Here is a 447,021-nt window from a genome sequence, read left to right as displayed (position 1 = left end):
GGCTCGACCTCCATGTGGTCGATCGCCTTCTCGGCGGCCTCCCGGTCGGTCCGCTCCTCGAAGTCGTCCGGGTGCGGCACCGGCTCGTCGATCCCGACCACCTGCCCGGGGTTGATCCCCCACGTGACCAGCGGGTCGAGTCCGTCGGCGTCGACCGTGACCACGTCGTCGTACTCGGCGTCGTCGTCGGAGGCGATCGATTCCCAGTACCGCTTCCGCTCCTCGAACGCCTCGCCCTCGGGGACGTACTCGCGGCCCCGCAGGTACTCGTAGGTGGTCTCGTCGGGGTTGATGTACCCCGCGCGGGCGCCGCCCTCGATGGACATGTTACAGACGGCGAGCCGTCCCTCCATGTCGAGCGCCTCGATTGCGGGGCCGCCGTACTCGTACACGTGGCCGACGCCGCCGTCGACGCCGAGGTCCTTGATCACTTTCATGATCACGTCCTTGGCGTAGACGCCCTCGCCGAGCTCGCCCTCGACTTCGATCCGGCGGACCTTCTGCTTGTCCGCGGCGATACAGCCGGTCGCGAGCACGTCGCGGATCTGGCTGGTCCCGATGCCGACGCCGATGGAGCCGAACGCGCCGTGGGTCGCCGTGTGGCTGTCGCCGCACGCGACCGTCATCCCCGGCTGCGAGAGGCCGAGTTCGGGGGCGACGACGTGCGTGATCCCCTGCTTCCCGGAGTCGAATCCGAAGAAGGTGATCCCGCTCTCGCTCGTGTTGCGTTCGAGCGCCGAGAGCATCTCCTCGGCCTGGTCGTCGGCCAGCGGGCGCTCGCGCTTGTCCGCCTCCGTCGGCGCGATGTGGTCGGTGGTCGCGAACGTCCGCTCCGGGTACGCCACGTCGAGGTCGCGCTCGCGCAGCATCCCGAACGCCTGCGGGCTCGTCACCTCGTGGACGAGGTGGAGCCCGACGAACAGCTGGTCCTGCCCGTTCGGCAGCTCCGTCACCTTGTGGCGCTCCCACACCTTGTCGTACAGCGTTCCCTCGCTCATCGGGCGTCACCCCGGACCGCCGCGCAGTCGGAGGACCGACCGCTCACCGCTACGCCCATCAGGCGGTCACCTCGGCGCTCTCCTCCTCCTCGTCGCCCTCGGCCGACTCCTCCCACGCGAACAGGCCGCGCAGCTCCTCGCCGACGGCCTCGATCTCGTGGGTCTTCTCCGCCTCGCGGAGCTGGGTGTAGGAGGGGCGGCCCGCCTGGTTCTCCGCGATCCACTCGCGGGCGAACTGGCCGTTCTGGACCTTCTCCAAGACCTCTTCCATGTTCTCGCGGGCGTGCTCGTCGACGACCACGTCGCCCTGCGTGAGGCCGCCGTACTCGGCGGTGTCGGAGACGGAGTCCCACATCCCGCCGAGCCCGTCCTCGTACATCAGGTCGACGATGAGTTTGAGTTCGTTGAGGCACTCGAAGTACGCCATCTCGGGGGAGTACCCGGCGTCGACGAGCGTCTCGTACCCCTGTTTCACCAGCGAGGTGACGCCGCCGCAGAGCACCGCCTGCTCGCCGAACAGGTCGGTCTCCGTCTCCTCGCGGAACGACGTCTCGACGACGCCGGCGCGGGTACAGCCGATCGCGGCCGCGTACGCGAGCCCCTCGTCGTGGGCGTCGCCGGTGGCGTCCTGGTACACCGCCAGCAGGCCGGGCGTCCCCTGGTCATTCTCGTAGTTGCGGCGCACGAGGTGGCCCGGCGACTTCGGCGCGACCATCGTCACGTCGACGTCCTCGGGCGGTTGGATCTGGTTGTAGTGGATGTTGAACCCGTGCGCGAACTGGAGCGTGTCGCCCGCGTCCAGGTTCGGTTCGATCGCGTTCTCGTACACGTCCGGCTGAACCGTGTCGGGGACGAGGACGCTCACCACGTCGGCCGCGGCGACGGCGTCCGCGGGGGCCTCCACGCGGAGCCCGTCGCCTTCGGCGGCGGCCCGGGAGGAGCTGCTCTCGCGGAGGCCGACGATCACGTCGACCCCGCTGTCGGCGAGGTTCTGCGCGTGCGCGTGGCCCTGCGAGCCGTAGCCGAGGACGGCCACCGTCTTGTGCGCGATCGCCTCCTCGTCGGCGTCTTCGTCGTAGTATACTGTCGAGTCGAACGTCTGCGTGTCGTCTTCGGTCATGTGTATCGTTGTGAGTTCCTGTGTGGTCGCGTGTCAGTCGTCGTGCGTGGTCGGTTCGGCGGCCGTGCCGGGCTTCTCGCCGGGCGCCGTGGGGGTGTTACCGCGAGCGAGGGCTGTCGGCCCCGTCCGCGCGATCTCGACGATACCGAACCGGTCGAACGCGCCGATCGCGTTGTCGATGCTCGCCTTGTCGCCGGTGAGTTCGACGGTGATCGTCTCGGGGCCGGCGTCGACCGTCCGGCCGTCGTACATCTCGGCGACCGCGTGGACCGCCGCGGGGTCGTCGGCCTCGACCTTCAGCAGGACGAGCTCCGAGGTGACCGCGTCGCCGGCGACCTCGCCGACCGAGATGACCGGCTTCAGCTTCGACATCTGCTTTTCGATCTGGTCGATCCCGGGGTCCGTCTCCTCGACGACCATGGTGATCCGCGAGTGACCGTCGACGGTCGTCGGCCCCACGGTGAGGCTCTCGATGTTGAACTGGCGGCGGGAGACGAGGCCGGAGACGCGCGCCAGCACGCCGGGCTCGTCCTCGACGAGTGCCGAGATGACGGCGCGGTGCGACTCGTGTTCGGCCTCGACGACGGGGTCGATCCGGATCCCCTCGAGGTTCCGGCGCCCCTCCGGGTGGTCGCGCTCGTTCGGACCGGGCTGTTCGCCCGGGAGCGGCCGGGAGTCGGCGCCGGGCGCGACGGGCGATCCGCCGTCGGCCGCCGCGGACGCCTCATCGCGCCCGGTGTGCGGCTCCCCGTCGGACGCCGCGGTGTCGTCGCTCATAGCTGGTCCTCCGCGGCCGCGAACTTCCCGTTCGCACCGCCGCTCGGCACCATCGGCAGGACGTTCTCCGCGGGGTCGACGTGGAAGTCGACCACGGCCGGCCCGTCATAGTCGAGGGCTTCCTCGACCGCGGGCGCGACCTCGTCGTAGTCGTCGACGCGGAGACCGAGCGCGCCGAACGCCTCCGCGAGCTTGTCGAACTCGGGCATCCACGTGTAGTCGGAGGCCATGTGTCGGCCCTCGTAGAACGCGTCCTGCCACTGGCGAACCATCCCGATGTACTCGTTGTTGAGCACGGCGATCGTGATGTCGAGCTCCTCGCGGACCGCGACCGACAGCTCCTGCATCGTCATCAGGAAGGAGCCGTCGCCGTCGAAACACACCACGTCGCGGTCCTCCTCGCCCATCGTGTCGGCCGCGACCCGCGCGCCGACCGCGGCGGGCACGCCGTACCCCATGGTCCCCAGCCCGTGGGAGGAGACCCACGTCCGCGGCTCCGTGTACGTCCAGAACTGCGAGGCCCACATCTGATGCTGGCCGACGCCGGTCGTGACGATCGTGTCATCGTCGGTCGCCTCGTCGAACGCCTCGACGACGAACTGGGGCTTCAGCGGCTCGTCCTCGGGCGTCGCGTACGTGAGCGGGTACGTCTCCCGCCACTCGTCGCACCGGTCGCGCCACGCCTCGGCGTCGGGCGCGTCGCGGACCGCGGCGGTCAGTTGGTCGAGGACGCGCCCGGCGTCGCCGATCAGCGGGTAGTCGGCGTGGACGTTCTTCGAGATCTCCGCGGGGTCGATGTCGACGTGGATCACCTCGGCCTCGGGCGCGAACGTGTCGATCCCGCCCGTGAGCCGGTCGTCGAACCGAGTGCCGACCGCGATCAGGCAGTCGGTGTGGGTGATCGCCAGGTTCGCGTAGCCGGTTCCGTGCATCCCCGCCCACGAGAGGCAGAGATCGTCGTCCTCGGGGAACGAGCCGATCCCCGGCATCGTCGTCGTCACCGGGATCCCGTAGCTCCGGGCGAACGTCCGCGCCTCGTCGCTCGCGTCCGCCTTGATGACGCCGCCGCCGAACAGACAGACGGGGCGCTCGGCGGCCTCGATGGCGCGCGCTGCCTCCTCGACCGACTCCGCGTCGGCGTTCGGGTCGGGGTCGGTCCCCGCGGGCGGCGTCGCCGGACCGGGCGTCCGGTCGGTCTCGTCCTGCGTGACGTCCTTCGGGAGGTCGACGAGCGTCGGCCCGGGGCGCCCCGCGCGCGACAGCTCGAACGCCTCGCCGACAGTGTCGCCGACGGTGTCGGCCCCGCTCGCGAAGTAGTTGTGCTTCGTGATCGGGCGCGTGACGCCGACCGTGTCGGTCTCCTGGAACGCGTCGTTGCCGACGAACTCCGTGGGCACCTGCCCGGTCAGCGCCAACATCGCGTCGGAGTCCATGTCGGCGTCGGCGATGCCGGTGACGAGGTTCGTCGCGCCGGGGCCGGACGTGGCCATACAGAGCCCGGGTTCGCCCGCGACGACGCCGTACGCGTCGGCGGCGTGCGCGGCGCCCTGCTCGTGGGCCATCGTCACGTGCCGGACGGAGGAGTCGTACAGGGCGTCGTAGACAGGCATGATCGCGCCGCCCTGAACGCCGAAGGCGGTCTTCGCGCCCGCGGCCTCGAGGGCGGCGACGACCGACTCGGCGCCCGTCGAGACGGGCCCCGCCGTCTGGTGTTCGTCCGGTTCGGTCGGCTCCTCGGTCGCGGCCGCCGTCGAGCCGTCGTCCGACTCGTCCGCGTCGGATCGCGGCTGTGCTGCTGTGTCGCTCATTGTCGTGGTTGGTGTGGCATCTGGTGGGTCGTCGTGTGGGTCGCTGCGAACGCGCGACGGGCGGGCCCGCGCCGCGTCCCTCGGGGGCGCGGCTTCGCGCGTCGAGAACGGCTCGGCCGCCGACGTTCGGCGGCGCGTCGCGTCGGTGAGGAAGGGGTAATGTAGGGGCTTATACCCCTACAATGATCGGCGCGACGGCTCCGAACGCGGTAGCGCGTTCCGCGAGCGCGGTGTGCCGTCGCATCTCGCCCGAAGCAACGCGGCCGGGGTATAAATTCCTGTCGGGCGTCCGGAACGGAACGCCGTCGGGACTGCTCCCGCGACCGCCCTCGCGGTCGCTCGGGGGGCGCTCCGGTCGGGGAGTGGGTCATCAGACCCGGACCTCCTCCTCGCGCGTGACGTTCGCCTCCTCGGCGAACCGCTCGACGTCGCCCGCGGTCACCTGCCGCTTGCCGGTGCCGTACTCCTTGACCCGCTTCGTGATCGTCCGGACCTCGGAGTCGGTCGGGTCGAAGCCGGCCTCCACCAAGTGCTTGCGCACGCTGTGGGTGCCGGTGTGTTTGCCCAGCACGAACTCGCGCTCGGCGCCCACCATCTCCGGAGTCATCACGCCGGTCTCGAACGTGTCGGCGTTCTCGATGACGCCCGCGGCGTGGATGCCGGACTCGTGGGCGAACGCGTTCCGGCCGGTGATCGGCTTGTTCGCGGGCACCGGGATGTCCGAGGCCTCCTCGACGATCCGGGCCAGCTTGGTGATCTGGGTCGTGTCGATGCCGGTGTCGACGCCGTACACCGACTCGACGGCCATGACGACCTCCTCATAGGCGGCGTTGCCGGCGCGCTCGCCGATGCCGTTGACCGACACCTGCGCCTGCTCCGCGCCGTTCTCGAAGCCCGCGACGGCGTTGGCCGCGGCCATCCCGAAGTCGTCGTGGGTGTGGACATCGACGCGGGCGTCGGTGGCCTCGACGACGGCGTTCACCGTCTCGCCGAAGCTGGTCGGCATCCCGACGCCGCAGGTGTCGGGGATGTTGATCCAGTCGGTGCCGGCGTCGGAGACGGCCTCGACGATGTCGATCAGGTAGTCCGGGTCCGTTCGAGTGGCGTCCATCGGCGAGAACATACACTCGACGCCGGCGTCTTTCACCTTCTCGACCGCGTCGACCGCGCGCCCCTTCGCCTCCTCGCGGGTCGCGTGCATCGAGTCCTCCAGCTGGACGTCGCTGGTGGAGACGAACACGTGGACCATCTCGACGCCGGAGTCGATGGCGGCGTCGATGTCGCCGTCGACGACCCGGGCCAGTCCGCAGACGGTGGTGTCCGTCGCGGCGGCGATGTCGCTGACGGCCTCGAACTCCGCGTCCGAGTTGACCGGGAACCCCGCCTCGATGACGTGGGTGTCCATGTCGTCCAGCGTCGCCGCTATGCGGCGTTTCTCGTCGTAGCTGAACGATGTCCGTGGTGACTGTTCTCCGTCTCGCAGGGTCGTGTCGAAGATCCTGACAGGACCGATATCGACGTTAGAAGCTATCGTGCCCTGGAAGAACTCGATCCGCCGGGGTGTCCGACGAAGCCTCCGTGATGTCTGTCATCGATTCACGACAAGACGGTCGAGTACTTAATCGTTTGGACAATCGCAAAATCGGTGCGGACCGGCAGTTCGGAGCCGAAGAGCCGAAGAGCAGTAGATCGCATGACTGCGGCGGTGTCAATACACCTTAAGGAGGTAATACACACACCGAGGATCCGGCACGTATTCCGATTCGGAAGTCAGTTAATAAGTGGTCTCGACGTTCGTTTCGTTCGTACTGCGGGCGGCCGGCGGTTCACGCGCGAGACGAGTCAGCGAGTCTCACGGCGCTATCTCCACCGTGATCGGCGGTCGGTCCGCACCGATATCCGGGTCGACCGGCGGACGCGCCGCTACCGACCGAGCGCGTCGGTCACCTCGCGCCGGAGCGCGACGAGGTCGGGGTCCGCCCGCTCGCGGGGCCGGTCGATTTCGACATCGACGACCGACGCCACCCTCCCGGGCTGCCCGCCGAGCACGACGACGCGGTCCGCGAGGTAGACGGCCTCCTCCACGTCGTGCGTGACGAGGACGACGGTCGTCCCGCGCGCGTCCCAGACGTCGAGCAGGTGGTCCTGCTGGTCCGCCTTCGTCAGCCGGTCGAGCGCGGAGAACGGCTCGTCGAGCAGCAGCACGGCGGGGTCGTAGGCGAGCCCCCTCGCGAGCGACACGCGCTGAGCCATCCCGCCGGAGAGCTCGTCCGGGCGGCTCCCGGCGAACCCGTCGAGCCCGACCGTCTCGATCAGGTCGTCGACGCGCTCGCGAGCCGCCGGGGTGTCCGGGTCGACGTCGGCCGGGAGTCCGACGGCGACGTTCTCCCGGACGTCCGCCCAGTCGAGCAGCCGCGGTTCCTGGAACACCATCCCGACGGCGTCGCTGCCCCCCTCCCTGACGTCCGCGCCGTCGACGGCGACGCGCCCGGCGAACTCGGCTTCGAGTCCGGAGAGCACGCGGAGCAGCGTCGACTTCCCGCACCCGGAGGGGCCGACGACCGCGACGAACTCGCCGTCCGCGACCGCGAGGTCGACGCCGTCGAGCGCGACCGTGTCCCCGTACCGCTTCCGGAGGTCGTCCACCACGAGGACGGGGTCAGCGTCCGACGACACGGTCTCTCACCTCTCTGACCGCGACATCCGAGCAGTTGCCGAGGAACGCGAACAGCAGGATCGACCCCACGATGATGTCGGGCCGCGCGAGGGTCCGCCCGTCGCTCAGCAGGAATCCGATGCCCTGACTCGCCGCGATCAGCTCGGCGGCGACGACGAACATCCACGCCAGTCCGACGCCGCCGCGGATCCCAACGAGCAGGTCCGGGAGCGCGGCCGGGAACACGACCCGGCGCAGCGACTCGACGCGCCCGAGGTCGTACACCTCGGCGACCTCCAACAGCTCCTCGTCGACCGCGGCGATGCCGGTCGAGAGGTTGAGGTACACCGGGAAGAACGCGCCGACAGCGATGAGCAGCACCTTCGCGCTTTCGCCGATGCCGAACCAGAGGAGGAACAGCGGCACCCACGCCAGCGACGGGATGTTCTTCAGGCTCTGGAGGAGCGGGTCGAGGAGGTCGCTCGCGGTCCGCGAGAGCCCGGTGGCGGTCCCGAAGACGGTTCCGACGACGATGCCGAGGCCGGCACCGAGAACGACGCGCTGGACCGTGATCGCGACGTGGCCCCACAGCTCGCCGGTGGCGGCCATCCCGTAGAGCGTCTCCGCCACGCGCAGCGGGGTCGGCAGCTGGTACGCCGCGATGATCCCGGTCGCGACGACGAGGTGCCAGACGACGACGAGCGCGGCGGGGACGAGCAGCCCGAGCAGGGGCCGGAACCGGCTGGCGGCGGGGAGGGGAACCGGGCCGAGGCTGCGAGACTCGGCGCCGCCGGCCGACTCGCCGGCCGTCGACCCACGGCCGGAGTCGGAGTCGCGGGACACCCCGGACTCCCGGCGGGTGTCGGCGGCCATCTCAGACGACCTCGCTCGCGAACTCGGAGTCGATCAGGTCGTCGACGTTGCCGGCGGGGTCGGCGTCGTCGGTCACGAGCCCCTCGCGTTCGAGAATCGGCGAGAGGTCCGCGAGCAGTTCGCGGTGGGGCTCGCCCGGGATCGGCTCCGAGAGGTCGTTCCGCTGGGTGAACACGCGCTCCGCGACCGGCTCGGACATCTCGGAGGCGTCGGCGAGGATCCCGGCGGTCGCCGTCGGGTTCCCGATCGCCCACTCGCGGCCCCGCTCGTAGGCCTCGATCACGCGACGCGCGTCCTCGGGCCGGTCGGCGAGGAACCCGTCGAGGAAGTTCAGGAACCCGTACGTGTTGTACCGCGGCTCGCGGAAGAACAGCTCCGCGCCGTCGTGTTCGAGCTCCAACTCGGCCATGTGCGGGTCGAGTCCGGCCCACGCGTCGACCTCTCCCCGGACGAGAGCGGACTGTCCCTCGGGGTGCTGGAGGTTGACGACCTCGACGTCCTCCTCGCTCAGCCCGGCGTCGTCGAGCGCCTGAAGCAGGAAGAAGTACGGGTCCGTCCCGCGGGTGGCGGCGACGCGGCTCCCTTCGAGGTCTTCGACCGATTCGATCCCGGTCTCCTCGAACGTGACGAGCGCCGTCCACTCCGGCTCCGAATAGACGTACGGCGTCGTTATCGGCACGCCGTTCGTGCGGGCCATCAGCGCCGCGATTCCGGCGGTCGAGGAGACGTCGGCCTCGCCGCTCTGGGCGTACTCGTTCGCTTGGTTGCTCCCGAGGCTCAACACCCACTCGACGTCGGTTCCGGTGTCGGCGAACGCCGCTTCGAGCCACCCCTTCTCGCGCAACACGAGACTGACCGGGTTGTAGTACGCGTAATCGACCGTCACTGTGCCCGAGTCGCCGCCTCCGCCCGCGCAGCCGGCGAGCAGCGAACCGCCGATCGCCGCGCCGGTGCCGCGGAGGAACTTTCTTCGCTCCATCGTACCTCCGCATACCGGTGCCACTCATAAGCCAATATGGCTATGGAGAATATTCAATCGCATCTATGATGTTTCTTAGTTATTCGTTACCGGGTCGTGCGTCGTGGTGGCACGGACGTCGACGGTCGCGACACGGATGTTGACGGGCGGACGGGCGCTTTCGACAGATGGGCGATCGGGAACGGAGCCGCTCGTCTCGCGTTCCGGGTCCCGGATCATGCTGCCGGTTGCTCGCGCTGTCCGCTCGGGGGAGATCAGAGAACGACGGCGGCGGCGTGCCGAGAGAGCCGGCGTTCCGGCTACATCCCCATATCGGCGGCGGCGTCCGGCACCGGGAGGTCTGGGACGGCGGCGCCGAGCAGCTCGGCCGCGTGGTCGAGCGCCATGTCGAACCCGTAGTAGCGCTCCAGTTCGTCGCCGTCCGGGCCGGTCCGGACCTTCAACATCGCGTATCCGTCGGCGTTCTGCGCGACGGTCGCCTCCCGACCGTCCCGCGAGAAGGTGAGCCGTCGCTCGCCGTCGGTCTCCTCGTACCGCGCCTCGATGCCGTTCGCCGACGCGGCCTCCGTGTCGGTCATACAGGCGTTACGGGCCGGTCCCTGTCGAACCTGTCGGTCGCCGAGACCGGGCGATCGGTCGCGAGCCGTCCGGTGCCGTGGCCCCGGTGCCGGGCGGCCTGCGGCCGCGGAGCTAGCGCGGGTCCCACCCGTTGAACTCGCTCCCCGACTCCAGTTCGGGGTCGAACGCGTCGATGACGCCGCCGAGCGTGTCGTACCCTCGGCGACCGCGGCGATGTCGACGATCGCTTCGTCGTCGGTCCCGACCCCGCGGGCGATGGTACCGCGTTGGTGCTACTCGTACCGGTTGCCGATCTCGCTCGATACCGCCAAGATGACCAGTTCACGCTCCCGTTCGGTGAGCCGGCTGTCGGTCCACAGCGACTCGGGGAACGACCAGAGGCCGGCGAGCACCGCGGGGTTGTTGCCGAGCGACCGGCACACGTGAAGCGGTTCCCCTGAAGCGACGACCCCGAGAGCTCCCCGTACTCGTCCGGCACGTCAGACGCCTCTGCGTAGGGAACGCGGGCCATGGCGAAGGGCTCGCACCCGCGAGGCATAGGTGTACGCCACTCGGTACCGTTCGCCGCGACCGGTTCGGGCCGGTCCGCAGGGATCCGCGATAGCAAGCTTAAGGGACGCCACGCGCCAATCGGCGGCAATGAGTACCGAGGTGACCCGTCGGCGCGCGTGGGTTATCGCCGCTCGGCCGCAGACGCTCCCTGCCGCGGCCGCGCCGGTGATCGTCGGCGTCGGGCTCGCGCTCGCCGACGGGGTGTTCGCCCCGCTGCCCGCGCTCGCGGCGCTCGTCGGCGCGGCGCTGATCCAGGTCGGCACGAACTTCGCGAACGACTACTACGACGCGATCCAAGGGGCGGACACCGACGACCGCGAGGGGTTCACGCGCGTCGTCGCCAGCGGCCTCATCGAGCCCGCCGAGGTGAAGCGGGCGATGTGGCTCACCTTCGCGGCCGCGATCCTCGTGGGGACCTACCTCGTCGCCGTCGGCGGCGTCCCCATCCTCGTGATCGGGCTCGCCTCCGTGGCGGCCGGGATCGCCTACACCGGCGGGCCGTACCCCCTCGGCTACCACGGGCTCGGCGACCTCTTCGTGTTCGTCTTCTTCGGCGTGATCGCGGTGACGGGGACCTACTACGTTCAGGCCGCCGCGCTGCTCGCAGGGTGGTTCCCGGCGGGGCCCCCGAAGGGCACCGTCGCGCTCGCGGCGGTGGTCGCGAGCCTCCCGATCGCCGCGCTGTCGACAAACATCCTCGTCGTCAACAACCTCCGCGACCGCGAGGAGGACGCCTCGACGGGCAAGCGCACCCTCGCCGTCCGGTTCGGCTACCGGTTCGCTCGCGCCGAGTACCTCGCGCTGCTCGCCGTCGCGTACCTCGTCCCCGTCTGGTTCGCCGCGCGCGGCGACGGGCTCGCGACGCTGCTCCCGCTCGTCACTCTCCCGCTCGCGGCGACCGTCGCGCGGACGGTGCTCACCGAGACCTCGGGCGAGGCGCTCAACCCCGCGTTAGAGTCGACCGGCAAACTGCTCGCGGCGTACGCCGTCGCGTTCGCCGTCGGGTTGGCGGTGTGACCGACGACGACCCTCGCGGCGAGGCCTCGGTCACGGTCGTGCGCCACCGCCCATTCGCGCTCGACCTGACCCGACCGCTCGGAACCGCACGCGGCGAGATCCGTCGCCGGGAAGGGTTCGTGATCACGGCTAGACGCGGCGGCGACGAGTCAGGCGCGGTCGGCCTCGGCGAGGCGACTCCGCTCCCAGGGTGGACGGAGTCGCGCGACGCCTGCGCGGCGGCGCTCGGCGACCTCGAAGCCGGGAACATGTCCGAACCGGTCCCGGGAGTGCCGGACGCGGAATCGACGCCAGCCGCGCGACACGGCGTCTCGCTCGCGCTCGCCGACGCCGCAGCTCGCGACGCGGGACGGCCGCTCGCGGAGCAACTCGCCGTCGAGGCCGGCGTGACCGCGACGCCCGCTGACGCCGTCCCGGTCAACGCGACCGTCGGGGACGGCGGGCCGGCGGAGACCGCCGCCGAGGCGACGCGTGCGGTCGAGGAGGGGTTCGACTGCCTGAAGCTGAAGGTCGGCGCCCGCGACGTCGACGCCGACGTCGAGCGCCTCCGCGCGGTCCGCGACGCGGTCGGCGACCGGGTCGCGCTCCGGGCCGACGCGAACGGAGCGTGGGACCGGGAGACGGCGCGTCACGCGCTCGGCGCGCTGGCGGCGTTCGACCTCGCGTACGTCGAGCAGCCGCTCCCGGCGGACGACCTCGGCGGGCTGGCGGAACTTCGCCGCGACGGTGGCGGCGAGCGGGTCCCGATCGCCGCCGACGAGTCGGTCGCGGTCCACGGGGTCGACGCCGTCCTCGAAGCGGACGCCGCCGACGCGGTCGTCCTCAAGCCGATGGCGCTCGGCGGCCCCGACCGCGCGCTGGCGGCCGCGCTACGGGCGCGGTCGGCCGGCGTCGACCCGGTGGTCACCACCACGATCGACGCGGTCGTCGCGCGGACGGCCGCCGTCCACGTGGCGGCCGCGGTCCCCGAGGTGTCGCCCTGCGGGCTCGCGACCGGGACGCTGCTCGACGAGGACCTCGCCCCCGATCCCTCTCCGGTCGCAGAGGGCGCGGTCGCCGTGCCGTTGGGACCCGGACTCGCGGGCGCCGCGTTCGACGATCTCCGGCGGTCGTGAGCGCGCCCCGTCGGCGTCCGCACCCTGACGCGAGGGGGACGGACTTTTCACCGCGACCGGCGAACGGAGTCGCATGAGCGAGTGGACCGACGCCATCGTCGGCGAGCGGATGACCGTCGACAACCAGTTCAACGAGCGCGTCGCCGCGTCGCGCTTCTCCAGCCAGGAGTGGGGCCTGATCATGACGGCCACCGATCTGGAGATCGAGAACGCCGACGACCCCGACGCCGCCCGCGTCGTCGCGGACACGTCGAACCTCCCCGCGATCATGCCGGAACTGGAGAACCTCCGGTCGCAGATGGCGGGGATGGGCGGCGCTCCCGGCGGCGACTCCGGCGGGTCCGGCGGGGGCGTGGTCGACTCGATTAAGGGCGCACTCGGGCTCGGCGGCGGGGGCGGATCCGGCGGTCCCTCGGACGAGGAGCTGGAGGCCGCCGAGCGGCTCGTTCAGGAGTACGCCGACGAGCTACAGGCGCACCTCGAAGAAGTCGGCAAGTGGGAACAGGTCCGCGTCGCGTACCAAGAGTAGCCGGCGGTCGCCGTCCGACCGGCGGGCGGACGCTCGCCCCGGCTCGTTACTCCACGTCGCTACCGCGGAACAGGGTGAGCTCCTCCGCCTCGTAGATGCTGATGAGCTCGCTGACGATCTCGTCGTACTCCTCGTCGTCGACCCGGAGCGCGTCCAGCCGCTCGACCGTCTCCTCGTCGAGGTGTATCTGGGGCATACGCGGCGGTTCGTCGTCCGGAGAATAAAAGATGTCGACGGAAACGAGGTCCCGAGAGTGCGGCCATTCACTCCTCTCTACCCGCTTCGCACGCGGCTTCGGTTGAGCTGACGTCTGACCGTCGGCTTCGGGCCATCGCTGCGATCTCATCCGCGGAGAGATCGTCGCTCCAGAGGACGAGTTCGTCCGAGAACTCGAGGACGGGTGACTTGTCGCTGTGGATATCGAGAATCCCCGAAGCGTCAGTGATCCCGGCCTTCACGCCCGTTCCGTTCAGGATCGATTTCCGGTCGCTGAAAACCCCGGTGAACCGGTACTCGCTCCCGATCAACACTTCGGTCGAGAGGAACGACCAACAGCCCACGCGATAGGTGTCGTTCGCCTGTGATCGGCAGGAATACAGCTGGGTCGTAAGTCCGCGGTCGACGGCGATCGCGGTCCCCGGGTCACCGACGTGTCGAGCGGTCACAGGTCCGTCGCGGAGACTCAGTCGAGTCGCCACTCTGAGCGGGGATCCGGCCGCGATCAAGCCGATCATGGTCCGGAGCCGCTCCGGGGACACGACGTCGCTGAGGTGAATCGCGCTCGACCCGCCGCGCTCGACGGCGTCGATGCCGGCGGCGGTGTCCCTCGTGCCTTCGAACACGGTCAGTTTCGGTGCCTCGGTCCTCCCGTCGAGAGGAATGGAACCGTCGGGTCCCACGGCGCCGGCGGTTACCGAAGCCCCGCAGAGTACGATGTCGAGTTCGGGGTCGGACAGCGTCTCGACGACCGCGTCGCGAGACGGCGAACCGATCACGTCCAACGACCCGATACCATCGAGTTCCGCAGGTTCGACCATCGACCCCCGAAGGGATCGGGCGCGTTCCTCGTCCTCGAAGAGGAACACGACCGAGAGGGTGCCGCGCTCTGGGATCTGTCTCCGAAGTCGGTTCTCGTACGCGTCGGGGGATATCACGGATGCGCCCGCAGGAATCGGGTCCGCGTCCGGAGACGGAACCCGACTCGAACGAGAGGGAGCCGTCTTTCCCGGTCCCGATGAGGTGTTCGAAGGGCCAAAGGCGGACAGATCCGCTGACGCCTGAGGCGATGTCGCAATCCCCACTGGCGCGTCCGACGCGGAGGAACCGGCGTCGCCCCGGACGCGGACCGGCGCGAGGACGTGAGCGAGGTGCGGCAGCAGTTCCGCGGACGCGGGAACCGGCCGGAGGACGGCCTCGGTCGGCCACGCCGGCAGATGAGGTTCGACCGTCTCGGGATCGACCTCTAGGTACTCCATCAGCCGCTCGCTCATGGATCGGTCGGCGAGGTTCGGAGGGTAAAACGGGAGATCGGGACCGACCGCGTCGTACTCGTACCGGTCCGACGGGACGTACCCCTCCGTCCGCGCGAGCGTGTCGAGGAAGAACCACGTTCGGAACAGTTCCGTGACCCGTTCCCCGAGGGCTTCCCCCTCCGTCGGGAGCCGTTCCTCGTACCCCGTGTCCAGTCGGACCGCCGGGGCGTCGCCCGTCACCATTCGAGCCCCGAGGTAGTACGACAGCGTCGAGAGGCGGTACACGTCGGCGTACGTCGGTCGGACGACGACCTCGACGCCCGTGTCGGGTACCGACAGCGGGCTCGGGACGTCGAGGGAGTCGCCGGGCTCGATCCGAGGCGGATAGCCGCGCAACGTCGGCCACGACCGCTCCGGGGTGAATTCTTTGACTGACGACCCGAGCAGCGACACGGCCTCGGTCAGCGCTGCCGGGTCGTCGGGGACGGTGATCGTCGCCTCGGGGCGCGTGTGGAACGAGCGCGCACCGACCGAGACGGTCCGGGGGCGGTCGAACGAGATAGTAACCGGGTCGGGACCTCCGCCACTGGTCGCCGAGACCTCAACGTCCGTCACGCGGATGAGTACCTTCGTCACCCCGTTCACTTCGATACAGTACGAGCCGCGTTCGAGCTCTATCGAATCGTTGTGTCTGGCGACGTGGTCACCGTTAACGTCCCGGAAGACGATCGACGCGTAGTCGAGTAGCACCAGCGATTCCGCTTCGAAGCTGACCGCGCGGTCCACCGGAGAGGGGAACAGCGCAGGCAGCGCCGGGCGGAGATCCGGCTCGCGGTCGACGCCGAGCCGCAGCTCCTCGCCCTCGATCACGTCTCGGACGGTGAGCGTCGTCCCGTCGACCTCGAACGCGATACGCCCCTCGGATGACCCGTCGTTCACTAGATTAGTCTGATTCGCCAACACGTATGAGGTTGTTGGTAATTATCTCGTTTCGGAGTTCTGAAGCGTGCTACCGTGGTTCTTGCTCGCTTTAGACCAGCCCTGACAACAATCTTAACATCGGCCGACTCGGACGAGCACGCATGGACGGGCCCGGATCGGAACCGATCGACCGCGCGCTCGCCGCGGCGTTTCCGGACCGCGAGGTCGACCGGCTGACCGGCGTCGGCCCCTCTTGGAACGGCGCCAACGAGACGGTCGGCGTCGCCTTCGCGGACGGCTCCTGGGCATTCCTCAAAGTCGCGCTCGCCGACGAGAGCCACCGGCTCACCCGGGAGCGCGCCGTGCTCCGATACGTCGGCGCGCACGGCCTCCTCCCGGTCCCCGAGGTGCTGGCGGCCGATCCGGACGGGGACCCGGCGTACCTCGCGACGGCGCCGGCCCCCGGCCGCGGGCTGCTGGAGGCCTACGAGGCCGCGAGCGACGACGAGCGCGAGCGACTGCTCCGCCGCGTCGGGGGCGCGCTCGCCGCGCTCCACGCCGACCGGTTCGCGAGCCACGGGGAGATCGTCGGCGCGGGGACGGAGCGCGGGAGCGCGGCGGAAGGAGCGGCGACCGCGGGACCCGACGCGCAGACCGGACTCGCGATCGAGTTCGCACCGTGGACGGACGTGCTGCTCGCGACGGTCGAGCGGACGCGCGAGATCGGCACCTCGGAGCGGCTCGCCGACCACTACGACGCCGTCGTCGACTGCGTGCGCGCGAACCGGGACCTGCTCGACGGCGCGCCGGCGGCGCTGCTCCACGGCGACATCACGAAGCCGAACCTCTTCGTGACGGCCGAAGGGGACGGGGCGGACGCTACCGACGGCCCGGGCGTCGCGGCGATCGACTGGGAGCTGTCCCACGTCGGCGACCCGGCTCGGGACCTGGTGCGCGCGGAGGACCAGCTGCTCAACGGGTTCGACTCGACCGGCTCGGAACGGTTCGCCGCGGCCCTCCGCGAGGGATACCGCGAGCGCGCCGGGGGGCTTCCCGAGGGGTTCGAACGGCGGCGCCCCGTCTACGAGGTCGTCAGAATGCTCGGACGCTCGGGATTCATCGATCAGTGGGTACCGTACCTCGACGAGCCCCTCGATGCCTTGGTCGATCGGGCGGACGCCGAGCTGCGGGCGCGGCTCGACGCGGTCTGATCGCGGTGTCAGCCGGCCGCCCCGTCAGCGGTTCCACGCCGCGTCGTCGGGGTCGATCTGACGTTCCCCCAGATCGAGCGCATCGATTTCATCGAGGTCCTCGTCGGGCAGGTCGACGTCGACTGCGCGCAGGTTCTCCCGCAGGTGGTCGCCTCGCCCCTTCGGGATCGGCACGATCCCGCGATCGAGCGCCCACGCGAGCGCGACGACCGCCGGCGAGAGGTCGTTTCGCTCGGCGATTTCGAGGATCGCCGGATCATCGAGGATCTCCCCGCGGCCGAGCGGGGAGTAGCCCACGAGCCGGTGGTCGAACTCGTCGGCGAGGGCGCGCAGTTCCGGCTGCCGGAACCGCGGGTGACACTCGACTTGGTGGGCCGCGATCGGCGCGTCGAGGATCTCGCGGGCCTCGCGCAGCAGATCGGGCGTGAAGTTCGAGACGCCGACGTGGTCGGTCACCCCCTCATCACGGAGTTCGTCGAACGCGGGCAGCGTGGTCTCCGCGTCGTACGCTCGGATCGGCCAGTGGACGTACAGGAGGTCGACGCGGTCGAGGCCGAGCCGATCCAGGCTCGCCCGCGCCGTCTCGCGGACGTCGTCGGGCGCGAGGTTCTCGGGGTGGACCTTCGTCGCGACGACCACGTCGTCGCGATCGACGTCGCTCGCGGCGATCCCCTCGCCGACCGCCGCCTCGTTGTCGTACATCTGCGCGGTGTCGACGTGACGGTAGCCGGCGTCCAGCGCCGCGGCGACGGTGTCGGTACAGGTCTCGGGGTCGTCGAGCCCGGACGTTCCGAGCCCGATCGACAGGTCGAGCGGTGGCACGCGTTCGCGTTCCGGCCGCCGGGTGAAAAAGGCGCGCGAGCCGGCACGTCACGATCCCGCAGTTCCGTGCGCGTCCCGTGCGCTTGTCGCGCCCCGCACCCTTAATCCGTCGCGACCGTAGGACGGGTCGATGGCGACCGGACCCGCGCTCCCCTCGACCCCGGATCCGCTCCCGCTGGGCGCGCTCTCCGACCCGATCCTCGTCGACCCCGGACCGCGACTGCTCCGCGCGGTCGTCGAGGCGTACCGGGAGGCCGCCCCGGTGCTCGTCGAGCCGAGCGTCGCGGAGCTTGCCGGTGAGGCGCACGGGGACGGCGGGGAGGGAGACCGCGACCCGTCCGGTCTCCCGCCGCTGAACGTGTTCGCAGGCGAGCCCGCGGTCGACGCCATGACCGCCGGGTTCCGGCCTGCGAGCCGGCTCGCGGCGCTCCTCGACGCCGACGCGATCGACCTCCGGGTCCTCGACACGCCGCAGCCGAACCCCGTGCTGGTGGGAGCGGAGACGGGGTTCGCGCTGATCGGAAGCGAACGCGACGGGGCGGGCGGGGAGACGAGCGAGGAGACGACCGGAGCGGTGAGTCGGTGGCACCGGATCGGCGACGACGCCACGCTCCGCGAGCGGTACGCGCCGCGGTTCGCGGCGGCCGAGCCGTACCGGCTCCGGACGCCGAGCCGACGGCGGGTGTACGAGGGGTTCGCGACGCGGTGTGACGAATCGGTCGCCGCGGCGGTGCTCCGCGCGCTCGATGCCGAGGTCGGCGCCGATTCGCGCGGAGCCGCGGGTCCAGACTCCGAGGAGACCCGCGTCCGCGCCTACGCGGTGGGCGCCCGCGAAGGCGCCCTCGACCGCACCCTCCGGCGGGCCTGCGAGGACGCGGGTCTCGGGAGCCCCTCGACGTTCACGCGGATAAAACGGCTCCTGCGGGAGGCCGAGCTGATCGAGACCGTCTCCGAGCCGCAACCGGTCGGGCGCCCGCGCGAGCGGCTCGCGGCGCGCGGCGCGCTCGCGGCGGCGGAGACGGCGGAAGAGACGGTCGCGGCGGTTCGCGGCGTAACAGGGTGAGAAGCGTTCGGACGCCCGTCACCGGGCGTCATTCCGGACGGATCAGTCGTCTTTCGTCTTGATGTCCGCCGAGAGGCCCTGCGCCATCTCGATCTCCTTCGAGTTGTTCAGGGTCCATGCGGTGCGGTCGGTGACGGCCTCGATCGCCTCCCGGGCGGAGGGGTAGCCGTTGCCGGACTTCTTCACGCCGCCGAAGGGGAGCTGGACCTCGGCGCCGATGCACGGGAGGTTGCCGTACGCCAGCCCCAGCTCGGCGCGGTCGCGGTAGTAGTTGATCTGTCGGTAGTCCTCGGAGATGATCGCGCCAGCCAGCCCGTAGTCGGTGTCGTTCTGGATCTCGACGGCCTCCTCGATGTCGCCGTCGTACTCCATGAGCGCGACGTGGGGTCCGAACACCTCCTCGTGAGTACACGTCAGGTCGGCGTGGGCGTCGGCCTCGTAGACGAACGGACCGACCCAGTAGCCGTCCTCGTGGCCGTCTGGGATCTCCTCGTCGTCGAGCTCGGTCCGGTCGACGAGCACGTTCACGCCCTCCTCGCGGGCCGCCTCGTTGTTTCGGGTGACCTTCTCGCGGTGTTCCTCCTCGATGAGCGGCCCCATGAAGGTGTCCTCGTCGAGGGGGTCACCGACCGCGACCGACTCCGCGACCTCGACGAACCGCTCCTTGAACTCGTCGTACACGTCCGTGTGGACGATCAGGCGCTCGGAGGAGACGCAGCGCTGACCGGTCGTCTTGAACGAGGACATCACCGCGGAGTGGACCGCGACGTCGAGGTCCGCCTCCTCGGTGACCACGATCCCGTTCTTGCCGCCCATCTCGCAGGCGGCGCGCTTGCCGGCGACGCCGCCGAGCTTCTCTTGGATGAGGTGGCCGACCTCGGCCGAACCGGTGAAGATGACGGTGTCGACGTCGTCGTTCTCGACGATCGCGTTGCCCGCGTCGCCGAACCCCTGTACCATGTTGAACACGCCGTCGGGGATGCCGGCGTCGTCGAACATCTCTGCGATGATCTGCGCGCACCACGGCGTCTGCTCGGCCGGCTTGAACACGACGGTGTTCCCCTCGACCAGCGCAATGGCCATGTGCCAGTAGGGGATCGCGACCGGGAAGTTCCACGGCGTGATACAGCCGGTGACGCCGCGCGGTTTCCGTCGCATGTACGCGTCCTTCGAGGGGATCTCCGAGGGGACGATGTCTCCCTTCGGATGCCGGGCGTCGCCAGCGGCCCACTCGACCATGTGCGCGGCCTCGACCACGTCCGCTTTCCCCTCGCTGATCTCTTTCCCGCACTCCTTGGTGACGATCTCCCCGAGCTCGTCGGTCCGGTCGCGGAGCTCGTGGTACACGTCCCAGAGGTACTCCGCGCGCTGGATCCGCGAGAGCTCGCGCCACTCCTCGAACGCCGCGTCCGCTGCGTCGGCCGCGCGGTCGACGTCCTCGGGGGTCCCCTGACGGAACTCTCCGAGCGTCTCTCCGGTCGCGGGGTTCTCGCTCTCGAAGGTCTCGGACCCGTCGCCGTCGACCCACTCGCCGTCGATGTAGTGCTGGTAGGGCTGCGCCATGTTCGAGACATCCGGTCGGCACGTCCAAATAACCCACCCTACCATGGTCGGTAAGGTCTTTGTGATGTAGTGCCAAACATGCGGTACCAATGGCGACAACCGAACCAGAAGGGGCGAGCGAGTGGGCCGGAACCCGGCTCACGCTCGACCTCTGGCATCCGAACTGCTGGGCGATCGAGGCGACGAAAAAGACCGGCGGCGGCGTCCTCGCACACGCGATCTACAACTCACCGATGGCCGAAAGCGACGCGCCGAACACGGTGAACGGCCTGTTCACGGCGTTCGGAGACACGAACGAGGAGGTCGAAGCGTTGCTCGACGCGATCCGCGAGTCCGACCGCGCGGGGAACCTCTTGGAGCTACAGGAGCGGTTCGGGCGCGCTCGGGACGCCCCGGGCAACGTCGTCCGCGAGTTCTTCCTGGAGTACGACCCGGGCGACATGGTGTGTCCGACGCTTTTGGAACACGGCTTCGTCCACAGCGCGCCGGTCCGGATCGAGGGCGGACGGGAGGAGTGGCAGGTGTGTTTCGTCGGCGAGCGCACCGAGATCCGGGAGTCGCTCGACGCGGTTCAGGAGGCGGCCGGCGCGGAGGTGACGGTGGAGTCGATGTCGTCGTCGGGTCACGCCGGGCGGACCCCCCGCGAGCAGCGGCTCGACACGCTGACCACGACACAGCGGAAGGTGTACGAACACGCCCGCGAAGCGGGCTACTACGAGTGGCCCCGAGAGGCGTCGACGCGCGAGCTCGCCGACGACATGGAGGTCTCGAAGACGACGCTGCTCGAACACCTGCGGAAGGCGGAGTCGAAGCTACTGGACCCGTGAACGGCAGTGTCGACTGCGGAGCGAGTGTTACAGCGCGTCGAGCGCGGTACGGTATTTAAATATCCGCGAGCGACAGCGCCGATTGGTTATGAATGAAGGCGGTGGCGCGCGCCTGCGAGCGGCCGCTATCGGCGGCCGCGAGTCAGCACGCGCGAGGGAGTCAGTCGCCGGAGCGAAGCGACGGCGACTGACGAGGTTGGGGAGGCGTGAGGCGCCGTGCGGTCGCGGTCGGGTAGGGACTCGAAGGGGCAGTCGCGAGGACGGCGCAGGTGACGTAAGGACCGCAAGGAGCGAGCGAAGCGAGCGACTGAGGACCGCAGCGAGCGTGCGCCGTCCTCGCGACTGGGGCCTTGGAACTGTTTGCCGCCGATCTGCTAGCGACCATTTATTACCGAGCGGCCGGGAATTTGGAGGCGTCCGTCGTCGGTCGTTCAATCGCTGATAAACGGCGGACGGAAAAATTACACGCCGATTGATAAATCGTAGCGCCCGATCGCCGGTCTTTGCCCCGGTTCGTTCAGTTCCCGACGATCGCGCGCAGCGCGAACAGGGCGTTCGACTTGCGCTCCCGGATCCGCCGGTAGAAGTAGGAGAACCACTTGGAGCCGTACGGGATGTACTGGTAGACTTTCACGTCGTCTTCGGCCGCGAGTTCGAACTGCGCCGACTCCCGGACGCCGGTCAGCATCTGGACCTCGTAGGGGGTCCCGTGGTCGGCGTACAGCTGCTTCGCGTAGTCGATCATCGCGGGGTCGTGGCTCCCGACGGCGACGCCGTCGTCGAACGCCTCGAACATGTATGCGAGGCAGTCGCGGTACGACTCGTCGACGCGCGCCTTCTTCTTGTAGGAGATCTCGGCCGGCTCGTCGTACGCGCCCTTGACGAGTCGGACCTTTCCCGGGAGGTCGGCGAGCCGTTCGAGGTCCTCGCGGGTCCGCTTCAAGTTCGCCTGCACGCAGACGCCGACGTTGCCGTCCGTCTCGACGGCGTGCCGTTCGAACGCGTCGAGCGTCACGTCGGTGGTCTCGTGGTCCTCCATGTCGATCCAGACGAAGGTGCCCGTCCCGTCCGGCCCGGTCGCGGACGGCGGGTTAGCCGCCTCGACGATGCGCGCCAGGTTCTCTTCGAAGACGTCGTCGGCGATGTCGAGGCCGATCTGGCTCGATTTGACCGAGACGCAGGCGTCGACGCCGCGCTCCGCGATCGCCTCGACGAGGTCGACGTACGCGTTGGCGTCGGCGTCGGCGGGGGGCCGTTCCTCGTAGTGTTCGCCGAGCAGGTTCAGGATGCCGGCCACGCCGCGGTTGTTGAGCCCCTCGACGTGAGCGAGCGCCGCCTCCGGCGTCTCCCCGGCGACAAAGTTGCTCGCGATGGGCGGGATCATGCGATCACTGCGGATCCGGAGCGGTATATAATGGCACCCGACCAATTGTTCCGAAGACATATTCCTGTATAAAATTCTTTCAGTCCCACTACCAGCCGATTCATCGATCTGCCGCGCGCTCACCGACCATGGACGGGTCGGGGTTAAGGTAGCCGAATGTGCTCGGGACTATCGGAAACATATGTCACGGAATACCACGGGCATGACGGATCGGCGGACGCTGCTGAAACTGACCGGCGGTGCGGGACTCGTCGGACTGTCGGGCTGTCTCAGCACGACTGACGACGGCAGTGACGGCAGCGACGGCAGTGACGGCAGCGACGGCAGTGACGGCGGCGACGGCGGCGACTCGACCGAGGCCTACGAGATCGGGATGGTCGACTCCCAGACCGGGTCGCTGTCGGCGTTCGGCGAGCGGAACCAGCGCGGCGTCGACCTCGCCCTCTCGATGGTCAACGAGGTCGGCATTAACGGGCGAGACCTCGACATCGTCGTCGAGGACTCCGAGAGCGAGAACCAGGGCGGGATCGCTGCCGCCCAGAAGCTCGTCAATCAGGACGGCGTGCCGTTCCTGATCGGCGCGGTCGGCTCCGGCGTCTCGCTGGCCATCTACGAGAGCGTCATCGAAGGAACGGACGTCGTTCAGCTGAGCCAGAACTCCACCGGGCTCAACCTCACCGAGTTCCCGGGACTGCTCCGGATGTCGCCGTCGGGGCGGAGCCAGTCGCTCGCGCTCTCGAACCTCATCAGCGACGACGGCTACGACGAGGTTGCGATCACCTACGTCAACAACGACTACGGCCAGAGCCTCACGGACGCGTTCGTCGACGCGTACGAGGGCGAGGTCGTCTACAACACGCCGCACGATCAGGACCAGCAGTCGTACTCCAGCGTCATCTCGGAGATGAACAGCTCCGGCGCCGACGCGTGGCTGTTCATCACCTACCAGGCCGAGTTCGCGACGATGGTCAACGAGGTGTTCTCCTCGGGGTACGAGGCGCAGTTCTACGGCGCCGACTCCGTCTCCGGCGACAACGTGCTCGAGAACACCCCGGAGGGGAGCATCGAGGGGATGAAGATCGTCGTTCCGTCCGCGCCCGTCGAGGAGGAGAACTACCAGTCGTTCGCGGACACCTTCGAGTCGGAGTACGGCCGGCAGCCGACCTCGTGGGCGGCGTACGCGTACGACTGCGTGATCAACGCCGCCTTGGCGATCCAGGCCGCGGACGAGTTCACGGGGGCGGCGCTCCAGGACACCGTCCGGCGCGTCTCCGGGCCGGAGGGCGAGACGGTGACTTCGTTCGAGGCCGCGAGCGGGATCCTCGCGGACGGCGGCGGACCGGACGACGTCGACTATCAGGGGGTCAGCGGCCCCATCGACTTCGACGAGAACGGGGACCCGATCGGCTTTCTTCAGGTCCTGGAGGTCCAGGACCACGCGTACGAAGGCATCGACTTCATCGAAGGCTAATCCCGACCGATGACCGTCCTCGGATACCTGGCTAACGGATTGGTGTTCAGCAGCATCATCGTCCTCGGCAGCATCGGGCTGTCGCTGGTGTACAGCATCGCGGACTTCGCGAACTTCGCGCACGGCGACACGATGACGATCGGTGCGTACTCGGCGCTCGTGACCTTCGGCGCCGTCGGCGGGCTCGGCGGCGCGGTGTTGGGGCTCCCGTACGGCTTCTTCCTAGCCTTGGTCGTCGGGATCGCAGTCGCCGCGGTCGTGGCGGTCGCCACCGAGAAGCTCATCTACGAGCCGCTCGACGTCGACTCGATCGGCCTGCTGATCACGTCGATCGGGATCGCGTTCATCTACCGCGCGGTGATCCAGATCCGGTTCGGCTCCGACTTCACCCGGTTCGACGTCCGGCCGCTGCGGCCGATCGAGGCGCTGGTGCCGTACGGCGTCCGGATAACGCTCCACGACGTCGCGATATTCGGATCGGCGGTGGCGCTCGTCGTCGGGCTCCACGTCCTGCTCCAGTACACCGACCTCGGTCGGAAGATGCGCGCGATGGCGGACAACCCCGACCTCGCGCGGGTTAGCGGTATCCGGACGAAGCGGGTCAAGCTGTGGACGTGGGTCATCGGCGCCGGGCTCGCCGGCGCGGGCGGCGTGTTCCTCGGACTGTTCAATCAGCTCGCGCCCCGGATGGGCTTTAACCTCTTGTTGGTGATCTTCGCGGCGGTGATCCTCGGCGGGATAGGCTCCGTCTACGGCGCGATGGCGGGCGGGTTCCTCATCGGCATGATAAACCAGCTAACGCCGTTCTTCTCCAACGTGGTCGAGGCGCTACCGATCCGTCCGAACTGGCTCGCGACCGTGATCGAGAACATGATCACTATCGAATACGCGAACGCGATCGCGTTCGTGATCATGGTCGTCGTGCTGTTGGTCCGGCCCAACGGGATCGCCGGGGAGGGCGCGACGTGAGCCTCCTCGACGACCCGAAAGCGGCGTTCGCAGACCTCTCCCGCCCGGAGGGGTGGGTGCTCGGCGTCAGCGTCGCGTTCGTACTGTTCCTCTTCGTCGCGATGCTCACCGGCGCGCTCGGTCCGACGTACTTCCTGTTCCTCGTCGAACTGGCGGGGATGTACGCGCTGTTGTCCTTCGGGCTGAACGCCCAGTGGGGGTTCACGGGACTGATCAACTTCAGCGTCGCCGCGTTCTTCGGCATCGGCGCGTACGGCACCGCGCTGATGACCGCGAGCGGCTCGCCGATCGCCGGCGGATTCAGTCCGCTCGTCGGGCTCGCCGTCGCGCTCGTCGTCGCGCTCGCGCTCGCGCTGCTCATCGGCATCCCGACGCTCAGGCTCCGGGCCGACTACCTCGCCATCGCGTCGCTCGGGCTCGCGGAGGTCGTGCGGCTGATCGTGTTAAACGAGCGCTGGCTGACGAACGGGAGCGCGGGGCTGCGCGGCATCCCGGGCTTCTTCGACGGGTGGCCGGTGCTCTCGACGTTCCCGGAAGCGATGCCGGGGCTCCGGCTGGAGGTGATCCCCGGGTCGCCGGTGATCCTGGAGACGGCGTTCTGGCAGGCGTCGCTGAACGTCCTGTTGGTGCTCGCGTTCGCGGGCGCGGCGTACTTCGTCCTCCGGCGCGCACACCGATCGCCGTGGGGGCGCGTGCTGCGCACGATCCGCTCCGACGAGGACCTCGCGCGGGCGCTGGGCAAGAACACCTACTCGTTCAAGATGCAGTCGTTCGTCCTCGGGAGCCTGATAATGGCGCTTGCGGGCGTCTTCTACGCGCATCTGAACCTCTACGTCGGGCCGGGCGACTTGGACCCGATCACGACGTTCTACGCGTGGGTCGCGGTGATCTTGGGCGGCAGCGGCTCCAACCGTGGAGCGCTGTTCGGCGGGATCGTCATCGTCACGATCCGCGAGGGGACGCGCTTCCTGAACGACGTGGCGCTCCCGATCGACCCCGCGCCGTTGCGACTGCTGTTGATCGGCGTCGTCATCGTCGCCGTCATGCGCTACCGGCCGCAGGGGGTCCTCCCGCCGCAGCGGGAGCTGATCTGGCCGAGCGCGGTCGGCGGTGGCGGAACGCCCGAGACGCCGGACAGCGGCGTCCGCGAGCGGAAGGGAGGTGATGACGATGAGTGAGGGCGCGCTTCCGAAGGAGGACGCGGTCCTCCGCGTCGACGACCTCCAGAAGTCGTTCGGCGGGCTCGCGGCGACCGACCACGCGACGTTCGCGGTGGAGCGCGGAACCATCACCGGGCTCATCGGCCCGAACGGCGCCGGGAAGTCGACGCTTTTCAACCTCATCTCCGGCTTCTACGAGCCGGACGGCGGGACCGTGGAGGTGAACGGGACCGACGTGACCGGCATGGAGCCGTACCAAGTCGCGGAACACGGGCTCATCCGGACGTTCCAGACGCCCCGGAAGCTGGAGGGGATGACGGTCCGCGAGGCGATGCTGGTCGGTCCGCGGAAACAGCCCGGCGAGTCGTTCCTCACGCTTTTCACCTCGCCGGGGACGGTCGCGGAGAGCGAGTCGGCGAACCTCGCCGAGGCGGAGCGGATACTGGAGGACTTCGAGATCGACCACCTCGCGACCCAGCCCGCCACCGACATCTCCGGCGGCCAGATGAAGCTCGTCGAGCTCGCGCGGGCGATGCTCGCCGAGCCGGAGGTGCTGCTGCTCGACGAGCCTGTGGCGGGGGTGAACCCGACGCTGGCAAAGAAGCTCAAAGGCCAAATCCGGCGGCTCAACGAGCAGGGAACTACGTTCCTGCTCATCGAACACGACATGGAGTTCGTGATGGACCTGGCGGACCCGATCGTCGTCTTGGATCAGGGACACGTCCTGACGGAGGGGACGCCGGAGGGGGTCCGGAACGACGACCGCGTCATCGACGCGTACCTCGGAGGCGGAAGATGAGCGACGGTATGACAGACGACACGACCGGGGCCGCGGACGGGCCTCACGGCGGAACCGACCCCGTGCTCTCGCTGTCGGGCGTCGACAGCGGGTACGGCGAGGTGCAGGTGCTCGACGACTGCTCGGTCCGGCTCGACCCGGGCGAGATCGTCTGTCTCGTCGGGCCAAACGGCGCCGGGAAGTCGACGGTGCTCAAGACCGCGTTCGGGATGTTGACGCCGTGGACGGGGACCGTCGAGTACCACGGCCGCGACATCGGCGGGATGGCGCCCGAGGAGATCGTCCGCGAGGGGATCGGCTACGTCCCCCAGACCGACAACGTGTTCGGCTCGCTGACGATCGACGAGAACCTCCGGATGGGCGGCGTCGCCCGCGACGGGAGCCTCGAGGAAGTCATCGAGACGCTGTACGACCGGTTCCCGATCATCGACGAGAAGCGCGGCTCGAAGGCGAAGACGCTCTCCGGCGGCCAGCGTCAGGTGCTCGCGTTCGCCCGCGCGCTGGTGATGGAGCCCGACGTGCTGCTCATCGACGAGCCGTCGGCGGGGCTCGCACCGAACACCGCCGACGACGTGTTCGAGGACGTCAAGGAGGTCAACGACATGGACACGGCGATCCTCATGGTCGAGCAGAACGTGACGAAGGGGCTCGGCATCTCCGACCGCGGCTACGTCCTCGACCAGGGGACCGTCCGGTTCGAGGGGACGCCGGAGGAGCTGTTGAACGACGAAGAGGTCTCGCAGCTGTACCTGGGCGGCTGAGTCTCCGGTCGGTCCGCTTTCTCGCGGCGTCTCACGCCGTGCGCTTCTCGAGCTCGCCCGTCAGCTCCGCGGCGTCGAAGTCGTGGTCGGGACGGATCGCGACGAAGTCGAGGAATCGGCGCGCCGCGAGCAGCTCGTCGGTCGAGTAGCTCGTCAGCGCGGCGGCGATCGCGTCGGCCGCGCCGAGGATCGGCTCCAGCGCCGCGAGCGCGCTCGCGAGGTCGTACGCGCGAGCGGCCTCGCGCCCGTCCTCGCTCACGCGGGTCGCGTCGATGACGTAGAGGTCGCCGTCGGCGACGAGGACGTTCTCGGCCCGGAGGTCGCCGTGCGCGAGCCCCGCGTCGTGGACGGTCCGCAGCGTCGAGAACAGCTCTGGCGCGAGCCGGGCGACGGCGTCGGCGTCGAGCTCGTCCAGCGTGCGGAACTCGGGGAGGTACTCCAACACCAGCACGCCGAGGTCGCCGACCTCGAACGCCTCGACCGGCTCCGGCGCGTTGACGCCGAGCTCGCGGACCCGGCGGGTCGCCTCCAGCTCGTGACGCGCCATCTCGTAGGGGGTCTCGTGGCGCTCGAAGAACCCCTCGGTGCCGGACGAGACCGCGCCGAGGTTCCGCCCGGTGGTGAACAGCGCGTGGACGAGCGTGTTCTGCCGGGTGATCACCTTCACGAAGAGGTCGTCGTCGACGACCATCGGCGTCGACAGCCAGTTGTCGGCGTCGAGAAACCGGACCCGGATCGTATCGCGGTCGTACCGGTCCGCCAGCTCGCGCGCGACGCGCTCGACGTCGGGCCAGTCGACGCGCCCCCGGACGAGCTCGCGGAACTCCATACCGACGGCACGCGGCGGCGCCTGATAAGTCGTCGGCTCGCGGCGGCGCCTGATAAGTCGTCGGCGCGGGGCGACACCACCGACCCCGCCACAGTCCATCACGGTCGTTCGCATCGTTTATGCCCACGCGTCGCAATTCTTGCCCATGGACTTCGAGGTACCCGCCGAACACCGGATGATACGCGACACCGTCCGAGAGTTCTGCGAGGAGGAGATCGCGCCGATCGCCCAGGAGATCGAGGACGAACACCGCTTCCCCGAGGAGGTGTTCGAGTCGCTCGCGGACTTGGACATGATGGGGATTCCGGTCTCGGAGGAGTACGGCGGGCTCGGCGGCGACCAGCTGATGTACGCCCTGGTCACGGAGGAGCTCGGCCGCGTCTCCGGCGGGATCGGCCTCTCGTACGCCGCGCACACCTCTCTGGGCGCGAAGCCGATCGACCTGTTCGGCACCGACGAACAGAAGGAGGAGTGGCTCCGCCCGCTCGCTGAGGGCGAGGGGCTCGGCGCGTGGGCGCTCACGGAGCCCGGGAGCGGCTCGGACGCCTCCGACATGGACACGACCGCGGAGTACGACGCCGAGGCGGGCGAGTACGTGCTGAACGGCACCAAGCAGTTCATCACGAACGCGAACGTCGCGAACTCGGTCCTCGTGAAGGCGGTGACGGACCCCGAGGCCGGCTACGACGGCATCTCGACGTTCATCGTCGACCCCGAGAACGACGACGGGTTCGAGGTGACGACGGTCTGGGACAAGATGGGGCTCAACAGCTCGCCGACCTGCGAGATCAGCTTCGACGACGTGCGGATCCCGGAGGACCGGCTGCTCGGCGAGGAGGGCGAGGGGTGGACACAGACGATGAAGACGCTCGACGGCGGGCGCATCTCCATCGCCGCGCTCTCGGTCGGGCTTGCGCAGGGGGCCTACGAGGCCGCCAAGGAGTACTCCGGCGAACGCGAGCAGTTCGGCAAGCCGATATCGAAGTTCGACGCGGTCCGCGACAAGGTGGTCCACATGCACCGGCAGATCGAGCGCGCCCGACTCCTCACCCACCGGGCGGCGACGAAGTACGACGCCGGGGAGTCGGTCACCCGGGAGTCGGCGCTGGCGAAACTCGACGCCAGCGAGGCGGCCCGCGAGGTCGCCGAGGAGGCGGTCCAGACGCTCGGCGGCTACGGCTACACCACCGACTTCGCGCCGCAGCGCTTCTACCGCGACGCGAAGCTGATGGAGATCGGCGAGGGGACCAGCGAGATCCAGCACGTCGTCATCGGGCGCGAACTCGGCCTCTAGTCGGGCAAGTCGTCAGTCAGCGACGCCGGGCGCTCGGCGCGCCTCAGGGGAATTCGATCAGGTCGTCGTCGACGGCGCGCAGGCTCTCCGCGAGCCGCGAGCCTTCAGGGACCGCCCGCCGGAACGGCGCCGAGCCGAACGCCGCCTCGCCGTTGACGGAGACGAGCCCGAGGTCGACGGGGTCGCCGTCGAGTCCCGTTAGGAACGCGACGGTGCGGACCGCGGGCACGTCGCCCGCCCGCGCGTCCGGGTCGATGGAGCCGTACAGCGTGCGGTTCTCCGCGACGTGGTGGACGCAGGTCGGCGTCGGCGCGAAACACAGGAGGTAGCGCGCGCCCGGCTCGGTGCGACCGAGCTTGGGGCGGAGCGCGTGGCGTTCGTCGACGTGGAAGTACCGCTCCATCCGGCGGTACTGGCGCAGGATCTCGTTCGCGCCGGTGGCGCGGCGGACCGCGGCGTCGGCCTTGAGCTCGATCACGCGGTCGACCGGTTCGGGCGTTCGGGTTCGGACGAAGAGGTCGACGACCCCCTGCCGCCCGTCGGCGTCGTACGGCTCCTCGAGCCGGATCGCCGGCGACTCGGCCGTCGCCTCGTAGTGTTCGACGAGCCGGGTCGCGAGCGCGTCCTCGCGCATGGCTCTCGCGAGGCGTCGGAGGGCGATAAGTCCGCCCTTCGCGGCGCGCTGCGACCGCCCGCCGACCGGAGTCATAGCCGCTCGGGAAATTCCTGCGAACCGGAAGCTATCACGGGGTTTGTAAGGCTTCGACCCCTACGAAAAGTGATGTCTGATAAACTGTCCAGACGGCGGTATCTCGCCGGAACCGGCGCCGCGTTGACCATCGGGACACTCGCGGGCTGCTCCGGAGGCGGTGACGGCTCCGACGGGTCGGACGGTTCCGACGGCTCCGGCGGAGGCGGCAGCGCCGTCGAGGACGTCCCGAGCGAGATAGACGAGTACCTGTCCGAGGCCCGGATGTACGAGGGCACCATCATGGACTTCACGGGACAGGACGAGGTGACCGTCGAGGTCGGCGCCGGCGACGTCGGGTTCGCCTTCTCGCCAGCGGCGATCCGCATCGACTCCAGCACGACCGTCGTCTGGGAGTGGACCGGCAACGGGGGCGCGCACAACGTGGCCTCGGTCGAGGGGTCCGAGTCCGACTTCAACAGCGGCGACTCCGTCTCCGAGGAGGGGCACACGTTCGAGCAGTCGTTCGACAACACGGGGATCCAGCTGTACCAGTGTACCCCCCACCAGGCGAACGGGATGCTCGGCGCCATCGAAGTCGTCGAAGCGTAAGCGGCCCACTTCGCGCGGTTCGAACGCGAGCGCGATTTTTTCACGCCTGCTCGGCGTTCACGAGAGGAACGACCAGCGCACGTCAACGATCCGGTCGCGTTCGCTGGTGACCGTGGGCCGCGCGAGGTGGTCGTTGGCGTTGGCGCCGGCCTCGGCGAGCCGCGACAGCGCCTCCTCCAGCGTGCGCTCCGAGCGCTCCACGCTGGCGTCGCGTTCGTAGGGGGCGTCGATCGGGTCCGCCGGCGAGTTCGAGATCGCGATCGCGTCGGTGAGGTCGCCGCCGATCGCGTGCGGCGGCTGGTGGAAGTGCCAGTCGCCGACCGTGAGGAAGAGCCACACGTCGCCGTTGATGGCGTGGTACTCGCCGGTGACGCCGTCGGCGTCGTACGCGACGACCCTAGAGAGGACGGCGGTTTTGAGCCGGTAGAGGGCGTCTTTCCGCGCCGAGCGGACGTTGCTCTCGGTCACGTCGCCGCGCTCGTAGGCGGCGGTGGCCTCGTCGGCGAACTGCTTCGCGACCTTGTTGACGACGTACAGCGATTCGAGCAGGTCGTCCGTCGGTTCGAGCGGAGTCACGAGGGGTACCGGTCGGGGCTGCGACCGGACGCAGATGGGGTCGTCGCGCTGATAGGCGTTTCGGGATCCGAGACGCCGAGACGGACCTCGCCGTCGCCGCAGCGGGTACCCCGGATGGTTAATTCTTTAAGCGCAGGGACGAAGGGGTGAGTAAGATGGCGCACGACTCCGTGAAAATGTATTCGGCGATATACGTCGCCCTCCTAGTCGCGGCGACGCTGAACTTCGCTCTCTTCGAGACGTCGTTCATCGAGTTCACCTACGCGCAGGCGCTCGGCGGCACGCTGGTGATCGCGACGGTCAAGACGCTGCTCATCGTCGCGTACTTCCAGCACCTGAAGTGGGAGAACCGCTCGCTGACCTACCTGATGGGGCTCGCGCTCGCGCTCACCATGCTGCTGATGGCGGCCGCGACGTACTCCATCTCGTAACGACTCGCGGCGTCTCTTTCTCGCTCGAACGCCTCCGAACCGTTTTCCCGGCACTTTCGCCGGGTTTTCGCTCGACCGAGCACGGTCCCGACGAGGGTCTTTCTGCTGCCACCACCTAGTGGTATTAGTTAGTTATAACTCGCCGCAAGACGAGGGACCGATGCGATGGCTTTCAGCGACCGACTCCTCGAGGCCGGATCAGAGATCTGGGACGCACAGAAGCGACACCCGTTCGTCGTTGAACTCGCGGAGGGTGAGCTCGACGAGGGCGCGTTCCGTCACTGGGTGAAACAGGACTACCGGTACCTGCTCGACTACGCGCGCGTCTTCGCGCTCGCCGGTACGAAGGCCGACGACGAGGAGACGACGCGGCGGCTGACGGCGACCGCGCACGCGACGCTGGACGACGAGATGGACCTCCACCGGTCGTTCGCCGCCGACTACGGGCTCTCCGTCGACGACCTCGACGCGGTCGAGAAGGCGCCGACCTGCGCCGCCTACACCGACTTCCTCGTCCGGACGGCCCACGAGGGGTCGATCGCGGAGATCGCGGCCGCGATCTACCCGTGCGGGCAGGGGTACCTCGACGTCGCCGACCACATGGCGAGCCTCGCGACCGAGACCCACCGGTACACGCCGTTCATCGAGAAGTACAACAGCGACGCGTTCCGCGAGACGGTCGCGTGGATGCGAGACCTCGTGGACCGGTACGGCGAGGCGTACCCGGGCGAGCGCGACGCGATGCGCGCGGCGTTCCTGCGGAGCGCCCGCCTCGAACACGCGTTCTGGGAGATGTGTTACACCCGGGAGACGTGGGAGGTCTGAATCGAGGAGCAGTCGCGCCGACGGCGGGAACGCCGACCGAGTTTTTTGTAGCCGGAGCGTGATCCGTCCGCATGGACCTACGCGCCGCAACGGTCGAAGACGTCGACGCGGTCCGGTCGGTCGCCCGCGAGTCGCTCGTGGCGTCGTACGGACACGCCGTCGGCGAACAGCTGCTGGACGAGGCCGTCGAGGAGTGGTACGACGCCGACGACCTCGGGGACGACATCGACGACGACGACGCGGTGTTCCCGGTCGCCGCCGTCGACGGCGACGTGGTCGGGTTCGCGGAGAGCTACGTCGTCGGCCGCCGCGAGCGGGTCGGCGAGATCGACTGGCTCCACGTCCACCCCGACCACAGGGAGTCCGGCATCGGCTCCGCGCTCCTCGAACGGGTCGAGTCCGCGCTCCGGGATGCCGACGTGGACCGGATCGAGGCGCGCGTCCTCGCCGACAACGAGGCCGGCACGGCGTTCTACCAGCGAGAGGGGTACGAGCTCGCCGGCGAGCGCGACGTCGACATCGGCGGCGAGCCGTTCGCGGAACGGGAGTACCGGAAGCAGATCGGTCGCCTCACCGGCATCTCTGAGGCAATCTACGAGACGGACGACGGAGACCGGGTCCACGTCGCCTTCGACGAGAGCGAGCGCGGGTCGCTGGCGCCGTTCTACGTCGCCTACGTCGACGCGGACCACGAGCGCCGGTACGGCTACCTCTGCGGCAACTGCGAGGGAACGGACGTCGCGATCGACACGATGGACCGGATGGAGTGTCGCAACTGCGGCAACCGCCGGAAGCCGACGCGGTGGGACGCCGCGTACTGACACGCTCCGGCCCGCGGAGAACGTCGCTCCGCGCTACGCCGAGACCACTCTCTCAGAGCGTCTGTTTCACGCCGATGACCCGCTCCTCGGCCTCGCGGCCGGGGTCCCACTCGCTCCCGTCGCGGTCAGATTCGCGGTGTTCCTTCACGGTCCGTGCCATCGCTTCGTCGACCGGCGTCGACTCCCAGCCGAGGTCGGCGAGCGCGCAGGTGTCGAGCAGGTGCGGGTACTCGCGGTAGAGGACGAAGTCGTCGGCGTCGAGCCCGCCGGCCGCGAGCGCGTCGTCGCTCGCCGGGACGACCTCACAGTCGACGCCGGCGGCGTCGGCGATCGTCTCTAACGTCTCTCGTAGGGTGAGCGCGCGTCGGTCGCCGACGTTGTACGCCGCGCCCGGCTCGCCGCGCTCGGCGACGATCCGCAGCGCGCTCGCCACGTCCTCGACGTACGCCCGGTGCCAAAGGTTCTGTCCGTCGCCGGGGACGACCACGCGGTCGTGCGAGAGCACGCGGTCGATCCAGTAGTCGAGCCGCTCCGTGTAGTCGTGCGGCCCGTAGACGATACACGGGCGAACCGCCGTCGCGGACACGCCGTCCTCGGCGGCCGCGAACACCGCGCGGTCGCCCTCGGCCTTCCGATTGCCGTACGTCTCGTGGGCGTCGTCGGTGGCCTGCGCGTCGGTACACGGCTCCAGCGGCGTCTCGCCCTCCCGCTTGGGGATCTCCTCGGCCGCGTAACTGGATCCCGACGAGATGTACACGTAGCCGTCGACGTCGGCGAAGATCTCGGTCGCGGCCTCCACGTCGGCCGGCTGATAGGCGACGCAGTCTATCACGACGTCCGGTTCGACCGACAGCTTCGCGGCGCGCAGCGCGGTCTCGTCTTTCCGATCTCCCTCGACGTGAGTCACGCGGTCGTCGTCCACGAATGGGTTCTCGTGGTTCCCGCGGTTGAATATCGCGACCTCGTAGTCGTGTGCCAGCAGTTCCTCGACGGTGTGTCGCCCGATGAACCGCGTGCCGCCGACGACGAGCGCCGTGTCTGTCATACCCGAGATTCGATGAGCGAGGTGAAAAACGTGGCCGAACCGGAAGGCGACGGGCCGACTCAGTCGCCGCCGCGGGGCTCGTCGCCGCGCCACCGGCGATACAGGAGGTACGCGACGCCGAGGCCGATCCCCCAAGTGCCGACGCCCAACACCGCGAACGCGACCCCCGAGAGGAAATTTCCGATCGGAACGCCGAACATACCCGGGTTCGGCGCGTCCGCCACATAAACGCTCCGAGAGAGGGGTAGGTTCTCGGGGCGGGAACCCGTACGGGCGCTCATGACAGACCACACGCGTCGGCGACCCTGGCTCGCCGCCCTGCTCGCGCTCGTCGTCTCCGGGCTCGGTCACGCATACCTCCGCCGGTGGGCCCGCGCGTTCGGCTGGTACGTCGCGGTCACCGCCGTGGTCTTCGTGTTCGTCCCCGAGTCGGCGATCTCCGGCGTCCTCGCCGGCGAGCCCCCGCCGCTTCGGGACGTGGCCCCCGCCGCCGCGGTCGTCGGCGCGAGCGTCATCGACGCGTACGTCGTGGCGCTCCGCAACAACCGCGAACACGAGCGGGAACGCGACGCGGCCCGCTCGTCCGACGCCACGGAGCCGACCGCCGGCGGAACGGTCGACCGCCCGGCCGCGCCGTCAACGGAGACGACGAGCGACGAGACCGTGCGCTGTCCGGAGTGTGGCAAGGATACCGACCCGACCGTCGACTTCTGTCAGTGGTGCGCCGAGCCGCTCGGCGACGACGCTACGTGAGTGGATGAAAGAAAAAAGACCGGGCCGCGACCGACCTCAGAAGAGGTAGAACAGCGGGAAGACGAACACCCAGACGATGTCCACGAAGTGCCAGTAGAGGCCGAAGTACTCGATCGGCCGCTCGTCGTCGAGGTAGTGACCCTGGTAGGCCCTGACGAACAGGAAGATGGCTACCACCAACCCGAGTAGCACGTGGATCCCGTGGAGCCCGGTCGTGACGTAGTAGATCGACGCCTGGATCGGGTCACCATGAGCGTTCGCCGAGATGGTGACGCCCTTGTCGAAGACCTCGTGGTTCCACTCCCACATCTTGATCGCCATGAAGACGAACCCGAGCAGGATGGTCGACCCCAGCGACGCTAGCAGGCCCTGCCGGCTCTTCCGGCGGGCCGCGACCAGCGCTAAGATTACGGTGAACGAGGACGTGAGCAGCACGAAGGTGTTGATCAGTCCGGGTAGCGGGTCGGTCAGCGGCTCCCACGTCATCCAGCCCGCGTTGTAGCGGATGAAGATGGCCGCAGACAGCAGCGCGCCGAAGACGAGAACGTCGGACGCCAGAAAGAACCACATTCCCAACTTGACCTTCTCGACGCCGTTGAACGGCCACCGCTCGGCGAACTCGGTCGGCGGGGCGTAGAAGTCCTCAGTGCCCCACTTCACGCCGGTGTAGATGAGCCCGCCGATCCCGGCTAGGATCGCGGTCGGGTAGAGCAGGTTGGAGATGATGACATCGCTCTGGAGCGCTGTCTCGCCAAGCTCGACGGTGACGGAGTTGGCGAAGCCGGAGAGGCCGAACAGCAGGACTCCAAGGGCGAGCGACAGCGCGAACGGCCAGATGCTCGCGTGACTCGGATGTTTGTCCCAGTGAGCATATCTCGAGATGTGCGACGAGTGGGTGTTACCGCCGTCCGTGGCGACATCGCCGTCGTCGTCCGTCTTCATCGCGGGACCACCGTCGGGCACGTAATCCTTCACGAACTCCAGTTTTCCGGAAGCGTACGACGGTCGGTTCGGCCAGTTCTCAAGCGGTGGCGGCGAGGAGATCGCCCACTCCGCGGTCCGCGAGTAGTCCCACGGGTTGGCGCCGGCCGACTCGCCGGAGACGTAGGACTTCCCTAGGTTGTAGAACATGATGAAGAATGAGAACCCGAGCACGAACGCCCCGATCGTCCCGAACTGGTGGTAGATCTGGAACTCGGGATTGTACTCGAACACCCGGCGTGGGGTCTCCCAAGCGAGGAACATCGAGAAGTAGACGGCGTTGAAGCCGAGGAAGAACGTGGCGAAGTGGAGCTTTCCGAGGAACTCGTCGTACATCTTCCCGGTCACCTTCGGGAACCAGTAGTAGATTGCGCCGACGAGCGCCGTCGCCCCGCCGAACATCACGTAGTGGAAGTGCGCGACCACCCAGTAGGTGCCGCGGAACTCGTAGTCGAGTACGATAGCGCCGAGGAAGACGCCAGTAATCCCACCGAGGATGAACAACAGTAGCGCGCCGAACGCGAACAGGAACGGCGTCGTGAACTGGATCCGCCCCTTAATCAGCGTGTAGATCAGCGAGAAGACAATCAGGTCGAAGGGAAGCGAGATACCGATTGTCGTCGCCATCATCAGCGTCTTGATCTCCAGGTTGATCGTCGTCAAGAACATGTGGTGCATCCACACGAGGAACGACTGAACGGCGATCAAGCAGATGGAGATGATGACCCACTTGCGACCGACGAGGCGTCGGCCGGAGAACGTCTGGAACAGCTCCAGCATGACCCCGAGCGCCGGGAAGAAGACGATATACACCTCCGGATGGCCGAAGAACCACCAGAGATGGCTCCACAGCAGGGCCCCGCCCTCAGTTGCGGAGAAGTAGACGCTCCCAAGCACCCGGTCGGAGCCGAGGATCAACAGCGCACCGAGCAGCGCCGCGAACGCGAACAGCATCATCCACACGGTCGCGAGGATCGACCACGAGAACAGCGGCATGTCCATAATTCCCATCCCCTCAGCGCGGGAGTGATGGATGGACGTGAGGAAGTTCACCGTCGACGCGGTGACGCCGATAATGAACATTGTGAGCGCGAGGATCGCGCCGGTCGACCCGATACCGGGCGTGTACATCGGCACGTTGAGCGGCGCGTACATCGTCCAACCTGCGGTCAGCGTACCGCCTTGGAAGAAGCTGATCCCGAGCAGCGCGCCAGAGAACAGGTACATCCAGTAAGACAGCGCGTTCAGCCGCGGGAATGCAAGGTCGTCCGCGCCGATCTGAAGCGGGACGAAGTAGTTCGCGAACCCGAACGCGAACGGCGAAAGGAACCAGAACACCATTATCAACCCGTGCGCGGTGACGGCCTCGTTGTACGCCAGCCCAGAGAGGATCTGGCTCGTCGGATCCCACAGCTGGAGGCGGATGAGCAGCGCCATCACGCCGCCGAACAGCAGGAAGAACAGCGCTGTGATCGTGTATAGGATACCGATGTCTTTGTGATTGGTCGTGACTAGCCAGCGCTTGACGGAGGTCGTCGGCGGTAGTTCGCTCATGCGCTCACCCCGCTCTGTGTCACAGCTCCGAGCCCGGAGGCCTCGATACTGGCGCTTTCGGAGCCGTTTCCGGTATTATCGTACCACTCTTCCCACTCGTCTTCCGGAATGACGGTTATCTGTCCTTCCATTGCGGAGTGACCCGGACCGCACAGTTCGAAGCACTCGACGGGGTACGTCGCCTCACCGCCTTGCGCTGCGACGTCCTCGGAGCTCACTGAGAACCAGTTCTCGTTGTAGTCCCCGGGAATAGCGTCGGTCTTTATCCGCAAATCCGACGAGCCGAAGTTGTGCCAGACATCCCTTGAGGTCACATTAATATCGATTCGCTGGTCAGCGGGCACGATCAGCTCACCCCGTTCCGTGTGTCCGTTCGGGTACTCGTACGCCCACCCGTACTGGTAGCCTTCGACCATGATCTCGATGTCGCCCTCGTCGCCGGTGTCCGGTCCGTCCTCGACGTAGAGGAGTAGCCCGTACGAGTACACGACGAGGCTGATGACGACGATCGCGCTCAACCCGAACGAGAGGAAGAGCTTCTTCGCTTTCGGACCGCCCTGTCCCGTGGGGAGCTCGCCGACGACCGGCGCGTCGAACTCTTCGTCCGACCGGTTCCCGTCGTCGCGGTACTTGTACACGTTCCACAGCGTGTACGCCACGACGATGGTGCCGACGAGGGTGCCGAGCGCGAGGAAGACGAAGAAGATCTCGTCGAAGACCTCCGCCTGTGCGCGCCAGTCACTCCCCTGTTGTAGGATAACTGGATCTATCATGTTCGTCTGTCTGCCCTTGTACCTCCCTTGGCGATGGTACACTTATCTCTTGTGTAGCGGGCCGGGCGATCGGACGAGAGAGGCAGCGATTCAGGCACCCGAGCGGAGCCGGAGCCGCTCCGCCGACGAACCCGGCGACGGTCGAGCGGGACGCGCAGCGAACGGCACGGGCGCACGTGTCGGAACGCCGGGAACTCGCGCGTCGAAGGGTATTTGTACGCGCGAACGGAGGCCCTAACAACGGATATCCATGACATCACTAACCCTCTTGAGTACGGGGCTGATGGGCCTCCTCGTCGTCGCCACCTTCGTCGCGGTCGCCGAGATCGGCGCGAAGCGAGCGGCGCCCGGTCGCGACGGCGACGGCGGTAGCTACGAGGCGATCGTCGAGACGCTCGGCGACATCGCCCGGACGCCAGTCGTGTGGGCGATCTCGTTCGTGGGCGTCACCGTCCTCTTCGGCGGCAGCATCATCCTCGGCGTCGGGAGCTTCGGTATCCCAGAGGGGCTCGCCGGCACCCTAGTGAACGTCGCGTACCTGATCGTCGGGCTGCTCCTCGTTGGCTTCGTCTTCCTCGGCGCGTACTTCGCGACGCGGAGCCGCGGACTCGGAAACGCGCACGGCGTCGCCGCCGGCACCCTCGCGACCGGCGCCGCGTTCCTCGTCCTCGTCACGGTCCAGCTTCTCGTCGGCGTCGTCGGCTGATCGACGGGAAACGCGTTCTCTCCCCGGCGAAACCCTTCGACCGTCAGCGCCCGCTCTCGGCGCCGGAACCGCGGAGCCCGTCGTCGAGCCCGAGCCCGACGCGCGAGCCGTACCGGTCCCACACGACGACGAGGGACGGCACGAGCAGGATCGAACAGAGGTAGGCGTAGAACACGCCCAGCGCGAGCAGGACGCCGAAGTCGCGAAGCAGGGGGATCACCGCGAGCCACAGGACGCCAAGCCCGGAGACCGTGGTGAGCATGCTGCCTGTGAGCGCGCCGCCGGTCCCGGCGATGGTGACGTCGAGCGCCTCGTCGATCGGGAGCCCCTCTTGATACTCGTCGACGAACCGGTGGACGAAGTGGACGGTGTAGTCCACCCCGAGCCCGATCGACACCGAGAGGATGGGGGCGTTGATCGGCGTCAGCGGGATGTCGAACAGCCGCATCGACCCGATGAGCAGCCCGACGGTGACGAGGACGGGAACGAGGTTCAGGAAGCCGTAGACGGCCTTCCCCTCCAAGTACGCGTACGACAGCGCCAAGAACAGCGCCGTGAGCCCGAAGGCGGCGAACAGGCTCCGGATCGCCGACTCGGTCAGCAGGTCGATCACGGCCTCGTTGACCACGAGGGAGCCGGTCGGCACCGCTTCGAGCGGCGTGCGCTCGGCGAGGTCGCGCACGTCGGCGACCGCCTCGGAGTCGTCGACGCCAGGTTTGATCGTGAAGTCGACGCGCGCGCTGCCGCGGTCGGCCGCCACGTATCCTCGGGCGCGGCTCTCCGCGGAGGAGTCCAAGAGCGCGTCGTACACCTCGTCGACGTTGCGGTCGGGCACGCCGTTCCCGAGGCGGTCGTTGCGCTCTACCAACGCCGCGAACTCGGGGTCACGCGACGCGCGGTCGTCGATCACGGTGACGACGCTCGTCGCCTGCGCGCGGCGCTCGTCGGTCGTCGCGAAGGTCTCCGGCGGGTTCCGCGCGGTCCGGTCGATCAGTTCCAGGGCGTCGTCGTCTCTCACCGACTGGTCGATGTACAGCGTCACCGACCCCACAAAGTCCTGTTCGAACTCCTCCTCGAACAGCGTCAGCACGTCGAGGAACGTGTAGTCGGTCGGCGCGAACGGCTCTGGCAGCTCCGCGTACGTCTCCAACCGGTCTTGATCCGGGAAGAAGGCCTCCTGCGAGAACTCCGTGTCCACGCCGGAGCCGTAGGCGCCGCCGGCGGCGCCGCCGAGGAGGAGGAGCACGACGACCGCGACCGGAGCGATCCGCGAGAGGTCGACGCCGACGCGGAGGACGCGCGCGATCCGCGAGCCGCCGGTGCCGAGCGCGCTCGTGCCGAACTCCGGGATCGGGAGCCCCTCGCGCCACCGGTCAGAGAACACCTTCGCGGCCGGGAGGAAGACGCCGAAGATGATCAGCGTGAATGTGATCCCGGCGGCCGCGACGATCCCGAAGTCGCGGTTGGGGTCGAACGGGCTCGCGACGTTGGAGACGAGCCCGAACACGGTGGTGATCGTCACCAGCAGGAAGGCGATGAGCAGCTGGTCGGTCGTGGTCCGCATCGACCGCTCGATCCCAGCCCCGGTCGCCCGCTCCTCGCGGTAGCGGTTGACGATGTGGATGCCGAAGTCGATCCCGACCGCGAGCAGGAGCGGAAACACCGTCACGAGCGAGTTGGAGAAGGGGATCCCGGCGTACCCCATGAACCCGAACGTCCACAGGAGCGACATGAGCAGTGCTGACAGCCCGATCGCCATGTCGAACGGGTCGCGGTACGAGAAGATCAGGAATCCGACGATCAGGATGAGCGCCGCCGGGAAGACGATGATCGCGGTGTCGGTCAACAGCGCGGTTATCTCGGACTGGAGGACGCCGTCGCCGAAGAGGATCGCGTTCTCGCCGGCGACGTTGCCCGGGACGGAGTCGACGACGTCGACGCTGCGGGTCTGGAGCTCCGTCACCCGCGCCGTCGTCGCCGACGCCGGAAGGTCGTACGTGATCCCCACGATCGCGGTGTCGGCCGCCTGCGCGGTGGGGTTGTAGTCGACGGACACCTGCGCCGCGATCGCGCCCGTCGCGTCGGCGTCGGCGATGGCGGCCCGCAGTTCGGCGGGCGTCGCCTCGGCCACGGCGTCGCGTCGCTCGGCAGCGCTCGCGGCGGTCGAGTCCAGCTGTCGGGCGACCGCGTCGGCGTGGCTCGACGTCGACGCGACCCGGAGCGTCGACCGCGACTCCAGCCGGTGTTGGGTCTCCAAGGTTCGTAGCAGCGCGTCGCGAGAGAGGACGTTGTCGTCGGAGACGATCACCTGCGCGGAGGTGGCGGAGCCGCCGATCGACGTCTCGAACTCCTCGTCGATGTCGTCGAGCGCCCGCTGTGCGGGGATGTCCTGCGTGAACTGGTCCGTGCCGGCGTTCGTCTCGATGCCGGTCAGACCGCCCGCGAACGCGGCGGTCACGAGGATGAAAACCGCGATGACCGCCAGCGGCCGCTCCGTGACGACGCGGTCGATCTCCTCGATCAGCCGGTCGACGGCGGTCACGGTCGCCCCGCTGTCCGACGTTCACTCGTCGGCGACGGAAGGCTGGCCGACGGGGAGCGAAGGCGGTGGCGCTCCGTCACGCGAACGGTGGCGTGTCCCCTCATCGGATCACCGCCGTCGGTACCAGACGGCGCCGCCGGCCGCGGCGACGACGAGCAGGGCGGCGACGGCGATCAGGCCGACGGGGCGCCCGCCGTCGTCGACGGCGGCGGTCACCGTGACCGGGACCTGCGTGATGTCGGAGATGCGGTCGTTGCCCCGCTCGTCCTCGTACCGGAAGTCGAGCTCGATCGGGTGGTCCTCGACGCTCGCCCCCGAAGCGGCGGACACCTCGAACCAGGTCTCAGCGGACTCGCCGGGTTCGAGCTCGTCGACGAACGCCTCGTCGTTGACCGCCGTCAGCGGGCTGTCGGCGTAGAGTCCGGCGTTGATCGAGGAGAGCGTCTCCGGCCGCCGGTTCGTGATCGTGGCGTTGATTCGCCGGGTCTCGCCCGCCGTGACGGTGGCGTTCTCGACGGCCAGTTCGAACTCGGGCTGCCGGGGCGCCACCTCGACGCGGCGGGTCTTCTCGACCGAGAGCGTCGCGTCGCCGCTGTCGTACTCGGTGGTGAACCGGAACTGTCGGGGGCCGGGGTCGGCGCTCCCGCTCACGTCGGCGTCGAAGGTGAAGGTCGCCGACTCGCCGGCCGGGATCGTCGGGAGCGCGTACCGGCTCTCGCCGAGGCTCACGCGGTTACTCCCGGAGTCCGCGACGAGGACGGCGTTCTCGACGTCGAGCGGGCCCTCGTTCGTGATCGTGCCGGAGACCGTGCCGGAGTACCCGACTTCGAGCGTGCCGGAGACGTTGCGCAGCGCGAACGACTGCTCACGGATCGGAACGACGCCGGCGCGGGCGGCCGCCGCGGTCGCGTCGATTCCGTTCGGGTCGCGGTAGTCGACGGTCGAGGAGAGCGCGTAGGCGCCGCCGGGGAACGACTCCGCCACGGAGGAGTCGAACGTCACCGTCCGGTTCTCGCCGGGCGCCCAGTCGCCGACGAACGCCTGCCCGCCGCCCTGCCCGAGGGTGACGCCGGGCGCGGTCGTGGTGCCGGAGACGACCGCGTCGCGCGCGGTCTCGTCGCCGACGTTCGACAGCGTGACGGCCACGTCGCCGCTGCCGCCGACCTGCGCGTCGGTGTCGGTCTCGATGACCGCGAAGCGGGCGCCGTCGTCGACGACGATGGTCAGGTCGAAGTCCTCGATCCCGCGGCGGTCCTTGTGGTCGTTGAACTCGGGGATGATCTCGAAGGTGTACCGGTAGCGGGCCGTCGCCTCGACCTCGTACCGGCCGTCGGGCACGTCGTCGGGCACCGTCACGTCGAGCGGCACGGAGACCGGGCTCGCGGCGGTCCGAACGTCTCCGACCGGGATCTTGCCGTCCTCTACGTCGATCGGCACGCCGCCGTCGTCGATCTCGAGGGTGAGCCCGCGAGCGGTGGTGACGCGGGAGTCAAGCTGGTTGCCGATCGACATCTCGCCGGTGTTGACGATGTCGATCGTGAGGGTCGACTCGGCGCCGCTCGGAACCGTCCGCTGGGTGGCGAACAGTTCCAGCACGGGCGACCCGCGGACCTGTCTAGGGGTCGGATTCGACTCCGTCTGCGCGACGGTGCCGTCGGCGGTCGGACCGTCGACTCCCGACAACGCGGCGACGTCGCCGCCGGACGGCGCGCCCGCGCTCGGCGCCGCGGCGCCGGCGAGCGAGACGCCGACGAGCAGTGCGCTCGCCGCGACGACGGCGAGCGCGGCCGTCGCGAGCCGCGTCGGCCGGCTCATCGGTCACCTCCGCCGTCGCTTGGGGTGCGTTTGGTCGCGAACGGCGACCGGTCGTACCGCGGCGGAGCGTGACGAGTCATAGGTTCCTGTCAGTCGCCATCGACATAAGCGTGTTGAATGAACGTTCAATCAGGGCCGATATATAGTCGGCGCCAGTATCCAGAACATGGACGGACCGTTCGCGGAGCCGACGAACACGCGGGAAGCGATCCTCGGCGCGGCGTTCCGCGCGCTCCGGAAGCACGGGTACGCGAGCGTCACGATCCAGCGGATCGGCGACGAGTTCGACAAGAGCCCGTCGCTGGTGTACCACCACTACGACGGCAAAGACGACCTGCTCGTCGACCTCATGGGGTTCCTGCTCGACGAGTTCGAGGCCTCGATTTCCGACAGCGGCGACCCCCCGCCCGTCAGCGGCGGCGACTCGCAGCCGGTCGACGAGTCGGCTCCGAGCGCGAACAGCGACGGCGCCGAGGCGCCTCCGGAGCGCTCGGCCCGGGACGAGCTCGACATCTACCTCACGGCAGCGGTCGATCCCGCGTCCCTCGACGGCGCCTACGCACCGGACGCGCAGTTCGTCACGGTGATGACGGAGCTCCGCGCGCAGGCCGCGAACGACGAGGCGTACCGCGAGCACTTCGACCGCAGCGACCGGGTCTTCGGCGAGTACCTAGAGCGGCTCGTCCGCGAGGCCGCGGCCGAGACGGAGGCGCCCGACGGGCACGCAGCGGGAGCCAGCCCACCATCGGTACCTGTTGAGGAGGTCGTCGCGACCCTCCAGACGTTCGCGACCGGGGGGATGTTCCGCTGGACGACGACCAACGGGGGAGCCTGGGTCGACGACTCCCGCGCCGGGATCGACGGGTACCTCGAACGGGTCCTGCCGCTGGTGGAGACGGACGAAGCGGACTGAGTTCGCTCTCGGCGGCGACTGGCCTCGTTTCCGGCGGCTGCCGGGAGGAAGGGGACCGGTTCAGCGGTCGGTGACGCCGTCGGCGTCCATCCTGGAGACCTCCTCTTCGAGCCACTCGCGGAGCCACTTCACGCGTTTGATCCGCTGGTGGGCGATGCTCTCGGCGGTGTCGGAGACGACGCGGTCGGTATGGTCGTGCGCTCGCTGGAGCACCCGGTCGACCATCTTCGCGGAGTCCATGTGCGTGCGCGACTCGTACCCCATGCGCAACAGCATGAGGACCGCGCCGTTGGCGCCGACCTTGTCGAGCACGTCGGCCTCGATCAGACACCGGCTCTCGAGGGGCACGTCGTCGAGGTCGCCGGTGTACGAGTGGTCGACGACCGCCCCGCACACCTCCTCGATGAACGACTCGGGGTAGTTGCCGCGGCTCTGGAGGTACTCGCGGGTGACGCGCGCGCCGGCCTCCGCGTGGACGTCCTGCTCCGCCTCCAGCTTGGCGACGTCGTGAAAGACGGCCGCGACGCGGACCACGTCCACGTCGGCGCCCTCCGCCTCGGCGATCTCTGTCGCGAGGTCGACGACGTTGAGGATGTGGTTGAACCGGTACGACGCCGAGTGCCAGGGGTACCAGCGCATGCGCCCGCCGTCGTCCTCGCTCTCGACGCTGGCCGCGAGGTAGTCGCGGACGAAGCCTTTCATCTCCTCGAAATCCTCGTCGCTCACCTCCGTTTCCTTAATTTCGACGCCCACCGGGACCACCTCGGGCGAAAAGATCGTGATTCATTACCGTAGGCGAGGAGCGTTTCGGTCTTAGGCGTTACGACGGAGTCTTCGGGCGCGAGACGGCCGTCGCTAGCGGCCGCCTTCCGGCGATGCGGCGAGCGTTGACGCGACGCGAGACGCTTAACAGGGTCGCGGGCGCACCGACTGCTATGTTGAGTCCCTTCGGGAACGACGACCGCGCTCGGTTTCAGCGGGCCGCGGCGGTGAACGTCGCGGGCAACGCGGCGAAGATAGCCGTCGTGGGCGCGACGGGGCTCGCGTTCAACAGCGTGGCGCTGCTGGCCGACGCCGCACACTCCGTCGCCGACCTCGTCGCCAGCGCGGTCGTGTTCGTCTGGGGGGGATCGCGGTACGAGAGCGCGGACGAGACGCACCCGCACGGCCACCAGCGGATCGAGCCGCTGACGGCGCTGTTCGTCGGCGCGACGGTGGCGGTCCTCGGGCTGCTCCTGTTGCGCGAGTCCGTGCTCGGGTTCGTCGGCCCGGTGGAGGTGCGGGCGAGCCTCCTCCTCGTCGGGGCGCTGCTGTTCGCGATGGCGGACATGTACCTGCTGTATCGGTACACGGAACTGGTGAACGCCGACCTGGGCTCGACGGCGCTCGCCGCCCTCGCGGTCGACTGTCTCAACGACATCTACACCACGATCGCCGCCCTGGTCGGCGTGTTCGGCGTGTTCCTGAACGTGCCCGTTCTCGATCCCGTCGCCGGCGCGCTCGTCAGCCTCCTCGTCGTCTACCAGGGGATCGAGATCGGCCGCGAGAACGTCACGTACCTCGTCGGGGGCGCGCCGCCGCCGGGCGACCGCGAGCGCGTGGTCGCCGCCCTCCGCGACAACCCCGCCGTCGAGGGCGTCCACGACCTGACCGTGTTCTACGACGGAACCGACCTGGAGGTCGAGGTCCACGTCGAGGTCGACGGGGAGATGACGCTCCGAGAGGCCCACAGCGTGGAGACGGAGCTCGTCACGACCCTGCGCGGACTGGAGGACGTCGGCGACGTCCACGTCCACCTCGATCCGTCCGGCCTCGGCGAGTGGAAGGACGCGCCGGAGGCGCCCGACTCCGCGGCCGATCGCGGGGACGACGCCGGCCCGCGAGAGTGACCGTCGGCGGGGGTCCGAAACCGCCGGTGTCGTGCGGGTTTTGCCCCCTCGTCACGTACAGATCGGTATGCTTGGTCGCCGCTGGCTGGAGATGACGTGGCGGGACGGACTGTTCGCACACTGGCCCGTCGACCCGTCGACCGTCGCCGCGGCGCTGCCCGACGGGCTCTCGGTCGCGACTCACGACGGCGACGCGTACCTCGGCGTCGTCCCGTTCGTGATGGAGGACATCCGTCCGCGCGGGGTCCCGCGAGGGCTGTCGTTCCCCGAACTCAACCTCCGGACCTACGTCGAGGGGCCGAACGGTCCCGGCGTCTACTTCCACAGCCTCGACGCCGACGATCGTCTCGGCGTCGCGGTCGCCCGCGGGCTGTTCCGGCTCCCGTACTACCGCGCCGAGACCGACGTTCGGGGCACCGCGGCGAGCGGCGGCGCGGGGCAGGGAGGCGTCGACGCGGACGCGCGCGACGCCGTCCGCTTCGCGAGCCGTCGCGTCCACGAGGGCGTCCCGCACGCGCGGTTCGACGCGACCTACGCGCCGGCCGGCGAGGCGTTCACCCCGGATATCGGGTCGCTGCCGGCGTTTTTACTGGAGAACTACCGGTTCTACACCGCGGGAGAGAGCGGGCGGCTGTACGTGGGCAAGATCGAACACGACCCGTGGACGCTGCGGCCGGCCGAGGCGGATATCCGGGCGAACACGCTGTTCGCGGCGAACGGCTTCGAGGCCCCCGACGGCGACCCGATCCTCCACTACGCCGAGCCGATCGCGGTCACCGCCGACCGGATCAGGCGGGCCTGACGCCGAGCGGAGCGTCCGCGGCCGGAAGCGACCGCGACCAGCCGGCTACGGGAACAGCCCGCGGTACTCGTGGGCCTTCGCGGTGCGCTCCAAGGCGAGCGTGTAGGCGGCGGTCCGCAGGTCGGGGAGCTCCTTCGTGTCGTACTGTTCGACGGTCTTGTCGAAGGCGCTCCCGATGCGCCGCTCAAGCTCGGCGTTAACCGTCTCCAGCGGCCACGAGAACTCCTGCGCGTTCTGGACCCATTCCAGGTAGGAGACGATGACGCCGCCCGCGTTCGCGAGGATGTCCGGCACGACTTGGATGTCGCGCTCGGTGAGCGCCTTGTCGGCCGCGACGGTCGTCGGGCCGTTCGCCGCCTCGACGACCGCCGACGCACGGAGGTCGTCGACGTTGTCGGCGGTGATCACGCCCTCGACGGCGGCCGGGATGAGCACGTCGACGTCGAGCGTGAGCAGCTCCGCGTTGGTGATCTGGTCGGGGTCGTCCCAGCGGGAGTCGGCGGTGCTCGCGCCGCCGCGGATCTCGCCCGCGACATACTCCTCGACCAGTCCGCCGGCGTCGACGTGCGCGCCGAGCGCGGCCACGTCGAGCCCGTCGGGGTCGTAGGCCGCGCCCGACACGTCCGAGGTGGCGACCACGTTGGCGCCCCCCTCGTCGAGGAGTCGGGCCGCGTTCGACCCGACGTTCCCGAACCCCTGAATCGCGATCGTCGCGTCCGACAGGTCGCGGTCGAGGTACTCGAAGAGCCGCTCCGTGACGAGCGAGACGCCGCGACCGGTCGCCTCCACGCGACCCGGCGTTCCGCCGATCTCAAGCGGCTTCCCGGTGACGACCTGCGGGACGGAGTACCCCTCGTACATCGAGTAGGTGTCCATCATCCACGCCATCGTCTGCGGGTTCGTGTTCATGTCCGGCGCGGGCACGTCGATCTCGGGACCGATCATCCGACGGATCCCCTCGGTGTACCGCCGGGTGAGCCGTTCGAGGTCGCGTTCGGTGAGGTCTTTCGGTTCGCAGATCACGCCGCCTTTGGCGCCTCCGTACGGGAGGTCGACCAGGGCAGTCTTCCACGTCATCCACCCGGCGAGCGCCTCGACCTCTCGCTGCGTGACCGTCGGGTGGAACCGAACGCCGCCCTTGAACGGCCCGCGGGCGCTGTCGAACTGACAGCGGTACCCCTCGAACACCTCGACCTCCCCGGACTCCAGCTCCACCGGGAGCGTCACCTTCAGCGTGCGTTCCGGGTGCTTGAGCCGCTCGAACACCCCGTGGTCCACGTCTGCGTACTCCTCGGCGCGGTCCATCTGGGCGAGCATGTTCTCGAACGGATCGTCGGCCATGGCGACCACGACTCGATCGTTCGTGATATTGGTTTCGGCAAGTTTCTCCTTTGATAGATGATAACAATCACGGCAATCGACGCCCGCGGATCGGCGCTCGCACGTCGAAGCCTTCCGGCCATGTCCGACCGGACTTATACGTCGGGGGGAACAAGCCGCGGACATGACACACGGACACGCGACGGGGGACCGTCGATGACGGCACAGACGCTCCATCCCCGAGTCCAGGTCGTGTGGGTCCTCCGCGCGGTGCTGCTGTCTGCGCTCGTCACCGCTCCCTTCGTCGGCGGCGCGTACTTCGAGTACCTCCCGCGGTGGGCACCGGTCGCCGTCGGGGGGGTCGTCCTGACGCTCACCGTCGCCCACGCGCTGTTGCGGTACCGACGCTGGAGCTACGAGATCCGCGAGGACGCGATCTACCTCGACCGCGGGGTGGTCACGCAGGTCCGGACGACGGTGCCGCTGGTGCGGATCCAACACGTCGACTCCCGCCGCGGCCCGGTCGAACGGACGGTCGGGCTCGCCTCCTGCGTGGTGTACACCGCCGGATCGCGGGGCGCGGACGTGCGGATCCCGGGACTCACGCCGGACGGCGCGAGCGACCTCCGCGAGGAGTTGAAGCGGCTGGCGATCCGCGCCGACGGGGAGGACGCGGTGTGAAGCTGGCGCCGCAGTCGGTCCCGTACCGCGCGCTCCAGAAGGCGGCCGGGACCGCCGTCGCGCTGTTCGTGATCGTGAACAGCGGCGGCTTCGGGCTCCCGTTGGCGGTCGGCGGGGGCGCCGCCATCCTCCTCGTCACGTTCGCCTACGAGGTCGCGTACTACCGCCGGTTCGAGTACGTCCTCACCGAGGACACGCTCGACATTTCCTCCGGCGTCATCTCGCGACGCGAGCGAGAGATCCCGTACCGGCGGATCCAGAACGTCGACGTGAGCCGCGGCGTGATTCAGCGGGCGATCGGCGTCGCCGCGGTCGACTTAGAGACCGCCGGCGGCTCCAGCACCGAGGGGTCGATCCGCTTCGTCACGCCCGACGAGGCGACGCGGCTCCAGCGCGAAGTCCAGCGCCGGAAGTCCGGACGCGCCAGCCGAGACGACGACGCCGAGGCGTCGGGGACCGACGCCGACGCGGTCGACCCCGGTGGAGACGACGCGTTCGGCCCCGACGAGGAAGTGTTGTTCGCCATCTCGCCCGGCGAGCTCGCCATGGTCGGCGCGCTGTCGTTCGACGGGCGCCTGATCGGGCTGCTGGCGTTCCTCAGCTCCGGGTCGTTCCCGGTGCTGTCGAGCTTCCTGCCGGAGACCTCGGCCGCCGCGCTGACCGCGACCGCGATCGTCGGGGTCGCGGCCCTCTTCATCGCGTCGTGGCTCATCGGCGCGGGCGTCGCCTTCTCGAACTACTACGGGTTCCGGCTCTCGCGGGCCGGCGACGAGCTGCGCTACGAACGCGGGCTGTTCCGGCGATACAGCGGGTCGATCCCGACGGAGAAGATCCAGGCGCTGCGGATCACCGACAACCCCGCCAAGCGCGCGCTCGGCTACGCGAGCCTCTCTATCGAGACGGCGGGATACGCCCCCGGACAGGGGAGCGAGTCGGGCAACCAGTCCGCCGTCCCGATCGCCGCCACCGACCGCGTCTACCGGCTCGCACACGAGGTCGAGTCGTTCGGGACGCCGGAGTTCAACCGCCCGCCGAAGCGGATCCGCTGGCGGTACGTCATCCGGTACACGCTGATCGTCGGCGTCCTCACCGGGATCGCGTACGGCGTGAACTGGTACGTGTCGCCGTCGATCCCCTGGTACGGGGCGGCCGCCCTCCTCCTCGCCGTCCCGCCCGCGGCGCACCTGAAGTGGAAACACCGCGGCTACTGGGTCGGCGAGGACCACCTGCTCACGCGGAACGGGTTCTGGAGCCGGACCGTCGCCGTCGTCCCGTACTACCGGATCCAGAACGTGATCGACAGCCGGACCGTGTTCCAGCGCCGGTGGGGCGTGGCGACGATCGTCGCCGACACGGCGGGCACCGGTTCGCTGACCGGCAGCGACGCGGCCGCCGTCGACTTCGAGGTCGGCGAGGCCGAGGCGCTGAAGCAGACCCTCACCGAGCGCCTCGCGACCGCCGTCGCGGCCCGCCGAAGCGACGGGGCCGACTCCTTCGAATGGCTCGACGGCGACGACGGGGGAGAGGACGGAGTCGACGAGACGGACGGAAGCGTCGGGAGTCGCACAGAGGAGGGGAAGCCCGCCGAAGACGAGGAGCCCCCTGGAGGCGAGAAGCCCGCGGGAGACGAGAGGGGCGGCGTCGACGAGGGTGGCGTAGGGAGCGAGGACGCCGGCGACGAACCCGACGACGACGTGGTCGCCGACGCCGAGGCGGACGACGTTGCGAGCGAGGCGTCGTCCGAGGAGGACCTCGATATCCCCGAGGACGGCGTCGTCCGGCCCGACTTCTCGCCGAGCGATCGCGATTACTCGGAGCCCGCGGAGCGGATCGACACCGGAGAGTACGCGGTCGACCAGAACCCGTCGGACGCCGACGTGGCGCACGGGCCGGGATCCGGCGAGGAGCGCGAGGCAGACGGAGACGCGGCGGACGGCGATCGCGACATCGCGGACGGCGACCGCGACGGGGAGGGCGAGACTCCAGACGACCGCTGAGGGGCGTGGCCCGCGCGGCCCCGCCCGCTCACTCGTCGAGGAGCTGTTGTGCGATCGTGTTGCGGAGCACTTCGCTCGTTCCCTCGTATATCTCCGAGAGCTTGGCGTCGCGGTAGAACCGCTCCGCGGGGAAGTCCTTGGTGTAGCCGTAGCCGCCGTGGATCTGGATGCCCTCGTTGGCGACCTCCCGGGCGATCTCCGAGGCGTACAGCTTCGCCTGCGCGGCCTCCTTGATGTAGTCCTCGTCGCGCATCTTCAGGTCAGCCGCCTCGTGCATCAGCAGCTCCGCCGCGCGCGCCTTCGTGTCCATGTCGGCGAGCTTGTGCTGGATCGCCTGGAAGTCAGAAATGGGGCGGTCGAACTGTTCGCGCTGTTGGGCGTAGGATTTCGCCTCGTTAAGTGCCGCGCGCGCGATCCCGACCGACCGGGCCGCGATGGTGATGCGCCCGCCGTTGAGCGTCTTCAGCGCGTGGACGAACCCGTCGCCCTCCTCGCCGAGCAGCCGGTCCTCGGGGATCCACATGTCGTCGAACCGGAGCTCCGCGGTCGGACATCCCTTGTCGCCGAGCTTGTCCTCCGTCCCCTCGACGATGAACCCGTCGTCCTCCTCGGGGCGCACGACGAACGAGGAGATGCCGTTCCGGCCGGCGTCGGGGTCGGTCTTGGCGAACAGGGTGACCGTGTCAGCGACGGAGCCGTTCGAGATCCAGAGCTTGCCGCCGTTCACGACGTAGCCGTCGCCGTCGCGTTCCGCGGTGGTCGACATCGCCGGCACGTCGGAGCCGGCCTCCGCCTCCGAGAGGGCGAACGCGCCGATGTCCTCGGCGGTGTTTAACGCGGTGAGGTACTCCTGCTTCTGGGCCTCGTCGCCGAACTCGTAGAGCATGTTGCCGGCCAGCGAGGTGTGGGCGGCGACGACCGTCCCGAGCCCGCCGGAGCCGCGGGAGATCTCTTCGAGCCCGATCGCGTAGCTGTGGTAGTCGAGGCCCGCGCCCTCGTACTCCACCGGGAACGGCATGCCCATGAGACCGAGGTCGGCCATCTTCTCGACCAGGTCGGCGGGGAACTCGTCGGTCTCGTCGATCTCGGCCGCGCGCGGAACGACCTCCTCGTCGACGAACTCCGCGACGGTGTCGCGTATCTGACGCTGCTCTTCGGTGAGCGTGAACTCCATACCCGAGCCTTTGGCCGGGCGGACTTAGCCGTTTCCACACGATTGTACACGGGTCGTCGGTTCGTCGGAGCTGACGGGAGTCGAGTCGTGCGATTTCGGCCGCCCGTCCCGCGGTCGACGCCCGGCGGACGTTCCACGAGGGTTTTTATGCGTTGTGCCGTAAATACCGGCAACTGAATGAGCGGACGAGAACACGGCCCCGGCGAGGCCGACCTCGAGTGGTGTCACGAGGCGGTCCAGGGGGTCTCGCGGACCTTCGCGCTGACTGTCGACGTGTTAGAGGAGCCGATGGCGTCGCAGATCTGCGTCGGCTACCTCCTCTGCCGCGTCGCCGACACGGTCGAGGACGCGGGTCATATCCCGCCGGACGCCCAGAGCGACGTGTTGCGGACGTACCGGCGATCGATCGATCCGGACGACGAGACGGACATCGCGGCGTTCCGCGCGTCGGTCGACGAGTGGCTGCCCGCGGAGCGCGACGACGACTGGACCGTCGTCGCCGAGGCGCCCACGATCGCTGCGACGTTCGAAGAGCTCGACCCGGAGGCCCAGGATGCCATCGTCCCGCCGGTGTTGGAGATGGTCGACGGGATGGCGATGTTCGTCGAGCGTCACGCGACCGAAGGCGGACTCCGCATCGACGACCGCGACGAGTTGGAACAGTACTGCTACTACGCGGCCGGCACCGTCGGCAACCTCATCACGAACCTGCTCACCCGCGGCGACCTCACCGAGGAGCGCGCGACGCGACTGCGGGAGACCGCCGAGGAGTTCGGCCTCCTCCTCCAGCTCGTCAACGTCTCGAAGGACGTCTACGACGACTACACCGAGGAGAACAACGTCTACCTCCCTGCCGAGTGGCTCGAGGCCGAGGGCGTCGAGCAGGAGCGCGTTGTCCACCCCGAGAACCGCGAGTCGTCCGCGCGGGTCGTCGGCCGGACCGCGGACTACGCCCGCTCGTTCCTCGACGACGCGCAGGCGTACCTGGAGACGATGCCGCTGTCGAACGGGAACACGATGGAGGCGTGGACGGTCCCGTACCTGCTCGCGGTCGGTACCCTCCGAGAGCTCGGGAGCCGCCCGGAAGACGCGCTCACCGAGACCGGCGTGAAGGTGTCCAGACAGGAGGTGTTCGCGGTGATGTCCGCGGCGAGCGACGTCGGCCGCGACTCGCTCGCGGAACTGCGCCAGACCATCGCCCGGACGCCGTTCCACCGCGCGGTCGGCTCGGCGGACTGAGCCGCCGCGCGTCGCCGCCGCTTTCGTTTTTCCCCGGCATCCCTCGTCGCTCACAGCCGCGACCGCGCCCGGGACACCGCGGGAACGCGCACGCCCGTCGTCTCCCCGAGCGCCTCGGCCGCGCTCAGCAGCCACTCCGCGCGCTCGACACGGGAGTCGAGGTCTCCCGGACCGATCCGGTACCGCTCGACCAGCTCCTCGACGGTCGCGCCCCCGATCCACTCGTCTAGGATGCGGGCGGTCTTCACCGACTCCAGCCACCCCTCGAAGTCGTCCGGGTCGGTCATGTCCGTCGTCAGCTGTGCGGCGTTGCTCCGGGCGAACTGGTAGATGTCGGCCCGCTCTGCGTTGCCGAGGTAGGTGTCCTGCATGTCCGGCGTGTCGCAGATCACCTCGAAGGCGGTGAGCGTCGTCGCCTCGGACAGGTCGGCCGCCGCGTGGAGGCCGGCGACGATCCGCTCGCCGGTCTCCGGGCGGACGTACTGCTTCGAGGTCGTCTCGCCGACCGCCGTCGCGACGAGGCGATAGTCCTCGACCCCGCCCGTCTCCCGCGCGACCATCTCGGCCGCAACGAGGTCGTCGACCGCGACGGCGACGGCGTCGGCGAGCCCGCCCGCCCCCGTCTCTCGCGCGTAGAACGTCCCCTCGAACACGTCGAGGATCTCCGACTCGGTCGCGGCGAACCCCGTCGCGACCGCCGCGAGCACGTGCGTCCGGAGCGCGCCCGGCTCGGCGAGCTGCGACTCGACGGCCTCGGGCTCGCCCTCGACGTAGCGCTCGCGAACCTCCCCTCGAGTGTCTGCGTCGGCGACGAGGACCGCCTCCCCGTGCGGGTCGAGGCCGGGCCGACCGGCGCGGCCGCACATCTGGTGGACCTCGAGCGTCGGGATCCACGCCATGCCGCCCTCCCCGTACCGGCGCTGGTCGCGGACGACGACGCGGCGCGCGGGCACGTTGACGCCGGCCGCCAACGTGGGCGTGGCGCAGATACAGGCCACGTCGCGCTCGCGAAACGCCGACTCGACGACGGCGCGGTGACCCGACCGGAGCCCGGCGTGGTGGAACGCGACGCCCGTCCGCAGGCAGTCGGCGAGCTGTCGGCCGGTGAGCGTGCCGTCCACGTCGGTCGCCTCCTCGGCCGCCGCGGCGGCCGCCTCGTCGATCCCCAACTCCGCGGCGAGGCCGTCCTCGGCGAGCCGCTCGGCGAGGTCGACCGCCTCGCGGCGAGAGCGGACGAAGGCGAGGCACTGGCCGCCGTCCGCGACCGCGTCGGCGACCAGCGCGGCCGTGACCTCGGTCGGATCGTTCTCGTCGTCAGCGTCCCCGTCGCCGTCGATTTCGGTCTCGTCGAGGTCGACCGAGAGGCTCGTGCCGTCGTCGAAGTCGACCTCGCCGCCGACGGCGACGCCGGTCCGGAGGTCGACCGGCCGCCACTCGGACTCGACGAGCGCGGCGTCGAGCCAGTCGGCGATCGCCTCGGGGTTGTCGACCGTCGCCGACAGCGCGACCGTCTGGAGGTCCGGATTCCGGCGTCGGAGCGTCGCCAGCGTCACTTCGAGGGTCGGTCCGCGCCCCGTCGCGCCGAGCAGGTGGACCTCGTCGACGACGACGCAGGCCAGCGCGTCGACCCACGAGGCGCCGTTGCGGATCGCCGAGTCGACCTTCTCGCTCGTGGCGACGACCACGTCGTTGCCGGCGAGCGCCTCGCCCGTCGCGTCGAAGTCGCCGGTGGAGATGCCGACGTCGACGCCGGGGAGCGCCGCGAACGTCTCGTACTTCTCGCGGGCGAGCGCGCGGAGCGGGCAGACGTAGAGCCCGGGGCCGTCGGCGGTCAGGAGCGCAAGTTGTGCGACGAGTGTCTTGCCCGAGGCGGTCGGCACCGCCGCGACGACATCGGCGCCGTCGCAGACGCCCGCGTCGACCGCCGCGCGCTGCGGCGGGTACAGTTCGCGCACGCCGCGCTCGGCGAAGTGGTCGACGACGCGTGACGAAAGCGGCAGGTCCCGGACGCGCATACGAACACGCCTTCGGCCGGATCGCTGATAAAGAGTCCGCGGCGCCCCCTCTCGAACCCGTTCGGTCGCCGACTACCCGTCGGCGTCGAAGTCTTGGAACAGCTTCTCGTAGTCCTCGTCGTCGGTCGCGACCGCGTCGCGCGACTCGTCGGCCCGCTCGCGGAGCTCGTCGATCCGACCGGTGAGCCGCTGGTACTCCTCGTTGTCCGCGAGGTCGCTGGCGCTCTTCTCGGACTCCAGCATCGCCTTCTTGGAGGTCAGCGAGAACAGCTCTTGGACCTCCGAGTCGTACTCGCCGCGCCGTAACAGCCCTTCGACGGTCTCTCGGAGCGTCTCGCTCGTGACGGGCTTGACGAGGTAGTCGTCGAACCCCATCTCGAGGATGTCGAAGTCTGGCTCGACGGCGGTGACCATCGCGACCCGACAGTCGATGCCCCGTTCGCGGACGGCCGTGAGGACCTCGTCGCCGGAGAGACCCGGCATGCGTCGGTCGAGGAGGATCGCGTCGACCTCGTCGTCGACCTCGTCGAGTTGGTCGAGCGCCTCGCGGCCGCCGTACGCGGTCCGGACGCGGTACTCGTCGCCGAGCCAAGCGGCGTACAGGTCGGCCAGATCGGGTTCGTCCTCGACCACGAGGACCAGCGGCGGTTGCTCACTCATGGATGACGGGAGCGAGGGGGTGTTCGCTCACACGTTTCGTCTCTCCGCTGGCTATATTAAAATACCTCTTCGAAGCGCCACGCTGATCGGTCGCCCGGCCGGACGCGATCGGACGAGACGCGACCGGAGTCGACGAGGCGCAGCGCGACGCGGTGGGGCGCGACCCGACAGGGACCGCGCTCGGTCGGCGGTCGGTTCCGGTTACTCGTCCGGGCTGTAGTTGGGCGCCTCGTCCGTGATCATCACGTCGTGCGGGTGGCTCTCGCTCTGGCCCGCGGTCGAGACGCGGACGAACTCCGCGCGCTCGTGGAGGTCGGGGACGGTCTCCGCGCCGACGTACCCCATCCCGGAGCGCATCCCGCCCGTGAGCTGGTGGAGCTCGGAGGCGAGGCTCCCCTTGTACGGGGTCGCCGCCTCGACGCCCTCGGGGACGAACTCCTCGTCTTCGTCCTCCTCTTTGAGGTAGCGGTCGCCGCCGCCGGACTTCATCGCGCCGACCGACCCCATCCCGCGGTACTGCTTGTACTTCTTCCCCTGCATCGTGATGACGCGGCCGGGGGCCTCGTCGGTGCCGGCGAAGTACGAGCCGAGCATCACGGCGTCCGCGCCCGCCGCGATCGCCTTGATCGCGTCGCCGGAGTACCGGATCCCGCCGTCGGCGATCACGGGCACGTCGTGCTCGGCGGCGACGTCCGCGACCTCCGCGACCGCGGTCATCTGGGGCATGCCCGCGCCGCTGACGACGCGCGTGGTACAGATAGAGCCCGGTCCGATGCCGACCTTCAGCCCGTCGGCGAAGTCGACCGCGGCCTCGGCGGCCTCGCGCGTGCCGACGTTGCCGACGACCACGTCGGCGTCGACGGTCGCTTTGATCGCCTCCGCCGAGTCGAGCACGTTGAGGTTGTGGGCGTGCGCGCAGTCGATGAAGATGACGTCTACGCCGGCCTGATCCGCCGCGACGGCGCGCTCCTCCTCGAAGGGGCCGACGGCGACCCCGGCGAGCAGGCGCCCCCGGTCGTCGCGGGCGGCGTCCTCGTGTTCGCGGCGCTGGAGGATCCCCTGCATCGTCACCAGCCCGACGAGCCGCTCGTCGCCGTCGACGATGGGGACGCGCTCGATCTTATGATCGTACATCAGTTCGAGCGCCTCGCGCGCATCGACGTCGTCCGGGGCGGTGATCACCTCGTCGGTCATCGCCTCGCGGACGGCGTCGTCCTCGCCGACTTCGAGGTAGGGCCGGATGTCGGTTCCGGAGATGATACCGAGGACCGTGTCGTCGTCGGCGACGACCGGCGCGCCGGAGACGCCCTGCCGCTCCATCACCTCGTCGGCCTCGCGGACGGTGTCGTCGGGCGAGACTGTGACGACGTTCTCGCGGCGGATGACGAGCTCGTGCGCGCGCTTGACGCGCTCGACCTCGGCGGCCGTCTCCTCGGCGGTCATGTTGCGGTGCAGGACGCCGAGGCCGCCTTCGCGGGCCATCGCGATCGCGAGGTCGCTCTCGGTGACGGTGTCCATCGCCGCCGACAGCACGGGGACGGTGAGTTCGACGTGCTTCGACACGCGCGTCGTCAGGTCCGCGTCGTCGGGCTCGACCCGACTCTCTTTCGGACGGAGGAGCACGTCGTCGAACGTCAGCGCTTCCGGGACATCGAGCTTCGCCGAGAATCGGCCAGAATCTGTCGCCATATAATCCGTCATGAACGGCCGATGAAAAGCGTTGCGAGACGGCACGGACGTGGTTGTTGCTCACATTCGAATACCTATTATATACATGATCATGGCTATCAATCGGCCGAGACGCGATCGGTTCGAGAACGATTGAGTCCGTTCGGCCCGTCGAAGCCGCTCTGCGTCCGGAGTGAGAGCCGGCGCCGAGAGATGATCGGAGAAGCCCCGAAAGCGGCGACGGTTCCTCGTCGGAGCCACGCGTTCACCGTGGATACGTCGTGTCATGCGGACGCGTCTCACACAACCTTTAACGCGACCGAAACACGTATATCTGGTATGGACTCCGACAGTCCCGTGAACGCGCGTATCGCCGGCCAGTCGAACGCCGACCTCGGCGTCCGCTTCACAGCCGGCAATCCGCGCAAACCCTTTACATGGGCTCGTCGGACCTCCCGCGGCGTGGACTCCGCGTGCTGGTCCCCGGACCACTGCGAGTCGCACGCGTCCCACCGCCACCCCGACGGTCAGGGCTATCGTCCCTAAATGAGCACGTCACGTCACCCGGTCGCCCTGCGATTAGAACAGCAGGTCGGGAGCGCGACGAAGTTGCTCGCGACCGTGATGGTCCTGCCGCTCATCGACGGCATCTTCCCCGCCCTCGTCGTCGCCGGCGTCCTCGGATCGGCCACCGGCGTCGTCGAGACCGGTATCCTGATCTTCGGCGGCTCCGCGACCGCTGCGGTGATCCTCGCGGAGATGGACGGGACCCGTCGGGAGATGGTCGCGTCCGTGCTACTGATCGGCGCGGTGATCATCCCGGTCGCCGCCGTCGAGGCGGCCCTCGCGCCAACTCTCCAGGAGCTGCTCAACCTGCCCGTCTTCGAGCGGTTCGCCGGGCTTGTCATCCTGACGATCGCCGCGAAGACCGCTAGCTCGGAAATCGGCGAATACCTGCCGAGCCCGGGCGTGATCATCGGACTCGGCCTCGTCGCGAGCTTCGAGCCGTCGGGGTTCGCCCTGCGGACTTCGACCGAGTACGTCGTCAACGGCACCGCGGCCGCCGCCGTGGGCGTGGCGTTCGCGCTGTCGATCGCGCTGCTGTCGCCGCACCTCCGCGGCCGCGTCGACATCGATCGGTTCCGGTTCGGCTCCGCGGTCGCGCTGGGCGTGCTCGCGCTGCCGATCCTGCTCGGCCCGTTCGACCTCATGCAGACGGAGGCGCCCGTCGCGCTCGCGGTGCTCGCGGTGACGACCCTGTTCGCGTACGACCCGAACTCGGAGGGAGAGGAGGGCGCCGCCGGGGACGACGAGGCGCCCGACGACGACGCGCCGGACGGTCGCGTCGACGGCGCGGACAAGTCGGACGCCGACCCCGCCGACGCCGACGAAGAGTCTGAGGAAGCGCCGAGCGAACCGCCGCTCGACGCGCCGCCTGAGGGGCCCTCCCCGATCGTCGACGACGACGTCGCCGTCCTCGCGAACGGCGGCGAGAGCCGGGACGCCGACGACGACGGGGCGGACCCGTTCACCGACGACGACTCCCGCGCGCCGTGGCTGTAAGCCCGGCGTAGCCGGCGACCGACATATCCGATTTCTGCCCCGGATCGCACGGCTCCGTGATCGCCCCGCGTGTCGCCGGGGTTTAGGTACTCGACCCCGAACGGACGGTATGTCGAACCGCGTCGTTCAGGGGCGGATGGTGACGCCCGAGAAGCTCGCAGAGCTGATCGAAGGAGAGTCCGTGCTGGAGGCCGAATCGATCGCGGACGCCGACCGCGACTGCCCGGAGTGCGGCGGGGACGTCATCTCGGTCGGGTACATGCCGAGCGTGACCGAGTTCGTCACCGGGTACAAGTGCCAAGACTGCGACTGGAGCGACGACGACCGAGAGTAACGCCGGTCGGATCGCCGCCGTGTCGCGCGCGTTCGCTCGCCGCCGCCGCGTCGTCGGATCGTCCGTGATCGAAACCCCTTTATCCGCGTTTCGGCAACGGTCGAATGCGAGATCACGCGGGGCTGTGGCCAAGCCAGGCATGGCGACTGACTCCAGAGGCTTGCGCCCGGGACGACACTCCAGACTGATATACCGAGCGGCCGACTGATCATCGGTCGCGTTGACGACCCTCTGGAGTTCCGAGGCGCACCGGAGATATCAGTCGATCGGGGGTTCAAATCCCTCCGGCCCCATACCCTTGCTTCAGAGGTCCCAGTCGGCGGACTACAGTAGCTCGCTGAGTCCGTGCTTGGGAGCCGGCGTATACACGATACATATAGGAGCAGATGTTGGCAATATAGCTCATGGACGATGTCACCGTTGTCGTTCCGGCCTACGACGAGGCGGGTCGGATAGGGCCGGTCGTTCGTGATCTCGTCGACGAGTATGCCGTGCTGGTCGTGGACGACGGCTCGACGGACGCCACGGCGGCGGAGGCCGAGGACGCGGGAGCGGACGTCGTTCGACAGCCGGAGAACGCGGGCTATATCCGCGCGCTGAAACGCGGGTTCCGAGAGGCGACGTCCGAGATCGTCGTCACGTTCGACGCCGACGGCGAACACCGTCCCGAAGACGTCGACCGTCTCGTTCGACCGGTCAGAGACGGCAAGTTGGATCTGGTTCTCGGTGCCAGATCGACCATTCCGCGCCCCTCGGAACGGCTACTCAACGAACTGGCGCGGTTGAAGATCGACGTGCGGGACTCGGGTACGGGGTTCCGCGCGCTCCGTCGCGAACTGGCCGTGTCGCTCGATCTCGACACGGCCTGTACCTGTGGGACGTTCGTGTTAGAGGCGGCCGCCAACGGGGCGAGGATCGGAGAGGTTCCCGCAGAGACGCGCTCGATTCAGAAACCGCGCGGGATCGCTTGGAAACACGGCAGACAGCTCTTCCACGTGCTGCGGTACCTGATGCTTGCCCCACGTCGGTCGTAGGCGCTGGACGCAGTCGCGATACGTATCGGGGACGTTGTGTCTGGATCCCTACGCGTCGACGAACGGGTTCGAGAGCTTCTCGCCCCCCCTTGTGGGCGCCGTGGTGCCTGTCCCCGACGGCGGATCGCGCTCACCGAGGCCGACGGGAGTGATCGGTCGAGACGGCTTCGACGGGTATCGACCGCGTCTCGCGAAGCGGCGGCAAAGTTCCGGTCAGCGGCGAGCCACGATCCGCCCGGCGAGCAAGCCGACGAGCGCGATCATGCCCGCCATCGCGAGGTAGATCGCCAGTCCGATCGCCTCGCCGTTCGCCCCGTTCAGGCCCGCCAGTCCTAGGAATACGACGGCGATGACGGCGTGAAGCGTGAACACGCCAGACGGGACGTTCGCGCCGAGATCGAATCCGAGGTCCATACCCTCGCTTCGGCCACCGTCGGAAAAAGTCGTCCGGTCGGTCGCGCGCCATCGACGCGCTCGCCGCTGACGGGGCCGCCACACTAAACCGACACCGACCCGAGGGCTAGCCCGATGACCGACGCCCGCTCCCGACGCGAGTGGCTCGCCGCGGTCGGCGCAGCGACGACCACCGCCGCGGCCGGCTGTGCCTCGCTCGACAACCCGCCCGTGGACGAGCCCCGCGAGGCCCCGGACGTAGACCCCGGCGCGGGGGACGCGACGCGACAGACGATACCTCCGGGCGTGGCGCAGTTCCGCGGCTCGCTGGAGCGGTGGGGGTACTACCCGGACGAGACGGTGCCCGACGCGGTCGAAGAGGCGTGGCGGATCCCGGCGGTCAACACCGGCGACCACAGCGCGGCGAAGGCGAGCGCGGTGCCGACCCCGGACGGCGGCGTCGTCCTCCCGGGCGACACGGGGGACCTCCTCGCGATAACGACCGACGGGGACGTTCGCTGGCGCGGCGAGACCGACGCGGGAGGGCGCGGGATCCACGGGACGCCCGCGGTCGCGGACGGTCACGCCTACGTAGGCGCGTACGACGGCGTCCTCTACGCGTTCGCGCTCGACTCCGGCGACCTGGAGTGGTCGACCGACCTCGGCGGCTCGATCGGGTCGAGCCCGCTGTACCTCGACGGGGAGCTGTACGTCTCGGTGGAGTTTCCAAACCCCGAAGGGCGGCTGTTCGCGGTCGACGCGGCGACGGGCGACGTGACGTGGGAGGAACCCGACCACCGTCCCACCGACCATCCCCACTCCTCGCCCGCGATCTCGCTCGCCGCCGGCCGGATGGTGTGCGGGTCGAACGACGGCTACTGCTACTGTTGGAGCTTCCCGGAGCTGGAGTTCCAGTGGCGCTTCGCGACCGACCCGCCCGCGTCCAACGACGGCGAGATCAAGGGCCCGATCGCGACGTACGACGGCGCCGCCTTCTTCGGCTCGTGGGACTTCAACGTGTACCGCGTGGACCTGGAGACGGGCGAGGAGGACTGGCGCTTCGAGACGGGCGACCTCTCGATGACGGGGCCCGCGATCGACCCCGAGCGCGACGTGGTGTACATGGGCAGTCACGACGACCACCTGTACGCGCTCGACGCAGCGACGGGGGACGTGGAGTGGCGCTTCCGGACCGGCCGCCCGCTCACCGGCTGCGCGACGGTCGCCGGCGACCGCGTGCTGACGGGGTCGAAGGACGGCACGCTCTACGCGCTGGAGGCCGACTCCGGTGACGAGGTGTGGCGCGTCGACCACGAGGGCTGGATCACCAGCGCCCCCCGCGTCGTCGACGGGGAGATTTACTACGCCGAGCGCGCGCCCGACCCGGAGGGGGGAGACACCGACGGCGGCGGGTACAAGCTCGTCGCCGCGGAGTGAGCGGCGTGGCTGCGGTGGAGGACCGCCGAGACCGCTCACGGCCGCGGTCGATCGGGTAGCTCGAACACCTCCTCGATTCGGGCGTCGAACTCTCGCGCGATCCGCCACGCGAGCTCCAGGGAGGGGTTGTACTCACCCTTCTCGACGTAGAGGACCGTCTGCCGGGTCACGTCGACGCGGTCGGCGAGTTCGGCCTGCGTCAACCCCGCTTCTTCGCGGAGCTCCCGGATACGCGTCTCGAACTCCACGGTCACGCCTCCACGCCCCGCCGTCGGACCCAAGCCCGCGTGCCGTGGGCGACGGAGGAGACGCAGATCGCGACGGCGGCCCACACCACCACGACGCGGGCCTGCGCGTAGGCGGTCGCCGCGACGCCGGCGAGTCCGCCCGTCGCCTCCAGAGCGGACCCGAGGAGGAAGACGGCGAGCGCGGCCCCGAACAGCAGCATCACGGCGCGGCTCGCGGCGGTCCGCGTGATCTCGCGGGTGCGCTCGTCGATCGGCGTGTGACCGACGCGGTCGGCGAGCGTCCGGCTGACCGGGAAGAACGCGACGAACAGCACCGCGCCGCCCGCGATGAGCGGGGCCGATTCGCGGGCCAGTCCGAGGTTGAGGGTCAGTACCGTCACGAGCATGTGAACGGCTCGTCCGATGCGGTATCGCGTCTGAGGTCGCATGGAGTGGTCACCTCTGGACGTAAATTCGATCTAACGTTATATATTTCTTACTCTGCTAACCGGCGCGAGACCCGTTCCTCGCGAGGATTGCGTCAAATATCGGGCAGCGGGCCGTCGGTAAGGAGATCACGAGCCCGCTATCGACGGCGGGGGCTGTCGTGGCCCAGCCCGCAAGGCAGGTCGTACTCGAAGGAACCAGCGGTGAGATGGAACCTGCGAACTCCCGAAGACGTGGACCTACCCCTCAGTGATGAAAGCCCACGAGTGTAGTCGTGGGAGAAGTCACAACACGTCGCCGATCCGGACCGGTTCGCCGTCGAGTTCCGGGTCCTCGGCGACGATCGTCAGGACCTCGTGGTCGGTGACGTCCCGGTACGACTTCCCGGTGGCCTCCTCGATCAGCGTCTTCTCCAGTTCGAACTCGGTCCCCTCGTAGACGACGTCGACCCCGCGGTCGGTGAACGTCAGTTCGGTACGCATGCGCTCAGATACTCGACGAGAGGGGATAAGCGGCACGAACACAGGGAGTCGGCGGTTTCGAGGTGTATCACGAGACCTGCCCGCGGCGGGTCGGCCGTGGGTCCGGGTCAGATCGCGTTACAGGCGGTGTCGTGGCCGGACTCGCAGAGTCGTTCGAGCGTCTCGCAGGCCTGTTCGTTCCCGTTCGCGCAGAGGCGGCGAGCGAGCGCGACCGTCGCGGCCGAAGTGGAATCGGCGCTCGCGTCCTCGCCGTCGCTATCTTCCGAGTCGGCGGCGGCGAGCCGATCGGGACCGCGCGTCCGTTTCCGGCGGTTGCTCCGCGTCGAACGGCTAGATCGGTTCGATAGTTTGTGCCTCCGTGGCATAGATTAACACACGCCGCGGAAACAGATAAATCCGAATCGGGTGTGCGAACTGTACGCACATGGGCCACGGCCGGTCGGCGCCGAGTCGCGTCGAAGCGTGACAGGAGAGGGGCAGTTCAGTCGTCGTCCTCGTCGCGCATCTCGGAGAGGCGGCCGACGAGGTCGTCGGTGTCGGCGTCGCCCTCGATGGAGACCTCACCGTCGTGGTCGTTCTCGTGGACGTTCACCGCGTCGTCCTCGTCGGTATCGACGTCCTGGTCCTTCTGTTCGCTCTCGTCGTACGATCCGAATCCCATACCTGTCCGTTTGGCGGCGCACTGAAAAGCACCGCGACCGCGATCCCGTGCGAGAGCGATTCACTCGCGTCCGACGTTCGTCCGACGCCCCGTACCGTTTATACGCGCGGGGCGACTGCTCCCGGTGTGTCGCTGCGAGGAGGCGGCCCGATAGAGGAGCTCGCGATCCCCTCGGGGACGACCGTCGAGGAGCACGACGTCGTCGTCGACGGCGACGTGCTCGTGGGCGGCCAGTCGACCGTCGAGCTCGGCGTCCGCGGCCGCAACGTCGCGATCGGCGAGCGCGTCAGCGTCGGCGACGACATCGAGGCCGAGGGAGACTGCCGGCTCGACACCTGGTGTTCCGTCGACGGCAACGTGTTGGTCGGCGAGGACGCGTACCTCGGCGAGCGGGTCACCGTCACCGGGCGCCTGATGGTGTCGGGCGACCTCGACATCGGTGACGACGTGACGATCGAGGAGGGGTTCGAGGCCAACGGCTGGATCGTCATCCGCAACCCGGTGCCGACGATCGTCTTCTACTTCATCGTCCTCTCGCAGCTGCTGCGCGTCGGCGAGACCGACGCGGCCGACGAACTTGCTGAGGCGCTCGCCGACGGCGACGACGTCCGCGACCCACTCTTGATCCCGCGGAGCGCCGAGATCGCCGACGACGCGTGGCGCGTGTCGACGCCGGCGACCGTGGGCGACGACTGCCGGCTCCACGGCAACCTCCGCGCGGCGTCGATCCGCGTCGGGGAGCGCAACGAGGTGTTCGGCTCGCTGCGCGCCCGCGAGGACATCACCGTGGGCGCGGAGACGGTCATTCACGGCGACGTGACGACCCGGGGCGGAACCGTGACCGTCGAGGCCGGCGCGCGCGTCCTCGGCGACGTCTCCGCCGGCGAACTCGTGGTGTACGACGGCGCGGAGATACAGGGCACGCTCCGGGCGCGCGGCGAGATGAAGTTGGTACAGCGGACGGGCCCCGAGACCGAGGCGGACGAAGTCGAGGAAGGGGGAGGAGCCGAAGCCGGAGGGTCAGACGGAGTCGACAGCGAGGAGCCGGACGGAGTCGGAGATGACGACGCCGATCCGGGCGACGGGACCGAGAACGAGACGACGGAGTCCGCGCGCGAGGATGACGCCCCCGAGACAGACGGCGAGTCCGACGCCGAGGGGACCGCAGCGGTGACCGCCGACGCCGGGGCGGCGACGGAGGGGGTCGAGTCAGAGAACGACTCCTGACCGGGAGAGAACGTCTTCGGCCAGTACCCGCCGATCCCAGAACAGCTGTATCGAAGCCTGAAGAGACACATTAACGCAGATGAGCCGCCAGTTCGGCGGACGTTTAACCCGATTTTAGCCGTTTTAATTTCACAAATTATCTGAACGGACACAAGGCACTTACAACGGCCGCCGAAACGGCCGAGTGCGACATGAGCCGATCACTGACGGCGACCCGCCGCGCGACGCTGGCGGGGCTGGGCGCGATCGTCGCATCGGGAAGCGTGACAAGCGTAGCCGCGGCCGCGGAGAGGGACTGGACCGTCGAGGCGACCGAGACGGACAGCACGCTTCACGACGTGGTGTCGGCGAACGCCGGTCGCTTCGCGGTCGGGGGCGGCGGCGTGCTCACCGCGCCCGCCGAGGAGGGTTGGCTGACGCTCCGCGACGGCGGCCCGACCGGAAACGGGAACAACCTCTACGGCGCGTCGGTCACCGACGACGGCGAGCGCGTCTGGTTCGTCGGCGCGAGCGGCGCCATCGGCGAGTACATCCCCGCGACGGACACGCTCGTTGACCGCTCCGCGCCGATGGACAACACGAACAACTACAACGACGTCGCGGTCACCGGCGCCGCCGGCGAGGCGAACGTGTACGTCGCCGGCGACTCGGGGAAGATCTACTACAGCTTCGAGAACGGCGCGACGGGGACGTGGGACTACGTCACGCCCGGGAGCGGCTCGGCGCTCCCCGCGATCGACTTCCACGCCCCCCGAAGCGGACACGCGATCGATACGAACGGGCGCGTGTTCGCCACCGACGACGGCGTCACGTGGAACGCGATCGGCATCGAGGACGCGAACGTGACGTTCTACGGCCTCGACAGCGACGCCCCCGACGACGTCGCCGTCTCCGGCGGCAACGGGACGCTCCTGACGTACGACGGCGCGAACTGGACGCCCGACGCCCTCGGCGACGCCGACCTCGTCGACGTCGAGACCGACGGCGAGGCCGGCTACGTCGTCGGCAGCGGCGGGGTGGTTCAGGAGTCGACCGCCGACGACCGGATCGTCCTCGACACGCCGACCGGCGAGAACCTGAACGCGGTCGACGTCGACGGCGACGCGGTCGTCGTCGGATCCAGCGGCACCGTCCTGCGTCGGTAACGGCCTCGGCGACGGCCACTCGATCGGTCCATACCCGCCGAGCTATCGGATCCCCCTCAGTCGCCGTCTCCGTCCGGGGCGGCGACGAACACTTCATCGTCGAGGGCCTCGCAGACCGCGTCTGCGAGCGCCCGGAGGTTCACGGTGTCCTCGCGGTTGTACGAGACGAGCGTCTCCAGCGCTTCCTCGTCGCCGCGCTCGTACTCACGCCAGAGGCGCACCGCGTCGCGGCCGGAGATGTCCGGGCGGTCGCGGTCGATCCCGAGTTCCTTCTCGATCGGTTTCAACCCGCCCGAGAGGCCGATCCGCTTGGCCGGGTACATCAGGTCGAGGTGGGGCGTGTCGATTTCGACGTCGAAGGATGTTTCGAGGAAGGGGACGTCGAAGCGCGCGCCGTTGAACGTCGCGAGCAGGCTCGCGTCCGCGAACTGCTCCCGGAGCCGGCGCGCGGTGAGGTCCTCGCCCGCGACGAGCGTCGTCGTCTCGCCGCCCTGATGGAAGCTGACCGTCGTCACGCGGTCGCGGCGCTCGTCGAGGCCGGTGGTCTCGATGTCGAAGAAGCAGGTCTCCTCGCGGAAGTTCTCGTAGAGCCGCCAGCGCTCGCCGGAGGGGAACTCGCGGTCGAAGTAGGCCGCGTCGCCGTCGTCGAGCCGCGTCAGCGCCTCCGCGATGAACGACTCGATCCGGTCCGCGGTCGTCGTCCCGACGCCCGCGACGTCGACCCCGGGGTCGAACGCCTCCCACGTGGTGACGCCCCGCCCCCAGAGGCGTCGTTCGGTCGTCTCGCCCACCCCCTCGACGGGGATGAAGCTGTTCTCGATGCGCATGTCCGTTCCGGCGCGACGCGTAGCTAAAAAGCCGACGGGAGCGGGCGGGCGGCCCCGACCGACGAAGAGCTAACACGGTCCGGGCCCGAGGGCCGTGCGTGATCGAGCGAGCGAACCGACGGGAGGGCGAGGCGCGAGCGCCGCGATGACACGGACAGACCCAGACGATGTCACGCTGATCGGGCATCGCGCCTGCGCCGACCAGTACCCGGAGAACACGGTCGGAGCGATCGAGCGCGCGTCACCGCGCGTCGACGCCGTCGAGCTCGACGTGCGACGGTGTGCGAGCGGCGAACTCGTCGTCGTCCACGACGCGGATCTCGGCCGACTGACCGACGCGTCCGGACCCGTCGCGGATGCCGACTGGAGCGAACTCCGCGAACTGACGGTCCTCGGCTCCGAGGAGTCGATCCCGCGGCTCGACGGCGCGCTCGACGCCGCGCCCGACGACCTCACCGTCAACGTCGAGGTCAAGGAGCCGGCCGTCGCGGGCGACGCGCTCGACGCGGCCCGGCGGGCGGCGAACGAAGTACTGTTCTCGTCGTTTCACCCTCGGGCGCTCGCGGCGCTGCGGGACCGCGACCCCGAGACTGCGCGCGCGCTGCTCGTCGCGGGCGGGGACGCCGAGCGCGCGGTCGAGGCGGCGACCGACCTCGGCTGCGTCGCGGTCCACCCCCCGATCGACGTCGCGACCGAGCCGGGGTTCGTCGATGCGGTACACGAGGCCGGGCTGCGGGTGAACGCGTGGACCGCGACAGACCGCGACGAGGTCGAGCGGCTCCTCGGAGCCGGCGTCGACGGGATCATCGCCGACCGGTGGGACCTGCTCCCGGAGCCGGGGCGGTCGTCGCGGGACTAAGTAGCTCCCGCTCCAACGCGACGATATGTGCGGCCGCTACACCCTCTTCACCCCCACCGCCGACCTCGAAGCGCGGTTCGACGCCGACTTCGGCGACCGTGAGCCGAGCTACAACTGCGCGCCCGGGCAGTCGCTACCGGTGATCGCGGACCGGGATCCCGGCAAGACGACCCGGATGGAGTGGGGGCTGACCCCGTCGTGGGCGGACGAGTCGTTCGACCTCATCAACGCCCGCGCGGAGACCGTGCGGGAGAAGCGGAGCTTCGCCGACGCCTTCGAGCGCCGGCGCTGTCTCGTCCCCGCCGACGGCTTCTACGAGTGGGTCGGCGGCGACCGCGGCGGCGGGAAGACCCCCTACCGCGTCGCGTTCGACGACGACCGCCCGTTCGCGATGGCGGGGATCTACGAGCGGTGGGAGCCGCCGACGCCGGAGACGACCCAAACGGGGCTCGGCGCGTTCGGCGGCGGGGGCGAGGGCGGCGAGACGGGCGACGAACCGGACGCGGTCGAGACGTTCTCGATCGTCACCACCGAGCCGAACGACCTCGTGGCTGACCTCCACCACCGGATGGCGGTGATACTCGACCCCGACGCGGGCGAGGAGGAGACGTGGCTCCACGGGGGCCCCGACGAGGCCGCAGCGCTGCTCGACCCGTACCCGAGCGACGACCTCACCGCGCACCCGGTGTCGACGCGGGTGAACTCGCCGAGCGTCGACGCGCCCGACCTGATCGAACCGGTGGCCAGCGACTGAACCGTACGCCAACGGCTGAGCCGGAGCGGTCCGGCTCGTCGGACCCGGCGCCCGCGACCGCTCAGGGCGCGACGAGGTCGACCACCGTCTCGTCGTCGACGACGACGTTGTACGCGCCCTCGTCCTCGTTCCAGAGGACGAGCCCGTTCTCGACGAAGACCACCGACCCGTAGTCGGCCTCGCGGAGGTCGCGGTTCAGCGCGGTCTCGCGGGTACAGACGAGGTAGTGGTCGGTCGCCTGCGAGCCGTCGCCGACGCGGTAGAGCGCGTTGTCCCCCTCGCTCAGGTCGTGGCTCAGCTTCACCGCAAGCAGGTTCACCCGGTCGGTGACATGGCGCTCGGACTCGGCCATGCGCGCGCACCGCTCCGCGCTCGCCTCGATGTCGACCCGTCGCCGCCCGTCGGGGCGGAGTATCGAGTAAGCGAACTGGACATCGACGTTGACGAACTCGCCCGGCTCGTCGGTCTCGCCGCGCGCCGTCGCCTCGTCGAGCCGGCGCTGGAAGGGCGGGACCGCGAGGTCCGGGGCCACGCCGAACGACCACCCCGGATCGCTCGGGACCGCGTCGGGCCACAGTCGGAGCGCCGGCGAGTACATTTCGGCGTCGCGTCCCGGTCCGGCGCCGTCCCCGTCGCCCGCGACGAGCGCGCGTTCGACCCGCCGGAGCCCGACCGCGGTGTTCCGGTCGGCGGGCGCGAACGCCACGAGGCTCCCGTCGGGCGCGAGCGCGTCGAGGGCGGCGTCGGCGACCGTGACCGGGTCGGCGAGCTCCGAGAGCACGTTACCGAATATCACGATGTCGAAGGGGTCGTCGGTCGCTGCGGCGGGCGATTCGCCCTCGTCGAGACCGAGGAACGCCTCGGCCGTCGCCTCGTGGAGCGTCGTCCGGAAGTTGCGGCCGGTCTCCTCCAAGAGCCGGTCGAGCACGTCGGTCGCGGCGCTCGGCTCGACGGCGTGGTACTCGACGATCGCGTCGTCGGGGAGGTAGTCGTGGAGGCCGAGCGCGGGGCCGCCCACGCCGGCTCCCACGTCGAGGACGCGGAGCGTCCGGTCGAGCAGGCCGTTCTCGGTGAGGTCGTCGAGGACGTGGCCGACCGTGGCGTAGTACGCGGGGAGGTGGTAGATCGCGTAGCCGAGCGCCGCGACGCGGTCGTACTCGACCTCGTTCTCGTAGAGGTAGTCCGTCTTCAGCTGGCGGACCCGCTCGCGGAGCTCGTCGCCGGACTCGCCGCGGTGCCAGTTGGCGCCGTACTCGCGGACGAGCAGGTCCTCAACCGCGAACGCGTACGCCTCCGGAAGCGCCTCCGGGGCCCAGCCCGGTGGGTCGACGGGCGACTCGTCGACGGGGACGAACGCCCCGTCTTCGCGCTCGCGGAGCCGGAGGTCGAACGCCTCCTCGCGGAGCGTCTCGCGGACGACCGCCGGGTGCGGCGTCCCCTCGATGTACTCGGCGATCTCCTCGGGGTCGATCGGTCTGACGTTGCGCAGGTAGTTCGCGTTGTTCCGGACCGCGGTTCTGTCGATCATGGTTTCTCGTCTGGTTCGCGTCGGCTCACTCCAGCCGGTCTCGCCCCTCGCGGTCGCCGCGGGCGCGCTCGTAGAGGGCGGCGAACGCCTCGTCGTCGGCCGCCGCGATCTCTGCCGCGGCGTCGGCCACCCCGTCCGCGCCGTCGAAGGCGCGCTGAATCTCCGCGTACACCGCGGGCGAGCCCTCGGTGACCGTGTCGGCGACCTCCTCCAGCGCGGCCGACACCGGCGTGTGGAACTCCTCGCGGACCGGGTCCGCGGCGAGCCGCCACGCGAGCACCGCGGCGTGCGCGCCCGCTTGGACCGTCTCCATCGCCGCATCGTGTTCGTCCGCGGTCGTCTCGAACACGTCGTTGCCCCCCGCCTGGACCGAGTCGGTGAGCCCGTCGACCGTCGGGCCGCCCTCGTCGACGACGACCGCGACGTTCCCCGGAACGCGCGGCGGGGCAAACAGCGGGTGGTAGCTCGCGCGTTCGAGGCCGGGGGCGTGCTCGCGCATCGCCGCGAGCGCGTCGGTCATCTCGCCGGAGACGTCGACGATCGCCCGCTCCGCGCGGGGCGCGTACGCCTCGACCGCCGCGGGGACCGCCGACATCGGCACCGCGAGGCAGACGGCGTCGTGGGCGGTGTCCCCGTCGGCGTCGACCGCTCTCGCGTCGCGGTCCGCGGCGGCGTCGGCCGCGACGGCCGGGTCGCGGTCGGCGAACGCGACGGTCGCGTCGACCGGCGCGGCGTCGGCCGAGACGGTGTCGGCGACCCAGCGACCGATCTCGCCGGCGCCGACCACGAGGAGGTCCATCGGTTACGCGAACGGAGGTGACGCGCCGGTTAAAAGGACTCGCCTCGAAGCGGGCGAGGGATCGGACGCGCCGGAGGCTTAGACGCGACGGAAGCTCGGACGCGACGGAGATTGGGGCGCGGTGGGATCCGACTCGGCAGGACTCCCGACGCGACGCTCCGGGCCGGGGGGGTCGGTCGGTCTCACCCCTCCGCGCCGAGTCGACCGATCACGCCCGCGCCGGGCGAGAGAGACCGGACCGCCGGGAGCAGCGCGAGCGCGATGGCCAGTTCCAGTCCGCCGACCGCGAGGAACGCGGGCGTGTACCCGAACGCGCCCGTGGCGCTCCCGCCGACGAGGAAACCGGCGAGGAAGCCGAGCGAGCCGAACACGTTGAACAACCCCATCGCCGCGCCCCGCACCTCCGGTTCGACGAGGTCGGTGACGAGGGCCATCGTCGCGGGGGCCATCAGGGCGCCGCAGACGCCGACGAGGACCATCAGCGCCGCGGCGATTGGGTACGCAGGCGCGACGCCGACGCCGACCGTTGCGACGCCGTACGCGAGCGACCCGGCCACCACGGGGAGGAAGCGGCCGATCCGGTCCGAGAGCGCGCCGAACGGCGACTGGAGGAGCGCGAACGGGACGAAGAAGAGCGCGAGGGTCGCGCCCGCGCCGGCCGCTGACAGCCCGAACGTCGCCGGGTCCTGGAAGTAGTAGACGCCGACCAAAGCGAAGAAGCCCGCCGTCAGTCGGTCGACGAAGCCGAACGCGAGCGGGACGAGGAGGCCGGGCGTCGTCCGGGCGCGGGCGAGCACGCCCCGGAAGCCGCCCCCGTCGGTCTCACTCGCCGAGTCGCTCGCCCCCGAGTCGCTCGCCTCCGAGTTGTTCGCGGCCGCGGTCCGCCTTCGGTCGTCAACCGTCGCCGCCAACAGCCCCGCCGCCGCCAGCACGACCGCCCCGGCGTACACCGGGTACAGCGCGCCGAGGCCAGCGAGCGAACCGCCGACGACGGAGCCGACCGCGGCACCGAGGCCGATGGCGAACCCGGCGGTCCCCATGTTCCGGCCGTTGCCGCCGCGAAGATCCATCAACAGCGTGATCGACAGCGAGAACGCGCCGATAGTGAGGGCGCCCCCGACGACCCTGACGAGGAGCGCGGCCCCGAAGCCGAGCCCGAGTCCCGGCAGCGACGCGAGCGCGACGTAGGAGGCCGCGCCGCCGAGCGCGCCGGTGACGATCAGCGGAACTCGCGTCCCGAGCGCGTCAGAGAGCGCGCCCCAGACGACCGCGAACGTCACGAACGCGCCGAACTCCGCGACGAGGAACCACATCCCGGCGTCGATGCCGGCCGGGGCGCCGAGCGCGACCACGAGGTCCGGCACGCCCGGGTAGAGGAGGACCTGCGAGATCAGCACCGCGAGGACGACCGCGCCGAGCCGGCGGCGGTCGGTCGCGTCGGCCGCGGCTCCGGCGGTGTCGATCTCGGCCGCGCGGTCGCCGCCGGCCGCGGTCGCGGCGGAGGAATCGCCGTCGCTCATCTGCGGGTACGACGGGACGAACGGGCAAAAGACCGACGCTCCGCAGAGTATCGGCCGGAGAATCCCCTCACGACTCGGGTCCGGTCGGGGCCGTCACGCGCCTCAGAGTTCGGCGTCGATCGCCGCGGCGACCGTCTCGGCGGCGTACCCGCCCTCTACCGGCTCGCCGTTCACGAAGATCGTCGGCGTCCCCTCGACGCCCATCGACGAGCCCTCCGACCTGTCGTCCTGCGTAGCCGCCTCGTACGTGGAGAACTCCGCGTCGGACAACACCGCACAAGGGTCCGCGCCGGCGGTCTCGGCGGCGGCCCCGAGCGCCTCGCCGCTGTAGTTCCCCTGCGACTCGTAGGCCGCCTTCGCGAACTCGAAAAACGCCTCGTCGTCGTGACGGATCCCGACCCCGCGGGCCGCGCTGGCGACCGGGACAGCCCACCGCTCGTTGACCGGGATCGGGAAATCCCAGTGCTCGTAGCGGACCCGTCCGGGGTCGACGTACTCCTCTCGGATCGTCGGGAAGTGGTCGAGGTTGTACGTCGCGCAGTGCCCGCAGGTGAAGTCCTCGAACGCCCGGACGACCACGTCCGCGTCCGGGTCCCCGAGCGTCGGCCGGTAGTCGAGGTTGGGGTCCGTCGGCTCAGAGAGCGAGCAATCGTACGACCCCGTGTCGAGGCTGAGTTCGCCGCCGTTTCCGTCGCCGCCTCCGCCGCCGAGACAGCCGGCGACACTGACGACGCCGGCCGTGGCCCCGGCCGCGAGCAGGGACCGCCGCGTACGTTCCATGCCTATCGCTGGGGTCGGTGCGTACTTAACCACTCCGCGACCGGACGGCGGCTCGGAGCGGAGACGCGGCGCGCGTCCGAACGTTTTTGCCGCCGCCTGTCGACGACCACGTATGAGCGACTGGGACCTCGACCTGCGGGACGCCGAGGAGAAGATGGACGAGGCGTTCGCGGCGGCCGGCGACGTCGTCCTCGGCGTGCTGGACGGCACGACCGACCCGGAGGAGTGGGTCCGCAGCGTCGACTACGGGAACACGCTGGTGCTGTCGATCGAGGGCGACCTCAACGAGCTCGCCGCCCCCTTCGCGCGCGACGTGAAGGAGATGGACGGCGAGCTGATGCACTTCCGCGGCTTCCTCGTGGTGACTCCTCCGGGCGTCAGCATCGACACGGACCGACTGGGCGACTCCGGCGGCGCCGAGGCGGAGACCGGCGAAGCGGACGACGCCGACGAAGCAGAGCCGAAAGGCGTCGAAGAGGTCTGAACGGTTTCTTTTCTCGTACGACCGCGGGAGAGGCGCCGGTTATCCCTCGCCGACCATCCGGTCCTCCTCGTCCCACTCGCGCTCGCGCAGTTCGTACTTCTGGATCTTGCCGGTCGCGGTGGTCGGGAGTTCGGCGACGAACTCCACCTCGCCCGGCGTCTTGTAGTCCGCGACGCGCTCGCGGACGAACGTCTTCAGCTCCTCGGGCGTCGCGCCCGCGTCGTCGGGGTCACCGCCCTCGGGGACGACGAAGGCCTTCGGGGTCTCGCCCCACCGCTCGTCGGGCGCGGGGATCACGGCCACGTCGGAGACGACGTCGTGCTCGAAGAGTGTGTCCTCCAGTTCGATCGAGGAGATGTTCTCCCCGCCGGAGATGATGATGTCCTTCTTGCGGTCCTGTATCGAGACGAACCCGTCCTCGTCGACGACGGCCAGATCGCCCATGTGGTAGTACCCCTCCAACCGCTCGGAGAACGCCTCATCGGTGGCCTCGGGCTTGTTCCAGTAGCGGTCCATCACTTGATTACCGCGGACGACGATCTCGCCGATCGTCTCGCCGTCCGCGGCCACGTCCTCACCGTTCTCGTCGACGACGCGTACGTCGGTGCCGAGGTAGCCGATCCCCTGCGTCTTCTTCACGGCGAAGCGGTCGTCCGAGTCCGCCTCGAAGTGGCGCTTCGCGTCGGAGGTGGTGATCAGCGGCCCCGTCTCGGTCGCGCCGTACACGTGTTTGAGATCCCAGCCGAACTCCTCCTCGACGGTGCGGATCGTCGCCTCCGGCGGCGCCGCGCCCGCGGTGGCGACCCGCACGTCGTTGTCGCCGGCCGTCGCGCCGCCGTGTTCGGCGTGGTGGTCGCCGAGCATGTTGAGGACGGTCGGCGCCGCACAGAAGTACGACACGTCCTCGCTCCGGATCCGGTCGAACGTCTCGGCGACGTCGACCCCGCGGGTACAGACGTGGCGAGCGCCGGCCCCGGTGATCGCGTAGATGTGGCCCCAGCCGTTGACGTGGAACATCGGTAGCGTCCAGAGGTACACGTCGTCGTCCGTTATTTCCTGATGGATGGAGATGAGGTACGCGTGGAGCGTCTCGGCCCGGTGGGTCCGACACACGCCCTTCGGGTCGCCGGTGGTGCCGGAGGTGTAGTTGATCGTGATCACGTCGTCCTCGTCCATTGCCGGCCGTTCGTAGGCGTCCGGGTCCGCGTCGTCGAGCGCCGCGTCGAACGACTCCCAGTCGCCTTCGACCGCGTCGGCGTCGTTCGTGAGGAACGTCTCCGTGGGCACCTCGTCGCGGATCGCCTCGACGTTCGGGGCGTACTCGGCGTCGGCGTAGATGGCGTCGACTCCGGCGTCGGAGAGCATGTACGAGAAGTCGTCCGGCGTAAGCCGGTAGTTCAGCGGGGCGTGGATCGCCCCGACCTGCATCGCGCCGTAGGCGGCCTCCAAGTGGTAGTGCGTGTTCGGGTCCAACACCGCGACCCGGTCGCCCTTCTCGATCCCGCGCGCCTGAAGCGCGGCGGAGAAGCGGTCGGCGCGGTCGCCGAGTTCGGCGTACGTGTACCGCGTCCCGTCGACCGCGAGGACGGCCTCCTCGTCGGCGTAGTGGCGTCGCGCCCGGTCCAGAAAGTCCGTCGTCAACAGCGGCTTGTACATCGTCTATCACTATCTATGATGTGTGAAATTGTTTGCGGCCGACGCAATGGAGGGGCGGTCCCGGGATCATTTTTACGCTCGGCCGCGGACCGTCGGGAAGTGATCGACGGGTCCGTCGGATCGGTGTTCAGCGATGGATATGCGGTTCTCGCGCTGCGAGTACGGATCAGGGTCATCGCGGCGCGAGCGGAGGACGGCGAAGCCGCGAGCGAGGAGTGATCGAACGTCCCCGCGGCACCGATTCGGGGGAACGCAAACGGCGCAGACGCGTGGACGAATCGCACACCGGCGGCGGGATCAGAACCCTTAACAGTCACACGCGATTGTGCTACGATAGCGGGATGGGATAGCCAGGAGATTCCGCCGGGCTCATAACCCGGAGATCGGTAGTTCAAATCTACCTCCCGCTACTTCTGGCCGACTGCCACTCTCCTAGTACCGGGTCCATTCCGGGCCGCCGCTTCGAACCCGGAAGCGATTTCCGTCGCGCTGTCGTTCCATCGCGTATGGATTACGAATCGAGCCTCGACCGCGCGATGGAGGAGGTGCCGGACCTCGGCGGCTCCGACGAGCGGCTGTCGGTACCCGACCCCGAAACGCAGAAGGACGGGGCGTTCACGCGACTGACGAACCTCTCCGCGATCGCCGACGCGCTGAGCCGCGACCCCGAACACGTCCACTCGAAGATACAGCAGGAGCTCGGGACGGCCGGGCAGTACGAGGACGGCCGCGCGCGCTACAGCGGGAACTTCCGCGAGCGCGACTTCCAGGCCGCGATCGACTCGTACATCGAGTCGTTCGTCACCTGCTCGGAGTGCGGCCTCCCCGACACGCGACTGGAGACCGAGAACCGGACGCCGATGCTCCGCTGTGAGGCCTGCGGGGCCTTCCGACCGGTGGCGAAGCAGAACACCTCCGACACCCAGCGGCAGGAGGACGCCGTCGAGTCGGGCAACACCTACGAACTCGAGATCGTCGGCACCGGCCGCAAGGGCGACGGGGTCGCCGAGCGCGGCGAGTACACCATCTTCGTCCCCGGCGCGCAGGAGGGCGAGACCGTGACCGCCTACATCAAGAACGTCTCCGGCAACCTCGCCTTCGCTCGCCGCGAGAGCTGAGCCGGCGCCGAAGACGCCCGTACTTCGCGTTCCGCTACCCGACTTTTTATGCGCGCGTTCGCACATCCCTGAGCCATGGCCACGCGACTTCCCGAGTCGGCCTTCGACGACCGGCTCGCCGCCGTCCGAGACCGGCTCGCCGACACCGACGCCGACGCCGCGACGTGGGTCGGCGCGACGGCAATAGAGTACCTCACCGGCTTCCACCACATCCAGACGGAGCGGCCGGTCGTCCTCGCGGTCACCGACGACCGCGTCGAGATAACCGTTCCGAGGCTGGAGGTCGAGCGCGTCGAGCCCAACCCGCGGATCGACGCCGTCCACCACTACTTCGACTATCCCGGTGGCGAGCCCGTCTCGGTCGCCGTCGAGATGCTGCGCGACCTCGGCGCCGAGACGATAGCCGCCGACGCCGACGGCCCGCCGGGCGTGATGGGGTACGAGGGGCCCGCGTTTTCCGACTCGGTCGACGTCAGGACCCAAGCGTGGGTCGACCGGATGCGCTGGGCGAAGTCCGACGCGGAGGTCGACCTGATTCGCGAGTCCGCGAAGTGGGCGAACCTCGGCCACCGCTACCTCGCCGACTTCTCCGGACCGGGCGCGCACCCGGCGACCGTCTCGCAGCGCGCGTCCACGGAGGCGTCGCGCGCTATGCTCGACGCGCTCGGCGACGCCTACAGCGTCCGCGTCCGCGGCGACGGGCCGGTCCACGCGGGCTACATCTCCGGCGAGGAGACCGCGCTCCCGCACGGGCACACCCCGAACGAGCGGCTCTCCGAGGGCGACGTGCTCGTTACGGGCGCGACCGCGAACGTCGACGGCTACCGCTCGGAGTTAGAACGGACGATGTTCGTCGGCGATTACACCGACGAACAGGAGCACTACTTCGAGCTCATGCTGGAAGCGCAGACGCTCGCGATCGACGCCTTGGGTCCCGGCGTGCCGGTCGCCGAGGTCGACGAGGTCGTCTGGGAGTACCTCGAGGAGCAGGGCGTGACGGACCTGGCGCAACACCACGTCGGCCACAACATCGGGCTCGGCGCCCACGAGCCGCCGTACATCGACCGCGGCTGGGGCGAGCGCTACGACGGCGACGACGCCGTGATGCGGCCCGGACACGTGTACACGATCGAGCCCGGGCTGTACACCGACGAGTACGGCTACCGACACTCCGACACGGTGGCGATCACCGAGTCGGGGACCGAGCGGCTCACGAACTTCCCGCGCGACATCGACTCGAACGTCGTCTGAGGGTCGTTCAAACGCCTTGGCCGGGGTGACCGGGCCCGCTCGAGACCGTCGGGCCGGGCGAGCCGAGACTCACTCGACCCGGTCGATCACCACTCGATGACCGGTGTCTGCGGCGTGGTTGCGGCCGTAGTCGTCCGCGTCTCCCGCGATTCCGATCAGCCGTTCGAAGTGGCACTCGCGACAGACGACGTGGTACAGTTCGCCGGGAGAGGGTGGTTCCATACGTTGACACACGTTCCCCGAAGACGTAGTTACGCGCTGCCTACTCGCATTGAACGCGCTGTTAGTCACCGGCTACCGGCGCGACTCGAACCGGTCGAGCGCGACATCCAGCATGTCCGGACTCACCGGCTGGTACTCCTCCCGCTCGTGATCGGGCAGGTACTCCCTGACCGCGTTCCACGAGTCGCGGGCGTACCGGGCGTCGAGGAGGACGCGGACGCCTCGCTCGTCCGGTCCGCGGATGACGCGGCCGACCGCCTGCCGCGCCTTTCTGACGGCGGGCACCGTCAGGGCCGTCTCGAAGCCGGACTCGAACCGGCGGTCGTAGGCGGTGATTACCGCCCGCGTCTGCGGTCGCGCCGTGTTGATGATCGGGACGCCGCAGACGACGGCCGCCGAGAGCCGGTCCCCGCGGTAGTCGACGCCCTCCGTGAGGGTGCCGCGGAGGCTCGTCACCAGCACCTTGCCGTCGCCGGCGAAGAAGTCGTCCTTCAGCGACTCCGTCTCTCGGTCGCCGGAGGACTCGTCTAAGAGGACAGGCTTGTCGAGCCGCGCCGAGAGCGACTCCGCCATCCACGTCGCCTCTGCGTAGCTCGGGGTGCCGACGAGGACGTTCCCGTCGCGGCGCGCGACCGCGGCCGTCGCGTCGAGGTGCGCGAGCCGCGTCGGGTTCTCCTCCCCCGGCGCGCCGCGGTTCTGGTGGGTGAACTTCGGCGCGTCGACCGCGAGGCTCGCGCGGTTCTCCTCGGGGAACGAGAGGCCGTACGTCCGCTCGATGACCGGGCGGCCGCGCTCGGCCAGGTGATCGAGTCCGGTCACCTCGCGGAAGAGGTCCATCGGCTCCAGCGTCGCGCTCATGAGGACGCCGCCGCCGAACTCGGCGAGCCGGTCGCCGATCGGTTCGCTCGGAAGGCAGTTGTGGAGCGCGAGGCGGGCGTTGTACGCGCGCCGCCACGAGTCCGGCGGCTCCGTCTCGTCGAACGTGCGTTCGAGCTCGATCGCGCGGAAGAAGTCGGTGTGTCCCTGGCGATACCAGGCGTTGAGGGTGCGGCCGACCCCGGGCGCGGCGCGCTGCTTGTCCTCGTCTTCGAGCGAGTCGAGGACGCGCTTGACGACCGCGCCGACCTGCTCGGCGCGCGCCCAGACGCGCTCGCCGTACCCCTCGCCGTCGGCCCACTCGGTGATCGCGTCTTCGCCCGGCTCCTCGGGGTCGCGGAGCGGGATCTCCTCGTCGTCGAGGTCGCGCATCGACGCCCGCCAGTCGGGGCGCTCGCGGTCGAGGTGCGCGGTCACGCGGCGGTCGAGCTCGCCGCGGAGGTCGGCGTAGAACTCTCGGACCGCCTCGATCTCCTCGACGGTCACGTCCGCGTCCTCCAGCTCGCCACGGACGAGGGCGGCGTCGTCCGACTCGGCGCCCGCGCTCTCGAACGAGAGGGGCTGAACGACGCGCGTGAGCTCGTTCTCGGCGTCGCGGAGGCTCGCGTCCGCGACGGCGTCGCTCACGAGGTCCCGGACGCGCGGTTCGAGCATGTGCGCCTCGTCGCAGACGACGAACGTCGAGTCGTCGAGGAGCGCGCCGGTGAACGTCCCCGTCGTCACCGGATCGAACGCGTGATAGTAGTTGCCGATGACGACCTCGACCTCGGGGACGAGCGCGCCCATGATCGAGTGCGGACACGAGCCGTGGCCCGCCGCGAGCCGGACGAGTTCGTCGGCGTCGACGTGGCCGAGCTCGGTCACGTCGAACGGGACCGCCTCGGCGGGCTCGCCGTCCTCCGGCAGGTCGTCGAGGAAGCCGGCGTAGAACGGGCAGAACTCCACGTCGTCGTACTCCTCCGTGTCGGGGCGATACGGCGTCGGCTCGCCGTCGACGGAGAGGTAGTCGGCGTCGGGCGCGCCCGAGTCGGCGGCGGCAGTCCCGCCGGCGGGTCCCGCCGACCCCGAGTCCATGAGTCCCACCTGCTGGCTCCGCGCCTCGCTCACGAGGTTCGCGGTCGTCGTCGCGCCGCCGTCGCCGACGAGGTTCCGGGTCCGCTCGCGGAGCCCCTCGCAGCGCTCGTACACGTTCTCGCGGTCGATCCCGCCCCGGTTCTCGCGGGCGTACGGACAGACGTCGGCCTTCCCGACGAGGGTGAGACCAGAGACGGGGTCGTAGTCGCTCGGCAGGTTCTCGTTCACCGCCCCCAGATCCGTCTCGAACTGGCGCAGCTGCTGTTTGACGCTGGTGAGGACGAAGACCCGCTCGAAGTCGGAGTCGGGGTCGCGGACGCGGTCGAGCCCGGCGGTGAGCGCGAGCATCGTCTTCCCCGTCCCGCAGGCGCCTTCGAGGGCGAGGAAACCGCCGTCCGCGGCGGCGTCGACGGCGGCGTCGATGCCGTCGGCCTGCTCGGGGTACGGTTCGGGATGGCCGAAGAGGTCGGCCCACGGGGGCGAGTCGGTCACGGAGGCGAGTTACGCACCATGCGATTTAAACGCTTCATCGCCGGACGCGGCCCGCGGTCGTCGTCGACGCGTCGCTGCCGGAAAGCGGACGCTCGGAAGGGGCTCGGCCTCACTCCACGATGTCGTGGAGGTCGGAGAGCCGGTCGATCTCCCACGTCGGCCAGACGTTCAGTTCCCAGTCGCGGCGGTGGGGACGGCGGATAAACGCGGAGTCGATCCCGGCGTTCTCGGCGGCGCGCACGTCGGACTCGTTGTCGCCGACGAACAGGGCGTTGTCCGCGTCGAGGTCGCCGAGCGCCTGCTCGATGTAGTGGGGGTTCGGCTTGCGGAGCTGGAGCGAGTGGATCGTCGGCTCGCGACCGTACGCGGCGCCGATCCGGTCGAACCCGTCGAAGTGATCGACGAGGAAGTCGACGGTTGCCTGCTGGTTCGACGAGACGATCCCCATCTGGACGTCGAGGTCCTGGAGCTCGTCGAGGTCGTCGTACGGCGTCTTGCGTCCCTGACGGGCCTCCTGCTGTTGGGCCCGCGACACCACGTCGTCGCGCGTCCGCCAGAACGACCCCGGGTCGAGGTCGTACGTCTGACAGACGGTGCCGACGCTACCGGGGGTCGCACCGATGGTCATCTGCTCTACGTCGTCCGGATCGGGCTCCTCGACGCCGCACTCCTCGAACGCGTTCCGGGTCGCATCCCGGAGCACGTCGAAGCGCGTGCGGCCCACGAGGACACCGTCGTTGTCGAACACGACGGTATCGTACGTCATAGCCCTCATTCACGGCCGGCAGGGATAAGGGTTTCAGTGGGCGTCTCGACGACGAGAATCGGCGGGGAGCCCGTCTCGACGCCCCTCGCGGCCGCGACCGACCGATTTTACCCGGCGCGGACCCACCGACGGGCCATGCGCGTCAGCGTCATCGGCGGGAGTACGATCGGTCCGGAGACGGCGGCGGTCGCGGAGGCCCTCGGCGAGCGGCTCGCCGAGCGGGGCCACGCCGTGGTCTGCGGGGGCCTCGGCGGCGTCATGGCGGCTGTCTGTCGCGGGGCCCGGGCGGCCGACGGCGAGACGATCGGGATCCTCCCGACCGACGACCGGAGAGACGCCAACCCCCACGTCACGACGCCGATCGCGACGGGGCTCGGCCACGCGCGTAACGCCCTCGTCGTCATGAACGGGGATGCCGCGGTCGCGGTCGACGGGGCGGGGGGCACGCTCTCCGAGATCGGGCTCGCACTCGCGCAGGGCCGTCCGGTGGCCGGAATCGACAGGCACGACGTGGACGGCGTCGAGGCCGTCGACTCGCCAACGGCGGCGGTCACGTACGTCGAGCGGGCCGCGGGTGCGGACTGAAGCCGGTCAGTCGTCGAACTCGACGCCGGTCACGTCGAACCTGGCACCGCCTCGCGCCCCCTCGGAGACGGTGACCTCCCACCCGTGGGCCCTGGCGACCTCGCTGACGATGTTCAGTCCGAAGCCGGTCCCGTTCGCGCCCGTCGTGTACCCCACCTCGAACACGCGGTCGCGCGCTTCCGGCGAGATGCCCGGGCCGTCGTCCGCCACGAAGAACCCCGCCGGCAGGACCGCGCCGGCGCGCGTCGTCGTGTACATCGGGGAGATGTCGCCGATAACGACGACCACGTCGTCGCCGCCGTGTTCCACGCTGTTCCGGAACAGGTTCTCCAACAGCCGCTTCAGCCGCCCGCTGTCGGCGAGGATACGCCGGTCGGTGTCGACGGTCAGCGTGGCGTCGCCGGTCGCGACGTTCGCCCAACACTCGTCGGCGAGGGCCGCCAGTTCGACCGGATCGAGGTCTTCCGGCCGCTCGCCCTGTTCCGCGAGCGTCAACAGGTCGGAGAGCAGTTCCAGCGTCCGGTCGACCGCTGACGCCGCGTCGTCGACGTGTTCGCCGCCGCCCTCCGCTTGCGCCATCGCGAGCCGACCCTGCGCGACGTTGAGCGGACTCCGCAGGTCGTGAGAGACGCCCTGAACGAACTCCTCGAACCGGTCGCGCTGCCGCTCCGCCTCCGCGACGGCGCGGGCGGACGCGACGGCGTTCGATATCCGGTGAACGAGGACGGGCGTCCGGTCCGAATCGGGACACGCCCTCGCGACGTCGGTGGCGCCCGCGTCGAACGCCGCGGACACGGCGGGCGCGTCGAGCGTCTGGTCGGGGCAAACCAGGATCGGAAGCTCCGGGTGCCGATCGCGGGCCGTCGAAACGAGGGAGAGGCCGGTCCGTTCCGCCGGGTCGCCGACCGTGACCAGACAATCGACGGGCGAGTCCTCGATTATCTCCGCGGCCGCGTCGGCCCCCGCGACCGGCTCGACGGCGAGGCGGTCGTCCGCGCGCTCAAGCGAGTCCTTCAGCTCCGCGGCTCGGTCGGGCGTTCCCGCGGCGAGGACGACGGTGATCGAACCGCTGGGTGTGGACATCACGGAGAACCTTACCCTCAACGCCCGTCCGCTCGGCAGATAAACGTTGTTCCGACGCGCGCCGGCAGGGCCGCTCCCATCGAATGTTGGTCGTTCGCCGCTCGGCGCTCGCCGAGCCGATCGCTCGCGAGGCCGGCCCCTTCGACGAACGCTCACCGATCGAGCGTGTCGGGCCGCGGAACGGCCTAATTAGATATAATTAAATTTTTGTCGGCGGAGCGGGAGATGTTTGCCAATGAGCGAGTACACCACGATTTCGCTGCGGAAGGAGTTCGTCGCGGACGTGGAGGAGTACATCGAAGACGAACCGTTCGGCTCCGTCAAGGAGTTCGTGAAACACGTCGTTGTTCAGGAGATGGAGTCGGACGACGGGGTCTCCGAGGCGGAGGCGAAGCAGATCGCACAGAAGCTCCGCGACCTCGGGTACATGGAATGAGCGGGAGCCACCGCGGACAGGGGGCGGTCCTCGACGGCCTCGACCGCGCCGACCTCGTCCTGCTCGCGATCCCGCTCGCGTTCTGCGCCGTGTACGCGGTCGGGTCGCTCCTCGCGCAGGGGAACGCGGTTCCCGTCGCTGGCGCGTCGCTCGCGGCCGGGGCCCTCGTGGTCGACGGGCTCTTTTTACATCCGCCGAACGAAGCGTGACGGCGATTCCGCTCCGAGGACGGTACCCAAAAAAATAGCGTCTCCTGCTTCCGTGCGCCGCCCTACCAGGTGTCGTGGAACGTGTCGAACTCGATCGAGTCGAGCGGCTTCTCCCCGATCGCGGCCTCGTACTCGCCCGGCGTCAGCATCGGCTTGTGGAACCGCGGGCCGTCGTCGGTCGTGATCCGCGGGCAGCCGGTGTTGACGAACGCGTCCATGTCGAAGTTCCGGAGGCGGTCCGGCGTCACCTCGTCCATCGTGATCAGGTAGGCGTTGTCGTTGTTGTCGACGATCTCCTGGGCCTTCTCCCAGCGGCCCTGCCCGATCTTCGTACAGAAGATGACGCCCCACTTCTCGGCGTCCATCGCCTTGTGGACCGCGGCGTAGCGCTGCTTGAGGAACTGGTCGTGTTCGGCGACCGAGACAGCGTTGTTGACCGGGTCCGCGATGACGACGCGCTTGTCCGGGTGCTCCATCGCCAGCCCGACCGGGTGGAACTTCCCGCCGCCGACGTACAGCACCTGCTCGGCGTCGATGTCCGCGGAGGCGTAGTTACAGCCGAGCACCTGCCCCTCCTTCGTGAGGCGGTCGTCGCCCCGGCGGGTGTGGACCTCGTAGCCGCGCTCCTCCAGCCAGTCCGTCATCTCTTCGAACCGGTTCATGTGCTGGGCGGTCGTTACGAGGCCCACGTCGGCGTCCTCTTCGGGGGACGCGAGTTCCTCCTCCAGCGCGTCCTCCATGATCGGGAACGGGTCGACGTTCGAGAACAGCGGGACGTAAACGATGCTGTCGGACTCCTTCATCGGCGTGTGGCCGAAGTGAACGAACACGTCCGTCCGCCGCATCAGGTACGTGTCGAGGTCGCAGGCCCCGTAGCAGGGCTGCCCCGAGAGCATGAACGTGACGTCGTCGGGTGCGACCTCGCGGAGGTCGTCCGCGACCTTCGGACCGCGGCGCTTGAGCCCCTCGGGGAACTGTAAGCCGACCTTCGAAGCGTCGCGCTCCTCGATGGCCTCCAAGATTCGGTCGAGCTCGTAGTCCCACTCGCGGTCGTGCTTGAGGGCCATCCCCGTCTTCGTCAGGTCGCCCTCGGTGGAGCCGCTCATGTCGACCGGATTGTGCGGCAGGACGGTTAAACGGCGCGTTCGACCCCGAGTTTCGTCCCAGACGTTCGCGATCGTCGGAATCCCTCGCCCCGCGCCGGGGTCGTCACGGCGTCTCGACGCGTCGCACTCGGCGTCCAAGTCGGCCGATCCTGAGACGACGAGCGGCCCGCCGAACCGACGCGCTGCCGCGGTCGACGGACCTAACAGCCGCCCTCGCTAACCCCGCACCGATGACCGAGATTCCGCTCGAACACGTTCACGTCGCCCCCGACGAGGAGTCCGGCGGCGAGCCCGCGCCCGCCGTCTTCGTCCTCCACGGGCGCGGCGCCGACGAGGAGGACCTCCTCCCGGTCGCGGCCGAACTGCCCGACGACCTCCACGTCGTCAGCCTTCGCGCTCCCGACCCGCTTCAGGGCGGGTACACGTGGTACGAACTGGACCTCTCGGCGGGCGGGCTGGAGTCCAGCCAACCAGACGCCGACGACTTCCGGCGGAGCCTCGACCTGATCGGTGAGAGCGTCGAGCGCGCGGTCGACGCCTACGGACTCGACGCCGACCGGCTCGGGCTGCTCGGGTTCAGTCAGGGCGCGATAACGAGCCTCTCGCTCCTCTTGGAGGACCCTGACCGCTACGCGTGGGTCGTCACCCTCCACGGGTACCTCGCGGAGTCGCACGCCGACCTCGACCCGGACGGGATCGAGGGGAAGCCGGTCTTCGTCGGCGCCGGCGCCGGCGACCGGGTGATTCCCGAGTCGCGGACGACCGCGGCCGTCGAACGGTTCGAAACTCTCGACGCCGATGTCGCGAGCGGGAGCTTCCCGGGCGGCCACGGCATCGGCCCGCAAGAGCTCGATGCCGTCGTCGAGTTCGTCGCGTCTCGGACGGCGTAGCGAACCCCAAACGTCGCCGCCGAGCCCCGGCTCCGGCAGGTTCAAACCGCTCGGCCACGATGTCAGAACATGAGCGTCGAACAGGTCTCCATCGAGGACCTCGGTCGAGAGCTCGGCGAACGCATCGCCGAAACCCCGGAGTACGAGCGCTTCGAGGAGACGAGGGCCGCGGTCCAGCGAGACGAGGAGGTACAAGCGGCGATCGACGAGTTCGAGCAGCTTCGCGCGGAGTTCATGCAGGCCCGCCAGACCGGGCAGGCGACGAACGCCGAACTTCAGCGCGTTCAGGAGGCGCAGGACGAGCTCCACTCGATGCCAGTGATGAGCGAGTACCTCGACGCACAAGACGAGCTGAACGAGACCCTCGAAGCGATCAACGAAGCCATCTCGGAGCCCCTCGCGGTCGACTTCGGCGGGGAAGCCGGCGGCTGCTGTCAGGACTGACTCGCGGACTACGCCCGTCGTTCCGGCGAGCCGAACGCCCGCACCCCCGGCGACCGGCCCGCTCCTTATGACGAATACCGACGCACCACCCCCGTGATAGCCGTCGCCGGCGGCAAGGGCGGAAGCGGAAAGACGACGACCACCCTCGGGCTCGCGCGCGCACTCTCGCGGCGCGGCGCGCGGACCATCGCGGCCGACGCCGACTGGGATCTGCCGAACCTCGCGCGGCTCGCGGCGGAGACCGCGACCGACGGCGGTCCGGCCGATCCCGATCTCCCTAGCGGTCCAGAGGACGAGACGACGGTCCGCGACGCGGTCCGCGGGACCGTTCCGGTCCGTCCCGACCGCTCCGAGCCGACCGTTCTCGCCGCCCCGGACGCGCCGCGATCGGTCGACGCGTTCGGAGCGCTCGCGGTGCTCGACGGCGCGACGCCCGACGGCGCGCCGGTGTTGCTCGACTGCCCGGCGGGCGCCTCGGCGGACGCGGCCGCGCCGCTTCGGGCCGCGGACCGCGCGCTGATCGCGACGCCGCTCCGCCGCGCCGCGCTCCGTGACGCCGCGAAGACGGCGGCGATCGCTCGCCGCCTCGACTGCCCGCCGGTCGGGGCGGTCGCCGTCGGCGAGGCGAGCGTACCGGACTCGGTTGCGACGCTGCTCGGCTGTCCCGTCCTCGGTGCGGTTCCCGACGGCGGAGCCGAGCCGCTGTCCGACCCCGCGGTCCGGAGCGCGTACGACGAACTCGCTCGTCGACTCGGCGAGACGGCGGCGGCGGACGGGTGGCAGATCGCGTGAGAATCACGGACGCGGCCGACTCCGGGGCGGCGGATTTCGGTGGCGAGACCGGTCGAGAGAGCCGCCACCGACAGACCCAAACCTCCACGGGCGGCAGCGATCATATGGAGACGCTTCCGACCGGGGTCTCGGTGCTGGACCGACAGTTCGGCGGGGGGTTCCCGAGCGGTAGCGTCGTCGTGTTGAAGGCGAACCCCGACAGCCAGTCCGAGCTCATCTTGGACCGGTTCGCCCGCGTTCGGAGGTGCCGCTACCTCACGACCGTCCGATCGGCCGGGGCGGTGGAGGCGGCGCTCAGCCGCGACGGGGACGGGGAGACGACGGTGGAGGCCACCGACGAGGTCGGCGACCTCGACGAGGCGGCGTCGCTCACGACCGATCTCCCGGAGGAGGGAACGCTGATCGTCGACTCCGTGGAGCCGCTGGAGCGCGGCGCGTCTCCGGCGGCGTACGCCGAGTTCCTCGACGGCGTGCGCGCTCGGGTCGACGACGCCGACGGCGTCGCGCTGCTCCACGCGCTCCGCGGCGGGGAGGACCCGCAGGCGCGCCGGATCACGGAACAGGTCGCGGACATCGTGTTCGACCTCCGGACGACGGTCACCGGGACCGAGATCGCGAACCGGCTCGTCGTCGCCAAGTTCCGCGGCGGCGCCGCCTTGGAGGAGCCGCTGAAGCTGAAACTAACCGACGAGGTCGCCGTCGACACGAGCCGCGACATCGCCTGACGCGGCCGATCGCTTGATTCGGCTACGACACGACGGACGCGAGAAGTGTCAGCGCGCCGACGACGGCCGAAGCGATCGCCCAGTTTCGCGCGGTGTCGAACGCTCCGTACGGCCCGCCCTTCCGCGAGAAGAGGTACGACGCGTACACGGCGAGCGGCGCCAGCGTCGGGAGCGTCGCAACCGAGACGACGGCGGTGAAGCTCGACAACAACGCGACCGCGACGGTCGTCGCGCCCGCGACCGCGGCGACGAGCGCGTCCTCGCGTGCCCGTTCGATCTCCATACCGGTGTGGGCGCGGCGTCGGGCAAAAGCGATCCGTTCGTCGGTCGACCTGACGCTGCGGGCTGAGCCACCGGAGTGAGTGGCGGCGTAGCGCGGCCGCTCGAGGCACCAGCGTCTCGAAGAAGCGAAACCCGGCAGCGACGGGGTCCGTTACTCCTCGTCGATCTCGTCGACGATCTCGTCGGCGTCGACGTCGACGTCCTCGAGCGCCTCCTCGATGTCGACATCGCCGGCGCCGGCGCCGCCCATGCCGCCCATCATGCCGCCGAGGCCACCCATGCCGCCGCCCTCGATGACCTCCTCGATCACGACGCGGTCGAGGTCGAGGCGGTCCATGAGGTCCTGCGCGATCTGCTGTTTCTGGAACATCCACTGCTGGTTCATCTGCATCGCCTGCGTCGCGGTGACGTAGAGGATGTCCTTCTCGACCTCCTCGGTCTCGACGGTCTCCTCGCCGTCCTCGTCCTCCGTGACGGTCTCCTCCTCCTCGGTCTCCGTCTCGATGCGGACCTCGGGCGCCTCCTGAAGGTACATCCCGAGCATGCCGGCGGCCTGCTCCTCGCGGTCGTCGATGGCTTCGAGGATCTCGTACTCGTACTCGAGGTCCTCGCCGGCGAGCGGGTGGTTAAAGTCGACGCGGGCGCGGCCGCCGATGATCGTCTCGAGGTGGCCCTGCTGATTGTCGATCTGGACCTGCGCGCCGGGGTAGCGGCTGTCCTCGGGGATCTTGTCGGCCTTGACGGTCTCGACCTCGTCGGGGTCGTACTCGCCGAAGGCGTCGTCGGCCGGGACGTCGACCGTTCCCTCGTCGCCGACGGCGCCGCCGATGAACGCCTCCTCGACGGAGGGGAACACGTGGCCGGCACCGAGCGCGATGATCCGGGGCTCGAAGTCGTACTCGTCGACGTCGATCTCGGCGTCCTCGGCCGTCTCCTTGTCGGTCGTGTCGATGACGCGGTCGTCGTCGGCCGTTCGGATCGTGTACGCGACGCGGACGAAGTCGCCGTCTTCGAGTCCGTCAGCGTCAGTCTCGGTCTCGGTCTCCTCGGCCTCGGCGGCCGCGTCCGCTTGCTCCTGATCGCTCATACCTGAAGGTCACCTGTTACACCCTTAAGAAGCACGGTTCGGCCCGAAGCCCGCCGACGAGCGGGCGACAGCGGCGATTCGGCGGCCGACGCGCCGGCCTACGGGTCGCGGCGGTTCGTCGCGGAGCACGGCGGCGTCCCGCGCTCCTTATGAGCGGTCCGACCGCAGTGCCGGGCATGTACGAGGTCGAGATCAAGGTACCGGCGGACCTGGACGCGACGCGAGAGCGCCTCCGCGAGGTCGGGGCCGAGCACGTCGCCGCCAAGCGACAGCGCGACACGTACTACGACGCGCCGCACCGCGAGTTCGCCGAAACGGACGAGGCGCTCCGGATCCGGCGCGAGATGCCGCTGTCGGACGGCGAGGGGTCGGCGTCCTCCGCCGACGACCCGGCGGCGACGATCACCTACAAGGGACCCCTCCTCGACGAGGCCTCGAAGACCCGCGCCGAACACGAGACGGGCGTCGACGACGGAGAGGCGCTCGCGGCGGCCCTCTCCGGGCTCGGCTTCGAGCCGGCCGCGACGGTGGAGAAGCGGCGCGAGTTCTGGGCGTACGACGGGTTCACCGTGACGCTCGACGCCGTCACCGGGCTCGACGAGTACGTCGAGATCGAACGCGCCGTCGAGTCCGAAGGCGAGGTCGACGCGGCGCGCGAGGCAGCGATCGAGGCGCTCGACCGGCTCGGCCTCGACGCCGACGACCAGGTTCGCACCTCCTACCTCGGGCTGCTGCTCGCCGGCGAGGACGACTGAGGCAGTCAGCCGTCCTCGTCCCCCGTCGGCCGCTTCTCGGAGAGGACCGTCCGCTCGAACTCGCAGACTAAGACGTCGTCGTCGCCGTCGACGATCTTGAACGCTTCCACGCGCATGGTGACGACGCCGCGCTCGCCGTCGCTCGTCTCGCGCTTGTCGGTGACCGTCGAGCGGGCGCGGATCGTGTCGCCGTGGAACACCGGGTTCGGGTGTTCGACGCCGTCGTACGAGAGGTTCGCGACGATGGTGCCGTCGGTCGTCTCCGGGATCGACATCCCGACCGCGAGCGACATCGTGTACAGTCCGTTCACCAGTCGCTCGCCGAACTCCGTCTCCGCGGCGAAGTCGGCGTCGAGGTGGAGCGGCTGCTGGTTCATCGTCATGTCGCAGAAGCGCTGGTTGTCGGCCTCGCTTATCGTCCGCCGCGTCGCGTGGTCGATCGTCTCGCCGACTTCGAACTCCTCGTAGTACAGTCCGGGCATGGGCCCCCGCTCGACCGGCGGCGTGAAATCGGTACCGCTCTCGGGGCGGCCGTCGGGTTTTATCTGCCCGCCCGCGCACCCCCGCACATGCCACGCCGAAGCCTGCTGTTCTCGCCCGGCGACAGCCCCGAACTCATGCGGAAGGCGCCGGGAACCGGCGCCGACGTGATCTGTTTCGACCTCGAGGACGCCGTCGCGCCCGGCCGGAAGGACGAGGCGAGGGCGGCGGTCCGCGAGGTGCTCGCGGACCCCGCCTTCGACCCGGACGCGGAGGTCTGCGTCCGACTCACCGCCGAGTCGCCCGCGGCCGACCTCGACGGAGTGATCGGTACCGACAGAGAGGGGGGCGGCGACGCGGTCACCCTCGACGCGGTGATGCTCCCGAAGGTCGAGGGCGCGGGTCGGGTCGAGCGCGTCGCCGAACTGTGCGCCGAGCGGGGCCGCGATCCCGCGGTGTTCTCGCTCGTCGAGACGGCGGCGGGCGTCCTCGCGGCGGAGGCGATCGCGGCGGCGGAGGCGACCGACGCGGTCGCGTTCGGCGCCGAAGACCTCGCCGCGGACGTGGGCGCGACCCGGACCGACGAGGGGACGGAGGTGCTGTACGCCCGCGAACACGTCGTCCTCGCCGCGAGCGCGGCCGGCGTCGACGCGCTCGACACGGTCTACACGGACTTCTCGGACGAGTCGGGGCTCCGGGAGGACGCCGCGTTCGCGCGCCGGCTCGGCTACGACGGGAAGCTGGCGATCCACCCGGCGCAGGTAGGCCCGATCACCGAGGCGTTCACCCCGGACCCGGACGACGTCGAGTGGGCCGCGGCGGTCCTCGACGCCCGCGACGAGGCGGAGGGGGAGGGACGCGCCGTCTTCCAGGTGGACGGCGAGATGATCGACGCGCCGCTGATCGCGCAGGCGGAGCGGATCCTCGACCGCGCGCCCGACGGGACCCGCTGAGTCGGATCGGTGGCCCGGCCGGCGTTCGGGTCGCGACCCGCCCGGCTGTCGCTGTGGACGGGGTCGACCAGCATCGCTCGATCGGCGTCGATGCGCGTCGTTCGGACGGTGTCGGCACGCACAATTTCCGTACCGGTCGCCACAGTTAACCACCGCCCACCGAGACTGATCGTATGACTACGGAGGCGAATCCGTTCGAGAGCCTGCGGGAGCAGGTAGACGACGCCGCGGCGGTCGTCGACGCCGACTCGGGCGTCATCGAGCGCCTGAAGAACCCGGAACGGGTGTTGGAGACGAACCTGACGTTCGAGCGCGACGACGGCTCGCTGGAGACGGTGCGCGCGTACCGCGCGCAGTTCAACGGCGACCGGGGGCCGTACAAGGGCGGGATCCGCTATCACCCGGGCGTCACCCGCGACGAGGTGAAGGCGCTGTCGGGCTGGATGGCGTACAAGTGCGCCGTCGTCGACGTCCCGTACGGCGGCGGGAAGGGCGGCATCGCGATCGATCCGGCGGACTACTCCGAGTCCGAGCTGGAGCGACTCACGCGGGCGTTCGCGACGGAACTCCGGCCGCTGATCGGCGAGGACCGCGACATCCCCGCGCCGGATGTCAACACCGGCCAGCGGGAGATGAACTGGATCAAAGACACCTACGAGACCCTCGAAAACACCACCGCCCCCGGCGTCATCACGGGGAAGGCGCTCGACTCCGGCGGCAGCGAGGGTCGCGTCGAGGCGACCGGTCGCTCCGTCGCGCTGTCGGCCCGCGAGGCGTTCGACTGGCTCGACCGCGACGTCGCGGACGCGACCGTCGCGGTTCAGGGGTACGGCAACGCCGGGTCGATCGCGGCGGCGCTGCTCGACGACCTCGGCGCCGACGTGGTCGCGGTCTCCGACTCCGCCGGCGGGATCCGCGACCCCGAAGGGCTCGACCCCCGCGACGTGAAGGCGCACAAGGCCGAGACCGGGTCGGTGACGGGCTACCCCGGCGCCGACGGCCTCACGAACGACGAGCTGCTCACGCTCGACGTCGACTGCCTCGTCCCGGCCGCGCTGGAGAACGCGGTCGACGCCGAGCTCGCGGCGGACGTCGGCGCCGACCTGATCGTCGAGGCGGCGAACGGTCCGCTCACGCCCGACGCCGACGACGTGCTCGCCGACCGCGACGTCAACGTCGTCCCCGACATCCTCGCGAACGCGGGAGGCGTCACCGTGTCGTACTTTGAGTGGGTCCAGAACCGACAGCGGTTCAGTTGGACCGAGGCGCGCGTCAACGAGGAACTGGAACGCGTGATCACGGAGGCGTTCGACACGCTGGTCGACACCTACGAGTCGAACGACGTCCGCAACCTCCGCACCGCGGCGTACGTCGTCGGTATCGGTCGGATCGTGGACGCGTACGATCAGGCCGGAAACTGGCCGTAACGGGACTCTTTCGCCGTTTCAAAGGGCGCTCTACTCCAGCGTCGCGTCGCGGACCTCGATGTGACCGCGGTCACCCTCCCAGACCGTGTCGTACGTCAGGTCGATGCGGCGGTCCATGTGCGGGCCGTCGACGACGTACGTCTCGAACTCGCCGCCCTCGCCGAGCGGGTGGACGCCGTACTCCTCGCGGAGCGCGAGCAGGTCGTCGAGCGCGTCCGCGTCGTACCGTCGTCCGAGCCATGATTCGTCGAGCCCGTACGCCGCCACTTGGATGATCCGGATCTCGAAGTCGGCGTCGAACATCGCCTCCGCGAGTTCGACCGGGTCCCGCTGCCACAGCGGGGCGAACAGGTCGATCCCGAGCCGGTCGCACATCCCCCGAATCCGGTCCGTCTGGAACTCGCTCTCGACGGCGCCGGCCGTGACGCCGGCGAGGTCGTCCGCGGCGGCGATCTCTCGGAGCGCCGCCTCCATCGGCTCCAGCTCCGCGTCGCCCTGCGCGCCGGCGTCGTCGACGTCTGCGGCGCCGAAGTCGTCCGGCGACACCTCGACGAGGTCGACGCCGACGCTCTCGGCCGCGAGTTCGGCGAGCTCGGTCGCCGGCGTGTGGTACATGTACGAGTCGCCGGCGGGGTGGACGGTCAGCAGCCGCGAGACGTCGAGCCCTTCCTCCAGCGCGCGGTACAGGGCCCACGAGGAGTCCTTGCCGCCGGAGAAGAGGCTCACCCAGTTGCTCATGACCGGGGGAGGGAGTCGCGCGGATAAAGAGTCGGCGGTCGGACGGCGAGGGAGCCGCGAATCGCACGCCGCACGCGGGACCGGCCGCGGCGAACGCGCCGCCTCAGTCGGAGATGAACTCGTTGTCGCGCCAGTTGACGCCGCCGTCGCCCTCGCCGGCGCCCTGCGGGCTCTCGACGACCTCGATGCTGGCGGGGCGGGGTTCACCTTCGACGATCCGGGTCGCCTCCAGTTCGCCGTCCTCCTCCGTGATCGCGGTGAGCGTCCCCTTCTCGGAGAGCGTCGCGATCTTGCGGAGCACGCGGAACATCGGGTACTGTAGCGCGGAGTTCTGGAGGACGGTCTCGCGGTCGCCCTTGAAGCAGGCGAACTCGACGAGCTCGGAGGGGATCTCCTCCTCCTCGTCGTCCATCCACTGGGGACCGCCGGCGCGGGGCGGCTCCTCCTCCCAGACGCGGGTCTCCGTGACCGACGCCTTCAGCTGCGCCGTGGGCGTGTACTTGCTGATCGACTCGTCGTCGGACAGGGCCTTGATGATGAGTGTGTTGTTTCGACGCGTGATATCGATGTCGTCGATCTCCTCCGGCAGATCGGGGTCTTCGTCGAAGTACGTCTCTACGTCTTCGAGTGGCAGTTCGAGCGTCGAATGGAGTCGGAACACGCGGCCTGTCATTGTTTGTGGAATGCGGTGGGGTCGAACCGGTGGTCACGGCGGCGGCGGCAACGGCCGCACCTACCGTAGCTACGCACCGTAGGTTTATATGGACTGCCCTTCGAGGTGTCAGGATCCGCGTGCACGTCGCGCCCGGACCGGAGGATCAACGGCGGGGGCGACGGCTCACTCGGCGCCCAGTTCCGCGGCGAGCTCGCCGCGCTCGTCGAGTTCGCCGAGCACGTCGCTGCCGCCGACAAACTCGCCGTCGACGAACGTCTGCGGAATCGTCTCCCACCCGCTGTGAGACTCCAGCGCCTCGCGGTACTGCGGCAGCGCGGGCAACACGTCGACCGTCTCGAACTCCTCGACGTGCTGGGAGATCAGCTCGACGGCGCGCTGGGAGTAGCCACACTGGGGCATCAGACGGTTCCCCTTCATGAAGAGTACCACGTCGTTGTCGGCGAGGACCGTCTCGACTCGCTGTTCGATCTCTTCGGCGTCGGCGTCGGCTTCGGGACTGAACGTCATACGGCTCGATACGCGACGCCGAGGCAAATGGGTTCCGCACGGGCGGGCGACGTGACGGGCCGACCGCCGACCGGCTCGGCGCTTACTCCTCGCGGTCGACGCGCACCACGTCGACGAGCGAGTAGACCGGAACGCCGTCGATGTCGTCGTACCCCATCTTGTCGACGAGGACGACGCACGCGACCGGCTCGCCGCCCTGCTCGCGGATCGCGTCGATCGACTCCCGCATCGTCGTCCCGGAGGTGATGATGTCGTCGACGACGTAGCAGTCGCGGTTCCGGATCGCGGCGAAGTTCCGCGAGAAGCCGCCGCCGTGCTCGTCGATGTCGCCCTCATCCCACTGGTGTTTCGCGGGGGCGTACGTACCGAGGTCGGTGTCGAGCCGGTCGGCGACCGCGGTCGCGAGCGGCGCGCCCGCCTTCTCGATGCCGACGGTCAGGTCGACCGCCTCGCCCTGTTTGGCCAGCAGGTCCGCCATCGCGCTCGCCGCGAAGCCGAGGCGGGTCGAGTCGCGCCCGAGCGCCGACCAGTCGACGTGGATGTCGGCCGACGCCGCCGCGTCCGCGGCCGCCTCGTCCGTCTCGGCGCCGCCGCCGCGCTCGACCAGCCAGCTCGCCGTCTCGCGGGAGACGTTCAGTTCGTCCGCGATCTCTCCCTTCGAGAGCCCCCGCTCCGCGAGCTCGGCAGCGCTGTCGATGAGGTCGTCAACGTTCTTCATACGCGGCAAATTCGACCGCCGTTTTAATAGTCGTGTCGTCATCCGCGAACGCGGCCTCGAAGTCGTCGAGCCCGTGGACGCCGGTCACGAGATCATCGAGGAACCCGTCGGAGAGTCGCGAGAGCGACTCGACGGCCGACTCGAAGTGCCCGTACCCGGAGTTGACGCTGCCGACGAGCGCCTTGTTGTGGAGGACGAACTCCCGGTGGAGCCGGCCGCCGTCGATTTCGAACTCCCAGTCCCCCGGGACGCCGAGGAGCGCGCCGACGCCGTTGGGCGCGAGCGCCTCGATCGTCTCGAAGGCGTGGGGCGCGTAGCCGGTCGCCTCGAAGACGAGGTCCATCGGCTCGTACGCCTCGGGCACCTCTGGGATCGCGGTGTCGTTGGAGTTCACGTACGTCGCTCCGAGCGACTCGATGATCTCGATCGTCGGGTCGGGGCGCTCGCGCCGTCCGAGACAGTAGATCCGGTCGAACGACTCGTCGAGGGTCGCCACGGTCAGCAGGCCGAGCGACCCGTTCCCCAGCACGAGCGCCGACTCGGGCTCCCAGTGGAACGCCGACCGGCTGGCGTACGCGTGCTCGATCGCCTTCTCCGCGATCGAGACCGGTTCGACGAGGAAGCCCCAGTCGGCGAGCGCCGGGGGGATCTCGACGAGAAACTCGGCCGGGCTGGTGAAGTACTCCGCCATGAACCCGTGCGCCCCGACGATGCCCCGCTCGTGGTACTCGCCGTCCGGCGCCATGTCGGGCTCGCCGCGCGCGAAGTACTCGTTGGCGCCGTTCGGCGGGCGGCGGACCGTCGGGACGACGACATCGCCGACCTCGAACGGCGTGTCGTTCGGCTCCTCGATCACGCCGACGGCCTCGTGACCCAACACGAGGTGGTCCTCGCCCGCGGGCGCCCCGCCGTGTCCGCCGGCGATGACCTCGTGGTCGGTCCCGTCGACGCCGACCCGGAGCGTCCGAACCAGCGCCTCGCCGGGCGCGGGCTCCGGTCGCGGTCTTTCTGTCACGACCGGTTCGTCGGCTCCCTCGTAGACGGCAATCGCGTCCATACCACGACCCAAGCGGTCGGCCCTCAAAAGATTTCTTTTATTTCGAGTAAACACGTGTGGGGACTCCACCGTGGAGTTTTCACCCGGTCGGCCGTACTCGCTGGCGTGTGTACACTGACTCTGGCGTGGCGGACGTTCGGCGACGCCCCCGTCGCGCTCGCCGCCACCCGCGACGAGGCGCACGACCGCCCGAGCGAACCGCCGGCACTCCGAGAGGGCGACGGCGATAGCGGGCAGGGTGACGGCGGAGACGACGGCGAGGGGTTCGACGGCGGCGGCCGGTACGTGGCCCCGCGCGACGCCGAGGCCGGCGGTACGTGGATCGGCCTCTCCGAGGACGGTCTCGTCGTCGCCGTCACGAACCGCTGGCTCGACGCCGACCGCGAGGGCGACCGCTCCCGCGGGCTGCTCGTGCGCGACTGCCTGACGGCCGCCTCCGCGGAGGACGCGGTGCGGACCGTCGAGCGCGAACTCGACGAGCGCGCGTACGACGGCTTCAACCTCGTCCTCGCCGACGACCGCGCGGCGTTCCTCTTGGTGTACGACGGCGGCCTCGCCGTGACCCGGCTCGACCCGGGCGTCCACGTGATCGGCAACGTCGGCGGCGTGGTCAACGGGACGGAGCGGTTCGCGGTCCCCGAGCGACGCCGGGCGTTCGGCGAGGAGCGGGCCGACAGCACGAGGCAGATCGCGGCCGCGCTCGCCCCGGAGCCGGGGGAGTCGGGAGCGTCGTGGCTCGACCGCGCGAGCGCCGTCCTCGCGGACCACGAGTACGGCGCCTGCCTCCACGGCGACGGGTTCGGAACGCGCTCGTTCACCCGGATCCGGACCGGCGGCGACCCCGCCGTCGCGTACGCCGACGGACCGCCCTGCGAGACGCCGGCCGAGGCGGTGCCGCTCCCGGCCGACTTCGCGACGGGCCGGGCGTAGCGGGGCGGAGCGGAGCGTACCCCGGCCGCCGTGCGACTCGGTACCGAGACGGGCGGGACGTTTTTACCTCGGAGACGGACGTAGCGGTCATGCGGCTCCTCGTCTTCGGCGACCTCCACCTGAAGCCCGCGGCCGACGACTACGACCTCGCCGCGGTGTCGCCGCCGGCGGACGTCGACGCCGCGCTCGTCCTCGGCGACCTCACGCACCGCGCGGGCGACGACGATGCCGAGCTGGCCCGCCGGTTCATCGGGCGACTCGCGCCGGACGTGCCGGTCGTCTACGTCCCGGGGAACCACGACCCAGCGCCGATGCCGAGAGAAGTGGTCGACACCGCTCTCGGGGCCACCGCGGAGCACCTAAGCGCGCGGACGCTCGGGAACCTCACCGTGGTCGGGTGGGGCTGCGAGCGCCGGTCGCTCGCCCCGTCGCTCCCGCAGACCGACTTCGACGCGCTCGACCCGCGGACGGCCCCTCGCGAGGACCGGAGACACGCCGCCGACCGTCTCGCGGACGACCTGCTCGACGCGTGTCACCGCGTCGTCAGCGGAGCGGCGTCGACCGAGGAGGTCGCCGCGTCGCTGGGCATCGCGGACGAGGAGGCGGTCGCGTTCCACCGCGGAATGGCCGAAATCGAGACGACGTACGAGCGGCTTTCGGACCGCCTGCGGCGCCGTTCCGACGTGCTGCTCGCGACGCACGTGCCGCCGTTCGGTACGTCCTTCGATCGCCATCACGCGGTCGGTACGCGCGAGACGGACCGCGAGCACCTCCACACCGGGTCGATTGCGCTCGCCCTCGCGGTCCGAGACCACGACGTGTTCGCCGCGTTCAGCGGTCACTCGCACGCGTTCGGGTACGACCCCGGTGACGGCGACGGCGGTCGACCGCACCTGCTCAACCTCGGCTTCCGCGGCGTCGGCGTCGTGACTGTCGGCCCGGCGCGGGGAGAGTTCGCGTTCACGCGCTGGTGAGGCGGCGCTCGCGCGGGCTCGGGGCGGGCCGAGCGGAAGGCCAGTTTTAACCGATTCGGGAGGCGTGAGAGAGTATGAGCGCGTCTGAAATCGAGTCCGACCTGTCGGCGGACGAGCGCGCCGGTCTCGAACTCATCCGCGAGACCGGCGGCATCCACCAGAGCGACTTCTGGAAGGAACTCGATGTCTCGTCGCGGAAGGGGAGCCGCATCGCCGATGCGTTAGAGGAGTCGGGCCTGATCCAGCGGGAGGACACCGTCTACAACGGCCACAACACCTACTACCTGGAGCCCGCCCCGCGCGACCTCGACTTCTCGCTGCTTATGGCCGACGACATGCTCTCGCCGTTCATCGGCGAGGAGGAGGTCGACGCGCAGGCGGACGCCTTCTCGCAGTGGATGATGAACCTCGCGTACGAGGAGTACTGAGGCCGGCGGCGGGCGACTCTGCGCCGCCCCGCTTCGAATACGGTCCTGCCAGTTTCATCGACGTTCGCAGCCCACCGCTGCCCCGAGGGTTTTACTCGATCGGATCCGGATCGATCCCGTATGAACAGGGCCCTCCCGCTCGCACTCGGCGTCGGCGTCGTCCCCGCGCTCGGCGTGTACGCGCTGGTCTCGTCGGTCCCGACCGCGCTCGGAACCGCCGCCGTCTACGTCGGCGCGGCGTACTTCTACTTCGCGTTCGACATCTCGCTGCTCGCCGCCGCACCGCGGTTCGACGACCGCAGCGACAGGCTCGGGTACGGCGTCGGCCTCTTCGGACTGAGCGTCACCCCGATCCTGTTCGCGCAGTCCGCCGGCGGCGGCGACGCGACGGTGTTCGGCTTCGTGATCGCGTTCTTCGGCGCGGTCGCCTTCCTCACCCTCAGCGAACAGGCGCGCCGCCGTCGGGGCGGCGGAGAATGAGACCGCGGCGGCGCTCGACCGCGGTCAGAGGAACAGGACTCCGAACAGTGCGATCCCGACCGCCAGCGTCAGGATCAGCACGCTGCGGCCGATCCCGGACTTGATCTCGACGTCGCTGCCGACACGTCGGACGGCCGCCTGCGGGTCGGTGACCGTCCGGACGGTCGCCGTCGTGAGCCCGACGACGGCGCGGTCGACGGCGGCGTAAAGCTCCGTGACGCCGACCACGAGCCCGCGGGTGCCGTAGAACACGGCGGGGTTGTACAGCGAGTCGACGTCCGGGACCCGCCCCAGCTTCGAGAGCGGCTTCTTGGTGAGCGCGAAGCCGATCAGGCCGAGGACGGCGAGGGCGACGCCTTCGATCAGGTGGTCGACGGTGTACGTCTTGTACACCTTCTCGACGACGGCCTCGCTCGTCACGTCGAACGGGAGGATCCCGAACAGTCCCACGTCGGCCGGGACGACCGCCGCGAGCGGCGAGGTGGGAACGAGGACGCCGTAAGCGACGCAGAGCACCGCCACCGCGCCCATCGCGACGCTCTGCCCCCGGTTGGCGTCCCGCACGTCGCCGTCGTAGCTCCCGTGGAAGAACGCGTAGTAGCCGAACTTGATGAACGACATGAACGTCCCGATCCCGCCGAGCAGGAGCAGCCATTCGAGCGTATGGAAGTCGCCGATCGGGAGCGGGCCCTTCGGGAAGGTGTAGTGGCTCCCGGAGATGATGATCCCCTTGCTGACGAAGCCGTTGAACCCGGGGAACCCCGCGATCGACAGCGCGGCGATCGTGAACGCGCCGGCGGTGACCGGCATGTCGCGGGCCAGCCCGCCCAGCTTCTTCAGGCTCTCCTCGCCGGTCCGGTAGACGACGACGCCGGCCGTCATGAAGAGCAGCCCCTTGTAGAGGATGTGGTTGAACACGTGGGCGAACGCGCCGGCCTGCGACAGGGCCGACCCGATGCCGACGCCGGCGATCATGTAGCCGACCTGCGACTGGATGTGGTACGAGAGCAGCCGCCGCATGTCGTTCTGGAACAGCGCGAACGTCGCCCCGAACACGGCCATCCCGCCGCCCATGTAGGCGATCGCGACGTGCCCGTCGGGGAACGCCCGGTACATCCCGTAGACGCCCGTCTTGGTCGTGAACACGCAGAGGAAGACGCTGGCGGCGATGTGCGGGCGCGGATACGTGTCGGGGAGCCACGCGTGGAGGCCGATGAACCCGACGTTGACGCCGATGCCGACGGCGGCGAGCGCGGCCGGGAGCCCTGCCACGATCCCCGCCGTCTCGGGGCCGCCCGGCACCGTGGCGAACAGGAAGGTCCCCTTCGCGACGTAGTTACCGAGTATCGCCGCCATCAGCAGCGTCCCGCCGAGGCCGTGGAGCAGCGCGTACCGGAAGCCGGCCCGGACCGCCTCGCCGCGGTAGTGCCAGACGAGCAGCGTGCTGGTGACGGCCATCAGCTCCCAAAAGAACAGCAGCGTGAGCCAGTCGCCGGCGAACACCGCGCCGAAGCTCGTCGCGACGTAGGAGAACGCGAACGCGGTCTGAATGCTCTCGGCCTCGCTCGCGTACGAGTAGAGGACGGCGACGACGCCGATGATCCCGAATATCAGCCCCATGAGCCGCGAGAACTCGTCGACGTTGAGCAGGACGGCGTCGAAGCCGAGGAACGTGGCCTGGAGGTGCGCGCCCGCCGGGACGGTCCACGCCCAAGCCACCGCGACCCCGGACGCGGCGACGCCCAGCGCGTGCCCGACGCGGCGGGGCGTGAGGGCGATCAGCGCGGCGATGACGAGGAGGACCGGACCGGGCGGGAGGGCGGTGAGCGCGGCGGTCATCAGCCCATCACCCCCGGGAGCGAACCGACGACGGTCTCGATTATCCGGAGGAACACCGCCGTCCGCGGGACGACGCCGAGCAGGACCGAGAGGCTCGCGGCCGTCAGGATCGGCCCGAGCATGAACCACGTGCTCTCGGCGCCGCGCCAGCCACGAACGTCCCACCCGCCCGCCGGCGGGCCGCCGTGGTGGTCGTCGTGACCCTCGTGCGTCGCCGCCTCGTGGTCATCGCCGTGCGCTGCGGTCTCGTCAGCGCTCGCGTGCGTCGCCGCCTCGTGGCCGCCGTCGGCGCGGGGGCTCCCGCGGCCGCCGAGCGCCGCGGTCACGAGCGGCTTCTTGTCGTGCCCGTCCGGTGACTCGAAGTACGCCTGGTACACGATCGGCCAGAAGTACGCGATGTTGAGGACGCCGGACACCAGCAGCGCGCCGGCAAACATGAGGCCGCCGCCCTCCAGGGCGCCGATGACGATGTACCACTTGCTGACGAACCCGGCTATCAGCGGGATGCCGGCCATCCCCGCGGCTGCGACGGCGAACGCCGCCATCGTCAGCGGCATCCGGTCGCCGATGCCGGCCATGTCGCTGATGTCGTCCGTGTGGGTCTCGACGTGGATTGCGCCCGCACAGAAGAAGAGGGTGAGCTTCATGAACGCGTGCGCCGGGATGTGGAGCAGCCCGCCGACGAGCGCCTCGCCCTCCAGCAGCGCGAGCCCGAGGACGATGTACGACAGCTGGCTGATCGTCGAGTACGCCAGCCGCCGCTTGAGGTTGTCCTGCCGCAGTGCGATGACGCTCGCGGTCAGGAGCGTGATCGCGGCGACGACCGCGAGCGGCGCCGCCACGCCCAGCTCCGCCATCGTCTCCGTGCCGAACACGTCGAGCACGACGCGGGCGATGCCGAAGATGCCGCTCTTGACGACCGCGACCGCGTGGAGCAGCCCCGAGACCGGCGTCGGCGCGACCATCGCGTCGGGGAGCCACGAGTGGACCGGCATCAGCGCCGCCTTGACGCCGAACCCGCCGGCGAGGAGGCCGAACGCCACGCGCGCCAGCGTCGGGTCCGCGCCGGCGAGCGCCTCGATCCCGCCCGGCGTGAACGCCGTGGTGCCCGTCAGCACGTAGACGAGCGCGGTCCCGCCGAGCACGGCCACGCCGCCGCCGAAGGTGTACGTGAGGTACTTCCGGCCGGCCGCGCGGGCCTCGTCGGTCTCGTCGTGCGTGACCAGTGGGTACGTCGACACCGTCAGCAGCTCGTAGAAGACGAACAGCGTGACGAGGTTCGCCCCGAACGCGACCCCGACGGCCGAGGCGAGGCTCGCGGCGAACGAGGCGAAGTAGCGGGTCTGCGCGTGTTCGCTCAGTCCGCGCATGTACCCGATGGAGTAGAAGCTCGTGACGATCCACAGGAGGCTCGCGAGCAGCGCGAACAGGATCCCGAGGGGGTCCGCGCGGAGCACGAGCGAGATACCGTCGCCCAGCTCGCCGATCCGCGTGACGTAGGTGGTCCCCGAGAGGACGCCGGGGACCATGCTGGCGACGAGGGCGAACTTCGTCGCGGCGACGGTGAGGGTGACGCCCTCACGGACGTTCGGCCGCGATCGGAGCGAGAGGATGACGGGGATGGCCACGGCCGACACGAGCACGGCGAACAACGGTCGAAGGGAGGTGACGTCGGTCATTGGAGCATCAGCTCAAACACGGTCATGTCGATCAACTGGTCTATCACCGGGACGGCGGCCGCGAGTCCCACGGCGAGGACGGCGGCGACGACGACGGTCACGATCATGGCCGTCGAGACGCGCTCACCCCCGTCGGCGGCGACCGCCTCCGGCGCGATGGTTGCCTCGGCAAAGTAGAGTCGTTCGGCGAGCCGCGCGAAGTACGCCAGCGTCAGCAGCGTGCTCGCCAAGAGGACGGCGACCACCGGCCAGAACCCGGCGTTCACCGCGCCGAGGACGATGTACCACTTCCCCATGAACCCGACGGCCGGCGGAACGCCGACCATCGCGAGCGCCAGCAGCGTGAAGGCGCCGGTGGCGGCCGGCGCGCGACCGGCGATCCCGGCGTACCCGCCGACCGTCGTCGCGCCGGTCTTCCGCTCGATGATCCCGGTCGCGGCGAAGAGGCCGCCCTTCATCACCGCGTGCCCGACGAGGTGGACGGTCGCGCCGACGACCGCCAGCGGCGTCGCGATCGCGAATCCGGCGATCACGAGGCCGAACTGCGACACCGACGAGTACGCCAGCATGCGCTGAACGTCGGACTGCGCGACGGCGAGGGCGCTCCCGGCGACGATGCTGACGCAGGCGACGGCGACCAGCGCCTGGCGCGCGATCGGAACCGCCTCGATGAAGTCGACCGTGAACACGGAGAACAACACGCGCGCCAGGGCGTACGCGGAGACCGTGGAGACGAGCGCCGAGATGAACGCGCTCACGCTGTCCGGCGAGTCCGCGTACGCGTCGGGTTGCCAGGTGTGGATCGGGAACAGCGCGACCTTCACTAAGAGTCCGGCGACGATCAGGCCGAACGCGGTTAAGACGAGCGTCGAGTCGTATCCCGCGGCGGCGAGTTTGTCGCTGAGGTCCGCCATGTTCAGCGTGCCAGTGGCGGCGAGCGCGTAGCCGACGCCGAGCAGGTACAGCGACGCGCCGATGGTTCCGATGATGAGGTATTTCAGGGCCGCGACGGCGGACCGGGCTCCGGGGCCGCTCGCGACCAGCCCGTACGCCGCGAGCCCGGTGATCTCAAGGAAGACGTACAGGTTGAACACGTCGCCGGTCACGGTCATCCCGGACAGGCCGGCGACGAGGAGCAGGAACTGCGAGTAGAACGAGTTCTCGTGGGGGCCCGCGTGACGTGCGTACGCGAGTACGCCGAGCGAGACCGCGCTGATGAGGGCGACGAGTAGGATCGTCAGTCCGTCGGCGACGAGTTCGATCCCGTAGGGGGCGACGAACCCGCCGACCGCGTACCGAACGACCCCGTCGGTCCAGACGGTCCACGCGAGCGCGCCGGCGAGCGCGGCGTGCCCGAGGGCCGTCGCCGTCGCGACCGCCCAGCCGACGCGGTCGTAGCGGAGACTGGCCAGCGGCGGGACCGCGGCGCCGAGGATCGGCAGGACGACCAACAGGACGATCAGGTGGTCAATCATGGTAGAGTTCCTCCAGGGTGTGCTCGTCGAGCGTGCCGTACTCGGAGTAGACGCGCACGACCAGTGCGAGCGCCACCGCGGTCAGGCTCACGCCGACGACGATGGCGGTCAGGATCAGCACGTGCGGCAGCGGGCTCACGTACGGGCCGGCGCCCTCGGTGACGACCGGGGGATTGCCGCCTGCGCGGTACGCGAGCGTGATGAAGAACAGGAAGATCCCGGTCTGGAACACGTTCATCCCGATCACCTTCTTCACGAGGTTCCTGGATTCGATCACGGTGTACAGCCCGATCCCGAGCAGCAGGACGACCGCGTAGTAGTTGTAGTGCGTCGTGAGTAAGTCGAGTGTCATGAGGAGTCCCCCTCGGCGACGCCGTCGAAGCCGGCCGCAAGCAGGAAGAATAGCCCGATCGCGACAGCGGCGACGATGGCGCCGATGCCGAGTTCGACGAGTTCGATTGCGTACTTGATCGCGTGGCCGAACAGCGCCTCGAACTCCGCGTACTGGAGGAACTGTCCGCCGAGCGCCATCGCGCCGAGACCGATCCCGACGAACGCGAACACGCCCCCGGAGGCCAGCGCGGAGACGACGCGGACGTCGAGCCACTGACGGGTCGAGTCGATGCCGTACGCGAAGGCGAGCATCATCACCACGGACCCGGCGATGACGCCGCCCTGGAACCCGCCGCCGGGCGAGTCGGCCCCGTGGAACATGATGAACAGCGCGAACGTGAGGATGAACGGGGCGACCAACCGGACGGTGGTCATGATGATCGTCGACTCGACGTACAGCCCGGGCCCCTCGTCGTCGCCCGCCGCCGGGTCCGCGTCGCCGGTGCTCATGCCACCACCTCGCGGCGCAGTACTGACAGCGTGACGACGACGGCGCTGAAGACGACCACGCCCTCGCCGAGCGTGTCGAAGCCGCGGTACGCGGCGAGGACGGCCGTCACGGCGTTTTTGACCTCGGTCTGGTCGTACGCGTTCTCGAGGTAGTACTGGGTCACCTCGCCGCCGACGACCGCCGAGTTCGGGTCGCCGATGGCCGGGAGCGCGGGGACCGTCGCGCCGACGAGCAGGACGAACCCGGCGACGAGCGCCGCCGTCTGCCACCCGATCGACTCGAACAGGCGGTCGACGTCCGGCGAGGCGGTGTTCGACAGCGCCAGCAGGAACAGCACGGTCATGATGCCGGCGCCGACGGCCGCCTCCGTGAGCCCGACGTCGGGCGCCTGAAGCACGAGCCAGAGCACCGAGACGCCGAGACTGTACGCCGCGAACGCCATCACCGCCGCCAGCGTGTCCTTCAGCAGGGCCGCGCCGACTGCGCAGCCGAGGACGAACACCAGCAGCACGGCTTCGATCAGCGAGGGCGTCATGGCTCGTCACCCTCCTCGGCGGTCCACGGTTCGATTCCCTGGTCCTGCGCCGCGCGGGCGACGGCGTGTGCTGCCGTCGGGTTCGTGATGAACATGAACAACAGGAGGAAGACGGACTTCGCCGTCGAGAGCCCCGACTGGAGCGCGAGCGCGGCGGCGGCGATCGCGAGGATCGCCCCCAACGTGTCGCTCTTCGAGGCGGCATGCGAACGGGTGTAGACGTCCGGCAGTCGGACGAGGCCGACCGCGGCGACGCCGCCGAAGAAGGCCCCGGCGAGCGCGAGGGCGACGATGCCCCACTCGGTCGGCGTCACAGCACACCCCCGCGCTCGACGTTGAACTTCGAGAACGCTATCGACAGCAGGAAGTTCAGCAGAGCGTACACGAGCGCCACGTCGAGGAACGTCGACTGCTGGAACGCCGCGGCCACGAGCGTGATGGCGATGACGGTGTTCGTCCCGGCGACGTTCACCGCGATGACGCGGTCGTGGGTCGTCGGCCCGTCGTACACCCGGTACAGCGCGACGACGGCGAAGAGGACGAAGGCCGCCGCGATGGCCAGCAGCGCGGTCTCGAACTCAACCATCTCGTCCCTCCCCGGCGTCGCCGCGTTCGCGCGGCGTCGGGATCCGGGCCGCCGCGCGGCCGTAGAAGACGAACCGAACCGCGCGCTCTAACCCGCCGTCGAAGAGGTCCGCGCGCGAGTCGGCGGTCAGCGAGTGGATGTCGAACGAGCGCTCGGAGACGTTGACGGTCAAGGTTCCGGGCGTGAGGGTGATGCTGTTCGCGAGCGTCGTCACCGCGCCGTCGCCCCAGACCGCGGCGCGGAGCTGAACGACCTCCGGGTCGATCGGCATGTCGGGGTGGAGGACGACGTACGCGACCTGGAGGTTCGCGACCGCGATCTCCTTGACCAGATACGGGGCGTACACCAGCAGTCGAGCCAGCCGGCGGAGCGTCACCCCGAGCGGCGCGGAGCGGTTCGCCACGACCGGCGCGAGGACGAGGGAGACGATCGACGCCGTCACGAAGCCGGTGAAGAAGTCGAGCGGCTTCCAGGCGCTCAGCGACATGTAAAACAGGTACGAGACGACGAAGACGGAGAGGTACTTCGACAGCGACGCCGCGCGGGCGAGCACCGCCCCCTCGGTCGGTCGGTCGACCGGCGCCGTCTCGACCGGCACGTCGCCGCGGGCCAGCTCCACCGACATCGGCTGGAGCATCGACGCGGTGCCGCCGGGCTTGTACTCCGGGTCGACGACGATCCGGTCGATACCCGCCGCGGCCGCGTACTCGAGGAGCGCGTCGGCGTAGTCGCCCGGGCTGAACAGGTACCGGTCGGTTCCGACGGTGTCGGTGACGACGGTGAGCCACCCGGGGGCATCGGCCGCATCGGCGGGCGCTTCGCCGTCGGCGTCCGCCTCGGACTCGCCCGCCGCGTCCGCCTCTCGGTCCTCCCGAGCGACGACCGTCCCCTCGGCCGTCTCCTCCTCGACCCAGAGGGCGACGCGTTCCAACTGTTCGCGGGCTGTGCCGAGCTCCGTCGGGGCGTCGGGGCTGACGGCCTGCGTCCGAGCCGCGAGGACCAAGTGAATCTCGACCGGCGCCGGGGCCGTCTCGGTCGCCAAGTCGACGACGTACGAGACAGTGTCTCGGAGGCTGTCCGAGTCGCCGACGGGAACGAGTATTCGGCGGGCGTCTGTGTCTGACATGTGTGAACTGTCTCTCACGTCTTCGTGCGAAAAACGCGAGACTATCCAGTGTGGCAAAACAATGGCAAAGTCAAAACTATTTCGTTATCCCACGGTTTCGCTCTCGGATCGCCCGAGGACGCCGGCGAGTTCGTCGGCGACGCGGGCGCCGAGCCCGTCCTTATCACCGACGAACTCGCGGGTGTCCCCTCGGCCGACGAGCAGCGCCCGCGTCGCCTCCTCGCCCATCACGCTCGCGTCGTTGGCGACCACGAACGAGAGCCCCACGCGGTCGCGGATGCGCTCCGCTTCCGCCACCATCGCCGCGTCGTCGCCCGACGTCTCGGCCTTGAAGCCGACGATCGGGAGGTCGGGATACGCCTCGCGCACCGAGTCGATGAGCTTCGGCGTCGGCCTGAGATCGACCGACAGCGGCGATCCGGACCGGATCTTCTCGTCGACGGCGTCGGCGGTGAAATCCGAGATGGCGGCCGCGGACACCAGCGCGTCCGCGGTCGCGGCGGTCCGCCGACAGGCGTCCATCATCTCGTCGGCGGTCTCGACGGCGACCACGTCGGCGTAGGGGACCTCAGGGCCGTCCTGAACGAGCGTCACGCGCGCACCGCGGACGTAGCACGCCCGCGCCAGGGCGCGGCCCGTCTTCCCCGACGCGCGGTTCGTCAGGATGCGGATCGGGTCGATCCGCTCCTTCGTCGCGCCCGCGGTGACGACGATATGCGCGTCCGAGAGGGTCTGGGGCGTCGTCGCGCGGGCGACCTCCGTGACGATGTCTTCCTCGGCGGCGATCTTCGCTTTCCCCTCCTCGATACGCGGGTCCGCGAAGCGGATCCCCCACGACTCCAAGCGGTCGAGGGCGTCGAGGACGCCCGGGTGGTCGTACATCGGCTCGTGCATCGCCGGGGCCATCACGACCGGTACGTCCGCGCCGAGCGCGGTCGTCGCACAGGTCGTCACGGGCGTGTCGTCGACGGCCGCGGCGATCTTCCCCGCGGTGTTGGCGGTCGCGGGCGCGAGCAGGAGCACGTCGGCCCACCCCTCCCGGCCGCATAACTCGACGTGTTCGACGCTGCCGGTGATCTCCGTGACGACCGGCTCGTCGGTCGCGAAGTCGACCGCCCACGGGTGGACGATGTTCGTCGCCGCCGGGGACATGACGGCGCGGACGCTCGCGCCGTGGCGGCGCAGTTCGTGCGCGAGTTCGACGACCTTCACCGCCGCGATGCTCCCCGAGACGCCGAGCGCGACGTTGACCCCGTCCAGCATTACCGAGACCGTTCCCCCCGCGACGGCTTATAAGATGCCGTTGCGGAGCGACCCGAGTGACCGATCGCGACGTGGTGTCCCGAGATTCATTCATAAACATGCGGTGCGGTGGCGCGTGCCTGCGAGCGGCCGCCCCCGGCGGCCGCGAGACAGGACGCGCGAGGGAGTCCGTGGTCCGGAGCGAAGCGGAGGACCACCGACAGGGCGAGAGCCCCGCTCTCGCTTACAACCGGACGTCGTCCGGTGACGAGGCTGGGGAGGCGTGAGGCGCGGTTGCTGTGCGGGCGGGGCTTTGGAGGAGTCCGCCACTGATCCGCGGTTAGCCATCTATACTCAACGTCGAAAGTTTTGAGACACAGAAGCTCATCGTTTGAGTATGTCCAAGGACGGGAACAAGATTCCCGATCTTTCAGTTGAGCGCGTCCGCGAGCAGCTCGCGGACGAGCGTGATCCGAAAGCAATCAAACGGCTCACTACTGCACGCGAATATCTCGCTGGGCTATCTCCAGATAAGATCGAGGAAAAATACGGATGGCCTCGTCAGACAGTGTACAACTGGTTGGATCGCTTCGAAGAGCGCGACTTTGAAGACGCGCTCTACGACGACGAACGTCCAGGAAGACCGCCTGAGCTCTCTGACGAACAGTTCCAACAATTCGCTGAAACACTCAACCAATCACCCGAAGAAGCTGGATACGATGAGCCTGCTTGGTCGAGTATACTAGCTCAACAACACCTCATAACTGAGTTTGATGTTGCACATTCCCGGCGTCACGTTCAGCGACTAATGAAAGAGGCCGAGGTTTCCTGGAAGAAACCTCGGCCAGAACCAGCCTCGGCTGACGAGGAAGATCTTGAACGGTACGACGACGAGCTCAAAAAAAGTCGGGAGACGGGATGAAGACAGGCTGGTCATAACGATTGATCAGTTCAGGAAATCGGTTGGAGCTGATCTCAGATATGCGTGGTTTCCGATTGACGAGAGGCCGACAGTGAACGTGTCGGCCTCTCGTGATGGAATCAATTTCTTGGGCGGTCTCACCGAGAACGGCGAGACCATGTTTTTGGAATGCGCTGGTTCGTTCAACAAGGAAACGACGGTTCGATTTCTCCAGTCACTTCAGGCAAGATTCGGAGAGAAGCTACTCGTAGTTCTCGACAAAGGTTCCTATTTCACAGCGAAGAAAGTCAAGGAGTTTGCCGAGAAATCGAAGCTAGAGCTTCTATATCTCCCGACTGGGATGGCTAAGCTAAATCCAACCGAAGAGTGTTGGCGACAACTTAGATCAGCTCTTGGTAATCAATACTTTGGAGAAGTTGACGAACTTCGGAGTGAGATCCGCTCAGCGATGAAAGAGATTGATCCGCCCGGAGTATATCAATATCTCTGTCGGTGAGTATATAAATGAGCGAGTGAGCCTTCGGGAACGATCGCCTCGTGAGTGGACCCGAATTACTCTACATCGGTGTTGTAATACCCGAACAGGAAAACGACAAACCCGAATATCAGCCAGAATAGCAGGCTCGGATTCAAGAAAACGTCCGGTGAAAATTCCTCGGAGGATATAATCGTATACCAAATGGGGACGCTAATAATCAGACCGAGACTTCCGAGAAGCATAATTCTGACGTGCCCGTTCATTGTGTCAAATTCGGTTTCCGACTGCCAGTAATCCGATCTCGGGATAAACGAGCGGATCTGCGAGCGTCCTGAACTACGGGGATTAACCGCCCGCCATTTAAACCCCGAACGTCGCGCGCAGCATGTCCCGCGTCCCGGGGCCCAGTCCGACGGCCAGCACGGTAATCAACAACAGCAGCGTGTAGCGCGGCGACTCCGCCTTCATCTCGCCGTTGAATACCCAGACGACGAACGTCGCGGCCGCCAGCTTCACGAGGAGGAACGGCCACGCGTCGCCGGTGACGGCGAGGATCGAGTCGGGGAGCAGCCGCCCGGTCCAGTCGACGATGAGCGCGTTGACGACGTGTTTCGGGACGAGGTTCGCGGTGCCGGTCAGTGCGGGCATCCAGTTGAGCCCGATTACGTTCGCGACGCCGTCGACCGCGTGCCCCCAGATGATCACGACCCCCGCCGCGCCCGTCCCCTGTCGGATCGTCGGAATCCGGCGCGTCGCGAGCGCCCACGTGCCCGCGGTCGCGGCGGTCGCGACGGCGAGCGTCGGGACGAGCACCTGCGGGTAGAACGTGACGTAGCCGGTCGTGGCCGCGAGGTACGCGAGGTAGCCGACCGCGAGCGCGAGCCCCGCGGCGCCCGACCCGAACAGCGGGCGCGCGTAGTCGTCGACGGCGCCGCGCCGTTCGAGCCCGTACGCCGCGAGGACGCACGCCAGCGTGAACAGGAACACGGTGAAGTAGATGAACGGGCTGATCAACACCGCGCTCGCCGGGAACGGGATCAGCGGCTCGGCGCCGGCGGCGGTCGCCGCGACCCCCGCGTCCTCGACCGTCCGCATCGCCCCGCCGAACAGCATGAACGGGAACAGCGCGTAGAAGAACCGGAGCTCCGTCGCGATGTCGAGCCGGCGGAGGAGGAAGACGACGCCGACCAGCATCGCCAACAGGATCACGACGTAGCTCACCGTCGAGAGGGTGGTGTACCCCGGAGCGGCGACGACCTCGCCGGCACTCCGCGCCGACTGGCACGCCGCGCTGCTGCCGAGCAGCTCCGTGGTGCCGCCCGCCTCGCGGACGGCGCACTGCGCGCCCTCGCCGTCCGCGACCACCGGTCCCCAGAAGTAGCGCCAGAGGAACCGGTCGTAGACGACGCGCGGGAAGACGACCGACCCGATCGCCAAAAGCGCCGTGACCCCCCCGACGACTGCCGCCCACGCGCGCTCCGGGGACAGGTCGAGCCCGTCCGCGACAGCTGTGCTCATGGTCACCGTTCGGAGAGGTCCCGAGTTGAGCGTTCCGGTCCCGGACGGCCGGAGGCCGGCGCGAACGGGCGACCGGAGGCCGACACGACCGAGCGGTCCCGACGACTGTCCCCGCCCCGGGTCGAGTTATAACGGCGGTCCGGGCTGCTCGTAGTCGGTGCCGAGGATCACCATCGTCTGCGAGCGCGAGAATCCCTCGGTCTCCGCGATCCGCTCGAACATCAGCTCCCGGAGCCGGTCGGTGTCGGCCGCGACGACGCGGAGGATGACGTCCCACTCGCCGGTGGTGAGGTGTATCTCGCGCACGCCGTCGATTCCCCGGAGCCGTTCGAGCGCGTCCTCCTCGCGGCCCTGTTCGACTCGCAGGCCGACGAAGGCGCCGACGCCGTGACCGACCGCCTTCGGATCGATGTCGGCGTGATACCCGCGGATGACGCCCGCCTCTTCGAGGCGGCTGACCCGGTCGTGGACGGTGGCGCTAGACATGTCGATCCGGCGTGCGACCTCCGAGAACGGGGTCCGCGCGTCCTCCTGGAGGATCCGCAGGATCGCCCGGTCCGTCTCGTCGAGTTCCATACTCCCGCTAGGAGCGGCGGAGGCTTTTGCCTTCCGGCGAGGGTTGTGCCCGGACTACGCCCCGTCCCCGTCGGCGAACGACCCCTCGCGGATCGCCGCCTCGGCGGCGTCGAGGGCCGCGTCCGCGTCGAACTCGTCGGCGATCCGCTCCAGTTCGGCTGGCGTCGCGTCCGCGAGGTCGCGCGCGTGAGCGGCGACGTTCGGCACCGCGCGCAGCAGGTTGTCGATTATCGGCACGTCGGCGGTCTGCGGCGAGCGGCTTCCCGGATTGAGATCGATCACGATCTCCGTCTTTCCCATCGCGTCGAGCGCGGCGGCGCGGTCGCCGTCCTCCAGCGGGACCACGACGGCGTCGGCCGACTCGATCCCGTCGGCGTCGACGACGCCGCGGGCGTGGTCGAGCCCGGGGATCTCGCCGTCGCCGGCGAGCCCCTTCACCTCGTCGGCGCCGTGCTCCCGGAGGTGGTCAGCGATCCGCCGGACGCGCTCGTCGGTGTGGTTGAACAGGTTCACCTCCAAGTCCGCGTCGACCGCCTCCGCGAGGTCGACCGTCTCCGCCGGCGCGAGCGCCGCGACGTTCCCGTTCACCGAGATGACGGGCCGCTCCGCGAGCAGGAGCGTCGCGGCAGCGGCGCGCGCGGCCGCGTCGGCGCTCGGGAGCGTGCGCTCGCCGAGGAGGTAGTCGAACGCCTCGCCGCGCCCCTGCGCGATCAGCCCCTGCTTCGAGGTGATCCCTTGCTCGACGCCCGCCTCGATCCGGTGGCGCGTCACGAGCGACGCGTACCGCGGGTGGTCCTCGGGGATCTCCGTCTCCGTCATACGCGAGCGAGGCGACGCGCCGATTAAAGTGGACCGTTCGCGGCCGTCGCGTGCGGTCGGCGCGTCCACACGCACAACTGTTAACATAAACCACGGCGTAGCTCGGGACGGGATGGACCGCACTGGCAAGTACACTGTCGTCGACGCGTGCAACGACCACGGAGCGATCACGCTCCGCGAGTACCCGCGCAACGGGACGCTGTACGTCGTCGAGTACGACGACCCCGACGTGGAGGCCGAGCTGTCCGCGCTCGACGCCGGCTCGGTCGTCGAACTCGACCTCAGGCGGGCGGGCCGCCGGGGCAACGCGTGGTGCGCGGAGTCCGCGCGACCGGTCGAGACGGCGTAGCGAGCGACCGGTCGGGACGGCGCAGCGCAGTCGGTCCGACTCCCTCGGTTTTTCGCGTCAGGCGACGCCGATCCGCTCGCGGTACGTGCCGTGTTCCTCCTCGAACACCGCCATGATCTCGCCCATCGTCGCGTACGCCTTCACCGCCGCGACGATCTCGGGCATGGCGTTCTCCCCGGCCTCGACGGCGTCGCGGAGGTCGTCGAGCGCGCTCTCGACCGCGTCGTCGTCGCGTTCGGCCTTCACCGATTCGAGCCGATCGAGCTGTCGCTCGCGGGTGGTCTCGTCGACCTTCAGCAGGTCCGGCCGCGTGTCCTCGTCGATCTCGTAGGCGTTGACGCCGACGACCGTCTCGTCACCCTCGTCGACGCGCTCCTGGTACTCGTAGGCCGACTCCTGGATCTCGCGGTGGAAGTACCCCTGCTCGATCCCCCGGAGGACGCCGTCGCGTACGGAGCCGTCGCCCATCTCTTTGATCTCCTCGATGTACTCCATCGCTGCCGCCTCCGTCTCGTCGGTGAGCGACTCGACCGCGAACGAGCCCCCGAGCGGGTCGACGATGTCGGCCGCGCCGGACTCCTCGGCGATGATCTGCTGGGTCCGGAGCGCGACGCGGACCGCCTGCTCGGAGGGGAGCGCGAGCGCCTCGTCGAAGGAGTTGGTGTGGAGGCTCTGCGTGCCGCCCAGCACGCCCGCGAGCGCCTGGATCGTGACGCGCGCGACGTTGTTGAGCGGCTGTTGGGCCGTCAGCGACTGCCCGGCGGTCTGGGTGTGGAACTTCAGCTGTTTCGACGCCTCGGCCTCGGCGCCGTACCACTCATCCATCACCGTCGCGTAGATCCGGCGCGCCGCGCGGAACTTCGCGACCTCCTCGAAGAGGGAGTTGTGCGAGTTGAAAAAGAAGGAGAGCTGAGGGGCGAACTCGTCGACGTCGAGCCCGCGGTCGAGGCACGCCTCGACGTAGGCGAAGCCGTCGGCGAGGGTGAAGGCGAGCTCCTGGACCGCGGTCGACCCCGCCTCGCGGATGTGGTACCCCGACACCGAGATGGGTTTGAACTTCGGCGTCTCCGCGACGGCGAACTCGATCGTGTCCGTCACCAGCTCGAGCGACGGCGCCGGCGGGACCACCCACTCCTTCTGCGCGATGAACTCCTTGAGCATGTCGTTCTGGAGGGTCCCCCGGAGCTTCTCGCGCGGGACTCCGCGCTGGTCGGCGAGCGCGACGTACATCGCGTAGATTACCGGGGCGCTCGGGTTGATAGTAAACGAGGTGGACACCTCCGCGAGGTCGATGCCGTCGAACAGCACCTCCATGTCGCGGAGCGTGTCGACCGCGACGCCCTCCTTGCCCACCTCGCCGAGCGACATCTTGTCGTCGGAGTCGATCCCCATCAGCGAGGGCATGTCGAACGCGGTCGAGAGCCCGGTCTGCCCCTCGTCTATCAGGTAGTGGAACCGCTCGTTCGTCTCCTCCGCGGTGCCGAACCCCGCGAACTGCCGCATCGTCCACGTGCGCCCGCGGTACATCGTCGGGTAGACCCCGCGGGTGTACGGCGGCTCGCCCGGGAAGCCGAGGTCCTCCTCGTAGTCGAGGTCGGCGACGTCGTCGGGCGTGTAGATGCGGTCGACCTCGCGGTTCGACACGGTCGCGAACCGCTCGCTCCGCTCCCCGTGGCGGTCGAGCGTCGGGTCGAGCGTTTCCGCCTCCCACGACGCCTTCGCCTCGCGGATCTGGGAGAGCTCCTCGTCGTCGTACATACCGCCCGTTACCCGCCGGTCGCGTATAAATATTCATTATATTTTGGAAAGCGGCGGCGGTCCGAAGCGGGGGCGCCTCAGCGCCCGCCGATCAGCCGCTCCCGAAGCGAGCGCGAGGAGGGGCGTTCGGCGAGCAGCACCGACGTGTCGAGCCGCTGAATCGCCGCGGACGCGAGCGACCCGCGGACGACGCGCGAGAGGAGCCCACGCTCCGTGGCGCCGACGACCACGAGGTCGTACCCCTCGCCGATCCGCTCGATCGTCGCCCCGATGTCGGCCGTCTCGACCCGCAGGTCGACGTCCCCGAGTCCGTGGCCGTCAGCCCAGTCGGTGAGGAACTCGCGGCCCGACGCCGCCTCGCCCTCGTCGACGACGTGGAGCAGCGACACCTCCGCGCCGCTGACGTCCCGGAGCGCCAGCGCGACCTCGGCGGAGAGGTCCGAGGACGGACCCCCCGCGGTCGACACGAGGACCTCCCCGGCGTCGAGCCGCTGCCCGTCCAAGACGAGGAAGTCACAGGGGAGGTCGCGGGCAAGCTCGTCCAGGGACCCCTCGGCGCGCCCGCCGGCGAACCGCGCCCCGCCGTAGCCCATCACGACGGCGTCCGCGTCGTTCGTCCGCGCGGCGTCGAACACCTCCTCTATCCCGCGGTGCGAGAGGACCGTCTTCGTCTCGACCGGCGCGTCGAACGCCGCGGCGTCGTCGACGGCCGCGGCGAGCAGGTCCGCGGAGGACCGGTCGAGCCGCTCCCGGTTCGCGGCGGCCGTCTCCAGCGACGTCTGGTCCGGGACGGTGACGACGTGGACCGCGAGCAGGCGGCCGCCCCTATGCTCGGCCAGGGCGCCGGCGAGCGCGACGAGCGCGCCCTCCGTCCGCGGGTTCGAGAGCGCGACCATGACCGCCGGGCCGTCGTCGCTCGGCGTCATCGATCGGATCCCTCTCACCGCTCGGGCCGCCCGAGAGCACGCGGGCGACGACGACTCATTCGTCCGCCTCGGCGCGGGGGAGCGCGACCACCGGGACCGGTGCGTCGGTCACGAGTTCGGTCGATATGTCGCCCGAGAGGAGCTGTACGATCCGGTTCCCGCCGCGCGACCGGTAGGCGATCGCGCTCGCGTCCGTCTCGACGGCGGCGTCGAAGATCGCTTCGGCCACGTCCCGAGCGTACGCGGTGTGTTCGTCGGCGTCGGGGAACACCGTTCGGACCGCGGCGTACGACTCGGCCGCGAGCGCCTCCGACTGCTCGACGGGCGTCTTGTCCGGGACTCCTCCCCCTTTTTCGACGACGTGGAGCGCGGTCACGCGCCCGGTCTCGTACGGTTCGAGCGCCCGCGCCGTCGCCAGCGCGTCGTCCTCGTTCGCGACGGGGAGGAGCACGTGAGCGAGCAGGTCTTGGCCACCGGCGTCGTCGGGACTCGTCATACGAACACCACTCTCCCCGTCGGTTATGAAGATACGCTCTCGCCACCGGGTCGAGAGGGCGCCCTACCGTCCGTCGACCCCGGAGATGAACACCGCGAGCACCGGGACGATCTCCAGCCGGCCGATCCACATCAGGAACACCATCAGCAGCTTCGACGTGTCCGGGAAAAAGAGGTAGCTCCCGAACGGCCCGAGCCGGCCGAACCCCGGGCCGATGTTCCCGATCGTGGCGAGCGAGGCGCTGAACGACTCCAGCGCGGTGAGCTGCGTGCCGACTCGCGCGGCGTCCAGCGCGATAAACACCGCCGAGACGGCGAGCAACACCAAATAAAGGAGCGTGAACGCCATGATGCCACGGATCGCGTCCTCGTCGACGACGCTCCCGCTGAGCCGGACGGGCTGGACGACGTCTGGGTGTGCCGACGTGAACAGCTCGCGGCGGATCGCCTTCGCGACGATCAGCCACCGGACGATCTTGATCCCGCCGCCCGTCGAGCCGGCAGAGCCGCCGATGAACATCGTGAACAGCAGCAACACCTGCGCGTGCGTGTCCCACTGCGCGAAGTCCGAGGTGGCGAACCCGGTGGAGTTCAGCAGCGAGCCGATCTGGAACGCCGCCTGCCGGAGGGCGTTCTCCGTGACGCTCTCCGTGGCGCCCCCGATTTCCAAGACCGGCGCGGCGCCGCGGAACAGGAGGACGGCGAGCAGGGCGGTGACAACGGCGAGCGCACCGGCGTACGTCCGGAACTCCGCGTTCTCCAGCAGCGTGTCGACCTCGCCGCGAAGCACATGCCAGAACAGCGCGAAATTGACCCCGGCGACGACCATGAACGGGATCACGACCCACTGGACGGCCGCCGAGAAGTAGCCGATGCTCTCGGCCTGCGGCGAGAACCCCCCGGTCGGGAGGGTGGAGAACCCGTGCGCGACGGCGTTGTAGAGGTTCATGTTCGGCGCCATCCCGACGAGATGGAGCACGTACAGGAGGGCCGCGAGCAACACCGTGAAGCCGAAGTAGATCAGCCAGAGCGCGCGCGCCGTCTCCGCGATCTTCGGGGTGAGCTTCTGGAGTTCAGGGCCGGGCGCCTCCGAGTCCATCAGCTGTGCGCCGTTGACCGCGACCTCCGGGAGGATGGCGATCATCAGGACGATGATCCCCATCCCGCCCAGCCACTGCGTGAGCTGCCGCCACATGAGGAGCGCGTGGGAGTGCTGGTCGGTACTGATCTCGCCGAGGACGGTCGCGCCCGTGGTGGTGAACCCGCTCATCGATTCGAACAGGGCGTTGACGACCGACCCCGTTAGCGCGCCGACCGAGCCGGTCTGGAGCCCGACGGTCGACGCGGTGCCGTAGCCGGCGAGGAGGTACGGAACCGTACCGATAACCGCCGCCGCGAGCCACGCGAGCGAGACGAAAAGCAGCGCCTCGCGAGGGCCGAGATCCGGGTCGGGGTCGACCCGCTCGACCGCGAACCCGACGCCCGCGACGAGCGCCATGGAGACCAGAAATACCCAGATGTCTTCGCCGTACGCGAGCGCCACCACCAGAGGAACAAGCAGCGTGACGGCGAGGTACTTGATGCCGACGCCGAGAAGCCCGACACTCGCCTTCCAGTTGACGCCCCAAGACATGATACTCGAACGGTATGGCGGTCGCCCGTTCGCTGTATTAAACTGTCGAAGGGGGGACGACGGGAGAGCCGCCTTGACTCAGGAGGTCCAGAACGCCTTCGTGAACAACACGAGGACCGGGATGATCTCGATCCGGCCGATCCACATCAGGACGATCATCACGGCCCGCGTACTCAGCGGGAACGTCGCGAACGTCCCGTACGGGCCCGCGTCGCCGAACGCCGGGCCGATATTGAGGAACGTGGTCGCCGCGGCCCCGAGCGCCTCGAACTCGGTCACGCGCAGGTTCGCCCGCTCGGCGTCGACGACGATGACCACGGCGAGCAGGAAGAAGATCACGATGCTCAAGAGGAGGTACGCGTAGATGTCGCGGATCGCGCCCTCGTCGACCGGCTCCCCCGATATCCGGACCGGGCGAACGGACTCCGGGTGGATCGCGGTGAAGAGGTCCCGGCGGAACGACTTCAGCGCGACCAGCCACCGCAGCGACTTGATCGAGCAGGTGGTCGACCCGACCATCCCGCCGACGAACATCCCCATGAACAGCATGTGCTTCGCAGCGGGCGCCCACAGCACGTAGTCGGTGCTGGCGTACCCGGTCGTCGTCACGATGGACGCGACGTTGAACACTGCGTGGCGGATCGTCGCCTCGGCGCCGAAGGTGACGCTCGGATCGAGGAACAGCGCGCCCCCGACGATCGACGCGAACGTCGCCATCGCGCCGAGGTAGAAGTGAAACTCCTCGTTTCGCAGCAGGCGCATCGGCTCGCCGTTGATGGCGAAGTAGATGAGGACGAAACTGGTCGAGCCGATCACCATGAACGGGACGACCGCCCACTGGATCAGCGGGTGGAACGCGCCGACCGAGAGCGGCTCCGGCGAGAAGCCGGCGGTCGCGACGGACGTGAACGCGTGCGCGACCGCGTTGTACAGGTCCATCCGCGGGTCGACGGCGAGCCCGAGCAGGAAGTACACCGCGATCGCGAGGCCGGTGAGCCCGAAGTAGATCCCCCAGATGAGCTGTGCGGTCCGCGATATCTTCGGCGTGAGCTTGTTGACGTCTTGCGTCTGTGACTCCGACTCCATCAGCTGTGCCCCGCCGACGCCGATCTCGGAGAGCACCGCGGTCGCCAGGATCAGGATTCCGAGGCCGCCGAGCCATTGGATCACCTGCCGCCACATCATGACGGACCGCGAGTGGAGCGAGAAGTCGCGCAGCACCGTCGCGCCCGTCGTGGTGAGTCCGCTCATCGACTCGAACAGCGCGTTCACCGGGTGCGCGACCGTGCCGACGCCCGCGACGACGAAGGGGATCGCGCCGACGGCGGCGACGAGGAACCAGATCAGCGCCACCGCGAGGAACGCCTCCCGCGGGCCGAGGTCTCCCTCGGGGTCCCGTACCGACCGGAACGCCGCACCGATCGCGAGCGAGACGGCGATCGCCGCGAGGAACGGCACGGGCGACTCGCCGTAGTAGAGGGCTATCAGCAGCGGAAACGCGAGCGGAACCGGGAGGGCGGCGAGGACGTCGCCGGTGAGTCCCACGCTCGCCCGCCAGCCGACGCGGATCGTGGTACTCACGTGGAGGCGGTCACGCCATCGAGGCGATCTGTCCGACCGAGTCGGACTCCACGAGGAGTATCACGTGGTCACCGGCCTGAAGTACGGTGTCCCCGCGCGGGGTGACCAGCTGGTGGTTGCGCGTGATCGCGCCGATAACGAACCGCGCGTCGCTCTCCGCGACGATGTCCGATATCGGTCGTCCCGTGAGCCCGCACCCCTCGGTGAGTTCGAGTTCGAGGACCTCCGCCTGGTCGTTTTCCAACACCGCGATGTTCTCCGCGACGCTCTCGTAGGTGAACCGGGTGATCTCCTCGGCGGTGACCGTCCGGGGATTGATCGCGATGTCGATGCCGATCTCCTCGAAGACGGTGACGTAGTCGGGGCTGTCGACGACGGCGATCACGCGGTCGACGCCGAGGCGCTTGGCGAGCACGGAGATGAGCAGGTTCTTCTCGTCGGAGCCGAGCGCCGTGACGACGATATCGGCCTCGTCGACGTGTTCGCGGGAGAGGAACTCGGTGTCGGTGGGGTCGTGTTCCATCACGACGGTGTCCGGGAGGTTCTCGGCGAGCCACCGCGCGCGGTCGGCGTCGCGCTCGATCAGCCGCGGCGTGAAGTCCCGCTCCTCCAGCAGCCGGGCGGTCTGATACCCGATCTCGCTGCCGCCGACGACGACGATCTCGTCGGCGTCGTCCGGCGTCGCCTCGGGCGCGATGTCGGTCGCGAACGACTGAACGCTCTCGGGGCTTCCGACCACCACCGCGCGGTCGCCGACGACGATGTCCGTGTCGCCGCGGGGGATCGTCATCTCGCCGTCGCGGAACAGCCCGACGAAGGTGAGCGACTCGAACCGGTCGGCCTCCGAGACGGTCTGTCCAGCGACGGGGCTCCCCTCGCCGATCTCGAACTCCGCCATCTGGACGAGCCCGCCGGCGAACGGGTCGACGTCGATCGCCGCCGGGAGCCCGATGACGCGGACGATGTTCTCCGCGGTCAACAGGTCCGTACACACCATGAAGTCGACGCCGAACGCGCCCTCGCTGCCCTGCCAGGTGCGGAGGAACTCGGTGCTTTTCACGCGGGCGATGGTGAACCCGTCGCCGAACGTCTTCGCGGCCCCGCACGCGACGAGGTTCGTCTGGTCGTCGTCGGTACACGCGATGACCATGTCCGCGCGGTCGACGTCGGCGGCCGACTGGATCTCAGAGGACGTCCCGTCCCCGGCGATGGTGAGCACGTCAAGCTCGTACTTGAGCTGTTCCGCCCGGTCCGGATCGACGTCGACGACGACGACCTCGTGGTCCGACGCGAGACTCGCGGCGATGCTCGTCCCGACCTCGCCGGCCCCGATGACGACCACGTACATGGACCAACCCAGAGACCCGACCTTGAAGTTCGTTACTATCGGTGCTCGGGCGTACTCAGCGCGCCAGCGACGGGGAAGACGCCGCCAGACGGTTCGAGGCGCCGCCCTGCCGGGTGACGCCGCTCCACCGAGCGGGAGTTCTCCGCCGCGGCCGCCGCTTCAATCGTCTCCGCCGAACGACGAGGGATCCGTCCACTCGTTGCGTCCCGAGACGGTGCGCTGGGGGAACGGGATCGAGATGCCCGCCTCGTCGAAGCGCGCCTTGACGGCCTTCACGTAGTCGGCGCGCGCCTTCACGAAGTCCGCCCGCGAGGGGTCGTCGATCCAGATCCGCGACTGGAGGCCGACGTACGAGTCGGCCAGTTCGGTCAGCCGGACCGACGGCGCGGGGTCTTCGAGGATCGCGTCGCTCCTCTCGGCCTCCTCGACGATGATGTCCGTCGCCTTCTCCACGTCGTCCTCGTAGTCGATCCCGAAGACGAACTTCAGCCGCAGTGTCTTCTTCGCGACCGGGTTCTTCACCACGTCGCTCGTCAGCGCGTGGTTCGGCACCGTAAGCAGTTCGTTGTCGAAGGTGCGCACGCGGGTGACCCGGAAAGAGATGTCCTCGACGACCCCCGAGTTGCCGTTCCACTCGATCCAGTCGCCGATGCGGAACGGCTTGTCCGTGTAGATGAACACGCCCGCGACGAAGTTCTTGATCACGTCCTGGAGCGCGAAGCCGATCGCGAGCGTCGCCGCCGCCGCGATCGTCGCGAGCGAGCGCAGGAACCCTTGGTAGCCCGCCGCGCCGAACGCGACCGTGACGCCGGCGAACAGGACGAGGAACGCCACGATCTTCTGGAGCGGGCGCCGGGCGTGCTCGTCGAGCCCCTGTCGGTCGAACACCCGGCGGACGAGCGGCTTGACGGCCGCCTTGTACAGGACGTACGTCGCGGTGACGACGGCGAGGAAGATCGCGGCGTCGACGACAATGTCGGCCAGCGGACCGAGGTACGGCTCCAGCGTCCCCGCGACCGCGACGACTCCGGACGCGCCCGCGGGGGCGCCCATCAGTGGAGCACCGCCGTGTTGCCGCGCGTCTCGATCAGGTCGGCGCCGACCGCCTCGGCGAGCTCGTCGGCGAGTTCGTCGGTCGACGTGCCGCCGCGGGCCGCCCGAAGGAACTTCACCTTCACCAGCTTCCGGTCGTCGAGCTGGTCGGCAAGCTCGTCGACGACCGCGTCGACGCCGCTCTTCCCGACCCAGACGGTCACGTCGAGGTCGTGCGCCTCCTTCCGCAGTTCGTGGTCGCTCATACGCGGTCGAGTCGGCCGCGCGCATTGAAGCTTGAGGTTCGGTCGCGCCGGTCGCGTCGGAGCGGCGCGGCGCCCCGCGTCACCGTTCCCGCTCGGCTTCGCGTTCCGGAGCCGCGGCGCGGTTCCGCTCCGCCCACTCGGCGGCGTCCTCCGGCGTCTCGGTCTCCAGTAGGCGATCGAGCTTCCGCTCGAACTGCTCGTCGGTGAGGTCACCGTTCGCGTACCGGGTCCGCAGGCGTTCGAGAGCGTCCGTGGTGTCGCCGGCCGCCTCGCCGCGCTCCGCCGTCTCTCCGCGTTCGACGGGGGCCGACTCGGCCTCGGGCTCGACAGCGAGCGAGTCCTCCGCTTCCTCGTCGAACAACATCGAGACGACCGGAATGATCACGATGTACCCGAACAGCATGAACCCGAGCCACCAGTCGAACCCGGCTAGGAGGGCGCCGAGCCACGTGCCGGTGACCACCGTCGCGGCGATGCTGCTCGCGTTGCGGCGAAACCGCTCGCGGGGAGTGGCGGCGTCGCTCATTGGGAGGACGGTTTCCGTGCCGGTACAAAATCGTATCGGCACTCGGTCGGCCGACGGGCGCCTACTCCTCGACCTCGACCGTGATCTCGTCGCGCGCGACCGCCAGCCGGAACGTCGGCACGGTGCGGTAAACCACCTCGACGACGTTCTTGCGCTCCAGACTGCGGAGCGCCCGCCGCACCGCGTCCACCTCGGGATCGGCGTCGAACGCCTCGCGGAGCGCGTTGAGCACGCTCACGACGGACTGCGAGCGCTCGTCCGGTCCGGCGAGCACCTCGGTGACCTGCGACTCCAGCTCGGAGACGCGGATCGTCTCCGGGACCGCGCCGCGCGCGACCGCGTCGGGCTCGACCCCGGGCTCGACGTCGACGAGGTCGTTCGCCTCCGCCGTCGCGCGGATCAGGCTGTCGTCGTCGCGGTAGTAGTACTCCTTCAGGTGGTTCTCGAGGTAGCCGTGGACCTCGCTGCCGCTCTCCATCTCCCAGGCGTCCTGGAGCTCGCCGTTCTTCGTCGGCTGGAGGCGGACCACGTCCGCCAGTCGGTCCCGCTCCTCGTCCGTGAGGCTCATCTGTCTTCGACCGCGCTCGCGGCGCGGACGATGGTCTCCTCGCCGAACTTCGGCCCGACGAGCTGGAGCCCGACCGGGAGCCCGTCGGCCTCGCCGGCGGGGACCGAGATCGCTGGGAGGTTCGCGAGGTTGGCCGGCGTCGTGTTCGCGTCGGCGAGGTACATCCGCAGCGGGTCGTCGAGGCTCTCGCCTAGTTCGAAGGGGAGGACCGGCATGGTCGGCGAGGCGATGACATCTACCTCGTCGAACGCCGCCTCGAAGTCCTGCCGGACCCACGCGCGGGCGTCCTGCGCCTTCTCGTAGTACTTGTCGTGATACCCGGCCGAGAGCGCGTACGTGCCGAGGAGGATCCGGCGCTTGACCTCCGCCCCGAACCCCTCCTCGCGCGTCTCCGCGAACGACTCGTTCCAGTTGCCGTCGGCGCCGCTCCGGTGGCCGTACCGGACCCCGTCGAAGCGCGCGAGGTTCGAGGACGCCTCCGCCATCGCGATCACGTAGTACGCCTGGACCGCGTGCTCGACGGACGGCAGGGAGATGTCGGTCGTCTCCGCGCCCTGCGCTTCGAGGTCCGCGATCGCGGCCTCGACCGTCTCGACGACGCGCTCGTCGGCGCCCTCGAACAGCTCCGTGGGGACGCCGATCGTCAGCCCCGCCACGTCGCCGTCCGCGGCCGCGGCGTAGCTCGCGTCCGGGTCCGCGCCCTCGACCTCGCGCAGGTCGCGGGTCGTCCCGTCGTGGGGGTCGTCGCCGGCGATGACGTCGAGCGCTGCGGCGGCCTCTTCGACGGTGCCCGCGATCGGCCCGATCTGTTCGAGCGAGTTCGCGTACGCGATGAGCCCGTACCGGGAGACGAGCCCGTACGTCGGCTTGATCCCGACGACGCCGCAGAACGCGGCCGGACAGCGCACCGAGCCGCCGGTGTCGGAGCCGAGCGCGACGTCCGCCTCGCCCGCCGCGACCGCGGCCGCGGAGCCGCCCGAGGAGCCGCCCGGGACGCGGTCGGTGTCGACCGGGTTCCGGGTGGGGCCGAACGCCGAGGTCTCGGTCGTCGTCCCCATCCCGAACTCGTCCATGTTCGTCTTCCCGACGACCGTCGCGCCCGCGTCGGTCAGCCGGTCGACCACGGTCGCGGAGTAGGGCGGGACGTAGTCGGCGAGCATCTCCGAGCCGCAGGTCGTCCGGACCCCCTCGGTGGAGATGTTGTCCTTCACTGCCACGGTCGCGTCCGCAAGGGGACCGTCCGCGTCCGCGTCGCCCTCGATCCGCTCCTCCGTCACGAAGGCGTTGATGTCGGCCGCCATCTACGACACCTTCGGGCCGACGAAGAAGCCGTCTTCCGTCTCCTCGGCGTTCGCGAGCGCCTCCTCCTGCGAGAGGCCGTCGCGGACCTCGTCGGGGCGCATCACGTTGACGAGGTCCTCCTCGCGTTCGGTCTCGGGGACCTCGTCGAGCGCCTCGAAGTACTCTAAGATGTCGCCGAACTGCGCCGCGAACTCGTCGACCTCGTCGTCGGCGAGCCGGACGCGCGCCAGGTCGGCGACGTGACGGACCTCCTCGGCGTCGACGGCGGCCGCGGCGTCGTCGCCCCCGTCGGGGGACTCCCCCGCGTCATCCGTCGACTCGGACGTATCGCTCATACGAGCAGGTGTCCCGGACCGGGAGTAAGGGTTTCGGAACGTCGCATCGGACGCCCGCCGAGGCCCGCGATCACCGGACCTCGTCGACGAAGGCGAGCCAGCGCTCGTGGCCGTCCAGCGTCGCGGAGCGGTGCGCGTCGGCGAAGTCGGGGTGGCGGATCGTCTCCAATGCGTTCAGCGCCCGGTCGATCCCGACGACCTCGTCCGCGAGCCGTTCGGCGGTCTCACGGTCGAGCGGGGGGTCATCGGGGGTGTCGCCCGCGTTGGTTTCGGCGCCTTCGCCTCGCAGCCGGGCCATCCGACGCTCGCGCTCGGCGCGGAGCGTCGACTTCACCGACGACACCTTGCGCTCGACCTCCGGCGGGACCGTGTCGACGGCGCGCGTCTCCACGATGAACTCGGAGAGGTCGACCGCGGTGCCGTCGATGGTGACCTCGTCCGGGACCGACGCGCCGACCGTCGCGCTCTGGCTGGTGACCCGGTCGAGTATCGCCTCTCGCTCGGCCTCGTCCATGCGGTCCCGTTGCGGGGCGCCGGGAAAATGTGCTGCGGTGACGGAGCGACCGTCACTCGCCGTCCGATTCGTCCGCCCGGATCGTCACGACGGGCGCGTCCGCCAGCCGTACGACTTTCTCTGTGACGCTCCCCAGCAGGTAGCGCTCGACGCCGGTGCGGCCGTGGGTCCCCATCACGATGAGGTCGGCGTCGTGGTCGTCGGCGTACTGGAGGATCGCCGAGTGAGGGGTCCCCATCTCGACGGCCGTCGTCATGTCGATGTCGTCCGGTGACTCCGCCGCGGCCCCGACGAGCTCTCTCGCGTGAGCGGTGAGCTCGGCCTCGACCTCGTCGGCGTCGACGTCCTCGTGTCTGCCGATGTAGCCCGTCTCCGGCGAGACCCCGCTCATCGCCTGGCTGTCTTCGTGGACGAACGCCCCGCTCACGCCGAGGCCGCCCTCGCGGGTGTCGACGACGTGGACCACGTGGACCGTCGCGTCGAACGCCGACGCGAGTTCGCTCACGTGTGCCGCCGCCGCTTCCGAGCCGGCGCTTCCGTCCGTCGGGAACAGTATGTTGTCGTACATCGTACCACCGAGTTGAAACTTCGCGGAGCAGCGGTAAAAACGCACCGCAGATTCGCGCTACTGGGGGATGCGGCCGCTCAGCTGGAGAATTCAGCGACGACGCACTGACGAAAAGCGAGGCGATGCGTCGACCGGGAGGGCTCCCGAGAGCGCGGCGGTGTGCCGGCCGCGACGCGCCGGTCCGGAGACCGTCCCCCGCTACAGCAGGTCGTTCGAGACGAGGCGGTCGACCGCCTCGCGCAGGCGCTCTTCGCTCGCGGCGTAGGAGATGCGCGCGTAGCCCGGGGCGTTGAACGCGCTCCCGGGGACGCAGGCGACCGCGGCCTCCTCGATCGCCGCCTCGCACCACGCCTGATCGTCGTCGTCGACGGGGATCATCATGTAGAACGCGCCGTCGCCGACGTCGACGTCGACGCCGTGCTCGTCGAACAGGTCGACGAGGAGGTCGCGGCGGTCGGCGAAGGCGTCGCGCATCTCCTCGACTGCCGCCTCGGTGTTCTCTAAGGCCTCGATCCCGGCGCGCTGGACGAAGTTCGTCGCGCAGGAGACGGAGTGGGAGTGGAGCTTGCCCGCCTCGCCGACGAACTCGTCGGTGGCGTGGAGGTAGCCGAGCCGCCAGCCGGTCATCGAGTACGCCTTCGAGAAGCCGTTGATCGTCACCGTGCGGTCGGCCATCCCGTCGAGGCTCGCGAGCGAGACGTGCTCGGCGTCGTAGACGATGCGCTCGTATATCTCGTCGGAGATGACCGCAACGTCGTGCTCGACGGCGAGGTCGCGAACGCCCTCCATCGCGGCCTCGGAGAACACCGCGCCGGTGGGATTGGACGGGGAGTTGACGACGAGGAGTTCGGTGTCGTCGGAGACCGTCTCGGCGAGCTCGTCGAGCGCGGGCTCCAGCTGGAACCCGTGCGGCGCGAGGTCGACCCGAGAGAGGTCGCCGCCGGCGAGCTTCGCCATCGCCTCGTAGGAGACCCACGCGGGGTCGAGGAGCACGACCTCATCGCCCTCGTCGATCAGCGTCTGGAACGTCTCGTAGAGCGCCTGCTTGCCGCCGGGGGTGACGATCACCTCGTCCGCGTCGGCGTCGATCCCGGTGCCGCGGAGCTTCGCCGCGATCGCCTCCTTGAGTTCGGGCACGCCGTTCGAGGAGGTGTATCCCGTGTGGCCTGCGTCGAGCGCGTCCTTGCCCGCTTCGACGACGTTCTCCGGGGTGTCGAAGTCGGGCTCGCCGACCGAGAGGTCGACGATGTCGGCTCCTTCGGCCTCCTTCTCCGCCGCGAGGTTCGATATCGCCAGCGTCGCGCTGGGCTCTACGCGTCCGATCCGCTCCGAGAAGTCGTATGCGTCGCTCATGTGTCGTGTGTAGTCGGCTCGTGGGTGTCAGTCGAGTTCCTCGGCGAGGTCGATCGCCGCCGCGGCCGCGTCCGCGCCCTTGTCGATCCGCTCGCGCGCCTCCGCGCCGGACATCCCGGGGCCGCTCACGCCGAAGGTGACCGGCGTGTCCCGGTCGAGGCTCACGTCGGTGAGCTTCTCGGCGGTCGCGGTCGCGATGACCCGGTCGTGGTCGGTGTCGCCGGTGACGATGGCGCCGACGACCGCGACCGCGTCGACGTCCTCGCGGCGCGCGAGGCGGTCGGCGGCCAGCGGGCTGTCGTACGCGCCCGGCACGCTCAGTTCGTCGACGACGACGGCGTCGCGGTCGGCCGCCGCCTCGCGGGCGGCCTCGGCCATCGGCTCCGTGACGGAGTCGTTGAACCGCGCCACCACCAGTCCCAGCGAGACCATACCGGGACTGGAGCGGGCGACGGCAAAGGTCTACCGTTCGACCGCAGGGTTGCCGGGCGAACGCGTTCGGCGACGGGGGCGGTCGGAGCCCGACCGCCGGACACGAGGTCACGCGCGTGAGGCGATCGGGTCCCGTCCCGCCCACAGGACGTAGAACCCGTACAGCAGCAGCGACAGGAACCCGACCAGAAGCGAGACGGCGAGGAGGAGCCCGATCGGAGGGGGAAGCGAAACGATCGGTCCCTGTTCGAGTCCGATCACGGCTCGGAGGCCGAACCAGAGGACGAACGCCGGGAGGACGTACCGTTTGGCGCGGTTGGTCCCGGTCACTCGTTCGGCAACCACGATGACGCAGATCCCGACCAGCGGGATGAGCATGGATAGAGCGTTTTCGCCACCACCGAACCACTCGATCATCTGGGGAACATCTCCGCTCGGAGAACTTGGTGCCTCGGTTCGCTGATTCCTCGGACGGGGTCCGGCACATCGTGACCGCGATTCGAGTTAGCTGTGGATCGCCAGCCGGCACACCCGCCGCACGCCGCGGGTCATTAATACGTCTGCGACGCCAACGGGATCCCATGACAGAGACCGAGACGGCGACGGTCGGCGGCGGCTGCTTCTGGTGCGTCGAGGCGGCGTTCAAGCAGCTCGACGGGATCGAAAGCGTCACCTCCGGCTACGCCGGCGGCCACGCGGACGACCCGACCTACCGCGAGGTGTGTACCGGCAACACCGGCCACGCGGAGGTCGTCCAGGTCGAGTACGACGCCGACGCCCTCTCCTACGAGGACATCCTCGAAGTGTTCTTCACGGTCCACGACCCGACGCAACTGAACCGACAGGGCCCGGACGTTGGGAGCCAGTACCGCTCGATCGTGCTCTCTCACGACGACGAGCAGCGGCGGCTCGCGGAGGAGTACGTGGCGGCCCTCGACGAGGAGGGCGGCTACGACGACGAGGTCGTGACCGAGGTCGAACCGCTGGAGACGTTCTACCGCGCCGAGGAGAAACACCAGGACTACTTCGAGAAGAACCCGGCCGACGCCTACTGTACGATGCACGCGCAGCCGAAGGTTGAGAAGGTCCGCGAGCGGTTCCGCGAGAAGGTCAAAGCGTAGGGACCGGTAGGGAACGCCTCCGAGGCCTTATTCATCCGTTGATAAATAGCCGGCTCCGTTGAAATCCTTAATCATTGATAGGATCGGCGTGCGAGATACAGGAGATACATTCAGCAGCAAGTCCGGTAACTGTATTCGCCAGTAGCGCATAGAAATGGCAATGAGCCAGCAGGATCGCGCTGTCACACCCGTTATCTCGACTATTCTTGTGGTGGCAATTGTCGTTATTTTAGCGGCGACAGTCTCTGTGGCCTTCTTGGGGATTACAGAGAATCTTACTGAACCCGCTCCGATTGTCGGAGATACAACTGGTGAACTCATTCCTGGAGGTGGGGAGAATGAGCAAGTTGTCCAGATTACACACGTTGCTGGTGACAGTATTGCTGTTGAGGAGATTGAGATTATTGTTCGAGTATCTGGCTCTGGTAGTGAGTTTCCCAAGGAGGCACGATTAGTCAACCTCCCTAGTGATGGACCCTTTCCACGCTCGATCGACAACGATGATATACAGGGAGATAATTTGGTTGATTCAACAGGTGGACAGTTTACTTCCGAATACAATGGAGATCAAATAATAGTCGTTGACGATTCAAATATATGGTCTCCAAGTGACACGATCCAATTCCGATTAAATAGTGGAGATGAGGGGGTTGATTTTAGCGATGGTGACGCTGACGAACTTGAGGTTGTTATCGTACACAAGCCCTCAAATGCGATTATTTCGGAGCATACGTTCAGGCCATAGATGCTGAATACGCGCTCTGTATTCAGTACGACTCCAAGAACGTATCCCCTGCTGAGGATTTCAACAGACCCAAACGGTCGTTTGCGAATCGGTGGAGAACACCACCGAAGCCCCAGTCGCGAGGCCGCAGTACGCTCGTTGCGCTCCTCGCTCGCTCCGCTCGCTGCGGTGCTTACGTCGCCTACTGCGGCCTCGCGACTGCCCCTTCGAGTCCCATCCGACCGCGACCGCACCGCACCTCACGGCTCCCCAGCCTCGTCACCGGACGATGTCCGGTTGTAAGCGAGAGCGGTGCTCTCGCCCTGTCGGTGGTCCTCCGCTTCGCTTCGGACCACCGACTCCTCGCGCGTGCTCCTCGCAGCCGCCTTCGGCGGCCGCTCGCAGGCACGCGCCACCGCGGATACCTATTAAAATGCCTCCCGAAACCTCACACCCCGGTCACTCGTCTTATGGCCCCTCTCGCCACAACCTATTCCCTCCCGCCATTCGAATCACGTCTCGATGAAGATCGGTCTCATCTCGGACGTTCACGCGAACCTCCCCGCGCTGGAGACGGTCCTCGACGACATGCCGACGGTCGACCGCATCTACTGCGCGGGCGACGTGGTCGGCTACAACCCGTGGCCCGCCGACTGCGTCGAGCGCGTGCGCGATGTCGCGGCCGCGACAGTGCGCGGGAACCACGACCGCACCGTCGAGACCCCCGAGCGCTACCGCGCCAACCGGATGGCGGAGGCGGGGCTCGAACGCGCGAAGGCGTCGCTGTCGGCCGACCAGCGCGACTGGATCGGTGATCTCCCGCGCACGGAGACGTTCGGGGGCGACCGGTACCTGCTCGCCCACTCCCACCCCGCCGCCGAGCGCGAGGACGCCTACGTCTACCCGGACGACTTCCCGACCCTCGACCGGCACATGGGGGAGTACGACGGGATCGTCCTCGGCCACACCCACGTTCAGGGGGTCCGCGAGGTGGCCGGCGGCTTCGTCTGTAACCCGGGCAGCGTCGGCCAGCCCCGCGACGGCGACCCGCGGGCGGGCTACGCGGTCCTCGACACGACGGCCGACGGGGCCGACGCGGTCGAGACGCATCGCGTGGAGTACGACATCGACCGCGTCGCCGAGGCGGTCCGCGAGGCCGACCTGCCGGACCTGACCGCCGAGCGCCTCTACGAGGGGGAGTGAGTCAGGCGCCGTCGGCGGGATCGCCGGCGGCCTCCCCGCCCACGCCGCGATCGTCGCTCCCGACCTTCACGTCCAACCGCTCGTAGAGGAACGCCCACGAGTCGGTCTGCTCGTCGACGACCATCGAGGCGGGCTTGCCGACGCCGTGGCCCGTCTCTGACTTAGTCCGCAGGAGGAAGGGGCCGCCCTCGGCCTCGTGCTGGAGCCGCGCGGTCATCTTCCGGGCGTGCGAGGGGTGGACGCGCGTGTCGCTCGCGGCCGTGGTGAAGTAGACGGGCGGGTAGGTCGCGTCGGGATCGACGTTGTGGTACGGCGAATACTCCTTGAGATACTCGAACGCCTCCGGGTCCTCGGGGTGACCGTACTCCGTCGTCCACGACTCGCCGAGCAGGAACCGGTGGAACCGGAGCATGTCCAGCAGCGGGACCGCGCACTGCGCGGCCGCCCACAGATCCGGGCGCTGGGTGACCACCGCGCCGACCGAGAGCCCTCCGTTCGACCCGCCGGCGACCGCGAGGTGGTCCGCGTCGGTGAGCCCCGACTCGCAGAGCGCCTCGCCCGCCGCGACGAAGTCGTCGAAGGTGTGCTGTTTGTCTTCCAGCATGCCGGCCTCGTGCCAGGGCTCGCCGTACTCGTAGCCGCCGCGGGCGCACACCGCCGCGAACGCGCCGCCGTCGGCGAGGAACGGGAGCCGGAACCGGCCGAACGAGGGCGTGATGCTGTTGCGGAATCCGCCGTAGCCGTACAGCACGGTCGGACGGGGACCCTCAACGTTCACTTCCTCGCGGTAGCAGACGAACACCGGCACCTCGGCGCCGTCCGTCGAGTCGACGAACCGCTGTTCGACGACGAGGTCGTCGGGAACGGGGAGGTCCACCGAGTCGACCTCCGCCGACGCGAGTTCGGGCGCGTCGCCGCCCTCGCCGACCCCGTCGCCTTCGCCCGGCGATTCGTCGGCGAGGTCGAGTTTCCGAACCGCCGGCGGGCGGTCGAAGCCGGTCAGGCCGAAGAACGCCTCGGGCGCGTCGCGGTTCCCGGAGACCCACGTGACAGAGCAGTACGACGGCAGCGAGACGTCTCGGAGGTGCGTCCCGTCGCGGTCGTGGACAGAGAGCCGCGAGTGGGCGTCCCGCTGGCGGTGGACGAGGAGGCGCTCCGGGGTCGGCACGACCGACTGGAGGATCCCCTCGCCGCCGGGGAGGACCTCACGGCACTCCTCGAACGAGAGGTCCCCCTCGCGGAAGCGGTCGACGGAGCAGGCGAGCAGCCGTCGCCGGGGTGCGCCGTGGTCCGTCGAGACGAACGCCGTTCCGTCGTGGAACCGGACGGAGGTCTCGGCGTCGGTGTCGGTCAGGACCGGCCGGAGGTCGCCGTCGACTCGGACGTACCACTCGGTGCCGCCCACCATCTCGGAGAAAGCGACCGCGAGCAGTCCCGAGTCCGGGTCAACGGTCACGCGCGGCCAGACGTGCTGGTCGTCGTGTTCGAGGAGGACCGACTCCGCGTCGGGGCCGTCCGCGAACCGGAACCGGCGGATCTCCTTGTCCATCTGCGCGCCGTCGGCCGCGCCGCCGGTGGCGACGTAGACGAGCCCCTCGTCGTCGGCCGTCCACGCGAGGCTCCCGGCGTTGACGCGGCCGCGGTCGGGGAGGGACGCGATCTGCTCGACGCCCGGGCCGTATCCCTCGGCCTCCGGAGACTCAACTCCGGAGTCGCTCGGATCGGGGACCGACAGGACGCGCACGTCGTAGTTCTCGTCGCCCCCGTCGGTGACGCCGACCGCGACACGCTCGCCGTCGTGGGAGGGGACGTACCACGCCATCGACCGGGGCGGGCGGTCGCCGTCGCGGTTCGCCGCCCACGCGTTCGGGTCGACGAGGACGCGGTCGGTGCCGTCCGGCGCGTCGCGGACGACGAGCCGAGCGTGGTCCGCGCCGGGCTCGCGGACCGTTGCGAAGTACCGGCCCTCGCGAACGCTGATCGGACCGTAGTCGGCCACCTCGACGAGGTCCGCGAAGCGCGGGCGGAGGCGGTCGCGGAGGGCGTCGTCGAGCGCGGCGTCGACGTGGTCGTTCTGGGCGTCGGCCCACTCGCTGACCGCCGCGTCGTCGCCTTCGAGCCACCGGTACGGGTCGTCGACGTCGATCCCGTGGAGCGTCTCCGTGACGACCTCGCGTCTGGTCTCCGGCGGGGACGGCGCCGGAGCGGACTGTCGTGACATACGTTCGCCTGTGGCCGGTGACGCAAAACGGCTGGGGTCGCGGCGGCCGCGCCCGCCGGTTGGCTCACTTCGGGGTCAGCGAGGCGACCGGGCTCAGCGAGGCGACTCCGCCCAACGAAGCGACCCCGCCCACGATCGCGGAGTCACGGCCACAGTCCGGCGACGAACAGGAGGTTTCGGGCGGCGACCGCCAGCGAGAGCGCGCCGACGCCGCCGCACATCAGCGTCGCGACGAACCGCCGCGTCCCGCCGGCGACCGCGACCGGAACGCCGATGACCGCCATCCCGACGGCCTTCGTGAGGAGCATCCCGCCGAGGAGGCCGAACCGGGAGATGAACAGGCGGCCGACCGGCGACCCCTCGACGTACTCGCTCCCGGTGAGCGCGACGTACGTCGTTCCGACGTCGGCGGCCGCCCCGACGATCAGGAGGCCGACGGCGATGGCGAGGCGAGAGGGCACTGACTGGCCAGACGCGGTACGACCTCATAAACGTCCGGACCGCCTTCCCCTCGTCCCGCCTCGGAGTCCTGCGGTCTGACGGCGTCGCTCCGGGCGGCGGCGGGACGCACACTTCGAGTAGCGCGGGACGGTCGCGCCAGCGGTGGCTGGTCGCGGGGCGCGCACACCACGGCGCCATTTAAACCGGCGGAGCGCGTATCACGGGTAATGAGTTCGTCCGACGACGAGTACGAGATCGCGGTGGTCGGCGGCGGGCCGGCGGGGCTGACGACCGCGCTGTACGGTGCCCGCCTGGGGCACGAGACGGTGCTGATCGACCGCGGCGGCGGCCGCGCCGCGATGATGGCCGACACCCACAACGTGATCGGCGTCACAGAGGAAGTGTCCGGGAACGAGCTGCTCGCCACCGGGCGCGAGCAGGTACAGTCGTACGGCGGCACCTTCGAGCGCGGCTTCGTCACCGACGTCGAGCGCACCGACGACGATCGGTTCCGCCTGTCCACGAACGACAGCGAGATCCTCGCGGACCGCGTCGTCCTCGCGACGGGCTTCTCCGACGAGCGCCCGGAGCCGCCGCTCCCGCGGAACGCGAAGGGGCTCCACTGGTGTCTCCACTGTGACGCCTACATGTTCGTCGACGAGCCGGTGTACGTGATGGGTCACGGCGAGGCCGCCGCGCACGTCGCGATGATCATGCTGAACATGACCGACGACGTGGACCTCCTGACGCGCGGCGCGGAGCCGACGTGGAGCGATGAGACCGCGGCGCAGCTGGAGGCGCACCCGGTCGAGGTCGTTCACGACGACATCTCGGGCGTCGAGAACGATCCCGACTCCGGCTGGCTCGAAGCGATGGAGTTCGAGGACGGCACCCGCCGCGAGTACCGGGGTGGGTTCCCGATGTACGGCTCCGACTACAACACCGCGCTCGCCGAGGCGCTCGGCTGCGACCTGACCGACGGCGGCGAGATCGACGTCGACGACCACGGCCGCACCAGCGAGGACGGGGTCTTCGCGGTGGGCGACATCACGCCCGGCCACAATCAGGTGCCCGTCGCGATGGGGCAGGGGGCGAAGGCCGGTATCGCGGTCCATAAGGAGCTCCGCGAATTCCCGCGGTCGACGGAGGATATCGCGCAGGACGGTCCGGTCGACGAGGACGAGGTGCCCGCCATCCCGCCGCACCTCATGGCGACCGCCGTCGCCCACGAGGGGCACGCGGGCGGGCCGCGAGACGAGGCGACCGCCGAGGCCGGCGCGGAGCAGCCCGCGGCAGACGACGACTGAGGCGCCGCGAGGTCGCGACTCCGTCCGCTCGACGCGACCCGTCTCGGACGACGGCGAGGACGAGCCCGCGTCGACACGGCGACCTCTCTGATTCCCGGCCCCGGCCCCGAGGCAGAGGCCGTCGACGGTGACGCGGCGCTAACCCGTCTCTCGCCGACGGCACCTCGACCGCGGACCGCGTCAGTCCCGTCGATCGAGGACGGCTCGCACGAACGCGCCCTTCTCGGCGGTGTACCGCTGTCGGTTCTCGGGATACCGTGCCGCGAGCCGTCGTTTCAACGAGGCGTACCGCTCGGCGAGTTCCGGATCGCTCCGAAGCGCGTCCCTGAACGCGATCTTCTCGTGGTGGAACGCGCTTCCGACTTCGGCGATCGACAGATAGCACGTACGATTCTCTGGCGGTCCCTTCGCGAGGAACACCCGCCCGTCCACCTCATCGGGGCGCCGTTCGTAGCCGTGCGTTTCGAGCGCTGGGACGAGGTCGCTCGCGGTCGTCGATTCGTCGACTACGGCGAGCACGTCGAGTATCGGCTTGGCCGGCATCCCCTCGACCGCGGTACTGCCGATGTGTTCGAACTGACGGACGCGATCACCGACTGCGCTCCGTAACCGAGCCACCTCCGCGTCGTACGCGTCGCTCCACGACTCCCGATACGGCACGACTTCGACGGTCCCCCGTGCGAGTCCGACCACACTCGGGCCTCGTCCTCGCAGTATAAATCCTTTACAGCGTTCTCTTACCTCGTTCGGGGGCTCGCTGAGCGGAACGAATCGACCGTTAAGCGACGAAGTGATTCAGAAAATGTGCCAGCCGGGACTCCCGCGAGCGAGCGGGGGTACGGCCGGCGCACGACCGAAGGGAGTGCGCCGGCCGGGATTTGAACCGAAATCGGACGTGCTCGCTCACTCCGTTCGCTGCGCGCGACTGATAGGGTTCAAACCCGGCGGCGATTTCTCTCACTTCGTTCGAGAAATGCGCCGGCCGGGATTTGAACCCGGGCCATGAGCTTGGAAGGCTCAGGTCCTACCACTAGACCACCGGCGCTCGCGTCGGTCGATGACGCATCTACACGTAGGCGGAACGACTTTCATAAGCGTTCCGTGTTCTGACGGGGCTCGAACGCGATTCCCGGCGCCGATCCGGGTATGTATACTTAAAGAGCCACGATACTGCGGACGTGTCCCAGCGCTCTAGAACGCTTTTCAGCCGCTTAGAACCCTGTACGGTACATATGTGTGTACCAACCCAACGTACATCCGTGAGGTGACACCGATGTCATACCAATCGAGCAATCCGCTGGTCGGCGAGGTCGAGTTCGCCCTAGAGGGACCGTGGGCGACCTACTGGATCGCGTTCCTGCGCGTCGTGACCGGGTGGTGGTTCTTCCACGCCGGGGTCACCAAGATCATCGAGAACGGGTTCGCGTTCACCTACGGGCCGTCGTACATGAAGGGCATGACCGGCACCGCGCTGGGCGGCATCCCCGTCTGGATGGGGAACAACCTCGCGTGGCTCATCGAGCCCGGCGTGCCGCTGTTCGAGACGCTCATCGGCCTCGCGCTGATCGCGGGGGCGTTCACCCGGTTGGCCGCGTTCGGCGGGGTCATCTTCATGGTCCTGTTCTGGGTCGGGAACGCCGGCTTCGGTCACGGCGTCGTCAACAGCGACCTGATGGGCCTGTTCCTGTTCATGACCGTGATCGTGCTCGCGGCCGGTCGGTACTACGGGCTCGACGCGCTCCTCGAACAGACGGCGCTCGTCAAGCAGAACCCCAAGCTGCGGTACCTGCTCGGTTAAGAGGTGATTCACTATGACAGACACCATTGACAAGGCGGCACGGGCGTTGAGCGCGGGACTGATGCTGTTCGGCATCGTGGTCCTCGGACTAGTCGAGACGTTCACCGGCAAACCGTTCGCCCCGGCCCCGATAACCAACGAGGCGGGCGAGGTGACCGCGATGCCGCTGATCAGCCCGGAGATCCGGACCGGCTTCGTGCTGGCCGGCCTCGTGGTGCTCGGGCTGTACGCGGCCTACCGGTTCGTGGCGCCGCTCCCCGAGGACCGGGGCGTCAGCCACGAGACGATGGCTGACTGAGAAGCGAGGCACCCGGCCGCGACGTCACCGGTAGTGCTCGTCGCCGCGGGCGACGACGACCACTTTCCTTCGTTCTAACGTTCGCTGAGAGCCGTCTCCGGCTACGCCGAGTCGTCGGCGTGCGGCTCGCCTGGCTCTCCAGTTCCGTGAACGGTGCCGCCGTCGGTGCTGGCGGGGGCGGCGTCGGACGGCTCCTCGTCCGCGCCGAACGTGAACGCCGTCTCGCCCGATCTGCCGGCGGCGGGTTCGCCGACCGAATCGCCGTCCGCGCCCCCGACAACGTCGTCCCCGGCCTCGGCGTCGACCTCGAAGCCCTCTGTCATCTCCCGCAGGTCGCTGGCGCGCTCGTGGAGGTCGTGCGCCTGTTCGGACACCTCGCCGAGCGTGGCGGCCTGCTCCTCGGCGGCGGAGGCGACGGTGGTCGCCTCGGCGGTGGTCTGTTCGCTCACGCCCGCGAGGTCGTCGACCGCGCCGGTCACCTCGTTGACCGACTGCGCCTGCGCGTCCATCGCGCCGGAGATCTCCTGAACGCCGTCGTCGGCCTCGCTCACGCGGTCGGCGACCTCGGCGAGCGCGTCCTCCGCGTCCTCCACGACGTCGACCCCGTCGTCGACGCCCTCGCGGATCGCGGCCATCTCGTCGACGCTCTCGTCGGTACGCTCGCGGAGGCTCTCGATCAGCGACTCCACCTCCGCGGCGGACGCCTGGGTCTCCTCGGCGAGCGACTTGACCTCCTCGGCCACGACCGCGAAGCCGGAGCCGGCCTCGCCCGCGCGGGCGGCCTCGATCGAGGCGTTGAGCGCGAGCAGGTTCGTCTGGTCGGCGATCTCCGAGATCGTCTCGACGATGGCGTCGACCTCCGCCATCTCGGCCTCGAGCCGCTCGACCGTCTCCGCGGCGGACTCCGAGCGGGACTCGATCGCGTGGAGCTCGTCGACGGCGTCGGCGGCCGCCTCGCGCCCCTCCTCGGTGAGCGCGTCGGCCTGCCGGGAGGTGGTCGCGACCTCGTCCGCGGAGGCGGCGACCTCCTCGACGGTCGCCGACATGTCCTCCATCTCGCCGGCGACCTCGGCCAGCTGACGGCTCTGCCGCTCCGCCCCGGCCGATATCTCGTCGACCGCGTCGCTCGTCTCCCGGCCGGCGGCGGCGGCCTCGTCGGTGCCGTCGGTGACCGCGTCGCTCCGGTCGGCCACTTCGACCGCGAACGCGTCGACCTCCGCGATCGCGGCCTCCAGCTCGTCCATCGCGTCGTTGAACTCCGCGGCGATCGCGCGGAGCGCCTCGGGGTCGTCCGGCTCTGCGTCGAGCCGAGCCGTGAGGTCGCCGTCGGCGCAGGAGGCCAATGTCTCGCCGAAGTCGCCCGCCCGCGACTCCAGGCGGTCGGCGAACGCCTCGCTCTCCGCCTTCGCCGCCTCGGCACGCTCGCGCTGCGTCTCCGCCGACTCGATCTGCTCGCGCAGGGAGTCGCGCATGGTCGCGAACGACCCGGCGAGGTCGCCGAACTCGTCGCGCCGCGCCGTGTCGAAGTCGACGTCGAGGTCGCCGTCGGCCAGCGCCGACGCCCGGGCCCGGAGCTGGTTCAGCTCGACGACGGTCCCCCGGCCGAGCGTCACGCCGATGAGCCCGAGCCCGACGACCGCGACGCCGACGATGAGGAGCAGGTTCCGCCCGATCATCCCCGAGAGCGCGTACGCCTCTGAGAGGGGGACGTGGACCGCGACGTACCAGGCCTCGGTTGGAACCGGGGCGTAGGCGACGAAGTACCGCTCGCCGTCGGCGAGTTCGAGCGTCGCCGACGGGACGGACCCGATCGGGTTCTGTCGGTCGAAGAGCTGCGACCGGACCGGTTCGTCGTACCGCTCGCCCGCGACGCCGTCGCGATCGCTCGCGCCGATCTCGCCGTCGGTCTCGACGATCGAGGTGAACGTGCCGTCCGTCGGTTGCCGGAAGTCGCCGACGAGCGAGCCGAGCGAGACCTCCATGACCACGTATTTTCGTTTCGGCGTCCCGGCCACGTAGGCGACCCGGCGCTCGCCGTCGACCTCGTACGTCGCCGTCGTGGTGACGGTGTCGCCGAGCAGGAGCCCGTCGTCGAACCACTGCTGGCTCGTGAGCGTCTCCGCTCGGTCACCGTTCCCGCCCGCCTCGTCGGTCGACGCGAGTACCGCGCCGTCCTCGGGGTCGATGTAGTGGAACGCAAGCACGCCGTCGCTCGCCCGAGACAGATGCGAGGAGAGATACGCCGCGACGGCGGCCGAGTCCTCGCTGTAGATGTCGTTGTCAGCGGCCTCCGCGACGGTCCCGCGCCGGTCGGCGGTCCAGCTGCCGGCTTCGGTGGCGCTCAGCTCCGCGACGGCCGTGTAGTCGCTCTGGGCGCTCGACTCGAGCTGCTCGGTCGTCTCCGCGTACGTGACGGCCCCGACGGCGCCGATCGCGAGGACAACGACGACGAGGGCGACGAGGAACTTCGCGAGGTAACTCCGGGCCACCGCGTCGGGCGCGACCCGACGCAGGACCCGTTCGAGGAAGGTGTCGGCCATTACCAGCAGGCGGTCGGCAGGGACCCTTTAATCCACCCCCGTCGATATTGTCTGTGATAATCAGGGGCGTTCCGGCTCGACTTCCGCGTAACAGTTCCCACTGGATAGCTCCGTTCGACGCGTTTCGAGAGCGCTCTCGCCGAGATCCGTCTCGAACTCCGCGGGCGAGTAGATGTGATAGTACCGAGGCACCGTCTCGCCGCCCGGCAGCGTCCAGTCGACGGTCGTGTCGAACCCCTCGTCGCGGTCGAACCGGTCGTGGGCCGTGCTCCACGCGCTGACGAGCGCGACGCCGCCGGGCGCGAGGACGCGCGCCAGCTCGTTCAGGCTCTCGACGCGGGCGCTCCGCGGCGAGAGGTGGTGGAGCGTGGCGACGTAGACGGCGAGGTCGACCGCGCCGTCGCGGACCGGGAGCGCCGTCGCGTCGCCGTGGACGAACGCGGTCGCGTCGGCGAACCCCCGGTCGCGGGCGCGGGCCGTCGCCTCGGCGAGCAGCCCGCGGCTGAGGTCGAGGCCGACCGCGGTCTCGGTGCGCGCCGCGAGCGCCTCCGTGTGGCGGCCGTTGCCGCAGCCGACGTCGAGCGCGAGCCCCCCCGACCGACCCTCTAAGAACGACTCCACCTCGGGCCACGCGTACTGCCGCGTCTTCGAGAAGTGGGTCGCGATGCGGTCGTACGTCGACTGCGGATCGCCGGTCGGCTGCGGGTCCATACCGGCTTCTCGGCCGCGACGGGGATATGTCGACCGGACGCCTCACACCGCCCCGATCGCGGCGAACGCGACGAGCGTGAGCGCGAGCAACACCACGACGTGTTTCACGCCGTCGCGGACCGACCCCTCTCCGAGCTGTCCGGCGACGAGCCCGGAGCAGACCGCCTGGATCGACGCGGCGTGGAAGAACAGCTGCTTGTAGACCGCCACGTCGATGTCGCCGATCCCGTCCGTGATCCCGCCGGGTCCGCCGGAGACCCCGCTCCCGGTGTCGGGGAGTCCGCCGCCCGTCCCCGGGACGCCCGCCGCCTCGATGGCCGGGATGAACGACACCGACAGCGCCGCGATGATCCCGAGGAAGACGAGGAAGGAGATGTAGATGACAATGAGATATGTTAACATCACTTGTCGGCGTTCGCGCCGGAGCGCCCACGTCGCGCGCGATTCGTCGGCCGCGATCCGGAGGACGGGACCCACGTCCCCGCTCGCCTGAATCGCGTTGGTGACGAGCGCGACCGCCCGGGAGGTCATCGGCGACCGGACCCGTCGCTCCAGCCGGCGCAGCGCCGTGGAGACGTCCGCCCCCCAGTCGATGTCTCGGCGCGTCCGGCGGAGGTCCTCCGTCAGGGCTTCCAGGTTCGAGTCGGCGACGCGGCGGACGCTGCCGACCACGTCGGTGCCCGCCTCGTTGACGCTGGCGAGCCGGTCGAGGAAGTCCGGCACCGCGGACTCGACGCGGCGGACGCGGCGCTTGCCGAACTCGTAGGCGACCGCGTACGCCGCGAGGACGAGGGCGGTCGCGACGACGAGCGGGCCGTCGACCTGGTCGATCATCTCCATGGGCGTCCCGAGCGTGACCGGGAACGCGAAGACGAGCAGCCCGACGACCGCGGCCGGGACGACGGCGAGGAGCACCGTTCGCGGCGAGGCGAGCACCGTCTCGACCGGCGACGCGACCAGCCGCCGCACGCTCCGGAGGCGGTCGTACACGCGGAGCCGCTCCCGGCTCGCCGCCCAGCGGTCCGCTCCGGTACCGCCCGCGCCGGCGCCGTCCGCCCCGGAACCGCCCGCGCCGCTCTCGGCGGCCGCTCCCCCGTCGAACCGCGGCGAGTCGCCCCGGTCGCCGGGCTCGTCCGTGGCGTGGCGCACGCCCGTGACCGAGGGGGTGTCCGGGTCCGCGAGCGACGACTCCGCGACGGTCTCGGTGCCGCCGACGCCCTGCGTCACGCTGTCGACGTAGACGACGAAGCCGAAGGTGGCGAGCGGCACGCCGAGGTAGACGACGACGCGGAGGAGCGGGAGGGTGTCCTGTAAGACGAGCCCGATGACGACGAGGATGGTGATGAAAAACAGCGGGCCCGCGACCAGCGCCGTCACGTACGCCTCGGCGAACGTCGAGAGCAGTTCGAGGTACTGCTCCTGTTTCGCCTCCGCCTCCGCCTGATAGCGCTCGTACTGGTCGTTGAGGAACTCCGACACCGACTGCCCGGTGCCGAGGACGGACGCGAGGTTCTCCGAGAAGTCGGCCAGGTCGTCGCTCGGCGTCCGCCGGGAGATGCGCTGGAGCGCGGTGAGCGCGTCGGTTCCGAAGGCGTTCATGTCGCGGACCGCGACCGACAGCTCGGCGGCGGCCTCGCCGTACACCTCCTCGTTCTCCGCGAGCGTGTCCATCACCCGGGGAAACGCCATCCCGGAGCGCGAGAGCGCGTACATGAACGCGACCGTCCGCGGCAGCGTGGCGTCGATCTCCGCCGCCCGCGCGGCGGCGCGCTGGTCGAGCAACTGCCACCGAGCGAGGTAGGCGCCGAGCGCGAGGCCGGAGCCGACCGTCGCGGAGACGACCGCGAGCAGGACGAACAGCCGACCGAGCCCGAGGTCGGCGAGCCGCGCGACGACCGCGACGAACTCGACCGACGCCGGGAGCGCCGCGCGGATCGCGGCCTCGCCGACGTCGAGCGCGGCGAGCAGCGCGCCGGCCGCGTACACGCCGATGACGCTGCCGGCGACCCCGAGGACCGCGGCGTACAACAGGGTCCGCGAGGCGTACACGCGGTGCGTCGTGCCGGCGACGTGGGCCGCGCGCATTCGGTCGCGCTGAGCCTGCCGCCGCGCCTCGTTCTCGCCGACGTAGTCGCCGAACGCCGACAGGGCGACGCGGGTGACGAACAGGTCGGCCCGGTCGTCGACGAGCGGCAGCGCGAGCGCGAGACAGACCGCGACCGCGGCGACGAGGGGGAGGTACTCGATCATCGGTCCGTGGCGTCGGATCCCGCGTCTCCGGCGCGCGCGCCGTCGCCGTCGGAGGCGTCGGGGCCGCGGTCGGTGCCGCCGCCCGGCGAGGCGTCTTCGGCCGCGAACTCGTCGGGGTCGACGCCGTCGGCCGCGGCGGCGCGCTCGTCGAGCTTCTCCATCACGCGGTCGGCGTCGGCGTAGTACTCGTTGACGAGGGCGGTGAACGTGCGGTAGTCGTCGATGCCGAGCGCGGAGAGGAGTTCGAGGAATCGCTCGCGGCGCCGGACCTCGCGGAGCAGCTCCGACCGGGACCAGCCGCGCTCGTCGGCGATCTCCTCCAGCAGCGACGAGTCGTTGCGCCGGAACGTGTCGGAGTCCGGCCGCCACTCGAACGCCGAGGAGTAGTCGAGCTCCCCGGTGCGCTGGTCGATACCGCCGATCTCGCCGATCGTCTTCGCGCGGCGGACGCGCTCGTCGTCGGCGCGGGTGAGCGTCTGGACCGACAGCATGTCGAGCGACTGAACCATCGCGCGCGGCACGTTGATCGGCTCGTTCTCCAGCCGGTTGATCACGGTCTCGATCGAGTCGGCGTGCATCGTCGAGAACGTGGTGTGACCGGTGTTCATCGCCTGGAAGAGCGTGATCGCCTCCTCGCCGCGCACCTCGCCGACGACGATGTACTCGGGGCGGTGGCGCAGCGCCGACCGCAGAAGGTCGTACATGTCGATGTCGGTCCCCTCGTACCGGCGCTCGCGGGTGACCGCCGAGAGCCAGTTGTCGTGGTACAGCGAGAGCTCGCGGGTGTCCTCGATGGTGAGCACCTTCGCCCGCGGCGGGACGAACATCGACACCGCGTTCATCGAGGTGGTCTTCCCGGACGCGGTGCCGCCCGCGAAGATGAGGCTCTTGTTGTGCTCGATACAGAGCCAGAAGTACGCCATCTGCTCGACGGAGAACGTGCCGTACTCCACGAGGTCGACGGGGGTGAACGGGTCCTCGGCGTACTGGCGGATCGTGAACGCCGAGCCGCGCGGGGTCACCTCCTCGCCGAGCGCCAGCTCCGCGCGTGAGCCGTCGGGGAGCGTCGTCTCGACGATGGGGTCGCCGACCGAGACGTGGCGGCCGGACTGCTGCGCGAGCCGGATCACGTAGCTGTCGAGCGCCTCCTGTCCGAAGGAGACGTTCGTCTCGATGTCGGTGTACTCGTCGTGGTAGACGAAGATCGGGAGGTCGTAGCCGTCACAGGAGACGTCCTCGATGTGGCGGTCGTTCAGCAGGGGGTCGACCTTCCCGAAGCCGCGGAAGTCGCGGTAGAGGTAGTACACCAGCGCGTGGAACGTGTCCATCTCGGCCTCGACGCCGTACCCCTCCAGCAGCGTCTCGAGTTCGGTCCTGAGCGTCTCCTCGTCGGTCTTGCCGCTCCCCTCGCGGTAGAGGAGGGGGTCGCGGATGTCGTCGACGACGCGGTCGAGGAGCTCGCGCTCGAACGCGTCGAGCTCGGGCTCGACCGCGTAGTAGCGGTGTTCGCTCTCGGCGTCGTCGTAGGTGATCACGACGTACGCGTACGGCGCGTTCACCCAGTACCGGTCGACTTCGGTCTCGTCTTCCGGAACGACGAACGACGCGAGCGGGCCGTCCTCGCCCGGGCGGAACGGCCGGACATCGAGCGTCGACCCCTGAAGCAGCTCCCACGTCCGGGAGAGCCGCCGCTGGAGGGCCTCGATCCGGTCGCCGAGGTCGCTCTCGCCGGCCTCGCTCGCCATGGATACGGTGCCCTAGAGGCGGGGGGAAGTTAAACTACCCCCGACGATTATCAGGACCGACATCGAGGTCCGCCGCCGCGGTCCCGACCGAGTGCCGATCCGGTCCCGGCGCGGCGCGGACGCCCGAGCATCGTCGGTTCCGCGCCGCCGCTCCGCCCGTTACGTTGATACGGCCGGACCGCAAAGCATCCGATAGGAAATGCGGCGTGACTACTTCGAGTTGACCGTCGAGGGCGTCGGAAACGACGCCGGCTCCCAGTCGCCCCCGCTGGTGCGGATCGACTTCCACGGTCCGGAGGATCTCCTCCGCGAGCGACTCTCGGGGGGCGAAAGCGAGGACATCATCGTCGAGACGGACGACGACCTGCTCGCGGCCGACCAGATCGACGTCGCCTTCCGGCTCCGCGAGCCGCTGGACGAGGCGGACGAGCCGGAGGGCGTCGTCGGCGTCACCAACCGATACACGGGCGACTTCATCCTCGAACTCAACGAGACGGCGACGGACGTACTCCCGTTCATCCACGCCGCGCGCGACGCGACCGACGACGGCGACGCGCGGTACCGCGTCGAGATCGACGTCGACGGCGAGCGCCTCGTCGCCTACGACAAGGACACCTTCCTCGTGTACGACCAGGAGGGGAACCTGCTCCGCAGCGAGAGCCTGATTCCCTCCGGCGTCGAGCTGTAACCGGTTTTTCGGACTCAGAGGCTGACGCTGTCGGGAACGAACCGGACCGCGTCGCCCGGTCGGAGGTCGAACGCGCCGTCGCCCCGGCCGTCGTTCACGTCACACTCCGCGTAGCCGTGGCTCCCGACCGTGACGAGGCGCTCGCCGGGGTCGACGGCGCCGAACGTCTCCGCGACCGGCGTGAGGTCGCCGTTCACGCGGACCCAGTCCCGGCCGCGGACAAGCTCGCCGGGGACGTTGGTGATCACGTTGCCGAACCGGTCGATCGCGAGCACTTCGCCGTCAACGGCGACCACGTCGCCGGTGTCGGCCTCGTCGTCGGTACCGTCCTCGCTGTCGGTGCCGTCCTCGGCGTCGGTGTCCTTCTCGGCCTCGCCCGCGTCGCGTTCGACCGACGGCTCGGGAAAGCGGACGTCCACGGGGTCGTTCGCGGGCGCGAGGTCGTCGATCCCCGCGAGCGCTTCGGCGACCGCGTCGACCGCGGGCTCCCCGTCCGACGCCGTCAGTTCGTCGTCGAGCGCCGTCCGGACGCGGGCCGCGGTCGGCGCGAACACGTCGCGGCCGTGGAACGTCTCGCTCGCGGGGTCGTCGACCGCGATGGACCAGACCTCGACATCCGACTCGCCGGCCGCCAGCGCGCGGGCCGGCGGCATCGCGAGCCCGTTGTCGGGCGCGACGATGACGTGCGCGCCGGCCCGGACGACGAGGGCGTCCCGGTCGGTGCCGACGCCAGGGTCGACGACGGCGCAGTGGACCGCCGGCGGGAACTCCGGGAGGACGAACCGGAGCCAGAACGCGGCGGCCCGGGGGTCCCCGCGCGGCAGATCGTGCGCAACATCGATCAGCTCGGCGTCAGTGTGCCGGCGAATCACTCCCTTCATCGCGGCGGGGTACGGCGACCCAAAGTCCGAGGTGAGCGTGATCATACCGGAACCCGCGTGCGGCGCGGGGTTAAATGGAACGGGCGTCGTCGTCGCCGGTCTCCGTATCTGTCCACGAGCAGGCGGCCGGAGCGTCGGAGTCGGCGCCGAGGCTTCGAAGCGATCGGCGGTCGGTCCGCGATCGGCGGTCCGAGGCGGTCAGCCCTCTTTACACGGATCGCCGCGCTACAGGTCGGACGGCTCGCCGCCGTTCGAGTCCGTCTCCGCGATCCGGCGGATGCGCTCGACGCCGTCGACTTCGCGGATCACGTCGACGACGGGGTCGGGGACGAGGTCGGCCCACTCCCGGCCGCGGATCATGCGCTCGCGGAGTTCGGTCCCCTCCAGCACGTCGCGGCGGAACATCGGCGACTGGCGCACCTCGACGCCCGCCTCCTCGAACAGGCGGACCACGAGCGGGTTGTTCGAGTAGGCCACGTCGAAGCGCGGGGTCATGCTCTGGACGTGGCTCACCCACACGGAGTTCCGGTCGAGGTCCTCGATCGGGACGACGTAGGTGGTGGCGTCGAGCTCCTCGACCGCCTTCGTCACCATCATCACGCGCTCGCCGGCGGTGAATGGGTTCCGCGTGGTGTGAGAGTCGCCGGCGGAGCCGATCCCCAAGACGAGCTCGTCGACCTCCGCCGCGATCTCTTCCACCATGTGCCGGTGGCCGTGGTGGAACGGCTGATACCGGCCGATGTAGAACCCCCGCATGAGTCTACGTACCGTCGGCGTCATTTATAAACCCCGTGGGAACGCTCGCGGGGCGTGATCGGTCGATATACGGCTTGAAAGCGGTGTTTACTGCCCCCGGGGCTACCCCTCCGGGGGGAGAAAGTATATCAGTAACCGACCCGTCCTTTTCGATAGCGACACCCGATTCTATGAGCAACGAGAAGGACACGAACGACCCGACGGCCGACGACCCCGACGAACCGCCCCACGGCGGCGTCGACGACTCGAGTCCGGCGGGGAACGGCGAGGACGCCACGCCCGGCGACCCCGAGCCCGACGACGGCCCGGCGAACGAGTCCGGCGTCGACGAGGACCCGGCCGCGGACTCCGACGACGACCCCTGGGACGACGGGGTCATCGTGGACGACGACGGGTTCGACGAGGGTCGGAACGGCGACGCCGCCGATCCGGCCGACGACGGCGGGATCGACGAGCTCGGCAGCACCGTCGAGGTCGAGGGCGCCGAGATCGAAGAGGACCCCGACGAGGACGACCTCCTCGGCGGGCTCAAGATAGACACGACGGCCGAACTGGAGATCCCGGACCGGCTCGTCGACCAGGTCATCGGGCAGGAACACGCCCGCGACGTGATCATCAAGGCGGCGAAGCAGCGGCGCCACGTGATGATGATCGGCTCCCCCGGGACGGGGAAGTCGATGCTCGCGAAGGCGATGTCCGAGCTCCTCCCCAAAGAGGAGCTTCAGGACGTGCTGGTGTACCACAACCCCGAGGACGGCAACAAGCCGAAGGTCCGGACGGTGCCGGCCGGTAAGGGCGACCAGATCGTCGAGGCGCACCGCGAGGAGGCGCGCAAGCGCAACCAGATGCGGTCGCTCCTGATGTGGATCATCATCGCCGTCGTACTGGGCTACGCGCTCATCATCGTCGGCCAGATCCTCGTCGGCATCATCGCGGCCGGCGTGGTGTACCTCGTCTTCCGCTACCTCAACCGCGGTTCGGATGCGATGATCCCGAACCTGCTGGTGAACAACGGCGACACGAAGACCGCGCCGTTCCGCGACGCGACCGGCGCGCACGCCGGCGCGCTGCTCGGCGACGTGCGACACGACCCGTTCCAGTCCGGCGGGATGGAGACGCCCAGCCACGACCGCGTCGAGGCGGGCGCCATCCACAAGGCGAACAAGGGTGTGCTGTTCATCGACGAGATCAACACGCTCGACATCCGCAGCCAGCAGCACCTCATGACGGCGATCCAGGAGGGAGAGTTCTCGATCACGGGCCAGTCCGAGCGCTCCTCGGGCGCGATGGTCCAGACCGAGCCCGTCCCGACCGACTTCGTCATGATCGCGGCCGGGAACCTCGACGCGATGGAGAACATGCACCCGGCGCTGCGCTCCCGGATCAAGGGGTACGGTTACGAGGTGTACATGGAGGACACCATCGAGGACACCCCGGAGATGCGCCGGAAGTACGTCCGGTTCATCGCCCAAGAGGTCGCGAAGGACGGCCGCCTGCCCGAGTTCTCGGCGGAGGCCGTCGAGGAGATCATCCTCGAGGCCAAGCGCCGTTCCGGCCGCAAGGGCCACCTCACGCTGAAGATGCGGAACCTCGGCGGGATGGTCCGCGTCGCGGGCGACATCGCCCGGGGCGAGGACGCCGAGATGACCACCCGCGAACACGTCCTTCAGGCGAAGGGGCGCTCGCGCTCCATCGAGCAGCAGCTCGCCGACGACTACATCGAGCGCCGCAAGGACTACGAGCTCCAGGTCTCCGACGGCTACGTCGCCGGCCGCGTCAACGGCCTCGCGGTGATGGGCGAAGACTCCGGGATCATGCTCCCGGTGATGGCCGAGGTGACGCCGACCCAGGGCGGCGGGCAGGTGATCGCCACCGGCCAGCTCAAGGAGATGGCCGAGGAGTCGGTCCAGAACGTCTCGGCGATCATTAAGAAGTTCTCCGACGAGAACATCTCGGAGAAGGACATCCACATCCAGTTCATCCAGACGGGGCAGCAGGGGGTCGACGGCGACTCCGCGTCCATCACGGTCGCGACCGCTGTCATCTCCGCGCTGGAGAACGTCGGCGTGGACCAGAGCCTCGCGATGACCGGCTCGCTGTCGGTCCGCGGCGACGTGCTCCCCGTCGGCGGGGTCACCCACAAGATCGAGGCGGCCGCGAAGGCCGGCTGCGACCGGGTGATCATCCCCGCAGCCAACGAGCAGGACGTGATGATCGAAGACGAGTACGAGGAGATGATCGAGGTCATCCCGGTCTCGCACATCAGCGAGGTCCTCGACATCGCCCTCGAGGGCGAGGCCGAGAAGGATTCGCTCGTCTCCCGGCTGAAGTCGATTACGGGCTCCGCGCTGAAGGACGGCAACGTCTCCGGCCCGTCCAACCCGAGCCCGCAGTAGGCGGCTCCGCGCCCCGCGGTCCAATTTCTTCTGTCCTCGCTTTCGTTCCGGCGAGCCGCCGCACCGCGGTCTTCGCCCGCGATTCGAGTGCCGCCCGCCGAGTCCGGTCTCGGTCGCTTATCGAGCGAGGTTGTCTCCGCCGCCCGTGTTTTGTAGAATATACACAATATCGATGCGCCAAACAAACGATCCACCGACGGGGACAAGACGTATTTCGCGGCGATCGATACGATTTCAACCCCGGCTATAGCCACATGAGCGCGTTTCGGTCGATATCTCGGAGGGGACGCCGACCACTCCGAGTGAATCAGCGGGCGGAATTAATAAGTTAGTATAGCACATACTACGCAATACAGATGTCAGGGATCGCGATCGTCGGCGGGGGACCGACCGGACTGAACGCCGCCATCTACACCGCTCGGGCGGACAGGCGAACGCTCGTGTTCGACGACGGGGGCGGGACCACCCGTGACGTGGACACGATGGAGAACGTCTACGGGTTCCCGGACGGGGTCACGGGCCCGGAGCTCGTCGATCTGGGGCGAGAGCACGCGCGGAAGTACGGCGCCGAGATCGTCGAGGAGGAGGTCGTTCGGATCGAGCCGGACGGCGACCGCTACCGCGTCGAGACGACCGTCGACGAGTACGTCGTCGACGGGGTTATCATCGCGACGGGCGCGGACTACGAACGGCCGGCCATCGCGGGCGTCGAGGCGTACGAGGGCCACGGCGTCTCCTACTGCGTCGAATGCGACGCGTACTTTTACCGCGACAGCCCCGTCGCTGTCGTCGGCGACGACAACTACGCCGCGACCGAGGCGTTGATGCTGCTCGACTACACCGACGACGTCCGGATCCTCACCAACGGGTCGGCGTTCGAGGCGGACGACGGCTTGCGGGACCGGGTCGCCGACGCGGGGATCCCGGTGGTCACCGACGACCTCGATCGGCTCGCCGGCGAGGAGGTCCTCGAAGCCGTCGTCACCCGAGAGGGCGACGAGATCCCGGTCGACGGGCTGTTCGTCGCGCTGGGCACCGCCGGCGGCACCGACCTCGCGGAGATGCTCGGCGTCCCCGTCGAGGGAGACGACATCGTCACCGACGAGGCGCAGTCGACGCCGGTGGACCGGGTGTACGCCGCGGGCGACGTTACCGGCGGCCACCAACAGATCGCGACCTCCGTCGGAGAGGGAGCCCGAGCGGCCATCAATCTGCTCGAGGAGCTCCGCGGGGCGGACTACATCGATTACAAGAAGCTGGACTCGCAGCCGGCCTGACCGGTCCGACCGCTGACGCGCGCGAAGCGCGAAAGCGGCGCGCGGGTCCGGGCTCGCGGGTCCAGAGCGGTTTATATAAGACTCCATAATGTGCCGTGCCGCACAACACGCCCGTCGTTTTAGGTAGGCCTAAATGGTGGTCGCGCTGGCCGACATCCCGTCGGGCGAGTGGGTGGAACTGGTCGACGTGCCGGACGGCGAGCGCCGCGCTCGGTTACTGCGACTCGGCCTGCTGGACGGCCGCGTCGAGTGTCGCCGCCGGATCCGCAACGGTCCGGTCGTCGTCAGGCGTCGCGGGACGGAGGTGGCGCTCGGCCGGTCGCTGGCCCGGGAGATAACCGTCGAGCGAGCGGCCCCCGACGACGCACCGCGATGACCGCGAGCGGGGACGCGGACCGCGGGCCCACATCCGGCGACGCCGAGGCGTCCGCGGCGCTGGTCGGCGCGCCCAACGCGGGCAAGAGCGTGCTGTTCGGACGGCTCACGGCCGAGTACGCCGACGTCTCGAACTACCCCGGCACCACGGTCGAAACGACCGCGGCGACCCTCGGGTCGACCCGCCTGATCGATACGCCCGGGGTCCACGGGATATCGTCGTTCTCTGAGGAGGAGCGGGCCACGAGGGCGGTCGTCTTGGAGGCGGACGCGGTCGTGAACGTTGTCGACGCCACGCGGCTCGACCGTGACCTGTTCGTGACGCTACAGCTGTTGGACATGGGCGTGCCGACCGTCGTCGCGCTGAACATGATGGACGAGGTCGAGGCCGACGGCGTCGAGATCGACGTCGGCGCGCTGGAGGCGACCCTCGGCGTCCCCGTCGTCCCGACCGTCGCCGTCACCGGCGCCGGCGTCGACGAGTTGCGCGATCGGCTCCCGGAAGCGACCGCCCCCGAGTCGACGCCCGTCGACGCGTACTACGACGCGCTCCCCGACGGGATCGAGGCCGGGCGGGCGGAGAAGACACTCCTCGTCGAGGGCGACGAACCGACGGCTCGCCGCGTCGGTGCCGGCGGCCTCGCGGCCGACGGGGGCGACGCGCCGCTCGCCGGCCTCGGAGAGCGGGAGGCGGTGTATCGCGAGCGCCGGACGCGCGTCCGGTCGGTCGTCGAGGCGGTCGAACGGGGTCCCGCTCCCGGACGGAGTCGCGGGGGACGGCTCGGAGACCTGTTGCTGCGGCCGGTGACGGGGATCCCGATCGCGCTCGCGCTCCTCCTCGCGGTGTTCTACGTCATGGGGGTGCTCGTCGCGCAGCGCGTCGTCGGCTACGCGGAGACCGTGGTCTTCGGGCGATACTACACGCCGGCGGTCGAGGCGGCCGTCGCGGATCTGCTCCCGGCGCGCGGGTGGGCCGCGCCCGTCGAGTTCCTGCTCGTCAACGATAACCTAGGGCTGCTGACGGTCACCGTTCGGTACACCCTCGGGGTCCTGCTCCCGCTCGTGGTCGCGTTCTACCTCGTGATCGGGACGCTCGAAGACGCCGGCGTCCTGCCGCGACTCGCCGTGGTGACGGACAGAGGGCTCGACAGGATCGGGCTCAACGGCCGCGCGGTCGTCCCGCTGATCGTCGGCGTGGGATGCGTGACGATGGCGGTCGTCTCCACCCGAATGGTCGGGTCGCGCCGGGAGCGGCTCATCACGACGGCGCTGCTGGGCCTCGCGATCCCCTGCTCGGCGCAGATCGGCGTCGTCGCGGGGTTGCTCGCGGAACTCGGGGTCGTCTGGTGGGGCGGCTACGTGGCGGTGCTACTCGGGGTCCTCGGGGCCGCCGGCGTCGTTCTCGACCGGACGCTCCCCGGCCGACAGGACGCGCTGATCGAGCAGCTCCCGCGGCTACGCCTCCCCCGCCCGACGAACGTCGCCCGGAAGACGGCGAACCGGACCGCCGCGTTCCTCGGGGAGGCGGCCCCGCTGTTCGGGGTCACCGCGGCGGCGGTGTCGACGCTCGAGTACCTCGGCGCGCTCGACGCGATAGTCGGCGCGCTCCGGCCGCTGACCGCGGCGCTGGGCTTACCCGCGTCGTTCGGCGAGGTGCTCGTGTTGGGACTGATCCGCCGCGACTTCGCCGCCGCAGGGATGACGGGCCTGACGCTGTCGGCGTCACAGACCTTCGTCGGACTGGTCGTCGTCACCCTGTTCGTCCCGTGTATCCTCACGATGGCGATGATCCTCAGGGAGCGCGACGCGCGGAGCGCGCTCCTCGTGTGGGTTGGCTCTTGGGTCACGGCGTTCGCCGTCGGCGGCGGCGTCGCGGCCGCCTTGGAGGTGATCGCGTGATCTGTCCCCGCTGCGAGTACGAGTTCGATCCGGCGAACGGGCTCTCGTGTCCGCGCTGCGGCGCGCCCGCGTCATGTTCGGGCGTCTCCTGCGCCGAGTGCGGCGCGTGTTCGTCGCCCTTCGAGCGACTCCGCCGACGGCTCGCGGAGCGACTCGCAGGCGAGCCCCGTCGCGACCAGGACTCCTCCGGGGACGACCCCGCGAGCGAGTCCTGACGAACGCCGGTGCGAGACGGCGCGGGTCGCGGTCGGGCGCTCTGAGAAGCCCCCGTCGCTCGCGCCGGACGCTCGGCCGGGCCGTCGCGGAGCGGGCGTCCGGGTCAGCCGACCGACTCCCAGTTCCGGTACAGCGCCACGCCGAACGCGAGGACGATCCCGCCGACCCCGACCTGCCGGCCGACCGTCCCGAAGTCGCCGTCGAGGCCGGCGACGACCGCTCTGACGGTCATCACCACCGTGACGAGCGCGACGAGCGCCAGCACGGCGTGCCGTGTTTCCATGCGTGAACGCAGTCGCCTCGCCACCCAAAACGATGGCTTGGCGCAGGACAACGTCGGACCAGCGGGCGAGCCGCCGCGTCGCCGCCGAGAGGGCGGCGGCGGGCGCTCCGCGGCCGGTTGTCCTGTGCCAACTCCGGGGTTATGGACGAGGAATGCGCAGTGTTACGCGAGGAGACCGCCGCGTCGCGCGCCGGAGTGAACTTTCCAACCCGGACCCACCACGACATGATCGATCCAGTACTCGCAAGCCGATTCCAGTTCGCCCTGACGACGATCGTCCACATCATCTTCCCGGTGATGAGCATGGGACTGGCCCCGTTCCTGATATACTTCACCTGGAAGGACGTGCGGGGCGGCGACCCGGTGTACGAACAGCTGCGTCGCTTCTGGACGAAGATATTCGCCGTCTCGTTCGTCGTCGGGACGGTCACCGGGATCGTCTTAGAGTTCGAGTTCGGGACCAACTTCGCGGCGTTCTCGACGACCGCCGGCGAGCTGTTCGGCGGCCCGCTCGCCGTCGAGGGGATGATGGCGTTCATGCTGGAGGCGACGTTCCTCGGCGTCTTCGTGTTCGGTCGCGAGCGCGTCTCCGACCGGTTGTACCTGGTGTCCAGCCTCGCCGTCGGCGTCGGCACGTGGCTGTCCGCCGTCTGGATCCTCATCGCGAACTCGTGGATGCAGATGCCGCGCGGCTACGAGCTCGTGACCGAGAACGGGCAGGAGGTGGTCCACCTCGTCGACCCGCTCGCGGCGTACCTGACCCCCCGGTTCGGCTACATGTACGTCCACATGCAAAACGCCGCCGTCGAGTCGGTGGCGCTGTTCATGGCGGGCGTCTCCGCGTACTTCGTCTACCGACACCACGTCTGGGGACACCAGACGGAGAACATCGCCTTCTGGCAGAAGACGCTCAAGATCGCGCTGGTCGCGCTGCTGATCACGGCCCCGCTACAGGTGCTTCAGGGCGACCTGTACGCGCGGCACGTCTACGAGACGCAGCCGCAGAAGTTCGCCGCCATGGAGGCGGTCTGGGACACCGAGGCGTACGTCCCGGAGTACATCTTCGCGATCCCGACGGACCTGAGCCAGTTCACGGACCCCCGCGCGAAGGAGCTGTTCGGTCTCGGCATCCCGGGCGGGGCGTCGTGGCTCGCCAGCGGGGGCGACGCGACCGCGGAGATCCGCGGACTGAACACGTTCGAGACGGAGGCGCCGCCGGTCGCCGTCGTGTTCTGGTCGTTCCGCGCGATGGTCGGGATGGGCTTCTGGTTCATCCTGCTCGCGTTCTGGGGCGGCTACCGGTGGTACACGGGCGAGCTGTTCGAGGACGGGCTGCTCCACAAGGCGCTGATGGCGTCCAGCCTGCTCGGCATCGTCGCGGTCGAGCTCGGGTGGGTCGTCACCGAGGTCGGCCGTCAGCCCTGGGTGATCCAGGGCGTGTTGAAGACGAGCGAGGGGGTCTCTCCCGGTCTCACCGGGACGGAAGCGATGGTCACGCTCGCCGGGTTCGTCGGCGTCTACGCCGGCATCCTCGCGCTGTACACGTACGTCGTCGCGCGGGTGATCCGTGATGGGCCCCCGAGCGTGCGCGAGCTGCGGTCCGCGGCCGAGCGCGACGCCGCGCCGGGGGAGGTGCCCGGCGATGACTAGCGCCGTCGACGCGCTCGCGGCGGGCCCGGTGCTCGGCCTGCCGCTCCCGGAGCTGTGGTTCGCGCTCGTGTTCGCGATCCTCGGAACGTTCCTGTTCCTCGACGGCTTCGACTTCGGCGCCGGCGCTATCTTCGCGACGCTTCGCGAAGACGAGGCGCGCGAGGCGGTGCTGTCGGCGATCGGGCCGTTCTGGGACGGGAACGAGGTGTGGCTCGTCGTCTTCGGCGGCGCGCTGTTCGCCGCCTTCCCGTCGGTGTACGCGGGGCTGTTCAGCAGACACTATCTGTTGATGTTCGGCATCCTCGGCGCCCTCATCCTCCGGGGACTGGCGCCGGAGATGTACGAACAGCGCCACGACGCGCGGTGGCAGCGGTGGTGGGGGCGGTCGTTCGTCGCCGGCAGCGTCCTCGCGCCGTTCCTCCTCGGCGCGTTCGCGGGGAACTGGCTCGCCGGGAGCCCCCGGTCGCTCACGCTCGTCGGCGTCGTCACCGGGATCGCCGTCACGGCGCTGACCGTCGTTTCCGGCGCCGCGTTCCTCCGCTTGAAGGCCCGAGACGCGCTCCCCGAGACGGTGACTGAGATCGGCGTCGGGGCCGTCGCGGCGTACCTCTTCGCGGTCGTCGCGACCCTCGGCGCCCTGGCGACTCGGCTCCCCGCCGGCGTCGACGCGCTGCTATCGCCCTCGGTGCTCGCGCTGGTCACCGCCTCCGTCGGGCTCGGCGTCGGCTACGGCGTCGCGCTTCGACGCGGGGCGGACCTCGCCGCGCTCGCGGCGGCCGCGGGACTGACGTACGGGCTGACCGCGGTCGTCGCGGTCCTCATGTACCCGCGCATCGACCCGGCGACCGGGGCGACGGTCGGGGAGGCCGTCGTCTCGACGCTGCCGCTGAACCTCATGTCGATCGGCGCGGCCCTGCTGTTACCGCTGGTCGCCGTGTACTTCGCCGTCCTGTACTCGGCGTTCAGCGGCCCGATCACGGCCGAGGAGGCGTACTGAGATGAGCGACGGCTCGGAGGCGCACGCGCCGACCCGGCGGTCGTCGGTCGGAACGCTGCTGCTCTCGCGCGTGTTCATCACGTGGGCGGAGCTCCTCGTCGTCGGGTTCGGCGGGGCGGTCGCGGGCGGCGCCGCGTCCGGCCCGCCGCAGCTCGTCGTCTACTTCGCGACGGTCCTCGCCGCGGTCGCCGTGTTCATGTTCAACGTCGACCGGCTCGTCGCCGCCCGCATGCGAGAGGCGACGTGACCGGAGTGCGCCGCGCCGAGCGTCAGTCCGACCGACGGCTCGACCGCCTGAACGGACCGACGCCGTGGCGCTTGGCGACGATGCCGAACAGCAGCGCGGCGCTGGGGAGGAAGAGCAGCGCGCCCAGCGCGGTGACGGTGTCGTCGTGGGTCAGTCCGAGAGCGAATCCCCCGATCCCGGCGGCGAGCGCGAGGAGGGCCGGGATGAGGAGACGGCTCCGGAGCGCGGTCGGCGTCTCGCGACCCGAGGGTGAAAGCTCCATACGAGACAACGTAAGTGCGTCGGGCCCATATCACACGCGTTGTCGAGGGACAACTTCCCGCCGGGACGCGGCCCGACGCCGGCGAGGTCACCGTCACCGCCGCGAACCGAGACCGCACGACCGGACCAGTCACCGCCAGATGTACGACTTCAGCTTCGAGATAACGTACGAGCCCGGCGCCGACGAGTACGTCGACCTGTTCATCGACCGCGGCTCCCTCCAGTCGGAGGCGACCTACTCGTGTCTGGACCCCACGGAGCTGTGGAAGCTCGAGTCGGTGACCGGCGACGCGGCCGACCTCGACGCCGTGGACGAGCTGCTCTTAGACGAGTCGGTCGACCGCGAGTCGATCAGCGGCCGGGCGTGTCGCTCGGCCCGCGCGACGAGCCTGTTGACCGAAGAGCAGCGGCGGCGGGTGGCGTACACGTACGTCTCTGACGTGGACTACTGCGAGTCCGTCCCGCTCATCACGGCGAAGTACGTCGACGGGGGCGTCCTCTTCGAGCAGACGCTGTCCGGCGACACGGTCCGCTGGCGCGTGCTGGTCCAGGACGACTCGAAGATCGGAATGTTGTACGACACGCTGTCCGCGAAGCTCGGCGACGGGCTGTCGTTCTCCTTCGAACACCTGACCGAGGTCGACCACTGGGAGAGCGAGCTGCTCTCCCGGCCCGACGTGCCGGCCGAGCAGCGCGAGACCCTGTTGCTCGCCGTCGAACGCGGGTACTTCGAGACGCCGCGAGACGTGACGCTCGACGAGCTCGCGGCGGAGCTCGACGAGCCGCGCTCGACGGTGTCGTACCGGCTTCGACGCGCGACCGCGGAGCTGGCGAAACGGTTCGCCGACCAACAGTCATGACCGCAGAAACCCCACCCGACGACGATCAGCGGAAGCCCACAAGCGCGTCGCTAGCGGGGCGGTACCCGACGGACGTGCTCGTCAGCCCCGACTGGGTCGACGCCCGCCTCGACCGGTTCGACGCCGCCGACCCCGACCTGCGCCTGCTCGAGGTCGACGTCAACGCCTCGTTCTACGAGGAGGGGCACGCGCCCGGCGCCGTCGGCGTCGACTGGCGCACCGAACTCCGGTCGACGGAGGTACACGACATCCTCTCTCCGGAAGAGATGACCGCCTTCCTCGAATCGAGCGGGATCACCGAGGAGACGACCGTCGTCATCTACGGCGACAACCGGAACTGGTTCGCGGCCCACCTGTACTGGCAGCTCACCTACTACGGCCACCCGGACGTCCGGATCATGGACGGCGGCCGAGAGTACTGGACGGAACACGACTACCCGACCACGACGGACCCGGTCGACCCGCCAGCCGTAGCGTACGGCGACGCGCCCGACGCGCCGGCCAGACCGGCGGTGCGGGCCGCGCGCACGGACGTGCGGGCGGCGCTCGACACGGACACGAAGTTCGTCGACGTGCGCCTGCCCGAGGAGTTCCGGGGGGAGATCACGAAGCCCCCCGGCAGCAACGAGGGCGCGATGCGGGGCGGCCACATCCCCGGGGCGACGAACGTGTTCTGGGCGGAGAACGTCCGGCCCAACGGCCTGTTCAAGTCGCCCGAGGAGCTGGCGGCCGTGTACGAGTCTCGGGGGATCACCCCCGAGGACGACATCATCGTCTACTGCCGGATCGGGGAGCGGTCGTCGGTGACGTGGTTCGTCCTCGAGGAGTTGCTCGGCTACGAACACGTGCGGCACTACGACGGCTCCTGGACCGAGTGGGGGAACATGATCGGCGTCCCGATCGAAGTGGGCGAGCCCGACGGCGGCTAGCTACTCCCGACGACGACGGCCCGCTGTTGTCTCGGCGGCGGCTGGGTACTGCCTTCGAATCGGGGCTAGCCGCCGCTCTCGGCCGTCGAGACCGGTCGTTGTCCTGCGCCAAACGGTTACATTAGCCGCTGTGCGCGCAAACGTCGGTAATGAGCGGTTCTCACGCCGAGCGGAGGGCGAAGCGCACAGGAGGCCGGGGCGGAGACCGGCGAAGCGAACCCGCATCGCCGGTCGGTGGCGATGAGTGACGCCGGGTCGAAGCGGGGCGAGTCCGGCTCCGTCCGGCGGCTCCTCGACGCGCTGAGCGAGGAAACGAACCGGACGATCCTGTCGGAGCTCGACGAACCAACCTCGGTCGCCGAGCTCGTCGAGGAGTGCGACATCCCGATGTCGACGGTGTACCGGCGCTTGGACACGCTCGAGGACATGGACCTGGTGACGGAACACGTCGCGGTCGACACCGAGAGGGGTCGGTATCGGCTGTACGAGCGCAACGTGCGCCGCGTCACGATCACCGTCGACGAGGACGGGCGGCTCGGGACCCGAGTCGAGCGCCCGGCCGGGAACCCCGACGAGACGGTGACGTGGCGGCCGGACGGCGAGTGACGGTCGGGCTGGTAGTGCCGGGCGGGCAGAGAGACGATCGGGCGGGGAGGGACGGCCGAACAGCGAGTGCCGGTCGGGCGAAGAGTGATAGCCGCTCGGGACGCCGTCACCCCCGCCCTCTTTTATTCCGCGAGCGTGTACGGCGGACGATGAGCGGGAAACCGACGGTCGGCGAGTACATGACCCGGGAGGTGGAGACGGTCAGCCCGGACGAGACGGTGGCAACCGTCGCGCGCCGCATGGCCGACAGCGACGGGCACAACGGGTTCCCCGTCACGCAGGGCCGCACCGTCGAGGGGTTCGTCGCGGCGGGGGACCTGCTGCTCGCCGAGGACGACGCACCCGTGTTCACGGTGATGACGGAGGACCTGATCGTCGCGCACCCCGATATGAAGGTGACCGACGCCGCCCGCGTGATCTTGCGCTCGGGGATCCAGCGGCTCCCGGTCGTCGACGACGCGGACAACCTCGTCGGGATCATCTCGAACACGGACGTGGTCCGCTCGCAGATCGAGCGCGCGACGCCCGGCAAGGTCGGGAAGCTGATGCGCACCCTCTCGCAGATCCACGGCGTCGACCTCGACGAGGAGCGCCGCGAGGTGGCGATCGCGGACCTGACGCCGACGCAGGCCCGCGTGTACGCCGACGAGCTGGAGGGCCGGCAGTACGAACTCGAACACGGGCTCGCGGAGCCGCTCGTCGTCATCGACAACGACGGGACGCTCTACCTCGCCGACGGGCATCACCGGGCCATGGCCGCCCGTGAAGCGGGCATCGAGTCGATGGACGCGTACGTGATCGTGCCGCGAACGCCGGTCGACCTGGGGATGGCGAAGACCGCCGAGAAGGAGGGCCTCCGCGTCGTCGACGACATCGAGATCGTCGACTACGCGCGCCACCCCCTCGTGGAGACGACGAAGCGGCTTCAGTGAGGTGCCGACCCGGATGTCTTCGGGTTCCCCGCTCCGAGGGCGTTCGCGGTCCCGTCCGGCGATAGATTGATATAGCTGCTGTCGGGACGAGTGGCACATGACAACGGGGAACACATTGGTCGAGCTCGACGAGGTGACGAAGCGGTTCGGCGACCTCACCGCGGTCGGCGGCATCGACTTCTCCGTTCGAAAGGGCGAGTTCTTCACGCTCGTCGGCCCGTCGGGCTGCGGGAAGACGACGACGCTCCGGATGATCTGCGGCTTCGAGCACCCGACCGAGGGCGAGGTCCGGATCGACGGTCGGTCGATGGGATCGGTTCCCCCGGAGGCGCGCGACACGAACCTCGTGTTCCAACAGCTCTCGCTTTTCCCGCACATGAGCGTGGGAGAGAACGTGGGCTACGGGCTCGCAAAGGCGGGCGTCGACGCCGGCGAGCGGTCGGAGCGCGTCTCTGAGTACCTCGGGCTCGTCGACCTCGACGGGTTCGAGGACCGCAACCCGACAGAGCTCTCGGGCGGCCAACAGCAGCGCGTCGCGCTCGCCCGGGCGCTGGTCAACGAGCCAGCGGTGCTGCTGCTCGACGAGCCGCTCTCCAGCCTCGACCGGAAGCTCCGGAAGCAGATGCAGGTCGAACTCCGCCGGATCCACAAGCAGACGCAGGGCGGCTTCTTCTACGTGACCCACGACCAGGAGGTCGCGATGACGCTCAGCGACCGGATCGCTGTGATGAACGACGGCCACATCGAGCAGATCGGTCCGCCGGAGGAGATCTACCGCGAGCCCGCCTCGGAGTTCGTCGCGGACTTCATCGGCGACACGAACCTCATCGACGCGCGGACCGCGGAGCGGGACGGAACGACCGTCGCGGAGATCGGCGGCGAGGGCGGGTTCGGCGTGCCGGCCCCGAACCGGACCGGTGAGGTCACCGTCTCGATCCGCCCGGAGGACTTCACCATCGCGAACGGGGACGGCGCCCTACACGGCACCGTCGTCGAGCGGTACTTCCAGGGCGACCAGACGAACTACCTCGTCGACCCCCACGGGGACGTGGGCGAGCTTCAGGTGGTGATCCAGGGCCGCGAGTCGGCGGTCGACACCGGCGCCGACGTCGGGCTCGACGTGGTCGACGGCGCGCCAACGGTGTTTTGATCTGGCCACTCACACCGTCGATTCCCCGCTTCAGTGTGAACGCAGGTCGACGAGGCGGGGGAGAAACCGGGTCCGCTCGCCCGGGGCCTCACCCCTCCTCTTCCGTGACCGTGCCGGCGACGTAACCGGTCACGTTGCCGACGTTCATCGCGACCGCCAGCGCGATCGCGATCCCGAAGACGATGAGCGCGGAGACGGCGTTGAGCTCCGGCGCGTCGAGCTGTCGGATCCGGCTGAACATCCAGATCGTCAGCACGTCCGTGTTGGGCCCGGTGAGGAACAGCGCGCGGATGTAGTCCTCGAACGACCGGATCCACGCGAACAGGAACCCCGCTCCGACGGCCGGGGCAATCACCGGGAGCGTCACGTCCCGGAACACGGTCAGCGGGTCCGCGCCGAGGTCTCGGGCCGCCTCCTCTAGCGACTCGTCGAAGGTGTACAGCCGGGCGGAGACGATGAGGAGCACGAACGGGAGGCCGTACAGCGAGTGGGCCAGCACCACCGTGGCGAACCCCGGTAGGATACCGAGGAGGTTCTGGAAGTAGATCCGGAGGGCCACGCCGAGGATGATGCCGGGGATCACCATCGGGATGATCCCGAAGGTCCGGTACACCTCTCGGAGGCGGAACCGGTAGCGGGTCAGCGCGAAGCTGGCCAGCACGCCGAGCACCGTCGCGACCGATGCCGCCACCGTCGCGATGGTGAAACTGCCCGCGAGCGAGGCGCGCATTGAGTCGCTACGGAGCGCCAGCCGAAAGTTGTCGAGCGTCAGGCCCTCGAACGGGAAGATCGTCACGGCGTTCTCCGCGAACGCGAGGAAGATGATGATCGCGAGCGGCACCCACAAAAAGAGGAGCAACAGGCCGGAGACGACGTACAGCGAGGTGCCGAGGAGCCGTTCGACCGTCTGGTGCCCGACAAGCCGCTCGGTCGCCCCCGCCGTCTCTGTCGACTCGGACATCTCGGTCGCCATCTCAGGCACCCCCCAGTTCCTCGATGCTCACGTACCGGAACGCGAGGATCATCGCGCCCACGATCGAGACGAGCACGAACATCGACGCCGCGCTTGCGTACCCGATCGAGTAGGTCCCGGCAACCCGGCTCTCGATGAGCATGCCGATCATCTGGACCTTGCCCTGCCCGAGGAACGTCGGCGTAATGAACGCGCCGACGCTCGGGACGAAGACGAAGAGGCTCCCGCCGATGATCCCCGGAAGCGTGAGCGGGATCACGTGGTCGCGGAGCACCTCGACCCGCGACGCGCCAAGGTCGCGGGCGGCCTCGATGATCGAGAAGTCGAGGCCGTCGAGGCTCGCGTACAGCGTCAGAAGCATGTACGGGAAGTACGCGTGGGTGAGCCCGACGATGATCGCCGGGACACCGTAGTTGAATATCCCGAGCGGGGCGTCGATCAGCCCCCAGCTCATGAGCGTGCTGTTGATCACGCCGCCCGGACCGAACATCAGGACCCACGAGTACGCCCGGACGAGGTACATCGTGAAGAACGGCAGGAGGACGAAGAAGATGACGACTTTGAACAGCCGCCCGCCGCTCCGTGCCAGCAGGTACGCCAGCGGGAACGCGAGCGTGAGACACAAAAGCGTCGTCACGGTGGCGATGACGTACGAGAGCCACAGCGCCGTGACGAACGGGGTGTTCCAGATCGCGCCGCCGCCGTCGAACAGGGAGCGGTAGTTGTTCAGCGTCGGCTCGTAGACGATCTGGTACGTCAACGAGCTGACCTCGAAGAAGCTCACGGCGACCATGAACGCCAGCGGCGCGACGAGCAGGGTGAGTATCCACGCTGCGCTGGGACCGACCGTGACGCCGAGCCGACTGCGTGGTCCGCTCAGCAGCCTCACCGCCCTCGCCCGCGCGCTCTCGTCCGGCTCGTCTGCGGCCATCTATGCCGCCTTGACCTCTTCCCACGCGGAGACGTACGCCTCCTCGACGTCCGAGTCGATGTCCTTGAGCGAGTACATCCCCTCGAGGCGCGAGGGGTCGATCCGCCCGTACAGCTCGTTCTGCTCCTCGGTCAGCTCGTCGGCCACGTTGGGGTTCGTGCTGGGCGAGAAGCCGGCCTCCGCGAGCGCCGCGCCGTTCTGGGGCGTGATGAACTCGTTGATGACCTCCCAGGCGGTCTCCTGGTTGTCGGAGGCGGCGGAGACGACCGCGGTCTCGTACCACGCCAGCGCGCCCTCTCTCGGGGCGACGAACTCGACCCAGTCGTCGCCCTCGCTGCGCATCTGGACGGTCTCGTTCCGCCCGCTGTGCCCGACGAGGAAGTTGCCCTGGCGGAACTCCTGGATGAACGTCGGGTCGGGGGCAATGTACCCCTGGAGCCGCGGCTTCTGCTCGATGAGCAGTTCCTGGATCTCCGTGAGCTGCTCTTCGGTAAACGTCATCCGCGCCCCGGACATGGCGTCGTCCATGCCGAGGTACAGCGCCGCGGCCGGGATCGACTTCGCCGCCTCGTCGTACATGATGATCTCGCCGTCGAGGTCGGCGTCGACGTAATCCGGCTCGAACAAGATGTCGTAGCTCGGCTCGTGGTCCGGCACGCTCCGGGAGTCGTAGGAGTAGCCGTACCAGCCGAAGCGGATCGGCACGCCATACGCGTTCCCGCTCTCCGTGAACTGGTCGTCGACAAACGACTGGAACCGGTCGTACATCGAGCCGAAGTTGTTCACCACGTCGTTGTTCACCGGCGCGACGAGGTCGGCGTCCATGAACCGCGGGACGAGGTTGTTGTTCGGAACGGCGATGTCGAACTGCTCGTCCTGGCCCGCGCTCCACTGCGAGAACATCTCCGTCGACGACGTCGAGGGCGTGATGTTCAGCTCCACCCCGTCGAGCGTGGACTCGATGTTCTCCTGCATCTCGGCGTACTCCTCCCACGTGATGATGTTGATCGTGGTCGTGCCGCCGCCGCCCATGCTCCCGCCGTCGCCGCCGTCGCCGCCGCTACATCCGGCGAGGGCCGCCACGCCGGCGGCGCCCGCGCCGGCGATGTAGGCCCGCCGACTCACGCGCCGGCCGGTCGAGGTCGATCCGTTGCTTGTGCTGTGAGACCTGTTGTCACGCTCTGACGTCATGTTCCGATGACATATATCGGCAGTTAATAAGTGTTACGCCGTTAACCCCTCGCTAACCCGCGATTTTGCTGTTTCGAACCGGTCGATCAGAGGTCGAGCCGGGTCCGAACGGAGTCTTCTCTCGGACTCGCCGGGGGCGCGGGAGACTCGTCCGTAGGCTTTTGTAAGTTGATGTAGACGTTCCGCGCATGGGATCACGGATTCGACGCGCACTCTCACGGGCGACGCTCGCCGCGGTCGGCGCGGCCGTCGGCGCCGCGGTCGGCGGACTGATCAGTAGACAGGCGGCGTCCAGCGGCGGCGCGCTCGGCGCGCTCGCGGGCGCGACGCTCGCCGACTTCCGGTCAGACTCGGAGGGTGTCTTCGGCGCGCTCCGCCCCGACGAGGACGACGAGGCCGACGCGGCGGCGTGAGCGAGGCCCTGTGGCGCGGTCCGTAGGGCGAGCGGCCGCGGGTCGCATCGGGAACGTCTATACCGTCGGGGCGAGTAGCCGCCGGCAATGAGCGATACCGACGCCGGACCGGACGCGAGCGCGGCGTCCGACGGCGCGGAGGGCTGGTTCGAAGCGCTACCGTCGGGCGCGACCGAAGATACCGATACCGAGAGCGACGCCGCGGCGAGAGCCGCGGCGCGGGTGCGCGAGGGGACGGCCGCGTCGCCCGCCGACTGGCCCGTACGCGCCGTCGAGTCCGGGTTCGCGGCCGGCGCCGACGAGTACTACGACCGGCTCAAGGCCGCGGCGACGCGCGCGACCCGCGAGGCGGTCCGCGAGCGGGAGCGCGCCGACGACGCGCAGCTGATCCACGCGGTCCGGGCCATGGACGACGTCGAGCGCACCGCGAACGAGCTCGCCGAGCGCGCCGTCGAGTGGGCGGGGAGCCTCTTCGACGAGGTCGAGCCGGGGATCGAGGGAGCGCGAGCGGTCGCAGCGCGCGAACCCGAGAGCGAAGTCGAGCGGCGGGCCGTCTCGCTCGCGGCGCGCGCCGCCGAACTCGACGACGAGCGGGCCGAGCTCGCGGAGACGATCGGTCGGACTGCGCCCGCCGTCGCCCCAAACCTCTCCGAGATGGCCGGCCCGGAGCTGGCCGCGCGGCTGATCGCGCTCGCCGGGGGGTTAGAGTCGCTCGCGAAGAAGCCGTCCGGCACGGTCCAGGTCCTCGGCGCCGAGGACGCGCTGTTCGCGCACCTCTCGGGGCGGGCGCCGTCCCCGAAGCACGGGATCATCTACACGCACGAGTACGTCCGCGGCACCCGACCGGCTGACCGCGGCTCGGCCGCGCGGGCACTCGCCGGGAAGCTGACGCTCGCGGCGCGCGCCGACCACTACGCCGGAGAGCGGCGGTCGCAGCTCCACGCCGACCTCCGCGAGCGGATGGCGACGATCCGAGCGCGGGCGGACACCGACGAGCCGGATGCCGCGGAGGCCGAGGATGAGTGAGCCGACCCTCCCCGACGGCGTCGAACGGCGTGAGATAGCCGGCGAGGAGCGGTTGGCGACCCGCGGCGAGCCGGTGTACGGCGAGCCGACCGCCGACGGCTGGCGCGCGTGGGACCCAGAACGGTCGAAGCTCGGGGGGATGCTCGAACTCGGGCTGGAGACCGGCCTGACTGGCGGCGAGACCGTCCTCTACCTCGGCGCCGCGAGCGGCACCACGGTGAGCCACGTCGCCGACTTCGCGGGCCCCACCTACGCGGTCGAGTTCGCGCCGCGCCCGGCGCGGGACCTGCTCGACGCCGCCGCGCCGCGCGACCGACTGTTCCCGCTGCTCAAGGACGCGCGGAAGCCGGAGACGTACGCGCACGTCGTCGAGCGCGACGTCGACGCCGTCGTTCAGGACGTGGCCACGCGCGGGCAGGCCGAGGTGGCCGCCCGCAACGCTCGGTTCCTCGCCGACGAGGGGCGGCTGCTGCTCGCGATCAAGGCGCGCAGCGAGGACGTGACTGCGGCGCCGGAGGCGGTGTTCGAGGGGGCGCTCGACCGGCTCCGGGAGGCGTACGAGATCGTCGAGACGCGGCGGCTCGACCGGTTCCACGAGGACCACCTCGGCGTCGTGGCGACGCCGAAGTGATCAGTCGTCCGGCTCGAAGACGTCCTCGATCCGGCAGTCGAAGTGATCCGCGAGCGCGAACGCCAGCTCCAGCGACGGGTCGTAGCGCTCGCGTTCGATCGCGTTGATCGTCTGGCGGGTGACCCCGACGGCGGCGGCGAGGTCGGCCTGGCTCTCGTCGGTCTCGGTGCGTTTGTCAGGGATGTCGTTTCTCATGTGCGCCGCTTGTAGTAGAGGTGGGACGCGCCGAACACGACGAAGACCCCGAAGAGGGTCCAGGTCGCGCCGTAGAACTCGCCCGGGAGCGTGACGAGGCCGCTCTCCTGTAATGCGAGTCCGCCGGGCGTCCCGAGGACGAAGACGTATGCGAAGACGTTCATCGTTGTCTGGCTGGCCTTGCGGCTGATGGTGCCGTCGCGCTCGTCGTACAGTCCGACGGGGCTGAACCGCTGGACGAGCCCCATGCCGAGGCCGCCGGCCCAATACAGGGCCACGCCGAGGACGAAGCGGTCGACCGCAATACCGATCCACAGGGCGAGGATACCGGCGCCGAGCAGACCGTACGCGACGCGTTTGTAGCGTTTCCGTGAGGAGGGCCGGGTCGTCGCGGAGGTCGTGTGTTCGCTCATGGGTGGAGGTAAAGCGAGCGGGCGTCGGTGTAAAGCTCGCTTTACAGTAAAGGAGACTTTACGTTAGAAAATAAATCTGTCGCTGGCGATCAGTCCGCAGACATTCCACGACAGCGACGTCAGGAGTGCTTTTTGAGGGGTCACCACGACGGCGGCGAGAAGCCGGCGTCTTCGAGGATCGGCTTCCACCGCTTTTGAACCGAGAGCCGCGAGACGTCCATCGCGTCGGCGACGGCGGACTGCGAGCGCTCCTCGCCGCGGATCAGACTGGCGGCGTAGAGGCTGGCGGCGGCCGCGACGCGCTTCCCCCGGTCGTCGTCGGGCGCTCGCGAGAGGAAGAGGTCGACCGCGGTCGAGCGCGTCTCCGCGTCCAAATCGAGCGAGTCGCACGCCTTCTCGACCAGTTCGATCCACGCTTCGTTGTCGATTCGGTCGCTCGCCCGGTACACGCCCCGGGGTAGTCGAGCGAGGAACATAAACGGCCGCGGTCGCCGCACCGGTGCTGGCGCCGCTCCGCGGAGCCGACGGCGATCGCGTGCCCCGGACCGGGGGCGGCCACTCCCGAGCGCGGCCGCCGCCCTGAAGTTGCCCGCACACGTAGCGCGCGTATGTCGACGCAGACGTGGGACGAGATGCGGGTCCGAGCGCTCCACGACGACCTCGTGGCGCTGTACGAGCCGGTCGACCGAGTCGCCGAACACGGCGCGGACCCCACCGCCGAGCCGGGCGAGGGCGTCCGCCAGCTGGTGACGACGATCCTCTCGCAGAACGTCGCCGACGAGAACACGCGGCGCGCGTCGGAGGCGCTGTTCGACCGGTACGACGACTTCGCGGCGATCGAGGCCGCCGACCACGAGGAGCTGCGGGAAACGATCCGCGTCGCGGGCCTCCCGGACCAGAAGGCCGCGCGCATCCAGCGCGCGCTGACCGCGATCCGCGAGGAGACAGGCGGGGCGTACTCGCTGGCGTTCCTCGACGCGCTGCCGACCGAGGAGGCGAAGGCGTGGCTCACCGAGATCAAGGGCGTCGGGCCGAAGACCGCCAGCGTCGTGTTGAACTTCCACTTCGGGAAGCCGACGATGGCGGTCGACACCCACGTCGAGCGCGTCTCGAAGCGGTTCGGGCTCGTCCCGGAGTCGGCGTCGAACGAGCGCGCCCACGACGTGTTGGACGAACGCGTTCCCGACGAGCTGATCTACCCGCTCCACGTCCTCCTGATCCGGCACGGCCGGGCACACTGCTCGGCCCGCAACGCCGACTGCGACAACCCCGTCTGCGAGGCGTACTGCGACTGCGAGTTCTGCGAGTGAGGCCGCGGTCCGCCCCGCCGTCGCTTGGCCGCGTCGCGTCGGTAGCCGCGTCGACGCGATAGCTGGCCCCCGCGGCGTCCCGCGGACGCGGGACGCTGCCCGCGGTGCGCGAGACAAACCATTAGCGGCTCCCGGACGAAGCGTGTGTATGACACGCACGACCGTCGTCGCGGGAGTCGGTCCGGGGCTGGGATCCTCCGTGGCCCGCCGGTTCGCCGCCGACGGCGACGATGTCGCGCTGTTCGCTAGGTCGAGCGACTACCTCTCGTCGACCGCCGACGAGATTCAGGCGGAGACGCCCGGCAGTACCCTCCCGGTCGAGACGGACATCGCCGACCCGACGGCGGTCGCATCGGCATTCGAAACCGTTCGAGACGCCTTCTCGCCGGTCGACCGCTTGGTGTTCACCAGCGGGTCCCCGTCCGCCGGCGGCGGGATCGTAGACGTGGATCCGGCCGGGTTCCGCGACGTGATCGACACGCGTCTGCGCGGCGCGTTCCGGTGCCTTCGCGAGGCGGTCGACGACATGGTCGACGAAGGCGGTGGAACCGTCGTCGTGACCAGCTCCGGCCAGTCTCGGCGCCCGTCCGAGGACGTCGCCTACGCGGCGGCGCGCCACGGGACCCGCGGGCTCGTTCGCTCTCTCGCCGCCGACCCGCGGCTCGGAGAGGCCGACGTACAGGCGGTTCACCTGATCGTCGACGGCTGGATCGACAAGCCGTCGCTCCGCGATCGGTATCCGGACCACGACCGTTGGATGGACCCCGACCAGATCGCCGAGCGAATCCACGATATTGCGACGACGCCGGGGACGGTTCACGCGAACGAGATCGACCTGCGACACCCGCGGGACGAGCCGTCGTTCTGACCGGTCGCCGTCTTCCCGCGGCGGTCGCATCTCTCGAACCCGTAACGACAGGTATTTTTGACGTAGCCGGTCTACGAGTTACCGCGCGCGGGTTGCCGAGCCAGGCCAAAGGCGTAGCGCTTAGGACGCTATCCCGTAGGGGTCCGCCGGTTCGAATCCGGTCCCGCGCATTCGTCTCCGAGCACTTCGCGAGGAGACGTATCGCTCCGAAAATTCGAAGCAGGGAACGAAGAGAAGCGGAGTGACTGAGGTTCGAATCCGGTCCCGCGCATTCGTCTCCGAGCACTCCGCGAGGAGAGCAGTCCGACGTAGTTTTACTTGATACCGAGCGAAGCGGCGGCGCTCACCACACGCTTCCCCGATACAAGAACTGGAGGTGGTCGGCCGTCTCGGGCGGGACCCCCATCTCAACGAACATTTCTCGGAAGGCGGCGCGGACGGCGTCTTCCTCGAACGTCCGGGTTGCGCGCGTCTGCGCGTCGACCGCCACGCCGCCGTGGTAGTCGACGTGAACGCGGTAGGTGTAGCCGTCGACCTCGCGCGTCACGGTCGCGCGGGAGAGGACGAACTCGGCGCTGCCGAGCCGCTCGTCGCCAGCGTGATAGACGCGCTCGTGCCAGCCCGACCCGGGCGTGGAGGTCGCATTGACGGTCGTCGCGCGCGCCGTCAGGTCGTCGTAGGCGGCCCGGAAGGCGACCGGCTCGTCGACCTCGACGCTCGGCGTGCTCGCGCCGGGCTCGGTCGGGTCGCCCGTGCTGACCGCCGTTTCGATCTCCTCGACGTACGCCGCGGCGGTCGCCTCGTCCATCTCGAACAGCAGCGCGAGCCGGTCGACGAGCCACTCCTCGGGCGGCAGGTCGTCGACGGTGAGGTCGCCGTCGGCGTCGTCCGGGAACAGCGTCACGACGGTGATCCCCTCCTCGGCGTGGAACGTCGCCCACAGTTGGGCCGCCGACGCGTGGTCGTACGTGACTCTGAACGCCTCGTACTCCGGGCCGAGGTCGGCGTCGAGGTCATCGATCCCGGTCGGGTGGAACCCGCTCGATCCGACGCGTTCGACCGCGTAGCCGGCCGCGTCGGCTCGCTCCAGCGTATCCTCGTAAGCGAGGTCGGGGACGGTCACGCCGTCCGAGGTGTACGACGCCACGTCGGACCCGACCAGCACCCCGACGAAGACCGCGTACGCGGCGGCGACCGCGACGACGGTCCCGACGACGGCGACGGCGACCGGTCGCAATTTATTCACACTACTGATACGTTCCGCGAGGAGATAGCTGTACCGTCGTTTCCGGTGAACCGCTATCGCCGTTTACAACGGTCCGCCGCCGCTCACAGCGGGCCGTCGTCGACGAATCGCGCCGGGATCAGCTGACGGAGGAGCCGCGACGGGCCCGCGGAGAGCCCGCTAACGAGGAGGAAGCCGGCGAAGATGACGCCGAATCCGACGAGCGACCGCACCGAGAGCGTCTCGCCGAGCAGCGCCCAGCCACCCACCGCGGAGACGACGGGGACGAAGTAGAACAGGAGGTTCGCGCGCGTCGCGTCGGTCTCGTCGATCAGCGCGAAGTACGCGAGGTACGCGATCGCCCCGGAGAAGACGCCGACGTACAGCAGCGCCGCGATCGCGACGGGCGGCACCGACAGCCCGGAGACGGACTCCCCGGCGCCGATGCTTAGCGCGTGCGAGAGGGCGGCCGCCAGAGGGACTCCCCAGACGGTGCGGGCAGTGCTTGACAGCGTCGCGTCGGCCCGGCGGATCAGCACGGCGCCGAGCGCGCTCGTCACGGCGGCCGCGAAGAGCAGCGGGACGCCGAGGCCGCCGGCGAGCAGCGCCGAAGGGTCGGGATCGGCGACGAGGGCGACGCCGAACAGTCCGAGGCCCATCCCGACGAACCCGCGGACTGAGAGGCCGTCCTCGCCGAGCAGGACCGCGGCGAACACCGGCGTCAGGATCGGATTCAGGCTGAAGACGACGGCGGCCACGCCGCTCGTCACGTACTGTTGTCCGACGAACAGCAGGGCGTTCGTCAGCCCGATGACAAGCACGCCCGTCGCGACGATACCGGCGACGTCGCCGACGGTTCGGGGGCGCAGTTCCGCCCGCGAGAGTCGCGTCGCTGCGAACGCCGCGAGGACGACTGCGCCGATGTCGAACCGGACGGCGACGAAGAACAGCGGCGGGAGGTGTGCCAACCCGGCCTTCGCCGCGACGAAGGTGCCACCGAAGAGGAGGGCCGAGACGAAGAGCAGGGCGCCGGTGCGTCTGGTGAACACGTTACTGCGACACCCGCGTTAAATTGTCGAACGAACGATCGGATTGGAACGAGCTTCTCGGCACAAACAGATGTAACAGTCGGAGACCTATAACGAAATCCGGAAAATATTCCACGACGGGAAACGCGCAACACGTCGTGCCGATCGCTCACGGCGTGAAACCTCAACGGTGAGCGAAGCCGGTTTATTCCGGTGGACGCTTGATCGCGTATGGAGGCCCCGCTCGAGGAGATCGAGTTCCTCGCCCGCTCGACGAACCGCGTCGAGGTGTTACAGCTGTTGGCGTCGGCGCCGCAGACGCGGGCGGACCTCGCGACCGCCACGGGGGCGTCGCAAGCGACCCTCGGTCGGATCCTCGAGGACTTCGCCGACCGGTCGTGGGTCAGCCGCGACGGTGAAGAGTACGTCGCCACCGCGACCGGGGAGTTGGTGGCCGAGGGCGTCGAAGAGCTCGTCGCCCTCCTCGAGACGGAGGCCAAACTGCGGGACGTGGTGGCGTACCTGCCGACGGCCGAACTTGGGTTCGACCTCCGCCGTCTCGCCGACGCGACCGTGACCGTTCCGACGCGGACGCGACCGAGCGCGCCGCTCCAGCGCGTCCTCGACGCGATGGCGGGGGCGACGACGCTGCGCGCGTTCTCACACACGCTCAACGAACAGAGCCTCGCGACGGCCCGGGACCGGGTGGCCGCGGGCGAGCAGACGTTCGAGGCGGTGCTCTCGGCCGGCGCCATCGAGGCGCTCGCGGCAGACGACGTCCTCTGGAGGCGGCTTCGAACGCTGGCGGAGAGCGACGACGCGGAGATCCGCGTCCGTCGCGAGGAGGTCCCCGTCGCGGTCACCGTCGCCGATGACACCGTGTACCTGCTCGTCCGCGACGACGGGGGCATCCTCCGGGCGTCCCTCCACACCGACGATCCGGCGGTGCGCGAGTGGGCGGACCAGGCTTTCTCGGGGTACTGGAAGGCGTCCGACCCCTTCGACCCGACGGCGTTCGAGGAGTGAGTCCACGGATCCGGACGGCCGCGGCCCCGTCGCGGTTTGGGAGACGGGTCACGCGTCGACACCGTCGGTCCGACCCGGCAAAACCCACTTGTCCGCGGTACGCGTACCAGCGGTAATGGCCCCTCACGACGCGGAGTTGGCGATCGAGACGTGGCGGTTCCGGGACCGAGCGCTGCCGCGCGTGCCGCCGTCGGGGTGGGGGACGACCGACCGCCTCCGCGAGGCGGTGTGTCGCGCCGTGGCGTGTTCGGTCGACGGCGTCGAGCGCGTCGAACCGTTCTCGGGACCGGCGACCGAGCGCGAGCGCTTCGACGCGACCGTGACCGCGGACTCGATAGACCACGACCTCGTGCGCCTCGTGACGCCGGCGTCGGAGAGCGACGGAGAACAGAAGGAGTTCAGCGAATCGACGGAGCAGTTCGACCTGGACGAGGCCCTCGACCGGCTCTGACGGCCTCGGTGCGGTCGCTACTCGTCGTCCGGCGACGACACCCGCACGACCTGCTTGCCGATGTTGTCGCCGGAGAACAGTCCGAGGAACGCGTCCGGGGCGTTCCCCAGCCCGTCCACGACGCTCTCGCGGTGTTCGAGGTCGCCGCTCGCGACCCAGCGGGCGAGTCGCTCGCTCGCCTCGCCGAACCGCGTCGCGAAGTCGCCGACGAGCAGGCCCTCGACCTTCGCTCGCACCGGGATCAGCTGCGGGAGCTTCCGTGGTCCGGTCGGGACCGACTCGTCGTTGTAATGGGCGATCTGCCCGCAGACCGCGACCCGCGCGTCGATGTTCAGTCTCGTGAACACCGCGTCGGTGATCGGTCCGCCGACGTTGTCGAAGTAGACGTCGACCCCGTCGGGCGCAGCCTCGTCGAGCGCGGCGCGGTAGTCGTCCGTCGTCTTATAGTTGATCGCGGCGTCGAAGCCCAAGTCGTCGGTGAGCCACGCGGTCTTCTCGTTGCTGCCGGCGAACCCGACCACGCGGCAGCCGTTGCGCTTCGCGATCTGTCCGACGACCGAGCCGACCGCGCCCGCCGCGCCGGAGACGACGACCGTGTCGCCGGGCTTCGGCTCGCCGACTTCGAGGAGGCCGAAGTAGGCGGTCCGCCCGGGCATGCCGAGGACGCCGAGGTACGCCTCGGGGTCGGCGATCGCCGGGTCGACCGGGGCAACGTCGTCGGCGTCGAGCGTCGCGTAGTCGGCCCAGCGCCCCTCGCCCGTCACGAGGTCGCCCGCCTCGTACGCGTCGCTCTCGCTCTCGACCACCTCGCCGACGACGCCGCCTCTGAGCGCGTCGCCCACGTCCCACGGCTCGGCATACGACTCGGCGTCGCGCATCCGGCCGCGCATGTACGGGTCGACCGAGAGGTACCGGACGCGGACGAGCAGTTCGCCCGGTGCGGGCGAGGGAACGTCCGTCTCGCGCAGTTCGAAGCTGTCCTGATCGGGCTCGCCGGTCGGCCGCTCGGCGAGAAGCCACTCGCGGTTGGTGTTCGTCACGGCTCCCATTGGGGTATCGGACCGAATAGGGTTTGGACCCCAGCAGCCGTCGTGGGGATCCGGAAGCCGTCGGAGGCGCGGCGATTGGCGGTCCGGTGATGTAGTGGTCCGGGGGTGTAGCGGTCCAGCGGTCCGGAGAGGGGCCGGCTACCCGTCGCCCAGCGGGATCCGCAGGCGGCCGTCGGGCAGTTCGCCGCCGAGCCCCTCGACCGCGGTCCCGAACGCCGCGGAGCGCTCGGCGACCGTCTCTCGGACCCACTCGGCGACCTCGTCGTCCGCCAGCGCCGCGACCTCGTCGGCGATTTTGGTCGGGACGACGTCGAGGGCGACGAGGTCCCCGTCGCGGACGACGAGTTCGAAGAGCGCGCTCCGCTTGTTGTACACCCCCTCCCGGTCGCGGTAGCTGACGTAGTCGTCGACGAAGTCGCCGGCGTCGTAGACGATCGGAGACCCATCGTGTACCTCGACGCCCTGGAGGACGTGCGCGCTGTGGCCGTGGACGACGTCGACGCCGAGTTCGACGAGCCAGCGCCCGAACCGCTCGTGGACCGCGCGCGGTTCGGTCTCCCAGTTCGCGCCCCAGTGGAGCGAGGCGACGACGAGGTCCGGGTCCGCCTCGGCGACGCGGTCGAGTGCGTCGCCGACGAGGGCGCGCGTCTCGCGCACGCCGGGGTCGAGCCGCGCGAACGCCGTACCCGGGTCGGCGTCGGTCGCCGCGAACGCCGCGGACTGGTCGGTGAGGCCGAACGCGGCCACGGTGAGGTCGCCCGCCTCGAACGTCGCTGGGGCGAGCGCCCCGGCGGCGTTTTCGCCGGCGCCCGCACGGGCGATTCCGGCGTCGGCGAGGTGCCGCCGAGTGTCGCGGAGGGCCGGCTCCCGGTAGTCGAGGACGTGGTTGTTGGCGAGCGAGACGAACGACACCCCCGCCGCCTCCAGCGCGGGCACCGCGAACGACGGCGGCGACCGGAAGTAGTACGTCTTGTCCGGCCAGCGGCCGCCGCGGTCGGAGACGCAACACTCCAAGTTGCCGACGAACGCGTCGAGGTCGCGGAGTCGCGGGAGCGTCGACCCCCAAACCGCCGTCGGATCGTCGGCATCCGCCCAGCGGTTGGCGACGCTCCGTCCGAGCATCAGGTCGCCGACGAGGCCGATTCGGGCGGCGGTTCCGTTTCCGGCGTCGCCGTCGGTGCCGCCCGCGTCGGCTCCGCCGCGGTCGTCAGCGTTCGCGGGCGAGGAGCCCCCCGCACAGCCGGCGACCGCGCTGATTCCGGCGACGCCGGAGGCGAGGACCGTCCGACGGGTGACCATCGTCCGGGGTCTCGGAGAGCGGCGACTTCAACGCTCCGGACGGGGCAGAAGGAGGGGAGAGGGGCGTCGTCGGGAGCGCGTCACGCGACGGCGACGCCGTTGCGCGTGAGGTAGTCGCTCGCGGCCTTGATTTCGACCGGGCTGCCGATGATCCGGTACCGTTCCGCCGTCTCGACGACGGTGACCGTGAACCGGTCTTCGAGGCACTCCCGGTGGCCGTCGAGCGCGTGGCGCGGGAGGACGATCTGCGTACTGTCGCGGAGGCTCGACGGATCTGGCATTCGGCGTGCCGAGTGATTATTCGTCGTCGATATAACCGTGTCGAAGTATCGGCGCGCCAACCACTCGTTCGGCGGCGACGCCCCCGTTCGCGGACCGCTGTCGGGGGATTCGATTCGCGGCGGCGACCCGACGACGGCCCGGCGATCCGAAGGAACACCTTTAACGAGCCGAGCGGCCGAGAGACGGGTAATGGGACTGGAGGAGGAAATCGAAGACCTCCGCGAGGAGATCGCCAACACGCCCTACAACAAGGCCACGGAGGCCCACATCGGGCGCCTGAAGGCGAAGCTCGCGGAGAAAAAGGAGAAGCTGGAGAACCAGTCCTCCGCCGGCGGCGGCCACGGCTACGCGGTCGAGAAGCACGGTGACGCCACGGTGGCCTTGGTCGGGTTCCCGAGCGTCGGCAAGTCGACCCTCATCAACGCCCTCACCAACGCCGACAGCGAGGTCGGCTCCTACGAGTTCACGACCCTCGACGTCAATCCGGGCATGCTGCAGTACCGCGGCGCGAACATCCAGATCCTCGACGTGCCGGGGCTGATCGAGGGCGCGGCGGGCGGCCGCGGCGGCGGGAAGGAGGTCCTCTCGGTCGTCCGGACCGCGGACCTGGTCGTGTTCATGCTCTCGGTCTTCGAGATCGAGCAGTACGACCGCCTGCGCGAGGAGCTGTACGCGACGAACATCCGCCTCGACACCGACCCGCCGAACATCAACATCCGGAAGACCCACAAGGACGGGCTCGGCGTGACGATGAGCGACGACGTGAGCCTCGACGAGGAGACGATCAAGCAGGTCCTCCGCGAGTACGGCTACGTCAACGCGAAGGTCACCATCCCCCACGACCTCACGATCGACGAGCTCGTCGACGCCGTGATGGACAACCGCGAGTACCTCCCCTCGATGGTCACCGTCAACAAGGCGGACCTCATCGAAAAGAGCTACCTGCCGACCGTGAAGGAGGAACTCCGCGACCGCGACCTCGACCCCGACGACGTGCTCTTCATCTCGGCCGAGAAGGAGCTCGGCCTCGACGGGCTCAAAGAGCGGCTCTGGGAGGAACTCGGGGTTATTCGGATTTATATGGACAAGCCGGGGCGCGGCGTGGACTACGAGGAGCCGCTCATCCTCTTCGAGGGCGACACCGTCGGCGACGCCTGTACGAAGCTGGGCGGCGAACTCGACGAGCGGTTCAAGTTCGCGCGCGTCTCGGGCGAGAGCGCCAAGCACGACGACCAGCAGGTCGGGAAGAGCCACGAGCTGGCGGACGAGGACGTGCTGCGGATAGTCGCGCGGAAGTAGATTTTCGACCTGACGGCGGCAGTAAAGCCGCTTGAAATTCCACCCTTCGTGAGACGCGGCCAGCGAGTCGACGGGGACTGCCGCCAAAGCCCCAGCCGCGTCGGCCGGCCGCCGCTTCGCTCCGGCCGCCCGACACCAGCGAGGGACCGTCGGTCCCTCTGGCAGCCGGCGCGTAGCGCCGGCGACCTCGCACGCGCTCCTCGCGCCCCATTGGCGCTCGGAGGCGCGCGCCACCGCACCATCGGACCGGCTCATATTCGATACGTCTCCGCGCCCGACCGAAAGGCGCTTTTCGCGGGGCCGCGACCGTCGGGTATGCTCACGGTCGCGCTCGCGGGCAAGCCGAACGCCGGCAAGTCCACCTTCTACACCGCCGCCACGATGGCCGACGTCGACGTCGCGAACTATCCGTTCACGACCATCGACGCCAACCGCGGGGTGACCCACGTCCGGACGCGCTGCCCGTGTCTCGACCGCGACGAGCGCTGCGAGAACGAGAACTGTCGCGACGGGAAGCGCTACGTCCCGATCGAACTGCTCGACGTGGCGGGACTGGTCCCCGGCGCGCACGAGGGGAAGGGCCTCGGCAACCAGTTCCTCGACGAACTGACGAACGCGGACGTCGTCCTGAACGTTGTCGACGCCTCGGGGGCCACGAACGCCGAAGGCGAACCGGTCGAGGTCGGGAGCCACGACCCCCTCGACGACGTGGACTTCGTCGAGGAGGAGATGGACCTGTGGCTCGCCGGCATCGTCGACCGCAACTGGGAGAGCGTCGAGCGGAAGTCGCGCTCGCCGGACTTCGACCTCGAAGCCGCGCTCTCGGACATGCTCACCGGCTTCGGCGCGACCGAGCGGGACGTGACCGCGGTGCTGCGCGGCTTGGAGTACCCCGACGATCCGAAGGCGTGGACCGACGACGACCGCGAGGCGCTCGCGCGGGCGGTCCGCCGGCGCACCAAGCCCATCGTCGTCGTCGCGAACAAGGTCGACGCGGCCCCCGACGACGCGGTCGAGCGGATCCGCGAGGGGACGGACAAGCCCGTGGTCCCGGCGACCACCGACGGAGAACTGGCACTGCGCCGCGCCGCCGACGCCGGCGTCGTCGACTACGACCCGGGCGACGGGTCGTTCGAGATCGTCGGCGACGTCTCCGACGACCAGCGCGCCGGCCTCGACGCCCTCCGCGAGTCGATGACGGCCCACGACGGAACGGGCGTTCAGTCGGCGCTGAACGCGGCCGTCTACGACCTGCTCGACCGGATCACGGCCTACCCAGTCCAGGACGCCGGCAAGTGGACGGACGGCACGGGCAACGTCCTCCCGGACGCGTTCCTCCTGCCCGCGGGGTCGACCCCGCGGGACCTCGCGTACGCGGTCCACTCGGACATCGGCGAAGGGTACCTCCACGCGGTCGACGCGCGCGCTTCGCGCCGGATCGGCGAGGACCACGAGCTGACCGAAGGCGACGTGGTGAAGATCGTCTCGACCGCCGGACCCTAATCGGGACCGCGGCGGGCGTCGATGGGCGCATCGCCCCCTCGCTTCACTCCACCGACCGCGCGTACGTCACCTGCTTGGGCTCGAAGCCCGCGTCCCGGTAGAAGCGCCGCGCGCCGTCGTTGCCCCACTCGCAGGAGACGGTGAGGTAGTCGCGGTCCGCCTCGCGGGCCAACTCCTCGACCCGCTCGACGACCGCGGTGCCGTACCCCTCGTTCCGGTGTTCCGCGTCGATTTCGAGGTTCACGATATCGAGGTACCGGCCCCGCTCTCGGGCGGGCCGGGTGCCCGTTTCGAGGGTGGTGAACCCGACCGTCTCGCCGTCGACGGCGACGAGGTAGTCGGTCACCGACGGGTCGTCGAGGTGCGCGCGGAAGCCGTCGTCCGCGACCGCCCCGGCGTCCTCGTGGCGTATCTCGTTCAGCGACGAGTACGCCTCCATCGCCGTCGCGAGGTCGTACCACCTGTCGGCGAGCGCGCCGAGGTCACCCTCGTCGGCTTCGACGAGTTCCATGTCGGCTCGGCGTGGCGAGGAGTCTTCAGCCTTGGCTCCGCGTGCGACGGCGTCGCGTGCCTTGGTCCCCGTCGCCCGCCGCCGTGCGACCGACAGGCACATCCGGATCGCCCGAGACGGACGGGTAGAGAGCGGCCATGCTCGGGCTCGAACACGACTTCCGGATCGTCGACACCCGCGCGACCCTCGACCCCGACGAGTCGTCGGTCGCCACCCACGGGCGGGACATCTCGCCGGAGCGACTGGAACGGGAAATGCTCCAGGCCGGGATCGTCCGCGCGGTCGCGAGCCCCGGCCAGCGCGCCGCCGGGCGGAGCTACCTCCGCGCGAACAACGCGGTCGCGCGCCTGTCGATCGACCGCCCGTTCGTCGCGTTCGCCCGGCTCAACGGCCCCCGCGACCCGGGGACCGGGCCCGTGTCGGCGGTCCGGAACCTCCGCGCCGAGCGCGGCGACCACCACGCCCGGCCGGACGACGTCGAGCAGTACTCCTACGACGACCGCTTCCACGGCTTCACGCTGGCCCCCCACGTCGACGGGCTGCCGAACGAGGACGTGCTGACGCGGCTGGAGGACGCCGACCTCCCACTCTTCGTCTACGCCGGCCGGAAATTCCCGCCCGAGGCGGTCGAGACGGAGCTGCTGGACTACGACCTGCCGGTCGTGCTGGGGAGCTTCGGCGGCTACCCGCTGGACGCCGACCTGATGAACGAGACGCTGGACCTGCTCGACGAGTACGACCGGGTGTACGTCGACACGAGCGCCGTGCGCTACCGAGAGGTGCTCGAACGCGGCGTGTTGGAACACCCCGACCGCGTCCTCTTCGGCTCTGGGGCGCCCGACGTCCACCCGAACGTCGGCGTGATGGAGGTGCTCACGCTCGACGTCTCCGAGGACCTGATGCGTCGCGTGCTGGCGAAGAACCCCGCCCGGCTCGTCCCGGCGCTCGCCGAGGGCGCCGACGTCTGAGGCGGGAGTCCCGGGCTCCGCCTTCGCCGCCGAAGCGACGGCCACTTGTCGCGCCGCGGCCGACCGGCGAGCATGAGCGACGCAGACGCCCCGAGCGAGCCCGCCGCGGGCGACGCCCTCGACGACGGCGAGCGCGACGTCGACGACACCCGCGTCGAAGTCGTCCGCGCGACGGGCCACGAGCACGTCTCCGCCGAGCACGCGAGCACGTTCGAACTCACGACCGACGACTGGCTCACCCCGGCGGGGGACTGTATCGTCGGCGTCGAGGCCGACCGGACCCCCCGAGACTTTTCGGCCGAGTTCCGCGAGGCGTGTCGGGACGCGGACGCGACGATCGAGGCGACGCTCGTCGTCGACGCGGGCGACGAGACGTTCGAGCAGACGATCACCGGCCGAGGCGACCCGGACCTCGCGCTGCTCGACGACCGCTCGATGGTCGGTCGGACGAGCGACTACACGGACGACGAGCGGACGATCCTCGTCGACGGCGACGGCGCCGCCGCCGACCTCGACCGCGACCTCGTCGCCACGCTGGCCGACGGGGCCGACCTCACGCTGCGGCTCGAAGTCGAGCCCGCCGAGTGACGCGGCCGGCCACGCCGTCGTCCACGAATGGCTAAATCGGGAGCTCGGCGTCCGCCCCGACCACGCGGTCGGGCTCGGCGGGCGCGCGCCAGTCGGTCGTCCGCTCCAGTAGCTGTACCACCATCCGGCCCGTCACGCCCCAGACGGTGTAGCCGCCGACGTGGAAGTAGTGGACGCGGTGGTCGCCGTACTCCGGGTGGTCGACGCGGCGTTCCGACTCGTAGTTCGCGGGGTCGGTGAGCGCGTCGACCGGGAGGACCGCCACCTCCGCGACCTCCGACTCATCCGGGACGTACTCGCGGTCGGGTGCGACGCCGACGAACGGCCGGACCGCGTACTGCGACGAGGTGCGCGTGTCGTCGAGCCGGCCGATCACGTCGACCTCCGACGACCGCATCCCGACCTCCTCGTCGGCCTCGCGCAGCGCGGTGTCCGTCAGCGTCCGGTCGATCGGCTCGCGGCCGCCCCCGGGGAAGCTCATCTGTCCGGGGTGCTCGCCGAGGTGCGCGGCGCGCTTGGTGAACAGCAGGTGGGCGTCGCCGTCGCGCGCGATCACCGGCGCCAACACGGCCGCCTCGCGCCGCCCGGCGAGCGACTGCGGCGCGTGGCGGCGCACCCCCGACAGGTCCATGGGCGACGTAGGCGACGCGAGGCGGTTAACGTTTCCCCGGATTCCATCTGTGCGGGACGTGACCGGGGTACACGTTCGGGGCGGACGCGGCGCTGCGGTCGGGTTCGGACCTTTTAAGCCCGCGACACCCGCTTTCGAGAGTAATGAGCGACGACGACCAAGAGCTCGGGATCACCGAGTCCAAGACGCACAACACGGGCGAGTGGTACGCCGAGGTCGTACGAAAGGCCGGCCTCGCCGACTACGGGCCGGAGGGGATGAGCGGCTTCATCGTCACCCGTCCGCGGGCGTACGCGGTCTGGGAGCGGCTCCAGGGGTTCCTCGACGCGAAGTTCAAGGACACCGGCGTCCAGAACGCCTACTTCCCGATGTTCATCCCCGAGTCGTACCTCGAACGGGAGAAGGACATCGTCGAGGGGTTCGATCCCGAGGTGGCGTGGGTCGACGAGGCGGGCAACAAGGAGCTCGAGGAGCGGCTCGCGGTCCGGCCCACCTCCGAATCGATCATCACGCCGTACATCAGCCAGTGGGTGCGGAGCCACCGCGACCTCCCGCTGCGCGTGAACCAGTGGTGCTCGGTCGTGCGCTGGGAGGCGACAGAGACGAAGCCCTTCTTCCGGACGAAGGAGTTCCTGTGGCAGGAGGGCCACACGGCGCACGCGACCCGCGAGGACGCGTGGGCGGAGACGATGACCCGGCTCGACCAGTACGAGTCCGTCTACGACGACCTGCTGGCGATGCCCGTCCTGAAGGGGCAGAAGCCGGACCACGACAAGTTCCCCGGCGCGGACACGACGACGACCGTCGAGGCGCTGATGCCCGACGGGAAGTCGGTCCAGGCGGGCACCTCCCACCACCTCGGGCAGTCGTTCGCCGAGGCGTTCGACATCACCTACTCGGACGAGGACGAGGAGGAGCGCGTCGCCCACACCACCTCGTGGGGGCTCTCGTGGCGCGCGCTGGGCGCGCTGATCATGACCCACTCCGACGAGCAGGGGCTCGTCTTGCCTCACACGGTCGCGCCCACGCAGGTCGTCGTCGTCCCCATCTGGCAGGAGGACACGAAAGAAGACGTCCTCGACTACGCCGAGGGCGTGGCCGACGACCTCGACGATGCCGGGATCCGGGTCGAGCTCGACGACCGCGACGAGCGCAACCCCGGGTTCAAGTTCAACGAACACGAGCTTAACGGGATCCCTCTCCGGATCGAGATCGGTCCCCACGAGGTCGACGACGAGGAGCTCACGCTGGTCCACCGGCCCGACGGCGAGAGCGTCGAGGTCGACCGCGAGGCCGTCGCCGAGACCGTCCGCGACCAGTTCGACGAGATATACGCCAAGCTGTACGCGACCGCGGAGGAGACCCTCGACGACGGCGTGCGCGAGGCCGACGACCGCGCCGAGATCCTCGGCACGCTCGGCCAGCACGGCGGCTACGTGAAGGCGCCGTGGTGCGGCGACGAGGCCTGCGAGGAGCCGATCAAGGAACCGATGGCCGCCGAGATCGTGATGGTCCCGTTCGACGACGAGGACCCCCTCGCCGACGGGGACCACGAGGAGACGTGCGCGATGTGCGACGACGCCGCCGAGCGGACGGCGTACTTCGCGAAGACGTACTGAGTCGCGACGGCGCGTCCTCCGCGGAGGCGACCCGCAGTTGTCACTCGTTTTTCAGGAATCGAGCCGTCCCGGTCTCGTCGGGCGATTAATCCGCGTTGATCCGGCTTAACGGAGTTCCGGATATATACGATCGGAGGGCATAAACGCCGGTAATGAACCGCTGGATTGCGAGTCTCGTCGTCGCGGCCGTCGCCGCGGCCCTGATCGTCGGAGCCGCCGCCGCCGCGCCGGCGGGCATGGTGACCGCACAGACCGACCCGGAGAACGGGAGCGGTGGGGACTCGGGCGCCGAGAGCGCGAGCGGCGTGAACGCGACGGGCGACCTCAGTCCCGGCGAGCGGCTCGCCGGCGTCGTCGGCGTTCAGGGCGCGGAGATCGAGGGCGAGGTCGAATCGCGAGCGTTCGAGGTCGCGCTCCGGGAGTCCGAGACCAACGAGAGCCGCGCCGCCGTCGTCGCGGAGCGGCTGAACCGGACCGCGGAGCGCCTCGCGGAGCTGGAACAGCGACAGGACGAGCTCCGCGAGCGCCGCGAGGCCGGGGAGCTGAGTCAGGGCGCGTACGCCGCGCGGATGGCGACGACGATCGCGCGGATCGAGACGCTCTCGCGGGGGCTGAACCGGAGCGCGAGCGCGGCCGCCGAACTCCCCGCCGCCGTCCGGAACGAGACGGGCGTCGACAACGAGCGGCTGGCGACGCTGCGCGAGCGCGCGAACGAACTCAGCGGCCCCGAGGTCGCCGCCATCGCCCGCGGCGTGGCGGGCAAAGACGTCGGCGGACCGGTCGCCCCCGGGCGGCGCGGCCCGCCGGGCAACGGGACCGCACGCGGCCCGCCCGTCGACGCCGGCTCACCCGGGATGGGGCGGCCCGGAGGAGATTCGGGAAATCGATCGGCCGGGCCGCCGGGAGCGAGCTCGGGGAACGGATCGATGGGAACGCCCGGGGCCGGTTCGGGAAAGGGTCCGGGCGGTGAGCCCGGTAACGGGTCCGTCGGACCGCCGGCGTCGGGGAGCGCGAACGGGACCGGAGCCGTCGCCGCGGACGGCCCGAACCGGTCCGACCCCCCGGGATCCGGCACCGCGACCGGCGGCGGAGCCGGCAACGCGTCGACCGGCGGTCCGACTGACCCGGGGAGCGAACCTGGGGGTGAAAGCGGGCCGAGCGATGACGCCTCCGACGGAAACGGTTCAAGCGATGACGCCTCCGACGGAAACGGTTCAAGCGATGACGCCTCCGACGGAAACGGTTCAAGCGATGACGCCTCCGACGGAAACGGTTCAAGCGATGACGCCTCCGACGGAGACAGTTCGAGCAACGATAGCTCTGACGGAGGCAGTTCGAGCGGCGCCTCCGACGGAAACGGTCCGAGCGGCGGCCCCGACGGAAACAGTTCGAGCGGCGGCGCGGGCGCCCCGCCGACGACCGTCGGCAGTCCGTCTCGCCTCGATGCGTGAAGTCGGTGGCGCCGTGAACCCGCACACACCCGCCGCCCCGCTGGCGGCGGCACCGCGTAGCCGTTCCGCATGGGAAGGAATTTACCGGCTCTCCGTGTGGCGTAGGACGTGAAGCGAGCGCCGGTCCTCCTCGCCGTCGTCGCACTCCTCGGGGCCGTCGGTCTCGCCCTCGCCGCCGGCGGCGCGGGCGCGGTCCCGTTCGAGGGCGGCTTCGCACAGATGGACGTCGAACCGGACGACGTGTCGATGGCGGTCGCCGTCCAACCGGACGGCGACGCGCAATGGACCGTCGAGTACCGGATCCGGCTCGGCACCGACGAGGAGGAGCGGGCGTTCGAGCAGCTTCGCGCCGACGTGGAGAACGACACGGACGCGTACACGGCCCGGTTCCGCGACCGGATGGCCTCGACCGCGGCGACCGCCGAGTCGGCGACAGGGCGCAACATGACCGTGTCGAACGCGACCGTCACCGCCGAGCGGCGCGAACTCCCGCAGGCGTACGGCGTGTTGACCTACCGGTTCGAGTGGACGAACTTCGCCGCCGTCGACGGCGACCGGCTGCGCGTCGGCGACGCAGTCGACGGGCTGTTCCTCGACGGCTCCTCGTCGCTTATCGTCTCGTGGCCGGACGGGTATCGCCTCGGAGAGACGACGCCGGAGCCGAGCGAGGTCCGGGAGGGGTCCGTCGTCTGAAACGGTCCGGTCGACTTCTCGGCCGGCCAACCGCGGATCGCGGTCGCACCCGCCGGGCCGCTCTCGGGGGTGCCGACCGCCGGGCTCGTCGCTCTCTTCGCCGTGCTCGTCGTCGCCGGAACAACCGCCTATCGGCGGCGCAACGCCGGGGACGACGGCGGAGAGGGAGTCGTCGCGACCGACACGGCGGTCGGAAGCGAGACCGCCGGGAGCGAGACTGCCGCGAGTGACGAGACTGCCGCGAGTGACGGGGCTGCCGCAAGCGACGAGTCGGGACTCGGCGGAGACGGCGACGCGGACACCTCCGGTGAGAGCGACGACGAGGCGGACGCGGCGCCGACCGTCGACAGCGACCTGTTGAGCAACGAGGAGCAGGTGCTTCGCCTCATCGAGTCACAGGGCGGTCGGATGAAACAGAAGCAGGTGGCCGAGGAGCTGGACTGGACCGCCGCGAAGACGAGTCAGGTGGTGACGGGGCTCCGCGACGAGGGCGACCTCGACGGCTTCCGGCTGGGGCGGGAGAACGTCCTCTCGCTGCCGGAGTTCGAGCCGGACGGGGATGCGAGCGGCGAGGACGCGGAGAGCGAGGTTGGCGACGACGCCGGGGGAAGCGACGCCGACGGAGGCGACGGGAACGACGCCGCCGGGAGCGACTGATCGGATCGACGACGGGCCGAGACCAGGCGGTGACAGATCCGGCTACAGATCCCGGGAACGGCCGATATGACACAGTTCACCGCCACACTCGCACTCGCCCGGCGAGTCCGTTCGCCGACCGCATTTGAAACACTCGTACACTTCTTCGCCGTGATGCTCGTATTCTGGTCGCATATCTGCGCATACGGCTCCATGGTACATAGACCCACACCTAATATTCTTTTGATAATATAAATCTGATATCGCACAGCGGTGACGGAACGATCAGAAAGAGGCCGATCACGGAGGACGACGGCGCGCACGGCCGCGGCTCTCGGTCGGAAGACGATTCGGTAGAAGAGCCGGAGGAGGGATTTGAACCCTCGACCTATTCCTTACGAAGGAATCGCTCTGCCAGCTGAGCTACCCCGGCGCTCATCACACAATTCCCGGACGGAAAAATAAGGGTTCCGAAACGGGGACGCAACGGGGACGCGGCAGGAGCCGAGCCGCGCGCTGGAAGTGGCGCGCGCCCGATACGAATAAGACGAACGTCACAATCGTTCCCATATTACATCTATAAACACACAGGAAACCAGAACACAATACAATTGTATAAGGAAAAAGACTAAATACTCGTTCGGACTTCAATTTGAATGTGCTGACACCGTCCGCGTGCCGAGACGGCGGGGATCGAATCCCTCGGCGGTGCGTGCCCGGTCGGAGCCCGTACCGGGCGGCAAGGGTCTCGTCGGTCGTCTCCCCAACCGCGACTCGGCGCGGCCGTCATCCCCAGTAGCGTTCCGCCGCGGCTACCGTGTGAAACGCGTCACCGACGCGCCAAGCGCAAAATCGCCTCTGGTCCGCCGACCGTCGCCGCGGCCGCTTGTCATGTGACGGGCCCCGGCCGCTCCGCCCCGACCCCCCTCGGGGCGGCGCGGCGTTTTCGCTGTCTCGACGACGGATCGCGAGCGGCGCCGCCGCTCTCCGTCCCGTTCGACGCTACGCGAACAGCCGCCGCGCGCGGCGCACCGCGGCGGAAAGGCCGCCGTATCCGGCGCCGACGACCCCCGCGAGGCGCACCTCGGCGGGCGCGACGCCGAGGCGGTGTGAGACCGGACCGGGGCGCGCGTCGGCGCCCGCGATCGCGACCGTTCGTCCGCGGACCCTGACCTCGGCGGTGAGGTCCCCCAGTCGCAGTTCCCTGACCGCGAGGTCCGAGGCAGCGTCGCCCGGGAGGCGGCGGGCGACGCGGAGGGCGTCACCGACGCTCTCTACTTCGAGGAACAGGCGCCGCTCGGTAGCGTGGACCGACACATCGACCCCGTCGACGGAGAGCGTCAGGTCGTCGGTCTCGACTGCGAGGGCGGCGTGAGACTCAGTCCCGCTCACGGGTCGTGACGCGGACGCCGCCGTCGACGCGCCACTCGGCGTGTTCGACGTCGTCTCCCGTCCCGCTCGGCACCTCGACGGTCATGTCCTCGAACTGGTAGTGTATCTCGGCGTTTCGACCGGTCAAGCGGTCGTAGAGCCCCATCGCCAGCTCCGGCCACGTGGTCGTCTCGTCGATTCGCTCTTCGGGGTCTGCGGCGTCGCTCATACGAAGACATGTTAGATAGTTACACTCATAAGTATATTCCCTGACGTGTCTGCCTCGGTTCGTCGGGCGCGCGGAGCGGCCGGATCAGTCGGCGTCGCGCGTCAGGCGAGCGTCGAGACAGACGTTGTGCTCGTGGGGGGCGTACGACCGGACGACCCGCTCGGTCTCGACGGTGACCGCGTAGTCGTCGCCCGCGGCCGCCTCGATCGCGCGCCGCCCCGGGCCGAAGGGGTCGTCCTCGTGTTGGATGTCGTAGTAGTGGATCACGCAGTCGTCGCCGGCGAGCGCGACGGCGGTGTCCAAGAACTCGTCCGCGGAGTGGGGGAGGTTCATCACGAGGCGTTCGGCGGTGTCCGCGTGGGAGTCGGCGAGGTCGCGCACGTCGCCGCTGATCGCGGTCACCCGGTCGGTGACCCCGTTGCGCGCGGCGTTCTCGCGGAGGTACTCGACCGCGCGCTCGTTGAGATCGCAGGCGACCACGTCGGCGCCGCGGGACGCCATAGGTACCGCGTACGGGCCCACGCCGGCGAACATGTCGATCGCCGACTCTCCGGGGTCGACCTGCTCGGCCACGCGGTGACGCTCGGTCGCGAGCCGCGGGGAGAAGTACACCGCGGCGACGTCGAGCGCGAACTCGTGGCCGTACTCGCGGTGGACCGTCTCCGTGTCGTCGCCGACCAGCACGTCCCAAGAGCGGACCCGCAACTCGCCCACGATCGGCGACGCGCGGTTGAGGACCGTCTCGCAGGGCACGTCGGAGGCCGCGACGGCGTCGGCGATCTCGCGGGCGCGCTCGTCGTCGTCCTCGTCGACGATGACGATGTCACCGAGCCGCTCGATAGAGGGCTCGTATCCCAGGATGTCGGCGGGCGTCGTGGGGCGGTCCCGTCGCTCGGCGTCGCGCTCGACGATCCGGTCGGCGAACGCAGCGGGCACTAGTTCGCGGTCCGCGACGGGGATGTAGATCGTCTCGCCGTCGACGGCGATCTGGTGGTCGCCGTCGAGGGCGTCGACGTCGGCGAGCCGGCTCCGGACGGTCTCGCCGCGCTCGCGGGCGACGGCGACGCAGGGGACGCTCATCGTCGGAGGGACGCGGTCGAGCGAATAAACGGTGACGCTTCGCGAGCCGGACGGCGGGGACCCGAGCGGCCGGAGTCACTCCGCCGGCTCGGCACCGCTCGCGGCCGCGACGGCGTCGAGCAGCTCCCCGTCGTCGACGTCGTCGGCGACGGGGACGACGCGGTCCGCGGCCGCCGCGACCTCGGCGTTCGGGCCGTTCGCTGTCGGGGCGACGTCGCCGTCCGCCGCGACCACGAGCGTCGCGTCGGCGTCGGCCGCGAGGTCGCGCGCCGCAGCGAGCGCCTCCGGGGAAGGGTCCTCGAATGGGGGCGCCGTCACCGCTGTCGCGCCCGCGTCCGCGGCGGCGCCGGCGGCCGCGTCTCCCTCGGGGACTACGCCGACGGAGGGCTCGTGGCCCGCGGCGGCCAGCCGGGCGACGACGCGCGCGCCCGACCGCCCCGAGCCGATCACGTGGACGCTGCGCGGCTCGGCGTCGCTCTCCGGGAACGCAGTGACCGCGGGCGTCCCGGTGGCCGGGTTACGACCGACGAACGCCTCGGCGTCGAAGGCCGCGCCGACGGCGGACGCCGATAGCACCGACTCGGGCGGCCCGGCGGCCTGAACCCCGCCGTTCGCGATGACGACCACCTCGTCGCAGTAGCGGGCCGCGGCGTCGAGGTCGTGGATCGCGGCGATCGCTCCCCGGTCGCCGCCGTCGACGAACTCGCGGACCAGTTCGAGCGTCTCGACCGCGTGGTGTACGTCGAGGCTGGCGGTCGGCTCGTCGAGGAGGAGGAGCGGCGCCGCCTGCGCCAGCGCCCGCGCGAGCAGCACGCGCTGGCGCTCGCCGCCCGAGACCTCGGTGATCGACCGGTCGGCGAAGCGCTCGACATCGGCGGCCGCCATCGCGGCGTCGACCGCGGCGTCGTCCTCGGTCCCGTGCGCGTCGAAGCGCCCGAGGTGGGGCGTCCGACCCATCTCGACGACGTGGCGCACCCGGAAGTCGAACGAGAGGTTCGTCGTCTGCGGGACGCTCGCGACGCGCCGACCGACCTCACGGGCCGACAGCGACGACGCCGGGTCGCCGCCGAGGCGCACGGTCCCGGCGTCCGGCTCGACCGCGCCGGTCACCGCGCGCAGCACGGTGGTCTTCCCGGCGCCGTTGGGCCCGACGAGGCCGACGAGCGAGCCGGGCTCGACCCGGAGGTCGACGCCGGAGACGACGTCGAGGTCGCCGAACGAGACGGCCACGTCCGCGGCCGACAGCAGCGGCGCGTCGCCGAACGAGAGCGCCGTGTCGGGGAGGGCCTCGGAACCGTCGCCGCCGCCCGCGGCCGACGCGGCGGAGTCGGCCGCGCCCGTCGTCTCGGCGTCGACGGTGGGATCCGCACTCACAGCTCCGTCACCTCCCGGGTCACGAGCAGGTAGACGAAGAATGGCGCGCCGACCGCGGCGGTGATGATCCCGACCGGGTACTCCGCGGCCGCGGAGCGCGCGACGGTGTCGGCCGCGACGAGGAACGTGCCGCCCGCGAGTGCCGCGGTCGGGAGCAGCGTCCGGTGGTCGGGCCCGACGACGAGCCGGAGCATGTGGGGGACGATGAGACCGACGAACCCGATCACGCCGGCGAACGCGACCCCGGCGGCCGTGACGAGCGCCGAGGCAGCGAGCAACACCCGCTTCGTGCGCTCAACCGCGATCCCCAGCCCCCGTGCCTCCTCCTCGCCGAGCAGGAGGACGTTGAGGTCACGGGCGTACGCGAGCAGCAGGAGGAACAGCGGCGGCACGACGGCGGCGGTGACGGCCACCTCGCTCCACGCCGCGCCCGAGAGGTGGCCCATCAGCCACGCGACGATCTGCCGGAGCGACTCCCCCGCTTGGAGCTGGAGGTAGGAGACGACCGCGCCGAGGAACGTCTGGACCGCGACGCCGGCGAGCAGGAGGGTGGCGACGGGAGTCCGGCCGTTCCGGGTCGCGATGGCGTACACGCCGAAGGCGGCGACCAGCGCGCCGACGAACGCGAAGAGGCTCGTCCCCGCGCCCCGCGAGAGCGCGACCTCGACGGGGCCGACGAGCGGGAGCGCGACGGTCGCGGAGAGCGCGGCGGGGAAGACGATGAACGCCACCGCGCCGACCGCCGCGCCCGACGAGACGCCGATGATCGACGGGTCGGCCATCGGGTTTCGGAAGAACCCCTGCATCACCGTGCCGGCGGCCGCGAGCGCGAAGCCGACGAGCGCGGCGAGCAGGATCCGCGGGAGCCGCACGCCCACGACGATCCGCTGGTGGACGGAGTCGACGGGGAACGCGAACGGCGACGCGAACGCGAGGTCGACGCCGGGGAGCGTGAGGGGACCGACGCCGGGGACCGGCAACGGGCCGACACCGCTCGCGCTCGCTTCGATTCCGGAGGGCACCGCGAGCGCGTTCAACACCGACTTCACCACCGTCTCAGGCGGGATACGGACGGGACCGATCGCGGCGCTGACGACGACGACGACTGCCAGCAGCGCGGCTATCGCCGCCGACCACGCCGCCGAGCGAGCCCAGGGTCGCATGCGTTCTCCAACACAACTTGTAGTAGATAAATACTTATTGGACGAGTCCGGTCCTCAATTCGATGTGAAATAGCTTCGCAATTGCGATGGCCGCGTTGGTGGCGACCGCCCTGATCGGCGGCGTCGCCGGGACCGCCGCGGGCGCACAGCCGACAATAGCGACGGACAGACCGAGCGCGAGCGCGCAGTTGACCGGGGGCGCGCAACCGGCTGCGGGCGCGCAATCGGCTGCGGGCACACAGCCGGCGGTCGGGTCCGCGGCCGGGGCGGGGGCCGCCCCCGCACAGACCGACGGCGCCTGCGGCTTCCCGCTCAATGCGACCGACGCGACCGGGACCACGATAACGCTGGAGGAGCGTCCCGAGCGGATCACGACGCTCAACCCGTCGGCCGCGCAGACGCTGTGGGAGCTCGGCGAACAGGACCGCGTCGTCGGCGTGAGCCGGTTCGCGCTCTACCTCGACGGCGCCGAGGAGCGTGCGAACGTCTCGGCCGAGTTCGGCGCGAGCGTCGAGCGCGTCGTCGACACCGAGCCCGACCTCGTGCTGGCGCCGAACTCCTCGGCCGCCGACGTGGGGCCGCTCCGCGAGCAGGGGCTCAAAGTGTACCACTTCCCGGCCGCGACCTCGATCGACGACATCGCCGAGAAGACGGAGACGATCGGTCGGCTCGTCGGCGCGTGCGACGCCGCGAGCGAGACGAACGAGGAGATGTACGACGCGGTCGACGCCGCGGAGAACCGGACCGCCGGCGTCGACCGCCCGGCCGCGCTCTACCCGCTCGGCGGCGGCTACGTCGCCGCGAACAACACCTTCATCGACGCGATCATGAACGTCGGGGGCGCCGACAACGTCGCCGCGGAGTACGAGGCGTACCCGCAGCTCTCCGACGAGGTGATCCTCCAGACGGACCCCGAGCTAATCCTGGTCACCGACCCCGAGGCCGCGATCTTGGCGGAGGAGCCGTACGCCAGCACGACCGCTGGCGTCGAGGAGAACTACGTCGTGATGAACGTGGACTACCTCAACCAGCCCGCGCCGCGCAGCGTGATCCGGTCGACGACGACGCTGTCGAACGCGGTGGTCGAGCTACAGGAGGAGGGCAGCGAGTCGACGGACGGCACCGAGAGCGGCGAGTCGTCGGACGACGGCTCCTCCGACGGCGACTCGTCCGGGAGCGATGATACGTCGGACGGCGGCGACTCCTCGACCGACGGCATGAACGGAAACGAGACGGACGCGGGCGGCAGCGACGGCGACACGGGCGCGGAGGTCCCCGGATTTGGTGTCGTCGCGGCCGCGATCGCGCTGCTCGCCACTGGCCTGCTCGCGCGGCGCGATTGAATCGAATCGGTCGCTGACCGCCGGTTCCGTTTCTAAATCCCTTGTCCCATCAGGTGGCTGCGGAGGACGTCGGGCGTCTTCAGCCCGGCGTCGCTGTTGAGGAGCACGACGGTCTCGTCGCCGTCGAAGAAGCCCTCCTCGGCGAGCGCCCACGCGCCGGCGGGGGCCGCGCCGCCCGTCGCGCCCATCTCGACGACCTCGTTCTGCGCCACGGCGACCGCGCTCGCGAGGATGTCGTCGTCGTCGACGCCGACCGCGGTCCCGCCGCTCTCGGTGACCGCCTCGACTGCCGCGGCGCCGCCCGCGGGGTCCGGAATCTCCAGTTCGCCGCAGATTGTGTCGGGCGTCGACCACGGTTCGGGCTCGTCGAGGCCGCGCTCGACGGCGGCCGCGATCGGCGCGCAGCCGGACGCCTGCGCGGCGACGACCTTCGGGGTGTCATCGACCGCGCCGATCCGGGCCAGCTCGGCGAACCCCTTGTTGACGCCGGCAACGACCTCGCCGGATCCGGTCGGGACGACGACCACGTCGGGGGTGTCACCGAGGTCGGCGACGAGCTCGAACGCGATCGTCTTCGCGCCCTCGTGGCGGTACGGCGTGGCGAACTCGCCGAGGTCGGTGTAGTCGGTCGCGAGCTGCTCGTCGACCGCGTCGGCCGCGTCGGGGAAGCGCCCGCCGACGACACGCATCTCGCCGCCGTGGACGTTCGTCATCGACTTGTTCGAGAAGGCGCACCGCGAGGGGACGAACGCGTACGACCGCAGGTCCGCCTGGCCCGCGTACGCCGCCATCGATTGCCCGGCGTTCCCCGGGCTCGCGCAGACGAGCGGCTCCACGTCGCCGCCGGCGGCGGCCCGGGCCGCCACCGCGGTCGTCGCGAGCGAGAGGCCGCGGTCGAGGACGGTCCCCGTCGGGTTGCGCCCCTCGTCTTTGACGTACACCGCGTCGACGTCGAGCTCGTCCGCGAGCCGGTCGGTGGCCACGAGCGGCGTCCCGCCCTCCCCCGCGGTGAGCGCGCCGTCGGCCGGGAACGGGAGCAGGGCGTCGAAGCGCCAGTGGCCGCGCGCGGTCGCGGGCGCGGTCCGCGCGTCGCCGCTCGCGCCGCGGGCCGCCGGGTCGAAGAGGTCGTCGGGGTCGACGGCGTCGTAGTCGTAGACCGGGTCGAGTCCGCGCGCCCGCTCGTCGTCGTCGATGGCCGCCGCGTCGGCGGTCTCGTGGACGCGTCCCGACGCCCGACTCTCCAGCCCGCGAAACGCCGGCGTGGTCTCGAAGTCTGCCATACCGAACCTTGCGGCGGCGGCGACTAATCGCTTCGCACTCGGGTGCGGATGACCGTCTCGACGAGACCCCGAACCGCGGTGGCGCGAGGCGCTGTGCGGTCGCCGTCGGGCGGGGCTTCGGAGTGGACTGTGTCGATCAGCGATTTATCAGAAGCAACGCGGCCGAGCGGCTGTGGCTTCGCCAATCGAATCGCCTCGACCCGCCGCCGCTTATAAACCCGCGACCCGATACAGCACATATGAACGGAAACGCCACGGTCGTCGGCGGCGGGCTCGCGGGGCTCGTCGCGGCGACCCGACTCGCGGAGGCGGGCGCGGACGTGACGCTGTACGAGCGACGCCCCGAGGTCGGCGGGCGCGTGCGGACGGAGACGGTCGACGGGTTCACCGTCGACCGCGGCTTCCAAGTCCTCTTCTCGAGCTACCCCGCCGTCGAGCGCGAACTGGGCGCCGACGGGCTCGACGACCTCGACCTCCGGACGTTCGCGCCCGGTGCGACGATCTGCCGGCCGGGCTCGCGCTCGACGCTCGGCGACCCCCTCCGCGACCCGCTGTCCGCGATTCCCTCGCTTTTGAACGACGAGGTCTCCTTCTCCGACAAGCTCCGGACGCTCGCGCTGCGGTACGACCTCGGAAACCGCGACGAGGGCGAGTTCTTCGCCGGGCGCGACGCCCCGATCCGCGAGTACCTCCGCGACTGGGGGTTCGCCGACGACTACGTCGAGAACTTCGTCGAGCCGTTCTACGGCGGGATCACCTTAGACCGGAGCCTCTCGACCTCGAAGCACGTTTTCGAGTACACGTTCCGCGCGATGGGCCGTGGGTCGATCGGCGTCCCCGCCGAGGGGATGGCCGCGCTCCCCGCCGCGCTCGCCGACCGCGCCCGCGAGGCGGGCGTCGATATCGAGACCGGCGGGGACGTGGAGGCGGTCCGGATCGCCGGAGGGGGCCGGATTCCCTTCCGAACCGGAGCCGCCGACGCGGACGGTGCGACCGTGGAACTCGCGGACGGTACGACGCGCGAGACGGACGCGGTCGTCGTCGCGACCTCGCCGCCGGAGGCCCGGCGGCTCACCGGCGTCGAGTCGGTCCCGACCGAGGGCGTGCCGAACGTGACCGGGTGGTTCGCGCTCCCCGCGGGCGAGTCGTTCGAGACGGGCGGCCGGATCCTCCTCAACGCAGCCGACGAGTCGCCGAACGCGGTGGTCCCGATGTCGGAGGTCGCGCCCGAGTACGCGCCCGGCGACCGCGCGCTCCTCGCGGCGACGTTCCTCGGGCAGGAGTCGCTCGACCGCGACGAGCGCGACCTCCGCGACGACGTTCGGGACGCGCTGGACGCGTGGTTCCCCGACCGCGACTTTGGCGGCTTGGAAACCCTCGACGTCCATCGGATCCGGTTCGCGCAGTTCGCGCAGCCGCCGGGTGTCCACGCCGACCTCCCGAAGCCGGACGACCCCGAGGGCCCGGTCGTCCTCGCCGGCGACTACACGGAGTGGTCGTCGATCCAAGGCGCCCTAGAGAGCGGCCGGAAGGCGGCGAACGCGGCGGGCGGGCACCTGTAGCCGGCCCGGTCGCCTCGCGGCCCCCTCACTCCTCTCGCAGGAACGCCTCCTCGCCGCGTTCCGCGACGGCCGCGAGCAGGTCGTCGCGCTGACGGCGGGTCTCGGGCGAGAGCCCGGCGAACGCGTGGTCGAACATCGCGGCGGGGTCGGCCTCAACCGACTCCGCCGCGTCGATCGCTGCGGCGACGACGTCGTCCGCCTCCTCGCGGATCGCCGCGACGCCATCGTCGTCGATGCGATCCGTCTCACGGAGGAACGTCTCCATGCGGTCGAGCGGGTCGAGCGCGCGCCACGGGTCAACGTCGTCGGCGTCGCGATAGGCCGTCGGGTCGTCGGCGGTCGTGTGGGCGCCGAACCGGTACTCGACGAACTCGATGAGGACCGGACGCGGGTCGTCCGCGGTGCCGTTGCCGCCCACCTCGTCGCCGCCGTCGCCGTCACCGCCGCGTCGGGCACGCTCGGCAGCCTCCCGCGTGACCGCGTAGCTGGCGAGCGGGTCCATGCCGTCGGCGCGGACGCCGTCGAAACCGTACGCGGTCGCCTTCCCGGCGAAGGTGTCGCTCGCGGTCTGTTTCCCCCTCGGGACCGAGATTGCCCACCCGTTGTTGTGACAGCAGAATACCGTCGGCGTGTCGAAGACGCCGGCGAAGTTCATCGCCTCGTGGAAGTCGCCCTCGCTGGTCGCGCCGTCGCCGAAGTGGCAGGCGACGACGCGGTCCTCGTCGCGGTGGGCGAACGCCCACGCGGCCCCGACCGCGTGCGGGAGGTGGGCCGCGATGCCGATGTTCAGTGGGAAGACATTGCCGTCGGCGATCGCTTCCGTCCCGGCCTCGTGGCCCATCCAGTAGGGGAGGTACTCGGAGAGGAGGTCGCGGACGACGGCCGCGCCGTGCTCCCGGTACTGGTAGCTTATCAGGTCGCGGTCCGCGAGCGCGTGCGTCGACCCGACGGCCGACCCCTCTTGGCCCGCGCAGGGCGCGTACGTCCCGATCCGGCCCTGTCGCTGGAGGCTGACGGCGCGCTCGTCGAACCGACGCGTGACGACCAGATCGCGGTAGATAGCGCGAAACCGCTCGTCCGAGAGGTCCGGCACCGTCGCGTCGGGCAGGGGACTCCCGTCCGGCCCGAGCACGCGATAGACGTCTTCGTCGGCGAGCGGATCGGTCGCGCCGTCGCCGGCGTCGTCGACGCCGTTCTCGTCCATGCGCAACGAGTGTGTGCCGCAGTCACAAGGAGTTAGCGGTCGCGGCGGCCGCCGACGCCCGCCGGCTCCGTCGCCGGAGGTACGTGATCGGGAGCCCGACGAGGACGCCGGCGACGGCGACCGCGCCGAGTACGAACCCGACCAGCAGCCGCACGGGCCCGGCGGCGAGCATCTCGAGTCCCCAGATGACCACGAACCACGCCGTCCAGAGCGCGCCGGTGAGGAGCGCGGTGAGCAGCCCGAAGGCGGCCCCACGGAGATACGTGGGCGCGTCCGGCCGCTCGACGAGGGCCCACCAGACGAGCGTCCCGACGACGAGCGCCGGGGTCGCGAGGAGCGGCATCCCGGCCGCGGGCGGGAGACCGACCACGTCGGCGAACAGGCCGAGCACGTCGGCGAGCAGCGACGCAGTGAGGGCGGCGCAGCCGAGCGCGTACACGCCGGCGTAGAGCGACCACCACCGAGCGGCGGTGAAGCGGGAATCGGCGGGGAGGGCAGTTTTCATGTCGTATTTCCCCGGGCGCCGGGCTAAATGTCTTCCCGTTGTCCGGTCGCCGGTCACCGGACCGTGGTCGTCACCTCGAACGGGTACGCCCCGCTTTCGCTCGGGGCCTGTCCCGAGACGTCCCACGGGACGAAGAACAGGCCGCGGGCCGCGACGCGGTCCGGCTGTCGGAGCCGGTTTCAGGGCGTGATCACGGCACGGCCGTCGATCTCGCGGTGTTCGAGCTTCTCGGCGACCGCGTTGATCTCGCCGAGGTCGTACCGGCTGGTGTGGAGGTCGACATCTCCCTGCTCGACGAGCGCGACGAGCTCCTGAAGCTCCGCGTACCGCCCGACGATGTTGCCGACGAAGGAGAACTCGCCGTTCACCAGCGCCTGCGACGGCTCGTGGACGTGCCCGCCGTAGCCGATGACGTGGTGGTCGCCGCCGCCGGCGGTGATGTCCGGCGCGTAGGCGGTCGTCACGTCCTCGCCGACGAAGTCGAGCACCTGCGCGGCGCCCGTGCCGTCGGTGATCCCCGCTATCTCGGCCGCCACCTCGGCCTCGCTCGGGTTCACCAGGTGGTCCGCGCCGTAACTGTTCGCCAGGTTCAGCGCCGACTCCTTCAGGTCGACGGCGGTGATCTTTGCCGCGCTCATCGCGTTCAGGCACTGGAGCCCGATGTGACCGAGCCCGCCGACGCCGATGACGACGGCGTGGTCGCCGGGGTTCAGCTCCGCGACCGCCTTCTTGGCCGCGTGGTACGCGGTGATGCCGGCGTCCGCGTGCGGCGCGATATCGATCGGTTCGACCCCGCTCGGCAGCGGGATGACCGCTCGTTCGCTGGTGTGGAGATACTCGGCGAAGCCGCCGTCGTGAGTCAGCCCGTTGAACGCGCTGTTCTCGCAGTGCATCGTCTCGCCGAGCCGGCAGGGGCGACAGGTCCCGCAGGTCTGTACCGGGTGGCAGATCACCGGGTCGCCGGCGGAGACGATCTCGACGTCCTCGCCCGTTTCGACGACCGTCCCCGCGTTCTCGTGGCCCAGCGTCAGCGGCAGTTCCTGCGGGACGTACTCGGCCCACATCCCCTCGATGATGTGGTTGTCCGTCTGGCACCAGCCCGCGCCCTCGACCTCGACGACGACGTCGTCCGGCCCCGTCGCCGTCGGCCGGTCGACCTCGTCGATGGTGAGCCCCTCGCGCATGTCGTCGGTGTACTCGTGGAGTCTGGCTGCTTCCATGTGGGAACGGTTCGCACCGCGTAAATCATAAACGTTCGTTATAGTCTCTCGCCCGACGAGAGAGCGAGGAGATCCACGTCGCCGGCGGTGGGGTTCACCCGTGACACCCTCGGCGAGGCGCTCCCGTGTTTGTCCGGTGCTGTACGCACGGCGGGGCAGAAGCGCTCACAACAGCCGGCGGAACTCGCCGAGCGGCGGGAACCGGAGGGCCTCTCCCGCGTCGCCCGCATCCGCACCGCGGCCCGAGCCCTCCGACGGGGAGTCGACCACGACCGGCGCGAGGCGGTCCGCGTCAGTCACGAGCGGGGAGTCGAACGCGTCGGTCCGCATGTCGTTGACCGCCACGCCCGGCGCGAGGCGGGTGAACGCGGGCAACACGAGGAGGTCGCCCCCGCGGTACGTTCCGGGGCCGCGGAGGAAGCAGGGCCGGCGGTCGCCCTCGATCTCGATCGTCGGGTGGACGTGGCCGATCACGTAGCGGTCGGCGTCGGTCGAGGGCGACTCGTGCCCGTGACAGACGACCGTTCTCGCGACGTGCGTGGCGTCGGCGTCCCGGTCGCCGCTCTCGCTCAGAACGAGCTCCTCGCGGGCCCGCCCGTCCCAGCGGCTCGGCAGGGCGGTGTCGTGGTTGCCGGCGACGAGTTCGAGGGCGGCGCCGCGCGTCTCGCATGCGTCGCGGAGGGCGTTCAGTGTGCCGAGGGTCCTGTCCGTGACTCGGTCGAAGGTGTGGACCACGTCGCCGGCGACGGCCACGGTTCCGGGATCGAACCGGTCGAGGAGGGTTCCGAGCCGGTCGGTGAGGTCCGCGCGCTCGCCGAGCGGGAGCGAGACGGCGGACGCCTCGCCGCGGCCAACGTGGAGGTCGGCGACGACGAGGGCGTCGGCTCCCGGGAGGTAGACAGCGCGGTCCGCGAACGTCGGCCCCGACTCGTGAGCGCGGTCGCTCACCGCCCGTACCCGGACGAGCGCTCGCGGCGACGGCCCGCGTCGCGGTCCGCGTCGCCGCCGCCCGGGCTCGGTCCGCCGTCCGCGTGGTTGCGGGCGGTCGCGTACGCCTCGCGGACACGGCGGAACGACTCCTCGTCACCGCCCTGGTCCGGGTGCGTCTCCTTGACGCGCTCGCGGTACGCGCCCTTCACCGCGTCGACGTCGGCGTCGCGGTCGAGGCCGAGCTCGTCGAACGCGTCGCCGACGGGGTCCGCGCGGCCGGCGCGGCCGCGAGCGGTCGAGCGCCCGGCGGCCCGGTCGGCGCCGAATCGCCCGCCGAAGCCGCCGGCGCCGGACCGGCCGCCGTCCGAACCGGACGAGTCGTCGGTCGCCCAGTCGGGCTCGTCCACGTCGAACGGGAGCCGGCGACCGAGCCCGCGGCCGGGCATCTCGTGTTCACAGAGGACGGTGTAGACGCCTTCGCCCTCCAGCCGGAAGTAGTCGTGCGCGTCGAAGGTGATCGCGACCCCGCGGTCCGGGAGGTAGAAGGGGACCGACACGCCGTCGAACGCGCGGTCCTCGTCAAAGCGCTCGCCGGCGGCGTTCAGGTACGTCCGGATCTCGCGGCGGCGGCGGTCGTCGCCGGCGGCGCCGCGGCCGCCGGTCGACGCGGCGGGTGCCGGGACGAACCGGTCCCCGAGGTAGAACGCGAAGGCGACCACGGCGGTGGCGACCCCGCCGAGACCGACTCCCCAGAGGACCCACCGCGGCACCAGGCTCGTGAACTCGGCGAACACACCCGCCGTAGCGGCTCCGCGGTAATCAACCTCCCGCCGCCGGTCGGCGGCGACGCTCGGCGGTGACAGTCGGCGGCGGATCGCGAGGAGAAACGCGGTGAGGCGGTCGACCGACTCAGAGCATCCCTTTCGCGTCGAGCCCGTCGATGATGTCGTCGACGAGCGACTCGGCGTCGTCGTAGGGGAACTCCTGTTCGCTGCCGAGCTTCGCCGCCATCTCCATCGCGGTGAAGCTCACGTCGCCGGCCTCGAACTTCGTCGCCGGACCGTCCGGGAGGGCCGGGACGAGGTCCATCTGGTTCTCGACGGGGAAGTCTGCGCCGCCGAAGGCGTCCATGAACTGTTCGCGAAGTTCCGCTTTCACGTCGCTCATACACACGACATCCCGAGAGCGACCGCAAAAGGGTTGCGGAACAACGATAAACGTATTTAGGGTTGTCGGATGCGCGCTCGCCGACGCGGCGGGGTCGACCGGTGGAGCGGTCCCGAAGGCCGACGGTCGTGCCGGATCCTGCGGACCTTTGTCGCTGGCGCGTCAGGTGGGCGCATGGCGCGCGAGTTCGACTTCGACTTCGACCTGCTCCGAGAGCTGACCGAGGCCCGCGGCGTCCCGGGCTACGAGGACGACGTGCGCGACATCGTCCGCCGCGAGTTCGCCGACAGCGCCGACCGCGTCCGGACCGACGCGATGGGAAACGTCGTCGGGACGATCGAAGGCGACTCGGATTACTCGGTCGCGGTCGCGGCCCACATGGACGAGATCGGCTTCATGGTCCGGCACGTCACCGACGAGGGGTTCGTCCAAGTCGACCCCCTCGGCGGGTTCGACGCCCGCGTCCTGCGCGCACAGCGCGTCACCGTCCACGGCGACGAGGACCTGACGGGCGTCATCGGCTCCGTCCCGCCGCACACGCTCACGGAGGAGCAGCGGGAGAAGGACGACGAGGTGAAGGACGTGTTCATCGACCTCGGTCGCGACGCGGAGGCGGTCGAGGAGTCGGTGAGCGTCGGCGACCTCGTCACCCTCGACCAGACCACGACGCGTATGGGCGACCGAGTCACCGGGAAGGCGCTCGACGACCGGATCTGCGTGTTCGCGATGCTGGAGGCCGCCCGCCGGATCGACGACCCGGCCGTGACGATCCACTTCGCGGCGACCGTCCAGGAGGAGGTCGGGCTCCGGGGTGCGAAGGCGCTCGGCGTCGACATTGACCCGGACCTCGCCGTCGCTCTCGACGTCACCGTCGCCAACGACGTGCCGCAGGTGGGCGACCCGGCCGACGCCGTCACCGACCTCGGCGAGGGGACAGCGGTGAAGCTGAAAGACTCCTCGGTGATCGCCAGCCCGAAGGTCCACAGCCGACTCACGGAGGTCGCCGAGGACGAGGGGATCGACCACCAGCACGAGGTGTTGCCCGCGGGCGGCACCGACACCGCGGGGTTCCAGAACACGGCGGGCGCGAAGCCCGTGGGCGCGATATCGATCCCGACGCGGTACCTCCACACCGTCACCGAGACGGCCGACGGCGGCGACGTGGAGGCGACGGTCGACCTGCTGACGGCCTTCTTGGAGTCCGAGACGGGCGATCACGACTACACGCTCTGAGGCGAAGTTAGTCGTCGCCGGGCGCGGCCGGACCCGGATCTCGGGCCGCGCGGTGCGCCCCGCGCGCCTGCCACGCGAACCCGGTGGTCGCGAACGCGATGAAGCCGGCCGCGAGCAGGAACCCGGTCTCGGTGGTCGTCCAGTCCATCGTGGTCCCGACGAGCACCGGCCCGACGACCTGTCCGACCTTCCACGAGACGGAACGGAGGCTCATCGCGCTCGCGACGGAGTCGTACGCCTCGCCCTCGTCGACGAACAGCGACATGCTCGCCGGCAGCCGGATCGAGTCGGCGACCCCGAGCAGCGAGTAGGCGGCGAACAGCGCGAAGAAGGCCCCGCCGAGCGTCTGGGAGTCGCCGAGGTACGAGACGGTGACCGGCGCGACGGTCCCGTCGAAGTACGCCGCGAGGGGGATGATCGCCGTGCCGACCCCGTACAGGAGCGCGCCGACCGCGACGAACAGGTAGGTGCGGTCGTAGCGGTCGGTGAGGTCCCCGACGAACCCCTGCGTGAGCGCCTTCGTCGCCTTCCCGCCCGCCATGATCCAGCCGATGGCGAACGCGGAGATGCCGAACGTCGTCCGGGCGTAGATCGGGAGGAAGATGATCACCGCCATCTTGCCGACGCTGAACGTGAACCGGAAGAAGACGAGCGCGCGCAGCATCGGGAGGCCGAGCAGCGACCGGAACGTCTCGACCCCGCCGGCGTCCTCGGGGTCCTTCCGGCCGCCGGGGTTGTCGCGCAGGAACGCGAACACCAGCACGAACGCGGCGAGCGTGACGGCGGTCAACACGACGTACGTCTCGGAGAAGCCGTAGGCGTACAGGAGGTAGCCGCCGACCAGGTCGCCCGCGAGCGACGAGAAAGAGGCGAACTGGTTGTACGAGCCGAGCCAGCGACCCTGCTCGTCGTCAGGGCTGATCTCGCCGATCACCGTCGCGCCCGTGATCCAGAGGACGCTCGCGCCGAGCCCCTGGACCATCCGCACGAGGATGATGTGAACGGAGCTGTCAACCAGCGCGAAGCCGACGAAGACGCCGACGTTGATTAGGAAGCCGCCGAGCAGCCACCGCTTCGCGTTGCCGGTGTCCACCCACCGGCCCAAGGGGAGGACGATGACGAGCTGGACGACGGCGAACGCGGTGCCGAACAGCCCCTCGATGAACCCCGTGGTCCCGAACAGGTCGGCGTACAGCGCGAGGGCGATGAGGATCGTCGAGTACGCCTGACTGCGGGCGAACGCGGTCCCGGCGAGCGCCGCGAACTCGCGGTCTCCGAGCAGCCGTACCGAGTTGCCGAACTGCGCCACGGTGGTCTCCGTCCGGAGATAACGAGACTGGGAGAGAAAAGCGGCGCAGATCCGGCGGTCCGCGTGGGGTTATCGTTTCAAAATTTCGATACGAAAGGCGGGCGCGGCCGGTGTCCTCTCCGCCGGGACGCCCGTCCGACCCGATCGGCATCGCGGGCCGCACACGGTACAACGACAGGGTCGCGCGGTGCCGACCCGGGGCGCGCAGGTTCTCAGACTGTAACAACGTCCGGTTGCTTAATACGAAAGCGTAGATGAATTCGACTACATTCGTATGCGTCGTCGACAGTACGTGCGGGCGCTCGGTCTCGGCGGTGTCGCCTCGCTGGCGGGCTGTGCGGAGCAGACCGAGGAGCCCGCCGCCCGCCGCGGCTCGGTGACGCTCGCCACCGCCACCACGGCGTACGACAGCGGGCTGCTCCCCGTGCTGAACCGCGGGTACGCAGACCGGTTCGGAGCGTCCGTGGAAGCGGTCGTGCGCGGGACCGGCGCGTCGCTCCGCACCGCCCGCGACGGGGACTGCGACGTGGTGCTCGTCCACGCCCGGCCGCTCGAGGACGAGTTCATCGCCGAGGGGCACGGGATCAACCGGCGCAGGGTGATGGTCAACGACTTCCTGCTCGTCGGCCCGCCCGACGACCCGGCGGGTGCCGCCGGAAGCGACCCGCTGGCGGCGTTTCGGGCGATCGCCGAGACGGAGGCGACGTTCCTGTCGCGGGGCGACCGGTCGGGGACGCACATCCGCGAGCTCCGGATCTGGGACGAGGCGGGGCTCAGTCCCGGTGGCGAGTGGTACCGCGAGACCGGTCAAGGGATGGGCGAGACGCTGACCACCGCCCGGCAGTCGGGCGCGTACACCCTCGTCGACCGCGGCACTTTCCTCGCCGTCGGCGACGACGGCGTCCTGGCGCGGCACGTCGAGTCCGGAATCGACGACCCGCCGCCGCTGCTGCGGAACGAGTACGCCGTCATCCCGGTCAACCCCGCTCGGCACGACGTGGCGTACGCGCGGGCCATGTCCTACGTCGGCTACCTCACCGGCCCCGGACAGTCGCGGATCGAGGAGTTCCGGGTCGACGGGGAGCGGGCGTTCCGTCGGTTCGCCCGCTCGCCCGACCCCGAGTTCGAGCAGTACGTCCCGAGCGACTGGGAGGGGTGACCCCTAATCGTGCCGGAAGCAGCGCGACCCGGTGAACGCCATCGCCATGTCGCGCTCGTCGGCGGCGGCGATCACGTCCTCGTCGTTGACGGAGCCGCCGGGCTGGATGACGGCCTCGATGCCCGCGTCGGCCGCCTCCTCGACCGCGTCCGGGAACGGGAAGAACGCGTCCGAGGCCATCACGGCGCCATCGGCGGACTTCCCCTCCGCGTCCTTCTCGGCCTTCATCGCCGCGAGCGTCACGGCGTCGACCCGGGACACCTGCCCCATGCCGACGCCCACCGTCTCGGTGCCCGTCGCGAAAAGGATCCCGTTCGATTTCACGTGTTTCAGCGTCTTCCAGGCGAACAGCATCGTCTCGACCTGCTCGTCGGTCGGCTCGCGCTCGGTGACGACCTCCAGGTCGGCGGCGGTCGGCGACTGCCGGTCGCGCTCCTGGACGAGGCGGCCGCCGACGACCGGCTTCTCCGTGAACCGCTCCGAGAAGCGGTCGTCGCCCGCGCCGAGCGGACCCACGTCGAGGACGCGGAGGTTCTTCTTCTCCCGGAGCACGTCGAGCGCGCTGTCGGTGTAGCCGGGCGCGACAACGACCTCCTTGAACGAGTCGGCGACCGCCGTGGCGGTGTCGGCGTCGCACTCGCGGTTCAGCGCGACGATGCCGCCGAACGCGGACTTCGCGTCCGTGCGAAGCGCGCGATCGTACGCGTCCGCGAGGTCCGACCCGACCGCGCAGCCCGCGGGGTTGGTGTGTTTGATCACCGCGGCCGCGGGCTCGTCGAACTCCTTGACGAGGTTCAGCGCGGCGTCGGCGTCGTTGTAGTTGTTGTACCCCATTCCCTTCGCGCCGGGGTTCAGCTGGGCGGCGTCGACGACGCTCGCCTCCTCGCAGCCGTCGTCGACGTACAGCGCGGCGTCCTGGTGGGGGTTCTCGCCGTACCGCAGCGTGGCGGTGCGCTCCTCGGAGACGAAGCGTCGCTCCGGGAAGTCGCCGCCCACGTCGCCCGCGACCGTGACGCGCTCCGGGCTCCCCTCGTCGTCCCGCTCGACGGTCACGCGGTCCTCGGCGAACCAGCGGACCGCCCGCGGGTACGCCGCGAACTCGGCCTCGCGGAGGACGCGCGCCTTCAGCGAGTCGGCGTCGTCGTCCTCGTACACCGGGATCGGTTCCTGGGTGACGACCGGCCCGGCGTCGACTTCCTCGGTGACGACGTGGACCGTACAGCCGGTCGTCCGGACGCCCGCGTCCAACACCTGCTCGTGGGCGTCGGTGCCGGGGAACGACGGTAGCAGCGAGGGGTGGACGTTCAGCGTCGTCGGGACGGCGTCGAGGAACTCGTCGGTGAGCACGCGCATGTAGCCGTCCAGGCAGACGAGGTCGACGTCGTAGTCGGAGAGGCGCTCGACGACCCGACGCTCGTGCGACTCGCGCGATTCGCCTTCCTCGCGCTCGACGACCTCGGTCGGAATCCGGCGCTCGGTCGCGGCCTCCAGCACCGGCGCCTGCTCGCGGTTCGTCAGGACGACCGACAGCTCCGCGCCGCCGGGCGCGGCGTCGGCGATGTGTCTGAGGTTCCGTCCCCGGTTGCTCGCGAGTCCCGCGATCTTCATACGCGAACGTCCGACCGATGGGGTATATCGATTGCGGTCCGCGCCGCTGTTGTATCCACATCTGCGGATCGGAACGGGCGTCTCGTGCGACCCGACGGCGGTTCGGATCCACGTCCGTGCGTCACCCTATCGACACGCTTTTGCTGGCGCCGCGGGCAGTCGCGGACATGACCGACAACTCCGAACCGACGGCGGACGACGCCATCGCGGGGCTGTCCCGGGCGGACCCGCTCGCGGCCGTCTCGCCGCTCGACGGCCGCTACGCAGACCGGACGGCGCCGCTGTCCCCGTACGCGAGCGAGGCCGCGCTGATGCGCGCCCGGACCCGCGTCGAGGTCGAGTACCTGCTCGGGCTGGGCGCGCTCGACGCGACGCCGATCCCCTTCGACGAGGCGACCGCGGCGGCGCTCCGCGAGGTGTACGAGGCGTTCGACGCCGAGGACGCGCGGCTGGTCAAGGCCCTCGAGACCGAGGGGGCCGCGGGGTACGACGCGACCAACCACGACGTGAAGGCGGTCGAGTACTTCCTCCGCGTCCGGCTGGCGGACATCGCGGAAGGCCCCGACGCGCCGCTCGACGACGCGGAGTCGCTGTACCCGTGGATCCACTTCGGGCTCACCAGCGAGGACGTGAACAACCTCGCGCAGCGCCTCCTGCTCAAGCCCGCGGTGAGCGAGGTGATCGTCCCCGCGGTCCGCGAGGTTCGCGACGCCTTAGTCGAGCTGGCACACGAGTACCGCGACGCGCCGATGCTGGCGCGCACCCACGGCCAGCCGGCGACGCCGACCACGTTCGGCAAGGAGATGGCGGTGTACGCCGCGCGGCTCGGCCGCGCGCTCGGCCGGATCGTCGTCGCGAACGAGGACCTCTCCGGGAAGCTCGCGGGCGCCTCGGGCACCTACGCGGCCCACCGCGCCGCCTACCCCGAGGTGGACTGGCGGGCGTTCTCCGCGTCGTTCGTGCGCGGCCTCGACCTCGAACACACCGCGCTCGCGACGCAGGTGAACCCCTGCGACGACCTCGCTGCGCTGTTCGACGCGCTGCGGGGCGTCAACAACGTCCTCCTCGATCTGGACCTCGACGCGTGGCTCTACGTCTCCGACCGATACCTCGGGCAGGAGGCCGTCGAGGGCGAGACGGGGTCGTCGACGATGCCTCACAAGGTGAACCCGATCGACTTCGAGAACAGCGAGGGGAACCTCTCGGTGGCGAACTCGGACCTGACGTTCCTCGCCGACTACGTGACGAGCTCGCGGCTTCAGCGCGACCTCTCCGACTCGACGGTCAAACGCAACGTCGGCGCCGCGCTGGCACACTGCCTGATCGGCTACTCGAAGGCCGCGGACGGGCTCGCGACGGTCGTCCCGAACGAGACCGTCATGCGCGAGGAGCTCGACGCGACCCCCGAGGTGATCGGCGAGGCCGTCCAGACGATCCTGCGCCGCGAGGGCGACACCGAGGCCTACGAGCGCGTGAAGGCGCTCTCGCGCGGCCGGTCGGTGACGCTCGACGACTTCCGGGAGCTGTTCGCGGACCTCGACGTCGACGACGAGGTCCGCGCGGAACTGGCGGCGCTGACGCCCGCCGGCTACACCGGGCTCGCCGACGAGCTCGTCGACGGGGTCGGCGACGCGGGCGGGTCGACGAACGAGTAGCGACGCTTCAGCGCTTGCGAACGTCGATCTCTCGCATCGCGATCCCCTCGTGGTCGACGAGGCGGCGATACTCCGCGGCGAGGGCTGTCGCGTCGATCGCTGTCGGTCCGGCGTCGGGACGGACGGGGGAGCCGATCCGGACGTACGTGACGGACACGTCGTCGAGGGCCGCGTCCAGCGAGAGCGCGAGCCCCCGGGCGGCCGGCGCGACCGCTCCCCACTCGACTTGCGCCGTCACGGGCGGCTCCGCGAACGTCGTCCCGCTGAAGAGAACGGTCCCCTCGGTCTCGCGGAGGTCCGGCAGCGCCGCGCGGACGCACGCCATCGACCCGGCGACGCGCACGTCGAAGAGTTCGCGGAGCCGGTCAGCGCTCGCGTCGTCGACCGGGTTCCCGCCGCCGCCCGACGCGTTCAAGACGAGCACCTCCGCGGGACCGAGCTCGTCGCGAACGCGTTCGAGCGCCGCCTCAACGGCAGCGTCGTCGGTCACGTCGGTCGGGATCGCGACGGCGTCCCCGCCGAGGTCCGCAGCGAGCGTGCGCACGTACTCCTCGGAGCGCGCCAGCAGCGCGACCGCGAACCCGTCGTCGTGGAAGCGCCGCGCGACGGCGGCCCCGATTGTCGGGCCGACGCCCGCGATCACGGCGACTCGCGTCATACCTGATCGGGGCGGCCGGCAATCATATACGTTGGGTTGCGGCGGGTGAGGGCACAAGGCGTTTACCGCTCGCTCGCGGATCCGGGCCCGATGCCCTCCGAAACCGACGACGAGACGTACTCGATATTCGGCGACGACGAACTGATCGAGAACGAGGCCGATGACGAGCGCGAAAACCGGCGAAACGACTCCGGCGGCCGCGGCGACGGGTCCGGGCCCGACGACCGCCGCGACTCGCTCGGCGGGAGCGGCGAGGACGGCTGCCCGAAGTGCGGCGGCACAGAGACGGAGACCGACGAGATCGCCACCAGCGGGACGGGACTCACCAAGATGTTCGACGTCCAGAACCGGAGCTTCGTGGTCGTCTCCTGTGCGAACTGCGGCTACTCCGAGCTGTACAAGGGCCAGTCGTCGGGCAACGCGATCGACTTCTTCCTCGGGTAGGCCGCGGGGTGACGACGGACGGCCCGAACCCCCGCCGAGCGATCGACTTTTCTCGGGAGCGCAACCAGCCGCGGTATGGTCTCCGTCCGACCGCTCGCGTCCCTCCCGGTCGTCGCCGCCCCCGCCCGGTACCCGTACGCCCGGCGGTTCGGCGAGGTGAACGGTGACCCGGTGCTCTGGACGATCGACGCCGCGCCCGAGGCCGCCCTCGCGACCGCGCTCGGGATCGTCGGCCTGCTCGCGGTCTCCACCTGACGAACCTGATCGCGGACGGCGCCCGGCTGGTGGCCGTCGCGCTGCTCGGCGTCGAGGCCGGGACGGACGCCGGCGCCGCGAGCGACGGCGACCGCGTCACGGTCGACCGGGGAACGGAGACGCGCGGCGCCGCCGACCGCGAGCGCGATGTCCCGGTGCGCGACGCCAGGGAACAGGCCGACGCGGGCGAGACCGCCGACGCGGGAGCGAACAGCGAGGCGGACGGGCCGGACGCCGACGACTTCGAGTTCGGCGATGACCTCGCCGATCCGCACGCGGGCGATACGGGAGGCGACGCCGACGGCCGTCGGGACGGGCGCGACTGACCCGCCCGGAGCGCTTATTCGCCTCCGAGCGTCAGGACGGACATGGCTCCGACGCTCGTGAGCGCGGCCGTGGGGGCGCTGCTCGCGGCCGCGCTGCTGGGCGACGCGTTCGATCGGCGCGCGGTCGCGGTCGTCGTCGCCGCCGCGGTCCTCCCCGGCCTCGACGCCGCCGCGAGCCTCGCCGTCCCCGGCGCGACGAACGCCCTCCTCCACGCCGTCTGGACGCCGCTTCTCGCCGGCGGACTGCTCTACTGGGACGGGGAACTGCGCTCGGCGTCGGCCCTCCGCGAGCAGGGCGGCCCCCGAGCGGTTCGGGTCGCGTGGGTCGCGCTCGCGTCGTTCGTCGTCGCCGGAGTCGGCGCGGCGCTGTTCGCGGGCGAGGGCGCGGCGCTCCTCTACCCGCTGGAGGACGCGCGCTACCTCGTCCGCGGTCGATTGGTGTTCTCGACTCAGGAGGGGGTCGTCCAGACGTTCCTGACCCCGGGCGCGACGGGGGCGGGGATCCTGCCGATCGAGCGCGTCGGCGGGGCGGTCGCCGACCCGGTCTCCTCGTGGATCAACCCCGACGGGCGACCGGGGTTCGATCCGGGTGCCGACCGCGAGTTCCGGTTCGTCGAGGCGGGGTGGCAGTTAGTCGTCGTCGCCGCCGCGGCCGCGACGCTCGCCGTCCGGTTCCGGTTCCGCGGCGAAGGCGCGGGGGTGAGCCGCTGAATGCCCTCGACAGTCGTCCACGCCGGGTTCGCGCTGCTGCTCGCGGCGGGACTGCTCGGGGCCTACTACGACCGGCGTGCGCTCGCGGTCCTGCTCGTCGTACTTGTCCTGCCGGAGGCGGACAGCTTCCTCGGGCCGATCATGCCCGGCGCGCACCGCACGGTCGGGCACAACTTCGTCTTCCCCGCGGTCGTGGCGCTGGCGCTGTACGTCGACACGCGGGTCCGGGAGCGGTCGTGGCTCCGGAACCGGCTCTCGCCGCGGTGGATCGCGGTCGCGTGGGTCGCGCTGTGCGTCCACGCGTTCGCGCACGTCGCGATCGACTGGACCCACCTCGACGGGGTGAACGCGTTTTGGCCGCTCCGCGACCGGTTCTTCCAGCTGGACGGCAAGGCGGTCTACTCGACGGCCGACGGGTTTGTCCAGACGTTCGTCGACGTGCGGGTCGACCCCGAAAGCGGGTCGCGGACCGTCGACGCGGGCGCGGGCGGCACCAGCGAGTCCGTCCACGTCAACAACCCAGTCCAGCCGCGCGACCCGGACGTCGACGTCGAGGAGCCTGTCGACCGGCGCTTCCCGATCGCGAACAGCGGGTGGCGGCTCTACCTGATCGGGCTCGGGCTGTTCGCGCTCGTCGCCCGGCGGTTCCAAGGCGACGGCGTCGCGGACGACGCCTGACGGCCCCCCGAGATCCGGGGGACTGCGGCGCCCCTAACATGGTATGACCGCAGGGTAAACGGTCCCGGACGCGTAGCGAGACGTAATGACACCCCAACCGGACGCGGACCTATTGGAGGCGACCGAGCCGCTGGCCGGGGAGTCGATCGCCGTCGTCGGCGCCGGCTTCGGCGGGCTCTCGACGGCCTCGTACCTCGCCGACGCCGGGGCGGATGTGACGGTGTTCGAGCGCAACGAGCACCCCGGCGGGTACGCCGGGCGGATCGAGCGCGACGGGTTCCGTATCGACACCGGCCCGTCGTGGTACCTCATGCCGGAGGTGTTCGACCGGTTCTTCGAACACTTCGGGCGATCGACGGACGACTACTACGACCTGGTCGAGCTCGACCCGCTGTACGAGGTGATCTGGAAGGACGGCGACCGCGCGTCGATGCCGGCCGACCGCGAGGGACAGAAGGCGCTGTTCGAGTCGTACGAGTCCGGCGCGGGCGACGTGCTCGACGACTACCTCGCCGACGCCGCGGAGGCGTACGAGCTCGGGATGGACCGGTTCGTCTACCCGAGCCGGTCGCGGCTGCGCGACATGGTCGACGCCGACGTGCTCCGGTCCGGGCGGGCGCTGCCGAAGCTCCGCGAGATGGACGACTACGTCGGCGACTACTTCGACAGCGAGAAGCTCCGCCAGATCGCGGAGTACAAGCTGGTGTTCCTCGGGGGGTCGCCGTACAACACGCCCGCGATCTACACGCTGATGAGCCACGTCGACATGAACCTCGGCGTCTACCATCCGACCGGCGGGATCGCGAGCGTCGTCGACGCGATGGCCGACCTCGCGCGCGACCTCGGGGTCACGATCCGGACGAACGAGCCGGTGACCGCGATCGAGCCGTCGGTGCCGGCGGCGACGCCGACGTTCACCGTGGAGACGGAGCGACGCGCGATGGGCGAGTCCACCGCGGCGGCGCGGTCGGCGCGCTTCGACCGCGTCGTGGCGAACGCGCCGCCGCCGCACGTCGAGCGCGACCTCCTCCCGAGCGGGACGGTCGACCGCGAGTCGTACTGGGAGTCGCGGACGTACGCGCCTTCCGCGTACCTCTCGTACATCGGCGTCGAGGGGGACGTTGACCTCGACCACCACACGCTGGTGTTCCCGACCGACTGGCGGCCGCACTTCGACGACATCTTCGACGAGCCGGCGTGGCCCGACGACCCCGCATACTACGTCCACGTCCCGTCGAAGACGGACCCCGAGGCGGCGCCCGACGGGCACGAGGCCGTCTTCCTGCTCGTCCCGCTGGCGGCCGGGTTGGAGGACGACCCCGAGACGCGCGAGCGGTTCCGCGACCTGGTGTTCGACGACCTCGCCGAACACGCCGGCGTCGACTTCCGCGAGCGGATCGTCTTCGAGGAGACCGCCTGCGTCTCCGACTTCCGGCAGCGGTTCAACGCACCCCGTGGCACGGCGCTGGCGCTGTCGCACACCCTCGAACAGACGGGGCCGCTCCGCCCCGCCCACCGCGCCCCCGGCGTCGACGGCCTCTACTACGTCGGCGCGTACACCAACCCCGGCATCGGGATGCCGATGTGCCTGCTCAGCGGCGAACACGCCGCCGAGGCGGTCGTCGAGGACGCGACCGGCGGGGGCGTGCTCCCGTCCGTCGTCCCCACGTCGACGCTGCGGTGAGGGGCGCGTTCGGGGGCGATTTTACTCGACGCCCGCGTCCGGCCCGTCGATCGGCTCCGGCTCTTGGACCGCGACCCAGTGCGTGACGGTCCCCGCGTCCCCGAACAGCGGCCGCAGCGTGACGCGGTTCGCGAAGGGAGTACCGTCCCGGCGACGGTTGCGGAGTTCGACGGTGACCGCGGACCACGTCGACAGCGCCTCGCGGAAGTCCGCGCGGGGGTCGGCGGCGGCGTCCGGATCCTGAAACAGCCGGGGGTTCCGACCGCGGAGCTCGTCGAGCCCGTAGCCGGTCCACTCGCGGAACCAGCGGTTGACGTAGACGATCGGCGTGTCGCGGTACGCCGGGCCGGTGAGCGTGAGGCCGAGGGGGAGGTCGTCGAGCGCGCGGACGCGGTCGACGAACAGCGCCTCGCGCTCCCGCTCGGCGGGGGCGTCCGAGTGCGTCGGGAGCGTCACGCCGTCGAGGTCGTACTCGTCGGTCAGCGCAGAGAGGCGTGTCCGGAAGGCCCCGCGGTCGGCGTCGATCGCCGCGAGCACGTCGCTTCGAAGCGTCACGTGTGCGGTTAGGCGCGGACGGACAAGCGCGTGTCGTTCCGTGAGATGGGGAGCACGGAACCGACCGGACGCCGGTCGCGACCGCCGAGCGGGGCGGGTGAGTGGAACGAACGTTATGTGCGTCCGGGTCGGAGGCTGTGATCACTGATGCGTGAGACCACCGCCGTCCTCGCGGTCGCGCTGCTCGTCGCGCTCGCCGGCTGCGGCGGGCTCGGCGGGGAGCTGGCCGGCCCCCCCGGAGACCCGTCACCGTCGATCGAGTCCGTCTCCGCCCCGGAGTCGCTCGGCCACGACGAGCGGGCGACGGTCGCGGCGACCGCGCGGTGGGAGGGGCTCGCGGGCGACGGCGGATCCGCGGGCGAGGGGGGTTCGGCCGCGGGACTCGACCCGGTTCGGGTGACGGTCCGGGTCGGTGACGCGACGTTGGTCGCCGAGAACCGGTCCGTCCCGGCGAACGGGACGCTGACGGTGACGGCCGGCGTCGACGGCGCGGCGCTCGACCCGGGCGAGTACGACCTGACGGTGACCGTCGGCGGGGCGACGGCGACCCGCTCGATTGTCGTCGGAGAGGCCCGCGCGGCGACGTTCGCGGTCTCCGCGATCGACGCCCCCGACAGCGTCGAGTACGGCGGAGACCTCTCGGTGGCGGCGACGGTGAGGAACGTCGGCGACCGGGCCGGGACCCAGACGGTCCGGATCCGGTACGGCGCGGGAGCGAGCGCGAACCGGACGGTCGCGCTCGACGGCGGCGCGGAGCGCCGAGTGTCTGTCACGTTCGCGGACGTGCGACGCGACGGCGGCGCCCACCCGCTGGTCGTGACCACCGCGAACCGGACGCGGGAGCGCGCGGTCGCGCTGTCGCACCCGAGCCCGTACGGGGAGACGACGCTCGGCCTCTACGTCGACGACGCGGCGGTCGACCGGAACGTCTCCGGCGTCGCGGTGGCCGCGACGGGGTACTGGGAGCGGAACGACGAGCGCTACCTCGGCTATCCCGTCGCCTACGAGCGGGTGAGCGACGAGTCGCGGGCGGACGTCGTTCTCCGGTTCGACCGCGTGGAGCGCTGCGGCGTCGAGGGCAACGACACGCGGTACTTCGGCTGCGCGGACCTGCTCGTCGACGAGCCGCGGACGCCGATGACCGCGACCGTCGATCCCCGGGTCTCCGACGCGGACATGAACGCGACGATCATCCACGAGCTCGGCCACGTTCAGGGGCTCGAACACGGCGAGGAGCCGGCCGGGCTGATGAACGCGACGAGCACGCTCGCGACGCATCGGCCCTTGAAAATCCACTTGCGCGCCGACGACGGCGCGGTCACGGGGCCCGTCGAGGACGAGGTGGCCGCGGCGCTCGACTACTTCGCGGGCCGCGAGGATATCGTCGGAAGCGACCGGTTCGCGTGGGAGTTCGTTGACAGCGCGCGCGACGCCCACGTCCAGATCACCTACGACGAGCGCGGGGAGGTCTGTATCACGGACGGAGGCGGCTCCTGTACGGTCGACGGCGAGTACTACGGGCAACAGGACGTGCGGCTGGAGGAGCTAGACGAGGAGGTCGTCGCGTGGCACGTCGGGTGGTCGTCCGCGCCGGCCCTGCTGGAGGAGGTGCCGCCGGAGCTTTCTCGCGAGACGGACCGGCGGGAGCGGGAGGCGTGGCCGGAGTAGGGCCGGGCGAGCGAGTGTGCTCTCGACGCGGGGATCGAGGAGACCGACCGCCTCATCGACTAGATCCTCTGCGACTGCTACGACCTGACGAACGAGGAGAGCAGGGCCGTGGAGGCGGCGGTCGCGGAGTAGGGACGGGAACCGGTGATAACGTCTTTTCACCCCGTTTCCGTACCGGAGCGCGCGGCACGGCTCACGACGAGATACATCGGGGCGGAGCGATCCTCGAACGCGACCGACGCGGCCGCCGATCCCGACGGCCAGCGGTCCGAGTCCGCGACCTATCCCGGGCTCCTGACCGCGCGGACCGCGGGCGGCACCTGCCACCTCGCGCCGGGGTACCACGGCGAGGCGACGACGCTGCCGGACCGTGCGCTCGGCCCCGTCAACGGCGTGGTCGTCGAGGAGGCGGGAACGCGCTACGAGAGCCTGCTGCTCGACGACCGCCGGCGGCAGGCGCAGTACGGCGCGCTCTTGGACGCGAACCTCGACGGCGACCGCGTGCCCGCCTTCGCCGTCGACGTTCCGCCCGAGGGCGGTCGGAAAGGGTACGGGGAGGGCGTCGACGCGGTCACCGAACTCGTGACGGGGACGGCGGCGTTGGCGGCGCTCGGCGTCGTCGGCGTCGCGCTCGGCGCGGCGGTCGCGGCGCTCCTCTGGCTCCCGCTCGCGATGGCGGTGTGCCTCCACGTCCGTCCGCCGAGCGCGGTGCGGCGGCCCGACCGAATCGGCGCGTGCTGCCGCGGGGTCGTCGCCCGCGGCCAACTGCTGAAGCCTACTCGCTGGCGGCGGGCCAAAGAGGCCCGCGAGCCGGACATCGACGCGCCCGAACCGGACGCCTCGTGGTTCAAGCGATGAGCGACCTGCCGCGAAACTTCTCCGTCCGGGAGACCGTCGCCGTCCTCACGGCTTTCAATTAATCCGATTGCTTTCTGTAGTCCCCGTTATCCGTGTGCCGAGAGTAATTAGCAAAGGTCCGAACAGACCGAACAGAACCGTGGGAATTGCGATAAGAGCTTCAAGCCAGTGAGCGTCTGTCATAATCCTACCTAATCTCTCAATGAATGTCGGATCTTGGCCGGAAACGTACCAAGCGAGGATCCCGAACACGAGGAGATACGACTTGAAGACAACAGATTGGAAACGAAGGCCGAGGATCCCACCAGTAGTTCCGAGTACGAGCAGCACAATAGGTGTGAGAAGCCAGTGTATACTTCCCGCAATGGATGATGCTTCACTCAAAATGTAGAAATAACCATAGCCAGCAGCGAGCGGAGCTATCAGGTGCTTAATTACAACGAAGAAGAAAAACGGTAAAATTGTGTATACACGAGACAAGTAGTTATTCACTATATCCTGTTGGTCGTTCTGAGTTGTATCCCGTGTGATGTCGTGCTTGTGTTGACTATTATGACAGTTAACGCAGAGCGTCTGAAGATTATCTAACGAATCAGAACCACCCTCAGATCGTGGCGTAAGGTGATGCGCGTGGAGTTCAGTATCTCCGGAGGACCCACCCCGGGCACCACATTGTTGGCAGGTATAATTGTCACGTGAATAAACTTTTCTGCGCCTCCCGTCCCAATCATCAGGGTAGCTCGAAGCCGCCATATAGCGGTTTTATCTTTCTGATCCGCCGTATGAATATTATTCAAACTTGCTGATATTTAGAATGGCAAATCAGGAGAAGTCACCGCTCGTTACAGGTCTACGTCGCTCGCAGCGTTTCTCGCGGGGCAAAAATACGGACTCGCGGGGGTCCCGCGAGCGAGCACAGCGAGCGAGTGGGACCACACGAGGGAATGACTAAGCGAACGAAGTGAGGAAAAGGATGGACTCGCGGGGATTTGAACCCCGGGCCTTCCCCGTGCCAGGGGGATGATCTACCACTGATCTACGAGCCCTCGAACGCATTCGTTCGTTCCGCGGTGAATATCTTAAGGGCTTCGAATCGCGGACCGACCGGACCGCGCGCCGCCCACGCTCAGATCCGGTTGGAGTCGACGTACACGTCGAGGTCCACGTCGCGTCGCGATCCCTCCAAGTCGCGGACGGCGCGCTCGACGACGCGCTCGGCCTCGCTTCGGATCAGCGGGATCGCCTTCTTCAACACCCAGTCGAACGAGACGAGCCGCGGCAGGTCGAGTGCGTCCGGGCTGGCGGAGCCGGGGTCGAACTCGACTTCGAGCGCGACCTCGCAGGGCGCGTCGTCAGTCTCCTCGGCGGCCGCTTCGCCCCCGTCGGTCGACGTCGGCGTCACCCGCCAGCAGCCACCGGCGTCGATGTCCTTCGTTATCTCCCAGTCGATCCGCTCGGGCGGCTCGACGCCGGTCACCTCGGAGCGGGCGGTGTAGGAGATCTTCCACCACGCGAACGTGAGCGCGTACCGGGTGCCGGGGCCGCCGTCGCCGGTAACCGTTTCGACCTCTCGGAGGTACTCGGAGTAGTTCGCGTACTGCGGGAAGTCGAGCAGGAACGCGTACACGTCTTCGGGGTCGGCGTACACCTCCGTGCTCACGACGAGTTTGTCCACGTACGTGGGTTCGCGTGACGCTTATTAAACGGTCCGGCGACCGAACTCGACCGACGGCTCTGGGGTGATTCCCGTCACAGTCGCGGCCGATTGCGGAGTGACGGCGAACACCGTCGAAGCCCCAGCCGCGAGGACTCGCGCGGCTCGCTGTGCGCTTCAGTCGCTCGCTTCGCTCGCTCCTCCCAGTGCTTGCGTCGCCGTGCTTCGTCCTCGCGGCTGCCCCCTCGAGCCCCGCCCCGCACGGCACCGCTCCACACACCTCCCCGGCCTCGTCGCGCTCCTCGCGCCCCCCTCGGGCGCTCGGAGGCGCGCGCCGCTGTATTCAGGCGGGTTTGTTCGCCTCCTCGGGGGCCAGGATTCGCGTCGTCGGAACCCGGAACGGGCCGCCGAAGCCGCCGGATACATGGGGCTTCCGGCGCTCATACGGCTATGGCTGCCGACGAGCGCAACGCCTTCGAAGTGTACCGCGACCGGGTGGACCGACCGCTCGGGCGGTTGTTCCGCGAGTACGGGGCGTCCGAGGCGCACTGGCTCGTGATCGGGATGGTCGCCAACGTCGTCGCCCGGGTCGCGGGGCTGATCCCGCCGGTGGTGCTGGGCGTCGCCATCGACGCCGTCTTCACCGGCTCCGGCCCCTACACGCTCCCGATCGTTCCCGACGCATGGCTGCCGACCGCGGAGGCCGCCCAGTTCCACCTCTCAGTGATCCTCATCTTCGGGTCGTTCATCGTGACGGGCGTGTTCACGTACGTCTACGGCATCGCGGCGAACAACTTCGCGCACCGCGTGATGCACGCGGTCCGCACCGACTCCTTCGACCAGATGCAGCGGCTCGACATGACCTTCTTCGACGACAAGCAGACCGGCGAGGTCATGTCCGTCCTCAACAATGACGCCTCGAACCTGGAGGTGTTCTTAGACAACGCCCTCCAGAACTCCGCGCGCCTCGGCGTGATGGTGGTCGGGATCGCGACCGTCCTCGTCTACTACAACTACGAGCTGGCCGTGATCACCCTCGCCGCCATCCCGCTGATGTTCCTCTTCACGCTGTGGTTCATGCGCGCCGTCGAACCCCGGTACGTCGCGCAGCGCTCGGTCGTCGGCGACCTCAACACCGCCCTCGAGAACGCGCTCTCGGGCGTCGAGCTGGTGAAGACCTCCAACACGGAGGCCTACGAGAGCGAGCGCGTCGAGGACGCCTCCTTCTCGTACTTCCGGCGCACGATGTCGATCCTCCGGCTCAACTACGTCTACCGCCCCGGGATGGAGCTGCTCGCCGGGCTGGCGTTCGCCGCCACCTTCGCGGTCGGTGGCTTCTGGCTCGCGAACGGCCCGCCGGGCCCCTTCTCGACGAAGCTGACCGTCGGGACGTTCGTCACGTTCGTCCTCCTCACCCAGCAGTTCGTCGCCCCGCTCGCGGAGGTGTCGAACATCATCGACCAGTACGAGAACGCGAAGGCCTCCTGCGAGCGCGTGTTCGGCCTGCGCGACATCCCGGTCCGCATCGAGGACGACGACGACGCGATCGAACTCGGCGGCCAGACCCGGAGCGACGGCGGAAGTAAGCGCGGCCGCGGCGTCGACGGCACGGTCGACGACGCGACGGAGGACGCAGTTGACGACGCGACCGGCGACGCGGCCGACGCCGCGGCCGACCACGGCGGCGTGGCGGGCGCCGTCGAGTACGACGAGGTCTCCTTCGCGTACCCCGGGAACGCCCTCGTCGACCCCGAGGACGCCGACGAGGAGGTTCTCAGCGGCGTCTCCTTCTCGGCCGATCCGGGCGACACCGTCGCGCTGGTCGGACCGACCGGCGCGGGGAAGTCGACGCTGCTCAAGCTCCTCCTCCGGCTGTACGACGTGACCGACGGCGCGATCCGCGTCGACGGTCATGACGTCCGCGACGTGACCGTCGAGAGCCTCCGCTCGTCGGTCGGCTACGTCGCGCAGGACACCACGCTGTTCGACGGCACCATCGCCGAGAACATCCGCTACGGGCGGTTCACGCGGATCGATGAAGCGGACGCCGAGGAGAGCGAGGTGCGCGAGCGGGTCGTCGAGGCCGCGAAGGCCGCGGAGGCCCACGAGTTCATCGCCTCACTCCCGAACGGCTACGAGACGCGGATTGGCGAGCGCGGCGTGAAGCTCTCGGGCGGCCAGCGCCAGCGACTCGCGATCGCCCGAGTCGTGCTTCAGGACCCCGCGATCTTGATTCTCGACGAGGCGACCTCGGCAGTCGACACCGAGACGGAGATGCTGATCCAGCGCTCGCTCGACCGCCTCGCGGCCGACCGCACCACGTTCGTCATCGCGCACCGGCTCTCGACGGTGACCGACGCCGACACCGCCCTGGTGTTGGAGGACGGCGAGGTCGTCGAGCGGGGGAGCCACGACGAACTGCTCGCCGCGGACGGCCTCTACGCGAAGCTCTGGGGCGTTCAGGCCGGCGAGATAGACGAGCTTCCGGAGGAGTTCGTCGAGCGCGCCCGCGAGCGCCACGTCGACCGCGCGGTCGAGCGGGCGACGGAGAGCGAGGTGGACGCGGAGTCGCTCGACGACTGATCGGGAGACCGGTCGGCCTCGGTGGCCGGTGAAATATTCACCGGCGTCCCGTCGAGACGGGCGAGTGGCCTGAACCGGCGCCGTCGATCACTTCGTCTCGTCGCTTCGGATCGGCTCGTGCGTGTCCGGTTCGGATGATCGGATCGTATTAACGGCTATGAGCGCGAGCAGACTCGCCGCAGCGAGGAAGAGAGTAGGTACGGCGGTCTTGACGAGGAGGAGCACGCCGAGGAGTTCACCTGCGAGCGCGATGAGAAGGGCCACCGGTACGAGTCCGGCCGGCCGGTCCCGCGATTTTGAGGTCATACGCTGAACCGGTGGGAGACGGGATCGAGAGACGGTGAGGGCTCGGTGCTGTTGCGACCGTGTTCGTCCACGGACACAGGTCCGACCAGTAACGAAGGCGATAATAATCCTGTGGCGACTGACCTGGGAATCGCTCGGTGCGAGAGACGCGTTCCGTACGCCTCCAAGCTGTCGAAATCCATCGCCGACCCCGGGCTTCGACGATGCCGTGAGAGGCGGTGCGAATCAGTCGTCGCCGGAGATTTGCCCGGCCGCGTCGGCGTCGGCGTCCGGCACCGCGGCGGCGGGCGCGGGCGGCTCCTCGCGCACGTCGGCGCCCTTGCCCTCCGCGATGACCTCGGCGTACGCGTCGGGGAAGACGCGGACGAAGTCGTCGAGCGCGGCCTCCCAGTCGTCGAGCAGTTCGGCCGCGCGCTCGCTGTCGGTGTACTCGCGGTGGTTCTCGACGAGGCGGCGGAGCATCCGCTCGTCGGACCCCTCCAGCGTCTCGGAGACCGACACCATCCCGCGGTTCACCCGGTCGGCGAACCGGTCGTCGGGGTCGTACACGTACGCGATGCCGCCGGACATCCCGGCCGCGAAGTTGCGGCCGGTGTCGCCGAGGACGGCGACGACGCCGCCGGTCATGTACTCGCAGCCGTGGTCGCCGACGCCCTCGACGACGGCTCTGACGCCGGAGTTGCGGACCCCGAACCGCTCGCCGGCGACGCCGTTGACGTACATCTCGCCCGACGTGGCGCCGTACAGACAGACGTTCCCCGCGACGACGTTCTCGGTCGGATCGTACGACGCCTCCGCGGGCGTGTCGATCACGATCCGGCCGCCGGAGAGCCCCTTGCCGACGTAGTCGTTGGCGGCGCCGGACAGCTCCAGCGTGATCCCCGGCGCGAGGAACGCGCCGAAGCTCTGGCCCGCCTCGCCGTCGAAGCGGCACGAGACCGTGTCGTCCGGGAGCCCCTCGCCGCCGTGTTCGGAGACGATGCGGTTCGAGAGCGTCGCGCCGACCGCGCGGTCGACGTTGCGGATGTCGCGGGTAAGCGCGACCGGCGCACCGTCATCGATGGCGGGCGCGGCCTCGTCGATGAGGTCCCAGTCGAGCAGGTCGTCGATGCCGCCGTGCGCCTGCTCTCGGACCTTCGTGCGGGACTCGCCGGCGGGCTCGGCGATGACCGCCGACAGGTCGAGGTGCTTCGCCTTCTCGTGGTCGGTGTCGCGTTGGGCGAGCAGCCCGGGCCGACCGATGAACTCCGCCAGCTCGGTGTACCCCTGCTCGGCCATGATCTCGCGCAGCTCCTGCGCGATGAACGTCATGTAGTTGATGACGTGGTCCGGCTGGCCGGGGAACCGCTGGCGGAGGTCCTCGCGCTGGGTCGCGACGCCGACCGGACAGGTGTTCTCGTGGCACTGCCGGGCCATCACGCAGCCCGACGTGACGAGCGAGGCGGTGCCGAAAATGTACTCCTCCGCGCCGAGGGCGGCCGCGACCGCCACGTCGCGGCCGGTCCGCAGTCCGCCGTCGGCCGAGACGCGAATGCGGTCGCGCAGGCCGGTGGCGCGCAGCATCTGGTTCGCCTCCGCGAGCCCGAGCTCCCACGGGAGCCCGGCGTTCTTGATCGAGGTCTTCGGCGACGCCCCCGTCCCGCCGTCGTGGCCGGAGACGTGGACGACGTCCGCGTTCGCCTTCGCGACGCCGGCCGCGATGGTGCCGATGCCGGCCTCCGAGACCAGCTTGACGTTGACGTCGGCCTCGGGACTGGCGGCCTTCAGGTCGAAGATGAGCTGCTTGAGGTCCTCGATCGAGTAGATGTCGTGTTGGGGCGGCGGCGAGATGAGCCCGACGCCGGGGGTGGAACACCGGACGTGCGCGATCATCTCGTTCACCTTCTCGCCGGGAAGGTGGCCGCCCTCGCCCGGCTTCGACCCCTGCGCCATCTTGATCTGGAGCTCCTCGGCGTTCGCGAGGTACTCCGAGGTGACGCCGAACCGACCGGAGGCGACCTGCTTGACCGTACACTCCTTCTCGGTGTCGAACCGCTCCGGCGGTTCGCCGCCCTCGCCCGTGTTTGACTTCGCGCCCAGGCGGTTCATCGCGATGGCGTTGTTCTCGTGGGCCTCCGGCGAGAGGCTCCCGAGGCTCATCGCGGCCGTCGAGAAGCGCTCGACGATCGACTCGACCGGCTCGACCTGCTCGACCGGCACGGGGTCGCGGTCGGAGTCGAACTCAAGGAGGCCGCGCAGCGACTGGAGCTCCTCAGTCTGGTCGTTCACCAGTTCGGCGAACTCCTGATACTGCTCGTAGTCGCCCCCACGGACCGCCTGCTGGAGCGTGCCGACCGTCTGGGGGTTCCAGCCGTGTTTCACGCCCGAGGAGCGGTGTTCGTACTCGCCGACGGTCTCCAGCTCGGGGTCAGCGCCGAAAGCCATCGCGTGGCGCGTGCGGAGGTCGTCTTCGATCTGCTCGATCCCGATCCCCTCGGTGCGGATCTCGGTCCCCTCGAAGTACTCGGCGACGAAGTCGGAGTCGAGCCCGACCGCCTCGAAGATCTGGGCCCCCTGGTACGACTCCATCGTCGAGATGCCCATCTTCGCCATCGTCTTGAGGAGCCCGTCCTCCAGCGCGTGCCGGTACGCCCCGAGCGCCTCGTCCTCGTCCGCGCCGTCCGGGCCGGCGACCACGTCGGCGATCGAGGCGTACGCGAGATACGGGTCGACCGCGTCGGCGCCGTAGCCGACGAGCGTCGCGAGGTGGTGGACCTCGTGCGGCTCGCCGGACTCGACGACGACGCCCGCGCGGTTGCGAAGCCCCTTGCGCACGAGGTGGTGGTGGACCGCGCCGGTCGCGAGCAGGCTCGGCACCGCGAGCCGGTCCGGCCCGACGGCGCGGTCGGAGAGGACGACCACGTCGGCCCCGTCCTCGATGGCGGCCGCGGCGTCCTCGCGGACGCGGCTCACGGCGTCGACCAGCGAGCCGTCGCGGTCGTAGGTGACGTCGACGGTGACGGAGGCGAACGCGGGGCCGTCGGACGCGCCCTCGTCCCCGGGGGTCCGTTCGCCCGGTCCGGGCAGGTCGCGAAGCGCTCCGGTCTCGGCGTCCGTCAGAACCGGCGTGTCGGCGACGATCTGCTCGGCGTGGGCCGGCGTCTCGGCGAGGAGGTTGCGCTGGTTCCCGATCCGGGTCTCCAGCGAGGTGACGAGTTCCTCGCGGATGTAGTCGATCGGGGGGTTCGACACCTGCGCAAACAGCTGCTTGAAGTAGGTGAACAGGGGGCGGTCGACGTCTGCCAGCACGGACAGCGGCGTGTCGTCGCCCATCGAGCCGACCGGGTCCTTCCCCTCGGTCGCCATCGGTTCGACGAGGTGGTTCAGCGAGTCGGTCGTGTAGCCGAACGCGGCCTGGTGGGCGCGGACGGTCGGCCTCGACTCTTCCCCGTCGCCCTCGGTGGTGGAGTCGGCGTCGATCCCCGCCGCGGCGCCGTCCTCGTCGGTAAGCGCGTCGAGGTCGACCTGCCCGTCCGCGACCCACTCGCCGTACTTCTCGTCGGTGAGCTCTTCGAACACCTCGTCGTCGGGGACGATCCGGCCCGCCTCGGGGTCGGCGACGAAGATCTCACCCGGCCGGAGCCGCCCGCGGCGGCGCACGTCGGCGGGCTCGGTCGGGAGCGCGCCCACCTCGCTGCCGACGACGAGGCGGTCGTCAGTCGTCACCTCGTAGCGGCACGGGCGGAGACCGTTGCGGTCTAGGACGCCGGCGACCTGCTCGCCGTCGAAGCCGATGACGAGAGCCGGCCCGTCCCACGGCTCGACGAGCGACGCGTGGTAGTCGTAGAAGTCGGCGCGGTCGTCGTTCATCAGGTCGTCGTCGCGGAACGCCTCGGGGATCAGCATCCGCAGCGCGTGCGGGAGGTCGCGGTCGGTCTGGAGGAGGAGTTCGAGCGCGTTGTCGACGCTCGCAGTGTCGGACTGGTTCGGGTCGTCGATCACCGGCTTGATCGTGTCTAGCTCGGCCCCGAACGCCGGGTGGTCGAGGTCGGTCTCGCGGGCCCGCATCCAGTTGACGTTCCCGCGGATCGTGTTGAACTCGCCGTTGTGGACGATGTTGCGGTACGGGTGCGCGAGGTGCCACGCGCCCAGCGTGTTCGTCGAGAACCGCGCGTGGACTAAGGCGACGTGGCTCGCGAACCGCTCGTCGGTCAGGTCCGGATAGTAGTCGGCGAGCTGCGACCCCTTCAACAGCCCCTTGTAGACGACGCGTTGCCGGTCGAGCGAGCAGACGTAGAAGCGGCCGGCGCCGTCGACCTCGGACACCGCGTTCTCGATCTCGCGCCGGGCGGCGTACAGCGCGCGGTCGAAGCCGAGCAGGTCGGGATCGGCGTCGTCGGCCCGGTCCTCCTCGCTGGTGAACCGCTGGGCGAGCCCCGCGCCCTCGACGGGGGCGACGAACACCTGCGACACCTCGGGCTCCGAGTCGAGGGCCGTCGCGCCGAGGTCGGAGTTGTCAGTCGGAACCGACCGCCACGCGAGCACCTCCAGCCCGTAGACGGCGCACACCTCGGCGATGACGTCGTGGATCTCCGCCTGAACGCTCGGCTCCGGGGGCATGAACACGGAGCCGACCGCGTACTCTTCGGGGAGGTCCGCCTCGACGACGTCGCGGAATAACGCGTCCGGCCGTGCGACCATGATCCCCGCGCCGTCGCCGGTGTTTTCCTCGGCACCCGTCGTCCCGCGGTGTTCGAGGTTTTCGAGCAGAGAGACCGCGTCCGTGACGGTCTCGTGCGTGGGCGCGCCGTCAAGGTCAACGACGCCGCCGATCCCGCAGTTCGACCGGTCGTCCGTCGGATCCGCGAGTCCCCCCTCCTGACCCGAGGGCTCCGAGTCGCGTACGCCCCGGGTGGTACTACGTGACTTGGTCATACGTCTCGCTTCGAATGAACAGGTAAAGGCATGACCCTGATAGGGGTAGGATCCATCGTACACACATTAGGGAATATAAGGTAATTATTCATCACGGGTGGTGAACAATTAACACGGACCAGAATCGATCAAGTATCTCGGTTACTAGTCCCCGGAATAATATTATATCTATTTATATGATACGTGCGACTTCGCTAGGGCAGTAGAAGTGCCAGATCGTCCAGTCGGCAGCTACTCTTCGAGGGGAACGAACGAGCCGTTGATGTCCCACTCGTGGATACAGTAGACGTTTCCGGGCTCCGCCGCGATCCGCCACCCGTCGGCCTCGTCGTCCCACCGCTCTTCGCGCCCGCACAGTTCGCAGGTGCGCTCCTCCGGCGGTGTGATGGTCACGCTCATGCGCGAGAGGACGGCACCGCCGAGCAAAAGCATATCGACGATGGGTGGCGGCCGAGGACCAGCGGTGAACCGCGCGAGTGAAGAGGCCACTCCGAGGTGGCGACCGCCCCGTCGCAGTTCACGAGTTGCGGCCGCGGCGCCGAGCGAGCAGCGACGCGCCCGCGATCGCCGCGGCCGACGCGACGGCACCGAACCCGGGGAGGTCGTACGCGGTCGAGCGTATCGGCGCGTCGTCGTATCCGAGGTCGCTCGGGGCGACCGCGTCGGAAGATGAACCGCTCGCCTCGGACGACGTCGACGACTCGGCCGAATCGGTCGACTGCGCGTCCACGCGCTCGTCGGCGCGGTTCGCGGTCGACTGCTCACCGCCCGAGGGGTCCGCAGGGCCGGGTCCGTCACCACCGGTGAGGCCGCCGGTACCGAAGGCCTCGGACGGCCCCGCAGACGACGGGATATCGGTGCGACCCGGAGCGACCGAGATCCCTACGTCGGGGAGACGCGTCGAGCGATTCGCGTCCACGCCGGTCGACCCTCCCGTGGGGTCCGAACGGTTGCTGGCAGCGGCGTCGGCGGAGTCTGGTGGAGTAGTAGTGTCCGACGGAACGGCGGGATCAGCACCACTTCCGGCGTTAGCGGGGGCACTACCCGGACCGTCGCTCCCGTCCGACTCCCTACCTGTCGAACCACCCCCGGCGACCGGCCCGCCACCGGGGGCCGCCAACCCGCCGCCGCTGGCCGGGCCGCCGCCAGACGCGCTAGTGCCCGCCGTCGCCCCAGACGGGTTCGCCGCCGTCGGGCCGCCCGGCGCGCTCACGGCCGTCGATCCGTTGCCGCCGAACGCTCGGTCCGTCTCGACAGTTGCGTTGGCACTACGCGATTGATCTGTTCCGGCGGTCTCGTTGTCGCTGAGCGATTGGTTCGTTCCGACCGTTACGTTACCACTGGGCGATCGGTTCGTTCCGGCCGTCTCGTTGCCACTAATCGATTGATTTGTTCCGGCCGTCTCGTTGCCACTGAGCGATCGGTTTGTTCCAGCCGTTTCGTTGCCACTAATCGATTGGTTTGTTCCGGCTATTTCGTTGCCACTAATCGATTGGTTCGTTCCAGCCGTTTCGTTACCACTGAGCGATCGGTTCGTTCCAGCCGTTTCGTTACCACTAATCGATTGATTCGTTCCGGCCGTCTCGTTGCTACTGAGCGATTGATTCGTTCCGGCCGTTCCCTCGGGCGTCGCGTTCTCCGCGAGGGAGTCGGCCGGATCGAGAGCACCGTAGGTCAGGTTGGTCGTCACGCGGTGACGGTCGTTCGCCGCGGTCTCGCGCAACCGATCGTCGTCGACTCGGAACGTGCCCTCGAACGTCTCGCCCGGATCGGGCGGTGTCTCGGTGCCGAACGCGTGCTCTCCGTCGGCGACGAGGAACAGGCCGTCTCGGTCGAGGTGGACCGCGGATTCGTTCGGCATCCGGCCCACTGCCTCGCCCTCGGTCGAACCGTTCGCGTCGTCCGCGTCTGCCGGTGCCACTCCGAACGACAGGCCGTCGAGACGAGCGAGGTCGCCGCCACGTTCCAGCGACGCGTTCGCGGCCGCAGGAAGGCCGGTGAGTCCGGACGCGTTCACCCCGTACACGACCGTGTCGTTCGCGGTCGCAGTCGCGGCGGGTGCGAGCGTTCCGTCGGCGATCGCCTCGCGTATCTCGGTCGCGTTCGCGAAGTCGCCCGCCGAGGCCGCCCGCGTCGTGTACGCGGTCAGGTTGCCAGTCGAGCGGGGTCCGACCGTGACCGTGGCGGCATCTGTGGCGGTCTCGGTGCCGTGTTCCGACCGCAGCGTGAGATTATACGTTCCGGGCGAGAGCGGGTCAGTATGGCCCGTGACCGACTCGATGTCAACTCCGGACCCCGTCGTGACGAACGCTGAAGAGTTCGGCGACGCATACGTGTTGACCGATACGGGAGTGGGTCCCGTATCAGTAGTTGTCATTTCGAGTGCTGTTGTACTGTTACCTGTCGTATTGGCAAGAACAAGTTCCAAATCTGGGACACTATGAGACAAAGAAGTCTTGATAGAGTCCGCATAAGCAACTCGGCTGGGGGAATCATTCAAACTGATGTCTTTTTTCTCTCGCCCAATGATGTCAAATTTTCTTGTGTTTCCAGTATTCGTGTGAATATAATATGTACCTGAAGATAGCAGTGAAGTGTTATACTGAATGTAGGATGAATTATTCACCCGCGTGCCTACTGAAACGACACGAGTTGTGTTGTCCTTACTAATTTTGTGTAATTCGACACTTTTTGGGTCTGAAGGACTTCTATAACAAATGGGTTGGCCAGAATATACTGGTTTATTTAGCGACTCGTTACGTTTAATGTGGATACCTTCTGAGCAGGAGACGTTTGTACTAACAGTGGTTATTGAAATAACACCGCCATCTGCAACACCGTCGGAAACAAACTGCTCATTAAGATCAGAGTTACGAAGCAGCTCGGAATCCCTCGGAGAAATCCAGTCACCACCGCTATAGTCACGTGCTAGTTGAATAGCAACAGCATAACGATTACTGCGGAAAATACCACGCTTGTAAGTTGTAGTGTTGAAATAGAGAGATACATTGTCATTCCATCCTGTCAGGACTTTCGAATTAGCTATTATATTATCTTTTAGAATATATCCAGTTGAATTGACTGGATGAAGTGATACAAAGAATGGGGTCTTTTCATCAATTGTATCAGAAACTCTGGCGAAAGAAACTACAATTTTATTTCTCTGTGGACTGCTATATGATCGATTATGGAAATATACATCTGCGGTAACAATGCGCCCACTATCAGTGGACAATGCCGAAGAGGTCATATTGGGGGGTAATTGTTCTAACGCTCTTCGGAAGCAGATTGTTGGTCAGGTAGAGCTGTCGCTGTGAAAGCGTAGCGGGCAAGGGTGACGCGAACGCGTCACCCGAACGCAATGTTCCCATTTGAATTGCTGAGCTCAGAGGCGAGCGCCGCGAACCTGCTGGAGCAGGTTCGCTGGCGCGAGGGCCTCTGTTGCCCGCGCTGCCGGTCTGAATCGGTGATCAAACACGGCAGCTATCGAGAGTACCAACGGTATCTCTGTAAGGATTGCGACCGCACGTTCAACGACAAGACCGGCACGATCTTCGCGCACGCGAAGATCGGCCTCGACAAGCTGCTGTTCGCGTTCTACTCGTTCCTCCGGTTCAACACGAGTATCCGCCAGCTAGACGCTGAAATTGACGTTTCGTATCGCTCGCTCCGCCGGCGCGTCGAGCAGTTCGCCAGAACGCTCGACGCGCCAGACATCTCTCTGGTTGGCCCGGTTGAGATCGACGAGTTCTACGTCTCTGCCGGGAAGAAAGGCCGCGAGCGCGACCGAAAGTCGCGCTCGCGTGCCCTCTCGAAACGCGGACGAGGAACGTATGAAGCGGACAAACCCCCGGTGTTCACGCTCGTTGATCGCGGCACCGGTCAGCGGTACGTCGTCCCGGCGAAATCCGCCGACGAAGCGACGGTGCGACTCCTTCTCGACAACCACAAGAAGGAGTCGCTAACCGTCTATACGGACGGATTTTGGGCCTACGATCCGCTTGAGAATGACGAGAACTTCCACCGAGAAGCAGTTATTCACGGTGACGGCGAGTACGTTGATGGAGACGCGCACGTGAACACGTGCGAGAGCCACGCGTCGCTGGCGCGACGGTGGCTCTCGCCGCATCGAGGCGTCTCAAAGGACAAACTGACAGCGTATCTCAGGCCGCTCCAACTTCGGCGACGAATCCTTCGCAAACCGGGACGAGAAGCACTGAAACAGATTATTCGAGAAGTTCTCTGACTCACCAACAATGTACTTCACAAGAGCGTAATATAATGCTTATATTACTAATGTTTTGACTGGATTTGCCTACCCGAAGACTATCTGGACTGCCAGATTTATTTAAATAGACGCCCTGATCAGAATTTTGGGCTGTAACGGTATTTGCGCCGAGCAGTAGCGCAACAGTAACAATTACCAGACAGGCAACAATTCCGACCGACACCCATCGAAGCGATCGCGTTCGGATCATGGCGAACGGGCCGCGGATGCCAAGCGATAGCTCTCGGAACGGCCGAGGTCGACAGTCGACCCGGCGACCGCGAGGCGCGTCTTGTACCCGCGGGATCTCTCACTCCGGCCGATCGTTTATAAATGACTTACGGAGGTGAAAGCTTCCGCTCGAGAAAATAATCGCATGACTGCGGCGCCACGAGTGCGGAGATGAGTTTCGAAAACGGGTGGAACGTGGGTGGGAAGGCGAAGCGGTCGTTAGAAGCGGTCAGTGCTCGACCGCTTCCATCATCGAGAGGAGTTGGTCAGACTGGTCGATCTCGACGGGATGGACGCCCACCAGCGCGATCACGTCGTCGTCGTGCTGGACGGTGCCGATGTAGACGAGGACGGGAATGTCTTCGACAGAGCCGCTCTGACCGCCGTCGCCACTGACCTCCGCGCTGACGGTGGTTTCGAGGATCGAGACGGAGGTTTCCTCGTCGAGGATCGTCCGAGTCTCCTCACCGCGCTTCTCGATGTCGTCGGCTTGGATGTCGGTGCCGTTGCCGCCGATCCCTTGCTGGTCGACCTGACTGAGGAGCCGCCGGATGAGCTCCGCGTCGTCGGCCCGGACGAGCGGATTGACCGACTGCCCGCCGATCGAAGCATTGGGGGTACTCGCCACGAACAGCGCTGATCCCACCGTCTGGTTGGTGTAGCGGGCGATCCACGTCGTCGCGGACACGTCCGCGTTCACGCCCGCGGCGTTGAACTCCTGATCGATGGTGAACGACTCCGGATCCTCACCGGAGAACCCCTCGGCGTACGCGCTCTCCGGGATGCGCGCCGGTTCGGCGTCGAACTCGTAGCTCCCGTCCTCGCCGGCGCACCCGGCGATTGCGACCGAAGTCGACGCTGCGAGCGCCGCGAGCAGCCCACGTCGTTTCATGCGTTCGGGTAGGTCTACGCAGTTCTTTAAGCCTATCGGCGCGGGTATCGGTCGCGAGAACCCCGCAGCCGAAGGCACAAAGTTCACGTCGGGCCGCGCGCGACGTGAGGCAAATGGAACGCCGAGGACAAACCGGGCTGGTGGAAGCGCTCTTCTTGGACGTGGTCCGCCTCCACGAGACGTGGATGGAAGTCGTCTTCCCGCGACAGCTCGACCCGAGCGCGGTCCTGGGGAAGTGGAAGCCCGAGACGGCCGTGCAGTCGGTCGGCTACTACCTCTGGGCCGTGCTAGGTGCGCCGCTCGTCGCGGTCGCGTACCCACTGCTGCTCGTCGGGTTCGCCACGCGCTACTACGCGGCGAAGCTCGACTCGGCGGTCACCCGGATCGGCGTCGCCGGCGCGGTCGTCGTCGCCGCCGTCGTCTGGGGGACGCTCACGGTTATCACGCACCTTCAATTACCCTTTGACGCCGTGATCGCGGTCGGCGCCGCCAGCGCGGTCGCCGTCGTCTCGGCCGCCTTCGCCGCCGGCTTCTCGAAGCTCGGCGGGCGGTTCGTCAGCGTGTTGCTCGCGTACCCGTTCGCGATGACGGCGCTGTTCTTACCGCCGGTCGTCGCGGCGCTCGTCACGCCGACGTTAGAGGAGCTGATCCTCCCGCCGAGCTACGAGCTCGCGCGGTGGATCCTCGACACGTTCCTCTCGGTGGGCGGGATCAACGAGACGCTCCGCGGCGCGTTCGACTTGGAGACCTTCGGCGAGCAGTGGGGGCTACCGGGACTGGGATACGTCCTGATGTGGATCGGCATCTCAGTTCCGCTCGGGTGGTTCCTCGGACTGCTCGTCGCGCTGGCGAACCTGATCCGACCGGCCGAAGACGCCTGACTGGAGTCTCGGACGGGCGGTCGAGGTGGGAGCCCCGTTTCTACGGCCGTGCGGCTTCCTCACTCGTCGAAATCGTACGTCTCGCTGGCCGTTTCGAACGCCGACGCCGAGCGCTCTCGTTCTCGCCGCCGCTCGCGTTCGGCGATCGCTTCTGGATCCGGGCTCGCGTCGTCGTCGATGCGGGCGATCGACTCGTGGACTTTGGCGTGACACCAGCGGCACAGCCCGACCGTGATCTCGTGGGAGTCGTCGCCGCCGTACGAGAGGTGGTGTTCCTCGACGAGCGGGCGGGAGTCGTCGTGAGCCAGGCGCACGTTTTCGAGCCCGCACCGGACACACGTCTTCGCGTCGGTCGTCGACCGATAGTGGGGGCACGCGCGCCACTCGCCGTCGGCACCGACGTGGCAGTCGTAGCTGTCGGCGCGTCGGGCGGCCGCGAACTCGGGATCGTCGCCCGCCCGGGTCAGCGCGAAGCGGCACCGGCCGTCGTCGGTGAGGTGGTCGCAGACGCCGGCGACCGCGTAGGGGTCGTCGACGCCGACGGGCGTCCCGTCGGGGGTGCGTTCCATACCCGTCGGTGGGGGTGGAGTCACTTCAATTCGGTCGGCCACGGCGTGCGGCCGTCGCGGAAGGCGTCGGGCCCGTTCAGACGAGACTGCGGAAGGCGTCGGGGCCGTTCAGACGAGGCTGGCACCGTCGAAGTCCGTGCGGCCGTAGTCGATGTCGAGCAGTCGGAGGAGGGTGGGGGCGACGTCGAGGAGGTCAGCGTCGTCGACCGTCGCGTCAGGGTGGTCGACGAACAGCGCGGCGTCGTCGAAGGCGTGCATTCCCGTCCGCGGTCCGTCGGGGTCGAAGACGCCGTCGTGGGGACGGAACCCGGACTTGAGGTCGAACCCGTCGTTCGGGAGGACGACGAGGTCGGGAGCGATGGCGGCGTGGTCGCCGCGGAACACCGTCTCGCGGTCGACGACGCGGTCTGCGACGGGATTCCCGTCGGGGCCGGTCCACGACTCCAGCGCCTCGCGTAGCTCCGCGCGCGTCGCCTCGTACTCGCCTTCGGGGACGACGCCGTTCGGCTCGCGGCCCTCCACGTTGAGGTAGAAGCGGCCGGGGACGAGCGAGTACGCGCGGGCGTCGTCGTCGACGTCGGCCAGCGAGTCGGGGTCGTCGTCCGCGTAGGAGATCCACCCCTCGCGTTCGAGCCACTCGTTACAGTACACGTCGTACCGCAGGCGCCTGAACCCGTGCGTCGAGCCGACAACGAGCGTGACGTCGCTGGGGAGCGCCTCGCGGATCGAGCCGACGTGTTCGTCCATGGCGGCGTGGAACGAGAGCAGGTCCTCGCGGTACTGGCCGCCGTCCTCGTAGTCGCCCCACAGGAAGTGGTTGACCCGGTCGGGGGCGGTGAAGACGCCGACGAAGAGGTCCCAGTCGTCGCGCTCGACGTACCGCTCGAAGGCCTCGGCGCGGGCGTCGAGTGTCTCGCGGGCGTGGTCCAGGAACGCGGTCTTGTCCGCCTTGTGTCCGAGTTTCGCGTTGACGGACAGGCGGTAGTCGCTGTCGGCAAGGTACTCGCGGAACTCGTCGGGATGCGCGGCCGCGTCGAGGTCGGGGGAGAGGTAGCCTGAGACCATCCGCTGGACGGTCCGCTGCGGCGGGAACGTGACGGGGACGTTCATCACGGTCGCGTCGAGTCCCGCGTCGGTCGCGCGGTCCCAGACCCGGGGGCGCTGCACGTCGCGTCCCATCGGCACGTACGTGTCGTAGGAGCCGACTTCTCGGTCCTGAAAGCCGTACACGCCGGTCTCGCCGGGGTTCGTCCCCGTCGTGAGGCTCGGCCAGCAGGCGCTCGACTCCGCCGGGACGATGCTGTCGATCTGTCCCCCCTCACCGTCGTCCGCGATCGCCGACAGCGTCGGGAACGTCTCCGGGTTGTCGGCGACGAGCCGGTACGAGAGGCCGTCGATCCCGATGAACGCCACGCGCGGCGTGTCGCTCCCTCGCAGCCGGTCGAAGAGGCCCATACACACTCATCTGCGGTCGAGGGCAAAAGGATTGACATCGGACGCTCCGGGGAGTGCGGTCCGACGGGCCTCGGAGTCGAAGCGCTTGTTGGGTCGAGTTCGTCATGTCGGTAACGACCGGGCGTCCGCGACGGCCCCGGACCCGCGACGACCCTGGACCCGCGACGACCGCGCACTGGCGTCGCCGCTCCGCTCGGGAAGGACCCCGTCCGCCTCGGAGCGCCTCGGGAGGCTTTTTGTTCGCGACCTCGGAGGGGTTCGACATGGAGACCCGACGCGCGCTGCTCGTCGACGCGTTCGCCGCGGAGCCGCTGGCCGGGAACGCCGCCGGCGTCGTCCCCGACGCAGAGGGGCTGAGCGACGAACAGCTGGCCGCCGTCGCCGCCGAGCTCGGCGCCTCGGAGACGGCCTTCCTGACCGGGGCCGACGGCGCGGCCGACGACCGGCTCCGGTACTTCTCGCCGACCACGGAGGTCGACCTCTGCGGGCACGCCACGATCGCGATCTACGGCGCCCTGTTCGCCGAGGGAGCGATCGACGGCGGCGAGCGCACGCTCCGCACGAACGTCGGCGACCTCAGCGTCGCGGTCGACGACGACGGCACCGTGTGGATGCGACAGCAGGCGCCGAGCGTCGAGGTCGTCGACGTCGATCTCGACCGGGTCGCGGCCGCGCTCGGCGTCGACCCCGCCGCGCTCCGCGACGTCGGCGCGGACCTCCCCGCCGCGGTCGCGTCCACGGGCCTCCCGTTCCTTGTCGTCCCAGTGAACTTCTTGGAGCGGCTCGGCGAGGCCGACCCGGACGACGCGGCCGTCGAGCGCCTCTCCGAGGAGTTCGACGTCGCCGGCGTGTACGCGTTTTCCTTCGACGCGCTCGACGCCGACTCGACGGCCCACGGTCGGGCGTTCGTGCCCTCACTGGGGATCTCCGAAGACCCGGTCACGGGCACCGCGAGCGGAGCGGTCGGCGGATACCTCCGTCACGTCGACGCCTTCGACGGGGACGAGCCGGACGAGCTCCGCTTCGAGCAGGGCCACTTCCTCGACCGACCGGGCCGCGTGCGCGTGCGAGTAGAGGCGGACGGCGTCCGCGTCGGCGGCCGGGCGACGGTCGCGCTCGACGGTGAGATCCGGATCCCCGGCGGCGAGGACGACGAGATCATCGAGGCGTGATCCCGTCGCGGAGACCGAACGTTTAGCATCGCTCGCGACGTACCGAAACCATGGAATTCGACCTTCCACGCGCGGCAGCGATCCTCGTACTGATCGTCGCGGTCGGCGCCGGCGGCCTCATCGGCGCGGAGATGATGCCCCTCCAGACGACCCTGATGATGGTCGTCCCGTCGATGCTCGTCTTCGGCGGGCTCGCGTTCGCGATCGGCGTGAAACACGGCGAGTTCCGGGCGGGACACGCCTGAACCGATCGAAGGGGCGGCCGAGACCCGCCTCGTAGCGAAACGGTAGCGGCCGCCACCTCGGGCGGTCGCGGATCACGACCCTTTTGAAACGCCGTTGCGAACCGGGAGCCGTGCTGCCCGGGTCGCCACTCCTCGAACTGCTGTTGATCGCCGTCGGCGTCGCCCTCCTGTACGCCGGCGCCGAACTGCTCGTCGCGGGGGCGAGGGACCTCGCGCTCGCCGTGGGGCTGAAGGCGTCGACGGTCGGCGTCACCGTCGTGGCGTTCGCGACGACGGCCCCGGAGCTTTTCGTCTCCCTGCTCGGCGCCGTCACGGTGTCGACGGACATCGGACTCGGCGCGATCGTGGGCTCGAACATCGCGAACATCGGGCTCGTGTTGGGGGTGTCGGCGCTTATCCGCCCGCTCAACGTCTCCGACACGGTGTTTCGCCGTGACGTCCCGTTCATGGTGCTGGCCGCGCTGCTGTTGGTCGGCCTCGGTTGGGACGGGCGGATCGGGTTCCTCGACGGCGTCGTGCTGCTCGGGACGCTCGTGGCGTTCACCGCCGCGGTGCTGCGACGCGTCCGGGAGAACCAGTCGGCGATCACCGACAGCGAGCGGGACGAGATGCCGGACGCGAGGGCCCGCGACATCGCGATGGTCGTCGCCGGGATCGCGGCGCTCGTCCTCGGCTCGCGGTGGCTGATCGACGGCAGCGAGTCGCTGCTGGCGGCCGCCGGCTTCTCGGACATCTTCATCGGACTCACCGTGCTGGCGCTCGGCACGTCGCTGCCGGAGCTGGCGGCCAGCGTCGTGGCCGCGGTGCGCGGCGAGGCGGAGTTCAGCGTCGGCAACGTCGTCGGCTCGAACATCTACAACATCCTCGCCGTCATCGGCATCGTGGCCGTCGTGACGCCCATCGGCGTCGCCCCGGGCGTTCGCGGCTTCGAGTTCCCCGCGCTGCTCGCGTTCACGGCCGTCATCGTCGGCATCATGGCGTACAGCGAGCGGATCACCCGCGTCGACGGCGCGGTCCTCACCGTCGGATACGGGGCCTTCGTCTATCTGTTGCTCCCGTAGCGCGGACGGCCGGACCCCGGTCGACGCGCCCCCGCGGAGTCGGAGCAGAACCGACGGCTATTCCGTCGCGGGCGACCGAGTCGGCGTCGTGATAGCGATCGTCGTCAGCCGGGCCGACAGCGCCTCGGCGCACATCGGCGAGCGGCTGCTCGAGGTCGGCGACTGGGAGGCGCGCGAGGACGAGTCGCGCCCCGACGCCGACGGGGGCGCAACGTACTACCGGGCGGCGGGGTTCGAGCTCCGCGAGTTCGACGACCTCCACATCCGCCTGTCGGACCCGGCCGCCGCGTTCGACTGCGACCCCGAGTTCCTCGCGTTCGTCTCCAGACACTCGGGGGAGACGGGCGAACTCCTGACCGCGCACGTCACCGGGAACTTCGGCGAGGCGAAGTACGGGGGCGACCCCGAGTCGCTGGCACGGGCCGCGCCGGGCGCGGAGAAGCGCGCCGTCGAGGCGCTCGCGCGACATGCCCCGGAGGGGTACGAGGTCGGCATCGAGTGTACCCACCACGGGCCGACGGGCGTCTCCGTGCCGTCGCTGTTCGTCGAACTCGGCTCCGACGAGCCGCAGTGGGAGGACCCCGAGGCGGCCGCGGCGGTCGCGCGGGCAGTCCTCGACCTGCGCGGGACCGGCGCGGACGTAGTCGGCGAGGGCGTCGCCGACGCCGCGACCGCGCCGCGCCCCCGTCACGTCGTCGGCTTCGGCGGCGGCCACTACGCGCCGCGGTTCACCCGTATCGTCCGCGAGACCGAGTGGGCGGTTGGGCACGTCGGCGCCGACTGGGCGCTCGCCGACCTCGGCGCGCCCGAGGCGAACTGCGACGTGATCGACGCCGCCTTCGAGCGGAGCCGCGCCGACCGGGCCGTGATCGACGGTGACCGCCCCGACCTCGCCGCGGTGGTCGAGGACCTCGGTCACCGGGTCGTGAGCGAGACGTGGGTCCGCGAGGTCGGCGATGCTCCGATCCCGCTCGTCGAGCGGCTGGAGGCGGCGATCGGACCGGTCGACGAGGGGTTGCGGTTCGGCGCGGTCGCCGACGAAGTCCCCGAAACGGCGGGGACCGAGGCGGAAGACGCCGGTGGCGACCGGGCGGACGGCACCGGCGGCGACGGGGCAGCGGTCCGGGTCCGCGACCTTCCGGCGGACCTATGCTCGCGGGCGCAGGGGCTCGACGCCGCCGCGACGCGGGAGGCGGTCGAGCGCGTCGCCGTCGCGTTCGACACGGAACAAGGCGGCACCCGCGCGGCGGGGCGGGTCGCGTTCGCGACGACTCCGGAGACGCCGGGGTACGCGGACCTCGTGGACGGGTTGGCGGCGGTGTTGGAGACCGGGTACGACGCGGTCGAGGTGGCGGCCGACCGGAACGCGGTGGTCGCCCGCGAGACCGCGTTCGACCCGTCGCTGGCGGCCGAACGAGGCGTACCGGAGGGGCCGGCGTTCGGCCGGCTCGCCGACGGGGAGGCGGTCGAGGTCGACGGCGCGACCGTCGAACCCGACGACGTGTCGCGAGCGCGGACGGAGCGGTTCCCGATCGACGGCGACGCCCTCAAATAATTTATAAAAGCCCGTGCGGCCGGCGGATCGACCGCGTTAGCCGTACTCGCTCGGGTCGGCCGCGAACGCCGGAGATTTCGGCGTCCGACCTGCGTCAGACGATCGGGCAAAAATAAATACGTCCGGGTCGCAACGACACCACATAATGGACTCCATCGTTGAGGACGCCATCGACGAAGCCGAAGAGGCCCCCGCAGAGGACGCCGGGGGAGCCGGCGAGAGCGCCGCCGGAGGGAGCGCCGGCGCGCCGCCACAGACCGGGACGATGACCGACGACGAGTTACAGGACGTCCTCCAAGACCTCCAGACGAACATCACGGTCGTCGGCTGCGGGGGCGCCGGCGGCAACACGGTCAACCGCATGACTGAGGAGGGGATCCACGGCGCGAAGCTGGTCGCCGCCAACACAGACGTCCAGCACCTCGTCAACATCGAGGCCGACACGAAGATCCTCATGGGCCAACAAAAGACGCAGGGGCGCGGCGCGGGCTCCCTCCCGCAGGTGGGCGAGGAGGCCGCCATCGAGTCCCAAGAGGAGATCCAAGACGCCATCGACGGCTCCGACATGGTGTTCGTCACCGCCGGGCTCGGCGGCGGCACCGGGACCGGCTCGGCGCCGGTGGTCGCGAAGGCGGCCCGCGAGTCTGGCGCGCTCACCATCGCCATCGTCACGACCCCGTTCACGGCCGAGGGCGAGGTCCGACGCACGAACGCCGAGGCCGGCCTCGAACGCCTCCGCGACGTGAGCGACACGGTCATCGTCGTCCCCAACGACCGCCTGCTCGACGCGGTCGGGAAGCTCCCCGTCCGGCAGGCGTTCAAGGTGTCCGACGAGGTGCTGATGCGCTCGGTGAAGGGGATCACGGAGCTCATCACGATGCCCGGGCTCGTCAACCTCGACTTCGCCGACGTTCGCACGGTCATGGAGAAGGGCGGCGTCGCGATGATCGGCCTCGGCGAGTCGGACTCCGACTCGAAGGCGCAAGACTCGGTGAAGTCCGCGCTGCGCTCGCCGCTGCTCGACGTCGACATCTCGGGCGCGAACTCCGCGCTGGTGAACGTCACCGGCGGCACCGACATGTCCATCGAGGAGGCGGAGGGCGTCGTCGAGGAGATATACGACCGGATCGACCCCGACGCCCGGATCATCTGGGGGACCTCCGTCGACGACGAGCTCGAAGGCGAGATGCGAACCATGATCGTCGTCACCGGCGTCGAGTCGCCGCAGATCTACGGGAGCAACGGCGAACCGCCGGAGGGCGGCGCCGCTTCCGCCGACGTCGAGGACATCGACTACGTGGAGTAGTCGCCCCGTCCCGAGCCGCATCAAAAGGTAAAAACCGTCTCGTCTCGAATTTGCTGGTAACATGGACGTTCCGTACGACCTCAACAGCTACATTCGGGTGCTGAAGCTGGCGAGCACGCCGAGCACCGACGAGTTCCTCCAGGTGTCGAAGATCGCCGGCGCCGGGATCCTGCTCATCGGGTTCATCGGCTTCCTGATGTTCGCGATCATGAGCCTCCTCCCGGGGGTCGGCGCGTAATGCCGATCTACTCGGTCAAGACGACGGCGAGCCAGGAACGCACCGTCGCCGACATGCTCGCCGAGAAGGAGACGCCCGAGATCCAGGCCGTCATCGCCCCCGACCAGCTCACGAGCTACGTGATGGTCGAGGCGACCGACGGGGCCGCGTTCGGCCGGATTCTCGACGAGATCCCGCACGCCCGCGGCGTCATTCAGGGCGGCGACGGCCCGGCCGAGAGCCCCTTCTCCGAGGTCGAGCACTTCCTCTCGCCGACCCCGGACGTGGAGGGGATCGCCGAGGGCGACATCGTCGAGCTGATCGCCGGCCCGTTCAAGGGCGAGAAGGCGCGCGTCCAGCGGATCGACGAGGGGAAAGACCAGGTGACCGTCGAGCTGTACGAGGCGACCGTCCCGATTCCGGTGACGGTCCGCGGCGACCAGATCCGCGTCCTCGACAGCGAGGAACGGTAAGGCCTCCGGCCGGCCGATCGGCGCGGCGGCGGACGAGGAAGCGCGAGCCGACCCGACCGTCTGACGCCGGGATCGCACGCAACGACAAGGGCTTTATTCGACGACGACGGACCGTAGCGATATGTTCGGCCACGGCGCGCCGGCGGTGTTGAGCGTGATTCCCGACACGTTCACGTTCGCGTGGATCGTCGCGATCCTCTTCGCGACGGCGTGGCTGCTCGACGAGCGCGGGCTGGCCGCCGGTCGCGCGCTCGCGGCCGGGACGTGGGCGCTGTTCGGGCTCTTCTGGCTGTCGACGGTGCCGTACTTCGCGTTCGAACACCAGAGCTACGTCGAGTCGATCCTCGCGCTCGTCGGCTTCCCCGCCAGCGTGTACGCGGGGTATCTCCTCTACGACGGGCGCGCGTCGCTTTTCACGCTCACGCGGGCCATCGCGATCATGCTCTTCATCTACCTCCCGTTCGAGACGATCCCGGCGTTCACCGTCGGCGGGGTCGCGGTCCCGGAGCCCCGCCGGATCCTCATCGAGGTCGTGGCGACGCAGACCGGTGCGCTCATCGACCTGCTCGGGTACGCGCCGGAGGCGGTGACGAGCAGGGAGGGGTACGAGGCGGCGTACTCGTGGACGCTGGACGACGGCCACACCGTCATCATCCACATCGTACTGGCGTGTACGGGGCTGGGGAGTATGGCCATCTTCGGCGGCCTCGTCGCCGCCGTCGAGGCGCCGCTCGCGCGGAAGCTCCGCGCGCTCGCGGTGTCGATCCCGCTCATTTACGTCCTGAACATCTTCCGGACGACGTTCATTTCGGTGGTGTCTGGCAACCAGTACATGCACTGGTACCCGGACCTGGTGATGACGATGTTCGGCGCGACCGACCCGTACCGGGTGTCGTTCCTCATCTCCGACCGGATCATGAGCCAGCTGCTGGCGGTCGTGGCGCTCATCGCGATCACCTTCCTCGCGGTGCGCGAGCTACCCGAGCTCGCGGTCATCTTGGAGGACGTGCTCTACCTCATCACCGGCGAGGAGCACGACCTGACCGAGGCGCTCGACCTGCCGCGCGAACCGACGAACCGATAGGGCGGCGGGTCCGCGACGGCCCCGCTTTGGAGATACTATAGATTACTATATAGCAAGCTATAGACGTAGCGGGCCGGAACGGTCGGTCATGACTACGAGGGCGCGAGACGGACCGTCGGGCGCCGGTCCGAGAGCGCGGTCGCGCGGAGGTGGGCGGCGGTGATAGGCGGGGTCGACCCGTTCGTCTACCTCGAGACGAACGTCGCGAAGCTGGCGTTAGCGACCGCGCTCGGCATGTTCCTCGGGCTGGAGCGCGAGTGGTCGCAGAAGTCGGCGGGGATCCGGACGTTCGCGCTCGTCAGCCTCGCGGCGGCGGTGTTCTCGCTCGTCGACGAGCCCGGGCTGCTCGTCGTCGGCGGCGTGCTGGTGGTCGCCAGCGCGGTGTTACTGGCGGTCCGGAGCTTCGTCGAGGCCGAGGTCGACGGGCTCTCGCTGACCACGTCGGCGTCGCTGCTCGTCACGTACGGGGTCGGAGTGCTCGTCGCCGAGGAGTTGTTCATCGAGTCGGTGACGGTGGCGGTGCTCTCGTCGCTGCTCTTGGTGTTGAAACGGGAGCTCCACCAGTTCGCGTGGGGGCTCTCGCGCGAGGAGGTGCGCAGCGCGGTGGAATTCACCATCCTCGCGTTCGTCGTCTTCCCCCTCCTCCCCGCCGAGACGATCGACCCGTGGAACGCGGTCCAGCCGCGGCTCGTCTGGTCGCTCGTGGTCGCGGTCAGCGCCATCGGCTTCGTCAACTACGTGCTGGTGAAGCGGTATCAGGGGCGCGGCTACGCGGTGACTGGGTTCTTCGGCGGGCTCGTCAACTCGACGGCGGTCGTCGCCGAGATGGCGAAGCGCGCGAAGGGGCGCGCCGACCTCGGCGAGATCGCGGTGGGGTCGATCCTGCTCGCCAACGCCGCCATGGCGTTCCGGAACGCCGCGGTCGTGGCCGTCTTCGTCCCCGAGGCGGCGCTCGTCGTCGGCGCGCCGCTCGGCGCGATCACGGTCGCGGGGATCGGCGTCGCCGTGTGGCGGAGCGACTGGCGGACGACGATGGAGGCGGAGCTCACCTCGCCGTTCAGCCTCGGGAACGCGCTCACGTTCGGCGCGCTCTTCCTGCTCGTGCTGCTCGCCTCCGCGGTCGCCGAGCGGACGTTCGGCGCTGGCGGGTTCGTCGCCACCTCCTTCCTCGCGGGGCTGGTGTCGTCGGGGACCTCGACGACCACGGCGGTCTCGCTGCTCGGGACCGGACAGATCGGCGTCGACACCGCGGTCGCGGGCGTGGTCGCCGGGACGGCCGCCAGCATCCTGGTGAAGACGGCGTTCGCGGCGAGCATCGCGCGCGAGCTGGTCAGGCCGGTGTTCCTGTGGAACCTCCTGTTGATCGCCGTGGGCGTGGTCGCGGGGGCGCCGCTGTTGCTGTTGTGAGGGCCCGCTGAGTCCGGTGGGCGAAGTGGGTCAGGCAGCCCGTCGGACCGGCCTCAGGAGATGTGTGCGGCGATGTCCGTCGACGACATCATCCCGACGTAGTCGTCGTCGACGACCGGGAGGTGTTTCACGCCGTACATGGTCATCATCGCGGCGACCTCCTCCAGCATGAGGTCCGGCGTCACCGTCTCGACGTCCTCGGTCATCACGTCGCGGACCGTCGTCGCCTCCGGGTCGCTCCCGTCGGCGACCGCTCCGACGACGTCGCTCTGCGTGAGGATACATCCTCCGCCCGTCGTCACGACGAGCGCACTGATGTTCTCGTCGCGCATCCGCCGGGCGGCCTCCCGGAGCGGCGCGTCCGCCCCGATCGTCTCCAAGGGCGTCGACATCACGTCCGCGACGCGGGTCCTGTCGTCGAGATCCATACCGCGCTGTGTGTTACCATGTTTCATTACTCTTCCGGAACGCACAACGCGACGCGATCTCGACTCGGATGCGGCGCCGTCACGCGGCCTCGGGCCGTCCCGGCGCCCGACCCGTCAGCCTCGCCGCGAGAGGTACGCCGTGAGGTCCGTCGTGGAGACCATGCCGATCGGTCTGTCGTCGCCGTCGGTCACCGGGAGGTGGGTGTAGCCGTGTGCGGTCGGCTCCGCCAGCTCCGCGACGGTGTCTTCGCGGCCGACCGTGACCACGTCGGTCGTCATGAACGCCTCGACCGGCGTCCGGTCTTTCGGGTCGTTGTCCCGGACGAGGGCGACGAAGTCCGTCGCGGTGATCAGCCCGGCGAGGGCCCCGTCGGAGTCGAGGACGAGGAGAGAGCTACCCCCGGACTCGCGCATCTGCTCCGCCGCGTCGGCCGCCGCGGCCCCGCGTTCGATAGTCGTCAGGTCGGTCGACATGAGTCGATCTACCGGCACGTCATTCATGGTGCGTGCCAACGCCCCACATAATAATCAAACGTGCGGTCGGTTCGGGGGCGTTCGCCTCGCGACCGCGGACGCCTCACTCGTCGACGAGCGACTCGGGGGCGCCGGCGAGACCGACGAGGGCGTCCGCCTCGACGTGATGGAGGTCACCCGGGATCACGAGCAGGTGGAGCGGGTCACCGAACTCGCGGTCGGCGAGCGCGCTCAGACGGTCGGCCGCGACGACCGCGTCCGGCGAGCCGGCGCGGGCGACGACGACCGCGAGCTCGTCCGCCCACTCCTCGGCCAGCAGTCCGGCGGCGACGTCCGCGGTCATGTACTCCTCGTGGTCGGGGTCCGGACCGGCGGGGCCCGTTCCCACCTTGATGTCGAGGTAGACGACGGTGTGGAGCCCGCGCTCCCGGTTCGCCTCGATCGTCTCGACCACGCTCCCGGGGACGTCGTCGCCGCCGTGAGCGTACGGGAACGGGAGCGTCGTCGCCTTGCCGAACCGGTAGTTCTGGAGCCCGGTGAGACTCGACGCCGCGGACTGGGCGGTCACGCCGTGGATCACGCGCGTGTCGATCCCGCGCTCCTCGGCGCGGAGGCGGAGGTCGGTGTGGGTGGTCGAGATCATCGTGTCGCCGGCGGTACAGAACGCGGCGTCGCCGGACTCGGCCGCCGCGAGTATCGGCTCCGGGTCCTGCTCGACGCCGGCGCGGTCGCGCACCTCGACGTCGACGCCGTGGTGCGCCTCAAGGTCAGCGACGTCGGCGCCGACCAGTCGGCTGGTGTAGAACTCCGCGAAGACCCTGTCGGCCGCGCGGAGCGCCTCCCGCCCCTCGACGGTGACGGAGCGCTCGTCGCAGAGACCGAGCCCGATGAACGTGAGCATACCCGGAGTCGGCGCGCGGCGAATGAAAAGAACGCGGAAAATCGGCTCGGCAGCGCGAGAACATTTGACACCCTAATAGACCTTCATGATTGTCCCTTGGGATTCCATAGCAAGCCATAAGAGGGAACCAACACAAGTTCAGGCCACGAGGCCCACTCGGGCTCACATACCATTATGACTGACGACGAACTCATCTGGCGGATATCGGGGGGATCCGGTGACGGGATCGCTTCCACCAGCCAGAACTTCGCGAAGGCCTTGATGCGATCGGGGCTCAACGTCTTCACGCATCGGCACTACCCGTCGCGAATCCGCGGCGGCCACACCTACACGGAGGTCCGCGCGTCGGCGGACCCCGTGAACTCCCGGGGCGACGGCTACAACTTCCTCTTAGCGCTCGGCGACTCGTTCGCTCGGAACCCGTCCGAGGGCGCCGTCTACGGCAACGAGGAGATCAAGCCGCTCTCGGAGAACCTGGATGAGCTCCGCGAAGGCGGGGTCATCATCTACGACGAGGGGCTGCTCGACGCCTCCGAGATCCCGAACTTCGAGGAGCGCGCCGAGGAGAACGACTGGCACGTATTCCCCCTCGACCTCCGCGGACTCGCCCGCGACATGGGTCGCGAGGTCATGCGCAACACCGCCGGCGTCGGCGCGACCTGCGCGATCACCGGCATGGAACTCGACCACGTCGAGGACCTGATGCGCGACGCGATGCCGGAGAAGATCCTCGACCCGAACCTCGAGATCCTCGAGACCGCCTACGAACAGGTCCAAGAGGAGTACGACGTCGACGCGCCGGACGTGTCGGTCCCGACCGGCGAACACGACGAGACCCAACTGCTCATGTCCGGGTCGGACGCCATCTCCTACGGCGCCATCGACGAGGGCTGCCGGTTCATCTCCGGCTACCCGATGACACCGTGGACCGAGGTGTTCACCATCATGACGAAGAACCTGCCGAAGCTCGGCGGGATCTCCGAGCAGGTGGAAGACGAGATCGCCGCGGCCGCGCTCGCGGTCGGCGCGTCCCACGCCGGCGTCAAGGCGATGTCCGGCTCTTCCGGTGGCGGGTTCGCGCTGATGTCCGAGCCGCTCGGGCTCGCGGAGATGACGGAGACGCCCGTCGTCCTCGTCGAGGCCATGCGCGCCGGTCCCTCGACCGGGATGCCGACGAAGCCGGAGCAGTCCGACCTCGAACACGTCCTCTACACCTCGCAGGGGGACTCCCAGCGCGTCGTGCTGGCGCCCGGCACCGTCGAGGAGGCGTACGAGCAGTCCCGGCTCGCCTTCCGGCTCGCCTACGGGTACCAGATCCCGACGATCCTGCTGTACGACCAGAAGCTCGGCGGTGAGATGACGAACGTCCCGAAGAGCCACTTCGACCGGGAGGCGAACCCGGACCTCGGGAAGACGCTCTCGGAGGACGCGCTGTCGGAGCAGCCCCACAGCGACGACGGGAAGTTCCACCGCTTCCAGCACGAGGTCGACGACGGCGTCTCCCCGCGGTCGATCCCCGGCCAGAAGGGAGGTCGCTTCCTCGCGACCGGCAACGAGCACGACCCGACCGGCCACATCAGCGAGTCCCCGGACAACCGGGTCGCGCAGATCGACCGGCGGGCCGAGAAGCTGGCGGCGATCCGCGACGACCTCGACACGGTCGACACCGGGTCGTACGCCGGCCCGGAGGACGCCGAGTACGGCATCCTCACGTTCGGCAGCCAGCAGGGAACCGTCGAGGAGGCCGTCGGTCGCCTCAACGACGCCGGCGTCTCGGTGAAGTCGTACGGCGTCTCGGACATGCTGCCGTTCCCGACCGAGCAGGTCCGGGCGTTCATCGAGAGCGTCGACGAGGTGCTGGTCGTGGAGATGACCGCCTCGGGACAGTTCCGCGGGCTCGTCCAGAAGAACCTGGGCCAGTACGGCGAGAAGCTGTCGAGCCTGCTGAAGTACAACGGGAACCCGTTCGAGCCGGCGGAGATCGTCGACGGGTTCGAGACCGCGATCGTCGAGGGCGACGGCGACGCGCCCGGCCATCAGACCACCTTCGTCCCAGCCGCAGGTGACTAAGCAATGAGCACGTTTTCAGCAATCGGAGAGGAGCGAGAGATCGACCGCGACGAGTACACCCCCGGCGTCGAGCCGCAGCCGACCTGGTGTCCGGGCTGCGGTGACTTCAGCGTCCTGAAGGCGCTCAAGCAGGCGCTGCCGGAGGTCGGGCGCACGCCCGAGGAGACCCTGCTGTGTACCGGGATCGGCTGTTCGGGCAAGCTGAACAGCTACCTCGACACGTACGGGTTCCACACGATCCACGGGCGCTCGCTGCCCGTGGCCCGCGCCGCGAAGCTCGCGAACCCCGACCTCGAAGTGATCGCCGCCGGCGGCGACGGCGACGGCTACGGGATCGGCGGGAACCACTTCATCCACACGGCCCGGGAGAACCACGACATGACGTACATCGTGTTCAACAATGAGATCTTCGGGCTCACGAAGGGGCAGACCTCCCCGACGAGCCCGAAGGGCCACAAGTCGAAGACGCAGCCTCACGGGAGCGCCAAGGAGCCGATCAAACCGCTCTCGATGTCGCTGAACGCCGGCGCCTCCTACGTCGCCCGCACGGCGGCAGTGAACCCGAACCAGGCGAAGGAGATCATCGCCGAGGCGATCGAACACGACGGGTTCGCGCACGTCGACTTCCTCACGCAGTGCCCGACGTGGAACAAGGACGCGCGCCAGTACGTCCCGTACATCGACGTCAACGACTCCGACGACTACGAGTTCGACATGACGGACCGCGTCGAGGCCCAGGAGATGATGCGGACGACCGAGGAAGCCCTCTACGAGGGCGAGGTGCTCACCGGCCGCTTCTACGTCGACGAGGACCGCCCCTCCTACGGAGAGGAGAAGCGCTCGATCGGCGAGATGCCCGAGGAGCCGCTCGCCGAGCGCTACTGGGACGACGACTACGAGTGGGAACGCTCCCACGACATGTTCCTCGACAAACATGCCTGAGCCGACCGGCGGCCGTTCACGACGCGGCGAGTTCGTTTTTTGATTCGCAAGGTCTTTTTTCATTGGTGACAAACGTACTCATATGAGTACTGTATCGACAGAGGAACGGATCCTTTCCGTGTTAGAAGAGGACGCACAGGCGTCCTGCGGGGAGATCGCCGAGCGAGCCGACGTCTCGAAACCGACGGTGCGGAAGTACATCGACCGCCTCGAGGAGCGCGGCGTGATCGTCGGCTACTCCGCGGAGGTCGACCCGAAGAAGCTCTCTTCGCAGTCGATCGCCATGGTCGGCATGGATGTCGACTCGGGGCGGTACGTGGAGGCCACGCGGGATCTGAAGTCGCTCGACGAGGTTCAGGCGCTGTACACCTCCTCGGGCGATCACATGCTGATGGCGGAGGTCCGCGCCGGCGACGGCGACGAGCTCGGCGACGTCATCTCGGAAAAGCTGCTCGGCGTCGACGGCGTCACCGCGGCCCACCCCTCGTTCCTCCAAGAGCGGCTGAAGTGAGTCGGCCGAGAAGCGGCTCGTTTTGACTGTCGACGCCTCTCAGGTGAGCGCGTCGGGGTCCGCGACGACGATCGATTCGTCGCCCGCCGGGCTCCGCCGGGTCCCGCGAGGCGCGAACCCGTGCGCGCTGAAGAACTCCTCGGCGCTGGGGCGGTCCGAGGGGACGGTCGCGCGGAGCGTTTTCACCCCGCGGTCGGCGAGCGCGCTCCCCACGCGGGCGAGCAGCTCGGCCGCGACGCCCTCGCCCGCGCGGTTCGGGTGAACCCACAGCGCCAGTAGCTCGGCCTCCGTCCCGTCGGGATCCGGGTGCGCGATGGCGAGCCCGACGGGCCCCTCCTCGTCGTGTTCCATCAGGAACGACCACTCCGCCTCGGCGGCGGCCTCGCGGACGCCGGCGGCGGACACGTCGAGCAGTGGCGCGCCGATGTCGTCGAACACCGTCTCCTCGCGGGCTCGTGAGACCGCCGTTCGCAGGTCCTCCGCGTCGTCGGGGCGAGCCGCCCGGACATCCATGTTCGACCGTGAGTAAAGAACGCACCTATAGGTTTCGGGATGCGAATTGTTCCCACAGTATCGGTCGACGAAAGCTCCGACTCGTCGGGCGAGGATCGCGACGCGTTAAGCGAAAGCCGCGGCCCGTCGGGGCCGTTACGCGACCGGTTCGACCCCGATCGTGACCGCGACGCCTTCGACCTCCCACTCTTCGACGAGTCCGCCGTCGGCGTCGGCGGCGTCGCTCGCGTCGTCGAGCCACGCGTCGGCGCGCACCTCGCCGGCGATCAGGTCGGCGTGCTCGTCCACGAAGCCGGCGACCCGGTCGTCGTCGACCGCGACGCCGACGCGAATCCGCGCCTCAACGTCGAGGTCCAGTTCCTTGCGCATCTCCTGGACCCGGCGGATCACGTCGCGGGCGTACCCCTCGGACTCGATGTCGGGCGTCAGCGAGGTGTCGACGTAGACGGTGCCGCCCTCGAAGTCGGCCCCGGAGACGTGCTCCGGCGGCTCCGCGACGTATTCGACCATCTCGTCGTCGAGGTCGACGGGCTCGCCGTCGACCGCGACCTCGCCGCCCTCGACCTCGGCGCGGGTCGCGCCCTGAACCGCCTCCATCACCTTCTGGGCGTCCCCGCCGAACGCCGGCCCGATGGCGGCCATCTGGGGCTCGGCGGTCTCGACCAGTTCGTCGAAGGCGTCGGTGACGACCACGTCGCGGGCGTTGACGCGGTCAGCGATCAGCGCTTTGAGGCGGTCGACCGCGGCCGCAACCGTCTCGTCGTCGGTCTCGACGACGACGCGCGGCACGGGCCAGCGGAGCTTGCGGCCAGCCTGCTGGCGCGCGTTCGCGGCCGCCTCCTCGATGTCGCGGAAGGCCGCCACGTCGCGTTCGAGGTCGTCGTCGCGCAGGTCCGCGTCCGGCTCGGGGTACGACAGCGCGTGGACCGTCGTCGCCTCGCCGTCGAGCCGCTGGTACATCCGCTCGGTGAGGTACGGGGCGATCGGCGCGAGCAGCCGGATCACCTCGTCGAGGACCGTCGCGAGCGTGGCGTACGCGCCGCGCTTCGAGGGGGAGTCGGTCTCCTCCCACATGCGGTCGCGGACGGCCTTCACGTAGAACCGCGAGACGTCCTGCGTGACGAACTCGATGACGGCGTTGACGGCGTCGCTGACGCGGTAGTCGTCCCACGCGTCGGCGACCTCCGTCTCCACGGACTGGAGCCGGGAGAGCACCCACTCGTCGACGAGTTCGAGCTCGCCGTCCGAGAGGTCGGCGTCGGCCGGGTCGTAGCCGTCGAGCTCCATGTACTCGAGGGGGAACCGGAACACGTTCCAGAGGATGTTGAGCTTGCCCTGGATCTCGCCGAGCCCGTCCCACTCGAACGCGAGGTCGACGCCCTGCTGGTCGTGGCTGAGCAGGTAGGTGCGGAGCGGGTCGCGGCCGGCGCGCTCGATGGCCTCCTCCGGCGTGACGATGTTGCCGACCGACTTCGACATCTTTCGGCCGTCCTCGTCGTTGGCGAAGCCGTGCATCAGCACCTCCTCGTAGGGGATCTGATCGACCGCGGCCGTCCCCATACCGAGCTGCGACCAGAACCAGCCGCGGGTCTGGTCGTGCGCCTCGATGATGAGGTCGGCGGGCCACAGCTCCTCGTGGGCGGTCTCGTCGCTCGGGTAGCCGAGCGTGCCCCACGAGGCGACCGAGGAGTCGAGCCACACGTCGAACACGTCTTCGACGCGGCGGTAGGTCGTCCCGTCCTCGACGATCGTGAGGCCGTCGACGGCGGGGCGGTGGAGGTCGATCGAGTCGGGATCGATATCCTCCTCGACGCGGTCGGCGAGCTCCTCGCGGGTGCCGACCACGATCATGTCCTCGTCGAGGTTCCCCGGCTCGGCGTCCTCCGGGACCCAGATCGGGATCGGGACGCCCCAGTAGCGCTGGCGCGAGACGTTCCAGTCGGGCGCGTCCTCGATGAAGTCGCGGAACCGGTTGTCCCGGGCCCAGTCGGGGTGCCACTCCGACTCCTCCATGTTGTCGAGGAGGTCGTCTTTCACGTCCGTGATCGAGATGAACCACTGGTCGGTGACCAGCTGGATGATCCCGGTGTCACAGCGCCAGCAGTGGCCGTAGCTGTGGTCGACGGTGCCGTGCGCGAGCATGTGGCCGTCGGCGACGAGGTCCTCGATGATGTCGTCGTTCGCGTCGCGCACGAACTGGCCGGCGTACTCGCCCGCCGCCGCCTCGAACTCGCCGTTCGGACCGACGGGACAGTGGATGTCGAGCCCGAGTTCGGTGCCGCGGTGGAAGTCCTCTTCACCGTGGCCCGGCGCGGAGTGGACCAGGCCGGTGCGGTCGGCCTCCACGTAGTCGGCCGCGTACACCTGTCCGGCGCCCTCGAAGTCGGGGTAGTCGGCAACGTGGTCGGCGAGCGGGTGGTCGTACGCCCAGCCGACGAGTTCGTCGCCGGTCAGCTCCGCCTCGACCGCGTACTCCTCGTAGCGGCCCTCCCCGAGTACGTCCTCGACGCACTCGGCGGCGACGTAGAGGAGCTCCTCCTCGCCGTCCTTCTCCGCGCGGACCGCGTTGTAGGTGAGGTCCTCGTCGACGGCGACGAAGGTGTTCGCGGGGATGGTCCACGGCGTCGTCGTCCAGATGACGAGGCTCCCCTCGCGGTCGGCGAGCGGGAACTTCACGTAGATGGAGGGGTCCTCGACGTCCTCGTACTCGACCTCGTTGTTGGCGAGCCCGGTCTCGCAGCGCGGGCACTGCGAGATGGACCGCTTCCCCTGCTCGACGAGCCCGTTGTCGGCGACCTCGGAGAACGCCCACCAGGCGGCCTCCATGTACTCCGGCGAGATGGTCTCGTACGGGTCGTCCCAGTCCATCCACGCGCCGATGGATTTGAAGTCCTCGTCCATCGCCGCCCGGTTCTCCAGGGCGAACTCCTTACACTTCTCGATGAACGGCTCCATGCCGTACTCCTCGATGTCCCGCTTGTTCTCGAAGCCGAGCTCCTCCTCGACTTTCACCTCGATCGGGAGCCCGTGCATGTCGTATCCCGGGCGGTCGGTGACGCGGTGGCCGGTCATCCGCTTGTACCGGATGACGGCGTCTTTCAGCGTCTTGTTCCAGGCGGTCCCGAGGTGCATCTGCCCGGAGGTGTACGGCGGGCCGTCCACGAAGAAGAACGGCGGATCGTCGGCGTGCGCCTCCTTCGCCGCCTCGTAGGCGTCGTGGTCGTCCCAGTACTCGTCGACCGCGGTCTCGACGTCCGCGGGCGCGTACTGGTCGTCGATCTGCTCCATACGCGTTGGTCTGCGCGCGCGTATTTGAATACGGCGGAGTCGTGGGAACGGTTCAGCCCGCGTCGGCGGGGCCGCCGTCGAAGTAGTCCGCGAGCCGCTCAGCCGCCTCGGTCGCTCGGGGCGTCACCAGCGCGAACCGGATCCACTCGTCGCGGGCGGTGCCGAACGCCTCGCCCGGCATCCCGGCGACGCCGGCCTCATCGATCAGGCGCTTGACGTTCGCCATCGTGCCGGGGAACCCGTCGAAGCGCGCGAGGACGTAGAAGGCGCCCTCCGGGCGGCCGTACTCCGCGCCCGCCGCGTCGAGGGCGGCGGCGAACGCGTCGACGCGGTCAGCGAGCAGGTCGCGCGACGCGGCGTAGTAGTCGGACGGCGTCTCTTCGAGCGCGTGGTACACCGCGTACTGAGAGGGGCGCGCCCCGGTGACGTTGACGAGCATGTGTCGGGTCCTCGCGTCGCCGACGTGCGCCTCGGGGAACACCCCGTACCCGACGCGGAAGCCCGTGATGGCCATCGACTTCGAGAAGCCGCTCGTGACGATGACGCGCTCGGAGTCCAGCGTCAGCGCCGACTCGAACGAGCCGGTGAGATCGAACCGGTCGTACACCTCGTCGACGACGACGAGCGCGTCGACGGCCGCCGCGATTTCGACGACCTCGCGGACCGCGTCGAGGTCGTAGACGGCGCCGGTCGGGTTGTTCGGCGTGTTGAGGACGACGAGTGCCGTGTCCTCGCTCGCCGCCTCGCGGATCGCGTCGACGTCGAGCCCGCCGTCGCGCGCCGTGGGCACGAGCGTCGGCTCCCCGCCGAGCAGGTGCGTCTTCCCGGGGTAGTACGGGTACACCGGGTCCATCAGGAGCACCTCGTCACCAGCGTCGCGGTCCAGCGCCCGGGCCATCGCGAGGTAGTTCGCCTCGCCGGTGCCGTTGGTGACGACCACGCGCTCGGGATCGACGCCCCGGCGCTCGGCGATCGCCCCGCGGAGCTCTCGGAGCCCGTCGCTCGGCGGGTACTGGAAGTCGGCTGGCGGGAGGTTGGCGTACTCGCGGAGGGCCTCTCGGAGCGCGGCGGGCGGCTCCCAGTCGGGGTTGCCGCTCACCATGTCGATGACGTCGCCGTCGGCGGCCGCGGCGTACTGCATCACGTGGAAGAACTTCGGCTCCTCGTACTCCATACGGTCGGGTCGGACGCGCCCGCCGTGGCTCTTTCGGCCCGTGAGCGTTTCGGCTCGTGAGTGGACCCCGGTCGACGGCGAGGCGGTGCGATCCTCTCCGGGTACGCCGCCCGGATCCGGTGGTTTGACCTGCCGACCCGCACACGCAGAGACATGAACAAACGCGGCCACGTCCTCAACGGCCTGCTGCTCGCCCTGGGGCTCGGCTTCATCGTCGAACCGGGTCTCGACGCGGCGACCGCGACGACCGTCGCCGAGATCACCGTCCCCGTCGTGTTGGGGGCGCTGTTCCCCGACGTGGACACCGCCTTCGGCCGTCACCGGAAGACGCTCCACAGCCTCCCCGTGCTCGCGGTGTTCCTCGCGTATCCGATCGTCTTCGGCAACCTCCAGTACGTGTGGATCGGCGTGTTGACCCACTACGTCCTCGACGTGGTCGGCAGCCGACGCGGCATCGCGCTGTTCCACCCGTTCTCGGACCGTGAGTTCGGAATGCCGAGCGGCGTGACGACGAGCAGCAAGTACGCCGACCTCGTCACGGTGGTCATCACCGGGGTCGAGCTGACGGCATTCTGGGCGATTCACACCTACGTCGTCAGCCTCGACCTGGACCTGTCCGCGGCGTCGGAGGCCGCGGCGGGCTTCGGGCTCTGACCGGGAAGCCGATCGGGATCCGGGCCGCCCCGAGACGCTCGCACGGCCGCTATTCGTAGACGCTCACGTCGTCGAATCGCCCCTCGTATGCGACGTTCGACGGGAGGGTCGGCTCGTTACCGGAGAGGAACATTCGGTCGAGCTTCGTCCACGTGTTCTCGTAGCCGAGGTGCGCGAACTCCACGAGCCCGCGGAGCCGGTGGCCCAGTCCGCCGCGGTGGATCACCGTTCGGGGGCGTCGCTCGCGGAAGGCGTCGGCGACCGCCTCGGCGTCGTCGAGGTCGCCCTCGAAGGCCGTCCACGCCTCGCCGACCGTGCCGGGGAGGTGGGCGTACGAGGATCCGAACCCGGCGCAGCCGGTCTCCGTCGCGGTCCGGCGGGCGCGCGCGTTCTGGTGGGGGAGCAGCTTGGTGTTGTACGTCTCGACCGCGTCGATCCGGGCGGCGTGCGCGTCGACTTCGGGTCGCGTGAGCGAGATAGTGGCGAACCCGGGGTGCGGGACGAGGACGGCCGCGTCCTGCCGCTCGAACTCGGCCATCGCTCCCTCGAAGGTGATGTAGTCGGGGACGGGATCGGAGAGTCCGAGGACGAGGAGGTGTCGCCGGTTCCCCCAGTCGCCGGTGAACACCTCGCGGGCGGGGACGACGGTCAGCTCGTCGTCGGTGTACCGGGCCGCACGCTCGCTGATCGTCGGGAGGCGCGTGAAGTGCGGCGCGTACACGAGCGCGTCGATGTCGCGCGCCTTCGCCCGGGCGACGACCTCGTCGTCGAGTATCTTGACGTGGGCGTCGACGCGCGTTCTCGATCGGGTCACGGTCGCACGGTCGTCGCGCCCGCGCAAATGGGTATCGTTCGACGACGACGGTGCCGCGACCGCGGGGGTGAACCCGCGGTGCCGACCCCCGTCGACCCCCCGGCGCGCCCGCGCCGAGTTGGGAAACCGTTAATCCCCCTCGGGCGAGAGTCCGGGTATGGCCCCTCGCTGGACGTGCGGCATCGGCGACTGCGACGCCGCCTTCGACGACGTGGAGGCGGCGATCGTCCACCAGACGAACGACCACCAGCGCCACGAGTGTAAGGTGTGCGGCACGATCGTCCCCGACGGCTACTTCGCGATCCGGCACGCGTTCGACGAGCACACCCGCGCCGAGTTCGTCCGCGCGTACGACGCCGACTCGGCTGCGGTGCGCCGCCGCGAGGAGATCAAAGGCGAGGTCGAGTCCGAGGCGGACCTCCAGCAGGTCGTCGAACAGCTCGACCGAGGCGTCTGACCCCGGCCTCTCAGTACAAGACGCGCTTCCCGAACGCGCTCGCCGCCAGCTCAGTCGCGAGCTCAGCCGTCTCGTTGTGCTGGTCCAAGGTCGGGTTCACCTCGACGATCTCCATCGACCGGAGCGCGTCAGTCTCGTCGACGATCTCCATCGCGCTGTGCGCCTCGCGGTAGGTGACGCCGCCGCGGACGGGCGTCCCGACGCCGGGCGCGGCGTTGGGGTCGAGCCAGTCCAGATCGAGGCTGACGTGGATCCCGTCGACGCCCGCGGACGCGACCTCGAGCGCCTCCTCCGTGACAGCCGTGATCCCCCGCTCGTCGATGTCCGACATCGTGTACGCCGCGAAGCCGCGGTCGCGGATCAGCTCCGCCTCCGCCCCGTCGACCGAGCGGAGCCCGACCAAGGCGACGTTCTCCGGCGAGAGCCCCGGCGCGTTCGCCCACTCGGTGTCCGCGAACTCGCCGATCCCGAGCGCCGCCGCCAGGGGCATCCCGTGGACATTGCCAGAGGGCGTCGTCGCGGGCGTGTTGAGGTCCGCGTGCGCGTCGAACCACACGGCGCCGACGTCCGCGTCGCGCGCGGACCCGGAGAGGCTCCCGATGGCGATGGAGTGGTCGCCGCCGAGCGCCAGCGGCACCTCGCCGTCGGCGAGCGTCGCGGCGACCTCGTCGCCGAGCCGCCGGCAGACCGCTTCCGTCTCGCGGATGAACTTCGCTTCCCCCTCGCTCGGCGCGTCCGCGTCCGGGTCGCGCTCCTCGGCCCGGGGGACGTGGAGGTCGCCCGCGTCGACGGTCTCGACGCCGGCGCCGGCGAGCTGGTCGGCGAGCCCGCCGTACCGGATCGCCGACGGTCCCATGTCGACTCCGCGTCGGTTCGCCCCGTAGTCTGTCGGCGCGCCGATGATCCTGACCGTGGTCATACCGGCTACGCGACGCCGCGGCGCTTGAATGGTGGGGATCGGCGGCCGGGTCGAGCCGACGGGGCGGGATCCGCCCGACCGCGGTCCGAGCGAATCCGACCGACCGGATCGGACAGCGTTTTGCGCCCGGGCCGCCACGGACGCCCATGAGCAGTCCCGATCCCCGCTCGGTCGACCCCGGCGACATCGAGCCGATCGGCGCGACCATCGCGGTCGCGTTCACCGGCGCGGCGATCGGGCTCGTCGGCGCCGCGGTCTCGTTCGTCGCCGTCGACTTCGGCGTCGCGCTGATCGGCGTCGGCGTCGTCGTCGCGCTGTCGAGCCCGCTCGCGTACGTGCGGATGAAGCGGCTACGCGGCGGGTGAGCCGAACCGGCCCGAACCGACGGTCTCCGGCCGCCGAGACGATTCCACACGATCGTTTATAAATGGGTTCCACCGCATTTAAGCGGGGGCGCGGTGTATTCCGCACCATGTCATCGATCGAGCTCACTTCGAGCCAGAAAAGCATCCTCTCGGCCCTCATCAACCTGTACGGGGAACGAGAGGACGCCGTGAAAGGCGAGGCGATCGCCGAGGAAGTCGACCGCAACCCCGGGACGATCCGGAACCAGATGCAGAGCCTCAAGGCCCTCCAGTTGGTCGAGGGGGTACCCGGCCCGAAGGGCGGCTACAAACCCACCTCGAACGCGTACGAGGCGCTCGACATCCAGCGCATGGACGAGCCCGCGAACGTCCCGATCTACCACGAGGGCGAGGAGGTCGAGGGGGTCAACGTCGACGGGATCGACCTCTCCAGCGTCCACCACCCCGAGCTGTGCCGCGCCGAGATCCACGTTCAGGGTTCGGTCCGCGACTTCCACGAGGGCGACAGCGTCGCCGTGGGGCCGACGCCGCTCTCCAAGCTCGTCATCGACGGGACGGTCGACGGGAAAGACGACACCGCGAACATTCTCATCTTGCGGATCGACGATATGCGAGCCCCCGACGAGCCGGCCGAACACTGACTGCGAGAGCCGCTGTTTCGTTGCGCCGTGGAGGTCGTTCGACGGAGAACAGCGTTTGAGTCGTGGCCGACCCGAGCCGAGGATCGAAAGCCGAGAGTTGCGTCGCTACCGCGCGTCGGCCGATCTCACATGTCGCCGAACGCGCTGACGCCGCGGCTCGCGGAGGAGACCTTGGCGATCCAGCGCGTGGCGATGCCCTTCTTCAGCAGCTTCGCGGGCGTGCCGCCGAACGTCTTGATCGGCATCCCCATCACGTCGTGAGCGACCGCCTCCTCACCGACCGAGATGACCGTCCCCTTGTCCTCGTGGGTCCACGAGCGGAGCGGCGCGCCGCGGGCGGCGCGGGCGAGGTTCGCGCCCGCGACCTCCGCGGCCTGCCAGGCGGCCTGCGCGGTCGGCGGGGCCACGTCGTCGTCGCCCTGCTCGACGAGGGCGGTGTCGCCGATGGCGAACACGCGGTCGTCGCTGGTGCTGAAGTCGGAGCCGGCGTGGACGCGGTTCGAGCGGTCGTCCTTCTCGACCTCGACGTTGTCCAGTTCGGGCTGGCCCGTGATGCCGCCGGTCCAGATCAGCACGTCGTAGCCGAGCTCTTCCGGCTCCTCGTCCTCGCCGCCACCGAGGTAGACAGCCCCCTCGTCGGCCTCCGAGATGAAGTCGCCGGTGAGGATCTCGATGTCGGCGTCCTCCAGCCGCTGGCGGAGCGCCCCCTGGATCTGCGGGTCGTTGCCGGGGAACACCTCGTCGAGCCCCTCGACCAGTTTGATCTCAAGCGGGGCGCGGTGCTTGTCGCGGTACTCGGCGATCTCACCGGCCGTCTGGATGCCGGAGAGGCCGGCGCCGCCGACGACGACCTGCGCCGGGTCCGAGCGGGTCGCGTCGGCGGCCGCCTCGCGGACGTCCTCGTGGATCGCCTTCGCGTCGTCGAGCCCCTTCAGCTGGTGGGCGTTCTCCTTCAGCCCCTCGATGCCGAAGAAGGCGGTCGTGGAGCCGACCGCGAGGAGGAGGTAGTCGTAGTCGACGGTCGTGCCGTCGTCGGTCTCGACGGCGCGCTCGTCGGTGTCGACGTCGACGACCCGGCCCTGGACGAAGTCGGACTCGGGGGACTTGATCTCGTCGACGGGGATCGTGATCTTGTCTTCGACCGCGGGGTTCCGGATCGCGCGGTGGGCCTCGTGGAGAACGAGGTGATAGTCGTGTTCCGAGATCCACGTGAGCTCGGCCTCGCCCTCGCCGACCTCGTCTTCGAACGCCTTCACCGCCCCTGCGCCGGCGTACCCGGAGCCGACGACCACGACCTGTGTACTCATGCCTGCCGCTCCGCGGTCCGTGGGTAAAGTCGCTTTGGAACGCCCGCGCCCGGCAGCGAGCAGCGTGACGGCCGGAGCGCCCGCTACAGCGAGAGGCCGGCGTGCCAGCGGTCCGCGCCCGCCTCGCGTTTCACCTCGTCCATCCGCGTGAGGAGCTTCACCGCGAGGCTCGCGGTCTCGGCCGCGCGCGACTCGCCCTCGGTCCGGAACTCGCCGGTCACGCGGTTGGCGTACACCGAGCAGACCGCGCCGGCGCGGAGCCCGTACACGTTTGCGACCGTGAGGATGGCCGACGCCTCCATCTCGATGTTCTTCACGTTCGCGTCCTGAAGCTCCGCGACGAGCTCGTCGGAGCCGGCGGCCTCGAACCCCTCAAACCCGGGTCGCCCCTGTCCGGCGTAGAAGGAGTCGGCGCTCATCGTGACGCCCGTGTGGTAGTCGTGACCGAGCCGCTCGGCGGCCGCGACCAGGGCGGAGACCACCTCGCCGTCGGCGCTCGCCGGGTAGTCCTCGCGCACGTACTCGTCGCTCGTCCCCTCCTGCCGGACGCCGCCGGTGGTGATGACGAGGTCGCCGACGTCCATCTCCGGCTGGATCGCGCCGCAGGAGCCGACGCGGATGAACGTGTCGACGCCGACGCGCGCGAGCTCCTCGACGGCGATGGCGGCCGAGGGGGAGCCGATCCCGGTTGAGGTGACCGAGATCGGGGCGCCGTCGTAGCTGCCGGTCGCGGTGCGGTACTCGCGGTGGCGCGCGACCTCCTCGTGGTCGCCCCACAGCGCGGTGATCTTGTCGACGCGCTCGGGGTTACCGGGAAGGAGGACCGCGTCCGCGACGTCGTCGGGCGCGGCCTCGACGTGGTATCCGGCCTCGTCGTTGGGGTCCTCGCTGTCGTCGGTCATGTCTCCGCCCTTCGGCGAGCCGTTTAAAAGTAGTTCCGTCTCGGCCGGACGGGTCTCCCGCCGATCTAGTCCTCTCTCGCGTCGGTCCTCCCTCGCGTCAGTCCTCTCTCGCGTCGTCGAGCGTGCCCTCGTTGATCGTGTTCGGGAGCAGTTCCCCGAGCGTGTACTCCGTGACCGCGTCGTCGCCCTCGTCGCAGGCGACGACGAGGTCGTCGGCCGCGAACTCCGCGAGCGTCTGCCGGCACATCCCGCAGGGGGTGACCCCGTCGCGGACGCCCGACGAGACCGCGATCCGGTCGAACTCGCGGTGCCCGTTCTTCACCGCCTCCGCGAGCGCAACCTCCTCGGCGTGGAGGCTGTTGGAGTAGTTCGCGTTCTCGATGTTACAGCCGGTGTAGACGGTGCCGTCGGCGGTCCGGAGCGCGGCGCCGACGCGGTACTCGGAGTAGGGGACGTGGGCGGCGTCGAGGGCTTCGCGCGCCGCGGCGATCAGCTCGTCCATACGGCCGCGTGACGCGGCGGACCGATAACTGTACTGTGTCGCGGTCGCGCCGTCCGGCTCCCGCGTCGCCGGGCGACCACGGGGGCGGTCACTCCCCGTCCGTCCACGCCGAGAAGCCGCCGTCGATGAGGGCGTCGGCCTGCTGGCGGATGTACTCGCGCTGGGTGTCGACCACCGCGGTCGCAAAGTCGTCGCCGTCGTCGAGTCGGGCGCGGACGCGGTCCCGCTTCCAGCTCGCCGGAGTCGTGCGGTTCGCGACGCGCCACCGCAGTGGCGCGATCCATTTCGCGGCCTCGTCGTCCGCGCAGCCGGCGGTCCGGAGCCCGGCCTCCGCGTGATCGAGGAGGTCCGCGTACATCGCGTCCGAGTCGGTCGTCCGGTGGCCATCGCGGTCGATCCACTCCATGTCGGCGTCGAGCCCGTCGGCGACGGCGGCGTAGAAGTTGTCGCGCGCGGTCTCCCACTCGAGGCCGATGACGGGGTGTTCGTGCTGGGCGAGCGCCTGCATCAGCCCGGCGAAGGCCGCCTGAAACGCGATGGAGTCGCGGACCGTGGGCTGGCCGGGGATCGGCCGGAACTCGATCCGGGCGTTCGCGGCCGAGCGGCTCGCCCCCTCGAAGACGGGGCGAACCCAACGCCAGTAGCTGCCGTGTTTCGTCCGGAACGTCGCGAAGTCGTCGTCGAAGCGATCGCTGCCGCCCGGGTCCGGCATCGGGATGAGCGTCTCGTCGGCCGCGATGCGGTCGACCGCTGTCTCGACGTCGCGGAACTCCCGGGGGAACCGGACCTTGTCGGCGTCGGTCCGCGCGTTGAGGACGGACTCGAAGACGTGGACCCGGTTCTCCGTCGCCCCCTCGGCGAGGACACGCTCGCCGTCCCAGCCGTCGTCGTACAGCGCCGGCGGGAAGAACGGCGAGTTGACGCCGAGCGCCAGCAGGGGGCCGGCGATCCGAAGCGCGTACCGGAAGTGCCGCGGCAGCGTCTCGGCGTGCGCCACCTGATAGTGGGGCTGGATCGACGTGATGAGGCTCTCGGGCATCACCGTCTCCGCCGCCAGCGACACGCCCGGCGCGTCGAGGGTGACGACCGGCTCTTCCTCGGCGTCGGTCGCGGCGCCCCCGTTCGAGTCGGTGGCGTTCAGGTCGTCTCGGCGCGAGTTCGCCATCGCGTGGTACCGGACCGCGTCGCTCATGTTGACCGCGACCACCACGCCGTCGACAGCGACGCTGTCGGTGAGGTATCCCTCCGCGGTCTCGCCCGCCGGCGGGATAGTCCAGAGGCCGTCGGAGACGAGGCGCATCCCCTCGACGCCCGCGGTGTTCTCTGCGGCCTCCAGACGGGCGCGGACCTCGGCGAGCTGGGCGCGGAGCCCGTGGTCGGAGAGGGGCTGCGGGCTCGTGGACATCTCGGCGTTGTGGAGCCCCAGCTCCTTCTCGAAGCCCATCAGCTCCAAGAGGCGGCGCGGCACGCGCATCAGCGCGTACTCGCCGGCCCGGGACTCCTCGCTCCACCGGCCGTCGCCGACCGCGTAGAACTCGTACTCGAAGCCGACGATCGACTGGTGGTTGTCGAAGGAGCCGTCGCGTAGCTCCTGTTTGACGATCTCGGCCTCCTCGGCCGCGCGCTCGGCGAACGCCTCGGCGTCGACCGAAAGCGCCTCCCGGACCCCGTCGGCCAGCGCGGACTCGGTGGTCATGCGACCGGGGAAGGACGCGGCGGAGTAAAAAGGCCACCGGCCGAGAGGTTCGCGCCGTCCGGTTCGGCAATCAGTCCGTCAGATTCGGGTATCCGTCCGCCCGGTCCGACTACTGGTTCGCCGAGCGCGCGTCGAGCGCGACCGGTATCGACCGGCTCGCCACGTCCCCGGCGAACGCCTCGCCGTCGGCTTCCAGCAGGTCGAACGTGTCGTAGTGGATCGGGACGACGAGGTCGGGGTCCATCGCCTCGGCCAGGTCCGCCGCCTCGCGGGGGTCCGAGACGATGCCGCCCCCGCCGATGTTCGCGAGGAAGACGGAGACGTCGAGCTCGGCGAACCCGTCGAGCGCGTCCGAGTCGCCGGGCCAGAAGACGGTGCGCCCGCCGAGCGACAGGAGGAAGCCGCAGCCGAACCCGGGCGGGTGCGCGACCGAGCCGTCGGCGTCCGCGTTCGGCCCCTCCGGATCGTTGTGTGCCGGGACGGGCCAGACCCGTACCTCGCCGGCGGGCGTCTCGACGTCGACGCGGTCTTCCTCGCCGACGCGGACGACCTCGTACTCTTCCGCGAGCGCGTCGATCGGCTCCACGTCGCGGTCGATGCCGGCGGGGTCGACCCCGTCGTAGATCACGAGCGTCGCGTCCTCGCTCGCGACAGACCGGATCCCGTCGCTGTCGTAGTGGTGGTCGTGGGTGACGACGACGAGGTCGCCGTCGCGCGCCCAGTAGTCGTCGAGGACGCCGTACCGGCCGGGGTCGGTGTAGGCCACCGGCCCCCCGTCCGTCTCCAGCCGCGCCGTCGCGTAGCCGAGCCACTCCACCGAGAACTCCTCGTAGCGGACCGTCATGTTACCGTCTGCGGGCGCGCTCGTCTTGAGGGTGGCTATCGGTCGCGGTCGGCGTCGAGGGCCGTGTCGCCGATCGCCCCGTCGTCGACCGAGCCGTCGTCGACCGATTCGCCCTCACCGATCACGAGCAGGTCCCACGCCGCCGTGAGCGTCTCGTCGTCGATCGACCGCCCTAGCGCGTGCTCGGGAACGAGCGGCATCGGAATCGGAACGTATCCGGCCTCGCGCAGCGCCGCGAACCCGCTGACCGTCTCGACGACCGTCCCGTCGCCTCCCCGCCGGACGCGGAACCGCTTGTCGTCCGGATCGCGGCGGTACGCGAACGGGAACGCCTCGTCCGGCGGGGTCTGGAGGCTATCGACGCCGGCGAGGACGGCGACCGCCTCGCCGTCGACCTCGCAGAGGAGCCGGGGGACGACGGGTCGCCCTTCGTCGTCGACCGCGGCGGCGTCGACGTCCGAGCGGGCCGTCACCGGGCCGAGGGGCGTGTCCGTCTCGCGCCAGCCGAACGTCGGATGGCCGAGGCCGTCGGCGCGGACGCAGGCGTAGCCGCCGCCCGAGACCGGGACCCGGTCCGGGCCGAGGTGGAAGGTTCGTCGACCGTCGGTCCGCTCGGCGAGCAGCGGCGGGTCGGCGAGGAGGTCGCGCACGGCCGCCGCGGTGTCGGCGTCGCGGGCGACGAACAGCGCGCGGCGGCCCCGGTCGAGCGCGTGGCCGAGCCGCGAGGCGATCACGATCGGCGTCGCGTCGTCCGCTGCGAGCGGCTCCACCGCCAACCGGTCGTCGCCGCGGGTCGCGACCGCCGGCGGCTCGGCGCCCGTCTCCGGGCGGTCGACCTCGAACCCCGCCGCCGCGAGTCGCTCGACGGCCGCGTCGGTGAGGTCTCGCCGCGTCGCGTCGCCGAGCGGGCCTGGCATGTGTTACCCTACGAACCGGACCGTCAAGGAGTTTCGCGTGTCGGAACGTCAGTCGTCGCCGGCGAACCGACGGACGCGGGCGAGCGAGTCGGCGTCGTCGACCCCCTTGTCTTCGCGGACGCCGACGAAGCGGGGGAACCGGAGCGCGTAGCCTGCGGAGTACGTCGGCGAGGTCTGGATCTCCTCGTAGCCGACCTCGACCACCAGTTCGGGGTCGAACGAGACCGTCGTCCCCGTCTCGTCGACGACGTGCGGCTCCAACCGCTCCGTGAGGTCCGCGAGCGTCTCGTCGGTGATCCCCGTCACCACCTTGCCGACCGTGGCGTACCCCGGTGGCGCGGGGTCGTCGGCGTCGCGGCCGCCGGCGTCGCGGTCGGCCGCGTCGTTCCCGGCGTTCTGCGCCGCGGACTCGTCCCCCTCGCGGACCGCGAGCAGGAACGTGCCGAACAGCTCCGCACGGCGCCCCTCGCCCCACTCGGCCCCGACGACGACGGCGTCGAGCGTCTCCACGTCGGGCTTTCGCTTCAGCCAGTCGCGCCCGCGGTCGCCGGGAGTGTACGCCGCGTCGGGGTTCTTCAGCATGACGCCTTCGTGGCCCGCGTCGAGCGCGGCCCGCTCCTCGGCCGCGATCGAGTCCGTGTCCGCGGCGACGGTGAGATCCGCGGCTGCGTCCGGGAGGAACTCGTGGAGCCGCTCGTGGCGCGCGGTGAGGGGTTCGTCGAGTAAGTCGTCGCCGTCGGCGTGGAGGCAGTCGAACGCGTGGAGCCGCAGGGAGACCGCCTCGCGCATCCGGTCGATGTCGTGTTTTCGCCGGAACCGCCGCAGCACCTCCTGAAACGGGAGCGGGTCGCCGTCGTCGTCGACCGCGACGACCTCGCCGTCGAGGATGACGGGCGCGTCGACGCGGTCGGCGACGAACTCGACGATCTCGGGGAGCGCGTCCGTCACGTCGTCCATGTTCCGCGAGTAGAGCCGTGGACCGAGCGCGGTGCCCTCGCCGCCCGGCGCGTCGCCGTCCGGCACGCCGTCGTCCGCCTCGGCTCCGTGCGGCGCGTAGTGAACCTGAACGCGAGCCCCGTCGAACTTCGTCTCGACGGCGACCTCGCCGAACGCGTCGAGCGCGTCGGTCGCGGTGCCCGCCTGCGCGAGCATCGCCTGGACCGGGCGGCCGACGCGCAGCGACTCCTCGCGGAGCCCCGCGATTCCCTCGTCGCGGGCGCGGACGGCGACCCGCCCGTAGTCGTTCGTCACCTGAAGCGCGCGCTCGACGGCCGCGACCGCGTCGTCGGGCGCGGTGAGTTCGGGACCGTCGCCGTCGGCGGGGCCGTCATCGTCGTCCCCGGACTCGGCGCCGTCGTGGGCCGTCTCGGAGGTCAGGAACGCCTCCGCGATCGCGTCCCGGACGGTTCCCTCGCCGACGCCGAGCCGCATCTCGCCGAGGACAAGGCGGGCGAGGAAAGCCGCCTCGCTCGGCGAACAGCGGGTGAACAGCCCGAACAGGGCGTCGCGTTTGCGCGACTCGCTGCCGTCGCCGCTCGCGGCCGCGAGGTTGCGGAGTTCCTCGTCGAGCGCGGCCACCGTGAGCGCGTCGCGACCGGAGCCGAACGCGGCGAGGCCCCGCTGGCCGCCGAAGTCGTACGCGGCCGCGACCGCACCGATCTCGCCCCGCTCGGCGAGGCGGTCCTCGACGTCGGCGGCGTCGACGTTCGGGCCCGCGGCGCGGGCGATCGCCTCGCGGCAGAGCGCGGGCCCGACGTCGAGCGTACGGGTGTCGTGGGCGGGGAAGACACGACCGAGGAGGAACCGGACGACGACCGGGAGGTCGTCGGTCGACCCGTGGTTCGCGCCGCCGTCGCCGGCGTCCGCGAGCAGGTCGGCGACCGCGAGGGTCGTCTCGATGTCGCCGTCGTGCGCGGCCACCCGTTCCGCCCGCTCAGCCAGCGCGGCGAATTCCATACGCGTCGGGTCGGCGGCCGGCGGGCAAAAGCGACGCGATGACGGCGGACGATCGGGCCGGGGAACCGCTTTTCACCTCCGCCCTCGTACAGCCGTCTATGTACGTCCGCGACGCCAAAAACCGTGACGAGGCGTGGTTGTTGGACGCGATCGAGCAGCTGGGGCTCGACGACGTCGCCTTCCGGTCGCGGGACTACGTGATCGCGGTCGACGAGGAGTCGGGCGACCGGGCCGGGTTCGGTCGGCTCCGCCTCCACCGCGGCGACGAGGACGAGGAAAACCGGATCGAGCTCACCGGCATCGGCGTCCTCCCCGAGTGGCGCGACCGCGGCGTCGGGGCGCACGTCGTGGAGCGCCTCGTCGACACCGCGGCCGCGGACGGGTTCGAGACGGTGTACGTACTCACCGACCAGCCGGAGTACCTGACGCAGTTCGGCTTCGAGCGCGTCGACACCGACGACCTCCCGCCGGCCCTCTCGGACCGCCTCACCGAGAAGCGCGAGTTCCTCGGCGGCGGGGTCGTCGGCCTCGAACTGACCGTCGACGCGTTCGAGATGGCGGACCGGTTCCGGCGGGCGTTCAAGGACGCCGAGCCGACGGGCGACGACGAGCCGGAGGAGTCGGCGGAGGACTTCGGGATCGACCCCGACTCGGCGACGTACAAGTACGACACCGGTCGCTGAGCCGCGGGACTGGTTTTTTGTGGCCGCTGTGGCGCGTGCCTCCGAGCGTCCGAAGGACGCGAGGAGCACGCGCGAGGGAGTCGGTGGTCCGGAGCGGAGCGGAGGACCGCCGACGAGGCTGGGGAGGTGTGAGGCGCGGTCGCTGTGCGGGGCGGGGCTCGCGGCTGGGGCTTCGGTGGTGGTCGTTTCGATCGATAATTCATAAATGGTATCGTCAGACAGCCGAGCGGCTGGGTGTTCGAGGTTGCTCAGCGTGGCGGCGTCAATTGCGTATAACTGGAGCCCGGATGAGGGTGATTTTACGTATAAGTAAACGCTCGCGGCGTCGACGCTCACACCGGCGACCGTAGCGTCACAGCATCACCACTCGTCGAACGAATCAGCGTATGAATGGCGGACAGGCGGGGTAGCCCGGCGTTCCGTCACGGGGTATCCCGATTGCCTCCTCCACCCCGCGACCCGACGAGCGACTGGCGTCCGGCGGTGGGCTGCTCGCTTCCGCGCCTGACCCAATATTGCCGACGAACCGCGACGGACCGCTCCTGCGAGCGGGCGCCACGGACCGCTGTCCCCGGCGGACGAGGCTTCCACGTTGGCTCTCGGGGCCCGTGCCGGTCTGACCGGACGTGCCCGCTGTTCGGTCCCCGCTGAAGACTGCCTCACGGGTAACGAGCGGGGCCTAACCGCCCGACCTAGTCCGTTCGACGATATTCGGGTGCGGCATAAGGGCCTTTCGTTCGCCGGCCGACGGCGACGCGGGCGGCGAGCGCGCGTCGGAAAAGAGGCGTCCCGCGCGTTCCGGCGTCTCGGCTACGATAACACCGCTCGGACGTACACCGCCGCGGAGAGCGGCAGCGGGACGGAGAGCGCGACGACGGCGGGCGCGTGCCACACCAGCCAGAGGTGGTCGCGGAACACGGCGGTCGGTTGGACCGCGAGCGCCCACGTCGCCGCGCTCGCCGTCGTCGCGAGCCCGAGGACGATTGCCACGCCCGCGAGCGTCCCCGGGTCGACGTTCCCCTGCTCGACCGAGGCGATAACGACCGCGGCGAGCAGCGCGAACAGCGCGATCCCGCTCCAGCCGACGGCCCCGGAGGCGTAGTAGGACGCGAGCTGCGACGCGTACTCCGGCCCCGTGATGATCGCGTACGGCGCGACGAGCGCGACGACGGTGACGACCGCGGCGGCGATCCCGACCCGACGCGAGACGGCGCGGAGGTTCATACCCGACCTCGGAACGGAACCGCGGTAAAAGGACCGGATCGGAGCGGACGCGGGGGGCGGCCGCCTCGCCGCGCTCCGTTCCCGTAGCGTTTTGGCCCGTCGGCACCCACTACGGACCATGTCACTCGACGTCGACCTGCCGGAGCCTCCCGAACTCGCCGCCGTCGACCCGAACGAGTACGAGGACGCCGAGGTGGCTGGCGGCGAGTACCGCCGCGACGACCTCGAAGCGCTCCTCCGCGAGGGCGCGTGGGAGGAGGCGTTCGACCAGTGGGCCGCGGGCAGCGACATGGACGCGGCGGACTGGCAGATCGCGCTCGACCTCGAGTTAGTCTCCCGGTTCGACTTCTTCTGGGACGACTTCGCCGACCGGGTCGGCTACCACGCGCCGGGGCTGCCAGAGGACTGGAAGGAGCGCGACCTCCACCCGGACCTCGACTCGTGGGGGACCGTCTCCGCGATCAACGCGGGGCTCACGGAGCTCGGGCAGATCGTCTGCGAGACGCTCAAGGAGGAGTACATCGACTGGGAGGCCGACTTCGAGGCGCCGGACGACCTGCCGGACTTCGACGAGTAGCGGCCGCTTGTGGACGGGAGGCGACTGCTCAGTGGCCCCAGCGGTTCCCGTCCGGGTCGTAGCGCGCGTCCATGATCCGGTCCCACTGCTCGTCGGAGAGGTGGAGGTCGGCCGCCGCGACGTTCTCGTCGAGCTGGTCGACCGTCCGCGCGCCGACGATGGGGACGCAGGTGAACTCGTCCCAGCCGGAGAGCCACGCAAGCGCGACCTGCGCGGGCGTCGCGTCCCACTCGTCGGCCACATCGCGGACCGCGTCGAGCACCTTCCAGCCGCGCTCGGAGAGATAGAAGCGCTCGAACCGGTCGTCGAAGCTCGCCCGGGAGCCGTCGGGCGCGATCACCTGCTCGGGGTCGTCCGGGTCGGCGCGCTCGTACTTCCCGGTGAGGAACCCGCCCGCGAGCGGAGAGTACGGGCAGACCGCGAGGTCTTGGTCGATACAGACGTCGAGGTACTCCTTCACGTCCTCGTAGTAGCCCGCGTGGTGGAGTGGCTGGACCACGTCGAAGCCCGCGTACCCGTTGGCGTCGGCGGTCCACTGCGCCTTCGTCAGTTGCCACGCCGCCATCGTCGACGCGCCGAGGTGGTGGACCTTTCCCTCGGCGACCAGCTCGTCGAGCGCGCGCATCGTCTCCTCGATGGGGGTGTCCTCGTCCCAGCGGTGGATGTAGTAGATATCGAGGTAGTCCGTGCCGAGCCGGTCGAGGGTCCCCTCGATCTGCGCGCGGATGTGTTTCCGGCCGAGCCCGGAGTCGTTGGGTCCGGGCTCGCCGCGCCCGTCGAATGGGAAGTACACCTTCGAGGCGATCACGTAGTCCTCGCGGTCCCGCTCCGCGAGCCACTCGCCGATGTACGTCTCGCTTTTCCCGTTCGGCGTCCCGTAGACGTTGGCCGTGTCGATGAAGTTGATCCCGCGGTCCGCGGCCGCGTCGAGGAGCTCGTGTGACTCCTCGCGACCCGTCTCCACGACGCCGTTCGTCTCGCGCCCGAACCGCCACGTGCCGAAGCAGAGCTCCGAGACGCTGAGCCCGGTGTTCCCGAGCCGTCGGTAGTCCATACCCGGTCCTCGCGGGGGAGGTGTGTAAAGCGTGGCGGCGCCGGCCGGCGACGCCGCGAAGATCGGCCGAGGCGCCGACGCGAGCGCGGACGGCCCGGCCTGCGGCCGCGCCTACCCGAAGTTCTCGACCTTCGCGGCGTCCGCGTCGCCGCCCGCCGCCTTGATGGCGGCCTCCGCGTCGGCGACGAGGTCGGCGAACCCGTAGACGAACACGGTCCCGCCGTCGGCGCCGGTGAGGACGTCGGCGACGGCGTCGGTCAGGGGGGCATCGCCGTCGAGCAGCCTGACCGCGGCGCCGCGCTCGCGGAGGGCGTCGATCCGATCGGCGTGGGCCACGTCGTCGTCGCGGTAGACGACGGCGGCCTCGGCGTCCTCGTCGAGCGCGCGCTCGGCGATGGCGACCGCGGGGCCGACCCCGGGGCCGCCCGCGATCACGACCGCGCGTGGCTCGCCGTCGTAGTGCTGGTCGCCGAAGGGGCCGGAGAGCGTCATCTCGGTGCCCGCCTCGGCGCCGGAGAGGAACGCCGAGAACTCGCCGCCCTCGTCGGGGTCGATACCGACCGTGACCTCGAACGTCTCGCCGACGCGGGGCGACGAGAGGGTGTAGAACCGCGCGACCGACTCGCCGTCGATCTCGGTGCCGAGCTTCACGAACTGTCCGGGTTCGGCCGCGAACCCCTCGGGGGCGCGGAAGCGGAGGGCGTACGTGTCGGAGCCGACCGGCTCCACCGACTCGACCGTCGCTGTCGTGTCCATACGTCGGATCGGCGGGGCAGACACAAACGCCTTCCCGTCGCCGTCGGTCCTGCCCATGTCGAAACCGGTTCGGACGGGAGGCCCAGATCCCCGCTGCGGTGACCGGCCCGCAGGGCCGACCGCCTCGGCGTGGGGACGACCCGACACATGGACGCCAGATGCGGGGATACCCGACGCCTTGGCCTACCTCGTCGTGAACAAGTCCGCCGCGCACGGGGCCGACGCAGTTCGTCAAACGTCGAAAACGGGTCCGACGCGAAGGGTCGATCGTGATGATTTTGCTGAACGAACGTCCAATTATATGCGTTATTACAAGGTATATAGGGCTCAAAGCTGACAATATTCGCGATATCGAAGACGTACGTCCAGATACACCTCGGTGGCTCCTTCCAGAAGCCTTTTGATGAGTCCGCCGGAACCTTGCCCATAGCACATGGCTGCGGATTTCAACTGGGCTGTCGGCGGAGAGGCCGGCGACGGCATCGACTCGACGGGGAAGATCTTCGCACAGGCGCTTTCCCGCGCGGGTCGACACGTGTTCACGTCGAAGGACTTCGCATCTCGGATACGAGGCGGCTACACCGCCTACAAGGTGCGGACCTCCGTCGACAAGGTACAGAGCGTCGTTGACCGACTCGACGTGCTCATCGCGTTGACCCCCCGGACGATCGAGGAGAACCTCGACGAGCTCCACGAGGGGTCGGTGATCATCTACGACGGCGAACGGACGACGATGCAGGACGTCGAGATCCCCGAGGGGATGATCGGCCTCGACGTGCCGCTGAAGAGCCTGGCCGAGGAGGCCGGCGGCGCGATTATGCGGAACGTCGTCGCGCTCGGCGCGGCCTGCGAGGTGGCCGAGTTCCCCATCGAGAACCTCGACTCGGCGCTGGAGAAGCGGTTCAAGGACAAGGGCCAGAAGCTCGTCGACAACAACAAGGAGGCGGCCCGCGCGGGCCAGTCGTACGTCGCCGACGAGTACGACCACGAGTTCGACTACTCGCTGGAGACCACCGACGAGGACTACGTCCTCCTCAACGGCGACGAAGCGATCGGCATGGGCGCCATCGCGGCCGGCTGCCGCTTCTACGCCGGCTACCCGATCACGCCCGCGACCGACGTGATGACGTACCTCACTGGCCGCATCGAGCGGTACGGCGGCCACGTCGTCCAGGCGGAAGACGAGCTCTCCGCGATCAACATGGCGCTGGGCGCGGCCCGCGGCGGCGCCCGCGCGATGACCGCGACCTCCGGGCCGGGGATCGACCTGATGACCGAGACGTTCGGGCTCATCGCCACCTCGGAGACGCCGCTCGTCATCTGTAACGTGATGCGCTCGGGCCCCTCGACGGGGATGCCGACGAAACAGGAGCAGGGCGACCTGAACCAGATGTTGTACGGCGGCCACGGCGAGGTGCCGCGGTTCGTCCTCGCGCCGACCACCATCTCGGAGTGCTTCTGGAAGACCGTCGAGGCGTTCAACCTCGCCGAGAAGTACCAGCTCCCTGTCTACCTCACCGCCGACCTCTCGATGGCGGTCACCGAGCAGACGTTCTCCCCGGAGACGTTCGACATGGACGAGGTGGAGATCGACCGCGGCAAGGTCGTCGACGAGACGGCGATCGACGACCACATGAGCGAGTCGGGCGGCTTCCAGCCCCACGAGATCACCGACGACGGGGTCTCGCCGCGGGCGTTCCCCGGTACGGCCGACGGCGCGCACATGTCCACCGGCCTCGAACACGACGAGCAGGGCCGCCGGACAGAGGACACGGAGATGCGCGTCGAGCAGGTCGACAAGCGCAACCGCAAGGTCGAGACCGCCCGTGAGCGCGAGGACTGGAGCCCGCGCGAGTTCGGTGACGAGGACGCGGACACCCTCGTCATCACGTGGGGGTCGAACGAGGGCGCGCTCGCCGAGGCAGTGGAGTTCCTCGACGAGGACGGACTGGACGTGCGGGTCCTCTCGGTCCCGTACATCTTCCCGCGGCCGGACCTCGCGGAAGACGTGGCGGCCGCCGAGACGACGGTCGTCGTCGAGTGTAACGAGCAGGGCCAGTTCGCGGACCTCGTCGAACACGACGTGCTCGAACGCGTCGACCGCGTGAACAAGTACAACGGCGTGCGGTTCAAGGCCGACGAACTCGCAGCGGAGATCAAGTCGACCCTCGAAGCGGGGGTGGAGGCGTAACCAATGAGCTCAGACATTCGATTCACCGATTTCAAGTCCGACAAGCAGCCGACGTGGTGCCCGGGGTGCGGCGACTTCGGGACGATGAACGGGATGATGAAGGCCCTCGCGGAGACGGGCAACGACCCCGACAACACCTTCGTCGTCGCCGGCATCGGCTGTTCCGGCAAGATCGGCACGTACATGCACAGCTACGCGCTCCACGGGGTTCACGGGCGCGCGCTCCCCGTCGGCACCGGCGTCAAGATGGCGCGGCCCGACATCGAGGTGATGGTGGCCGGCGGCGACGGCGACGGCTACTCCATCGGCGCGGGCCACTTCGTCCACGCCGTCCGGCGCAACGTCGACATGACGTACGTCGTGATGGACAACCGCATCTACGGGCTGACGAAGGGCCAAGCGTCGCCGACCTCCCGCGAGGACTTCGAGACGTCGACGAGCCCCGACGGGCCCAAACAGCCGCCGGTGAACCCCCACGCGCTGGCGCTCGCCTCCGGCGCGACGTTCATCGCGCAGTCGTTCTCCTCGGACGCGCTCCGCCACCAAGAGATCATCCAGGAGGCCATCGAGCACGACGGGTTCGGCTTCGTCAACGTCTACTCCCCCTGCGTCACCTTCAACGACGTCGACACGTACGACTACTTCCGCGACTCGCTGGTCGACCTGAAGGAGGCGGACCACGACCCGACCGACCGCGAGGCGGCGAAGGACGTGATCCTCGACAACGAGAAGGAACACCAGGGCGTCATCTACAAGGACGAGTCGTCGGTGCCGTACCACGAGCAGCACGGCGTCGACGAGGACATGTCGGTGCTTCCGGACGGCGCCCCCGAGGGCGCGACCGACCTCGTCCGCGAGTTCTACTGAACCGCGCCGCGGTCTCGGCGGGCGGACCCGATCCGACGCCCGTTTCGGGGGCCGGGCCTGGGTCCGACCGCCGGATGAGACCCCGGTAATTCCGACCTCTCTCGACGGCCAAAACCGGGCGAACGAGGGGGTTCGCGCGTATTTTCCGGTGGGTTTCAGCAAGCCTAATTAGGTGGGTCCGTAACCGTCGTGTATGGTTGACCGCTACGACGTCGCCATCGCCGGCGCCGGTCCGGCGGGCGCGCAGTGCGCCCGTGACCTGGCGACGCGCGACTACGACGTCGTCGTCTTAGAGACGGAGTCGGAAGACGAGTTCCCGCGACAGAGCAACAAGTCGACGGCGGGCACGTTCCCGTCGATGATGTCCTCTTTCGGAATCCCCGACGACGTCGTGATGTCGTACACCGATGACGTCGTGCTGGAGTCGCCCAACGAGTACTATGAGAGCTACCAGCCGGGCGCGGTGTTGGAGTTCGCGGAGTTCAAGCAGTTCCTCGTCGCCGACGGTCGCGACAACGGCGCGGAGTACCGCTTCGACGCGCGGGTTTCGCGGCCGATCCTCGACGACGACGGCGTCATCGAGGGGGTGCGGTACAACGGCGACGAAGCGGTGTACGCCGACATCGTGATCGACGCTACCGGTCCGGCCGCACCGATCGCCAGCGCGCTCGACGTGGTCGACCTCGAACGCGAGAACCAAGCCATCGGTATCGAGTACGAGATGGAGGGCGTCGAGATGAACCACCCGGACTACGCGGACCTCCGGCGGGCGATGATGCTCCGCTTGGACCACAACATCGCGCCCGGCGGCTACTCGTGGATCTTCGCGACCGGCGAGGACACCGCGAAGGTCGGCATCTGTTACATCCAGAACGACCGCCACCGCGAGTTCGCCGAGGCGGGGAAGACCGTCGACGGGTACCTCGACGACTGGATCGACCGCGACCCGCGGTTCGCCGAGGCGGAACAGATCGACGAGACGGTCCACCGCGGCTCCGCGCACATTCAGCGCCCGGAGCAGATGTACACCGACCGGTTCCTCGCCGTCGGCGACACCGTGCCGAGCATCGACCCGCTGTGGGGAGAAGGGATCCACAAGGGCATGAAGTCGGCCCGCGCCGCCGCGGCGACCGTCGACCGCTGTCTCACCGACTCGGAGCGGCGCATCGACGCGGAGAGCCTTGCGGTGTACGAGACGCTCTGGCACCGAGACGTGGCGCCGCGCGCGGAGTCGCGACTGACGCTCACGGAGTTGCTGTACCTCGCACCCAACGAGCGGTACGACCGGTTGATGCGCGATCTCCAAGAGACGGACGACGACATCTTGGCGAAGGCGAACCGCGGCGAGAAGGCGGGGATGGCGCGGCTGCTTCACCTCGACGATGTCCCGCTGCTCGCGAAGTACGCCCGCGAGCGGTTCGGAATCTGAGGAGCCGGGCCGATCGGTCGCGGACGCACATATTCTGCGAGCGGGTGACGCGCCGCGACGTTTGAAGAGCCGTTCGGAGAAGGCGGGTGGGCGGCGGGCGCGACCGTTACCGTTCGTCGAGGGGAACGAACTCGCTGTCTTCCGGACCGGTGTACCGGGCGCGCGGACGGATGAGGCGGTTGTCCTCTTGATACTCGGCGACGTGCGCGATCCAGCCGCCGACGCGGCTCATCGCGAAGATGGGCGTGTACATGTCGACGGGGATACCGAGCGAGTCGTAGACGGAGCCGGAGTAGAAGTCGACGTTCGGGGCGATCCCCTCCTCGACGAGCCCCTGTTCGGTGAGGTACTCCTCGATGGCGGTGGTGTAGTCCAGCCACTTGGTGTCGCCCGACGACTCGGCGAGGTCGCGAAGCTTCTCCTCGAGGATGTTCGCGCGGGGGTCTTTCACCTTGTAGACGCGGTGCCCGAAGCCGGGGACGCGCCGTCCGTCGTCTCGGGCGTCTTTCACCCACTGGACGGGGTCCTTCGAGGAGGCGTCCACCTCGTGGAGCACCTCCATCACGTCTTGGTTCGCGCCGCCGTGGAGCGGGCCGGAGAGCGCGCCGATACCCCCGGTGACGCCGGAGTAAACGTCCGCCATCGTCGACCCGATCACCATCGCGGTGAACGTGGAGGCGTTGAGCCCGTGGTCGGCGTGGAGCGTGAGCGCCATGTCGAACGTCTCCTCGCTCACGTCGTCCGGCTCGGTCCCGGTCAGCATGTAGAGGAAGTTCCCGGCGTGCGAGAGGTCCGGGTCGGGGGCGACCGGCTCCTCGCCCTGACGGACGCGCTCGAACGCGGCGAGGACCGTCGGGATCTTCGCCGTGATCCGTCGTCCCTGACGAAGCGTGGTCTCACCGGCGTCGGCCTCGTCGTCCGGGTCGTACGCCGACAGCATCGATGTCGCGGTCCGGAGCGCGGCCATCGGACGCTCGCCGGCGTCCGCGAGCGCGCGGACCGTCTCGATGACGTCGTCGTCAACCTCGCGCTCCGCCGCGAGGTCGGCGGCGAACGCGTCGAGCTCCGCGGCGGTGGGGAGCGAGCCGTGCCACAGGAGGTACAGCACCTCCTCGTAGCTCGCGCCCCGCGCCAGGTCTTCGATGTCGTACCCGCGATACACGAGCTTCCCGACCTCGCCGTCGACGTAGCTCAGATCTGACTCCGCGACGAGGACGCCCTCGAGCCCGCGTTTTAACTCATCAGCCATACCCCGAGTTATCTAGGCCGTCAAAAAAGCGTTATCTTTCAGGAGGGATACGTTACGACAATCGTGGTATGTGGCCGCGTCGAACGACGACGTGACAGCGAGCGAAAACGTCTGGCGTGGATGCGATCGCCAGCCAGCGGGGCGATCGGACGGCCGTCGGGCGGCTACGTCCGACCCGAACGGCCGGTTGCGGGATTCACCGCGCCGGGACGACCGTCACGGTCCGGTTCCGGTCGATCGCGTCCTCCAGTTCCTCGGCGATGGCCGAGCCGCGCGAGACCTGAACCTCACCGCCGCGCCCGACCGTGGCGGTGAAGAGGTACTCGCCGTCCGCGCGCACTTCGACCGTCTCGCCGACCTCGTCGTCGACGTCGATGACGACGTGACGCGAGGTGATCTCCGGCGCGACCACCGTCCCGCGCTCGGCGCCGACCTGCCCGTCGCCGTGCCCGTTCTCGGGGCCGCCGGCGGGACCGCCGCCGGACCCGCCGGGCTTCTCGTCGTGCGTGCGGACGTCGATGTCGATCCCGAGGCGGTTCTCGATGTCGGCGATGCGGCCGCCGCCCTTCCCGATCACCGTGCCGATGTCGCCCTCGGTGACGTAGACGACCGCCTCGTCGTCGCCGTTCAGCTCCACCTCGACGTGGCCGTGCGCGACCGAGCGGATCTCGCGTTCGATCTCCTTTTTCGCGATGCGGCCGACGCCCGTCTCGCTCCCCGCCTCGCCGCCGTCCTCGTCAAGCGGGACGGTGACGACCTGCCGGTTGAACGTGTATATCTCGTACTCCGGCCGACCGGTCTCGAAGTTCGACACCTGAATGACCGGACGGGCAAGGTCCTCGGCGGTGAGCCCCGCCGGCACCTTCACTTCCGTCGTCACGTCGTAGACCGTGTGGACCTCGCCGGCCTCGATGTAGACGACGGTGTCGACGATCTGCGGGATCATCCCGAGTTCGACGCGGCCGACGAGCCGCTGGAGCGCGTCGATGGCGCGGGAGGCGTGGACGACGCCGACCATGCCGACGCCAGCCATACGCATGTCGGAGAACACCTCGAAGTCGTTCGTCTTCCGGACCTCGTCGTAGATGGTGTAGTCCGGCCGGACGAGGAGGAGAGAGTCGGCGGTGTTCTCCATCTCGCCGCCGAGCGCGCCGTACTGCGTGATCTCGGGACCGACTTGGAGGTCTCGGGGCTTCTCCATCGTCTTCACCGCGTAGTCGCTGTCGTTCAGGAACTCCGCGACCGCCTGCGCGAACGTCGACTTCCCGGCGCCGGGCGAGCCCGAGATGAGGACCCCGCGTTTCCGCTCCGCGAACCGGTCGCGGAGCTCGTCGGCGAACTCGTAGTCGTCGAGGTCCGTCTTCGCGATGGGGCGGACGGCGGTGATCTCGACGCCGTCGGCGAACGGCGGGCGCGCCACCGCGATCCGGTAGTTGCGGAACTGGACGATGTCCATCCCGTCGTCAGAGAGCTCGATGAACCCCTCGCTCGACTGGCGGGCCAGGTCGACGATCGAGTTCGCCCACTCCTGCAGCTGCGCCTCGTCGGTGGGGTCGTCCGCGATCTCGACGTAGCGCATCTCGCCGAGCGCCCCGCGTTTCGCCTTCGGGACGGTCCCCGTCTTGAGGTGGACTGACATCGTCTCGTCGGTGAAAAAGTCCTGTATCGGCAGCTCGTCGACGACGCCGCGGGCGACGGGCTCGACGTACTCGACATCGAGCCCCTTCGCGCGGGCCACCTCGGCCTGAACCACGTCGCTGGAGAGGAGCGTCGCGTCGTGGTCGGCGGCGAGGTCGCGGATCAGCGCGTCCACGTCGCCCTCGTGTGCGTTCGAGCGGGCGTCGCCGCTCGCGCGCTCGCCGACGTACCGCAGCTCGATCGTCCCGTCGTCGGCGTAGTCCGCGAGCCGCTTGAGTTCGCTGAGCCCGTCCCAGCCGGATTCGAGCCCGTCGTTCGCCTGCGACTCCAACTCGCCGACGACCGCCTCCGGGACGAACACGGTGACCGACTCGTAGGTCCCGTCCGCGACGCGTTCGGACACGCGGCCGTCGACGACCGCGCTCGTGTCCGGTACTACGTTCATACCCGAGTTCGGGACGGGAACCGTATAAGGGTGTTCGACCGGGGGCCGCGGGCGGACGGCGTGGAATCGCGCCGGTCAGTCGTCGCGTCGGTCGTGCCGGCCGAGCGGCGCGGCGGTCGCGCCTCCGTCGAACCGGTCGACCCGCTCAGTCGTCCGCGGCCGCCTGCTCCGCCCGCTCGGCCGCCAACCGCTCGGCGTAACCGGTGAAGTTCTCGAACAGTTGCTTCGCCTCGCAGGCGGCGTCGTAGGCGTCGGGCGTGATCGACTCGAGGACGCCGTCCACGCGGGCGTCACCGATCTGATCCCGCTTACCGTCGGTCACGTCGCGGGCCGTGTCGATGTCGTACTCCGGGTGGAACTGGACCCCCCAGCAGTGGCCGTCGCGGAACGCGTGGACGCCGCGGTCGTTCTCCGCGAGCAGCGTCGCTGACGGCGGGAGTTCGACGACTGCGTCGCCGTGGGTGGTGAAGGCGGTGAACGTCTCGTCGATCCCCTCGAACAGCGGGTCGTCGCGAGGTCGGCGGATCTCGTTGTAGCCGATCTCGAACCCGTCCATGCCCGCGACGCGGCCGCCGAGCGCCTCCGCGAGCACCTGGTGACCGTAACAGACGCCGAGGACGGGGACGCCCGCGTCGGCGGCCTCGGCGACGTAGTCGACGAGCGGCGGGATCCACGCCTCGTCCCAGTAGACCGACGAGCGCGACCCGGTCACCACGACGCCGTCGAACTCGGTGTGATCGGGGAGGTCTCCCGCGACGGCGTCGAACTCGACGAGGTCGGCGTCGAGCTCTCTGCGGAAGTTCCGCCGGGTGTTCGCACCGTCGTGGGCGGCGTTCAGCAGGGCGAACCGGAGGCGAGTCATCAGGTGAAGGGTTCGGCGAGAGTCACAAAACGGTTGCGACGCCGGACGCCCCGGCCGACGACGCGGACGCGGGCGTCGCGCGGCCCCGAACGCCGCGCCTACTCGAACCGGCCGGCCGCGTGTTCGGCGAGCCAGCCGACGAGGAGGTCGTTGACCGCGGCCGACGCCTCGACCCCGACGAGGTGGCGCGCCCCGTCGATCCCGTGGAGCTCCCCGCGAGGGAGCCCCTCCGCGAGCGTCTCCACGGCCGTGGCCGGACAGACCGTGTCGTCGGTGCCGTGGACGACGAGCGCGGGCGTGGTGATCTCGTGGAGGCGACCGGTGAGGTCGAACCCCTCGATCGCGGCGCGGTGCGCCTCGTACGTCTCGCGGTCGGCGTCCTCCGCGAGGCGCCATTCCGCGATCCGAGAGAGCGCGTCGGGGTGGGCCTCACAGAAGTCGAGCGAGAGGAGGCCGTTCAGCGACCCCTCGACCGCGGCCGGATCGGCCGGGGGGGCCCAGACGCCGTCGGGGTTGTAGGCGTCCCCCGCGGGCGGCGTCCCGACGAGCGCGACGCTCGCCGGCCGCGAGGAACTCGCCGCGGCCGTCAGCGCGACCATCCCGCCGAGCCCGTAGCCGACAAGGTGAGCGTTTCGGATCCCCTCGGCGGCACACACCGCGTCCACGTCGGCCGCGAGCTCCCCGACCGCGTACGGGCCGGGCGGGGCGTCGGACCGCCCGACACCGCGCGTCTCCGGGGTGATCACGGTGTGTGGACCGGCGAGCGCCGCGTGCTGCCAGCCGAACTGCCAGGCGCCGAGCCCGACGTCGCCGCAGAACACCACCGCCTCGTCGCCGTCGCCGGTGTCGGGGGCGTCCACCTCGTACCGGATCTCGGTCCCGGCGTTGGTCGCGTGCGGCATAGTGGCGAACTGGCTGCGTTCAGGCCTCCTGAAGGCTGCGGAGCACGTCCGGCGCCGCGTCGAGGGCGTCGTCTAAGGCGTCCGCGTCCGGGCCGCCGCCCTGCGCGAAGTCCGGCGGCCCGCCGCCGCCGCCGCCGACGCGCCCGGCGAGCTCCGAGACGACCTGCCCCGCGTTCACGTCGACGCAATCGGGGACGCCGACGACGAAGCTCGCGGAGCCGTCCGCGCCGCTGCCGATCACCGCGACTTTCCCGTCGTCGACGTGGGCGTTCGCGGTCGCGCGCAGTTCGTCGGCGTCGCCGTCGAGCCGCTGGATCACCGCTGTCGTCCCGGCGACGTCGACCGCCTCGGCGTCGGCGCCGCCGGCGGCCCGCGCGGCCGCGAGCTCCTCTTTGAGCGACTCGATCTCCTTGCCGCGGGCCTTCCACTCCTCGAAGAAGCGCTCGGCGGTGTCCGGCACGTCGAGCGGGTCCACGTCCAGGACCTCGGCCGCGTCGTACAGCGCGTCCTCGGTGCGCTGGGTCGCCTCCACCGCCGCGGCCCCGGCCGCGAAGACGATGCGCTCGACGCCGTCCTGTACCGGCTCCGTCTTCAGCACTTTCACGGCGCCGATCTCGCCGGTGCGGGCGACGTGCGTGCCGGCGCAGGCCTGAACGTCGGCGTCGCCGACGTGGATCAGCCGGACGTTCGTTCCCGGCGGGACGCCGCCCTGATACAGGTCGAAGCCGTGCTCGGCCTCCGCCTCGTTGCGGTCGGGCCACTCCTGGCGGACGGGGACGTCGTCGCGGACCAACTCGTTCGCGACGCGCTCGATCGCCTTCACGTCCCCGCGGTCGATGCGCTCGAAGTGGCGCACGTCGAGCCGCGCCGAGTCGGTTCCCTTCTGGGCGCCAGCCTGCCGGACGTGGTCGCCGAGCACCTCGCGGGCGGCGTGACCGATCAGGTGCGTCGCGGTGTGGTGCGCGCGCAGTCGGTCGCGGCGGTCGCCGTCCACCTGCCCCGTGACGAACTCGCCTTTGCCGGGGTCCGCGTCCGTGCGGTGGAGCACGACCCCGTCGACCTCCTGAACGTCGTCGACGTCGACGGTGGTCTCTCCGACCGTGAGGTGGCCGCGGTCGGCCGGCTGACCGCCGCCCTCGGGGTAGAACATCGTCTGGTCCAGCACCACGTCGTACCCGCCCTCGGCCTCCAGCACGTCGAGGACGACCGCCTCGAACTCCGTGCGTCCCTGGTCGTCGTAGAACAGCTTCTCCGTCTCGGGGAGGTCGGCGAGCCGCTCGTCGCGCTCGTCGCTCTCTCCCGCGGCGTCGCCCTCCTCGTGTCGGTCGGCGACGAGCGCGTAGAAGTCGTCGGGCACGTCGACGGTCGCGCCGCGCTCGTCGGCGATGTCGGCGACCATGTCGGGCTGGATCCCGTGGGAGTCGTACAGCTCCAGTAGCTCCCCCGTCGGGATCGGCTCACCGGTGCCGGCGTACTCGTCGGCGAGCTGTTCGACCTTGCGGGCGCCGCGCTCCAGCGTCCGCTCGTACTTCCGCTCCTCGCTGCGGACGATCTCGCGGATCGTGTCGCGGTTCTCGTAGCCGAGCCGCTCGGCCTGCATGTCGACCAGCTCGTCGAGCGGCGCGTCGACGCCGACCTCGTCGACGAGGCGCTTCATCCGGCGGAGCACCATCCGGGCAAGGTAGCCCGTGCCGACGTTCGACGGGACGATCTCGTCGCCGAACATGTACGCGAGCGTCCGCGAGTGGTCGGCGATCGCGTAGATCGCTTCGAGCGGTTCCACCAGCTCGCGCAGTCGGTCGACGTCCACGTCGAGCCGGTCTGCGATCTCGCCGCGGGCGGCCTCCACGTCGTCGACGTCGTCGATGTCGAGCCGGCCGGAGAGCTTGGCGGCGCGGTGGACGATCTCGCGTTCGGCCTCGGTGTGCTCGACACCGGCGTTGTCTTTCAGGAAGTCGATCGCGTCGGGGTAGACGGCCTCGTACACGGTCGCGGTCCCCTGGCTCATCCACGTCCACCGCTCTAACCCGTACCCGGTGTCGACGATGTACGTGTCCATGAACGAGTACGAGTTCCCGTCTTTCATCTCGTAGTCGCCGTCGGGGTCCCGCTCCATACACATGAAGACGAGCGTCGCCAGCTCGGCGCCCTTGTAGATGACCTCGATGGCGGGGCCGGCGTTACCGCCGCCGACCCACGGGTCCTCGATGTAAGTGATCTCTTCGAGGTCGGCGCCGAGGCTCTCGAACAGCTCGTCGCAGTACCGGACCGTCTCGTCTTTCCAGTACACCTCGCCGTGGTAGGCGTACTCGTCCTCGTCGACCTCCTCGCGCGTGTTGAACGCGTGGTGGGCCATCATCTCGAACGCCATCGTGTGCCGGCCCGTCTTGCCGACGTTGTCGATGTCCTGCATCCGGATACAGGGCTGCGAGATGGTCAGCGGGTTCGCCGGCGGGGGCGTCTGTCCCGAGGTGACGAGCGGCTGGAAGTCGTAGATCGACGCCTGCGTCAGGAGCACGTCGTCGCGCCAGCGGTTCGCGGCGACCGGGTACGGGTCGATCCGCTCGTGGCCGTTGTCTTCGAAGAAGGAGAGGAACGCCTCGCGCATCTCCGACAGCGAGTGCGCCTCCGGGAAGCCCGGGTCGTCGATGAAGCTGTAGTCCTCGCAGGGCGGCTCGCCGCACAGGTCGCGGTCGCCGTCGCGGGTCCAGAAGTGCGCGCCACAGGAGGGACACTCCTTGCGCTCGAACCCCTCCTCCTCGAAGTAGTCGAGACGGTACTCCGCTTCGAGATCGCTCATTACACGAACGTGGCCCGTGTTGCTCCAAAAGGGTTCCGGGGTCGCTCGTCGCCGGCGAGGAGGGCGGAGCGCGGGACGGCCGGGGCCGCCCGACTGCGGAGATCGGTACGAAGTTTTATGCTCTCGGCGTGTACTAATTCGTACAATTGTGACTCCTGCGTTGGGTGAGCGCGCGTCCGTTCTCGTGCTCGCAGACGACCCCCGACTCACCGACGAGGTCGAGTCGGGGGCCGACCCAGAGAACCGCGGCGACGACGGACCGGTCGCGGTCGAGACCCACGCGACAGTTCCCGCCGACGTCGACGAGGAGCGCCTCGCGGAGGTCGACGTGGCGGCCGTCACCGACGAGGCGGGGCTCGACCGGGTCCGCTCGGCCGAGGCCGTCGAGTACGTGATCGCGTACGTCGACGATCCGACGGGCCGGACCGCGACGGACCCGCTCGTCGACGCGGTCGCCGGAACGCCCGAGGCGCTCTCGGAGACGGTCTCGTGGCTGCTCGCCCGGGATCAACGGTCGACCGTCCGGGCGAAGCCGACCCGGACCCCGTCGCGAATCGAACAGCTCAACGCCGGGATGGCGGAGCTCGCCGCCGTCAGGTCGGTCGACGAGGCGTACCGGGCGGCCATCGCCGTCACCGAGCAGGTGTTTCCGGAGTATCACGCCGTCGTCGCCGTTCGGGACGGCGAGTGGGTCGAGCCCGTGGTCGCCTCCAGCGGGACGCCCGTCGAGGACTGTAACCGGGTCCGCGTCGGCGCCGGCGTGGCCGGCAGGACCGTCCAGACGGGCGACGCGTCGATCGCCCCGAACCCGAACCCAGAGGGCCAGTTCGGTACGCTGCTCACCGTTCCCGTGGGCGACGATGTCGTCTTCCAGCTCGCCGCCGACGGAGTCGACGACGGCGACGCGTTCGACGACGCCGACCGCCGGCTGGCGGAGCTGCTCGCCTCCCACCTCGAAGAGACGCTCGACCGGATCGGGGTCACGGAGGCGCTCCGGACCGAACGCGACAGGCTGCTCGCGCTGTTCACGAACGTACCGGATCCCGCCGTCGCCTACGACTACGTCGACGGCGAGCCGATCGCCCGACAGGTGAACGACGCGTTCGAGGCGACGTTCGGCTACGAGGCCGAGACCGTGCTCGGCGAGTCCATCGACGAGTACATAGTCCCCCCCGACGCCGAGTCGGAGGCCGACGACCTCAACGAGCGCTTACAGTGCGGCGAGAACGTCCGCCGGGAGGTGACCCGGACCACCGCGGAGGGGCCGCGTCACTTCATCCTCCACGTCATTCCGATCCACCTCGACGCCGCCAACGCGGCCGGATACGCCATCTACACCGACGTCACCGACCGACGGGAGCGCGAGGAGACTCTCCGGCGGCAGAACGAGCGACTCGACGAGTTCGCGTCCATCGTCTCGCACGACCTCCGGAATCCGCTGTCGGTCGCGGAGGGGTACGTCGACCTCGCCCGCGAGACGGACGACACGGCGCCCCTAGAGAAGGCCGCGGACGCGCTCGGGCGGATGGACGAACTCGTCGCGGACCTCCTGTCGCTGGCCCGGGAGGGACGCTCGGTGGGAGAGACCGAGTCCGTCTCGGTGGTGGACGTCGCGCGCGAGGCGTGGGAGTGCGTCGACATGGCGAACGCGACCCTCGACGTCGAGACGGACGCGACGCTGGACGCGAACCGGACGCGGCTCTGCGAGCTGCTTGAGAACGTCTACCGGAACAGCGCGGACCACGGCCGCGACTCCCCCGACGAGCCGCTCTCGGTCCGCGTCGGAGCGCTGACGCGTCGCGACGACGGGACCGCGGCCGACGGCTTCTACGTCGAAGACGACGGGAGCGGGCTCCCGGACGACGCCGACAATGTGTTCGAGAGCGGGTTCACGACCGACGAGTCGGGGACGGGACTGGGACTCGCCATCAGCGAGCGCATCGCCGAGGCCCACGGCTGGAGCGCGCACGCGCTCGCCGCCGAGGACGGCGGGGCGCGCTTCGAGTTCCGGGTCCCCTGAACGCGCCCGGCGGCGGTCCGAAACGACCTTACGCCGCGCGCGAAGGTATCCGGTATGGTCGAGAACGTCGTCTACCCCGCATACTTCGACGCCGAGCTGTCGCGGTCCGAGGGGCGCCGCGTCCCGACGGATCTGGCGGTCGAAGCGCCGACCGTCGACGAGATAGCGAAAGCCGTCCAGCAGGTGGGCTACGACGCGGTCGTCGAGCGCGACGCGACGTATTCCCGGGAGTTCGAGCCACGGGGCTCCGTCGTCGTCAAAGGCACCGAAGACACCGCGAAAAACGACCTCGTTCAGGCGATCGCCGCGTACCTCGGCGTGCTCCGGGAGTAACCGTGCGGCGCGTCGGCACCGTCGTCCGCACGGCCGGCGGACTCGCGATCGCCCGCGGCGACGCCGGCAACGATCCGCCCCGGATCGGCGCGAGCATCGTCGACGAGTCGCTCTCGACGGTCGGCCGCGTCGTCGACGTGTTCGGTCCTATCGACCGCCCCTACGTGGCGATCACGCCCGGCGACGGCGTCGGACTCGCCGACCTCCTCGGCGAAAAGTTGTACGCGCGGTAGCTACGCGTCGCCCGGCTCGGGTGTCGTTCGTCCCTCCGCCGCCTCCTCGTCGACCGCCACGTCGAAGTCCGCGAGCGTCTTGTCCGTGCGAGCGAGGCGCTCGGCGACGAGCAGCTTCTCCCGCCGCTCCAGTCGGTCCCAGTCGAACTCCGCCGGCGGCGACGCCTCCAGCGACTCGAACCGCTCGATCACCGCCTCGTTCGCGAACCGCTCGAACGAGCCGCAGTCCGGACAGGTCCGGGACAAGTGCGACGTGTCGAAGGTGCGCGTGACGGTGGCGTCGAGGCAGTTCAGACACCGATAGGTGTGGCTCCGGGACACGAACACAGTAACGGGGCGAACGAATGAGTATCTGTGGTCGGCGGTGCGGGGTTCGGCGACCGAAACCGCCCTCCGGGGCGCGGTGAGTGGTGACGCGGAGAACAGCGGAAACAGAAATCGACCGGCGGAACGGACCGCTCAGCGCTGCGGAGCCGCCGGTCAGAACAGCGCGGAGGCCGCCGCTTCGGCCGTCTCGATGACGGGCCCGAAGCCGGGCAGGAGCAGCACCGTCGCGACCGCCGCGAAGATGACCGCGGCGTACAGCGCCGTCGGCCGCACGTCGATCGCGTCGAGCGCGCTCGGCGACGCGGGGTCGTCCAGGAACAGCGCCTTCACGACCCGGCTGTAGTAGTACAGCGACACGACGCTGTTTATCGCGCCGAGCCCGGCGAGCCACAGGAAGCCGTTGTCGATGGCCGCCTGAAACAGGAAGTACTTCGAGAAGAACCCGGCGAATGGCGGGAGCCCCGCCAGCGAGAACATGAACACGGCCATCGCGACGGAGGCGACCGGCGCGCGCCGCCAGAGCCCCGCGTAGTCCGCGAAGGTGCGGCCGACGCCCCACCGCTCCGCCATCGCGACGAAGAGGAACGCGCCGGTGTTCATGAACCCGTAGACGAGCAGGTGCGCCATCGCGGCGCCCATGACGGTGCCGTTGGCGGGCCCGTCGACCGTGAGCGCGGCGACGCCGATGAGCGCGTATCCGGCGTGCCCGATCGAGGAGTAGGCCAACATCCGCTTGACCTCCTCCTGGACCGCGGCCGCGAAGTTACCGAGCGTCATCGTGACGGCCGCGAGGATCGCGAACGCGAGCATCCAGTCGACGTTCGCCGACGCCGCCATCTCCAGCGGGAACGCCTCGGTGAACACGCGGAACGCGACGACGAACCCGGCGGCCTTCGAGGCCGACGAGAGGAACGCGCTCACCGGCGCGGGCGCGCCCTCGTACGCCTCCGGCGCCCAGAAGTGGAACGGGACGGAGGCCGTCTTGAAGGCGACGCCGCCGATCATCATCACGACGCCGACGCCGAGCACGCCGGCCAGCCCGTCGATCGAGGCCGACGCGATGTCGGCGAGGATCAGCGAGCCCGTCGCGGCGTACACGAGCGAGATGCCGAACAGGAAGATAGCCGACGAGAGCGCGCCCACGAGGAAGTACTTCAGCCCCGCCTCGACGCTCCCGCGGTTCTGCTTGAGGTACGCGACGAGCACGTACGAGGGCAGCGACACCATCTCTAAGGCGACGAACACGACCGCGAGCGAGTTCGCGACCGCCAGAAGCGCCATGCCGGTCGCGGCGAACGTCACGAGCGAGTAGAACGCCGCTGGGTTGTCGTGGTCGTGGAAGTAGTCGTGGGCCGCGACGAGCACCAGCGCGGTCACCGACGCGAAGATGGCGGTGAAGAACAGCGACAGCGTGTCCACCTTCACCGCGTCCGCGAACAGCAACACCGCGCCGCCGTCCGGGCTCACACCGCCGCTGGCGGTGAGCCAGACGCTCGCCGCGAGCGCGGCGAGGGACCCGATCGCGCCGACGACCGCCATCGACGTGTTCGACCGCGCGTCCGGCCGGACCGTGTCGACCAAGAGCAGCGCGAGACCGGTGACGGCAAGCAGGAGCGCCGGCAGCAGCGCCGTCACGCCGGGCAGGCCGTTAACCATTGATCGTCACCCCCTCTACCACGGGTAGGGCAGCGTCGCGGATCATCTCGAAGAAGATGTCGGGCGCAACGCCGAGCACGATGATCGCCACCAGCAGCACCGCGAGCGGGGCGACGTCGTGGAACGGCGCGGGCCCCACGTCGTAGTCGGTCTCCAGTTCGAACGGACCGAACAGCGTACTCTGCATCGCCGACAGCAGGTAGCCGGCGACGATGACGATACCGAACATCGCGAGCGCCGTGAACACCGGCGCGTACGGGAGCGACGGGGCGGACAGCGAGCCGACGAAGATGAAGAACTCGCCCGCGAAGCCGGCCATCAGCGGGAGCCCCATGTAGCCGAACGCGCCGGCGACGAGGATCCCGACGGTGACCGGCATCCGGTCGGCCATGCCGCCCATGTCGCCGATCATCCGCGTGTGGGTCGTGTTGTAGATGACGCCGACCGCCATGAACATCAGTCCCGAGATGAGGCCGTGCGCGACCATCTGGAACGTCGCGCCGCCGACCCCGTACTCGGTGAACACGATGAGCCCGAGGATGACGTACCCCATCGACGAGACCGACGAGTACGCGACGATGCGCTTGAGGTCCTTCTGTGCGAGCGCCAGCATCGCGCCGTAGATGACGCTGATGACGGCGATCGCCGCGATCGGAACCGCGAGCATCGACGCCTGGTCGGGCAGCATCGTGAAGTTGAACCGGAGCAGCGCGTACGTCCCCATCTTCAGGAGGACGCCCGCCAGCAGCACCGACGCGGGGGTCGGCGCCTGAACGTGCGCGTCCGGCAGCCACGTGTGGAACGGCACGATCGGGACCTTCACCGCGAACCCGAGGAACATCGCGAGGAACGCGAACAGGGCGAGGCGGTCCGGCGCGATGCCGAACCACGTGCCCAAGTCACCCGCGGCGATCGCCTGCGCGATCTCGGGTAAGGCGAACGACGACACCGAGTCGCCGAGCGCGAACACGAGGCTCATGAAGCCGATGAACATCAGTAGCGACGCCGCGTTCGTGTACACGAAGAACTTGATCGCGGCGTACCTGCGGCGCGGACCGCCCCAGATCCCGATGAGGAAGTACATCGGGACCAGCACGGCCTCCCAGAAGACGAACCACAGGAAGAAGTCGAGCGCGGCGAACACGCCCAGCAGGTTCGCCTCCATGAACAGCATGAGCCCGTAGAACTGGCTCTGCCGCGAGTCCACGGGCGTCCACGCGCTGACGATCGCCAGCGGGACGAGGAACGTCGTGAGCACGAACAGCGGGAGGCTGATCCCGTCGAGGCCGACGAACCACGAGACGCTGCGGCCGCCGACTTCGAGCCACTCGATCTGCGTCGCGTACGCTATCTCCCCGCCCAGCAGGGCGTTGCCGCCGGCCTCGAAGCCGGACCACAGGTAGAGGCTGCCGACGAACGGGATCAGGCTGATCGCGAACGACAAGCGGCCGGCCCACTCGTCGGGCGCGAGGAACACGGTCAGCGCGCCGACGAAGGCGGCCGCCATGAGCGCTTCGAGTATCACAGGAACCACCCCCCGGTCGCGCCGAGCACGAGCAACAGCGCGACGAGTCCGAAGGTGAGCAGGGCGGCGTACTGCGAGACGATCCCCGACTGGAGCTGACGGATCCGACCGCCGCCGGTGAGGCTCACCGAGGAGACGCCGTTCACGACGCCGTCGATGATTCCCTGATCGAAGACGTTCGCGCCGCCCGCGACGTCTTCCGTGCGATACGCGAGCCAGACCTGCAGTTCGTCGAGGTAGTAGTTGTTGTACAGCACGTCTTTGATGCCGCCGAGCTTGGCGGTGTGTTCCGCGGGCGACGGCACGTTGTAGAGCCGCCAGGCGAGTCCGAGTCCGAGCAGCGCTAAGCCGAGCGAGACGGCCGCGCCGACGAGGACGGTCCCGGTCTCACCGCCGACGAGGTAGCCGCTGCTGTAGGGACCCAAGTCGGCGTAGTGGTGCGAGGAGAGGCCCTCGATGCCGCCCCAGTGGTTGTCGAGCCACAGGTGAAGCAGGTCGATCCCTTCGATGCCGAGGACCTTCTGGACCGGCACCATGTTGATGAACCCGGTGACGACCGCGAGCGAGCCGAGGACCGTCAGCGGCCCCTTCACGTTCCAGCGGACCGGGACGGGGTCGCGCGCGGTGTCGCTGCGGGGCTCGCCGTGGAAGGTCAGGAACACCATCCGGAAGGTGTAGAACGCGGTGACCGGCACCGCGAGCAGCCCCATCAGGTAGCCGCCGAGCAGCAGCGGGTCGTTGAGGCCGTGGACGAGCGCCTCGTAGAGGATTTCGTCTTTCGACCAGAAGCCAGCGAACGGGAAGATTCCCGCGAGCGCCAGCGACCCGGCGAGGAAGGTGTAGTAGGTGACGGGCAGCTTCGACTTCAGCCCGCCCATGTCCCACATGTCCTCGTTGTGGTGCATCGCGATGATGACCGACCCGGCGCCGAGGAACAGCAGCGCCTTGAAGAACGCGTGGGTGGTCAGATGGAAGACCGCGGCCACGTACCCGCCCGCGCCGAGCGCGAGCATCATGTACCCGTACTGGGAGATGGTGGAGTACGCGAGTACCTGCTTCAGCTCGTTTTTCACGAGCCCCATCGTCGCAGCGAACAGCGCCGTGAAGCCGCCGATGAAGGCGATGACCGCCATCGTCGTCGGCGTCAGCACGTAGAACCCGTACATCCGCGCGACGAGGTAGACGCCGGCCGCGACCATCGTCGCGGCGTGGATCAGCGCCGAGACGGGCGTCGGGCCCTCCATCGCGTCGGGGAGCCACGTGTGAAGCGGGAACTGCGCGGACTTCCCGACCACGCCGCCCAAGACGAGCAGGCCGACGACGGTCAGCCACGTCCCGAGTTCGACGCCGCCGGGCGTCCACGCGACCGAGCCGGAGCCGTTGAGCGCCGCGTCGGCGAGCGCCGGGAACGACTCCGGACCGGCGAACTGCGCCGTGCCGAAGGTGGCGAATACCGCGACGACGCCGACGAGGAAGAAGTAGTCGCCGAAGCGGGTGACGAGGAACGCCTTCTTCGCCGCCGACGGCGGGCCCGGCTCCCGGAAATTGAAGCCGATGAGCAGGTACGAGCAGAGCCCGACCAGCTCGAAGAACATGAACGCCATCAGGAGGTTGTCGGCGACGACGAACCCGAGCATCGAGGCCGTGAACAGACCGAGGCCGGCGTAGTAGCGCGGCAGGCCGGTCTCGCCCTCGTCGTTCATGTAGCCGAGCGAGAACACGTGGACGAGAAGCGCCACGAGCGTCACGATGACGAGCATGAGCGCCGACAGCGGGTCGATCAGGACGCCGAAGGAGAGCTCGATGTCCGTCGGGCCGATGCCGGCACCGCCCTCGCTCGCCCAGTAGTACAGCGTCTCGTTGTACGCCCGTCCGCCCGCGACGGTCGCCGCGACCCAGATCGACAGCAGGAACGAGCCCGCGGTCGCGGCGATACCGCCGAACGCGCCGCCCTTCGGGAGGTACCTGCCCGCGCCGAGCGCGACCAGGAACGAGAAGAACGGGAGGAGCACGATCGCCGGGACGTATGCGAATGCGTTCACCATCTTACCACCTCATCTCCGCGGGAACAGTCACGTCTGTCGTGCCGAAGTTACGGTATAACACGAGTATGATGCCGATGCCGATGGCGACCTCGGCGGCGGCGAGCGCGATGACGAACAGCGCGAACACCTGCCCCGTGAGGTCGCCGTAGTAGAGCGCGAACGCGACGAAGTTGATGTTGGCCGCGTTCATCATGAGCTCGACGCTCATGAGGAAGTACAGCGCGTTCCGGCGCGTCAGCACGCCGAACAGACCGACGCAGAAGACGGCCGCCGCCAGCAGCAGGTACCACGACGGCGGAATGGAGGACGCGACGGCGGTCACTGCCGGTCACCTCCGTCGCGTCCGCCGTCCGTGAACGCCTGTCCGACCGCCGAGATGACCGACCCGTCCTCCTCGCGTTTCGCGAGGTAGACGGCGCCGTCGACCGCGACATCGAGCGCGACCGCGGCGATCAGGAAGGCCGCGAGGAACCCCTCCGCGGGGATGGTCGCGATGTCGTACGCGCCGAGGTTGAACAGGGCGTACCCGAGGTTGTGGACGATCGAAGCGTCAGCCGGGAAGCCCACCTCCTCGAAGCCGAACGTCGCCGCGTTGATCGTCGCGGCCAGCACGGCGAACAGGGCGCCCACGGCGACCGCGGGGGCGATCCGCGACCCGCGGCTCTCGTCGTTGCTCACGCGCTACTCACCTCCGTTTCAGAATCAGATCGCGTGAGCATCACGGCGAACGTGACCAAGATGAGAACCCCGCCCACGTAGACGAGGATCTGCATGGCGGCGATAAACTCCGCCCGCAGCATCACGTAGTGCACCGCGACGCTCGTGAGGGCTCCGCCCAGTAGCAGCGCGGCGTGGAACACGTCGCGCGCCAGGACGACCCCGAGGGCGAACGCCAGCGTAACCGCGGCGAACAGCCCGAACGCGATGGTAGGATAAACCATTGTGTTTGTCTCCTATGAGAACCCCTTTGAAGATTTCGAGACGAGCCCGCTACTGGTAGTCGACCTCGCCGTCACCCTCCCCGATCCACGCGCCGCGATCGGGATTGCGGGACTCCAGCGGGTCGATCCCCTTGTACCACGGGACGTTCTTGAGCTGTTCTTTGTTGAACACGAAGTCGTCTTTCGTGTCGGCGGTGAACTCGAAGTTCTGCGTCAACAGGATCGCGTCGACGGGACAGACCTCCTCGCAGAGCCGGCAGTAGATGCACTGCCCGATGTGGAGGTTGTACTGCTCACCGTTGCGCTGGTCGTCCTGAACGATCTGGATCGTGTCGTTCGGACAGACGTTCTCGCACTGCCGACACCAGATACACCGTTCCTGGCTGAACTTGTGGACCCCGCGGAACCGCGGGCTCACTTCGGGCGCGTCCTCCGGGTATTCCACCGTGAACGTATTCCCGTCCAGCGCGTGCTTCATCGTCGTCGCCATGGATTTCATGAGTCCAATCATGTTACGCGATCACCCCCACGATTACGGCCGTGAGCACCAGGTTCGCGAACGACAGCACCAGCATTCCCTTCCAGCCGATTTCGATCAGCTGGTCGATACGGACGCGGGGCAGCGCCGCGCGGGCCCACTGCGTGAACAGGAAGAAGCCCCAGATCTTCACCACGAACCAGATGAAGCTGATACTCTCCGGACCGGGCCCGGAGGCCCCGCCGAGGAACGTCACGGCGAGGATCGCCCCGCCGAGGAAGATGTGGACGAACTCGCCGAGGTAGAAGAGGACGAAGTACGCCGAGGAGTACTCCGTCTGGTACCCGCCGACGATCTCGGTCGGCGCCTCGGGGATGTCGAACGGATTCCGCCCGATCTCCGCCATGTTCGCCGTGAGGAACAGCACGAACGCGAACGGGTTCACGAGGGCGTACCACGACGGGATCGAGACGCCGGCGATCGTCACGAGCGTCTCCGTCTGCGCGCCGACGACGCCGCTCATCTGGAGCGTGCCGGAGAAGATCACGACCGACATCGCCGTGACGATGAGCGGGATCTCGTACGCGAGGTTCTGCGCGACAGCGCGGAGACCGCCGAGGAGCGAGTACTTGTTGTTCGACGCGTAGCCGGCCATCACCAGCGAGACCGAGGCGATCGACGCGAACGCGAACACCAGCGCGAACCCGACCTCGGGGTCCGCGAGGTGGAGGTTGATCGGACCGAGCTGGCCCATCGGGATCACGGAGAAGCCGAGCAGCGCCGACGACGGCAGGATGATCGGCGCGATGTCCCACGAAGGGCGGTCGACGCCCTCGGGGATGATCAGCTCCTTCGCGAGGAGCTGGATCGCGGCCGCCGGGATGATGAGCAGGCCGAACGGGCCGATCCGGTCGACCGCGATCCGGTCGGTGAACGCCGCCGTGATCTTCCGTTTCGCCCACGGGCCCGCGACGCCCGTGAACGCGAGGATGATGTTTCCGACGACGAAGGCGGCGACCAGCGAGGCCGCGACCTCGCCGATGACGCTGTCGAGCCCGAGCGTGTCGACGATGAACTCGGGGAACAGCTGTGCGGGGGCCGTACCCATCAGCGGTCCACCTCCCCGAGAACGACGTCGAGGCTACCGAGGGCCGCGATGACGTCGGGGATGTACTCCCCGTTCGCCATCTCCGGCAGCGTCTGGAGGTTCGAGAAGCACGGCGACCGGATCTTGAACCGCGCCGGCTTGTCCGTGCCGTCCGCGCGGATGTAGATGCCGAGTTCGCCCTTCGCGCCCTCGACGGCGCGGTAGATCTCCGTGTCGTCGTCCGGGCGCAGCGTGCGCGGCACGTTCGCCTGGATGTTGCGCTCGTCTTCGGGCCAGTCCTCGAGCAGGTCGACGCACTGCTCGATGATCTTCGCGGACTCCTCGACCTCGCGCATCCGGACGAGCAGGCGGCTGAAGTTGTCGCCGCCGTCCTCGGTGACGACGTCCCAATCGAGCTCGTCGTAGTAGCCGTACGGGTCGTCGCGGCGGAGGTCGTAGTCGACCCCCGAGCCGCGGGCGACGGGGCCGGTCGCGCCGTAGTTCTTCGCGACCTCCGGCGGCAGGATGCCCGTGTCGATGGTCCGCATCTGGAACACCTCGTTCGAGGTGATCAGGTTGTGGTACTCCTCGACGGACTCCGGGAGCTGGTCGAGGAAGTCCCGGGTCTTCGAGAAGAACTCCTCGCGCGGTTCCGGCAGGTCCCAGACGACCCCGCCGAGCCGGAAGTAGTTGAACATCAGCCGCTGGCCCGTCAGGTCCTCCAAGAGGTTCTGGACGCGCTCGCGGTCGTTGATGGCGTACATGAACGTCGCCGTGAAGTCGCCGTTGATGTCGAGCGCGAACGTCGCGAGCGCGAGCATGTGCGCGGCGATCCGGCACATCTCCGCGCCCATCGTCCGAATGACCTGCGCGTACTCGGGCACCTCGATGTCCGCGAGGTCCTCGGCCGCGCGGGCGTACGCCCACTCGTTGAGCAGGCCCGCCGAGATGTAGTCCCAGCGGTCGGGGTACGGCATGATCTGGTGGCGGTACGTCCCGGACTGCGCCATCTGCTCCTCGCTGCGGTGGAGGTAGCCGATGTCTGGCTCAACGTCGGCGACCTGCTCGCCGTCGAGCACCGTCTTCAGGTGGAGGACGCCGTGGGTCGCGGGGTGGTGCGGCCCGATGTTGAGGAACATCGTGTCGGACTCGGCGTCCTTGTGGTGGTCCTCCAGCGGGTTCGCGTGCTCCGGCAGCGTGGCGATCTGCGGCCGGTCCTTGTCGTAGTCCATCGACAGGGGGTGGCCCTGCCACGTCTCGGGGAGCAGGATCCGACGGAGGTCGGGGTGGTCGTCGTACTCGATCCCGATCAGGTCGTACGCCTCCCGCTCGTGCCAGTCGGCCGTGCGGAAGACGGGCTCGGCCGACTCGGAGACGGGGTCGTCCTTGTCGGCGGGCACGACGATGCTGACCTCTTGGGTCGGATCGTCGTACTTCTTCAGGTGGTAGATGGACTCGTAGCGGTTCTCGTACTCCTGTGCGGAGACCACGGAGAGGTGGTCGTACCCCGCCTGCTCTTTCAGGGTCCGAAGCGTTTCCTGAACGGTGTCCGGGCGGATGACGAACCCGGGCGCGTTCAGATGGTCGTCGCGGTCGACGACGAGGTCGCCGAGCAGCGCCTCCAGCTCGTCGGGGGTGCGCTCGACGGCGTCGTCGTCGACTCTGTCTGGTCGTTCGAGGCTCATGGCGAATCAGCGAAGTTGTACCGCATGACGAGTTCGTCGTCGTCGATCTGGTCGGCCAGCTTGTCGACGAGCTCGTCGCGTTCGAGGTCCGAGAACTCCTCCAGCTCGTACGGCTTGACGGTGACGGGCGCGGCCTCGCCGTTGGCGACGCGCTCCTGTAGTTTCACGACGCCGTACACGAGCGCCTCGGGGCGGGGCGGGCAGCCGGGGACGTGGATGTCGATCGGGATGACCTCCTCGGCGCCCTTGATCACGTTGTACCCCTCCTGGAACGGGCCGCCGGAGATGGTACACGAGCCCATGCCGACGACGAACTTCGGCTCGGGCATCTGGTCGTAGACGCGCTTCATCCGCGGAGCGAACTTCGAGACGATCGTCCCGGGGACGATCATCACGTCGGCCTGCCGCGGCGAGGCGCGGGGGACGCCCGACCCGAAGCGGTCGAGGTCGTGTTTCACCGCGTAGGTGTGCATCATCTCGATGCTACAGCAGGCGATACCGAACTGTAGCATGAACATCGAGGAGCCCCGACACCAGTTCAGGAACTTGTCGAACTTGGTGAGGATGAACGGCGAGGAGCCGAACGCCTCGCGGAGCCGGGAGTTGAACCGGTCCCCCTGCCCGGTCATCCGGGCGTCCCTCGTCTCGGTTACGACCTGCGATTCGTCGGTGATAAACGGTTGATCGCTGCTCATTAGTTGATGTCCTCCGTCGTTTTTCTGCTGGTCGCGCGGGGGCTGCGGGCCCAGCTGATCGCCCCCGACCGCCACGCCCAGACGAGTCCGACCGCGAGTATTCCGACGAAGGCCAACATCGGCCACAGCAGGTCGGCCATCGGCACGCCGGCCTGGACGGCCGGGCGGTAGATGACAGCCCACGGGAACAGCAACACGGTCTCGATGTCGAACACGACGAACAACAGCGCGACCATGTAGTACTGGATGTTGAACCGGATGCGGGTTCCGCCCGTCGGGGTCTCGCCGGACTCGTAGGTGGTACTTTTACCGGTCTCAGGCACGCTCGGACGGAGCAGCGCCGACACTGTCATCATCGCTATCGGGATGAGCAGGCCGACGACCGCCAAGGCGCCAATCGCTATCCAATCGCTCATATAGGTCTCCGTAACGTGCTGGGGTTTGGACCGCCCCCTCATAAGCGTTGAGTCTTGTGCGTCCCCGCGTGTGCGGGCCGGTACCGGCCGTTCGCGGTCGAAGCGACGCCGAAGCGACCGAGAGTCCTCGATCGGCCCTCGATCGTGAACCCGCGTGCGAGTGGGGAGGGGGACGGCGATTCGGTGGGAGACGAGGCATCCGGTTTTATAAACCGACGCGCGGTCGCGGTGGCGCGTGCCTACGAGCGGGACGGAGGCTCGCGAGGCAGCACGCGCGATGGAGCGGTGAGCGCTCGGAGAGCGCGAACAGCGAGGCTGGGGAGGCGTGAGGCACGGTACGGTCGCGGTCGAGGGAGACGCGAGTGGGCGGCCACGGAGCGGACGGACCCCCCCTCACCGGTCGCGGAACCCGTCGATACCGAGGTCGTGGAGGTCGGCGGAAACGTCCGCGACGCCCGCTTTCTGCCCGTCGTGGAGGTCGAGCAGTCGCTCTTCGACCTCGTCGTGTTCGCGCGCGAGCACCTGCGCCGCCGACAGCGCTGCGTTGTACGACTTCCCGGCGTCGACGGCGACGATCGGGGCCCCGGTCGGCATGCCGATCACGGAGTCGACCGACTTCTCTTGAACCGGCACGCCGATCACGGGGACCGGATACGCGATCGAGGCGGTCATGTTCGGCAGGTCCGCGGACTTCCCGCCCGCGCCCGCGACGATCACGTCCAGCCCGCGGGCCGTCGCCGTCTCCCCGTACGCGTACATCAGCTCCGGCGTCCGGTGCGCGGAGACGACGTAGCTCTCGTAGGTGAACCGCGCGTCCGGCGCGTCGCCGAAGTCGGTCTGCTCCGCGAAGCCGAGGTCCTCGAGCGCCTCGTAGGCGCCCTCCATGACGGGGAGGTCCGAGTCGGAGCCCATGATGATCCCCACGTCGGGGGTGGTCGACGGGTCGGCGTCCGCCGCAGCCTCCGATTCGAGCCGCTCGATCAGGTCGTCTACCGTGGTCATGATCGGGCGTTCGGCGGAGGGCTACAAGGAACTCCCGGATGCGGCGACGCCGGTGTGCTCCGTCTCCCGGACGGCGTTCAGAGGTACGGGCGGAGCAGGGCGCCGTCGTGGAGGGCGGCCGGGACAGCCTCGAACCACCGCGCGGCGCGGATCTCGTCGGGAGAGACACCGAGACCGGCGGCGTCAGGAATACGCCCCGCGGCGCGGGCCGCGTAGACGACGTACTCAGCCTCGAACGCGACCGCACCGCCCTCGGCGCCGACGTACGACTGCTCGAAGACGACGACCGGGTCGTCGATCGCCGCGTCGAGTCCCGTCTCCTCGCGGACCTCCCGCGCCGCCGCGGTCGGGGGCGACTCGTCGGGTTCGACCGCGCCGCCCGGAAGGACCCACCCGTCCGACCACGAGGTCTTCACGAGCGCAATCCGACCGTCGGGGTCGCGGACGCGGGCGGCGGCGGTCAAGCCGGTTCCCGCCTCCGCCCACTCCCGAAGGGCCTCGATCCGCTCTTCCGGGAGCCGGATCGACTGCGACTCGCGAGGGGCGCCTGGCGCGACGCCGCCGGGAGCGTTGTCAGACATCGAGGCGAGCTACGCGTCGCGGAACGTCAGTCCGTCCCGGAGTTCTCGCGCGTGTGAGAGCAGCGCGTCGCGGTCGGCCCCGTCGTCGCTTCCGCCTGTCACGGTCAGATGCCCCATCTTCCGGAGCGGGTACACGTCGTCTTTGCCGTACCAGTGGAGGTCGGCGTCGGGCGCGGAGAGGACGGACTCGACGTTCCGGAGCGTCGCCGGTCCGGTCGCCTCTGCGTCACCGAGGACGTTCGCCGTGACCGCGGGCGCGACGAGGTCGGTCGGGCCGAGCGGCCACCCCAGCACGGCGCGGACGTGGTTCTCGAACTGCGAGGTGCGCGCGCCCTCGATCGTCCAGTGCCCGGAGTTGTGCGGGCGCGGCGCGATCTCGTTGACCAACACCTCCCCCTCGCGGGTCTCGAACAGTTCGATCCCGTAGACGCCCCGGCCGTCGAGGACCGCCAGTACGTCGCGGGCGACCGACTCCGCCTCGGCGACGACCGCGTCGTCGGCGCGGGCGGGACTGACGCTCTCGCGGAGGATCTCCTCGCGGTGGACCGTCTCCGTGACCGGGTACGTCCGCGTCTCGCCGTCGGCGCCTTTCAGGCCCATCACGGCGATCTCACGCTCGAAGTCGAGGAACTCCTCGGCCATCGCCGCGCCGCCGATCTGGTCGAGCGCGGCGGCCGCCTCGTCGGGCGTCTCGACCGGGACGTTCCCGCGGCCGTCGTAGCCGCCCTCGCGGGCCTTCAGCATGACGCCGCCGAACTCCTCGACGACGCGTTCGAGCCCCCCGGCGGTGGCGACCGCGACGAACTCGGGGACCGGGATCCCCGCGTCGGCGAGCGCCTCCTTCTGGACCAGCTTATCCTGAATCGTCTCCAGCGTGGCCGGGTCGGGGTGGACCGGCACGTCGTGGTCCTCGCTCGCGGCCGCGAGGACCGCCGGGTCCGCGAGCTCGATCTCGAAGGTCAGGGCGTCGACGCGGGCCGCCAGTTCGCCGATCGCGTCCGCGTCGTCGAAGTCCGCGACGATCTGGTCGGCCGCGACGGGCGCCGCCGGACAGTCGGGCGTCGGGTCCAACACGACGAGGTCGACGCCGAGCGGCGCGGCGGCCTCGGCCAGCATTCGGCCGAGCTGGCCGCCGCCGACAACGCCGAGCGTCGGCCCCGGAAGAGTGATCGACATGTGCGGGTCGGTACCCAACAGAGATGAATAAGTATTGCCAATCGACCCGTCGAATACACACAGATACGGATCAAAGCCGAGAGAGCTGCCTCGGTGCGTCGGAAGGACGGACGGGACGAACAGACAGGCTGAGCGGGGGCCGAAGGGGACGGACCGACGAGCCGAACGAGGGGCGGACGGGACGAACCGACAGGCCGAGCGAGGGGCTGGGAGGGCGAGTCAGACGGAGATCCGTTCGAGGTCGCTCTCGAGTTCGTCGACGAACTCGTTGTACGTCTCGACGAAGCCGCGGAACCGGTCGGCGTACTCCCGGACGTCGGCCGCGGAGGGGGCGCCGTACTGCGAGAGGAGGTAGAGCCCGCCGGACCCCCCGATCCGGAGGTACGAGACGGCCCCCTCGTCGTGTTTTAGCTCCCAGCGGTCGCCCTTGACGCGCGCGGTGAACGTCCCGTAATCGTCTCCCTCGTACCGGTGTATCTCCCCGGCGATCACCGCGCAGGTGTCGCGGATCTCGTCGAGGACGCGGTCGCGCTCGGCCACCACGCCCTCGGTGGTCGCCGGCTCTGGGAACTCCGCGCTCACGCCGTCGAGGACGCCCGAGAGCGAGTCGACGTGCTCGTTCCACGCGGCAACGAACGCCGCGTAGTCGTCGAGCGCGGTCGAAAGCGCCGCCGGCTCCGGCGGCTGCTTCGTCGAGATCACGTACGTGTCCGAGCCCGACTTCGGCGAGAACAGGAGGAACTCCAGCTCGCCAGCCTCGTGTTTTACCGTCCACTCGCCGCCGGGCGTCGAGAGCGTTTCGCGCCCGTAGTCGCCGCCCTGAAGCCGCGCGAGCTGGTAGGCGATCCGCCCCGCGTGGTCGCGCACGGCGGCGACTATCTCGTCGCGGCGCTCCGCGACGGCCGCGGCGTCGCGCACGTCGAGGTCGATTCCGAGGTCTGCCTGCGTCGTCACGGGTTCACTGGGCGCGCCACTCGGTTAACCGGTTCGGGTCGGGGTCCGGTCCGCGGTCGTCTATCTACGCTTCCCCGCCGATCAGCGGCGGCGCAGTCACTCGATCGTCTCGCGTATCGCTCGAATCCGCTCCGGCTCGTCGAGCCCCGAACGGATCACGACCGCCGAGACGGCGTCGCCGTCGGCGACCGGTGCGTCGCCGCTCAGTATCGCGTCCGAGCCGGTCTCGTCGGCGAGCCAGCGCCGCCCGTCGGCGATCGCCTCTCGGTTGAGCCACGCGGGCGGGCCGCCGACCACGAGGAGGGTCCGGTCGGCGCGCCCGCCGGCGACCTCGATCGTGTTCTTCCCGCGGGTCGCCTTCCGGATGACCGTCTCGATCGCCGACACCGCGGCGCTCGTGTCCACCTCGGCGGGCTCATCGGAGCCGAACAGCCCGAGCCCGAATCGGGACCCCGAGTCGGGCGGGTCCACCGCCTGCGTCGCGTGGCCGATCGCCGCGATCTCGCCGTCGCTCCCCACGGCGCGCGCGATATCGCTCGCGTCGAGCACCTGCTGTGGCGTCTCCGTTCCGTCCGGCGTCTCGCCGGCGCCGAACAGCGCCGCGATCCGTTCGGCGGCGACCTCGTTCAGTCGCCCGCGGGCGTCCCCGAGCGTCTCTCTAGATCGGATCCACGCCGCGTTGTCGAAGGGGAAGACCGCCGCGCAGCGGTCCGAGAGCGCGTCGAGCGTCCGCGCGGCGTTCCGCTCGGCCAGCGGCCGATGGAGCGTCGGCGGCGCCGGATCGCCGCCCGGTCCCGCAGCATTGGCCCCGTCGGTAGGCGCGCCCGCGGGGCCGTCAGACGCGCTCGCGGGACCGCCGTCGTCCGGTTCCTCCGTCTCGCCCGGCGTCGGGAGGAATCCGAAGGCGTAGACGGGGGCGTCGTAGAGCCGGGAGAGCTCCTCGGCGAGCGCAGGGGCCGCGCCCGCGCCGGCCGCGCCGCCGAGGCCGACGACGAGCAGGAACGCCTCCGCGAGGGAGGGCCGCTGGTCGTCCAGCGCCCTGCCGAGTTCGCTCGCGTGGGCGTCGCCGAGCCGGCGGCCCGCGTGGAGGTCGCCGCCGAGCCCGTCCCCGCCCGCGGCGTCGCCGAACCGGTACCGACGCTCCTCGCCGAGGGCGTCCAGCGCCCCGAGCGCGTCGATGTCCGTGTCGAAGGCGTGAACGCCCGCGAGGAACGGATCGCCGCCGCGGTCGGCGGCGAGTCGGTCGGCGATCCGCCCCCCGGCCCCGCCGAGGCCGATGACGTGTAGTCGCATACGTACCCCGGTCGTCGACCGGGGATAAATGACTTCGGCTCGCCGCGGCCGACGGGTTAGACGGCCGAGTGGTCCGACGACCGCGCGCTCGACACACCGGGGCCCGCGAGGACTCAGAATTCGGGGCCCCGCGACGACTCAGAATTCGTCAAGCCGACGCTGGCCGGCGGGGACCTCGGACCGCGGGTCCGGCTCCACGCCGAGCAGGCGCAACAGCGCGGTGTCCGCGAACGTCAGCGCCAACACGAGGATGATCGGCGCGAGGAACAGGCCGTGGAAGCCGAACACGACCGGGCCGAAGATGTACGCGAGCATGAGCAGCCCGACGTGCGTCGTCTCGCCGCTGAAGTACGGTCGGAGGACGATGTCCGGGACGGTGTCGACGACCACGACCGCGACGGCGAGGAACCCGGCGACGTAGACGAGCAGCGAGACCTCGCCGTCGAGCGCGACGGGGACAGACATCGCCGCCGCGAGCGGGATGTAGACGATCTTCATGCCGATCACGGGGATCAGACTGGCGACGCCGGTGAGCGCGCCCGCGAGCGTCGGGTACGGGATCTCGACCGCGGCGGGGGCGACCGCGTTGTACCCGAGGTAGGTGACGACCGCGATGACCCCGATGGCGATCACGTTGAGGAGGTTCCCGTACAGCACCGCCTCCAGTTCTGCGTCGGCGGTCTCGAGGTACTCGCGGACGATCGCGTCGTCGTCGAAGCTGAGCAGCCAGTCGTGGAACTTGTCGCCGTCGATGAGCAGGTAGTAGGTGACGACCACGGTGATGAGCAGGTTCAGGGCGAGCCCGGAGACCGTGCTCGCTAGGAGCGACGCCTGCTCGGAGACGAGGTCGATGAGCGGGTCGAACTGCCCGGAGCGGTACGCGGTGAGCAGTTCGTCGGCCGTCGGGTTCGACAGCTCCGCGAGGTCCCCGATCACCGAGTTCTCCGCGCCGATGGTGTCCGCCACGGGGTACTGTTCGATGAACCGCCGCGCCTCCAGGATTAGCAACACCAGCGTGTAGCTCACCAGGCCGATGAGCGGGACGCCGATGAGCGACAGCGACACGACCGCGCGCACCCGAGACGGGAGCCGGAAGCGTTCGAGCCGGTGGTAGAAGCGCCGCGTCGAGTAGTAGAGGAAGACGGCGACGGTGAGCGGGGCGACGAACCGATAAGCCACGTAACCGGCGACGATCGCGACCGCGAGGCCGAAGAGGGCGACGACGAACCGCTTCTCGTCCATGGGCCACGGTCTTCAGGCCTCGGTATAAACTATGGTGGTCGTAACGGTCCCGTCCGCCGGGACCGCACGGGGAGTCGTGCGCGACGGGACCGACCGCGGGTGGCGGTCGCGCCGATCCCAAAACCCCTAACGGCGGGGGGTGAATGGAGACCCATGACCGACATTCACCCGGACCAGCGCGTCGCGGTGCTGGCGGACTCACAGAACCTGTATCACTCGGCACAGAGCTTCTACTCGCGGAACATCGACTACTCCGGCCTCCTCGACGGGGCCGTCGCGGACCGGTCGCTGGTCCGCGCTATCGCGTACGTGATCCGCGCCGACTCCCCCGAGGAGGAGAGCTTCTTCGAGGCGCTCCGCGACATCGGCTTCGAGACGAAGATCAAGGAGATCAAGACGTTCGCGGACGGCTCGAAGAAGGCCGACTGGGACCTCGGGATGAGCCTCGACGCCGTCTCGCTCGCGAGCCACGTCGACACCGTCGTCCTCTGTACCGGCGACGGCGACTTCGCCCGGCTCTGCTCGCACCTCCGTCACGAGGGGGTCCGGGTGGAGGCGATGGGGTTCGGCAACTCCGCCGCCGACGAGCTGATCGAGGCCGCCGACGACTTCGTCGACCTCGCGGAGGACGAGGAGAAGTTCCTGTTGTAGGAGCCACCCGAAGGGCTACCCGAGCAGCGTCGACAGCGCGCGCTCGACCGTCGCCGCCGCCGCCTCCACCTCGCGCACTCGGACGTACTCCCGCTCGGCGTGCGCGACGGCCCCGCTTTCGTCCGCGAGATCCCCCGGACCGAACACGACCGTCGGCGCCGGCGCGAAGTACGACGCCTCCGTCGCCGCGCCGAACGGGCGCACGCCCCCGCCGCGCCCGCTCGGGAGACCGACGGCGTCGCCCGCGTCCCGCGCCGCGGCCGCGACGGTTCGGACGAGTTCGTGGTCTGGTTCCGTCGCGAACGCCTCCAAGAACGGCGACTCGCGGTCGGTGAGCGCGACCGCGGTGTCGACGTCGCCGGAGTCCTCCCCAGCGCCGTCGCCGAGCGACGCCCGCACCGCGGCCGCGAGCGACTCACGGAACTCCTCGGCGGACTCCGGCGGGACGCTGCGCCGATCGACCGTGATCTCGCAGTCCGCCGGCACCTGGTTCGTCGCCGCACCCCCCTCGATGACGGTCGGGGTGAGCTTCGGCGACCCGAGCTGCGGATGGTCGGCTGCGTCCGCGTCGAACGCCCGGATCGCCGCGAGCGCGTCCTCCGCGGCGGCGACCGCGTTCGCGCCCGCGAACTCCGCGGCGTGGGCAGCCGTTCCGGACAGCCCGACGGTCGCCTGAAACCGGCCCTTGGCCGCGGTACAGGCGTCGAGCCCGGTCGGCTCGCCGACGAGGAACAGGTCGCCGTCGAGTCGGTCGTCGGTCCCCGGGAGTCGGCCCGTCAGCGCCGCCGCGCCGAGCGACAGCGCCTCCTCGTCGGGCGTGAGCGCCAGCGTGATCCGGCCGCGCTCGGGGTCGGCGGCGAGGAAGCCCGCCAACAGCGCCGCAAGCGGTCCCTTCGCGTCGCAGGCGCCGCGCCCGCGGATCACCGCTTCGCCGGCCGCGGCGTCCGCCTCGGGGCCGCCACGTTCGTCCGCGCTCGCCTCGCCCCGCTCGAACGGGACGTGCGGCGTCACCGTGTCGAGGTGCGTGTTCAACACGAGGTGCGGGCCCGAATCGAGCGCCGGGGATCGCTTCTCCGCGAGGACGCAGCCGTCGGCGTCGACGACGGGGTCGGTCGCGCGAGCCGCGAGCGTCTCGACGACGAGCTCGCGCATCGCTTCGACCGACTCGTGGGAGGCGATCGGGACCGCGTCTTCGAGGAACGAGACCGGGTCGAACTCGTCGTCGCGGCCCGGGGTGGCGTCGCTCCGGTCGCTCATCGCGGGTCGGCGGGGAGCGTCCCCGAGAACTCGTGGGCGACCGGACCGGTCAGGGTGGCGTGGCCGCGGTCCGGAACCGCGATCTCCAGCTCGCCGCCCGGGGGGCGGCTCACCGCGGTCTCGCCCTCGATCAGTCCGAGCCGGCGGGCGGCCGCGACGACCGCGACCGCGCCGGTGCCGCAGGACCGCGTCTCCCCCTCGACGCCGCGCTCGAATGTGCGCTGGTCGAGCACCGCGGGGCCGTCGCCCGACCCGTCGTCGACGACGGCCGCGAGGTTCACGTTCGCGCCCTTGGGGAAGGCGTCGGCGTGACGGACCGGCGGCGCGACCGCGTCGAGGTCGACCGCGTCGATGCCGTCGGGGTCGTCGCGCCCGCCGTCGACGAACGCGACCGCGTGTGGCACGCCGGTGTTGACGGCGGTGACGGGCAGCCCCGCGACCGGCTCGTCGACGAGGGGCTCGTCCGCGAGGGCGCCCCCGCGGGCGGCCGGAACGCGACGCGGGTCGAACGTCGGCTCGCCCATCTCGATGGTGGCCGCGGTCGCGTCCGCGTTCACGGTCGCCCGCCGGGTCCCGGCCTGCGTGTCGATCATGAACTCGCGGTCACCCGTTCGGTCGTTGGCCCACCGCGCGACGACGCGGGCGCCGTTGCCGCACATCGTCGCCGTGGAGCCGTCCGGCTGGACCAGCGTCATCACGACGCGGGTCGGGTCGAACCGCTCAGCGACGCTAAGGAAGAGGACGCCGTCGGCGCCGCGGCGGTCCCCGTCTCCCTCGACGCCCGTCCCGCGGTCGCAGTGCGCGCGCGCGAACGCCGCGCGGTCGCCGACGCCCTCGGCGTCCGCGTCGACGACGATGAAGTCGTTGCCGGTGCCGTGGTACTTCTCCACCGGGACGGCGTGGGCGCTCATCGGTCGCCCTCCGATCGGCCGGCTCGGTCGCGCGGGATCTCGCGTTCGACCGTCGTCAGGTCGCCGAGCGTCTCCCTGCGGCGGGCGATCGTCGCGGTTCCGTCGTCGAGCGCGACCTCCGCGGGCCGCGGTCGTGAGTTGTATTGGCTCGCCATCTCGTACCCGTAGGCGCCCGCGACGCCGACCGCAAGGAGGTCTCCGCGGACCGGCTCGGCGAGCGCTCGGTTCTCACAGAACGCATCGCCGGTCTCACAGATAGGTCCGGCGACCGTGACAGGGGTTGCCTCCCGCTCTCCGACGGGGGGCGCGTCGCCTCCCTCGCGCCCCCGCCCGCTCCCCAAGTTGCGGATCGGGTGGTACGCGTCGTACATCGCCGGACGGAGCAGGTCCGTCATCCCCGCGTCGACGCCGACGACCGTCTCGTCCGGCGTCGGCTTCACCGTGTTCACGCGCGCCAGGAGGACGCCGGCGTCGGCGACGACGTACCGCCCGGGTTCTATCGCGAGGTCGACGCCCTCGGGGAGCGGCGCGACCGCCTCCCGGGTGGCGTCGGCGACGGCCCGCAGGTCGAGCGCCGGGGCGTCCTCCTCGTAGGGGACGCCGAACCCGCCGCCGACGTCGACGTACTCGAGGTCGAGGGGAGCGGCCCCCTCGGCGTCCGGGTCGGTCAGCTCGCGCGCCAGGTCGCCCATGCGCGCGACCAGTTCGCGGTGGCTGTCGAGCTGGTCCGGGTCGATCCCGGAGCCCGCGTGGGCGTGGACCCCGACCGCGTCGAAGCGCTCGGCCGCGTCCCGCGTCACCTCTGCGGCGCGGTCGTACGGGACCCCGAACTTCGCGGCCCCGCCGGTGGTGACCTTCTCGTGGTGGCCCGCGCCGACGCCGGGGTTCACGCGGACGCAGACCCGGCCGTCGTACCCGCGCTCCGCGAGTCGGTCGAGGGTGTCGACCGCGCCGACCGTGACGGTGAGGTCCGGGTCGGCCTCCGCGACGCCGGCGACGTAGTCGAGGTCGCGAGCGGGGGGGTTGACCGCGGTGTAGTGGAGCCGGGAGCCGTCGAAGCCCGCCGCGAGCGCGCGGTCGACCTCGCCCGCCGAGGCGCACTCGGCGTCGAGGCCGGCGTCGCGAACGGTCTCCAAGACGGCCTGGCCCGTGTGCGCCTTGACGGCGTACCGCACGTCCGCGTCGGGGAACGCCGCGAGCAGGCGCTCGCAGTTCTCGCGGACCCGGTCGAGGTCCTGGACGTACAGGGGCGTCCCGTGGGCGTCGGCGAGCCCGCGGAGGCGCCCGGCGTCCCAGTCGCTCACGCGGCGGACCGGGGGGTTGTCGCCGTCCGCCTCGTCGGTCGCTCCCGCGGCCGCCTCGGCGTCGCTCATTCGCGGAGCGCGTCCTCCCGCTGCGTTGCCTCCAGCGTCTCCTCCTCGACGTGCGTCGCCACGACCGCGGGCTTGTACGCCCCGCCCTCGAACAGGTCGTGGTCGCCGACGGACGACTCCACCATCCGGGTGAAGGCCCGTCGCTCGGCCGGGAGGTGCCCGTAGATGACCTCCTCCTCGACGAGGTCGTAGACGGGGATTCGGGGGGTCAGCAGGGTGTTCTCGCCGACGACCGTGTTCTCGCCGACGCGGAACCCCGAGGTGACCCGACAGCCCGCACCGAGGGAGACACCGTCCTCGATGATTACGGGCGCGTCCTCGACGGGCTCGAGGACGCCACCGATCAGGGTGTTGGCGCCGAGCTTGACGTTCTCGCCGAGCTGCGCGCAGGAGCCGACGGTGTCACAGGAGTCGACGAGCGTGCCGTCGCCGACGTACGCCCCCATGTTGACGAACGAGGGGCTCATCATGATACAGTCGCTGCCGAGGTACGCCCCGCGGCGGATCGCGGTCCCGTCCGGCGTGTTCCGCGTGCCCCGCTCGGCGAGGTCGGCGGTGTCGCGCAGCGGGAGCACGTCGTGGTAGGTGACGCCGCCGTACTCGCGGGGCTCCGTCTCGCGCAGGCCGAAGTTGAGCAGGATCCCCCGCTTGACCCACTCGTTGGCCTCCCACGAGGTCACGTCGTCGCCGCTCTTCTCTGCGGCGCGGACCTCGCCGGCCTCCAGGGCGGCGAGGAACTCGTCGACGACGGCCGCGTCCTCGTCGGTCGCGTCCGCAGCGGTCAGCCCGTCCTGATAGCGGTCCCACAGATCGGAAACGTCGGCTTCGAGGCTCATTGGATGGTGTATGGATGAGTAGCGGTATTTACTCGTCGAACTCAGCTTTGAACGTTAGCGTCGGCTGTTGAGTGAACGAAGAGGTGATCAATCTCTTCCATTAGGTCGTCGACGCTACGCTCATCGTTGTCTCGAACCCACGAGAGAAGGTTGTAAACGGCTTCTTTCAGCGAGTGTTCGAGGTTCGCTCGAAGCGATGACGCTTTCGAGCGAACCGTCCCCAAGGCGCTCGATTCGGGATCAAGACGGACGAGACTGTAGGCAGCCATCAGAAGGTGCCAGTGCCGACTGGCACCTTCGTCGGTCTGCATCTCGCAGTCTCCCAAGCCGAGATCCTGCTTCGAGTCCTCGAAGAACGTTTCGATGCGCCACCGCATCCCGTAGGAGCGAATAATGTGCTCGGTCGGTGCGTCGATTTTGTTCGTGACGAGGTACTTGACCGGGTTCTCTTCGTCTTCTTCGTCAGTTTCTTTCTCAGCGAGCACCAGCTTCACGTCTCCCAGTTGGGAGACGGGAAGCTTCTTTGTCCAGATGTGGTAGGTCTCGTCTTCGACGTCGCGTTCAACCGTGTCGATGCGCTCTGCAAGCGCATCGACGCGGATCTCTTCGCCGCCGTAGGTCACCTGTCGGTTGCTCCGGAGCGGGCCGATCCAGTCTTTGTCGGAGGATTCGATGAGTTCAGGAAGGCCAGAATCGTGGGCGAACCACGAGTCGAAGAGGTAGGTGTCCGCCGGGACACCTACCTCGTCTTCGAGTTCGGTGACGATCTCGCGGGCGAGATCGTACTTGGTGTCGTGGTCTTGGTCATTGTCGTCCTGTTTTTCGTAGAGGCGGAAGGTGAGTGGGTAGGCGGTTTTGTCGTCAGCGTAGAAGGCGTAGATGAGGTCTTGGCCCCAGACAGTGTCATCTTCAGCGTGATCGTAGAAGTGGCCGACGCCGGGGACTTCGTCCCCGGCTTTGTGGGTGATCGTGTCGTCGAGGATGATGTAGCCATCCTTCGACCAGCGTGTTTCACCGTGTTTTTGGAGTTCTTCGAGGCGTTCGTGGTTGAACTGTTGTTCGTCCCAGTCGTACTCGGTGAGGAATTTGTTGAGAGCGCGTTTGTCTCCAGCTGGAAGGACTTCGCGTGAGATGCCTGCCACGGTCTTGTTGCTGGCCGCAACAAGACCGGTGGCGTAGGTTTTCGCGTGATGACGTTGAGCTGATGACAGCGATTCGAACTCGTCAAACACACGCGTACACGACAAGAAGTCCGTAATCGGCATCATCCGTCTTCACTACCGCCTACGTCATGCTCCTACTTCAACGTTCAAAGCTGAGTCGTCGAAGTAAGTATGTCTCGTCATTATTCATCGGCGGCCCCGGCGTCCAGCACGTCGCCGAACCCGTACCAGCCCGGGTCGCGCTCGGCGAGCCACTCGGCGGCGTCGAGCGCGCCCTCGGCGAACACCCCGCGGTCGCCGGCGCGGTGCGTGAGTTCGAGCGTCTCGCGGTTCCCGGCCAGCAGGACCTCGTGTTCGCCGGTCACGTCCCCAGCACGGCGGGCGTGGACGCCGATCTCTCCGGACTCGCGCGGCGCGGCGCCCTCGCGGCCGTGGACGCGCTCGTCGAGGTCCTCGCGAACGCCCTCCACGTCGTCGAGGATCGACTTCGCGGTGCCGGAGGGGGCGTCGCGCTTCGCGTTGTGGTGCGTCTCGGTCAGCTCGACGTCGTAGCCCGGTAGCGCCGCGGCCGCCTCGCGGACCGCCCGGCGGAGCGCCGCGACGCCCCGCGCGAAGTTCGACGCCTTGAGGACGGGCACAGCTTCGCTCGCGGCGCGGATGTCGTCGATCTGCGCGTCCCCGAACCCGGTCGTCCCGGTGACGAGGGGGACGCCGGCGTCGGCGCAGGCCGCGGCGTACGCGACCGCCGAGTCGGGGCCGGTGAAGTCGACGAGGGCGTCCGGGGCCTCGCTCGCGAGCAGGTCGTCGAGGCGGTCTGCGTCCCCGACCGCGACGCCCGCGACCGGGTCGGTCTCGGTCCGGTTGACGGCGACCGCGACCGTGACGCCCTCCCGGGCGGCAGCGGCCTCGATCACCTCGCGGCCCATGCGACCGCCGGCGCCCGTCACGGCGATCGACAGGGGGTCGGCGCTCATTCGGCGCCCCCGGTCCCGACGGGAGCGACGGCCGTCGGGTCGATCGTCCCCGGCGCGCGCTCGTCGTACGCGGCCAGCAGGTCTCGGAGCGCCTCGCGGCGTCCCTCGGAGAGCCGCGAGAGGGGCGAGCGGACGCGGGGGGCGCCGCGTCCGCGGAGGTACATCGCCTCCTTCACCGGGATCGGGTTCGTCTCGGCGAACAGCTCGCGGACGAGCGGCGACAGCTCGTGGTGGAGCGTCCGCGCGCGGTCGTAGTCGCCGGAGAGCGCGGCGCCGACCATCGCGCAGGTCCGTTCGGGTTCGACGTTGGCGACCACGCTGATCGTCCCGGTGCCGCCGACCGAGAGGACGGGGAGCGTGAGCCCGTCGTCGCCCGACAGCACCGCGAACGCCTCGTCGCGGGTCCGCTCGATCACCTCGCTGATCAGGTTGAGGTCGCCGGAGGCCGCCTTGTAGCCGCGGATGTTCGGGTGTGCTGCCAGCTCGACGGTGACATCGGCCGGGATCGACCGGCCCGTGCGGCTCGGGACGTTGTAGACGATCTGCGGGAGGTCGACCGCGTCCGCGATGGTCCGGTAGTGGTCGAGGAAGCCCTGCGGTTCGGGCATGTTGTAGTACGGCGAGATGAGCAGCAGGCCGTCGGCGCCCGCGTCGGCCGCGCGCCGCGACAGCGACAGCGCCTCCTCGGTGTTGTTCGAGCCGGTACCCGCGATCACGGGGATGTCGTCGAGCGCGTCGCGGACCGTCTCGATCACCGCGACGTGTTCGTCGTGGCTCATCGTCGCCGACTCGCCCGTCGAGCCGACCGGGACGACGCCGTCGACGCCGGCGCGTTCGAGGTACCGGGCGTTCGCCGCGAGCTGGTCGTGGTCGACCGCGTCGTCCTCGGTGAACGGGGTCGTCATCGCCGGGTAGACGCCCTCGAAGGGCGCGTCGGTCGCCTGGCTGTCCGTCTGCGTCGCGTAGGGTGTCGTGGTGGTCGTGTCTGTCATGGGGTGCTGCGGTGGGTCCGGATCGGTAAGCGGGCCGGTGCGCGCGGGTCGGGGGTCGTCCGGGACGGGGTCGCCACTCCCGCCGGCGGACGGATCACGCGCGTTTTTTCGAGAAGAGCCGCGTCGCTGACGCCGACTGCGGACCGCACGCGGACGCGGATCGGGTCACACCGGTACATGGACCGGTCGCGCGCTTATACGTTGTGCCTCGCGCCGAAACTGCCGCCGCGGCCGGTTGCCCGCCCGCTCTCCGCGGTTCCCGCCTCGGCGGCCGCCGCGTCCGGGAGCGTGCGAGGCGGGGGGCACGGCCGATCCGGTCGTCGTTACGGGGCCGAGCGTCACCGCGGGGCCGCGCGTCTCGCACATTTATCCCGGCCGGGACACTCTGAGAGAGGCATGAGCGACCCCACCGACGACGGCCCAGAGCCCACCGACGACGGCCCAGAGCCCACCGACGGCGACGACGCCCACGACCCGACCGCGGAGGACGCGCCCGCAGCGCGCGAGGAGATAGACGCCGACACCGACGCTACGCGTCACGAGTACGACCCGGACGCCGAGCACGCGTTCCCGGACGGGCGGCTCAACGAGGTCCTCGACCGGCTCGAATCCGACGAAGAGGTCCTCACCTACCTGGAGGCGCAGAACGTCAACCCGGTCGCCCGGAAGGGGTACAACGACCACGGCGCCAAACACGTCGAGATCGTGCGCGACCGCGCCCTCCGGCTGTACGACCTGCTCAAGTCAGGCGGCGTCGAGTTCAACGGCGCGCGCCAGCAGGGGCTCGACGAGGCCGACGAGCCGGTGATCGTCGCGCTCGCGGCGACCCTCCATGACATCGGCCACGTCGTCCACCGCCACGACCACCCCTACTACTCGATCCCGCTGGCGGCGGACCTGCTGGACGACCTCCTCCCCTCCTTCTACGGCGTCGCCGATCGGGTCCGCGTGAAGGCGGAGGTGCTCCACGCGATCCTCTGTCACCACACCGAGGAACAGCCGCTCACGCTGGAGGCGGGCGTCGTCCGGATCGCCGACGGCCTCGACATGGAACGCGGGCGCTCGCGTGTCCCCTACGAGGAGGGCGGCCGCGGGATCAACACCGTCTCCTCGCAGGCGATCGAGCGCGTCTCGCTGCGTCAGGGCGACGAGACGCCCGTTCAGGTCGTGATCCGGATGAACAACGCCGCCGGCGTCTACCAGGTCGACTCGCTGCTGAAGGCGAAGATGGAGGGGTCGCTGCTGGAAGACCGGGTCCAGACGATTGCGATCAACACCCACAGCGACGGGCAGGACGGCAACGGCTCGATCGTGGACAAGATCGAGCTCTGACGGGGCCGCGGAGCACGCGGGGAAACGTTTCACGGGCTGCGGGGAGACCGCTTCAGATCCTCCGTGCGGAGACCGCTTCAGGGCCCGCGGAGCGTGTCGCCCGCGCCGTTCCGGTGTGACGCGCCGTCGACGACGCTCGTCGCCGCGACGGTCGTCGTCCGCGCGAGGCGGGCGGGCGTGAGCCCGCCGCACAGCTGGCTCCCCTCGGCGGCCCCGCCGCCCAGCACGGGCGCCGCCTCGAACCCGTTCGAGCGCGCCCCCGTCGCCGCGATCCCCGGCTGGTTGACGACGAGGCGCCCGGGAACGAGCCGCGCCGCGGCCCGGCGGGCGCGGCGCTGCTGAGTGGTGTGGACCGCCGCCGCGTGAGGGGACCCGAGGTCGGCGGCGAGCCCGAGCGCGGCGTCGAACCCGTCGCGGCCGTGGACCGCAATCGCGGGGATCCCGGGCAGCGTCGCGAGCGGGTCGTCGGCGCTGTCGGGCGTCACGATCAGGAAGGAGGTCTGACGCGCCGCGTTCGGGAGGCCGAGCGCGGCCGCCAGCCGCCGCGGCGACTTCCCGCGCGGGTCCGAACCTGCGGCGCGTGCCTCGCTCTCGCCGCCCTCCGAGTCGCCGAGGAGCGCGCGGAGGCGGTCGCGCTCGGCCGCGTCGAGGACGTACCCGCCCTCGTCTTCGAGGGCGGCGCACAGCGGGTCGACCGCCGGCGACACGGTGACGACCGCGGCGTCGCCCGCGGGGTGAGCCCCGAAGTCGTACGTCGCGCCGACCGCGACCCGCGCTGCCACGGCCGGGGCCGGGACCGACCCGTCGGCGACGGCGACGACGCCGTCGGCGCTCGCGGCGACGTTCGGCGTCCCACAGCGCTGTCCCGCGGCGACGGTGGTCTCGGAGCCGGCAGCGACGACGAAGTCGGCGCGCTCGAACAGCGCGTCCGTCTCGGGCTTCGAGGGCGGCGCCGGGAGCATCGAGACCGCGTCCGTCGGCGCGCCGGCGTCGGCGAGCGCGCGACTGACGGTCTCGACGACCGCGTCGCACGTCTCGACCGCCGACGGCGACGGCGCGAGGACGACCGCGTTCCGCGCGGCGAGCCCGTACAGCGAGAGGACCGCGGGGACCACGACCGGGTGCGTGGCGGGGACCGCCGCGCCGACGACGCCGAGCGGCCCGGCGACCGTCACCGTCCCCGCCGCGCCGTCGCGGTCGACCACGCCGGCGGTCGGCGCGTCTCGGACCGACCGCCGGGCGGCGTCGATCTCGGTCGCGACCTTCTCCGCCTTCGTCCCCGGGTGCCCCCGCCCCGTCTCGTTGGCCGCCGACCGCGCGAGCCGGCTGATCGTCTCTCCGTCCGCCAAGCGCTCGCCGACGGACCGCACGAGGGCGGCGGCGTCGTCGGGGTCCCACGCGGCCAGTTCGTTCGCCGCCGTCCGCGCCGCGGCGACGGTTCGCTCTGCGCGCCGCGACGAGTCCGAGGCCGCCGCGTCGGGTCCGCCGGCCGCCGCCCTCGCTTCCTCCGGGCCGGTCGCGCTCGGACCGTCGCGTCCATGCGTCGCCGGTCCGTCGCTCCCGTCCTTCGACGCCTCGGCGGGGTCGGTCGGTTCCGTCCCGTCGGGCGTCTCCGCGCCCGGGCCGTCGCTCCCGCTCGTCCGATCCCCACTCATGGGTACCACTGCGCCGGTGTCCGGCTTATTCTCACCCCGTGAAACACTGTGTCACCGCGCGGGCCAAGTCGTCATCGAAGAAACAGTTATGTCGGTGGGGACGGTGCGGGGGGACGTATGACCGAGCCGTCGGAGCTCGCGGGCGTCGTCGAGCGTCGCCTCGACTTCCTCGAACGGCTCGCCGCGGAGCCGCTGCGAAAGCATGAGCTCGTCGACGCGCTCGGCCACTCCCGGTCGACGGTGAACCGCGCGATAGACGAGCTGGAGGCGGCCGGGCTCGTCGCCGGCGAGACCGACGGCTACCTGACGACGCTCTCGGGCCGCCTCCTCGCGGAACAGTACCGCGAGTTCCTGACGGCCGCGGCCGACCTCGCGGCCGCGGGCGACGTGCTCGACCCCCTCGGCGCGGACGTCGGCGTCGACCCCGCGGTCCTCCGGAAGGCCGAGACGCACCGGGCCGCAGCGCCGGACCCGTACCGACCGCTGGAGGCCCTCGACGACGCGCTCGCCGACGCCGACTCGGTCGCCGCCGCGCTGCCCGCGTTCCCCTACCCGCGGGTGGCGGAGCGGCTCCGGCGCGCGGCCGTCGGCGGCGGCTCCGTCGATCTGGCGCTGGCGGATCGGGCGTACCGCCACGCGACCGAGCGGTTCGCGGACGACCTCGGTACCGTCGCGAACCGGGACGACTGTCGGATCGCCGCCGTCGACGCCGTCGACGCGGGGGTCGTCGCGGCCGACGACACCGCGCTGCTCCTCGTCTTCGACGACGGCGCGCTCCACGGCGTGACGGCGTCGACCGAGCCAGAGGCGGTCGCGTGGGCGGAGACCGAGGTGCGCGGGCTGATCGAGCGGGGCCGCGACACGACCGAAGCGCTCGCGGCGACCGGGCGCGCGGCGGGGAAGCGGACCGGAGGCGGCCGGTCCGAGGACGACCGGCCCGGAGGCGGCCGGCTCGGCGGCGACGGCTCGCGTGACTCGCGCCGCTCGTCCGACGGCGGCCTCTTGGGACGCGGGTATCCGAACGACGAGGGGGCCGGATCGCTCTCGGCGCAGGGGTTCCGCGCGGTCGACGAGGACCGCCTCGCCGGCGATCCGAACCCGTGCGGCCCGCTGCGGGCCACGGCGTCGTTCCCCGAGGTCGACGCGGGACACGTCCTCGAGAGGAGCGTCGCGTGCGACGGCGAGCGGCGCGAGCTCGCGGGGGCACTCGTCGAGGGGCTCGCCGGCGGGACCGACCACGCCCTGGTCGGGCCGCCGGGAAGCGGCAAGAGCACCGTCTGCCGGAGCGTCGCGGTCGAGTGGTACCGGTCGGGACGCGGCCCGGTGACGTACCGGACAAGCGACGGGGGCGACCCGTTCACCGCGACGGACCGCCTGCGCGAACGCGTCACCGGGGGGGACGGACACCACCTCGTCGTCGTCGAGGACGCCGTCGACCCGGGGGCCGCGGAAGCGATCACCGTCGCCCGCCAACTGGCCGACTGCGGCGACGTGTCGTTCCTGTTCGACGCGCGCGAGGAGCCGTACGACGACCTCGACGGGCTCCCGCTGTCGCCCGCTGACCTCCGCTACCGGCGGGCGATCGAGACCGTTCGGATGCCCCGACTCGACGAGCGCGAGGTGGAGCGGTTCGTCCGCCACGTCGCCGACCGCACCGGAACCGCGCCGGCGGCCGACCCGAGCTCGCTGCTTGACGACGTGCGCGGCGACGACGACGAGCGCGTGGGGGAGCTGCTCGCGCTCGGCCACCGCCTCGTCCGCGCGGTCCGAGGCGGGACCGTTCGGTCGGAAGAGGCGGACGAGAACGCCGGCGAGGCGTCGCCGGAGAATGAAGCGGGCGGCGCCGCGCCCGCGTCGGGGTTGGAGCGGGCGGTCGCGGAGGCGGTGCGCGAGGTCAGGAACCGCCCGCCGCCGACCGCGGACGTCGCAGTGCTGGTGAACCTCCTCAACGTCGCCGGCGCGAGCGACCTCCGGACGCTGGCGTACGCGCTCGTCGACGATCGCGAGGGGGCGACCGGCGGCGGAATCGACCGCGAGCCGTCGCCGACCGTCGACGGGGTCCGACGGGCGCTCGACCGCCTCGCGGGGACGGTCCTCGTCCGGGCGGGCGACGGGGAGTACCGCGCGGTCCACGACGAGTGGTCGGTGCTGTTCTTGGAGCGGCTCGTCGACCGCGAGCCGGAGCCGGTCGTCGCCAGACGCGTGGGCCGGGTCGTCTCGCGGCTGCTCGCGCTCGCGGACGACCCGGCGCGTCGGTCCCGCGTCCGGCGGGCCGTCGGCGGGGAGGCGCCGGCAATAGACCGGATCGAGCGCGGCCCGAGCGCGTGGGCGGCGGCGACCGTCCGGTCGGTGTACGGCGTCGGACGGCGGTACCCGCGGCTCGCCGCGCTGTACGGTCGCGTCCGCTACGCGTGGATCGACCTCCCGGACGCGTGCCCCGACGACCTGCGCGACCGGCCGCCGGAGTGGGTCGCGCGGATGTACATCGACGCCGGCGACCTCGACGGCGCCGCGGCGGCGCTGGACGCGTGGCGGCCGACCGGCGAGGCGGGGGCGGCCGAGCGCCAGCGGGGGTACGGCGACGTCGCCCGTCGGCGGGGCGAGTACGACGCGGCGCGGGAGCGGTTCCGGCGGGCCGAGGAGCTGTTCGCCGCCGCGGGCGATCGGACCGGGCTCGCGTCGGCGGTCCGCGGGCGGGCGCAGGCGGCGCACTTCGACGGCGACTACGAGGCCGCGTACGAGGCGGCGTCGCGGGCGTGCGCCATCGCCGCGCGGACCGGCGACCCGATCGCGAAGGCGAAGGCGATGACGGACGCCGGCAACGCCCTCGACGCCCTCGACGGGTCCGACGCGGTCCTCGAGCACTACCGGGTCGCCGGCGACCTGTTCCGCGCCCACGACGACACCCACGGCGAGGCGAACGTCCGGGCGAACCTCGCGGTCGCGCTGCGGCGGCGGGGGGACCTCGACGCCGCCGAGCGGACCGCGCGCCGCGCGCTGGACGGCTACCGGACGGTGGGAGACGAACATCGAGAGGCGATTTCGCAGTTGAATCTCTCCGCGATCGCGGAGCAGCGCGGCACCGTCGGCGAGGCAGTCGCTCGCGCGGCGGAGGCCCGGGCGATCGCCGAGCGGATCGGCTCCGACATGTGCGAGGCGCTCGCGTTGAGCCACCTCGGCAGCGCGGCGCACCTCGCCGGCGACTTCGACCGGGCGGAGCGGTTCCTGAGGACTGCCTTGGACCGCTTCGACGCGCTCGACGCCGACGCCCGGCGCGCGATGGTGACCGCGATCCTCGCGGAGGTGGCGGTCGACCGCGGCGATCCGGGCGCGGCCGAGCGGCGGGTCGAACGGGCCGCGGCGCTGCTCGACGACCACGCGGGCCGCAAGCGGCTGGCCGAGACGGACCGGATCCGCGGGCGGGCGGCGCTGGCTCGCGGCGACGCCGACGCCGCGGCGACGGCGCTTGAATCCGCGGTCGAGTCGGCCCGGGAGGGGGGGTTCGCGCAGGCCGAGGCGAAGGCGCTCGCGTCGCTGGGCGCGGCGGCGGCCGAGCGCGGCGACGCCGAGGCGGCGGCGGGTCGGCTGACGGCGGCGCTCGACCTCGGCCGGCGGGTCGAGGACGCGCGGGCGGTCGCGTCGGCGGGCGATCGGCTCGCCGACCTGCTCGCGGGGAACGACGCCGGACCGGAACCGATCGACCGCGAGGCGCTTCGGGCGGCGCTCCGCGAGGCGCCGCCGGAGGCGGTCCCGCCGGATTCGGCCGCGGACCCGGCGGCGTACCGGGAGATAGCCGAGCGCTGGCGCGTCGACGGCGACGGGGTCGCCGCGTCGTACCCCACGCTCGGCTGAGGGGTCGGCCCGGCGGCTTCGGGCGCTGTCGCAACCGCTTTCAGCGCGCGCTGAGAACGGCGGCCATGACCGACGCCGACACGCTCGCGGACCTCCGGACCGCGGCCGACTACCAGTTCGGGGCCGACGCGGGCGAGGCCCTGTTCCCGCCGGACGCCCCGCTCACGGTGCGCCGGTCGAGCGGCGGCCGCCCGCGGCAGGTGATCGACGGCGACGTCGACGACACCCCCGGCAGCAGCGAGGGCGACCGACTCGTCTCGTACGGCACCGACGGCCGGTTTACGCTCGGGCTCGCCGGCGGGAAGCGGATCGCCGACGCGTTCCCCGAACCGCGACACCGGATGGTCGTCGGCGAGGAGAGCGAGCCGTTCGTGCGCGAGGGGCGCAACGCGTTCGCGAAGTTCGTCACCGCGGCCGACGACGGGATCCGCCCCGGCGACGAGGTGCTCGTCGTCGACGAAAGCGGAGCGATCTTCGGGGTCGGCCGCGCCGAACTCTCCGGCGCGGAGGCCGAGCAGCTCGGCTCCGGCGTCGCCGTGAAGACGCGCGACGGGAACCCCGCTGACGGCGACTGACGGATGTGTACGCCGGCGCGTGCCTGCGAGCGGCCGCCACCGGCGGCCGCGAGACAGCACGCGCGAGGGACGCGGTGAGCGCTCGGAGAGCGCGAACCGCGAGGCTGGGGAGGCGCGAGGTGCGGGGCGGTCGCGGTCGGGCGGGACTCGAAGGGGCAGCCGCGGGGCGGGACTCGAAGAGGCAGCCGTGGGGCGGGCAGAGGCGACGCAAGCGCCGCAGGGGCGAGTGAAGCGAGCGACGAGGAGCGTGGTTCGAGAGAGCGAAGCTCTCTCGTCGTCACGAGACGCCTTCGGCGTCTCGAACGACAGCGAGCGTCTGCCCGCCCCGCGGCTGGGGCTCCGGCGGTGGTCACCCCAGATAGGCGCTAATAGACGAGGCCAACAGACGGCCGAGAAGTCGAGGTTTCGGGCGTACACGCGGACGGACGAACCGCTACACCCGAGCCGAGTTAAAAGAACGTCGCGAGCCCCAGCGCTTCGAGGAGCGGGACCCCGGCGGCGATCGAACCGATCAGATACCCACCGATCGCGCCGCCGTTCAACAGCGGGAGCCCCGCGTGCGCTCGCCCCCGAATCACCCACCGCATGAGGACGAGCAGCCCGCCGAGGGTCCCGACCATCGCGAGCAGCGCGGGGAGGTTGACGCCGAGGAGGGGGACGGCGAGGTTCGCGGCCGGTGAGAACGTCGCCGCGCTGGCGATCAGCACCGTCGGGATGACGGCGTCGCCGAGACCGATGAAGAAGGCGTCGCGGTCGCCCGGCTCGGGCGAGTCCGGAACCTCGCCTGCCGCGTCAGCGTCCGGGCTCGTGTCAGCCGCCGCGTCTACATCGCCTTCCGCTTCCGCGTCGGTTTCGCTGTCCGCATCGACCTCCTCGTCCGCGTCGACCCCCGCGGCCTCGTCGCTGGCCGCCTCTCCGTCGAGCAGGGAGTACGACACCGACAGCGGGATCACCAGCACGACCGGGATGTTCAGGTCCATCACGCCCTCCGCGAGCGACAGCATGTGTTCGGTGCCGTAGACGGAGACCGCGTCGTAGACGGCGAGGACGGCGAGGAGGATCAGCGCGGGCAACAGGCCGAAGGAGATACCGAACAGCCCGGCGGCGCCCGCGCCCATCAACACCCCCGCGGTGTCGATCACGTACCACTCGGGGTGGACGAGCAGGCCGACTGCGACCGCGACCGCGGGGACGGCCGCCGCGAGCGGCGGAACGAGCGCGGAGAACACGTACCACGAGAGCCACGCCGAGACGCCGACGATCAGCAGCCGGATCGCCCCGTCGAAGTCGTACCGGAACGCCGCCAGCATCACTCCGGTCATCGCGACGATGGCGACGACGTACAGCACGCTGTTTGCGGGGTTGTCGGGGTTCTCGACCGCCTGATAACCGCTCGCGGCGAACTCCGGGACCAGCGCCAGCGCGCCCACCTGAACGACCAGGAACAGCCCGACCACGAAGGCGACGCCGCGGTACTCGCGGGGGAACATTCGACCGTCGGTTCGTCGGCCGAGGGTTTCGTCCTTGCGCTTCGGGCCGCGGGCGCCGACGGTACCGACCGCTATCGAGGAATCGGCGGCCCACAGAAACGGGTTCGGGCTCGGTGTGGGAGCGGGTGGACCCGAACCCAAGCCGACGGACGACGGACGGTGGAAGCGAGTGGCCGGCCGGCCCGCCCGAAACGGGATGGGGCCGGCCGGATTCGTCCGCGGCGTTTACCTACTCAGCCGAGCGACGTAAGAACGTATCGCCCGAGTTATCAGCACGGATATTTTCATTGGCGGACCGGACGATGAGCCGTAGCGGAGGCTCACGGCTTGGAGACGACGGAAGGAGATGAGTCGAGAAGCGGTGGGCGAAAGGGGAGGAGTCGAGGAGCGATGGGCGAAAGGCGAGGCGGCGGCGAGAGGCGGCGGGCGGCGGCCGGACAGCGGACCCCCGGGCTGTCGTCGGCGTCGCCGCCCGAGCGGTCGGGACGGGCGCGCGGATCGATTAACGCCGAATTCCAACGAGAAAAGCGTCGGTCTTCGGCAAAATAGGGTACGTGCCTCACGCGTATAAATGTGTGAGATCCGGATCCGGTCGAGGGGGCGTTCGTCGCGGGAGACGACGCGCCGCGAGCCGGCTCAGCGACGGTCGCGGAGCGCGGGGAACTCCTCGCGGACCGTCGCGACCCGCTCGGGGTCCACGGCGGCGGTGACGACGCCCGGTTCGTCGCCGACCGACGCGAGCGCGGTCCCCCACGGGTCGTACACCGCGCTCCGCCCGCAGAGTTCGTCGTCACCGAACCGACCGCTCCCGTTGACCGCGGCGACGTACGTCAGGTTCTCGATGGCCCGCGCCCGTCCGAGCGTCCGCCAGTGCTCGATCCGCGGATACGGCCACGCGCTCGGGACCAGCACGCACTCGACGCCCCGATCGGCCATCGCGCGGAACTGTTCCGGGAATCGGAGGTCGTAGCAGGTCGTCACCCCGACCGTGACGCCCGCGAGGTCGACCACCGGCGTCCGCTCGCCGGGCACCATCCGGTCCGTCTCCTCGGAGCCGTAGCCGAACAGGTGCCGCTTCCGGTAGACGAGCCGGCGCTCGCCGTCGGCGTCGAAAAGCACCGCGGCGTTCGCGAGCCCGGACTCGGCCGGGACCGCCAACCCGTCCGCGGCCGACGCCGACAGGTCCTCGACGACCGTGCCGGCGAGCACGGCCACGTCGTTCGCGTCGGCCGCGGCCGCGAACCGGGCGAGGCGGTCGCCGGCGAGGCTCTCCGCGGCGCGGCCGTACGAGTCGAACGCGAAGTACCCGACGTCGAACAGCTCGGGGAGGACGACGAGGTCCGCGCCCTCGGCGGCGGCCCCCCGGACGCGGTCGAGCGCCCGCGCGACGTTCGCCTCGACGTCGCCGCCCTCGACCGCCAGCTGGACGCCGGCGAGCCTCATGCCGGCGAGGCGAGCGAGGCCCGGAGCGCGTCCTCCAAGTTGTCCAGTTCGGCGTCGAAGTTGCGCTTGAAGAAGGACTCGACGCCCGGGAGGCTCCCGTCGACGACGAACTCGTTGGCGAGCCGACAGCCGCCGTCGTCGGTCTCGGTGATCTCGTGTTCTCCGGTCACGCGGAACGCCCGCGACTTCCCGACGAACTTCACTCGGTTCGGCGGGTCGCGCGCGACCTCCTCCGTCTCGACGTCGATCGTCGAGCGGATCATCGGTATCGGGAGCGCGACGTGCCAGGTCGCGGTTCGGTCGTCGTGAACTTCGAAGGAGTCGACCACGCTGATGGCGCCCGCGCGCTGCTCCGCGTCCGAGATGAACGCCCACACGTCGGCTGGCGGCGCGTCGAACTCGAACGTCCGGGAGACTCGAACGGTCATACGTCTCCGTTTAGGGCTACGGGTGTTAAAATTGCGCGTCGACGGAGTCGACCGCGAAGGACGGGGCGGGGCACCGGGGGATCGCCGGCGCGAGCCTCACCCGTCGGGCGTCACGCGCCAGGTCGTCGACTTGGCGCGACCCCACTTCTCGATGTCGACGTCGTCCGACTTCTCGGCGAGGCGGGGAAGCCGCGAACCGACCTGTTTCGCGGTGAGTCCGATCGCGTCGGCGATCGTCTTCGAGCGAACGTACCGCTCACCACGGGTGACGCTGTCCGTGAGGTACGCGAGGATCCGCTGTTCCTCCTCGGTGTACTCGCTCATTGTCCCATCTACGCGTCTGACGCTATTAACGGTTTCTCGTTCTGGAACCGGACGGCCGGTCGACGGCGGGGAGCGCCCGGTCAGCTGAACAACTGAACCGCGCCGACGGCGAGCGTCGCGAAGACGAACGCGCCCGCGAACCCCCACGCTTTCCCGAGCTGCCCCGGGTACGCTAGCATCACCACGGCGCTGACGGCCGCGACGGCGCCGAGCGCGAGCGCGACGCCGACCTCTTTGTCCGATTCGATGGAAGCCTCGCTCATACGAACCGCTTCGCGGGGGGCCACTTAGTTCATACGAACCGCGTGACGCCGACGGCTGGTAGTCACCGGAGGCAGCCGTGACGCGGGCGCCACGCCCGCCTCAGATGATCTCGACGTGTTCGGACGCCTCGTTGAGGGCGAGATTCGCGGCGATCTCGGCGTTCCGCATGGCGTACTCGGCGGTGTGCTGGAGACTGACGAGCACCTCGCGGGTCATGAGCAGCGTCTCGTTGTCCAGGTCGTTCGGCAGCTCGTCGAGGATCTCCTGTTCGCGGTCCTCCAGCCGCGAGAACAGGTCGCGGCACTCGACGGTGAGGTCGTAGTCGCGCTCGACGACGGCGCGGACCGCGAGCGCGGTCAGCTCGTCCACCTGATCGGTGAACTCGCGGATCTGCCGCATCGTCGCGCTGTCGACGTCGAGGGTGTGCCCGTCGGCCTCCATCACGATCTCGGCGATGTCCTCCGCGTTGTCGGCGGTGAGTTCGAGGTTCTTCGCGACGGAGCGGTAGCCGATGAGCGGGAACCCCTCTTCCAAGCCCACGGCGCGCGCGAGGTTCGGGTTCTGGTAGGCGGTGAAGATGAGCCGCAACAGGAGGACGAAGATCTTGTTCGCCTGCCGCTCGCGGTTGAGCGCGCGCTGCGCGAGGTCGGGGTTGCCGTGCGCGAGCGCCTTCACGCCCTCGCCGCGCATGGTGGAGCCGGTGTTCTCCAGCCGTTCGAGGAGGTTGTCGAGGGTGAAGTCCTCGGGGTCGACGGAGCAGCGGATCGAGATGTCCTCGGGCGTCTCCTCGATGACGCCGAGCCCCATCAGCTGGGTCTCCGCCTTGTAGACGGCGTTGATGTGTTCGCTGTCGAGCGCGCCTTCGCTGCGGACGTGGATCACGCGCCGCCCCAGCACGTACTGCGCGACGATCGCGCGTTCAAGCGAGCGCGCGTCGAGCGCGTCGGCGTTGATCACCGCCTCGGACTCCTCGGAGCTCACAGACTCGGGAAGCACCGTGAGGGTCCCCTTCCCACCCATTCGGAGCGACACCTCGTCGCCTTTGTTCACGCCGTGTTCCTGCGCCCACTCGGCCGGAAGGGTCATCGCCAGCGTCGACGGCCCCAACCGTTGGACCTTCCGCGTTTCCATACGCCACCGTATCGCGGGATAGACCTTAACCTTGTTCCCATGTTCATTATACGCAGCATCGAATATACAAGGTGATCGAGCCGGGCCGAAGGCCGACAGATGTCGACCGCGTCCGTCGACCGCGCAACAGCGCGTTCGATCCGCGCGTTTATGTCGGTCAGGAAGGGAGAGATGGTATGACCGAGCGGGTACTCGTCGTCGACGACTCCTCCTTCCAGCGGACCGTCGTCCGCGACGCGCTGGAAGACCGGTTCGAGGTCGTCGACGAGGCGGAAAACGGCGCTGAGGCGGTCGAGCTGTTCGAGGCGTACGAGCCGGACGCGGTGTCCATGGACGTCGTGATGCCGGAGATGACCGGGATCGAGGCGACCGCGGCGATCAAAGACCGGTGGCCCGACGCGGTGATCGTGATGTGTACGAGCGTCGACCAACAGGAAAAGATGATGGAGGCGGTGAAGGCAGGCGCCGACGGCTACGTGACGAAGCCGGTCGACGCTGCGGAACTGGTCGGCGAGTTCGAGAGCCACCTCGGGTAAACGCCCTTTCGGAGTCGAGTCTCGACGAGGAGAGATGTGCTCCCGCGGGGACGGTCAGGCGGGGTCGAACGAGCGGAGGATCGCTGCGAGCGCGCTCGCGAGTTCCTCGAACCGGTCTATCTCCATCGAGTCGGTGGTCGCCCAGACGCCGTGGTCGTTCGCGATCACGCGCGTGAGGTAGCCGTTCTCGAACACGCGAACCGTGAACCGGTAGTCGCCGAGTTGGGTGTCCGCGTACATCGACTGCGCGTGGAACCCCTGCCGCTCGTTCTCGGCGAAGCCGACGAGATCGGCGGTCTGGCTCAGGTCGCTGCGGAGGTACAGCTGGTCGATGTCGTCGTGCGTGAAGTAAGTGAGGCTCCGCAGTTCGTCGCCCGTCGCCGTGCGAGCGGCGCTGAGCAGTTCGTCGACGCGTACGTCCGAGGGCTGAGACATACACACATGATCAGTGTTCACATACATGAGTGTGGGTGGTCGCGGCACCCACGGACGCGGCGCCGGCGAAGGCGACGACGCCCGGAGGGGACCGTCGCGGCGGCGAGGAGGGACAGAGTTTAGCGACTCCCCCGTGATCGCTCGTCTGATGACCGATCACGACGGCGTCTGCGTCCTGTTGCCGACGATGAACGAGGCCGAGACGGTCGCACGCGTCGTCGCGGACTTCCGGGACGCCGGATTCGAGAACGTCTTGGTTATCGACGGCGGCTCGACGGACGACACGCAGTCGATCGCCCGCGATTCCGGCGCGCGCGTCGTCGAACAGTCCGGCCGCGGGAAGGGGCAGGCGGTCAGGGAGGCGGTCCGCGACCACGTCGAGGCCCCGTACGTGCTGATGGCGGACGCCGACGCCACGTACGACGCGGACGACGCGGCGGCGATGCTCGACCCGCTCTTCGACGGCGAGGCCGAACACGTCGTCGGGGATCGCTTCGCGGACATGCGCCCGGGTGCGATGACGCGCCTGAACCGGGTCGGCAACCGCCTGATCAACCTCGCGTTCCGGGCGATCCACCGCGAGGACTACGGCGATATCCTCTCGGGGTACCGCGCGTTCACCCGCGAGTCGTTCCTGCGGCTCCACCTCACCGCGGACGGGTTCGGTATCGAGACCGAGATGGCCGTCGAGTGCGTGAAGAACCGCGTCCCGGTCGCCGTGGTCCCGATCACGTACCGAGAGCGGCCCGGCGGCTCCGCGACGAACCTCCACCCTGTCCGGGACGGCGGGGTGATCTTCCTAGAGCTGTACCGGAAGGCGAAGACGAACAACCCGCTGTTCTACTTCGGGAGCGTCGGCGTGGCGTCGACCGCGGCGGGAATCGCGATGGCGTCGTTCGTGCTGTACCGGTACCTCGCGTTCGGGATCAGTCACGAGGTGGTCGCCGTCGGCGCGGTCGGCGCGACGATCCTCGGGATCCAGCTGCTCGTGTTCGGCTTCCTCGCCGACATGATCCACACCCTCCACCGCGAGCAGATCGCACGCTACGAGCAGGCCGTCGGCGGCGGAGCGACAGGGGGCTCTGCGGCGGCCGGCGACGGCGGGGATGCCTCCAGACCGGACGAAACTCCCGAAGCGAGAGAACCGGAGCGGTGACCCGGCGAGAGCCTGACGCGGTCGGCGAGCGAGACCGACGCGACGGTTAAGCTGGGGAGGGCGAGGACGACCGACGAACACCGAACCGGAGAGCGGCGGACGACGATCCGCCTCGCGAGGGCAGACGACCGAAGCCGACTCGCACGCCGCGATGACGGGAGAGACGCTGTCTACGTTTCGCTTCGGAGAGGGACAGAAAACCATATTTCCGGTAAAATGTGCGTTCCAATCATGAATACGTCCCTAAGACCGGCGATCACTAACACGGATGTAAGATGATCGTCCCTAACAACTATCCATAAGTCTGAAGTTTTTTATACACACAATCTTACTACTTGGTATGCCACGGCGAAACATTGAGAATCGTGATGATTCCCGGCATATCGGCCGGCGACAATGGCTCTCCGCGCTCGGCCTCGCCGGCGCCGTAACGCTCGCCGGCTGTTCCGGAAACGGCGGTGACGGGTCGGACGGCTCTGACGGCGGTGGCGGCGGGGGCGGCGAAGTCGAGGTTCCCGATTTCCCCCGGTTCGGGGTCGGTGACCTCTACGGATCGGAGGTCGCTCGCAACCTGGCACGGGAGGCGTTCGAGGAGTCGGAATACGACTACGGCTTCGACGGGGACGTCATGGTCAACCCCGAAGGAGACCAGGTCGAGATCGACATCTATCACAGCGCCGCCTCCGAGACCAACCAGCTCCTCGCGGAGTTCATCGCACAGGAACTCGAGAACAACCTCGGTATCAGCGTCACTCCCGAAGCGATCGACGGGACTCGGTTCAGTAACGAGTACTACTCGGGCGACCCCGAAGGCGGGACGGATACGGTTAACGGCGAAGAGGTGGAGTGGTCGAACCCCGGACCGCGGAACCCGGGGCCGCGCTCCGTCACGAGCAACGAGGCGTGGGATATGTCGGTCAACTTCGGGCTGAACACGTACCCGCTCAACCCCCTCACGAACCAGACGTTCTTCGACGGGGCGAACGCGAACTTCAACCCGGTCGGCTACTACCCGCAGTTCGACGTCGAGTCCCTGTTCGAGCAGGCGAGGCAGGCGACGAGTCGGGACGAGATCCGGCAGGCGTTCGTTGACATCTTCGCGAACCTCGCGCGCGAACAGCCCTACATCATGCTCACTCTGGGCGACGATATCATCGGGTACAACCCCGACCTCACCGGTCCGATCGAGAACTTCTCGAACGGCTGGGACCTCCCGGCGTGGCACATCGACGACCCCAGCGTGTCGGGCTCGTACGACACGGTCACGGGAGCCAGTTTCAACACGCTGAACCCGCTGTACAACAACGAGTCCGGGGCCGGAACGGCCATCGAGCGCGCGATCGATCCCGGCTACACGTTCGACGAGAACCAGGAGTACTTCCCGCTTTTGTACGACATGTCCACGGAGGACGGCGAGGTGTGGACGTTCGAACTCCGTGATAACCTCCAGTTCAGCGAGCCGTACGGGCAGGTCACCGCCGAGGACTTCGTCTATCAGATCCAGGAGGTCCAACAGGCCGATTGGGCGAACACCGCCGACTCGGACAGCTGGGAGGGCGTCGAAGTCGAGCAGACCGGGGAACTCGAGTTCGAGGCGACGCTGGAAACGTCGAACGTGCTGTGGCCCCAGACGTACGACCCGTACCTCTACCCGATTCCGCGTGCCCTCCTCGAACCGTACGTCGAGGAGGAGGACGTGGAGGGGCTCCAGCAGGACGAGGAGCTCCTCGAACTCCAGTTCTCGGGGAACCTCGGGCCGTTCGAGCTCGAAGAGTGGAACCGCGGCTCGGGTACCGAGTACGTCCGGAACGACGAGTACTACCTCCGGGACATCGACGAGGGGCCGGACCTGTTCTCCGAAGGGCCGCTCTTCGAGGAGGCGTCGATCAGCGTCGTTCAAGAGCAGGCGTCGCGTCTCGGTGCGCTCGAGACGGGCGAGGCGGACGCGGCGGCGATTCCGCCGGAGCAGTACGAGTCGTACAGCGAAGACGATAACGTGACCGTCCGGCAGGTCCCCACGCCGTACAACACGATCATCTCCGTGAACCAGCGCGCGAACGGGTGGAACACCGGTCCGGGCAACATGTTCCAGCTCGTTCCGTTCCGCCAGGCGATGGCGGCGGCGATCGGCAAAGAGGAGCTGATCCAAGGGGTCTACCGCGGACTCGCCTCCTCCCACTTCACCTGGCAGCCCCGCTGGTCCGAGTTCTACCCGTCGACGGACGAGTAAGAGCGAGCCACCCCGTTCTCACCCTACCGACTTACACATCACATGGGATTTGGAAGGTACGTCACCGCTCGGGTTCTCTGGGCAGCAGTCGTATCGCTCATTATCGTCACGATCACGTTCCTGCTGCTCTCGGCCGCGCCGAACCCGGCCGTCCAGCGGGCAGCGACGCAGGCGGCGCTTCAAGGCGGCGATCCGGCGGAGGCGGCCGAGCGGGTACGCGAGCTGCGCGGGCTCGACCAGCCGCTTCACGTCCGGTATTTCGACTTCATCCGGAGCGTGTACACGCTCGACTGGGGCTGGTCCGTGAGCCGGAGCCAGCCCGTGATGGAGGCGGTCACGCAGGCGCTGTACTACACCGCGCAGTACTCGATTCCGTGGACCATCCTCACGATCACCTTGGGGCCGCTCGTCGGCGTCTACTCCGCCGCGAACATGTACAGTTGGAAGGACCACGCGGCGACCGGGTTCGCCTTCTTCGGCTACGCCATCCCGAACTTCTTTTTCGGGATCATCCTCCTGTTGATCTTCGGCGTGTGGCTGGAGGTGATACCGGTGATCTACAACACGAGCGCACCGGTGTTCAGCGTGGAGAACGCGATCCAGCTGTCGGTCCCGGTGTTCGTGTTGGTCACCGGGTCGATCGGCGCCGTCATGCGCGTCTCCCGGAACGAGTCCGCGGAGTTCCAGAACGCCGACTTCATGAAGACGGCAAAGGCGAAGGGGGTCTCCCCGCTTCGTGCGTACGCGTATCACGTCATGCGACCGACCCTCGTCCCGCTCTCGACGACGCTCGTGGGACAGCTCCTCGCGCTGTTCCTCGGGTCGTCACTCCTCGTCGAGGTCGTGTTCGGTATCCCCGGACTGGGACGGTTGACTTACGAAGCGCTGCTCGCACAGGACACGAACCTCGTGTTGGGGACGACGCTGTTCTTCACCTTCGTCGCCGTCATCGGGAACCTCCTCGAGGACATCGTGTTCACCGTGCTCGACCCGCGGATCAGCTACGATGACAGGTAACATAACCGAAAACAATGGCAACTGAAGACTCCGAACGGTTCGATCAAGTCGACTGGAACGACCTCTCGCGGTCGGGGCGGTTCGATCTGTCGACCAACTCGATCGGGATGCTGCTGACGACCCTGCCGCTCGCGCTGCTCGGCGTGTACGACTGGCGCTTCACCGGCCAGCGCACCCCGACCTTCGAGTTCATCGGCCTCGAACGGAACTTGGAGAGTCTCGACTTCTTCTTCATCTTCACGCTGTTCCTGGCGTTCTGGTACCTCGTCTTGCCGCTGTACCAGAACCCGCGGATGACGCGGTACTACTGGAAGGAGTTCAAGCGCAACCGCCCCGCGGTCGTGAGCCTCGGCTGGCTCGGCATCGTGTTCGTCGGCGGGCTCGTCGGCCCGCTCGTCATGAACGCGCCGCAACAGGACCTGTTCATCGCCTACCAGCCGCCGGTGTTCACCTCCGTCGTCGACACGACACCGGCGACGTGCGTCGGCGAGGTGATGAACGGACGGTGCTACGGCACCTGGCAACACCCGCTCGGGACCACGCAGGGCGGGAAGGACGTGTTCACGATGATCGTCTACGGGATGACGATCAGCATGCAGATCGCCTTCATCACGACGACTATCGTCGCCACGATCGGGATCTCGTTCGGGACGCTCAGCGCGTACGCCGGCGGGTGGGTCGACGAAATCATGATGCGGTTCGTCGACATCATCCTCTCGTTCCCGACGTTCCTGATGTTCCTGCTCATCCTGTACATCTACGGGGCCGGGCTGGGGATGTTCATCGTGGTGTTCTCGCTGTTCGCCTGGGGCGGGACCGCCCGCTACATCCGGAGCAAGTCGCTGTCGATCTCCGAGGAGGAGTTCATCAAGGCGAGCCGGATCAGCGGCGCGAGCACGTATCAAGTGATCCGCGGACACGTCGTGCCGAACGCGGCGAGCAGCATCATCACCCAGCTCACGCTGCTCATTCCCGGCTTCCTGCTCGCGGAGGCCCAGCTCGCGTTCCTCGGGATCGGCGACTCGACGGTGCCCTCGTGGGGGCAGCTCATCTCCGCCGGGCGGAGCGACCTCTCGTTCGCCCCGTGGATCGTGTTAGCGCCGGGTATCGTGCTGTTCCTGACCATCCTCGCGTTCAACTTCCTCGGTGACGCGCTGTTGGACGCGCTGAACCCCGAAGCGGAGGCGGAGAACGAATAATGGCCGACGATCAGCCACTACTCGAGGTCGAAAACCTCACGACGACGTTCAGCACCGACAACGGAACGCTCACCGCGGTCGACGGGATCGACTTCAGCGTCGACACCGGCGAGACGGTGTGTATCGTCGGCGAGTCGGGGTCCGGAAAGACGGTCGCGACGGAGTCGATCACGCGGATTATCAACACCCCGCCGGGAGAGATCGAGGGGACCGTCCGGTACGACGGGCGCGACCTGCTGTCGCTCCCCGAATCGGAGCTTCAGAACATCCGGGGCAACGAGATCGCACACATCTTCCAGAACCCGCAGGAGGCGATGAACCACTGCTACACGGTCGGGTGGCAGATCACCGAGGCGCTCCAGATCCACCAGGACGTCTCCGACGACGAGGCCCGCGCGAAGGCGGTCGACCTCATGGACCGCGTCGGGATCGCGAACGCGAGCTCGCGGTTCGACGACTACCCGCACGAGTTCTCCGGCGGACAGAAGCAGCGCGTGATGATCGCGATGGCGCTCGTCGGGGACCCCGACCTGCTCATCGCCGACGAGCCCACGACCGCGCTCGACGTGACCGTCCAAGCGCAGATCCTGCGGCTCCTCGACGACCTCCAAGAGGAGTTCGAGATGGGAATCCTGTTCGTCACGCACGACCTCGGCGTCGTCGCGGAGATCGCCGACCGGATCGTCGTGATGTACGCCGGGAAGGTGATGGAGCGGGGCGGCGTCCTCGACATCTTCGATCACCCCGGGCATCCGTACACACAGCAACTGCTGGAGTGTTTGCCGGAGTTCGGGGGATCCGGCGGCGGCATTCCGGGGACGCTCCCGGACCCGCACGACCCGCCGGACGGCTGCCGGTTCGCTCCGCGGTGCGAGTACGCCGAGGAGGCGTGTCGCACCGGCGACCAGCCGGACGAGGTCGAGGTGGCGCCGAGCCAGGAGGTCTCCTGCGTCCACTACGGGCCGGGCGGCAACCCGTCGGTAGTCAGGAGCGACGGGCTCGGACCGGGCGACGGAGCGGCCGACGGCGACAGCGAGGTGGGTCCCGCCGATGACTGAGCCGCTGCTCTCGGTCCGCGACCTGAAGAAACACTACCCGATCCGGAAGGGGCTGTTCAACCGGAAGGTCGGCGCCGCCCGCGCCGTCGACGGGATCAGCTTCGACATCGAAGAGGGCGAAACGCTCGGACTCGTCGGCGAGTCCGGGTGCGGGAAGTCGACCGCGGCGAGTTCGGTGATCCACTTGGAGGAGCCGACCTCGGGCGAGGTCATCTTCAACGGGAACGGACGCGGGGGCGCGACGCGCGACCCCGACGGAACCCACCCCAACGACGTGACGCAGTTCGACGACGACGAGATGATGGCGTTCCGGCGGGGCGCCCAGATGATCTTCCAAGACCCGTCGTCGAGCTTCGACCCGCGGGTGTCCGTGGGGAACGCCGTCGGCGAGCTGCTCAAGGTCCACGGGATGAGCGACCGCCACCGGCGTCGCGCCATCGTCGAGGACCTGCTCGAACGCGTCGGGCTCTCGGCGAGCGACTTCGACCGGTACCCGCACGAGTTCTCCGGCGGGCAGAAACAGCGGATCGCGCTCGCCCGGGCGCTCGTGTTGAACCCGGACCTCATCATCGCCGACGAGCCGGTGAGCGCGCTCGACGTCTCCATCCAGGCGGAGATACTCTCGCTGATCAACGACCTCCAAGACGAGTTCGGGCTGTCGCTTCTGTTCATCAGCCACGACATGTCCGTCATCCGCCAGATCTGTGACCGCGTGGCCGTGATGTACCTCGGCGAGATAGTCGAGATCGGGCCGGTGGAGGAGATCTTCACCGACCCGCAACACCCATACACCGAGGCGCTGCTGTCCTCGATCCCGACGCCGGACCCGCGCGCGAGCGTCGGCGGCATCGAGCTGAAGGGCACCGTGCCGAGTCCGACGAACCCGCCGAGCGGGTGTCGGTTCCACACCCGGTGTCACAAGGTGATCCAACCGGACGGCGTCGACGTCGATCAGGCCGACTGGCGCGGGCTGTTGAACTTCCACGACAAGGTCAGCGCGGGCGAGGTCGACGTCGAACAGGTCCGCGAGAACATCGTCGCCGGCGGCTCCGACCCGACCGACGCGGAGGTCCAGGCGGAGATCCGCCGGGAGTTCGACATCGGGGAGACCGTCGACGACCCCGACCTCGAACGGACCCTCTCGGAGGCGCTGGATCTCCTGATCGACGGGAACGACGAGCGGGCGGGAGAGGTCTTGCGAAACGCGATCACGACGCCGTGCGCCGAGACCGAGCCGGAACGGACGGTCCACACGCCGGACCACGAGTCCGCCTGTCTCCGACACGAGGGTCAGGCGGCCGCGGAGCCGAACCCCGCGGACGACTGATCCCGGCCGCGACCGAGCCGGGACCGCTCACTCGGTCGTCGACGCGAGCGACGCCGGGTCGATCCGCCGCGGCTCCGGTACTGGTTTTCCCGCCGGAGCGACCGCCACGTCGCCGCGAGACTCGTCGCCCGACGCGTCTCCGCCGCCCGTCGCCGCGAGCACCGCCGTCCCGCCGGCGGAGAGCGGGGCGACGAAGCCGGCGGCGAGCGCCGAGGGGTCGGAGAAGGGTGCTCTGAGGACGACTCGCGTCTCGTCTCCGATCCCGGCGGCCTCGACCGCGGCCGCGGCGCGCGAACAGAGGTCGCGGTGGCTGACCGACAGGTCCGCCCCGCGGACGACGGCGTCGTCGGGGGCGATGTCGCTCGGCGGCATCCCGGGGTTCTCGCTCCACAGCTCCTGTTCCCAGTGCGTGGTGTCGGGACGCTCGGGCGAGCCGCCGAAGGCGGCGAGGTTCGTTCCTGGCGCCGGATCGAGCGCGGCCGCGGTCGCGACCGGTGCGAGGACGACGCGGTCGCCGGCGTCGATCCCCGCCGCCGGGTCGAACCGGACCGGCGCCCCGACGGCGGCCGCGCCGAGGAACGCGAGCGTCGTGTGGAATCCCGGAATCGGCTCGACGGCCACGGTCGCGCCCGTCCGGACGCCGAGGTACCGGAGCACGTTCGCCGCCTTGTAGCCGTTCGTGATCAGGTCGTGGGAGGTCCGTTCCCGGCCGTCCGGCGTCACGAGCGCCACGTCGCGACTGCGTCGGTCGCGCGCGAGGAGTTCGCCGACGAGTTCCATACTCGGTTCTCGGAACGCGCGCGTCTTAACGCTGCGGCGTCCCGGAGGCGACCCCGCGGCCCGACCGGACTGCGTCGGGGCGGCGTCAGGGCGCGCCGGCGATCACCATCTTCGAGCCGTCGGCCGAGAAGGCGAGGTCGCGGGTGGACTCCGGGTCGACCCGGACCGCGTCGCCGGGCGCGAGGGCGACGGCGTCCCCGTCGACGGTGAGCGTCGCCTCGCCGTGGAGCAGCAGGTACACCTCCTCGTGGTCGGCGTCGCCGTGGTCGTGTTCCATCCCCTCCCAGCCGTCGTCGGCCTCGACGACGGTCACGCCGAGCCGCTCGCAGTCGAGCGCCTCTCGGAGGAAGAACATCCCGGGCGCGCGCAGTTCCACGTCGTCGTAGGCCGTCGTGTCGTAGCCCATGCGCTGACCGTCGCCGCGAGGGATCGAAAAGCTACGGGCCGTGAGGGAAGAGGCGCGGCGCCGCGAACGCCACTCAGAAGGAGCTTTTTAGCTTCTCGAAGAAGCCGCCGCCGACGTCGATGTCCTCGCCGCCGGCCTCCGCGAACGCCTCCAGCGCCTCGCGCTGCTCGTCGTTGAGCGACTCGGGCACGACGACGGCGACCTGGACGTAGAGGTCGCCGCGACCGCGACGACGGAGGCGGGGCATCCCTTTGCCCTGAAGCCGGAAGGTCTCGCCGCTCTGGGTCCCCGCGGGGACATCCATCTCGACCGTTCCGTCGACCGTCTCCACCTCGACGGTGTCGCCGAAGACGGCCTGCGGGAAGGATATCGCCTCGTTGACGCGGAGGTCGTCGCCGTCGCGCTCGAACCGGTCGCCGACGTCGACATCGACCTCGATGAGCAGGTCGCCTCTCGGGCCACCGTTCTCCCCGGGCGCGCCCTCGCGCTCCATCCGGAGGCTCTGCCCGGAGCGAATCCCGGCCGGGATCTCGACCGACAGCGTCGCCTCCTCGCGGACGACGCCGTCGCCGCCGCAGTCGGCGCAGTCCTCGCTGTACAGCTCGCCCTCGCCCTCGCAGCGGGGACACGTCGACGTCTGCTGGACGCGCCCGAGCGGCGTCTGCTGGACCTGCTGGACCTGCCCGCGGCCGTTACACTGCGGGCAGGTCTCCACGTCGGCGTCCGGGGGATGCCCCGCGCCGCCGCAGGTGTCGCACTCGGTCGGTCGCGTGAGCGTGACCTCCTTGGTCGCCCCGTTGAACGCCTCTTCGAGGTCGATCGTCAGTCCGGTCTTGAGGTCGCGCCCCTGCCGCGGGCGGTTGCCGCCGCCACCGCCGCCGCGGCCGCGACCGCCGCCACCGAAGAACTGGTTGAAGATGTCCTCGAACCCGCCGGCGCCGCCAGCGCCGCCGGCCCCGCCGAAGGGACCGCCGGCGCCGCCCGGACCGGCACCGCCGCCGGTCGCGCCGCGCTTGTCGGCCTGGGTGAACCGATCGTGGCCCATCTGGTCGTACTGCTGGCGCTTCTGCTCGTCGGTGAGCACCTCCTTGGCCTTCTGGATCTTCTTGAACCGCTCCTCGGCGTTCTCGTCGTCGCTGACGTCGGGGTGGTGTTCGGCGGCCTGCTTGCGGTACGCCTTCTTGATCTCCTCCTCGCTGGCGTCCCGCGACACGCCGAGGACGTCGTAGAAATCTTCGGTCATGCGTTGCGTTTGTTAATTGGTGTTGATCGACGGGTCGATTTAAGCGGCGGGGTCGAGGCGTCGAGCGTCGGGTGAGAGGGCGTTACTCCTCGTCGTCGTCTACGTCCTCGAAGTCGGCGTCGACGTACTCCTCGTCGTCCGCGTCGCCGCCGGGACCGGCACCGCCGGGGCCCGCCGCACCGCCCGGACCGCCCGGACCGCCAGCGCCGCCCATCCCGCCGGGACCGGCGCCGCCCGCGCCGCCCGGGCCGGCCTGCGCGGCCTGTCCCTCGTACATCTGCTTGCCGATCTCTTGGAGCTCCTCGGTGAGCGCCTCGGTCACGGACTCGATCTCGTCGGTCTCGGCGTCCTCGTCTTCGAGCACGTCCTCGACGTCCTCGATGGCCGCCTCGATGTCGGCGACGAGCTCGTCGTCGTCGAGCTCCTCCTCGTTCTCTTCGAGGAGGGTCTCGGCGCGCTGGATCGTCGTCTCGGCCTCGTTGCGGGCCTCGATCCGCTCGCGGCGAGCCTCGTCCTCCTCGGCGTGCTTCTCGGCCTCCTCTTGCATCTCCTCGATCTCCTCGTCGGAGAGGCCGACGCCGCCCTCGATGGTGATCGACTCGGCGTTACCGGAGCCCTGATCCTCTGCTTCCACGTTGACGATCCCGTTCTCGTCGATGTTGAACGAGACCTCGATCTGCGGGGTTCCGGCCGGCGCCGGCGGGATGCCGGAGAGCTGGAACGCGCCGAGCAGCTCGTTCTCCTCGGCGATCTCGCGTTCGCCCTGGAAGACGCGGACGTTGACGGAGGTCTGGTTGTCCGCGGCCGTGGTGAACACCTTCGACTCCTCGGTCGGGATCGTGGTGTTCTTCTCGATGAGCCGCTCGAAGAGGCCGCCCTTCACCTCGATACCGAGCGAGAGCGGAGTCACGTCGAGGAGGACGATGTCGTCGACGTCGCCGGAGAGCACGCCGCCCTGGACCGCCGCACCGAGCGCGACCGCCTCGTCGGGGTTGACGTTCTTCTTCGGCTCCTGGCCGACGAGCTCTTCGACCTTCTCCTGGACCTGCGGCATCCGTGTCGAGCCGCCGACGAGGATGACCTCGTCGATGTCCGACTTCGAGTAGTCGGCGTCGGCGAGCGCCTGCTCGGTCGGCTCGACGGTACGGTTGATGAGGTCAGCGGTGAGGCTCTCGAACGTCGCGCGGGTGACGGACTGTTCGAGGTGGACCGGCCCGCTGTCGGTCGCGGTGATGAACGGGAGGTTGACCGTGGTCTCCTTCTTGTTCGACAGCTCGATCTTCGCCTCCTCGGCGGCGTCCTTCAGGCGCTGGAGCGCCTGCCGGTCGTCGCGGAGGTCGATCCCGTGGTTGTTCTGGAACTCGTCGGCGAGGTGGTCGATGAGCGCCTCGTCCCAGTCGTCGCCGCCGAGGTCGTTGTCCCCGTTCGTGGCGACGACCTCGTAGACGCCGCCGCCGAGGTCGAGGACCGACACGTCGAACGTGCCGCCGCCGAGGTCGTACACGAGGACGGTCTGGTCGGACTCGTCGTCGAGCCCGTACGCCATGGAGGCGGCCGTCGGCTCGTTGACGATGCGCTCGACGTCGAAGCCGGCGATCTCGCCGGCGTCCTTCGTCGCCTGCCGCTGCTTGTCGTTGAAGTACGCGGGGACGGTGATGACCGCCTTCTCGACGTCGTCGCCGAGGTACTCCTCGGCGTCGCGTTTGATCTTCTGGAGGATCATCGCCGAGACCTGCTCCGGCGTGTACTCCTCGTCGCCGATCTCGACGGTGTAGTCGCCGTCGCCCATGTGCCGCTTGATCGACTGGATCGTGCGGTCGGGGTTCTGGACGGCCTGGTTCTTCGCCGGCTTGCCGACGAGGCGCTCGTCGTCGTCGGCGAATGCGACGACCGAGGGCGTCGTCCGGTCGCCCTCGGCGTTGGCGATGATCTCGGGCTCGTCGCCCTCCATCACCGCGAACGCGGAGTTGGTGGTACCGAGGTCGATACCGAGAATTTTGTTGCTCGCCATCTTGGTCACAGATAGCGGCTTGTTTCGGTTAAAGGTTACTAGACGCCGCGATCTCCCCGGGAGAAGAAAGCCGCCGCCGTCGTGCGTTTTCTCGATCGTGTGAGTCGCTCACATCGATGTTTTTATACCGATCCGCAAACGCAGCGCCGGTCTCGGGCTCGCGGACGCGAACCGGCCCGGACTCGCCGGCTCAGATCCCGCTCACGAGGTCTTCGAGGACCGCCTCGGGGTCGTCGGCCTTCGCGACGCCGGAGGCCAGCAGGACGCCGGCGGCCCCGAGGTCGCCGGCGGTCGACACGTCCTCGCCGGTGGAGACACCGGCGCCGCAGAACACGTCAACCGCGGGGTCGACGGCCTCGGCGGCCGCGACCGCGTCCTCGACGATACCCGGGTCCGCGGTGGCGACGGAGACGTCGCCGCCGATGAGCTTCGGGGGCTCGACCGCGACGGCGTCAGGGCCGAGCGCGGCGGCGGCGCCGACCTGCGCGGGGTTGTTCGCGCAGACGATCGTCTCCAGGTCAGCGCGCTCGGCCGTGCGGACCGAACCGTCGATGTCGGCGAGCTTCAGTCGCTTCTCCGAGTGGTTGATCAGGGTCCCCTCGGCGCCGTTGTCGGCGGTGGCTTCGGCGAGCGTCGAACCCGTGTGCGAACCGTGCTCGTTCGGCGAGACGTGCTGCGCCCACGTCTCGACGCCCGTCTCGGCGACGCGGGCGAGGTCGGCCGCCTGCGGCGAGACGGCGATCCGCGCGCCGGACGCCTCGGCGACGTCGCGGGCCGCGGTCGCTACCTCGATCGGATCGCACGGGTACGCCTTGAGGTTCACCAAGATGAACATACCTCTACTCGGGGAGCGCGGCGCAAATAGGTTCGTGCTTCGCGACGCTCGCTCGGGGTCCCGTCGTTTCGACCCCTCACAACCCCGGGAACCGGGCGACCCGGGGGGCGGAGAGCAGAAACGACCTTATACCCCGATGCTGTGGGTCCGACAAGAGATGTCCCTCATCGAGCTCATCGCCGGCGTGGAAGCCCACGAGGCCACGCTGACCGTGTTCAACGCAGAACCGGCGGTTACGGAGGAGCTCCGGGAGTATTTCGCCGACCGCAACGTCCGGATCGTCGACGATCAGACCGCCTCCGGACCGGAGGCGTTCGCCGTGCTGGCGCGGGACGGCGAGTTCGTCACGGGCGTCACCGTGGACGAGCTGCTGCCGGGGCGGGGCGGAGACGAGGGGGAGACACCCGCGGAGCGAGGTGAGACGCCCGGCAACGTCGGGAAGCCGGTGTTGGATCACCTCGACGAGACGATGTTTACCTCCTACTCCCGCGAGGACATGGTCGCCGCGTCGCGGGAGATCGAGGACCGCGCCTGGCGGGTCGGCGACGGAGAGCTCCACGCGGGGTTCCAGACCCTCGACGTCCTCACCGGGGAGGCGGACACCTACGACCTGCTCGGCGAGAAGGACCGGCTCGACGTCCACGCGTACGCCGCCGCCGAGGGCGACGCACCCGACGTCGGCACCTACACGGTCCACGTCGGCGAGACCGCCGAGATCCGCGAGACGTGGTTCGTCGCGTACGACGGGGGCGGCTACGAGGACGCCAAGTGCGCGCTGCTCGCCGAGGAGCGCGCGCCCGGCGAGTTCTACGGGTTCTGGAGCTACGACCCCGAGACGGTCGACTACATCATCGACTACCTGACCGAGCGGTACGGCGGATCGGAGCAGACGGACGGCGGCGGCGCGACCGTCTGAGGGCCGGGAATAACGAGTACGGCGGGGCCGGAGCGTCGTCGCGGCTCAGTCCTTCCGCTTGACGACGTCGCCGAGCGTCATCGTGCCGGCGTCGTCCGTCTCCCAGTCGGCGTCGTCGGTCGACTGCCCCTCGACCAGCGAGATGTCGAGCGCGCGCTCGAGCTTGCGCTGGACCTCGTCGGTCGGGAGCGTGTCGGCGCGTTCGAGCTTGCGGATGAGGCTCGCCTTCTCGTTGAGCTGGTCGGCCAGCTCCTCCTGGCTCAGCCCGCGCGACTCCCGCGCATCGCGGATCAGCTCGTCGTAGTCGGTGGCGATCTCGTCCATGTCGTCGAACATGTCGCGGGGGCGAGTCGAGCTCCCCGACGAGCCGCCGGAGCCGGACGATCCGGACGACGAAGACGACTTCCCGGTGCTGGAGCTGGTGGAGTACTTGCCGCCGCCGGAGCTCGTCGACTCGTCGCGGACCTCGGTGCCGAAGTCCGTACACGAGCTACAGAGCTCCAGCTCGGCGCCTTCGACCTTCGTCGTCGTCAGCGAGGCCTCCTCGGCGCCGCACATCTCACACTGGGGCATACGCGACGCTAGCGCTCCCGATGGTATAAAGGGTGTGCCGCGGCGCCGGGCGCGGGTCACGCCGGCGAGGCCCCGACCGCAATCGTGCCGCTGTCGGTACCGACTTGTCGCCGCGGCCGGCAGGACTGGTATGGACGTCCACGTCACGCGCTCGACCCTGCGAGGGACCGCCCGCGCGCCGCCGTCGAAGAGCTACACCCACCGCGCGCTGCTCGCCGCCGGCTACAGCGACGGCGCGACCGTCGAGTCGCCGCTGGTGTCCGCGGACACGCGAGCGACCGCCCGCGCCGTCGCGGCGTTCGGCGGTTCGGTCGCGCGCGCCGGAGACGGGAGTTCGACCGCCGAAGGCGAGCCCGACCTGACGGGCGCCGACGCGCTCTCGGTCGAGGGGTTCGGCGGCCGCCCCGCCGTCCCCGACGACGTGATCGACTGCGCGAACTCTGGGACGACGATGCGGCTGGTCACCGCCGCGGCCGCGCTCGCGGACGGCACCACCGTCCTCACCGGGGACGAGTCGCTCCGCTCGCGCCCGCAGGGTCCGCTCCTCGACGCGCTCGCCGACCTCGACGTCCGCGCGGAGTCGACGCGGTCGAACGGGCAGGCCCCGCTCGTCGTGACCGGCCCGCTCGCCGGCGGCGAGGTCGCCATCCCCGGCGACGTCTCCTCGCAGTACGTCACCGCGCTGCTGATGGCGGGCGCCGTCACCGAGGAGGGGATCGAGGTAGAGCTCACGACCGACCTCAAGTCGGCGCCGTACGTCGACATCACGCTCGAACTGCTCGCCGACTTCGGCGTCGAGGCGACCCCGGTCGACGAGGACGGCGATCCGCTCGACGGTGCCGCGGGCGCCGCAGGGTTCTCGGTCCCGGGCGGACAGACGTACGCGCCGAGCGACGAGACGTACGCGGTCCCCGGCGACTTCTCCTCTATCTCGTACCTCCTCGGCGCGGGCGCGGTCGCGGCCGCGCCCGGCGAGCCGCTCCGGATCGAGGGCGCCCGGCCGAGCGCGCAGGGCGACGCCGCGATCGTCGAGATCGTCGAGCGCATGGGCGCGCCCGTCGACTGGGACCGCGAGGCCGGCGCGATCGCGGTCGAGCGCGGCGATCTCTCCGGCGTCACCGTCGACGTGGGGGGAACGCCCGACCTGCTCCCGACGATCGCCGCGCTCGGCGCGGTCGCGGACGGGGAGACGCGGATCGAGAACTGCGAGCACGTCCGCTACAAGGAGACCGACCGGGTGTCCGCGATGGCCGAGGAACTCGAAAATCTCGGCGCCGAGACGACCGAAGGGCGGGACGTACTCACGATTCACGGAGGCGAAAGCGATCTCGTCGGGGCGACCGTCGACGGCCGAGCCGACCACCGGATCGTGATGGCGCTGTCCGTCGCCGCGCTGGCGGCCGAGGGGACGACGACCGTCCGCGGCGCCGAACACGTCGACGTCTCCTTCCCCGGCTTCTTCGACGCGATGGCCGACCTCGGGGCGACCGTCGAGCGCGGGGACGCGCGGGGAAGGGAATAGTTATAGCCGTTCGCAATCCACACAATAGTATATGGTGGCAGACAGCAGATGAGCGGTAACCCGGCGTCGAACGGAGCGGCGGACGGACCGAACGCGGCGGTCGTCGTCGGCGTCGTGTTCTCGGCGATCGTGGTGCTCACCGTGATCGCGTACACGGTGACTGTGACCACGGTCAACCTGCTTGCCGTCGACCTGCTCGCGTACCCGGTCGGCGGGGTCGCGCCGTTCGTCGTGATCACTGGGGCCATTCTCACGATCCCGATAATGATTCCGACCGCGCTGATCTCGATGAAGCGACTCGGCTGACCGCGGTCGCGGCGTCATCCGGTCACCGCTCGAAGCGCGACGGTCGCCGCCGAATCCGGACCGACGGCTACACAAGCCCACCGGACCGACACACGCGTATGGACGACATCGACGTCGAGCCCGTCGACCGGGTCGACGAGGCCGACGACGACACCGCGGTCGAGCCCGCGGAGACGGACGAGGAGCTGACCGTCGACGAGGAGCTCGCCGACCTGCCCGCGGGCGTCGACGCGCCCGACTACGTGCTGTACGGCGGGAAGGGCGGCGTTGGAAAGACGACGATGGCGGCCGCGACGGGGCTCGCCTCGGCCGCGGGCGGCGTCCGGACGCTCGTCGTCTCGACCGACCCCGCGCACTCGCTGTCGGACACCTACGAGACCGAGATCCCCGCCGAGCCGGCGCGCATCCGCGAGGACGTGCCCCTGTACGCCGCCGAGATCGACCCCGACGCCGCGGTCGACGAGGGGATGTTCGGGGCGGACGGCGACCCGCTCGGCGGGCTCGGCGAGATGGGCGACGCGATGGGCGGCATGGGCGGCGAGGGGCCGATGGGCGGCGCCGAGGGCGAGGACGGCGAGGGGCTCGGCGGACTCCTCGGCGGCACGATGCCCGGCGCCGACGAGGCGGCGGCGATGCGCCAGCTGCTGGAGTACCTCGACGACCCGCGGTTCGACCGCGTCGTCGTCGACACCGCGCCGACCGGTCACACGCTCCGCCTGCTCCAACTGCCGGAGATCATGGACTCGATGCTCGGGCGCGTGATGAAGCTCCGGCAGCGCTTCTCCGGGATGATGGACGGGATCAAGGGGATGTTCGGCGGCGGCGACGACGACCCCGACCCCTCGGCGGACCTCGAGGAGCTCCGCGAACGCATCGAGCGACTCCGAGCGGTCCTGCGCGACCCCGCGAAGACGGACTTCCGCGTCGTGATGATCCCCGAGGAGATGAGCGTCGTCGAGTCCGAGCGGCTCGTCGCGCGGCTCGACGAGTTCGGAATCCCGGTGAACACGCTCGTCGTCAACCGTGTGATGGAGGGCGTCGGCGACGTGACCGGCGGGAACGGGGCCGGGATCGACCCCGACTGGGTGGTCGAGCCCAACCCCGACACCTGCGAGTTCTGCGCCCGCCGGTGGGAGGTCCAGCAGAGCGCGCTCCGCCAGGCGACGGACCTGTTCCGCGCCCGGGACGTGAAGCGGGTGCCGCTGCTCGCGAACGAGGTCCGGGGTGAGGCCGCGCTGCGGGTCGTCGCGGCCTGTCTGGACTGAGCGGTCCGACTACGGCTCGCGTCCGGCGCTACTCGGTCGCGCTCCCGAAGATCCGGTCCCGGACCAGCTCCGCGACGCCCGCGAGGTGCGCCTGTCCGAACAGCCCGACCAGCACCGCGCCCGCGGTGTTGTACATGAGATCGAGCACGGTGTCGTCGAGCCCGTGCTGCGCGAGCGGCATGTCGATGCCGGTCTCGGTCGCGACGATGTCTAAGCCGAACTCGAACAGCTCCCAGAGCACGCCGAACGCGAGGACGATGAGGACGATGAAGACGAACGCGAACCGCGACGGGATCCGGATCCCGTCGCTGTGGAGGTCGACCGCCCGGAGCGTCGTGTAGCCGACTGCGGCGACCAGGGAGGCCGACAGCGCGTGCGTCATGTGGTCCCACCACTCGACGCGGGCGTAGAACCCGGCCGAGCCGACCGTGTGGAGGAACACGGCCGTCGTGATCCACAGGGCGAGCCACGGGTCGAGCGGGAGGTCGTACCGGCGCTCGAGCGCCGCGGGGACCAGCGTGACGAGGAGCGCAATGACCCCGTTGCTTACTGCCTTCTGCTCGCCCGCGAGGAAGCCGTACGCGACGATGCCGACGAGCAGGACCTGCATCGCGCCCGTGAGTCGACGCTGCGACGCGAGCGACAGCCGAGGGAGCAGCGTCATCGCCGCACCACCCGGCGGATGACGCGACGGAGGAGGCGTCCCCGGCGGCGGAAGTAGCCGTCGAAGAGGAGTCCGGCCGCGATCCCGGCCAGCGTGACGTACATGTACTCGGTCATCAGCGCGTCGTTCGTCGTCAGGTACGCGGTGCCGACGCGCTGGTCGAGGTTCCAGCGCAGCACCGTCCACACCGCCGCCGTCGCCAGCGTCGTCATCACGACGAAGGCGACCGCGAACCAGTGGGTGAGCCGCAGCGACGTGAACATGTGGAGGTCGACGGCGATCACGAGCGCCAGCGCCGCGATGGCGACGTACGCCGCGAACGTCCCTAACTCGCCGCCGAGGAGCGCGCCCACGAGGACCGGGAGCAGCGCGAGGCCCACCAGCTCGGCCGGGAGCATCGTCCGCCAGTCGCGAGCCGCGACCGTGGGCGCGAGCAAGACGCCGCCGAGTCCGACCGCGATCGCCGCCGACAGCAGGTCGTAGTCGAGCGCGCTCTCGACGAGGACCCCGCCCAGGACGGCGATCATCGCCCACGCGACGAGGGCGTTGAGCCGGCCGTCGCGGATCAGCTGCGTGAGTCTGTCCTCGACGGATCCCAGCGTGCCGGCGAGTTCTTCGCCGGACTCCCCGTCGCCGACGCTCGCGTCGGAGCCGGTCTCGGCGTCGCGGCGTCGGTCTCCGTCCATGTCCGGTACCGAGGCCGGGGAGGATTATAAGCTGTCGCTCCGGATCAGCGGTGGGCGCGACGGTGTACGGCGGCGAACGGGTCCCGAGACCGGCGGCGAACGGACGCGCTTTTATCTTCCACGGCCGTGTTGTCGGTATGAACTGTCGGCGGTGTGGGACCCCGTTAGAGAAGCCGGGGGACTACTGTTTGACCTGTAACACCGCCAACGCCGACGCGGTCGTCGCCGAGTTCGACGCCGACCGCGCGCACCTGACGATGTTGGACGAGGACGCCGTCGTCGGCGAGACGACGATCACCACGCGCCCGGAGGACACCGAGCGCCTGACGGAGGTCCAACTGCGGAACTTCGCGGGGCGCGTCGCCGACGAGATCCGACGCAAGCGACCGGAGACCGTCTACGCCGCCGGCGAGCGCGAGCCGCTCCGCGAGACGCGCGCGCAGCTCCACCACGAGTTCTACCGGGTGCCCGACGGCGGCGCCGGCGGGAGCGACCGAGACGGGACAACGTCGAGCGACCCCGCAGACGACGGCGGGAAGCCGGACGTGAGCCCCCTCGTAGAGTGGGTGCTCGACCGTCGCGGCGACCGGTCGCTGGCGGTGGTCGAGACCCCGCCGCGCGAGAAGATCGGCGGGTCGCACTCGACGCTCATCGGCGACCGCAAGGGGCGGAAGGCCGTCCAGACCGTCGCGGAACACCCGCACGTGAAGAAGATCGTTCCCGGTCCCATCGACGCCGGCGGGACGGGGTCGCGGACCGGCCTCCGCGCGAAGGCGACGCGCGCGGGGACCAACGGCAACGTCCGGCTACTCCTGCGGGACGGCTCCAGCGTCCAGGAGAACCGGATCGTCACCACGGCGATGGACCGCGAGACCGGCGAGCGCGTCCGCGAGGACCTCAACGAGGCGCTCCGGGACGCGGAGCTCCAAGACGTGTAGCTTCCGGCCCCGCCCGCCGTGTGCGGATCTGGCGTCCGATGTCCGTATCTCGGTCGCAGCGCCCGGAAGCGGCCACTACCGACCGCGTCGCTGTCGCGGGGTTTTTCACGAGACCGGTCGTTGCGAGCGGTGTGAGTACCCTCGTCACGCTCGGCGCGGGCGTCGTCTTCGGGCTGGCGCTCGCGGCGCCGCCCGGTCCGATGAACGCGGTGATCGCCGAGGAGGCCGTCCTCCGCGGTCGCTTCGCCGGCTTCCGGGCCGGCCTCGGCGCGGCGACCGCCGACGCGATCTTCTTCGTCCTCGCGTACGTCGGCGTCGTCGCGGTCGTGGAGTCGTTCCCGCTGTTACAGGGCGTCATGGTCGCGGTCGGCGGCGTCCTTATGCTGTACTTCGCCGTCGGCGCGGCCCAAGGCGCGCGGGCGTCGTTCCGTCCGACCTCCGGCGAGGAGCCGATCGCGGCCGAGGGGAAGGGGTTCCGCAAGGCGCTGGTGCTCGCCCTGACGAACCCGTACCAGGTGCTGTTCTGGCTGACGATCGGCGTCGGCCTGCTTCAGCCGGGCGAACTCGACGTGTTGTCCCGGCTCCCGGTGGTCGGAGCCGACCTCGCCGGGACGCTCGTGGTCGCCACCGGCTCGCCCGCGCTCATCGGCGGGTTCTTCCTCGGCGTGCTGGTCTGGGTCCTCGGCTTCCCCACGGGACTCGTCGCCGCGGAGCGCAGGATCGAGGCGTTCGCCCCGATCGTCGCCGTCGCGTCGGCGTTCGTGCTCGCCGGCTTCGGCGTCTACTTCCTCTACGACGCGGCGACGACGCTGGCCGCGCTTGGGGCGTAACCGGGGCGGCCGTCGCCCGTCGGCCGCTCCGCGGCGGTCGCGCCCGCCGTACATGGACAACGGCTTTGACCCGTCGGCGCGACCGTCCCGTATGTTCGAGAAGACGACGTGGATCAAGCTCCCGCGGAACGTCCTCGTGGGACACGACGTCCTCGACGACCTCGGGGAGGCGGTCGGCGAACTCTATCTCACCGGGCGGCCGCTGATCGTGACGAGCCCGACGCCGAACGAGATCGCCGGCGACCGCGTCAGAGCCCAGTTCGACGACCCCGCGACCGCGGTCGTGGAGAACGCCTCCTTCGCGGCCGTCGAGGACCTGAAGGAGACCGCGGAGGCGGTCGACCCGGGCTACCTCATCGCGCTCGGCGGCGGCAAGCCGATCGACATCGCGAAGATGGCAGCCGACCACCTCGACGTCGGCTTCGTCTCCGTCCCGACGGTCGCCTCCCACGACGGTATCGTCTCGGGGCGCTCGTCGATCCCAGAGGGCGACACGCGTCACTCGGTCGCCGCCGACCCGCCGCTCGCCGTCGTGGCGGACACGACGCTGCTCGCGGACGCCCCGTGGCGGCTCACCACCGCGGGTTGTGCGGACATCATCTCCAACTACACCGCGGTGAAGGACTGGCGGCTCGCCCGCCGCCTGCGGAACGTCGAGTACAGCGAGTACGCGGGCGCGCTCTCGGAGATGACCGCGGAGCTGCTCGTCGAGAACGCCGACATGATCCGGCCGGGCCTAGAGGAGTCGGCGTGGGTCGTGGTGAAGGCGCTCGTCTCCTCCGGGGTCGCGATGTCGATCGCCGGCTCCTCGCGGCCCGCCTCGGGCGCGGAACACCTCATCTCCCACCAGCTCGACCGCATCGCGCCGGGGAAGGCGCTCCACGGCCACCAGGTCGGCGTGGCGTCGATCATGACGGAGTTCCTCCACAGCGGCGAGAACGGGCGGTGGGCGGCGATCCGCGACGCGCTCGCCGAGCTCGACGCCCCGACGACCGCGGGCGAGCTGGGGATCGACGACGCGGAGCTCATCGCCGCGCTCACGAGCGCCCACGAGATCCGCGACCGCTACACCATCCTCCAAGGCGGGATCAACGAGGAGGCGGCGATAGGGGTCGCGACCGCGACCGGCGTCATCGAGGAGTGATCCCGGTTCGGCGCGCGGCGAGCGACGCCGCCGGACGGCCCCGCGTCGCCCCCGAAGAACGGCCCCGCGTCACTCCCGCGGAACAGCCCCGCGTCGTCCCCGATCTCCGGCTCTCGATTCCGACCTCGAAAGGCCAATAACGCTCCCGGGAGTACACCTGATATGTCCACCGCCAGCGTTCGCGACCGGGCCAAAGAGCGGGCCACCGCGATAACCGTCCTCCTCACCGTCGTCGGCTACGGCGCCGTGGGGGGCGTGTTCCTCGTTCCGGAGTTCCAAGCGCTGTTCCCGACGCTCACGCAGGAAACGGTCAATCTGCTCGCGCACGCCATCGCGGCCGTCAACACGGTCACCGTGATCTCCCTCTCGCTCGGCTGGTACTGGATCCGGAACGACGAGGTGAAAAAGCACGCGGCGGCGATGACGACGTCGTTCGTCCTCATCCTCCTGTTCCTCGGGATGTACCTCCCGAAGGTCGCCGGGGGCGGCACCAAGGAGTTCGTCCTCGACTCGTCGTACGCGTGGGTCCCGCTGTGGGACTGGGTGTACCCCGCGTACCTGATCATGCTCGCGATCCACATCATTCTCTCCGTGGTCTCGGTCCCCGTCGTCCTCTACGCGATCGTCCTCGGGCTCACCCACACCGAACAGGAGCTCCGGACGGAGACGCCACACCGGCGCGTCGGTCGGATCGCCGCGAGCGCGTGGATCCTCTCGCTCGCGCTCGGGGTCGTCACCTACCTCCTCTTGAACCACCTGTACGACTCGACGTTCGCGGCCGCCGAGGCCGCGACGGTCCTCCTGCCGGCCGTCCCGGTCTAACTCCTCCCCCTCGGCCCCGGCGTCTCGCCGGGGGATCCCGGCCGCCCCCGCCGCCACCGAAACGCTTGACCGGCGGCCGCGACACCCACACCCATGACCGACTGGATCGGCGAGACGTTCACGAGCGACGCGGGCTGGAACCACCTCCTCGACCTCGTCGACGTTGGCGACCGCATGGCCGGCTCGGCGGGCGAGCGCGAGGCGCTTGAGCTGACCCGCGACGCGTTCGCCGCGGCCGGCGCGCGGAACGCCGCGGTCGAGGAGTTCGAGATACAGGGCTGGGAGCGCGGCGACAGCGCGGTCCGCGAGGCCGCGACGGACGAGCCGGTCGCCGTCGGCCCGAACGCCTGTATCGCGCTACCGCGCAGCCCGAGCGCCGAGGTGACCGGGGAGTTCGTCGACCTCGGTCACGGCGTTCCAGCGGACTTCGAGGCCGACCTCGAGGGGAAGGTCGTGATGGTGTCGTCGGACACCCCCGACGCCGTCGACCGATTCATCCATCGCCGGGAGAAGTACTACCGCGCGGTCGACGCCGGCGCCGCCGCCTTCGTCTTCGCCAACCACGTCGAGGGGACCCTCCCGCCGACCGGGAGTGTCGGGACCGCGGAGGCGCCCGTGGGGGCGATCCCGGCGGTCGGCGTCTCGAAAGAGGCCGGCGCCCGGCTGGCGCGGCGACGCGAGGGCGACGACCTGACCGTCGCGGTCGACTGCGAGACGCCGACGGCGACGAGCGGCAACGCGGTCGCCGAACTCGGCCCCGACACCGACGAACACCTGCTCGTCTCCTCGCACGTCGACGCCCACGACATCGCGGAGGGCGCGATGGACAACGGGGCGGGGACGGCGACGATCGTCGAGGTCGCGCGGGCGCTCGCTGCGCGCGAGGGCGAGCTCGACGTGCGGGTCCGGTTCGCCGCGTTCGGCGCCGAGGAGGTCGGGCTCGTCGGCTCGTCCGTGGCCGCCGAGGCGGCCGACAGGGAGGCGGTCCGCGCGGTCGTCAACGTCGACAGCAACGTGTTCGGTCGGACGCTGCGGCTCGACCACCACGACTTCGACGCGCTGGCGGCGGCCGCCGACCGTGTGAGCGACCGCTTCGACCACCCGATCGCGACGGGGAGCGAGCTGGTCCCCCACAGCGACCACTGGCCGTTCGTGAAGCGGGGGATCCCCGGGTACATGGTCTCGGGCGAGACCGAGGGGCGCGGCCGCGGCTGGGGCCACACCCACGCCGACACGCTGGATAAGCTGGAGTCGCGAAACCTCCGCGAGCAGGCGATCCTCCTGACCGAGCTGGTCGTCGAGCTCGCCGAGGCGGACGCGTCGGTTCCCCGCCGCGACACCGACGAGATCGCGGCGGCGCTCGAAGCCGAGGGGAAGGCGACGGGGATGAAGCTCACCGGCGACTGGCCGTTCTGACGCGAGGCGAGCGAGAAAGCGGCGGTCCGCGGTTCGTCAGGCGACGACGAACTGGTTCCAGATCCCTTCGACGAGGAAGAACAGCGCGAAGTACGACGACCACACCAACACGACGAGCGAGGCGGCGATCGAGCTCTTCGGCGCCTCGATCGTCATGTCGTTCCGGGCCTCGACGTTGCGGGCCTCCAGCTCGAAGAAGTCGGCGACGAACATCGCGAGGACGAGCACGGAGAGGATCGTCCCTCTCACCGGCGAACCGAGGATGTAGACGAACGAGAGGAGGACGAGCCCGACGTTAGTGAACACGTGCGGCGTGTACGCCTCCACGCTGTCCGCCTCCTGTCCCTGTTCGACGTGCCGCCTGTGCGCGAGGTGCCGCGTGGCGAGGTTCGCGACTGTCATCACGAAGATCGCGTACGGCAGCGCCGGCCCGACGGCCGACAGCCAGCCGAGGGGAACGAGGAACTGCAGTGGGTCCATACCCACCACTTCCGTTCACGACGTATTAGAGTGTTTCCGATCGGCGCGCCCGCGGGGAGGGGCGGCGTCGCTGCGATCGGAACGAGCCGTCCGTCGCTGCGATCGGAACGAGCCGTCGCCGCCACCGGGGGAGGGATCACCCCCGCTCCGCCGTCGGAGCGAGGAGATCGACCGTCGTCGCGGCCTCGATCCTGACCGCGCGATGTGGCTCGACAGTCCCCCAGCGGTCCCCGTCGACGACCAGCGCGACCGACTCCTCCTCGCGCTCGACGGTGACCCCGAGGCGGCCGCTCGCGACCCACGTGTCGGGAGCGGTCGTGAACGGCGAGACGGGGACGACCGCGAGGCCCGCCCCGGGCGATACCAGCGGCCCGCCGGCCGCCGCCGCATACCCCTCACTCCCGAGCGGCGTCGCGACCACGGCGCCGTCCGCGCGCACCGACGCCGACTCGCCGTCGGAGAACGCGATCTCGTACTCGGATATCCGGGCCGGCGCCGCCGTCACGAACGCGACGTCGGCGGCCGCGAACCGGCGGCGACTATCCGGCCGTTCGACCGCGACGACCGGATGAGCGACGCGGGAGAACGCGTCGAACTCGGGAGCCGGCCCGTCGACGACGAGGTCGGTCACGAGACTCGGGTCGACCGCGTGACGGCCCGTTCCGACCGGGAGGACCGGGTGGCCGCGCGTGTCCGTACTCGCGGCCGCGCGCATCGCTTCGCGGAGCGCGGCCTCGCCGACGGCGACGACCACGTCTGCCTCGGCGCGGTCGACGAGCGGGGCGCCCGCGTCGGTCGCCGCCGATCGGATCGCCGCCGCCGGGTCGCCCTCGCCGAGAACCGCGAAGGGGCGCGTCGGCTCACTCATGGCCGTGGGTGGGACGAGCGGCGGTGAAAATCCCTCGGTTCGCCGGCGGTCGCCGTCGCGTCGCCGGTGAACGGCGCGAGGAAGAGCGGAGAAACGAGACGAGCGTTTCGCGTTCAGTTCGCGGCGGCGTCTTCGTCGCCGCCGTTGAGAGCGTCGCGGAGCTGGCGGCTGGCCGGGATGAGCACCCAGAACGTCGCCGCACCGAGCACCATCAGCCAGAAGAACATGTCGCCCGCGAACACGCCGATCTCGCCGTACGCCGTGTTCACGCCCTCCGCCGGGTTCACGAGCTGCGACACCTGGTAGTACGACGGCGTCCGGTACCAGCCGCCGAAGGTGATCCAGCCGAGACCGCCGATCGCGAACAGGGCGAAGCCCTTCATGAACTCGTCTGCCATTATCTCATGTTTCGCTGGGGTCGTCTTGAGACTTTCCCATCCCCTGTCCGCGGAACCGGGTCCCGAGCACGTACACGGCGGTTCCGAGGATAATGAATCCCACGCCCGTGATCGCCAGTATCGCCACCAGCACGTCTTCCGGGGGCAGGAGTCCGGCGTTGTCGAGCAGATAGACGATGGTCGTCCGGACGAAGCTGATCTGGAGCGTCGCGGCGTCGATGAGGGTGAACCCGACGAAGTAGGTGACGACCGCGGCGAGCGTCGAGAAGACGGTGACGGCCTTGTACAGCCGGAACGGGACGACGATCTCTCGGCCGCTCGGGCCCTCCCGCGGGCCCGTCGGCTCGGTGCGGGGCTCGGCGTCGTCGTCGGCCGCGATCGGATCGCCGGTCTCGTCGAACGCCTGCGAGGAGTCGCCGTCTGTTGAGGATGACATGGGTGATACGGAGCGTCTGAACGGCTGGACCGGACCGCGACCGCGCGTCGGTCACGGGGGCGAAGCGGGCGGGGCTCGACCGGTTACTTCGGCGGGCGGAGCATGAAGTACCGGCGGTTGAGGTCGTACATGTACCCCTCGCGCATCGTCTTCAACACCGCGTAGGTGATGATGCCGGCGACGACGGGGAGCATGAACACGAGCGAGAACAGCAGCTCGAGCGGGACGGGGAAGAAGTTCTGGATGGCGAGCACCGCCAGCGTGATCGCCAGCACGACGCCGGTCATCCCGAGCGCCGCCCAGCCCGGCTCCTCGACGGGACGCCGCGCGTTCCCCTTGTTGAGGAAGGGGACGAGCGTGATGACGCCGAAGATGGCGCCGTGGGCCACGAGCCCGTACAGCTCGTTGGACATGACGATGTTGCCGCCCAACACCGCGAGTTCGGGGTTGATCGGGCTGAGTTTCAGCAGTCCGAACGACCAGTAGAGGTACCAGTCGGGCAGGATGATCGCCGGCGTCGATCCGGGGTTCGCCGGGTCCCCGAAGTGCCCCGGAAGGATCGACGCCACGAGCAGCATGATCCCGAGGAAGAACGACGTGATAGCGAGGTTCCGGATCGTCTCGTGGGGCCACGTCGGGAAGCCGAGCACGTCGCGCTCGACGTACGTGGACTCCGCGCGGAGGTCCTCGTCCTCGCGGCGGGACCGCTCGAAGTACTGGTAGGTGAGCTGTGCGAGCCCCTGGCTGCGCTCCTTGCGCTCCGACCAGGTCGGCGTCTCGTCGTCCGGCGGGACGGTCGCCGGGGGGCCGCCGTCGGTCCGCGCCTCGTCGTCGGTGCCTCCGTCCGTCATGGGAGTGGTGTCGTCGGTCATTGGATTAGTGCGGTTCCGCGATGCCCTGCACCCAGACGATGCCCACGTGGACCGCGATGAGCGCGGTGACCACGAACGGCAGCACGAACACGTGCAGGATGTACATTCTCACGAGCGTCGCCTGTCCGAGGGTGAAGCCGCCGAACAGCAACTGGGCCGCCCACTCGCCCACGATCGGGGTCGCGAGCGCCAGTTCGACGCCGATCTGCGCCGCCCAGAAGGACAGCTGCTTCCACGGGAGGACGTACCCGGAGAAGCCGAACAGCAGCGTCAGGGCGATGAGCACGACGCCGAGGATCCAGTTGACCTCGCGCGGCTCCTTGTACGCGCCGGTGAAGTAGACGCGCAGCATGTGGAGGAACACCGCCGCCACCATGAACTGCGCCGCCCAGCGGTGGATCGCCCGGAGCATGAACCCGAACTGGACGTCCGTCATGATCATCACCATCGAGTCGTACGCCGCCGTCGGGTCGCCCTGCGCCGCCGCACCGGCGGTCGACGGTGCGTAATAGAACCCGAGCAGCGCGCCGGAGACCGCCGCGAGCAGGTATGCGATGATAGAGAGGGACCCGAGCGAGTACAGCGGGTACCAGTACCAGAACTTGTTGTCGAGGTCGTACTGCTCGGTGTGGCTCTTCGGCATCTGGAGGTTCGCGCGGTAGTACATCGTCTCCAGCAGTTCGAGGTAGTCGACGATGCGAAGCCGCTTGTCCAGCCAGATGAGCGTGGTCAGGAACGCCGTCTCGATGGCTGTGAGATCCTGACTCTTGAGCCACGCGTTGTGGTCCATGTCGTCTTGTTTTTTCAGACTCATTGTCGAATCACTTCTTGTAGTACGGGTACACAGCCCGTTTCAGCGTGTCCGCCAGCCCGCCGGTGTCGATGCTTTTGCCGTCCTTGTCCTCCTCGCGGACGTACAGGTCCTCCCACTTGCGACGGCGTTTCTTCACGATCATCACGTCCGGAAGGAACTCTTTCCGGTACAGGAGTAGGATGAACGCGAGATCAATAAAGATGAGGGCGAGAAGCGCCCCGACGAACATGTTGCCGGCCTCCGTCGACGCCCACGCGGACATCAGCCCGTAGGTGAAAAGCGCGACGAACACGACCTCGATGACGGTGAGGAGGACGATCGCGATCGCGGCCGCGGTGCTCTCACGGGCCGGTTCGTACCGGTGAATGTCGCCGTACGAGGAGTTGCCGGAGCTCATCTCGCACCCCCGTGACCCGTGTGGGCGGACTCGCCGTACTTGAGCATGTAGAACGTGAACACGAACGTCAGCCCGATGCCGAGGATCGCGGAGATGCCGACCCAGTGGGCGTGGAGCGGAACGCCGACCTTGGCGATGTCCTCGGGCCACCCGGTGTTCGCGCCGCCGCCGACCTCGACGGTCGCGACGTCCTCGCCGACGGCGATGCCGCCGTGCATGCCGACCGCGGTGTGGGGCACGCAGTGGTAGTGGGTGATCCCGGCGTCCTCGCTCGACGTCTCGTACTCGTAGGTGTACCCCTCCTCGCCGACGGGGTCACCGCTGTCGAAGCTGGCCGGGCCGCCGCCATCGACCGCCTGGACGTTGTGGTCGCCGCCGTTGCCCGTCCACTCCCAGGTGATCGTCGTTCCCTCGTCGACCCACACGAGGGTCGGGTCGAACGCGAGGCCGTTGCTGCCGGCCCCGACCGAGATGGTCACCGAGTCCTGGCCGCGGGCGTCGGTGTACGAGCCCACGTTTCCGCTGGCCGCCCCGCTCGGCCAATCGGGCTGTACCTCCTGTGCAGCCGCCGTTCCGGTCGCCCCGGCGGAGGCCGCGACGGCGGCGGTCGCGCCGCCGGCCGTCCGCACGAAGTCCCGCCTTTTCATACAGTTTCACTCAGGACGGGGTGCGCTTAAACCCACCGACTGATACCGCCGACGCGGAGGTGTCTGTAGGGCCTGAGACCGTCGAAATCGGCGGATTACTCGTCTCGGTCGGGGTCGGTCGTAGCGCCGTCCTCGCCGGTCACGACGCCGTCCTCAACCGGGACGAACTCGGGCCGCTCCTTCGCCTCGCGGAGCGCTCGCAGACGGTCGCGGTACTCCTCCGATCGGAACCGGTCCGAGAGCCGCGCGTTCGCCACCATCGCGAACAGGAACACCCCGACGAGCAGGAACACGATGCCCATCGCCGGCGCGACGATCGTGTCGAGGTCCGTTGCGGCGGTCGCGACGAGGAGCGCCACGCCGGCGAGCACCTGAATCCCGGCGACCGCCTGTATCACGAGGTTGCCGAACTCGCCCGAACCCTCCGGAACGCTGTCGGGGTGCGGGAGCGACCAGTCCTCCGGCGGCTCGGGCACCTCGTACGAGTCCATCGCCGCCAAGGCGACGACCGGTTCGATGTCCCGAAGCACGGTTCCCTCGCCGCGTACCTCGCCCGTGGGGCGGATGATCGCGTATCCCTCGTCGGAGTAGACGAGGATGCGCTCCTCGCCGTCCTCGCGGACGCGCTCCAAGACGCCGAACACGTCGCGGGTCGCGATCCGGGACTTCAGCTCGGCGTCGACCCGGTCGAGGAGCCGGTCGCCCGTGATCCACGTGTCGGGGTCGAAGGCGGCGTCCCACTCCTCGGCGCTCATCTGGGCCATGTCCGACGGGCCGAAGTCGTCGAAGTCGTACTCGGACTCGACGCGCTCGCGGAGGGCCTCGATGTCGTCCTCGTCTCCGGGAGCGCCGTCGGCGTCGGTCGACGCGGGCTCCGCTTCCGGAGTCCCGTCGGTCGCCCGAGATCCGTCTTCCGCGGGCTCCGTGTCGGGGGCTTCCGGGTCGTCGGGCGGGTCGGCCGACTCCTCCGGCGGCGACTCCGGCTCCGACCGCGTCGAGGTGTCCTCCATCGCCCCGGGGTACGTGCTCCTGACGCTAACTGTTTTCGTCCGCGCCCCGACGGCGAGAGGGCGGGACCGCGGGCGCCCGACGCGGATCGGGGGGCTTTACGCGCCGGAGCACGTATCGACGGTATGGTCGACGAGTCGGTCATCGCGGCCCTCGCCGGGATGTCCGTGACGACGAGTCTCCCGTTCCTCCTGTACGGCGCCTGGATCATGATCGACGCAGAGACCGTGTCGTGGAACGTGCTGATGCGCCACCTGCGGTACATCGTCGTCGGACTAGTGCTCACGACGGTCCCGATAGCCGGGTGGATGGTCCCGCGCGTCCTCGACCAAGTGAGCGGCATGGCGATCCTCCACGCGTTCTTCGGCGTTCAGGCGTACGCCCTGTTGGCGTTCGCGCTCACCGGGATCGTGCGGATCTTCCAGGCGAAGCGGAACGCCGACGCCTACGAGGACCCCAGCGTGGACATCGACGAGCTCCACGAGGACATGAGCCACTGGCGGAAGCGGCTCCGCGCCGGCGTCGCCGGCTTCATGCTCCTGTGGTTGTGCGCGTGGGTGACCGGGCTCTACCGGCTCGTCACGCTCCACTTCGGCTCGCTGTTCTGACGGCGGCGGCGCGAACGGTCGGCGTCGAGAGGCGTTCCCCCGACCGACAGCTTCAATCCGGGTTTGTCCCTAACGGTGGTATCGTGGCAGTCACCTTCGATCTCTTCGGGACCCTCGTCGACGTCGAGTACCCGTCCGACCCGGCGGAAACGGTCGCGCGCGAACTGGAGTCCCGCGGCGTAACGGTCCCCGACGACTGGCACGTCGCGTACGGCGAGCAGCACGTCGAGGCGCCGGCCGGCGCGGAGGTCCCTCTCCCCGCACACGTCGCTCGGGCGCTGGACTCCCGCGGCGTCGACGCGGAGCAGAACGTCGCCAGGCACGCCGTGCTCGCGGCGTTCGACCCGGACGTGACCCGGCGCGACGGCGCGCTCGACGCGGTCCGGGGCGCGGCCGACCGGGGCCCGGTGGGGCTGCTCTCGAACTGCGCCGTCCCCGAGCTCGTCCCGCGGACGCTGATCCGGGCCGGGCTCCGGGGCGAGTTCGACGCGGTCACGACGAGCGTCGGCTGCGGCTGGCGGAAGCCGCACCCCTCCGCGTTCGAGGCCGCGGCGGAGGCGCTCGGAACGGCCACCACCGGCCTCGTCCACGTCGGCGACGACCCGGAGACTGACGGCGGGATCGTCGCCGCCGGCGGCCGCTTCGTCGACGTGACCGAGACGCCGCTCTCCGAGGTCGTCGCGGAGTTAGAGGCGGAGCCGTAGGGGCGTTCGGTGGACGGCGGGAGCCGCGGAGTCAGTCGAACCCGCGGTCCGCGAGCCGCGCGCGCCACGCCTCGTCGGCCCGTCCCTCGGCGACCAGCTTCTCGACGTGCGCGGCGACCGTCGCCAGCGCGAGGTCCCGCACGCCGGAGAGGTCCTTCTCGTAGGCGCCGTCGACGACCGCGTCGAGGTCCGACGCGCCGCCGTCGAGCGCGGCGATCACGTCTCGCTCGCGGTCCAGCCTGTGATCTATCAGCCGCTCGCAGGCCGCCGGCGGGTCGTCTATCGGCGGGCCGTGTCCGGGGAGGAGTCGGTCGTAGCCGGCGTCGCGCACGCGTTCGAGGCTCGCGAGGTAGGCAGCGAGGTCGCCCTCGGGCGCGGCGACCGCGACGCTCCCCTCGGCGACGGCGAGGTCGCCGCAACACAGCACCGACCGCCCCGACTCGGTCCCCGGACCGCCGGCCGCGAACGCGAGGTGGTCCGGCGCGTGTCCCGGCGTGTCGACCGCGCGGACCGCGGTGTCGGCGACCGTCTCGCCCGGCGCGACCGTCTCGTCCGGCTCGACCCCGGCGGCCGCGGCGAACCGGTCCGCGTGGTCATCGCGGGCGACGACCGTCGCGTCCGTCAGGGCGGCGTAGTCAGCGACCGCGCCGACGTGGTCCGGGTGGGCGTGGGTGACGGCGATCGCTTCGACGGACGGGGCGTCCGCGTCTACCGATCCGCGCTCCGCGAGCGCCGCGTCGAGCGCGTCGGTCCGGGCGGCGGGGTCGGCGAGGAGGCCGTCCAACAGGTACGCGTTCGTGGTCCCGCCCGGCGCGCGCGTGTCGACGGGGACTTCGACCCGGGTAACCGCGGGACCTTCGAGGCGGTCGGGGTCTTCGCGATCGTCGACCGACATCGCTCAGTCCCCGCGACCGAGCGACGACCGCGCGGCCGGACCGGGGCCGGAGCCGGGACGCTCGCGACCGGGGATCGGCACGTCGGTGTCGCCGGCGACCGCGTACGCCCCGAGGTCGGCGACCCCGGCGTCGACCGCTTCGACCGAGTCGTAGTGGCGGCCGACGACGATGTCACCAGCCGTGCTCCGGTTGATCCCGGGGATCGCGGTGAGCTCGTCCATCGAGGCCACGTTGACATCGAGCGGGTACGGGACGCCGGTGACGGAGCGGTAGCCGTGGTCCGTGATCGCCACGTCGATGCTCGTTCCGAGCTCGCGCTCGCCCGGCACCGCGACGAGGAGCGCGTACGTGCCGAGCTGGCGCCCGAACGTCTTGCCGTCCTGGTGGTACTCCAGGTACACGTCCGGGAGGACGGTTCCCGGCGGCACAACGCGGTCGAGCATCGGGTTGTCGATGGTCTCGCGCACCTCGCGCTTGTACGCCTGGAACTGGTCTTTGTGCTCCTGTGCGACCTCGGCCCCCGTCTCGGCCATCTCTGTGCCCGCGAACGCCATCACCTGCCGGATGTTGATCCGGCGGAGCATCAGCCCCTCGTCGTACACCGTCTGGAGGAAGCGCTTGTTGTGCTCGTACGTCTCCGGGCGCTCGCCGGTCAGCCCGTGGACGAGGTTGATCCCGGGGAGGAGCTTCGGCAGCCGCGGCGAGGCGTCCGGTCCGGTTGAGGGACCGGTGACGCGGGCCGGGTCGCCGGGCGTCGTCTCGGGGGCGTCGCCCGGGCGCCAGCCGCCCTCCTCGTTGACGACGCGGACGGCCTCCAAGCACTCCTCGGCGGTGACGAGGAGGTTGTTCTCCTCCTGAACGACCGGGTCAGCCGATTCGAGCCCGAACGCGGCCGTGTCGCCGGGCGTGTTGTGCTCGGCGATGACGCGGATCGCCTCGCGGGACGCCTCCGGGTAGTCCGTGATCGTCACGGGGTTCATGTTGTCGAGGTGGAGCGTCCGGAGGTCGGGAGCGACCTCGCGGATCCCGCCGTACAGCTCCCGGAGCGCGTCGGGGTTCGGCGCCTCGCCGTCGCCGCCGAACGCGAGGATGTCGGCCTGCCGTCCGAGCCGGAAGTGTCGCACGCCGCGGTCCGAGAGCGCGTCGACCTCGTCGACGACCGACCGCGCCGCACGGAACGCCGGGTCGCCGTACAGCGGCTCCGTACAGAACGAGCAGCGGTAGGCGCACCCGCGGGAGGTTTCCATCTCGCAGATGAGGTAGTCGGGGTGGTTCGGGTGCTGCTCGACGACGAACGCCCCCTGCCGGGCCCAGCGGTCGACCTCCTCGTTCGTGCGCATCCGGTTGCCGTACCCTTCCAGCCCCTCGCGGACGAGGTCGTGGGCCGCGGCCTCCACGTCGCCCATCGCGACGAAGTCGTAGTCGAGGTCGTCGCGTCGGGTCTCCTGCGCGCCGGCGTTCTCCTCGCCGACGCCGAAGCGCACCGGGCCGCCGAGCAGCGTCACGCCGTCGGCGGTCCAGCCGAGCTCTCGCACCTCGTCCGGCTCCGCGGGGGTGCCGCCGACGTACTTCCCGGGCACCGTCATCCCGCCGACGTAGATCATGAGGTCGGCGTCGGCGACGTCGGCGTGCTTGCTCCGGTCCTCGCGGAGCTCGTCGATCGTGTGATAGGTGATCGCCGACTCGGGGACGCCGGCGTCGACGAGCGCCCCGGCGGTGTATCGGGGGTACGTCGAGAGGTACGGCGGGACGCCGAAGTGGGCCGGCTCGTCGACGTACCCGTCGACGATGGTGACGGAAAGGTCGTTCGGGTCGGCCGGGAGCGACCCCCGGGCCGACGCGGGCGAATCGGTCATGTTACCGTCCGTACTCGACCGAGACGGGAAAAGCGTGCGGAACGCCCGAGCCGCGCCGGATTACTTATGCCGGAACGCGCGGAAACCCCGACCATGCCCTCCGAAACGCCCCCGAACGGTGAGACGACCTCCGGCGACGGCGCGCCAGCGCGCGCCGACGGGTCCGCTCGCTGGCAGCGAGTCGGAAACTACGTCTCGTTCGCCGCGCTCTGCGCACTCGCCGCGATGCAGTTTCTCGGCACCAATCCCAGACCGTGGGGACTCGCCGCCGGCTGGGCCGCGGCGACCGCAGTCGCCGTCGGCCCGATCGCGTGGCTCGCCCGCGGCCGCCTCTCGCCGGATCGCTACGAGACGCTGACCTACGTCGCCTTCGGCGCCGCGATCCTCGCGATCTCCGTCGGGCTGGGAGTCGCGCTTGCGTTCGAAATCCCGTTTCGCCCGTACGGTCCCGGCTTCCTCGCCGGCACGGCGTTGGGTATCGCAGTCGTCGCTGTCGCCGAGCGAACCGTCGTGCCGGACCGGATGCGCGGTGCGGGGGTCTGAGCGCCGCATCGCGCGGTTCGCACCCCCGGCTCGCCGCCGCCACGCCGTTTAAGCCGCCGCCGATACTACGTCCGCGTATGCCATCGACGATGGAGGTCAAGTGCGTCAGCGACGACTGCGAGCTCGACATGTTCGAGAACCACTACACGTACGACGTGCCCGACGACCACGCGGTCGAGGACCTCTCGTGTCCGTACTGCGGCGGGAGCGACCTCGTCGAAATCGAGGTGTGAGCGGTGGACGGACTCGTCGAAAGCGGTCGCTCCGCGCTCCGTAACGCCCTCGAACGCGTCGGCCGCGGCTGGGGTCGCGTCCAGGAGCGCCGCCCGCTCTCGCACGACCTCCTCGAGAGCGACGACGCGTACCTCGTGGTCTTCGACGCCCCCGGCGTGCGCGGCGAGGACGTCGACGTCACCTTCCTCGACCGCACCGTCGAGGTCTCGCTCGAACGCTTCCGCGACTTCTACGACGGCTACGACCTCGTGTTTCCGGGCCGCGGCGTCTCGCTGTCCGGCAGCGTCGACCTCCCCCGCGACGCCAACGTGACGCCCGAGGGCGCGAACGCGACGCTCACGCGCAACGGGACGCTCCACGTCGAGATCCCCAAACGCGGCGGATCGAGCGACGTCGACGTCGTCGAAGAAGACGACTGACCCCCGGCTTCGGCTCTGCGGCCGCTGCTATTCCTCCTCCGTCCGGTTCGACAGCGACATGCCCTCGACGATCTCGAACGCCTCGTCGCCGTCGAACCGATCCGAACCGAACCGCGCCGGGTCGAACGCGCCGATCCACGGCGATTCCGGCCCGTCGAAGGCGGCGCCCGCGAGCGACGCGAGCACGCCCTCGGCCACCACTTCGCCGACGGCCGGCGCGCGCATGAACCCGTGGCCCTGCCAGCCGGCGGCGACGAAGAGCGTCGGATCGCCCGCCTCCGAGTCGACCGGGCCGACGAGCGGGTCGCCGTCCGGCGTCGCGGTACAGAGTCCGGCCCATGCCCGGGCGTCGTCGATCCCGCGGTCGACCCGTTCGCCGCGGTCGGGTCCCTCGCCCCCGTCGAGGCGGTCCCCGCGGGCGAGGCGCTCGTCGAGGGCGCCGGCGAGGTCCTCGCGGAACCAGTCGTCGGCCTCGCGGCGGTAGTCGTCGGGGTCGGCCGGGACCGGCTCAGTCCCGTCGCCCGCGAGCAGGCCGTCGGGGTGCGGGCGGAGGTACGCGTCCGCGGTGGCGTCGTAGACCATCGGCCCGTCGTAGTCAGTTTGGGTCACGAGCGCCTGGACCCGGTAGGGGACGACCGGGACGGAGACGCCCGCGTCCGCGAGGAGCGACCGAGCGTGTGCCCCGGCGGCGACGACGACGGCATCGAAGGCGCGCGTCTCGGCCGCCGAATCGCCGTCGGCTCCGTCGTCACCGACTCGGATGTGTCGTTTCGCGCCGGGCCGCGGCCCGAGCGCGACGGCGGTGTTCGTCTCGATCGCGACCCCCTCGCGACCGGCCCGGTCGCCGAGCGCGCGGACGTAGCTCGACGGGTCGGTCCAGCCGGCCCCCTCGGCGACCGCCGCGACGGCGAGGTCGTCGGTGCGGAGCGGCGGGAACCGTTCGCCGAGCGCGTCGGGGTCGACGAGCGAGACGTCGCGGCGGTGGCCGCGCATGCGATCGACCATCCCGGGAACGGCGTCGGCGTCGGGGTCGCCCTCGCGCACCGCGATCACGTACGGGCAGGGCGAAAACGAGAAGCCGGGCAGCGACCGGTCGAGTACTCGGAAGCGCTCGATCGACCGGGCGCCGACCGCGGCGTCGACGTCCTCGGCGTAGGCGTTGTAGAGGAGGCCAGCCGCGCGCCCGGAGCTCTCGGCCGCGAGCTCCCCGCGCTCGTAGAGGGTCACGTCGGCGCCGCGCGCCGCGAGGTCGTGCGCGGTCGTGACACCGACCGCGCCGCCGCCGACGACGGCGACCGTCGGCGCTGCCTCGTCTGGGTCGGTCATGCGTCAGGACACGCGAGCGACGAGGAAAAGCCACCGGGACGGCGAGAGGACAGATCGACTGCGGCGGCGCGTGCCTGCGAGCGGCCGGAGCGAAGCGGCGGCCGCGAGGGGCACGCGCGAGGGAGCGGTGAGGGCTCGGAGAGCGCGAACCGCGAGGCTGGGGAGGGGTGAGGCTGCGATGCGGTTGCGGTGCGGTTGCGGTAGGTGGGACTTGAAGTGGCAGTCGCGAGGCGAACGCGGGCGACGTAAGCACCGCAACGAGAGAGCGAACGAAGTGAGCGACCGAGCGAGGAGCGCAGCGGGCGTGCGTTCGCCTCGCGGCTGGGGCTTCGGAGGAGTTCGCCGTCGATCCACCGCCTCTCGGTCGTGAATGGGAAGATCGTGATATGAATCTACACACCACATACAGCGGGTGACACGCGTGTCCCCGGCCACGTTATAGGCGTCGAAGCCCACACGTGTGGTATGAACCAGCTCGTGAACGGCGAGTGGCGCACAGACACCTACGAGACGACCGACGAGGAGGGCGCGTTCCAGCGCGGCGAGACGACGTTCCGGAACTGGATCGCGGGCAGCGACGTGCCGGACCACGTCGACGCGGAGCCGGACGAGCGCTTCCAGCCGGAGGCCGGTCGCTATCACCTGTACGTGTCGTACGCGTGCCCGTGGGCGCACCGCACGCTACTCGCGCGGTCGCTGTTGGAGCTCGAAGACGCGATCGGCGTCTCGGTCGTCGACCCGTACCGCGACGAGGACGGCTGGCAGTTCACCCCCGAGAAGGACGGCTGTACGCCCGACCGTCTCCACGACAGCGACTACCTGCGCGAGCTGTACGTCGCGGCCGACCCGGACGCCACGTGTCGGGTGACCGTGCCCGTGCTGTGGGACACCAAAGAGGAGACCGTCGTCAACAACGAGTCGCGGGAGATCCTCCGGATGCTCTCGACCGCGTTCGCGGACCTCGGAAACGACGTTTCGCTGCTCCCCGACGAAGACGACGACGCGACCGTCGCCGAGGTCGACGAGGTGATCACGGACATCTACGAGCCGATCAACAACGGCGTCTACCGCGCGGGCTTCGCCACCTCGCAGGCGGCCTACGACGACGCGATCGACGACCTGTTCGGCGCGCTCGACCGCTACGACGACCGGCTCGTGGACCGGCGCTACCTCGTCGGCGATTCGCTCACCGAGGCGGACATCTGTATGTTCACCACGTTGGTCCGCTTCGATCAGGTGTACCACACCCACTTCATGTGTAACCAGCAGTTCATCCACCAGTACGACAACCTCTGGCCGTACCTGCGCGACCTCTACCAGACGCCGGGCGTCGCCGAAACGGTGAACATGGACCACATCAAGGAGCACTACTACACCACCCACCCCGACGTGACCCCGACGCGCATCATCGCGCGCGGCCCTGACCTCGACTTCGAGGCCGACCACGACCGCGACCGGCTCACGGGCGCGCCGCCGGCGCCGACGGCGGACGACTGAGCGAGAGCGGTTCCGGGCGGCTCCGCCTGTTACCGGATACATCTGGTTCTTTGACCGGGTGAATCCGGCCCCGTTACCAGACGACTCGCCCCGGAGCGACGCCGTCGGTCAACGGGGCGGCCGAGAATGAGGAGACGACGAGAACGAAGGGAGAACCGAGAACGGTCCGCGTGGAGGCCGGGCTACCCTTCCATGCCGCCGAACGACAGGCCGTCTTCGACGGAGCGCTGCGCCGCGAAGTAGACGATCGCGACCGGCAGCGCGAACAGGTTCGCGAACGCCGCGAACCGAGTCCACGGCGTCGAGAACCGGCCCTCGGTCGCGATGTTGTACAGTTCGACCGAGAGCGGGTAGTTCTCCGGGCGCAGCAGGGTCTGCGCGATGATGAACTCGTTCCACCCGGCGAGCCAGACGAAGATGAGCACGACCGCGAGTCCCGGCTTCGTCAGCGGGAGGATCACCTCCCGGATCGTCTCCAAGAAGCTCGCGCCGTCGACCATCGCCGCCTCCTCGTAGGAGACGGGGATGTTGTCCATGTACGTCTTCAGCAGCCACGTGTTGAACGGGATCGCGGACGCCGCGTAGAACAACCCGAGGATGAACAGGTTGTTCGTGAGCCCGTAGGAGCTGAACAGCGAGTACAGCGCCACGAGCGTCGCGATCGACAGCCCGGCGCCGATCTGCGTGAACAGCACGTAGCCGTAGAGGATGCGCTTGCGCCCCACGAACTGTCGGCGCGAGAACGCGTACGCCGCCGGGACGATCATGCCGAACCCGGCCGCGAGCGTTACGCTGACGATGTAGAGGCTGTTGAACACCGCGCCCGGACCGGTGTCGGTCCCGGCCCACCGGAAGCTGACCAGCCCGCCGCTCCCGCCGAGGACGAGCTGGGGGTACCCCCAGTCGCCGTCGACGAAGAAGAAGTCGGACTCGAAGATCACCCACCGGTACGCGCCGAGGTTGTACGTCGACGGGTCCGGGAAGATGCCGCTCGTGTTGAACAGCCGCGAGCCCTCCGCGAGCGACGCGGTCGTGATCCAGAACAGCGGGAACAGCAGCACGAGCACCATCGCGAGCCCGAACAACGTCATCAGGACGCTCTTCGTCACGTCCCACGAGCTGCGCTTCCCCGTGCGGACGTCGTAGATCGCGCGCCGGATCATCACGGAGAACCGCTTCGGTGCGGTCGCGAACGCGACCAGCTTCGAGCGGACCAGCGCGACCGCGGAACCGACAAGCGCGACCGCGGACTCGAGGGGGCTCATTCGTCACCCACCCCCTCGGCGAGGCCGCCGTAGCGCACGGCCACGTACATGAACATGCCGACGAACGCGATCCCGACGATCAGGATGGCCGCCGACAGGCCGAACTGGTTGAACGTGATCGCCTCGCGGTAGCCGTACACGATGATCAGCTCGTTCTGTCTCGACGGCCCGCCCTGATTGAACACCCACGGGATCAGGAACTGCTGGAACGAGGTCGCGGCCGTGAGGATCGACGCGAACAGCACCGGTCCCTTGATCGCGGGCAGCGTCACGGTGCGGAACCGCTGGAGCGCCCCCGCGCCGTCGACCATCGCGGCCTCGTGGAGCGACCGGGGCACGTCCTGTAAGGCGCTCACGATGATGATCACCATGAACGGGTACGCCAGCCACACCTCCGTGGTGACGTACGCGAAGAACGCCTCCCAGCGGCCGCTCAGGAAGCCGATCGGCACGTCGAACAGCAGGGCCTGTGGCGCCGACAGCGACGACATGAGCTCGTTGTATCGCCCCAGTATCGTGTTGAACACGCCGTATCGCGCGTCGCTGAACATTCCGCGCCAGACGGTGATCGTGAAGATGCCGGGGAACCCCAGCGGGACGATCACCGCCGCGCGCATGTAGCGCTTCCCGGCGACGCGCACGTGGTTGAGCAGCAGCGCGATCCCCACGGCGAGGAACACCTTGATCACGAGCGAGACGGCGACGAACAGCCACGTCGTCGTCATCGAGGTCCAGAACTGCGAGTCGCCGATCAGCTGGGCGTAGTTCGCCAGCCCGATCAGGTCGGCGCCCCCGCCGATCACGGACCCCGCGAACGTCGCGTCGGTCAGCGAGATGTAGAAGAGGTAGAAGATCGGGTACAGCATGAAACTCGAGAAGAGCAGCACGCCGGGCGCGACGAGGAGCAGCCCCCAGTCGCGACTGGAGAACGGCAGCGCCGATCGGAGACGCGCCAGCCCGCTCACGCCGGTTCCAGGTTGCGAAGAGGCCATCGCTCCGAGGGGTGCCTACAGCGCCTCCCGGATCTCGGAGGCGGCCTGGTCGAGCGCGGCGTCGCTGTCCTGCTCGTCGTTGAAGACGCGCTCTAACGCCTCCGTCACGGGCGTCCAGACGCTGTCCATGTCCGGGTGCGTCGGGATGGGGACGCCGTGGTCGACCTGCTGGGCGAACGCCTGGACCTCGCTGGAGAGGTCGTCGTTGCCCACGACGTCGGCCAGCACGGGGATGTACCCCTGCTCTTCGGCGTTGGTCTGGATGATATCCTCGTTCGTGGTGTACCACTCGGCGAGTCCGGTCGCCGCGTCGACCGTGGACTGGTCGGCGTCGGCAAGCATCGAGCTGAAGTAGAACAGCTGGATGCCCGAGTACGAGCGCGGGTGGTTCCCGTCGACGGTCGGCAGCGTCGTAACGCCGAGGTTCTCGACCTCGCCGCTGAGGTTGCCGAGCTCCCACGGCCCGTTGATCGCGAACGGCGCGAGTCCGTCGGCGAACGCGACGATCTGCGACTCGTAGCCGGGGTCGGCCGGCACGTAGTCGGACAGCGTTTCGAGGGCGTCCATGCCCCGCTTACACGCGTCGCTGTCGACGCCGACTTCGAGGTTCCCCTCGTCGAAGATGTTCCCGCCGTACGCCTGGATGAACCCGCTGACGAAGTAGGGGTTCGTCACGGGGTACGAGAGGCCGTACTCCCCGTTCTCCGGGTCGTGGTACTCCTCCATGATCGAGACCATCTCCTCCATGGTCTCCGGCGGCTCGTCGACCATGTCCTCGTTGTAGAACAGCGCGACGGTCTCGGAGGCGAACGGGAGCCCGTAGAGGCCGTCGTTGAACTGCGCCGCCTCCCGCGCCGCCTGCGTGTAGCTGTCGAGCGAGACGTCGACGTCGTCGCTCGCGTCGTAGAGGAACGGGGGGTCCTCGCGGACCGCGAACCGGCCGACCCAGTCGTGAGCCCAGATCCACGAGTCGGGACCGTCGCCGGCCGGGATCGCGGTTTCGAGCTGCTGGTCGAGCTCGCCGCCGGGCGCCTCCTTGTTGATGGTGTTGCCCGTATCCGACTCGTACTGGTCGATGTAGTCGGTCAGCGCCTCGTCCTCCGCGTCGGCCAGGTCGGCCCACAGCCGCGCGGAGCCGGTGGTGCCGCCGTCGGAGCCGTCGCTGCCGTCTGATCCGTCCCCGCCGTCGGAGCCGTCCCCGCCGTCGCCGCCGGTGCTGATACAGCCCGCGAGCGCCGCGAGCGCAGTCGATCCCCCCACCGCCTTGAGCAGCGTTCTACGTTTCTCGTTCATGTGACTAGAACAAATGATGAATTATATTTTCATACATTTAGTGTTTGGGGTACATCCCGATCGATCCGGATCGATCCGCGTCGAGTTCAGGACTCGACGATCGACTGGACCGACGCGAAAAGCCGATATTTGAGAAGAGATCCTTCACCATATATCAAGAAAACAGCAAAGAACTCATATGCCAGCGGACCCGCCATCAGGGAAATGGCACGCGTCACGCTCGATACGCTCCGAAAGGAGTTCGACCGGGGAACCATCGTCGCCGTCGACGACCTCGATCTGGAGATCGACGACGGGGAGTTCGTGACCGTTGTCGGACCGTCGGGCTGTGGGAAGACCACCACACTGCGAATGGTGGCGGGCCTCGAAGAGCCGACGTCCGGGACCGTCCACTTCGACGACGAAGACGTGACCGACATCCACGCGAAGGAGCGCCCGGTCGCGATGGTGTTCCAGAACTACGCGCTGTACCCCCACAAGACGGTCCGCGAGAACATGGCGTTCGGGCTCAAAATGAGCACGGAGATGACCACGGAAGAGCGCCACGAGCGCGTCCGCGAGATGGCGGAGATGATGGGCATCGAGGACCTCCTCGACGACAAGCCCGACGAGCTCTCGGGCGGGCAGAAGCAGCGCGTCGCGCTCGGCCGCGCCATCGCGCGCGAGCCCGAGGTGTTCCTTTTCGACGAGCCGCTCTCGAACCTCGACGCGAAGCTCCGCACGGAAATGCGCGCGGAGATCCAGAAGCTCCAGAAGGAGTTCGGCGTCACCGCGATGTACGTCACTCATGATCAGGAGGAGGCGATGACGATGGGCGACCGGCTCGCCATCCTGAACGACGGCGAACTCCAGCAGGTCGGCGAGCCCACCGAGGTGTACCAGAACCCGGTCAACGAGTTCGTCGCCGGCTTCATCGGCTCGCCGTCGATGAACTTCGTCGACGTCGACGTGGAGACGGACGGCGCCGGCGCGACGATCCGGAACGAGGAGGCGGGGCTGGACCTCGATCTTTCCGCGGAGTACGTCCGGGGCCACGACCTTCGGAACGGCCGGTACACGCTGGGCATCCGCCCGGAGAACATCGTTTTGGACGAGTCACCGAGCGGCGACGAGAACCTGCGCTCGACCGTCGAGGTCGTCGAGCCGATCGGCTCCGACAACTACGTCCACCTCACCGTGACCGAGGACTTCCTCGCCCGCTCGCCCGCCGACGTGAAGCCGGAGGCCGGCGACGAGGTCGGTGTCTCCTTCGCGGAGGAACACATCCACCTGTTCGACCCCGAGACCGGCGAGGATGTGTTCCTCACCGACGAGGAGATCGCGGCCGCGGTCGCTTGAATAAGGTCGATTTTCGGAGACAGTCCGGACCTGTGAACCGTTCGTTCGTACTTTCCCTGCGCGCTGTGATTTGAGGCCAGTGGAACCTCGACAGACACCGGTAAAGCCCCAGTCGCGAGGCGGGCGCACGCTCGCTGCGCTTCTCAGTCGGTCGCGCTGCTCGCTCCTTGCGGTGCTTGCGTCGCGCGCCTTCGCCCTCGCGACTGACCCTTTGACTCACCCCGCACCGCAACCGCACCTCACCCCTCCCCAACCTCGTCGCTGGCACCCTCCGCTTCGCTCCGGGAGCCGGCGACTCCCTCGCGCGTGCCGTCTCGCGGCCGCCGAGGGCGGCCGCTCGCAGGCACGCGCCGCCGCAGTTCATGTATGCACAGCGGCACCACGCGAGCGCCTCCCCTCACGCCGTCACCGCCGACAACGGCTTGAAGTGCGCGCTCGTCCGACGGAGCGTACGAATGGAGCCGCCAGACATCGAGCGATTGGACGAGCGGACCGTCCAGCGGATCGCGGCGGGCGAGGTCGTCGAGCGGCCCGCGAGCGTCGTGAAGGAGCTGGTCGAGAACAGCCTCGACGCGGGCGCGAGCCGCGTCGCCGTCTCGGTCGAGGCGGGCGGGACGGAGGGGATCCGCGTCCGCGACGACGGCGTCGGAATCCCCGAGGACCAACTGGAGGCGGCCGTCGCGGAGCACGCCACCTCGAAGATCGGCGACATCGAGGACCTCGACCGCGGCGTCGCCACGCTCGGCTTCCGCGGCGAGGCGCTGTACACGGTCGGCGCGGTCTCGCGGCTCACCGTCCGTTCGCGCCCCCCGGAGGCCGAGGCCGGCGCGGAGATCACCGTCGCGGGCGGCGACGTGGGCGAGGCCCGCCCGGCGGGCTGTCCCGCGGGAACAACCGTCGAGGTCGACGACCTGTTTTATAACACTCCCGCGCGCGAGAAGTTCCTCAAGCGGACCGCGACCGAGTTCGATCACGTCAACACCGTGGTGACCGGGTACGCGCTGGCGAACCCCGACGTGGCAGTGTCGCTCGAACACGACGGCCGCGAGACGTTCGCGACCGAGGGGAACGGCGACCTCCGCTCGGCCGTCCTCGCCGTCTACGGCCGCGAGGTCGCCGAGTCGATGATCGACGTGGAATGGACGCCGGAGGGAACCGACGCGGGCGACGACTCCGCCGACGCACCGGTCCGGCGGGTGACGGGGCTCGTCTCGCACCCGGAGACGACGCGCTCGACGCGCGACTACCTTTCGACGTACGTCAACGGGCGGTACGTCACCGCGAGCACGCTGCGCGAGGCGACGTTGGAGGCGTACGGCGGTCAGTTGGCCCCCGACCGCTACCCGTTCGCGGTCCTCTTCGTCGAGGTCCCGGCCGGCGACGTGGACGTGAACGTCCACCCCCGCAAGCTGGAGGTCCGCTTCGACGAGGAGCCTGCGGTCCGGGAAGCGGTCGAGGCGGCCGTCGAGGGGGCGCTGCTCGACCACGGCCTGATCCGGTCGACGGCGCCCCGGGGCCAGTCGGCGCCCGACGAGACGGCGGTCGCCCCCGAGACGCCCGACACCGAGGCCGTGGGCGGCGCGGACACCGACCACGAGCGCGCCGCCCGCGAGGGGCGCGAGTCCGCGGCAGTCTCCGACTCCGGGACGCCAGGCGACCCCGGAACGTCGGCGAACACTGAAGATCCCGGCCGAACCCCGGACTCGGTGACCGACGCCGACCCGGGTCAGGGCGACGACGACCCCGCGACGCCGACCGAACTGGACCCGTCCGACGACGCGGCGTGGGCCGTCGACGACCTCGGCGAGGGGGAGAGGACCCGGGCCGAACCAACGGCAGAGCCTGCGGGCGAGCCCCGGGACGGCGACGCGAATCACAACGCGAGCGGCGACGATCAACCCAGTCCACAGAGCCGGCAGAGCGACGGCGCGGAGTGCGAGCCGAGCCGAGGCGAAGCGGCAACCAGCGACGAGACGGCAGTCGGCGACCAAACGAAAGTCGGAGACGAAACGACAGTCGGCGACCAAACGAAAGTCGGAGACGAAACGACGGTCGGCGACGGAACGACGGTCGGAGACGAAACGACGGCTGGCGACGAGACAGCGAATGGCAGCGGAGCGGCGGGGGGCGACCGGAGGGGAGCCCGGGCGGACGCGGCTCGGTCGGTACCCCGAACACGGGCACGGACCCGGCAGCGGACGCTGGACGGCGAGGCGACCGAGGCCGAGCGCGAGTTCGACTCGCTGCCTCCGCTGCGGGTGCTCGGTCAGCTTCATGAGACGTACGTCGTCGCCGAGGCGCCGGACGGGCTCGTGCTGATCGACCAGCACGCGGCCGACGAGCGCGTGAACTACGAGCGGCTGAAGGCGACCGTCGCGGACGGCGCGGAGGCGCAGGCCCTCGCGGAGCCGGTCCGCGTCGGGTTGACCGCCCGCGAGGCGGCGCTGTTCGAGGAGTTCGTCGACGAACTCACCGAGATCGGATTCCGTGCGGAGCGCGCCGACGAGCGCGAGGTCGCGGTGACGGCGGTCCCGGCCGTCTTCGACGCCGCGCTCGACCCGGACCTCCTGCGAGATTCCCTGTCCGCGCTGGTCGACGACGCTGCCGAGGGCGACGAACCGGTCGTCGACGCCGTCGACGAGCTGCTCGCCGACCTCGCCTGTTACCCCTCGGTGACGGGGAACACCTCACTGACCGAGGGCCGGGTCGTCGACCTCCTCGACCGGCTCGACGCTTGCGACAACCCCTACGCCTGCCCGCACGGGCGTCCGGTCGTGATCCGGATCGACCGCGAGGAGATCGGGTCGCGGTTCGAACGCGACTACCCGGGACACGGCGGCCGGCGCGCGGAGTGAGCCCGGCGGCGCGAGGACCTGGATCGAGGCTCGGCGAGGCGCCCGGATATCAGAACTGATAGTATCGGGGCGCCGTTTAACACGTCGGTTTCCCTGATGGATCACATGCCGATCGCATCGGTGAAAGACAGCTACGGGGTGAAACTTGGCGTCGGATACGTGGCGACGGGGGCGTTCATCGTCGCCGTCGGGCTGGCCACCGACGACGCGAACGCGACGGTCGTCGCGGCCGTCGCCGGTCTCCTGACGCTCGGGTCGATCAACGCGGCCGAGACGATCGCCAGCGTCACCGAGATCGGCGCGCAGACGCGGCGCGTCGCCAACGGGGACATCGACAGGGAAGTACAGTCCACCCGGACCGACGAGTTCGGGGAGCTCGCGGGATCCATCGAGCAGATGCGGGTCTCGCTGAAGGACCGACTGACGGAGATGGAACGGACACAAGACGAACTGGAGAGCGCGCGGGCGGAAGCGACCGAGATGGCCGACCGCTACCGGCGGACGGCCGACCGGTACGCCGAGGTGATGGAGGAGGCGGCGACCGGCGACCTCACGCGGCGCGTCGACGTCGACGAGAGCGACGAGAGCCTCGCGACCGTGGGCGAGTCGTTCAACCGGATGATGGACGACCTCCAGGGGACGGTGGAGACGGTCCGCGAGATGGCCGACCGGATCGAGGCCGACGCCGGCGAGATGGCGGAGATGAGCAACGAGGTCGAGCGGCGCGTCGCCGGCGCGACCGAGAGCGCGACGACGATCCGGGGACAGGCGGGCGACCAGCGCGCGGAGCTCGAGTCCATCGCGACCGACATCGAGACCATCAGCGCGTCCGCCGAGGAGATCGCGGCGACCGTCGACGACCTGTCGGACCGGAGCGAGGCGGTCGCGGCGACGAGCGACGACGCCCGCAGCTCCTCCCAGAGCGCGCTGGCCGAGATGGCCGAGGTCGAGGAGGAGGCGGAGCAGGCCGTCGACCGGGTCGAACAGCTTCAGGACGGGATGGACGAGATCACCGAGATCGTCGACATCATCGGCGAGATAGCGGAACAGACCAACATGCTCGCGCTCAACGCCTCGATCGAGGCGGCCCGGGCGGACGGCTCCGGCGACGGCTTCAGCGTCGTCGCCGAGGAGGTAAAGGAGCTCGCCGAGGAGACGCAGTCGCGCGCGAACGAGATTGATACGATGATAGACGACATCGCCGACCAGACCGAGGAAGTGACGGTGTCGATCCGGTCGACACAGGAGCGCGTCCAGACCGGGACCGACACCGTCGAGTCGACGCTCTCCGACATCGAGACGATCGCCGACTCCGTCGACGAGATCAGCGGCTCGCTCGGGGAGATCCGTCGGACGACCGCCGACCAGGCCGACACGGTACAGGACACGGCCGGCTCCGTCGACGAGATCACGGAGCTCAGTACCGAGACCGCGGAGACGGCGGAGCAGACGGCGACGGAGATACAGGAGGGCCAGTCGGTCGTCGAGGACGTGTCCGACTCCCTGCGCGAGTTCCAGACCGACGCCGTGACGACGCTCCAAGACCGGGTCGCGGCGTTCACCGTCGATGAGACGTCCGGCGCCGACGGGCCGGCCACCGGGGGCGGAACGGCGCGCTCGCGAGCGACGACCGACGGAGGTGCGCGATGACGGGCGCGGTCAGCGCCGCGTACTGGATCGCGGCGGTCGCCTTCCTCGTCGGCCTCGGGATCACCGCGGCGCTGTACGCGAAGCTCGGCGAGTCGGAGGACCGCGGTCGCCTGGCCGCGCTGGCGGTGATACCCGGCTTCGCCGGGCTCGCGTATGCCGGAATGGCGCTCGGTATCGGAACCGTGACCGTCAACGGGGCCGAGCTGGTCGGCCTCCGCTACGTCGACTGGATCGTCACCACCCCGCTCCTGGTCGGGTTCATCGGCTACGTCGCCGGCGCGTCCCGCCGCGCGATCGCGGGCGTGATGCTCGCCGACGCGCTGATGATCGCGTTCGGCGCCGGGGCGGTCGTGACGGGCGGGACGCTCAAGTGGGTGCTGTTCGGCGTCTCCTCGATTTTCCACGTCACGCTGTTCGCGTATCTGTACGTGGTGTTCCCGCGGGCCGTTCCCGACGACCCGATGCAGCGGGGGCTGTTCAGCCTGCTGAAGAACCACGTCGGCCTGCTGTGGCTGGCGTACCCGTTCGTCTGGCTGATGGGTCCGGCGGGGATCGGCTTCACCACGGGGGTGGGCGCCGCGCTGACGTACGCCTTCCTCGACGTGTTGGCGAAGGTCCCGTACGTCTACTTCTTCTACGCCCGCCGACAGGCGTTCACCGAGGTGGTGTCGGCCGCGACCGCTGACCGCGAGGACGCGACCGACGCGGTCGGCGACGGCGCGCCGACCGCGGCGGACTGAACCGGGCTCGCAGATCCTCGCCGGGGGCGGGTGAGACGGCGGGGCGCGACCTCGACGGCGGCCGACAGTGTCGGGACGGACGGACCCCACCGCGGCCGCGGAGAGGTACGTTTTAGGCGACCGCGGTGGACCCACCGACATGGAACGCGTAGCGATCGTCGGCGCGTCGATGACGCGGTTCGGGCAGCGCGACGCTTGGCTCCGGGAGCTGCTGGCGGAGGCGGGCGCGGCCGCGCTCGACGACGCCGGCGTCGACGGCGGCGACCTCGATCACCTGTACGTCTCGAACATGGCCAGCGGCGAGTTCGAGGGGCAGACCGGCGTCCCGAACGCGCTCGCCCACGACCTCGCCGCCCAGCCGGCGTACACGGCGCGGATCGACCAGACCTCCTCCTCAGGCGGGGCAGGGGTGTACGCGGCGTGGCAGTCGGTCGCCTCGGGCGCGAGCGAGCTCACGATGCTGGTCGGCGGCGAGAAGATGACCCACCGGACGACCGCGGAGGCGACGGACGTGATCGCGTCGCTCACGCATCCGGTGGAGTACAAGCAGGGCGTCACGCTCCCCTCGTTCGCGGGCCTCACGGCGCGGCTCTACCTCGACGAGTACGACGCGCCCCGCGAGAGCCTCGGGAAGGTCGCGGTGAAAAACCACCGGAACGGCGTGGACAACCCTCACGCGCAGTTCCGGAAGGAGGTCGACCTCGACACGGTCCTCGACTCGCCGATCGTCGCGGACCCGCTCCGACTGTACGACTTCTGTCCGATCACGGACGGCTCGGCGGCGCTCGTGTTCTGTCCCGAGTCGGTGGCCGAGGAGTACGCGCCCGACGGCAACTACGCCGTGGTCTCGGGCATCGGCGGGGCGACGGACACCCACGTCGTCCACGAGCGCGCGGACCCGACGACGATGGGCGGCGTCGTCGACTCCTCCGAGGTCGCCTACGAGATGGCCGGGATCGGCCCGGACGACATCGACGTGGCCGAGCTCCACGACATGTTCACCATACTGGAGTTCCTCCAGAGCGAGGACCTCGGCTTCTTCGAGAAGGGAGAGGGGTGGAAGGCGGTCGACGAGGGCGTCACCGACCGCGACGGCGACCTCCCGATCAACACGTCGGGAGGGCTCAAGTCCAAGGGCCACCCGCTCGGGGCCAGCGGCGTCGCGCAGGTGTACGAGATAGTCAAGCAGGTCACGGGCGACGCCGGACCGCGGCAGGTCGAGGCCGACACGGGGCTCGCCTGTAACGTCGGCGGGTTCGGGAACTGCGTGACCACCACGATCTTGGAGGGAAGCCAATGAGCGACCACGAGACGACCGACACCGACGCGGACGGGCAGGGGGACAGCGCCGAACCGACCTTCGAGGCCGCCGAGTACGCCGACGGCACGGTCACGTACCCGCCCCACACCGTGGGCCCGAACGGCGCCGAGCGCGTCGGGACGGTCGACCTCCGCGAGTACGAGGCGCGCGTGGTGACGTGGACGACCTCGACCGCGACGCCCCCGGGCGTCCGCGAGCCGAACACCCTCGCAATCGTCGAGTTCGAGATGGGCGACGACTACGACGGGCCGCCGGTCCGCGCGCTCGGACAGATAGCCGAGCGCGACGAGGCAGGCGGCGTCACAGGCGACGACGGGGACGATAGTGACAACGGCGGCGACCAGTTCAGCGTCGATATCGGCGACCGGATCGAGCCGGTGTACGCCGACGAACTGCGCGAGCCGGGCGCCGGCATCCGCGAGCCCGAGAGCCAGGACTGGGACGGCTTCCAGTTCCGCCCGGTGGAGTAGCCGGACGCGAATCTCACGCGCGGAACCGCGCCGCGTCGGAGTCGGCGAGCGGGCCGAGCCGCGCCTCGTGGACCCCGCCGAGCGTGTACACGTCGGGGCGGTATCGGATCCGCTTGGTCACCCCGTGTTCCTCCCTGAGCCGGCGTCGAACCCGGTCGACGTCCGTTCGATCGAAGTAGTTCGGCGTGAACACGAGCACCGCGTGGTCGGACTCGCCGAACGCCTCGCACCCGGCGGCGGTCGCGACCTTCGCGTCCCAGAACCGCTCGGCCGCGACGTCGTCGACCACCGCCTCCCAGAGGTCGTCGACCGCCTCCGCCGGACGCTCGACGAGCCACTTCCCGCTCAGGTACGTCGTCTCCAGCGCGAGGCGGTCGGCGTCGCGGACGGTCTCGGGGCCGGCCGGTAGCGACTTCTTTCCGGCGTCGATCCCCGGTGCGTCCGCCTCGGTCGTCGCAGCCGGCCGCATCACGTCGTGTGCCGGGAAGTAGCCGTCGCGGGCCTGGCGGGGGAACCCCGTCACGTGTTTGACCCGGAGCCAGTGCCACCCGGCCTCGTCGATCGCGGTGGGCGAGCGGTCGGTGACCATGGGGCCGGTTCCGCGTCGCGGGACAAAACGGTCTCGTCGGCGGAGCGGGGCGGAACGGTCACTCCGCGATCGGTCCGCGGCGTTCAGATGTCCCGGTAGTCCCCGAGCCGCGCCCCGTCGAGCAGGTAGGCGTCCGCGGCGGGGAGCGCCGCGGGAAGGTACGGCGCGAGGAACGACTGCCCCTCGACGTTGACCCACGTCCCGCCGGAGCGCTCGTTGAACGCGGGGAAGACGACGAGCTCCGGCGGATCGGCCGGCGGGCCGGGAGCATCACCAGACTCGGTGAACGCCGCGGGGTCGAGGGTCCCGCGGAGCCACGCGCGCTCGACGCGCGACCCGCCGACCGAGTCCTCCAGTCGGACCTGCGGGTGCTCGTGGCCGGTACAGATCACGTCGGCGTCGCGGAGCGCGGGGTCGGGCCACGTGTGGCCGTGACAGACCGCGACACCGGAGGCCGACCCGCGACCGAGCCGCCCGCCCTCGGGGCCGATCACGTCGAGGTCGGCCGCGAACGCCTCCGCGACGCCCGCGTCGTGGTTCCCCTCGACGAGCGTCATCGGGACGCGGTCGGTGACGGCGCGGATCAGGGCCTCCAGCTCCTCCCGTTCGTCGCCGTCGGGTGCGCCGATCCGGTGCGCGAGGTCGCCGAGGACGACGAGCCGGTCGGCGTCGGTCTCGGCGACGAGGTCGCAGAGCCGCTCGCGGCGCTCGTCGGCCCGGGAGTCGAGTTCGACGCCGCGCTCGTAGCGCAGTCCGACCTCGATGCCCGCGTGGACGTCGGCGACGAGCAGCGCGCGCTCCGCGCCGAGGTCGGCCACCGCCGCCGGCTCGCCGACGACCGGCTCGACCCGCGCCATCAGATCGGCTTGAGCAGCCCGTCGCCCGGCTCGTAACACTGCCCGCTCATCAGCGCGTCCTGAATCGCGTCCTCGACCGCGCCCGGTTCGACCCCGTGGTCGTCCGCGACGCGCTCGACGACCGCCTCGCGGGGCGCCCCGTCGCCGTCGTCGAGGTCGTCCATCGCCGCGACCGCCGCGGCTTCGAGGTCGATGTCGTCAGCTGCGTCTCCGTCGGTCTCGGCCTCATCTCCGTCGTCCGTCGCGGCGGCGGTGTCGGGCTCCGGGCTCTCTGCGGCGGCCGAATCGTCCGCGGCCGCCGCGGAGTCGTCGTCGGGCTCTTCGACGATCTCCTCGGGGTCGGGCACGTCGATGTCGGCCTCGCCCGGCTCGTCGACCTCGGTCCCGGTCGCGAAGTCGGTTCCGAACTCGGACTCGATCTCCTCGCGCTCCTCGTCGTCGAGCTGGTACATGTCGTCCCCGTCGGCGTCCGGGTCGGGGGAGGGGCTCGCGCCCTCGTCGCCCCCGGCGTCGAGGTCTCCGATGTCGTCATCGCCGCCCGCGTCGAAGTCACCGATGTCGTCATCGCCGCCCGCGTCGAAGTCACCGATGTCGTCTCCGTCGTCACCGGCGTCGAAGTCGCCGAGGCCGCCGTCGTCGGCCGCGGCACCTTCGTCGGTCGTGACGCTATCGTCGGTCACGGTACTCTCGTCCGTCGGCTCGGTGGAGTCGCCCGCATCGCCGAGCGATCCGGAGTCGGCGGTCGCGGTCGCCTCCGGTTCGGCCGTCTCGCTTTCCGAGGATTCCGCGGATCCGGCGCCCTCCATCTCGGCCGCGTCGTCGAGCAGCGACTCGGCCTCGGCGGTCGATCCGGCGGCGGCGGTCGACGAGTCGGTATCCGCGGTCGACGTGGTAGCCTCGGCGGTCGGTTCGGCCTCGCTCTCACCGGTGGCGGGTTCCGGGTCGGAGCCGACGTCCGCGGCCGCGGTCGCGTCGGCCTCGGGCGTCGCCGCCGGCTCCGCGATCGTCACGTCGGTGTCGGGGAGCGGACCGATCGCGGTCGCGTCCCCCTCGTCGGGGGCGACGTCGATCGACCGGACCTCGTCGCGGTCGCCCGCGATCAGCTCGAGCGCGTCGACCGCGAGCCGGCGGACCGCCTCTGCGTACGCCGCGGTCGTGCCGTAGTGGTCGAGCGCCTTCGGGATCCCGGCGGCGAGCGGAGCCGGGGCGCCGCCCGCCTCCAGCGCCGCGCGGAGCTCGTCGCCGCGCAGGTCGGAATCGAGGGCCTGCTCGAACGCCGCGAGGCGGTCGAGCGTCGCCTCGGCGGCGGAGACCACCCAGCGGTCGCGGGTGTCGGCGTCGACCTCGTTGAGGCTCTCCGGGCGGACGGAGGTGAAGACGCGGTCGGAGTCCTCGGGCTCGAAGGTGCGCGCCTTGCCGGTGAGCGCGACGAACGCCGGCGGGTCGGCGCGCTCCAAGAAGGTCTGCGCCTCCGGCTGGTACTGCCCGGCGTAGGTGACGAACGCGCCCGACGGGTCGACGACGCGACCGCGCCGCGTCTCGTCGTTCACGCGCTCGACCTCGGTGAGCACGCCGGCGGTGAACAGGCGGTTCACCCGCGCGCCGGTCGGGGTGACGACGTAGTTGGGGGCGCGCTCCTCGTCGCTCTCGGAGTACGACAGCGAGGCGTCGTCGAACTCGGCGGCGAACACCCGGTAGGCGACCTCACGCGTGCCCGGCCCGTCGTCGCTCATTCGCCCACCTCCGCGAGCGCGGCGCGGGCGTGGGCGGCCGGGTCGTCAGCGGCGATCTCGAACTCGGCCGCGTCGAGGGTCGCGCCGTAGTCGTCGACCGAGAGGTTCCCGCGGACGCGGTAGGCGCGCCCGACGAGCGAGTCGGCGATGTCGTCCGCGACGACCTCCTTGTCCATCGCGTCCTTCGCGGCGGCGAGGGCGTCGTCGAGCCCGCCGCCGTACACCTCGGCGGTGAGCTCGTCGTCCAGGACGACGGTCACGGTGTCGGTGCCGTCGTCGAGGATGGCCTTCACCCGTAGGTCGTCCTCGCCGTCCACGTCCCCGTGGCTCCGGCACTGGCCGTTCTGGACGACGCGGCCGCACTCGGGGCAGCGCTCGATGAGCCCGGAGCCGTCGCGGACCTCCAGCACGTTCCCGACGACCTCGACGTCGAACATTCCGCCGGAGCCGACGGCGTCTGCGACAGACAGCCGCGGGGCGTCCTCCGCGACCTCGACGGGGTCGGGGAGCGGCGTCACCGTCGAGAACTCGGTGAGGTTGATCGAGGGGACGCCGCGGAACTCCCGGACGTACACGTCCTCTATCCGGAGGTCGGCGCCGACCTCGATCTCGGAGCGCGGCTGCCAGTCGGTGAAGGGGAGCTTCGCCGTCTCGTCGCCGACGACCCCTTCGAGGATCTCGGTCTCGCCGTCGCGCCCGGAGATGGTCTTCTCGTCGACCTCCAGCACGCGGACCTCCACGTTGCGGCCGCGGTCGCCGGCCGCGATGTCGACGAGGCTGCGGTCGCCGCCCACCTCGCGGTCGACCGAGACCTCCTCGTCGGCGATGGCGACCGTCGTCGAGTCGTTGAGGTTCAGCTCCGGCGCCCCCTCCCACTCGCGGACGCCGGCGTTGCCGATCGTCAGCGAGTCGCCCGGCTCGAAGCCGAAGTCCTGCCACGCGGTGTAGGAGATGACGCCGGTCTCGTCGGCGATTTCGCCCTCCCGGATCGTGAGGTCGTCCCCCTGATACCGGATCGTGCGCGTCCCCTGCGTCAACACGCGAACCGTCACCGTCACGCCGTCGTGGTCGGTGGTGATCTCGCCCACGTCGACGGCGTCGGGCGTTGGCGTCGAGCCGCCGCCCCCGCCGCCGTGCTTCCGGCGGACGCTCTGTTTCGCCTCGTCGATGGGGACGCTGTACTCCAGTAAGTTCTGTAGGTCGGCTTTGACCTCCTCTTTGTCGACGCCGAGGTCGGAGGCGAGCTCCTCGGCATGGCTGTTGACGTCCATCGAAGCGAGGTTCGGCGCGGCCGCACAAAAGGATTCACCACCGGTGAGCGCCGGCGACGGACCGGCCCGCGGCGCCGTCGGGGACGGCCGGTAGGGCTAAACCGTCCCCGGTCGCAACGTGGGGCATGGACGAAATCGACATCGACGCGCGCGTCACCGACGACCGCACGGTGATCGACGTGGCCGGCACGCGAGACGTCGCGGTCGTCGTGCGGTCGGAGGGCGGCGAGCGGATCTACCTTCCCCCCGAGGGGTTCGACGACCCGGTCGGGGGGTCGCCGTACACCTCGCCGTATCAGGGCGCCGGGGCGGGCGGGGACGAGAGCCCGTACGGCGGGGCGACCGGCAGCACGCGCGGGGTCATGGAGACCGCGGACGGCTTCCGGGTCACGCACCCGGAACCGGTGACCGAGTTCGACGTGTTCCGGGGCGACGAGGACTGAGCGGGGCGTCTCGGGGAGAAGGGGTTCGAACGGATTACGCGACGTCTTCGTACACGGCGAGCGTGTCCTCCGCCACGTCCAGCCACTCGCGGCGCCCGTACTCCGGCGGCTCCTCGCGGTTGAGCGCCTCGATGAGCCCGTCGACGATCGACTCCGAGTCCGTCTCGACCTCGACGAGGCAGCCGTCGGGGAGCACCTCCGCGACGCCGGACGGCGTCGCGACGACCTGCGTGCCCGCCTCCAGCGCCTCCGTGATCGTGATCCCGAACGGCTCGGCATACGAGGGCGAGACGAACGCGTCCGAGGCGGCGTAGTAGTCGCCGAGCTCTGCCTCGGGGACGTAGCCGACAAACTCGACCCGGTCCTCGATGCCGAGCAGCTCGGCGAACCGCTTCAGCTGCTCGGTCTGGTGGCCCGACCCGCCGACGACGAGCGTCACGTCGCGGCCGCGGAGCTTCTTGGTCGCGTACAGGAGGTGCGAGATCCCTTTCTGGTCGGTGTGGCGGCCGACGAAGAACAGCATCTCGCCGTCGATACCGAGGTCCTCGCGGACGTCCTTCCCAGAGAACTGCGGCGTCGAGAAGCCGTTGTACACGACCCGCGAGTCCGCGTCGTACAGCTCTCGGATGTCCTCGCGGACGATCTCGCTGACCGCGATGTTGGTGTCCGCGGCGTTCGCGAGCCGGCGCTCCGTCTCGACCTCGCGGCTCGGCGGGTCGATGTTGCGGTCGCTCGCCAGCGAGTGGAACGAGGAGACCCACGTCGCGTCGGACTCGCGGGCGGCGGCGCGACCGGGCCCGTACCCGAACCAGTCGTGGGTGTGGATCACGTCGTAGTCGGGCGCGAGTTCGGCGAGGCGGTCGGAGAGCTCCCCGACGCGCGCCGCGACGTCGCCCTCGCCGGTCTCGACGGGTTCGAGTCCCGGCTCGTCGTCGGGCGCGAACTCCGCCGGCAACACCAGCGCGGCGTCGACACCGAGTTCGTCGCGGAGCCCGGTGAACAGTTCTCCCACGTGGACGTCGAGCCCGCCGGTGATGTTCGGCGGGTACCCCCACCCCAGCATGAGTACGCTCGGCGGCATACACCCCCGTTTCGGGAGTCGGCACTTAGGTATGCCCCTCGCAGCGCGCGGGGGACCGGAAAACGGAGAGCGGAAAGAGGTCCGTCCGCGGTCAGACCACGCGGTCAGGCCGCGCGAACCGCGTCGCGCAGGGCGTCCGTGCGCTCGGTGATCGACTCGGCGGCGTCCCCGAGCACGTCGAGCGGGTCGCCCTCCTCGGCCTTGACGGTGAGGACGGGTTCGGTCTGGCCCCCGGACTGCTCGGGATTCATGTCGTAGGTCGCGGCCGCGACGTCGTCCGACTCCAGCAGGGCGCCCTTCAGCACGTTCATGAACGTGTGATCCTCGCCCGCGATCTCGATGTGGAGTTCCGTGTCGGTCTTCTCGATGACCCGCAGTTCCATACCCGAGAGGTCGAGCGAGCGGCGTTTCAAGCTTTCGTCTCCCGGATATCGCCGGATGCGGACGGGTCGCACGCGGCCGGAAAACACTTCTCTCGCCGACCGAGTTACCGAGTATGTCCGGCGATCGACCCGCGATCCGACGGCTGCCGTCCGACGAGGAGGCCCTCCGCCGCTACGCGGCCGACCTGTGGCTCCCGTACAACCGCGACCTCGCCGACGCCGTCGGGGCCCACGACCTCGCGGACTGGCCCGAGGAGCGCTTCGTCGAGCGACACGTGGAGTTCGCCCGGAACCAGCTGGACGATTCGGGAAGCCGCGGCTGGGTCGCCGCGACCGCCGCCGACGGGGCGGCCGACGCCGCGGTCGACCCCGCGACCGCCGCCGTGACCGATCCCGACCTGGACCTCGTCGGCCTGCTGATGACGAGCGTCGACGCGTGTCCCGACCCGTTCGATCGCCCGGACCGGCTGGTGATCGGCGAGATATACGTCGCGGCGCCGTACCGCGGCACCGGCCTCGCGGACCGGTTCGTCGAGCGCGCGGTCGCCGACGCCCGCGACCACGGCTGCGGGCAGCTCCGGCTCGACGTGGACGTCGACAACGAGCGAGCCGTGGCGTTCTACGAGCGGACCGGGTTCGAGGAGTACCGCAAACAGATGACGATGGCGGTCGATCCGGAGTGACCCCGACGATCAGGCGGCTCCGGCGGGGCGACGTGCGACCGCTGGTCGAGGACCTGTGGCTACCGTTCGCGCGCGAGATGGCGCGGCTCGCCGATCGGAACGCGCTCGCGGACGACGACGACCTCGTCGCCGCGGGCGTCGAACACCGACGGGACAAGCTCGACGACGACGAGGCGGTGACGTGGGTCGCCGTCGCGGACGGCGAAACGGGCGATGACACCCGCCTCGTCGGCTACGCCGCCGCGAGCCCCGAGTCGTCCGCACCCGTGTTCGCCGCGGGCGACCGACTCCACGTGAGCGAGCTGTACGTCCGGCCGCCGCGCCGCGGCGAGGGTATCGGGCGGCGGCTGCTCGACCGCGCCCGGGGGGCCGCCGCCGACCGCGGCTGCGAGCGCGTCACGCTCGACGTCGACGTCGAGAACGAGTCCGCTCGCGGCTTCTACGAGGAGTGTGGCTTCGAGTCGGCGCGAATCCGGATGGCCGCCGACCCGGCGTCGGACGCGGACTGACCCGCTCGGTGACGGCGCGGCCGCTCGGGAAGGGATAAACGCAAAACGGGGTCGCGTCGGGTGGACGAGCCGTTACTCGTCGGCGTCGACCGCGACTTCGTCGGCGTCGACGTCGACGGCGGCCTCCTCCTCGGCGGCGACCTCGCGCGGGCGCGCTTCGAGGGTGAGCTTCTGGACCTCGACGCGGCGGAGCGGGTAGATCTCCTTGGCGTCGCCGTAGATGGCCGACGAGAGGTTCCCGTCGACGATCGCGTCGACGAACGCCTCGAAGGTGCGCTCCTCGGCGGCCGCGTGGACCTTGTCGATCATGACGCGGCGGATCGCCTTCTCTTGGGACCGGTCGGCCTTCTTGGTCGTCAGGGCGACGGGCTGGACGCGAATGCGGTAGTCGTCCGTGGTCAGCACCGTGATCGACGCCTCGACCTTCGAGGCGCCGCGGCGGACGAGCGAGCGCAGGTAGTCGCGCGTCAGCTCGTACTTAATGAACTCGGTGTACGCCGAGTCGCTGCCCACGTCGGTGATCTTGAAGGTCAGCTTCGTGTTGTTCGCGTTGGAGTCGCCCGTCAGCTCGTCGAGCGTCGTCGTGATCGTGCGGCCGACGACCTGCTGGGGCTCCTCGGCGAGGGTCTCGCCGAGCTCCTGTCGGTCGAACTGTTCGGGCGCCAGCACGGAGTACCAGCGCTTCTGTTCTCTGCTCTTGGATACGGATCGTTCGCTCATGTGTCGGTGTGTGTGTCGGTGTCGGTCGTCTGTGGTTCGTCTGTGGAGTCGAGGGTGTCGGCGGAGTCGGCGTCTGCGGCGATATGCGACCGAGCGCGCTCGACCACGCGGTCGGCGACGCGCAGGTTCACGAGGTGGTCGTCCAGCGTCGACTGGAGCCCGCCGGTGGTCGGTCGCGCGACGGTGCAGGCGACGGCGTCGCCGTCGACGCGCGTGCGCATCGAGTCGGTCTCGTCCGGCCCGACCGCGGCCGCGACGGTCGCGGCGTCGGCGTGCGTGGTCCGGACCGTCGCGGTCCGGTCGGCGTCGCCGCCGGCCGTTCGGGGGGCGTCGTCGGACATCTCAGATCGCCTCCCGGAGCGCGGCCAGCGCCCCCGTGATGTCTGCGTCGCCGGGTCCGGCGGTCTCGACGGCGATCCCGCCGCGAGCGGGGGTCCCCCAACCGTCGCCGCCGACCTCGTCGGCGGCGGTCCGGCAGGCGTCGCCGAGCCCGATGGGCTCGACGGCAGCGGCCGCGAGCCGGCCCGCGCCCTCGTCGAGCGCGACTGCGACGGGTTCTGGTGACCGGAAGTCCCGGACGAGTCGGGCGACCGTCGACAGGACCGCCGGCGCCGCGTCGACGCGGGCGACGACGCAGCCGTCGTACCGGCCGACCGTCGCGTCGTCGAGCGCCCGGTGCGCCGCCAGTCCGTGGCGGTGCCAGGCGTCGAGCGCGGCCGTCCGAAGCGACGGAGCCGGGTCGCTCGCGAGCGCGAGCGCGACCCCCGTCCCGGGCGCCTCTCGGGCGAGCGCGTCGAGCACGTCGGCGTAGCCGCCGACCGTCTCGAAGGGACCGTCCGTCGCGTACGGACGGAGCGCGCGCTCGACCGCAGCGGCCGCGCGCTCGCTCGTATCGTCGCCGTCGACCGCGTCGACCGCGACCAGCGACGCGAAGCGCCGGCGGTCGTCGGCGTCGGGGTCGGCGGACAGTCCCAAGGGATCGAGCGCGTCGCGCGCCCCATCGGGGTCGCCGGAGTACCGCGTCGACGCGAGCGTCGAGGCCGCGAGGGCCTCGGCCCGCGAGGGGGCCGCGTCCGCGCCGTCGGTCTCGTGAGCGGCGCGCTCGCCGCCTGAAACCGGGAGCGCGACGCCGGGCCGCCGCTCGACGCGGCCGGCCCGCTCCGCGACGTCGAGCGCGTCGCCGGAGCCGTCGGCGCCGGGGATCGACCCGGCCGCGACGACGCCGGCGAGCGCGACCACGGGGTCGGGTTCGACGCCGAGGGCGCGGGCGACCGCGAAGGCGGCCGTGCTCGCCGGTCGTCCCGTTCCGGGGATCGCGTGCGGGCCGCGGTCGACGCCGACCGTTACCGCGACGCCGTCGTCGACGTCCGCCGGCACCGGGTCGCGGTCGACCCGAGCCTGGAACGGCGTGCCCGTCGCTCGGAGCGCTCGCGCGAGCAGCCCCGCGGCTGCCAGCGCGTCGCCGTCGTCAGTCGCGACGAGCCGGACGAACGGCGCGTCTGCGAGGACGCCGGCGAGCGCGTCGGGGGCGGGCGTGGCGGACGTCGCTTCGGTCATGTGTGGTGTGTCGGTCGGGATCGGTCGCTCGGTGTCGCCGTGCTAGCCGCTCACTCCTCTAAGAGCTCGACGGCGTTCTCGTAGGTGTACGTGAACTCCTCGTCGATCTCGTCGCCGCGGTAGTAGTTCGCGAGGCGGCGGATCTTCGACTCCGTGTTCTGGAGCGCGCGCTTGTTCTGGTGGTCCTGCCCGTTCTCCGCCATGTGCTCGCGCAGGCGAACCGCCTGCGACATGAGGTTGCGGAGGTCTTCCGGGATGTCGGCGTCGGCGTCGTGTTCCTCGAGGATCTCGGTGACCTTCTTGCCGGTCGCCAGCTTCACGTCGGGGACCGGGACGCCCTTGACGCCCTCGTCGCGCAGCTTGAGGCCGATGACGCTGGGGTCGTGGCCCTGCTCCGCCAGTTCGACGACGCGGGACTCGATGTCCTCGGCGTCGACGTCGCTCCACTCCGGGGTCTCGTCCGTCGCCGGTTTGTCCGAACCGGACGAACCGCGACGGCGCGTGTGCATTCGTGCCATTGTCTGTCTGGTTGGAACGGCACAACCGCAACGTGACCGCGACTCCGCGCGGCGCGGCTACGGATCGCTCGCGGAGCGAGCGCTCCGACCGGACGGTCCGCGCGAGCGGGCCGCCGTACCGCGACGCCGGAGGCGTCGGCGCACTGCTACATTCCCAAGCCGCGGGCGAAAGGGCCCCGGCGAGTCGGATCTGCAGCTGTGCTGTTCCCGTCAGGACGGTCGCCGTCGGGGGTCTTAAGCGTGTTCTTGTCCCCGCGTGAGGCGATTCCGTCGGGCGAACGCTCCCGGTCCGTCTGACGGAGCGCACACGGGGATTTACGTGAGCCGTCGGTCTCCGAAGGCGTGTGAGAGATAAATGACCGACACGACAGCGGGGACCCCGGCCGCGACCGACGGCGGTGACCCCCCAGACGGCAGCGACTTCGGCGTCGGCGAGGAAGGGAGCGACGACCCGCGGATCGAGTTCCGCGGGGGGAAGTGGGCGAGCACCCTCCCGCTCGTCTTCTTCATCGCCTGGGCGATCTTCCAGAGCGGCGTCCTCGGGATCGGTGACACCAACGGGCTCGTCGTGGGCGCGTTGGTCGGAACGACGCTCGGGATGTTCCTCGTCCGCGGCGACTGGAAGGCGTACGCCGACACGATCTTCGAAGGGATGACCCAGCGCGTGGCCGCGACCGCGATCGTCGCGTGGCTCTGGGCCGGGATGTTCGCCCAGACGCTCCAGGCCGGCGGCTTCGTCGAGGGGCTCATCTTCGCGGCCGACGCTCTGAACGTCGGCGCGTCGACGTTCCCCGCGGCCGCGTTCATCCTCTGCGGCCTCCTCGCGACCGGGATCGGCACCGGATACGGGGCGACCGTCGCGTTCGTGACGCTGTTCTTCCCGGCCGGCGTGCTCATCGGCGCGAACCCCGTGCTGCTGTTCGCCGCGATCCTGTCGGGCGCCGTCTTCGGCGACAACCTCGCGCCCGTCAGCGACACGACGATCGTGAGCGCCGTGACTCAGGACGCGGACATCGGCGGGGTCGTCGCCTCGCGGTTCAAGTACGCTATCGCGGCGGCGGTCCCGGCGTTCGCCGCGTACCTGATCGCCGGCTCGGCCATGGCCGGCGTGAGCCTCGAGGGCGCCGTCGCGCTCCGCGAGTCCGCGAACGCCCTCGGACTAGTCCACCTGCTCTCGATGGGAGTCGTCATCGTCACCGCGGTCGCGGGCCGTCACATCGTCGAGGCGATCTCGTGGGGGCTGGTCGTGGCGGTTGCGTCCAACCTCCTGTTCGGGCTGTCGAGCGCGAGCGACATCGTCGCCTTCACCGTGACGGAGGCCGGGGCGCTCTCCGGGCTCCCGGTCGTCGAGGTCGGCGAGACCGCGGGCGTCGGCGGGAGCCTCTACACGGGCGCGGTCGGGTTCTTCCCGCTGATCGTTCTCACCCTCCTCATCGTCGCGATGGCGCAGATCATGATCCGCGGCGGCGGCTTCGAGGCGATCCAGACGTTCCTCCTCGACCGCGTCGCGACGACCGTCCGCCGGGCGGAGCTGACGATGGTCCTCGGCACCGCGACGATCAACGGGATGATCACGATAAACACCGCGGCGGAGATCGCGATCGCCCCGTACGTCGCCCGGATCGGCGAGAAGTTCAACATCAACGGCTACCGGCGCGCGAACATCTTGGACGCCAACACCTCCGCGCTCGGCTACATCTTCCCGTGGGCGGGCGGCGTGTTGGTCGGGTACCAGGTGATGGTCGGGCCGGACGGCCTCGGGTCTCAGTACGGCCCCGAGATGGTCGTGAACCCCATCGAGGTCGTGCCGTACGTCTTCCACGGCTGGTTCCTCGTGGCGATATTCATCATCGCCGCGATCACCGGCTTCGGGCGGGAGTACATCCCCGACCGCGCCTCCGAGGAGGTGTCCCGCGCATGAGCGTCTTCGACAAGTTCCTCGCCGGGTGGTCGTTCCGGGGATCGACACCGGACTACGCGGCCGGGGACGCGATCGAAGTGATGGTGACGGGCGAGTCCGACGGCGGCGTACACGTCGCGCGCATCGGCGACTCGACGCTCCGGATCGAGGGCGCGCCCGGGGACGCGGTCGACACTCGGGTCGTCGTCGACGTGGAGTCGTGGGACGAGTCGAGCCACACCGGGCGCGCGACCTATCGGAAGACCGTAGGCGGGAGCGCGTTTTAGCTAGCACTCGGTGGTTGAGGGTTCTTTTCATCGGTTCCACCGTCCGTACATAAACAACCGAGGGCGGACCGGTGGCGAACGCCGGCAAAGCCCCGCCGCGAGGACTCGCGCACAGCACCTCACGCCTCCCCAGCCCCGTCGCTCACTGCCCGCGGTTTCACCGCTCGCAACGGGGGTGCTCGCCTCGCTCGCACATCGCACCGTTCGCGACTCCCTCGCGCGTGCGACTCGCGCCCTCCGGCCGCTCGTCCGCACGCGCCACCGCAGTTGCTTTTAGATAACAGATCGTCGAAATGGGGTTCGATCGCCGCGAAGCGGCGTGAACCGGCGCGGACCGGGGCGCTTTTCATCACCACGCTCGAACCGTCGGGCGTGCTATCGGTCGAGCTCCACGCGCACTCCGCGCTGTCGTACGACGGGCGCGACCCGGTCGACCTCCTCTTGGAGCAGGCGGCCGCGGTCGGGCTCGACGCGCTCGCCGTCACCGACCACGACGAGATCGACGCCAGCATCGAGGCGGCCGAGAAGGCCCCCGACTACGGGCTCGTCGGCATCGTCGGCATGGAGGTGACCTGCGCGGTCGGCCACGTGCTCGCGTTCGGCATCGACGAGCGCGTCGAGAGCGGCCTCCCCTTCGACGAGACGCTCGACCGGATCCGCGATCAGGGCGGGATCGCGGTCGTCCCCCACCCCTTCCAGAAGTCCCGCCACGGCGTCGCCGCGCACGTCAGCGACGAGCGGCTCGCGAGCGCGGACGCGATCGAGGTGTACAACTCGCGGCTGTTCACCGGGCGCTCGAACCGACAGGCCGAGAAGTTCGCCGTCCGCAACGGGCTCCCGATGACCGCCGGCAGCGACGCCCACATCTCCGAGATGGTCGGGCAGGCGGTGACGGAGGTCGGCGCCGACGAGCGCTCCGCGGACGCGATCCTCGACGGGATCGCCGACGGGCGGACGAGCGTCGTCGGCAAGCGCACCCCGTGGCGGGTCTCGCTCCGGCAGTTCGGCGGGGGCGCCAAGCGCCGCGCGCTCCGCGCGCTCGACGCCCTCCGGTGACCGCGATGACGGCCCCTTCCTCGTCCGACCTCCGCGGCGCCCCCGCGGACCGCGTCCGTGCCGCGCTCCGCGACGGCGACCCGCTCCCCGGCGGGTGCGGCTTCGCCGGGCTGCTGGCCGAGCCGCCGAGTTTGGACCCGCGGGACCGCGACGGGCCGAACCGCGACGGCCCGGTGCTCGTCCGCGATGTCCTCGGCCGACAACCGCTGTTCGTCGAGCGCGAGGCGCTCGATCCGGGGACCGCCCGCATTCCCGCGGCGACCGACGCGTGGGCCTTCGACCGCGGCGCGCTCGCCGATCCGGAGCCGGTGCCCGCGGGGAGCGTGGTCTCGGCCGGCGGTACCGAACGCGTCTGGCGGCTTCCCGACCCGGCTCCGACCGCCGATCCGGAGGCCGCGCTGGCGGCGGTCGACGGCGCGGTGAGCGCGGCGCTCGGGGACCTCGCGGCATCAACTCGGTCCGGGGGAGACGACGAGAGCAGTGACGGCAACCTCGCGGTGGCCTTCTCCGGCGGCGTCGACTCCGGCCTCGTCGCCGCGGCCGTCCCGGAGGCCCCCTGCTACGTCGCCGGCTTCGAGGGGAGCCACGACATCGCTGCGGCGCACGAGGCCGCGAGCGCGATGGACCGTGACCTGCGCGTCGTCGAGGTGACGCACGACGACCTCACGCGAGCGGTCCGCGCGGTGGCGGCCGCGACCGGTCGCCGGAACCCGATGGACGCGTCCATCGCGGTGCCGCTGTTCATGACGGCCGAAGCGGCCGCGGCCGACGGGTTCGATCGCCTCGCAGTCGGACAGGGGGCCGACGAGCTGTTCGGCGGGTACAGCAAGGTCGTCGACCCCGCCGAGGACTCCCGGGTCGACGCCGACACCGTCCGCGGCGCCCGGACCGAGACCGTCCGGACGCTGCCCGATCAGCTGGAGCGGGACGTGCTCGCGCTCCGCGCCGCGGGGGTCGAGCCCGCGACGCCGTTGCTCGACGACCGTGTCGTCGGCGCCGCGCTGGCGCTCCCGGACGCCCTGCTCGTCGACGGCGACGAGCGGAAGGTCGCGCTCCGCCGCGTCGCGAGCCGGCGGCTGCCGGAGTCGGTCCACGCCGCGGAGAAGAAGGCGGTCCAGTACGGCACGTACGTCTCCCGCGAGCTCGACCGGCTCGCGCGGCAGGCGGGCTACAAGCGGCGAATGGACGACCACGTCGGGAAGTACGTCGAGGCGCTGTGTAGCGAGGAAAAACCGGCCGGTGAGGGCCGGGACTGACCAAGTCGCCGCGGGGAGTACCAGTCCTGCGGCCGACGCCCGATCGGTCGGGCGTCTACTCACGGATCGGCGGGACAGGTATAAAATCCGGATAGTAGTGACAAATATGACACCCTCGCGGCCGCGATAGAAAACGATCGGCCGCAGATGTGAGCGATTACTGCCGGATCGCCGTATCGGTAGCGCGCTTTGCCGGGGAAAGTTCACGTCCATCCGGACGGGGGAGGCCGGGTCGCGGGCTCGGCGAGCGATCGCCGCGTCAGCGGACGAGGTACGGGTCGCTGCCGGCGATGAAGCGACCGAGGTCGCTCTCGCGGCGGAAGTCGGTTGACCGGAGCTCTCGAAGCGAGTCAACGAGCCGATCGGCGTCGCCGTCCGCCCAGTCTGCGGGGTCTTTGATCGGGACGACGAGCCAGCCGGCGCCGAGCAGCTCCTCACCGTGGAGCCCGTCCATGTCTATCTCGGTCTTCCGAGCCCGGGCGGTGTAGGTTTCGAGGACGTGTTCGGTCGCCCGCGCGCCCACCGGGAGCAGCACGTGCGCGGCGATGGCGCGGAGCTCCGCGTCGAAGAACCGCTCCATGTCGGCGTAGGCGGCCTCGTCGGGCGGCGCCTCGCCCGCGCACATGTGAAGGTACGAGAGGAACGTTCGGCCGGTTCGAACGGGGTCGACCGCCGTCGGGTCGCCGTCGCGCGCGACGCCGTCGGGGGCGAGTCCCTCGGCGACACCCGCGATCAGTCCGGCGTCCGAGAGCGCCGACAGGAACGCGGGCGACCACGCCTCGCCGGTGAACGGGACGCCCGCCGCGGTCCCGCCGTGGACGCCCGGGCGGTCGCCGACGACGTGGAAGTCGGCGTTGGCGTCGCCGTAGCCGGGGACGAACGAGGGGCAGTCGGGGCGCATCCCGAAGGGGTTCCGGATCCGGTCCGTGACGTTCTGCACGCGAGAGGGTAGGCGCGCAGGCCGTTAAATCCCGTTCGGTCCGGCGCGAGCGACTCGGGGACGCCCCGCGGCGGCGAGCGAGCCGATGCGAGGCGCACGAGGCGACGAAGATCCGCATAAGTTATGAGAATAAACGAGGTCAAACCGGGCTGGGATACGCGTCGATCGACGCGGAACGAGAGATATTTCAGGATCGTTAATCAATAACCGGAAACCGCAAGACAGCGTCGAGGTGTCTTCGGCGCGGCCCACGGAAGATATTTATATACCCCTCCGTTGGGGTGTGACAGAAGTCCAATGTTCGACCGCATCCGTACCGCGGCCCTCTTCGGGCTGCACCAAGCGTCCGTCGCCGTCGGAATCTCGCTGTTCCCGGTGGCCGTCTTCGCGCGTCAGCACCTCGGCATCAACGTCCCGGTCGGCCGGCTCGTCGAGACGACCACCGAGGCCGTCGACCAGGAGTGATCGCGCGCCGACAGTAGCTCGTTCTCCGCGACCGACCAGACGCCGAGCGACGGCGAGACCCCCCTTCGACCCGCGATCCCGCACAGCTCTCCTCGTGCCCGTCGCAGCCCCGCAGCGCCCGCTCCGAGGTCCGTCGCGATCCAGTGTCCCCCGCCGCGGTCGGCCGGTCGCGGCCCGGCGACGGATAGGCCCGTCGGAACCGGTCGGCGGCCCCCGAAGGGTTGCCTTTATCAGCGCGCCGGGCGAATGTGGACGTAATGCGAACACCGACTGGCGACCTCTCAGACGGGCCGGCTGCCGACCTCGGCCGCGACCAGCCTGTCTTCGGACCGGAGCTCGGCGAGTTCGAACACAGCGAGCGCCGCGCCGCGAAGGCGGAGGGCGACGGCGAGATGAAGACGGGGACCACCACCGTCGGCATCAAGGCCGACGAGGGCGTCGTGATGGCGACCGACATGCGCGCCTCCCTCGGCGGCATGGTCTCCTCGAAGGACGTCCAGAAGGTCGAGGAGATCCACCCGCGCGGCGCCCTGACCATCGCGGGCTCCGTCTCGGCGGCCCAGAACCTCATCTCGACGCTTCGCGCCGAGACGAGCCTCTACGAGGCCCGCCGCGGTAAGGACATGTCCATGGAAGCGCTGTCGACCCTGACGGGGAACCTCCTCCGCTCCGGGGCGTTCTTCGTCGTCCAGCCGATCCTGGGCGGCGTCGACGACGAGGGCGCGCACATCTACTCCATCGACGCCCTCGGCGGCACGACCGAGGAGGAGTACACCGTCACCGGCTCCGGGTCGCAGTACGCGCTCGGTGTCTTAGAGCAGGAGTACGACGACGAGGTCAGCATCGACGAGGCGAAGACCATCGCCGCGAAGGCGATCCAGTCCGCCGTCGAGCGCGACCTCGCCTCGGGCAACGGGATCAACGTCGCCGTCGTCACCGAGGACGGCGTCGACATCACCCGGTACAAGGAGTTCGACGACCTGCTGTAGTCGGCGTCAACGGGACGCCGCTTCGGTATTTCTTCGCGAGTCCCGACCCGCCAGCGGAGGCGCTCGCGGCCGCTCGGTCACCGCCGGAGCTCCGGCGGCGCCTGAATCCCGTCGCCCCAGTAGAACCGCGGGCCGAGGACGAGGTAGCCGCTGGCGAGGAACAGTAGCGCGAACGCGAACCCCTCGCCGATCCACGCCGGGAGCGCGCTCGTCGCCATGTGACCGGCGGGGGTGAGGATCACGGCCGCCTGAACGACCCCCATCACGAGCGCGTCCTGCGCGTGGAGGTCCGGGTAGGTGACCGTCGACCCCATGAGCAGCGCGAACGCCGTCGTGGCCGCGACGAGCGGGACCGGGGCGGTGTAGCCCGCGATGACGGCGGCGGCGAGCACCGTCGCGGCCAGCGTCGTCGGAACGCCCACCGTCTCGCGGGCGCCGTCCTCGTCGGCCGTGTAGAGGCCGAGGCGGGCGACCGCGGCGGCGACGAACAGCGCGCCCGCGCCGACGACGGCGGCGACGAGCGCGGGGTCCGTCGCGAGCGAGCGCCCGTCGCGGACGACGGCGGCGACGAGCGCGGCGGGCGCAACGCCGAAGGAGGCGACGTCGGCCAGCGAGTCGAGGTACGGGCCGGCGGGAGTCGACCCGCGGTGGCGGGCGACGACCCCGTCGAGCCCGTCCGCGACGGCGGCGAGGAGGACGAGCCTGGCCGCGAGCGCGACGTCGACCGTCGCGGCGACGACGGCGAGGAACCCGACGGCGGCGTTGGCCACGGTCACCGCGTCCGCGAGCCCGAGCCGCCGAGCGAACCGCAGAGGCATACCGTATCGGTCGCCGAGCCGGGTTTTAGGGTTTGTTATCTCGTCGACCGCGCGGCGGCGGCCCGGTCGCGAGAGTCCGGGACTGCCGAGGTGTGTGTCGACCGAAACGGAGGGCGCGGCCGCGAGGCCAAGACGCCTCGGTCAGGGGACGTACCAGATGCCGCGGCCGAAGTCGAGCCATTCGCCGACCACGACGTGCGGCATCGCGATGACGCAGACGAAGATGGTGTAGAAGGCGACCGCGCCGGAGAGCAGCGAGCCGCCGGCCAGCGGGTTCGGCGCGACGGTCCACAGGGCGGTCGCGACGCTCGCCGTGACCAGCGCCCCGACGACGAGGACGCCCCACGCGACGACGAGCGAGACGCCTTCCGTCCGGTCGGGCTGCTCCTGTTCGACGACCATGCTCCGCGCCGACTGCCGAAGCGAGTACCACAGCGGGAAGTAGAGCCCGATGGCGACGACCACGGGCACGAGCGCGAAGTACGCGACGAGCAGCAGCGTCTCCGCGGCGTCGAGGAGCCACGACCGGCTGACGCCGCCGGTCGAGCGCAGGCTAGTCGCGAGGCCGCCGCCGAGGTGCGTCATCACGCCGAGCCCGAAGACCGCGCCGAGCGCCGTGGTGAACGTCTCCGGGTTCGAGGCGGCCGGGCCGGCCAACCGACCGTCGAAGACGCCCAACATGATGCCGGTGAAGCTGTAGTAGGTCTCGGTCCAGAAGACGGCGGGGACGATCATCACGGCGCCGCCGCGGATCAGCGCGGCGAGCGCTCGCTGGGGCTTGGTGGGGAGGTGGTCGGTTCCGATCAGCGCGTCCATCACGCGGAGGTCGCCGTGCCCGCCCTTCGCGACCGCCGTCCCGAACGCGAGCGCGAGCGCGGGCAACGGCGCGACGACGAACAGGACCACGAACGACGCGACGAAGCCGAGGTAGAGCGCCACGTACCGCGCGCCGAACGGGAGCCCCCGCCGGCGGAGATTCGAGAAGTGTTCGTACCCCCCGTGCGGGAGGTTCAACGCGACCATCCCGACGAGGTACGCGATCATCTGAGTCCGGAGCGACACGTCGGTGCCGACCGCGGACAGGGCGCCGAATCCGACCGCGAGGAGGAGCAGCGCCACGCGCGAGGCACCGATGGCCGTCCGTTCCGGTTCACCGAGGAGTCGCCGCACCGGGCTCGCCGTCGTCGTCGACATGGACGTATGTACGGCCGTTACCGGGTTAGGGCCTCGTCGCCATTATTCGGTGTTTTATATTCGGGTCGTCCCTGCGACCGTCTCCGCGGGCGTTTCACCGCTCCGAAGGGGGCGGTTCGGGCGGCGGCGTCAGTACGTGTGAATCACTTCGCCGCAACGCGTGCACTCGATCGTGTCCGATCTGAACAGCCGCTCCTTCTTCTCCGTGGGGCCGTTACACTCGGGGCAGACGCCGATGTTCCGTCCGTCCGCCACGCGCGCGGACAGATCGAGGAACTGCCCTTCGAGCCGTTCGATCTGTTCGGACTGCTCTTCGACGACCGATTGGAGCTCCTCGATCGTCTCCTCGCGCTCCTCGACCGCGGTGGACAGCTCCTCGATGCGCTGCTCGTAGGCGTCTATCGCCTCGACGTCGATGGTGACGTCGTCGGTCTCCTCCGCTTCCTGTTCCGCAGTGCTTTCGCTACGCTGTTCGGCTTCCGCCTCGGCGTCGTCGTCTGCCATACGAGACTGGTAGAGCCCCAGGGTCATTACTTTCAGGCCGACAACGTCACCCCGACCCGCGGCCCGTCAGGGTCGACCGGCGCCGGACCCCGCGCCAGAAGGGGGCGTCGTCACGGGGCGATACCTGACTAGGTTGGCATCGATCTGAATAGAATATACACAGTATAACGAAGTGGGTATGGACCCGATAGCGCTAACCGCAGCCGTTGGAGCTGATCTGCTCGGGGACGGTCGCCCCGAGACGCTCTGGTTGGGCATAGGCACGCTACTGATGCTCATCGGGACCTTCTACTTCATCGTTAAAGGATGGGGGGTCACTGACAAGGAGGCCCGTGAGTACTACTCGATCACGATCCTCGTGCCGGGGATCGCGTCGGCAGCGTACCTGTCGATGTTCTTCGGCATCGGCCTGACGGAAGTTCAGGTCGGCAGCGAAATGCTGGACATCTACTACGCGCGGTACGCGGACTGGCTGTTCACCACGCCGCTGCTGCTGCTCGACCTCGCGCTGCTGGCGAAGGTCGACCGCGTGAGCATCGGCACGCTCGTCGGCGTCGACGCGCTGATGATCGTCACCGGACTCGTCGGCGCGCTCTCGCACACGCCGCTCGCGCGGTACACGTGGTGGCTGTTCAGCACGATCTGCATGATCGTCGTGCTGTACTTCCTCGCCACGAGCCTGCGCGCCGCTGCGAAGGAGCGCGGTCCCGAGGTCGCGAGCACGTTCAACACCCTTACGGCGTTGGTGTTGGTGCTCTGGACGGCCTACCCGATCCTGTGGATCATCGGTACCGAGGGTGCCGGCGTCGTCGGCCTCGGCATCGAGACCCTCCTGTTCATGGTGCTCGACGTGACCGCCAAGGTCGGGTTCGGCTTCATCCTGCTCCGCAGCCGCGCGATCCTCGGCGACACCGAGGCACCGGAGCCCTCTGCGGGCGCCGAGGCCTCCGCCGCGGACTGATCGGCTAGCGGACCCGACGCGGCAGAACAACACGGTTCAACCGTTTCCAGCGTTCATTTTTCGACATGACTGACACTACCACCGAACAGCCGCCAGTGCTGCGTACACGGTCCGTCGTCGGACTCGCCGCCTGCGTCGTGACCGCGCTCGTCGGGATATTCCTGATCCCGACGCTACAGGAGCCGGGAGGCGGGTTCAACGCCCGGTTCTGGACGATGGCGGCCTTGGAGCTGGTCGCCATGATCGGCGTCGTCTACTTCGTCCTCAACCTCCACGAGGAGTCGGACTGAGGCGGGCGAGAAGCGCGGCTCGCGTCGCACCGCCGATCGCGGCGGTGCCGTCGTTCTCCGCACGAGCCGCGCCCGTTCCCTGACCGTTCACTTCTCAGGCAGCCCGGCGTCGGCCCTCCCGTCCCGGGTCGAGGGCGATGTCTCGGCGAGCGCGCGCTCGAAGTGGTCACGCCCGACGGTCGGGTCGACCGGTCCGTCGTCGACGATCGCGTCCTCGATCGCGAGCAGCCCGGCCTCCCGGACCAGCGCCGCGATGTCGCCGCCGCTGTAGCCGCCGGTGCGGTCGGCGAGGGCGTCGAGGTCGACGCCGGCCGCCGTCGGCATCTCGCGGGCGTGGATCTCCAGGATCTCCCTGCGGGCGTCTCGATCGGGGAGCGGCGTCTCGACCGCCTTCTCGATCCGGCCCGGCCGGAGCAGCGCCTCGTCGATGGCGTCCGGGCGGTTCGTCGCCGCGATCACCGCGACGTCGGTCAGCGGCTCCAGCCCGTCGAGTTCGGTCAGCAGCTGCGACACGACGCGCTCGCCGGCGCCGGTGTCGTCGCCGCGGCGCCGGGGGGAGATCGCGTCGACCTCGTCGAAGAAGATCACCGCCGGGGAGTTCTCGCGGGCGGTCGCGAACAGGTCGCGGACCGCCTTCTCCGACTCGCCGACGTACTTGTCGAGCAGTTCGGGCCCGTTCACCGGGATGAAGTTCGCGTCGCTGAGACTCGCCGCCGCGCGCGCGAGCAGCGTCTTCCCGGTTCCGGGGGGGCCGTACAGCAGCACGCCGGACGGGGGGTCGATCCCGAGCTCCGCGAAGCGGTCGGCGTACTCGAAGGGCCAGTACACCGCGCGCACCAGCTCCCGCTTCGCCTCGTCGAGCCCGCCGACCTCGTCCCAGCCGACCGCGGGGAACTCGACGGTGACCTCTCGCAGCCCGGTGGCCTCGACGTCGTCGAGCGCGGCGTCGAAGTCGGCCATCCGAATCGCGGTCCGGCCGTCGCGGCGGACCGCGCGCTCCAGCGCCGCGTCCGCGAGGACCGCCAGATCGGCGAACACGTACCCGTTGAGCCGCGCCGCGACCGCCTCGAAGTCGACGTCCATCGCGAGCGACGCGCCCTCGCAGAGCGCTTCGAGCGCGTCGGCGCGCTCGGCCGCCGTCAGCGGCTCGACCTCCAGTTCGCGGTCGAACCGCCCGCCGCGGCGCAGCGCCGACGGCACGCCGCTGGGGTCCGTGGTCGCGCCGATCACGACCGTCCGGTCCCCCGCGCGGAGCTCGTCGACCGTCGACCGGAGGCGGTCGGCCAGCGCGGAGTCGGCACCGTCGTCGGCCCCGAGCGCTTCGAGGTCGTCGAGGAGGACCACCGTCGGTTCCCCCGCGGGAACCGCCTCGACGAGCCGGTCGAGGCGGTCCGTGCGGTCGCTCGTCCGCTCGCCTCGGAGCCGGGCCGCCGAGGCGCGGACGAGCGTCGCGTCGGTCGCGGCCGCGACGGCCTCGACGAGCGTCGTCTTCCCCGACCCGCGCGGCCCGTGGAGGAGCAGCCCGAGCGTCGGAGAGCCGGCGGACTCGAAGGTCTCCGCCGCGTCGAACCGCGTGGAGACGGCGTCCAGGAGGCGGTCGAACGTCGCCGTCGGAACGACGCCGGCGCCGGGGCCACCGGTTCCCGGGGACTCGGCGACGACGTCCGGGCCGTCGTCGGCCGCGACGGCGATCTCGGTGTCGTCGCCGACGACCGCCGGCGACGAGGGGGTCACGTCCCGCACGTCGAACCGGAGCGTGAGCGCGCCGCCGAGGCGCGTCACCTCGACCTCGTCGCCGACGGCCACGGCCCGCCGATCGAGCCGGCGGCGAATGGCGTCCTCGCTCCGCTCGAGGTCGACGGACTGCCGGTGCCGGAGCGTGATCGACGACGCGACCGGGAGCGACGACGCCGCGACGGTCGCGTTGTCACCCGGATCGAGTCCGGCGCTCCGGCGGAGCCGCTCGGGGAGGAAGACGGCACGCGTCTGGACGTCGACCGCGACGACCGGGGCGACGACGCGGTGCGACCCCTCGGCGGCGATCGAACCGCCGGGGGCGACGCCGAGGTCGGCGAGGACGGCTTCGGGGAGGCCGACGCGGTCTTCGGGAACCGACGCGGGCGGCTCGCGGACCGGAACGCGCACGCTCATCGTGTCCGGGCTCGCTCGCGGGACGGTCCGGCGGCGACTATCGTCGACAGCATACGTCGATCGTTACGCCCACCGACCACAAAGTAATCACCCCCTAACTGGACAGCCGACTGGAGCCCGGGCGGTCGGTCCACGCCGTCCAAGTCGTCCGACCCGCGGGGGGAGACCCGGACCGCCGGAAGGCAGGCAAGCATTAACCCGTGTCGGTGCGAAGGGCGGAGCATGGCGAACGCTCGGGCGCTCCTCGTCCACCCGGAGGAGGGGAGCGATCGGATTGAGACGGCGCTCGGCGCCGCGGGGTTCGAAGTGACGCGCACTGACACGGCCTCGTCCGCGGTCGCGAAGGCGACGACCGGGGAGTACGACTGCGTCGTCAGCGAGTACGCCCTCGCCGGCGACGACGGGGTTGCGCTCGCGACCGCGATCGAGGAGTCCGACGCGGGCGTCCCGGTCGTGATGTTTACCGAGACGGACGAGGAGGGCGTCCCCGAGGCCGCCTTCGAGAACGGCGTCGACAGGTTCCTCCAGAAGAACGGATCGGCGTCGATCGAACGGCTCGTCTCCGACGTCTCGACGGTCTGCTCGGGGGTGCCGACCTCGGAGCCGCGACAGGACGTGTCCGACCACGAGCCGTCCGCGGGAGAGGTGACGCGGGCCGTCGAGGACGCGCCGATCGGGATCAGCATGAGCGATCCGGACCTCCCGGACTACCCGCTCGTGTACGTCAACAACGCGTGGGAGGAGCACACCGGCTACCCGGTCGAGGAGGCGCTCGGCCGTAACCCGCGGTTCCTCCAGGGACCGGGGACGGACCCGGAGACCGTCGACGAGATCGGAGAAGCGATCGCGAACGAGGAGGAGGCGACCGTCGAGATCCGGAACTACCGGCGCGACGGGACCCCGTTCTGGAACGAGCTGACGGTCGCGCCGATCTACGACGAGGAGGGCGAGCTGGCCCATTACGTCGGGTTCCAGAACGACATCAGCGAGCGGAAGGCGGCGGAGCGGCTCGCCGAGGAGCGCGCCGAGAAGCTCGCGACGGAGCGGCGCTCGCTGGACAGGGTGTTGGGCCGCGTGAACGGGCTGTTCAGCGATATCAGTCGCATCCTCGTCGAGAACCGCGACTCGGGCGTCATCTCGGAGCGCGTGTGCGAGGTCGTCGCCGGCGAACCGGGGTACGCCGGCGGGTGGATCGGCGAGGTGTCGTCCGCGACCGGTCGGCTCGAGATACGCGCCGCGAGCGGCGTGGCGGTCGAGTCGGGCGCGACGTTCGACATCGAGGAGACGCCGGCGGAGGTACGGGAGACGGTCGAGACGGGGGAGCCGCACAGCGGCTCGATAGAGCACGTCGCCGACGGCCCGCTCGAACCGAAGACCGCCGGCGGGCGGCGCCTCCTCGTCGTGCCGCTGACGTACGGAGAGCGGCAGTACGGCCTGTTGGCTATCTACGGCAGCGGCGCGGACGTGCTCGACCGCCGCGAGCGGCGGGTGTGCGAGTCCGTCGGGAAGATGATCGCGAACGGGCTCCACTCCATCGAGACCACGGAGATACTCACGACCGACCGCGTGGTGGAGCTCGTGGTCGGGATCCGCGACTCGACGGCGTCGCTCGCGCGGATCGCAGACGCGGTCGGCGGGGAAGTTGAACACCTCGGGACGACGCGACTCGACGACGACGCCTGCGAACTGTACTTCCGCGCCGACGGCGAGGGCGTCGACCTCGACGAGCTCGCCTCCCTCCCGCTGGTCGAATCGATGCGGACCGTCTCGGAGACGAACGACGGCGTCAGCTTCGCCGTCACCGTCACCGAGTCGCCGCCGCTCACCCAGCTGGCCGATCACGGCGGCGTCGTCGCCGAGGCGACCGCCACGCCGGAGGGAGCGACGCTGACGATAGAGGCGCCGCCCGAGCGCGACGTCCGGTCGATCCTCGACGTGTTCCGCGACGAGTACGAGGGCGTCGAGCTCCGCTCGCGCGTCGAGCGCGAGAGCCGCGACCGGACCGTCGCTGAGTTCGCGGCCGCGGTCGACGAGCGGCTCACCGACCGGCAGCGGGCGGCGCTGAAGACCGCCGAGCTGAACGGCTACTTCGAGTGGCCGCGGCCGGTCGACGGGTCGGAGATCGCGGAGCGGATGGGGATCACCCGACAGACGTTCCACCAGCACCTCCGCGCGGCCGAGCGGAAGCTGGTCGAGGCGTACGTCGATCCCCGGTCAAACTGATGGCCCAGGGGTCTGTGAGCGGGGGTGCCGCCGCATGAGCGACGAGCAGTCGAGCCCGAGCGACGACGGGCCGGACGCGGGCGACGATCCGTTCGCCGCGAGCGACGCGATCGTCGTCGCGGCCGACCCCGAGTCCGTGTTCGCGTTCCTCGACGATCCGGCGAACCACGCGGCGGTCACGCCCGGGCTCACGGACGTTCGGGACGTCGAACCGCTGGCGAACGGCGGGAAGCGCCTCTCGTACACCTACCGGATGGCGGGAGTCGGCATCGACGGCGAGATCGTCCAGACCCTCCACGAGCCGTCCGAGCGCCACGTCTTCGAACTCCGGGGGCGGCTCACCGGCACCATCGACCTCCGGACCGAGCCCGTCGACCGGGGGACGGAGCTGACGTACGCCGCGACGTACGGCCTGCCGGAGAACGCGCTCACGAGGCTCGGCGCACCCGTTGTCCGTCGGTTCAACGAGCGGCAACTCCGGGCGGCGCTGGAGAACGTCGCGGCCGAGTTCGACGGGAACGAGTGACGCTTCGGGAGCGGGCAGCGCGCGGCCGCGGCGCCGCGACCCGGGGACTGCGGGACGGTACGGCGTCGACAGGCGAACTATTAACCGTGGGATGGCCTAACTAGGAGGCATGGAACCGATCACCCTCCAAGCCGGCCTCGGCTTCGGGCTCGTGAGTGTCGGCCTGCTCGCGCTTCTGCTCGTGGTCGTCACGCTCTGGCAGTCGTTCGAGATCGTCGACGCCTACGAGAAGAAGACGCTCACCGTCTTCGGCGAGTACCGCAAACTGCTCGAACCGGGGATCAACCTCATCCCGCCGTTCGTCTCCCGCACGTACCCGTTCGACATGCGGACCCAGACGCTGGACGTGCCCCGGCAAGAGGCGATCACGCGGGACAACTCTCCCGTGACCGCCGACGCGGTCGTCTACATCAAGGTGATGGACGCGAAGAAGGCGTTCCTCGAAGTCGACGACTACAAGAAGGCCGTCTCGAACCTCGCGCAGACCACCCTCCGGGCGGTCCTCGGCGACATGGAGCTCGACGACACGCTGAACAAGCGCCAAGAGATCAACGCAAAGATTCGCAAGGAACTGGACGAGCCCACCGACGAGTGGGGGATCCGCGTCGAGAGCGTCGAGGTCCGCGAGGTCAACCCCTCGAAAGACGTCCAGCAGGCGATGGAGCAGCAGACCTCCGCCGAGCGCCGCCGCCGCGCGATGATCCTCGAAGCGCAGGGTGAACGCCGCTCCGCGGTCGAGCAGGCCGAGGGTGACAAGCAGTCCAACATCATCCGCGCGCAGGGTGAAAAGCAGTCCCAGATCCTCGAAGCACAGGGGGACGCCATCTCGACGGTCCTCCGCGCCCGCTCCGCCGAGTCGATGGGCGAACGCGCCATCATCGAGCGCGGCATGGAGACCCTAGAGGAGATCGGGAAAGGCGAGTCCACCACCTTCGTCCTCCCGCAAGAGCTCACCAGCCTCGTCGGCCGCTACGGCAAGGCCCTCTCCGGCTCCGACGTCCAGGAGATGGAGGGGCTCGACGGGAAGGAGTTCGACGCCGACACGCGGAAGATGCTCGGCCTCGACGACATCGACGAGATCCTCGGCCAGATCGAGGAGTCGGCGGAGATGAACGTCGAGGAGTTAGAGAAGGAGGCCGAGGCCGTGAAGTCGGGCGACGCCGGCGCGAGCATCAGGTCCGCGGACGAGGTCATCCAAGAGATGGACGACGAAGAGGCGGCGGAAGTGGAGAAGGAGCAGTAAATCGGCGCGGAGCGCGGTCAAGGCTGTCGATTCTCCGCGCCGAATTGGATCGAACGAAGTGTTTTTGTCGGGGCGTAGACTACTACTCGGCGTGACAGAGGGGTTCGACGGACGGAAACGCGAGACGCTCCGCCGCTTCGCCGCGGTCGGAGCGGCCGCGCCGTTCGTCGGCACCGCGAGCGCGGACGACGGAAGCGGGGACGCGAACGAGACGCGGGAGGCGATCCGCGGCTACGTGCCGACGACCCCCGGCGCGCACTTCTCGAAGCTCCGCGACGACCTCCGGCTCGGCACCGGCGAGGCGCAGTACCACCTCCGGAAGCTCGAAGAGGCGGGCGAGATCGAGTCGGTGAAGGACGCAGACTACCGGCGCTTCTTCCCCGCCGGGCGCTTCGACGAGACCGACAAGCGGGCGCTCGGCTACCTGCGGCGAGAGACGCCCCGCGGGATGATCCTCGCGCTGTTGCGCGACCCGAGCGCCACCGGCGCCGACCTCGCGGAGGCCCTCGGCGTCTCGCGGCCGACGATAAGCGCGGCGGCCGCCGACCTGGAGGGCGCGGGCCTCCTCGACCGGACCGACGGCTACGCGCTGACCGAGCCGGAGCGGCTGCTCACGCTCGTCGTCCGGTACGCCGACTCATTCGACGCCGAGGCCGTCGCGTTCGCCGACGAGGCGGCGTCGCTGGTCGCGTACGACCCCTGACTTCGGTCAGGCCGTGACCATCCACGTCGTGCCGGAGGAGTACCCCCACTTCTCGACGTCGATATCGGTGGCGGCGTCGACGACCGCGCTCATGTTCGCGCCGACCTCTTTCGCCGAGAGGTCGAGGTCGTTGGCGATCAGCCGCGACTTGAAGTACGTCCGGTCGGACGCGTTCTCGCGGAGGTACCGCAGGATACGCGCCTGTTTCGCGGAGAGGCCGGCCGATTCAGCTGCGACCGCGTCCGGGTGAGCCGTGCTCATACAGCCTTCACGTCATCACCCCGCATAAGCCGGTTGGTAGGTCGGGTTAACACGCCGCAGTCTTGCGGTTTTCTACGGTGAGACGAGCGAGAGTCCCGTCCCAGCAGCGGGTTTGGGTACGGTCTTCGAACCGGGGCGGCGACGCGGACGGGCTCAGTACAGTTCGGCGACGAAGGGACCGAGCGCGCCGCTCACCGCGGCCGCGAGCGCCTCCGCCCGGTCGACGCGACCGTTCGTGAGCGCCCCGACGGCGCCGCCGCGCGTCGCGACGCCGTCGGTGCCGAGGAGGTCGTCCATCACGGGACCGAGTTCCGCCCCGTCGTCGATGCGGGCGGCGACGTTCGCCGGGAGCGCGAGGCTCGGCCCGGCGGCGCGGCCGACGCGGTCGCCGTCGGTCACGGCCGCCCACATGATCAGGAACCGCTCGTCGGCGCCGTCGAATCCCGCGACGCCGCCCTCGATGCCGACGCCGAGGTCGCGGTCGGGTTCGAGCGCCGCGCGGGCCCGGTTCTCCGCGCCCGCGACCGTCTCGGCGTGGCCGGTCGGCTGCTCGCTCACGCGGGAGTCGACCGGGACCGACTCGACCGCGACGCCGGTCGGACCGCCGGGGAGGTCGTCGTCGCCCGCCGACCCGACCGCCAGCTCGACCGCGCGCCGCTTCACCGGGTTGCCGCTGCCGACGCCGACTCGCAGGATCGTCATGTCCGGGCGTCGTCGTCCGGCGCCGAAAACGCCTCGGGATGGAGCAAGCGCGCCAGCCGCTCGACGCCGTCGATCAGGGCGGGGCTCGGCTGGTTCAGGAGGGAGTCGTCCAGGACGTGAACGGGGGCGTCGACCCACTCGCGCCCGGCGACGCCGGCGGGGTCGACGCGGTCGCCGTGCCCGCAGACGTGGACGACGACGTGGTCGGGATCGGCGCGCTCGACGTCTGCGGGCTCCACCTCGCGGGAGCGCTCGCCCGGCTCGGCGAACGGGTAGCGTCCGCCGGCGGCGCGGACGGCGTCGGGGACCCAGTTGCCGGCTGCCATCGGCGGGTCGGACCACTCCTCGCAGTACACGGTCGGACGGCGGCGGTCGGCGACGGCCTCGGCGATCCGGTCGAGTCGCTCGCGGGCGTCGGCCGCGAGGCGCTCGCCGGCCTCGGGGCGGTCCACGTCGGCGCCGCGGGCCGCGAACCCGTCCAACACGTCGTCGAGCGTTGCGGGCTCGCGGTGCGCGACGTCGAGGCCGCGGTCGCGGCAGGCGGCCGCGAGGTCGGCCTGGAGCGCGTCGCTCGTGAGGACGACATCCGGGTCGAGGGCGGCGACGCGGTCGAGGTCGGGGTTCAGCCACCCGCCGACGGCGGTCGGGAGGTCGGAACCGTGCGCCGACCCGGGGTTGGAGCCGTCCGGGAGGTCGCAGTGGGCGGTGACGGCGACGAGGCGGTCGGCCGCCCCGAGGCCGGCGACCGTCGCGGTCGCGCTCGGTGCGAGCGAGACGACACGGGGCGCGGACATGGCGTCCGATCCGGTCGCGGTCGTCTCAACGGTTTCGATCGCCACGCTGACGCGGCGCCGCGGCGGTGATAGCGGCCGCAGGCGGCCGAGGTCGTCCGCGCGTCCCGACCGATCGGGGATCGGCGAAAACGCGTGATAGATCGTGTTCTTTTGTCGAGATCCGAGCGACACGTTCCGGTCGTTTTAAGTTATCTTCTGCCGACGGTAACGTAAGATCGCTCTCGGGCAGTTTCAGTTTCCGGGGGCCACCGAGCTATGAGTGAACGACTACACACACGGGGGAGTCGCTCCCGAACGGAGACGAACGAGGAGGAATCGGAGAACACGGACGAGACGCTCAGCTGCCCGGAGTGCGGCGGGCACGTCATCAACGACGAGGAACACGGGGAGACCGTCTGCAGCGACTGCGGGCTCGTCGTCGAGGCGGACTCGGTCGACCGCGGCCCGGAGTGGCGCGCGTTCGACTCCCGCGAGAAGGACGAGAAGAGCCGCGTCGGCGCCCCGACGACGAACACGATGCACGACAAGGGGCTCTCGACGAACATCGACTGGCGCGACAAGGACGCGTACGGCCGGTCGCTCGGCGCGCGCCAGCGCCAGAAGATGCAGCGGCTCCGCAAGTGGAACGAGCGGTTCCGCACCCGCGACTCCAAGGAGCGCAACCTGAAGCAGGCGCTCGGCGAGATCGACCGCATGGCGAGCGCGCAGGGGCTCCCGGACAACGTCCGCGAGACGGCCTCGGTCATCTACCGACGCGCGCTCGACGAGGACCTGCTCCCCGGTCGCTCCATCGAGGGCGTCTCCACCTCCTGCGTGTACGCCGCCGCCCGGATGGCCGGCGTCCCGCGCAGCCTCGACGAGATCGCCGACGTGTCGCGCGTCGAGAAGGCTGAGATCGCGCGGACGTACCGCTACGTCGTCCGCGAACTGAAGCTCGAAGTGAAGCCGGCCGACCCCGAGCAGTACGTCCCCCGGTTCGCCTCCGACCTCGAACTGAGCGAGGAGTCGGAGATGCGCGCGAAGAGCCTCCTCCGCAACGCCAAGGAGAAGGGCGTCCACTCGGGTAAGTCGCCGGTGGGCCTCGCCGCGGCCGCCGTCTACGCCGCCGCGCTCCTCACGAACGAGAAGACGACGCAGGCCGCCGTCTCGGAGGTCGCCGACATCTCCGAGGTCACCATCCGGAACCGGTACCACGAGCTGCTGGAGGCCGAGGACGGCCTCGTCGCGTAAGCGGACGCTTTCCCCGCCGACCCGACCGACCCCCACGCCGTTCTACCCCGACCAGCTAAGTCCCCGCCCGCGGTACGCCCGCGTATGTTCGAGGAGTTCGTCCTCGCGGCGAGCACGGCCGACCTCTCCGAGGAGCCGCGGGCCCGCGACCACGCCGACGCGGTGGAGTTCCGGATGGACCTCGCGGACGCCCCGCGCGACCAGCTGGCGAGCTACGACGGCGAGCTCCCCCTGCTCGTCACGAACCGGGCGTCGTGGGAGGGCGGCGAGGCCGACGGGCTCGCGCGCTACGACGCGCTCTCCGACACGGTCGCCCGCGACGCGGTCGCCGCGGTCGACGTGGAGCTCGCCGCGCTGCGCGGGACGCACCCGGACCCGGCCGAGGAGTCGCACGCGACAGCGCTGCGTGACGCGGCCCGAAGGGAGGGGGTGGCGGTGGTCGCGTCGGTCCACGACTTCGAGTCGACGCCCGAGCCGGCCGCGCTGGTCGACCTGCTCGCCGACGCCGCGAGCGAGGGCGACGTGGGGAAGCTAGCGACGACCGCGACCGCCCCGGCGGACGCGCTGGCGATGCTCGAGGCGACCCACGAGGCGACCGTCGCTGGCCATCGGGTCGCGACGATGTGTATGGGCGAGCCGGGGCGTCACACCCGCGCGGTCGCCCCGGTCTACGGCTCGAAGATCGGCTACGCGCCCGTCGACCCCGCGGAGGCGACCGCGCCGGGGCAGTACCCGCTCGCGACGCTCCGAACCCTCGTCGACAGGCTTCGAGGCGGCGAGCCGGGCGCGTAGAGGCGGTGAGCCGGGCGCGTAGAGGCGGTGAGCCGGACGCGTAGGGACAGCAAACCGGGCGCGCGTAGGGGCGGACACTTTTCACGCCCGCCGTCGAACTACGGCGGTGAGATGGCCCTCATCGGATCGGATCAGTCGTCGGTGGTCTCCGCGTTCGGCCTCCTCGTCGCCCTCGTCGCGGTCGTCGGCACCCGATTCCTCGGGTGGGAGTGGGGGTCCGGCCGACTCGTCCCGACGCTCGTCGGCGTGGCGGTCACCGGGGTCGCCGTCGCGGTCGTCGCCGGGCGGGTACTGGACTGAACGCGGCGACCGCGTCGCCGTCGCGCACGTCGATCCGGTCGCCAGGCCCGGCTCGCCGCGTCGCCGACCGGCCGACGCGCCCGGGACGGAGCCAAACCGCTTTACGACCGCCCGCGTAAGTGTCGTCAATGGCGACGTGCGACGAATGCGGGGAGTACGAGAACCTCCCGTACCAGTGTAAGCGGTGCGGCCAGACGTTCTGCGCCGAGCACCGACTGCCCGAGAACCACAACTGTCCGGGCCTCGCCGAGTGGGACGACCCCGGCGGGGTCTTCGACAGCGGCTTCGACGAGAGCGTCGAGGGCGGGGCCGCGGGCGGCGCCGCCGACGCGCGGGGCGGCGGGGCGGAGTCGTCGACCGCATCAAGCGTCGGGTCGACCGCGAGACCGGCACCGGCGGGTTCGTGAGCTTCTTCCGCAACAACGCGACGTACGCGATCCTGCTGGCGATGTGGGTCACGTTTGTCGCGCAGTGGGTCGCGCTGTTCGTCGGCGGCCAATCGCTCCACAACACCCTGTTCGTGCTCCAGTCGGAGGCGGTCACGAACGTCTGGACGTGGGTGACTTCGGTGTTCTCGCACGCCCCGGGACAGCTGTTCCACATCATCGGCAACAGCGTGGTCATCCTGTTCTTCGGCCCCCTCGTCGAGCGCGCCGTCGGGTCGAAGCGGTTCGCGGCGTTCTTCTTCGGGGCGGGGATCGCCGCGGGGCTCGGCCACGTCCTCTTCGCGATCGCGACGAACGCCCCGCCGACGGGGGTCCTCGGCGCCAGCGGCGCCGGCTTCGCGATCCTCGGCGTCCTCACCGTCTGGCGGCCGAACATGCAGGTCCTCCTCTTTTTCGTCATCCCGATGAAGATCAAGTACCTCACGTGGGGGATCGCGGTCGTCTCCGCGCTGCTCGTGGTCACGAGCGGCACGGGCGGCGTGGGCGGCATCGCGCACCTCGCGCACCTGATCGGGTTCGCCATCGGGCTCGCGTTCGGCAAGCGCAACGAGGGGCTCGCCCGCTCCGCGGGCGGCATGGGCGGCGTCTCGATGGGCGGCGCCCGCGGTCCCGGGGGTCCGGGAGGCCCCGGCGGTCCGGGCGGACGCTTCTAATGGACCTCGCGCGGCCCGATCTCCGTCCCGACCCGTCGCTGTCGCGGCAGGAGATGGAGTCGCTCCAGCGCGAGATCGCGGCGGCCGCGGCGTTCGACGACGACCACGCGCTCGACCCGGCCGCCGTCGCGGTCGAGTCGGCCGCCTCGCTCGCCGACGGCCTCCCGCCGGCTCGCCCGGACGCGGTCGCGAACGAGACGCTCCCCGGTACCGGCGGCGCGGTGGAGGAGTCCGGTGTGCCCACCGTCGTCGGCGTCGACCAAGCGTTCCGCACCGACCGCGCGGGCGACCGTCCCGACGCCGCCGTCTCCGCTGCGGTTGCGTTCCGCGACGGGACCGTGGTCGAGTACGCGAGCGCGACCACGCCGCTGTCGATCCCGTACATTCCGGGCCTGCTCGCGTTCCGGGAGGGCGAGCCGATACTGGCCGCGCTCGACGCGCTCGACGCCGAGGCCGATCTGCTGGTCTGCGACGGCTCCGGCCGGATCCACTTCCGGGAGGCGGGGCTCGCGACGCACGTCGGCGTCCTGTGCGACGTGCCGAGCGTCGGCGTCGCGAAGAGCCTCCTCTGCGGCGAACCCGACGAGCCGACGGCCGAGCGCCCCGCGGGCTGGCGGACGCCGATCCGCGCGGACGACGCGGTGACGACGGCCGAGCCGGGGACGGTGATCGGCCACGCGTTCCAGTCACGCCAGTACCCGAACAGCAGGCGGGTGAACCCCCTCTACGTCAGTCCCGGGCACCGCGTGTCCGCGGAGAGCGCCGTCGACCTCGTCGCGGCGCTGTGCGCGGGCTACAAGCTCCCCGAGCCGACGCGGCTCGCGGACGCGCACGCGGAGCGGGCGAAAGGCGACGCGGAGTGAGCGCGGAGGCCGTTTCGGACCGACACTGTGTCACCTGTTGCCACGGGCAGGCGGTTTTTAGACGGTCGCCCGCGAACGCAGAGACATGGGAGACGACGACGCCGAGAGTCCGATGTCCGCCGAGGAGTTCCGGTCGCTGACCGACGGGCTGGTGCGACAGAGTTCGGGCGGCGGGACCACCGTCTACAAGAACGCCGCGGGGGTCGGCTGTCCGAACCCGGACTGCGACCGCGGCGTCTTCCAGACGCTGTTCGTCAGCGACCACGGCTGGCAGCAGATCGGCGCCACCCGCGACGGGATCGACCTCTGTCTCGTCAACACGGAGTCGAAGCGGCTCGTCTTCATCCACGACGAGTGAGCGGTCCGGCGCGACGCGTCAGTCGTCGTCCGCGGGGGAGCCGGCGTCCGGCTCGGCGGCGCAGCGGTTCGGACCGAGTTCGAGTTCGATCGCGGCGGTCTCGTCCGCCGGCGACTCGACCCCGCGGTTGGCCGCGATCACCGACTCGTAGTTCGGCGGCTTCTCCGGCAGCGTCCGCGTGATCCGTTCGACGAAGTCGTCCGCGTCGAGGCCGAGGACGTCGATCTCGCCGCGCGCGGCGCCGACCGTCGTGAAGACGGGCTCGCCGGGCTCGACCTCCCCGGTCGAGCCGTCGTTCGCGACGGCGAAGTGGCCCGGGCAGACGACGACGCCGTCCGGCTGCGCGAGCAGCGTCCCGTGGAGCGAGTCGTACAGCCGACGGGCCGCGCCCGCGGCACCCCCGTCCGAGACGCCTCCACCGTCCGCGCCGCCCTCGCCGCCGTCGTCCGCCGAGAACTGGAGCTCCGTCCGGCCGACGCTGTCGGTGAACAGCGTGTCGCCCGTGAGCACCGCCGCGTCGCCGACGAGGTAGCTCGCGCCGTCGTCGGTGTGCCCGGGCGTCGCGAGCGCCTTCAGGTCGACGCCGCCGGCGTCCAGCGTCTCGTTGCGTTCGATCGGCTCGAACTCGGAGGCCACGTCGCGGGCAGCGGCCGCGGCGGGCAGGTAGTACGGGACACCGAGGTCGTCAGCGAGCGCCCGGCCGCCCGAGAGGTGGTCCGCGTGAACGTGCGTGTCGACGGCGGCCGCGATCGACGCGCCGCGTTCGGCGGCCGCCTCGACCCACTCGTCGCCGTGTCTGGAGACGTCGATAGCGACGGCGACGCGGTCGGAGCCGTCCCGGGCGTCGGATCGGTCGGCAGGAACGTGATCCGCGTCGCCCGGCTCGCGACCGCCGACCACGAGGTAGCCCAGACACCCCTTCGCGCGGCGCTGGACCTGGACGAGGTCGAGCGGCGGGGCCGCGTCGGGCGGGTCGCCGAGCGGGACCTCGGTGCTGTCGTACACCGCGGACCAGCCGCGCATGCCGTCGGCGACGACGGTCACGTCCTCGTACCCCGCGGCGTCGAGCTCGGCGGCGAAGTCGTCGGAGGCCTTCCCCTTCGCGCACAGCGTGATTACGCTGTCGTCGGGCGAGAGCCCGGTCTCGCGTTCGAAGTCGTCGACGTCGAACTCGTGGAACGGCTTGTAGAAGTAGTGGACCGCGTCCGCCACGCGCCACCCCGCGAAGCTCTCCTCGGGTCGCGTGTCGACCACGGCGAACGAGCGCTCGCCGCGCCGTCGCTCGTCGATCCTGTCGCGGAACTCGTCGGCGGCTATCGTCTCGGCCATGGTGCTCCCATCGCGCCGCGGGATCAAAAGCGCTGCCGCCGACACGGCCGAGGAGCGAAGCGGGCGAGCGCGATGAAGAGGATTTATTCGGACCGCCGGGCGACCGGGCGTATGGTCGAGGCGTTCGCGGTCGCCAGCGGGAAGGGCGGCACGGGGAAGACGACGAGCACGCTCGCGCTCGGGATGGCGCTCGCGGCCGACCACGACGTGACCGTCGTGGACGCCGACACCGGCATGGCGAACCTCCTCTTTCACGCCGGGCTCGACGACGCGGCGGTTACCCTTCACGACCTCCTCGTCGAGGGCACCGCGACGGACGTGAACGAGGCGACCTACGAGCGGTTCGGACTCTCGGTCGTCCCCTGTGGCACCTCGCTCGCGGGCTTCGAGGCCGCGGAGCCGGAGCGGCTCCGCGACGTGGTGGCCGAGCTCGCGCGCGACACCGACGTGCTCCTGCTCGACTCGCCCGCCGCGCTGGGCTCGAAGTCCGCCGTGCTGCCGGTCGTCCTCGCGGACCGCGTCGTCGTCGTCGTCGAGCCGACGATCCCCGCGCTCTCTGACGGCCTGAAGGTCCAGGAGTACGCGCGCTCGTACGGCACGGAGACGGCCGGCGTCCTGTTCAACAAGGTCAGAGGCGGGGCCGACGACGTCGCCGCGCAGGCGGAGCGCCACTTCGGCGGCCCCGTCCTCGCGAACGTCCCCGAGAGCGACGCGGTCCGCGCGGCGCGCCGGGCCGGCGAGCCGCTGATCGCGCACGCGCCGGAGAGCGAGGCCGCCGCGCGCTACCGGCGGGCCGCCGACCGGCTCGACGTGCGCGACGGCGACGGCGACGCGGTCGCCGACCGGTTCCGCAGCGCGGTCGTGCCCGACACGCCATGAGCGGAAGCCCGGAGGGCGACGGGTCGGCGTCGCCGACCCTCACCGTCCCGCGGGGGACGCTCCTGCGCTCGCGGGTAGTCTCCGACGTGGGAACGACGCTGTCGCGCGCGCTCGACCGCGGGCTGACCGGCTACGCGACGCTCGTCCCGCAGGAGACGCTGCTGCTCTCGGGCAAGGCACGCGGCGTCCTCACCTTCGAGGACGGCGTGCCCGTGCTGGCGTACAACACGGTGACGGACAGCGGCGGGCCGGACGCGCTCGCGGAGCTCGCGGTCCCCGGCCCCTACCGCGTCGAGCTGTACGCCGTCGACCGGAGCGGACTGGCGGCGGCCCACGAGGAGGAGTCGCTGCGGGTCGCGCCCGACGCGGCCGCGACCGAGCTGGCCGACGACGCCGACCTCGCCGAGCGGACCCGCGACGCGGCGCCCGGAGAGCGACTGCGCGACGGCGACGACGAGGACGACGCCGTCGCCGCCTTCCTCGCGGACGACGACCGGATCGATGCGATCCGCGAGCAGGCGCGAGCCGAGGCCCGCGACCGCGCGGCCGAGTGGGGGCTCGACGACGCGCTCGACGGATCGGCCGAACCGGACGGGGACGACGCCGACGCGGCGGCCGGGGACGGTGCGGTGAGTGGGGGCGCGGTCGACCGCTGACCGAACGGTTATTCCGGCCCGGCCCGTCATGTCAGTATCACGGTCCTCCGACTGCTGCGGCTGACGACGACCGCCGACTTCGCGAGCTGGTACGCCGCCGGCCGCGCGTACACAGCCGGCGTCGCCGAGGGAATGGGCTTTTCGGGCGTCGACAGCCTCAACGGCGACCGAGTCGAGCGCCGCCTCCGGACGGCCCCCGACGAACTGACGCCGGACGAGGCCCGGTCGGTCGCGGCGACGCTGCTCGCGGACGGGGCGTTCTCGGAGCCGTACTGCGAGTGGCTGCCGACGTGGTACGAGCTCGCGCTCATCGCGCCGGTGCGGTACTGCGACTGGCGGCTGCGCCGAGTCGCCGGCGCGGTCGCCGACCGGGCGTCCGTGACCGCGACCGCGCCGCGGTTCTCGCGGCCGGCCGACGTGCGGATCGACGGCGCGCCGGCGCTGTCGCGGGCCTCCGGCTTCCGCGGGCGGTTCCTGCTCGCCGACTCGCTGCTCCACTTAGAGTGGTTCGTCCACGTCGCGGCCGCGGACGGCATCGACGTGCCCGCCGACCTTATCGCGCGGACCCGCGAGGAGTCGCTGTCGTACTACGGCGGCGATCGGGACCACCTCTCGCCGGACGTGCGTCGGTTCCAGCGGCACCTGTTCGCCGACGACCGCTGGGTCCGGCGCGTCGACGAGGCGTACGACCTCGACAGCGCCCTGTTCGGGCTCTGGGAGCGACTGCTGCGCGACGAGCGTCGGCGGCTCGACGAGAGCTGACGACGCGAACTCCGAGCCGAGGACAGTCGTCCGGAATGCTGTTACAGCCCCTGTAACTCGTTACGGGATCCGAACGCGGAACGGGAGGTAAGTATAGGCCGATTCATCGATTACGAGGTTGTACGAACCGGTATCCGGTTCGCTGTCCCCGACGCTCCGGCCCTCGTTTTGACGGACGATCGGTGTTCAGTCGTCGACGAACTGTTTCCGGTCGGGCTACCGCACGGTGCCCGTCGCTCGTTCGCGGGTTCGCGTCCGGGACGATCCCCCATGCTGCGCCGTCGGAGACAACTCGGTCCCGAGTTGTGTTTTATTCACCGTTTCTCATGCCGGAAGCTTCATAGGTCGCCTCGCGGATCCTCCGGGTACACGAATGGCAGTACTCTTGCTGGAGGACGTCGACGCCGACGACGTCGGGACCGTCGGCGGGAAGGCCGCGTCGCTCGGCGAACTCATCGGTGCGGGGCTCCCGGTGCCGCCGGGGTTCGCCGTCACCGCGGGCACGTATCGAACGTTCATCGAGGAGGCCGGGATCGACGACGAGCTGTTCGACGCGGTCGACGTGGACCCGGAGGACTCCGCCGCCCTCCGCGAGGCCGAGGCGACCGCCGAGCGGCTGATCCTCGACACCCCGTTCCCCGAGGAGGTCCGCGAGGAGATACTGGAGCAGTACCGGGCGATGGGCGAGGACGGCGAGGAGGCGTTCGTCGCGGTCCGCTCGTCCGCGACCGCCGAGGACCTCCCCGACTCCTCGTTCGCCGGCCAGCAGGAGACGTTCCTCAACGTCCGCGAGGACGACCTCCTCCGGCGCGTCAAGGAGTGCTGGGCCTCGCTTTTCACCCAGCGCGCGATCTATTACCGGCAGCAGCGCGGGTTCCCGCACGCGGACGTCGACATCGCGGTCGTCGTCCAGCGGATGGTCGACGCCGAGAAGTCCGGCGTGATGTTCACCAGCCACCCCTCGACGGGCGACCCGCAGGTCACCATCGAGGCGGCGTGGGGGCTCGGCGAGGCGGTCGTCTCCGGAACCGTCTCGCCCGACAACTACGTGTACGACCGCGAGCGCGGCGCGGTCGACGAGGTCACCGTCGCGGACAAGAAGGTCGAGATGGTGAAAGACCCCGACACCGGCGAGACGGTCCAGCTCGACGTCGACGAGGACCGGCGGAGCGAGCGGGTCCTCTCGGACGGGGAGATCGGCGACCTCGTCGAGCTCGGCGAGCGCGTGGAGGACCACTACGGCGCCCCGCAGGACGTCGAGTGGGCGATCTACGGCGGCGAGATATACATGCTCCAGTCGCGCCCGATCACGACGATCCGAGAGGACGCCGGCGACGAGGGCGGAGCGAGCGGCGCCGACGCGGCGGCCGCCGACGGCGAGGGCGCGACGACTGCGCGGGGCGGCGACGACGACGCGGACGTGCTCGTCGACGGGCTCGGCGCCAGCCCGGGCGTGGTCTCCGGGGCCGTCCGGCTCGTCCACAAGCTCGACCACCTCGATCAGGTACAGGAGGGGGACGTGATGGTGACGGAGATGACGATGCCCGACATGGTGCCGGCGATGAAGCGCGCCGCCGGCATCGTCACCGACGAGGGAGGGATGACGAGCCACGCCGCGATCATCTCCCGCGAGCTCGGCGTCCCCGCGGTCGTCGGGACGGGCAACGGGACCCGCGTCCTCGAAGACGGCCAACAGGTCACGCTCGACGGTGACAAGGGGACGCTCCGGGCCGGCGAGGACGAGTCGGCCGAGCCGGGCGAGGAGTTCGAGCCGGTCGAGGCCGCGCGCCCCGAGACCCCCGTCAAGCCGATGACGGCGACGGAGGTGAAGGTGAACGTCTCGATCCCGGAGGCGGCCGAGCGCGCGGCGGCGACGGGCGCCGACGGCGTCGGCCTGCTCCGGATCGAACATATGGTGCTGTCGCTCGGGAAGACGCCCGAGACGTACATCGCCGACCACGGCGCCCGCGCCTATCAGGACGAGCTGATCGAGGGCGTCCGGCGCGTCGCCGACGAGTTCTACCCGCGACCGGTCCGCGTCCGGACCATCGACGCGCCGACCGACGAGTTCCGCGAGCTGGAGGGCGGCGAGGGCGAGCCGGCCGAGCACAACCCGATGCTCGGCTGGCGCGGGATCCGCCGGAGCCTCGACAAGCCCGAGCCGTTCCGGCAGGAGCTGGCCGCGTTCGCGCGCCTCTACGACATGGGGTACGACAATTTGGAGGTGATGTTCCCCCTGGTCAACGACGCCGCCGACGTGGAGGGGATCGCGCGGCACATGCGCGAGGCCGGGATCGACCCCGAGACGCACCGCTGGGGCGTGATGATCGAGACGCCCGCCAGCGCGCTCCAGATCGAGGAGCTCGCCGAGGCGGGCATCGACTTCGCCTCCTTCGGGACCAACGACCTCACGCAGTACACGCTCGCGGTCGACCGCAACAACGAGCACGTCGCCGACCGGTTCGACGAGCTCCACCCCGCCGTGTTGCGGCTCATCGGCGACACCATCGAGACGTGCCGCGAGCTCGGCGTCGACACGAGCATCTGCGGGCAGGCCGGCTCGAAGCCCGAGATGGTCGAGTTCCTCGTCGAGAAGGGGGTCTCCTCGATCTCGGCGAACATCGACGCGGTCCGCGACGTCCAACACGAGGTGAAGCGGACCGAACAGCGTCTCCTACTCGATTCGGTCCGCTGAGTCCGCTCGCGGTGCGTTTCTCTCCCGGCGCCGAGAGCGGAACGGGTAAGAGCCGCCCCACGTAACAGGGTGGCAGATGCGACAGCCGGAACCGGAGCCGCAGTCGTTCGACCGGGTGCTCTCCTCGATGTGTACCGAGCCGCACCCGGACGCCCGCGCGGCCGCCGAGCGATTCCTCGCGACGAACCCCGGCGACCCCGCGACGTACGAGTCGGTGGCGGAGCTGGAGGCCCGGGCGGTCGAGGGGCTCGCGACGCTCGCGGCCCACTCGGCCCCCGCCGACGCCGCGGGGTACGTCACCTCCGGCGGCACCGAGGCGAACGTCCAGGCGGTGCGGTCGGCGCGGAACCGACACGGCGGGAGCGACGGGAACGAGGTCAACGTCGTCGCGCCGGCGAGCGCGCACTTCTCGTTCACGAAGGCCGCGGAGGTGCTCGGGGTCGAGCTGCGGACGGTCCCCCTCGACGACGACTTCCGGGCCGACGTCGACGCCGTCGCGGCCGCGGTCAACGACGGGACCGCACTCGTCGTCGGCGTCGCCGGCAGCACGGAGTACGGGCGGGTCGACCCGATCCCCGAGCTGGCGGCGATCGCCGAGGAAGTCGGGGCGCGGTTCCACGTCGACGCCGCGTGGGGCGGGTTCGTCCTCCCGTTCACCGACCACGCGTGGGCGTTCGCCGACGCCGCGGTCGACACGCTGACGATCGACCCCCACAAGTACGGGCAAGCCCCGGTGCCGGCGGGCGGCCTGCTGGCGCGCGAGGACGCCGCGCTCGACGCGCTCGCGGTCGACACCCCCTACCTGGAGTCCCGGTCGCAGGCGACGCTGACCGGGACCCGGAGCGGCGCGGGCGTCGCGGGCGCCGTCGCGGCGATGGACGCGCTGTGGCCCGACGGATACCGCGAGGCGGCCGAACGCGCGGCCGACAACGCCGACTGGCTCGCCGACGAGCTCGCGGATCGCGGCTACCGCGTCGTCGAGCCGGAGCTCCCGCTCGTCGCGGCCGACGTGCCCGAGTCGGAGTTCGAGTCGCTCCGCGACGCCGGCTGGAAGGTGTCGCGGACCGGCGCCGGCGAACTCCGCGTCGTGTGTATGCCGCACGTGACGCGCTCGGCGCTCCGGGCCTTCGTCGACGACCTCGACCGGATCCGGCGGTAGATTTCGCTGTGATTTCCGGCCGCCGAGGCGGCGATTTCTTATAAGTAGAGCGGGGTCGACGCCGCGTTCGGATCAACATATTCACTACGGGTCACCACGAACCGCCTCGTATGAGTTCGGACGACGTCTCTCGGCGCGCGTTCATGCGGACGGCCGGCGGTGCGGCGGCCGCCGCCGGCGCGGCGACGGCGACGGCGGGGACGGCGGCGGCACAGGAAGTGGAGCCCGACTGGCCCAGCGCGACCGAAGGGAACGTCGGGTCGTACACCGACGCCCGCGGTCAGGACTCGGTGACCATCTCGGTCGGGGCGGGCGACCAAGGCCTCGCGTTCGACCCGACACTCGTGTGGGTCGACGAGGGGACGACGATCACCTGGGAGTGGACGGGCGCCGGCGGCTCCCACAACGTCCAGACGGTCGAGGGCGGCGGCCCGGCCAGCCTCGACAGCGGCGACCCCGTCGGCGAGGAGGGAGCGACGTACGAGTACGAGACGTCGAGCGAGGACGCCGGGATCACCCACTACCACTGCGTGCCCCACACCGCGGTCGGCATGCACGCCGGCCTCGCCGTCGGCGAGGACATCCCCACCGTCGAGGTCGGCGGCGGCGGGTCGAACGCGGTGTTCGTCCCGGACGCCGCCCGCGCGCTCGGCATCGCGACGTTCATCGCGATGGTGAGCACGCTGGGGCTGGCGTTCGTCTTCATGAAGTACGGCGGCACGATCACCGGGCAGGACCAGGCGTAGCGGGCGGTCGCTCCCCTCTCGCCGTCCGTCGCGCCGGTCCGCGGTCCTCCCGACAGTTCGCGGTTCTTCCTCCGTTCGTGGGTCACCCCGCAGTCCCGTCACTCCCCGTCGACGAGCTCCTCGTACAGCGCGACGTACCGGTCGATAACCGCCTCGCGGTCGAACGACGCGAACTCGCGGTCGACCGCACGGCGTTCGAGGTCGCCGACCGCGACGAACTCGTCGGCCAGCTCCGCCGGGCTCGTGACGAGTCGCCCGCGCTCGCGCCCCTCGACGAGCTCGTGGGCGCTGGAGTCGGCCTGGTACTCCACGAGGGCGACGCAGCCGCACGCGACCGCCCACAGCAGGTCGGTCGCGAACGTCTCCCACGTGGCGGTGGCGACCGCGACGTGCGTCCCCTTGAGTATCGGGAGCCGCTCGTCGAGCGGCAGGTCGCCGAGGAACTCGACCCGGTCGGCGATCCGGAGGTTGCTGGCGGTCGCCTCGATCCGGCCGCGCTCGGGGCCGTCGCCGATCACCGCCGCGGTCCAGTCGCGGCCGCGCAGCTCGGCGAGCCCGAGCAGGAACGTCTCGACGTTGGCGTGGCGGTCGAGTCGCCGGGCGTACACCGCGTCGAAGCGGTCGTCGACGCCGGCGGACTCGACCGCGTCGAAGTCGATGCTCTCGGGGAGCACGCGCACGTCGTCGCCGTCCGCCCCGTGCTCGCGGACGCGGGTCTTCGTGGTCCGCGAGGGGGTCGAGACCGCGTCCGCGCGGCGGGCGAGCGGCCGGTACCACCGGCGGGCGTCGGCGGGGTGGTCGCGCCACCAGTCGACGACGACCGGGACCCGCGAGAGCGACCCCGCGACCGTGGCGGCGAGCGCCGGCGTCGGCGGGCTGTTGACCGCGTGGACCACGTCGGCTCCCGCGCGCCGGACCGCGGCCGGGAGCCGCGCGGCGAACGGGATCGGCGCGGGCTCGACGGTGACCGCCCGGAACTCGATCCCGTCGTCCTCGAAGGCGTCGTGGTCGCCGCCCCACCACTGTGCGCAGAGCCAGACCACGTCGTGGCCGCGGTCGGCGAGCGCGCGGGCGGTCCGCAGGGTCCGCGTTCGCGCCGGGGTCTCCCCGTGTCCGGGGGCGAAGAGCGAGGCGAACGCGACGCGCATACGCCGACCGCACGGGGGGAGTCGGTAAAAAGACACGGCATCTCGAGGAGTCGCGGGACCGCGGCGAGGGTTCCGTCACCCGAAACGGTTTCACGGCAGGCGCGGAACCGAGTGTCATGCGACAGTACGACATCGAACGCTACCTCAACGTGCGGAACGCGGGCGGCGCCGACCTCGGCCCCGACGGTCGGCTGTCGTTCCTCCTCGACACGACCGGCACGGGGCAGGTGTGGTCGGTCCGCGGGCCCGAGTCGTGGCCCGAGCAGCACACGTTCTTCGAGGAGTCAGTCTCCTTCGTCGACTCCTCGCCGGAGCGGTCCGAAGCGGTGTTCGGAATGGACGAGGGCGGCAACGAGCGCGCGCAGCTGTATCTGCTCAACTACGAGTCGGGGGGGATCACCGAGCTGACGGCCAAGCCGGAGGCGAAACACCGGTGGGGCGGCTGGGACTCGGCGGGCGACCGGTTCGCGTTCGCGTCGAACCGGCGCGACGAGGCCGTCTTCGACGTGTACGTTCAGGCCCGCGACGAGACCGGCGACGACGCGGGACTGGTCCACGAGGGGGACGGCTGGCTCTCCGTCGCCGGGTGGTCGCCGAGCGACGACCGGCTGATCGTCCACGAGGCGCACTCCTCGTTCGACCACGACGTGTACACCCTCGACCTCGCGAGCGGCGACCTGACCCACCACACGCCCCACGAGGGCGACGTGCGGTACGCCGGTCCGGAGTGGGGGCCCGACGGCGAGAGCGTGTACCTCGTCACCGACCGCGACACCGACACGCTCCGCCTGGAGCGGATCGACCTGGAGACCGACGAGTTCGCCGTCGTCGCCGACGGGGGCGAGTGGAACGTCGACGGCGTCGCGATAGACGAGTCCTCCCGCCGGGTGGTCTACTCCCGGAACGTCGACGGCTACACCGAACTCACGGCGGGCGAACTCGTCGCCCCCGACCGCATCGACGAGTTCCCGGAGCCGGACCTCCCGGACGGCGTCGCCGGCGGCGTGAGCTTCGGGCCCGACGGCGACCGGTTCGCCGTGACGACGACGGGGAGCACCCACAACGCGAACGTCCACGTCGTCGACGCGACGAGCGGCGAGGCGGAGCGGTGGACGCGCGCCTCGACCGCGGGGATCCCAGCGGACACGTTCGTCGAGCGCGAGCTGGTCCACTACCCGACGTTCGACGGCCGGGAGATCCCAGCGTTCTTCTCCGTGCCCGAGACGGAGCCGCCGGAGTCTGGGTACCCGGTCGTCGTCGACATCCACGGCGGGCCGGAGTCGCAGCGGCGGCCATCCTTCGCCTCTGTGACGCAGTACCTGCTGAACAACGGGTACGCGGTCCTCGAACCGAACGTCCGGGGCTCCTCGGGGTACGGGAAGGCGTACTCCGGGCTCGACGACGTGGAGAACCGGATGGACTCGGTGAAGGACGTCCGGGAGGGCGTCGGCTGGCTCCACGACCACCCCGAGGTCGACCCGGACCGCGTCGTCGCGATGGGCGGCTCTTACGGCGGGTTTATGGTGCTCGCGTCGCTGACCGAGTACCCGGAGCTGTGGGCCGCCGGGGTCGACATCGTCGGCATCGCGAACTTCGTGACGTTCTTGGAGAACACCGGGGAGTGGCGGCGGTCGCTGCGCGAGGCCGAGTACGGCTCGCTCGACGCGGACCGCGAGTTCCTCGAGTCCGTCTCCCCGATCAACAACATCGACCGGATCGCGGCCCCGCTGTTCGTCCTCCACGGCGAGAACGACCCGCGGGTGCCCGTCGGCGAGGCGGAGCAGATCGTCGAGGAGGCGCGCGAACAGGGCGTCCCGGTGCGGAAACTGATCTTCGAGGACGAGGGACACGGGTTCGCGAAGCTCGGCAACCGGATCGAGGCGTACCGCGGGATCGTCGACTTCCTCGCGGAACACGTCTGAAGGGTCGCCGCCCGGTCCCCGTGTCGCGCTCAGGACCGGCACGCCCGTCGCCGTGGCCGCCGGGGAGTCGGTGCGCCGTGGCCGCCGAATGCGGGTCCGGTGTGAAAGGGACGGCCGTCACCGTCGGTCGTCTCTCCGATTTTTCCAGAGCGGATACAGCTCTAAGAGCGCGATCAGTGAGATCGCCACACCCGCCACCAGCATCAGCGTGTCCGGGTTAATGTCACGCATGCTCGCAGTACGGTCCGCGGCCTCAAATCGTTTCGTGCGGTTCGCGGGAGGGTGGGCCGGCCGTCGGCGGTCCGAGCGACGGCGTCCGCTCGTGCGGAGTCGCCAGTGTTGACGGGGACGAGTCGCGTTCGCCGCTGATACCGAGATACATTAGCGTGGGGGCCGTACCGGACGTATGCTCCAAGATCCGGTCGACGCTGTGACAGACGACGAGCGCGTGTTCGCGGCGGTCATGATCGTGCTGTCGGTCCTGATCTTCGTGCTCGTGTTTCGGAGCGAGCGGTCGGGGTCATCGTGACGCCGCCGCCGACGACGTGAGACGAATACGGCCCGAAGTAGGGCTCACAGCAAGGAAACACATATGCCCGTCTGGGGCGTTAATCGTATGTGAGCGATACAACAGAAGAGACGGCGGCAGAAGTTGTCGAAGAGGTCGGTAGTGACGGACTCGGACCCGCAGTGTTCGCGTCCGTGGGGTCGGTGGCGCTCGCGCTGTACTTCTACTACGTGCGCGGCGACAAGCAGCGCGGGCAGTTCGTCGGTCTGTGGCCCGTGACGATACTCGGTCTCGCATCCTATTTCAAGCTGGAAGAGATTCGAGAGGCGCTCTCGGCGAGCGACGACTGAACGGGGTCCACTCGGACCGTCTGATCGCGTCCCGACACGCCGTGGTCCCTTCCGGTGGCGTAGTTCGTCCGTGACCGCCGGCGGACGCGAACGGCCGTGACGATTATACGCGTACGCGTGGGAGCATGAGGGAATGAACGGGTCCGAACCGCTCGGGCTGCTGCTCGATCAGGCCCAGGACAAGATCGCCCTGGTCGACGACGAAGGTCGGTTCACGTTCGTCAACGGGGCTTCAGAGCGGATTCTCGGCATCCCGCCGGCGGAGCTCGTGGGCGAGGTCGCCTTCGAGTACATACACCCGGACGACCGTGAGGCGGTCCGTGCGGCGTTCCAGCGAACGATCACCAGCGACGGGTTCGCCGAGGAGACCGTCGAGTACCGCCACCGCACTGCGGACGGGTCGTGGGTCTGGCTGGAGAGCCGGATGTCGAATCTCACCGACGACGAACTCGACGGGTACGTCGTCAGCTCGCGGGACGTGACCGACCGCGTCCGCGCCGAGCGGCAGCGCGCGGAGGCCACCTCCCACCTCAAAGAAATCGCGGCGGTCTCCGGCGACGTCCTCTGGATGTTCGACGCGGACTGGTCGGAGCTCCTCTTCGTGAACCCCGCGTACGAGGACATATACGGCACACCGACTGACGAGATCCGCGGCGACCCGGACAAGTTCCTCGACGCGGTCCATCCGGACGACCGGCCCGCGGTCGAGGAGGCGATGAAACTGCTCGCCGCGGGCGACTCCGTCGATATTGAGTACCGGGTGAACCCCGAAGAGAACTACAACCGGTGGGTGTGGGTCCAGGGCGAGCCGATAATCGAGGACGGCGAGGTCGTCCGCATCACGGGGTTCACCAAGGACGTCACCGACCGCCGCCGTCGGGAACGACAGCTCGTCGTGATGGACAACCTCCTGCGCCACAACCTCCGGAACGAACTCAACATCGTCCTCGGGACGGTCGAGGACCTCGAGGCCGACGTGCCGGAGGCGGCGGAACACACGGCGGTGATCCGACGGGTCGGCGAACGCCTCCTCCAGACCGCAGAGAAGGAACGGGAGGTCATCGATCTCATCACCGACCAGCGGGAGACCGATCGGATCGACCTCCGGAGCGTGGTCGAGGGGTGCGTCGAGACCGTCAGGGACCGATACCCCGAGGGGTCGATCACGGTCGACGGCCTCGACGCGGTCACCGTCGACGGGCGCTGCGAACTCCGGTCGGCGGTGACCGAACTCCTCGAGAACCCGTTTCAGCACAGCGACGACGGGAGGCCGACGGTGACGGTCCGACTGCGTCGGACCGACGACGGCGCCGAACTCGTGATCGAAGACGACCTCCCGGCGATACCGTCGGTCGAGGCCGACGTGCTCACCGGCGACCACGACATGACGCACGTCTACCACAGCAGCGGCCTCGGCTTCTGGGTCGTCTACTGGAGCGTGGAGCTGTCCAACGGGGACGTCGCGGTCGACTCCGATCCGGCCGGCCGCGAGCGCGGCAACCGGATCACGGTGTCGCTCCCGCGGGCGGCGAAGTGAGCCGGACGCCCTACCAGTCGGGCCCGAAGTCGGGGTTCAGCTGCCGGTCGGTCCGGCCGAGCGTGTCGATGGCCTCGACGTCCTCGTCGTCGAGTTCGAGGTCGAGGCTCGCGAGGTTGTCGCGGATGTGGTCGATCCCGGTCGCCTTCGGGATGGCGGTGACGCCGGACTCGCGCAGCCACGCGAGGCTCACCTGCGCCGCGCTGACGCCGTGCTTCTCGGCGATGTCGGCGATCGCCGGGTCGTCGAGGATCTCCCCGCGGGCGAGCGGCGAGTAGGCGACGAGTTCGATGCCGTTGGCGTCGGCGTAGTCGCGGAGCTCCTCCTGGCGGAGCAGCGGGTGCATCTCGACCTGGTTCGCGAACGGCGCCTCGCCGAGCGCGTCCGTCGCGGCGTCGAGGTGTTCGGGTTCGAAGTTCGAGACGCCGATGCGGTCGATCAGGCCGTCGTCGCGGAGCTCGGCGAACGCCGGCAGCGTCTCCTCGGGCTCGTACTCTCCGGCCGGCCAGTGGACGTACATGAGATCGACCGCGTCGACGCCGAGCTTGTCGAGGCTCTCGCGGGTCGACGAGGCGACGTCCGCGGGCGCGAGCTCGTCGATCCACACCTTCGACGCGAGGAAGATGTCGTCGCGGTCGACGTCGCTCTTCGCGATCCCGTCGCCGACGGCCGCCTCGTTGCCGTAGATCTGCGCGGTGTCGACGTGGCGGTAGCCGGCGTCGAGCGCGTTCGCGACCGACTCGGTACACTGGGCGGGGTCGTCGTTCTCCCACGTGCCGAGCCCGAAAACGGGCATTCCGTTCCGCGTCGGCGTCGCGGGCTGCTGCTGTTGGTCTGTCATCGCTCAGGTCTACTCGCGTGAGCCGAAAGTCGCTTGCGGTAGGGGCGGGCGCGGCCGCGTCACGGGCCGCCCTCAGTCGTCCGCGAGCAGCGCCCGCGAGGAGTTCGTCACCACGAGGAGGCTCGACGCCCCCATCGCGACGGCGGCGAAAAGGGGGTTCAGCAGTCCGGTCGCCGCGAGCGGGATGGCGACCGCGTTGTAGCAGAACGCCCAGCCGATGTTCCCCTTCACGCGCCGGCCGGCCGCCCGGGCGAGCTCGAAGACGGTCGCCACGGAGCCGAGCTCGTCGTCGACGATCGCCACGTCGGCGGCGTCGGCCGCCATCGCGGTGCCGCCGCCGAGCGCGACCCCGAGGTCGGCCGCCGCGAGCGCCGGCGCGTCGTTGGTGCCGTCGCCGACCATCACGGTGACGCCGCGCTCCTTCAGCCGCCCGACCGCCTCGGCCTTCCCCTCGGGCGGCACGCCGGCGAACACCGACGAGACGGCGGCGTGCTCGGCGAACACAGTCGCGGCGCGCTCGTCGTCGCCGGTGAGGACGATCACCTCGACGCCCGAGCGATCGAGCGCCGTCACCGTCTCCTCCCAGCCCTCGCGGAGCTCGTCGCCGACCACGAGGAACCCCTCCGCGGCGCCGTCGCGGCCGACCGCGACCGGGACGCGCCCCACGTCCCGCGCGTCGGCGACCGCCTCGCGGACCGCGTCGGGGACGGTCCACCCGCGCTCGTCGAACAGGTCCGGGTGGCCGACGACGACCTCGACCCCGTCGACGACGCCGGAGACGCCGCGGGCGTGGTCCTCGAAGGACTCGACCGCGGGCCCGCCCGCGTCGGCCGAGGGGTCCGGCCCCTCCGTCGAGGCGTCGACCGCCTCCGCGCCGCCGTCGGCGACGGCCGGCCCGGTGCCGTCGCCGGTCGCGCCGCCGGGCGCGGCGCCCTCGGTGCCGACCTCGGCTCGCGCCGCCGCGACGGCCTGCCCGACCGGGTGCGCGGAGCGCGATTCGAGCGCGGCAGCGAGCCGGAGCAGGTCGTCGTCGACCTCGCGGGCGATCGGCCGCATCTCGCCGGTGGTCAGCGTCCCGGTCTTGTCGAAGACCACCGTGTCCGCGTCGCGGATCCGCTCGAAGACGGTGTCGTCGAACACGACGATGTTGCGCTCCAGCGCGTCGCGGATGCCGGCGGCGACCGCGAGCGGCGTCGCCAGCCCGAGCGCGCACGGGCAGGAGACGATCAGCACCGTCAGCCCGACGAGCATCGCGTCGGTCGGTGCCCCGCCGAGCGCGAGCGACGCGCCCGCGGCGACGACCGCGATGCCGAGGACGGCGGGGACGAACACCGTCGCGAGCCGGTCGGCGAGCTTCTGGACGCCGTGGTTCCCGCTCTGGAGGTCGTACACCAGCTCCGCGACGCGGTCGAGGCTGGAGGTCGCGTCCGGGCCGACCGCGACCGTGAGCGACCCGTCGGCGACGACGGAGCCGCCGACGACCGCGTCGCCGGCGACCTTCCGGACCGGGAGCGACTCGCCGGTGACGACCGACTCGTCGACCGCGGCGTCGCCATCGACCGCCTCGCCGTCGACCGGGACCCGCTCGCCGGCGCGCACGAGGAGCCGGTCGCCCGGTTCGAGCGCGTCGACGGCGACCGACTCCGGCTCCCCGTCCGCGGTCAGCCGCCGGGCGTCGTCGACTTGGACGGCGGTGACCTCGGAGAGCAGTTCGGTCGCGCGGTCCTTCACCGAGTCCTCGTAGTGGTTGCCGACGGTGACGATGACGACGATGGCGACGGTCACGTCGTAGTATATCGAGGGCGACTCGACGAATATCACCGCGAGCGTGCTGTAGAGGTAGGCGCTCACTGCCGCGATGGCGACGAGGAGGTCCATGTTCGGCGAGCGCGTCTTCGCGCTGACGTACGCGCCCCGCAGGATCGGCTTCCCGGTGAAAAAGAGGACGATGGTGGTGAGGACGCCGATGACGATGAAGAAGTACGTTCCGGAGGTCGAGGCCATCGCCTGGTTGAGGTACTCCAGCGTGCGCTCGTTGTAGAACGGGAACGCGAAGTAGGTCGGGTAGATGAGGACGATGTACTGGAGCATGACCGCCATCCCGACGAGGACGCCCGCGGCGAGCCGCGCCGTCGCCATGTTCCGCGCCTGTCGGCGCGAGAAGGCGTCGTCGCGGTCGTACGCGCTGTATCCAAGCCCGCTCACGGTCTCGGTGAGGTCGTCGATGGTGACCGCGTCCGGGTCGTGGTCGATCCGCACCGTGTCGGTGACGTAGCTCGCGCTCGCGCCGCTGACGCCGTCGGCGTCGGTCGCGACCGTCTCGATGAACGCCTCGCAGGTCGCGCAGTGCATCCCGTCGACCTCCAGGAACGTCGCCTCGTGACCCTCGGGCACGTCGCGGTCGCCGGACCCGCCCTCGGCGTCGGGGTCGTCAGGCCCGCCCGCACCGTCGTCGCCGCGTTCCTGCCGCCGCTCGCGGACCGCGTCGGCGTCGACGTCGACGTCGCCGAGCGCGGCGTACACGTCGCGGCAGCCGGTACAACAGAAGCGGTTGCCCTCGCCGTCGGTGACGTCGACGCCCTCGGTCGGAAGCTCACAGAGGGTACACGCGGAGGGGTCGTCGCCCGCGTCCGGCGGTCGAGCGGCCCCGCTCATTTCACATGCCCCCCATGCCGGCGTCGAGCGGGTTCCAGAACGGGAGCCGCGGGTGCGGCACGTGGATCCCGACGGACATCAGCCCGTGAGCGAACAGCACGTAGCCGAGCGCGACGAACGCGACGCCGAGCAGCCGGTGGACCCGGCGGCGGTGGACGGGGTCGACGCTCTCGATCAGCGTCCCGTAGGCGAAGACGGCCGGGATCGTCCCGAGCCCGAGCGCGCCGAGCGCGACGCCGCCGGCGACCGCCGAGCCGCTGGCGAACGCGTAGAGGTACGCCGGGTAGAGGATCGGACAGGGTAACAGCCCGTGGACCGCGCCGAGCGCGACGATCCCCGGGCCGTTCGCGAGGCGGTCGACGTACCCGGTGAGCCACCCGGTGACGCGTTCGAGCCCGGGGAGGTGGACCCCGCCGGTCGCGCCGCCGAGGAGGTACCTGACGCCGACGAGGATGACGGCCGCGCCGACGAGGAGGCCGACCCCGCCGCGGACGGTTTCGGCGGCGCCGGTCAGGGTCGCGGTGGTGACGAACACCGCGCCGCCGAGCGCGCCCAGCAGCGTTCCGATTGTCGCGTAACTCGCCGCGCGTCCGAGGTTGAACAGCGTGTGCTGGCGGACCTCGTAGGTGGTGAGGTGCCCCTCGCGGCCGGTCGCCCTGTCCGCCGTGCGCGCGGCGCCCGCCCCGCCGCCGTCGGTCCGGCCGCCGTCGGCGTCCATCCGACTCGCGTAGACGGTGACGAGCGGGCCGCACATGCCGATACAGTGGGCGCCGCCGAGCAGCCCGATCGCGAGGAACAGCAGGACGTCGGTCCCGAGGAGCGGCGAGAGGTCCATCTCTCAGTCACCCCTCGTTCGTGACGCGGGCGGGAATGGATTTCGGCGGGGGGCGGGCGGGCTCACGGCTCACTCCTCGACGACGACGGTCCCGTACATGCCGCCCTCGCGGTGCGGGATACAGACGTACTCGTGGGCGCCGGGGACCGTGAAGGTGTGTTCGAAGCGGTCGCCGTTCCTCAGGATGCCGCCGAAGTCGGACTGCCACGCCGCCTTGGCGGTCTCGAAGTCGTCGAAGCCGCCGGAGGCGAAGAACTCCGCGCCGTCAGGCAGTCCGCCCTCGGTCGCGGTGACGGTGTGCGACCGCGCGCTCGTGTTCTCCCAGACGACGGTGTCGCCGACCGAGACCGTGATCTCTCGGGGCTGATACGCGGCGGCGAGCATCCCCACGTCGAAGTCGGGTTCGCCGCCGACGCCCGCGCATCCGGCGAGGCCAACCGCCGTCGCCGCGCTCCCGACGGCGCCGGCCCGTCGAAGGAACCGTCTCCGGTACATACCTCTCCTCGGGGCCAGAACGGTTTCAATACCGCGGTCGCCCTCGGCGCGCGGGAACCTACCCGCCGACGAGGTCCTCGAAGACGCGGCGCTGCGCGGCCGCGAGGTGTTCCGAGAACGTGGCGCGGGCGATGCCGATGGCGTCGGCCACCTCCGTCGCGCTCGCCTCGCGGGGGTGTTCGAAGTAGCCGAGGCGCTGAGCGGTACGGACCACCTCCCGCTGCCGGTCCGTGAGCCGCCCCCGGTCGACGACGACAGGGTCCGATCGACTGTCGGCCCCGCCGGAGCTGGTGAGCCGTTCGAGCCGCGCGGACTCGCCGGTCGCCTCCAGCGCGTCGATCACGTCGCCCAGCGGGTCGGCCGCGGGCAGCGACAGCCCGAGCCGGACGCGGTCGGGCGCCGTCCGGACCGTCACCGACGAGACCGGGTAGCCGAGCGACTCGACCGCGTCGGCGGGGAACTGCCCCGGCGCCCTGCTCCGGCAGCGGTAGACGAACTCGTCGCCGCCGTCGAAGACGAGCTCGGCGTCGACGGCGCGGTCGGCGCGGAACTGCGAGACCACCCCGTCGTCGACGCGGATGCGGTCGACGTCCTCCGCGACCGCGCCGGGCGGCAGCACCGCCGCCACCGGCGCCGGCGTCGGGTCGCGGACGACCACCTCGACGCGGACGCCGGCGGTGCCGGGTCTGCCGGCCGCCCGCGACCCGTCCGAACCGCTCCGGGCCGCCTCGGCGTCGGCGACGCCGCCGTCGCTCGCGGCGACCGGCGCTCCGCTCCCGACCGCGTCCGGAGCGCCGTCGGCTCCGGCGGTGCCGGAGGATCCGAAGCGATCGGCAGGACCGGAGTCAGACGACCGCGACCGCCGTCCCATATGTCGATCAAACGGTCGAAGTCGGAAAAAAAGCGAGCCGAACGAGTACGCGTCGCCGCCGCTCGTTGGAGCGCGTAATAAAGCCCCGTCGAGAGTTGGCGTCGACTGACGGGGACCGAGGCCGAATCGCACACATGAGCGACGAGTCGCTTCGGGGGCAGTCGGTGGGCGTAGTGGGGGCGGGCGTTGGGGGGCTCTCCGCGGCGGCGTACCTCGCGGCCGCCGGCGCGGAGGTGACGGTGTACGAGCGCGCCGAGCGCGTCGGCGGGGTCGCCGGTCGGATCGAACTCGACGGGTTCCGGTTCGACACCGGGCCGTCGTGGTACCTCCTTCCGGACCTGTTCGACCGGTTCTTCGACGACTTCGGTCGGTCGACCGAGGAGTTCTACGACTTGACGCGGCTCGACCCCCACTACCGCGTCTTCTGGGACGACGGCGACAGCGCCGACGTGCCCGCCGATCCCGACGCGGCCGCCGAGCTGTTCGAGTCGTACGAGGCGGGCGCTGGCGAGGCGTTCCGCGAGTACCTCGCCGACGCCGAGCGAGCGTACGACGCGGGGATGGACCGGTTCGTGCTCCCCGGACGATCGCGGTTCCGGGACTACCTCTCGCTGGACGTCCTCGCCGGGGGACGGGAGCTCGACCTCCTCTCCACGCTCGACGAGACGGTGCGGTCGTACGTCGATCACCCGAAGCTCAGGCAGCTGTTGGAGTACACGCTCGTCTTCCTCGGCGGGTCGCCGCACAACACGCCGGCGCTGTACCAGCTGATGAGCCACGTCGACTACGGGCTCGGCGTCTACTACCCCATGGGCGGGATGTACGAGGTGATCGAGGCGGTCGAAACGGTGGCGCGCGACGCCGGCGCAGACGTTCACACGGGCGTCGAGGTGACGGCGCTGGAGCCGATAGACGGCGGCGTCGAAGTCGAGCTCGGCGGCGACCGCTACGTCCACGATCGGGTCGTCTGTAATGCGCCGCCGGCGCACGTCGAGCGCGAGCTGCTCCCCGACGGCGCCGTCTCGCGGGTCGGCGACTACTGGGACCGGCGGACGTACGGGCCCGCGGCGCACCTGCTGTACCTCGGCGTCGAGGGGGAGCTGCCGGAGCTGGAACACCACACGCTCGCGCTGCCGACGGACTGGGACCCGCACTTCGCGGCGATATTCGACGACCCCGCGTGGCCGACTGGGGAGACGGACCCGGTCGTGTACGTGAACGTGCCCTCGCGCACCGACCCGTCGGTCGCGCCCGACGGCCACGAGGCGGTCGTGACGCTCGTGCCGCTCGCGCCCGGGCTCGACGACACCCCCGAGCGACGGACGGCGCTCAGGGAGCGCGTCCTCGACGCCGTGGCGTCGCGGGCCGGCGCCGACCTCCGCGGCCGGATCGTCGCCGAGGAGTCCGCGTGCGTCTCCGAGTTCGCCGATCGGTTCGACCAGCCCGGCGGGAGCGCGCTCGGACTCGCGCACACGATGCGACAGACCGGCCCGCTCCGCCCCGGGCCGCGCGTCCGCGGGACCGACCGGCTCTACTACGTCGGCGGGAGCAGCAACCCGGGGATCGGGGTGCCGATGTGCCTGCTCGGCGGCGAACACTGCGCGGCCGCCGTCGAGGCGGACGTCGGCGCTGGCCCGCTGGACCGACTCCCGCTGGTCGGTCGATGACCGCGAGGGACGAAACGATCGTCTGGTATTTAACCGATAAATAAGAATATTTCGAATAATACGAGCCGGTTCCGGAATCTGTTAGAAAAACCTTACCAGTCAGGTTGGTACATTTAATAAATACGCCACGTGATACACACCGTCGCATGATCGAAACAGCAGCGGCCGACATACTCGCAGGCGGAATGGTCCCGCTCGAAATGACCCAAACGCAGATCTTCGAGGCCGTTCAGAGCGACACGCTCCTCGCTTCGTCGCTCTGGATCAACATCGCCCTCGCGGGCCTCTCGATCCTCCTCTTCGTGTACATGGGCCGGAACGTGGAGGACCCGCGCGCGCAACTGATCTTCGTGGCCACGCTGATGGTCCCGCTGGTCTCTATCTCCAGTTACACCGGCCTCGTCTCCGGGCTCACGGTGAGCTTCCTCGAAATGCCGGCCGGCCACGCATTGGCCGGGCAGGAGGTTCTCACCCCGTGGGGCCGGTACCTCACGTGGGCGCTGTCGACGCCGATGATCCTCATCGCGCTCGGCCTGCTGGCCGGGTCGAACACCACGAAGCTGTTCACGGCCGTCGTGGCCGACATCGGGATGTGCGTCACCGGCCTCGCGGCCGCGCTGACGACGTCTTCGTACCTGCTCCGCTGGGTGTGGTACGCGATCAGCTGCGCGTTCTTCGTCGTCGTCCTCTACATCCTGCTCGCCGAGTGGGCCGAGGACGCCGAGATCGCCGGGACGGCGGACATCTTCAACACGCTGAAGGTGCTCACCGTGGTCCTCTGGCTCGGCTACCCGATCTTCTGGGCGCTCGGCGCCGAGGGGCTGGCGGTGCTTGACGTCGCGATCACCTCGTGGGCGTACAGCGGGATGGACATCGTCGCGAAGTACCTCTTCGCGTTCCTCCTGCTCCGGTGGGTCGTCAACAACGAGCGGACGGTCGCCGACGTGGCGTCCGGCCTCGGCTCGGGCTCGCGCGGCGGTGCGGCGCCCGCCGACGACTGAAGCCGGTCGCGTTCTCGGGGATCTTTTTTCGGTCGCTCGCCCGCCAGCGGTCGGCGTGACGACCGAGAGCAAAGCGCTAAACCCGCGGCGGCGGTGAATCGGGACATGAAACAGGCGATCGTCGCGCGGACGGACATCGGGATGGGCGAGGGAAAGCTCGCCGCGCAGGTCGCGCACGCGTCGCTGTCGGCGTATCAGGACGCGAGCGAGCGGGCGCGGAAGAAGTGGCAGGGCGAGGGACAGAAGAAGGTCGTCCTCAAGGGCGACTCCGAGAGCCGGCTGTTCGAGCTGGCCGACAAGGCGGACAGGGAGGGGCTCCCGTACGCGATCGTCCGCGACGCCGGGCACACACAGTTAGAGCCCGGCACCGTCACCGCGCTCGCGGTCGGGCCGGCCCGCGACGACAGCGTCGACCGCGTGACCGGCGACCTCTCGCTGTACTGAATGGCCCCCGAACGCACTCTCCGCGAGGCGCACCCGACCGAGCGCGCCGTCGGGATCGCGTACTACGTCAGCGACGCCGACGGGATCGGCGGCCGGCTCCGCGAGTCGCCGGAGGACTTTCGGGTCCGGGAGCTGGAGGCGTTCGACGCGGAGCCGCTCGGCGCCGAAGCGGGGAGCTACCCCGAACTCGTCGTCCGGGCGACGCTCCGCGACTGGGACACGAACGACTTCGCGCGCCGGCTCTCGGACGCCCTCGGGATCAGCCGCGAGCGCGTCTCGTGGGCGGGGACGAAGGACAAGCGCGCCGTCACCACGCAGCTGTTCACGGTCCGCGGGGTCGACGCGGACGCGCTCCCCGAGATCCGCGGCGCCGATGTCGAGGCGCTCGGCCGGGCGGGGCGGAGCCTCTCGTTCGGCGACCTCGCCGGCAACGCCTTCGAGATCCGCGTCGCGGACGCGGTCGGGGAGGCACCCGAGCGTGTCGCGGACGCGGTACAAGACCTCCGGGCGTTCGCGGGCGGCGCGGACGGGCCGAACGACTCCTCGACCGGTGAGCGGGCGTTTCCGATCGAGGCGACCGTCGGCGTCCCGAACTACTTCGGCCAGCAGCGTTTCGGCAGCCGGCGACCGGTCACCCACGTCGTCGGGCTCGCGATCGCCTGCGAGGACCCCCGCGAGGCGGTCCGGCTGTACGCGGGTAACCCGGCCGAGACGGAGCCGGACGACACCCGCGCCGCGCGCGACCGTGTGAACGCGGCCTTCGGCGTGAGCGACGGTTCCGGAGCCGACGACGGCTTCGGGGCCGACGGCAGTCCCGGCGACGGCGGTCGCGCCGCCGACGGCACGGGCGACGGCGACTGGGCCGCGTGCCTCGACGCGATCCCCGGGAAGCTCCGGTTCGAGCGGTCGATGGTCCACCGGCTCGCCGACCGCGGCGTCGACCCCGCCGCGCCGCCCGACGACGAGGACTGGTGGCACGCGCTGGAGGCCGTTCCCTCGAACCTCCAGCGGCTGTTCGTCAACGCCGCGCAGTCGTTCCTCTTCAACCGGATCGTCAGCGAGCGGCTGCGCCGCGGCCTCCCCTTCGACCACCCCGTCGCCGGCGACGTGGTCTGTTTCGCCGACGGCGACGCGCCCGGGGAGCTGTACGCGCCCGACGCGGACCGGCTCCAGCGGGTCGACGCCGACCGCGTCGACGTGGTCGCCAGGCACTGCGAGCGCGGGCGGGCGTTCGTTACCGCGCCGCTGGTGGGCACCGAGACGGAGCTCGGCGACGGCGAGCCCGGCGAGATCGAACGCGAGGTGCTCGCGGACGCCGGCATCGAGCCGGGGGACTTCGACCTCCCCGGCGAGTTCGACTCCGCGGGCACCCGGCGGGCGATCCTCCTTCGGACCGACCTCGACGCGTCGTTCGCGGACGGCGACCCCCGGTTCGCGTTCGCGCTGCCGAGCGGGTCGTACGCGACCGTGCTGCTCCGCGAGTTCACGAAGCGCGGCCCGCTAGCCCTCTGATCGATCCGCGTTTGTGTATTTTCGTAAACCTCGCGGCGGCGGAAAACACCACGATACTGCGACACGTTCCGAGCCGTTTTTGTGCGGCTGTCGTCAATCGAGGCCATGACCCGAATCGTCGTCATCGACCTCCACGGCCAGTTCACGCACCTCGAACGGCGGGCGCTCCGCGACCTCGGCGTCGACACCGAGATCGTCTCGGCCGACGCGCCGGCCGACGAGGTCGACGCTGACGGGGTCGTCCTCTCGGGCGGGCCCGACATGGACCGCGTCGGGAACGCGCCGGACTACCTCGACCGCGACCTCCCCGTCCTCGGGATCTGCCTCGGGATGCAGCTGATCGCCAGCGAACTCGACGGCGCAGTCGGCGAGGGCGACTACGGCGGCTACGCCGACGTGGACGTGGAGATCGTCGACGACGAGGACCCGCTCGTCGGCTCGCTCGCGCCGGAGACGCGCGTCTGGGCCTCCCACGCCGACGAGGTGACCGAGCTGCCCGACGGGTTCGGTCGCACCGCCACCTCCGACGTCTGCGGCATCGAGGCCATGGCCGACCCGGACGCGGGGCTGTACGGCGTCCAGTGGCACCCGGAGGTCGCGCACACGGAGCGCGGCGAGGAGGTCTTCGAGAACTTCGTCGCGATCTGCGAGTCGGCCTGACGGCGTCGCGCGGACCCGAGGCCCGCCGGTAGCGGCGGTGAAAGAACGGAAGGAGACGGCGAGCGCCTACTCGTCGAACAGCTCGTCGACAGCCTCGCCCGCGGTCTCGACCGCCTCCTGCGCGACCGCCTCTCTGTCTGGCTCGGCGTCCGCGGGCGCGTTGAGGTAGACGTCGACGTCGAGGACCCCGTCCTCGAAGGTGACGGTGACGTCGAGATCCGTGACGGCCGACTGGTCGTAGTGTTTGAAAACGATCCCCTCGGCCGCCTCGGCGGCGGTGCGAACGACCTCATCGTCGCTCGGGTCCGAGGCGGCGTCGGCGTCGTCGGTCACGGCCTTACGCGCCGCCGGCGCCCGGGCCGCCCGGTCCCATCGGGCCGCCGCCGCCGGCGCCGCCCTGAAGCATCTGCTGGAGTTCGCTCTGGAGGTCGTCGAACTGCTCCTCGACGCGCTCCTCCTGCTTCGTGAGCTGCTCGACGCGGACCTCGAGCGAGTCGACCTTGTCCTCGAGGTCGTCGTAGGCGGACTCGTAGTCCGTCTCGACGAGGACCTCGCCGATCTCGCGGTACATGCCCGCGTCCTCGTCGACGTCTTCGAGGGCGTCGAGGGCGGTCTTCGACTCGTTGAGCGCGGACTGCGCCTGCTCCTTCTGCTCGGCGACCTGCTGTGCGGTCTCCTGAAGCTCCTGCAGCTCCTCGATCTTCTCCTGTGCCTCGGGCGGCATGTTCCCTTGCATGGGCGGACCGAGGCGGCCCGGACAGAAAAACCCCTTACTTCTCCGACGAGGGACAATTCGCAGCGCAGCGGACTGAAGGGCCGCCGTATCGGCATCTCCGGTGATCCTCAATCACGGCCGGTACCGACGCGTTCGGCGACGGCGATCAGTCGCGACCAGCTGTTGACGCCGGCGCGCAGCGCCACGAGGTCGTCGGCGAGCACGCGGATCCGGACAGCGTCGCCCTCGCGGTCGACCGTCGCGGCCGAGCGGGCGTCGTCGATCTCGCCGATCTCGGGGCCGAGCGCGTCGGCCACGACCCGTGCGCGCCGCTCGGAGGGGTAGGTGAACGAGAGGACCGTCTCGTGTGCGCGCGTCACGGTCCGAGAGGGAGACGAAAGCGTCGGATTACTCGACGTTCACTTCCTTCACGTCGCCGCCGCGCTCCTTCAGGAGGACGCGGTGGCCGCAGTACGGGCAGCGCACGCCGCCGTACTCGTCGAGGGTGACGTCGCGCTTACAGCGGGAGCACTTGTAGCTCATCGTCCTATTCCTCGTCGGCGAGCGCGGCGCGGATGGAGCGGCGGACGGTGCGACCGCCGGGCGTCTCGGGGCGGTACGCGCCGCCGGTGAACGCCTCGCCGGTCTCCTCGTTGACCCAGATGCCGGTACCCACGCGCTTGACGTCGTCGCCGTCGACGGTCGCGTTGCGCATCTCCTCTTCGATGTCCTGGACCCGCTTGCGGGCGACCCGGCCGTAGCGAGCGCCGAATCGGCCCGCGCTGCCGGTGCTTCGAGCCTTGTCCTCAGCCATAGTAGCCACTCCTACCGCCAGCGCAGGTAAAAAGGCTGCGAGTCGCGGCGGTTGGAAAGTCACCCGCGACGAGAGAAGGCAACCGGATGTGACGGCGGCGCGTGCCTGCGAGCGGCCGGAGCGAAGCGGAGGCCGCGAGGGGCACGCGCGAGGGAGTCAGTCGCCCGAAGCGAAGCGAGGGCGAGTGACGAGGCTGGGGAGGTGTGAGGCACGGGGCGGCGCTGTGCGGGGTGGGACTCGAAGGGGCAGCCGTGAGGGCGCCGTAGGCGATGTAAGCACCGGAACGAGGGAGCGAACGAAGTGAGCGACCGAGTGAGGAGCACAGCGAGCGTACGGCGCCCTCACGGCTGGGGCTTTGGCGGTGGGAACCGGCGATCTGTAGCTGACCGAGCAGAGTTGAGCGGCTTGAGCTTCGGCTGTGTTCGACTCCGGAGTACCGATATGAATGGGACACACACCCGCGTATCGACCGCAACACATTTCACAACCAAGTAATACTACCAAGTTGTATGGACGGATTCAACGGCTTCGCGGACGTGAGCGAGACCGACGTGACGAAGGCGATCGGGAACGAGTGGACCGACGGATTCCTCGATTTCACCGACTCCGAGGTCATCGTCCTCGGCGGCGGCCCCTCCGGACTGATGGCCGCGAAGGAGCTGGCCGAGCGCGGCGTGAAGGTGATGATCGTCGAGAAGAACAACTACCTCGGCGGCGGCTTCTGGCTCGGCGGGTTCCTGATGAACACCGTGACGGTCCGGGACCCCGCCCAGGAGATCCTCGACGACCTCGACGTGGAGTACGAACCGGTCGAGGACGTGGACGGGCTCTACACCGCCGCGGGGCCGGAGGCCTGCTCCGGGCTGATCAAGGCGGCCTGCGACGCCGGCGCGCGCGTCCAGAACATGACCGAGTTCACCGACCTCGTCGTCCGGGACGACCACGAGGTCGGGGGGATCGTGATGAACTGGACGCCGGTCCACGCGCTCCCGCGCGAGATCACCTGCGTCGATCCGATCGCGGTCGAGTCCGACCTCGTCATCGACGCGACCGGCCACGACGCGGTCGCGATCAGCAAGCTCGACGAGCGCGGCGTCCTCTCGGCGCCCGGGATCGAGCACGCGAAGGAGCACAACACCGGCATGGACCAGACGGGCGACGGCGAGTACGGCGCGCCCGGCCACGACTCGCCCGGCCACGACTCGATGTGGGTCGGTGAGAGCGAGGACGCGGTCGTCGAGCACACCGGCGTCGTCCACGACGGCCTGATCGCCTCCGGGATGGCGGTCGCGACCGCCCACGGCCTCCCGCGGATGGGCCCGACGTTCGGCGCGATGCTCGTCTCCGGCAAGCGCGCCGCGCAGTCCGCGCTCGACGAGCTCGGCGTCGACGCGCCCGAGGTGTCGCTGTCGACCGGTAGCGCGCCCGCGCCCGCCGACGACTGAAAATCCGTCACCGCTGACGCTGCGGCGACCGACCCTCCACCGTTCCGATCGCTCGGCGATACGTACTCGACTGCGGAGCGACCGCGAGCGCCGGCAGAGCCCCGGTCGCGGGCTCCGTGTCCGGGACCCGCGAGGGACCGTTCTTCACGAACGTTCACTCGGGAGCGACTCAACCGGGTGCCTTTTTCAGCCGCTACGCCGAACCCGGCGGTATGCGAAACGCCAAGATCGTCTGTACGATCGGTCCCGCCTCGGACGACCGGGACACGATCCGCGGCCTCGCCGACGCGGGGATGTCCGTCGTCCGACTCAACGCCAGCCACGGGACGACCGACCACCGGGAGACGGTGATCGAGCGCGCCCGCGCCGTCGACGACGAGATCGACGACCCGCTCGCGGTGATGGTCGACCTGAAGGGGCCGGAGGTCCGCACCGCCGAGATCGACGACCCGATCGCGCTCGCCGAGGGCTCGGAAGTGAGCTTCCTCGAAGGCGACGACGCGACGCCCGAGCGCGTCGGGCTCACCCACTCGATCGGGGCCGCCGAGCCGGGCGACACGATCCTCCTCGACGACGGCCGGATCGAGTGCCGCGTCGAGCGCGTCGACGGCGAGTCCGTGGTCGCGACGGTCGTCTCGGGCGGCAAGCTCGGCTCCCGGAAGGGCGTGAACCTGCCGGGCGTCGCCATCGACGTGGACCTGATCACCCCGGAAGACGAGGCCGAACTCGACCTCGCGGCCCGGACGAACGCCGACTTCGTGGCGGCCTCGTTCGTGCGCGACGCGGACGACGTGTACCGGATCGCCGACGAGCTGGAGGCGCGCGGCGGCGACGACATCCCGATCGTCGCGAAGATCGAACGCGCCGGGGCGGTCGAGAACCTGGAGGGGATCGTCGACGCCGCCGACGGCGTGATGGTCGCCCGCGGCGACCTCGGCGTCGAGTGCCCGCTTGAGGACGTGCCCGTGATCCAGAAGCGGATCATCCGGACCTGCGTCAACGAGGGCGTCCCCGTCATCACCGCGACGGAGATGCTCGACTCGATGGTCTCCTCGCGGCGGCCGACCCGCGCGGAGGCCTCCGACGTGGCGAACGCCGTCCTCGACGGCACCGACGCCGTGATGCTCTCCGGCGAGACCGCGGTCGGCGAGGACCCGATCAACGTCGTCGACACGATGGACCGGATCGTCCGGCAGGTCGAGTCTAGTGACGAGTACGCGGAGACGCGCGAGCAGCGCGTCCCGACCGCCGAGGAGGGCTCCCGGACGGAGGCGCTGGCGCGGTCGGCGCGCTACCTCGCGCGCGACATCGGCGCCTCCACGGTGGTCGCGGTCTCCGAGTCGGGCTTCACGGCGCGAAAGACCGCGATGTTCCGCCCGGGCGTCCCGGTCGTCGCGACGACGCCGAACGACCGGGTCCGCCGACAGCTCGCCCTCTCGTGGGGAGTCCGACCGGTGTTGACCGAGTACGCCAACGACATGGAGTCGATCCTCGACAACGCGGTCGACGCCGCGCTCGACCGCGGCGGCGCGGCGTCCGGCGACACCCTCGTGGTCCTCTCCGGGATGCTCACCGAGCTGGAGGGGACGAACACGACGAACACCCTGAAGGTCCACGTCGCCGCGGAGACGCTCGTGACCGGGAAAGGGGCCGTGGCCGGCCGCGTGGCCGCCCCGGTCCACCGGACCGAGGACGGCGACCTCGACGCGCTCCCCGAGGACTCCGTGGTCGCGCTGGGGCCCGAGTTCAACGGGGAGTTCGGCGGCGACCTCGACCGGATCGCCGGCATCGTCGACGCCCGCGAGGGGATGACCGGCTACCCCGCCGTCGTCGCCCGCGAGCTGGGCGTCCCGATGGTCTCCGGCGCCGCCCTCCCCGAGTCGGTCGCCGACGGGGCCATGGTGACCGTCGACGGCGAGCGCGGCGTCGTCTACGACGGCGACGTGCTCCGCGCGGCCCGCGAGCGGTAAGTACCGGCGACGCCCGCGACGCGACCGCCGCGCTCGGTCCGGGACCGACGCGCCCGCCAGCCATTTATTACGGAGTCGCGTACGAGGTCGTATGAGCGACGAATCCGGCGACGGTGCCCGCGACGGAGACTCGGCCGTCGAGGCCGGCGACGACGCCGTCACCGGCGATCGGAGCCGAGCCAACGACGCGGGCGAGAAGGGCCCGGACGGCGGGACCGAGTGGCGCTTCTCGGTCGACGACGTGGGGCCGGACGGGGTCACCGAGGACACCGCCACCCCGGCGGACGAACCGATCGAGCCGGGCGACATCACCCTCGAACACGCGGCGTTCGTCGTCCTCGGCGTCGCCCTCACCGTCGGCACCTTAGTGGTCGGACTCTGAGTCGGACGCCGCGGGGAGACCGGACGAGGAGCGTCGAGAGCGTCCGAGCGACGAGCGGCGAGACGGCCCGAGGGGAGAGCGTCAACGGCTCGTCGGACGCCGCGCGACCGCGCGCACCACCACTTATCAGGCCGCGGCCGTAGGACCGAACATGAACGCGCTGGCACAGTCCGGACTCCTCTCGCCGGACACCCTCCCCCTCCTGCTGTTGACCGCGGGGCTGCTGCTCTCGATGGCGGAGGCGCTCGCGCCGGGGGCGAACTTCATCGTCGTCGGCATCGCGCTCATCGGCGCCGGGCTCGGCGGGCTGGCGCTGACCTCGCTCGGCGTCGCCGGCGCCCTCCTCACCCTGTTCATGGCGCTGCTGACGCTCGTGTTCGGTGCGGCTGCCTTCTACGCCTACCACGAGTTCGACTTCTACGGCGGGAAGGGGCAACAGCAGACCAGCGACAGCGACTCCCTGAAGGGGAAGACCGGAACCGTCACGGAGCGCGTGACGCCCACGGGCGGCGAGGTGAAACTCGCCGGCGGCGGGTTCAACCCACACTACTCCGCCCGGTCGATGGAGGGGACGATAGACGAGGGCGAGGAGGTGATGGTGGTCGACCCCGGCGGGGGGAACGTCGTCACCGTGGAGTCGCTGGGGTACGTCGAGGACGACATCGACCGCGAGCTGGCGGCCGACCGCGCGCGGAAGGCCGCGGCGAGCGAGGCCGAGCGGGAGGCGGACGCGGCCGAAGAGGACGCCGACCCGGAGGCCGAACTCGAACGGGAGTGACGCGGTCGGCGGCGGCGCGTTCGACCGAAAAAGCACTTGTGTGTCGCCCCGGATCGCTTGGGCGTGCCCTCCCCGCTCGCCGTCCTCACGAGTCCGATCGGTAGCGTCCTCGACCGCGTCCGCGACGCGTTCGACTCTCCCCGCGCCGGGACCGTCGCGGTCGCGATGCTGGTCGTCGTCACGATCGGCACCAGTGTCGGAATCATCGCGCTCGGGGCCGTCTTCGACGCGACGGTCGACCAGCAGATCACGGTCGACAACCCGGATCGCCCCTCGGAGTCGACCTGCGAGACCTTCGGCGACGACCCCGACTCCGCGTTCGCAGAGGAGTGTGACGAGCCGAAGCAAATCGAGGTCGACGCGGGCGAGGAACTGAGCGACGCCGCGAACGGCTACATCCACTACGGGCTGCTCGGCGTCCCGATCTGGTGGGTCGCGTTCGCGCTCGCGCTCCACGTCGGGGCGCTCGTCGCGGGCGGCTCCGGCTCCGTCGGCGACTCCTTCGTGATCGCCGGGTGGGCGATCGGGGCTGAACTGCTCCGGCTCGGCGCCGGGATCGTCGCGATCTGGTACACGCTCTCGAACGCGGCGCCCGCGGGGTCGTCGTTCGAGGCGCTCACGACGGACCTCGTCGCCGCGATCACGAGCGCGACGGGGCCGCTGCTGGTCGCGTCCGCGGTAGCGATCGCGATCCAGTGGGTCGTGGTCGTCGGCGGGCTGGAGGCCGTACACGACCTCGACCGCGGCCCCGCGGCGGGGGTGGCGACGTTCTTCGCCGCGATCGCCCTCCTGATCGCGGCGGTCTGAGCGCTCCCAGAGCGGTCGGCCCCGGGCGTCGGTTCGAGCGCTCGGAGCCGCCGATTCGGGAGTTTTTAAGCCGCCGGCGCTCCCCCTCTCGGTATGATCCTGTCCGACGCAGACATCCTCGACCGGCTCGCCGAGGGCGACCTCGCGATCGAGCCGCTCGACGACGTCGACCAGCAGGTCCAGCCCGCCAGCGTGGACCTGCGGCTCGGCGAGCGGTTCCTGGAGTTCCAGCGCACCAACATCCCCTGTATCCACCCGACAGACGCCGGCGAGGTGAGCGAGTACGTCACCGAGACGACCGTCGCCGAGGGCGACGAGTTCATCCTCCACCCCGGCGACTTCGTCCTCGGGACGACCGCCGAGCGGGTCAAGATTCCGGACGACCTCGTCGCGCACGTCGAGGGGCGCTCTTCGCTCGGGCGACTCGCCATCGTCGTCCACGCCACCGCTGGGCTGTGCGACCCCGGCTACGAGGGGCAGATTACCCTCGAACTCTCGAACCTCGGGACCGCCCCGGTCGCGCTCTCGCCCGGAATGCGCGTCTCGCAGCTCACCTTCACCGAGCTGAAGCGGCCCGCGGACCGGCCGTACGGCGCCGAGCGGGGCTCGAAGTACCAAGGACAGGACGGCCCGCAGGCGTCGCGGATCGGCGACGATCCGGAGTTCGCCAACGATAGCCGCACCGATGAAGCGGCCGGAGGTGACGGGCGATGAGGTTCATCGAGGAGGTCGTCGTCGACGAGTTCCTGCCGACCGTCCGCTCGATGCTCGCGGAGGACCTCCGCGACCGCGGGTTCACCCAGAGCGAGGTCGCCGACGCCCTCGGCATCTCGCAGTCGGCGGTCTCGAAGTACGCCGCCGGCGACGTGGCCAGGCACGAAGACATCGTCGCGGACGAGCGCGTGCGCGACCTCGTCGAGCGCGTCGGCGAGGGGCTCGCGAGCGGCGACCTCACGCCCGTGGCCGCGCTCGTCGAAATCGAGGTGCTGATCCGCCAGCTGGAGGAGGGCGACCTGCTCGCCGACCTCCACGAGGCGGCGATGCCGGGGCTCGCCGACGCCGACGTGGAGTTCTCGGTCCACGACCCGGACAGCGGGCTCCGCGAGCGCGAGCGCGTCCTCACCTCGGTCCGGCGCGGGCTCCGCACCCTGACGAACGCCTCCGGCTTCGCCGGGCTCATCCCGAACGTCGGCGCGAACGTCGCCGAGTGTACCGACGACGCCGCCACGGTCGACGACGTGGCCGCGGTCCCGGGCCGGCTCGTCGACGTGAAGGGCCGCGCGATGGTGCCCGGCGAGCCGGAGTTCGGCGTGAGCGAACACGTCGCGACGGTGCTGCTCGCGGCGCGCGAGGCCGGGTCCGGCGTCCGGGGCGCGGTGAACCTCCGGTACGACCCGGAGACGGTCGCGGCGCTCGGCGAGTCGCACCCGACCGTCGAGTTCGACGCCGAGCGCGAGACCCGCGAGGCGGTCGCCGACGCGGTCGCGGCCGCCGACCGCTCGGCGGACGACGAGGCGGAGACGCTCGTGGCGTACCAGACCGGCGCGGTCGGCGTCGAGCCGATCGTGTACGTCCTCGCGCCGACCGCGGCCGAGGCGGCGCGGATCGTCCGCGGCCTGCTGTGACGCGGGGCAGGTCGTCCGCGACCGACCGTGACCCCGTCACGGGCGACGGGTTTTAGACCGGACCGTCCAAATTCACGGGCGTGACACGGACACGGCGGTCCGGGATGCGGACGCGCTCCTTCTAGCGGCGGGCGGATCCGTCGCGGCGGCGACGGCCGGTAGCGCGGCCGACGCCGGCGCGGCGGCGAATCCCGCCGCCCTTCCGCAGCGCCCGGACCGTCGACCCGGCCGCGGTGTGACCAGTTCCCGAGCCGGCCGCGACGGCCCAGAACCAGCGGGCTTTAGACCCGATCGACCGACATACGACATACACACACCACATGAGCCACGACGACTTCCCCACGGCCGACCCGGCGGTGGTGACCTGTGGGCTGCCGTACGCCAACGGCGACCTCCACATCGGTCACCTCCGCACCTACGTCGGCGGCGACGTGTACAGCCGCGCGCTCGAACGACTCGGGCAGGAGACCGCGTTCGTCTCCGGCTCCGACATGCACGGCACGCCGGTCGCGGTCAACGCCGAGCAGGAGGGCGTCTCCCCGGAGGCGTTCGCGCTCGACTGGCACGAGCGCTACGCGGAGACGTTCCCGAAGTTCAACGTCGAGTTCGACAACTACGGCCACACCCACGACGAGACGAACACGGCGGTGACTCAGGAGCTCGTCCGCGACCTCGACGAGGCGGGCCACCTCTACGAGAAGGAGATCATGGTCGCGTACGACCCCGTCGACGACCAGTACCTCCCGGACCGCTACGTCGAGGGGACCTGCCCCTACTGCGGCGCGCACGCCCGCGGCGACGAGTGCGACGAGGGGTGCCAGCGCCACCTCGAACCCGGCGAGGTCGAGGACCCCGAGTCGACGATCACCGGCAACCCGGCGGAGTACCGCGAGCGCACCCACCAGTTCTTCGCGGTCTCGGAGTTCGCCGACTACCTCTCCGACTTTCTCGACCGGCTGGAGGGCACCTCGAACGCCCGCAACCAGCCTCGCGAGTGGATCGAGCAGGGGCTCCAGGACTGGTGTATTACCCGCGACATGGACTGGGGGATCGACCTGCCCGGCGGGAACCCGCAGGACCTCGTCCTCTACGTCTGGGTCGACGCCCCGATCGAGTACATCTCCTCGACGAAGCAGTACTCCGAGCGCGTCGGCGCGGACGCGTTCGACTGGGAGGCGGCCTGGAAGGAGGGCGCCAGCGACGACCACCCCGAGGGCGGCGAGATCGTCCACGTGATCGGCCGCGACATCATCCAGCACCATACGATATTCTGGCCCGCGATGCTGGAGGCGACCGACCACGCGGAGCCGCGCGCGGTGATGGCGAGCGGGTTCGTCACCCTCGACGGGAAGGGGTTCTCGACCAGCCGCGACCGCGCGGTCTGGGCCGACGAGTACCTCGACGAGGGGTTCCACCCGGACCCGCTGCGCTACTACCTCGCCACCAACGGCGGGTTCCAGCAGGACGTGGACTTCTCGTGGGAGAAGTTCGCCGAGCGCGTCAACACCGAGCTCGTGGGGACCGTCGGCAACTTCCTCTACCGCTCGCTGCTGTTCGCCCACCGCAACTTCGAGGGCGGCCCCGACGCCGACGCCCCGAGCGACGACGTGGCGGCGCGGATCGACGAGGCGGTCGACGACGTGGCCGCCGCGGTCAACGACTACTCCGTGCGGGCGCTGGGCGACGCGGTCACCGACCTCGCGCGGTACGGCAACGAGTACATCCAGCGCAACGAGCCGTGGAAGCTCGTCGACGAGGCCCCCGACGAGGCGGAACAGGTCATCTACGACTGCGTCGCGCTCGCGAAGGCGATCGGGGTCCTCTTCGAGCCGCTGGGCCCCGAGAAGAGCGAACGACTCTGGGAGCAGCTCGGCGAGCCCGGCTCCGTCCACGAGACCACCGTCGAGGCGGCACGGGAGGGCCCGGCGGGCGACCTGAGCGAGCCGACTGAGCTGTTCGAACAGATCGAAGACGAGCGCGTCGAGGCGCTCAACGAGAAGCTCGAAGCGCGCGTCGCCGAGGCGGAAGCGGACGACGGCGACGAGGAGCGCGACGACGACGCGGACGCGACCGACGACGACGGAACCGACGCGAACGCCGACGAAGCCGACGCCGACGACACCGACATGACCGACATCGAACCCCTCAGCGACGACCGCATCAGCTTCGACGACTTCCAAGAACTGGACATCCGCGTCGGGCGGATCGAGGACGCGGTCGGGATCGACGGCGCCGACGAGCTGCTGAAGCTCACCGTCGACCTCGGCGCGGAGACCCGGACGATCGTTGCGGGGCTCAAGCAGCTCCACGACGTCGACGACCTGCCCGACACGAAGGTGATCGTGCTCGCGAACATGGAGAAGGCGGAGCTGTTCGGCGTCGAGTCCAACGGGATGGTCCTCGCGGCCGGCGAGGAGGCCGACCTCCTCACCACCTACGAGGGCGCCGGACCGGGCACGAAGGTGAAGTGAGGCGACGGACCGGCCGGCGCAGCGCCGCTCAGGCGTCGAGCACTTCTATCAGGTTCCCCTCGGGGTCCCTGACGAACAGGACGGTGGTCCCGCTCTCGGTGGTCCGAGGCGGGCTCAGCGTCTCCACGTCGTCCGCGAGGCCGTCGTAGAACGCCTCCACGTCGTCGACGGAGAGGCCGAGGTGCGTCGCCCCGGGACGGTTCAGCTCCGGCGGGTCGGGGCTCTCCTCGCCGACCGGCTCGTATTCGACGAGCTCGACTATCGAGCCGCCGGCGTCGAGGTGGGCGAACTCGGCCGACGCGTCCTCGACGGCGACCGCCTCGGCGAAGGCGTCGCCGCCGACCGCGAACTCGGCGACGAGGTCGAGGCCGAACGTCTCGGCGTAGAAGTCGACGGCGCGGTCCAAGTTGGCGACGGTGATCCCGACGTGGTGGGCGGTTGGGTCGGACACGGGTAGGCGCTCGGCCGGCGCCGGGGAAACCGTGTCGCCTCAGAGCCCGAACAGGCGAGCGACGAGGCCGGCGAGGACGACCAGCGCGCCGAGAACGAACGTCCCCGGGAGCGGGAGAACGAACAGGAGCGCGCCGACCAGTATCAGGAGCGTCGAGGTCCGCATCACCGTCGTTTCGGCGTCGCGACCGATATACCTTCGGACGAGCGACCCCCCGGGACCGAAACGACCATTCCGCCGCCGGCCGACCCTCCGGTATGCACGTGGTCGTCAACGCGGCCCAGAGCGTCGACGGGAAGCTCGCCACCCGCCGCCGGGAACAGCTCCGGATCTCCGGCCCGGAGGACTTCGACCGGGTCGACCGGGTCAGGGCGGCCGCGGACGCGGTGCTCGTGGGCGTCGGCACCGTCCTCGCGGACGATCCGCACCTCACCCTCGACGAGGAGGACCGTCGCGTGGGGCGGCTCCAGAACGGGCGACCGGGCGACCCCGCGCGCGTCGTGGTGGACTCGACCGGGCGGACGCCGACCGACGCCCGAATCTTAGACGACGCGGCGACGACGTACCTCCTCGTCTCGGCCGCGACCGACCGCGACCGGCGGAGCGAGCTCGCCGACGCCGGCGCGGAGGTGATCGTCGCCGGCGAGGAGCGCGTCGACGTCGCCGAGGGGTTCGAGACGCTCGCGGACCGCGGTGTCGACCGGCTGATGGTCGAGGGGGGCGGCGAGGTGATCTTCTCGTGTTTCGAGGCCGGCCTCGTCGACGAACTCCACGTCTACGTCGGCTCGTTCGTGATCGGCGGCCGCGACGCGCCGACGCTGGCGGACGGGGCCGGGTTCACCGAGGAGTTCCCCGACCTGACGCTCGCGGAGACGGAGCGGTTCGACGACGGGATCGTCCTCTCGTACGAGGTCGGCGGTGGCGGCGGCGAGTCGTGAGCAGGGGGACGCGAGGCGAGTCGTGAGCAGGGGGACGCGGCCCGGGGCGTGTGAACGGTAACCACGAAATCGCGGAGTACACGCGCCGTGCCACCGGTGTACACGAAAATCACCGAAGTATTTATATGCCGTCCGCAGGTAGTTGCGGGTACCAGAACGCCTCTGGCGCTGGTGGAATCGCACGCTGAAATGAACGGGAGTTCTTGCAGACGGCCCGACGCACCACAGCGAGCGTCCGCTATCGCCGGAGCGGTGATGGAGAGATAACAAATGGTAACGAAAGAAGAAGTCATCGAGCAGTACGACGTGGAACCGATGGACGAGGCGGACAACGTGGACCTTTCTGAGGACGACTTGGACAACGGCTCCAAGGGGCAGCTCATCAAACGCGCCGGGCAGCTGCGAGACCGACGCAACGAGCTGAACCAGATGGCGTCCGAGCGCGCCTCCAAGCGCGACGACCTCAACGCGAAGACGCGAGAGAAGGTCGACGAGGCCCAGGAACACCGCGAACAGCGCGACGAGCTCAACGAGCAGGTCCAGGAGCACAAGGACAAGCGCAACGAGCTCAACGCCGAGGCCAACGAGCTGTTCGACGAGGTCGAGGAGCTCAAACAGGACCTCGAACTCGGCTCCGGTAAGTCCATCGAGGAGCTCGAAGAGGAGATCGAGGACCTCGAGTTCCGCCAGCAGACCGAAGTGCTCGACGCCGAAGACGAGCGCGATCTCATCGAGAAGATCGACGACAAACGCGAGAAGCTCGCCGAGAAGAAAGAGAAGGTCGACGACACGAGCGAGCTCGACGACCTCGTCGAGGAGGCCGAGGAGGTCCGCTCCGAGGCGTCCCAGCACCACCAGAAGGTGACGGAGCTCGCGGACAAGGCCCAGGAACACCACAACCAGATGATCGAGGCCTACCGCGAGGCCGACGACATCCGCGACGAGGCCGACGAGATGCACGAGCTGTTCGTCGAGGCCCAGGAGGCGGCCGACCGCCACCACGAGGACTTCGTCCGCGTCCAGAAGCGCCTGCGCGAGCTCGACAAGAAGGAGGAAGAAGAGCGGGAGGACGAGCGCGCCGAGAAGCGCGAAGAGGAGAAGGAAGAGGCCGAGGAGATCTATCAGAAGTTCAAGGAGGGCGAGACGCTCGACACCGAGGACCTGATGAAGCTCCAGAAGACCGGCCTCCTGTAAGCCGGGCGACGCGACCTTTCTGCGGTTCTTCTGCGACGCGCCGAGCGACGGGTCCGTCGCCCGCCACGCGCAGGTCGACGGGGGTCCGCCGAGGATTGGCGATCCCGACCGAACGGCTCGGCTCGACGCCGTTCAGTCGGTGCGCGTCGGCTCGTCCTCGGCGACGAAGCGGTCGTACGCAGATGTGAACTCCGCGTCCGCCTCGGTCGCGTCCTCCCACGCGGTGAGGCCCCGCTCCGCGGCCGTTCCCGGGATCGAGTTGTCGAGGAGGAACGCCACGACCCCGCCGACCGCCATCCCCGTCGACCCGATGACGTAGACCGTGTTCGCGACCACGTCGGCCCCGAGGAGCGGGCCGAACAGGAAGACCTCGACCAGCCCCTGCTGGAGGGCGTCCGCGCCCCCGACGCTCCGCATGTACTCCGGGACGGCCAGTCCGGTGAACATCGCGATACCGACGACGAAGATGTTGCGCGAGGAGTCGAGGTCGACGTACTTGAGGTTCGAGAGCCCGACGCCGACGATCTGGGCGAACATGGCGATGTAGAGTCCGCCGATGATCGGGCTCGGGACGGTGGCGACGAGCTGGCCGAAGTAGCCGACGAACCCGACGAGGATCATGAGCGCGGCGCCGATCTGGACGACGTACCGCGAGGCCACGCCGGTGAGACCGATGGCGCCGACGTTCTCGGAGTACGAGGTCGACCCGCCGGTCCCCATCACCCCGGAGAAGACGTTCATCAGCCCCTCCATCCCGATCCCGTGCGTCATCCGCTCGCTGCTGGGGGCGCCCATGCCGGAGAGCCGGGCGACGGCGTGGTAATCGCCGATGGACTCGACGATCGAGGCGGCGACGCCGGCGAGCATCCCGATGACGAACGCCGGCGTGACGCTCGGCACGCCCCACTGAAGCGGGTAGACGAGGTGAACTGGGTCGGCGGCAGCGACGCTCGCCAAGTCGACGTAACCCGGCGTCTCCGGTCCGAAGACGCCGAGAACCGAGAGGGACGCCGCGAGTACCCACGCGACGACGATGCCGAGGAGAACCGGAAACAGCTGGAACAGCTTGGACCGCGCGCCGAGGTACTGCGAGAACAGGACGATGGCGACCAGCGTCAGGCCGACGAGCCACCAGTTCTGATCGGCCGTGGTGATCTCGGGGGCGTTGAACAGGGAGAGACCGATGAGGACGATGACCGGGACGATGACGACCGGCGAGAGACCCTTCCGCAGTCGACCGACGAGGCCGAAGTAGCCGACCGCGACCTCGGCGAGCGCGGCGACGATGATCGCGCCCTGAAGCTGTAACAGGGCGGCCCGCCAGGCCTCGATGCCGGCCGGCGGGTTCGCCGTCACGACGCCGATGACCGCGAGCGCGGGCGCGAGCATCGAGAACGGCGCGCCCTGAACGATCGGGTAGCGGTTGCCGAACGTCGTCTGCGCGAGCGTCGCGATCCCCGACACGACGAAGAACGTGCCGACGAAGCGGGGGATGACCGACTCCGGCATGCCCATCGCGCCGGCGAGGATGAGGGGCACGGCGATGTTCGCCCCGACCATCGTGAGGTAGTGTTGCGCGCCCAGCAGAAGCGACCTCCCGAGCGGTGGTCTGTCGTCGATGCCGTACCGAACGAACGCGTCGTCGTCCTCGTTCCCTCCCATTCCTGTGGCGTTCATCGACGCAGGGGTACAAAAATTCGGCCCTTGGCGGGCGCGGGTCGGCCCGTTGGGAGGTACGGTGCTGTGCCGCGGTAGCTCCGCGACGCGCGTCGGCCGGCGACAGTATATATAAACGGTCCCGCGCCTAACCGACGGTATGGACGACGCGCCGGCGAACGGACGGAAGGGATTGCTCGTGGCCGCCGCGGTGGGCGCGGCGACGACGATCGCGGGCCGAGCGGTGCTCTCGCGGCTCACCGGCGGGCGGTTCGGTGACGCCGACGAGTACAACGCCGCGAAGGTGACCGTGTCGGGGCCGATCAGGCGAAGTCAGGGGCGACCCTCGCCGCTTTCGGGCCCCGGCGGCGCGACCGCCGACGACGTGGTCGAGCAGATCGAGGCGGCCGACGACGACGAGGACGTCGAGGCGCTGCTCGTCGAGCTCAATACGCCCGGCGGCGAGGTCGTCCCGAGCGACGACATCCGGCGGGCCGCCGCCGCCTTCGACGGGCCGACCGTGGCGTACGCGACCGACACCTGCGCCTCCGGGGGGTACTGGATCGCGAGCGGCTGCGACGAGCTGTGGGCACGCGACGCCAGCCTCGTCGGCTCCATCGGCGTCGTCGGCTCCCGACCGAACGCGAAGGGGCTCGCCGACAAGCTGGGGATCTCCTACGAGCAGTTCACCGCCGGGGAGTACAAGGACGCCGGCGTCCCGCTGAAGGAGATCGAGGAGGAGGAACGCGAGTACCTCCAAGGGATCATCGACGGCTACTACGAGCAGTTCGTCGAGACCGTGAGCGAGGGGCGCGACATGGACCCCGAAGAGATCCGGGAGACCGAGGCGCGCGTGTACCTCGGCGACGACGCCGCGGAGATCGGGCTCGTCGACGAACTCGGGACCGAGGACGACGTGGAGGACCGGCTCGCGGAGCTGATCGGCGCGGAGCCGGAAGTGCGCGAGTTCACGCCGGAGCGCGGACTGGCGGAGCGGCTCGGTATCGGCGCCGAGCGGGTCGCGTTCGCCGCCGGGAGCGGCGTCGCGGACGCCTTCGTCGACGACGGCGGCGACATCGACGTGGAGTTCCGCTAGCGACGGGGAGGATTTTTGTCCGGTCGCGGTGTGAGTCGACACGTGACGACGCTGGTCATCTGCGTCGACCGCTCCGGGGCGATCGGCCGCGCCACCAACGTCCCGATGCCGGTCGCCGGCTGGGAGGCCGTCCGGTCGCTGGTCACGGACGCCGGGCTGGACGACCCCGAGGACGCCAGCGTGAACTGCCTGCTGGAGTCGCTTCGCGTCGCGCGCGACCTCAGGGACGAGCGCGAGGAGTCGGTGGTGGCGGTCGTCTCCGCCGAGAGCGACACGGCGGTCGGCGCCGACCGCTCTATCGCCTCCCAGCTCGACGACCTCGTGGAGCGGTACGACCCGCGGGCCGCGATCGTCGTCGTCGACTCCGCCGAGGACGAGC

The 447,021-nt window shown here is 69.9% G+C and carries 449 protein-coding genes, 6 tRNA genes, 1 other RNA gene and 3 pseudogenes (2 of these 459 only partly in view); 208 read left to right on the top strand and 251 right to left on the bottom strand.

Going from position 1 to position 447,021, the window contains the following annotated elements:
• The 10 genes from leuC to EO776_RS19300 all read right to left on the bottom strand — a co-directional run.
• A protein-coding gene (leuC, locus tag EO776_RS06150; RefSeq protein ID WP_094579646.1) for a 3-isopropylmalate dehydratase large subunit crosses the window boundary here: on the bottom strand, positions 1–998 show its 5' portion. The gene continues 463 nt to the left of window position 1, outside the view; only the first 998 of its 1,461 coding nucleotides appear in the window; its start codon is at positions 996–998; the stop codon falls past the left edge of the window.
• Positions 999–1,056: 58 nt separating this feature from the next.
• Complete coding sequence (ilvC, locus tag EO776_RS06145) at positions 1,057–2,118, bottom strand: ketol-acid reductoisomerase (RefSeq protein WP_086215687.1); 1,062 nt, start codon at positions 2,116–2,118, stop codon at positions 1,057–1,059.
• A gap of 33 nt (positions 2,119–2,151) precedes the next feature.
• Complete coding sequence (gene ilvN, locus EO776_RS06140; RefSeq protein WP_094519538.1) at positions 2,152–2,895, bottom strand: acetolactate synthase small subunit; 744 nt, start codon at positions 2,893–2,895, stop codon at positions 2,152–2,154.
• Positions 2,892–4,703 (bottom strand): biosynthetic-type acetolactate synthase large subunit, encoded by a 1,812-nt coding sequence (gene ilvB, locus EO776_RS06135; RefSeq protein WP_086215685.1) that lies wholly within the window; start codon positions 4,701–4,703, stop codon positions 2,892–2,894. The genes ilvN and ilvB overlap by 4 nt, the downstream gene beginning before the upstream one ends.
• 370 nt (positions 4,704–5,073) lie before the next feature.
• Positions 5,074–6,255, bottom strand: a complete 1,182-nt coding sequence (locus EO776_RS06130; protein ID WP_432508787.1) for a LeuA family protein — start codon at positions 6,253–6,255, stop codon at positions 5,074–5,076.
• 371 nt (positions 6,256–6,626) lie between these two features.
• The gene (locus EO776_RS06125; RefSeq protein ID WP_094519540.1) at positions 6,627–7,379 is read right to left on the bottom strand and encodes an ABC transporter ATP-binding protein; all 753 of its coding nucleotides are present in this window, start codon (positions 7,377–7,379) and stop codon (positions 6,627–6,629) included.
• Entirely contained in the window at positions 7,363–8,232 is an 870-nt protein-coding gene (locus EO776_RS06120) for an ABC transporter permease (protein WP_086215682.1), read from the bottom strand. The genes EO776_RS06125 and EO776_RS06120 overlap by 17 nt, the downstream gene beginning before the upstream one ends.
• Before the next feature lies 1 nt (position 8,233).
• Positions 8,234–9,211, bottom strand: coding sequence for an aliphatic sulfonate ABC transporter substrate-binding protein (locus EO776_RS06115; RefSeq protein WP_094494947.1), 978 nt, complete (start codon positions 9,209–9,211; stop codon positions 8,234–8,236).
• 299 nt (positions 9,212–9,510) lie between these two features.
• Complete coding sequence (locus EO776_RS06110) at positions 9,511–9,789, bottom strand: DUF7111 family protein (protein ID WP_086215681.1); 279 nt, start codon at positions 9,787–9,789, stop codon at positions 9,511–9,513.
• Positions 9,790–10,062: 273 nt separating this feature from the next.
• Positions 10,063–10,212, bottom strand: coding sequence for a carboxymuconolactone decarboxylase family protein (locus EO776_RS19300; protein WP_233125168.1), 150 nt, complete (start codon positions 10,210–10,212; stop codon positions 10,063–10,065).
• A 217-nt stretch (positions 10,213–10,429) separates the two neighbouring features.
• Here EO776_RS19300 and EO776_RS06100 point away from each other — a divergent pair, with 217 nt between their 5' ends.
• The 3 genes from EO776_RS06100 to EO776_RS06090 all read left to right on the top strand — a co-directional run bounded on the left by EO776_RS06100 (position 10,430) and on the right by EO776_RS06090 (position 13,003).
• A complete protein-coding gene (locus EO776_RS06100; RefSeq protein ID WP_094519541.1) occupies positions 10,430–11,359 on the top strand; it encodes a 1,4-dihydroxy-2-naphthoate polyprenyltransferase in 930 nt (309 codons plus the stop codon).
• Complete coding sequence (locus tag EO776_RS06095; RefSeq protein ID WP_089307776.1) at positions 11,356–12,474, top strand: o-succinylbenzoate synthase; 1,119 nt, start codon at positions 11,356–11,358, stop codon at positions 12,472–12,474. The genes EO776_RS06100 and EO776_RS06095 overlap by 4 nt, the downstream gene beginning before the upstream one ends.
• 73 nt (positions 12,475–12,547) lie before the next feature.
• Positions 12,548–13,003 (top strand): DUF5799 family protein, encoded by a 456-nt coding sequence (locus EO776_RS06090; RefSeq protein WP_089307777.1) that lies wholly within the window; start codon positions 12,548–12,550, stop codon positions 13,001–13,003.
• A 46-nt stretch (positions 13,004–13,049) separates the two neighbouring features.
• Here the strand turns inward: EO776_RS06090 and EO776_RS18915 are convergent, their stop codons facing one another.
• Together EO776_RS18915 and EO776_RS06085 are read right to left on the bottom strand one after the other, a co-directional pair.
• Positions 13,050–13,199 carry a DUF7557 family protein gene (locus EO776_RS18915; protein ID WP_017342927.1) on the bottom strand — a complete coding sequence of 50 codons (150 nt, stop codon included), beginning with the start codon at positions 13,197–13,199 and terminating at the stop codon, positions 13,050–13,052.
• Between the two features lie 67 nt (positions 13,200–13,266).
• A complete protein-coding gene (locus EO776_RS06085) occupies positions 13,267–15,414 on the bottom strand; it encodes a hypothetical protein (RefSeq protein ID WP_100050355.1) in 2,148 nt (715 codons plus the stop codon).
• 143 nt (positions 15,415–15,557) lie between these two features.
• Here EO776_RS06085 and EO776_RS06080 point away from each other — a divergent pair, with 143 nt between their 5' ends.
• On the top strand, positions 15,558–16,607 hold the full coding sequence (locus tag EO776_RS06080; RefSeq protein ID WP_089307779.1) for a phosphotransferase family protein: 1,050 nt from the start codon (positions 15,558–15,560) through the stop codon (positions 16,605–16,607).
• Positions 16,608–16,631: 24 nt separating this feature from the next.
• Here EO776_RS06080 and EO776_RS06075 read toward each other — a convergent pair whose 3' ends face one another.
• On the bottom strand, positions 16,632–17,429 hold the full coding sequence (locus tag EO776_RS06075) for an aldo/keto reductase (RefSeq protein ID WP_094519543.1): 798 nt from the start codon (positions 17,427–17,429) through the stop codon (positions 16,632–16,634).
• A 130-nt stretch (positions 17,430–17,559) separates the two neighbouring features.
• Between EO776_RS06075 and EO776_RS06070 the strand changes: the two genes are divergently transcribed.
• On the top strand, positions 17,560–18,492 hold the full coding sequence (locus EO776_RS06070; protein WP_089307781.1) for a transcriptional regulator TbsP domain-containing protein: 933 nt from the start codon (positions 17,560–17,562) through the stop codon (positions 18,490–18,492).
• Positions 18,493–18,534: 42 nt separating this feature from the next.
• Here EO776_RS06070 and EO776_RS06065 read toward each other — a convergent pair whose 3' ends face one another.
• Positions 18,535–20,055: an aldehyde dehydrogenase family protein gene (locus EO776_RS06065; RefSeq protein WP_094519544.1), complete on the bottom strand. Its 1,521-nt coding sequence runs from the start codon at positions 20,053–20,055 to the stop codon at positions 18,535–18,537.
• Between the two features lie 89 nt (positions 20,056–20,144).
• Here EO776_RS06065 and EO776_RS06060 point away from each other — a divergent pair, with 89 nt between their 5' ends.
• Positions 20,145–20,882 (top strand): helix-turn-helix domain-containing protein, encoded by a 738-nt coding sequence (locus EO776_RS06060; protein WP_049929895.1) that lies wholly within the window; start codon positions 20,145–20,147, stop codon positions 20,880–20,882.
• 517 nt (positions 20,883–21,399) lie between these two features.
• On the opposite strand, the gene EO776_RS06055 is transcribed toward EO776_RS06060, so the two are convergent.
• Positions 21,400–22,266, bottom strand: coding sequence for a proline dehydrogenase family protein (locus EO776_RS06055; RefSeq protein WP_094519545.1), 867 nt, complete (start codon positions 22,264–22,266; stop codon positions 21,400–21,402).
• A gap of 181 nt (positions 22,267–22,447) precedes the next feature.
• Between EO776_RS06055 and EO776_RS06050 the strand changes: the two genes are divergently transcribed.
• From EO776_RS06050 to EO776_RS06030, 5 genes are read left to right on the top strand one after another with little or no spacing between them, the layout of a single operon-like run.
• Positions 22,448–23,737, top strand: a complete 1,290-nt coding sequence (locus EO776_RS06050; RefSeq protein WP_094519546.1) for an ABC transporter substrate-binding protein — start codon at positions 22,448–22,450, stop codon at positions 23,735–23,737.
• A gap of 9 nt (positions 23,738–23,746) precedes the next feature.
• Entirely contained in the window at positions 23,747–24,706 is a 960-nt protein-coding gene (locus EO776_RS06045; RefSeq protein WP_004596315.1) for a branched-chain amino acid ABC transporter permease, read from the top strand.
• Complete coding sequence (locus EO776_RS06040; RefSeq protein WP_100050354.1) at positions 24,703–25,884, top strand: branched-chain amino acid ABC transporter permease; 1,182 nt, start codon at positions 24,703–24,705, stop codon at positions 25,882–25,884. The genes EO776_RS06045 and EO776_RS06040 overlap by 4 nt, the downstream gene beginning before the upstream one ends.
• Positions 25,877–26,665, top strand: coding sequence for an ABC transporter ATP-binding protein (locus EO776_RS06035; RefSeq protein ID WP_049929902.1), 789 nt, complete (start codon positions 25,877–25,879; stop codon positions 26,663–26,665). Before EO776_RS06040 ends, EO776_RS06035 begins: the two co-directional genes overlap by 8 nt.
• Before the next feature lie 8 nt (positions 26,666–26,673).
• Positions 26,674–27,426: an ABC transporter ATP-binding protein gene (locus tag EO776_RS06030; protein ID WP_044965613.1), complete on the top strand. Its 753-nt coding sequence runs from the start codon at positions 26,674–26,676 to the stop codon at positions 27,424–27,426.
• Positions 27,427–27,457: 31 nt separating this feature from the next.
• On the opposite strand, the gene EO776_RS06025 is transcribed toward EO776_RS06030, so the two are convergent.
• Complete coding sequence (locus EO776_RS06025) at positions 27,458–28,255, bottom strand: RIO1 family regulatory kinase/ATPase domain-containing protein (protein ID WP_094519547.1); 798 nt, start codon at positions 28,253–28,255, stop codon at positions 27,458–27,460.
• A 145-nt stretch (positions 28,256–28,400) separates the two neighbouring features.
• Here EO776_RS06025 and EO776_RS06020 point away from each other — a divergent pair, with 145 nt between their 5' ends.
• Positions 28,401–29,549, top strand: coding sequence for an acyl-CoA dehydrogenase family protein (locus EO776_RS06020; protein ID WP_049929904.1), 1,149 nt, complete (start codon positions 28,401–28,403; stop codon positions 29,547–29,549).
• Between the two features lie 43 nt (positions 29,550–29,592).
• Here the strand turns inward: EO776_RS06020 and EO776_RS06015 are convergent, their stop codons facing one another.
• Positions 29,593–30,183 (bottom strand): hypothetical protein, encoded by a 591-nt coding sequence (locus EO776_RS06015; protein ID WP_086219841.1) that lies wholly within the window; start codon positions 30,181–30,183, stop codon positions 29,593–29,595.
• Between the two features lie 147 nt (positions 30,184–30,330).
• On the opposite strand from EO776_RS06015, the gene EO776_RS06010 reads away from it, so the two are divergent.
• Complete coding sequence (locus tag EO776_RS06010) at positions 30,331–30,849, top strand: halocyanin domain-containing protein (protein ID WP_049929906.1); 519 nt, start codon at positions 30,331–30,333, stop codon at positions 30,847–30,849.
• A gap of 57 nt (positions 30,850–30,906) precedes the next feature.
• Here the strand turns inward: EO776_RS06010 and EO776_RS06005 are convergent, their stop codons facing one another.
• The gene (locus tag EO776_RS06005; RefSeq protein WP_049929907.1) at positions 30,907–31,425 is read right to left on the bottom strand and encodes a hypothetical protein; all 519 of its coding nucleotides are present in this window, start codon (positions 31,423–31,425) and stop codon (positions 30,907–30,909) included.
• A 155-nt stretch (positions 31,426–31,580) separates the two neighbouring features.
• Here EO776_RS06005 and EO776_RS06000 point away from each other — a divergent pair, with 155 nt between their 5' ends.
• From EO776_RS06000 to EO776_RS05990, 3 genes are all read left to right on the top strand, one after another.
• Positions 31,581–31,856, top strand: a complete 276-nt coding sequence (locus tag EO776_RS06000; protein ID WP_049929908.1) for a cytochrome C oxidase subunit IV family protein — start codon at positions 31,581–31,583, stop codon at positions 31,854–31,856.
• A gap of 165 nt (positions 31,857–32,021) precedes the next feature.
• Positions 32,022–32,681 (top strand): thiaminase II, encoded by a 660-nt coding sequence (tenA, locus tag EO776_RS05995; protein WP_094494957.1) that lies wholly within the window; start codon positions 32,022–32,024, stop codon positions 32,679–32,681.
• Between the two features lie 71 nt (positions 32,682–32,752).
• Positions 32,753–33,502 carry a GNAT family N-acetyltransferase gene (locus EO776_RS05990; protein WP_049929911.1) on the top strand — a complete coding sequence of 250 codons (750 nt, stop codon included), beginning with the start codon at positions 32,753–32,755 and terminating at the stop codon, positions 33,500–33,502.
• Between the two features lie 52 nt (positions 33,503–33,554).
• On the opposite strand, the gene EO776_RS05985 is transcribed toward EO776_RS05990, so the two are convergent.
• Both EO776_RS05985 and EO776_RS18910 read right to left on the bottom strand, forming a co-directional pair.
• Positions 33,555–34,547, bottom strand: coding sequence for an NAD-dependent epimerase/dehydratase family protein (locus tag EO776_RS05985; protein ID WP_094519548.1), 993 nt, complete (start codon positions 34,545–34,547; stop codon positions 33,555–33,557).
• A gap of 59 nt (positions 34,548–34,606) precedes the next feature.
• Positions 34,607–34,747 (bottom strand): hypothetical protein, encoded by a 141-nt coding sequence (locus EO776_RS18910; protein ID WP_176454920.1) that lies wholly within the window; start codon positions 34,745–34,747, stop codon positions 34,607–34,609.
• Positions 34,748–34,826: 79 nt separating this feature from the next.
• Between EO776_RS18910 and EO776_RS05980 the strand changes: the two genes are divergently transcribed.
• Positions 34,827–35,300 (top strand): DUF7575 domain-containing protein, encoded by a 474-nt coding sequence (locus EO776_RS05980; protein ID WP_094519549.1) that lies wholly within the window; start codon positions 34,827–34,829, stop codon positions 35,298–35,300.
• A 36-nt stretch (positions 35,301–35,336) separates the two neighbouring features.
• Here EO776_RS05980 and EO776_RS05975 read toward each other — a convergent pair whose 3' ends face one another.
• A complete protein-coding gene (locus tag EO776_RS05975) occupies positions 35,337–37,835 on the bottom strand; it encodes a cbb3-type cytochrome c oxidase subunit I (protein WP_094519550.1) in 2,499 nt (832 codons plus the stop codon).
• Entirely contained in the window at positions 37,832–38,608 is a 777-nt protein-coding gene (gene coxB, locus EO776_RS05970; protein ID WP_094519551.1) for a cytochrome c oxidase subunit II, read from the bottom strand. The genes EO776_RS05975 and coxB overlap by 4 nt, the downstream gene beginning before the upstream one ends.
• 283 nt (positions 38,609–38,891) lie before the next feature.
• Between coxB and EO776_RS05965 the strand changes: the two genes are divergently transcribed.
• Positions 38,892–39,314 (top strand): hypothetical protein, encoded by a 423-nt coding sequence (locus EO776_RS05965; protein WP_086215967.1) that lies wholly within the window; start codon positions 38,892–38,894, stop codon positions 39,312–39,314.
• A gap of 43 nt (positions 39,315–39,357) precedes the next feature.
• Here EO776_RS05965 and EO776_RS05960 read toward each other — a convergent pair whose 3' ends face one another.
• A complete protein-coding gene (locus EO776_RS05960) occupies positions 39,358–41,856 on the bottom strand; it encodes an efflux RND transporter permease subunit (protein WP_086215966.1) in 2,499 nt (832 codons plus the stop codon).
• Between the two features lie 108 nt (positions 41,857–41,964).
• Positions 41,965–43,671 carry a COG1361 S-layer family protein gene (locus EO776_RS05955; RefSeq protein WP_094519552.1) on the bottom strand — a complete coding sequence of 569 codons (1,707 nt, stop codon included), beginning with the start codon at positions 43,669–43,671 and terminating at the stop codon, positions 41,965–41,967.
• Positions 43,672–43,837: 166 nt separating this feature from the next.
• Here EO776_RS05955 and EO776_RS05950 point away from each other — a divergent pair, with 166 nt between their 5' ends.
• Positions 43,838–44,584, top strand: coding sequence for a TetR/AcrR family transcriptional regulator (locus EO776_RS05950; protein ID WP_049929925.1), 747 nt, complete (start codon positions 43,838–43,840; stop codon positions 44,582–44,584).
• Positions 44,585–44,644: 60 nt separating this feature from the next.
• Here EO776_RS05950 and EO776_RS05945 read toward each other — a convergent pair whose 3' ends face one another.
• On the bottom strand, positions 44,645–45,346 hold the full coding sequence (locus EO776_RS05945) for an HD domain-containing protein (RefSeq protein WP_086215963.1): 702 nt from the start codon (positions 45,344–45,346) through the stop codon (positions 44,645–44,647).
• 173 nt (positions 45,347–45,519) lie between these two features.
• On the opposite strand from EO776_RS05945, the gene EO776_RS05940 reads away from it, so the two are divergent.
• Positions 45,520–46,473 (top strand): cation diffusion facilitator family transporter, encoded by a 954-nt coding sequence (locus EO776_RS05940; RefSeq protein WP_049929928.1) that lies wholly within the window; start codon positions 45,520–45,522, stop codon positions 46,471–46,473.
• 67 nt (positions 46,474–46,540) lie between these two features.
• Complete coding sequence (locus EO776_RS05935) at positions 46,541–47,275, top strand: YqjF family protein (protein WP_049929930.1); 735 nt, start codon at positions 46,541–46,543, stop codon at positions 47,273–47,275.
• A gap of 45 nt (positions 47,276–47,320) precedes the next feature.
• On the opposite strand, the gene EO776_RS05930 is transcribed toward EO776_RS05935, so the two are convergent.
• Positions 47,321–48,616, bottom strand: coding sequence for a Glu/Leu/Phe/Val family dehydrogenase (locus EO776_RS05930; protein ID WP_049929931.1), 1,296 nt, complete (start codon positions 48,614–48,616; stop codon positions 47,321–47,323).
• A 195-nt stretch (positions 48,617–48,811) separates the two neighbouring features.
• On the opposite strand from EO776_RS05930, the gene EO776_RS05925 reads away from it, so the two are divergent.
• Together EO776_RS05925 and EO776_RS05920 are read left to right on the top strand one after the other, a co-directional pair.
• Entirely contained in the window at positions 48,812–49,276 is a 465-nt protein-coding gene (locus EO776_RS05925; RefSeq protein ID WP_049929933.1) for a PH domain-containing protein, read from the top strand.
• Positions 49,273–51,273, top strand: coding sequence for a PH domain-containing protein (locus EO776_RS05920; protein ID WP_094583092.1), 2,001 nt, complete (start codon positions 49,273–49,275; stop codon positions 51,271–51,273). Before EO776_RS05925 ends, EO776_RS05920 begins: the two co-directional genes overlap by 4 nt.
• 28 nt (positions 51,274–51,301) lie before the next feature.
• Here EO776_RS05920 and EO776_RS05915 read toward each other — a convergent pair whose 3' ends face one another.
• Entirely contained in the window at positions 51,302–52,447 is a 1,146-nt protein-coding gene (locus tag EO776_RS05915) for an acyl-CoA dehydrogenase (RefSeq protein WP_049929935.1), read from the bottom strand.
• Between the two features lie 177 nt (positions 52,448–52,624).
• Here EO776_RS05915 and EO776_RS05910 point away from each other — a divergent pair, with 177 nt between their 5' ends.
• A complete protein-coding gene (locus EO776_RS05910) occupies positions 52,625–53,686 on the top strand; it encodes a phytoene/squalene synthase family protein (RefSeq protein WP_094519554.1) in 1,062 nt (353 codons plus the stop codon).
• 50 nt (positions 53,687–53,736) lie between these two features.
• Here the strand turns inward: EO776_RS05910 and EO776_RS05905 are convergent, their stop codons facing one another.
• From EO776_RS05905 to guaB, 3 genes are all read right to left on the bottom strand, one after another.
• The gene (locus EO776_RS05905; RefSeq protein ID WP_129452374.1) at positions 53,737–55,701 is read right to left on the bottom strand and encodes a DEAD/DEAH box helicase; all 1,965 of its coding nucleotides are present in this window, start codon (positions 55,699–55,701) and stop codon (positions 53,737–53,739) included.
• A gap of 72 nt (positions 55,702–55,773) precedes the next feature.
• Positions 55,774–56,361 (bottom strand): HalX domain-containing protein, encoded by a 588-nt coding sequence (locus EO776_RS05900; RefSeq protein WP_049929939.1) that lies wholly within the window; start codon positions 56,359–56,361, stop codon positions 55,774–55,776.
• 201 nt (positions 56,362–56,562) lie between these two features.
• Positions 56,563–58,050: an IMP dehydrogenase gene (gene guaB / locus EO776_RS05895; RefSeq protein ID WP_089307795.1), complete on the bottom strand. Its 1,488-nt coding sequence runs from the start codon at positions 58,048–58,050 to the stop codon at positions 56,563–56,565.
• 525 nt (positions 58,051–58,575) lie between these two features.
• Between guaB and EO776_RS05885 the strand changes: the two genes are divergently transcribed.
• The 4 genes from EO776_RS05885 to EO776_RS05875 all read left to right on the top strand — a co-directional run bounded on the left by EO776_RS05885 (position 58,576) and on the right by EO776_RS05875 (position 60,960).
• On the top strand, positions 58,576–59,592 hold the full coding sequence (locus EO776_RS05885) for a DUF5794 domain-containing protein (protein WP_089307796.1): 1,017 nt from the start codon (positions 58,576–58,578) through the stop codon (positions 59,590–59,592).
• A gap of 109 nt (positions 59,593–59,701) precedes the next feature.
• Complete coding sequence (locus EO776_RS05880; RefSeq protein ID WP_049929945.1) at positions 59,702–59,926, top strand: DUF5795 family protein; 225 nt, start codon at positions 59,702–59,704, stop codon at positions 59,924–59,926.
• Between the two features lie 118 nt (positions 59,927–60,044).
• A tRNA-Trp gene (locus tag EO776_RS18905) sits at positions 60,045–60,219 on the top strand.
• A gap of 111 nt (positions 60,220–60,330) precedes the next feature.
• Positions 60,331–60,960, top strand: coding sequence for a glycosyltransferase family 2 protein (locus tag EO776_RS05875; protein WP_049929946.1), 630 nt, complete (start codon positions 60,331–60,333; stop codon positions 60,958–60,960).
• Positions 60,961–61,173: 213 nt separating this feature from the next.
• On the opposite strand, the gene EO776_RS05870 is transcribed toward EO776_RS05875, so the two are convergent.
• Positions 61,174–61,374 carry a hypothetical protein gene (locus tag EO776_RS05870; RefSeq protein ID WP_049929948.1) on the bottom strand — a complete coding sequence of 67 codons (201 nt, stop codon included), beginning with the start codon at positions 61,372–61,374 and terminating at the stop codon, positions 61,174–61,176.
• A 114-nt stretch (positions 61,375–61,488) separates the two neighbouring features.
• Here EO776_RS05870 and EO776_RS05865 point away from each other — a divergent pair, with 114 nt between their 5' ends.
• Positions 61,489–62,790 carry an outer membrane protein assembly factor BamB family protein gene (locus EO776_RS05865; RefSeq protein ID WP_094519555.1) on the top strand — a complete coding sequence of 434 codons (1,302 nt, stop codon included), beginning with the start codon at positions 61,489–61,491 and terminating at the stop codon, positions 62,788–62,790.
• 35 nt (positions 62,791–62,825) lie between these two features.
• On the opposite strand, the gene EO776_RS05860 is transcribed toward EO776_RS05865, so the two are convergent.
• From EO776_RS05860 to EO776_RS05835, 5 genes are all read right to left on the bottom strand, one after another.
• Positions 62,826–63,038: a helix-turn-helix transcriptional regulator gene (locus tag EO776_RS05860; RefSeq protein WP_049929951.1), complete on the bottom strand. Its 213-nt coding sequence runs from the start codon at positions 63,036–63,038 to the stop codon at positions 62,826–62,828.
• A 2-nt stretch (positions 63,039–63,040) separates the two neighbouring features.
• Positions 63,041–63,424, bottom strand: coding sequence for a hypothetical protein (locus tag EO776_RS05855; RefSeq protein ID WP_086215319.1), 384 nt, complete (start codon positions 63,422–63,424; stop codon positions 63,041–63,043).
• Positions 63,425–63,748: 324 nt separating this feature from the next.
• Positions 63,749–63,946, bottom strand: coding sequence for a DUF5800 family protein (locus tag EO776_RS05845; protein ID WP_086215320.1), 198 nt, complete (start codon positions 63,944–63,946; stop codon positions 63,749–63,751).
• A 107-nt stretch (positions 63,947–64,053) separates the two neighbouring features.
• Positions 64,054–64,311, bottom strand: a complete 258-nt coding sequence (locus tag EO776_RS05840) for a hypothetical protein (protein WP_049929956.1) — start codon at positions 64,309–64,311, stop codon at positions 64,054–64,056.
• Between the two features lie 116 nt (positions 64,312–64,427).
• Entirely contained in the window at positions 64,428–64,607 is a 180-nt protein-coding gene (locus tag EO776_RS05835; RefSeq protein WP_049929958.1) for a DUF5786 family protein, read from the bottom strand.
• 126 nt (positions 64,608–64,733) lie between these two features.
• Between EO776_RS05835 and EO776_RS05830 the strand changes: the two genes are divergently transcribed.
• Both EO776_RS05830 and EO776_RS05825 read left to right on the top strand, forming a co-directional pair.
• Complete coding sequence (locus EO776_RS05830; protein ID WP_094519556.1) at positions 64,734–65,834, top strand: polymer-forming cytoskeletal protein; 1,101 nt, start codon at positions 64,734–64,736, stop codon at positions 65,832–65,834.
• Positions 65,835–66,097: 263 nt separating this feature from the next.
• Entirely contained in the window at positions 66,098–66,979 is an 882-nt protein-coding gene (locus tag EO776_RS05825; protein WP_176454922.1) for a WD40/YVTN/BNR-like repeat-containing protein, read from the top strand.
• A gap of 56 nt (positions 66,980–67,035) precedes the next feature.
• Here the strand turns inward: EO776_RS05825 and EO776_RS05820 are convergent, their stop codons facing one another.
• The gene (locus EO776_RS05820; protein ID WP_049929962.1) at positions 67,036–67,806 is read right to left on the bottom strand and encodes a ribonuclease H-like domain-containing protein; all 771 of its coding nucleotides are present in this window, start codon (positions 67,804–67,806) and stop codon (positions 67,036–67,038) included.
• A 145-nt stretch (positions 67,807–67,951) separates the two neighbouring features.
• Between EO776_RS05820 and EO776_RS05815 the strand changes: the two genes are divergently transcribed.
• Entirely contained in the window at positions 67,952–68,665 is a 714-nt protein-coding gene (locus EO776_RS05815) for a glycerophosphodiester phosphodiesterase (protein ID WP_089308091.1), read from the top strand.
• Between the two features lie 25 nt (positions 68,666–68,690).
• Positions 68,691–69,419 (top strand): SOS response-associated peptidase, encoded by a 729-nt coding sequence (locus tag EO776_RS05810; RefSeq protein WP_094519558.1) that lies wholly within the window; start codon positions 68,691–68,693, stop codon positions 69,417–69,419.
• Positions 69,420–69,480: 61 nt separating this feature from the next.
• Here EO776_RS05810 and EO776_RS05805 read toward each other — a convergent pair whose 3' ends face one another.
• The 4 genes from EO776_RS05805 to EO776_RS05790 all read right to left on the bottom strand — a co-directional run bounded on the left by EO776_RS05805 (position 69,481) and on the right by EO776_RS05790 (position 74,046).
• Positions 69,481–70,947, bottom strand: coding sequence for a small ribosomal subunit Rsm22 family protein (locus EO776_RS05805; protein ID WP_094519559.1), 1,467 nt, complete (start codon positions 70,945–70,947; stop codon positions 69,481–69,483).
• A gap of 25 nt (positions 70,948–70,972) precedes the next feature.
• Positions 70,973–71,746, bottom strand: a complete 774-nt coding sequence (locus EO776_RS05800; RefSeq protein ID WP_049929967.1) for a prephenate dehydrogenase — start codon at positions 71,744–71,746, stop codon at positions 70,973–70,975.
• A 182-nt stretch (positions 71,747–71,928) separates the two neighbouring features.
• Positions 71,929–73,266 (bottom strand): MFS transporter, encoded by a 1,338-nt coding sequence (locus tag EO776_RS05795; RefSeq protein WP_246041499.1) that lies wholly within the window; start codon positions 73,264–73,266, stop codon positions 71,929–71,931.
• A 102-nt stretch (positions 73,267–73,368) separates the two neighbouring features.
• Positions 73,369–74,046: a DsbA family protein gene (locus EO776_RS05790; protein ID WP_100050487.1), complete on the bottom strand. Its 678-nt coding sequence runs from the start codon at positions 74,044–74,046 to the stop codon at positions 73,369–73,371.
• A gap of 112 nt (positions 74,047–74,158) precedes the next feature.
• Between EO776_RS05790 and EO776_RS05785 the strand changes: the two genes are divergently transcribed.
• Positions 74,159–74,530 (top strand): DUF5779 family protein, encoded by a 372-nt coding sequence (locus tag EO776_RS05785; RefSeq protein ID WP_049929972.1) that lies wholly within the window; start codon positions 74,159–74,161, stop codon positions 74,528–74,530.
• 39 nt (positions 74,531–74,569) lie between these two features.
• Here the strand turns inward: EO776_RS05785 and EO776_RS05780 are convergent, their stop codons facing one another.
• Positions 74,570–76,186: a long-chain-fatty-acid--CoA ligase gene (locus tag EO776_RS05780; protein WP_089307804.1), complete on the bottom strand. Its 1,617-nt coding sequence runs from the start codon at positions 76,184–76,186 to the stop codon at positions 74,570–74,572.
• Between the two features lie 335 nt (positions 76,187–76,521).
• On the opposite strand from EO776_RS05780, the gene EO776_RS05775 reads away from it, so the two are divergent.
• The 3 genes from EO776_RS05775 (at position 76,522) to EO776_RS05765 (ending at position 78,555) form a co-directional block, all read left to right on the top strand.
• Positions 76,522–76,596: transfer RNA gene (locus EO776_RS05775), tRNA-Met, on the top strand.
• Between the two features lie 96 nt (positions 76,597–76,692).
• Positions 76,693–77,304 carry a translation initiation factor IF-2 subunit beta gene (locus EO776_RS05770; protein ID WP_049929975.1) on the top strand — a complete coding sequence of 204 codons (612 nt, stop codon included), beginning with the start codon at positions 76,693–76,695 and terminating at the stop codon, positions 77,302–77,304.
• A gap of 75 nt (positions 77,305–77,379) precedes the next feature.
• Positions 77,380–78,555, top strand: coding sequence for a M24 family metallopeptidase (locus EO776_RS05765; protein WP_099288854.1), 1,176 nt, complete (start codon positions 77,380–77,382; stop codon positions 78,553–78,555).
• 69 nt (positions 78,556–78,624) lie between these two features.
• On the opposite strand, the gene EO776_RS18900 is transcribed toward EO776_RS05765, so the two are convergent.
• The 3 genes from EO776_RS18900 to EO776_RS05755 all read right to left on the bottom strand — a co-directional run bounded on the left by EO776_RS18900 (position 78,625) and on the right by EO776_RS05755 (position 81,985).
• Positions 78,625–78,777: a hypothetical protein gene (locus tag EO776_RS18900; RefSeq protein WP_176455095.1), complete on the bottom strand. Its 153-nt coding sequence runs from the start codon at positions 78,775–78,777 to the stop codon at positions 78,625–78,627.
• A gap of 72 nt (positions 78,778–78,849) precedes the next feature.
• Positions 78,850–81,219 (bottom strand): ATP-dependent DNA helicase, encoded by a 2,370-nt coding sequence (locus EO776_RS05760; protein ID WP_094520955.1) that lies wholly within the window; start codon positions 81,217–81,219, stop codon positions 78,850–78,852.
• Between the two features lie 109 nt (positions 81,220–81,328).
• A complete protein-coding gene (locus tag EO776_RS05755; RefSeq protein WP_049929980.1) occupies positions 81,329–81,985 on the bottom strand; it encodes an HAD family hydrolase in 657 nt (218 codons plus the stop codon).
• 135 nt (positions 81,986–82,120) lie between these two features.
• Here EO776_RS05755 and EO776_RS05750 point away from each other — a divergent pair, with 135 nt between their 5' ends.
• Positions 82,121–82,570, top strand: coding sequence for a TIGR00725 family protein (locus EO776_RS05750; RefSeq protein ID WP_094520956.1), 450 nt, complete (start codon positions 82,121–82,123; stop codon positions 82,568–82,570).
• Between the two features lie 6 nt (positions 82,571–82,576).
• Here the strand turns inward: EO776_RS05750 and EO776_RS05745 are convergent, their stop codons facing one another.
• On the bottom strand, positions 82,577–83,653 hold the full coding sequence (locus EO776_RS05745; RefSeq protein ID WP_089307808.1) for a receiver/sensor box histidine kinase: 1,077 nt from the start codon (positions 83,651–83,653) through the stop codon (positions 82,577–82,579).
• Positions 83,654–83,888: 235 nt separating this feature from the next.
• Here EO776_RS05745 and EO776_RS05740 point away from each other — a divergent pair, with 235 nt between their 5' ends.
• Both EO776_RS05740 and EO776_RS05735 read left to right on the top strand, forming a co-directional pair.
• On the top strand, positions 83,889–84,089 hold the full coding sequence (locus EO776_RS05740; RefSeq protein WP_049929984.1) for a hypothetical protein: 201 nt from the start codon (positions 83,889–83,891) through the stop codon (positions 84,087–84,089).
• Complete coding sequence (locus tag EO776_RS05735; RefSeq protein ID WP_086215336.1) at positions 84,086–84,298, top strand: hypothetical protein; 213 nt, start codon at positions 84,086–84,088, stop codon at positions 84,296–84,298. Before EO776_RS05740 ends, EO776_RS05735 begins: the two co-directional genes overlap by 4 nt.
• A gap of 62 nt (positions 84,299–84,360) precedes the next feature.
• Here EO776_RS05735 and dph2 read toward each other — a convergent pair whose 3' ends face one another.
• Complete coding sequence (dph2, locus tag EO776_RS05730; RefSeq protein WP_086215337.1) at positions 84,361–85,404, bottom strand: diphthamide biosynthesis enzyme Dph2; 1,044 nt, start codon at positions 85,402–85,404, stop codon at positions 84,361–84,363.
• 230 nt (positions 85,405–85,634) lie between these two features.
• Here dph2 and EO776_RS05725 point away from each other — a divergent pair, with 230 nt between their 5' ends.
• From EO776_RS05725 to EO776_RS05710, 4 genes are all read left to right on the top strand, one after another.
• Positions 85,635–86,294 (top strand): alpha/beta hydrolase, encoded by a 660-nt coding sequence (locus EO776_RS05725; RefSeq protein WP_094520954.1) that lies wholly within the window; start codon positions 85,635–85,637, stop codon positions 86,292–86,294.
• A gap of 69 nt (positions 86,295–86,363) precedes the next feature.
• Positions 86,364–86,738 carry a YlbF family regulator gene (locus tag EO776_RS05720; RefSeq protein ID WP_049929990.1) on the top strand — a complete coding sequence of 125 codons (375 nt, stop codon included), beginning with the start codon at positions 86,364–86,366 and terminating at the stop codon, positions 86,736–86,738.
• A gap of 93 nt (positions 86,739–86,831) precedes the next feature.
• On the top strand, positions 86,832–87,530 hold the full coding sequence (locus EO776_RS05715) for a nucleotide-binding protein (RefSeq protein ID WP_094520953.1): 699 nt from the start codon (positions 86,832–86,834) through the stop codon (positions 87,528–87,530).
• 104 nt (positions 87,531–87,634) lie between these two features.
• A complete protein-coding gene (locus EO776_RS05710) occupies positions 87,635–88,255 on the top strand; it encodes an RAD55 family ATPase (protein ID WP_086215340.1) in 621 nt (206 codons plus the stop codon).
• Between the two features lie 22 nt (positions 88,256–88,277).
• Here EO776_RS05710 and EO776_RS05705 read toward each other — a convergent pair whose 3' ends face one another.
• Both EO776_RS05705 and EO776_RS05700 read right to left on the bottom strand, forming a co-directional pair.
• Positions 88,278–88,538 carry a hypothetical protein gene (locus EO776_RS05705; RefSeq protein ID WP_049929993.1) on the bottom strand — a complete coding sequence of 87 codons (261 nt, stop codon included), beginning with the start codon at positions 88,536–88,538 and terminating at the stop codon, positions 88,278–88,280.
• 150 nt (positions 88,539–88,688) lie between these two features.
• The gene (locus EO776_RS05700) at positions 88,689–89,624 is read right to left on the bottom strand and encodes an FKBP-type peptidyl-prolyl cis-trans isomerase (RefSeq protein ID WP_049929994.1); all 936 of its coding nucleotides are present in this window, start codon (positions 89,622–89,624) and stop codon (positions 88,689–88,691) included.
• Positions 89,625–89,800: 176 nt separating this feature from the next.
• On the opposite strand from EO776_RS05700, the gene cyaB reads away from it, so the two are divergent.
• Positions 89,801–90,379 carry a class IV adenylate cyclase gene (cyaB, locus tag EO776_RS05695; RefSeq protein WP_089307811.1) on the top strand — a complete coding sequence of 193 codons (579 nt, stop codon included), beginning with the start codon at positions 89,801–89,803 and terminating at the stop codon, positions 90,377–90,379.
• A 5-nt stretch (positions 90,380–90,384) separates the two neighbouring features.
• Here cyaB and EO776_RS05690 read toward each other — a convergent pair whose 3' ends face one another.
• Complete coding sequence (locus tag EO776_RS05690; RefSeq protein WP_094520952.1) at positions 90,385–90,861, bottom strand: MaoC family dehydratase; 477 nt, start codon at positions 90,859–90,861, stop codon at positions 90,385–90,387.
• A gap of 87 nt (positions 90,862–90,948) precedes the next feature.
• On the opposite strand from EO776_RS05690, the gene EO776_RS05685 reads away from it, so the two are divergent.
• Positions 90,949–91,812: an HpcH/HpaI aldolase/citrate lyase family protein gene (locus EO776_RS05685; RefSeq protein WP_049929997.1), complete on the top strand. Its 864-nt coding sequence runs from the start codon at positions 90,949–90,951 to the stop codon at positions 91,810–91,812.
• Between the two features lie 173 nt (positions 91,813–91,985).
• Complete coding sequence (locus EO776_RS05680; RefSeq protein ID WP_089307814.1) at positions 91,986–93,239, top strand: Glu/Leu/Phe/Val family dehydrogenase; 1,254 nt, start codon at positions 91,986–91,988, stop codon at positions 93,237–93,239.
• 30 nt (positions 93,240–93,269) lie between these two features.
• On the opposite strand, the gene EO776_RS05675 is transcribed toward EO776_RS05680, so the two are convergent.
• The 5 genes from EO776_RS05675 to EO776_RS05655 form a co-directional block, all read right to left on the bottom strand.
• Positions 93,270–93,977: a diphthine--ammonia ligase gene (locus EO776_RS05675; protein ID WP_094520950.1), complete on the bottom strand. Its 708-nt coding sequence runs from the start codon at positions 93,975–93,977 to the stop codon at positions 93,270–93,272.
• Between the two features lie 103 nt (positions 93,978–94,080).
• A complete protein-coding gene (locus EO776_RS05670) occupies positions 94,081–94,650 on the bottom strand; it encodes a DUF7110 family protein (protein ID WP_049930001.1) in 570 nt (189 codons plus the stop codon).
• Between the two features lie 165 nt (positions 94,651–94,815).
• Positions 94,816–95,160 carry a glutaredoxin family protein gene (locus EO776_RS05665; protein WP_049930003.1) on the bottom strand — a complete coding sequence of 115 codons (345 nt, stop codon included), beginning with the start codon at positions 95,158–95,160 and terminating at the stop codon, positions 94,816–94,818.
• 82 nt (positions 95,161–95,242) lie between these two features.
• Positions 95,243–95,878 carry a transcriptional regulator GfcR gene (gfcR, locus tag EO776_RS05660; RefSeq protein ID WP_049930004.1) on the bottom strand — a complete coding sequence of 212 codons (636 nt, stop codon included), beginning with the start codon at positions 95,876–95,878 and terminating at the stop codon, positions 95,243–95,245.
• Positions 95,865–96,935, bottom strand: coding sequence for a glucose 1-dehydrogenase (locus EO776_RS05655; RefSeq protein ID WP_094520949.1), 1,071 nt, complete (start codon positions 96,933–96,935; stop codon positions 95,865–95,867). The genes gfcR and EO776_RS05655 overlap by 14 nt, the downstream gene beginning before the upstream one ends.
• 105 nt (positions 96,936–97,040) lie before the next feature.
• Here EO776_RS05655 and EO776_RS05650 point away from each other — a divergent pair, with 105 nt between their 5' ends.
• The 4 genes from EO776_RS05650 to EO776_RS05635 all read left to right on the top strand — a co-directional run bounded on the left by EO776_RS05650 (position 97,041) and on the right by EO776_RS05635 (position 99,747).
• Positions 97,041–97,865, top strand: coding sequence for an NRDE family protein (locus EO776_RS05650; RefSeq protein WP_094520948.1), 825 nt, complete (start codon positions 97,041–97,043; stop codon positions 97,863–97,865).
• A gap of 89 nt (positions 97,866–97,954) precedes the next feature.
• Positions 97,955–98,839 (top strand): metallophosphoesterase family protein, encoded by an 885-nt coding sequence (locus EO776_RS05645; protein ID WP_089307817.1) that lies wholly within the window; start codon positions 97,955–97,957, stop codon positions 98,837–98,839.
• Between the two features lie 74 nt (positions 98,840–98,913).
• Complete coding sequence (locus EO776_RS05640; protein WP_049930010.1) at positions 98,914–99,267, top strand: helix-turn-helix transcriptional regulator; 354 nt, start codon at positions 98,914–98,916, stop codon at positions 99,265–99,267.
• Between the two features lie 120 nt (positions 99,268–99,387).
• On the top strand, positions 99,388–99,747 hold the full coding sequence (locus EO776_RS05635; RefSeq protein ID WP_049930011.1) for a hypothetical protein: 360 nt from the start codon (positions 99,388–99,390) through the stop codon (positions 99,745–99,747).
• Positions 99,748–99,771: 24 nt separating this feature from the next.
• Here the strand turns inward: EO776_RS05635 and EO776_RS05630 are convergent, their stop codons facing one another.
• The 10 genes from EO776_RS05630 to coaBC form a co-directional block, all read right to left on the bottom strand.
• Complete coding sequence (locus tag EO776_RS05630; protein ID WP_094520947.1) at positions 99,772–101,586, bottom strand: Na(+)/H(+) antiporter subunit D; 1,815 nt, start codon at positions 101,584–101,586, stop codon at positions 99,772–99,774.
• Positions 101,586–103,265, bottom strand: a complete 1,680-nt coding sequence (locus tag EO776_RS05625; protein ID WP_094520946.1) for a cation:proton antiporter — start codon at positions 103,263–103,265, stop codon at positions 101,586–101,588. The genes EO776_RS05630 and EO776_RS05625 overlap by 1 nt, the downstream gene beginning before the upstream one ends.
• Positions 103,262–104,740, bottom strand: a complete 1,479-nt coding sequence (locus tag EO776_RS05620) for a monovalent cation/H+ antiporter subunit D family protein (protein WP_094520945.1) — start codon at positions 104,738–104,740, stop codon at positions 103,262–103,264. Before EO776_RS05620 ends, EO776_RS05625 begins: the two co-directional genes overlap by 4 nt.
• Positions 104,733–105,092, bottom strand: coding sequence for a cation:proton antiporter subunit C (locus EO776_RS05615; protein ID WP_049930017.1), 360 nt, complete (start codon positions 105,090–105,092; stop codon positions 104,733–104,735). Before EO776_RS05615 ends, EO776_RS05620 begins: the two co-directional genes overlap by 8 nt.
• On the bottom strand, positions 105,089–105,583 hold the full coding sequence (locus EO776_RS05610; RefSeq protein WP_049930018.1) for an MnhB domain-containing protein: 495 nt from the start codon (positions 105,581–105,583) through the stop codon (positions 105,089–105,091). The genes EO776_RS05615 and EO776_RS05610 overlap by 4 nt, the downstream gene beginning before the upstream one ends.
• Positions 105,580–106,119: a DUF4040 domain-containing protein gene (locus tag EO776_RS05605; RefSeq protein WP_094520944.1), complete on the bottom strand. Its 540-nt coding sequence runs from the start codon at positions 106,117–106,119 to the stop codon at positions 105,580–105,582. Before EO776_RS05605 ends, EO776_RS05610 begins: the two co-directional genes overlap by 4 nt.
• Positions 106,116–106,433, bottom strand: a complete 318-nt coding sequence (gene mnhG / locus EO776_RS05600) for a monovalent cation/H(+) antiporter subunit G (protein WP_094520943.1) — start codon at positions 106,431–106,433, stop codon at positions 106,116–106,118. The genes EO776_RS05605 and mnhG overlap by 4 nt, the downstream gene beginning before the upstream one ends.
• Entirely contained in the window at positions 106,430–106,705 is a 276-nt protein-coding gene (locus EO776_RS05595) for a cation:proton antiporter (RefSeq protein ID WP_049930024.1), read from the bottom strand. The genes mnhG and EO776_RS05595 overlap by 4 nt, the downstream gene beginning before the upstream one ends.
• Positions 106,698–107,831: a monovalent cation/H+ antiporter subunit E gene (locus EO776_RS05590; RefSeq protein WP_049930026.1), complete on the bottom strand. Its 1,134-nt coding sequence runs from the start codon at positions 107,829–107,831 to the stop codon at positions 106,698–106,700. Before EO776_RS05590 ends, EO776_RS05595 begins: the two co-directional genes overlap by 8 nt.
• Positions 107,832–107,915: 84 nt before the next feature.
• A complete protein-coding gene (coaBC, locus tag EO776_RS05585; RefSeq protein WP_049930028.1) occupies positions 107,916–109,094 on the bottom strand; it encodes a bifunctional phosphopantothenoylcysteine decarboxylase/phosphopantothenate--cysteine ligase CoaBC in 1,179 nt (392 codons plus the stop codon).
• A 376-nt stretch (positions 109,095–109,470) separates the two neighbouring features.
• Here coaBC and EO776_RS05580 point away from each other — a divergent pair.
• A protein-coding gene (locus EO776_RS05580; RefSeq protein WP_100050522.1) for an IS630 family transposase occupies positions 109,471–110,491 on the top strand; the annotation gives its coding sequence in 2 pieces (ribosomal slippage) (positions 109,471–109,971 and positions 109,973–110,491; 1,020 coding nt in all).
• Positions 110,492–110,833: 342 nt separating this feature from the next.
• On the opposite strand, the gene EO776_RS05570 is transcribed toward EO776_RS05580, so the two are convergent.
• From EO776_RS05570 to EO776_RS05560, 3 genes are all read right to left on the bottom strand, one after another.
• Positions 110,834–111,991, bottom strand: coding sequence for a DUF63 family protein (locus EO776_RS05570; protein WP_049930034.1), 1,158 nt, complete (start codon positions 111,989–111,991; stop codon positions 110,834–110,836).
• A 126-nt stretch (positions 111,992–112,117) separates the two neighbouring features.
• Positions 112,118–112,567 (bottom strand): Lrp/AsnC family transcriptional regulator, encoded by a 450-nt coding sequence (locus tag EO776_RS05565; RefSeq protein WP_006113217.1) that lies wholly within the window; start codon positions 112,565–112,567, stop codon positions 112,118–112,120.
• A gap of 54 nt (positions 112,568–112,621) precedes the next feature.
• Positions 112,622–113,386, bottom strand: a complete 765-nt coding sequence (locus EO776_RS05560; RefSeq protein ID WP_094520942.1) for a phosphopantothenate/pantothenate synthetase — start codon at positions 113,384–113,386, stop codon at positions 112,622–112,624.
• Between the two features lie 112 nt (positions 113,387–113,498).
• Between EO776_RS05560 and EO776_RS05555 the strand changes: the two genes are divergently transcribed.
• Positions 113,499–113,735 (top strand): hypothetical protein, encoded by a 237-nt coding sequence (locus EO776_RS05555; protein WP_049930038.1) that lies wholly within the window; start codon positions 113,499–113,501, stop codon positions 113,733–113,735.
• A gap of 57 nt (positions 113,736–113,792) precedes the next feature.
• Here the strand turns inward: EO776_RS05555 and EO776_RS05550 are convergent, their stop codons facing one another.
• From EO776_RS05550 to EO776_RS05470, 17 genes are all read right to left on the bottom strand, one after another.
• Positions 113,793–115,493 (bottom strand): acyl-CoA mutase large subunit family protein, encoded by a 1,701-nt coding sequence (locus tag EO776_RS05550; RefSeq protein ID WP_094495029.1) that lies wholly within the window; start codon positions 115,491–115,493, stop codon positions 113,793–113,795.
• A gap of 77 nt (positions 115,494–115,570) precedes the next feature.
• Positions 115,571–116,419: a universal stress protein gene (locus EO776_RS05545; protein WP_086216478.1), complete on the bottom strand. Its 849-nt coding sequence runs from the start codon at positions 116,417–116,419 to the stop codon at positions 115,571–115,573.
• A 55-nt stretch (positions 116,420–116,474) separates the two neighbouring features.
• Complete coding sequence (locus EO776_RS05540) at positions 116,475–116,915, bottom strand: universal stress protein (RefSeq protein ID WP_094520941.1); 441 nt, start codon at positions 116,913–116,915, stop codon at positions 116,475–116,477.
• A 63-nt stretch (positions 116,916–116,978) separates the two neighbouring features.
• Positions 116,979–118,547 carry a TrkH family potassium uptake protein gene (locus EO776_RS05535; RefSeq protein ID WP_094520940.1) on the bottom strand — a complete coding sequence of 523 codons (1,569 nt, stop codon included), beginning with the start codon at positions 118,545–118,547 and terminating at the stop codon, positions 116,979–116,981.
• Between the two features lie 78 nt (positions 118,548–118,625).
• Positions 118,626–120,128 (bottom strand): TrkH family potassium uptake protein, encoded by a 1,503-nt coding sequence (locus EO776_RS05530; protein WP_049930048.1) that lies wholly within the window; start codon positions 120,126–120,128, stop codon positions 118,626–118,628.
• Between the two features lie 10 nt (positions 120,129–120,138).
• Entirely contained in the window at positions 120,139–121,476 is a 1,338-nt protein-coding gene (gene trkA / locus EO776_RS05525; protein WP_094520939.1) for a Trk system potassium transporter TrkA, read from the bottom strand.
• A 159-nt stretch (positions 121,477–121,635) separates the two neighbouring features.
• The gene (locus EO776_RS05520) at positions 121,636–122,529 is read right to left on the bottom strand and encodes a mechanosensitive ion channel family protein (RefSeq protein ID WP_049930051.1); all 894 of its coding nucleotides are present in this window, start codon (positions 122,527–122,529) and stop codon (positions 121,636–121,638) included.
• The gene (locus tag EO776_RS05515; protein WP_049930052.1) at positions 122,529–122,774 is read right to left on the bottom strand and encodes a YhbY family RNA-binding protein; all 246 of its coding nucleotides are present in this window, start codon (positions 122,772–122,774) and stop codon (positions 122,529–122,531) included. The genes EO776_RS05520 and EO776_RS05515 overlap by 1 nt, the downstream gene beginning before the upstream one ends.
• A 79-nt stretch (positions 122,775–122,853) precedes the next feature.
• The gene (locus tag EO776_RS05510; RefSeq protein WP_049930053.1) at positions 122,854–123,300 is read right to left on the bottom strand and encodes an SHOCT domain-containing protein; all 447 of its coding nucleotides are present in this window, start codon (positions 123,298–123,300) and stop codon (positions 122,854–122,856) included.
• Positions 123,301–123,361: 61 nt separating this feature from the next.
• On the bottom strand, positions 123,362–123,868 hold the full coding sequence (locus tag EO776_RS05505; RefSeq protein WP_094520938.1) for a DUF5797 family protein: 507 nt from the start codon (positions 123,866–123,868) through the stop codon (positions 123,362–123,364).
• Positions 123,865–125,169, bottom strand: a complete 1,305-nt coding sequence (gene gatA / locus EO776_RS05500; protein ID WP_049930055.1) for an Asp-tRNA(Asn)/Glu-tRNA(Gln) amidotransferase subunit GatA — start codon at positions 125,167–125,169, stop codon at positions 123,865–123,867. Before gatA ends, EO776_RS05505 begins: the two co-directional genes overlap by 4 nt.
• Positions 125,170–125,505 (bottom strand): Asp-tRNA(Asn)/Glu-tRNA(Gln) amidotransferase subunit GatC, encoded by a 336-nt coding sequence (gene gatC, locus EO776_RS05495; RefSeq protein WP_086216470.1) that lies wholly within the window; start codon positions 125,503–125,505, stop codon positions 125,170–125,172.
• Between the two features lie 70 nt (positions 125,506–125,575).
• Positions 125,576–126,019 (bottom strand): DUF5788 family protein, encoded by a 444-nt coding sequence (locus EO776_RS05490; protein WP_049930057.1) that lies wholly within the window; start codon positions 126,017–126,019, stop codon positions 125,576–125,578.
• Between the two features lie 52 nt (positions 126,020–126,071).
• Positions 126,072–126,587: a universal stress protein gene (locus EO776_RS05485; protein WP_094520937.1), complete on the bottom strand. Its 516-nt coding sequence runs from the start codon at positions 126,585–126,587 to the stop codon at positions 126,072–126,074.
• Between the two features lie 198 nt (positions 126,588–126,785).
• Positions 126,786–127,940 carry a pyridoxal phosphate-dependent aminotransferase gene (locus EO776_RS05480; RefSeq protein WP_049930061.1) on the bottom strand — a complete coding sequence of 385 codons (1,155 nt, stop codon included), beginning with the start codon at positions 127,938–127,940 and terminating at the stop codon, positions 126,786–126,788.
• Positions 127,941–127,967: 27 nt separating this feature from the next.
• Complete coding sequence (gene ribH / locus EO776_RS05475; protein WP_049930063.1) at positions 127,968–128,372, bottom strand: 6,7-dimethyl-8-ribityllumazine synthase; 405 nt, start codon at positions 128,370–128,372, stop codon at positions 127,968–127,970.
• A gap of 108 nt (positions 128,373–128,480) precedes the next feature.
• A complete protein-coding gene (locus EO776_RS05470; RefSeq protein WP_049930064.1) occupies positions 128,481–128,789 on the bottom strand; it encodes a hypothetical protein in 309 nt (102 codons plus the stop codon).
• Positions 128,790–128,953: 164 nt separating this feature from the next.
• On the opposite strand from EO776_RS05470, the gene msrA reads away from it, so the two are divergent.
• The 3 genes from msrA (at position 128,954) to EO776_RS05455 (ending at position 131,420) form a co-directional block, all read left to right on the top strand.
• Positions 128,954–129,493: a peptide-methionine (S)-S-oxide reductase MsrA gene (gene msrA, locus EO776_RS05465; RefSeq protein ID WP_049930066.1), complete on the top strand. Its 540-nt coding sequence runs from the start codon at positions 128,954–128,956 to the stop codon at positions 129,491–129,493.
• A gap of 160 nt (positions 129,494–129,653) precedes the next feature.
• Entirely contained in the window at positions 129,654–130,238 is a 585-nt protein-coding gene (locus EO776_RS05460) for a type IV pilin (RefSeq protein WP_094520936.1), read from the top strand.
• 501 nt (positions 130,239–130,739) lie between these two features.
• The gene (locus EO776_RS05455; RefSeq protein ID WP_094520935.1) at positions 130,740–131,420 is read left to right on the top strand and encodes a metallophosphoesterase family protein; all 681 of its coding nucleotides are present in this window, start codon (positions 130,740–130,742) and stop codon (positions 131,418–131,420) included.
• Position 131,421: 1 nt separating this feature from the next.
• Here the strand turns inward: EO776_RS05455 and EO776_RS05450 are convergent, their stop codons facing one another.
• Together EO776_RS05450 and EO776_RS05445 are read right to left on the bottom strand one after the other, a co-directional pair.
• Positions 131,422–133,641 (bottom strand): prolyl oligopeptidase family serine peptidase, encoded by a 2,220-nt coding sequence (locus tag EO776_RS05450; protein WP_099288857.1) that lies wholly within the window; start codon positions 133,639–133,641, stop codon positions 131,422–131,424.
• Between the two features lie 143 nt (positions 133,642–133,784).
• The gene (locus tag EO776_RS05445; RefSeq protein ID WP_049933489.1) at positions 133,785–134,102 is read right to left on the bottom strand and encodes a hypothetical protein; all 318 of its coding nucleotides are present in this window, start codon (positions 134,100–134,102) and stop codon (positions 133,785–133,787) included.
• A 207-nt stretch (positions 134,103–134,309) separates the two neighbouring features.
• On the opposite strand from EO776_RS05445, the gene EO776_RS05440 reads away from it, so the two are divergent.
• The gene (locus EO776_RS05440; protein ID WP_094520933.1) at positions 134,310–135,389 is read left to right on the top strand and encodes an NAD(P)/FAD-dependent oxidoreductase; all 1,080 of its coding nucleotides are present in this window, start codon (positions 134,310–134,312) and stop codon (positions 135,387–135,389) included.
• Between the two features lie 180 nt (positions 135,390–135,569).
• Here the strand turns inward: EO776_RS05440 and EO776_RS05435 are convergent, their stop codons facing one another.
• Positions 135,570–136,082, bottom strand: a complete 513-nt coding sequence (locus EO776_RS05435; RefSeq protein WP_094520932.1) for a GrpB family protein — start codon at positions 136,080–136,082, stop codon at positions 135,570–135,572.
• A 281-nt stretch (positions 136,083–136,363) separates the two neighbouring features.
• Positions 136,364–136,434, bottom strand: a tRNA-Gly gene (locus EO776_RS05430).
• Positions 136,435–136,662: 228 nt separating this feature from the next.
• On the opposite strand from EO776_RS05430, the gene EO776_RS05425 reads away from it, so the two are divergent.
• Both EO776_RS05425 and EO776_RS05420 read left to right on the top strand, forming a co-directional pair.
• Positions 136,663–137,187 carry a DoxX family protein gene (locus tag EO776_RS05425; RefSeq protein WP_049932775.1) on the top strand — a complete coding sequence of 175 codons (525 nt, stop codon included), beginning with the start codon at positions 136,663–136,665 and terminating at the stop codon, positions 137,185–137,187.
• Between the two features lie 13 nt (positions 137,188–137,200).
• A complete protein-coding gene (locus EO776_RS05420) occupies positions 137,201–137,485 on the top strand; it encodes a hypothetical protein (protein ID WP_049897570.1) in 285 nt (94 codons plus the stop codon).
• A gap of 101 nt (positions 137,486–137,586) precedes the next feature.
• Here the strand turns inward: EO776_RS05420 and EO776_RS05415 are convergent, their stop codons facing one another.
• Genes EO776_RS05415 through EO776_RS05400 form a run of 4 tightly spaced genes read right to left on the bottom strand, consistent with a single transcriptional unit; the run spans position 137,587 to position 144,731 of the window.
• Positions 137,587–140,025: a methyl-accepting chemotaxis protein gene (locus EO776_RS05415; RefSeq protein ID WP_094520931.1), complete on the bottom strand. Its 2,439-nt coding sequence runs from the start codon at positions 140,023–140,025 to the stop codon at positions 137,587–137,589.
• A 60-nt stretch (positions 140,026–140,085) separates the two neighbouring features.
• Positions 140,086–140,736, bottom strand: a complete 651-nt coding sequence (locus EO776_RS05410; RefSeq protein ID WP_049932778.1) for a class I SAM-dependent methyltransferase — start codon at positions 140,734–140,736, stop codon at positions 140,086–140,088.
• A 42-nt stretch (positions 140,737–140,778) separates the two neighbouring features.
• Positions 140,779–142,986, bottom strand: coding sequence for a type II secretion system F family protein (locus tag EO776_RS05405; RefSeq protein WP_094520930.1), 2,208 nt, complete (start codon positions 142,984–142,986; stop codon positions 140,779–140,781).
• Positions 142,983–144,731: a type II/IV secretion system ATPase subunit gene (locus EO776_RS05400; RefSeq protein ID WP_086219173.1), complete on the bottom strand. Its 1,749-nt coding sequence runs from the start codon at positions 144,729–144,731 to the stop codon at positions 142,983–142,985. The genes EO776_RS05405 and EO776_RS05400 overlap by 4 nt, the downstream gene beginning before the upstream one ends.
• 199 nt (positions 144,732–144,930) lie before the next feature.
• Here EO776_RS05400 and EO776_RS05395 point away from each other — a divergent pair, with 199 nt between their 5' ends.
• A complete protein-coding gene (locus EO776_RS05395; protein WP_049932784.1) occupies positions 144,931–145,419 on the top strand; it encodes a DUF5793 family protein in 489 nt (162 codons plus the stop codon).
• A 14-nt stretch (positions 145,420–145,433) separates the two neighbouring features.
• Here the strand turns inward: EO776_RS05395 and EO776_RS05390 are convergent, their stop codons facing one another.
• Together EO776_RS05390 and EO776_RS05385 are read right to left on the bottom strand one after the other, a co-directional pair.
• The gene (locus EO776_RS05390) at positions 145,434–146,345 is read right to left on the bottom strand and encodes an SAM hydrolase/SAM-dependent halogenase family protein (protein ID WP_094520929.1); all 912 of its coding nucleotides are present in this window, start codon (positions 146,343–146,345) and stop codon (positions 145,434–145,436) included.
• Positions 146,346–146,525: 180 nt separating this feature from the next.
• Entirely contained in the window at positions 146,526–147,056 is a 531-nt protein-coding gene (locus EO776_RS05385; RefSeq protein WP_086216397.1) for a nicotinamide-nucleotide adenylyltransferase, read from the bottom strand.
• A gap of 170 nt (positions 147,057–147,226) precedes the next feature.
• Between EO776_RS05385 and lonB the strand changes: the two genes are divergently transcribed.
• The 5 genes from lonB to EO776_RS05360 all read left to right on the top strand — a co-directional run bounded on the left by lonB (position 147,227) and on the right by EO776_RS05360 (position 153,218).
• Positions 147,227–149,452: an ATP-dependent protease LonB gene (gene lonB, locus EO776_RS05380; RefSeq protein ID WP_049932787.1), complete on the top strand. Its 2,226-nt coding sequence runs from the start codon at positions 147,227–147,229 to the stop codon at positions 149,450–149,452.
• A 356-nt stretch (positions 149,453–149,808) separates the two neighbouring features.
• On the top strand, positions 149,809–150,729 hold the full coding sequence (locus tag EO776_RS05375) for an NAD(P)/FAD-dependent oxidoreductase (protein ID WP_094520928.1): 921 nt from the start codon (positions 149,809–149,811) through the stop codon (positions 150,727–150,729).
• Between the two features lie 133 nt (positions 150,730–150,862).
• On the top strand, positions 150,863–151,105 hold the full coding sequence (locus EO776_RS05370) for a FeoA domain-containing protein (RefSeq protein ID WP_094520927.1): 243 nt from the start codon (positions 150,863–150,865) through the stop codon (positions 151,103–151,105).
• Positions 151,102–153,003, top strand: coding sequence for a ferrous iron transport protein B (feoB, locus tag EO776_RS05365; protein WP_094579906.1), 1,902 nt, complete (start codon positions 151,102–151,104; stop codon positions 153,001–153,003). Before EO776_RS05370 ends, feoB begins: the two co-directional genes overlap by 4 nt.
• Positions 153,000–153,218 (top strand): hypothetical protein, encoded by a 219-nt coding sequence (locus tag EO776_RS05360; protein WP_049932794.1) that lies wholly within the window; start codon positions 153,000–153,002, stop codon positions 153,216–153,218. The genes feoB and EO776_RS05360 overlap by 4 nt, the downstream gene beginning before the upstream one ends.
• A gap of 104 nt (positions 153,219–153,322) precedes the next feature.
• On the opposite strand, the gene EO776_RS05355 is transcribed toward EO776_RS05360, so the two are convergent.
• The gene (locus EO776_RS05355; protein WP_049932795.1) at positions 153,323–153,502 is read right to left on the bottom strand and encodes a hypothetical protein; all 180 of its coding nucleotides are present in this window, start codon (positions 153,500–153,502) and stop codon (positions 153,323–153,325) included.
• A gap of 225 nt (positions 153,503–153,727) precedes the next feature.
• Here EO776_RS05355 and EO776_RS05350 point away from each other — a divergent pair, with 225 nt between their 5' ends.
• Genes EO776_RS05350 through EO776_RS05340 form a run of 3 tightly spaced genes read left to right on the top strand, consistent with a single transcriptional unit; the run spans position 153,728 to position 156,396 of the window.
• Entirely contained in the window at positions 153,728–155,152 is a 1,425-nt protein-coding gene (locus EO776_RS05350; protein ID WP_094552753.1) for a cytochrome ubiquinol oxidase subunit I, read from the top strand.
• On the top strand, positions 155,145–156,149 hold the full coding sequence (locus EO776_RS05345; protein ID WP_094519499.1) for a cytochrome d ubiquinol oxidase subunit II: 1,005 nt from the start codon (positions 155,145–155,147) through the stop codon (positions 156,147–156,149). Before EO776_RS05350 ends, EO776_RS05345 begins: the two co-directional genes overlap by 8 nt.
• Position 156,150: 1 nt before the next feature.
• Positions 156,151–156,396, top strand: coding sequence for a hypothetical protein (locus EO776_RS05340; protein ID WP_086219167.1), 246 nt, complete (start codon positions 156,151–156,153; stop codon positions 156,394–156,396).
• A 22-nt stretch (positions 156,397–156,418) separates the two neighbouring features.
• On the opposite strand, the gene EO776_RS05335 is transcribed toward EO776_RS05340, so the two are convergent.
• Positions 156,419–156,658: a hypothetical protein gene (locus tag EO776_RS05335; protein WP_049932799.1), complete on the bottom strand. Its 240-nt coding sequence runs from the start codon at positions 156,656–156,658 to the stop codon at positions 156,419–156,421.
• A 139-nt stretch (positions 156,659–156,797) separates the two neighbouring features.
• On the opposite strand from EO776_RS05335, the gene EO776_RS05330 reads away from it, so the two are divergent.
• The 5 genes from EO776_RS05330 to EO776_RS05310 all read left to right on the top strand — a co-directional run bounded on the left by EO776_RS05330 (position 156,798) and on the right by EO776_RS05310 (position 161,134).
• Complete coding sequence (locus tag EO776_RS05330; protein WP_049932800.1) at positions 156,798–157,517, top strand: helix-turn-helix domain-containing protein; 720 nt, start codon at positions 156,798–156,800, stop codon at positions 157,515–157,517.
• Positions 157,514–158,446, top strand: coding sequence for a sulfurtransferase (locus tag EO776_RS05325; protein WP_094495049.1), 933 nt, complete (start codon positions 157,514–157,516; stop codon positions 158,444–158,446). Before EO776_RS05330 ends, EO776_RS05325 begins: the two co-directional genes overlap by 4 nt.
• Before the next feature lie 240 nt (positions 158,447–158,686).
• Positions 158,687–159,052 (top strand): winged helix-turn-helix domain-containing protein, encoded by a 366-nt coding sequence (locus tag EO776_RS05320; RefSeq protein ID WP_094519500.1) that lies wholly within the window; start codon positions 158,687–158,689, stop codon positions 159,050–159,052.
• A 149-nt stretch (positions 159,053–159,201) separates the two neighbouring features.
• Positions 159,202–159,984, top strand: a complete 783-nt coding sequence (locus tag EO776_RS05315; RefSeq protein WP_049932802.1) for a CBS domain-containing protein — start codon at positions 159,202–159,204, stop codon at positions 159,982–159,984.
• Positions 159,985–160,081: 97 nt separating this feature from the next.
• Positions 160,082–161,134, top strand: a complete 1,053-nt coding sequence (locus EO776_RS05310) for an ABC transporter ATP-binding protein (protein WP_089307842.1) — start codon at positions 160,082–160,084, stop codon at positions 161,132–161,134.
• Positions 161,135–161,222: 88 nt separating this feature from the next.
• Here the strand turns inward: EO776_RS05310 and EO776_RS05305 are convergent, their stop codons facing one another.
• Genes EO776_RS05305 through EO776_RS05295 form a run of 3 tightly spaced genes read right to left on the bottom strand, consistent with a single transcriptional unit; the run spans position 161,223 to position 164,229 of the window.
• Positions 161,223–162,107 carry an ABC transporter permease gene (locus EO776_RS05305; protein ID WP_089307843.1) on the bottom strand — a complete coding sequence of 295 codons (885 nt, stop codon included), beginning with the start codon at positions 162,105–162,107 and terminating at the stop codon, positions 161,223–161,225.
• 1 nt (position 162,108) lies between these two features.
• On the bottom strand, positions 162,109–163,038 hold the full coding sequence (locus EO776_RS05300) for an ABC transporter permease (RefSeq protein ID WP_049932805.1): 930 nt from the start codon (positions 163,036–163,038) through the stop codon (positions 162,109–162,111).
• Entirely contained in the window at positions 163,039–164,229 is a 1,191-nt protein-coding gene (locus EO776_RS05295; RefSeq protein ID WP_094519501.1) for an ABC transporter substrate-binding protein, read from the bottom strand.
• A gap of 188 nt (positions 164,230–164,417) precedes the next feature.
• Between EO776_RS05295 and EO776_RS05290 the strand changes: the two genes are divergently transcribed.
• From EO776_RS05290 to EO776_RS05280, 3 genes are all read left to right on the top strand, one after another.
• Positions 164,418–164,642: a glycine zipper domain-containing protein gene (locus EO776_RS05290; protein ID WP_089307845.1), complete on the top strand. Its 225-nt coding sequence runs from the start codon at positions 164,418–164,420 to the stop codon at positions 164,640–164,642.
• 87 nt (positions 164,643–164,729) lie between these two features.
• Positions 164,730–165,668, top strand: coding sequence for an NOP5/NOP56 family protein (locus tag EO776_RS05285; protein WP_094519502.1), 939 nt, complete (start codon positions 164,730–164,732; stop codon positions 165,666–165,668).
• Positions 165,661–166,299 carry a fibrillarin-like rRNA/tRNA 2'-O-methyltransferase gene (locus tag EO776_RS05280; RefSeq protein ID WP_094495115.1) on the top strand — a complete coding sequence of 213 codons (639 nt, stop codon included), beginning with the start codon at positions 165,661–165,663 and terminating at the stop codon, positions 166,297–166,299. The genes EO776_RS05285 and EO776_RS05280 overlap by 8 nt, the downstream gene beginning before the upstream one ends.
• On the opposite strand, the gene EO776_RS05275 is transcribed toward EO776_RS05280, so the two are convergent.
• From EO776_RS05275 to EO776_RS05265, 3 genes are all read right to left on the bottom strand, one after another.
• Positions 166,300–166,494 carry a helix-turn-helix transcriptional regulator gene (locus EO776_RS05275; RefSeq protein WP_086217005.1) on the bottom strand — a complete coding sequence of 65 codons (195 nt, stop codon included), beginning with the start codon at positions 166,492–166,494 and terminating at the stop codon, positions 166,300–166,302.
• Complete coding sequence (locus EO776_RS05270) at positions 166,491–166,907, bottom strand: DUF2178 domain-containing protein (protein WP_094519503.1); 417 nt, start codon at positions 166,905–166,907, stop codon at positions 166,491–166,493. Before EO776_RS05270 ends, EO776_RS05275 begins: the two co-directional genes overlap by 4 nt.
• A gap of 140 nt (positions 166,908–167,047) precedes the next feature.
• Positions 167,048–167,356, bottom strand: coding sequence for a cyclin (locus EO776_RS05265; protein WP_094520425.1), 309 nt, complete (start codon positions 167,354–167,356; stop codon positions 167,048–167,050).
• 159 nt (positions 167,357–167,515) lie between these two features.
• Between EO776_RS05265 and EO776_RS05260 the strand changes: the two genes are divergently transcribed.
• From EO776_RS05260 to EO776_RS05250, 3 genes are all read left to right on the top strand, one after another.
• Positions 167,516–168,217, top strand: coding sequence for an endonuclease III domain-containing protein (locus EO776_RS05260; protein ID WP_049932813.1), 702 nt, complete (start codon positions 167,516–167,518; stop codon positions 168,215–168,217).
• Between the two features lie 148 nt (positions 168,218–168,365).
• The gene (locus tag EO776_RS05255; protein WP_099288858.1) at positions 168,366–169,085 is read left to right on the top strand and encodes an SDR family NAD(P)-dependent oxidoreductase; all 720 of its coding nucleotides are present in this window, start codon (positions 168,366–168,368) and stop codon (positions 169,083–169,085) included.
• Positions 169,086–169,170: 85 nt separating this feature from the next.
• Positions 169,171–169,255 (top strand) — tRNA-Leu (locus tag EO776_RS05250).
• Between the two features lie 173 nt (positions 169,256–169,428).
• Here the strand turns inward: EO776_RS05250 and EO776_RS05245 are convergent.
• Positions 169,429–170,331, bottom strand: coding sequence for a hypothetical protein (locus EO776_RS05245; protein WP_094520423.1), 903 nt, complete (start codon positions 170,329–170,331; stop codon positions 169,429–169,431).
• 83 nt (positions 170,332–170,414) lie between these two features.
• Positions 170,415–171,359 carry a DMT family transporter gene (locus tag EO776_RS05240; protein ID WP_094520422.1) on the bottom strand — a complete coding sequence of 315 codons (945 nt, stop codon included), beginning with the start codon at positions 171,357–171,359 and terminating at the stop codon, positions 170,415–170,417.
• Between the two features lie 210 nt (positions 171,360–171,569).
• Here EO776_RS05240 and EO776_RS05235 point away from each other — a divergent pair, with 210 nt between their 5' ends.
• Both EO776_RS05235 and EO776_RS05230 read left to right on the top strand, forming a co-directional pair.
• The gene (locus EO776_RS05235) at positions 171,570–172,364 is read left to right on the top strand and encodes a helix-turn-helix transcriptional regulator (RefSeq protein ID WP_086216633.1); all 795 of its coding nucleotides are present in this window, start codon (positions 171,570–171,572) and stop codon (positions 172,362–172,364) included.
• A gap of 115 nt (positions 172,365–172,479) precedes the next feature.
• Positions 172,480–172,815, top strand: coding sequence for a hypothetical protein (locus EO776_RS05230; protein WP_049932818.1), 336 nt, complete (start codon positions 172,480–172,482; stop codon positions 172,813–172,815).
• 17 nt (positions 172,816–172,832) lie between these two features.
• Here EO776_RS05230 and EO776_RS05225 read toward each other — a convergent pair whose 3' ends face one another.
• From EO776_RS05225 to EO776_RS05215, 3 genes are all read right to left on the bottom strand, one after another.
• Positions 172,833–173,855 carry an NADP-dependent oxidoreductase gene (locus EO776_RS05225; protein ID WP_086219158.1) on the bottom strand — a complete coding sequence of 341 codons (1,023 nt, stop codon included), beginning with the start codon at positions 173,853–173,855 and terminating at the stop codon, positions 172,833–172,835.
• A 147-nt stretch (positions 173,856–174,002) separates the two neighbouring features.
• On the bottom strand, positions 174,003–175,163 hold the full coding sequence (locus EO776_RS05220) for a CapA family protein (RefSeq protein ID WP_094520421.1): 1,161 nt from the start codon (positions 175,161–175,163) through the stop codon (positions 174,003–174,005).
• A gap of 80 nt (positions 175,164–175,243) precedes the next feature.
• The gene (locus EO776_RS05215) at positions 175,244–175,444 is read right to left on the bottom strand and encodes a VNG_1110C family protein (protein ID WP_049932821.1); all 201 of its coding nucleotides are present in this window, start codon (positions 175,442–175,444) and stop codon (positions 175,244–175,246) included.
• Positions 175,445–175,634: 190 nt separating this feature from the next.
• Between EO776_RS05215 and EO776_RS05210 the strand changes: the two genes are divergently transcribed.
• Entirely contained in the window at positions 175,635–176,744 is a 1,110-nt protein-coding gene (locus EO776_RS05210) for an OBG GTPase family GTP-binding protein (protein ID WP_049932822.1), read from the top strand.
• Positions 176,745–177,059: 315 nt separating this feature from the next.
• Positions 177,060–178,247 carry a redox-regulated ATPase YchF gene (locus EO776_RS05205; RefSeq protein ID WP_094520420.1) on the top strand — a complete coding sequence of 396 codons (1,188 nt, stop codon included), beginning with the start codon at positions 177,060–177,062 and terminating at the stop codon, positions 178,245–178,247.
• 43 nt (positions 178,248–178,290) lie between these two features.
• Here EO776_RS05205 and EO776_RS05200 read toward each other — a convergent pair whose 3' ends face one another.
• Positions 178,291–178,758, bottom strand: coding sequence for a GNAT family N-acetyltransferase (locus EO776_RS05200; RefSeq protein WP_089307856.1), 468 nt, complete (start codon positions 178,756–178,758; stop codon positions 178,291–178,293).
• A 137-nt stretch (positions 178,759–178,895) separates the two neighbouring features.
• On the opposite strand from EO776_RS05200, the gene EO776_RS05195 reads away from it, so the two are divergent.
• Entirely contained in the window at positions 178,896–179,726 is an 831-nt protein-coding gene (locus EO776_RS05195; RefSeq protein WP_094520419.1) for an amidohydrolase family protein, read from the top strand.
• Positions 179,727–179,798: 72 nt separating this feature from the next.
• Positions 179,799–180,314 (top strand): DUF371 domain-containing protein, encoded by a 516-nt coding sequence (locus tag EO776_RS05190; RefSeq protein ID WP_094520418.1) that lies wholly within the window; start codon positions 179,799–179,801, stop codon positions 180,312–180,314.
• 31 nt (positions 180,315–180,345) lie between these two features.
• On the opposite strand, the gene EO776_RS05185 is transcribed toward EO776_RS05190, so the two are convergent.
• Positions 180,346–180,945, bottom strand: a complete 600-nt coding sequence (locus tag EO776_RS05185) for an NUDIX hydrolase (RefSeq protein WP_049932827.1) — start codon at positions 180,943–180,945, stop codon at positions 180,346–180,348.
• A gap of 143 nt (positions 180,946–181,088) precedes the next feature.
• Here EO776_RS05185 and proS point away from each other — a divergent pair, with 143 nt between their 5' ends.
• The 3 genes and pseudogenes from proS (at position 181,089) to EO776_RS05170 (ending at position 185,365) form a co-directional block, all read left to right on the top strand.
• The gene (gene proS / locus EO776_RS05180; protein WP_086216640.1) at positions 181,089–182,564 is read left to right on the top strand and encodes a proline--tRNA ligase; all 1,476 of its coding nucleotides are present in this window, start codon (positions 181,089–181,091) and stop codon (positions 182,562–182,564) included.
• 152 nt (positions 182,565–182,716) lie between these two features.
• Positions 182,717–184,015 (top strand): hypothetical protein, encoded by a 1,299-nt coding sequence (locus EO776_RS05175; protein ID WP_129452373.1) that lies wholly within the window; start codon positions 182,717–182,719, stop codon positions 184,013–184,015.
• A gap of 108 nt (positions 184,016–184,123) precedes the next feature.
• Positions 184,124–185,365, top strand: a pseudogene (locus tag EO776_RS05170) (helix-turn-helix transcriptional regulator).
• A 339-nt stretch (positions 185,366–185,704) separates the two neighbouring features.
• On the opposite strand, the gene EO776_RS05160 reads toward EO776_RS05170, so the two are convergent.
• The 6 genes from EO776_RS05160 to btuC all read right to left on the bottom strand — a co-directional run bounded on the left by EO776_RS05160 (position 185,705) and on the right by btuC (position 190,561).
• A tRNA-Thr gene (locus EO776_RS05160) sits at positions 185,705–185,777 on the bottom strand.
• Positions 185,778–186,346: 569 nt separating this feature from the next.
• Entirely contained in the window at positions 186,347–186,736 is a 390-nt protein-coding gene (locus EO776_RS05155; RefSeq protein ID WP_086216236.1) for a peptide ABC transporter ATP-binding protein, read from the bottom strand.
• Positions 186,723–186,944 (bottom strand): hypothetical protein, encoded by a 222-nt coding sequence (locus tag EO776_RS05150; RefSeq protein WP_049932832.1) that lies wholly within the window; start codon positions 186,942–186,944, stop codon positions 186,723–186,725. Before EO776_RS05150 ends, EO776_RS05155 begins: the two co-directional genes overlap by 14 nt.
• 84 nt (positions 186,945–187,028) lie before the next feature.
• Positions 187,029–188,024 (bottom strand): class I SAM-dependent methyltransferase, encoded by a 996-nt coding sequence (locus EO776_RS05145; protein WP_094520415.1) that lies wholly within the window; start codon positions 188,022–188,024, stop codon positions 187,029–187,031.
• Between the two features lie 75 nt (positions 188,025–188,099).
• Positions 188,100–189,272, bottom strand: a complete 1,173-nt coding sequence (locus EO776_RS05140) for an ATP-binding cassette domain-containing protein (protein ID WP_394338379.1) — start codon at positions 189,270–189,272, stop codon at positions 188,100–188,102.
• Positions 189,273–189,394: 122 nt separating this feature from the next.
• Positions 189,395–190,561 carry a vitamin B12 ABC transporter permease BtuC gene (gene btuC, locus EO776_RS05135; RefSeq protein WP_049932834.1) on the bottom strand — a complete coding sequence of 389 codons (1,167 nt, stop codon included), beginning with the start codon at positions 190,559–190,561 and terminating at the stop codon, positions 189,395–189,397.
• Between the two features lie 86 nt (positions 190,562–190,647).
• On the opposite strand from btuC, the gene EO776_RS05130 reads away from it, so the two are divergent.
• Positions 190,648–191,904, top strand: coding sequence for a PGF-CTERM-anchored ABC transporter substrate-binding protein (locus tag EO776_RS05130; RefSeq protein WP_241897894.1), 1,257 nt, complete (start codon positions 190,648–190,650; stop codon positions 191,902–191,904).
• Between the two features lie 32 nt (positions 191,905–191,936).
• On the opposite strand, the gene EO776_RS05125 is transcribed toward EO776_RS05130, so the two are convergent.
• Positions 191,937–193,184, bottom strand: a complete 1,248-nt coding sequence (locus EO776_RS05125; protein WP_094520413.1) for a pyridoxal-phosphate dependent enzyme — start codon at positions 193,182–193,184, stop codon at positions 191,937–191,939.
• Positions 193,185–193,423: 239 nt separating this feature from the next.
• On the opposite strand from EO776_RS05125, the gene EO776_RS05120 reads away from it, so the two are divergent.
• On the top strand, positions 193,424–194,746 hold the full coding sequence (locus EO776_RS05120) for an NAD(P)/FAD-dependent oxidoreductase (protein ID WP_086216232.1): 1,323 nt from the start codon (positions 193,424–193,426) through the stop codon (positions 194,744–194,746).
• A gap of 25 nt (positions 194,747–194,771) precedes the next feature.
• On the opposite strand, the gene EO776_RS05115 is transcribed toward EO776_RS05120, so the two are convergent.
• The 6 genes from EO776_RS05115 to EO776_RS05090 all read right to left on the bottom strand — a co-directional run bounded on the left by EO776_RS05115 (position 194,772) and on the right by EO776_RS05090 (position 199,772).
• Positions 194,772–195,950 carry a thiamine pyrophosphate-dependent enzyme gene (locus EO776_RS05115; protein WP_094520412.1) on the bottom strand — a complete coding sequence of 393 codons (1,179 nt, stop codon included), beginning with the start codon at positions 195,948–195,950 and terminating at the stop codon, positions 194,772–194,774.
• Positions 195,951–195,972: 22 nt separating this feature from the next.
• Positions 195,973–196,455 carry a hypothetical protein gene (locus tag EO776_RS05110; RefSeq protein ID WP_086221011.1) on the bottom strand — a complete coding sequence of 161 codons (483 nt, stop codon included), beginning with the start codon at positions 196,453–196,455 and terminating at the stop codon, positions 195,973–195,975.
• Between the two features lie 179 nt (positions 196,456–196,634).
• Positions 196,635–197,675, bottom strand: coding sequence for an NAD(P)-dependent alcohol dehydrogenase (locus EO776_RS05105; RefSeq protein WP_094520411.1), 1,041 nt, complete (start codon positions 197,673–197,675; stop codon positions 196,635–196,637).
• A gap of 165 nt (positions 197,676–197,840) precedes the next feature.
• Positions 197,841–198,623 carry a metallophosphoesterase gene (locus tag EO776_RS05100; protein WP_094520410.1) on the bottom strand — a complete coding sequence of 261 codons (783 nt, stop codon included), beginning with the start codon at positions 198,621–198,623 and terminating at the stop codon, positions 197,841–197,843.
• Positions 198,620–199,399, bottom strand: a complete 780-nt coding sequence (locus tag EO776_RS05095; RefSeq protein ID WP_049931074.1) for a J domain-containing protein — start codon at positions 199,397–199,399, stop codon at positions 198,620–198,622. Before EO776_RS05095 ends, EO776_RS05100 begins: the two co-directional genes overlap by 4 nt.
• A gap of 115 nt (positions 199,400–199,514) precedes the next feature.
• On the bottom strand, positions 199,515–199,772 hold the full coding sequence (locus EO776_RS05090) for an MTH865 family protein (protein WP_049931076.1): 258 nt from the start codon (positions 199,770–199,772) through the stop codon (positions 199,515–199,517).
• 174 nt (positions 199,773–199,946) lie between these two features.
• On the opposite strand from EO776_RS05090, the gene EO776_RS05085 reads away from it, so the two are divergent.
• Positions 199,947–201,005, top strand: coding sequence for a M42 family metallopeptidase (locus EO776_RS05085; RefSeq protein WP_089307866.1), 1,059 nt, complete (start codon positions 199,947–199,949; stop codon positions 201,003–201,005).
• Positions 201,006–201,012: 7 nt separating this feature from the next.
• Here the strand turns inward: EO776_RS05085 and EO776_RS05080 are convergent, their stop codons facing one another.
• Positions 201,013–202,314 carry an MFS transporter gene (locus tag EO776_RS05080; RefSeq protein WP_049931080.1) on the bottom strand — a complete coding sequence of 434 codons (1,302 nt, stop codon included), beginning with the start codon at positions 202,312–202,314 and terminating at the stop codon, positions 201,013–201,015.
• Between the two features lie 274 nt (positions 202,315–202,588).
• On the opposite strand from EO776_RS05080, the gene EO776_RS05075 reads away from it, so the two are divergent.
• The gene (locus EO776_RS05075; protein ID WP_094520409.1) at positions 202,589–203,473 is read left to right on the top strand and encodes a substrate-binding domain-containing protein; all 885 of its coding nucleotides are present in this window, start codon (positions 202,589–202,591) and stop codon (positions 203,471–203,473) included.
• Positions 203,474–203,476: 3 nt separating this feature from the next.
• On the opposite strand, the gene purH is transcribed toward EO776_RS05075, so the two are convergent.
• Positions 203,477–205,081: a bifunctional phosphoribosylaminoimidazolecarboxamide formyltransferase/IMP cyclohydrolase gene (purH, locus tag EO776_RS05070; protein ID WP_049931084.1), complete on the bottom strand. Its 1,605-nt coding sequence runs from the start codon at positions 205,079–205,081 to the stop codon at positions 203,477–203,479.
• Positions 205,082–205,248: 167 nt separating this feature from the next.
• On the opposite strand from purH, the gene purB reads away from it, so the two are divergent.
• Positions 205,249–206,736, top strand: a complete 1,488-nt coding sequence (gene purB, locus EO776_RS05065) for an adenylosuccinate lyase (RefSeq protein WP_094520408.1) — start codon at positions 205,249–205,251, stop codon at positions 206,734–206,736.
• A gap of 7 nt (positions 206,737–206,743) precedes the next feature.
• On the opposite strand, the gene EO776_RS05060 is transcribed toward purB, so the two are convergent.
• A complete protein-coding gene (locus EO776_RS05060) occupies positions 206,744–207,394 on the bottom strand; it encodes an SDR family oxidoreductase (RefSeq protein WP_094520407.1) in 651 nt (216 codons plus the stop codon).
• Between the two features lie 90 nt (positions 207,395–207,484).
• Between EO776_RS05060 and EO776_RS05055 the strand changes: the two genes are divergently transcribed.
• The 6 genes from EO776_RS05055 (at position 207,485) to EO776_RS05030 (ending at position 211,492) form a co-directional block, all read left to right on the top strand.
• Positions 207,485–207,838, top strand: coding sequence for a zinc ribbon domain-containing protein (locus EO776_RS05055; protein WP_049931089.1), 354 nt, complete (start codon positions 207,485–207,487; stop codon positions 207,836–207,838).
• 75 nt (positions 207,839–207,913) lie between these two features.
• The gene (locus EO776_RS05050; protein WP_049931091.1) at positions 207,914–208,093 is read left to right on the top strand and encodes a hypothetical protein; all 180 of its coding nucleotides are present in this window, start codon (positions 207,914–207,916) and stop codon (positions 208,091–208,093) included.
• Positions 208,094–208,122: 29 nt separating this feature from the next.
• Entirely contained in the window at positions 208,123–208,419 is a 297-nt protein-coding gene (locus EO776_RS05045) for a hypothetical protein (protein WP_089307868.1), read from the top strand.
• Between the two features lie 42 nt (positions 208,420–208,461).
• The gene (locus EO776_RS05040; RefSeq protein ID WP_094520406.1) at positions 208,462–209,130 is read left to right on the top strand and encodes a hypothetical protein; all 669 of its coding nucleotides are present in this window, start codon (positions 208,462–208,464) and stop codon (positions 209,128–209,130) included.
• Positions 209,131–209,808, top strand: a complete 678-nt coding sequence (locus EO776_RS05035) for a metal-dependent hydrolase (protein ID WP_094520405.1) — start codon at positions 209,131–209,133, stop codon at positions 209,806–209,808.
• An 85-nt stretch (positions 209,809–209,893) separates the two neighbouring features.
• Positions 209,894–211,492, top strand: a complete 1,599-nt coding sequence (locus tag EO776_RS05030; RefSeq protein WP_049931097.1) for a phytoene desaturase family protein — start codon at positions 209,894–209,896, stop codon at positions 211,490–211,492.
• Positions 211,493–211,513: 21 nt separating this feature from the next.
• Here EO776_RS05030 and EO776_RS05025 read toward each other — a convergent pair whose 3' ends face one another.
• On the bottom strand, positions 211,514–212,047 hold the full coding sequence (locus EO776_RS05025) for a PAS domain-containing protein (RefSeq protein WP_094495078.1): 534 nt from the start codon (positions 212,045–212,047) through the stop codon (positions 211,514–211,516).
• Between the two features lie 147 nt (positions 212,048–212,194).
• Here EO776_RS05025 and EO776_RS05020 point away from each other — a divergent pair, with 147 nt between their 5' ends.
• Together EO776_RS05020 and EO776_RS05015 are read left to right on the top strand one after the other, a co-directional pair.
• Positions 212,195–213,715, top strand: coding sequence for a matrixin family metalloprotease (locus tag EO776_RS05020; protein ID WP_094520404.1), 1,521 nt, complete (start codon positions 212,195–212,197; stop codon positions 213,713–213,715).
• A 144-nt stretch (positions 213,716–213,859) separates the two neighbouring features.
• Entirely contained in the window at positions 213,860–214,573 is a 714-nt protein-coding gene (locus tag EO776_RS05015) for a hypothetical protein (RefSeq protein ID WP_094520403.1), read from the top strand.
• 54 nt (positions 214,574–214,627) lie between these two features.
• Here EO776_RS05015 and EO776_RS19295 read toward each other — a convergent pair whose 3' ends face one another.
• The 4 genes and pseudogenes from EO776_RS19295 to EO776_RS05000 all read right to left on the bottom strand — a co-directional run bounded on the left by EO776_RS19295 (position 214,628) and on the right by EO776_RS05000 (position 216,248).
• Positions 214,628–215,065 carry a hypothetical protein gene (locus EO776_RS19295; protein ID WP_241897896.1) on the bottom strand — a complete coding sequence of 146 codons (438 nt, stop codon included), beginning with the start codon at positions 215,063–215,065 and terminating at the stop codon, positions 214,628–214,630.
• 33 nt (positions 215,066–215,098) lie between these two features.
• Positions 215,099–215,326, bottom strand: a pseudogene (locus tag EO776_RS19290) (HNH endonuclease); the annotation flags it as partial.
• Between the two features lie 221 nt (positions 215,327–215,547).
• Positions 215,548–215,619, bottom strand: a tRNA-Ala gene (locus EO776_RS05005).
• Between the two features lie 80 nt (positions 215,620–215,699).
• Positions 215,700–216,248: an SRPBCC family protein gene (locus EO776_RS05000; RefSeq protein WP_094520401.1), complete on the bottom strand. Its 549-nt coding sequence runs from the start codon at positions 216,246–216,248 to the stop codon at positions 215,700–215,702.
• Between the two features lie 429 nt (positions 216,249–216,677).
• Here EO776_RS05000 and EO776_RS04995 point away from each other — a divergent pair, with 429 nt between their 5' ends.
• Positions 216,678–218,810: an ABC transporter ATP-binding protein gene (locus EO776_RS04995; RefSeq protein WP_094520400.1), complete on the top strand. Its 2,133-nt coding sequence runs from the start codon at positions 216,678–216,680 to the stop codon at positions 218,808–218,810.
• Between the two features lie 87 nt (positions 218,811–218,897).
• On the opposite strand, the gene EO776_RS18895 is transcribed toward EO776_RS04995, so the two are convergent.
• The 4 genes from EO776_RS18895 to EO776_RS18885 form a co-directional block, all read right to left on the bottom strand.
• Positions 218,898–219,074: a hypothetical protein gene (locus EO776_RS18895; RefSeq protein WP_158093618.1), complete on the bottom strand. Its 177-nt coding sequence runs from the start codon at positions 219,072–219,074 to the stop codon at positions 218,898–218,900.
• Between the two features lie 267 nt (positions 219,075–219,341).
• A complete protein-coding gene (gltB, locus tag EO776_RS04990; protein WP_094520399.1) occupies positions 219,342–224,030 on the bottom strand; it encodes a glutamate synthase large subunit in 4,689 nt (1,562 codons plus the stop codon).
• A gap of 231 nt (positions 224,031–224,261) precedes the next feature.
• Positions 224,262–224,429 (bottom strand): HEWD family protein, encoded by a 168-nt coding sequence (locus EO776_RS18890; RefSeq protein ID WP_167373064.1) that lies wholly within the window; start codon positions 224,427–224,429, stop codon positions 224,262–224,264.
• Between the two features lie 118 nt (positions 224,430–224,547).
• Entirely contained in the window at positions 224,548–226,407 is a 1,860-nt protein-coding gene (locus EO776_RS18885) for a hypothetical protein (RefSeq protein ID WP_186279053.1), read from the bottom strand.
• A gap of 984 nt (positions 226,408–227,391) precedes the next feature.
• On the opposite strand from EO776_RS18885, the gene EO776_RS04980 reads away from it, so the two are divergent.
• The gene (locus tag EO776_RS04980) at positions 227,392–228,276 is read left to right on the top strand and encodes an IS1595 family transposase (RefSeq protein WP_099288989.1); all 885 of its coding nucleotides are present in this window, start codon (positions 227,392–227,394) and stop codon (positions 228,274–228,276) included.
• Positions 228,277–228,757: 481 nt separating this feature from the next.
• Here the strand turns inward: EO776_RS04980 and EO776_RS04975 are convergent, their stop codons facing one another.
• Positions 228,758–229,420, bottom strand: a complete 663-nt coding sequence (locus EO776_RS04975; protein ID WP_049931114.1) for a DUF6517 family protein — start codon at positions 229,418–229,420, stop codon at positions 228,758–228,760.
• Positions 229,421–229,560: 140 nt separating this feature from the next.
• Between EO776_RS04975 and EO776_RS04970 the strand changes: the two genes are divergently transcribed.
• The gene (locus EO776_RS04970) at positions 229,561–230,301 is read left to right on the top strand and encodes a hypothetical protein (RefSeq protein WP_049931344.1); all 741 of its coding nucleotides are present in this window, start codon (positions 229,561–229,563) and stop codon (positions 230,299–230,301) included.
• 59 nt (positions 230,302–230,360) lie between these two features.
• Here EO776_RS04970 and EO776_RS04965 read toward each other — a convergent pair whose 3' ends face one another.
• On the bottom strand, positions 230,361–230,870 hold the full coding sequence (locus EO776_RS04965) for a DUF7097 family protein (protein ID WP_094495085.1): 510 nt from the start codon (positions 230,868–230,870) through the stop codon (positions 230,361–230,363).
• A 108-nt stretch (positions 230,871–230,978) separates the two neighbouring features.
• The gene (locus EO776_RS04960; RefSeq protein WP_086216102.1) at positions 230,979–232,325 is read right to left on the bottom strand and encodes an alkaline phosphatase family protein; all 1,347 of its coding nucleotides are present in this window, start codon (positions 232,323–232,325) and stop codon (positions 230,979–230,981) included.
• Between the two features lie 263 nt (positions 232,326–232,588).
• On the opposite strand from EO776_RS04960, the gene EO776_RS04955 reads away from it, so the two are divergent.
• The 9 genes from EO776_RS04955 to EO776_RS04915 all read left to right on the top strand — a co-directional run bounded on the left by EO776_RS04955 (position 232,589) and on the right by EO776_RS04915 (position 240,845).
• Positions 232,589–233,497 carry a PhzF family phenazine biosynthesis protein gene (locus tag EO776_RS04955; RefSeq protein ID WP_086220495.1) on the top strand — a complete coding sequence of 303 codons (909 nt, stop codon included), beginning with the start codon at positions 232,589–232,591 and terminating at the stop codon, positions 233,495–233,497.
• 50 nt (positions 233,498–233,547) lie between these two features.
• Entirely contained in the window at positions 233,548–233,742 is a 195-nt protein-coding gene (locus EO776_RS04950) for a DUF7333 family protein (protein ID WP_049931121.1), read from the top strand.
• Between the two features lie 110 nt (positions 233,743–233,852).
• Complete coding sequence (locus EO776_RS04945; protein ID WP_086216104.1) at positions 233,853–234,803, top strand: calcium/sodium antiporter; 951 nt, start codon at positions 233,853–233,855, stop codon at positions 234,801–234,803.
• Between the two features lie 88 nt (positions 234,804–234,891).
• Positions 234,892–236,358 carry a D-aminoacyl-tRNA deacylase gene (locus tag EO776_RS04940; RefSeq protein ID WP_094520397.1) on the top strand — a complete coding sequence of 489 codons (1,467 nt, stop codon included), beginning with the start codon at positions 234,892–234,894 and terminating at the stop codon, positions 236,356–236,358.
• Positions 236,359–236,503: 145 nt separating this feature from the next.
• Entirely contained in the window at positions 236,504–237,664 is a 1,161-nt protein-coding gene (ftsZ, locus tag EO776_RS04935) for a cell division protein FtsZ (protein ID WP_004598343.1), read from the top strand.
• Between the two features lie 61 nt (positions 237,665–237,725).
• On the top strand, positions 237,726–237,902 hold the full coding sequence (locus tag EO776_RS04930) for a protein translocase SEC61 complex subunit gamma (protein WP_006628863.1): 177 nt from the start codon (positions 237,726–237,728) through the stop codon (positions 237,900–237,902).
• Complete coding sequence (locus EO776_RS04925) at positions 237,902–238,354, top strand: transcription elongation factor Spt5 (protein ID WP_049931127.1); 453 nt, start codon at positions 237,902–237,904, stop codon at positions 238,352–238,354. Before EO776_RS04930 ends, EO776_RS04925 begins: the two co-directional genes overlap by 1 nt.
• 121 nt (positions 238,355–238,475) lie before the next feature.
• On the top strand, positions 238,476–239,438 hold the full coding sequence (gene artA, locus EO776_RS04920; RefSeq protein ID WP_049931130.1) for an archaeosortase A: 963 nt from the start codon (positions 238,476–238,478) through the stop codon (positions 239,436–239,438).
• Between the two features lie 159 nt (positions 239,439–239,597).
• Positions 239,598–240,845 (top strand): MgtC/SapB family protein, encoded by a 1,248-nt coding sequence (locus EO776_RS04915; RefSeq protein ID WP_049931132.1) that lies wholly within the window; start codon positions 239,598–239,600, stop codon positions 240,843–240,845.
• A 53-nt stretch (positions 240,846–240,898) separates the two neighbouring features.
• Here EO776_RS04915 and EO776_RS04910 read toward each other — a convergent pair whose 3' ends face one another.
• The 3 genes from EO776_RS04910 to dph5 all read right to left on the bottom strand — a co-directional run bounded on the left by EO776_RS04910 (position 240,899) and on the right by dph5 (position 242,648).
• Positions 240,899–241,273, bottom strand: a complete 375-nt coding sequence (locus EO776_RS04910) for a CBS domain-containing protein (RefSeq protein WP_086220484.1) — start codon at positions 241,271–241,273, stop codon at positions 240,899–240,901.
• Positions 241,274–241,387: 114 nt separating this feature from the next.
• Positions 241,388–241,774, bottom strand: coding sequence for a CBS domain-containing protein (locus EO776_RS04905; protein WP_049931137.1), 387 nt, complete (start codon positions 241,772–241,774; stop codon positions 241,388–241,390).
• Between the two features lie 76 nt (positions 241,775–241,850).
• A complete protein-coding gene (gene dph5 / locus EO776_RS04900; protein WP_086216107.1) occupies positions 241,851–242,648 on the bottom strand; it encodes a diphthine synthase in 798 nt (265 codons plus the stop codon).
• Between the two features lie 174 nt (positions 242,649–242,822).
• Here dph5 and EO776_RS04895 point away from each other — a divergent pair, with 174 nt between their 5' ends.
• The 3 genes from EO776_RS04895 (at position 242,823) to lrpA1 (ending at position 246,171) form a co-directional block, all read left to right on the top strand.
• Positions 242,823–244,718 (top strand): 2-oxoacid:acceptor oxidoreductase subunit alpha, encoded by a 1,896-nt coding sequence (locus EO776_RS04895; protein ID WP_049931142.1) that lies wholly within the window; start codon positions 242,823–242,825, stop codon positions 244,716–244,718.
• Positions 244,719–244,721: 3 nt separating this feature from the next.
• Positions 244,722–245,660, top strand: a complete 939-nt coding sequence (locus tag EO776_RS04890) for a thiamine pyrophosphate-dependent enzyme (RefSeq protein WP_049931144.1) — start codon at positions 244,722–244,724, stop codon at positions 245,658–245,660.
• A gap of 82 nt (positions 245,661–245,742) precedes the next feature.
• Complete coding sequence (gene lrpA1 / locus EO776_RS04885) at positions 245,743–246,171, top strand: HTH-type transcriptional regulator LrpA1 (protein WP_049931146.1); 429 nt, start codon at positions 245,743–245,745, stop codon at positions 246,169–246,171.
• Positions 246,172–246,210: 39 nt separating this feature from the next.
• Here the strand turns inward: lrpA1 and EO776_RS04880 are convergent, their stop codons facing one another.
• The 3 genes from EO776_RS04880 to EO776_RS04870 all read right to left on the bottom strand — a co-directional run bounded on the left by EO776_RS04880 (position 246,211) and on the right by EO776_RS04870 (position 251,146).
• Positions 246,211–246,684, bottom strand: a complete 474-nt coding sequence (locus tag EO776_RS04880; RefSeq protein ID WP_049931147.1) for a GNAT family N-acetyltransferase — start codon at positions 246,682–246,684, stop codon at positions 246,211–246,213.
• 135 nt (positions 246,685–246,819) lie between these two features.
• Positions 246,820–249,972 (bottom strand): isoleucine--tRNA ligase, encoded by a 3,153-nt coding sequence (gene ileS / locus EO776_RS04875; protein WP_094520394.1) that lies wholly within the window; start codon positions 249,970–249,972, stop codon positions 246,820–246,822.
• Positions 249,973–250,024: 52 nt separating this feature from the next.
• The gene (locus EO776_RS04870) at positions 250,025–251,146 is read right to left on the bottom strand and encodes a pyridoxal phosphate-dependent aminotransferase (RefSeq protein WP_049931151.1); all 1,122 of its coding nucleotides are present in this window, start codon (positions 251,144–251,146) and stop codon (positions 250,025–250,027) included.
• A gap of 153 nt (positions 251,147–251,299) precedes the next feature.
• Between EO776_RS04870 and EO776_RS04865 the strand changes: the two genes are divergently transcribed.
• Positions 251,300–251,800 (top strand): metal-dependent hydrolase, encoded by a 501-nt coding sequence (locus tag EO776_RS04865; protein ID WP_049931154.1) that lies wholly within the window; start codon positions 251,300–251,302, stop codon positions 251,798–251,800.
• A gap of 49 nt (positions 251,801–251,849) precedes the next feature.
• Here the strand turns inward: EO776_RS04865 and EO776_RS04860 are convergent, their stop codons facing one another.
• Complete coding sequence (locus tag EO776_RS04860; protein ID WP_086216110.1) at positions 251,850–252,641, bottom strand: PHP-associated domain-containing protein; 792 nt, start codon at positions 252,639–252,641, stop codon at positions 251,850–251,852.
• A gap of 130 nt (positions 252,642–252,771) precedes the next feature.
• Here EO776_RS04860 and EO776_RS04855 point away from each other — a divergent pair, with 130 nt between their 5' ends.
• A complete protein-coding gene (locus EO776_RS04855; protein ID WP_049931157.1) occupies positions 252,772–253,071 on the top strand; it encodes a DUF7565 family protein in 300 nt (99 codons plus the stop codon).
• Positions 253,072–253,081: 10 nt separating this feature from the next.
• Here EO776_RS04855 and rocF read toward each other — a convergent pair whose 3' ends face one another.
• Positions 253,082–253,990, bottom strand: a complete 909-nt coding sequence (rocF, locus tag EO776_RS04850; RefSeq protein ID WP_049931159.1) for an arginase — start codon at positions 253,988–253,990, stop codon at positions 253,082–253,084.
• A 146-nt stretch (positions 253,991–254,136) separates the two neighbouring features.
• Between rocF and EO776_RS04845 the strand changes: the two genes are divergently transcribed.
• A complete protein-coding gene (locus tag EO776_RS04845; RefSeq protein ID WP_086220413.1) occupies positions 254,137–254,355 on the top strand; it encodes a hypothetical protein in 219 nt (72 codons plus the stop codon).
• A gap of 107 nt (positions 254,356–254,462) precedes the next feature.
• Positions 254,463–254,996, top strand: coding sequence for an Rrf2 family transcriptional regulator (locus EO776_RS04840; RefSeq protein WP_099288988.1), 534 nt, complete (start codon positions 254,463–254,465; stop codon positions 254,994–254,996).
• 125 nt (positions 254,997–255,121) lie between these two features.
• Here EO776_RS04840 and EO776_RS04835 read toward each other — a convergent pair whose 3' ends face one another.
• The 7 genes from EO776_RS04835 to EO776_RS04805 form a co-directional block, all read right to left on the bottom strand.
• A complete protein-coding gene (locus EO776_RS04835) occupies positions 255,122–256,303 on the bottom strand; it encodes an NAD(P)/FAD-dependent oxidoreductase (RefSeq protein ID WP_086216112.1) in 1,182 nt (393 codons plus the stop codon).
• An 83-nt stretch (positions 256,304–256,386) separates the two neighbouring features.
• Positions 256,387–257,205: a nucleoside phosphorylase gene (locus tag EO776_RS04830; RefSeq protein ID WP_049931170.1), complete on the bottom strand. Its 819-nt coding sequence runs from the start codon at positions 257,203–257,205 to the stop codon at positions 256,387–256,389.
• Positions 257,206–257,302: 97 nt separating this feature from the next.
• Complete coding sequence (gene cdd / locus EO776_RS04825; RefSeq protein ID WP_049931171.1) at positions 257,303–257,707, bottom strand: cytidine deaminase; 405 nt, start codon at positions 257,705–257,707, stop codon at positions 257,303–257,305.
• A gap of 88 nt (positions 257,708–257,795) precedes the next feature.
• Positions 257,796–259,403, bottom strand: a complete 1,608-nt coding sequence (locus EO776_RS04820) for a hypothetical protein (protein ID WP_094520391.1) — start codon at positions 259,401–259,403, stop codon at positions 257,796–257,798.
• A gap of 109 nt (positions 259,404–259,512) precedes the next feature.
• Entirely contained in the window at positions 259,513–260,247 is a 735-nt protein-coding gene (locus EO776_RS04815; protein ID WP_089307889.1) for an MBL fold metallo-hydrolase, read from the bottom strand.
• Between the two features lie 35 nt (positions 260,248–260,282).
• Positions 260,283–261,164, bottom strand: a complete 882-nt coding sequence (locus EO776_RS04810) for a hypothetical protein (RefSeq protein ID WP_094520390.1) — start codon at positions 261,162–261,164, stop codon at positions 260,283–260,285.
• A gap of 48 nt (positions 261,165–261,212) precedes the next feature.
• Positions 261,213–263,120 (bottom strand): ATP-dependent DNA ligase, encoded by a 1,908-nt coding sequence (locus EO776_RS04805; protein WP_129452371.1) that lies wholly within the window; start codon positions 263,118–263,120, stop codon positions 261,213–261,215.
• A gap of 98 nt (positions 263,121–263,218) precedes the next feature.
• On the opposite strand from EO776_RS04805, the gene EO776_RS04800 reads away from it, so the two are divergent.
• Positions 263,219–263,803 carry a GNAT family N-acetyltransferase gene (locus tag EO776_RS04800; RefSeq protein ID WP_049931183.1) on the top strand — a complete coding sequence of 195 codons (585 nt, stop codon included), beginning with the start codon at positions 263,219–263,221 and terminating at the stop codon, positions 263,801–263,803.
• Positions 263,804–264,194: 391 nt separating this feature from the next.
• Here the strand turns inward: EO776_RS04800 and ffs are convergent.
• Positions 264,195–264,506, bottom strand: an RNA gene (gene ffs, locus EO776_RS04795) — signal recognition particle sRNA.
• Between the two features lie 107 nt (positions 264,507–264,613).
• Positions 264,614–265,027 carry a DUF7548 family protein gene (locus EO776_RS04790; RefSeq protein ID WP_094520388.1) on the bottom strand — a complete coding sequence of 138 codons (414 nt, stop codon included), beginning with the start codon at positions 265,025–265,027 and terminating at the stop codon, positions 264,614–264,616.
• 118 nt (positions 265,028–265,145) lie between these two features.
• On the opposite strand from EO776_RS04790, the gene EO776_RS04785 reads away from it, so the two are divergent.
• On the top strand, positions 265,146–265,604 hold the full coding sequence (locus EO776_RS04785; protein ID WP_049931186.1) for a hypothetical protein: 459 nt from the start codon (positions 265,146–265,148) through the stop codon (positions 265,602–265,604).
• 28 nt (positions 265,605–265,632) lie between these two features.
• Here EO776_RS04785 and EO776_RS04780 read toward each other — a convergent pair whose 3' ends face one another.
• Together EO776_RS04780 and EO776_RS04775 are read right to left on the bottom strand one after the other, a co-directional pair.
• Positions 265,633–266,658 carry an aldo/keto reductase gene (locus EO776_RS04780; RefSeq protein ID WP_094495094.1) on the bottom strand — a complete coding sequence of 342 codons (1,026 nt, stop codon included), beginning with the start codon at positions 266,656–266,658 and terminating at the stop codon, positions 265,633–265,635.
• 111 nt (positions 266,659–266,769) lie between these two features.
• Entirely contained in the window at positions 266,770–267,414 is a 645-nt protein-coding gene (locus tag EO776_RS04775) for an FAD-dependent oxidoreductase (protein WP_094520387.1), read from the bottom strand.
• A gap of 433 nt (positions 267,415–267,847) precedes the next feature.
• On the opposite strand from EO776_RS04775, the gene EO776_RS04770 reads away from it, so the two are divergent.
• From EO776_RS04770 to EO776_RS04760, 3 genes are all read left to right on the top strand, one after another.
• A complete protein-coding gene (locus EO776_RS04770) occupies positions 267,848–269,605 on the top strand; it encodes a 2-oxoacid:acceptor oxidoreductase subunit alpha (protein ID WP_089307894.1) in 1,758 nt (585 codons plus the stop codon).
• Positions 269,606–269,608: 3 nt separating this feature from the next.
• Entirely contained in the window at positions 269,609–270,472 is an 864-nt protein-coding gene (locus tag EO776_RS04765) for a 2-oxoacid:ferredoxin oxidoreductase subunit beta (protein ID WP_049931193.1), read from the top strand.
• Between the two features lie 193 nt (positions 270,473–270,665).
• A complete protein-coding gene (locus EO776_RS04760) occupies positions 270,666–271,901 on the top strand; it encodes a digeranylgeranylglycerophospholipid reductase (RefSeq protein WP_049931194.1) in 1,236 nt (411 codons plus the stop codon).
• A gap of 106 nt (positions 271,902–272,007) precedes the next feature.
• On the opposite strand, the gene citZ is transcribed toward EO776_RS04760, so the two are convergent.
• From citZ to alaS, 5 genes are all read right to left on the bottom strand, one after another.
• Positions 272,008–273,150: a citrate synthase gene (gene citZ / locus EO776_RS04755; RefSeq protein WP_094520386.1), complete on the bottom strand. Its 1,143-nt coding sequence runs from the start codon at positions 273,148–273,150 to the stop codon at positions 272,008–272,010.
• A 196-nt stretch (positions 273,151–273,346) separates the two neighbouring features.
• A complete protein-coding gene (locus EO776_RS04750) occupies positions 273,347–275,233 on the bottom strand; it encodes a PINc/VapC family ATPase (RefSeq protein ID WP_094580572.1) in 1,887 nt (628 codons plus the stop codon).
• Positions 275,234–275,378: 145 nt separating this feature from the next.
• A complete protein-coding gene (locus tag EO776_RS04745) occupies positions 275,379–276,095 on the bottom strand; it encodes a type 1 glutamine amidotransferase (RefSeq protein ID WP_094520385.1) in 717 nt (238 codons plus the stop codon).
• A gap of 98 nt (positions 276,096–276,193) precedes the next feature.
• A complete protein-coding gene (locus EO776_RS04740; RefSeq protein WP_094520384.1) occupies positions 276,194–276,997 on the bottom strand; it encodes an alpha/beta fold hydrolase in 804 nt (267 codons plus the stop codon).
• Between the two features lie 19 nt (positions 276,998–277,016).
• Complete coding sequence (alaS, locus tag EO776_RS04735; protein ID WP_094520383.1) at positions 277,017–279,797, bottom strand: alanine--tRNA ligase; 2,781 nt, start codon at positions 279,795–279,797, stop codon at positions 277,017–277,019.
• A gap of 148 nt (positions 279,798–279,945) precedes the next feature.
• On the opposite strand from alaS, the gene EO776_RS04730 reads away from it, so the two are divergent.
• The 3 genes from EO776_RS04730 to EO776_RS04720 are packed head-to-tail and all read left to right on the top strand — an operon-like array spanning position 279,946 to position 282,383.
• On the top strand, positions 279,946–281,817 hold the full coding sequence (locus EO776_RS04730; RefSeq protein WP_094520382.1) for a PAS domain-containing sensor histidine kinase: 1,872 nt from the start codon (positions 279,946–279,948) through the stop codon (positions 281,815–281,817).
• A 54-nt stretch (positions 281,818–281,871) separates the two neighbouring features.
• Positions 281,872–282,150, top strand: coding sequence for a signal recognition particle subunit SRP19 (srp19, locus tag EO776_RS04725; RefSeq protein WP_004596410.1), 279 nt, complete (start codon positions 281,872–281,874; stop codon positions 282,148–282,150).
• A 2-nt stretch (positions 282,151–282,152) separates the two neighbouring features.
• Positions 282,153–282,383: an H/ACA ribonucleoprotein complex subunit GAR1 gene (locus EO776_RS04720; protein WP_089307899.1), complete on the top strand. Its 231-nt coding sequence runs from the start codon at positions 282,153–282,155 to the stop codon at positions 282,381–282,383.
• Here the strand turns inward: EO776_RS04720 and EO776_RS04715 are convergent, their stop codons facing one another.
• The 18 genes from EO776_RS04715 to EO776_RS04630 all read right to left on the bottom strand — a co-directional run bounded on the left by EO776_RS04715 (position 282,384) and on the right by EO776_RS04630 (position 299,486).
• On the bottom strand, positions 282,384–282,704 hold the full coding sequence (locus EO776_RS04715; RefSeq protein WP_049931211.1) for a hypothetical protein: 321 nt from the start codon (positions 282,702–282,704) through the stop codon (positions 282,384–282,386).
• A 159-nt stretch (positions 282,705–282,863) separates the two neighbouring features.
• Positions 282,864–284,366 (bottom strand): NADH-quinone oxidoreductase subunit N, encoded by a 1,503-nt coding sequence (locus tag EO776_RS04710; protein WP_049931213.1) that lies wholly within the window; start codon positions 284,364–284,366, stop codon positions 282,864–282,866.
• Complete coding sequence (locus tag EO776_RS04705) at positions 284,359–285,873, bottom strand: complex I subunit 4 family protein (protein ID WP_094580576.1); 1,515 nt, start codon at positions 285,871–285,873, stop codon at positions 284,359–284,361. Before EO776_RS04705 ends, EO776_RS04710 begins: the two co-directional genes overlap by 8 nt.
• Positions 285,874–285,887: 14 nt before the next feature.
• Positions 285,888–287,936 (bottom strand): NADH-quinone oxidoreductase subunit L, encoded by a 2,049-nt coding sequence (gene nuoL / locus EO776_RS04700; RefSeq protein WP_049931216.1) that lies wholly within the window; start codon positions 287,934–287,936, stop codon positions 285,888–285,890.
• 1 nt (position 287,937) lies between these two features.
• Positions 287,938–288,258, bottom strand: coding sequence for an NADH-quinone oxidoreductase subunit NuoK (nuoK, locus tag EO776_RS04695; protein WP_049931218.1), 321 nt, complete (start codon positions 288,256–288,258; stop codon positions 287,938–287,940).
• On the bottom strand, positions 288,255–288,614 hold the full coding sequence (locus EO776_RS04690) for a hypothetical protein (protein WP_049931220.1): 360 nt from the start codon (positions 288,612–288,614) through the stop codon (positions 288,255–288,257). The genes nuoK and EO776_RS04690 overlap by 4 nt, the downstream gene beginning before the upstream one ends.
• Positions 288,611–288,877 (bottom strand): NADH-quinone oxidoreductase subunit J, encoded by a 267-nt coding sequence (locus EO776_RS04685; protein WP_049931222.1) that lies wholly within the window; start codon positions 288,875–288,877, stop codon positions 288,611–288,613. The genes EO776_RS04690 and EO776_RS04685 overlap by 4 nt, the downstream gene beginning before the upstream one ends.
• A 49-nt stretch (positions 288,878–288,926) precedes the next feature.
• On the bottom strand, positions 288,927–289,388 hold the full coding sequence (locus tag EO776_RS04680) for a NuoI/complex I 23 kDa subunit family protein (RefSeq protein WP_049931224.1): 462 nt from the start codon (positions 289,386–289,388) through the stop codon (positions 288,927–288,929).
• Position 289,389: 1 nt separating this feature from the next.
• Positions 289,390–290,463 carry a complex I subunit 1/NuoH family protein gene (locus EO776_RS04675; RefSeq protein WP_049931226.1) on the bottom strand — a complete coding sequence of 358 codons (1,074 nt, stop codon included), beginning with the start codon at positions 290,461–290,463 and terminating at the stop codon, positions 289,390–289,392.
• Entirely contained in the window at positions 290,463–292,127 is a 1,665-nt protein-coding gene (locus EO776_RS04670) for an NADH-quinone oxidoreductase subunit D (protein ID WP_049931227.1), read from the bottom strand. The genes EO776_RS04675 and EO776_RS04670 overlap by 1 nt, the downstream gene beginning before the upstream one ends.
• Positions 292,124–292,822, bottom strand: a complete 699-nt coding sequence (locus EO776_RS04665) for an NADH-quinone oxidoreductase subunit B (RefSeq protein ID WP_006113007.1) — start codon at positions 292,820–292,822, stop codon at positions 292,124–292,126. Before EO776_RS04665 ends, EO776_RS04670 begins: the two co-directional genes overlap by 4 nt.
• On the bottom strand, positions 292,822–293,238 hold the full coding sequence (locus tag EO776_RS04660) for an NADH-quinone oxidoreductase subunit A (protein WP_004596397.1): 417 nt from the start codon (positions 293,236–293,238) through the stop codon (positions 292,822–292,824). Before EO776_RS04660 ends, EO776_RS04665 begins: the two co-directional genes overlap by 1 nt.
• Positions 293,239–293,631: 393 nt before the next feature.
• The gene (gene purE, locus EO776_RS04655; RefSeq protein WP_086220038.1) at positions 293,632–294,240 is read right to left on the bottom strand and encodes a 5-(carboxyamino)imidazole ribonucleotide mutase; all 609 of its coding nucleotides are present in this window, start codon (positions 294,238–294,240) and stop codon (positions 293,632–293,634) included.
• A gap of 77 nt (positions 294,241–294,317) precedes the next feature.
• Complete coding sequence (locus tag EO776_RS04650) at positions 294,318–294,821, bottom strand: NUDIX hydrolase (RefSeq protein ID WP_089307901.1); 504 nt, start codon at positions 294,819–294,821, stop codon at positions 294,318–294,320.
• Between the two features lie 9 nt (positions 294,822–294,830).
• On the bottom strand, positions 294,831–295,997 hold the full coding sequence (locus EO776_RS04645; RefSeq protein WP_099288987.1) for a 5-(carboxyamino)imidazole ribonucleotide synthase: 1,167 nt from the start codon (positions 295,995–295,997) through the stop codon (positions 294,831–294,833).
• 219 nt (positions 295,998–296,216) lie between these two features.
• Positions 296,217–296,951 (bottom strand): hypothetical protein, encoded by a 735-nt coding sequence (locus tag EO776_RS04640; protein ID WP_049931235.1) that lies wholly within the window; start codon positions 296,949–296,951, stop codon positions 296,217–296,219.
• 96 nt (positions 296,952–297,047) lie between these two features.
• A complete protein-coding gene (locus EO776_RS04635) occupies positions 297,048–298,244 on the bottom strand; it encodes an FtsZ/tubulin family protein (RefSeq protein ID WP_094520758.1) in 1,197 nt (398 codons plus the stop codon).
• Between the two features lie 138 nt (positions 298,245–298,382).
• Complete coding sequence (locus EO776_RS04630) at positions 298,383–299,486, bottom strand: AI-2E family transporter (RefSeq protein ID WP_094520757.1); 1,104 nt, start codon at positions 299,484–299,486, stop codon at positions 298,383–298,385.
• A 153-nt stretch (positions 299,487–299,639) separates the two neighbouring features.
• Between EO776_RS04630 and EO776_RS04625 the strand changes: the two genes are divergently transcribed.
• Complete coding sequence (locus EO776_RS04625) at positions 299,640–300,137, top strand: LabA-like NYN domain-containing protein (protein WP_049931242.1); 498 nt, start codon at positions 299,640–299,642, stop codon at positions 300,135–300,137.
• 15 nt (positions 300,138–300,152) lie between these two features.
• Here the strand turns inward: EO776_RS04625 and EO776_RS04620 are convergent, their stop codons facing one another.
• From EO776_RS04620 to dapA, 7 genes are all read right to left on the bottom strand, one after another.
• Positions 300,153–301,394 (bottom strand): M20/M25/M40 family metallo-hydrolase, encoded by a 1,242-nt coding sequence (locus EO776_RS04620; protein WP_094520756.1) that lies wholly within the window; start codon positions 301,392–301,394, stop codon positions 300,153–300,155.
• A complete protein-coding gene (gene dapF, locus EO776_RS04615) occupies positions 301,391–302,305 on the bottom strand; it encodes a diaminopimelate epimerase (protein ID WP_049931244.1) in 915 nt (304 codons plus the stop codon). The genes EO776_RS04620 and dapF overlap by 4 nt, the downstream gene beginning before the upstream one ends.
• Positions 302,302–303,678, bottom strand: coding sequence for a diaminopimelate decarboxylase (gene lysA / locus EO776_RS04610; protein ID WP_094520755.1), 1,377 nt, complete (start codon positions 303,676–303,678; stop codon positions 302,302–302,304). Before lysA ends, dapF begins: the two co-directional genes overlap by 4 nt.
• Positions 303,675–304,514, bottom strand: a complete 840-nt coding sequence (locus EO776_RS04605; protein WP_049931247.1) for a 2,3,4,5-tetrahydropyridine-2,6-dicarboxylate N-succinyltransferase — start codon at positions 304,512–304,514, stop codon at positions 303,675–303,677. Before EO776_RS04605 ends, lysA begins: the two co-directional genes overlap by 4 nt.
• Positions 304,515–304,555: 41 nt before the next feature.
• Positions 304,556–305,782 (bottom strand): IS701 family transposase, encoded by a 1,227-nt coding sequence (locus EO776_RS04600; RefSeq protein WP_129452359.1) that lies wholly within the window; start codon positions 305,780–305,782, stop codon positions 304,556–304,558.
• Positions 305,783–305,859: 77 nt separating this feature from the next.
• Positions 305,860–306,651 carry a 4-hydroxy-tetrahydrodipicolinate reductase gene (dapB, locus tag EO776_RS04595; RefSeq protein ID WP_094520754.1) on the bottom strand — a complete coding sequence of 264 codons (792 nt, stop codon included), beginning with the start codon at positions 306,649–306,651 and terminating at the stop codon, positions 305,860–305,862.
• Positions 306,648–307,643, bottom strand: coding sequence for a 4-hydroxy-tetrahydrodipicolinate synthase (gene dapA / locus EO776_RS04590; protein ID WP_086216650.1), 996 nt, complete (start codon positions 307,641–307,643; stop codon positions 306,648–306,650). Before dapA ends, dapB begins: the two co-directional genes overlap by 4 nt.
• 396 nt (positions 307,644–308,039) lie before the next feature.
• Between dapA and EO776_RS04585 the strand changes: the two genes are divergently transcribed.
• On the top strand, positions 308,040–308,975 hold the full coding sequence (locus EO776_RS04585) for an HD domain-containing protein (RefSeq protein ID WP_049931250.1): 936 nt from the start codon (positions 308,040–308,042) through the stop codon (positions 308,973–308,975).
• A 77-nt stretch (positions 308,976–309,052) separates the two neighbouring features.
• On the opposite strand, the gene EO776_RS04580 is transcribed toward EO776_RS04585, so the two are convergent.
• The gene (locus EO776_RS04580) at positions 309,053–310,630 is read right to left on the bottom strand and encodes an aldehyde dehydrogenase family protein (RefSeq protein ID WP_094520753.1); all 1,578 of its coding nucleotides are present in this window, start codon (positions 310,628–310,630) and stop codon (positions 309,053–309,055) included.
• Between the two features lie 117 nt (positions 310,631–310,747).
• Here EO776_RS04580 and EO776_RS04575 point away from each other — a divergent pair, with 117 nt between their 5' ends.
• Positions 310,748–314,482, top strand: coding sequence for a transcriptional regulator FilR1 domain-containing protein (locus EO776_RS04575; protein ID WP_094520752.1), 3,735 nt, complete (start codon positions 310,748–310,750; stop codon positions 314,480–314,482).
• Positions 314,483–314,547: 65 nt separating this feature from the next.
• Complete coding sequence (locus EO776_RS04570; protein WP_086216954.1) at positions 314,548–315,057, top strand: PUA domain-containing protein; 510 nt, start codon at positions 314,548–314,550, stop codon at positions 315,055–315,057.
• Positions 315,058–315,506: 449 nt separating this feature from the next.
• Here the strand turns inward: EO776_RS04570 and EO776_RS04565 are convergent, their stop codons facing one another.
• The 6 genes from EO776_RS04565 to EO776_RS04540 form a co-directional block, all read right to left on the bottom strand.
• Positions 315,507–316,547 (bottom strand): presenilin family intramembrane aspartyl protease PSH, encoded by a 1,041-nt coding sequence (locus EO776_RS04565; protein WP_094519233.1) that lies wholly within the window; start codon positions 316,545–316,547, stop codon positions 315,507–315,509.
• Positions 316,548–317,183: 636 nt separating this feature from the next.
• Positions 317,184–317,990 carry a carbon-nitrogen family hydrolase gene (locus EO776_RS04560; RefSeq protein WP_049931255.1) on the bottom strand — a complete coding sequence of 269 codons (807 nt, stop codon included), beginning with the start codon at positions 317,988–317,990 and terminating at the stop codon, positions 317,184–317,186.
• Positions 317,987–318,418 carry a CoxG family protein gene (locus tag EO776_RS04555; RefSeq protein ID WP_049931256.1) on the bottom strand — a complete coding sequence of 144 codons (432 nt, stop codon included), beginning with the start codon at positions 318,416–318,418 and terminating at the stop codon, positions 317,987–317,989. The genes EO776_RS04560 and EO776_RS04555 overlap by 4 nt, the downstream gene beginning before the upstream one ends.
• 96 nt (positions 318,419–318,514) lie before the next feature.
• Complete coding sequence (locus EO776_RS04550; RefSeq protein ID WP_004598402.1) at positions 318,515–318,742, bottom strand: DUF7123 family protein; 228 nt, start codon at positions 318,740–318,742, stop codon at positions 318,515–318,517.
• A gap of 80 nt (positions 318,743–318,822) precedes the next feature.
• A complete protein-coding gene (locus EO776_RS04545; RefSeq protein WP_049931257.1) occupies positions 318,823–319,005 on the bottom strand; it encodes a DUF7525 family protein in 183 nt (60 codons plus the stop codon).
• A 100-nt stretch (positions 319,006–319,105) separates the two neighbouring features.
• On the bottom strand, positions 319,106–320,137 hold the full coding sequence (locus tag EO776_RS04540; protein WP_049931258.1) for a phosphate signaling complex PhoU family protein: 1,032 nt from the start codon (positions 320,135–320,137) through the stop codon (positions 319,106–319,108).
• Between the two features lie 176 nt (positions 320,138–320,313).
• Between EO776_RS04540 and EO776_RS04535 the strand changes: the two genes are divergently transcribed.
• Positions 320,314–320,673, top strand: a complete 360-nt coding sequence (locus EO776_RS04535; RefSeq protein WP_086215864.1) for a response regulator — start codon at positions 320,314–320,316, stop codon at positions 320,671–320,673.
• A 54-nt stretch (positions 320,674–320,727) separates the two neighbouring features.
• Here the strand turns inward: EO776_RS04535 and EO776_RS04530 are convergent, their stop codons facing one another.
• Entirely contained in the window at positions 320,728–321,108 is a 381-nt protein-coding gene (locus EO776_RS04530; protein WP_094495367.1) for a DUF7522 family protein, read from the bottom strand.
• A gap of 148 nt (positions 321,109–321,256) precedes the next feature.
• Here EO776_RS04530 and aglJ point away from each other — a divergent pair, with 148 nt between their 5' ends.
• The 6 genes from aglJ (at position 321,257) to EO776_RS04500 (ending at position 329,095) form a co-directional block, all read left to right on the top strand.
• The gene (aglJ, locus tag EO776_RS04525) at positions 321,257–322,264 is read left to right on the top strand and encodes an S-layer glycoprotein N-glycosyltransferase AglJ (RefSeq protein WP_086219706.1); all 1,008 of its coding nucleotides are present in this window, start codon (positions 321,257–321,259) and stop codon (positions 322,262–322,264) included.
• A 340-nt stretch (positions 322,265–322,604) separates the two neighbouring features.
• Positions 322,605–324,494, top strand: coding sequence for an ABC transporter substrate-binding protein (locus tag EO776_RS04520; RefSeq protein WP_049931264.1), 1,890 nt, complete (start codon positions 322,605–322,607; stop codon positions 324,492–324,494).
• 42 nt (positions 324,495–324,536) lie between these two features.
• Positions 324,537–325,511 (top strand): ABC transporter permease, encoded by a 975-nt coding sequence (locus EO776_RS04515; protein WP_049931266.1) that lies wholly within the window; start codon positions 324,537–324,539, stop codon positions 325,509–325,511.
• A gap of 14 nt (positions 325,512–325,525) precedes the next feature.
• Positions 325,526–326,710 carry an ABC transporter permease gene (locus tag EO776_RS04510; protein ID WP_049931267.1) on the top strand — a complete coding sequence of 395 codons (1,185 nt, stop codon included), beginning with the start codon at positions 325,526–325,528 and terminating at the stop codon, positions 326,708–326,710.
• The gene (locus EO776_RS04505) at positions 326,710–327,768 is read left to right on the top strand and encodes an ABC transporter ATP-binding protein (protein ID WP_094520014.1); all 1,059 of its coding nucleotides are present in this window, start codon (positions 326,710–326,712) and stop codon (positions 327,766–327,768) included. The genes EO776_RS04510 and EO776_RS04505 overlap by 1 nt, the downstream gene beginning before the upstream one ends.
• Positions 327,761–329,095 (top strand): ABC transporter ATP-binding protein, encoded by a 1,335-nt coding sequence (locus EO776_RS04500; protein WP_100050310.1) that lies wholly within the window; start codon positions 327,761–327,763, stop codon positions 329,093–329,095. Before EO776_RS04505 ends, EO776_RS04500 begins: the two co-directional genes overlap by 8 nt.
• Positions 329,096–329,122: 27 nt before the next feature.
• Here EO776_RS04500 and EO776_RS04495 read toward each other — a convergent pair whose 3' ends face one another.
• The 5 genes from EO776_RS04495 to tpiA all read right to left on the bottom strand — a co-directional run bounded on the left by EO776_RS04495 (position 329,123) and on the right by tpiA (position 334,370).
• Positions 329,123–329,875 (bottom strand): acyl-CoA synthetase family protein, encoded by a 753-nt coding sequence (locus EO776_RS04495; RefSeq protein ID WP_094520016.1) that lies wholly within the window; start codon positions 329,873–329,875, stop codon positions 329,123–329,125.
• A gap of 85 nt (positions 329,876–329,960) precedes the next feature.
• Complete coding sequence (locus EO776_RS04490) at positions 329,961–330,281, bottom strand: cupin domain-containing protein (RefSeq protein WP_100050311.1); 321 nt, start codon at positions 330,279–330,281, stop codon at positions 329,961–329,963.
• Between the two features lie 73 nt (positions 330,282–330,354).
• Positions 330,355–331,524 carry a molecular chaperone DnaJ gene (gene dnaJ / locus EO776_RS04485; protein ID WP_049931272.1) on the bottom strand — a complete coding sequence of 390 codons (1,170 nt, stop codon included), beginning with the start codon at positions 331,522–331,524 and terminating at the stop codon, positions 330,355–330,357.
• 82 nt (positions 331,525–331,606) lie between these two features.
• Complete coding sequence (gene dnaK, locus EO776_RS04480) at positions 331,607–333,535, bottom strand: molecular chaperone DnaK (protein WP_176454986.1); 1,929 nt, start codon at positions 333,533–333,535, stop codon at positions 331,607–331,609.
• A 190-nt stretch (positions 333,536–333,725) separates the two neighbouring features.
• Positions 333,726–334,370, bottom strand: coding sequence for a triose-phosphate isomerase (gene tpiA, locus EO776_RS04475; RefSeq protein WP_094520019.1), 645 nt, complete (start codon positions 334,368–334,370; stop codon positions 333,726–333,728).
• A gap of 157 nt (positions 334,371–334,527) precedes the next feature.
• On the opposite strand from tpiA, the gene EO776_RS04470 reads away from it, so the two are divergent.
• Positions 334,528–335,286, top strand: coding sequence for a DICT sensory domain-containing protein (locus tag EO776_RS04470; protein ID WP_086215858.1), 759 nt, complete (start codon positions 334,528–334,530; stop codon positions 335,284–335,286).
• Between the two features lie 45 nt (positions 335,287–335,331).
• Here EO776_RS04470 and EO776_RS04465 read toward each other — a convergent pair whose 3' ends face one another.
• On the bottom strand, positions 335,332–335,859 hold the full coding sequence (locus EO776_RS04465) for a multiprotein bridging factor aMBF1 (RefSeq protein ID WP_049931276.1): 528 nt from the start codon (positions 335,857–335,859) through the stop codon (positions 335,332–335,334).
• A gap of 130 nt (positions 335,860–335,989) precedes the next feature.
• On the opposite strand from EO776_RS04465, the gene aroA reads away from it, so the two are divergent.
• The 3 genes from aroA (at position 335,990) to EO776_RS04450 (ending at position 338,952) form a co-directional block, all read left to right on the top strand.
• A complete protein-coding gene (gene aroA / locus EO776_RS04460; RefSeq protein WP_094520020.1) occupies positions 335,990–337,381 on the top strand; it encodes a 3-phosphoshikimate 1-carboxyvinyltransferase in 1,392 nt (463 codons plus the stop codon).
• Positions 337,382–337,429: 48 nt separating this feature from the next.
• Positions 337,430–337,687 (top strand): hypothetical protein, encoded by a 258-nt coding sequence (locus tag EO776_RS04455; RefSeq protein WP_094495316.1) that lies wholly within the window; start codon positions 337,430–337,432, stop codon positions 337,685–337,687.
• 98 nt (positions 337,688–337,785) lie between these two features.
• Complete coding sequence (locus EO776_RS04450; protein ID WP_089307914.1) at positions 337,786–338,952, top strand: ArsA family ATPase; 1,167 nt, start codon at positions 337,786–337,788, stop codon at positions 338,950–338,952.
• A 28-nt stretch (positions 338,953–338,980) separates the two neighbouring features.
• On the opposite strand, the gene EO776_RS04445 is transcribed toward EO776_RS04450, so the two are convergent.
• Together EO776_RS04445 and EO776_RS04440 are read right to left on the bottom strand one after the other, a co-directional pair.
• Complete coding sequence (locus tag EO776_RS04445; RefSeq protein WP_086215855.1) at positions 338,981–339,616, bottom strand: hypothetical protein; 636 nt, start codon at positions 339,614–339,616, stop codon at positions 338,981–338,983.
• Positions 339,613–340,302 (bottom strand): hypothetical protein, encoded by a 690-nt coding sequence (locus EO776_RS04440; RefSeq protein WP_086219713.1) that lies wholly within the window; start codon positions 340,300–340,302, stop codon positions 339,613–339,615. Before EO776_RS04440 ends, EO776_RS04445 begins: the two co-directional genes overlap by 4 nt.
• 137 nt (positions 340,303–340,439) lie before the next feature.
• Between EO776_RS04440 and EO776_RS04435 the strand changes: the two genes are divergently transcribed.
• The 5 genes from EO776_RS04435 (at position 340,440) to EO776_RS04415 (ending at position 345,452) form a co-directional block, all read left to right on the top strand.
• Entirely contained in the window at positions 340,440–341,240 is an 801-nt protein-coding gene (locus EO776_RS04435; RefSeq protein WP_089307916.1) for a DUF2103 domain-containing protein, read from the top strand.
• 131 nt (positions 341,241–341,371) lie between these two features.
• Positions 341,372–342,070 carry a LysE family translocator gene (locus EO776_RS04430; RefSeq protein WP_049931285.1) on the top strand — a complete coding sequence of 233 codons (699 nt, stop codon included), beginning with the start codon at positions 341,372–341,374 and terminating at the stop codon, positions 342,068–342,070.
• 91 nt (positions 342,071–342,161) lie between these two features.
• Entirely contained in the window at positions 342,162–343,214 is a 1,053-nt protein-coding gene (locus EO776_RS04425; protein ID WP_049931286.1) for an NAD(P)-dependent glycerol-1-phosphate dehydrogenase, read from the top strand.
• A gap of 162 nt (positions 343,215–343,376) precedes the next feature.
• Positions 343,377–344,036 (top strand): DUF420 domain-containing protein, encoded by a 660-nt coding sequence (locus EO776_RS04420; protein WP_049931287.1) that lies wholly within the window; start codon positions 343,377–343,379, stop codon positions 344,034–344,036.
• A gap of 93 nt (positions 344,037–344,129) precedes the next feature.
• Positions 344,130–345,452, top strand: a complete 1,323-nt coding sequence (locus EO776_RS04415) for a M28 family peptidase (protein ID WP_086215853.1) — start codon at positions 344,130–344,132, stop codon at positions 345,450–345,452.
• Positions 345,453–345,488: 36 nt separating this feature from the next.
• Here the strand turns inward: EO776_RS04415 and EO776_RS04410 are convergent, their stop codons facing one another.
• The 9 genes from EO776_RS04410 to EO776_RS04370 all read right to left on the bottom strand — a co-directional run bounded on the left by EO776_RS04410 (position 345,489) and on the right by EO776_RS04370 (position 351,374).
• Complete coding sequence (locus EO776_RS04410; protein ID WP_049931289.1) at positions 345,489–345,932, bottom strand: DUF7313 family protein; 444 nt, start codon at positions 345,930–345,932, stop codon at positions 345,489–345,491.
• A 136-nt stretch (positions 345,933–346,068) separates the two neighbouring features.
• The gene (locus tag EO776_RS04405; protein ID WP_094520021.1) at positions 346,069–346,800 is read right to left on the bottom strand and encodes an NAD(+)/NADH kinase; all 732 of its coding nucleotides are present in this window, start codon (positions 346,798–346,800) and stop codon (positions 346,069–346,071) included.
• A 113-nt stretch (positions 346,801–346,913) separates the two neighbouring features.
• On the bottom strand, positions 346,914–347,198 hold the full coding sequence (locus EO776_RS04400; protein ID WP_049931291.1) for a DUF7314 family protein: 285 nt from the start codon (positions 347,196–347,198) through the stop codon (positions 346,914–346,916).
• A 4-nt stretch (positions 347,199–347,202) separates the two neighbouring features.
• Positions 347,203–347,634, bottom strand: coding sequence for a DUF7315 family membrane protein (locus EO776_RS04395; protein ID WP_049931292.1), 432 nt, complete (start codon positions 347,632–347,634; stop codon positions 347,203–347,205).
• An 83-nt stretch (positions 347,635–347,717) separates the two neighbouring features.
• The gene (locus EO776_RS04390; protein ID WP_049931294.1) at positions 347,718–348,506 is read right to left on the bottom strand and encodes a cytochrome b family protein; all 789 of its coding nucleotides are present in this window, start codon (positions 348,504–348,506) and stop codon (positions 347,718–347,720) included.
• 4 nt (positions 348,507–348,510) lie between these two features.
• Positions 348,511–349,320, bottom strand: coding sequence for a cytochrome b (locus EO776_RS04385; protein WP_049931295.1), 810 nt, complete (start codon positions 349,318–349,320; stop codon positions 348,511–348,513).
• 7 nt (positions 349,321–349,327) lie between these two features.
• On the bottom strand, positions 349,328–349,717 hold the full coding sequence (locus EO776_RS04380) for a DUF7318 family protein (RefSeq protein ID WP_049931296.1): 390 nt from the start codon (positions 349,715–349,717) through the stop codon (positions 349,328–349,330).
• A complete protein-coding gene (locus EO776_RS04375) occupies positions 349,714–350,364 on the bottom strand; it encodes a halocyanin domain-containing protein (protein WP_049931297.1) in 651 nt (216 codons plus the stop codon). The genes EO776_RS04380 and EO776_RS04375 overlap by 4 nt, the downstream gene beginning before the upstream one ends.
• A 95-nt stretch (positions 350,365–350,459) precedes the next feature.
• Positions 350,460–351,374 carry a DUF7319 domain-containing protein gene (locus tag EO776_RS04370; RefSeq protein ID WP_049931298.1) on the bottom strand — a complete coding sequence of 305 codons (915 nt, stop codon included), beginning with the start codon at positions 351,372–351,374 and terminating at the stop codon, positions 350,460–350,462.
• A gap of 123 nt (positions 351,375–351,497) precedes the next feature.
• On the opposite strand from EO776_RS04370, the gene EO776_RS04365 reads away from it, so the two are divergent.
• Positions 351,498–351,980 carry a DUF7321 family protein gene (locus tag EO776_RS04365; RefSeq protein WP_049931299.1) on the top strand — a complete coding sequence of 161 codons (483 nt, stop codon included), beginning with the start codon at positions 351,498–351,500 and terminating at the stop codon, positions 351,978–351,980.
• Positions 351,981–352,063: 83 nt separating this feature from the next.
• On the top strand, positions 352,064–352,684 hold the full coding sequence (locus EO776_RS04360) for an HAD family hydrolase (protein WP_094520022.1): 621 nt from the start codon (positions 352,064–352,066) through the stop codon (positions 352,682–352,684).
• A 31-nt stretch (positions 352,685–352,715) separates the two neighbouring features.
• Here EO776_RS04360 and EO776_RS04355 read toward each other — a convergent pair whose 3' ends face one another.
• Both EO776_RS04355 and EO776_RS04350 read right to left on the bottom strand, forming a co-directional pair.
• Entirely contained in the window at positions 352,716–353,579 is an 864-nt protein-coding gene (locus tag EO776_RS04355) for an MBL fold metallo-hydrolase (protein WP_049931302.1), read from the bottom strand.
• Positions 353,580–353,582: 3 nt separating this feature from the next.
• Positions 353,583–355,436 (bottom strand): radical SAM protein, encoded by a 1,854-nt coding sequence (locus EO776_RS04350; protein ID WP_086215847.1) that lies wholly within the window; start codon positions 355,434–355,436, stop codon positions 353,583–353,585.
• Positions 355,437–355,529: 93 nt separating this feature from the next.
• Between EO776_RS04350 and EO776_RS04345 the strand changes: the two genes are divergently transcribed.
• The 3 genes from EO776_RS04345 to EO776_RS04340 all read left to right on the top strand — a co-directional run bounded on the left by EO776_RS04345 (position 355,530) and on the right by EO776_RS04340 (position 356,632).
• On the top strand, positions 355,530–355,979 hold the full coding sequence (locus EO776_RS04345; protein ID WP_094520023.1) for a hypothetical protein: 450 nt from the start codon (positions 355,530–355,532) through the stop codon (positions 355,977–355,979).
• Positions 355,980–356,056: 77 nt separating this feature from the next.
• Positions 356,057–356,212: a DUF7559 family protein gene (locus EO776_RS18880; RefSeq protein ID WP_017342671.1), complete on the top strand. Its 156-nt coding sequence runs from the start codon at positions 356,057–356,059 to the stop codon at positions 356,210–356,212.
• Positions 356,213–356,215: 3 nt separating this feature from the next.
• Positions 356,216–356,632, top strand: coding sequence for an Hsp20/alpha crystallin family protein (locus tag EO776_RS04340; RefSeq protein WP_086215845.1), 417 nt, complete (start codon positions 356,216–356,218; stop codon positions 356,630–356,632).
• 27 nt (positions 356,633–356,659) lie between these two features.
• On the opposite strand, the gene EO776_RS04335 is transcribed toward EO776_RS04340, so the two are convergent.
• Positions 356,660–357,958 (bottom strand): NAD(P)/FAD-dependent oxidoreductase, encoded by a 1,299-nt coding sequence (locus tag EO776_RS04335; protein WP_099288902.1) that lies wholly within the window; start codon positions 357,956–357,958, stop codon positions 356,660–356,662.
• 465 nt (positions 357,959–358,423) lie between these two features.
• Between EO776_RS04335 and EO776_RS04330 the strand changes: the two genes are divergently transcribed.
• A complete protein-coding gene (locus tag EO776_RS04330; protein WP_094520024.1) occupies positions 358,424–359,455 on the top strand; it encodes a glutathione S-transferase family protein in 1,032 nt (343 codons plus the stop codon).
• 182 nt (positions 359,456–359,637) lie between these two features.
• On the opposite strand, the gene EO776_RS04325 is transcribed toward EO776_RS04330, so the two are convergent.
• From EO776_RS04325 to EO776_RS04315, 3 genes are read right to left on the bottom strand one after another with little or no spacing between them, the layout of a single operon-like run.
• Entirely contained in the window at positions 359,638–360,720 is a 1,083-nt protein-coding gene (locus EO776_RS04325; RefSeq protein WP_049931310.1) for a sugar ABC transporter permease, read from the bottom strand.
• A complete protein-coding gene (locus tag EO776_RS04320; protein WP_086215843.1) occupies positions 360,717–361,712 on the bottom strand; it encodes a carbohydrate ABC transporter permease in 996 nt (331 codons plus the stop codon). The genes EO776_RS04325 and EO776_RS04320 overlap by 4 nt, the downstream gene beginning before the upstream one ends.
• Positions 361,713–361,727: 15 nt before the next feature.
• A complete protein-coding gene (locus EO776_RS04315; RefSeq protein WP_176450630.1) occupies positions 361,728–363,005 on the bottom strand; it encodes an extracellular solute-binding protein in 1,278 nt (425 codons plus the stop codon).
• Between the two features lie 204 nt (positions 363,006–363,209).
• Here EO776_RS04315 and EO776_RS04310 point away from each other — a divergent pair, with 204 nt between their 5' ends.
• The 6 genes from EO776_RS04310 to EO776_RS04285 all read left to right on the top strand — a co-directional run bounded on the left by EO776_RS04310 (position 363,210) and on the right by EO776_RS04285 (position 371,379).
• Positions 363,210–364,343, top strand: a complete 1,134-nt coding sequence (locus EO776_RS04310; RefSeq protein ID WP_094520025.1) for an ABC transporter ATP-binding protein — start codon at positions 363,210–363,212, stop codon at positions 364,341–364,343.
• A 455-nt stretch (positions 364,344–364,798) separates the two neighbouring features.
• Positions 364,799–367,198: a DNA mismatch repair endonuclease MutL gene (gene mutL, locus EO776_RS04305; RefSeq protein ID WP_099288901.1), complete on the top strand. Its 2,400-nt coding sequence runs from the start codon at positions 364,799–364,801 to the stop codon at positions 367,196–367,198.
• 105 nt (positions 367,199–367,303) lie between these two features.
• Positions 367,304–368,848, top strand: coding sequence for a methyl-accepting chemotaxis protein (locus tag EO776_RS04300; protein WP_049931314.1), 1,545 nt, complete (start codon positions 367,304–367,306; stop codon positions 368,846–368,848).
• Positions 368,845–369,588, top strand: a complete 744-nt coding sequence (locus EO776_RS04295) for a bacteriorhodopsin (RefSeq protein ID WP_094520638.1) — start codon at positions 368,845–368,847, stop codon at positions 369,586–369,588. The genes EO776_RS04300 and EO776_RS04295 overlap by 4 nt, the downstream gene beginning before the upstream one ends.
• Positions 369,589–369,727: 139 nt before the next feature.
• Positions 369,728–370,888 (top strand): thiolase family protein, encoded by a 1,161-nt coding sequence (locus EO776_RS04290; protein WP_094520639.1) that lies wholly within the window; start codon positions 369,728–369,730, stop codon positions 370,886–370,888.
• Positions 370,885–371,379: a hypothetical protein gene (locus EO776_RS04285; protein WP_094520640.1), complete on the top strand. Its 495-nt coding sequence runs from the start codon at positions 370,885–370,887 to the stop codon at positions 371,377–371,379. The genes EO776_RS04290 and EO776_RS04285 overlap by 4 nt, the downstream gene beginning before the upstream one ends.
• 13 nt (positions 371,380–371,392) lie before the next feature.
• Here EO776_RS04285 and EO776_RS04280 read toward each other — a convergent pair whose 3' ends face one another.
• The 4 genes from EO776_RS04280 to EO776_RS04265 all read right to left on the bottom strand — a co-directional run bounded on the left by EO776_RS04280 (position 371,393) and on the right by EO776_RS04265 (position 375,829).
• Entirely contained in the window at positions 371,393–371,968 is a 576-nt protein-coding gene (locus EO776_RS04280) for a putative phosphothreonine lyase domain-containing protein (RefSeq protein WP_089307926.1), read from the bottom strand.
• 83 nt (positions 371,969–372,051) lie between these two features.
• The gene (locus EO776_RS04275) at positions 372,052–372,825 is read right to left on the bottom strand and encodes a metallophosphoesterase (RefSeq protein WP_089307927.1); all 774 of its coding nucleotides are present in this window, start codon (positions 372,823–372,825) and stop codon (positions 372,052–372,054) included.
• Positions 372,825–374,558, bottom strand: coding sequence for a hypothetical protein (locus EO776_RS04270; protein ID WP_094520641.1), 1,734 nt, complete (start codon positions 374,556–374,558; stop codon positions 372,825–372,827). Before EO776_RS04270 ends, EO776_RS04275 begins: the two co-directional genes overlap by 1 nt.
• On the bottom strand, positions 374,555–375,829 hold the full coding sequence (locus EO776_RS04265) for a Single-stranded DNA binding protein (RefSeq protein ID WP_086216785.1): 1,275 nt from the start codon (positions 375,827–375,829) through the stop codon (positions 374,555–374,557). Before EO776_RS04265 ends, EO776_RS04270 begins: the two co-directional genes overlap by 4 nt.
• A 125-nt stretch (positions 375,830–375,954) precedes the next feature.
• Between EO776_RS04265 and EO776_RS04260 the strand changes: the two genes are divergently transcribed.
• A complete protein-coding gene (locus tag EO776_RS04260; RefSeq protein ID WP_049931323.1) occupies positions 375,955–376,272 on the top strand; it encodes a DUF7510 family protein in 318 nt (105 codons plus the stop codon).
• 34 nt (positions 376,273–376,306) lie between these two features.
• On the opposite strand, the gene EO776_RS04255 is transcribed toward EO776_RS04260, so the two are convergent.
• Together EO776_RS04255 and EO776_RS04250 are read right to left on the bottom strand one after the other, a co-directional pair.
• A complete protein-coding gene (locus tag EO776_RS04255) occupies positions 376,307–377,335 on the bottom strand; it encodes a glycosyltransferase family 4 protein (RefSeq protein ID WP_094520649.1) in 1,029 nt (342 codons plus the stop codon).
• Between the two features lie 122 nt (positions 377,336–377,457).
• A complete protein-coding gene (locus EO776_RS04250) occupies positions 377,458–377,736 on the bottom strand; it encodes a DNA-directed RNA polymerase subunit L (protein ID WP_049931324.1) in 279 nt (92 codons plus the stop codon).
• A 113-nt stretch (positions 377,737–377,849) separates the two neighbouring features.
• On the opposite strand from EO776_RS04250, the gene EO776_RS04245 reads away from it, so the two are divergent.
• Both EO776_RS04245 and EO776_RS04240 read left to right on the top strand, forming a co-directional pair.
• Positions 377,850–378,419, top strand: coding sequence for a GNAT family N-acetyltransferase (locus tag EO776_RS04245; protein ID WP_049931325.1), 570 nt, complete (start codon positions 377,850–377,852; stop codon positions 378,417–378,419).
• A complete protein-coding gene (locus EO776_RS04240; RefSeq protein WP_094520642.1) occupies positions 378,416–378,928 on the top strand; it encodes a GNAT family N-acetyltransferase in 513 nt (170 codons plus the stop codon). The genes EO776_RS04245 and EO776_RS04240 overlap by 4 nt, the downstream gene beginning before the upstream one ends.
• Positions 378,929–379,000: 72 nt before the next feature.
• Here the strand turns inward: EO776_RS04240 and EO776_RS04235 are convergent, their stop codons facing one another.
• Genes EO776_RS04235 through EO776_RS04220 form a run of 4 tightly spaced genes read right to left on the bottom strand, consistent with a single transcriptional unit; the run spans position 379,001 to position 381,723 of the window.
• Positions 379,001–379,648, bottom strand: coding sequence for a 30S ribosomal protein S3ae (locus tag EO776_RS04235; protein ID WP_049931327.1), 648 nt, complete (start codon positions 379,646–379,648; stop codon positions 379,001–379,003).
• On the bottom strand, positions 379,645–379,989 hold the full coding sequence (locus EO776_RS04230; RefSeq protein ID WP_086216341.1) for a KEOPS complex subunit Pcc1: 345 nt from the start codon (positions 379,987–379,989) through the stop codon (positions 379,645–379,647). The genes EO776_RS04235 and EO776_RS04230 overlap by 4 nt, the downstream gene beginning before the upstream one ends.
• A 1-nt stretch (position 379,990) precedes the next feature.
• Complete coding sequence (locus EO776_RS04225; protein WP_094520643.1) at positions 379,991–381,205, bottom strand: exonuclease RecJ; 1,215 nt, start codon at positions 381,203–381,205, stop codon at positions 379,991–379,993.
• A gap of 50 nt (positions 381,206–381,255) precedes the next feature.
• Positions 381,256–381,723: a 30S ribosomal protein S15 gene (locus EO776_RS04220; protein WP_049931330.1), complete on the bottom strand. Its 468-nt coding sequence runs from the start codon at positions 381,721–381,723 to the stop codon at positions 381,256–381,258.
• A gap of 355 nt (positions 381,724–382,078) precedes the next feature.
• Here EO776_RS04220 and EO776_RS04215 point away from each other — a divergent pair, with 355 nt between their 5' ends.
• The 4 genes from EO776_RS04215 (at position 382,079) to EO776_RS04200 (ending at position 386,222) form a co-directional block, all read left to right on the top strand.
• Complete coding sequence (locus EO776_RS04215) at positions 382,079–383,644, top strand: Na+/H+ antiporter NhaC family protein (RefSeq protein WP_086216343.1); 1,566 nt, start codon at positions 382,079–382,081, stop codon at positions 383,642–383,644.
• The gene (locus tag EO776_RS04210) at positions 383,641–383,910 is read left to right on the top strand and encodes a DUF7513 family protein (protein ID WP_049931332.1); all 270 of its coding nucleotides are present in this window, start codon (positions 383,641–383,643) and stop codon (positions 383,908–383,910) included. The genes EO776_RS04215 and EO776_RS04210 overlap by 4 nt, the downstream gene beginning before the upstream one ends.
• A gap of 372 nt (positions 383,911–384,282) precedes the next feature.
• Entirely contained in the window at positions 384,283–384,966 is a 684-nt protein-coding gene (locus tag EO776_RS04205; protein ID WP_049931333.1) for a PHP domain-containing protein, read from the top strand.
• A gap of 5 nt (positions 384,967–384,971) precedes the next feature.
• Positions 384,972–386,222 (top strand): asparagine synthase-related protein, encoded by a 1,251-nt coding sequence (locus EO776_RS04200; RefSeq protein WP_089308096.1) that lies wholly within the window; start codon positions 384,972–384,974, stop codon positions 386,220–386,222.
• A gap of 259 nt (positions 386,223–386,481) precedes the next feature.
• On the opposite strand, the gene EO776_RS04195 is transcribed toward EO776_RS04200, so the two are convergent.
• Positions 386,482–387,162, bottom strand: coding sequence for a uracil-DNA glycosylase family protein (locus tag EO776_RS04195; protein WP_094520645.1), 681 nt, complete (start codon positions 387,160–387,162; stop codon positions 386,482–386,484).
• 297 nt (positions 387,163–387,459) lie between these two features.
• Between EO776_RS04195 and EO776_RS18875 the strand changes: the two genes are divergently transcribed.
• Together EO776_RS18875 and psmB are read left to right on the top strand one after the other, a co-directional pair.
• A complete protein-coding gene (locus tag EO776_RS18875; RefSeq protein WP_167373065.1) occupies positions 387,460–387,627 on the top strand; it encodes a hypothetical protein in 168 nt (55 codons plus the stop codon).
• A 257-nt stretch (positions 387,628–387,884) separates the two neighbouring features.
• Positions 387,885–388,616, top strand: a complete 732-nt coding sequence (psmB, locus tag EO776_RS04190) for an archaeal proteasome endopeptidase complex subunit beta (protein ID WP_049931335.1) — start codon at positions 387,885–387,887, stop codon at positions 388,614–388,616.
• A gap of 77 nt (positions 388,617–388,693) precedes the next feature.
• Here the strand turns inward: psmB and EO776_RS04185 are convergent, their stop codons facing one another.
• The 3 genes from EO776_RS04185 to EO776_RS04175 all read right to left on the bottom strand — a co-directional run bounded on the left by EO776_RS04185 (position 388,694) and on the right by EO776_RS04175 (position 391,132).
• Positions 388,694–389,434, bottom strand: a complete 741-nt coding sequence (locus EO776_RS04185; RefSeq protein WP_049931336.1) for a protein sorting system archaetidylserine synthase — start codon at positions 389,432–389,434, stop codon at positions 388,694–388,696.
• Between the two features lie 141 nt (positions 389,435–389,575).
• A complete protein-coding gene (locus EO776_RS04180; RefSeq protein ID WP_094520646.1) occupies positions 389,576–390,628 on the bottom strand; it encodes a Brp/Blh family beta-carotene 15,15'-dioxygenase in 1,053 nt (350 codons plus the stop codon).
• A 129-nt stretch (positions 390,629–390,757) separates the two neighbouring features.
• Positions 390,758–391,132 carry a SlyX family protein gene (locus EO776_RS04175; RefSeq protein WP_049931338.1) on the bottom strand — a complete coding sequence of 125 codons (375 nt, stop codon included), beginning with the start codon at positions 391,130–391,132 and terminating at the stop codon, positions 390,758–390,760.
• Between the two features lie 178 nt (positions 391,133–391,310).
• Between EO776_RS04175 and EO776_RS04170 the strand changes: the two genes are divergently transcribed.
• Positions 391,311–392,093, top strand: a complete 783-nt coding sequence (locus tag EO776_RS04170; RefSeq protein ID WP_080508572.1) for a bacteriorhodopsin — start codon at positions 391,311–391,313, stop codon at positions 392,091–392,093.
• Between the two features lie 65 nt (positions 392,094–392,158).
• Positions 392,159–392,383 (top strand): hypothetical protein, encoded by a 225-nt coding sequence (locus tag EO776_RS04165; RefSeq protein WP_049931340.1) that lies wholly within the window; start codon positions 392,159–392,161, stop codon positions 392,381–392,383.
• 87 nt (positions 392,384–392,470) lie between these two features.
• Here EO776_RS04165 and EO776_RS04160 read toward each other — a convergent pair whose 3' ends face one another.
• A complete protein-coding gene (locus EO776_RS04160; RefSeq protein ID WP_094520647.1) occupies positions 392,471–394,534 on the bottom strand; it encodes an AAA family ATPase in 2,064 nt (687 codons plus the stop codon).
• Positions 394,535–394,756: 222 nt separating this feature from the next.
• On the opposite strand from EO776_RS04160, the gene EO776_RS04155 reads away from it, so the two are divergent.
• The 4 genes from EO776_RS04155 to EO776_RS04140 all read left to right on the top strand — a co-directional run bounded on the left by EO776_RS04155 (position 394,757) and on the right by EO776_RS04140 (position 399,229).
• Positions 394,757–396,757: a bacterio-opsin activator domain-containing protein gene (locus EO776_RS04155; protein ID WP_089307933.1), complete on the top strand. Its 2,001-nt coding sequence runs from the start codon at positions 394,757–394,759 to the stop codon at positions 396,755–396,757.
• A 34-nt stretch (positions 396,758–396,791) separates the two neighbouring features.
• Positions 396,792–397,283, top strand: coding sequence for an SRPBCC family protein (locus EO776_RS04150; RefSeq protein WP_086216350.1), 492 nt, complete (start codon positions 396,792–396,794; stop codon positions 397,281–397,283).
• A gap of 109 nt (positions 397,284–397,392) precedes the next feature.
• Positions 397,393–398,526 (top strand): SPFH domain-containing protein, encoded by a 1,134-nt coding sequence (locus EO776_RS04145; RefSeq protein WP_085682739.1) that lies wholly within the window; start codon positions 397,393–397,395, stop codon positions 398,524–398,526.
• Positions 398,527–398,617: 91 nt separating this feature from the next.
• A complete protein-coding gene (locus EO776_RS04140; RefSeq protein ID WP_049932491.1) occupies positions 398,618–399,229 on the top strand; it encodes a winged helix-turn-helix transcriptional regulator in 612 nt (203 codons plus the stop codon).
• A gap of 6 nt (positions 399,230–399,235) precedes the next feature.
• On the opposite strand, the gene EO776_RS04135 is transcribed toward EO776_RS04140, so the two are convergent.
• The 3 genes from EO776_RS04135 to EO776_RS04125 form a co-directional block, all read right to left on the bottom strand.
• Positions 399,236–399,490, bottom strand: a complete 255-nt coding sequence (locus EO776_RS04135) for a DUF7123 family protein (protein WP_049932489.1) — start codon at positions 399,488–399,490, stop codon at positions 399,236–399,238.
• Positions 399,491–399,643: 153 nt separating this feature from the next.
• Complete coding sequence (locus EO776_RS04130; protein WP_049932488.1) at positions 399,644–400,192, bottom strand: DUF84 family protein; 549 nt, start codon at positions 400,190–400,192, stop codon at positions 399,644–399,646.
• Positions 400,189–400,986 (bottom strand): helical backbone metal receptor, encoded by a 798-nt coding sequence (locus EO776_RS04125; protein WP_094520650.1) that lies wholly within the window; start codon positions 400,984–400,986, stop codon positions 400,189–400,191. Before EO776_RS04125 ends, EO776_RS04130 begins: the two co-directional genes overlap by 4 nt.
• Before the next feature lie 255 nt (positions 400,987–401,241).
• Between EO776_RS04125 and EO776_RS04120 the strand changes: the two genes are divergently transcribed.
• The 6 genes and pseudogenes from EO776_RS04120 (at position 401,242) to EO776_RS04095 (ending at position 405,628) form a co-directional block, all read left to right on the top strand.
• Positions 401,242–402,216 (top strand): transcription initiation factor IIB, encoded by a 975-nt coding sequence (locus EO776_RS04120; protein WP_006114298.1) that lies wholly within the window; start codon positions 401,242–401,244, stop codon positions 402,214–402,216.
• 84 nt (positions 402,217–402,300) lie between these two features.
• Complete coding sequence (locus EO776_RS04115) at positions 402,301–403,008, top strand: type I 3-dehydroquinate dehydratase (protein WP_094520187.1); 708 nt, start codon at positions 402,301–402,303, stop codon at positions 403,006–403,008.
• Positions 403,009–403,119: 111 nt separating this feature from the next.
• Positions 403,120–403,308, top strand: a complete 189-nt coding sequence (locus EO776_RS04110) for a multidrug transporter (RefSeq protein ID WP_094520188.1) — start codon at positions 403,120–403,122, stop codon at positions 403,306–403,308.
• 128 nt (positions 403,309–403,436) lie between these two features.
• Positions 403,437–404,407, top strand: a pseudogene (locus EO776_RS04105) (rhomboid family intramembrane serine protease).
• Positions 404,407–405,270 (top strand): endonuclease V, encoded by an 864-nt coding sequence (locus EO776_RS04100; RefSeq protein ID WP_049932480.1) that lies wholly within the window; start codon positions 404,407–404,409, stop codon positions 405,268–405,270. Before EO776_RS04105 ends, EO776_RS04100 begins: the two are co-directional and overlap by 1 nt.
• 85 nt (positions 405,271–405,355) lie before the next feature.
• Positions 405,356–405,628: a DUF7385 family protein gene (locus EO776_RS04095; protein WP_004596496.1), complete on the top strand. Its 273-nt coding sequence runs from the start codon at positions 405,356–405,358 to the stop codon at positions 405,626–405,628.
• 18 nt (positions 405,629–405,646) lie between these two features.
• Here the strand turns inward: EO776_RS04095 and EO776_RS04090 are convergent, their stop codons facing one another.
• The gene (locus tag EO776_RS04090) at positions 405,647–406,957 is read right to left on the bottom strand and encodes an MBL fold metallo-hydrolase (RefSeq protein WP_094519379.1); all 1,311 of its coding nucleotides are present in this window, start codon (positions 406,955–406,957) and stop codon (positions 405,647–405,649) included.
• Between the two features lie 111 nt (positions 406,958–407,068).
• On the opposite strand from EO776_RS04090, the gene EO776_RS04085 reads away from it, so the two are divergent.
• The 6 genes from EO776_RS04085 (at position 407,069) to EO776_RS04060 (ending at position 413,854) form a co-directional block, all read left to right on the top strand.
• A complete protein-coding gene (locus tag EO776_RS04085; RefSeq protein WP_089307936.1) occupies positions 407,069–407,836 on the top strand; it encodes a nucleotide-binding protein in 768 nt (255 codons plus the stop codon).
• Positions 407,833–408,492 (top strand): hypothetical protein, encoded by a 660-nt coding sequence (locus EO776_RS04080; protein ID WP_049932476.1) that lies wholly within the window; start codon positions 407,833–407,835, stop codon positions 408,490–408,492. Before EO776_RS04085 ends, EO776_RS04080 begins: the two co-directional genes overlap by 4 nt.
• 132 nt (positions 408,493–408,624) lie before the next feature.
• Positions 408,625–409,254, top strand: a complete 630-nt coding sequence (locus tag EO776_RS04075; RefSeq protein WP_094519380.1) for a hypothetical protein — start codon at positions 408,625–408,627, stop codon at positions 409,252–409,254.
• 373 nt (positions 409,255–409,627) lie between these two features.
• Complete coding sequence (ppsA, locus tag EO776_RS04070) at positions 409,628–411,949, top strand: phosphoenolpyruvate synthase (protein WP_086216187.1); 2,322 nt, start codon at positions 409,628–409,630, stop codon at positions 411,947–411,949.
• A 76-nt stretch (positions 411,950–412,025) separates the two neighbouring features.
• Positions 412,026–413,108 carry a tyrosine decarboxylase MfnA gene (mfnA, locus tag EO776_RS04065; RefSeq protein WP_089307937.1) on the top strand — a complete coding sequence of 361 codons (1,083 nt, stop codon included), beginning with the start codon at positions 412,026–412,028 and terminating at the stop codon, positions 413,106–413,108.
• Positions 413,109–413,218: 110 nt separating this feature from the next.
• Positions 413,219–413,854, top strand: a complete 636-nt coding sequence (locus EO776_RS04060) for a halocyanin domain-containing protein (RefSeq protein WP_049932469.1) — start codon at positions 413,219–413,221, stop codon at positions 413,852–413,854.
• A gap of 98 nt (positions 413,855–413,952) precedes the next feature.
• On the opposite strand, the gene EO776_RS04055 is transcribed toward EO776_RS04060, so the two are convergent.
• Positions 413,953–415,002, bottom strand: a complete 1,050-nt coding sequence (locus EO776_RS04055; protein WP_094519381.1) for a glycosyltransferase — start codon at positions 415,000–415,002, stop codon at positions 413,953–413,955.
• 116 nt (positions 415,003–415,118) lie between these two features.
• On the opposite strand from EO776_RS04055, the gene EO776_RS04050 reads away from it, so the two are divergent.
• From EO776_RS04050 to EO776_RS04040, 4 genes are all read left to right on the top strand, one after another.
• Entirely contained in the window at positions 415,119–416,924 is a 1,806-nt protein-coding gene (locus EO776_RS04050; RefSeq protein WP_094519382.1) for a S9 family peptidase, read from the top strand.
• A gap of 406 nt (positions 416,925–417,330) precedes the next feature.
• Positions 417,331–417,453: a hypothetical protein gene (locus EO776_RS19605; protein ID WP_254921814.1), complete on the top strand. Its 123-nt coding sequence runs from the start codon at positions 417,331–417,333 to the stop codon at positions 417,451–417,453.
• An 89-nt stretch (positions 417,454–417,542) separates the two neighbouring features.
• A complete protein-coding gene (locus EO776_RS04045) occupies positions 417,543–417,782 on the top strand; it encodes a hypothetical protein (RefSeq protein WP_049932464.1) in 240 nt (79 codons plus the stop codon).
• Positions 417,783–417,915: 133 nt separating this feature from the next.
• A complete protein-coding gene (locus EO776_RS04040) occupies positions 417,916–419,319 on the top strand; it encodes a PAS domain-containing sensor histidine kinase (RefSeq protein ID WP_176454912.1) in 1,404 nt (467 codons plus the stop codon).
• A 10-nt stretch (positions 419,320–419,329) separates the two neighbouring features.
• Here EO776_RS04040 and EO776_RS04035 read toward each other — a convergent pair whose 3' ends face one another.
• The 5 genes from EO776_RS04035 to EO776_RS04015 form a co-directional block, all read right to left on the bottom strand.
• The gene (locus tag EO776_RS04035) at positions 419,330–420,115 is read right to left on the bottom strand and encodes an aldo/keto reductase (protein ID WP_094495235.1); all 786 of its coding nucleotides are present in this window, start codon (positions 420,113–420,115) and stop codon (positions 419,330–419,332) included.
• 117 nt (positions 420,116–420,232) lie between these two features.
• Positions 420,233–422,815: a heavy metal translocating P-type ATPase gene (locus EO776_RS04030; protein ID WP_086216963.1), complete on the bottom strand. Its 2,583-nt coding sequence runs from the start codon at positions 422,813–422,815 to the stop codon at positions 420,233–420,235.
• A gap of 1 nt (position 422,816) precedes the next feature.
• Positions 422,817–423,650, bottom strand: coding sequence for a sulfite exporter TauE/SafE family protein (locus tag EO776_RS04025; RefSeq protein WP_049932459.1), 834 nt, complete (start codon positions 423,648–423,650; stop codon positions 422,817–422,819).
• A 69-nt stretch (positions 423,651–423,719) separates the two neighbouring features.
• Positions 423,720–424,145 (bottom strand): plastocyanin/azurin family copper-binding protein, encoded by a 426-nt coding sequence (locus tag EO776_RS04020; protein WP_094519383.1) that lies wholly within the window; start codon positions 424,143–424,145, stop codon positions 423,720–423,722.
• Between the two features lie 58 nt (positions 424,146–424,203).
• A complete protein-coding gene (locus EO776_RS04015) occupies positions 424,204–425,016 on the bottom strand; it encodes a helix-turn-helix domain-containing protein (protein WP_089307941.1) in 813 nt (270 codons plus the stop codon).
• Positions 425,017–425,150: 134 nt separating this feature from the next.
• On the opposite strand from EO776_RS04015, the gene EO776_RS04010 reads away from it, so the two are divergent.
• The 5 genes from EO776_RS04010 to EO776_RS03990 all read left to right on the top strand — a co-directional run bounded on the left by EO776_RS04010 (position 425,151) and on the right by EO776_RS03990 (position 430,300).
• Positions 425,151–426,683, top strand: coding sequence for a phytoene desaturase family protein (locus EO776_RS04010; RefSeq protein ID WP_129452370.1), 1,533 nt, complete (start codon positions 425,151–425,153; stop codon positions 426,681–426,683).
• A gap of 200 nt (positions 426,684–426,883) precedes the next feature.
• Positions 426,884–427,684: a bacteriorhodopsin gene (locus tag EO776_RS04005; protein WP_086220664.1), complete on the top strand. Its 801-nt coding sequence runs from the start codon at positions 426,884–426,886 to the stop codon at positions 427,682–427,684.
• A 105-nt stretch (positions 427,685–427,789) separates the two neighbouring features.
• Positions 427,790–428,128: a peptidyl-tRNA hydrolase Pth2 gene (gene pth2 / locus EO776_RS04000; protein WP_089307943.1), complete on the top strand. Its 339-nt coding sequence runs from the start codon at positions 427,790–427,792 to the stop codon at positions 428,126–428,128.
• Positions 428,129–429,640 (top strand): tRNA pseudouridine(13) synthase TruD, encoded by a 1,512-nt coding sequence (truD, locus tag EO776_RS03995; RefSeq protein WP_094520362.1) that lies wholly within the window; start codon positions 428,129–428,131, stop codon positions 429,638–429,640.
• Between the two features lie 105 nt (positions 429,641–429,745).
• Complete coding sequence (locus tag EO776_RS03990; protein ID WP_049932452.1) at positions 429,746–430,300, top strand: GMP synthase subunit A; 555 nt, start codon at positions 429,746–429,748, stop codon at positions 430,298–430,300.
• A gap of 66 nt (positions 430,301–430,366) precedes the next feature.
• On the opposite strand, the gene EO776_RS03985 is transcribed toward EO776_RS03990, so the two are convergent.
• The 5 genes from EO776_RS03985 to EO776_RS03965 all read right to left on the bottom strand — a co-directional run bounded on the left by EO776_RS03985 (position 430,367) and on the right by EO776_RS03965 (position 431,829).
• Positions 430,367–430,633: a DUF3194 domain-containing protein gene (locus tag EO776_RS03985; RefSeq protein ID WP_086220661.1), complete on the bottom strand. Its 267-nt coding sequence runs from the start codon at positions 430,631–430,633 to the stop codon at positions 430,367–430,369.
• Positions 430,634–430,637: 4 nt separating this feature from the next.
• Positions 430,638–431,024 (bottom strand): prefoldin subunit beta, encoded by a 387-nt coding sequence (locus tag EO776_RS03980; RefSeq protein WP_008440520.1) that lies wholly within the window; start codon positions 431,022–431,024, stop codon positions 430,638–430,640.
• A gap of 119 nt (positions 431,025–431,143) precedes the next feature.
• A complete protein-coding gene (locus tag EO776_RS03975) occupies positions 431,144–431,395 on the bottom strand; it encodes a KEOPS complex subunit Pcc1 (protein WP_094520005.1) in 252 nt (83 codons plus the stop codon).
• A gap of 28 nt (positions 431,396–431,423) precedes the next feature.
• Positions 431,424–431,558: a DNA-directed RNA polymerase subunit P gene (locus tag EO776_RS03970; RefSeq protein WP_004049526.1), complete on the bottom strand. Its 135-nt coding sequence runs from the start codon at positions 431,556–431,558 to the stop codon at positions 431,424–431,426.
• Between the two features lie 4 nt (positions 431,559–431,562).
• On the bottom strand, positions 431,563–431,829 hold the full coding sequence (locus EO776_RS03965; RefSeq protein ID WP_094520006.1) for an eL43 family ribosomal protein: 267 nt from the start codon (positions 431,827–431,829) through the stop codon (positions 431,563–431,565).
• Positions 431,830–432,338: 509 nt separating this feature from the next.
• Between EO776_RS03965 and EO776_RS03960 the strand changes: the two genes are divergently transcribed.
• The 8 genes from EO776_RS03960 (at position 432,339) to metG (ending at position 441,307) form a co-directional block, all read left to right on the top strand.
• A complete protein-coding gene (locus EO776_RS03960; protein ID WP_089307945.1) occupies positions 432,339–433,274 on the top strand; it encodes a sulfide-dependent adenosine diphosphate thiazole synthase in 936 nt (311 codons plus the stop codon).
• A gap of 212 nt (positions 433,275–433,486) precedes the next feature.
• Positions 433,487–435,244: a pyruvate kinase gene (gene pyk / locus EO776_RS03955; protein WP_094519610.1), complete on the top strand. Its 1,758-nt coding sequence runs from the start codon at positions 433,487–433,489 to the stop codon at positions 435,242–435,244.
• Between the two features lie 91 nt (positions 435,245–435,335).
• Entirely contained in the window at positions 435,336–435,626 is a 291-nt protein-coding gene (locus tag EO776_RS03950) for a DUF7312 domain-containing protein (protein WP_049932443.1), read from the top strand.
• A gap of 151 nt (positions 435,627–435,777) precedes the next feature.
• Positions 435,778–436,404: an NfeD family protein gene (locus EO776_RS03945; protein WP_094519609.1), complete on the top strand. Its 627-nt coding sequence runs from the start codon at positions 435,778–435,780 to the stop codon at positions 436,402–436,404.
• A 63-nt stretch (positions 436,405–436,467) separates the two neighbouring features.
• Positions 436,468–437,211, top strand: a complete 744-nt coding sequence (locus EO776_RS03940; RefSeq protein WP_049932439.1) for a YIP1 family protein — start codon at positions 436,468–436,470, stop codon at positions 437,209–437,211.
• A gap of 93 nt (positions 437,212–437,304) precedes the next feature.
• Positions 437,305–437,925 (top strand): dCTP deaminase, encoded by a 621-nt coding sequence (gene dcd, locus EO776_RS03935; protein ID WP_094519608.1) that lies wholly within the window; start codon positions 437,305–437,307, stop codon positions 437,923–437,925.
• Complete coding sequence (locus EO776_RS03930; protein ID WP_089307948.1) at positions 437,922–438,836, top strand: thiamine-phosphate synthase family protein; 915 nt, start codon at positions 437,922–437,924, stop codon at positions 438,834–438,836. The genes dcd and EO776_RS03930 overlap by 4 nt, the downstream gene beginning before the upstream one ends.
• 320 nt (positions 438,837–439,156) lie before the next feature.
• Positions 439,157–441,307, top strand: a complete 2,151-nt coding sequence (gene metG, locus EO776_RS03925; RefSeq protein ID WP_094519607.1) for a methionine--tRNA ligase — start codon at positions 439,157–439,159, stop codon at positions 441,305–441,307.
• A 28-nt stretch (positions 441,308–441,335) separates the two neighbouring features.
• Here metG and EO776_RS03920 read toward each other — a convergent pair whose 3' ends face one another.
• A complete protein-coding gene (locus EO776_RS03920; RefSeq protein WP_086216203.1) occupies positions 441,336–441,758 on the bottom strand; it encodes a VOC family protein in 423 nt (140 codons plus the stop codon).
• Between the two features lie 39 nt (positions 441,759–441,797).
• On the bottom strand, positions 441,798–441,923 hold the full coding sequence (locus tag EO776_RS19600; protein WP_254921775.1) for a hypothetical protein: 126 nt from the start codon (positions 441,921–441,923) through the stop codon (positions 441,798–441,800).
• Positions 441,924–442,015: 92 nt separating this feature from the next.
• Between EO776_RS19600 and EO776_RS03915 the strand changes: the two genes are divergently transcribed.
• A complete protein-coding gene (locus tag EO776_RS03915) occupies positions 442,016–442,696 on the top strand; it encodes a 2,5-diamino-6-(ribosylamino)-4(3H)-pyrimidinone 5'-phosphate reductase (protein ID WP_094519606.1) in 681 nt (226 codons plus the stop codon).
• 270 nt (positions 442,697–442,966) lie between these two features.
• Positions 442,967–443,890, top strand: a complete 924-nt coding sequence (locus EO776_RS03910) for a coiled-coil protein (protein WP_094519605.1) — start codon at positions 442,967–442,969, stop codon at positions 443,888–443,890.
• A gap of 132 nt (positions 443,891–444,022) precedes the next feature.
• On the opposite strand, the gene EO776_RS03905 is transcribed toward EO776_RS03910, so the two are convergent.
• Positions 444,023–445,552: a uracil-xanthine permease family protein gene (locus EO776_RS03905; protein ID WP_094519604.1), complete on the bottom strand. Its 1,530-nt coding sequence runs from the start codon at positions 445,550–445,552 to the stop codon at positions 444,023–444,025.
• Between the two features lie 154 nt (positions 445,553–445,706).
• On the opposite strand from EO776_RS03905, the gene sppA reads away from it, so the two are divergent.
• A complete protein-coding gene (gene sppA / locus EO776_RS03900) occupies positions 445,707–446,642 on the top strand; it encodes a signal peptide peptidase SppA (RefSeq protein ID WP_094579992.1) in 936 nt (311 codons plus the stop codon).
• A gap of 42 nt (positions 446,643–446,684) precedes the next feature.
• Positions 446,685–447,021, top strand: the start of a protein-coding gene (locus EO776_RS03895; RefSeq protein ID WP_086216206.1) for a DUF373 family protein. It continues 800 nt past the right edge of the window; only the first 337 of its 1,137 coding nucleotides appear in the window; the start codon lies at positions 446,685–446,687; its stop codon lies beyond the right edge, outside the window.

The organism is Halorubrum ezzemoulense (assembly GCF_004126515.1).
Lineage (GTDB): Archaea > Halobacteriota > Halobacteria > Halobacteriales > Haloferacaceae > Halorubrum > Halorubrum ezzemoulense.
The sequence above is the reverse complement of the archived record's forward strand: the minus strand, read 5'-3'. Positions and strand labels throughout refer to the sequence as shown.

Coding starts and splice junctions, on each gene's coding strand:
- EO776_RS04815 (WP_089307889.1), bottom strand. CDS start 260,247: ATGACGGTCCGCTACGAGGAGTTCTCGGTGGAGTGGCTCGGCTACGCG.
- EO776_RS05620 (WP_094520945.1), bottom strand. CDS start 104,740: ATGATTGACCACCTGATCGTCCTGTTGGTCGTCCTGCCGATCCTCGGC.
- gatA (WP_049930055.1), bottom strand. CDS start 125,169: ATGGCGGCCGACATCAACGCCTTCGTGACGGAGGAGCGGATCGAGGGC.
- EO776_RS05840 (WP_049929956.1), bottom strand. CDS start 64,311: ATGCCACGGAGGCACAAACTATCGAACCGATCTAGCCGTTCGACGCGG.
- EO776_RS04335 (WP_099288902.1), bottom strand. CDS start 357,958: ATGACCGACCCAGACGAGGCAGCGCCGACGGTCGCCGTCGTCGGCGGC.
- EO776_RS04805 (WP_129452371.1), bottom strand. CDS start 263,120: ATGGAATTCGCCGCGCTGGCTGAGCGGGCGGAACGGGTGGCCGCGCAC.
- EO776_RS04295 (WP_094520638.1), top strand. CDS start 368,845: ATGACGGGCGCGGTCAGCGCCGCGTACTGGATCGCGGCGGTCGCCTTC.
- EO776_RS04180 (WP_094520646.1), bottom strand. CDS start 390,628: ATGTCGACGACGACGGCGAGCCCGGTGCGGCGACTCCTCGGTGAACCG.
- EO776_RS05735 (WP_086215336.1), top strand. CDS start 84,086: ATGAGCGGGAGCCACCGCGGACAGGGGGCGGTCCTCGACGGCCTCGAC.
- EO776_RS05565 (WP_006113217.1), bottom strand. CDS start 112,567: ATGGAACTCGACGAGACGGACCGGGCGATCCTGCGGATCCTCCAGGAG.
- EO776_RS04575 (WP_094520752.1), top strand. CDS start 310,748: ATGACCGAGCCGTCGGAGCTCGCGGGCGTCGTCGAGCGTCGCCTCGAC.
- psmB (WP_049931335.1), top strand. CDS start 387,885: ATGCGAACACCGACTGGCGACCTCTCAGACGGGCCGGCTGCCGACCTC.
- EO776_RS03910 (WP_094519605.1), top strand. CDS start 442,967: ATGGTAACGAAAGAAGAAGTCATCGAGCAGTACGACGTGGAACCGATG.
- EO776_RS05625 (WP_094520946.1), bottom strand. CDS start 103,265: ATGACCGACGTCACCTCCCTTCGACCGTTGTTCGCCGTGCTCGTGTCG.
- EO776_RS04800 (WP_049931183.1), top strand. CDS start 263,219: ATGTACGTCCGCGACGCCAAAAACCGTGACGAGGCGTGGTTGTTGGAC.
- EO776_RS04010 (WP_129452370.1), top strand. CDS start 425,151: ATGAGCGACGAGTCGCTTCGGGGGCAGTCGGTGGGCGTAGTGGGGGCG.
- EO776_RS03950 (WP_049932443.1), top strand. CDS start 435,336: ATGAGCGACGAATCCGGCGACGGTGCCCGCGACGGAGACTCGGCCGTC.
- EO776_RS05035 (WP_094520405.1), top strand. CDS start 209,131: ATGCCCTCGACAGTCGTCCACGCCGGGTTCGCGCTGCTGCTCGCGGCG.
- EO776_RS05130 (WP_241897894.1), top strand. CDS start 190,648: ATGGCCGCGTTGGTGGCGACCGCCCTGATCGGCGGCGTCGCCGGGACC.
- EO776_RS03960 (WP_089307945.1), top strand. CDS start 432,339: ATGGACGGATTCAACGGCTTCGCGGACGTGAGCGAGACCGACGTGACG.
- EO776_RS04555 (WP_049931256.1), bottom strand. CDS start 318,418: ATGACCGTTCGAGTCTCCCGGACGTTCGAGTTCGACGCGCCGCCAGCC.
- EO776_RS04400 (WP_049931291.1), bottom strand. CDS start 347,198: ATGGCAGACGAGTTCATGAAGGGCTTCGCCCTGTTCGCGATCGGCGGT.
- EO776_RS04220 (WP_049931330.1), bottom strand. CDS start 381,723: ATGGCACGAATGCACACGCGCCGTCGCGGTTCGTCCGGTTCGGACAAA.
- EO776_RS05030 (WP_049931097.1), top strand. CDS start 209,894: ATGACACCCCAACCGGACGCGGACCTATTGGAGGCGACCGAGCCGCTG.
- EO776_RS18915 (WP_017342927.1), bottom strand. CDS start 13,199: ATGCCCCAGATACACCTCGACGAGGAGACGGTCGAGCGGCTGGACGCG.
- EO776_RS05455 (WP_094520935.1), top strand. CDS start 130,740: ATGAAGATCGGTCTCATCTCGGACGTTCACGCGAACCTCCCCGCGCTG.
- EO776_RS05520 (WP_049930051.1), bottom strand. CDS start 122,529: ATGGGCGCCCCCGCGGGCGCGTCCGGAGTCGTCGCGGTCGCGGGGACG.
- EO776_RS04835 (WP_086216112.1), bottom strand. CDS start 256,303: ATGAGTACACAGGTCGTGGTCGTCGGCTCCGGGTACGCCGGCGCAGGG.
- EO776_RS05555 (WP_049930038.1), top strand. CDS start 113,499: ATGGACCGCACTGGCAAGTACACTGTCGTCGACGCGTGCAACGACCAC.
- EO776_RS05505 (WP_094520938.1), bottom strand. CDS start 123,868: ATGAGCCTCACGGACGAGGAGCGGGACCGACTGGCGGACGTGGTCCGC.
- EO776_RS04770 (WP_089307894.1), top strand. CDS start 267,848: ATGGCTGCGGATTTCAACTGGGCTGTCGGCGGAGAGGCCGGCGACGGC.
- EO776_RS04880 (WP_049931147.1), bottom strand. CDS start 246,684: ATGGATGTCCGGGCGGCTCGCCCCGACGACGCGGAGGACCTGCGAACG.
- EO776_RS05645 (WP_089307817.1), top strand. CDS start 97,955: ATGCGGCTCCTCGTCTTCGGCGACCTCCACCTGAAGCCCGCGGCCGAC.
- guaB (WP_089307795.1), bottom strand. CDS start 58,050: ATGGCGACAGATTCTGGCCGATTCTCGGCGAAGCTCGATGTCCCGGAA.
- ilvB (WP_086215685.1), bottom strand. CDS start 4,703: ATGAGCGACACAGCAGCACAGCCGCGATCCGACGCGGACGAGTCGGAC.
- EO776_RS05315 (WP_049932802.1), top strand. CDS start 159,202: ATGAGCGGGAAACCGACGGTCGGCGAGTACATGACCCGGGAGGTGGAG.
- ftsZ (WP_004598343.1), top strand. CDS start 236,504: ATGGACTCCATCGTTGAGGACGCCATCGACGAAGCCGAAGAGGCCCCC.
- EO776_RS05125 (WP_094520413.1), bottom strand. CDS start 193,184: ATGGCAGACTTCGAGACCACGCCGGCGTTTCGCGGGCTGGAGAGTCGG.
- EO776_RS04450 (WP_089307914.1), top strand. CDS start 337,786: ATGGACGACATCGACGTCGAGCCCGTCGACCGGGTCGACGAGGCCGAC.
- EO776_RS05255 (WP_099288858.1), top strand. CDS start 168,366: ATGACACGCACGACCGTCGTCGCGGGAGTCGGTCCGGGGCTGGGATCC.
- EO776_RS04370 (WP_049931298.1), bottom strand. CDS start 351,374: ATGGAGGACACCTCGACGCGGTCGGAGCCGGAGTCGCCGCCGGAGGAG.
- EO776_RS05685 (WP_049929997.1), top strand. CDS start 90,949: ATGCCACGCCGAAGCCTGCTGTTCTCGCCCGGCGACAGCCCCGAACTC.
- EO776_RS05330 (WP_049932800.1), top strand. CDS start 156,798: ATGTACGACTTCAGCTTCGAGATAACGTACGAGCCCGGCGCCGACGAG.
- EO776_RS04095 (WP_004596496.1), top strand. CDS start 405,356: ATGGGAGACGACGACGCCGAGAGTCCGATGTCCGCCGAGGAGTTCCGG.
- EO776_RS03990 (WP_049932452.1), top strand. CDS start 429,746: ATGACCCGAATCGTCGTCATCGACCTCCACGGCCAGTTCACGCACCTC.
- EO776_RS04580 (WP_094520753.1), bottom strand. CDS start 310,630: ATGAGTGGGGATCGGACGAGCGGGAGCGACGGCCCGGGCGCGGAGACG.
- EO776_RS05545 (WP_086216478.1), bottom strand. CDS start 116,419: ATGACGCCGAGCGACGACGGCCCGGCGGTCATGGTCGCGCTCTCGAAC.
- EO776_RS05060 (WP_094520407.1), bottom strand. CDS start 207,394: ATGACGCGAGTCGCCGTGATCGCGGGCGTCGGCCCGACAATCGGGGCC.
- EO776_RS04630 (WP_094520757.1), bottom strand. CDS start 299,486: ATGGACGAGAAGCGGTTCGTCGTCGCCCTCTTCGGCCTCGCGGTCGCG.
- EO776_RS05405 (WP_094520930.1), bottom strand. CDS start 142,986: ATGATCGAGTACCTCCCCCTCGTCGCCGCGGTCGCGGTCTGTCTCGCG.
- ppsA (WP_086216187.1), top strand. CDS start 409,628: ATGGCAGTACTCTTGCTGGAGGACGTCGACGCCGACGACGTCGGGACC.
- lonB (WP_049932787.1), top strand. CDS start 147,227: ATGAGCAACGAGAAGGACACGAACGACCCGACGGCCGACGACCCCGAC.
- EO776_RS05865 (WP_094519555.1), top strand. CDS start 61,489: ATGACCGACGCCCGCTCCCGACGCGAGTGGCTCGCCGCGGTCGGCGCA.
- EO776_RS05655 (WP_094520949.1), bottom strand. CDS start 96,935: ATGGACGCGATTGCCGTCTACGAGGGAGCCGACGAACCGGTCGTGACA.
- mutL (WP_099288901.1), top strand. CDS start 364,799: ATGGAGCCGCCAGACATCGAGCGATTGGACGAGCGGACCGTCCAGCGG.
- EO776_RS05390 (WP_094520929.1), bottom strand. CDS start 146,345: ATGATCACGCTCACCTCGGACTTTGGGTCGCCGTACCCCGCCGCGATG.
- EO776_RS05870 (WP_049929948.1), bottom strand. CDS start 61,374: ATGGACCTCGGATTCGATCTCGGCGCGAACGTCCCGTCTGGCGTGTTC.
- EO776_RS04330 (WP_094520024.1), top strand. CDS start 358,424: ATGAACCAGCTCGTGAACGGCGAGTGGCGCACAGACACCTACGAGACG.
- EO776_RS04100 (WP_049932480.1), top strand. CDS start 404,407: ATGGACCTCGCGCGGCCCGATCTCCGTCCCGACCCGTCGCTGTCGCGG.
- EO776_RS05085 (WP_089307866.1), top strand. CDS start 199,947: ATGGCGCGCGAGTTCGACTTCGACTTCGACCTGCTCCGAGAGCTGACC.
- EO776_RS06045 (WP_004596315.1), top strand. CDS start 23,747: ATGACCGTCCTCGGATACCTGGCTAACGGATTGGTGTTCAGCAGCATC.
- ilvC (WP_086215687.1), bottom strand. CDS start 2,118: ATGACCGAAGACGACACGCAGACGTTCGACTCGACAGTATACTACGAC.
- EO776_RS03945 (WP_094519609.1), top strand. CDS start 435,778: ATGAACGCGCTGGCACAGTCCGGACTCCTCTCGCCGGACACCCTCCCC.
- EO776_RS04080 (WP_049932476.1), top strand. CDS start 407,833: ATGAGCGGAAGCCCGGAGGGCGACGGGTCGGCGTCGCCGACCCTCACC.
- EO776_RS04025 (WP_049932459.1), bottom strand. CDS start 423,650: ATGGACCTCTCGCCGCTCCTCGGGACCGACGTCCTGCTGTTCCTCGCG.
- EO776_RS06060 (WP_049929895.1), top strand. CDS start 20,145: ATGGCGACAACCGAACCAGAAGGGGCGAGCGAGTGGGCCGGAACCCGG.
- EO776_RS06090 (WP_089307777.1), top strand. CDS start 12,548: ATGAGCGAGTGGACCGACGCCATCGTCGGCGAGCGGATGACCGTCGAC.
- EO776_RS03930 (WP_089307948.1), top strand. CDS start 437,922: ATGAGGTTCATCGAGGAGGTCGTCGTCGACGAGTTCCTGCCGACCGTC.
- EO776_RS04245 (WP_049931325.1), top strand. CDS start 377,850: ATGTCCGGCGATCGACCCGCGATCCGACGGCTGCCGTCCGACGAGGAG.
- EO776_RS05400 (WP_086219173.1), bottom strand. CDS start 144,731: ATGGCGAGCGAGGCCGGCGAGAGCGACCTCGGCGACCGGATCGAGGCC.
- EO776_RS06080 (WP_089307779.1), top strand. CDS start 15,558: ATGGACGGGCCCGGATCGGAACCGATCGACCGCGCGCTCGCCGCGGCG.
- EO776_RS05425 (WP_049932775.1), top strand. CDS start 136,663: ATGTCATACCAATCGAGCAATCCGCTGGTCGGCGAGGTCGAGTTCGCC.
- EO776_RS04585 (WP_049931250.1), top strand. CDS start 308,040: ATGAGCGACCCCACCGACGACGGCCCAGAGCCCACCGACGACGGCCCA.
- EO776_RS05410 (WP_049932778.1), bottom strand. CDS start 140,736: ATGGACCCGCAGCCGACCGGCGATCCGCAGTCGACGTACGACCGCATC.
- EO776_RS04115 (WP_094520187.1), top strand. CDS start 402,301: ATGTTCGAGGAGTTCGTCCTCGCGGCGAGCACGGCCGACCTCTCCGAG.
- EO776_RS05820 (WP_049929962.1), bottom strand. CDS start 67,806: ATGCGCATCGAGAACAGCTTCATCCCCGTCGAGGGGGTGGGCGAGACG.
- pth2 (WP_089307943.1), top strand. CDS start 427,790: ATGAAACAGGCGATCGTCGCGCGGACGGACATCGGGATGGGCGAGGGA.
- EO776_RS05800 (WP_049929967.1), bottom strand. CDS start 71,746: ATGGACCTCCTCGTGGTCGGCGCCGGCGAGATCGGTCGCTGGGTCGCC.
- EO776_RS04260 (WP_049931323.1), top strand. CDS start 375,955: ATGGACGAAATCGACATCGACGCGCGCGTCACCGACGACCGCACGGTG.
- EO776_RS04925 (WP_049931127.1), top strand. CDS start 237,902: ATGCCGATCTACTCGGTCAAGACGACGGCGAGCCAGGAACGCACCGTC.
- pyk (WP_094519610.1), top strand. CDS start 433,487: ATGCGAAACGCCAAGATCGTCTGTACGATCGGTCCCGCCTCGGACGAC.
- EO776_RS05515 (WP_049930052.1), bottom strand. CDS start 122,774: ATGAGCGACCACGAACTGCGGAAGGAGGCGCACGACCTCGACGTGACC.
- gatC (WP_086216470.1), bottom strand. CDS start 125,505: ATGAGCGATACGTCCGAGTCGACGGATGACGCGGGGGAGTCCCCCGAC.
- EO776_RS04660 (WP_004596397.1), bottom strand. CDS start 293,238: ATGAGCGATTGGATAGCGATTGGCGCCTTGGCGGTCGTCGGCCTGCTC.
- EO776_RS04780 (WP_094495094.1), bottom strand. CDS start 266,658: ATGGACTACCGACGGCTCGGGAACACCGGGCTCAGCGTCTCGGAGCTC.
- purB (WP_094520408.1), top strand. CDS start 205,249: ATGACCGACAACTCCGAACCGACGGCGGACGACGCCATCGCGGGGCTG.
- lrpA1 (WP_049931146.1), top strand. CDS start 245,743: ATGAGTACTGTATCGACAGAGGAACGGATCCTTTCCGTGTTAGAAGAG.
- EO776_RS04790 (WP_094520388.1), bottom strand. CDS start 265,027: ATGAACCTCCGCGCCGTCTCGCGTCGGGTCGGGATCGCCGCCGCGGTC.
- EO776_RS05040 (WP_094520406.1), top strand. CDS start 208,462: ATGGCTCCGACGCTCGTGAGCGCGGCCGTGGGGGCGCTGCTCGCGGCC.
- purE (WP_086220038.1), bottom strand. CDS start 294,240: ATGACCACGGTAGACGACCTGATCGAGCGGCTCGAATCGGAGGCTGCG.
- EO776_RS04405 (WP_094520021.1), bottom strand. CDS start 346,800: ATGAGTGAGCCGACGCGCCCCTTCGCGGTTCTCGGCGAGGGCGACCCG.
- dapF (WP_049931244.1), bottom strand. CDS start 302,305: ATGAGCGCCCACGCCGTCCCGGTGGAGAAGTACCACGGCACCGGCAAC.
- EO776_RS05610 (WP_049930018.1), bottom strand. CDS start 105,583: ATGAGCACCGGCGACGCGGACCCGGCGGCGGGCGACGACGAGGGGCCC.
- EO776_RS04365 (WP_049931299.1), top strand. CDS start 351,498: ATGGTCGACGAGTCGGTCATCGCGGCCCTCGCCGGGATGTCCGTGACG.
- EO776_RS04520 (WP_049931264.1), top strand. CDS start 322,605: ATGCCACGGCGAAACATTGAGAATCGTGATGATTCCCGGCATATCGGC.
- EO776_RS04275 (WP_089307927.1), bottom strand. CDS start 372,825: ATGGCGCGGGTCGAGCCGGTCGTCGGCGAGCCGGCGGCGGTGGCCGAC.
- EO776_RS04895 (WP_049931142.1), top strand. CDS start 242,823: ATGACTGACGACGAACTCATCTGGCGGATATCGGGGGGATCCGGTGAC.
- EO776_RS04910 (WP_086220484.1), bottom strand. CDS start 241,273: ATGGATCTCGACGACAGGACCCGCGTCGCGGACGTGATGTCGACGCCC.
- EO776_RS04005 (WP_086220664.1), top strand. CDS start 426,884: ATGACCCAAACGCAGATCTTCGAGGCCGTTCAGAGCGACACGCTCCTC.
- EO776_RS05770 (WP_049929975.1), top strand. CDS start 76,693: ATGGATTACGAATCGAGCCTCGACCGCGCGATGGAGGAGGTGCCGGAC.
- EO776_RS04505 (WP_094520014.1), top strand. CDS start 326,710: ATGGCCGACGATCAGCCACTACTCGAGGTCGAAAACCTCACGACGACG.
- EO776_RS05260 (WP_049932813.1), top strand. CDS start 167,516: ATGTCGACGCAGACGTGGGACGAGATGCGGGTCCGAGCGCTCCACGAC.
- EO776_RS04030 (WP_086216963.1), bottom strand. CDS start 422,815: ATGAGCGGGGCCGCTCGACCGCCGGACGCGGGCGACGACCCCTCCGCG.
- EO776_RS05285 (WP_094519502.1), top strand. CDS start 164,730: ATGAGCGATACCGACGCCGGACCGGACGCGAGCGCGGCGTCCGACGGC.
- EO776_RS05690 (WP_094520952.1), bottom strand. CDS start 90,861: ATGCCCGGACTGTACTACGAGGAGTTCGAAGTCGGCGAGACGATCGAC.
- EO776_RS05900 (WP_049929939.1), bottom strand. CDS start 56,361: ATGAGTGAGCAACCGCCGCTGGTCCTCGTGGTCGAGGACGAACCCGAT.
- EO776_RS04830 (WP_049931170.1), bottom strand. CDS start 257,205: ATGACCGACGACAGCGAGGACCCCAACGACGAGGCCGGATACCACGTC.
- EO776_RS05440 (WP_094520933.1), top strand. CDS start 134,310: ATGAGTTCGTCCGACGACGAGTACGAGATCGCGGTGGTCGGCGGCGGG.
- EO776_RS05540 (WP_094520941.1), bottom strand. CDS start 116,915: ATGACGAGTCCCGACGACGCCGGTGGCCAAGACCTGCTCGCTCACGTG.
- btuC (WP_049932834.1), bottom strand. CDS start 190,561: ATGCGACCCTGGGCTCGCTCGGCGGCGTGGTCGGCGGCGATAGCCGCG.
- EO776_RS05175 (WP_129452373.1), top strand. CDS start 182,717: ATGAACCGCTGGATTGCGAGTCTCGTCGTCGCGGCCGTCGCCGCGGCC.
- EO776_RS05415 (WP_094520931.1), bottom strand. CDS start 140,025: ATGGCCGACACCTTCCTCGAACGGGTCCTGCGTCGGGTCGCGCCCGAC.
- EO776_RS04545 (WP_049931257.1), bottom strand. CDS start 319,005: ATGAGCGAGGCTTCCATCGAATCGGACAAAGAGGTCGGCGTCGCGCTC.
- EO776_RS05875 (WP_049929946.1), top strand. CDS start 60,331: ATGGACGATGTCACCGTTGTCGTTCCGGCCTACGACGAGGCGGGTCGG.
- EO776_RS05460 (WP_094520936.1), top strand. CDS start 129,654: ATGAGCCAGCAGGATCGCGCTGTCACACCCGTTATCTCGACTATTCTT.
- EO776_RS04150 (WP_086216350.1), top strand. CDS start 396,792: ATGAGCGACGAGCAGTCGAGCCCGAGCGACGACGGGCCGGACGCGGGC.
- EO776_RS04950 (WP_049931121.1), top strand. CDS start 233,548: ATGGAATTCGACCTTCCACGCGCGGCAGCGATCCTCGTACTGATCGTC.
- EO776_RS18880 (WP_017342671.1), top strand. CDS start 356,057: ATGCCATCGACGATGGAGGTCAAGTGCGTCAGCGACGACTGCGAGCTC.
- EO776_RS04050 (WP_094519382.1), top strand. CDS start 415,119: ATGCGACAGTACGACATCGAACGCTACCTCAACGTGCGGAACGCGGGC.
- EO776_RS04500 (WP_100050310.1), top strand. CDS start 327,761: ATGACTGAGCCGCTGCTCTCGGTCCGCGACCTGAAGAAACACTACCCG.
- EO776_RS05795 (WP_246041499.1), bottom strand. CDS start 73,266: ATGAGCGACGGCGATTCCTCCGCCGCGACCGCGGCCGGCGGCGACCGC.
- EO776_RS04675 (WP_049931226.1), bottom strand. CDS start 290,463: ATGGGTACGGCCCCCGCACAGCTGTTCCCCGAGTTCATCGTCGACACG.
- aglJ (WP_086219706.1), top strand. CDS start 321,257: ATGACCGATCACGACGGCGTCTGCGTCCTGTTGCCGACGATGAACGAG.
- EO776_RS05985 (WP_094519548.1), bottom strand. CDS start 34,547: ATGACAGACACGGCGCTCGTCGTCGGCGGCACGCGGTTCATCGGGCGA.
- EO776_RS04060 (WP_049932469.1), top strand. CDS start 413,219: ATGAGTTCGGACGACGTCTCTCGGCGCGCGTTCATGCGGACGGCCGGC.
- mfnA (WP_089307937.1), top strand. CDS start 412,026: ATGCGACAGCCGGAACCGGAGCCGCAGTCGTTCGACCGGGTGCTCTCC.
- EO776_RS05150 (WP_049932832.1), bottom strand. CDS start 186,944: ATGAGCGACGCCGCAGACCCCGAAGAGCGAATCGACGAGACGACCACG.
- EO776_RS05120 (WP_086216232.1), top strand. CDS start 193,424: ATGAACGGAAACGCCACGGTCGTCGGCGGCGGGCTCGCGGGGCTCGTC.
- EO776_RS05145 (WP_094520415.1), bottom strand. CDS start 188,024: ATGAGCGTCCCCTGCGTCGCCGTCGCCCGCGAGCGCGGCGAGACCGTC.
- EO776_RS04375 (WP_049931297.1), bottom strand. CDS start 350,364: ATGAAAAGGCGGGACTTCGTGCGGACGGCCGGCGGCGCGACCGCCGCC.
- EO776_RS04845 (WP_086220413.1), top strand. CDS start 254,137: ATGAGCAGTCCCGATCCCCGCTCGGTCGACCCCGGCGACATCGAGCCG.
- EO776_RS04160 (WP_094520647.1), bottom strand. CDS start 394,534: ATGAGCGTGCGCGTTCCGGTCCGCGAGCCGCCCGCGTCGGTTCCCGAA.
- EO776_RS04565 (WP_094519233.1), bottom strand. CDS start 316,547: ATGTTCCCCCGCGAGTACCGCGGCGTCGCCTTCGTGGTCGGGCTGTTC.
- EO776_RS04530 (WP_094495367.1), bottom strand. CDS start 321,108: ATGTCTCAGCCCTCGGACGTACGCGTCGACGAACTGCTCAGCGCCGCT.
- EO776_RS05590 (WP_049930026.1), bottom strand. CDS start 107,831: ATGTCAGACACAGACGCCCGCCGAATACTCGTTCCCGTCGGCGACTCG.
- EO776_RS05765 (WP_099288854.1), top strand. CDS start 77,380: ATGGCCACGCGACTTCCCGAGTCGGCCTTCGACGACCGGCTCGCCGCC.
- EO776_RS05450 (WP_099288857.1), bottom strand. CDS start 133,641: ATGTCACGACAGTCCGCTCCGGCGCCGTCCCCGCCGGAGACCAGACGC.
- EO776_RS04495 (WP_094520016.1), bottom strand. CDS start 329,875: ATGGAACTCGTCGGCGAACTCCTCGCGCGCGACCGACGCAGTCGCGAC.
- EO776_RS04635 (WP_094520758.1), bottom strand. CDS start 298,244: ATGCGACTACACGTCATCGGCCTCGGCGGGGCCGGGGGGCGGATCGCC.
- tenA (WP_094494957.1), top strand. CDS start 32,022: ATGGCTTTCAGCGACCGACTCCTCGAGGCCGGATCAGAGATCTGGGAC.
- EO776_RS05680 (WP_089307814.1), top strand. CDS start 91,986: ATGACTACGGAGGCGAATCCGTTCGAGAGCCTGCGGGAGCAGGTAGAC.
- EO776_RS06070 (WP_089307781.1), top strand. CDS start 17,560: ATGGCGACCGGACCCGCGCTCCCCTCGACCCCGGATCCGCTCCCGCTG.
- EO776_RS05370 (WP_094520927.1), top strand. CDS start 150,863: ATGGTGGTCGCGCTGGCCGACATCCCGTCGGGCGAGTGGGTGGAACTG.
- EO776_RS04315 (WP_176450630.1), bottom strand. CDS start 363,005: ATGAACGAGAAACGTAGAACGCTGCTCAAGGCGGTGGGGGGATCGACT.
- EO776_RS04605 (WP_049931247.1), bottom strand. CDS start 304,514: ATGAGCCTCGAAGCCGACGTTTCCGATCTGTGGGACCGCTATCAGGAC.
- EO776_RS05710 (WP_086215340.1), top strand. CDS start 87,635: ATGGAGACGCTTCCGACCGGGGTCTCGGTGCTGGACCGACAGTTCGGC.
- EO776_RS05880 (WP_049929945.1), top strand. CDS start 59,702: ATGTCGAACCGCGTCGTTCAGGGGCGGATGGTGACGCCCGAGAAGCTC.
- EO776_RS05990 (WP_049929911.1), top strand. CDS start 32,753: ATGGACCTACGCGCCGCAACGGTCGAAGACGTCGACGCGGTCCGGTCG.
- EO776_RS05740 (WP_049929984.1), top strand. CDS start 83,889: ATGAGCGAGTACACCACGATTTCGCTGCGGAAGGAGTTCGTCGCGGAC.
- EO776_RS04455 (WP_094495316.1), top strand. CDS start 337,430: ATGAGCGGTAACCCGGCGTCGAACGGAGCGGCGGACGGACCGAACGCG.
- EO776_RS05975 (WP_094519550.1), bottom strand. CDS start 37,835: ATGAGCGAACTACCGCCGACGACCTCCGTCAAGCGCTGGCTAGTCACG.
- EO776_RS05605 (WP_094520944.1), bottom strand. CDS start 106,119: ATGACGCCCTCGCTGATCGAAGCCGTGCTGCTGGTGTTCGTCCTCGGC.
- nuoL (WP_049931216.1), bottom strand. CDS start 287,936: ATGGTGAACGCATTCGCATACGTCCCGGCGATCGTGCTCCTCCCGTTC.
- EO776_RS05055 (WP_049931089.1), top strand. CDS start 207,485: ATGCCCTCCGAAACCGACGACGAGACGTACTCGATATTCGGCGACGAC.
- EO776_RS05280 (WP_094495115.1), top strand. CDS start 165,661: ATGAGTGAGCCGACCCTCCCCGACGGCGTCGAACGGCGTGAGATAGCC.
- EO776_RS04650 (WP_089307901.1), bottom strand. CDS start 294,821: ATGTCTGACAACGCTCCCGGCGGCGTCGCGCCAGGCGCCCCTCGCGAG.
- EO776_RS04515 (WP_049931266.1), top strand. CDS start 324,537: ATGGGATTTGGAAGGTACGTCACCGCTCGGGTTCTCTGGGCAGCAGTC.
- dnaK (WP_176454986.1), bottom strand. CDS start 333,535: ATGGCGAGCAACAAAATTCTCGGTATCGACCTCGGTACCACCAACTCC.
- EO776_RS04420 (WP_049931287.1), top strand. CDS start 343,377: ATGTCCACCGCCAGCGTTCGCGACCGGGCCAAAGAGCGGGCCACCGCG.
- EO776_RS04170 (WP_080508572.1), top strand. CDS start 391,311: ATGGACCCGATAGCGCTAACCGCAGCCGTTGGAGCTGATCTGCTCGGG.
- EO776_RS06030 (WP_044965613.1), top strand. CDS start 26,674: ATGACAGACGACACGACCGGGGCCGCGGACGGGCCTCACGGCGGAACC.
- EO776_RS06120 (WP_086215682.1), bottom strand. CDS start 8,232: ATGGCCGCCGACACCCGCCGGGAGTCCGGGGTGTCCCGCGACTCCGAC.
- EO776_RS04980 (WP_099288989.1), top strand. CDS start 227,392: ATGTTCCCATTTGAATTGCTGAGCTCAGAGGCGAGCGCCGCGAACCTG.
- EO776_RS04775 (WP_094520387.1), bottom strand. CDS start 267,414: ATGGACACGACAGCGACGGTCGAGTCGGTGGAGCCGGTCGGCTCCGAC.
- coxB (WP_094519551.1), bottom strand. CDS start 38,608: ATGATAGATCCAGTTATCCTACAACAGGGGAGTGACTGGCGCGCACAG.
- EO776_RS04355 (WP_049931302.1), bottom strand. CDS start 353,579: ATGTCGGTCGACGATCGCGAAGACCCCGACCGCCTCGAAGGTCCCGCG.
- EO776_RS05950 (WP_049929925.1), top strand. CDS start 43,838: ATGGACGGACCGTTCGCGGAGCCGACGAACACGCGGGAAGCGATCCTC.
- EO776_RS19600 (WP_254921775.1), bottom strand. CDS start 441,923: ATGCGGACCTCGACGCTCCTGATACTGGTCGGCGCGCTCCTGTTCGTT.
- EO776_RS04185 (WP_049931336.1), bottom strand. CDS start 389,434: ATGCCTCTGCGGTTCGCTCGGCGGCTCGGGCTCGCGGACGCGGTGACC.
- EO776_RS04415 (WP_086215853.1), top strand. CDS start 344,130: ATGACCGACTGGATCGGCGAGACGTTCACGAGCGACGCGGGCTGGAAC.
- EO776_RS04855 (WP_049931157.1), top strand. CDS start 252,772: ATGGCCCCTCGCTGGACGTGCGGCATCGGCGACTGCGACGCCGCCTTC.
- EO776_RS04870 (WP_049931151.1), bottom strand. CDS start 251,146: ATGGAGTACGAGGAGCCGAAGTTCTTCCACGTGATGCAGTACGCCGCG.
- ileS (WP_094520394.1), bottom strand. CDS start 249,972: ATGGAGCAGATCGACGACCAGTACGCGCCCGCGGACGTCGAGACCGCG.
- EO776_RS05090 (WP_049931076.1), bottom strand. CDS start 199,772: ATGAGCGACGTGAAAGCGGAACTTCGCGAACAGTTCATGGACGCCTTC.
- EO776_RS05420 (WP_049897570.1), top strand. CDS start 137,201: ATGACAGACACCATTGACAAGGCGGCACGGGCGTTGAGCGCGGGACTG.
- EO776_RS05105 (WP_094520411.1), bottom strand. CDS start 197,675: ATGGAAGCAGCCAGACTCCACGAGTACACCGACGACATGCGCGAGGGG.
- EO776_RS05930 (WP_049929931.1), bottom strand. CDS start 48,616: ATGGCCGACGATCCGTTCGAGAACATGCTCGCCCAGATGGACCGCGCC.
- EO776_RS05485 (WP_094520937.1), bottom strand. CDS start 126,587: ATGTACGACAACATACTGTTCCCGACGGACGGAAGCGCCGGCTCGGAA.
- EO776_RS04465 (WP_049931276.1), bottom strand. CDS start 335,859: ATGCCCCAGTGTGAGATGTGCGGCGCCGAGGAGGCCTCGCTGACGACG.
- EO776_RS04085 (WP_089307936.1), top strand. CDS start 407,069: ATGGTCGAGGCGTTCGCGGTCGCCAGCGGGAAGGGCGGCACGGGGAAG.
- EO776_RS05235 (WP_086216633.1), top strand. CDS start 171,570: ATGGAGGCCCCGCTCGAGGAGATCGAGTTCCTCGCCCGCTCGACGAAC.
- EO776_RS06110 (WP_086215681.1), bottom strand. CDS start 9,789: ATGACCGACACGGAGGCCGCGTCGGCGAACGGCATCGAGGCGCGGTAC.
- srp19 (WP_004596410.1), top strand. CDS start 281,872: ATGGTCGAGAACGTCGTCTACCCCGCATACTTCGACGCCGAGCTGTCG.
- EO776_RS06010 (WP_049929906.1), top strand. CDS start 30,331: ATGTCTGATAAACTGTCCAGACGGCGGTATCTCGCCGGAACCGGCGCC.
- EO776_RS04290 (WP_094520639.1), top strand. CDS start 369,728: ATGGAACGCGTAGCGATCGTCGGCGCGTCGATGACGCGGTTCGGGCAG.
- EO776_RS04810 (WP_094520390.1), bottom strand. CDS start 261,164: ATGCCAGGCCCGCTCGGCGACGCGACGCGGCGAGACCTCACCGACGCG.
- EO776_RS04310 (WP_094520025.1), top strand. CDS start 363,210: ATGGCACGCGTCACGCTCGATACGCTCCGAAAGGAGTTCGACCGGGGA.
- EO776_RS04905 (WP_049931137.1), bottom strand. CDS start 241,774: ATGAATGACGTGCCGGTAGATCGACTCATGTCGACCGACCTGACGACT.
- cyaB (WP_089307811.1), top strand. CDS start 89,801: ATGTACGAGGTCGAGATCAAGGTACCGGCGGACCTGGACGCGACGCGA.
- EO776_RS05020 (WP_094520404.1), top strand. CDS start 212,195: ATGCGTGAGACCACCGCCGTCCTCGCGGTCGCGCTGCTCGTCGCGCTC.
- EO776_RS05305 (WP_089307843.1), bottom strand. CDS start 162,107: ATGGCGACCGAGATGTCCGAGTCGACAGAGACGGCGGGGGCGACCGAG.
- msrA (WP_049930066.1), top strand. CDS start 128,954: ATGACAGAGACCGAGACGGCGACGGTCGGCGGCGGCTGCTTCTGGTGC.
- EO776_RS06100 (WP_094519541.1), top strand. CDS start 10,430: ATGAGTACCGAGGTGACCCGTCGGCGCGCGTGGGTTATCGCCGCTCGG.
- EO776_RS04285 (WP_094520640.1), top strand. CDS start 370,885: ATGAGCGACCACGAGACGACCGACACCGACGCGGACGGGCAGGGGGAC.
- EO776_RS05295 (WP_094519501.1), bottom strand. CDS start 164,229: ATGACGTCAGAGCGTGACAACAGGTCTCACAGCACAAGCAACGGATCG.
- EO776_RS05790 (WP_100050487.1), bottom strand. CDS start 74,046: ATGGAACGTACGCGGCGGTCCCTGCTCGCGGCCGGGGCCACGGCCGGC.
- EO776_RS04710 (WP_049931213.1), bottom strand. CDS start 284,366: ATGGTTAACGGCCTGCCCGGCGTGACGGCGCTGCTGCCGGCGCTCCTG.
- EO776_RS05115 (WP_094520412.1), bottom strand. CDS start 195,950: ATGGACGAGAACGGCGTCGACGACGCCGGCGACGGCGCGACCGATCCG.
- EO776_RS04015 (WP_089307941.1), bottom strand. CDS start 425,016: ATGGGACGGCGGTCGCGGTCGTCTGACTCCGGTCCTGCCGATCGCTTC.
- EO776_RS05815 (WP_089308091.1), top strand. CDS start 67,952: ATGACACGGACAGACCCAGACGATGTCACGCTGATCGGGCATCGCGCC.
- EO776_RS04865 (WP_049931154.1), top strand. CDS start 251,300: ATGAACAAACGCGGCCACGTCCTCAACGGCCTGCTGCTCGCCCTGGGG.
- artA (WP_049931130.1), top strand. CDS start 238,476: ATGTTCGGCCACGGCGCGCCGGCGGTGTTGAGCGTGATTCCCGACACG.
- EO776_RS06065 (WP_094519544.1), bottom strand. CDS start 20,055: ATGGCGCAGCCCTACCAGCACTACATCGACGGCGAGTGGGTCGACGGC.
- EO776_RS04665 (WP_006113007.1), bottom strand. CDS start 292,822: ATGAGCAGCGATCAACCGTTTATCACCGACGAATCGCAGGTCGTAACC.
- EO776_RS04965 (WP_094495085.1), bottom strand. CDS start 230,870: ATGGAACGCACCCCCGACGGGACGCCCGTCGGCGTCGACGACCCCTAC.
- EO776_RS04125 (WP_094520650.1), bottom strand. CDS start 400,986: ATGTCCGCGCCCCGTGTCGTCTCGCTCGCACCGAGCGCGACCGCGACG.
- EO776_RS04765 (WP_049931193.1), top strand. CDS start 269,609: ATGAGCTCAGACATTCGATTCACCGATTTCAAGTCCGACAAGCAGCCG.
- EO776_RS04120 (WP_006114298.1), top strand. CDS start 401,242: ATGAGTGAACGACTACACACACGGGGGAGTCGCTCCCGAACGGAGACG.
- EO776_RS05705 (WP_049929993.1), bottom strand. CDS start 88,538: ATGGAGATCGAACGGGCACGCGAGGACGCGCTCGTCGCCGCGGTCGCG.
- EO776_RS05350 (WP_094552753.1), top strand. CDS start 153,728: ATGATCGATCCAGTACTCGCAAGCCGATTCCAGTTCGCCCTGACGACG.
- EO776_RS05220 (WP_094520421.1), bottom strand. CDS start 175,163: ATGGTCACCCGTCGGACGGTCCTCGCCTCCGGCGTCGCCGGAATCAGC.
- EO776_RS05925 (WP_049929933.1), top strand. CDS start 48,812: ATGACGGCACAGACGCTCCATCCCCGAGTCCAGGTCGTGTGGGTCCTC.
- EO776_RS05940 (WP_049929928.1), top strand. CDS start 45,520: ATGTTGAGTCCCTTCGGGAACGACGACCGCGCTCGGTTTCAGCGGGCC.
- proS (WP_086216640.1), top strand. CDS start 181,089: ATGAGCGACGACGACCAAGAGCTCGGGATCACCGAGTCCAAGACGCAC.
- EO776_RS05210 (WP_049932822.1), top strand. CDS start 175,635: ATGGGACTGGAGGAGGAAATCGAAGACCTCCGCGAGGAGATCGCCAAC.
- EO776_RS05805 (WP_094519559.1), bottom strand. CDS start 70,947: ATGATCGACAGAACCGCGGTCCGGAACAACGCGAACTACCTGCGCAAC.
- EO776_RS05755 (WP_049929980.1), bottom strand. CDS start 81,985: ATGACGTACGATACCGTCGTGTTCGACAACGACGGTGTCCTCGTGGGC.
- gltB (WP_094520399.1), bottom strand. CDS start 224,030: ATGACCAAGTCACGTAGTACCACCCGGGGCGTACGCGACTCGGAGCCC.
- EO776_RS05615 (WP_049930017.1), bottom strand. CDS start 105,092: ATGACACTCGACTTACTCACGACGCACTACAACTACTACGCGGTCGTC.
- EO776_RS04350 (WP_086215847.1), bottom strand. CDS start 355,436: ATGACCGATTCGCCCGCGTCGGCCCGGGGGTCGCTCCCGGCCGACCCG.
- EO776_RS05560 (WP_094520942.1), bottom strand. CDS start 113,386: ATGACGGAGACGGAGATCCCCGAGGACCACCCGCGGTACGCGTCGCTC.
- EO776_RS04320 (WP_086215843.1), bottom strand. CDS start 361,712: ATGGCCTCTTCGCAACCTGGAACCGGCGTGAGCGGGCTGGCGCGTCTC.
- EO776_RS05205 (WP_094520420.1), top strand. CDS start 177,060: ATGCTCACGGTCGCGCTCGCGGGCAAGCCGAACGCCGGCAAGTCCACC.
- dph2 (WP_086215337.1), bottom strand. CDS start 85,404: ATGAGCGGCTCCACCGAGGGCGACCTGACGAAGACGGGGATGGCCCTC.
- EO776_RS04395 (WP_049931292.1), bottom strand. CDS start 347,634: ATGTCATCCTCAACAGACGGCGACTCCTCGCAGGCGTTCGACGAGACC.
- EO776_RS05935 (WP_049929930.1), top strand. CDS start 46,541: ATGCTTGGTCGCCGCTGGCTGGAGATGACGTGGCGGGACGGACTGTTC.
- EO776_RS04760 (WP_049931194.1), top strand. CDS start 270,666: ATGGTTGACCGCTACGACGTCGCCATCGCCGGCGCCGGTCCGGCGGGC.
- EO776_RS04750 (WP_094580572.1), bottom strand. CDS start 275,233: ATGAACGTAGTACCGGACACGAGCGCGGTCGTCGACGGCCGCGTGTCC.
- lysA (WP_094520755.1), bottom strand. CDS start 303,678: ATGAGCGACGCCGAGGCGGCCGCGGGAGCGACCGACGAGGCGGACGGC.
- EO776_RS04995 (WP_094520400.1), top strand. CDS start 216,678: ATGGCTGCCGACGAGCGCAACGCCTTCGAAGTGTACCGCGACCGGGTG.
- purH (WP_049931084.1), bottom strand. CDS start 205,081: ATGAAGATCGCGGGACTCGCGAGCAACCGGGGACGGAACCTCAGACAC.
- EO776_RS05110 (WP_086221011.1), bottom strand. CDS start 196,455: ATGAAAACTGCCCTCCCCGCCGATTCCCGCTTCACCGCCGCTCGGTGG.
- truD (WP_094520362.1), top strand. CDS start 428,129: ATGGCCCCCGAACGCACTCTCCGCGAGGCGCACCCGACCGAGCGCGCC.
- EO776_RS04510 (WP_049931267.1), top strand. CDS start 325,526: ATGGCAACTGAAGACTCCGAACGGTTCGATCAAGTCGACTGGAACGAC.
- EO776_RS04020 (WP_094519383.1), bottom strand. CDS start 424,145: ATGTACCGGAGACGGTTCCTTCGACGGGCCGGCGCCGTCGGGAGCGCG.
- EO776_RS05230 (WP_049932818.1), top strand. CDS start 172,480: ATGGCCCCTCACGACGCGGAGTTGGCGATCGAGACGTGGCGGTTCCGG.
- EO776_RS04740 (WP_094520384.1), bottom strand. CDS start 276,997: ATGCCGCACGCGACCAACGCCGGGACCGAGATCCGGTACGAGGTGGAC.
- EO776_RS04785 (WP_049931186.1), top strand. CDS start 265,146: ATGTCACTCGACGTCGACCTGCCGGAGCCTCCCGAACTCGCCGCCGTC.
- EO776_RS05375 (WP_094520928.1), top strand. CDS start 149,809: ATGTCAGGGATCGCGATCGTCGGCGGGGGACCGACCGGACTGAACGCC.
- EO776_RS04075 (WP_094519380.1), top strand. CDS start 408,625: ATGGGCTTTTCGGGCGTCGACAGCCTCAACGGCGACCGAGTCGAGCGC.
- EO776_RS04270 (WP_094520641.1), bottom strand. CDS start 374,558: ATGAGCGACGACGGGCCGGGCACGCGTGAGGTCGCCTACCGGGTGTTC.
- EO776_RS05480 (WP_049930061.1), bottom strand. CDS start 127,940: ATGAGCGACGCATACGACTTCTCGGAGCGGATCGGACGCGTAGAGCCC.
- EO776_RS05910 (WP_094519554.1), top strand. CDS start 52,625: ATGAGCGGACGAGAACACGGCCCCGGCGAGGCCGACCTCGAGTGGTGT.
- EO776_RS18885 (WP_186279053.1), bottom strand. CDS start 226,407: ATGACAACTACTGATACGGGACCCACTCCCGTATCGGTCAACACGTAT.
- EO776_RS04440 (WP_086219713.1), bottom strand. CDS start 340,302: ATGGACGGAGACCGACGCCGCGACGCCGAGACCGGCTCCGACGCGAGC.
- EO776_RS05570 (WP_049930034.1), bottom strand. CDS start 111,991: ATGAGCACAGCTGTCGCGGACGGGCTCGACCTGTCCCCGGAGCGCGCG.
- feoB (WP_094579906.1), top strand. CDS start 151,102: ATGACCGCGAGCGGGGACGCGGACCGCGGGCCCACATCCGGCGACGCC.
- EO776_RS05050 (WP_049931091.1), top strand. CDS start 207,914: ATGGTCTCCGTCCGACCGCTCGCGTCCCTCCCGGTCGTCGCCGCCCCC.
- EO776_RS04490 (WP_100050311.1), bottom strand. CDS start 330,281: ATGGGCTACGACACGACGGCCTACGACGACGTGGAACTGCGCGCGCCC.
- EO776_RS05200 (WP_089307856.1), bottom strand. CDS start 178,758: ATGGAACTCGTCGAAGCCGACGAGGGTGACCTCGGCGCGCTCGCCGAC.
- aroA (WP_094520020.1), top strand. CDS start 335,990: ATGGACGTCCACGTCACGCGCTCGACCCTGCGAGGGACCGCCCGCGCG.
- EO776_RS05550 (WP_094495029.1), bottom strand. CDS start 115,493: ATGTACGACGACGAGGAGCTCTCCCAGATCCGCGAGGCGAAGGCGTCG.
- EO776_RS05195 (WP_094520419.1), top strand. CDS start 178,896: ATGCTCGGGCTCGAACACGACTTCCGGATCGTCGACACCCGCGCGACC.
- EO776_RS19605 (WP_254921814.1), top strand. CDS start 417,331: ATGCTCCAAGATCCGGTCGACGCTGTGACAGACGACGAGCGCGTGTTC.
- EO776_RS05810 (WP_094519558.1), top strand. CDS start 68,691: ATGTGCGGCCGCTACACCCTCTTCACCCCCACCGCCGACCTCGAAGCG.
- EO776_RS04820 (WP_094520391.1), bottom strand. CDS start 259,403: ATGACCACCGAGTCCGCGCTGGCCGACGGGGTCCGGGAGGCGCTTTCG.
- EO776_RS06025 (WP_094519547.1), bottom strand. CDS start 28,255: ATGGAGTTCCGCGAGCTCGTCCGGGGGCGCGTCGACTGGCCCGACGTC.
- EO776_RS04200 (WP_089308096.1), top strand. CDS start 384,972: ATGACGGCCCCTTCCTCGTCCGACCTCCGCGGCGCCCCCGCGGACCGC.
- EO776_RS04745 (WP_094520385.1), bottom strand. CDS start 276,095: ATGACTCGCCTCCGGTTCGCCCTGCTGAACGCCGCCCACGACGGTGCG.
- dapA (WP_086216650.1), bottom strand. CDS start 307,643: ATGACAGACACGACCACCACGACACCCTACGCGACGCAGACGGACAGC.
- EO776_RS04110 (WP_094520188.1), top strand. CDS start 403,120: ATGGCCCTCATCGGATCGGATCAGTCGTCGGTGGTCTCCGCGTTCGGC.
- EO776_RS05955 (WP_094519552.1), bottom strand. CDS start 43,671: ATGAGCCGGCCGACGCGGCTCGCGACGGCCGCGCTCGCCGTCGTCGCG.
- EO776_RS05470 (WP_049930064.1), bottom strand. CDS start 128,789: ATGATCGAGTGGTTCGGTGGTGGCGAAAACGCTCTATCCATGCTCATC.
- EO776_RS04235 (WP_049931327.1), bottom strand. CDS start 379,648: ATGAGCGAACGATCCGTATCCAAGAGCAGAGAACAGAAGCGCTGGTAC.
- EO776_RS06035 (WP_049929902.1), top strand. CDS start 25,877: ATGAGTGAGGGCGCGCTTCCGAAGGAGGACGCGGTCCTCCGCGTCGAC.
- EO776_RS04225 (WP_094520643.1), bottom strand. CDS start 381,205: ATGACCGAAGCGACGTCCGCCACGCCCGCCCCCGACGCGCTCGCCGGC.
- EO776_RS05510 (WP_049930053.1), bottom strand. CDS start 123,300: ATGAGCGACGCCGCCACTCCCCGCGAGCGGTTTCGCCGCAACGCGAGC.
- EO776_RS05980 (WP_094519549.1), top strand. CDS start 34,827: ATGACAGACCACACGCGTCGGCGACCCTGGCTCGCCGCCCTGCTCGCG.
- EO776_RS04090 (WP_094519379.1), bottom strand. CDS start 406,957: ATGGCCGAGACGATAGCCGCCGACGAGTTCCGCGACAGGATCGACGAG.
- rocF (WP_049931159.1), bottom strand. CDS start 253,990: ATGACCACGGTCAGGATCATCGGCGCGCCGACAGACTACGGGGCGAAC.
- coaBC (WP_049930028.1), bottom strand. CDS start 109,094: ATGCTGGACGGGGTCAACGTCGCGCTCGGCGTCTCGGGGAGCATCGCG.
- EO776_RS04385 (WP_049931295.1), bottom strand. CDS start 349,320: ATGAGTCTGAAAAAACAAGACGACATGGACCACAACGCGTGGCTCAAG.
- EO776_RS05675 (WP_094520950.1), bottom strand. CDS start 93,977: ATGAGCAACTGGGTGAGCCTCTTCTCCGGCGGCAAGGACTCCTCGTGG.
- EO776_RS04055 (WP_094519381.1), bottom strand. CDS start 415,002: ATGCGCGTCGCGTTCGCCTCGCTCTTCGCCCCCGGACACGGGGAGACC.
- EO776_RS05325 (WP_094495049.1), top strand. CDS start 157,514: ATGACCGCAGAAACCCCACCCGACGACGATCAGCGGAAGCCCACAAGC.
- EO776_RS04215 (WP_086216343.1), top strand. CDS start 382,079: ATGACCGACACGACAGCGGGGACCCCGGCCGCGACCGACGGCGGTGAC.
- EO776_RS05915 (WP_049929935.1), bottom strand. CDS start 52,447: ATGGAGTTCACGCTCACCGAAGAGCAGCGTCAGATACGCGACACCGTC.
- EO776_RS04255 (WP_094520649.1), bottom strand. CDS start 377,335: ATGCTGGGGTGGGGGTACCCGCCGAACATCACCGGCGGGCTCGACGTC.
- EO776_RS04625 (WP_049931242.1), top strand. CDS start 299,640: ATGACCGACATTCACCCGGACCAGCGCGTCGCGGTGCTGGCGGACTCA.
- EO776_RS04540 (WP_049931258.1), bottom strand. CDS start 320,137: ATGGAAACGCGGAAGGTCCAACGGTTGGGGCCGTCGACGCTGGCGATG.
- EO776_RS04175 (WP_049931338.1), bottom strand. CDS start 391,132: ATGGCAGACGACGACGCCGAGGCGGAAGCCGAACAGCGTAGCGAAAGC.
- EO776_RS05275 (WP_086217005.1), bottom strand. CDS start 166,494: ATGAGAAACGACATCCCTGACAAACGCACCGAGACCGACGAGAGCCAG.
- EO776_RS04570 (WP_086216954.1), top strand. CDS start 314,548: ATGACCGACGCCGACACGCTCGCGGACCTCCGGACCGCGGCCGACTAC.
- cdd (WP_049931171.1), bottom strand. CDS start 257,707: ATGGACGAGCTGATCGCCGCGGCGCGCGAAGCCCTCGACGCCGCCCAC.
- EO776_RS05855 (WP_086215319.1), bottom strand. CDS start 63,424: ATGCTCGTGACGGTACTGACCCTCAACCTCGGACTGGCCCGCGAATCG.
- EO776_RS04035 (WP_094495235.1), bottom strand. CDS start 420,115: ATGCCCGTTTTCGGGCTCGGCACGTGGGAGAACGACGACCCCGCCCAG.
- EO776_RS04930 (WP_006628863.1), top strand. CDS start 237,726: ATGGACGTTCCGTACGACCTCAACAGCTACATTCGGGTGCTGAAGCTG.
- EO776_RS04705 (WP_094580576.1), bottom strand. CDS start 285,873: ATGGCGGCCGCCTTCGTCGGCGCGCTGACCGTGTTCCTCGCGCCCGAC.
- EO776_RS06020 (WP_049929904.1), top strand. CDS start 28,401: ATGGACTTCGAGGTACCCGCCGAACACCGGATGATACGCGACACCGTC.
- EO776_RS04680 (WP_049931224.1), bottom strand. CDS start 289,388: ATGATTGGACTCATGAAATCCATGGCGACGACGATGAAGCACGCGCTG.
- EO776_RS04685 (WP_049931222.1), bottom strand. CDS start 288,877: ATGGTTTATCCTACCATCGCGTTCGGGCTGTTCGCCGCGGTTACGCTG.
- EO776_RS04165 (WP_049931340.1), top strand. CDS start 392,159: ATGACTGACACTACCACCGAACAGCCGCCAGTGCTGCGTACACGGTCC.
- EO776_RS04145 (WP_085682739.1), top strand. CDS start 397,393: ATGGAACCGATCACCCTCCAAGCCGGCCTCGGCTTCGGGCTCGTGAGT.
- EO776_RS04560 (WP_049931255.1), bottom strand. CDS start 317,990: ATGAGGCTCGCCGGCGTCCAGCTGGCGGTCGAGGGCGGCGACGTCGAG.
- EO776_RS05700 (WP_049929994.1), bottom strand. CDS start 89,624: ATGAGCGATCAGGAGCAAGCGGACGCGGCCGCCGAGGCCGAGGAGACC.
- EO776_RS18910 (WP_176454920.1), bottom strand. CDS start 34,747: ATGTTCGGCGTTCCGATCGGAAATTTCCTCTCGGGGGTCGCGTTCGCG.
- EO776_RS05300 (WP_049932805.1), bottom strand. CDS start 163,038: ATGGCCGCAGACGAGCCGGACGAGAGCGCGCGGGCGAGGGCGGTGAGG.
- EO776_RS04960 (WP_086216102.1), bottom strand. CDS start 232,325: ATGGGCCTCTTCGACCGGCTGCGAGGGAGCGACACGCCGCGCGTGGCG.
- dph5 (WP_086216107.1), bottom strand. CDS start 242,648: ATGCTCACGTTCATCGGGCTCGGTCTCTGCGACGAGCGCTCCGTCACC.
- EO776_RS05630 (WP_094520947.1), bottom strand. CDS start 101,586: ATGACCGCCGCGCTCACCGCCCTCCCGCCCGGTCCGGTCCTCCTCGTC.
- EO776_RS05725 (WP_094520954.1), top strand. CDS start 85,635: ATGACCGAGATTCCGCTCGAACACGTTCACGTCGCCCCCGACGAGGAG.
- EO776_RS05845 (WP_086215320.1), bottom strand. CDS start 63,946: ATGCGTACCGAACTGACGTTCACCGACCGCGGGGTCGACGTCGTCTAC.
- EO776_RS05885 (WP_089307796.1), top strand. CDS start 58,576: ATGAGCACGTCACGTCACCCGGTCGCCCTGCGATTAGAACAGCAGGTC.
- EO776_RS04600 (WP_129452359.1), bottom strand. CDS start 305,782: ATGATGCCGATTACGGACTTCTTGTCGTGTACGCGTGTGTTTGACGAG.
- EO776_RS03980 (WP_008440520.1), bottom strand. CDS start 431,024: ATGCCGCCCGAGGCACAGGAGAAGATCGAGGAGCTGCAGGAGCTTCAG.
- EO776_RS04250 (WP_049931324.1), bottom strand. CDS start 377,736: ATGGAACTGCGGGTCATCGAGAAGACCGACACGGAACTCCACATCGAG.
- EO776_RS05640 (WP_049930010.1), top strand. CDS start 98,914: ATGAGCGCGTCTGAAATCGAGTCCGACCTGTCGGCGGACGAGCGCGCC.
- gfcR (WP_049930004.1), bottom strand. CDS start 95,878: ATGAAGAACGTTGACGACCTCATCGACAGCGCTGCCGAGCTCGCGGAG.
- EO776_RS05635 (WP_049930011.1), top strand. CDS start 99,388: ATGAACAGGGCCCTCCCGCTCGCACTCGGCGTCGGCGTCGTCCCCGCG.
- EO776_RS18875 (WP_167373065.1), top strand. CDS start 387,460: ATGTTCGACCGCATCCGTACCGCGGCCCTCTTCGGGCTGCACCAAGCG.
- EO776_RS04130 (WP_049932488.1), bottom strand. CDS start 400,192: ATGACGATCCTGCGAGTCGGCGTCGGCAGCGGCAACCCGGTGAAGCGG.
- EO776_RS05385 (WP_086216397.1), bottom strand. CDS start 147,056: ATGCGGGGGTTCTACATCGGCCGGTATCAGCCGTTCCACCACGGCCAC.
- EO776_RS06055 (WP_094519545.1), bottom strand. CDS start 22,266: ATGATCCCGCCCATCGCGAGCAACTTTGTCGCCGGGGAGACGCCGGAG.
- EO776_RS04620 (WP_094520756.1), bottom strand. CDS start 301,394: ATGAGCGACCGGAGCGACGCCACCCCGGGCCGCGACGACGAGTTCGAC.
- sppA (WP_094579992.1), top strand. CDS start 445,707: ATGGACGACGCGCCGGCGAACGGACGGAAGGGATTGCTCGTGGCCGCC.
- EO776_RS04890 (WP_049931144.1), top strand. CDS start 244,722: ATGAGCACGTTTTCAGCAATCGGAGAGGAGCGAGAGATCGACCGCGAC.
- EO776_RS04280 (WP_089307926.1), bottom strand. CDS start 371,968: ATGGTCACCGACCGCTCGCCCACCGCGATCGACGAGGCCGGGTGGCAC.
- EO776_RS04135 (WP_049932489.1), bottom strand. CDS start 399,490: ATGAGCACGGCTCACCCGGACGCGGTCGCAGCTGAATCGGCCGGCCTC.
- EO776_RS05490 (WP_049930057.1), bottom strand. CDS start 126,019: ATGGACGAGGCCGAGCGAGAGGCGATACTCGACCGGGTCACCAGCCAG.
- EO776_RS04975 (WP_049931114.1), bottom strand. CDS start 229,420: ATGAAACGACGTGGGCTGCTCGCGGCGCTCGCAGCGTCGACTTCGGTC.
- EO776_RS04410 (WP_049931289.1), bottom strand. CDS start 345,932: ATGGACCCACTGCAGTTCCTCGTTCCCCTCGGCTGGCTGTCGGCCGTC.
- EO776_RS05780 (WP_089307804.1), bottom strand. CDS start 76,186: ATGTACAAGCCGCTGTTGACGACGGACTTTCTGGACCGGGCGCGACGC.
- EO776_RS06000 (WP_049929908.1), top strand. CDS start 31,581: ATGGCGCACGACTCCGTGAAAATGTATTCGGCGATATACGTCGCCCTC.
- EO776_RS05905 (WP_129452374.1), bottom strand. CDS start 55,701: ATGCGCGTCCGGGACCTGCCGCTTTCGTCACGCGTCGTCGACCACTTC.
- EO776_RS04300 (WP_049931314.1), top strand. CDS start 367,304: ATGCCGATCGCATCGGTGAAAGACAGCTACGGGGTGAAACTTGGCGTC.
- dcd (WP_094519608.1), top strand. CDS start 437,305: ATGATCCTGTCCGACGCAGACATCCTCGACCGGCTCGCCGAGGGCGAC.
- EO776_RS05745 (WP_089307808.1), bottom strand. CDS start 83,653: ATGTCCACACCCAGCGGTTCGATCACCGTCGTCCTCGCCGCGGGAACG.
- EO776_RS06050 (WP_094519546.1), top strand. CDS start 22,448: ATGTCACGGAATACCACGGGCATGACGGATCGGCGGACGCTGCTGAAA.
- EO776_RS05720 (WP_049929990.1), top strand. CDS start 86,364: ATGAGCGTCGAACAGGTCTCCATCGAGGACCTCGGTCGAGAGCTCGGC.
- EO776_RS05310 (WP_089307842.1), top strand. CDS start 160,082: ATGACAACGGGGAACACATTGGTCGAGCTCGACGAGGTGACGAAGCGG.
- EO776_RS03915 (WP_094519606.1), top strand. CDS start 442,016: ATGCACGTGGTCGTCAACGCGGCCCAGAGCGTCGACGGGAAGCTCGCC.
- EO776_RS03965 (WP_094520006.1), bottom strand. CDS start 431,829: ATGGCTGAGGACAAGGCTCGAAGCACCGGCAGCGCGGGCCGATTCGGC.
- EO776_RS04230 (WP_086216341.1), bottom strand. CDS start 379,989: ATGTCCGACGACGCCCCCCGAACGGCCGGCGGCGACGCCGACCGGACC.
- EO776_RS04390 (WP_049931294.1), bottom strand. CDS start 348,506: ATGACCGACGACACCACTCCCATGACGGACGGAGGCACCGACGACGAG.
- EO776_RS05270 (WP_094519503.1), bottom strand. CDS start 166,907: ATGAGCGAACACACGACCTCCGCGACGACCCGGCCCTCCTCACGGAAA.
- EO776_RS06115 (WP_094494947.1), bottom strand. CDS start 9,211: ATGGAGCGAAGAAAGTTCCTCCGCGGCACCGGCGCGGCGATCGGCGGT.
- EO776_RS05395 (WP_049932784.1), top strand. CDS start 144,931: ATGCGGCGTGACTACTTCGAGTTGACCGTCGAGGGCGTCGGAAACGAC.
- EO776_RS05785 (WP_049929972.1), top strand. CDS start 74,159: ATGAGCGACTGGGACCTCGACCTGCGGGACGCCGAGGAGAAGATGGAC.
- EO776_RS04155 (WP_089307933.1), top strand. CDS start 394,757: ATGGCGAACGCTCGGGCGCTCCTCGTCCACCCGGAGGAGGGGAGCGAT.
- EO776_RS05345 (WP_094519499.1), top strand. CDS start 155,145: ATGACTAGCGCCGTCGACGCGCTCGCGGCGGGCCCGGTGCTCGGCCTG.
- EO776_RS05335 (WP_049932799.1), bottom strand. CDS start 156,658: ATGGAGCTTTCACCCTCGGGTCGCGAGACGCCGACCGCGCTCCGGAGC.
- EO776_RS04840 (WP_099288988.1), top strand. CDS start 254,463: ATGTCATCGATCGAGCTCACTTCGAGCCAGAAAAGCATCCTCTCGGCC.
- EO776_RS04345 (WP_094520023.1), top strand. CDS start 355,530: ATGCCCTCCGAAACGCCCCCGAACGGTGAGACGACCTCCGGCGACGGC.
- EO776_RS18900 (WP_176455095.1), bottom strand. CDS start 78,777: ATGGAACCACCCTCTCCCGGCGAACTGTACCACGTCGTCTGTCGCGAG.
- EO776_RS05290 (WP_089307845.1), top strand. CDS start 164,418: ATGGGATCACGGATTCGACGCGCACTCTCACGGGCGACGCTCGCCGCG.
- EO776_RS04380 (WP_049931296.1), bottom strand. CDS start 349,717: ATGAGCTCCGGCAACTCCTCGTACGGCGACATTCACCGGTACGAACCG.
- tpiA (WP_094520019.1), bottom strand. CDS start 334,370: ATGTTCATCTTGGTGAACCTCAAGGCGTACCCGTGCGATCCGATCGAG.
- EO776_RS05595 (WP_049930024.1), bottom strand. CDS start 106,705: ATGGTTGAGTTCGAGACCGCGCTGCTGGCCATCGCGGCGGCCTTCGTC.
- EO776_RS05215 (WP_049932821.1), bottom strand. CDS start 175,444: ATGCCAGATCCGTCGAGCCTCCGCGACAGTACGCAGATCGTCCTCCCG.
- EO776_RS05535 (WP_094520940.1), bottom strand. CDS start 118,547: ATGTCTTGGGGCGTCAACTGGAAGGCGAGTGTCGGGCTTCTCGGCGTC.
- EO776_RS04550 (WP_004598402.1), bottom strand. CDS start 318,742: ATGAGCGAGTACACCGAGGAGGAACAGCGGATCCTCGCGTACCTCACG.
- EO776_RS05665 (WP_049930003.1), bottom strand. CDS start 95,160: ATGACGTTCAGTCCCGAAGCCGACGCCGACGCCGAAGAGATCGAACAG.
- EO776_RS04670 (WP_049931227.1), bottom strand. CDS start 292,127: ATGAGCCTCGAACGACCAGACAGAGTCGACGACGACGCCGTCGAGCGC.
- EO776_RS05075 (WP_094520409.1), top strand. CDS start 202,589: ATGCGTCGTCGACAGTACGTGCGGGCGCTCGGTCTCGGCGGTGTCGCC.
- ribH (WP_049930063.1), bottom strand. CDS start 128,372: ATGGTCTCGCTGGGACTGGTGGTGGCGCGGTTCAACGACTCCGTCACG.
- EO776_RS04645 (WP_099288987.1), bottom strand. CDS start 295,997: ATGTCGATCACTCTTCCGGGGCCGACGCTCGGCGTTGTCGGCGGCGGC.
- EO776_RS05355 (WP_049932795.1), bottom strand. CDS start 153,502: ATGGAAACACGGCACGCCGTGCTGGCGCTCGTCGCGCTCGTCACGGTG.
- citZ (WP_094520386.1), bottom strand. CDS start 273,150: ATGGCTGATGAGTTAAAACGCGGGCTCGAGGGCGTCCTCGTCGCGGAG.
- EO776_RS03905 (WP_094519604.1), bottom strand. CDS start 445,552: ATGGGAGGGAACGAGGACGACGACGCGTTCGTTCGGTACGGCATCGAC.
- dapB (WP_094520754.1), bottom strand. CDS start 306,651: ATGAGCGCCGACCCCCTGTCGATCGCCGTGACGGGCGCCGGCGGTCGC.
- EO776_RS05670 (WP_049930001.1), bottom strand. CDS start 94,650: ATGACAGGCCGCGTGTTCCGACTCCATTCGACGCTCGAACTGCCACTC.
- dnaJ (WP_049931272.1), bottom strand. CDS start 331,524: ATGACCGAAGATTTCTACGACGTCCTCGGCGTGTCGCGGGACGCCAGC.
- EO776_RS05340 (WP_086219167.1), top strand. CDS start 156,151: ATGAGCGACGGCTCGGAGGCGCACGCGCCGACCCGGCGGTCGTCGGTC.
- metG (WP_094519607.1), top strand. CDS start 439,157: ATGAGCCACGACGACTTCCCCACGGCCGACCCGGCGGTGGTGACCTGT.
- ilvN (WP_094519538.1), bottom strand. CDS start 2,895: ATGAGCGACGACACCGCGGCGTCCGACGGGGAGCCGCACACCGGGCGC.
- EO776_RS05185 (WP_049932827.1), bottom strand. CDS start 180,945: ATGGACCTGTCGGGGGTGCGCCGCCACGCGCCGCAGTCGCTCGCCGGG.
- EO776_RS05965 (WP_086215967.1), top strand. CDS start 38,892: ATGGGCCTCCTCGTCGTCGCCACCTTCGTCGCGGTCGCCGAGATCGGC.
- EO776_RS04425 (WP_049931286.1), top strand. CDS start 342,162: ATGTTCGAGAAGACGACGTGGATCAAGCTCCCGCGGAACGTCCTCGTG.
- EO776_RS04040 (WP_176454912.1), top strand. CDS start 417,916: ATGAACGGGTCCGAACCGCTCGGGCTGCTGCTCGATCAGGCCCAGGAC.
- trkA (WP_094520939.1), bottom strand. CDS start 121,476: ATGTACGTGGTCGTCATCGGGGCCGGCGAGGTCGGGACGAGCATCGCC.
- EO776_RS05190 (WP_094520418.1), top strand. CDS start 179,799: ATGAGCGACGCAGACGCCCCGAGCGAGCCCGCCGCGGGCGACGCCCTC.
- EO776_RS04325 (WP_049931310.1), bottom strand. CDS start 360,720: ATGAGCCCCCTCGAGTCCGCGGTCGCGCTTGTCGGTTCCGCGGTCGCG.
- EO776_RS03970 (WP_004049526.1), bottom strand. CDS start 431,558: ATGAGCTACAAGTGCTCCCGCTGTAAGCGCGACGTCACCCTCGACGAG.
- EO776_RS05750 (WP_094520956.1), top strand. CDS start 82,121: ATGCGCGTCAGCGTCATCGGCGGGAGTACGATCGGTCCGGAGACGGCG.
- EO776_RS04955 (WP_086220495.1), top strand. CDS start 232,589: ATGGAGACCCGACGCGCGCTGCTCGTCGACGCGTTCGCCGCGGAGCCG.
- EO776_RS04435 (WP_089307916.1), top strand. CDS start 340,440: ATGAACTGTCGGCGGTGTGGGACCCCGTTAGAGAAGCCGGGGGACTAC.
- EO776_RS04445 (WP_086215855.1), bottom strand. CDS start 339,616: ATGACGCTGCTCCCTCGGCTGTCGCTCGCGTCGCAGCGTCGACTCACG.
- EO776_RS04535 (WP_086215864.1), top strand. CDS start 320,314: ATGACCGAGCGGGTACTCGTCGTCGACGACTCCTCCTTCCAGCGGACC.
- alaS (WP_094520383.1), bottom strand. CDS start 279,797: ATGAGCGATCTCGAAGCGGAGTACCGTCTCGACTACTTCGAGGAGGAG.
- EO776_RS04470 (WP_086215858.1), top strand. CDS start 334,528: ATGTCCCTCATCGAGCTCATCGCCGGCGTGGAAGCCCACGAGGCCACG.
- EO776_RS05835 (WP_049929958.1), bottom strand. CDS start 64,607: ATGGGATTCGGATCGTACGACGAGAGCGAACAGAAGGACCAGGACGTC.
- EO776_RS06015 (WP_086219841.1), bottom strand. CDS start 30,183: ATGCGCGAGGACGCGCTCGCGACCCGGCTCGTCGAACACTACGAGGCG.
- EO776_RS04265 (WP_086216785.1), bottom strand. CDS start 375,829: ATGGACGTCAACAGCCATGCCGAGGAGCTCGCCTCCGACCTCGGCGTC.
- EO776_RS18890 (WP_167373064.1), bottom strand. CDS start 224,429: ATGAGCGTGACCATCACACCGCCGGAGGAGCGCACCTGCGAACTGTGC.
- EO776_RS04210 (WP_049931332.1), top strand. CDS start 383,641: ATGAGCGTCTTCGACAAGTTCCTCGCCGGGTGGTCGTTCCGGGGATCG.
- EO776_RS05320 (WP_094519500.1), top strand. CDS start 158,687: ATGAGTGACGCCGGGTCGAAGCGGGGCGAGTCCGGCTCCGTCCGGCGG.